At 62.8% G+C, this 456,949-nt stretch carries 407 protein-coding genes, 3 tRNA genes, 9 pseudogenes and 1 riboswitch (2 of these 420 cut by a window edge); of the genes and pseudogenes, 173 read left to right on the top strand and 246 right to left on the bottom strand.

Translation table 11 applies throughout. The annotated features are described in order from the left end of the window. From bamA to rpsB, 9 genes are all read right to left on the bottom strand, one after another. A protein-coding gene (gene bamA / locus J5X93_RS05695; protein ID WP_043208857.1) for an outer membrane protein assembly factor BamA crosses the window boundary here: on the bottom strand, positions 1–616 show its 5' portion. Its footprint begins 1,736 nt before the window's first position; the window shows 616 of its 2,352 coding nt (coding positions 1–616); the start codon lies at positions 614–616; the stop codon falls past the left edge of the window. A 79-nt stretch (positions 617–695) separates the two neighbouring features. After that, positions 696–2,048: an RIP metalloprotease RseP gene (rseP, locus tag J5X93_RS05690; RefSeq protein ID WP_182941643.1), complete on the bottom strand. Its 1,353-nt coding sequence runs from the start codon at positions 2,046–2,048 to the stop codon at positions 696–698. Positions 2,049–2,123: 75 nt separating this feature from the next. Then, a complete protein-coding gene (gene ispC, locus J5X93_RS05685) occupies positions 2,124–3,314 on the bottom strand; it encodes a 1-deoxy-D-xylulose-5-phosphate reductoisomerase (RefSeq protein ID WP_182941646.1) in 1,191 nt (396 codons plus the stop codon). Continuing rightward, complete coding sequence (locus tag J5X93_RS05680; RefSeq protein ID WP_043208863.1) at positions 3,311–4,126, bottom strand: phosphatidate cytidylyltransferase; 816 nt, start codon at positions 4,124–4,126, stop codon at positions 3,311–3,313. The genes ispC and J5X93_RS05680 overlap by 4 nt, the downstream gene beginning before the upstream one ends. Further along, positions 4,126–4,881 carry a polyprenyl diphosphate synthase gene (gene uppS, locus J5X93_RS05675; protein WP_043208866.1) on the bottom strand — a complete coding sequence of 252 codons (756 nt, stop codon included), beginning with the start codon at positions 4,879–4,881 and terminating at the stop codon, positions 4,126–4,128. The genes J5X93_RS05680 and uppS overlap by 1 nt, the downstream gene beginning before the upstream one ends. A gap of 17 nt (positions 4,882–4,898) precedes the next feature. Further along, positions 4,899–5,456, bottom strand: a complete 558-nt coding sequence (gene frr / locus J5X93_RS05670; protein WP_043208868.1) for a ribosome recycling factor — start codon at positions 5,454–5,456, stop codon at positions 4,899–4,901. Then, complete coding sequence (gene pyrH, locus J5X93_RS05665) at positions 5,453–6,196, bottom strand: UMP kinase (RefSeq protein WP_043208871.1); 744 nt, start codon at positions 6,194–6,196, stop codon at positions 5,453–5,455. The genes frr and pyrH overlap by 4 nt, the downstream gene beginning before the upstream one ends. A 180-nt stretch (positions 6,197–6,376) precedes the next feature. Continuing rightward, positions 6,377–7,240 carry a translation elongation factor Ts gene (gene tsf / locus J5X93_RS05660; protein WP_043208875.1) on the bottom strand — a complete coding sequence of 288 codons (864 nt, stop codon included), beginning with the start codon at positions 7,238–7,240 and terminating at the stop codon, positions 6,377–6,379. Positions 7,241–7,424: 184 nt separating this feature from the next. Then, complete coding sequence (gene rpsB, locus J5X93_RS05655; protein ID WP_043208878.1) at positions 7,425–8,162, bottom strand: 30S ribosomal protein S2; 738 nt, start codon at positions 8,160–8,162, stop codon at positions 7,425–7,427. Positions 8,163–8,493: 331 nt separating this feature from the next. Between rpsB and map the strand changes: the two genes are divergently transcribed. From map to J5X93_RS05635, 4 genes are all read left to right on the top strand, one after another. Next, positions 8,494–9,276 carry a type I methionyl aminopeptidase gene (gene map / locus J5X93_RS05650; protein WP_043208882.1) on the top strand — a complete coding sequence of 261 codons (783 nt, stop codon included), beginning with the start codon at positions 8,494–8,496 and terminating at the stop codon, positions 9,274–9,276. A gap of 29 nt (positions 9,277–9,305) precedes the next feature. Next, positions 9,306–12,008, top strand: a complete 2,703-nt coding sequence (locus J5X93_RS05645; protein ID WP_043208884.1) for a [protein-PII] uridylyltransferase — start codon at positions 9,306–9,308, stop codon at positions 12,006–12,008. A gap of 27 nt (positions 12,009–12,035) precedes the next feature. Next, positions 12,036–13,229 (top strand): succinyldiaminopimelate transaminase, encoded by a 1,194-nt coding sequence (gene dapC / locus J5X93_RS05640; protein WP_070572373.1) that lies wholly within the window; start codon positions 12,036–12,038, stop codon positions 13,227–13,229. Positions 13,230–13,333: 104 nt separating this feature from the next. Next, on the top strand, positions 13,334–14,074 hold the full coding sequence (locus tag J5X93_RS05635) for a zinc metalloprotease (protein ID WP_139205759.1): 741 nt from the start codon (positions 13,334–13,336) through the stop codon (positions 14,072–14,074). 5 nt (positions 14,075–14,079) lie between these two features. Here J5X93_RS05635 and J5X93_RS05630 read toward each other — a convergent pair whose 3' ends face one another. Then, on the bottom strand, positions 14,080–15,726 hold the full coding sequence (locus tag J5X93_RS05630; protein ID WP_043208891.1) for a Na+/H+ antiporter: 1,647 nt from the start codon (positions 15,724–15,726) through the stop codon (positions 14,080–14,082). Between the two features lie 269 nt (positions 15,727–15,995). On the opposite strand from J5X93_RS05630, the gene J5X93_RS05625 reads away from it, so the two are divergent. The 4 genes from J5X93_RS05625 (at position 15,996) to J5X93_RS05610 (ending at position 19,111) form a co-directional block, all read left to right on the top strand. After that, positions 15,996–16,343 (top strand): ArsC family reductase, encoded by a 348-nt coding sequence (locus J5X93_RS05625; RefSeq protein WP_102082216.1) that lies wholly within the window; start codon positions 15,996–15,998, stop codon positions 16,341–16,343. Between the two features lie 41 nt (positions 16,344–16,384). Continuing rightward, positions 16,385–17,419, top strand: a complete 1,035-nt coding sequence (gene dapD / locus J5X93_RS05620) for a 2,3,4,5-tetrahydropyridine-2,6-dicarboxylate N-succinyltransferase (protein WP_043208895.1) — start codon at positions 16,385–16,387, stop codon at positions 17,417–17,419. A gap of 79 nt (positions 17,420–17,498) precedes the next feature. After that, a complete protein-coding gene (locus tag J5X93_RS05615; RefSeq protein ID WP_102082215.1) occupies positions 17,499–18,704 on the top strand; it encodes a cysteine desulfurase in 1,206 nt (401 codons plus the stop codon). Then, positions 18,701–19,111, top strand: a complete 411-nt coding sequence (locus J5X93_RS05610) for a SufE family protein (RefSeq protein WP_090346065.1) — start codon at positions 18,701–18,703, stop codon at positions 19,109–19,111. Before J5X93_RS05615 ends, J5X93_RS05610 begins: the two co-directional genes overlap by 4 nt. Before the next feature lie 99 nt (positions 19,112–19,210). On the opposite strand, the gene tcdA is transcribed toward J5X93_RS05610, so the two are convergent. Continuing rightward, complete coding sequence (gene tcdA, locus J5X93_RS05605; RefSeq protein WP_070572385.1) at positions 19,211–20,020, bottom strand: tRNA cyclic N6-threonylcarbamoyladenosine(37) synthase TcdA; 810 nt, start codon at positions 20,018–20,020, stop codon at positions 19,211–19,213. 248 nt (positions 20,021–20,268) lie between these two features. Here tcdA and J5X93_RS05600 point away from each other — a divergent pair, with 248 nt between their 5' ends. The 4 genes from J5X93_RS05600 to J5X93_RS05585 all read left to right on the top strand — a co-directional run bounded on the left by J5X93_RS05600 (position 20,269) and on the right by J5X93_RS05585 (position 25,400). Next, positions 20,269–22,860 carry a glycosyltransferase gene (locus tag J5X93_RS05600; RefSeq protein WP_102082214.1) on the top strand — a complete coding sequence of 864 codons (2,592 nt, stop codon included), beginning with the start codon at positions 20,269–20,271 and terminating at the stop codon, positions 22,858–22,860. Between the two features lie 179 nt (positions 22,861–23,039). Continuing rightward, positions 23,040–24,191, top strand: a complete 1,152-nt coding sequence (gene dapE / locus J5X93_RS05595) for a succinyl-diaminopimelate desuccinylase (RefSeq protein ID WP_070572389.1) — start codon at positions 23,040–23,042, stop codon at positions 24,189–24,191. Then, positions 24,191–25,003, top strand: coding sequence for a putative RNA methyltransferase (locus tag J5X93_RS05590; protein WP_043215786.1), 813 nt, complete (start codon positions 24,191–24,193; stop codon positions 25,001–25,003). The genes dapE and J5X93_RS05590 overlap by 1 nt, the downstream gene beginning before the upstream one ends. A gap of 19 nt (positions 25,004–25,022) precedes the next feature. Continuing rightward, the gene (locus J5X93_RS05585; protein ID WP_043215785.1) at positions 25,023–25,400 is read left to right on the top strand and encodes a hypothetical protein; all 378 of its coding nucleotides are present in this window, start codon (positions 25,023–25,025) and stop codon (positions 25,398–25,400) included. Between the two features lie 97 nt (positions 25,401–25,497). Here J5X93_RS05585 and J5X93_RS05580 read toward each other — a convergent pair whose 3' ends face one another. Then, entirely contained in the window at positions 25,498–25,707 is a 210-nt protein-coding gene (locus J5X93_RS05580; protein WP_011535295.1) for a cold-shock protein, read from the bottom strand. Between the two features lie 231 nt (positions 25,708–25,938). Here J5X93_RS05580 and plsB point away from each other — a divergent pair, with 231 nt between their 5' ends. The 3 genes from plsB (at position 25,939) to J5X93_RS05565 (ending at position 29,651) form a co-directional block, all read left to right on the top strand. Further along, positions 25,939–28,425, top strand: coding sequence for a glycerol-3-phosphate 1-O-acyltransferase PlsB (gene plsB / locus J5X93_RS05575; RefSeq protein WP_090346057.1), 2,487 nt, complete (start codon positions 25,939–25,941; stop codon positions 28,423–28,425). Between the two features lie 102 nt (positions 28,426–28,527). After that, on the top strand, positions 28,528–28,926 hold the full coding sequence (locus J5X93_RS05570; protein ID WP_043215782.1) for a YbaY family lipoprotein: 399 nt from the start codon (positions 28,528–28,530) through the stop codon (positions 28,924–28,926). Positions 28,927–28,961: 35 nt separating this feature from the next. Then, positions 28,962–29,651, top strand: coding sequence for a DUF4197 domain-containing protein (locus tag J5X93_RS05565; protein WP_043215781.1), 690 nt, complete (start codon positions 28,962–28,964; stop codon positions 29,649–29,651). Between the two features lie 109 nt (positions 29,652–29,760). Here J5X93_RS05565 and J5X93_RS05560 read toward each other — a convergent pair whose 3' ends face one another. Together J5X93_RS05560 and J5X93_RS05555 are read right to left on the bottom strand one after the other, a co-directional pair. After that, complete coding sequence (locus tag J5X93_RS05560; RefSeq protein WP_070572398.1) at positions 29,761–32,817, bottom strand: efflux RND transporter permease subunit; 3,057 nt, start codon at positions 32,815–32,817, stop codon at positions 29,761–29,763. A gap of 6 nt (positions 32,818–32,823) precedes the next feature. Continuing rightward, complete coding sequence (locus tag J5X93_RS05555; RefSeq protein WP_090346055.1) at positions 32,824–33,924, bottom strand: efflux RND transporter periplasmic adaptor subunit; 1,101 nt, start codon at positions 33,922–33,924, stop codon at positions 32,824–32,826. A 169-nt stretch (positions 33,925–34,093) separates the two neighbouring features. On the opposite strand from J5X93_RS05555, the gene J5X93_RS05550 reads away from it, so the two are divergent. Next, positions 34,094–34,735, top strand: a complete 642-nt coding sequence (locus tag J5X93_RS05550) for a TetR/AcrR family transcriptional regulator (RefSeq protein ID WP_043215915.1) — start codon at positions 34,094–34,096, stop codon at positions 34,733–34,735. Positions 34,736–35,514: 779 nt separating this feature from the next. Here J5X93_RS05550 and J5X93_RS05545 read toward each other — a convergent pair. Then, the gene (locus J5X93_RS05545) at positions 35,515–36,276 is read right to left on the bottom strand and encodes a class I SAM-dependent methyltransferase (protein WP_372240779.1); all 762 of its coding nucleotides are present in this window, start codon (positions 36,274–36,276) and stop codon (positions 35,515–35,517) included. 115 nt (positions 36,277–36,391) lie between these two features. On the opposite strand from J5X93_RS05545, the gene J5X93_RS05540 reads away from it, so the two are divergent. After that, positions 36,392–37,015, top strand: a complete 624-nt coding sequence (locus J5X93_RS05540) for an energy transducer TonB (RefSeq protein WP_070575202.1) — start codon at positions 36,392–36,394, stop codon at positions 37,013–37,015. Between the two features lie 2 nt (positions 37,016–37,017). Here J5X93_RS05540 and J5X93_RS05535 read toward each other — a convergent pair whose 3' ends face one another. The 7 genes from J5X93_RS05535 to ppc form a co-directional block, all read right to left on the bottom strand. Beyond that, positions 37,018–37,674 (bottom strand): extensin-like domain-containing protein, encoded by a 657-nt coding sequence (locus tag J5X93_RS05535; protein WP_102082245.1) that lies wholly within the window; start codon positions 37,672–37,674, stop codon positions 37,018–37,020. A gap of 40 nt (positions 37,675–37,714) precedes the next feature. Then, positions 37,715–38,545 (bottom strand): isocitrate lyase/PEP mutase family protein, encoded by an 831-nt coding sequence (locus J5X93_RS05530; RefSeq protein WP_090346052.1) that lies wholly within the window; start codon positions 38,543–38,545, stop codon positions 37,715–37,717. Between the two features lie 31 nt (positions 38,546–38,576). Then, on the bottom strand, positions 38,577–39,446 hold the full coding sequence (locus J5X93_RS05525) for a DUF72 domain-containing protein (RefSeq protein ID WP_102082211.1): 870 nt from the start codon (positions 39,444–39,446) through the stop codon (positions 38,577–38,579). A gap of 3 nt (positions 39,447–39,449) precedes the next feature. After that, positions 39,450–39,737: a hypothetical protein gene (locus J5X93_RS05520; protein ID WP_070575208.1), complete on the bottom strand. Its 288-nt coding sequence runs from the start codon at positions 39,735–39,737 to the stop codon at positions 39,450–39,452. A 128-nt stretch (positions 39,738–39,865) separates the two neighbouring features. Next, the gene (tsaB, locus tag J5X93_RS05515) at positions 39,866–40,540 is read right to left on the bottom strand and encodes a tRNA (adenosine(37)-N6)-threonylcarbamoyltransferase complex dimerization subunit type 1 TsaB (protein WP_182941650.1); all 675 of its coding nucleotides are present in this window, start codon (positions 40,538–40,540) and stop codon (positions 39,866–39,868) included. An 88-nt stretch (positions 40,541–40,628) separates the two neighbouring features. Next, positions 40,629–41,279, bottom strand: a complete 651-nt coding sequence (gene adk, locus J5X93_RS05510) for an adenylate kinase (RefSeq protein WP_043213782.1) — start codon at positions 41,277–41,279, stop codon at positions 40,629–40,631. Between the two features lie 257 nt (positions 41,280–41,536). After that, positions 41,537–44,164 (bottom strand): phosphoenolpyruvate carboxylase, encoded by a 2,628-nt coding sequence (gene ppc, locus J5X93_RS05505; RefSeq protein WP_182941652.1) that lies wholly within the window; start codon positions 44,162–44,164, stop codon positions 41,537–41,539. 164 nt (positions 44,165–44,328) lie between these two features. Between ppc and J5X93_RS05500 the strand changes: the two genes are divergently transcribed. From J5X93_RS05500 to lptF (J5X93_RS05490), 3 genes are all read left to right on the top strand, one after another. Further along, positions 44,329–44,649: a hypothetical protein gene (locus tag J5X93_RS05500; protein WP_090346043.1), complete on the top strand. Its 321-nt coding sequence runs from the start codon at positions 44,329–44,331 to the stop codon at positions 44,647–44,649. 287 nt (positions 44,650–44,936) lie between these two features. Then, on the top strand, positions 44,937–45,350 hold the full coding sequence (locus tag J5X93_RS05495; RefSeq protein ID WP_043213775.1) for a DUF4398 domain-containing protein: 414 nt from the start codon (positions 44,937–44,939) through the stop codon (positions 45,348–45,350). Positions 45,351–45,401: 51 nt separating this feature from the next. Then, positions 45,402–46,193 (top strand): lipotoxin F family OmpA-related lipoprotein LptF, encoded by a 792-nt coding sequence (gene lptF, locus J5X93_RS05490; RefSeq protein ID WP_043213773.1) that lies wholly within the window; start codon positions 45,402–45,404, stop codon positions 46,191–46,193. A 103-nt stretch (positions 46,194–46,296) separates the two neighbouring features. Here lptF (J5X93_RS05490) and J5X93_RS05485 read toward each other — a convergent pair whose 3' ends face one another. The 15 genes from J5X93_RS05485 to J5X93_RS05415 form a co-directional block, all read right to left on the bottom strand. Further along, entirely contained in the window at positions 46,297–46,623 is a 327-nt protein-coding gene (locus tag J5X93_RS05485) for a PA3694 family proteiin (protein ID WP_043213771.1), read from the bottom strand. After that, a complete protein-coding gene (locus J5X93_RS05480; protein ID WP_090346040.1) occupies positions 46,620–47,543 on the bottom strand; it encodes an alpha/beta hydrolase in 924 nt (307 codons plus the stop codon). Before J5X93_RS05480 ends, J5X93_RS05485 begins: the two co-directional genes overlap by 4 nt. Continuing rightward, positions 47,515–48,792: a flavohemoglobin expression-modulating QEGLA motif protein gene (locus J5X93_RS05475; RefSeq protein WP_043213767.1), complete on the bottom strand. Its 1,278-nt coding sequence runs from the start codon at positions 48,790–48,792 to the stop codon at positions 47,515–47,517. Before J5X93_RS05475 ends, J5X93_RS05480 begins: the two co-directional genes overlap by 29 nt. Positions 48,793–48,904: 112 nt before the next feature. Beyond that, entirely contained in the window at positions 48,905–49,453 is a 549-nt protein-coding gene (locus tag J5X93_RS05470; RefSeq protein WP_182941656.1) for a hypothetical protein, read from the bottom strand. Between the two features lie 46 nt (positions 49,454–49,499). Further along, positions 49,500–50,204: a TetR/AcrR family transcriptional regulator gene (locus J5X93_RS05465; protein WP_090346037.1), complete on the bottom strand. Its 705-nt coding sequence runs from the start codon at positions 50,202–50,204 to the stop codon at positions 49,500–49,502. Positions 50,205–50,429: 225 nt separating this feature from the next. Further along, positions 50,430–51,932 carry a lysine--tRNA ligase gene (lysS, locus tag J5X93_RS05460; protein ID WP_043213762.1) on the bottom strand — a complete coding sequence of 501 codons (1,503 nt, stop codon included), beginning with the start codon at positions 51,930–51,932 and terminating at the stop codon, positions 50,430–50,432. Positions 51,933–52,023: 91 nt separating this feature from the next. After that, a protein-coding gene (prfB, locus tag J5X93_RS05455; RefSeq protein WP_102082206.1) for a peptide chain release factor 2 occupies positions 52,024–53,119 on the bottom strand; the annotation gives its coding sequence in 2 pieces (ribosomal slippage) (positions 52,024–53,046 and positions 53,048–53,119; 1,095 coding nt in all). Positions 53,120–53,255: 136 nt separating this feature from the next. Further along, positions 53,256–54,260 (bottom strand): response regulator, encoded by a 1,005-nt coding sequence (locus tag J5X93_RS05450; protein ID WP_043213758.1) that lies wholly within the window; start codon positions 54,258–54,260, stop codon positions 53,256–53,258. Between the two features lie 51 nt (positions 54,261–54,311). Next, positions 54,312–55,325, bottom strand: a complete 1,014-nt coding sequence (locus J5X93_RS05445) for a chemotaxis response regulator protein-glutamate methylesterase (protein ID WP_043213756.1) — start codon at positions 55,323–55,325, stop codon at positions 54,312–54,314. Beyond that, positions 55,322–57,607, bottom strand: coding sequence for a hybrid sensor histidine kinase/response regulator (locus J5X93_RS05440; RefSeq protein WP_090346033.1), 2,286 nt, complete (start codon positions 57,605–57,607; stop codon positions 55,322–55,324). The genes J5X93_RS05445 and J5X93_RS05440 overlap by 4 nt, the downstream gene beginning before the upstream one ends. Further along, the gene (locus tag J5X93_RS05435; protein ID WP_043213753.1) at positions 57,604–58,263 is read right to left on the bottom strand and encodes a chemotaxis protein CheW; all 660 of its coding nucleotides are present in this window, start codon (positions 58,261–58,263) and stop codon (positions 57,604–57,606) included. Before J5X93_RS05435 ends, J5X93_RS05440 begins: the two co-directional genes overlap by 4 nt. Further along, complete coding sequence (locus tag J5X93_RS05430; RefSeq protein WP_102082204.1) at positions 58,260–59,519, bottom strand: CheR family methyltransferase; 1,260 nt, start codon at positions 59,517–59,519, stop codon at positions 58,260–58,262. The genes J5X93_RS05435 and J5X93_RS05430 overlap by 4 nt, the downstream gene beginning before the upstream one ends. Further along, on the bottom strand, positions 59,516–60,022 hold the full coding sequence (locus J5X93_RS05425; RefSeq protein ID WP_090346027.1) for a chemotaxis protein CheW: 507 nt from the start codon (positions 60,020–60,022) through the stop codon (positions 59,516–59,518). Before J5X93_RS05425 ends, J5X93_RS05430 begins: the two co-directional genes overlap by 4 nt. A 5-nt stretch (positions 60,023–60,027) precedes the next feature. Further along, positions 60,028–61,650 (bottom strand): methyl-accepting chemotaxis protein, encoded by a 1,623-nt coding sequence (locus J5X93_RS05420; protein ID WP_043213746.1) that lies wholly within the window; start codon positions 61,648–61,650, stop codon positions 60,028–60,030. Positions 61,651–61,781: 131 nt separating this feature from the next. Continuing rightward, positions 61,782–62,501 (bottom strand): tellurite resistance TerB family protein, encoded by a 720-nt coding sequence (locus J5X93_RS05415; RefSeq protein WP_182941662.1) that lies wholly within the window; start codon positions 62,499–62,501, stop codon positions 61,782–61,784. Between the two features lie 238 nt (positions 62,502–62,739). On the opposite strand from J5X93_RS05415, the gene ydcS reads away from it, so the two are divergent. The 5 genes from ydcS to J5X93_RS05390 all read left to right on the top strand — a co-directional run bounded on the left by ydcS (position 62,740) and on the right by J5X93_RS05390 (position 68,230). Then, positions 62,740–63,891, top strand: coding sequence for a putative ABC transporter substrate-binding protein YdcS (gene ydcS, locus J5X93_RS05410; RefSeq protein ID WP_090346020.1), 1,152 nt, complete (start codon positions 62,740–62,742; stop codon positions 63,889–63,891). Between the two features lie 126 nt (positions 63,892–64,017). Further along, positions 64,018–65,064, top strand: a complete 1,047-nt coding sequence (locus J5X93_RS05405) for an ABC transporter ATP-binding protein (protein WP_182941664.1) — start codon at positions 64,018–64,020, stop codon at positions 65,062–65,064. Then, entirely contained in the window at positions 65,061–65,993 is a 933-nt protein-coding gene (locus J5X93_RS05400) for an ABC transporter permease (RefSeq protein WP_043213739.1), read from the top strand. The genes J5X93_RS05405 and J5X93_RS05400 overlap by 4 nt, the downstream gene beginning before the upstream one ends. After that, positions 65,983–66,789: an ABC transporter permease gene (locus J5X93_RS05395; RefSeq protein WP_043213737.1), complete on the top strand. Its 807-nt coding sequence runs from the start codon at positions 65,983–65,985 to the stop codon at positions 66,787–66,789. Before J5X93_RS05400 ends, J5X93_RS05395 begins: the two co-directional genes overlap by 11 nt. 16 nt (positions 66,790–66,805) lie before the next feature. Continuing rightward, positions 66,806–68,230 (top strand): gamma-aminobutyraldehyde dehydrogenase, encoded by a 1,425-nt coding sequence (locus J5X93_RS05390; protein ID WP_182941666.1) that lies wholly within the window; start codon positions 66,806–66,808, stop codon positions 68,228–68,230. 156 nt (positions 68,231–68,386) lie between these two features. Here J5X93_RS05390 and J5X93_RS05385 read toward each other — a convergent pair whose 3' ends face one another. The 3 genes from J5X93_RS05385 to J5X93_RS05375 form a co-directional block, all read right to left on the bottom strand. Next, complete coding sequence (locus J5X93_RS05385) at positions 68,387–69,493, bottom strand: NADH:flavin oxidoreductase/NADH oxidase (RefSeq protein WP_250034546.1); 1,107 nt, start codon at positions 69,491–69,493, stop codon at positions 68,387–68,389. A 982-nt stretch (positions 69,494–70,475) separates the two neighbouring features. Beyond that, on the bottom strand, positions 70,476–72,185 hold the full coding sequence (gene recJ / locus J5X93_RS05380) for a single-stranded-DNA-specific exonuclease RecJ (RefSeq protein ID WP_250034544.1): 1,710 nt from the start codon (positions 72,183–72,185) through the stop codon (positions 70,476–70,478). 30 nt (positions 72,186–72,215) lie between these two features. Continuing rightward, positions 72,216–72,758 (bottom strand): YaeQ family protein, encoded by a 543-nt coding sequence (locus tag J5X93_RS05375; RefSeq protein ID WP_043212483.1) that lies wholly within the window; start codon positions 72,756–72,758, stop codon positions 72,216–72,218. A 131-nt stretch (positions 72,759–72,889) separates the two neighbouring features. Between J5X93_RS05375 and J5X93_RS05370 the strand changes: the two genes are divergently transcribed. Both J5X93_RS05370 and J5X93_RS05365 read left to right on the top strand, forming a co-directional pair. Continuing rightward, positions 72,890–74,089: a CaiB/BaiF CoA transferase family protein gene (locus tag J5X93_RS05370; protein ID WP_250034542.1), complete on the top strand. Its 1,200-nt coding sequence runs from the start codon at positions 72,890–72,892 to the stop codon at positions 74,087–74,089. 10 nt (positions 74,090–74,099) lie between these two features. After that, complete coding sequence (locus J5X93_RS05365) at positions 74,100–74,987, top strand: TIGR02285 family protein (protein WP_197853355.1); 888 nt, start codon at positions 74,100–74,102, stop codon at positions 74,985–74,987. Positions 74,988–75,136: 149 nt separating this feature from the next. Here J5X93_RS05365 and J5X93_RS05360 read toward each other — a convergent pair whose 3' ends face one another. The 6 genes from J5X93_RS05360 to xerD form a co-directional block, all read right to left on the bottom strand. Then, positions 75,137–75,418, bottom strand: a complete 282-nt coding sequence (locus J5X93_RS05360; protein WP_250034540.1) for a DUF3509 domain-containing protein — start codon at positions 75,416–75,418, stop codon at positions 75,137–75,139. 79 nt (positions 75,419–75,497) lie between these two features. Next, positions 75,498–75,923 (bottom strand): response regulator, encoded by a 426-nt coding sequence (locus J5X93_RS05355; RefSeq protein ID WP_043212476.1) that lies wholly within the window; start codon positions 75,921–75,923, stop codon positions 75,498–75,500. A 174-nt stretch (positions 75,924–76,097) separates the two neighbouring features. Next, complete coding sequence (thrC, locus tag J5X93_RS05350; protein ID WP_043212473.1) at positions 76,098–77,507, bottom strand: threonine synthase; 1,410 nt, start codon at positions 77,505–77,507, stop codon at positions 76,098–76,100. 167 nt (positions 77,508–77,674) lie between these two features. After that, the gene (locus J5X93_RS05345; protein ID WP_043212471.1) at positions 77,675–78,979 is read right to left on the bottom strand and encodes a homoserine dehydrogenase; all 1,305 of its coding nucleotides are present in this window, start codon (positions 78,977–78,979) and stop codon (positions 77,675–77,677) included. Between the two features lie 82 nt (positions 78,980–79,061). Next, positions 79,062–79,823, bottom strand: a complete 762-nt coding sequence (locus J5X93_RS05340; protein ID WP_043212468.1) for a DsbC family protein — start codon at positions 79,821–79,823, stop codon at positions 79,062–79,064. 154 nt (positions 79,824–79,977) lie between these two features. Then, the gene (xerD, locus tag J5X93_RS05335; protein WP_043212466.1) at positions 79,978–80,874 is read right to left on the bottom strand and encodes a site-specific tyrosine recombinase XerD; all 897 of its coding nucleotides are present in this window, start codon (positions 80,872–80,874) and stop codon (positions 79,978–79,980) included. 68 nt (positions 80,875–80,942) lie between these two features. Between xerD and J5X93_RS05330 the strand changes: the two genes are divergently transcribed. Beyond that, entirely contained in the window at positions 80,943–82,781 is a 1,839-nt protein-coding gene (locus J5X93_RS05330) for a cation:proton antiporter (protein ID WP_250034538.1), read from the top strand. On the opposite strand, the gene J5X93_RS05325 is transcribed toward J5X93_RS05330, so the two are convergent. The 6 genes from J5X93_RS05325 to ffh form a co-directional block, all read right to left on the bottom strand. Further along, positions 82,775–83,185 carry an acyl-CoA thioesterase gene (locus J5X93_RS05325; protein WP_070094672.1) on the bottom strand — a complete coding sequence of 137 codons (411 nt, stop codon included), beginning with the start codon at positions 83,183–83,185 and terminating at the stop codon, positions 82,775–82,777. The genes J5X93_RS05330 and J5X93_RS05325 overlap by 7 nt on opposite strands. Before the next feature lie 209 nt (positions 83,186–83,394). Further along, positions 83,395–83,745 (bottom strand): 50S ribosomal protein L19, encoded by a 351-nt coding sequence (gene rplS, locus J5X93_RS05320; protein ID WP_043212460.1) that lies wholly within the window; start codon positions 83,743–83,745, stop codon positions 83,395–83,397. Between the two features lie 42 nt (positions 83,746–83,787). Then, complete coding sequence (trmD, locus tag J5X93_RS05315; RefSeq protein WP_070093151.1) at positions 83,788–84,540, bottom strand: tRNA (guanosine(37)-N1)-methyltransferase TrmD; 753 nt, start codon at positions 84,538–84,540, stop codon at positions 83,788–83,790. Between the two features lie 3 nt (positions 84,541–84,543). Then, positions 84,544–85,080: a ribosome maturation factor RimM gene (gene rimM / locus J5X93_RS05310; protein WP_070574704.1), complete on the bottom strand. Its 537-nt coding sequence runs from the start codon at positions 85,078–85,080 to the stop codon at positions 84,544–84,546. Between the two features lie 5 nt (positions 85,081–85,085). Beyond that, entirely contained in the window at positions 85,086–85,337 is a 252-nt protein-coding gene (gene rpsP, locus J5X93_RS05305; RefSeq protein WP_043212455.1) for a 30S ribosomal protein S16, read from the bottom strand. 237 nt (positions 85,338–85,574) lie between these two features. Then, positions 85,575–86,951 carry a signal recognition particle protein gene (ffh, locus tag J5X93_RS05300; protein ID WP_043212452.1) on the bottom strand — a complete coding sequence of 459 codons (1,377 nt, stop codon included), beginning with the start codon at positions 86,949–86,951 and terminating at the stop codon, positions 85,575–85,577. Between the two features lie 291 nt (positions 86,952–87,242). On the opposite strand from ffh, the gene J5X93_RS05295 reads away from it, so the two are divergent. From J5X93_RS05295 to J5X93_RS05285, 3 genes are all read left to right on the top strand, one after another. After that, a complete protein-coding gene (locus tag J5X93_RS05295; RefSeq protein ID WP_043212451.1) occupies positions 87,243–88,052 on the top strand; it encodes a cytochrome C assembly family protein in 810 nt (269 codons plus the stop codon). 9 nt (positions 88,053–88,061) lie between these two features. Further along, a complete protein-coding gene (locus J5X93_RS05290; protein ID WP_102082419.1) occupies positions 88,062–89,264 on the top strand; it encodes a transporter associated domain-containing protein in 1,203 nt (400 codons plus the stop codon). 254 nt (positions 89,265–89,518) lie between these two features. Continuing rightward, on the top strand, positions 89,519–90,820 hold the full coding sequence (locus J5X93_RS05285) for an MFS transporter (protein WP_250034536.1): 1,302 nt from the start codon (positions 89,519–89,521) through the stop codon (positions 90,818–90,820). 90 nt (positions 90,821–90,910) lie between these two features. Here J5X93_RS05285 and purT read toward each other — a convergent pair whose 3' ends face one another. The 5 genes from purT to J5X93_RS05260 form a co-directional block, all read right to left on the bottom strand. Beyond that, on the bottom strand, positions 90,911–92,092 hold the full coding sequence (gene purT, locus J5X93_RS05280; protein ID WP_043212445.1) for a formate-dependent phosphoribosylglycinamide formyltransferase: 1,182 nt from the start codon (positions 92,090–92,092) through the stop codon (positions 90,911–90,913). 115 nt (positions 92,093–92,207) lie between these two features. Continuing rightward, entirely contained in the window at positions 92,208–92,675 is a 468-nt protein-coding gene (locus tag J5X93_RS05275) for a VUT family protein (protein WP_043212443.1), read from the bottom strand. A gap of 49 nt (positions 92,676–92,724) precedes the next feature. Beyond that, positions 92,725–92,928, bottom strand: coding sequence for a DUF1289 domain-containing protein (locus J5X93_RS05270; protein WP_090346714.1), 204 nt, complete (start codon positions 92,926–92,928; stop codon positions 92,725–92,727). Position 92,929: 1 nt separating this feature from the next. After that, positions 92,930–93,454: a gamma carbonic anhydrase family protein gene (locus J5X93_RS05265; RefSeq protein WP_090346712.1), complete on the bottom strand. Its 525-nt coding sequence runs from the start codon at positions 93,452–93,454 to the stop codon at positions 92,930–92,932. A gap of 45 nt (positions 93,455–93,499) precedes the next feature. Continuing rightward, positions 93,500–94,099, bottom strand: coding sequence for a CoA pyrophosphatase (locus tag J5X93_RS05260; RefSeq protein ID WP_070574714.1), 600 nt, complete (start codon positions 94,097–94,099; stop codon positions 93,500–93,502). 133 nt (positions 94,100–94,232) lie between these two features. Between J5X93_RS05260 and J5X93_RS05255 the strand changes: the two genes are divergently transcribed. The 5 genes from J5X93_RS05255 (at position 94,233) to J5X93_RS05235 (ending at position 103,968) form a co-directional block, all read left to right on the top strand. After that, the gene (locus J5X93_RS05255) at positions 94,233–94,787 is read left to right on the top strand and encodes an NUDIX hydrolase (RefSeq protein WP_043212441.1); all 555 of its coding nucleotides are present in this window, start codon (positions 94,233–94,235) and stop codon (positions 94,785–94,787) included. A gap of 19 nt (positions 94,788–94,806) precedes the next feature. Further along, positions 94,807–95,343 (top strand): L,D-transpeptidase family protein, encoded by a 537-nt coding sequence (locus J5X93_RS05250; protein WP_043212440.1) that lies wholly within the window; start codon positions 94,807–94,809, stop codon positions 95,341–95,343. A 155-nt stretch (positions 95,344–95,498) separates the two neighbouring features. Then, a complete protein-coding gene (locus J5X93_RS05245) occupies positions 95,499–97,181 on the top strand; it encodes a ShlB/FhaC/HecB family hemolysin secretion/activation protein (RefSeq protein WP_102082416.1) in 1,683 nt (560 codons plus the stop codon). Positions 97,182–97,205: 24 nt separating this feature from the next. Further along, positions 97,206–101,732, top strand: coding sequence for a hemagglutinin repeat-containing protein (locus J5X93_RS05240; protein WP_250034533.1), 4,527 nt, complete (start codon positions 97,206–97,208; stop codon positions 101,730–101,732). Between the two features lie 190 nt (positions 101,733–101,922). After that, positions 101,923–103,968, top strand: a complete 2,046-nt coding sequence (locus J5X93_RS05235) for a PhoX family protein (RefSeq protein WP_182941677.1) — start codon at positions 101,923–101,925, stop codon at positions 103,966–103,968. Between the two features lie 94 nt (positions 103,969–104,062). Here J5X93_RS05235 and J5X93_RS05230 read toward each other — a convergent pair whose 3' ends face one another. Then, complete coding sequence (locus J5X93_RS05230; RefSeq protein ID WP_043212432.1) at positions 104,063–104,374, bottom strand: YqfO family protein; 312 nt, start codon at positions 104,372–104,374, stop codon at positions 104,063–104,065. 2 nt (positions 104,375–104,376) lie between these two features. Beyond that, positions 104,377–108,273, bottom strand: a complete 3,897-nt coding sequence (gene purL, locus J5X93_RS05225) for a phosphoribosylformylglycinamidine synthase (protein ID WP_043212430.1) — start codon at positions 108,271–108,273, stop codon at positions 104,377–104,379. 275 nt (positions 108,274–108,548) lie between these two features. On the opposite strand from purL, the gene mltF reads away from it, so the two are divergent. Beyond that, positions 108,549–110,006 (top strand): membrane-bound lytic murein transglycosylase MltF, encoded by a 1,458-nt coding sequence (mltF, locus tag J5X93_RS05220; protein ID WP_043212426.1) that lies wholly within the window; start codon positions 108,549–108,551, stop codon positions 110,004–110,006. A 13-nt stretch (positions 110,007–110,019) separates the two neighbouring features. Here mltF and tadA read toward each other — a convergent pair whose 3' ends face one another. The 7 genes from tadA to J5X93_RS05185 all read right to left on the bottom strand — a co-directional run bounded on the left by tadA (position 110,020) and on the right by J5X93_RS05185 (position 120,115). Further along, positions 110,020–110,499: a tRNA adenosine(34) deaminase TadA gene (gene tadA / locus J5X93_RS05215; protein WP_043212425.1), complete on the bottom strand. Its 480-nt coding sequence runs from the start codon at positions 110,497–110,499 to the stop codon at positions 110,020–110,022. Then, positions 110,499–111,881, bottom strand: a complete 1,383-nt coding sequence (locus J5X93_RS05210) for a multicopper oxidase family protein (protein WP_043212423.1) — start codon at positions 111,879–111,881, stop codon at positions 110,499–110,501. Before J5X93_RS05210 ends, tadA begins: the two co-directional genes overlap by 1 nt. A gap of 182 nt (positions 111,882–112,063) precedes the next feature. After that, entirely contained in the window at positions 112,064–115,309 is a 3,246-nt protein-coding gene (locus J5X93_RS05205) for a dermonecrotic toxin domain-containing protein (protein WP_250034525.1), read from the bottom strand. 176 nt (positions 115,310–115,485) lie between these two features. Continuing rightward, entirely contained in the window at positions 115,486–117,063 is a 1,578-nt protein-coding gene (guaA, locus tag J5X93_RS05200) for a glutamine-hydrolyzing GMP synthase (protein WP_070574734.1), read from the bottom strand. A gap of 78 nt (positions 117,064–117,141) precedes the next feature. Continuing rightward, positions 117,142–118,611 (bottom strand): IMP dehydrogenase, encoded by a 1,470-nt coding sequence (gene guaB, locus J5X93_RS05195; RefSeq protein WP_043210622.1) that lies wholly within the window; start codon positions 118,609–118,611, stop codon positions 117,142–117,144. 147 nt (positions 118,612–118,758) lie between these two features. After that, a complete protein-coding gene (locus tag J5X93_RS05190) occupies positions 118,759–119,313 on the bottom strand; it encodes a sugar ABC transporter ATPase (RefSeq protein WP_090346696.1) in 555 nt (184 codons plus the stop codon). 46 nt (positions 119,314–119,359) lie between these two features. After that, positions 119,360–120,115, bottom strand: a complete 756-nt coding sequence (locus tag J5X93_RS05185) for a sulfite exporter TauE/SafE family protein (RefSeq protein ID WP_043210627.1) — start codon at positions 120,113–120,115, stop codon at positions 119,360–119,362. Positions 120,116–120,212: 97 nt separating this feature from the next. Here J5X93_RS05185 and J5X93_RS05180 point away from each other — a divergent pair, with 97 nt between their 5' ends. The 4 genes from J5X93_RS05180 (at position 120,213) to leuA (ending at position 125,454) form a co-directional block, all read left to right on the top strand. Next, the gene (locus J5X93_RS05180) at positions 120,213–121,118 is read left to right on the top strand and encodes a LysR substrate-binding domain-containing protein (protein ID WP_043210629.1); all 906 of its coding nucleotides are present in this window, start codon (positions 120,213–120,215) and stop codon (positions 121,116–121,118) included. A gap of 20 nt (positions 121,119–121,138) precedes the next feature. Then, the gene (gene xseA, locus J5X93_RS05175; protein WP_102082424.1) at positions 121,139–122,518 is read left to right on the top strand and encodes an exodeoxyribonuclease VII large subunit; all 1,380 of its coding nucleotides are present in this window, start codon (positions 121,139–121,141) and stop codon (positions 122,516–122,518) included. A 3-nt stretch (positions 122,519–122,521) separates the two neighbouring features. After that, positions 122,522–123,349 (top strand): M23 family metallopeptidase, encoded by an 828-nt coding sequence (locus J5X93_RS05170; RefSeq protein ID WP_250034522.1) that lies wholly within the window; start codon positions 122,522–122,524, stop codon positions 123,347–123,349. Positions 123,350–123,780: 431 nt separating this feature from the next. Further along, the gene (leuA, locus tag J5X93_RS05165) at positions 123,781–125,454 is read left to right on the top strand and encodes a 2-isopropylmalate synthase (protein WP_250034520.1); all 1,674 of its coding nucleotides are present in this window, start codon (positions 123,781–123,783) and stop codon (positions 125,452–125,454) included. 213 nt (positions 125,455–125,667) lie between these two features. Here leuA and J5X93_RS05160 read toward each other — a convergent pair whose 3' ends face one another. Genes J5X93_RS05160 through zwf form a run of 3 tightly spaced genes read right to left on the bottom strand, consistent with a single transcriptional unit; the run spans position 125,668 to position 128,529 of the window. Next, positions 125,668–126,342, bottom strand: coding sequence for a bifunctional 4-hydroxy-2-oxoglutarate aldolase/2-dehydro-3-deoxy-phosphogluconate aldolase (locus J5X93_RS05160; RefSeq protein WP_196167670.1), 675 nt, complete (start codon positions 126,340–126,342; stop codon positions 125,668–125,670). A 17-nt stretch (positions 126,343–126,359) separates the two neighbouring features. Next, complete coding sequence (pgl, locus tag J5X93_RS05155; RefSeq protein WP_102082411.1) at positions 126,360–127,073, bottom strand: 6-phosphogluconolactonase; 714 nt, start codon at positions 127,071–127,073, stop codon at positions 126,360–126,362. Beyond that, positions 127,060–128,529 carry a glucose-6-phosphate dehydrogenase gene (gene zwf, locus J5X93_RS05150; protein ID WP_250034516.1) on the bottom strand — a complete coding sequence of 490 codons (1,470 nt, stop codon included), beginning with the start codon at positions 128,527–128,529 and terminating at the stop codon, positions 127,060–127,062. Before zwf ends, pgl begins: the two co-directional genes overlap by 14 nt. A 210-nt stretch (positions 128,530–128,739) precedes the next feature. Here zwf and hexR point away from each other — a divergent pair, with 210 nt between their 5' ends. Further along, entirely contained in the window at positions 128,740–129,603 is an 864-nt protein-coding gene (gene hexR, locus J5X93_RS05145) for a DNA-binding transcriptional regulator HexR (protein ID WP_178113806.1), read from the top strand. Here hexR and J5X93_RS05140 read toward each other — a convergent pair. The 10 genes from J5X93_RS05140 to edd all read right to left on the bottom strand — a co-directional run bounded on the left by J5X93_RS05140 (position 129,596) and on the right by edd (position 141,334). Then, positions 129,596–130,450, bottom strand: a complete 855-nt coding sequence (locus tag J5X93_RS05140) for a D-hexose-6-phosphate mutarotase (protein ID WP_043210647.1) — start codon at positions 130,448–130,450, stop codon at positions 129,596–129,598. The genes hexR and J5X93_RS05140 overlap by 8 nt on opposite strands. 118 nt (positions 130,451–130,568) lie before the next feature. Further along, on the bottom strand, positions 130,569–131,912 hold the full coding sequence (locus J5X93_RS05135; RefSeq protein WP_182817286.1) for a carbohydrate porin: 1,344 nt from the start codon (positions 131,910–131,912) through the stop codon (positions 130,569–130,571). A 42-nt stretch (positions 131,913–131,954) separates the two neighbouring features. Continuing rightward, positions 131,955–133,103 (bottom strand): ABC transporter ATP-binding protein, encoded by a 1,149-nt coding sequence (locus J5X93_RS05130; RefSeq protein WP_182817284.1) that lies wholly within the window; start codon positions 133,101–133,103, stop codon positions 131,955–131,957. Positions 133,104–133,106: 3 nt separating this feature from the next. Then, positions 133,107–133,943 (bottom strand): carbohydrate ABC transporter permease, encoded by an 837-nt coding sequence (locus J5X93_RS05125; RefSeq protein WP_250034514.1) that lies wholly within the window; start codon positions 133,941–133,943, stop codon positions 133,107–133,109. Next, a complete protein-coding gene (locus J5X93_RS05120) occupies positions 133,936–134,844 on the bottom strand; it encodes a carbohydrate ABC transporter permease (RefSeq protein WP_043210655.1) in 909 nt (302 codons plus the stop codon). Before J5X93_RS05120 ends, J5X93_RS05125 begins: the two co-directional genes overlap by 8 nt. Positions 134,845–134,942: 98 nt before the next feature. Beyond that, a complete protein-coding gene (locus tag J5X93_RS05115) occupies positions 134,943–136,208 on the bottom strand; it encodes an ABC transporter substrate-binding protein (protein ID WP_182817282.1) in 1,266 nt (421 codons plus the stop codon). A gap of 133 nt (positions 136,209–136,341) precedes the next feature. Beyond that, positions 136,342–137,796: an ATP-binding protein gene (locus tag J5X93_RS05110; protein WP_102082406.1), complete on the bottom strand. Its 1,455-nt coding sequence runs from the start codon at positions 137,794–137,796 to the stop codon at positions 136,342–136,344. After that, on the bottom strand, positions 137,777–138,475 hold the full coding sequence (gene gltR / locus J5X93_RS05105; protein ID WP_232111710.1) for a two-component system response regulator GltR: 699 nt from the start codon (positions 138,473–138,475) through the stop codon (positions 137,777–137,779). The genes J5X93_RS05110 and gltR overlap by 20 nt, the downstream gene beginning before the upstream one ends. A gap of 76 nt (positions 138,476–138,551) precedes the next feature. After that, positions 138,552–139,511 (bottom strand): glucokinase, encoded by a 960-nt coding sequence (locus J5X93_RS05100; protein ID WP_250034512.1) that lies wholly within the window; start codon positions 139,509–139,511, stop codon positions 138,552–138,554. Continuing rightward, positions 139,508–141,334 (bottom strand): phosphogluconate dehydratase, encoded by a 1,827-nt coding sequence (gene edd / locus J5X93_RS05095; protein ID WP_043210667.1) that lies wholly within the window; start codon positions 141,332–141,334, stop codon positions 139,508–139,510. The genes J5X93_RS05100 and edd overlap by 4 nt, the downstream gene beginning before the upstream one ends. A gap of 265 nt (positions 141,335–141,599) precedes the next feature. Here edd and gap point away from each other — a divergent pair, with 265 nt between their 5' ends. From gap to J5X93_RS05065, 6 genes are all read left to right on the top strand, one after another. Continuing rightward, positions 141,600–142,601 (top strand): type I glyceraldehyde-3-phosphate dehydrogenase, encoded by a 1,002-nt coding sequence (gene gap, locus J5X93_RS05090; RefSeq protein ID WP_090346664.1) that lies wholly within the window; start codon positions 141,600–141,602, stop codon positions 142,599–142,601. Between the two features lie 175 nt (positions 142,602–142,776). Beyond that, on the top strand, positions 142,777–143,289 hold the full coding sequence (locus J5X93_RS05085; protein ID WP_250034510.1) for an RNA polymerase sigma factor: 513 nt from the start codon (positions 142,777–142,779) through the stop codon (positions 143,287–143,289). A gap of 91 nt (positions 143,290–143,380) precedes the next feature. Further along, positions 143,381–144,343, top strand: a complete 963-nt coding sequence (locus J5X93_RS05080; RefSeq protein ID WP_250034508.1) for a FecR family protein — start codon at positions 143,381–143,383, stop codon at positions 144,341–144,343. A gap of 126 nt (positions 144,344–144,469) precedes the next feature. Then, positions 144,470–147,067, top strand: a complete 2,598-nt coding sequence (locus J5X93_RS05075; protein ID WP_250034506.1) for a TonB-dependent receptor — start codon at positions 144,470–144,472, stop codon at positions 147,065–147,067. A 184-nt stretch (positions 147,068–147,251) separates the two neighbouring features. Next, a complete protein-coding gene (locus J5X93_RS05070) occupies positions 147,252–147,845 on the top strand; it encodes a biliverdin-producing heme oxygenase (protein ID WP_043210679.1) in 594 nt (197 codons plus the stop codon). 55 nt (positions 147,846–147,900) lie between these two features. Beyond that, the gene (locus tag J5X93_RS05065; RefSeq protein WP_102082402.1) at positions 147,901–148,317 is read left to right on the top strand and encodes a YbaN family protein; all 417 of its coding nucleotides are present in this window, start codon (positions 147,901–147,903) and stop codon (positions 148,315–148,317) included. Here the strand turns inward: J5X93_RS05065 and arcD (J5X93_RS05060) are convergent. Further along, positions 148,297–149,724 (bottom strand): arginine-ornithine antiporter, encoded by a 1,428-nt coding sequence (arcD, locus tag J5X93_RS05060; RefSeq protein ID WP_090346647.1) that lies wholly within the window; start codon positions 149,722–149,724, stop codon positions 148,297–148,299. The two genes, J5X93_RS05065 and arcD (J5X93_RS05060), sit on opposite strands and share 21 nt — an antisense overlap. A gap of 157 nt (positions 149,725–149,881) precedes the next feature. Between arcD (J5X93_RS05060) and J5X93_RS05055 the strand changes: the two genes are divergently transcribed. The 8 genes and pseudogenes from J5X93_RS05055 to J5X93_RS05020 form a co-directional block, all read left to right on the top strand. Then, positions 149,882–150,910, top strand: a complete 1,029-nt coding sequence (locus J5X93_RS05055) for an IS30-like element ISPsp8 family transposase (protein ID WP_050161940.1) — start codon at positions 149,882–149,884, stop codon at positions 150,908–150,910. A 365-nt stretch (positions 150,911–151,275) separates the two neighbouring features. Next, positions 151,276–152,703, top strand: a complete 1,428-nt coding sequence (gene arcD, locus J5X93_RS05050) for an arginine-ornithine antiporter (RefSeq protein WP_043210686.1) — start codon at positions 151,276–151,278, stop codon at positions 152,701–152,703. A gap of 31 nt (positions 152,704–152,734) precedes the next feature. After that, on the top strand, positions 152,735–153,988 hold the full coding sequence (arcA, locus tag J5X93_RS05045) for an arginine deiminase (protein WP_043210687.1): 1,254 nt from the start codon (positions 152,735–152,737) through the stop codon (positions 153,986–153,988). Between the two features lie 66 nt (positions 153,989–154,054). Beyond that, positions 154,055–155,065, top strand: a complete 1,011-nt coding sequence (locus J5X93_RS05040; RefSeq protein ID WP_043210689.1) for an ornithine carbamoyltransferase — start codon at positions 154,055–154,057, stop codon at positions 155,063–155,065. Positions 155,066–155,184: 119 nt separating this feature from the next. Continuing rightward, positions 155,185–156,114 (top strand): carbamate kinase, encoded by a 930-nt coding sequence (gene arcC / locus J5X93_RS05035; RefSeq protein ID WP_043210691.1) that lies wholly within the window; start codon positions 155,185–155,187, stop codon positions 156,112–156,114. A 57-nt stretch (positions 156,115–156,171) separates the two neighbouring features. Further along, the gene (locus J5X93_RS05030; RefSeq protein ID WP_070574787.1) at positions 156,172–156,540 is read left to right on the top strand and encodes a DUF5064 family protein; all 369 of its coding nucleotides are present in this window, start codon (positions 156,172–156,174) and stop codon (positions 156,538–156,540) included. A 101-nt stretch (positions 156,541–156,641) separates the two neighbouring features. Then, positions 156,642–158,150 carry a transcriptional regulator GcsR gene (gene gcsR / locus J5X93_RS05025; protein WP_043210693.1) on the top strand — a complete coding sequence of 503 codons (1,509 nt, stop codon included), beginning with the start codon at positions 156,642–156,644 and terminating at the stop codon, positions 158,148–158,150. A gap of 182 nt (positions 158,151–158,332) precedes the next feature. Further along, positions 158,333–158,941, top strand: a pseudogene (locus tag J5X93_RS05020) (sodium/glutamate symporter); the annotation flags it as partial. A gap of 51 nt (positions 158,942–158,992) precedes the next feature. Here the strand turns inward: J5X93_RS05020 and J5X93_RS05015 are convergent. Beyond that, positions 158,993–160,212 (bottom strand): IS3 family transposase gene (locus J5X93_RS05015; RefSeq protein WP_102081846.1). Its coding sequence is split into 2 segments (ribosomal slippage): positions 158,993–159,864 and positions 159,864–160,212, totalling 1,221 coding nucleotides; the frame shifts between segments, so codons are not numbered across the junction. 51 nt (positions 160,213–160,263) lie between these two features. Between J5X93_RS05015 and J5X93_RS05010 the strand changes: the two are divergent. Together J5X93_RS05010 and J5X93_RS05005 are read left to right on the top strand one after the other, a co-directional pair. After that, positions 160,264–160,863 (top strand): annotated as a pseudogene (locus J5X93_RS05010) (sodium/glutamate symporter); the annotation flags it as partial. 244 nt (positions 160,864–161,107) lie between these two features. Next, positions 161,108–163,009: a potassium transporter Kup gene (locus J5X93_RS05005; protein WP_043210696.1), complete on the top strand. Its 1,902-nt coding sequence runs from the start codon at positions 161,108–161,110 to the stop codon at positions 163,007–163,009. A gap of 56 nt (positions 163,010–163,065) precedes the next feature. Here J5X93_RS05005 and chrA read toward each other — a convergent pair whose 3' ends face one another. Continuing rightward, on the bottom strand, positions 163,066–164,436 hold the full coding sequence (chrA, locus tag J5X93_RS05000; protein ID WP_043210698.1) for a chromate efflux transporter: 1,371 nt from the start codon (positions 164,434–164,436) through the stop codon (positions 163,066–163,068). A gap of 434 nt (positions 164,437–164,870) precedes the next feature. Here chrA and gcvH point away from each other — a divergent pair, with 434 nt between their 5' ends. From gcvH to J5X93_RS04970, 6 genes are all read left to right on the top strand, one after another. Continuing rightward, positions 164,871–165,254 (top strand): glycine cleavage system protein GcvH, encoded by a 384-nt coding sequence (gene gcvH, locus J5X93_RS04995; protein ID WP_250034505.1) that lies wholly within the window; start codon positions 164,871–164,873, stop codon positions 165,252–165,254. 9 nt (positions 165,255–165,263) lie between these two features. Next, a complete protein-coding gene (gene gcvP, locus J5X93_RS04990; RefSeq protein ID WP_250034504.1) occupies positions 165,264–168,119 on the top strand; it encodes an aminomethyl-transferring glycine dehydrogenase in 2,856 nt (951 codons plus the stop codon). Positions 168,120–168,264: 145 nt separating this feature from the next. Continuing rightward, positions 168,265–169,641, top strand: coding sequence for an L-serine ammonia-lyase (locus tag J5X93_RS04985; protein ID WP_043210706.1), 1,377 nt, complete (start codon positions 168,265–168,267; stop codon positions 169,639–169,641). Positions 169,642–169,667: 26 nt separating this feature from the next. Then, complete coding sequence (gene gcvT, locus J5X93_RS04980) at positions 169,668–170,789, top strand: glycine cleavage system aminomethyltransferase GcvT (protein ID WP_043210708.1); 1,122 nt, start codon at positions 169,668–169,670, stop codon at positions 170,787–170,789. A gap of 344 nt (positions 170,790–171,133) precedes the next feature. Further along, positions 171,134–171,346 (top strand): cold-shock protein, encoded by a 213-nt coding sequence (locus J5X93_RS04975; RefSeq protein ID WP_043210709.1) that lies wholly within the window; start codon positions 171,134–171,136, stop codon positions 171,344–171,346. Positions 171,347–171,435: 89 nt separating this feature from the next. Then, positions 171,436–171,924: an RDD family protein gene (locus J5X93_RS04970; RefSeq protein ID WP_043210711.1), complete on the top strand. Its 489-nt coding sequence runs from the start codon at positions 171,436–171,438 to the stop codon at positions 171,922–171,924. Positions 171,925–172,085: 161 nt separating this feature from the next. On the opposite strand, the gene lptG is transcribed toward J5X93_RS04970, so the two are convergent. After that, positions 172,086–173,147: an LPS export ABC transporter permease LptG gene (lptG, locus tag J5X93_RS04965; protein WP_043210713.1), complete on the bottom strand. Its 1,062-nt coding sequence runs from the start codon at positions 173,145–173,147 to the stop codon at positions 172,086–172,088. Beyond that, positions 173,140–174,255 carry an LPS export ABC transporter permease LptF gene (gene lptF / locus J5X93_RS04960; protein ID WP_043210715.1) on the bottom strand — a complete coding sequence of 372 codons (1,116 nt, stop codon included), beginning with the start codon at positions 174,253–174,255 and terminating at the stop codon, positions 173,140–173,142. Before lptF (J5X93_RS04960) ends, lptG begins: the two co-directional genes overlap by 8 nt. A gap of 271 nt (positions 174,256–174,526) precedes the next feature. Between lptF (J5X93_RS04960) and J5X93_RS04955 the strand changes: the two genes are divergently transcribed. The 5 genes from J5X93_RS04955 to rlmF all read left to right on the top strand — a co-directional run bounded on the left by J5X93_RS04955 (position 174,527) and on the right by rlmF (position 180,959). Further along, positions 174,527–176,017 (top strand): leucyl aminopeptidase, encoded by a 1,491-nt coding sequence (locus J5X93_RS04955; RefSeq protein WP_043210717.1) that lies wholly within the window; start codon positions 174,527–174,529, stop codon positions 176,015–176,017. A gap of 46 nt (positions 176,018–176,063) precedes the next feature. After that, on the top strand, positions 176,064–176,492 hold the full coding sequence (locus tag J5X93_RS04950) for a DNA polymerase III subunit chi (protein ID WP_043210720.1): 429 nt from the start codon (positions 176,064–176,066) through the stop codon (positions 176,490–176,492). Between the two features lie 5 nt (positions 176,493–176,497). Next, positions 176,498–176,866: a DNA polymerase III subunit chi gene (locus J5X93_RS04945; RefSeq protein WP_182941708.1), complete on the top strand. Its 369-nt coding sequence runs from the start codon at positions 176,498–176,500 to the stop codon at positions 176,864–176,866. Between the two features lie 200 nt (positions 176,867–177,066). Then, positions 177,067–179,913 (top strand): valine--tRNA ligase, encoded by a 2,847-nt coding sequence (locus J5X93_RS04940; protein ID WP_043210725.1) that lies wholly within the window; start codon positions 177,067–177,069, stop codon positions 179,911–179,913. 107 nt (positions 179,914–180,020) lie between these two features. After that, entirely contained in the window at positions 180,021–180,959 is a 939-nt protein-coding gene (gene rlmF / locus J5X93_RS04935) for a 23S rRNA (adenine(1618)-N(6))-methyltransferase RlmF (RefSeq protein WP_102082397.1), read from the top strand. A 70-nt stretch (positions 180,960–181,029) separates the two neighbouring features. Here rlmF and J5X93_RS04930 read toward each other — a convergent pair whose 3' ends face one another. Then, entirely contained in the window at positions 181,030–181,311 is a 282-nt protein-coding gene (locus tag J5X93_RS04930) for an HU family DNA-binding protein (RefSeq protein ID WP_043210728.1), read from the bottom strand. Between the two features lie 395 nt (positions 181,312–181,706). Between J5X93_RS04930 and yejK the strand changes: the two genes are divergently transcribed. Next, positions 181,707–182,714: a nucleoid-associated protein YejK gene (yejK, locus tag J5X93_RS04925; protein ID WP_043210730.1), complete on the top strand. Its 1,008-nt coding sequence runs from the start codon at positions 181,707–181,709 to the stop codon at positions 182,712–182,714. A gap of 31 nt (positions 182,715–182,745) precedes the next feature. Here the strand turns inward: yejK and J5X93_RS04920 are convergent, their stop codons facing one another. The 14 genes from J5X93_RS04920 to J5X93_RS04855 all read right to left on the bottom strand — a co-directional run bounded on the left by J5X93_RS04920 (position 182,746) and on the right by J5X93_RS04855 (position 194,540). Further along, complete coding sequence (locus J5X93_RS04920) at positions 182,746–183,057, bottom strand: GIY-YIG nuclease family protein (protein WP_052352455.1); 312 nt, start codon at positions 183,055–183,057, stop codon at positions 182,746–182,748. A 54-nt stretch (positions 183,058–183,111) separates the two neighbouring features. Next, on the bottom strand, positions 183,112–183,585 hold the full coding sequence (locus tag J5X93_RS04915) for a nuclear transport factor 2 family protein (protein ID WP_043210733.1): 474 nt from the start codon (positions 183,583–183,585) through the stop codon (positions 183,112–183,114). An 86-nt stretch (positions 183,586–183,671) separates the two neighbouring features. Then, positions 183,672–184,952, bottom strand: a complete 1,281-nt coding sequence (locus tag J5X93_RS04910; RefSeq protein WP_250034503.1) for a CynX/NimT family MFS transporter — start codon at positions 184,950–184,952, stop codon at positions 183,672–183,674. 13 nt (positions 184,953–184,965) lie between these two features. Continuing rightward, positions 184,966–185,613: a FadR/GntR family transcriptional regulator gene (locus tag J5X93_RS04905; RefSeq protein ID WP_043210736.1), complete on the bottom strand. Its 648-nt coding sequence runs from the start codon at positions 185,611–185,613 to the stop codon at positions 184,966–184,968. 1,004 nt (positions 185,614–186,617) lie between these two features. Continuing rightward, complete coding sequence (gene hisC / locus J5X93_RS04900; protein WP_043213305.1) at positions 186,618–187,661, bottom strand: histidinol-phosphate transaminase; 1,044 nt, start codon at positions 187,659–187,661, stop codon at positions 186,618–186,620. 2 nt (positions 187,662–187,663) lie between these two features. Next, complete coding sequence (hisD, locus tag J5X93_RS04895; protein ID WP_043213303.1) at positions 187,664–188,989, bottom strand: histidinol dehydrogenase; 1,326 nt, start codon at positions 188,987–188,989, stop codon at positions 187,664–187,666. A gap of 125 nt (positions 188,990–189,114) precedes the next feature. Beyond that, positions 189,115–189,750, bottom strand: a complete 636-nt coding sequence (hisG, locus tag J5X93_RS04890) for an ATP phosphoribosyltransferase (RefSeq protein WP_043213301.1) — start codon at positions 189,748–189,750, stop codon at positions 189,115–189,117. A gap of 88 nt (positions 189,751–189,838) precedes the next feature. After that, positions 189,839–191,104, bottom strand: a complete 1,266-nt coding sequence (gene murA, locus J5X93_RS04885) for a UDP-N-acetylglucosamine 1-carboxyvinyltransferase (protein WP_043213299.1) — start codon at positions 191,102–191,104, stop codon at positions 189,839–189,841. A gap of 24 nt (positions 191,105–191,128) precedes the next feature. Continuing rightward, on the bottom strand, positions 191,129–191,368 hold the full coding sequence (locus tag J5X93_RS04880) for a BolA family protein (protein WP_029613593.1): 240 nt from the start codon (positions 191,366–191,368) through the stop codon (positions 191,129–191,131). A gap of 118 nt (positions 191,369–191,486) precedes the next feature. Then, positions 191,487–191,789, bottom strand: coding sequence for an STAS domain-containing protein (locus J5X93_RS04875; protein WP_043213294.1), 303 nt, complete (start codon positions 191,787–191,789; stop codon positions 191,487–191,489). Then, positions 191,786–192,439 (bottom strand): MlaC/ttg2D family ABC transporter substrate-binding protein, encoded by a 654-nt coding sequence (locus tag J5X93_RS04870; protein WP_043213291.1) that lies wholly within the window; start codon positions 192,437–192,439, stop codon positions 191,786–191,788. Before J5X93_RS04870 ends, J5X93_RS04875 begins: the two co-directional genes overlap by 4 nt. 9 nt (positions 192,440–192,448) lie before the next feature. After that, positions 192,449–192,934: an outer membrane lipid asymmetry maintenance protein MlaD gene (gene mlaD / locus J5X93_RS04865; protein WP_009683030.1), complete on the bottom strand. Its 486-nt coding sequence runs from the start codon at positions 192,932–192,934 to the stop codon at positions 192,449–192,451. Next, positions 192,934–193,731 carry a lipid asymmetry maintenance ABC transporter permease subunit MlaE gene (gene mlaE, locus J5X93_RS04860; protein WP_043213287.1) on the bottom strand — a complete coding sequence of 266 codons (798 nt, stop codon included), beginning with the start codon at positions 193,729–193,731 and terminating at the stop codon, positions 192,934–192,936. The genes mlaD and mlaE overlap by 1 nt, the downstream gene beginning before the upstream one ends. Next, positions 193,731–194,540, bottom strand: coding sequence for an ATP-binding cassette domain-containing protein (locus tag J5X93_RS04855; protein ID WP_043213285.1), 810 nt, complete (start codon positions 194,538–194,540; stop codon positions 193,731–193,733). Before J5X93_RS04855 ends, mlaE begins: the two co-directional genes overlap by 1 nt. A gap of 234 nt (positions 194,541–194,774) precedes the next feature. Here J5X93_RS04855 and J5X93_RS04850 point away from each other — a divergent pair, with 234 nt between their 5' ends. From J5X93_RS04850 to J5X93_RS04805, 10 genes are all read left to right on the top strand, one after another. Further along, positions 194,775–195,752 carry a KpsF/GutQ family sugar-phosphate isomerase gene (locus J5X93_RS04850; RefSeq protein ID WP_043213283.1) on the top strand — a complete coding sequence of 326 codons (978 nt, stop codon included), beginning with the start codon at positions 194,775–194,777 and terminating at the stop codon, positions 195,750–195,752. A 14-nt stretch (positions 195,753–195,766) separates the two neighbouring features. Beyond that, positions 195,767–196,291, top strand: a complete 525-nt coding sequence (locus J5X93_RS04845) for a KdsC family phosphatase (RefSeq protein WP_043213281.1) — start codon at positions 195,767–195,769, stop codon at positions 196,289–196,291. Between the two features lie 8 nt (positions 196,292–196,299). Further along, entirely contained in the window at positions 196,300–196,872 is a 573-nt protein-coding gene (lptC, locus tag J5X93_RS04840; RefSeq protein ID WP_043213277.1) for an LPS export ABC transporter periplasmic protein LptC, read from the top strand. After that, entirely contained in the window at positions 196,859–197,383 is a 525-nt protein-coding gene (lptA, locus tag J5X93_RS04835) for a lipopolysaccharide transport periplasmic protein LptA (RefSeq protein WP_043213272.1), read from the top strand. Before lptC ends, lptA begins: the two co-directional genes overlap by 14 nt. Next, on the top strand, positions 197,384–198,109 hold the full coding sequence (lptB, locus tag J5X93_RS04830; protein ID WP_043213270.1) for an LPS export ABC transporter ATP-binding protein: 726 nt from the start codon (positions 197,384–197,386) through the stop codon (positions 198,107–198,109). It begins immediately after the preceding gene. Between the two features lie 158 nt (positions 198,110–198,267). Further along, complete coding sequence (locus tag J5X93_RS04825; RefSeq protein WP_090346613.1) at positions 198,268–199,761, top strand: RNA polymerase factor sigma-54; 1,494 nt, start codon at positions 198,268–198,270, stop codon at positions 199,759–199,761. Between the two features lie 77 nt (positions 199,762–199,838). Beyond that, on the top strand, positions 199,839–200,147 hold the full coding sequence (gene hpf / locus J5X93_RS04820) for a ribosome hibernation-promoting factor, HPF/YfiA family (protein WP_043213265.1): 309 nt from the start codon (positions 199,839–199,841) through the stop codon (positions 200,145–200,147). A 12-nt stretch (positions 200,148–200,159) separates the two neighbouring features. Then, positions 200,160–200,624 carry a PTS IIA-like nitrogen regulatory protein PtsN gene (ptsN, locus tag J5X93_RS04815; protein WP_182941715.1) on the top strand — a complete coding sequence of 155 codons (465 nt, stop codon included), beginning with the start codon at positions 200,160–200,162 and terminating at the stop codon, positions 200,622–200,624. 2 nt (positions 200,625–200,626) lie between these two features. After that, complete coding sequence (rapZ, locus tag J5X93_RS04810; RefSeq protein WP_043213260.1) at positions 200,627–201,481, top strand: RNase adapter RapZ; 855 nt, start codon at positions 200,627–200,629, stop codon at positions 201,479–201,481. 20 nt (positions 201,482–201,501) lie between these two features. Beyond that, a complete protein-coding gene (locus J5X93_RS04805; RefSeq protein WP_043213258.1) occupies positions 201,502–201,774 on the top strand; it encodes an HPr family phosphocarrier protein in 273 nt (90 codons plus the stop codon). A gap of 160 nt (positions 201,775–201,934) precedes the next feature. On the opposite strand, the gene pmbA is transcribed toward J5X93_RS04805, so the two are convergent. Further along, on the bottom strand, positions 201,935–203,281 hold the full coding sequence (gene pmbA / locus J5X93_RS04800; protein WP_043213256.1) for a metalloprotease PmbA: 1,347 nt from the start codon (positions 203,279–203,281) through the stop codon (positions 201,935–201,937). Positions 203,282–203,390: 109 nt separating this feature from the next. Between pmbA and yjgA the strand changes: the two genes are divergently transcribed. Continuing rightward, positions 203,391–203,912: a ribosome biogenesis factor YjgA gene (gene yjgA, locus J5X93_RS04795; RefSeq protein WP_043213253.1), complete on the top strand. Its 522-nt coding sequence runs from the start codon at positions 203,391–203,393 to the stop codon at positions 203,910–203,912. Between the two features lie 72 nt (positions 203,913–203,984). Here the strand turns inward: yjgA and tldD are convergent, their stop codons facing one another. From tldD to mreB, 8 genes are all read right to left on the bottom strand, one after another. Then, a complete protein-coding gene (gene tldD, locus J5X93_RS04790) occupies positions 203,985–205,424 on the bottom strand; it encodes a metalloprotease TldD (protein ID WP_043213252.1) in 1,440 nt (479 codons plus the stop codon). A 2-nt stretch (positions 205,425–205,426) separates the two neighbouring features. Continuing rightward, the gene (locus tag J5X93_RS04785; protein WP_090346610.1) at positions 205,427–206,278 is read right to left on the bottom strand and encodes a carbon-nitrogen hydrolase family protein; all 852 of its coding nucleotides are present in this window, start codon (positions 206,276–206,278) and stop codon (positions 205,427–205,429) included. Continuing rightward, positions 206,278–210,096 carry a YhdP family protein gene (locus tag J5X93_RS04780; protein ID WP_250034501.1) on the bottom strand — a complete coding sequence of 1,273 codons (3,819 nt, stop codon included), beginning with the start codon at positions 210,094–210,096 and terminating at the stop codon, positions 206,278–206,280. Before J5X93_RS04780 ends, J5X93_RS04785 begins: the two co-directional genes overlap by 1 nt. A gap of 82 nt (positions 210,097–210,178) precedes the next feature. Next, complete coding sequence (gene rng, locus J5X93_RS04775; RefSeq protein WP_043213244.1) at positions 210,179–211,636, bottom strand: ribonuclease G; 1,458 nt, start codon at positions 211,634–211,636, stop codon at positions 210,179–210,181. A gap of 54 nt (positions 211,637–211,690) precedes the next feature. After that, entirely contained in the window at positions 211,691–212,290 is a 600-nt protein-coding gene (locus J5X93_RS04770; protein WP_043213242.1) for a Maf family protein, read from the bottom strand. A gap of 33 nt (positions 212,291–212,323) precedes the next feature. Further along, positions 212,324–212,812, bottom strand: a complete 489-nt coding sequence (mreD, locus tag J5X93_RS04765) for a rod shape-determining protein MreD (RefSeq protein ID WP_043213239.1) — start codon at positions 212,810–212,812, stop codon at positions 212,324–212,326. Further along, positions 212,812–213,861 carry a rod shape-determining protein MreC gene (gene mreC / locus J5X93_RS04760; protein ID WP_102082750.1) on the bottom strand — a complete coding sequence of 350 codons (1,050 nt, stop codon included), beginning with the start codon at positions 213,859–213,861 and terminating at the stop codon, positions 212,812–212,814. Before mreC ends, mreD begins: the two co-directional genes overlap by 1 nt. A 181-nt stretch (positions 213,862–214,042) precedes the next feature. Continuing rightward, the gene (gene mreB / locus J5X93_RS04755) at positions 214,043–215,080 is read right to left on the bottom strand and encodes a rod shape-determining protein MreB (RefSeq protein ID WP_039575577.1); all 1,038 of its coding nucleotides are present in this window, start codon (positions 215,078–215,080) and stop codon (positions 214,043–214,045) included. 201 nt (positions 215,081–215,281) lie between these two features. Between mreB and gatC the strand changes: the two genes are divergently transcribed. The 6 genes from gatC (at position 215,282) to J5X93_RS04725 (ending at position 220,497) form a co-directional block, all read left to right on the top strand. Then, positions 215,282–215,569, top strand: coding sequence for an Asp-tRNA(Asn)/Glu-tRNA(Gln) amidotransferase subunit GatC (gene gatC / locus J5X93_RS04750; protein WP_043213235.1), 288 nt, complete (start codon positions 215,282–215,284; stop codon positions 215,567–215,569). A 15-nt stretch (positions 215,570–215,584) separates the two neighbouring features. After that, positions 215,585–217,036, top strand: a complete 1,452-nt coding sequence (gene gatA / locus J5X93_RS04745; protein WP_250034489.1) for an Asp-tRNA(Asn)/Glu-tRNA(Gln) amidotransferase subunit GatA — start codon at positions 215,585–215,587, stop codon at positions 217,034–217,036. An 11-nt stretch (positions 217,037–217,047) separates the two neighbouring features. Beyond that, positions 217,048–218,493 (top strand): Asp-tRNA(Asn)/Glu-tRNA(Gln) amidotransferase subunit GatB, encoded by a 1,446-nt coding sequence (gene gatB / locus J5X93_RS04740; RefSeq protein ID WP_090346604.1) that lies wholly within the window; start codon positions 217,048–217,050, stop codon positions 218,491–218,493. A 139-nt stretch (positions 218,494–218,632) separates the two neighbouring features. Then, positions 218,633–219,007: a septal ring lytic transglycosylase RlpA family protein gene (locus J5X93_RS04735; RefSeq protein ID WP_090346600.1), complete on the top strand. Its 375-nt coding sequence runs from the start codon at positions 218,633–218,635 to the stop codon at positions 219,005–219,007. A gap of 61 nt (positions 219,008–219,068) precedes the next feature. Next, positions 219,069–220,112, top strand: a complete 1,044-nt coding sequence (locus J5X93_RS04730) for a calcium/sodium antiporter (RefSeq protein WP_102082752.1) — start codon at positions 219,069–219,071, stop codon at positions 220,110–220,112. Positions 220,113–220,122: 10 nt separating this feature from the next. Continuing rightward, positions 220,123–220,497 carry a carboxymuconolactone decarboxylase family protein gene (locus J5X93_RS04725; protein WP_043213226.1) on the top strand — a complete coding sequence of 125 codons (375 nt, stop codon included), beginning with the start codon at positions 220,123–220,125 and terminating at the stop codon, positions 220,495–220,497. 120 nt (positions 220,498–220,617) lie between these two features. On the opposite strand, the gene J5X93_RS04720 is transcribed toward J5X93_RS04725, so the two are convergent. The 4 genes from J5X93_RS04720 to J5X93_RS04705 all read right to left on the bottom strand — a co-directional run bounded on the left by J5X93_RS04720 (position 220,618) and on the right by J5X93_RS04705 (position 225,755). Then, on the bottom strand, positions 220,618–221,976 hold the full coding sequence (locus J5X93_RS04720) for an amino acid permease (RefSeq protein ID WP_043213224.1): 1,359 nt from the start codon (positions 221,974–221,976) through the stop codon (positions 220,618–220,620). Positions 221,977–222,030: 54 nt separating this feature from the next. After that, positions 222,031–222,972, bottom strand: coding sequence for an AEC family transporter (locus J5X93_RS04715; RefSeq protein WP_043213222.1), 942 nt, complete (start codon positions 222,970–222,972; stop codon positions 222,031–222,033). Between the two features lie 966 nt (positions 222,973–223,938). Then, the gene (locus tag J5X93_RS04710; protein WP_070093026.1) at positions 223,939–224,499 is read right to left on the bottom strand and encodes a response regulator transcription factor; all 561 of its coding nucleotides are present in this window, start codon (positions 224,497–224,499) and stop codon (positions 223,939–223,941) included. Next, positions 224,496–225,755, bottom strand: coding sequence for an ATP-binding protein (locus J5X93_RS04705; RefSeq protein WP_070577091.1), 1,260 nt, complete (start codon positions 225,753–225,755; stop codon positions 224,496–224,498). Before J5X93_RS04705 ends, J5X93_RS04710 begins: the two co-directional genes overlap by 4 nt. A 198-nt stretch (positions 225,756–225,953) precedes the next feature. Between J5X93_RS04705 and J5X93_RS04700 the strand changes: the two genes are divergently transcribed. The 13 genes from J5X93_RS04700 to J5X93_RS04640 all read left to right on the top strand — a co-directional run bounded on the left by J5X93_RS04700 (position 225,954) and on the right by J5X93_RS04640 (position 241,743). Beyond that, complete coding sequence (locus J5X93_RS04700; RefSeq protein ID WP_250034488.1) at positions 225,954–226,670, top strand: SIMPL domain-containing protein; 717 nt, start codon at positions 225,954–225,956, stop codon at positions 226,668–226,670. Positions 226,671–227,004: 334 nt separating this feature from the next. Continuing rightward, on the top strand, positions 227,005–228,630 hold the full coding sequence (locus J5X93_RS04695) for an ABC transporter substrate-binding protein (protein ID WP_090345310.1): 1,626 nt from the start codon (positions 227,005–227,007) through the stop codon (positions 228,628–228,630). A 162-nt stretch (positions 228,631–228,792) separates the two neighbouring features. Beyond that, a complete protein-coding gene (locus J5X93_RS04690; protein ID WP_250034487.1) occupies positions 228,793–230,385 on the top strand; it encodes an ABC transporter substrate-binding protein in 1,593 nt (530 codons plus the stop codon). Between the two features lie 203 nt (positions 230,386–230,588). Then, positions 230,589–231,965: an OprD family porin gene (locus J5X93_RS04685; protein WP_043208163.1), complete on the top strand. Its 1,377-nt coding sequence runs from the start codon at positions 230,589–230,591 to the stop codon at positions 231,963–231,965. Between the two features lie 65 nt (positions 231,966–232,030). Next, entirely contained in the window at positions 232,031–233,626 is a 1,596-nt protein-coding gene (locus J5X93_RS04680) for an ABC transporter substrate-binding protein (RefSeq protein ID WP_250034484.1), read from the top strand. 78 nt (positions 233,627–233,704) lie between these two features. After that, positions 233,705–234,715 carry an ABC transporter permease subunit gene (locus J5X93_RS04675; protein WP_043208159.1) on the top strand — a complete coding sequence of 337 codons (1,011 nt, stop codon included), beginning with the start codon at positions 233,705–233,707 and terminating at the stop codon, positions 234,713–234,715. Between the two features lie 10 nt (positions 234,716–234,725). Further along, positions 234,726–235,652 (top strand): ABC transporter permease subunit, encoded by a 927-nt coding sequence (locus J5X93_RS04670; RefSeq protein ID WP_043208158.1) that lies wholly within the window; start codon positions 234,726–234,728, stop codon positions 235,650–235,652. 10 nt (positions 235,653–235,662) lie between these two features. Beyond that, complete coding sequence (locus tag J5X93_RS04665) at positions 235,663–236,631, top strand: ABC transporter ATP-binding protein (RefSeq protein WP_043208155.1); 969 nt, start codon at positions 235,663–235,665, stop codon at positions 236,629–236,631. Further along, a complete protein-coding gene (locus J5X93_RS04660) occupies positions 236,631–237,599 on the top strand; it encodes a peptide ABC transporter ATP-binding protein (protein ID WP_043208153.1) in 969 nt (322 codons plus the stop codon). The genes J5X93_RS04665 and J5X93_RS04660 overlap by 1 nt, the downstream gene beginning before the upstream one ends. A gap of 352 nt (positions 237,600–237,951) precedes the next feature. Next, the gene (locus J5X93_RS04655; RefSeq protein WP_043208151.1) at positions 237,952–238,761 is read left to right on the top strand and encodes an AraC family transcriptional regulator; all 810 of its coding nucleotides are present in this window, start codon (positions 237,952–237,954) and stop codon (positions 238,759–238,761) included. A 64-nt stretch (positions 238,762–238,825) separates the two neighbouring features. Then, on the top strand, positions 238,826–240,232 hold the full coding sequence (locus J5X93_RS04650; protein WP_250034483.1) for an NAD(P)/FAD-dependent oxidoreductase: 1,407 nt from the start codon (positions 238,826–238,828) through the stop codon (positions 240,230–240,232). 33 nt (positions 240,233–240,265) lie between these two features. Next, a complete protein-coding gene (locus tag J5X93_RS04645) occupies positions 240,266–240,607 on the top strand; it encodes a cupin domain-containing protein (protein WP_043208147.1) in 342 nt (113 codons plus the stop codon). A 56-nt stretch (positions 240,608–240,663) separates the two neighbouring features. Beyond that, positions 240,664–241,743, top strand: a complete 1,080-nt coding sequence (locus J5X93_RS04640; RefSeq protein ID WP_250034482.1) for a polyamine ABC transporter substrate-binding protein — start codon at positions 240,664–240,666, stop codon at positions 241,741–241,743. A 95-nt stretch (positions 241,744–241,838) separates the two neighbouring features. On the opposite strand, the gene J5X93_RS04635 is transcribed toward J5X93_RS04640, so the two are convergent. Next, on the bottom strand, positions 241,839–243,422 hold the full coding sequence (locus J5X93_RS04635; protein ID WP_043208143.1) for a peptide chain release factor 3: 1,584 nt from the start codon (positions 243,420–243,422) through the stop codon (positions 241,839–241,841). A 566-nt stretch (positions 243,423–243,988) separates the two neighbouring features. Between J5X93_RS04635 and J5X93_RS04630 the strand changes: the two genes are divergently transcribed. Genes J5X93_RS04630 through J5X93_RS04615 form a run of 4 tightly spaced genes read left to right on the top strand, consistent with a single transcriptional unit; the run spans position 243,989 to position 247,434 of the window. Continuing rightward, positions 243,989–244,702 carry an ABC transporter permease gene (locus tag J5X93_RS04630; RefSeq protein ID WP_043208139.1) on the top strand — a complete coding sequence of 238 codons (714 nt, stop codon included), beginning with the start codon at positions 243,989–243,991 and terminating at the stop codon, positions 244,700–244,702. 13 nt (positions 244,703–244,715) lie between these two features. Continuing rightward, positions 244,716–245,627, top strand: a complete 912-nt coding sequence (locus J5X93_RS04625) for a glycine betaine ABC transporter substrate-binding protein (protein ID WP_043208137.1) — start codon at positions 244,716–244,718, stop codon at positions 245,625–245,627. Further along, positions 245,624–246,277: an ABC transporter permease gene (locus J5X93_RS04620; RefSeq protein WP_043208136.1), complete on the top strand. Its 654-nt coding sequence runs from the start codon at positions 245,624–245,626 to the stop codon at positions 246,275–246,277. Before J5X93_RS04625 ends, J5X93_RS04620 begins: the two co-directional genes overlap by 4 nt. After that, positions 246,274–247,434 carry an osmoprotectant ABC transporter ATP-binding protein OsmV gene (locus J5X93_RS04615; protein WP_090345298.1) on the top strand — a complete coding sequence of 387 codons (1,161 nt, stop codon included), beginning with the start codon at positions 246,274–246,276 and terminating at the stop codon, positions 247,432–247,434. The genes J5X93_RS04620 and J5X93_RS04615 overlap by 4 nt, the downstream gene beginning before the upstream one ends. A 106-nt stretch (positions 247,435–247,540) precedes the next feature. Here J5X93_RS04615 and J5X93_RS04610 read toward each other — a convergent pair whose 3' ends face one another. The 3 genes from J5X93_RS04610 to J5X93_RS04600 all read right to left on the bottom strand — a co-directional run bounded on the left by J5X93_RS04610 (position 247,541) and on the right by J5X93_RS04600 (position 251,556). Then, complete coding sequence (locus tag J5X93_RS04610; RefSeq protein WP_090345295.1) at positions 247,541–249,967, bottom strand: TonB-dependent siderophore receptor; 2,427 nt, start codon at positions 249,965–249,967, stop codon at positions 247,541–247,543. A 108-nt stretch (positions 249,968–250,075) separates the two neighbouring features. Beyond that, positions 250,076–251,038 (bottom strand): FecR family protein, encoded by a 963-nt coding sequence (locus J5X93_RS04605; RefSeq protein ID WP_043208130.1) that lies wholly within the window; start codon positions 251,036–251,038, stop codon positions 250,076–250,078. 17 nt (positions 251,039–251,055) lie between these two features. Further along, positions 251,056–251,556: an RNA polymerase sigma factor gene (locus J5X93_RS04600; RefSeq protein WP_043208129.1), complete on the bottom strand. Its 501-nt coding sequence runs from the start codon at positions 251,554–251,556 to the stop codon at positions 251,056–251,058. A 60-nt stretch (positions 251,557–251,616) separates the two neighbouring features. Between J5X93_RS04600 and J5X93_RS04595 the strand changes: the two genes are divergently transcribed. Both J5X93_RS04595 and J5X93_RS04590 read left to right on the top strand, forming a co-directional pair. Beyond that, the gene (locus tag J5X93_RS04595) at positions 251,617–251,937 is read left to right on the top strand and encodes a hypothetical protein (protein WP_139205752.1); all 321 of its coding nucleotides are present in this window, start codon (positions 251,617–251,619) and stop codon (positions 251,935–251,937) included. A gap of 213 nt (positions 251,938–252,150) precedes the next feature. Continuing rightward, positions 252,151–253,314 (top strand): type III PLP-dependent enzyme, encoded by a 1,164-nt coding sequence (locus J5X93_RS04590; RefSeq protein WP_043208127.1) that lies wholly within the window; start codon positions 252,151–252,153, stop codon positions 253,312–253,314. Between the two features lie 124 nt (positions 253,315–253,438). Here J5X93_RS04590 and J5X93_RS04585 read toward each other — a convergent pair whose 3' ends face one another. Further along, the gene (locus tag J5X93_RS04585; RefSeq protein ID WP_090345292.1) at positions 253,439–254,188 is read right to left on the bottom strand and encodes a tetratricopeptide repeat protein; all 750 of its coding nucleotides are present in this window, start codon (positions 254,186–254,188) and stop codon (positions 253,439–253,441) included. Between the two features lie 3 nt (positions 254,189–254,191). Further along, entirely contained in the window at positions 254,192–254,872 is a 681-nt protein-coding gene (locus tag J5X93_RS04580) for a Fe2+-dependent dioxygenase (RefSeq protein ID WP_070577067.1), read from the bottom strand. Between the two features lie 221 nt (positions 254,873–255,093). On the opposite strand from J5X93_RS04580, the gene J5X93_RS04575 reads away from it, so the two are divergent. After that, the gene (locus J5X93_RS04575) at positions 255,094–257,334 is read left to right on the top strand and encodes a TonB-dependent receptor (RefSeq protein ID WP_070577065.1); all 2,241 of its coding nucleotides are present in this window, start codon (positions 255,094–255,096) and stop codon (positions 257,332–257,334) included. A gap of 108 nt (positions 257,335–257,442) precedes the next feature. After that, positions 257,443–259,998 (top strand): sulfite reductase flavoprotein subunit alpha, encoded by a 2,556-nt coding sequence (locus J5X93_RS04570; protein ID WP_250034481.1) that lies wholly within the window; start codon positions 257,443–257,445, stop codon positions 259,996–259,998. An 83-nt stretch (positions 259,999–260,081) separates the two neighbouring features. Here the strand turns inward: J5X93_RS04570 and J5X93_RS04565 are convergent, their stop codons facing one another. The 21 genes from J5X93_RS04565 to trmJ all read right to left on the bottom strand — a co-directional run bounded on the left by J5X93_RS04565 (position 260,082) and on the right by trmJ (position 278,787). Further along, positions 260,082–260,876 (bottom strand): amidohydrolase, encoded by a 795-nt coding sequence (locus tag J5X93_RS04565; protein ID WP_043208116.1) that lies wholly within the window; start codon positions 260,874–260,876, stop codon positions 260,082–260,084. Beyond that, a complete protein-coding gene (locus tag J5X93_RS04560; RefSeq protein ID WP_182817238.1) occupies positions 260,864–262,012 on the bottom strand; it encodes a pyridoxal phosphate-dependent aminotransferase in 1,149 nt (382 codons plus the stop codon). Before J5X93_RS04560 ends, J5X93_RS04565 begins: the two co-directional genes overlap by 13 nt. A 168-nt stretch (positions 262,013–262,180) precedes the next feature. Next, the gene (der, locus tag J5X93_RS04555) at positions 262,181–263,647 is read right to left on the bottom strand and encodes a ribosome biogenesis GTPase Der (RefSeq protein WP_043208112.1); all 1,467 of its coding nucleotides are present in this window, start codon (positions 263,645–263,647) and stop codon (positions 262,181–262,183) included. 117 nt (positions 263,648–263,764) lie between these two features. Then, positions 263,765–264,907, bottom strand: coding sequence for an outer membrane protein assembly factor BamB (gene bamB / locus J5X93_RS04550; RefSeq protein WP_070577057.1), 1,143 nt, complete (start codon positions 264,905–264,907; stop codon positions 263,765–263,767). Position 264,908: 1 nt separating this feature from the next. Further along, a complete protein-coding gene (locus tag J5X93_RS04545) occupies positions 264,909–265,550 on the bottom strand; it encodes a tetratricopeptide repeat protein (protein ID WP_043208108.1) in 642 nt (213 codons plus the stop codon). A gap of 39 nt (positions 265,551–265,589) precedes the next feature. After that, the gene (gene hisS, locus J5X93_RS04540) at positions 265,590–266,879 is read right to left on the bottom strand and encodes a histidine--tRNA ligase (protein ID WP_043208106.1); all 1,290 of its coding nucleotides are present in this window, start codon (positions 266,877–266,879) and stop codon (positions 265,590–265,592) included. Positions 266,880–266,903: 24 nt separating this feature from the next. Next, positions 266,904–268,013: a flavodoxin-dependent (E)-4-hydroxy-3-methylbut-2-enyl-diphosphate synthase gene (ispG, locus tag J5X93_RS04535; protein WP_043208105.1), complete on the bottom strand. Its 1,110-nt coding sequence runs from the start codon at positions 268,011–268,013 to the stop codon at positions 266,904–266,906. Between the two features lie 2 nt (positions 268,014–268,015). Then, positions 268,016–269,056 (bottom strand): RodZ domain-containing protein, encoded by a 1,041-nt coding sequence (locus J5X93_RS04530; protein ID WP_090345284.1) that lies wholly within the window; start codon positions 269,054–269,056, stop codon positions 268,016–268,018. Beyond that, positions 269,053–269,814: a type IV pilus biogenesis/stability protein PilW gene (gene pilW / locus J5X93_RS04525; protein WP_090345282.1), complete on the bottom strand. Its 762-nt coding sequence runs from the start codon at positions 269,812–269,814 to the stop codon at positions 269,053–269,055. The genes J5X93_RS04530 and pilW overlap by 4 nt, the downstream gene beginning before the upstream one ends. A gap of 12 nt (positions 269,815–269,826) precedes the next feature. After that, positions 269,827–270,972: a dual-specificity RNA methyltransferase RlmN gene (rlmN, locus tag J5X93_RS04520; RefSeq protein WP_043208097.1), complete on the bottom strand. Its 1,146-nt coding sequence runs from the start codon at positions 270,970–270,972 to the stop codon at positions 269,827–269,829. 24 nt (positions 270,973–270,996) lie between these two features. Continuing rightward, positions 270,997–271,428 (bottom strand): nucleoside-diphosphate kinase, encoded by a 432-nt coding sequence (gene ndk / locus J5X93_RS04515; RefSeq protein ID WP_023382208.1) that lies wholly within the window; start codon positions 271,426–271,428, stop codon positions 270,997–270,999. A gap of 89 nt (positions 271,429–271,517) precedes the next feature. Next, entirely contained in the window at positions 271,518–271,718 is a 201-nt protein-coding gene (gene iscX / locus J5X93_RS04510; RefSeq protein ID WP_023382209.1) for a Fe-S cluster assembly protein IscX, read from the bottom strand. Between the two features lie 9 nt (positions 271,719–271,727). Then, on the bottom strand, positions 271,728–272,069 hold the full coding sequence (gene fdx / locus J5X93_RS04505; RefSeq protein WP_043208095.1) for an ISC system 2Fe-2S type ferredoxin: 342 nt from the start codon (positions 272,067–272,069) through the stop codon (positions 271,728–271,730). A gap of 3 nt (positions 272,070–272,072) precedes the next feature. Then, positions 272,073–273,935 (bottom strand): Fe-S protein assembly chaperone HscA, encoded by a 1,863-nt coding sequence (hscA, locus tag J5X93_RS04500; protein WP_043208093.1) that lies wholly within the window; start codon positions 273,933–273,935, stop codon positions 272,073–272,075. A 43-nt stretch (positions 273,936–273,978) separates the two neighbouring features. Beyond that, on the bottom strand, positions 273,979–274,500 hold the full coding sequence (gene hscB, locus J5X93_RS04495; RefSeq protein ID WP_043208091.1) for a co-chaperone HscB: 522 nt from the start codon (positions 274,498–274,500) through the stop codon (positions 273,979–273,981). Positions 274,501–274,508: 8 nt separating this feature from the next. Then, entirely contained in the window at positions 274,509–274,832 is a 324-nt protein-coding gene (iscA, locus tag J5X93_RS04490; protein WP_043208089.1) for an iron-sulfur cluster assembly protein IscA, read from the bottom strand. A gap of 42 nt (positions 274,833–274,874) precedes the next feature. Then, a complete protein-coding gene (iscU, locus tag J5X93_RS04485; protein WP_043208088.1) occupies positions 274,875–275,261 on the bottom strand; it encodes a Fe-S cluster assembly scaffold IscU in 387 nt (128 codons plus the stop codon). 46 nt (positions 275,262–275,307) lie between these two features. Beyond that, positions 275,308–276,522, bottom strand: a complete 1,215-nt coding sequence (locus J5X93_RS04480) for an IscS subfamily cysteine desulfurase (protein ID WP_043208086.1) — start codon at positions 276,520–276,522, stop codon at positions 275,308–275,310. A gap of 42 nt (positions 276,523–276,564) precedes the next feature. Continuing rightward, a complete protein-coding gene (gene iscR, locus J5X93_RS04475) occupies positions 276,565–277,056 on the bottom strand; it encodes a Fe-S cluster assembly transcriptional regulator IscR (RefSeq protein WP_043208084.1) in 492 nt (163 codons plus the stop codon). A 168-nt stretch (positions 277,057–277,224) separates the two neighbouring features. Further along, on the bottom strand, positions 277,225–278,010 hold the full coding sequence (gene cysE, locus J5X93_RS04470; protein ID WP_043208082.1) for a serine O-acetyltransferase: 786 nt from the start codon (positions 278,008–278,010) through the stop codon (positions 277,225–277,227). Between the two features lie 6 nt (positions 278,011–278,016). Continuing rightward, on the bottom strand, positions 278,017–278,787 hold the full coding sequence (gene trmJ, locus J5X93_RS04465; RefSeq protein WP_250034480.1) for a tRNA (cytosine(32)/uridine(32)-2'-O)-methyltransferase TrmJ: 771 nt from the start codon (positions 278,785–278,787) through the stop codon (positions 278,017–278,019). Positions 278,788–278,937: 150 nt separating this feature from the next. Here trmJ and suhB point away from each other — a divergent pair, with 150 nt between their 5' ends. Further along, positions 278,938–279,756: a type III secretion system regulator SuhB gene (gene suhB / locus J5X93_RS04460; RefSeq protein ID WP_043208077.1), complete on the top strand. Its 819-nt coding sequence runs from the start codon at positions 278,938–278,940 to the stop codon at positions 279,754–279,756. A 145-nt stretch (positions 279,757–279,901) separates the two neighbouring features. Here suhB and J5X93_RS04455 read toward each other — a convergent pair whose 3' ends face one another. From J5X93_RS04455 to queA, 6 genes are all read right to left on the bottom strand, one after another. Next, entirely contained in the window at positions 279,902–280,450 is a 549-nt protein-coding gene (locus J5X93_RS04455; RefSeq protein ID WP_043208074.1) for a glycine zipper 2TM domain-containing protein, read from the bottom strand. A 120-nt stretch (positions 280,451–280,570) separates the two neighbouring features. Continuing rightward, positions 280,571–281,479 carry a protein translocase subunit SecF gene (secF, locus tag J5X93_RS04450; protein ID WP_043208072.1) on the bottom strand — a complete coding sequence of 303 codons (909 nt, stop codon included), beginning with the start codon at positions 281,477–281,479 and terminating at the stop codon, positions 280,571–280,573. A gap of 10 nt (positions 281,480–281,489) precedes the next feature. Then, entirely contained in the window at positions 281,490–283,352 is a 1,863-nt protein-coding gene (gene secD, locus J5X93_RS04445; protein WP_043208070.1) for a protein translocase subunit SecD, read from the bottom strand. A 63-nt stretch (positions 283,353–283,415) separates the two neighbouring features. Further along, positions 283,416–283,751: a preprotein translocase subunit YajC gene (gene yajC / locus J5X93_RS04440; RefSeq protein WP_023382222.1), complete on the bottom strand. Its 336-nt coding sequence runs from the start codon at positions 283,749–283,751 to the stop codon at positions 283,416–283,418. A gap of 43 nt (positions 283,752–283,794) precedes the next feature. Beyond that, complete coding sequence (tgt, locus tag J5X93_RS04435; protein WP_167358102.1) at positions 283,795–284,910, bottom strand: tRNA guanosine(34) transglycosylase Tgt; 1,116 nt, start codon at positions 284,908–284,910, stop codon at positions 283,795–283,797. A gap of 14 nt (positions 284,911–284,924) precedes the next feature. Then, positions 284,925–285,974, bottom strand: a complete 1,050-nt coding sequence (gene queA, locus J5X93_RS04430) for a tRNA preQ1(34) S-adenosylmethionine ribosyltransferase-isomerase QueA (protein ID WP_102081237.1) — start codon at positions 285,972–285,974, stop codon at positions 284,925–284,927. A 108-nt stretch (positions 285,975–286,082) separates the two neighbouring features. Here queA and J5X93_RS04425 point away from each other — a divergent pair. Together J5X93_RS04425 and J5X93_RS04420 are read left to right on the top strand one after the other, a co-directional pair. Continuing rightward, positions 286,083–286,167, top strand: a tRNA-Leu gene (locus tag J5X93_RS04425). A 410-nt stretch (positions 286,168–286,577) separates the two neighbouring features. Then, positions 286,578–287,057, top strand: a complete 480-nt coding sequence (locus J5X93_RS04420) for a GNAT family N-acetyltransferase (protein WP_043208062.1) — start codon at positions 286,578–286,580, stop codon at positions 287,055–287,057. Positions 287,058–287,104: 47 nt separating this feature from the next. On the opposite strand, the gene phnE is transcribed toward J5X93_RS04420, so the two are convergent. From phnE to J5X93_RS04400, 4 genes are read right to left on the bottom strand one after another with little or no spacing between them, the layout of a single operon-like run. Further along, the gene (gene phnE / locus J5X93_RS04415; RefSeq protein ID WP_043208061.1) at positions 287,105–287,872 is read right to left on the bottom strand and encodes a phosphonate ABC transporter, permease protein PhnE; all 768 of its coding nucleotides are present in this window, start codon (positions 287,870–287,872) and stop codon (positions 287,105–287,107) included. Next, a complete protein-coding gene (locus tag J5X93_RS04410; protein ID WP_043208058.1) occupies positions 287,869–288,696 on the bottom strand; it encodes a PhnE/PtxC family ABC transporter permease in 828 nt (275 codons plus the stop codon). The genes phnE and J5X93_RS04410 overlap by 4 nt, the downstream gene beginning before the upstream one ends. Further along, complete coding sequence (locus tag J5X93_RS04405) at positions 288,690–289,484, bottom strand: phosphonate ABC transporter ATP-binding protein (RefSeq protein WP_043208056.1); 795 nt, start codon at positions 289,482–289,484, stop codon at positions 288,690–288,692. The genes J5X93_RS04410 and J5X93_RS04405 overlap by 7 nt, the downstream gene beginning before the upstream one ends. Next, on the bottom strand, positions 289,481–290,335 hold the full coding sequence (locus J5X93_RS04400) for a putative selenate ABC transporter substrate-binding protein (RefSeq protein WP_182941732.1): 855 nt from the start codon (positions 290,333–290,335) through the stop codon (positions 289,481–289,483). The genes J5X93_RS04405 and J5X93_RS04400 overlap by 4 nt, the downstream gene beginning before the upstream one ends. Before the next feature lie 206 nt (positions 290,336–290,541). Here J5X93_RS04400 and selD point away from each other — a divergent pair, with 206 nt between their 5' ends. Both selD and mnmH read left to right on the top strand, forming a co-directional pair. Further along, entirely contained in the window at positions 290,542–291,576 is a 1,035-nt protein-coding gene (selD, locus tag J5X93_RS04395; protein WP_250034479.1) for a selenide, water dikinase SelD, read from the top strand. After that, positions 291,576–292,694: a tRNA 2-selenouridine(34) synthase MnmH gene (gene mnmH, locus J5X93_RS04390; RefSeq protein WP_250034478.1), complete on the top strand. Its 1,119-nt coding sequence runs from the start codon at positions 291,576–291,578 to the stop codon at positions 292,692–292,694. Before selD ends, mnmH begins: the two co-directional genes overlap by 1 nt. A 74-nt stretch (positions 292,695–292,768) precedes the next feature. Here mnmH and J5X93_RS04385 read toward each other — a convergent pair whose 3' ends face one another. Next, positions 292,769–293,695, bottom strand: a complete 927-nt coding sequence (locus J5X93_RS04385) for a LysR family transcriptional regulator (protein WP_102081233.1) — start codon at positions 293,693–293,695, stop codon at positions 292,769–292,771. A 90-nt stretch (positions 293,696–293,785) separates the two neighbouring features. On the opposite strand from J5X93_RS04385, the gene J5X93_RS04380 reads away from it, so the two are divergent. Further along, the gene (locus J5X93_RS04380) at positions 293,786–294,259 is read left to right on the top strand and encodes a DMT family transporter (RefSeq protein WP_043208045.1); all 474 of its coding nucleotides are present in this window, start codon (positions 293,786–293,788) and stop codon (positions 294,257–294,259) included. A 43-nt stretch (positions 294,260–294,302) separates the two neighbouring features. On the opposite strand, the gene J5X93_RS04375 is transcribed toward J5X93_RS04380, so the two are convergent. The 10 genes and pseudogenes from J5X93_RS04375 to hmpA form a co-directional block, all read right to left on the bottom strand. Continuing rightward, a complete protein-coding gene (locus tag J5X93_RS04375; RefSeq protein ID WP_250034476.1) occupies positions 294,303–294,842 on the bottom strand; it encodes a hypothetical protein in 540 nt (179 codons plus the stop codon). An 87-nt stretch (positions 294,843–294,929) separates the two neighbouring features. Then, the gene (locus J5X93_RS04370) at positions 294,930–295,307 is read right to left on the bottom strand and encodes a YkgJ family cysteine cluster protein (RefSeq protein ID WP_043208043.1); all 378 of its coding nucleotides are present in this window, start codon (positions 295,305–295,307) and stop codon (positions 294,930–294,932) included. A 204-nt stretch (positions 295,308–295,511) separates the two neighbouring features. Beyond that, the gene (alaC, locus tag J5X93_RS04365; protein WP_043208041.1) at positions 295,512–296,720 is read right to left on the bottom strand and encodes an alanine transaminase; all 1,209 of its coding nucleotides are present in this window, start codon (positions 296,718–296,720) and stop codon (positions 295,512–295,514) included. Positions 296,721–296,991: 271 nt separating this feature from the next. Then, positions 296,992–297,879, bottom strand: a complete 888-nt coding sequence (gene cyoE, locus J5X93_RS04360; RefSeq protein ID WP_043208040.1) for a heme o synthase — start codon at positions 297,877–297,879, stop codon at positions 296,992–296,994. An 11-nt stretch (positions 297,880–297,890) separates the two neighbouring features. Further along, a complete protein-coding gene (gene cyoD, locus J5X93_RS04355; protein WP_043208038.1) occupies positions 297,891–298,223 on the bottom strand; it encodes a cytochrome o ubiquinol oxidase subunit IV in 333 nt (110 codons plus the stop codon). Next, positions 298,223–298,846: a cytochrome o ubiquinol oxidase subunit III gene (cyoC, locus tag J5X93_RS04350; RefSeq protein ID WP_043208035.1), complete on the bottom strand. Its 624-nt coding sequence runs from the start codon at positions 298,844–298,846 to the stop codon at positions 298,223–298,225. The genes cyoD and cyoC overlap by 1 nt, the downstream gene beginning before the upstream one ends. A gap of 3 nt (positions 298,847–298,849) precedes the next feature. Continuing rightward, a complete protein-coding gene (gene cyoB / locus J5X93_RS04345; protein WP_043208033.1) occupies positions 298,850–300,868 on the bottom strand; it encodes a cytochrome o ubiquinol oxidase subunit I in 2,019 nt (672 codons plus the stop codon). Between the two features lie 3 nt (positions 300,869–300,871). Continuing rightward, a pseudogene (cyoA, locus tag J5X93_RS04340) lies at positions 300,872–301,827 on the bottom strand (ubiquinol oxidase subunit II). A gap of 557 nt (positions 301,828–302,384) precedes the next feature. Then, positions 302,385–302,891 carry a disulfide bond formation protein B gene (locus tag J5X93_RS04335; RefSeq protein ID WP_043208029.1) on the bottom strand — a complete coding sequence of 169 codons (507 nt, stop codon included), beginning with the start codon at positions 302,889–302,891 and terminating at the stop codon, positions 302,385–302,387. Positions 302,892–303,371: 480 nt separating this feature from the next. Continuing rightward, positions 303,372–304,550 (bottom strand): NO-inducible flavohemoprotein, encoded by a 1,179-nt coding sequence (gene hmpA / locus J5X93_RS04330; protein ID WP_043208028.1) that lies wholly within the window; start codon positions 304,548–304,550, stop codon positions 303,372–303,374. Positions 304,551–304,706: 156 nt separating this feature from the next. Between hmpA and norR the strand changes: the two genes are divergently transcribed. The 4 genes from norR to J5X93_RS04310 all read left to right on the top strand — a co-directional run bounded on the left by norR (position 304,707) and on the right by J5X93_RS04310 (position 308,479). Then, positions 304,707–306,260 (top strand): nitric oxide reductase transcriptional regulator NorR, encoded by a 1,554-nt coding sequence (norR, locus tag J5X93_RS04325; protein ID WP_250034474.1) that lies wholly within the window; start codon positions 304,707–304,709, stop codon positions 306,258–306,260. A gap of 187 nt (positions 306,261–306,447) precedes the next feature. Beyond that, positions 306,448–307,347: a chemotaxis protein gene (locus J5X93_RS04320; RefSeq protein WP_043208024.1), complete on the top strand. Its 900-nt coding sequence runs from the start codon at positions 306,448–306,450 to the stop codon at positions 307,345–307,347. 89 nt (positions 307,348–307,436) lie between these two features. Beyond that, on the top strand, positions 307,437–307,748 hold the full coding sequence (locus J5X93_RS04315) for a hypothetical protein (RefSeq protein ID WP_250034472.1): 312 nt from the start codon (positions 307,437–307,439) through the stop codon (positions 307,746–307,748). Continuing rightward, a complete protein-coding gene (locus J5X93_RS04310; RefSeq protein ID WP_102081228.1) occupies positions 307,745–308,479 on the top strand; it encodes a YkgJ family cysteine cluster protein in 735 nt (244 codons plus the stop codon). Before J5X93_RS04315 ends, J5X93_RS04310 begins: the two co-directional genes overlap by 4 nt. A gap of 1 nt (position 308,480) precedes the next feature. On the opposite strand, the pseudogene J5X93_RS28475 reads toward J5X93_RS04310, so the two are convergent. Both J5X93_RS28475 and J5X93_RS28470 read right to left on the bottom strand, forming a co-directional pair. Continuing rightward, a pseudogene (locus tag J5X93_RS28475) lies at positions 308,481–309,473 on the bottom strand (methyl-accepting chemotaxis protein); the annotation flags it as partial. A 309-nt stretch (positions 309,474–309,782) separates the two neighbouring features. Further along, positions 309,783–310,064: pseudogene (locus J5X93_RS28470) on the bottom strand (PAS domain-containing protein); the annotation flags it as partial. 375 nt (positions 310,065–310,439) lie between these two features. Between J5X93_RS28470 and J5X93_RS04300 the strand changes: the two are divergent. The 3 genes from J5X93_RS04300 (at position 310,440) to J5X93_RS04290 (ending at position 313,908) form a co-directional block, all read left to right on the top strand. Beyond that, entirely contained in the window at positions 310,440–310,664 is a 225-nt protein-coding gene (locus J5X93_RS04300) for a hypothetical protein (RefSeq protein ID WP_043208017.1), read from the top strand. A gap of 204 nt (positions 310,665–310,868) precedes the next feature. Then, complete coding sequence (locus J5X93_RS04295; RefSeq protein ID WP_250034471.1) at positions 310,869–312,203, top strand: OprD family porin; 1,335 nt, start codon at positions 310,869–310,871, stop codon at positions 312,201–312,203. Between the two features lie 208 nt (positions 312,204–312,411). Beyond that, complete coding sequence (locus J5X93_RS04290; protein ID WP_043208013.1) at positions 312,412–313,908, top strand: GGDEF domain-containing protein; 1,497 nt, start codon at positions 312,412–312,414, stop codon at positions 313,906–313,908. On the opposite strand, the gene J5X93_RS04285 is transcribed toward J5X93_RS04290, so the two are convergent. After that, a complete protein-coding gene (locus tag J5X93_RS04285; protein ID WP_043208011.1) occupies positions 313,905–314,381 on the bottom strand; it encodes a ferritin-like domain-containing protein in 477 nt (158 codons plus the stop codon). The genes J5X93_RS04290 and J5X93_RS04285 overlap by 4 nt on opposite strands. 199 nt (positions 314,382–314,580) lie before the next feature. On the opposite strand from J5X93_RS04285, the gene J5X93_RS04280 reads away from it, so the two are divergent. After that, positions 314,581–314,802 carry a DUF3820 family protein gene (locus tag J5X93_RS04280; RefSeq protein ID WP_070577002.1) on the top strand — a complete coding sequence of 74 codons (222 nt, stop codon included), beginning with the start codon at positions 314,581–314,583 and terminating at the stop codon, positions 314,800–314,802. A 39-nt stretch (positions 314,803–314,841) separates the two neighbouring features. On the opposite strand, the gene J5X93_RS04275 is transcribed toward J5X93_RS04280, so the two are convergent. The 3 genes from J5X93_RS04275 to ptsP are packed head-to-tail and all read right to left on the bottom strand — an operon-like array spanning position 314,842 to position 320,379. Beyond that, positions 314,842–316,578, bottom strand: a complete 1,737-nt coding sequence (locus J5X93_RS04275) for a PTS fructose-like transporter subunit IIB (protein ID WP_090345243.1) — start codon at positions 316,576–316,578, stop codon at positions 314,842–314,844. Next, positions 316,575–317,525, bottom strand: coding sequence for a 1-phosphofructokinase (gene pfkB / locus J5X93_RS04270; protein WP_043208005.1), 951 nt, complete (start codon positions 317,523–317,525; stop codon positions 316,575–316,577). The genes J5X93_RS04275 and pfkB overlap by 4 nt, the downstream gene beginning before the upstream one ends. A gap of 1 nt (position 317,526) precedes the next feature. Then, positions 317,527–320,379 carry a phosphoenolpyruvate--protein phosphotransferase gene (ptsP, locus tag J5X93_RS04265; protein ID WP_182941749.1) on the bottom strand — a complete coding sequence of 951 codons (2,853 nt, stop codon included), beginning with the start codon at positions 320,377–320,379 and terminating at the stop codon, positions 317,527–317,529. 286 nt (positions 320,380–320,665) lie between these two features. On the opposite strand from ptsP, the gene cra reads away from it, so the two are divergent. Both cra and J5X93_RS04255 read left to right on the top strand, forming a co-directional pair. Next, the gene (cra, locus tag J5X93_RS04260) at positions 320,666–321,661 is read left to right on the top strand and encodes a catabolite repressor/activator (RefSeq protein ID WP_182941751.1); all 996 of its coding nucleotides are present in this window, start codon (positions 320,666–320,668) and stop codon (positions 321,659–321,661) included. 2 nt (positions 321,662–321,663) lie between these two features. Beyond that, on the top strand, positions 321,664–322,440 hold the full coding sequence (locus J5X93_RS04255) for a TatD family hydrolase (RefSeq protein WP_250034470.1): 777 nt from the start codon (positions 321,664–321,666) through the stop codon (positions 322,438–322,440). A 54-nt stretch (positions 322,441–322,494) separates the two neighbouring features. Here the strand turns inward: J5X93_RS04255 and J5X93_RS28465 are convergent. From J5X93_RS28465 to J5X93_RS04235, 4 genes and pseudogenes are all read right to left on the bottom strand, one after another. Continuing rightward, positions 322,495–323,010: pseudogene (locus J5X93_RS28465) on the bottom strand (methyl-accepting chemotaxis protein); the annotation flags it as partial. Between the two features lie 1,662 nt (positions 323,011–324,672). Further along, positions 324,673–325,503 carry a regulatory signaling modulator protein AmpE gene (ampE, locus tag J5X93_RS04245; RefSeq protein ID WP_250034469.1) on the bottom strand — a complete coding sequence of 277 codons (831 nt, stop codon included), beginning with the start codon at positions 325,501–325,503 and terminating at the stop codon, positions 324,673–324,675. Continuing rightward, positions 325,500–326,066, bottom strand: a complete 567-nt coding sequence (gene ampD / locus J5X93_RS04240) for a 1,6-anhydro-N-acetylmuramyl-L-alanine amidase AmpD (protein WP_043207993.1) — start codon at positions 326,064–326,066, stop codon at positions 325,500–325,502. The genes ampE and ampD overlap by 4 nt, the downstream gene beginning before the upstream one ends. A gap of 76 nt (positions 326,067–326,142) precedes the next feature. Next, on the bottom strand, positions 326,143–328,311 hold the full coding sequence (locus J5X93_RS04235) for a DUF1631 domain-containing protein (RefSeq protein WP_250034468.1): 2,169 nt from the start codon (positions 328,309–328,311) through the stop codon (positions 326,143–326,145). A gap of 236 nt (positions 328,312–328,547) precedes the next feature. Between J5X93_RS04235 and nadC the strand changes: the two genes are divergently transcribed. Continuing rightward, on the top strand, positions 328,548–329,396 hold the full coding sequence (nadC, locus tag J5X93_RS04230) for a carboxylating nicotinate-nucleotide diphosphorylase (protein ID WP_182817210.1): 849 nt from the start codon (positions 328,548–328,550) through the stop codon (positions 329,394–329,396). Positions 329,397–329,479: 83 nt separating this feature from the next. Here nadC and trxB read toward each other — a convergent pair whose 3' ends face one another. Continuing rightward, positions 329,480–330,442 carry a thioredoxin-disulfide reductase gene (gene trxB / locus J5X93_RS04225; protein WP_043213848.1) on the bottom strand — a complete coding sequence of 321 codons (963 nt, stop codon included), beginning with the start codon at positions 330,440–330,442 and terminating at the stop codon, positions 329,480–329,482. Positions 330,443–330,769: 327 nt separating this feature from the next. Here trxB and cysZ point away from each other — a divergent pair, with 327 nt between their 5' ends. Further along, positions 330,770–331,498 (top strand): sulfate transporter CysZ, encoded by a 729-nt coding sequence (gene cysZ, locus J5X93_RS04220; RefSeq protein WP_043213846.1) that lies wholly within the window; start codon positions 330,770–330,772, stop codon positions 331,496–331,498. A 60-nt stretch (positions 331,499–331,558) separates the two neighbouring features. On the opposite strand, the pseudogene J5X93_RS28460 reads toward cysZ, so the two are convergent. Both J5X93_RS28460 and J5X93_RS28455 read right to left on the bottom strand, forming a co-directional pair. After that, a pseudogene (locus tag J5X93_RS28460) lies at positions 331,559–331,972 on the bottom strand (methyl-accepting chemotaxis protein); the annotation flags it as partial. 180 nt (positions 331,973–332,152) lie between these two features. Further along, positions 332,153–332,785: pseudogene (locus J5X93_RS28455) on the bottom strand (PAS domain-containing protein); the annotation flags it as partial. Positions 332,786–333,054: 269 nt separating this feature from the next. Here J5X93_RS28455 and J5X93_RS04210 point away from each other — a divergent pair. Beyond that, the gene (locus J5X93_RS04210) at positions 333,055–334,272 is read left to right on the top strand and encodes a glycosyltransferase family 4 protein (protein WP_090345231.1); all 1,218 of its coding nucleotides are present in this window, start codon (positions 333,055–333,057) and stop codon (positions 334,270–334,272) included. Between the two features lie 177 nt (positions 334,273–334,449). Here J5X93_RS04210 and J5X93_RS04205 read toward each other — a convergent pair whose 3' ends face one another. Then, entirely contained in the window at positions 334,450–334,932 is a 483-nt protein-coding gene (locus tag J5X93_RS04205; RefSeq protein ID WP_043213841.1) for a glutathione peroxidase, read from the bottom strand. A 147-nt stretch (positions 334,933–335,079) separates the two neighbouring features. Continuing rightward, entirely contained in the window at positions 335,080–335,565 is a 486-nt protein-coding gene (locus J5X93_RS04200; RefSeq protein WP_070576981.1) for an FKBP-type peptidyl-prolyl cis-trans isomerase, read from the bottom strand. Here J5X93_RS04200 and J5X93_RS04195 point away from each other — a divergent pair. Beyond that, positions 335,564–335,866, top strand: coding sequence for a DUF3565 domain-containing protein (locus J5X93_RS04195; protein ID WP_043213835.1), 303 nt, complete (start codon positions 335,564–335,566; stop codon positions 335,864–335,866). The genes J5X93_RS04200 and J5X93_RS04195 overlap by 2 nt on opposite strands. 31 nt (positions 335,867–335,897) lie before the next feature. Next, the gene (pta, locus tag J5X93_RS04190; protein WP_043213833.1) at positions 335,898–337,988 is read left to right on the top strand and encodes a phosphate acetyltransferase; all 2,091 of its coding nucleotides are present in this window, start codon (positions 335,898–335,900) and stop codon (positions 337,986–337,988) included. A 46-nt stretch (positions 337,989–338,034) separates the two neighbouring features. Here pta and J5X93_RS04185 read toward each other — a convergent pair whose 3' ends face one another. The 8 genes from J5X93_RS04185 to J5X93_RS04150 all read right to left on the bottom strand — a co-directional run bounded on the left by J5X93_RS04185 (position 338,035) and on the right by J5X93_RS04150 (position 350,338). Further along, positions 338,035–338,754: a YiaD family glycine zipper/OmpA-like lipoprotein gene (locus tag J5X93_RS04185; RefSeq protein WP_250034467.1), complete on the bottom strand. Its 720-nt coding sequence runs from the start codon at positions 338,752–338,754 to the stop codon at positions 338,035–338,037. A gap of 95 nt (positions 338,755–338,849) precedes the next feature. Beyond that, complete coding sequence (locus J5X93_RS04180) at positions 338,850–339,494, bottom strand: MBL fold metallo-hydrolase (protein ID WP_043213829.1); 645 nt, start codon at positions 339,492–339,494, stop codon at positions 338,850–338,852. Positions 339,495–339,699: 205 nt separating this feature from the next. After that, on the bottom strand, positions 339,700–340,392 hold the full coding sequence (locus J5X93_RS04175) for a sensor histidine kinase (protein WP_250034466.1): 693 nt from the start codon (positions 340,390–340,392) through the stop codon (positions 339,700–339,702). Then, positions 340,389–341,996, bottom strand: coding sequence for a tetratricopeptide repeat-containing response regulator (locus tag J5X93_RS04170; protein WP_043213825.1), 1,608 nt, complete (start codon positions 341,994–341,996; stop codon positions 340,389–340,391). The genes J5X93_RS04175 and J5X93_RS04170 overlap by 4 nt, the downstream gene beginning before the upstream one ends. 149 nt (positions 341,997–342,145) lie before the next feature. Next, positions 342,146–344,860, bottom strand: a complete 2,715-nt coding sequence (locus J5X93_RS04165; protein WP_102081217.1) for a winged helix-turn-helix domain-containing protein — start codon at positions 344,858–344,860, stop codon at positions 342,146–342,148. 232 nt (positions 344,861–345,092) lie between these two features. Continuing rightward, positions 345,093–346,457, bottom strand: coding sequence for a DUF1329 domain-containing protein (locus J5X93_RS04160; RefSeq protein WP_043213821.1), 1,365 nt, complete (start codon positions 346,455–346,457; stop codon positions 345,093–345,095). Between the two features lie 24 nt (positions 346,458–346,481). Beyond that, entirely contained in the window at positions 346,482–348,344 is a 1,863-nt protein-coding gene (locus tag J5X93_RS04155; RefSeq protein WP_250034464.1) for a DUF1302 domain-containing protein, read from the bottom strand. A gap of 311 nt (positions 348,345–348,655) precedes the next feature. Then, on the bottom strand, positions 348,656–350,338 hold the full coding sequence (locus J5X93_RS04150; protein WP_043213818.1) for a fatty acid--CoA ligase: 1,683 nt from the start codon (positions 350,336–350,338) through the stop codon (positions 348,656–348,658). Between the two features lie 226 nt (positions 350,339–350,564). Between J5X93_RS04150 and J5X93_RS04145 the strand changes: the two genes are divergently transcribed. The 3 genes from J5X93_RS04145 (at position 350,565) to J5X93_RS04135 (ending at position 353,414) form a co-directional block, all read left to right on the top strand. Beyond that, positions 350,565–351,530: a 2-hydroxyacid dehydrogenase gene (locus tag J5X93_RS04145; protein ID WP_090345226.1), complete on the top strand. Its 966-nt coding sequence runs from the start codon at positions 350,565–350,567 to the stop codon at positions 351,528–351,530. Positions 351,531–351,580: 50 nt separating this feature from the next. Further along, positions 351,581–352,579 carry a methyltransferase gene (locus J5X93_RS04140; RefSeq protein WP_043213815.1) on the top strand — a complete coding sequence of 333 codons (999 nt, stop codon included), beginning with the start codon at positions 351,581–351,583 and terminating at the stop codon, positions 352,577–352,579. A 39-nt stretch (positions 352,580–352,618) separates the two neighbouring features. Then, positions 352,619–352,739: riboswitch (yybP-ykoY riboswitch) on the top strand. Positions 352,740–352,829: 90 nt separating this feature from the next. Next, positions 352,830–353,414: a TMEM165/GDT1 family protein gene (locus J5X93_RS04135; RefSeq protein WP_177343710.1), complete on the top strand. Its 585-nt coding sequence runs from the start codon at positions 352,830–352,832 to the stop codon at positions 353,412–353,414. Between the two features lie 78 nt (positions 353,415–353,492). Here the strand turns inward: J5X93_RS04135 and J5X93_RS04130 are convergent, their stop codons facing one another. Beyond that, positions 353,493–354,308 carry a M48 family metallopeptidase gene (locus J5X93_RS04130; protein WP_043213812.1) on the bottom strand — a complete coding sequence of 272 codons (816 nt, stop codon included), beginning with the start codon at positions 354,306–354,308 and terminating at the stop codon, positions 353,493–353,495. 88 nt (positions 354,309–354,396) lie between these two features. Here J5X93_RS04130 and J5X93_RS28450 point away from each other — a divergent pair. Next, a pseudogene (locus tag J5X93_RS28450) lies at positions 354,397–355,743 on the top strand (methyl-accepting chemotaxis protein); the annotation flags it as partial. A gap of 12 nt (positions 355,744–355,755) precedes the next feature. After that, positions 355,756–356,598: a methyl-accepting chemotaxis protein gene (locus J5X93_RS28445; RefSeq protein WP_502942737.1), complete on the top strand. Its 843-nt coding sequence runs from the start codon at positions 355,756–355,758 to the stop codon at positions 356,596–356,598. Positions 356,599–356,631: 33 nt separating this feature from the next. Here the strand turns inward: J5X93_RS28445 and J5X93_RS04120 are convergent, their stop codons facing one another. Genes J5X93_RS04120 through J5X93_RS04110 form a run of 3 tightly spaced genes read right to left on the bottom strand, consistent with a single transcriptional unit; the run spans position 356,632 to position 357,710 of the window. Beyond that, the gene (locus J5X93_RS04120) at positions 356,632–357,252 is read right to left on the bottom strand and encodes an SOS response-associated peptidase (protein WP_250034461.1); all 621 of its coding nucleotides are present in this window, start codon (positions 357,250–357,252) and stop codon (positions 356,632–356,634) included. Positions 357,253–357,264: 12 nt separating this feature from the next. Then, positions 357,265–357,525, bottom strand: coding sequence for a putative signal transducing protein (locus J5X93_RS04115; protein WP_090345222.1), 261 nt, complete (start codon positions 357,523–357,525; stop codon positions 357,265–357,267). After that, positions 357,525–357,710, bottom strand: a complete 186-nt coding sequence (locus J5X93_RS04110) for a CPXCG motif-containing cysteine-rich protein (RefSeq protein ID WP_043213807.1) — start codon at positions 357,708–357,710, stop codon at positions 357,525–357,527. Before J5X93_RS04110 ends, J5X93_RS04115 begins: the two co-directional genes overlap by 1 nt. A 123-nt stretch (positions 357,711–357,833) precedes the next feature. Here J5X93_RS04110 and J5X93_RS04105 point away from each other — a divergent pair, with 123 nt between their 5' ends. Beyond that, entirely contained in the window at positions 357,834–359,003 is a 1,170-nt protein-coding gene (locus tag J5X93_RS04105) for a 1-acyl-sn-glycerol-3-phosphate acyltransferase (RefSeq protein WP_080642133.1), read from the top strand. Positions 359,004–359,053: 50 nt separating this feature from the next. Here the strand turns inward: J5X93_RS04105 and J5X93_RS04100 are convergent, their stop codons facing one another. Beyond that, entirely contained in the window at positions 359,054–359,314 is a 261-nt protein-coding gene (locus J5X93_RS04100) for a hypothetical protein (RefSeq protein ID WP_043213805.1), read from the bottom strand. A gap of 159 nt (positions 359,315–359,473) precedes the next feature. Between J5X93_RS04100 and J5X93_RS04095 the strand changes: the two genes are divergently transcribed. Further along, entirely contained in the window at positions 359,474–359,680 is a 207-nt protein-coding gene (locus J5X93_RS04095; protein WP_043213804.1) for a hypothetical protein, read from the top strand. Between the two features lie 92 nt (positions 359,681–359,772). Here J5X93_RS04095 and J5X93_RS04090 read toward each other — a convergent pair whose 3' ends face one another. Next, the gene (locus J5X93_RS04090) at positions 359,773–360,357 is read right to left on the bottom strand and encodes a YajG family lipoprotein (protein ID WP_043213803.1); all 585 of its coding nucleotides are present in this window, start codon (positions 360,355–360,357) and stop codon (positions 359,773–359,775) included. A gap of 178 nt (positions 360,358–360,535) precedes the next feature. Between J5X93_RS04090 and J5X93_RS04085 the strand changes: the two genes are divergently transcribed. Together J5X93_RS04085 and mqo are read left to right on the top strand one after the other, a co-directional pair. Next, positions 360,536–360,769: a hypothetical protein gene (locus tag J5X93_RS04085; RefSeq protein WP_043213802.1), complete on the top strand. Its 234-nt coding sequence runs from the start codon at positions 360,536–360,538 to the stop codon at positions 360,767–360,769. A 595-nt stretch (positions 360,770–361,364) separates the two neighbouring features. Then, positions 361,365–362,876 (top strand): malate dehydrogenase (quinone), encoded by a 1,512-nt coding sequence (gene mqo, locus J5X93_RS04080; protein ID WP_070576955.1) that lies wholly within the window; start codon positions 361,365–361,367, stop codon positions 362,874–362,876. Positions 362,877–363,020: 144 nt separating this feature from the next. Here the strand turns inward: mqo and J5X93_RS04075 are convergent, their stop codons facing one another. From J5X93_RS04075 to J5X93_RS04060, 4 genes are all read right to left on the bottom strand, one after another. Beyond that, positions 363,021–363,311, bottom strand: coding sequence for a PA4642 family protein (locus J5X93_RS04075; RefSeq protein WP_250034460.1), 291 nt, complete (start codon positions 363,309–363,311; stop codon positions 363,021–363,023). Positions 363,312–363,378: 67 nt separating this feature from the next. Then, complete coding sequence (locus J5X93_RS04070; protein ID WP_043215307.1) at positions 363,379–363,849, bottom strand: hypothetical protein; 471 nt, start codon at positions 363,847–363,849, stop codon at positions 363,379–363,381. 207 nt (positions 363,850–364,056) lie between these two features. After that, positions 364,057–364,530 carry a WbuC family cupin fold metalloprotein gene (locus J5X93_RS04065; protein WP_070576953.1) on the bottom strand — a complete coding sequence of 158 codons (474 nt, stop codon included), beginning with the start codon at positions 364,528–364,530 and terminating at the stop codon, positions 364,057–364,059. 2 nt (positions 364,531–364,532) lie between these two features. Beyond that, positions 364,533–365,090 carry a hypoxanthine-guanine phosphoribosyltransferase gene (locus tag J5X93_RS04060; protein WP_043215311.1) on the bottom strand — a complete coding sequence of 186 codons (558 nt, stop codon included), beginning with the start codon at positions 365,088–365,090 and terminating at the stop codon, positions 364,533–364,535. Between the two features lie 165 nt (positions 365,091–365,255). On the opposite strand from J5X93_RS04060, the gene upp reads away from it, so the two are divergent. Next, positions 365,256–365,894: a uracil phosphoribosyltransferase gene (gene upp / locus J5X93_RS04055; RefSeq protein ID WP_028691132.1), complete on the top strand. Its 639-nt coding sequence runs from the start codon at positions 365,256–365,258 to the stop codon at positions 365,892–365,894. Between the two features lie 2 nt (positions 365,895–365,896). After that, the gene (locus tag J5X93_RS04050; RefSeq protein WP_250034459.1) at positions 365,897–367,171 is read left to right on the top strand and encodes a uracil-xanthine permease family protein; all 1,275 of its coding nucleotides are present in this window, start codon (positions 365,897–365,899) and stop codon (positions 367,169–367,171) included. A 71-nt stretch (positions 367,172–367,242) separates the two neighbouring features. Here J5X93_RS04050 and hemH read toward each other — a convergent pair whose 3' ends face one another. Together hemH and J5X93_RS04040 are read right to left on the bottom strand one after the other, a co-directional pair. Continuing rightward, positions 367,243–368,256: a ferrochelatase gene (gene hemH, locus J5X93_RS04045; RefSeq protein ID WP_250034458.1), complete on the bottom strand. Its 1,014-nt coding sequence runs from the start codon at positions 368,254–368,256 to the stop codon at positions 367,243–367,245. Positions 368,257–368,269: 13 nt separating this feature from the next. Continuing rightward, positions 368,270–369,175 carry a TIGR01777 family oxidoreductase gene (locus J5X93_RS04040; protein ID WP_070576949.1) on the bottom strand — a complete coding sequence of 302 codons (906 nt, stop codon included), beginning with the start codon at positions 369,173–369,175 and terminating at the stop codon, positions 368,270–368,272. A gap of 188 nt (positions 369,176–369,363) precedes the next feature. Here J5X93_RS04040 and J5X93_RS04035 point away from each other — a divergent pair, with 188 nt between their 5' ends. The 4 genes from J5X93_RS04035 (at position 369,364) to phrB (ending at position 373,707) form a co-directional block, all read left to right on the top strand. Beyond that, positions 369,364–370,350, top strand: coding sequence for an NAD(P)/FAD-dependent oxidoreductase (locus J5X93_RS04035; protein WP_043215317.1), 987 nt, complete (start codon positions 369,364–369,366; stop codon positions 370,348–370,350). A 109-nt stretch (positions 370,351–370,459) separates the two neighbouring features. Then, entirely contained in the window at positions 370,460–371,428 is a 969-nt protein-coding gene (locus tag J5X93_RS04030) for a YbgA family protein (protein WP_070576948.1), read from the top strand. After that, positions 371,418–372,281, top strand: a complete 864-nt coding sequence (locus J5X93_RS04025) for a MerR family transcriptional regulator (protein WP_250034457.1) — start codon at positions 371,418–371,420, stop codon at positions 372,279–372,281. Before J5X93_RS04030 ends, J5X93_RS04025 begins: the two co-directional genes overlap by 11 nt. A gap of 10 nt (positions 372,282–372,291) precedes the next feature. Continuing rightward, on the top strand, positions 372,292–373,707 hold the full coding sequence (phrB, locus tag J5X93_RS04020; protein WP_043215324.1) for a deoxyribodipyrimidine photo-lyase: 1,416 nt from the start codon (positions 372,292–372,294) through the stop codon (positions 373,705–373,707). Between the two features lie 75 nt (positions 373,708–373,782). Here the strand turns inward: phrB and murI are convergent, their stop codons facing one another. Genes murI through hemA form a run of 5 tightly spaced genes read right to left on the bottom strand, consistent with a single transcriptional unit; the run spans position 373,783 to position 378,509 of the window. Further along, positions 373,783–374,580: a glutamate racemase gene (murI, locus tag J5X93_RS04015; protein ID WP_102081215.1), complete on the bottom strand. Its 798-nt coding sequence runs from the start codon at positions 374,578–374,580 to the stop codon at positions 373,783–373,785. Next, complete coding sequence (locus J5X93_RS04010; RefSeq protein ID WP_043215329.1) at positions 374,573–375,328, bottom strand: molybdopterin-synthase adenylyltransferase MoeB; 756 nt, start codon at positions 375,326–375,328, stop codon at positions 374,573–374,575. Before J5X93_RS04010 ends, murI begins: the two co-directional genes overlap by 8 nt. Next, the gene (prmC, locus tag J5X93_RS04005) at positions 375,322–376,152 is read right to left on the bottom strand and encodes a peptide chain release factor N(5)-glutamine methyltransferase (RefSeq protein ID WP_182817185.1); all 831 of its coding nucleotides are present in this window, start codon (positions 376,150–376,152) and stop codon (positions 375,322–375,324) included. Before prmC ends, J5X93_RS04010 begins: the two co-directional genes overlap by 7 nt. Further along, positions 376,153–377,235, bottom strand: a complete 1,083-nt coding sequence (gene prfA / locus J5X93_RS04000) for a peptide chain release factor 1 (protein ID WP_043215331.1) — start codon at positions 377,233–377,235, stop codon at positions 376,153–376,155. Then, positions 377,232–378,509, bottom strand: coding sequence for a glutamyl-tRNA reductase (gene hemA, locus J5X93_RS03995; RefSeq protein WP_043215333.1), 1,278 nt, complete (start codon positions 378,507–378,509; stop codon positions 377,232–377,234). The genes prfA and hemA overlap by 4 nt, the downstream gene beginning before the upstream one ends. A 792-nt stretch (positions 378,510–379,301) precedes the next feature. Here hemA and J5X93_RS03990 point away from each other — a divergent pair. From J5X93_RS03990 to ychF, 8 genes are all read left to right on the top strand, one after another. Next, positions 379,302–381,029 carry a tetratricopeptide repeat protein gene (locus J5X93_RS03990; RefSeq protein WP_090345209.1) on the top strand — a complete coding sequence of 576 codons (1,728 nt, stop codon included), beginning with the start codon at positions 379,302–379,304 and terminating at the stop codon, positions 381,027–381,029. A gap of 3 nt (positions 381,030–381,032) precedes the next feature. After that, a complete protein-coding gene (gene lolB / locus J5X93_RS03985; protein WP_043214919.1) occupies positions 381,033–381,650 on the top strand; it encodes a lipoprotein insertase outer membrane protein LolB in 618 nt (205 codons plus the stop codon). 3 nt (positions 381,651–381,653) lie between these two features. Further along, positions 381,654–382,499: a 4-(cytidine 5'-diphospho)-2-C-methyl-D-erythritol kinase gene (gene ispE, locus J5X93_RS03980; protein ID WP_250034456.1), complete on the top strand. Its 846-nt coding sequence runs from the start codon at positions 381,654–381,656 to the stop codon at positions 382,497–382,499. Positions 382,500–382,533: 34 nt separating this feature from the next. Continuing rightward, positions 382,534–382,608, top strand: a tRNA-Gln gene (locus J5X93_RS03975). Between the two features lie 47 nt (positions 382,609–382,655). Beyond that, the gene (locus J5X93_RS03970) at positions 382,656–383,597 is read left to right on the top strand and encodes a ribose-phosphate pyrophosphokinase (RefSeq protein ID WP_043214915.1); all 942 of its coding nucleotides are present in this window, start codon (positions 382,656–382,658) and stop codon (positions 383,595–383,597) included. Between the two features lie 120 nt (positions 383,598–383,717). Further along, a complete protein-coding gene (locus J5X93_RS03965; protein ID WP_043214913.1) occupies positions 383,718–384,314 on the top strand; it encodes a 50S ribosomal protein L25/general stress protein Ctc in 597 nt (198 codons plus the stop codon). Positions 384,315–384,393: 79 nt separating this feature from the next. After that, complete coding sequence (gene pth, locus J5X93_RS03960; protein ID WP_043214910.1) at positions 384,394–384,978, top strand: aminoacyl-tRNA hydrolase; 585 nt, start codon at positions 384,394–384,396, stop codon at positions 384,976–384,978. 22 nt (positions 384,979–385,000) lie between these two features. Then, positions 385,001–386,101: a redox-regulated ATPase YchF gene (ychF, locus tag J5X93_RS03955; protein ID WP_043214908.1), complete on the top strand. Its 1,101-nt coding sequence runs from the start codon at positions 385,001–385,003 to the stop codon at positions 386,099–386,101. A 94-nt stretch (positions 386,102–386,195) separates the two neighbouring features. On the opposite strand, the gene J5X93_RS03950 is transcribed toward ychF, so the two are convergent. Then, positions 386,196–387,500: a cation:dicarboxylate symporter family transporter gene (locus J5X93_RS03950; protein WP_043214906.1), complete on the bottom strand. Its 1,305-nt coding sequence runs from the start codon at positions 387,498–387,500 to the stop codon at positions 386,196–386,198. 145 nt (positions 387,501–387,645) lie between these two features. Then, positions 387,646–388,059: a VOC family protein gene (locus tag J5X93_RS03945; protein ID WP_043214904.1), complete on the bottom strand. Its 414-nt coding sequence runs from the start codon at positions 388,057–388,059 to the stop codon at positions 387,646–387,648. A gap of 100 nt (positions 388,060–388,159) precedes the next feature. On the opposite strand from J5X93_RS03945, the gene J5X93_RS03940 reads away from it, so the two are divergent. Continuing rightward, complete coding sequence (locus J5X93_RS03940; protein WP_043214901.1) at positions 388,160–389,026, top strand: LysR family transcriptional regulator; 867 nt, start codon at positions 388,160–388,162, stop codon at positions 389,024–389,026. A 68-nt stretch (positions 389,027–389,094) separates the two neighbouring features. Here the strand turns inward: J5X93_RS03940 and J5X93_RS03935 are convergent, their stop codons facing one another. The 5 genes from J5X93_RS03935 to ycaC form a co-directional block, all read right to left on the bottom strand. Next, positions 389,095–390,018: a LysR substrate-binding domain-containing protein gene (locus J5X93_RS03935; RefSeq protein ID WP_250034453.1), complete on the bottom strand. Its 924-nt coding sequence runs from the start codon at positions 390,016–390,018 to the stop codon at positions 389,095–389,097. A gap of 18 nt (positions 390,019–390,036) precedes the next feature. After that, positions 390,037–390,984, bottom strand: a complete 948-nt coding sequence (locus tag J5X93_RS03930) for an HlyD family secretion protein (protein ID WP_377734709.1) — start codon at positions 390,982–390,984, stop codon at positions 390,037–390,039. A 2-nt stretch (positions 390,985–390,986) separates the two neighbouring features. After that, positions 390,987–391,193 carry a DUF1656 domain-containing protein gene (locus J5X93_RS03925; RefSeq protein WP_043214896.1) on the bottom strand — a complete coding sequence of 69 codons (207 nt, stop codon included), beginning with the start codon at positions 391,191–391,193 and terminating at the stop codon, positions 390,987–390,989. Next, positions 391,183–393,336: an FUSC family protein gene (locus J5X93_RS03920; RefSeq protein ID WP_250034451.1), complete on the bottom strand. Its 2,154-nt coding sequence runs from the start codon at positions 393,334–393,336 to the stop codon at positions 391,183–391,185. The genes J5X93_RS03925 and J5X93_RS03920 overlap by 11 nt, the downstream gene beginning before the upstream one ends. A 74-nt stretch (positions 393,337–393,410) precedes the next feature. Next, positions 393,411–394,031, bottom strand: coding sequence for an isochorismate family cysteine hydrolase YcaC (gene ycaC / locus J5X93_RS03915; RefSeq protein WP_043214892.1), 621 nt, complete (start codon positions 394,029–394,031; stop codon positions 393,411–393,413). A 323-nt stretch (positions 394,032–394,354) separates the two neighbouring features. Between ycaC and J5X93_RS03910 the strand changes: the two genes are divergently transcribed. Then, a complete protein-coding gene (locus tag J5X93_RS03910; protein WP_090345199.1) occupies positions 394,355–395,479 on the top strand; it encodes a GNAT family N-acetyltransferase in 1,125 nt (374 codons plus the stop codon). Here J5X93_RS03910 and J5X93_RS03905 read toward each other — a convergent pair. The 12 genes from J5X93_RS03905 to J5X93_RS03850 form a co-directional block, all read right to left on the bottom strand. Then, positions 395,476–396,897, bottom strand: a complete 1,422-nt coding sequence (locus J5X93_RS03905; protein WP_043214886.1) for an undecaprenyl-phosphate glucose phosphotransferase — start codon at positions 396,895–396,897, stop codon at positions 395,476–395,478. The genes J5X93_RS03910 and J5X93_RS03905 overlap by 4 nt on opposite strands. Positions 396,898–397,246: 349 nt before the next feature. Further along, positions 397,247–397,984: a WecB/TagA/CpsF family glycosyltransferase gene (locus J5X93_RS03900; RefSeq protein WP_043214923.1), complete on the bottom strand. Its 738-nt coding sequence runs from the start codon at positions 397,982–397,984 to the stop codon at positions 397,247–397,249. 5 nt (positions 397,985–397,989) lie between these two features. Then, positions 397,990–399,177 (bottom strand): glycosyltransferase family 2 protein, encoded by a 1,188-nt coding sequence (locus tag J5X93_RS03895; protein ID WP_090345197.1) that lies wholly within the window; start codon positions 399,175–399,177, stop codon positions 397,990–397,992. Then, positions 399,174–400,376, bottom strand: coding sequence for a glycosyltransferase family 4 protein (locus J5X93_RS03890; RefSeq protein ID WP_090345195.1), 1,203 nt, complete (start codon positions 400,374–400,376; stop codon positions 399,174–399,176). The genes J5X93_RS03895 and J5X93_RS03890 overlap by 4 nt, the downstream gene beginning before the upstream one ends. Before the next feature lie 30 nt (positions 400,377–400,406). Next, on the bottom strand, positions 400,407–401,375 hold the full coding sequence (locus J5X93_RS03885) for a DUF535 family protein (protein ID WP_090345323.1): 969 nt from the start codon (positions 401,373–401,375) through the stop codon (positions 400,407–400,409). A gap of 7 nt (positions 401,376–401,382) precedes the next feature. Beyond that, complete coding sequence (locus tag J5X93_RS03880; RefSeq protein ID WP_043208532.1) at positions 401,383–402,360, bottom strand: glycosyltransferase family 2 protein; 978 nt, start codon at positions 402,358–402,360, stop codon at positions 401,383–401,385. Positions 402,361–402,364: 4 nt separating this feature from the next. After that, a complete protein-coding gene (locus tag J5X93_RS03875; RefSeq protein ID WP_043208531.1) occupies positions 402,365–402,874 on the bottom strand; it encodes a serine O-acetyltransferase in 510 nt (169 codons plus the stop codon). A gap of 8 nt (positions 402,875–402,882) precedes the next feature. Continuing rightward, positions 402,883–403,839 (bottom strand): glycosyltransferase family 2 protein, encoded by a 957-nt coding sequence (locus J5X93_RS03870; protein ID WP_043208530.1) that lies wholly within the window; start codon positions 403,837–403,839, stop codon positions 402,883–402,885. After that, a complete protein-coding gene (locus J5X93_RS03865; RefSeq protein ID WP_043208529.1) occupies positions 403,836–404,456 on the bottom strand; it encodes an acyltransferase in 621 nt (206 codons plus the stop codon). The genes J5X93_RS03870 and J5X93_RS03865 overlap by 4 nt, the downstream gene beginning before the upstream one ends. Positions 404,457–404,579: 123 nt before the next feature. Continuing rightward, complete coding sequence (locus J5X93_RS03860) at positions 404,580–406,046, bottom strand: FAD-dependent oxidoreductase (protein WP_043208528.1); 1,467 nt, start codon at positions 406,044–406,046, stop codon at positions 404,580–404,582. A gap of 2 nt (positions 406,047–406,048) precedes the next feature. Continuing rightward, entirely contained in the window at positions 406,049–406,237 is a 189-nt protein-coding gene (locus J5X93_RS03855; protein ID WP_043208541.1) for a twin-arginine translocation signal domain-containing protein, read from the bottom strand. Between the two features lie 79 nt (positions 406,238–406,316). Further along, positions 406,317–407,693: an oligosaccharide flippase family protein gene (locus J5X93_RS03850; protein ID WP_090345191.1), complete on the bottom strand. Its 1,377-nt coding sequence runs from the start codon at positions 407,691–407,693 to the stop codon at positions 406,317–406,319. 97 nt (positions 407,694–407,790) lie between these two features. Between J5X93_RS03850 and J5X93_RS03845 the strand changes: the two genes are divergently transcribed. The 3 genes from J5X93_RS03845 (at position 407,791) to galE (ending at position 413,058) form a co-directional block, all read left to right on the top strand. Continuing rightward, positions 407,791–409,317 carry an O-antigen ligase family protein gene (locus tag J5X93_RS03845; protein WP_250034449.1) on the top strand — a complete coding sequence of 509 codons (1,527 nt, stop codon included), beginning with the start codon at positions 407,791–407,793 and terminating at the stop codon, positions 409,315–409,317. Beyond that, the gene (locus J5X93_RS03840; RefSeq protein WP_434968323.1) at positions 409,314–411,950 is read left to right on the top strand and encodes a cellulase family glycosylhydrolase; all 2,637 of its coding nucleotides are present in this window, start codon (positions 409,314–409,316) and stop codon (positions 411,948–411,950) included. Before J5X93_RS03845 ends, J5X93_RS03840 begins: the two co-directional genes overlap by 4 nt. 136 nt (positions 411,951–412,086) lie before the next feature. Next, positions 412,087–413,058, top strand: a complete 972-nt coding sequence (gene galE / locus J5X93_RS03835; RefSeq protein WP_043208522.1) for a UDP-glucose 4-epimerase GalE — start codon at positions 412,087–412,089, stop codon at positions 413,056–413,058. A gap of 29 nt (positions 413,059–413,087) precedes the next feature. Here the strand turns inward: galE and J5X93_RS03830 are convergent, their stop codons facing one another. The 5 genes from J5X93_RS03830 to eppA form a co-directional block, all read right to left on the bottom strand. Continuing rightward, entirely contained in the window at positions 413,088–413,879 is a 792-nt protein-coding gene (locus tag J5X93_RS03830; protein WP_043208519.1) for a CpsD/CapB family tyrosine-protein kinase, read from the bottom strand. 11 nt (positions 413,880–413,890) lie between these two features. Continuing rightward, on the bottom strand, positions 413,891–415,456 hold the full coding sequence (locus J5X93_RS03825) for a GumC family protein (RefSeq protein WP_090345184.1): 1,566 nt from the start codon (positions 415,454–415,456) through the stop codon (positions 413,891–413,893). Positions 415,457–415,477: 21 nt separating this feature from the next. After that, positions 415,478–416,593, bottom strand: coding sequence for a hypothetical protein (locus J5X93_RS03820; RefSeq protein WP_043208514.1), 1,116 nt, complete (start codon positions 416,591–416,593; stop codon positions 415,478–415,480). A gap of 18 nt (positions 416,594–416,611) precedes the next feature. Then, positions 416,612–417,169 carry a polysaccharide biosynthesis/export family protein gene (locus J5X93_RS03815; RefSeq protein WP_043208513.1) on the bottom strand — a complete coding sequence of 186 codons (558 nt, stop codon included), beginning with the start codon at positions 417,167–417,169 and terminating at the stop codon, positions 416,612–416,614. A 366-nt stretch (positions 417,170–417,535) separates the two neighbouring features. Continuing rightward, on the bottom strand, positions 417,536–417,712 hold the full coding sequence (eppA, locus tag J5X93_RS03810; protein ID WP_167358099.1) for an EPS-associated small membrane protein EppA: 177 nt from the start codon (positions 417,710–417,712) through the stop codon (positions 417,536–417,538). 377 nt (positions 417,713–418,089) lie between these two features. Between eppA and J5X93_RS03805 the strand changes: the two genes are divergently transcribed. The 4 genes from J5X93_RS03805 to J5X93_RS03790 all read left to right on the top strand — a co-directional run bounded on the left by J5X93_RS03805 (position 418,090) and on the right by J5X93_RS03790 (position 423,107). Continuing rightward, entirely contained in the window at positions 418,090–418,479 is a 390-nt protein-coding gene (locus J5X93_RS03805) for a YybH family protein (RefSeq protein ID WP_090345182.1), read from the top strand. An 89-nt stretch (positions 418,480–418,568) separates the two neighbouring features. Next, a complete protein-coding gene (locus tag J5X93_RS03800; RefSeq protein WP_090345181.1) occupies positions 418,569–420,068 on the top strand; it encodes a purine-cytosine permease family protein in 1,500 nt (499 codons plus the stop codon). 13 nt (positions 420,069–420,081) lie between these two features. Further along, complete coding sequence (locus tag J5X93_RS03795) at positions 420,082–421,512, top strand: aldehyde dehydrogenase family protein (protein ID WP_102081203.1); 1,431 nt, start codon at positions 420,082–420,084, stop codon at positions 421,510–421,512. A 377-nt stretch (positions 421,513–421,889) separates the two neighbouring features. Continuing rightward, positions 421,890–423,107: a DUF3422 domain-containing protein gene (locus tag J5X93_RS03790; RefSeq protein WP_090345177.1), complete on the top strand. Its 1,218-nt coding sequence runs from the start codon at positions 421,890–421,892 to the stop codon at positions 423,105–423,107. Between the two features lie 130 nt (positions 423,108–423,237). Here the strand turns inward: J5X93_RS03790 and J5X93_RS03785 are convergent, their stop codons facing one another. From J5X93_RS03785 to J5X93_RS03765, 5 genes are all read right to left on the bottom strand, one after another. Continuing rightward, complete coding sequence (locus J5X93_RS03785; protein ID WP_043208504.1) at positions 423,238–425,631, bottom strand: DUF3772 domain-containing protein; 2,394 nt, start codon at positions 425,629–425,631, stop codon at positions 423,238–423,240. A 56-nt stretch (positions 425,632–425,687) separates the two neighbouring features. Further along, the gene (gene ada / locus J5X93_RS03780) at positions 425,688–426,755 is read right to left on the bottom strand and encodes a bifunctional DNA-binding transcriptional regulator/O6-methylguanine-DNA methyltransferase Ada (protein ID WP_182817152.1); all 1,068 of its coding nucleotides are present in this window, start codon (positions 426,753–426,755) and stop codon (positions 425,688–425,690) included. Positions 426,756–426,846: 91 nt separating this feature from the next. Continuing rightward, positions 426,847–427,473, bottom strand: a complete 627-nt coding sequence (locus J5X93_RS03775; protein WP_043208497.1) for a DNA-3-methyladenine glycosylase family protein — start codon at positions 427,471–427,473, stop codon at positions 426,847–426,849. 162 nt (positions 427,474–427,635) lie between these two features. After that, positions 427,636–428,796, bottom strand: a complete 1,161-nt coding sequence (locus tag J5X93_RS03770) for an MFS transporter (protein ID WP_043208496.1) — start codon at positions 428,794–428,796, stop codon at positions 427,636–427,638. Between the two features lie 356 nt (positions 428,797–429,152). Beyond that, entirely contained in the window at positions 429,153–430,367 is a 1,215-nt protein-coding gene (locus J5X93_RS03765; RefSeq protein ID WP_043208494.1) for an MFS transporter, read from the bottom strand. A 305-nt stretch (positions 430,368–430,672) separates the two neighbouring features. Between J5X93_RS03765 and J5X93_RS03760 the strand changes: the two genes are divergently transcribed. Next, positions 430,673–430,749, top strand: a tRNA-Met gene (locus J5X93_RS03760). Between the two features lie 70 nt (positions 430,750–430,819). Here J5X93_RS03760 and J5X93_RS03755 read toward each other — a convergent pair. After that, positions 430,820–431,437 carry a LysE family translocator gene (locus tag J5X93_RS03755; RefSeq protein WP_043208491.1) on the bottom strand — a complete coding sequence of 206 codons (618 nt, stop codon included), beginning with the start codon at positions 431,435–431,437 and terminating at the stop codon, positions 430,820–430,822. A gap of 197 nt (positions 431,438–431,634) precedes the next feature. On the opposite strand from J5X93_RS03755, the gene J5X93_RS03750 reads away from it, so the two are divergent. Further along, positions 431,635–432,528, top strand: a complete 894-nt coding sequence (locus J5X93_RS03750) for a LysR substrate-binding domain-containing protein (protein WP_250034445.1) — start codon at positions 431,635–431,637, stop codon at positions 432,526–432,528. Here J5X93_RS03750 and J5X93_RS03745 read toward each other — a convergent pair. The 4 genes from J5X93_RS03745 to J5X93_RS03730 all read right to left on the bottom strand — a co-directional run bounded on the left by J5X93_RS03745 (position 432,492) and on the right by J5X93_RS03730 (position 435,072). Further along, positions 432,492–433,067, bottom strand: coding sequence for a D-Ala-D-Ala carboxypeptidase family metallohydrolase (locus J5X93_RS03745; protein WP_250034876.1), 576 nt, complete (start codon positions 433,065–433,067; stop codon positions 432,492–432,494). The two genes, J5X93_RS03750 and J5X93_RS03745, sit on opposite strands and share 37 nt — an antisense overlap. Before the next feature lie 73 nt (positions 433,068–433,140). Further along, on the bottom strand, positions 433,141–433,779 hold the full coding sequence (gene can, locus J5X93_RS03740) for a carbonate dehydratase (protein ID WP_070576852.1): 639 nt from the start codon (positions 433,777–433,779) through the stop codon (positions 433,141–433,143). Positions 433,780–433,831: 52 nt separating this feature from the next. Next, positions 433,832–434,287: a ribosomal protein S18-alanine N-acetyltransferase gene (gene rimI, locus J5X93_RS03735; protein ID WP_043208488.1), complete on the bottom strand. Its 456-nt coding sequence runs from the start codon at positions 434,285–434,287 to the stop codon at positions 433,832–433,834. After that, entirely contained in the window at positions 434,284–435,072 is a 789-nt protein-coding gene (locus tag J5X93_RS03730; RefSeq protein WP_102081248.1) for an energy transducer TonB, read from the bottom strand. The genes rimI and J5X93_RS03730 overlap by 4 nt, the downstream gene beginning before the upstream one ends. A 301-nt stretch (positions 435,073–435,373) precedes the next feature. Between J5X93_RS03730 and mksB the strand changes: the two genes are divergently transcribed. Genes mksB through mksF form a run of 3 tightly spaced genes read left to right on the top strand, consistent with a single transcriptional unit; the run spans position 435,374 to position 440,176 of the window. Next, positions 435,374–436,651, top strand: coding sequence for an Mks condensin complex protein MksB (mksB, locus tag J5X93_RS03725; protein WP_043208486.1), 1,278 nt, complete (start codon positions 435,374–435,376; stop codon positions 436,649–436,651). Beyond that, positions 436,641–437,348, top strand: a complete 708-nt coding sequence (gene mksE / locus J5X93_RS03720; RefSeq protein ID WP_043208483.1) for an Mks condensin complex protein MksE — start codon at positions 436,641–436,643, stop codon at positions 437,346–437,348. The genes mksB and mksE overlap by 11 nt, the downstream gene beginning before the upstream one ends. Continuing rightward, positions 437,345–440,176 carry an Mks condensin complex protein MksF gene (gene mksF / locus J5X93_RS03715; RefSeq protein WP_043208481.1) on the top strand — a complete coding sequence of 944 codons (2,832 nt, stop codon included), beginning with the start codon at positions 437,345–437,347 and terminating at the stop codon, positions 440,174–440,176. The genes mksE and mksF overlap by 4 nt, the downstream gene beginning before the upstream one ends. Positions 440,177–440,305: 129 nt before the next feature. On the opposite strand, the gene J5X93_RS03710 is transcribed toward mksF, so the two are convergent. The 5 genes from J5X93_RS03710 to rplU form a co-directional block, all read right to left on the bottom strand. Continuing rightward, positions 440,306–440,761, bottom strand: a complete 456-nt coding sequence (locus J5X93_RS03710; protein WP_043208479.1) for a CreA family protein — start codon at positions 440,759–440,761, stop codon at positions 440,306–440,308. An 11-nt stretch (positions 440,762–440,772) separates the two neighbouring features. After that, entirely contained in the window at positions 440,773–441,891 is a 1,119-nt protein-coding gene (gene proB, locus J5X93_RS03705) for a glutamate 5-kinase (protein WP_043208477.1), read from the bottom strand. Positions 441,892–441,978: 87 nt separating this feature from the next. Beyond that, positions 441,979–443,202, bottom strand: a complete 1,224-nt coding sequence (gene cgtA, locus J5X93_RS03700; RefSeq protein WP_250034443.1) for an Obg family GTPase CgtA — start codon at positions 443,200–443,202, stop codon at positions 441,979–441,981. A gap of 188 nt (positions 443,203–443,390) precedes the next feature. Beyond that, positions 443,391–443,648 (bottom strand): 50S ribosomal protein L27, encoded by a 258-nt coding sequence (rpmA, locus tag J5X93_RS03695; protein WP_043208473.1) that lies wholly within the window; start codon positions 443,646–443,648, stop codon positions 443,391–443,393. Between the two features lie 37 nt (positions 443,649–443,685). Continuing rightward, entirely contained in the window at positions 443,686–444,000 is a 315-nt protein-coding gene (gene rplU / locus J5X93_RS03690; protein WP_003247466.1) for a 50S ribosomal protein L21, read from the bottom strand. Between the two features lie 246 nt (positions 444,001–444,246). Here rplU and J5X93_RS03685 point away from each other — a divergent pair, with 246 nt between their 5' ends. The 3 genes from J5X93_RS03685 to J5X93_RS03675 all read left to right on the top strand — a co-directional run bounded on the left by J5X93_RS03685 (position 444,247) and on the right by J5X93_RS03675 (position 446,105). After that, positions 444,247–445,215, top strand: coding sequence for a polyprenyl synthetase family protein (locus J5X93_RS03685; RefSeq protein WP_043208470.1), 969 nt, complete (start codon positions 444,247–444,249; stop codon positions 445,213–445,215). A gap of 160 nt (positions 445,216–445,375) precedes the next feature. Continuing rightward, positions 445,376–445,717, top strand: a complete 342-nt coding sequence (locus J5X93_RS03680; RefSeq protein ID WP_043208469.1) for a zinc ribbon domain-containing protein YjdM — start codon at positions 445,376–445,378, stop codon at positions 445,715–445,717. Between the two features lie 142 nt (positions 445,718–445,859). Next, entirely contained in the window at positions 445,860–446,105 is a 246-nt protein-coding gene (locus J5X93_RS03675) for a PA4570 family protein (protein WP_043208467.1), read from the top strand. Between the two features lie 96 nt (positions 446,106–446,201). On the opposite strand, the gene bamJ is transcribed toward J5X93_RS03675, so the two are convergent. From bamJ to J5X93_RS03650, 5 genes are all read right to left on the bottom strand, one after another. After that, a complete protein-coding gene (bamJ, locus tag J5X93_RS03670) occupies positions 446,202–446,819 on the bottom strand; it encodes a BamJ family beta-barrel-assembly machinery protein (protein WP_043208464.1) in 618 nt (205 codons plus the stop codon). Between the two features lie 93 nt (positions 446,820–446,912). After that, positions 446,913–447,218: a DUF6482 family protein gene (locus tag J5X93_RS03665; protein ID WP_043208462.1), complete on the bottom strand. Its 306-nt coding sequence runs from the start codon at positions 447,216–447,218 to the stop codon at positions 446,913–446,915. Positions 447,219–447,356: 138 nt separating this feature from the next. Continuing rightward, complete coding sequence (locus J5X93_RS03660; protein ID WP_043208460.1) at positions 447,357–447,845, bottom strand: TIGR00645 family protein; 489 nt, start codon at positions 447,843–447,845, stop codon at positions 447,357–447,359. 163 nt (positions 447,846–448,008) lie between these two features. Then, positions 448,009–448,347: a PA4575 family protein gene (locus J5X93_RS03655; RefSeq protein ID WP_043208458.1), complete on the bottom strand. Its 339-nt coding sequence runs from the start codon at positions 448,345–448,347 to the stop codon at positions 448,009–448,011. A 162-nt stretch (positions 448,348–448,509) separates the two neighbouring features. After that, complete coding sequence (locus tag J5X93_RS03650) at positions 448,510–450,948, bottom strand: Lon protease family protein (protein WP_043208454.1); 2,439 nt, start codon at positions 450,946–450,948, stop codon at positions 448,510–448,512. A 263-nt stretch (positions 450,949–451,211) separates the two neighbouring features. On the opposite strand from J5X93_RS03650, the gene J5X93_RS03645 reads away from it, so the two are divergent. The 4 genes from J5X93_RS03645 to J5X93_RS03630 all read left to right on the top strand — a co-directional run bounded on the left by J5X93_RS03645 (position 451,212) and on the right by J5X93_RS03630 (position 454,696). Next, positions 451,212–451,700, top strand: coding sequence for a DUF3015 domain-containing protein (locus tag J5X93_RS03645; protein WP_043208451.1), 489 nt, complete (start codon positions 451,212–451,214; stop codon positions 451,698–451,700). 80 nt (positions 451,701–451,780) lie between these two features. Further along, positions 451,781–453,634: an Lnb N-terminal periplasmic domain-containing protein gene (locus J5X93_RS03640; protein WP_250034441.1), complete on the top strand. Its 1,854-nt coding sequence runs from the start codon at positions 451,781–451,783 to the stop codon at positions 453,632–453,634. Positions 453,635–453,775: 141 nt separating this feature from the next. Then, positions 453,776–454,132 carry a hypothetical protein gene (locus tag J5X93_RS03635; RefSeq protein WP_043208447.1) on the top strand — a complete coding sequence of 119 codons (357 nt, stop codon included), beginning with the start codon at positions 453,776–453,778 and terminating at the stop codon, positions 454,130–454,132. Between the two features lie 66 nt (positions 454,133–454,198). After that, positions 454,199–454,696, top strand: coding sequence for a GreA/GreB family elongation factor (locus J5X93_RS03630; protein WP_250034439.1), 498 nt, complete (start codon positions 454,199–454,201; stop codon positions 454,694–454,696). A 91-nt stretch (positions 454,697–454,787) separates the two neighbouring features. On the opposite strand, the gene gdhA is transcribed toward J5X93_RS03630, so the two are convergent. Together gdhA and ettA are read right to left on the bottom strand one after the other, a co-directional pair. Continuing rightward, positions 454,788–456,128: an NADP-specific glutamate dehydrogenase gene (gene gdhA / locus J5X93_RS03625; RefSeq protein WP_043208443.1), complete on the bottom strand. Its 1,341-nt coding sequence runs from the start codon at positions 456,126–456,128 to the stop codon at positions 454,788–454,790. A 292-nt stretch (positions 456,129–456,420) separates the two neighbouring features. Next, positions 456,421–456,949, bottom strand: partial view of an energy-dependent translational throttle protein EttA gene (ettA, locus tag J5X93_RS03620; protein ID WP_043208442.1) — the final stretch only. 1,139 nt of this gene lie beyond the right edge of the window; 529 of the gene's 1,668 nt are visible here — the last part of the coding sequence; its start codon lies beyond the right edge, outside the window; the stop codon is at positions 456,421–456,423.

Genomic DNA, 456,949 nt, shown 5'->3' with positions numbered 1-456,949 from the left:
AGGACAGCCAGTTGGTGGTCTTGAGCTCGAACAGCTGGCTCAGTTCCTCGTCATCGAAGACATTGTTGCCAACGATGTTGATGTGCTGGATGGCAGCGACGGTGCCTTCGTTGATCTTGATCTTCAGGCCGACACGGTTGCGTGGTTGCGGTACCACTTCAGCGTCGACTTCGGCCGAGTAGCGGCCCTGGGCCACGTACTGGCGCTGCAGTTCGTTACGCACACCTTCGAGGGTGGCGCGCTGGAAGATTTCGCCTTCGGCCAGGCCGGACTGTTTCAGGCCCTTCATCAGGTCTTCGGTGCTGATCGCCTTGTTGCCTTCGATCTCGATGCTCGAAACCGATGGGCGCTCGACCACGTTGATGATCAGGACATTGCCGTCGCGGCTCAGCTGGATGTCCTGGAAGAAGCCGGTCTTGAACAGGGAGCGCGTGGACTCGACCAGGCGGCGATCGTCGGCCTGGTCACCCACGTTCAAGGGCAAGGCACCGAACACGCTGCCCGCGGAGACCCGCTGCAGACCATTGACGCGAATATCGGAGATGGTGAAGGACTCGGCGTGAACTTCAGCGATCATCAGTGCGGAGAGGACCGCAGTTAGCAGCAGACGTTTCATGAAGTCCTTTTATTCCAACTGGCAATAAACAACCCGCCGCGATAAGGCGGCAGGTTCGTTCGCAATTGAGCGAAGCTTTTTATAGTCGACCCAGATCGTTGATCAGGGCGAGCAACATCACCCCGATGACCAAACTGATACCGATCTGGACCCCCCAACCTTGCACCCGATCCGAGAGCGGACGACCGCGCGCCAGCTCGATCAGGTAAAACAGCAAATGCCCCCCATCCAGTACTGGAATGGGCAGCAGGTTAAGAACCCCCAGGCTTATGCTCAGGTAGGCCAGGAAATTCAGGAAATCCCCCACGCCCGACTGGGCTGAAGCGCCCGCCACTTTAGCAATGGTTATCGGTCCGCTCAAGTTTTTTACCGAGAGCTCCCCGAACAGCATTTTCTTCAGCGATTCAAGGGTCAGGACGCTCATGCTCCAGGTGCGAGAGAGGCTCTCGCCCACCGCCTCCAACGGCCCGAAGCTCACTTCGCGCAGCATTTCGGCAGGCCATTCGACTCCCTTGACGCCAGCCCCCAGGTACCCCCCAGAGGCCTGCCCTTCCCCGCGCCGCGCAAGGGTTACCGGGACCTCCAGCTGTGCACCATCACGCTCGACGCGCAACTGCACCTTGGCCTCGGGACGTGCGCGAACGCTGTCCACGACCTGCTGCCAGTCCGCCAGGGCAACTCCGTCCAGCGCAAGCAACGTGTCGCCGGCCTTGAGCCCGGCCGCAGCCGCAGGCCCCTTGGGGTCGATCTCGGCGAGAACGGGAGGGATGGCTGGACGCCAGGGGCGCAGGCCAAGGGACTGGATCGGGTCCGGCTCGTCGACGCCCTTGAGCCAGTGATCGAGATTGATTTCATGCTGACGCTCGAGGGTAGCGCCCTCATCGCGCACCCCGACCCGCAAGGTGCCGGTCTCACCAAGGCGGCGCACCAACTGCAAATTGACGGCTGACCAGCCGTTGGTCGGCTTGCCGTCGATCGACACCACTTCCTGGCCCGCGACCAGCCCAGCGGAAGCCGCCAGGCTGCCCGACTCCACCGCACCGATGACCGGACGGACTTGCTGGGTTCCGAGCAGCGCCACGACCCAGAAGAACAGGATCGCCAGGAGGAAGTTGGCGATGGGGCCCGCCGCGACGATAGCGATGCGCTGGCCAACCGGCTTGCGGTTGAAGGATTGACCAAGCAGCGCAGGGGGTACCTCTCCCTCACGCTCATCGAGCATCTTGACGTAACCACCCAAGGGAATCGCCGCCACCACGAACTCGGTGCCATGGCGGTCGTGCCATCGCACCAGCGGCGTGCCGAAACCTACGGAGAACCGCAACACCTTGACGCCGCAGCGCCGGGCGACCCAGAAATGGCCGAACTCATGGAAAGTGACCAATACACCCAGGGCTACCAGGGTGCCGATTATCATGTAGAGCGCTGTCATAACCATCTCCGAATGACGTTCAGCCCATCCCTGGAACTCGCGGCCTGCAAGGCGTGAGCATGCAGGCCACCAGCATCAGTAACCGTGGCGCCTCAACCATTCCCGGGAAAGCTCCCGGGCCCGCTGGTCGGCGGCGAATACCGCATCCAGCGTTGGCAGCGCCACCACCGGTTCCTGGTCAAGCACCTGTTCGATCATACCCGCGATCTCGGGGAAGCGGATACGCCGCTGGAGAAATGCCTCCACAGCCACTTCGTTGGCGGCATTGAGCACAGCAGGGGCACTGTTGCCGGCCTCGGCAGCCTGACGCGCCAGACGCAGGCAGGGGAAGCGCTGTTCGTCGGGGGCCTGGAAGTCCAGACGGGCGATCGCGAACAGATCCAACGGCGCGACACCGGAATAGATACGTTCAGGCCAAGCCAGGGCATTGGCGATCGGCGTACGCATGTCCGGATTGCCCAACTGGGCAAGCACCGAACCATCGACGTAATCCACCAGGGAGTGGATGACGCTCTGTGGATGGACCACCACTTCCACTTTGGCCGGAGCTGCATCGAACAACCAGCAGGCTTCGATGAGTTCCAGCCCTTTGTTCATCATGCTCGCCGAGTCGACAGAGATCTTGCGCCCCATGGACCAGTTGGGATGGGCGCAGGCCTGCTCGGGAGTGACATCCGCCAGCGCGGCGACGGGGGTTTCGCGGAACGGCCCGCCCGAGGCGGTCAGCAGGATACGACGCACGCCCACCTGGGCCAGGCCCCGTCCATGGTCGGTCGGCAGGCACTGAAAGATCGCATTGTGCTCGCTGTCAATCGGCAATAGCACGGCGCCGCTGCGCCGCACCGCATCCATGAACAGCGCACCGGACATCACCAGCGCTTCCTTGTTGGCCAGCAATACCTTCTTGCCCGCCTCCACGGCAGCCAGGGTCGGGCGCAGGCCCGCAGCGCCGACGATGGCCGCCATCACGGCATCCACTTCAGATGCACAGGCGACCTGACAAAGACCCGCCTCCCCTTCCAACACTTCGGTGGGGCAACCGGCAGCGCTCAGACCATCACGCAGGCGCGCAGCAGCATCAGCGCTGGGCACCACCGCATAGGCCGGGCGATGCCGCACACAAAGAGCTAGCAGCTCATCGAGACGGGAGTAGCCGCTCAGGGCGAATACCTGGTAACGCTGAGGATGACGCGCGATGACATCCAGTGTGCTGAGACCGATCGACCCGGTGGCTCCCAGCACTGTGATACGTTGCGGACGACTCACATGACACCCCATTCGGCCGCCCAGAGCAGCACGGCGAACATGGGGATCGCCGCGGTCAGGCTATCGATGCGATCAAGCACGCCACCGTGCCCCGGCAGCAGGTTGCTGCTGTCCTTGATGCCTTCGCGGCGCTTGAACATGCTCTCGGTCAGATCACCGATCACCGAAGACATCACCACGACGACGGCGCCCAGCAGCCCAAGCAGTACTTGCCCGAAGCTCCAGTCGCGAACCAGCCCCACTGCAAGGGCGATCAGCAGGCTGACGGTCATACCGCCATAGACACCTTCCCAGCTCTTGCCCGGACTGACCTGCGGCGCCAGCTTGCGCTTGCCGAAAGCACGCCCGGCGAAGTAGGCCCCGATATCAGCCGCCCAGACCAGAACCATCACCGCCAGGATCAGCCAGTTGCCCAGCTGCCAATGTTTGAGCAGCACCAACCCCTGCCAGGCCGGCAACAACACCAGCAGCCCGATCAGCAGGCGACAGGCGGCACTGGCCCACAAGTCGCTGGTACGAGGATAGGTAAGGACCAGCCAGGTGGCCAGCGCCCACCAGATCACCGACGCCCCCAAGACCCAGGGTGCGAGATCCGGCATCAGATAGAGCAGCATCAACGCCCCGGCCACCACAGCGGCATAAGCCAGGCGCAGCGGTTGGGCCACCAGCCCTGCCAGCCGCGCCCACTCCCAGGCGCCAATGGTCACCACCAGGCCGATGAACAAGGCGAACTCCCCACCGTTGAGCAGGAAGAAACCACCCAGCGCGATCGGCAGCAGGATCAGCGCGGTAATGATGCGTTGTTTAAGCATTAAGCACGAGCTCCAGCCTCGACCTGCTCGCTGGTCTTACCGAAGCGGCGCTGGCGCGAAGCGAAATCGGCCAGGGCGTTGCGCATGGCCTCGTGTTTGAAGTCCGGCCAGTACAGGTCGGAGAAGTACAGCTCGGCATAAGCCAGCTGCCACAGCAGGAAGTTGCTGATGCGATGCTCGCCCCCGGTGCGGATGCACAAGTCGGGTAGCGGCAGATCACCGGTGGCCAGGCACGTCTGCAGCAGATCGGGCGTGATGTCCTCGGGGCGCAGATGGCCCGCCTGGACTTCACGCGCCAGGCGCTGCGCAGCCTGGGCGATATCCCACTGGCCGCCGTAGTTGGCGGCGACCTGCAGGATGAAGCGGTCATTGCCGGCGGTCAGGGCCTCGGCTTCGCGCATTGCAGCCTGCAACTCAGGATGGAAGCGCGAACGATCGCCAATGATCCGCAAACTGATCTTGTTCTCGTTGAGGCGCTTGGCTTCACGGCGCAGGGCCGTGAAGAACAGCTCCATCAGCGCACCGACTTCATCGGCCGGACGCTGCCAGTTCTCACTGGAGAAAGCGAACAAGGTCAGCACCTCGACCCCGGCCTCGGCACAGACTTCGATCACCGCACGCACGGCATCCACGCCAGCCTTGTGCCCGGCGACGCCGGGCAGCAGGCGTCGCTTCGCCCAGCGATTGTTGCCATCCATGATGATCGCGACGTGACGCGGCACCGAAGGCGATGCCGCTGACTTGGTCTTTTCCATGAGAGAAACCCCTGGCCTCAAACGGCCATCAGGTCCTTCTCCTTGATTTCCAGAGCCTTGTCGACTTCAGCGATGAACTTGTCGGTCAGCTTCTGCAGCTCGTCGGCGGCGCGACGCTCTTCGTCTTCGCTGATTTCCTTGTCCTTGGCCAGCTTCTTAAGATCGGCCAGGGCATCGCGACGCACGTTACGCACCGAAACCTTGGCATCTTCGGCAACGCCACGGGCCTGTTTGGTGTAACCCTTACGGGTTTCCTCGGTCAGGGCTGGCATCGGCACACGAATGGTGGTGCCAGCGCTCGACGGGTTCAGGCCCAGGTCGGAAGTCAGGATGGCCTTCTCGATGGCGGCGCTGAGGTTCTTGTCGTGGGCCACGATCTTCAGGGTACGGGCGTCCTCGACGGTGATAGCAGCCACCTGGTTCAGCGGCATCTCGCTACCCCAGGCCGGCACCTTGACGCTATCCAGGATGCTCGGGTGGGCGCGACCGGTGCGGATCGCCGCCAGGTTGCGGCCCAGGGCCTCGATGGACTTGCCCATGCGCTCCTGAGCGTCTTTCTTGATGTCGTTGATCATGCTTCGCCTTCCTCGATCAGAGTACCTTCAGCGCCACCCACCACGATGTTCAGCAGGGCGCCAGGCTTGTTCATGTTGAATACCCGCAATGGCATCTTGTGGTCGCGGCACAGGCAGATTGCGGTCAGGTCCATGACACCGAGCTTGCGATCCAGGACCTCATCGTAGGTCAGGTGATCGAACTTCTCGGCGTGCGGGTCCTTGAATGGATCGGCAGTGTAGACACCATCGACCTTGGTCGCCTTCAGCACCACATCAGCATCGATTTCGATGGCACGCAGGCAGGCTGCGGAGTCGGTGGTGAAGAACGGGTTGCCGGTACCGGCGGAGAAAATTACCACATCCCCGGAGTTGAGGTGACGAATAGCTTTGCGACGATCGTAATGATCGGTGACACCGACCATGGAAATGGCGGACATGACCAAGGCCGGGATGTTCGAGCGCTCCAGCGCGTCGCGCATGGCCAGGGCGTTCATCACGGTCGCCAGCATCCCCATGTGGTCACCGGTGACGCGGTCCATGCCGGCTGCGCTGAGCGCTGCGCCGCGGAACAGGTTGCCCCCACCGATCACCAGGCCGACCTGGACACCGATACCGACCAGCTGACCGACTTCCAGGGCCATGCGATCAAGTACTTTCGGGTCGATCCCGAATTCTTCCGAGCCCATCAGGGCCTCGCCGCTAAGTTTGAGCAAAATGCGTTTATAGCGAGGTTGGCGACCACTCACCTGCTGGGCCATTGCGAGTCTCTCCTGCGGCGTCTTAAGTAAATTCTGCGCGGGCTGGGTAACAGCCTGCTAACTGTAGCGTGGCACTGCTTCAGCGCCAGCGGAGCCTGGCCGGATAAACCCGGCTCCGGTTTGACAAAGAGGCTGCGCGCGTGAGCGGGCAGCCTCTTTGGGGCGACAGACGAGTCCGTCTTACTGCTTGGCGGCAGCTACCTGGGCGGCAACTTCTTCAGCGAAGTTGTCGACAGGCTTCTCGATGCCTTCGCCGACCTTGAAGTAGGTGAAGGAAACGATTTCAGCACCGGCCTTCTTGGCCAGCTCGCCGACTTTGACTTCCGGGTTCATGACGAACGCCTGCTCGACCAGCGAGGCTTCGGCCAGGAACTTCGAGATACGACCTTTGATCATGTTCTCGACGATGTTTTCTGGCTTGCCAGCGATCTTGTCAGCGTTCAGCTGCAGGAAGACGCCCTTCTCGCGCTCGATGGCTTCGGCCGAGACTTCCGACGGCAGCAGGAACTCTGGGTTCGAAGCTGCAACGTGCATGGCGATGTTCTTGGCCAGCTCGACGTCGCCGCCTTTCAGGACGACAGCGGCACCGATCTTGTTGCCGTGCAGGTAAGCACCGACAACGTCACCTTCAACGCGCGCCAGGCGACGGATGTTGACGTTCTCGCCGCACTTGGCGACCAGGGCTTCACGAGCGGCTTCGCGCGAGGCGATCAGCGGGGCTGCGTCGGTCAGCTTCTGGGCGAAGGCTTCTTCGATGCTTTCAGCAACGAAGTTCTTGAAGTCGTCTTGCAAAGCCAGGAAGTCGGTCTGCGAGTTCACTTCCAGCAGGACGGCGGATTTGCCGTCGGTCTTGACGGCGATAGCGCCTTCAGCGGCAACGTTACCAGCCTTCTTGGCAGCCTTGATGGCGCCCGAAGCGCGCATGTCATCAATGGCTTTCTCGATGTCGCCGCCGGCCTTTTCCAGGGCCTTCTTGCAATCCATCATGCCTTCGCCAGTACGCTCACGCAGTTCTTTTACCAGCGCTGCAGTAATTGCTGCCATTTCAAAATCCTCTTGGAAAGTTTTTCAACCATTCCACCCGCTCATCACGGGCGTTCAATTCTGGAAATCCACTGTCTTGATGTCAGCGCACTACAGGATGCGACGGGATGCTGACAGGAGGATTTCAGGTGGCAAAAAGGGGGCCAAGCCCCCTTTTTGCGTGCCAAGTAGACGCAGGCGTCAATTACTCGGCAGCTGGTGCCGCCGCTTCTTCAGCGTAGACTTCGGTGCCGCCAGCAACGTTGTTGCGGCCACGGATGACGGCGTCAGCCATCGAAGTCATGTACAGCTCGATGGCGCGGATGGCGTCATCGTTACCTGGGATGATGTAATCAACACCTTCAGGGCTGCTGTTGGTATCGACAACGCCGATGACCGGGATGCCCAGCTTGTTGGCTTCGGTGATCGCGATGCGCTCGTGATCAACGTCGATGACGAACAGTGCGTCAGGCAGACCGCCCATGTCCTTGATGCCGCCCAGGCTGCGATCCAGCTTTTCCAGGTCGCGGGAACGCATCAGGGCTTCTTTCTTGGTCAGCTTGGCGAAAGTGCCGTCTTCGGCCTGGGTTTCCAGGTCGCGCAGACGCTTGATCGAAGCGCGGATGGTCTTGTAGTTGGTCAGCATGCCGCCCAACCAGCGGTGGTCAACGTATGGCGAACCGCAACGAGCAGCTTGCTCGGCGACGATCTTGCCAGCGGAACGCTTGGTGCCGACGAACAGGATCTTGTTCTTGCCCTGGGCCAGGCGCTCTACGAACGACAGAGCGTCGTTGAACATCGGCAGGGTTTTTTCCAGGTTGATGATGTGAATCTTGTTACGCGCGCCGAAAATGAACTTGCCCATTTTCGGGTTCCAGTAACGGGTCTGGTGGCCGAAGTGCACACCGGCCTTCAGCATATCGCGCATGTTGACTTGGGACATGATAGTTCCTTGATAAGTCGGGTTGGGCCTCCACGTATCCCAATGGCCAACCCACGAGCCCATCGGACTCGGAGCACCCAGGCCATCGTGTCGACACGTGTGTGGGTTTGAGCTTCCGGAGGACCTCCCCCGAAAGCGGCGCATTTTATACCACAGACCGCGAGCGAACGGAACCCAGTCAGAACAGTTCGAATCGACAAGCGACAAGCAAAAGCAAATCGCATGCAGACGGCTGCAGCTTGCAGCTCAATGCTAGGTTTGAAGCCACCCTCTGATAGAATATGGCCTTTCCCGTTTGTTCGCGCCCTCGCGGCGCCGTAGAGAGCCCGTAATGACCGTCACCATCAAGACCGCAGAAGACATCGAGAAGATGCGCATCGCCGGCCGCCTGGCCGCCGAAGTCCTCGAGATGATCGAGGAACACGTCAAGCCCGGTGTCACCACCGAAGAACTGGACCGCATCTGCCACGACTACATCGTCAATGTCCAGCAGGCCATTCCGGCACCGCTCAACTACAAAGGCTTCCCCAAGTCGATCTGCACCTCGATCAATCACGTCGTCTGCCACGGAATCCCCAACGAGAAGCCGCTCAAGGACGGTGACACCATCAACATCGACGTCACCGTGATCAAGGATGGCTACCACGGCGATACCAGCCGTATGTTCCATGTCGGCACCGTCGCCCCGTGGGCCGAGCGTCTGTCCAAGGTGACCCAGGAGTGCATGTACAAGGCCATCGAGCTGGTCAAGCCGGGTTGCCGCCTGGGCGACATCGGCGAGGTCATCCAGAAGCACGCCGAGAAGAATGGCTTCTCCGTGGTCCGCGAGTTCTGCGGTCATGGCATCGGCAAGGTGTTCCATGAAGAGCCGCAAGTGCTGCACTACGGCCGCGCCGGCACCGGCATGGAACTCAAGGAAGGCATGACCTTCACCATCGAACCGATGATCAACCAGGGCAAGGCCGACACCAAGGTGCTGGGCGACGGCTGGACCGCCATCACCAAGGACCGCAAGCTCTCGGCACAGTGGGAACACACCATTCTGGTGACCGCTACCGGCTACGAGATCTTCACCCTGCGCAAGGACGACACCCTCCCGCGCACCTCGGCCTGACGGGGCCAATCACACAGGAACGCGACTCGATGACCCAGGTGGATCCCGAGCTGTTCGACCGCGGCCAGTTCCAGGCGGAACTGGCCCTCAAGGCTAGCCCCATCGCTGCCTTCAAGAAGGCCATCCGCCAGGCGGGCACGGTGCTCGACCGGCGCTTTCGGGAAGGCTGCGAGATCCGCCCTCTCATCGAGGCGCGCGCCTGGTTCGTCGACAATATCCTGCAACAGGCCTGGAACCAGTTCGACTGGCGCGACCAGGCCGGCATCGCCCTGGTGGCCGTCGGCGGCTACGGCCGTGGCGAGCTGCACCCCTGGTCGGACATCGACCTGCTGATCCTGCTCGACAGCGCCGAGCATGAGCAGTACCGCGACGCCATCGAGCGCTTCCTGACGCTGCTCTGGGACATCGGGTTGGAGGTCGGCCAGAGCGTACGGACGGTCGATGAATGCGCCGAACAGGCCCGCGCCGACCTGACGGTCATCACCAACCTGATGGAAAGCCGCACCATCGCCGGCCCTGAAGCCCTGCGCCAGCGCATGCTGGATGTAACCAGCACCGAGCACATGTGGCCGAGCAAGGAGTTCTTCCTGGCCAAGCGCGCCGAACTCAAGGCCCGTCACCACAAGTACAACGACACCGAATACAACCTCGAGCCCAACGTCAAAGGCTCTCCGGGCGGTCTGCGCGACATCCAGACCGTCCTCTGGGTGGCCCGCCGCCAGTACGGCACCCTGAACCTTCATGCCCTGGCCGGCGAAGATTTCCTGCTGGAAAGCGAGAACGAGCTGCTGGCTTCGTCCCAGGCGTTCCTGTGGCGCGTGCGCTATGCCCTGCACATGCTTGCAGGGCGCGCCGAGGACCGCCTGCTGTTCGACCATCAGCGCAGCGTCGCCGCTCTGCTCGGTTACAGCGACGAGAACCCCAAGCGGGCCATCGAACAGTTCATGCAGCAGTACTACCGGGTGGTGATGAGCATCAGCCAGCTGTGCGACCTCATCATCCAGCACTTCGAGGAAGTCATCCTCGCTGACGAAGACAGCGGCACCACCCAGCCGCTCAATGCTCGCTTCCGCCTGCACGATGGCTACATCGAAGCGGTCAACCCGAACGTGTTCAAACGCACGCCGTTCGCCATGCTGGAGATCTTCGTGCTGATGGCACAGCACCCGGAGATCAAGGGCGTGCGCGCCGACACCGTGCGCCAGTTGCGCGAACACCGTCACCTGATCAATGACAAGTTCCGCAACGATATCCGCAACACCAGCCTGTTCATCGAGCTGTTCAAGTGCGAAATCGGCATCCATCGCAACCTGCGGCGCATGAACCGCTACGGCATTCTGGGCCGCTACCTGCCGGAATTCGGCCTGATCGTCGGGCAGATGCAGCACGACCTGTTCCACATCTATACAGTCGATGCCCATACCCTCAACCTGATCAAGCACTTGCGCAAACTCCAGTACACCCCGGTGTCGGAGAAATTCCCGCTGGCCAGCAAGCTCATGGGCCGCCTGCCCAAACCCGAGCTGATCTACCTCGCCGGCCTGTATCACGACATCGGCAAGGGACGCCAGGGCGACCATTCAGAGCTGGGCGCGGTGGATGCCCAGGCGTTCTGCAAGCGCCACCAATTGCCGGCGTGGGACAGCAAACTGATCGTCTGGCTGGTGCAGCAGCACCTGGTGATGTCCACCACCGCCCAGCGCAAGGACCTCTCGGACCCGCAGGTGATCAACGACTTCGCCCTGCTGGTGGGCGACGAGACGCGCCTGGATTACCTCTACGTACTGACCGTGGCCGATATCAACGCCACCAACCCCAGCCTGTGGAACTCCTGGCGCGCCAGCCTGCTGCGCCAGCTCTACACCGAGACCAAGCGCGCCCTGCGCCGGGGCCTGGAAAACCCGCTGGACCGCGAGGAGCAGATCCGCCAGACGCAGACCGCGGCGTTGGATATCCTGGTCCGCGAAGGCACCGACCCGGACGACGTGGAGCAGCTCTGGGCTCAGTTGGGCGACGACTACTTCCTGCGCCACACCGCCGCCGACGTCGCCTGGCACAGCGACGCGATCCTCCAGCAGCCAGCCGATGGCGGCCCCCTGGTACTGATCAAGGAAACCACCCAGCGCGAGTTCGAAGGCGGCACGCAAATCTTCATCTATGCGCCGGACCAGCACGACTTCTTCGCCGTGACCGTAGCCGCGATGTCCCAGCTCAACTTGAACATTCACGATGCGCGAATCATCACCTCCAGCAGCCAGTTCACCCTCGATACCTATATCGTCCTGGACAACGACGGCGGCTCGATCGGCGACAACCCGCAGCGGGTCAAGCAGATCCGCGATGGCCTGACCGAAGCCCTGCGCAACCCTGAGGACTACCCGACCATCATCCAGCGTCGGGTGCCACGACAACTCAAGCACTTCACCTTCGCTCCCCAGGTGACCATCCACAATGACGCCCAGCGGCCGGTGACCATCCTGGAGATCACCGCGCCCGATCGACCTGGCCTGCTGGCCAGGGTCGGCAGGATCTTCCTGGAGTTCGACCTGTCGCTGCAGAACGCCAAGATCGCCACACTGGGCGAACGCGTGGAAGACGTGTTCTTCATTACCGATGCCGACAACCAGCCGCTGTCCGACCCGCAACTGTGCCTTCGTCTGCAGGAGGCCATCATCAAGCAGTTGCAGGCTGGCCAAGCCAGCGACGCCAGCCCGACCCGCGTGACCTTTTAACGATTAGATTGACGAGACCTTGCGCCGATGAACCATGCCCTGACCCAGCTTCAGCCCTACCCGTTCGAAAAACTCCGCGCCCTGCTGGGCAGCGTGAAGCCTGCGGCGGACAAGCGTGCCATCGCCCTGTCGATCGGCGAGCCGAAGCACGAATCGCCGGCGTTCGTCGCCCAGGCCATGGCCGACAACCTCGACAAGCTGGCGGTGTATCCAAGTACGATCGGCCTGCCAGCCCTGCGCCAGGCCATCGGCCAGTGGTGCGAGCGACGCTTCGGTGTACCGGCCGGCTGGCTCGATGCCGACCGTCATATCCTGCCGGTCAATGGTACCCGCGAGGCGTTGTTCGCCTTCACCCAAGCCGTGGTCAACCGCGCCGATGACGGCCTGGTGGTCAGCCCCAACCCGTTCTACCAGATCTACGAAGGCGCGGCCCTGCTGGCGGGCGCTACGCCGCATTACCTGCCATGCCTGGAAAGCAACGGTTTCAACCCTGACTTCGACGCTGTGCCGGTCGAGGTCTGGAAGCGTTGCCAAATCCTCTTCCTGTGCTCGCCCGGCAATCCCACCGGCGCCCTGGTGCCAATGGAGACCCTGAAAAAGCTGATTGCCTTGGCCGACGAGCATGACTTCGTGATTGCCGCGGACGAGTGCTACAGCGAGCTGTACTTCGACGAAGAGGCGCCGCCACCCGGTCTGCTCAGCGCCTGTGCCGAGCTGGGCCGCAGCGACTTCGCCCGCTGCGTGGTGTTCCACAGCCTGTCCAAACGCTCCAACCTGCCGGGCCTGCGCTCCGGTTTCGTGGCGGGCGATGCCAAGATCATCAAGCCATTCCTGCTCTATCGCACCTACCACGGCTGTGCCATGCCGGTGCAGACCCAACTGGCGAGCGTGGCGGCCTGGCAGGACGAAGCCCACGTGCGCGAGAACCGCGACCAGTACCGGGCCAAGTACGACGCAGTGCTGGACATTCTCCAGCCGGTGATGGACGTTCAGCGTCCCGACGGCAGCTTCTACCTGTGGGCCAAGGTGCCCGGCTGCGATGCCGACTTCACCCGCGACCTGTTCGAAGCCGAGCATGTGACTGTGGTGCCAGGCTCCTATCTGTCTCGTGAGGTGGACGGGGTCAACCCTGGCGCTGGCCGCGTGCGCATGGCGCTGGTCGCACCGTTGGCCGAGTGCATCGAGGCGGCAGAACGGATTCGCGCCTTCCTGACTCGTTGAGAGGCGACGCGTCGGGCAGCGAACTGTCGGTGAGCAATAAGTACCGCACATAGCCACCGGCAACAGGAAAAGCTCCGCATCTTTGACCTAGCGGAGCTTTTCCCTTGACCTCATTGATCTTTCCTCGTCGGCGCGCACCTCTGGACATGCGCCAAGCACATGCCCTGGCGATCGCCGAAAACCCTCGCAACGCTGGCAATGCACCGTTGGCCAACCGCCGTAAACGCGCCCTTGGCGTGCATGGCAAGCTCTGGCGTCCGGGTCGTACCCTTTGGGTCTCGTTCCTAGGCTCGACTGACCGGCGCCTGAAAACCGATATCTTCGACCTGGCCAGCCAATGGCTGGACGAATCCGACGCCAACCTCTCGCTCGACCTTGCGCTGGATGACGACCCACGTGCACAGATCCGTGTACGTGCCCACCCATCGCTGATACACAACGAATCGCTCGTGGGCACAGACGCGCTGACGACCAGGGGCGAAACCATGAACCTGAACGTTGTACCGGCGCAGGCAAGTTTCGAACACGTCGTGCTGCATGAATTCGGCCACGCCCTGGGCGCGGAGCACGAACATCAGCACCCTGGCGCAAACATTCCCTGGAACCTGCCCGAAGTGCTGAAAAGCGTCACCGCGATGCCCGGCTGGACGCACCAGCACGTCATGGAGGAAATGATCGGCACACGTGACGACGTCGGCCTGGTAAAGACCGACTACGACCCCGGCTCAGTCATGCACTACCCAGTTCCCCAGGCCTACACCTTGGGGGACTGGGAAGTTGGGCTGAACAGTCAGCTGAGCGGAAAAGACCTGGCATTCATGCGCCTGGCCTATCCCCATGACTGATGTCCTCAGCGCACTTGGCCCAGGTTCGCCTCGCTGAGGTCTAGCTCGCCCAACACCTGGCGCACCACTTCATCGCCCACCAAGTGCTGGCGATGCAGGTTGTACAGTTCAAGCCGCTGGGCGCGCAGCGCACGTAGACGCAGGCGACGTTCCAACAGGTCCATCTGCTCGGCCAGGGCCCGGGCCTCTGCCGAGTCGTTGTAGCTGTCCAGCTCATCACGGTATTCGGCCATCAGACGCGCCTTCAACTCGGTGGCCATGGTGGCTTGGGTTGCATCCTGAGCGGCGTTGGCATCAATCACTTCTTCCGCCTCCAGCGCGTGGATCGCCGCTTCTGCCGTGCGTCGCCAAGCCTCTTGGACTTCCTGGCGCAAGCGATCATCCGGGCTGCGGGTAACGCCGCGCAGCAGGATCGGCAAGGTGATCACCGCGCAAATCAGTGACAGCAGGATCACCCCAGCGGCAATGAAGATGAGCAGGTCGCGCTCGGGGAAGGCCTTGCCGGCCCCCATCAGCAAAGGTATCGACATCACACCGGCCAGGGTCACGGCGCCGCGCACCCCGCCCAAGGTCAGCAACCAGCAGGAGCGAGCCGTCGGCAGCAGCACCAGTTCAGGCTTGCCGCGCCAGCGCCGCACGACCCCAATGGCGCGCCAGATGCTCTGCACCCAGACAAAACGCAACAGGATCAATGCCGCGAAAATGGCGACCACGTCCAGGCAGCGCCAAGCCAGGGTCGGCCACACCGTGGCTTCATCGGTGACCACGGCCTTGACGATGTCCGGCAACTGCAACCCGAGCAACAGGAAGATCAGGCCATTGAAGGCAAACTCCAGCAGGGACCAGACGCTGCGGTTAAGCAGACGTGTGCTGGTCTGGCGCGGTAACAGGTCGAGCCAGCTCTGCATCATGCCCGCCGCCACCGCCGACAGGATGCCCGACACTCCCAGGCGCTCGGCCAGCACATAAGCGGCGAACGGCAGCAGCAGCATGAACACCACATGGGTCGCTGGGTCATCCCAGCCCCGGGCGATCATCCACATGCGCAGGCGCCCGACCAGCCAGCTCAATACCACCCCCACGCCCAGCCCACCCAGAGCGACCAGCACGAACGTGAGGCTGGCATCGGCCAAGGAAAACACGCCAGTGATAGCTGCGACGAGGGCAAACTTGAAGGTCACCAGGCCCGAGGCGTCGTTCATCAGCGCCTCCCCCTGGAGCATGTGCATCAACGGCGTGGGCAGGCGGTCCTGGGTGATGGCCGACACCGCCACCGCATCGGTAGGCGACAGCACCGCCGCCAAGGCGAACGCCACCGGCAGGGGAATGCTGGGCAGCAGCCAGTGGATGAAGTAACCCGCACCGACCACGGTGAACAGCACCAGGCCCACTGCCAGCGCCACCACCGGACCACGGATGCGCCAAAGCTCACGCTTGGGCATGCGCCAGCCATCGGCGAACAGCAAGGGCGGCAGGAACAGGAACAGGAACAACTCCGGATCCAGCGCAACGTGCAGCCCGAGGGTCGGCCAGGCCAGCAAAGCGCCGGCGCCGATCTGCACCAGCGGAAGCGGCAGCGGAATCACCCGCCCCACCAATTTCGACAAGCTCACCAGCATCAGCAGGATTAGGACGGTATAGGCTGACTGCATCGGCAAAGCTTCCTCTTTGAACGGACAAACGACAGCGCAGGCGAGATAGCCTTTGAAACAATATGTTAGCGGTGCTCCGCTACCTAGAGCCGCTGCACGATAGTCGCAGCTGCCCTGCCAATATGTAACACAATGCTACTCCTCTCGATGCGACAACCCTGCGCGACCACAGCCGTGGCGCTCAATGGAACGATGCCGCATAATCCGGCGACTGACTTTCGGGAGAACATGGGGAGGATTGGGGAAGCCAACGATCCCCGATGAATTCAATGGCTTACACTCTCTACGGCATCAAAGCCTGCGACACCATGAAGAAGGCCCGTACCTGGCTTGACGAAAACGCCGTCAGCTACGCCTTCCATGACTACAAGACTCAGGGCATCGACCGCGACAGCCTGAACCGCTGGTGCGACGAGCACGGCTGGGAAGTGATCCTAAATCGCGCCGGCACCACCTTCCGCAAGCTGGACGACGCCAGCAAGGCCGATCTCGACCAGGCCAAGGCCGTCGACCTGATGCTGGCCCAGCCTTCGATGATCAAGCGCCCGGTGCTCGATCTCGGTAACCGCACCCTGGTGGGTTTCAAGCCCGACCTGTACGCCGCGGCACTGGCCTGAACCGCCTTCGCTTCAACCCCTTATTCGCATGAGGTAATTGCATGTCCACTACCCTGTTCAGCCTGGCCTTCGGTGTCGGCACCCAGAACCGCCAGGGCACCTGGCTGGAAGTCTTCTACGCTCAGCCTGTCCTCGCCCCGAGCGCTGAGCTGGTCGCAGCCATCGCGCCGATCCTCGGCTACGAAGGCGGCAACCAGGCCATTGCCTTCAGCAACGCCCAGGCCGCCCAGTTGGCTGAAGCCGTCAAGGGCGTGGACGCCGCCCAGGCCGCACTGCTGACCCGCCTGGCCGAAAGCCACAAGCCGCTGGTCGCCACCGTGCTGGCTGAAGACGGCGCCCTGACCTCCACGCCAGAGGCGTACCTGAAGCTGCACCTGCTTTCGCACCGCCTGGTCAAGCCACACGGCGTGAGCCTGGCCGGTATCTTCCCGCTGCTGCCGAACGTCGCCTGGACCAACCAGGGCGCGGTCGACCTGAGCGAGCTGGCCGAATTGCAACTGGAAGCGCGCCTCAAAGGCGAGTTGCTGGAAGTGTTCTCGGTGGACAAGTTCCCGAAGATGACCGACTACGTGGTTCCAGCTGGCGTGCGTATCGCCGACACCGCCCGTGTACGCCTGGGCGCCTACATCGGCGAAGGCACCACCATCATGCACGAAGGCTTCGTCAACTTTAACGCTGGCACCGAAGGGCCAGGCATGATCGAAGGCCGCGTCTCCGCAGGCGTGTTCGTCGGCAAGGGCTCGGACCTGGGCGGCGGCTGCTCGACCATGGGTACCCTGTCCGGCGGCGGCAACATTGTCATCAAAGTCGGCGAAGGTTGCCTGATCGGCGCCAATGCCGGTATCGGTATCCCGCTGGGCGACCGCAACACCGTGGAAGCCGGTCTGTACATCACTGCCGGTACCAAAGTGAACCTGCTGGACGAGAACAACCAACTGGTCAAGGTAGTCAAGGCGCGCGACCTGGCCGGCCAGACCGACCTGCTGTTCCGTCGCAACTCGCTCAACGGCGCGGTGGAGTGCAAGACCCACAAGTCGGCCATCGAGCTGAACGAGGCGCTGCACGCCCACAACTGAGAACCTGCCCGGGTTTGAAGTGATAAGATCGGGGCTGACGTCATGTCAGTCCCGATTTTTCATTCCAGGCCCCGCGATCATGTTCCAGCCCTCCCCCTGGCGTGCCGACTTCCCCGCCATCGCCGCCCTGCAACGCCAGCACCAGACCTACCTGGACAGCGCCGCCACCACGCAGAAACCTCAAGTTTTGCTCGATGCCCTGAGCCATTACTACGGCCATGGCGCAGCCAACGTGCATCGTGCCCAGCACCTGCCTGGCGCGTTGGCGACCCAGGCCTTCGAGGCTAGCCGCGACAAGGTAGCCGCTTGGCTCAACGCCGCAGATTCCCGGCAGATCGTGTTCACCCATGGCGCCACCTCGGCCCTCAACCTGCTGGCTTATGGCCTGGAATACCGCTTCGAAGCAGGCGATGAGATCGCAATCAGCGCCCTGGAACACCACGCCAACCTGTTGCCCTGGCAGCAACTGGCGCGACGGCGCGGTGTGCGCCTGGTAGTGCTGCCACTGGACGAACATGGCCGCATCGATCTGGACCAAGCCCTGCAACTGATCGGCCCGCGCACCCGGTTGCTGGCGGTCAGCCAGCTATCCAACGTGCTGGGCACCTGGCAGCCACTGCCGGCCCTGCTCTCCCACGCGCGCGCCCAAGGCGCGCTGACGGTGGTCGACGGTGCCCAAGGCGTGGTGCATGGCCGCCATGACGTGCAGCAACTGGGCTGCGACTTCTACGTATTTTCCAGCCACAAACTCTATGGCCCCGAAGGCGTCGGTGTGCTCTATGGCCGTCCGCAGGCACTGGAGCAGCTGCGTCACTGGCAATTTGGCGGTGAGATGGTGCAACTGGCCGACTACCAAAGCGCCAGTTTCCGTCCGGCACCGCTGGGTTTCGAGGCCGGCACGCCGCCGATCGCCGGAGTCATTGGCCTTGGGGCGATCCTCGACTACCTGGCCAGCCTCGACGCCACCGCCGTGGCCCACCATGAGACCAGCCTCCATCACTCCCTGCTGCGCGGCCTGGGCGATCGCGAAGGCATCCGCATCCTGGGCACGCCACAAGCGGCCCTGGTGAGCTTTGTGGTAGAGGGTGTGCACAATGCCGATATCGCTCATCTGCTCACCGAGCAAGGTATTGCCGTACGCGCCGGCCACCACTGCGCCATGCCACTGCTCAAAGGGCTGGGCCTGGAGGGGGCGATTCGCGTGTCCCTGGCCTTGTACAACGACAGCGACGACCTGCAGCGGTTCTTCGATGCCCTGGATCAAGGCCTGGAGCTGCTGCGATGAGCCTGCCTACCGCCGCCAGACAGGCGCTGGAGCACTTCGAACAGGCCCGGGGTTGGGAGCAGCGGGCGCGGTTACTGATGCAATGGGGCGATCGCCTGGAGCCGCTGACAGAAACACAGCAAACCGATGAGCATCGTGTGCACGGCTGCGAAAGCCTGGTGTGGCTGGTGGCCGAGCACGTCGACGGCCAGTGGCACTTCAAGGCCAGTAGCGACGCGCGTCTGCTGCGCGGGCTGTTGGCGCTGTTGCTGGTGCGGGTGCAAGGCTTGCCCAGCGCGGAGCTGGCGCAGGTCGATCTGCGCGGCTGGTTTACCCAGTTGGGGCTGGAACGTCAGCTCTCGCCGTCACGCTCCAATGGCCTTCATGCGGTATTGCAGCGAATGGCTGAATTGGCGGGCCGTCAGTGACTGGAGGCTCTTCGCCGGTAAGCCTGTGAAAGGGCTCCTCAGGCCACTGTCATCCCTGGCCCCTCGGCCCGATGGGGCAGGCGGCGAGCAATCACTGGCTTACTCGGCCTTGACCCGCTCCGAAGGCCGTCGGGCACCGCCCACCAGTTTTTCCACCGCCTTGCTCGCCGCGACCATGCCGAAGGTTGCGGTGACCATCATCACTGCCCCGAAGCCGCCCGAGCAGTCCAGGCGCACGCCCTCGCCCACGAAGCTCTTTTGCAGGCACACGCTGCCATCACCCTTGGGGTAGCGCAGCTGCTCGCTGGAGAACACACAGGGCACACCGTAGTTGCGCGATACATTGCGCGAGAAGTTGTAGTCGCGCCGTAGGGTCGAGCGTACCCGCGAGGCCAGCGGGTCGTTGAAGGTCTTGTTCAGATCGCCGATCTGGACCTGGGTCGGGTCGATTTGCCCGCCCGCGCCGCCGGTGGTGACGATGGCGATCTTGCGACGACGACACCAGGCGATCAATGCGGCCTTGGCCATCACGCTGTCGATGCAGTCGATGACGCAATCGAGATTTTCAGTGATGTACTCGATCATGGTGTCGCGGGTAACGAAGTCAGCCACCGCATGCACGGTACAGGCCGGGTTGATCGCCCGCAGGCGCTCGGCCATGACCTCGACCTTGGGACGTCCGACTTGCCCTTCCAAGGCATGAGCCTGGCGGTTGGTGTTGCTCACGCAGACATCATCCAGGTCGAACAGGGTGATCTCGCCAACACCACTGCGGGCCATGGCTTCGGCGGCCCAGGACCCGACCCCACCGATACCGACGATCGCCACGTGGGCCCGGCGCAGGCGCTCCAGGCCTTGCTCGCCATACAGCCGGGCAACGCCGGCGAAGCGTGGATCTTCTGTGCTCATGATCACCCCCTGAAAAAACGGCGCGCATTATAAGCCAACAGGCGGGCCCTGGGGCTTTCGTGCTGCCCGCTCACCGCATCTGGCAGCCCTTGCGAGGCGCTGGTTAGTAAAGCCCCTACAAATCCTGCTTTAATATCCCACTTATCGCAGTGGTCCTGAGCAATAGCCGAGCGGCTTCAGAACTTCATCTCCGGCGGGAAATCCAAGCCATTGCCCGCCCCGCTCTCCTTTCGGAATCTGAAACATCTATGTCATCACGCAAATTCGGTCTCAACCTGGTAGTGGTCCTGGCCATTGCCGCGCTGTTCACCGGTTTCTGGGCGCTGATCAACCGTCCAGTGTCTGCCCCCGCCTGGCCGGAGCAGATCTCTGGTTTCTCCTATTCGCCGTTCCGCCTCGGGCAAAGCCCGCAAAAGGGGCAGTACCCCAGCGACGAAGAGATCCGCCAAGACCTAGAACAGATGAGCAAGCTGACCGACAGTATCCGCATCTATACCGTCGAGGGCACCCAGGCCGACATACCGCGCCTTGCCGAAGAACTTGGTCTACGCATCACCCTGGGGATCTGGATCAGCCCGGACCTGGAACGCAACGAACGCGAAATCGCCAAGGCGATCGAACTGGCCAATACCTCCCGCAGCGTGGTCCGGGTCGTGGTGGGCAACGAGGCGCTGTTCCGCAAGGAGGTCACGCCCGAGGCGCTGATCGGGTACCTGGACCGGGTGCGTGCTGCGGTCAAGGTGCCGGTCACGACCAGTGAACAGTGGCACATCTGGAAGGAAACCCCCGAACTGGCCAAGCATGTCGACCTGATCGCCGCACACATCTTGCCCTATTGGGAATTCGTGCCGATGAAGGACTCGCTACAGTTCGTTCTCGACCGCGCCCGCGAACTCAAGCATCAGTTCCCCCGCAAACCCCTGCTGCTTTCCGAAGTCGGCTGGCCAAGCAACGGCCGCATGCGCGGCGGGGCCGACGCGACCCAGGCCGACCAGGCCATCTACCTGCGCACACTGGTCAACACGCTAAACCGACGGGGCTACAACTACTTCGTCATCGAGGCTTACGACCAACCCTGGAAAGCCAGCGACGAAGGCTCGGTGGGTGCCTACTGGGGCGTGTACAACGCCGCGCGCCAGCAGAAGTTCAACTTCGAGGGGCCGGTCGTGGCCATCCCGCAGTGGCGCGCCCTGGCGGTGGCGTCTGTAGTACTGGCGATGATTGCCCTGACCGTACTGCTGATCGACGGCTCGGCACTGCGCCAGCGCGGTCGCACCTTCCTCACGTTCATTACCTTCCTGTGCGGATCGGTGCTGGTGTGGATCGCCTACGACTACAGCCAGCAATACAGCACCTGGTTCAGCCTGACCGTCGGCGTGCTCCTGGCCTTGGGCGCATTGGGCGTGTTCATCGTGCTGCTGACCGAAGCCCATGAACTGGCCGAAGCGGTCTGGATCCACAAGCGCCGGCGCGAGTTCCTGCCGGTGCAAGGCGATTCGGCCTATAGGCCAAAGGTGTCGATCCATGTGCCGTGCTACAACGAGCCGCCGGAAATGGTGAAACAGACTCTGGATGCCCTCGCCGCCCTGGACTATCCGGACTACGAAGTGCTGGTGATCGACAACAACACCAAGGATCCGGCCGTCTGGGAGCCGCTCAAGGCCCACTGCGAACGCCTGGGCGAACGCTTCCGCTTCTTCCACGTCGCACCGCTGGCCGGTTTCAAGGGTGGCGCGCTGAACTACCTGATCCCTCATACGGCCAAGGACGCCGAAGTGATCGCGGTGATCGACTCGGACTACTGTGTCGACCGCAACTGGCTCAAGCACATGGTGCCGCACTTCGCCGACCCGAAGATCGCCGTGGTGCAGTCGCCCCAGGACTACCGCGACCAGCACGAAAGCGCTTTCAAGAAGCTGTGCTACAGCGAATACAAGGGCTTCTTCCACATCGGCATGGTCACTCGCAACGACCGAGACGCGATCATCCAGCACGGCACCATGACCATGACCCGACGCTCAGTCCTGGAAGAGCTGGGCTGGGCCGAATGGTGCATCTGCGAGGATGCCGAGTTGGGTCTGCGGGTGTTCGAGAAGGGGCTTTCGGCCGCCTACGCCCACAACAGTTATGGCAAGGGCCTGATGCCCGACACCTTCATCGACTTCAAGAAACAGCGTTTTCGCTGGGCCTATGGCGCCATCCAGATCATCAAGCACCATGCCGCCGCGCTGTTGCGGGGCAAGGGCAGCGAACTGACCCGTGGCCAGCGCTACCACTTCCTCGCCGGCTGGCTGCCGTGGATCGCCGACGGCATGAACATCTTCTTCACTGTCGGTGCCCTGCTCTGGTCGGCGGCGATGATCATCGTTCCACAGCGGGTCGACCCACCGCTGATGATCTTCGCCATCCCGCCACTGGCGCTGTTCTTCTTCAAGGTCGGCAAGATCATCTTCCTCTATCGCCGCGCAGTCGGCGTGAACCTCAAGGATGCCTTCGCCGCCGCGTTGGCCGGGCTTGCTCTGTCGCACACCATCGCCAAGGCGGTGCTTTACGGCTTCTTCACCAGCAGCATGCCGTTCTTCCGCACCCCGAAGAATGCCGACAGCCATGGCTTGCTGGTGGCGATTTCCGAGGCGCGCGAGGAGTTGTTCATCATGCTGCTGCTCTGGGGCGCTGCGCTGGGCATCTATCTGGTCCAAGGCCTGCCGGGGGCGGACATGCGCTTCTGGGTGGCGATGTTGTTGGTGCAGTCGCTGCCTTACCTGGCGGCGCTGGTGATGGCAATGCTGTCATCCTTGCCGAAGCCTGGGGATGAGGCCGTCGAGGCCAAGGCTACCTGACACAGGGGCTGGCCGGGTCACGCCCTGTGGGAGCGCCTCCAGGGTTAGCGATGACTTCTGTCGGAGCGGCCTTGTGTCGCGAAGGGGCCGCAGCGCGGCCCCATTCCCAGTGCCCGTCTTATTCGTTTGATATAAGATAACGCCCCTGTTTTCCCGCCCGCCTTGCCCCGGAGTCCTTCATGACGGCCCCAGCCGAGCTTTCGCCTACCCTTCAACTGGCCTGCGACCTGATCCGTCGCCCCTCGGTCACTCCCGTCGATGCCGACTGTCAGGCCCAGATGATGCAGCGCCTGGGCGCCGTCGGTTTCGAACTCGAGCCGATGCGTATCGAGGACGTCGACAACTTCTGGGCCACCCACGGCAACCAGGAAGGCCCCGTGCTGTGTTTTGCCGGCCACACAGACGTGGTCCCCACTGGCCCGGTGCAAGCCTGGCAACATGAGCCTTTCGAAGCCCTGATCGATGCCGATGGCATGCTCTGCGGCCGTGGCGCCGCGGACATGAAAGGCAGCCTCGCCTCGATGGTGGTGGCCAGCGAACGCTTCGTGCGGGACTACCCGAACCACCGCGGCAAGGTCGCCTTCCTCATCACCAGCGACGAGGAAGGCCCGGCGCACCATGGCACCAAGGCCGTGGTCGAACGTCTCAAGGCACGCAACGAGCGTCTGGACTGGTGCATCGTCGGTGAACCTTCCAGCACCAGCCTGCTGGGCGATGTCGTGAAGAACGGCCGTCGCGGCTCGCTCGGCGCCAAGCTGACCGTACGCGGCAAGCAAGGCCACGTGGCCTATCCGCACCTGGCGCGCAACCCGATCCACCTGGCCGCGCCGGCCCTGGCGGAACTGGCCGCCGAACACTGGGACGAAGGCAATGCGTTCTTCCCGCCGACCAGTTTCCAGATCTCCAACCTCAATTCCGGTACCGGCGCCACCAACGTGGTGCCGGGCGAGCTGACCGCGCTGTTCAACTTCCGCTTCTCCACCGAATCCACGGTCGAGGGCCTGCAGGCTCGCGTGGCAGCAATCCTCGACAAGCATCAGCTGGAGTGGAGCATCGACTGGGCGCTGTCTGGCCTGCCATTCCTCACCGAGCCGGGCGAGCTGCTCGATGCGGTTTCGGCCAGCATCAAGGGCGTGACCGGTCGTGATACCCAGCCCTCCACCAGCGGCGGTACCTCCGACGGGCGCTTCATCGCGACCCTCGGCACCCAGGTGGTCGAGCTCGGCCCGGTCAACGCGACCATTCACCAGGTCGACGAACGCATCCTGGCCAGCGACCTCGACCTGCTGACCGAGATTTACTACCAGACCCTGGTACGGTTGCTCGCCTGATGCTCGCCTGCCCGCTCTGCCAGGCCGCCCTGACGCGGCTCGACAACGGCGTGGTGTGCCCCGCCGGGCATCGCTTCGACCGTGCCCGCCAGGGCTACCTGAACCTGCTGCCGGTGCAGCACAAGAACAGCCGCGATCCAGGCGACAACCAAGCGATGGTCGAAGCCCGCCGCGACTTCCTTGATGCTGGCCACTACGCGCCTGTCGCCCGGCGCTTGGCTGAACTGGCCGCCGAACGCCAGCCCGGCGCCTGGCTCGACATCGGTTGCGGCGAAGGCTATTACACCGCGCAGATCGCCCAAGCGTTGCCGCAAGCCCAAGGCTATGCGCTGGATATCTCCCGCGAGGCGGTCAAGCGCGCGTGCCGCCGGGCCCCGCAGGTGACCTGGATGGTCGCGAGCATGGCTCGCGTGCCGCTGCTCGATGCCAGCTGCCAATTCATCGCCAGCGTGTTCAGCCCGCTGGACTGGCAGGAGGCCAAGCGCCTGCTCAGCCCCGGCGGCGGGCTGATGCGGGTGGGGCCGACCAGCGGCCATCTGATGGAACTGCGCCAGGTGCTCTACGATGAAGTACGGCCTTACGCCGATGACAAGCACCTGGCCCTGATTCCCGAGGGCATGCATCACGCCCATGGCGAAGTGCTCGAGTTCCGCCTGAGTCTGGCCGAGCCCAAGGCTCGCGCCGACCTGCTGGCCATGACACCGCACGGCTGGCGCGCCAGCGCCGAAAGACGCGCACGAGTGATCGACCAGCCCGAGCCGTTCGACGTGACGGTTTCCATGCGTTATGACTATTTCGTGCGCCAAGACTGAGCACACCCGGAGCCTTTTTATGCGCCAACCCGATATCGAGATCTACCTCAAGGACACCGACGTCGACCACAAGCAAGTGGCCGAATGGCTCAGCCAGGCATTGGGCACTTGTAGCGAATGGCAGCAGCGTGGCCAAACCTGGAAATGCATGGCCGGTAACATTCCGGTCACCTGGGTACCCAAGGCTGTAGGGAAATGGAACAGCCTGTTCCTCGAAAGCGACCAGACGCCATGGGACGACGACATCGCCTGTGCTCGCGCTGCCTATGCCGCGCTGGGCGTCGAAGTGCGCTGCGCACCCGGCAGCTGGGCCGAAGAAGATGGTGAAGAAGATGCCGATCGCTGGATCCGCATCAGCGCCGACGGTGAACAGGAAATCACCTGGCGCACCCACTGAGGCTACTGCCGACACGCCGCAGCTTCACGTTGGATCGCATCAGGCTGCAAGCTCCACGGACAGCTTGCAGCTTGAAGCTTACTGCTCCAGACGGCGGTCAGAGACCGACGACGTCCTCAGCCTGCAGGCCTTTCTGGCCTTGCACAAGGGCGTACTCCACCTGTTGTCCCTCGACCAGGGTACGATGCCCCTCACCGCGGATAGCACGATAGTGGACGAAGACATCCGCCCCACCTTCACGCTGAATGAAGCCATAACCCTTGGCATCGTTGAACCACTTCACATTCCCAGTCTCACGAGACGACATCTGAACTACTCCGGATTTTTATTTTGAAGATCGCCTTGCAAGCACGAGGTCACCACCCCGTGCCGACGCAGCTCGCAGAAATATCTTGCAAGCTGCGGACCGAGTATATGACAGCGAACAAAAAAATTTCATGACTGGGCGTCGATTTGGCGAATTTTGCCGAACTTGCGCAGATACGGCAGACTAACTGCCTGGAATATCACTTAAAAATCTCTCCCAGGGCACACACCCATGACCCGTTCTCCCCTGCGCCGACTGATTTTCGGCGCCTTGCGTCGCCTGTTGTACCTGTGGGTGCGCTCCGAAACCATCAACCAGTCATCTCTGTCTCTGAAGCTCGATCGCAGCCGTCCCGTGTTCTACGCCCTGCCTTCGCCTTCGCTGACGGACCTGGCCGTCGTCGATCGCGAATGCACCAAGGCGGGGCTACCGCGTCCTGTGCTGCCGGTCAGTGTCGGTTCGCTGCAGGAGCCTGCGGCTTTCTTCTACCTGACGCCCGATCCGGACTGGCTCGGCCGTCACGACAAACGCGGCGCGCCCCCTACCCTGGAGCGTCTGGTCGGCGCAGTGAGCCAGCATCCGGAAGAGGACGCGCAGATCATTCCGGTCAGCGTGTTCTGGGGCCAGTCGCCCGCCAGTGAGTCCAGCCCCTGGAAACTGCTGTTCGCCGACAGCTGGGCGGTTACCGGCCGCCTGCGCCGTCTGCTGACCATACTGATCCTGGGCCGCAAAACCCGTGTGCAGTTCTCAGCGCCTATTCACCTACGCGAGCTGATCCAGCACAACAAAGGCCACGAGCGCACCGTGCGCATGGCCCAGCGCATCATGCGCGTGCACTTTCGCAACCTCAAAACCGCCGTCATCGGCCCGGACATCTCCCACCGACGCAACCTGGTCAAGGGCCTGGTCCATGACCCACTGGTGCGCCAGGCAATCAGCGACGAGGCCGAACGCGAGAAGATCCCTTACGCCAAGGCAGAAGCCCAGGCCCTGCGTTACGGCAACGAGATCGCCTCGGACTACACCTATACGGCGATCCGCTTCCTCGAAGTGGTGCTCAGCTGGTTCTGGAACAAGATCTACGACGGCATCAAGGTCAACCACATCGAGCAGGTGCAAGGCATCGCGCCAGGGCACGAGGTGATCTACGTGCCATGCCACCGCAGCCATATCGACTACCTGCTGCTCTCGTACCTGTTGTTCCGCAACGGCCTCACGCCCCCGCACATCGCCGCCGGCATCAACCTCAACATGCCGGTGATCGGCGGCCTGCTGCGCCGTGGCGGCGCCTTCTTCATGCGCCGGACCTTCAAGGGCAACCCGCTGTACACGGCGGTATTCAACGAATACCTGCACACCTTGTTCACCAAGGGCTTCCCGGTGGAGTACTTCGTCGAAGGTGGGCGCTCGCGCACCGGGCGCATGCTGCAACCGCGCACCGGGATGCTGGCCATCACCTTGCGTAGCTTCCTGCGCTCCTCGCGCACACCGATCGTCTTCGTGCCGGTGTACATCGGCTATGAGCGCGTGCTCGAAGGCCGTACCTACCTGGGCGAGCTGCGCGGGGCGAGCAAGAAGAAAGAGTCGATCTTCGACATCTTCAAGGTCATCGGCGCACTCAAGCAGCGTTTTGGCCAGGTCTATGTCAATTTCGGCGAACCGATCCGCCTCAATGCCTTCCTCGACCAGCAGCAACCCGGTTGGCGCGAGCAAGCCCTGGGCCCGCAATTCCGCCCGGCCTGGCTGAACGAAACCACCACCCGCCTGGGCGAGACCGTGGCACGTCACCTGAACGAAGCGGCTGCGATCAATCCGGTCAACCTGGTGGCCCTGGCACTGCTGTCCACCAGCCGCCTGGCACTGGACGAACGCGCCCTGACCCGCGTGCTGAACCTGTACCTGGCCTTGCTGCGGCAGGTCCCCTACTCCCCTCACACCACCCTGCCGGAGGGTGACGGTCCGGCCTTGATCGAACATGTCAGGGGCATGGACCTGCTCTCGGAGCAAAAGGACGCCCTGGGCCGCATCCTCTACCTGGATGAAGCCAACGCAGTGTTGATGACCTACTACCGCAACAACATCCTGCACATCTTCGCCCTGCCGGCGTTGCTGGCGAGCTTCTTCCTGAGCAGCTCACGCATGAGCCGCGAACTGGTCGGCCAGTACGTCAAGGCGTTGTATCCGTACCTGCAGGCTGAACTGTTCCTGCGCTGGACACCCGAGCAATTGGACGAGGTCATCGACCAATGGCTCGACGCATTGGTAGCACAGGGTCTGCTGCGCTTCGAGAACGGCGTCTATCTGCGCCCGGCCCCAAGTTCGCGGCAGTTCGTCCTGTTGACCTTGCTGGCCCGGAGCATCACCCAGACGTTGCAACGCTTCTACATGGCCACGTCCCTGCTGCTCAACAGCGGCCAGAACACCCTGAGCGCCGAGGAGCTGGAAGACCTGTGCGTGATGATGGCCCAGCGCCTGTCGATCCTGCATGGCCTGAATGCCCCGGAGTTCTTCGACAAGACGCTGTTCCGCCATTTCATCCAGACCTTGATCGACCAGGATGTACTGCGCCCCGACGGTCAAGGCAAGCTGGGCTATCACGACAAGCTCGGCGAACTCGCCGAGGGCGTGGCCAAGCGCGTGTTGTCGGCGGAGCTGCGCTTGTCGATCCGCCAGGTAGCGCTGCACCGCGATGAGCCGGTGGAGGTAGCACCCGCCTGAGATAAGCCCGGACGCAGTAGCCCCAACGCTGAAGACTCCGGAAAAATCCGCTAAAGTCCCTGAGGTTGGCCAAAAGCCAACCCCAAGGACACCGGAGATTCCATGAAAAAACTCTTCATGCTGTGCGGCGTATCCCTGCTCGCAGCCTGCACCAGCAACACACCCTCCCACCAGGCCAGCCTGGATGGCGAAGTCTACTATCTGCAACGCATGGCTCTGCCACCGGCTGCCACCCTGAGCGTGAGTTTGCAAGACGTCTCGCTGATGGACGCCCCGGCGGTGACCTTGGCCAACCAGGCCGGCCCGGTGAAGGGCAATGTGCCGCTGCCGTTTCACCTCACCTACGACCCGACCCAGATCAAAGCCGGCCACCGCTACGCAGTCAGCGCACGCATCGAGCTGGACGGCAAGTTGCTGTTCATCAACACCGAACACCACGGCGTGAACCTCGACGGCAGCGATCCGCAGCCTGTGCGCATCAAGGTCGACCCGGTGCGCTGAGCCCGCCCTCTCCCAGCTATAAGGAAATACCCAGCATGATTCGCACCTCCCTGCGCTTCACCACCCTGTGCGCCGGCCTGCTGCTGTCGGCAAGCGCCCTGGCCCTGTCGCTCGGCGACCTGAGCCAGAAAGATGCCACCGGCGGCTTGAAGGACGCCCTGACCCAGGGCGCTCAGATCGCCGTCAAGCAACTGAGCACGCCTGGCGGCTTCAGCAACAACCCGGATGTGCGCATCGAATTGCCAGGCAACCTGGGCAAGGCCGCCAAGGCCATGAAGATGTTCGGCAAGGGTGAGCAGGTCGAAGCCCTGGAAAACAGCATGAACAAGGCGGCCGAAGCAGCGGTTCCGCAGGCCCAGGCGATTCTGGTCGATGCGGTCAAGAAGATGACCGTGACCGACGCCAAGGACATCCTCAACGGCGGCCAGGATTCGGCAACCCAGTACCTGAACAAGAGCAGCCGTGAAGAAATCCGCGCCAAGTTCCTGCCGATCGTCAAGCAAGCCACCGACAAGGTTGGCCTGGCGCAGCAGTACAACAACTTCGCCGGCCAAGCCGTGGCCCTAGGCGTGGTAGACGCCAAGAGCGCGAGCATCGAGAACTACGTGACCGAGAAAGCGCTCGATGGCCTGTTCGAGATGATCGGCAAGCAGGAGCAGAACATTCGCCAGAACCCAGCCCAGGCCGCGACCAGCCTGGCCAAGAAGGTGTTCGGCGCGCTTTGAAGCGCGCGGCTGCAAGCTGTAAGTTTCAAGCGGTAAGCCACAAGCAAGACGCGAGGCCTGCGTGGCTCGTCCCCCTTGTGGCTTGCCGCTTGCCGCTTGCCGCTCCCAGCTAGCCGCTTTTCCTCACTCTGAACCACGCCGCATACAGCGCTGGCAGGAACAACAGCGTCAGCACGGTCGCTACGATCAACCCGCCCATGATGGCCACCGCCATCGGCCCGTAGAACACGCTGCGCGACAGCGGGATCATTGCCAATACCGCCGCCAGGGCGGTGAGCACGATCGGTCGGAAGCGCCGCACCGTAGCTTCGATGATCGCCTGCCAGCGATCCAGCCCCGCCGCGATGTCCTGTTCGATCTGGTCGACCAGGATCACCGAGTTACGCATGATCATCCCCGCCAGTGCGATGGTGCCGAGCATGGCGACAAACCCAAAAGGCTGCCGGAACACCAACAGGAACAGCGTCACGCCGATCAGCCCCAAGGGCGCGGTGAGAAACACCATCACCGTGCGCGAAAAACTGCGCAACTGCACCATCAGCAACGTCAGCACCACCACGATGAACAGTGGCATGCCGGCGTTCACCGAACGCTGGCCGCGCTCGGCATCTTCCACGGCGCCACCGACTTCCAGCAGGTAACCCTCGGGCAAGGTATCGCGCACCGTTTGCAAGGTTGGCAGGATCTGCTTGACGAGCGTAGCCGGCTGCTCCTTGTCATAGATGTCGGCCCGCACGGTCACCGTGGGCAGGCGGTTGCGGTGCCAGATCACGCCTTCTTCGAAGCCGTACTCCAAGGTCGCCACCTGGGACAACGCCACGCTCTGGCCGTTGTCGGTGGGCAGCGCGAGGCTGCCGAGGTTGCCCAGCTCACGGCGTTCCTGGCCGGTGCCGCGTAGCAGGATCTCGATCAGTTCGTTGTCTTCGCGGTACTGGCTGACCGTGGTGCCGGTCAGCGAGCTTTGCAGGAAGCTCGACAGATGCGCGGTGCTTACGCCCAAGGCCCGGGCGCGGTCCTGGTCGATCTCCAGGAACACCGCCTTGCTCGGCTCCTCCCAATCGAGGTGCACGTTCACCACATGGGGGTTCTCGCGCACCTTGACCGCTACCTCCCGCGCCAGGGCACGAACCTTCTCGATATGCTCGCCCGTCACCCGGAACTGCACCGGATAGCCCACCGGCGGACCGTTCTCCAAACGGGTGACCCGTCCACGCAGCTCGGGGAATTGCGCATCCAGCGTGGCGATCAACCAGCTGCGCAGGGCTTCACGATCCTCCAGGCTCTTGGCCAGTACCACGAACTGGGCAAAGCTCGCCGCCGGCAATTGCTGGTCCAACGGCAGGTAGAAACGCGGCGACCCCGTGCCGACATAGGCCACATAGTTGGCGATGCCATCCTGCTGCTTGAGCAGTGCCTCCAGGCGCTTGACCTGCTCGGTTGTATTGGCCAGCGATGCGCCTTCGGTGAGTTTGAGGTCGACCATCAGTTCGGGCCGGCCCGAGGCCGGGAAGAACTGCTGGGGCACGAAGCGGAACAGCAGGATGCTGCCAACGAAAGCCGCGACCGTCAGCACGATCACTGTCTTGCGCCGGCGTACGCACCACTCCACGACGCGGCGCACACGCTGGTAGAACGGCGTGCCATACGGATCCGGACCGTGCGCGCCCTCGGCGTGACGCTTGGCCAGGTCTGGCAGCAGGCGGTCGCCCAGGTAAGGCACGAAGACCACCGCGGCCACCCAGGACGTCAGCAAGGCAATGGTCACCACCTGGAAGATAGAACGTGTGTATTCGCCAGTACTGGAGGCCGCCGTGGCGATCGGCAGGAAGCCCGCCGCCGTGATCAAGGTGCCAGTGAGCATCGGGAATGCCGTGCTGGACCAGGCATAGCTCGCCGCCTTGAGCCGGTCGAACCCCTGCTCCATCTTGATCGCCATCATCTCCACGGCAATGATGGCGTCATCCACCAGCAGCCCAAGCGCCAGCACCAGTGCGCCAAGAGAGATCTTGTGCAGGCCGATACCGAAGTAATGCATCGTGGCGAAGGTCATGGCCAACACCAGTGGAATGGCCAGGGCCACCACCAGGCCGGTGCGAAGGCCCAGGGAGAAAAAACTCACCAGCAGCACGATGGCCAGGGCTTCGACCAGGACCTGGACGAACTCCCCTACCCCTGCCTTCACCGCAGCGGGCTGGTCCGAAACCTTGCGCAACTCCATGCCCGCCGGCAGGTTGCGCGCCAGACGGGCGAACTCGCCTTCCAGGGCCTTGCCCAGCACCAGGATGTCGCCACCGTCCTTCATCGAGACCGCCAGGCCGATTGCGTCCTCGCCCATGAAGCGCATGCGTGGCGCAGGTGGGTCGTTGAAGCCGCGATGGACCTCGGCCACATCCCCGATACGGAAGGTGCGATCACCTACGCGGATCGGGAACTGGCGAATCTGCTCGACGCTGTCGAAACGTCCGCTGACACGCAACTGCAAACGCTCGCTGGGGGTCTCGAAGAAACCTGCGGTGCTCACCGCGTTCTGCTCGCTCAGCGCCTGCTGCACCGCCTGCAACGGCACGCCGAGGGTGGCCAGCTTGAGGTTCGAGAGCTCGATCCAGATTTTTTCGTCCTGCAGGCCGATCAGCTCGACCTTGCCCACGTCCTTGACCCGCTGCAGTTGGATCTGGATACGGTCGGCGTAGTCCTTGAGCACGGCGTAATCGAACCCGGGACCTGTCAGTGCATAGATGTTGCCAAAAGTCGTGCCGAACTCATCGTTGAAGAACGGCCCCTGAATCTCGGGCGGCAAGGTATGGCGAATGTCCGCGACCTTCTTGCGGATCTGGTACCACAGCTCGGGGATGGCATCGGAGTGCATGGAGTCCCGGGCCATGAACGTCACCTGGGACTCGCCTGGACGCGAGAACGACACGATCCGCTCGTACTCGCCGGTTTCCATCAGTTTCTTTTCGATGCGCTCGGTGACCTGCCGGGAGACCTCCTCGGCGGTAGCACCCGGCCATATCGTGCGAATGACCATGGCCTTGAAGGTGAACGGTGGATCCTCGCTTTGCCCCAGCTTTGTGTAGGACATCGCGCCAATCGCGCCCAGGAGGATCATCAAGAACAGCACGATCTGCCGGTTGCGCAAGGCCCAGGCGGAAAGGTTGAAACCCATCGGGAATTACTCCTTGGTCGCCAGGTTCACATCACGGTTGGAACGGTCCACGGGCCGGACCTGCTGGCCCTCGCGCAACACATGGCCACCTGCGGCCACTACCCAGTCATCCGCCTTCAGCCCTTCGAGCACCGGCACGCTGTCATCGCCATAAGGGCCCAGGCGCACTACCGCGCGTTCGAGGCGGTTGTCCTTGCCGATGCGCCAGACGTAGGCCTGCCCCTGTTCGGCCGTAACCGCCGAAAGCGGCACCGACAGCGGCGCGCGTTCAGCGTGGGCAATGAACACTCGCGCGCTTTGCCCCAGCTCGGCCGGCGTGCTGGAGGTGGTGAAGGCAATCCGCGCAGCGAAGGTACGCGAGCGAGGATCGGCCGCCGGAGACAGCTCACGGATGCGCCCCGGATAACGCGCGTTCGGGTGCGACCACAGCTCCACACTCACCGTTTGCCCCACGCCAAAGCGGGCGAATTGCTGCTCCGGCAGGCCGATGAGCACTTCTCGCTCACCATCGGCGGCCAGGGTGAACACGGTCTGCCCTGGCGCCACAACCTGACCCACCTCGACCTGACGCTTGGCGATCACGCCTGCTTGAGGTGCTCGGAGCACGGCGTACTCCGCCTGGTTGCCGGCCACGTCGAATTCCGCCTTGGCCTGCTTGAGACGCGCCTGGCCTGCGCGATAGAGGTTCTCGGCGTTGTCGTACTGGGAACGGCTGACCATCTGCCGCTCCAGCAGCTTCTGGTAGCGATCGCGCTCAGCCCGCACCAGGGCCAAGTTGGCTTCGGCGGCAGCGAGCTGGGCGCGGTTGGCCTCCAGTTGCAGACGGACATCCTGTGGGTCGAGCTCGGCCAGCGGCTGGTCGGCCTTGACCCGCTGCCCCTCCTCCACCAGGCGCTTGCTCACCTTGCCGCCAATGCGAAAGGCCAGCTCAGGCTCGAAGCGAGCCCGCACCTCGCCGGGATAACTGTCGGCCGAAGCACCCGTTGGCTGGGGCTGGACCACCAACGCCGGGCGCGGCACAGCAGGGGCCGCGGCCTCCTGACCGCAAGCGACCAGCAGCAACGCCAAGGTGGCGGGTAAAACGATGGGCACGGCATGACGCAACATGATGGATGTCCTTTCGCGAGGAGCGCCTCGAATATTTATACTGGCGAGTATATTAAGTCAGGACACCAGGGTCGGGAAGCGGGTAACACAGAGAAAAACGTATTAACCATCCACGCCTTTAGCAGCCGGATGCGCTGCGACCCGTTAAGATGGGGGACTTTTCATCATGATGCGGATTCCCATGTCCAACGACGCACCCACTGGCCCTGGCCGGCCCAAGGACCTGGCCAAGCGCGAGGCCATCCTCGAAGCCGCCAAGACCTTGTTCCTGAGTCTTGGCTATGCGAACACCAGCATGGATGCGGTCGCTGCGGCGGCAGGTGTTTCAAAACTCACGGTCTACAGCCATTTCAACGACAAGCAGACGCTGTTTGGTTCGGCCGTCATGGCGACGTGTCAGACCCAACTGCCTGACCTTATCTTCGAGCTGCCCGAAGGCGTTCCGCTGGAACAGGTGCTGCTGAATATTGCCCGGGGGTTTCAGGCGTTGATCAGCAGTGACGAGTCGGTCAAGTTGAGCCGGTTGATCATTGCCTTGGGGAACCAGGACCCTGGCTTTGGCGAGTACTTCTGGGAGGCGGGGCCCAAGCGGGTGCTGGCCGGGATGGAAGCGCTGCTGGCCAGTGTCGCGCAGCGGGGGTTGCTGGCGATCGACAATCCCTTGCGGGCGGCTGAGCATTTCTTCTGCTTGGTGAAGGGGGCGCCGGATTATCGGCTGCTGCTGGGGTGTGCGCCGGCGTTGACGGTGGAGGAGGCGGAGGTGCATGTGCGGGAGGTGGTTGGGTTGTTCATGCGGGGGTACCGGGTTTAAGGGCTTGGGCTTTGAGGCTGTGTGAATATCCGGTGTTTGTGGGGGCGCCACCGGCGCTTTTCGCCTTTACGGCGACCTACTTTTGCTCTTGGGCAAAAGTAGGCAAAAACCGCTGCCTCCCACATCCGGCCCCTGCGCTGCGCTCCGGGGTTCCCTGCGCTCCGCTGCCTTTCGGGGCTTCGCGGCCTCCGGTTTGCTGCGCCAGCCTCCATCTCGCAACTTCGGCTACCGCCGAAGGGCGCTGCGCGCCTGCCCCTACAGACACCTCCACTCGGCCTTCTGAGGTCGCGATGGGTGGCGCCTGGACTATCGCGCATCAAAAGCAACAGCAACGGCAAACAAGCTGATTAATTTATTGTTTGTGCCGGTCTTTTCGCGGGTTTACCCGCGATGGGCGGAACATACCCCACAAAAACCCCTGAATGAAACAACGCCAACCCAGACGCCGCCCGTAACTTGCGCCCCATCAGCAGGCCGAGCGGAGGTGTCTGTAGGGGCAGGCGCGTAGCGCCCTTCGGCGGTAGCCGAAGTCGCGAGATGGAGGCTGGCGCAGCCAGCCGGAGGCCGCGAGGCCCCGTAAGACACCGCAGCGAGGGGACCCGGTGCGAAGCGCCGGGCCGGATGCAGGGGCGCGCGGCTTTTGGTTACTTTTGGCCAAGACCAAAAGTGACCCGCCGTAAGGGCGGAAAGGTGAATCAGCGTAGACAAATCAAACGGATAAGCCCACAAACCTCAAAACCACAACCCAGCCCCAGCCCCAGCCGCAGCCCCAAACCTAATCAAGCCTTGAGCGCCTTCTTGGGATAAATGTCATACCGACTCGATTTCCCCTCCAGACTGTGGCTCGGCTTGGGCCCATCGATAATGGGCGCCTTGCGTGGCCGCTTGACCACAACCCGGTGGGAAGCCAACGCCAACGCCGCCTCCAACAACGCCGGCGCATCCAGGTCATCACCGACCAAGGGCCGGAACACCCGCATTTCCTTCTTCACCAGCGCGCTCTTGTCCCGATGCGGGAACATCGGATCGAGATAGATCACCTGGGGTGGCTCGCCCTCCCAGGCGCGCATGCGCTCGATGGCGTTGCCGGTCAGCAGGTGCATGCGCTCGACGATCGCCCCCACCTCGTCATCCCCACGCGCCCGCGCCAGCCCATCCTCGAGCAAAGCGGCAATCAGCGGCTGGCGCTCGATCAGGGTCATCTGGCAGCCCAGGCTGGCCAGCACGAACGCATCCTTGCCCAAGCCTGCAGTGGCATCGAGCACCTGGGGGCGGACGCCTTGGGCGATGCCGACGGCCTTGGCGATCATCTGTCCGTTACCCCCGCCATAGAGCCGTCGATGCGCCGCCTGTCCTTCGACGAAGTCCACCCGCACCGGTCCCGGCGCCTGCGGCCCTAGCTGCTGGATCTGCAACCCATCAGGCCCGACCTGCACGGCAAACCCCGCCTCGTCATCCACCAGCGGCACACCCAGGCGCTCGGCCCACACTTGTGCCTGGGCCTGGAACTCAGCCGACAACGCCTCGACCCTGATACCCATGCCCTGCTCTAGCTCCACCATCGGTTCGCGCACTCGAAAAAATTAATGAAATCCCGGCCACCGCCGATACACGCAGTATCCGCTATTCTGCCAGAGCACAACGCGCGCGACTGCCATGTCAGAAACCCTTCCCATCGGCTTGACCTACCTGTCGCCTGTCGGCAACTACGGTCGACAGAACACCCAGGCACTCGGGGGCGTAAGCCACCTGTGGCAGGATTTCTTCGCCCGCGCGTTGGCCGAGCAGCAAGGGACAGAAGCGGACCCGGTCAGCCAAGCCATCGCCAAGCAGGTCGACAAGGAAAGCGGTGAACCACTGGGCGGTGTGCGCACCCTGGCGCAGATCCATGTCCAGCGTAGCTGCGATGTCCACGACACCGAGGTCAAGCCGCCCGAGCCGCTGTTCCTGCCAAAGGCCGAATTCGAGACCGAATTGCTGGAAAACGCACCCGAGCCGTTCAGCACCGCCGAACTGATCGAACAACAGCGCCAGCTCGACTTGAGCAACAGTTGGTTGCGCCCAGTGGTCATGAGTCAGGGCCATCCGCTTCCCGAGCCTGGCCCGGCGCCGTCGCCGCGGGCGTTGTTCCTGCCCATCGCCGAGTTCGAAACGGATCTGTTGGAAAACGCCCCCGAGCCCTACGACGAACCCACCTTGGCCAAACAGCAGAACGATCTGGAGTTCGACCTTCACTGGGCGCGCCCGGTAGTGCTGAACAACGTGCGCACGCACGCCTGAGCTCAGCGGCAGACCTGCCAGAGCCCCATGTCCAGGTGAAAGTGGTTGTGGTGCGCCGCGTTGTAGTCCGGCCCCAGCACCGTATTGAAACTGTTGCAGGCCGCGTCATGGACCTCCCGTAAAAACGCCGCCTTCTCCCCGCCCTTCTGCCAATCCCTCGCCAGCACGATGCGTTGTCCATCCTTGAGGCGAAAACCCGTGATATCCAATGCATTGGCGCTGGCATGCTGGCTGAGCCGACCTTGTTTACGGTGGTACACATTTCGGCAGGCAAAGCTGCCCAAGTGCTCGACCTGGGCCACGGGCTGGCCAAAAATTCGTTGCGCCGCGGGCTGCAGTCCATGCTTTTCGAACAACGCGTAGGCCACCGCCAATGGGCAAGACGCCAGGAAGCTGCTGCTAAGGCGCGCTTCGCCAGTTTCGATTCGCCACACGTTGCGCAGCGGGCAATTGGCCGTGGGCGCGCTGTCGGCCTGTGGCCGGTAGCGCAAGGCCGATGTCTGCAAAGCCTGCAGGCACAAACGTGGGTTCTCGCGCAGGCGCGCGAGCTTGTAGGGCGTCAGGAAGTTGGGCGGCTGGCGCACGTCCAGCACCGCCCAGGGGTTCCAGGCGGCAGGTGGTCGCCAGCCCAGATGCCACGCCAGGGCCGCCATTGCCATCAGGCCGACAACCAGCAGCGTGGCAACACGCACGGGCGCCTCAGCGACGGAACAGGTCGTTGAGCTCGGCAAACGGCAGGGCCTGCGCGCTGTAGCCGAACGAGCCCTGATCACGGATCTCCAGCGCCGCCCGCTGCAACGCTCCCAGCGCGGCGCGTGCGAGCGAGGAGCCTACGCTGATGCGCTTCACCCCCAGGTCCTGCAACTGGTTCACGCTAAGCGGCACACCAGCCAGCCCCATCAGCACGTTGACAGGCTTGGGCGCGACCGCCTGCACCACGGCGCGGATTTCTTCGACGTCGCGCAGGCCTGGGGCATAAAGCACATCGGCACCCGCCTCGGCATAGGCTTGCAGGCGCCGGATGGTGTCATCCAGGTCCAGGCGCCCGTGCAGCAGGTTCTCCGCGCGGGCGCAGAGGGTGAAGGGAAACGGCAGCGCACGAGCAGCCTGCACGGCGGCGCGCACCCGCTCCACCGACAAACCGAAGTCGTAGATAGGGTCGTCGCAGCGACCGCTGGCGTCTTCGATCGAGCCGCCCACCAGCCCTACCTCGGCCGCGCGCCGGATCGTCTCGGCACAATCCTGTGGCAGGTCACCGAAGCCGTTTTCCAGATCGGCGGCCACAGGTAACGGAGTCGCATCGACGATCGACCGGGCGTTACTCAGGGTTTCCTCCAGACTCAAGGCGCCTTCGGCATCCGGCCGCCCCAGGCTGAACGCCAAACCTGCACTGGTGGTGGCCAGGGCCTCGAAGCCGAGGCTTGCCAGCAGGCGGGCAGAACCTGCGTCCCAGGGGTTGGGAATGACGAAAGCGCCCTCACGCTCATGCATGGCCTTGAAGGCTTCGGCTCGCAGGGTTTGCACATCCATGGTCTCAACCTCGGCAGATAGTCAGGAGTCGTCAGAGTAGTCCCAGTTGTTCGACCTCGGGCGCACGCGGCAATTCCGGCAAAGGGTCAAGACCCGGCAAACGCGCCATCAGACGCTCATGAAAACGCAGGGCCAGGGCTGCGGCCTGCAGGTTGTCGGCGGTATGCAAAAAGACATAGGGACTGCGCCCTTCTTCGATCCAGGCGCCAACCTTTTCCACCCAGGGCGTGAGAAAGCTCTCGTTGGCCTCCAGCACCGGATGCCCGATGAATCGCACCTGAGGGTGCTGGCTGAATGCAGCCGGACGTGGCGGGACCCGTGGTTTCTTGGACTGTGCATGCAATACACCCGGCTCGCGCGAGGTGCAACTGAACAGCGCCCGTGGGTCCAGGCAGATGCGCTCGACACCCCGCTCGTGCAACAGCCGGTTGAGCTGGCGCTCCTCTTCGCCCCGGGCGAAAAACGCCTCGTTGCGCACCTCGACCGCCACCGGCACGCCGATTAGGTCGAGAAAATGACACAGCTCGCCAAGCCGCGAAGGGCCGAACTGGGCCGATAGCTGCAACCAGTACGGCGAAACCCGCTCGCCCAACGGCGCCATCAGCCGGGTGAATGCAAGCGCGGACTCCAGATGCTCACGCAGGTCCCCGTCATGGGTCACATCACCCGGAAACTTGGCGGTGAAGCGAAAATGCGTGGGCATGACCTGCGCCCAACGCTCCACCGTGGCAGGCGCGGGACGAGCATAGAAGGTCGTGTTGCCTTCGACGGCATTGAACACCCGGCTGTACAGGCCGAGAAATTCAGCAGGACGGGCGTCGGCGGGATAGAGGTAGTCGCGCCAGGCGTTTTCGCTCCAGGACGGACAACCGAGAAAGTAAGGCAGGGGCGATGGATTCATCCATCAAATGTACAGGTCCAACCCCAGCACTTCCATCTCCCAGTCGGTGAAACCGGCGGTGGCCAAGTAGCTGGCCAGAGCGGTAGCGGTGCGTCGATCACGGGCACGAGGAAAGATCATGTCTTGCTGGCGGGCTGGCAGACCACCGGAACGGCGGTTGGTGCGGGGCTCCTGAGGGGCTTCGACGTCCTCGACCAGTTCGGCATCGTCGATGTTCTCGTCGCGCACCGGTGCCTTACGCGGGGTGCGCTTGATCGGATAGGACTGGGAGGAGAAACCATCGATACGCATGGACAAGGCACTCAGGATCAATGATGGCAATTTAGCAGCATCAGAGATCCCTCGCTAATGCCCAATTGATAACTGGACCACAGTTCGCACAAAAGGTTGCGACGTCGCTGCGCCGACTGACGAGAGGCTCAGCGCGCCTTGGGTGTCGCTACGTTGTCGCGCAGGTACACAGGTTGCGCCTGCTCGGCCGGGATGGCCTCGCCGCGTGCCCAAGCGAAGCGGGCCAGCTCGAGGATGTCCAGGGCGTTGGGCAGCGAGCTGGCATCGCTTGCGCTCACCGGCACGGCCAGCCGTTCGCCATAACCCCATCCGGTGCCGGCGCCGAACCACTCGCCGGTGCAGGCCTCCGGTAGCTGCACACGTTCTGGCGGCAACACCGCCTCGCGCCCTACCAGGCGCATCTCGCCGTCATGGGCTTGATAGCAGCCCCAGTACACCTCGTCCATACGGGCATCAATGGCGGCGGCGACCTGCTGCACCCCGCGCTCACGCAGCGCACCCTGGGCCAGCGCCGCCAGGTTGGAGACCGGCAGCACCGGGCGCTCGAGAGCGAAGGCCAGGCCCTGGACCACACCGATGGCGATCCGCACCCCGGTGAACGCCCCGGGGCCACGACCGAAAGCAATGGCATCCACGTCGCTGAGCGCCACGCCTGACTCGGCCAGCAACTGCTTGATCATCGGCAGCAGCTTTTGCGCGTGCATGCGCGGGATCACCTCGTAATGGCTGGTCACCTTGCCGTCATGCAGCAGAGCGACGGAACAGGCTTCGGTAGCGGTATCCAGGGCCAGCAGGGTGGTCATCGAACGAGGTATCCAGGCAACGGGGAAAAGAGCGGCAGTATAAACGACAACGGCCCGCAAGCGGGCCGTCGTGACGCACGGAGATGGATCAGCTCAGGGCTGCCAGCACCTTGGCAGTGATCGCCTCGACCGAGCCGACACCTTCGATGTGGCTGTACTTCGGCTTGCCGTTGTTGGCGGCCGAGAGTTTCTGGTAGAAGTCAACCAGCGGCTTGGTCTGGCTGTGGTATACCGACAGGCGGTGACGCACGGTCTCTTCCTTGTCGTCGTCGCGCTGGATCAGGTCTTCGCCGGTGACATCGTCCTTGCCTTCCACTTTCGGCGGGTTGTGCTGAATGTGGTAGGTACGGCCCGAAGCCAGGTGCACACGGCGGCCGGCCATGCGGCCGACAATCTCTTCGTCGTCAACGGCGATTTCGATCACGGCGTCGATGTCGACACCTGCGGCGACCATGGCCTCGGCCTGGGGAATGGTGCGCGGGAAGCCGTCGAACAGGCAGCCCTTGGCGCAATCCGGCTGGGCGATGCGCTCCTTGACCAGGCTGATGATCAGCTCGTCGGAAACCAGCTGGCCGGCATCCATGACTTTCTTGAGTTCAAGGCCCAGCGGGGTGCCGGCCTTGACGGCGGCACGCAGCATGTCACCGGTGGAGATCTGTGGAATACCGAACTTCTCGGTGATGAACTTTGCCTGAGTACCTTTACCGGCCCCGGGAGCTCCCAGCAGAATTACGCGCATCTTGTGCTCCTCATATTTTTCTATGTAAATCAACGGATTCGGCGCAGAAGGCCAAGTCCGAAAAATCGGGTGAGACCGAAAATCGGTCAAAAGGCTGCTCAAGATACACAGCGCCCAGCAACCAGACAAGCGTCCCAAAGTTGCAGGAAATCGCCACTTGGGCCCGTTTCACGGCGCGGTTGCGCCCGGCGCAACCTGCCAGCACAACCTCGGCCGAGGGGCCTGCGGCCCCCAGCCAAGGTCAGCCGCCGAACGCCTCAACCGGTATTGCGAAGACCTGCGGCGATACCTGCCACCGTGACCAGCAGGGCCTGCTCCAATGGGCTGTCCAGAGCGGCTTCCCGGCTCCGAGAGCGCGCCAGCAATTCGGCCTGCAGGCGATGCAGCGGGTCCAGATAGGTATTGCGCAGGCTGATGAACTCCAGGGTCTCGGGGCTGTGAGCCAGTAGCACCGATTGCCCGGTCAACCCCAGCACCACCTGGCACGACTGCGACAATAGGTCGCGCAGATGTGCCCCCAGGGAAAGCAAGTGCGGTTGCACCAGACGTTCGTCGTAGGCCTTGGCAATCTCGGCATCGGCTTTCGCCAGCACCATCTCCAGCATGTCGATTCGGGTGCGGAAGAACGGCCACTGTTCACGCATCTGTCCCAACAGCTCGCCCTGCCCACGCGCCAGGGCATTGCTCAGGGCCGTCTCCCAGCCCAGCCAGGCCGGCAGCATCAGGCGCGTCTGGGTCCAGCCGAAGATCCACGGAATAGCACGCAGGCTCTCGATGCCGCCGGCACGGCGCTTGGCCGGACGGCTGCCCAGCGGCAGGCGTCCGAGCTCCTGCTCCGGCGTGGACTGGCGGAAGTACTCGACGAAGTCGGGGTTTTCCCGCACCACGGCGCGATACGCCTTGACGCCGTCGGCAGCAAGCTGGTCCATCAGCTCGCGCCAGGCGGGCTGCGGGGGTGGCGGCGGCAACAGGGTCGCCTCGAGCACGGCGGCCAGATACAGGTTGAGGTTCTGCTCGGCGATGCCGGGCAGGCCGAACTTGAAGCGGATCATTTCGCCCTGCTCGGTGGTGCGGAACCGCCCGCCCACCGAGCCGGGTGGCTGCGACAGGATCGCCGCGTGGGCTGGCCCGCCGCCTCGGCCGACAGTGCCACCACGGCCATGGAACAACAGCAGCTCGACCTGATGCTCTCGACAGATGCGCACGAGGTTTTCCTGAGCCCGGTACTGGGCCCAGGCCGCCGCTGTGGTACCTGCGTCCTTGGCCGAGTCGGAATACCCGATCATCACCTCCTGCGGTCCATGCAAGCTGGCACGATAGCCCGGCAGGCCCAGCAGGCGCGCCATCACCGGCCCGGCGTTGTCCAGGTCGGCGAGGGTCTCGAACAGCGGCACCACGCGCATGGGCCGGGTCAGGCCGGCCTCCTTGAGCAGCAATTGCACAGCCAGCACATCGGATGCGGCCCCGGCCATGGAGATGACATAGGACCCCAGCGAAGCCGCCGGCGCGGCGGCAATCTCGCGGCAGGTGGCAAGCACTTCGGCAGTCTCGGCGTCGGGCTTGAAGTGCGCAGGCAACAACGGCCGGCGGTTTTTCAGTTCCGCCTGAAGGAACGCGATGCGCTGTTCCTCGTCCCAGTCGGCATAGCGCCCCAGGCCCAGGTAGTCGGTGATTTCGGTCAGCGCATCGCGGTGCCGGGCGGCATCCTGACGCACGTCCAGGCGCACCAGGAACAAGCCGAAGGTCACGGCCCGACGCAAGGTGTCGAGCAGCGGGCCGTCAGCGATGACACCCATGCCGCATTCATGCAGGGACTGATAGCACAGCTCAAGCGGCTCGATCAGCTCGCGGTTGCTGGTCAGCACATCGGCCCCAGGTGCCTGGGCGCTGCTCAGCGCCGCATGGGCCCAGGCACGGGTGGCGCGCAGGCGTTCGCGCACTTGCTTGAGCAACGCACGATAAGGCTCGGCACTGTCACCCACGCGCTCGCGCAGGGCATTGTTGGCCTGCTGCATCGACAGCTCGGCAGCCAGGTAGTCGATGTCACGCAGGAATAGGTCAGCCGCCATCCAGCGGGCCAGCAGCAGCACTTCGCGGGTCACCACCGCGGTGACATTGGGGTTGCCATCGCGATCGCCGCCCATCCAGGAGGCGAAACGGATCGGCGCGGATTCCAGCGGCAAGCGCAGACCAGTCGCTTCGAATAACGCGTGATCTACCTTGCGCAGGTGGTTGGGGATCGCCTGCCACAAGGAATGCTCGATCACCGCGAAGCCCCACTTGGCCTCGTCCACCGGCGTCGGCCGGGTGCGCCGGATTTCCTCGGTGTGCCAGGCCTCGGCGATCAGACGCCGTAAGCGCTCACGCACCTGTTGGCGCTCAGCAGGTGTCAGGTCACGGTGATCCTGCGCAGCCAACTGGCCGGCGATGGCATCGTATTTCTGGATCAGTGTACGGCGGGCCACTTCGGTGGGGTGGGCGGTGAGCACCAGCTGGATGTCCAGCTTGGCCAACTGCCTGGCGAGGGCATCGTCCGAATGACCGGCCTGCTTCAGCCGAGTCAGTAATTCCGGCAGCACGTGCGCTTCGAAAGGCTCGGGTTGGCCAACATCGCGACGGCGGATCAACTGGTACTGTTCGGCGATGTTCGCCAGGTTGAGAAACTGGTTGAAAGCCCGAGCCACCGGTAGCAGGTCGTCGTCGGCCAGATCGCCCAAGGTCGAACTCAGTTGCTCTGCAGCGCCACGGCGGTCGGCCTTGGCACTGTGGCGGATGTCTTCGATCTTCTGCAGGAACGCCTCGCCATGCTGCTGGCGAATGGTCTCGCCCAGCAGTTCACCCAACAGATGGACATCCTCACGCAAGCGTACATCGATATCGGTCATCGGCCTTCTCTCCGGCGCGGCTCACCGCGCATCCGCTCAGGAACATTGCCCAAGAGTGCCCATGGCAAGGCCGTACTGGCAAGCCGGTTCGGCACCGAGCAACTAAAGTGAATGCAAGGCATCCGAAGTCATGCCCACTTCAGGTTTCGAGCGAGGAGTTTTCCATGGACACCTTCAGGCACATGCTGGACAGCTGGGAATCCAAGGCCCGCGAGAGCTGCGAACGCGTCGAATACACCCTTACCCTGCACAAGCAGGACTTGGTCAAGATCAAGGCATTCGCGCAGGCCTACGGGCTGGACGAGGCCTTCGTCACGGAGAGCCTGTTGCAATCCGCCATCAAGGAGGCGGAAAAGGCCATCCCCTACGTCAAAGGCTCGCAGGTGATCCGTGTCGAGGAGGGCGAGGAGATCTACGCCGACATCGGCAAGACACCCGCCTACGTGCAGGCCGAACAGGCACTGTCGAAAAGTCTTTCGAGTTGACACTTGCCCCCGCGTTGGCGGGGCACGGGACTGCTGCCCCGCCTCGCCCCGTTCGCCTTGTCGCACAGTCTTGATTTGCCACCGATCCCCTTCCACGGTCCCTGCACGTCTGCACAGGCTCGGCATTTTTTTCTGAACTATCGGAAAAAAGCCCAAGTCACAGCCTGTAGCCATCACGCTAAAACCCTGCACACACGCCGTTGTGCACAGTTCGGCCGAAATGCGCGCAGATGACAGGGAAAAAGCGATGGACTGCTAAGGATACCGTCGTAAACAGGAGTGATCCCATGGAGCTGACCATCATGAAGACCCGCACACCTCACCCCTCCTCCACGCCGCTGCGCGGGCTCAAGCTCGCCGCGCTGGCGCTGGGCGGCAGCCTGCTGCTGGCCGGTTGTGCCGGAAAACCGCCCTCCGAGCAATACGCCGTCACCCAGTCCGCGGTCAATTCCGCGGTCAGCGCCGGTGGCACCGAGTTTGCCGCCGTGGAAATGAAGGCTGCCCAGGACAAGTTCAAGCAGGCCGAGATCGCCATGCATGACAAGCAGTACGACGAAGCCAAGCGCTTGGCTGAACAAGCCGAGTGGGATGCACGCGTGGCCGAGCGCAAGGCTCAGGCCGCCAAGGCGCAGAAGGCCCTGCAGGACAGCCGTGAAGGTGTCCAGGACCTTCGCGAGGAAGGCCTGCGCAGCGCCGAATGAGCGCTGCCCTGCCCCGTTTGAGCCTTCGTCATTGATCAAAGGATGAACACTATGCGCAATTACCTCATGATCCCCACCCTGCTGGCCCTGTGCGTAGGCCTTGCTGCCTGCGCCCATGATCCGAACCCCAATCTCGAGTCCGCCCGCACCAACTTCTCCAGCCTGCAAAGCGATCCGCAGGCCAGCAAGCTGGCGGCCCTCGAGACCAAGGACGCCCAGGACTGGCTGAACAAAGCCGACAAGGCATTCATGGAGCGCGAGGACGACAAGACAGTCGACCAGTTGGCCTACCTGACCAACCAGCGCGTGGAAGTGGCCAAACAGACCATCGCCCTGCGCTCGGCTGAAAACGAGTTGAAGAACGCCTCCGCACAACGCGCTCAGGCCCGCCTGGACGCCCGTGACGCACAGATCCGCAAGCTGCAGGAAAGCCTCAACGCCAAGCAGACTGATCGAGGCACCCTGGTGACCTTCGGGGATGTACTGTTCGACTTCAACAAGGCCGAGCTCAAGAGCAGCGCCTACCCCAACATCACCAAGCTGGCCCAGTTCCTCCAGGAAAACCCTGAGCGCAAGGTCATCGTCGAGGGATACACCGACAGCGTCGGCTCGGCGAGCTACAACCAAGGCCTGTCGGAACGACGCGCCAACAGCGTGCGCATGGCCCTGGTACGCGCAGGTGTCGACCCGGCACGCATCGTCGCCCAGGGTTACGGCAAGGAGTACCCAGTCGCCGACAATGGCAGCAACACTGGCCGCGCCCAGAACCGTCGGGTGGAGGTGACCATCTCCAATGACAACCAGCCGGTGCAGCCGCGTTCGGTAAGCCAGATCCAACAGTAAGGCTGGCGCAATGAAACAAAAAAGCCCCGCGATCGTCGCGGGGCTTTTCTTTGTCTGTCCTGGCTCTTCGCGGCTTTCGCCGCGAAGGCATCCAGAATGCAGGTCATTGCAGCTGTTGCGGGGTCTCCTGCCCCATACAGCGAATGGCACGCTTGCGGTTGTCCACCAGCACGCCAGTCAGGCCCTTCTGCTGGGTGTCGAACAGCACCAGCACGCCATCGACGCACTGCGCCACCTGGGGCGCCGGGTCGAGGGAGACTTTGTAGTCCTCGCCGGGGAGGGTCTTGAGCATGGTGTAGTCCTGCAGCAACAGGGCGTCCTCGGGCTTGGCGAAATGCAAGTAACCGTAATACCAAAGGGTCCCTACCGTCACGATGATGGTACCCACGGCGGTCAGGATCATCGGGATGGCGTTGCGTTCTTCACTCATTGCGCGTTCTTCTCATCAGGGTAATTGGGCACTTCGGCTAGTCGCCGAAGGCCATCGAAATGGCTGGGGTCGTCGAGGAAGCGCAGCATCACCTGGCGCCACGTCGGGTCGGCGAAGGTCTGCACATGCCCGCCTCGGGTCAGTTGCAGCACCCGAGGTGGCGGGGCGTGCTGGTACAGACGGATGCCGCTGTCCATGGGCACCAGGTCGTCGTCGATGCTGTGGAAAAACAGCTTGGGCGGGGTGTCCAGGCGCTCGATCGAGCGGATCGCGCTGTCGCCGTCCGGCACCAGCCAGGACAATGGCACCTGCAACGGCCAGGTCAGCCATGACGTACTCAGGGCAAAGCGCCCCACTTCCCGATAGCTGGCGGGTACACCGTCGAATACCAGCGCACTGAAGCGCTGACGTTGCTCAGGATGGGCCGCCAGGTAGTGAATGGCCATGGCGCCGCCGAGGCTCTGGCCCAGCAGCACCAAGGGCTTGCCTTGGACCTGCGAGGCGTTGTCCAGCCAATCCATGGCCGCCTCGATGTCTTGGTAAACCGCCGGCAGGCTCGGCTTGCCCTGGGAGAGGCCATAGCCGCGATAGTCGATCATCAGCACCTGGTAGCCCTGCTCCGGCAGCCAATAGCTGCCGCCCAGATGCCAGGCCAGGTTGCCGCCATTGCCATGCAGGTGCAATACCGTGCCCTTGACCTGGACCCCTGGCTTGACCGGCATCCACCAGCCGTGAAGACGCGTACCGTCGGCGGCGATGAGGGTCACGTCACGAAATTCGAGCTTCGCCTTCTGCGGGGTGAACGGCAGGCCCGGCTCCGGGAAGAACAACAAGCTGCTACACCCCGACAATCCCAGCACGAGCAAGCCCAGGATGAGGCGGCGACAGGCTTCAGAGAATGTTCGCGTAGTCGGCTTCAATACGATCCAGGCTCAGGTGGTTGAGGAAGTTGGAGAAGCACATCCACGCAGACAGGGCGTTGAGGTCGCGGAACTGTTCCGGCAGGTACTTGGGCGGCTCCACCAGGCCCTCCTCGACCAACTGACGCAAGGTGCGCATGTCTTCCAGGGTGGTCTTGCCGCAGAACAACAGCGGGATCTGCTCGAGCTTGCCTTTCTTCACGGCCAACTGAATGTAGTTGTAAACCATGATGAAACCCTTGAGATAGGACAAGTCCTTGGTAAATGGCAGTCCGTTGGGCACCGACCCGCGAAATACCCGGCTGGCATTGCTGTAGCTCTGGGCCATCTCGAAGCCCTGGCCGCGGAAGAACTCGTAGACCTGCAAGAAGTCCGCCCCCTCCTCCACCATGTGGATGGCCCGGGTGCGGTTGGTGAGCTTGCGCAGGCGGCTGGGGTAGGAGGCGAAAGCGATCACCTCCATGAGAATGGCCAACCCTTCCTGGGTCACGGTCGACGAAGGAGGCCCCTTCGCCAGGAACGTGCAGATCGGCTGGTTGAGGCCATTGAGCGTGGTGCCCACGTGCACCAGGCCTTCGTGGACCTCCAGTGCGCGCACGTCTCGGCTGTTGAACATCGCGTCGGCACGCACCTTGATGTAATCGGCACCGGCCGCAGCGTCGGCCACGATACCGTCGGACTCGAACACGCGGATGGTCTCCTCGGCCTCGCCGAAGACCTTGTTCAAGCGCCGCTGAAGGATCGCTACGGCTTCCTTGGCGGTAAGGTTCTTCGGCTCGTCCTTCAGGTCGCCCCGGCCGTCGATGTTGTTCAGATAATCGGACAGCATCAGGCCCAGGTCGGCCAGGGTCGGGTCGCCGGCATGGAAGGCGTCGGAAGCCGCGCCATACAGCTCCTGGGAAATCAGGCCGAAATCCTCGGTGCCACGGGCTTCGAGCATGCGCACCACCATGCGGTACTCCTTGCACATGCGCCGCATGATCTGCCCGACCGGGTTGAACTGACCGAGCTGGCGAGTGATGTCACGCTCGATGCTCTGGAACTCGGCCTTCACCGAGTTGGAATCGAACGACAGCGGTCGCCCCTGGTAATAGGCACGGTCCACGGCCGGGGGCTCCTTGCCCTTGGCCTTGAGAAAGCCGTTGCGGATATTGTCGTCCCACTTCACCGCATCGAGCACGCGGATGGGCGTCTGCGCCGCGACGATGCGGTCGGAGAGCGCGCGTATGGTCTGCTGGTACTCGTCCACCCCGGACTCCTTGTTGAATCAAGCTCGTGCTCGGCCCCTTCGCGGGCAGACCCGCTCCCACAGGTACAGCGTGAACGCCCGCGAAGAGGCCAGCCAAGCCAGCGATAGTGCGCTATTTGCCACTTCGCTGGAAGCGTGCCACCTCGACGAACAGGTCGGAGTTGGCCGGATCGTCCAGATAGGCCAGCACCCGCGCCGACGGGCTGTCGATCAGCACACCTTCGCCGTTGTCCTCCGGCACCTCGGTGCTGCGTCCGGTCAACTCCTTCTTCTTGACCGCCTGCTGCACTTGGTCGACATCGAGGTTGTAGAGCACAAGCTCCTTGCCATCGATGACCTCGAAGCCGCCGATCAGGAAGTTGCCGCCCAGGCGCTTGGGCACACCGGCCGACAGATACCAGCGATTGCCATGCTGGGACACGGTAAAGACATATTCTTCCGGCGCCTTGCCCTTGGCCGTGGCCACCGCTTTATAGGCATCCCCGCCCACACGGCTGATGCTGAGCTTGAGCGGCTCGCCCCAGGCGTCCTTGCTGCTCCACTTGCCAAGCAGAGCCTTGGGCGCTGCCTGGTTGCTGGGCAGAGGCTCATGGAAGGTCACCAGACATCCACCGAGCAGCAGGAATGACAAAGTCAACAACACCAGACGCCAGGCTTTCATCAGGTTCTCCTTGAAAAGATCGATCGCCCCTCGGGCCGGTCGTGGCCTAGGCCGATGCCAGCACCAGGTGCAGGTATCGGGTAAGGATAGCGAGCATCTGCCCATCGGCTTGCGCATTCGCATCCTTGAGCAGGCCCTGATATTCCATCTGCTCGATTATGGCCGTCAACATCTGAGCATCCTGCTCGGGCTGACGCGACCCCACCACCTGCAGCATTTGCCGTGCGCCGTGCAGGAGGATCTGCTCGTGGGCGCTGACCAGTTCAGCCAGACGCGGGCACAGCAAGGCCTCCTGGCGGAAGGCTTGCTCGGCCATGATGAAGTCACGCCGAGTGTGCAACTGACGGCTGACATAATCGGCCATCATGCGCGCCACCTCGTCCGCCAGGCGTGCCCGGGCCGCGGGGCTGCCGTCGCCCTGGGCGAGCAACTGGCGCAGCACCACTTCGGAACTGGCCCAGAGCTTGGCCATGTAGGCGGCGCTGCGCTCGACGTACTGAGCGAAGGTGTCGGTCAGCAGGTCTTCGATGTCCTTGAAGTAATAAGTGGTCGCCGACAGCGGAACGCCGGCCTCGGCGGCCACCGCTCGGTGACGTACACCGCGCACGCCGTCACGCACGATGATGCGCATTGCCGCGTCGAGAATTTGCTGCCGGCGCTGCTCGCTGCCTTGGCGGGCTGTCTTGCGCCCCTGGTATTGCACGCTTTCGGCGACGGCGCTTGCCACGCCTGCCGCGCCTTGTTGGGCCATTGCGGGAGTCACGATGAATACCTCGTTGAATCTCGGTGAGGGTCGATCCCCTCTGCTTTGAGTAAAGACGGTTGTAGCTTGTTGCGGCCCAATTACGATCAAGGCCACGCCTGATAGGTTCGGTGGTGCTTCAAAAACGACTCGGCACCTGCGCCGTGACCAATCAGTCACTTTCGAACCGCAGGCATGAAAAAGCCGCCCCGAAAGGCGGCTTGTTCAGGATGCTCAGGCCTGTGGACGCATGTGCGGGAACAGGATCACATCACGGATCGACGGCGAATTGGTCAGCAGCATGACCAGGCGGTCGATGCCGATGCCTTCACCTGCGGTAGGTGGCATGCCGTATTCCAGAGCGCGAACGAAGTCGGCATCGTAGTGCATGGCCTCGTCGTCACCGGCGTCCTTCTCGGCCACCTGGGCCAGGAAACGCTCAGCCTGGTCTTCGGCGTCATTGAGCTCGGAGTAGGCATTGGCAATCTCGCGGCCACCGATGAACAGCTCGAAGCGATCGGTGACGGCAGGGTTCTCGTCGTTGCGACGGGCCAGCGGCGACACTTCGAACGGGTACTCGGTGATGAAATGCGGCTGCTCCAGCTTGTGCTCGACCAGCTCTTCGAAAATCATCACCTGCAGCTTGCCCAGGCCTTCATGGCCGAGCACCTTGGCGCCGGCCTTCTTGGCGATCTCACGGGCGCGGTCGACGTCCTGCAGGTCGGCGGCGGTGAGCTCAGGGTTGTACTTGAGGATCGACTCGAACACCGACAGGCGGGCGAACGGCTCGCCGAAGTGGAACACCTTGTCGCCGTACGGCACATCGGTGGTGCCCAGAACCAGTTGCGCCAGCTCGCGGAACAGCTCTTCGGTGAGGTCCATGTTGTCGCGATAGTCGGCGTAGGCCTGGTAGAACTCGAGCATGGTGAACTCGGGGTTGTGCCGGGTCGAGACGCCTTCGTTACGGAAGTTGCGGTTGATCTCGAACACTTTCTCGAAGCCACCCACAACCAGCCGCTTGAGGTAAAGCTCCGGCGCGATACGCAGGAACATGGCCATGTCCAGGGCGTTGTGGTGGGTTTCGAACGGCTTCGCCGCCGCGCCACCTGGAATGGTCTGCAGCATCGGCGTCTCGACTTCGAGGAAGTCGCGTTCGATCAGGAACTTGCGGATGTGCGAGATGACCTGGGAACGGACACGGAAGGTGTGGCGGGTTTCCTCGTTGACCATCAGGTCGACATAGCGCTGGCGGTAGCGCTGCTCGGTGTCGGTCAGGCCGTGGTGCTTGTCCGGCAGCGGGCGCAGCGACTTGGTCAGCAGGCGCACGTTGGTCATCTCGACGTACAGGTCGCCCTTGCCCGAACGGGCCAGGGTACCTTCGGCACTGATGATGTCGCCCAGGTCCCAGGTCTTGACAGCGGCCAGGGTCTCTTCGGGCAGGGTCTTGCGGTTGACGTAGACCTGGATGCGACCAGTCATGTCCTGGATGACCATGAACGAGCCACGGTTGAGCATGATGCGACCGGCTACCTTGACCGGAATCGCGGCTGCTTCCAGCTCTTCCTTGGTCTTGTCCGCGTACTGCTTCTGCAGGTCGTTGCAGTAGCTGTCGCGACGGAAGTCGTTGGGGAAGGCGTTGCCCTTGGCACGCTCGGCGGCAAGTTTTTCCTTGCGCAGTGCGATCAGGGCGTTTTCTTCCTGTTGCAGGTCTTGCGATTCGGTCTTGAGGTCGCTCATGTCGTCATTGTTTCCATCAGGTGTTCGTTGCCCCTGTCGGGCAGGGCACGCGATACGGGCCGGGCCTCGTATCGCGGCGGTCGTGTACGGTTTACAGCCCCTGCTTGAGGCTCGCTTCCAGGTACTGGTCGAGGTCGCCGTCCAGGACCTTCTGGCAGTCGCTGCGCTCGACGCCGGTACGCAGGTCCTTGATGCGCGAGTCATCGAGCACGTAGGAGCGGATCTGGTGACCCCAGCCGATGTCCGACTTGCTGTCTTCCAGAGCTTGGGAGGCGGCATTGCGCTTTTGCATCTCCAGCTCGTACAACTTGGCCCGCAGCATCTTCATGGCGGTGTCCTTGTTGGCGTGCTGGGAACGTTCGTTCTGGCAGGCCACCACGGTGTTGGTCGGCACGTGGGTGATACGGACCGCCGAATCGGTAGTGTTCACGTGCTGACCACCTGCACCGGAGGAGCGGTAGGTGTCGATGCGAAGGTCGGCCGGGTTGATCTCGATCTCGACCTTGTCGTCGATCTCGGGCGAGACGAACACCGCCGAGAACGAGGTGTGGCGACGGGCTCCGGAGTCGAACGGGCTCTTGCGCACCAGGCGGTGCACACCGATCTCGGTACGCAGCCAGCCGAACGCGTATTCGCCCTTGATGTGTACGGTCGCGCCTTTGATGCCGGCGACTTCACCCTCGGAGAGCTCGATGATGGTGGCATCGAAACCACGCTTGTCGGCCCAGCGCAGGTACATGCGCAGCAGGATATTGGCCCAGTCCTGCGCCTCGGTGCCACCGGAACCGGCCTGGATGTCCAGGTAGGCGTTGTTCATGTCCATCTCGCCGCTGAACATACGACGGAACTCAAGCTGGGCCAGGTTTTCTTCCAGGCCTTGCAGCTCGGTCACAACGTCGTTGACGGCGCCTTCGTCGTTTTCCTCGACGGCCATGTCGAGCAGGTCCTTGCAGTCGGACAGGCCATTGGACAGTTTGTCCAGGGTCTCGACGACCTGCGCCAGCATGGCGCGCTCACGGCCCAAGCCCTGAGCGTACTCGGGCTTGTTCCAGACGGCAGGGTCTTCCAGTTCGCGATTGACTTCGATCAGGCGATCAGCTTTTTGATCGTAGTCAAAGATACCCCCGAATGGACTGGGAGCGTTCGGTGAGGTCCTTGATGGTGTTCAGGATCGGTTGGATTTCCATGGGCGGGCTACTCGTGCGAATTCGGTGAAAAGCCCGCGAGTATAACGCAGTCCTCGCCCCGACGGCAGACCCGCCGGGCGGTAACCGCGAGGGCCGCCGCTAATGGTGTGGACGCTGGCGGCAGACCCTAAGAGCGTCAGGCAACGCCCACCTGATTGCGACCATTGTTCTTGGCCAGATACAGCCCCTTGTCCGCAGCCGAGATCAGCTGCCGGCTGTGGCTGCCAACGCTTGGCGTGAGGGTCGCAAGGCCTATGCTCACTGTCAGGCGCGCGTCTGCCTCGGGCGCGGTATGGGGGATGTTCAGACCCAGGACGGTCTGGCGCAGTTTCTCGGCGATCAGCCGCGCACCGCCGGGCGAGGTATTGGGCAGCACCAAGGAGAACTCCTCGCCCCCATAGCGCGCCGGCAAGTCGGTGGGACGCGAGCAGGAACCGCGGATGGCCTCGGCGACCTGGCGCAGGGCCTCGTCGCCGGCCAAATGGCCGAAGCTGTCGTTGTAGGCCTTGAAGTAGTCGACGTCGATCATCAGCAGCGACAACTGTTGTTGCTCGCGTATCGCCCGTCGCCATTCAAGCTCCAGGTACTCGTCGAAATGGCGCCGATTGGACAGCCCGGTGAGGCCATCGGAGTTCATCAACCGCTGCAGCATCAGGTTGGTGTCGAGCAACTGCTGCTGGCTGACCCGCAGCGCGCGATAGGCTTCATCACGTTGCAGCAGGGTCAGGTAGGAGCGGGAGTGGTAGCGGATCCGCGCCACCAGCTCGATGGTGTCCGGCAGCTTGACCAGGTAGTCGTTGGCCCCGGCGGCGAAGGCCGCGCTCTTGACCAGCGGGTCCTCCTTGGTCGACAGGACGATGATCGGAATATCCTGGGTGGCCGGGTTGTTGCGGTATTCGCGCACCAACGTCAGGCCGTCCAGCCCCGGCATGATCAGGTCCTGGAGGATCACCGTAGGTTTGATCCGCATGGCCTGGGCCACCGCCTGGTGGGGATCGGCGCAGAAATGGAAGTCGATGTTCTCCTCGTGGGCCAGCCCACGGCGCACCGCCTCGCCGATCATCGCCTGATCGTCGACCAGCAGGACCATCGCCGCACTTTCGTTGATGGTCGTGAAACCTTCGATCGGTAGATCATTCATGCCTATTCACCAGGTCACTGCCGGCCAGGCGGCGTGACTCAATACATATCGTCATTTCGAAAAGATTTCCATCAGTCGGCCCGCGATGCGTTCCAGCGGCCGTATCTCCACGGCAGCCTCGATCGCCGCAGCCGCCTTGGGCATGCCGTAGACCGCCGAACTCTGCTGGTCCTGGGCGATGGTGAGGAAACCACGCTGGCGCATCTGTTTCAGACCCTGGGCGCCGTCGCGGCCCATGCCGGTGAGCAAGACGCCCACGGCATCGCCCGTCCAGAAACGCGCCACACTCTCGAAGAACACGTTGATCGAGGGGCGGTAGATTTCACCGACAGGCTCGGCCGTATAGCTAAGCTGGCCGCCCTGCAGCAGGCGGATGTGATGATTGGTGCCGGCCAGCAGCACTTGCCCTGGCTGGGGTGGCTCGCCCTCTCGCGCCAGGCGCACCGGCAAGCCCGAGACCCCGCTGAGCCATTCGGCCATGCCACTGGCGAATACCTGATCAACGTGCTGCACCAGCACGATCGACGCGGGAAACTCGCGCGGCAAGCCTTTGAGCAGGACTTCCAGCGCTGCTGGACCGCCCGCCGAAGAGCCGATGGCCACCAGGCCACGACGCTGGGACGCCCCCACCAGTGGAGCGGACACAGCGCGGGGCGCCGCGGAGCGTTGCTGGCCGATCAGCCAGCCTATATTGAGGATCTTGCGCAACAGCGGGGCTGCCGCTTCCCGTGCATCCCCCGCGCCCAGCGAAGGCGTATCCACCACGTCCAGGGCGCCATGGCCCATGGCTTCGAATACCCGATGCACATTCTGCTTGCGGTCGACCGTGACAATGACGATGGCACAGGGTGTTTCGGCCATGATCCGCCGGGTCGCCTCGACGCCATCCATCACCGGCATGATCAGGTCCATGAGAATCAGGTCAGGGGTGAACTCGGCGCACCGGGCCACGGCTTCGGCGCCATCGCTGGCCACCCAGACCACCTGGTGCTCGGGCTCGAAGGCCAAGGCCCGGCGCAGCGCCTCCACTGCCATGGGCATGTCGTTGACGATGGCGATCTTCATCCCTGGGCACCCCCGATCAACTCCACCACGGCGTCCAGCAACGCATCGTCATGGAAACTGGCTTTAGCCAAATAGTAGTCGGCACCGGCGTCCAGTCCACGTCGCCGGTCTTCTTCACGATCCTTGTAGGACACCACCATGACCGGCAGCGATTGCAGGCGCTGGTCTCGACGCACCAAGGTGACCAGTTCGATGCCGTCCATGCGCGGCATGTCGATATCGGTGATCAGCAGATCGAAATCATCGGCGCGCAGGGCATTCCAGCCATCCATGCCGTCCACCGCCACGGCCACGTCGTAGCCCTGGTTGCCCAATAGTTTGCGCTGCAGCTCACGGACGGTGAGCGAGTCGTCGACCACCAGGATGCGCTTGCGCACCATGGCGCGACCGCCCCGGGCACCGCGCTCGATGCGCTCCAGCCGGCCGGTGCTGAGCAGTTTCTCGACCGAGCGCAGCAAATCCTCGACGTCGATGATCAGCACCACCGAACCATCATCGAGCAAGGCCCCGGCGGAAATGTCCTGGACCTTGCCCAGGCGCGCATCCAGCGGCATCACTACCAGCACCCGCTCGCCGATCAACCGCTCCACAGCCACGCCGTACAGTTGGTCACGCTCACGAATCACCACCACGGGCAGGCTGCGCTCGTCATCCTGCCCGGTCGGACGGTTGAGCAACTGGCTGGCCGAGACCAGCCCGACATGCCGTCCTTCGTGCCAGAAGTGCTGGCGCCCTTCGATCTGCACGATGTCCTCGGCAGCCACCGCCAGGGTGCGCTCGATGTGCGCCAGCGGGAAGGCATAGGCTTCGCCCCCCACCTCTACCACCAGGCTGCGCACCACCGACAGCGTCAGCGGCACCTCCAGATGGAAGCAGCACCCCTGGCCGGACACCTGGGTCAGCTCGATCGAGCCACGCAGCTCGCGCACCATGTGTTGAACCGCATCAAGGCCGACGCCTCGGCCCGACACCTCGGTGACCTTGTCACGCATGCTGAAGCCAGGAAGGAACAGGAACGTGAGCAGCTCCGACTCGCTCATTTGCGCTACGGTCTCGGCCGGTGACAAAGCCCGTTCGACGATGCTACGCCGCAACCGATCAAGGTCGATGCCGGCGCCATCGTCGGTCAGTTCGAGGATCAGCAGGCCTGCTTGGTGCGAGGCGCGCAGGCGAATCGTGCCGTCGACGGGCTTGCCTGCCAGCAGGCGCCGCTCGGGCAGCTCGATACCGTGATCGACGGCGTTGCGCAGCAGATGGGTCAAGGGCGCTTCGAGCTTTTCCAGTACGTCACGGTCGACTTGGGTTTTCTCACCTTCGATCTGCAACTGCACCTGCTTGCCCAGCGATCGTCCAAGGTCGCGGACCATGCGGCTCTGACCGGTCAGGACATCGGCGAACGGCCGCATGCGGCAGGCCAGCGCGGTGTCGTAGAGATGCTGGGCGCGCTGGCTGGCCTGCCAGCCGAACTCGTCGATATCGGCAGCCTGTTGCTGCAGGATCTGCTGGGTTTCGCCCAGCAGGCGTTGAGTCTGGGCCAAGGCCTCGAGCACTTCGTGGCTCTGGCCGCTGCCTTCGAGCTGTTGCTTCAGGCCATCGAGGGCCCGCATGCCCTGGCCATGCATGCGCTTGAGCCGCTGCAGGCTGGCCAGGTAGGGCTTGAGTCGCTGGGTTTCCACCAGCGACTTGCTGGAAAGGTCGAGCAGGCTGTTCAAACGATCGGCGGTGACCCTGAGCACCCGTTCGCCACCCTCGCCACCGCGCTTGCCGACCTTGCGAGGCAGGCTGGGCTCAGGCTCGGCCTCGGGCTCTGGCTCTGCCACCACCGGTTCGACCTGCGTGGTCTGCAGTGGTGCAGGTTCGACAGGTGCGGCAGGCTCAGGCACGGGCGCTGCCGTGGGGTCGAGCAGATTAGCCATCTGCACCAGGAACGCCGGCACCGCGGCTTCGCCATCACGGTCATTGGGTGTTGCGATGCGCATCAACAGGTCAGTGCCGTGCAGCAAGGCATCGATATGCTCGGGGCGCAGTCGCAGGCGCCCTTCCTGGGCCGCCACCAGACAGTCTTCCATGACGTGGGCGACGCTGACACCGGCATCGATGCCAACGATCCGTGCAGCCCCTTTCAGGGAATGGGCCGCGCGCATGCAGGCTTCGAGCTGGTCGGCCTGGGTCGGGTTGCGCTCGAGCGCCATGAGCCCGGCACTGAGCACCTGGGTCTGGGCCTCGGCCTCCAGGCTGAACAGTTCGAGCAGCGAGGCGTCGCGCATTTGCTCAGGGGTCATGACAGGCTCCGCTTCACGGCCGACAGTACATGTTGTTCATCCAGCACCCGCACGCTGCGTCCACGCCATTGCAGTACCGCTGCGGTGAAGTGCGCAGCGTCCTGGCCATCGGCCAGGCGTGCCGGATCCAGGCGATGGATACCGTCGATCTCGTCCACCGCCATCACCACCGGGCCGCCCTCCGCGGCGAGGATCAGCATGCGCGGCATCACGCGCCCGGTACGCTCCTGGGCCGGCAACACCTCGACGCCCAGCAAGCCCGCCAGCGACAGGCAGGGCACCAGCGCGCCACGCACATTGGCCACGCCCTGCAATACCCCGGAGCGCTGGTGCGGCAGCGAATGCACCGACTGTAGCGGCGCGATTTCGGCCAGACAGGCACAGGCCAGCGCCAGCCACTCCTCGCCCAGGCGGAACAACAGCATCGAGCGCCCGACGCTGTCTTCGTCCGGCGGCGGCGCCTCGACCTGCTCGTCCTGCAACAGTGCATAGCGATCGAGCAGCCGCGTGGCCGCACTGGCGTAGACCTGGCAGTTGCGGCAATGAATGTGACGTTCGAGCAATGGGCACTGCTTGTCGCCGTGCACACCGATACGGTTCCAGCAATCGTCGATGAGCTCATCGTCCCGTGCGATCAGGTGCATGGTTTCACTCATCGTTCAGACTCCCGTCCCACACGTGCCGCCCGCTCCTGCATACGCCGCGCGCCCGCCTCGTCGCCCTGGGAGGCCAGCAATGCCGCCAAGTGCATCAAGGCCTCGGCATGTTGCGGCTCCAGGTACAGTGCCTTGCGATACTGGCTGATGGCCTCCTGGCTGTCGCCTTCGGTGTCGCTGAGCAGACCGAGCCAGTAGAACACCTGCGCTTTCGGCGCGAACTGCTGCAGGTAGCGCTGGCAGCTGGCGCGGGCCTGCGCGCTTTCACCGGCGTTGGCCTGACGGGCGATGGTGGCCAGCAGCTCGCTCTCACCTTGGGCGTGCGACGGCGAGCGCGGTGGCGACGAAAGAGGGCGCGACAGGCGCACCGGACGGCTGGCAGGCCGTGGGGCCTGGGGAGGCACGGAGGGGGGACGACTGATTGGTGCAACTTGCCCGACGGGTGCAGGCGCCGGGGCTGGCGCCTCCTGGCGCACATAGGCGAACGACTGGGGGATGCCCAATGGACGCATGCCCAGGCGGGCCAGCAGGCTGCCCTCGGCAGGGCCGATGAACAGCACGCCCTGGGCATGGGTCAGGTGCTTGAGCACTTCGAACACCCGGCGCTGGGTCGGGACGTCGAAGTAGATCAGCAAATTGCGGCAGAACACGAAGTCGTACAGCCCTTGCTGACTCTTGAGTGCAGGATCGAGCACGTTGCCGACTTGCAGATCGACCTGGCGTCTTACCCGCTCGTCCAATTGGTGGCCTTCGTCGGTTTCACTGAAATGCCGGTCGCGGAACGCCAGCTCGCTGCCCCGGAAAGAGTTGCGCCCATAGATGGCCTGTTTCGCGCGGGCAATGGAACTGGGGCTGATGTCCATGGCGTCGACACGAAATGCAGCCGGGTCCAGACCACCCTCGAGCAGCGCCATGGCGATCGAGTAGGGCTCCTCGCCCGTGGAGCATGGCAGGCTGAGGATTCGCAGCGGTCGCAGACCGGCAAGTTCGGCCAGACGCTTGTGGGCCAACCCCACCAGCGCGGTGAAAGATTCGGGATAGCGGAAGAACCAGGTTTCCGGGACGATCACCGCCTCGATCAGTGCCTGCTGCTCACTGGCCGATTGCTGCAGGCGCGACCAGTAATCGTCCAGGCCATCGGCCTGCACGGCAGCGCAGCGCTGGCGCAAGGCACGTTCGACCATGGGCGCGCCGACCGACTCGACGTCCAGGCCGATGCGCTCCTGCAGGAAACGGAAGAAGTGCTGTTCGATCATGCCGGCACCTGCCCTGGCGGCTCGGGGAACAGCAGATCGCGGACATCGTCCGGCAGCAAGTCGTCCACCTCGATCCGCTGCAGCAGCCCCCAGGCATCCTGGCGCACCGGTCCCAGGTATGGCGCATCGGCGTTGTCCAGGCCATAGGGCTGGAACTCATCGGGCCGGCATCGCAAGGTGTCGGTGGCCTGCTCCAGAATCAACCCCAGTTGCCGGTCGCCGCCATAGTGCACCAGCACAAGCCGGGTGCTGGTACGCAAGGGGGCCGGGGTGGCGAAGCTCAGCGCCGAGAGATCGATCACCGGTACCAAGGTGCCGCGATGGGCAAGGATACCGGCGACCCACGCAGGCGCCTGGGCGATGGGCTTGAGCGTGCGCCGTGGCAATACCTCGATCACCTCGCGCACGTCCAGGGCAAAGCGCTGCTCGCCGATGCAGAACTGCAGATACAGCGCTGCCTTGGCACCGTCGGCCTGCTCCTGATGGGGTTGCACGTCGTTCATCGCCGTCAGACTTTGAAGCGCGACACACCGCCGCGCAGCCCGGCAGCCACCTGGCTCAACTCGTCGATGGCGAAGCTCGCCTGGCGCAAGGACTCCACGGTCTGGGTGCTCGCATCGCTGAGCTGGGCCAGGGCCTGGTTGATTTGCTCGGCACCGGTGGCCTGGGCCTGCATGCCTTCGTTGACCATCAGCACCCGCGGCGCCAGTGCCTGGACCTGGTGGATGATCTGGGTGAGCTGTTCGCCCACCTGCTGGACCTCGAACATGCCCCGCCGCACTTCCTCGGAGAACTTGTCCATGCCCATGACCCCGGCCGAGACGGCGGACTGGATTTCCCGCACCATTTGCTCGATGTCGTAGGTTGCCACGGCAGTCTGGTCGGCCAGGCGACGCACCTCAGTGGCCACCACGGCGAAACCACGGCCGTACTCACCGGCCTTCTCCGCCTCGATGGCGGCATTGAGCGACAGCAGGTTGGTCTGGTCGGCCACCTTGACGATGGTCACGACCACTTGGTTGATGTTGCTGGCCTTCTCGTTGAGGATCGCCAGCTTGGCGTTGACCAGGTCGGCGGCGCCCATCACCTGGTGCATGGTCTCTTCCATGCGTGCCAGGCCCTGCTGGCCAGAGCCGGCAAGGACCGAGGCCTGGTCGGCGGCGGAGGTCACCTCGGTCATGGTACGGACCAGGTCACGGGAGGTAGCGGCGATCTCTCGCGAAGTGGCACCGATCTCGGTGGTGGTGGCGGCGGTTTCGGTGGCAGTCGCTTGTTGCTGCTTGGACGTGGCGGCGATTTCAGTGACCGAAGTGGTCACCTGCACCGACGAACGCTGGGCCTGGGCGACCAGGTCGGCCAGCGCCACGGCCATTTCGTTGAAGCCGGTCTCGATGCTACCGAACTCATCCTTGCGGGCCAGGCTCAGGCGCATGCTCAGGTCACCCGAACGCAGCTTGTCCAAGGCATGGACGATGCGCTGCACGGGCGCGGTGATGGCACGCAGCAATAGCAGACCGCAGATACCGGCAGCCAGGATTGCCAGCAGCAACGAGACGATCATGCTGCCCTTGGCCGTGGCTACGGCAGAGACGATGTCGTTGGTGGCCGCTTCGGCGGATTCGCGATTGCTTTCAATGACCCGGTTCAGGTGCTGGCGGCCGTTGATCCAGGCCGGGGTGAGGGATTCGTTGATCAGACGCTCGGCTTCGGCATAGCGCTTCTGCTGGTAGGCTTCGAGCACCTGGTCGACGAGCTTCATGTAGTCGGCTTCAAGCACCCTGAACGCATCGAGCGCGGCCTGATCGTCCGGATTATGGATCGTCGCCTGGTAGCTGGCCATCTCCTGTTTGAGGCGCTCATCGAAGCTCTTGAACTCGGCCAGGTCCGCCGGGGTGATTTCCCGGCGACCGGACAACCCCACCAACTGCTGGCTGGTGACGTAGCTGTCGACCCAGGCGCTGCGAAGCATCGAGCTGTAGTAGAAGCCAGGGATGCTGTCCGAGCCTACTGCCTCTTCACTGGCCTCGATCGCCACCAACCGCGAGTATGCGGCGACGATCATCAGCAGCATGATGGCGATGATCACGGCGAAACTTGCCAGGATCCGTTGGCGCAAGGTCCAGTTCTTCACGTTCAGCCCTCAGGAATTCATTACGAGCGGGGAAAAATCGCCAGAGTATAGCCTAGGCGCCCCGCCCGTTCGCGGCTGATTTTGCAGGCTGTGGAGGCGTCCCTTACCTGAGTGGAAGGACGCCCCGTGGCTTACCCCGCAGCGAGGCGGACCTGATCCTCGAGCGCCTGGCGCAGGCCAGGATCCAGACGCAACTGGCGGGCCAGTTCATCCAAATAAGCGCGTTCCATGAAGTTTTCCTGATCGACCATCATCACGCTGGCCAGGTACATTTCAGCCGCCATCTCGGGCGTCTGCGCGGCAGCGGCCACTTCGGCGGGGTCCAGCGGTTTGTTCAATTCGGCGTGCAGCCAATGCTGGAGCTCGCGGTCGCTGTCCAGGCGGACGAACTCACCTTCGATCAAGGCGCGCTCGCGCTCATCGATATGCCCGTCCGATTTGGCCGCCGCCACCAGGGCGCGCAGCACCGCCTGGCTGTGCTGCTCGGCCTGGGCCGCAGGCAGGCGATCGAGGGTACGAGGCTCGTGGGCCGCGGTCTGGCCCTGGCGCGCCTGCCAGTTGCCGTAGGCCTTGTACGCCAGTACACCAAGCGCAGCCAGGCCACCGTAGGTGAGCACTTTGCCACCATACTTGCGGGCCTTCTTGCTGCCCAGAAGCAGGCCCATGGCACCTGCCGCCAGGGCACCGCCACCGGCACCGGAGAGCAAGCTGCCCAGCCCGCCCTTGCCTGACTGGCCGCCCAGCAGATCAGCCACGCCCGCTCCCTTGGCGCCGCCGCCCTTGCCTTGCTGGTTTTGCAGCAGCTCCTGGCCGGATTTGAGCAGTTGATCGAGCAAGCCACGGGTGTTCATCTGGCATTACCTCTTGCTGAAAAGGAAAGCCCCAGATTAGGCCTGTGGACTGAACTCACGCTTAATGCATTTGCATCCGGATGTTGCGTAACCACCGGCAAAAAACGAACTAGACTCGACATCGCATGCGCCTGCCCGAACCGGCCGCAGGTGCGCGACAAGCGCACTACGCTTATCCCATCGCTTCGCTGCTTTCTTGATGACTGCCCCGATCAAAAATTCCAAAAGAGGGAACACCATGTCAGTGCACAAGACCGCATTGTCCAGCGCCGTGATCGGCGCCCTGCTGGCCAGCGCCAATCTGCAGGCCGCAGGCCTGCCCCAGAGCATCGGCGATGGCGAGGGGCGCCTGGATATCGTCGCCTGGCCCGGCTACATCGAACGCGGCGAAAGCGACAAGGCCTACGACTGGGTCACCGGATTCGAGAAAGAGACCGGCTGCAAGGTCAGCGTGAAGACCGCCGCGACCTCCGACGAAATGGTCAGCCTGATGACCAAGGGCGGCTACGACCTGGTGACCGCCTCGGGCGACGCCTCGCTGCGGCTGATCGCTGGCAAGCGGGTACAGCCGATCAACACGGCGCTGATCCCCAACTGGAAGAACATCGACCCACGCCTGCAGAACGGCGGCTGGTACGTGGTCGATAAGCAGGTTTACGGCACGCCTTACCAATGGGGCCCGAACGTGCTGCTCTACAGCACCGCAGTGTTCAAGCAACCGCCCACCAGCTGGAGTGTGGTCTTCGAGCCCCAGAACCTGCCGGACGGCAAACCGAACAAAGGTCGGGTACAGGCCTACGATGGCCCGATCTACATCGCCGACGCTGCGCTCTACCTGAAATCCACCAAGCCTGAGCTGGGCATCCAGGACCCCTACGAGCTCAGCGAAACCCAGTACAAGGCCGTACTCGACCTGCTGCGTCAGCAACAGCCGCTGATCCACCGCTACTGGCACGATGCGACCGTGCAGATGAGCGATGTGAAGAACGAAGGCGTGGCCGCCTCCAGTTCCTGGGGTTACATGGTCAATGGCCTGAAGGCCGACAAACAGCCGGTCGCCTCGACCATCCCAAAGGAAGGCGCCACCGGCTGGGCCGACACCACCATGCTGCACAGCGAAGCCAAGCACCCCAACTGCGCCTACAAATGGATGGACTGGTCATTGCAACCGAAGGTCCAGGGCGACGTCGCGGCCTGGTTCGGCTCGGTGCCGGCTGTGCCCGCCGCCTGCACCGGCAGCGAGCTGCTGGGCGCCGAGGGCTGCAAGGTCAACGGGATCGACAACTTCGACAAGATCGCGTTCTGGAAGACGCCGCAGTCCAGCGGCGGCAAATTCGTCCCTTATAGCCGCTGGACCCAGGACTATATTGCGATCATGGGCGGACGCTGACAGATCGACTGATTGTTGTTCCGGCTTCTTCGCGGGTGAACCCGCTCGGTACGGCGTGATCGCCGTGGGAGCGGGTTCATCCGCGAAAGGGTTCACGCAGTAGATAAAATGCACGGAGCCAGCGCAATGCCCCTAGCAGTCCAGCTCACCGAGGTATCCCGTACGTTCGGCGACGTCAGGGCCGTCGACCGTGTCAGCATCGACATCCAGGAAGGCGAGTTCTTCTCCATGCTCGGCCCCTCGGGCTCGGGCAAGACCACCTGCCTACGCCTGATCGCAGGCTTCGAACAACCGAGCAGCGGCTCGATCCGTCTGCATGATGTAGAGGCTGCCGGACTGCCGCCTTACCAGCGTGACGTGAACACGGTATTCCAGGACTACGCCCTGTTTCCGCACATGAACGTGCGCGACAACATCGCCTATGGCCTGAAGGTCAAGGGGGTGGCCAAGGCCGAACGCTACAGCCGTGCCGACGAGGCCCTGGCGATGGTCGCCCTGGCAGGCTATGCCGAGCGCAAGCCGGCGCAGCTCTCCGGCGGCCAGCGCCAGCGCGTTGCCCTGGCCCGCGCCCTGGTCAATCGGCCACGGGTGCTGTTGCTCGACGAACCACTCGGTGCCCTGGACCTGAAGCTGCGCGAACAGATGCAAGGCGAGCTGAAGAAACTGCAGCGGCAATTGGGCATCACCTTCATCTTCGTCACCCACGACCAGACCGAAGCCTTGTCGATGTCCGATCGCGTCGCGGTGTTCAACCGGGGCCGCATCGAACAGGTCGATAGCCCACGCAACCTGTACATGAAACCGGCGACCACCTTCGTCGCCGAATTCGTCGGGACCTCCAACGTGATCCGCGGCGAGCTGGCCCAGCAGCTCACCGCAGAGGTCTCGCCTTTTTCCATACGCCCCGAACACATCCGCCTGGCAGAGCACGCGGCAATCGCCGAGGACATCCAGGTCAGCGGCTTGCTGCACGACATCCAGTACCAGGGCAGTGCCACGCGCTACGAAGTGCGGCTGGACAACGGCCTGCTGCTGACCGTCAGCCAGGCCAATGACCGTTGGCAGGAGCGCCCCCAGCCCTGGCAACTGGGACAGCGTGTGCAGGCCCATTGGCCCCGCGCGGCAATGAGGCGCTTGCGCGAAACCATCCTGGACGAGGGCCAGGCCAGATGACCCTGGCGATGCAAAGCCCGTCACTGGTCAGACGGCTCGGCACTCTGCTCTACCGGCGTCCGAACCTGTACTTGTTGCTGTTGTTGATCCCGCCGTTGACCTGGTTTGGCGCGATCTATCTGGGCTCGCTGCTGAACCTGCTCTGGCAGGGGTTCTACACCTTCGACGACTTCACCATGGCGGTGACGCCGGACCTGACGCTGGCCAACTTCGCGGCCCTGTTCGCCCCGGCGAACTTCGACATCATCCTGCGCACCTTGGCCATGGCGCTCGCCGTGTCAGTGGCCAGCGCAGTGCTGGCGTTTCCGATCGCCTATTACATGGCCCGCTACACCTCGGGGCGGACCAAGGCATTTTTCTACATCGCCGTCATGATGCCGATGTGGGCCAGCTACATCGTCAAGACCTATGCCTGGACACTGCTGCTGGCCAAAGGTGGCGTGGCCCAGTGGTTCATCCAGCAGATGCACCTGCAGGCTGTGTTGCAGGCGATCCTCGCCGTGCCCGGGGTGGGTGGCAGCACCCTGTCCACCTCGCACCTTGGACGGTTCCTGGTGTTCGTCTATATCTGGCTGCCGTTCATGATTCTGCCGATCCAGGCCTCGCTGGAGCGCTTGCCGCCCTCGCTGCTACAGGCCTCGGCCGACCTGGGCGCCCGGCCGAGCCAGACCTTTTTGCTGGTGGTGCTGCCACTTGCGGTACCGGGTATCGCCGCGGGGTCGATCTTCACGTTTTCCCTGACCCTCGGCGACTTCATCGTGCCGCAACTGATCGGCCCGCCGGGCTATTTCATCGGCAGCATGGTGTATGCCCAGCAAGGGGCGATCGGCAACATGCCCATGGCCGCGGCATTTACCCTGGTGCCCATCGTGCTGATCGCCATCTACCTGTCGATCGTCAAACGGTTGGGGGCCTTCGATGCACTCTGAAAAAGCCTCGCTGGGCCTGCGCCTGGCGGCCTGGGGCGGGTTGGTGTTCCTGCACTTTCCGATCCTGATCATCTTGCTCTATGCGTTCAACACCGAAGATGCGGCATTCAGCTTTCCTCCGCGCGGATTCACCCTCAAGTGGTTCGCCGTGACCTTCGCCCGCCAGGATGTACTGGAGGCGATCAAGCTGTCGCTGCAGGTAGCCTGTCTGGCCACGGTGATCGCCTTGGTGCTTGGCACCCTGGCCGCGGCGGCGCTGTACCGGCGCAGCTTCTTTGGCAAGGAGAGCATCTCGCTGATGTTGATCCTGCCCATCGCCCTGCCCGGCATCATCACTGGCATCGCCCTGCTCTCGGCCTTCAAGACCCTGGGCATCGAACCTGGGCTGCTCACCATTGTGGTGGGCCACGCCACGTTCTGCGTAGTGATCGTCTACAACAACGTCATCGCCCGCCTGCGCCGTACATCCCAGAGTCTGATCGAAGCCTCGATGGACCTGGGCGCCGATGGCTGGCAGACCTTCCGCTACATCATCCTGCCCAATCTCGGCTCGGCGCTGCTCGCGGGTGGCATGCTGGCATTCGCCCTGTCGTTCGATGAGATCATCGTCACTACCTTTACCGCCGGCCATGAGCGCACACTGCCGATCTGGTTGCTCAATCAGCTCAGCCGCCCGCGCGACGTGCCAGTCACCAACGTGGTCGCCATGCTGGTGATGCTGGTGACCATGCTGCCGATACTCGGCGCCTATTACCTGACCCGTGGCGGCGAGAGCGTCGCGGGCAGCGGCAAATGACCTAGGAGGAGTCCCGATGCAAACCCGAATGCTGATCAACGGTCGCCTGGTCGCAGGCGAAGGCCCCGCCTGGACCGTGCTCAACCCTGCCCTTGGCAGTGCCTTGGCGCAGATCAACGAAGCGACCGAAGCCCAGGTCGATGCCGCCGTGCGCGCCGCAGACCTGGCCTTCGACGCCTGGTCGCAAACCACTCCGAAGGAGCGCTCAGCGGCGTTGCTGGCCCTGGCCGACACCATCGAACAGCATGGCGAGGAATTGGCCAGGCTGGAATCGCAGAACTGCGGCAAGCCCTTTGCCGCCGCGCTGGGTGACGAGATTCCGGCCATCGCCGATGTGTTCCGCTACTTCGCCGGCGCCGCGCGCTGCCTGGGTGGTTCGGCGGCGGGTGAGTACCTGCCGGGACACACCTCGATGATCCGCCGCGACCCACTGGGTGTGGTTGCCTCCATCGCCCCATGGAACTACCCGCTGATGATGCTGGCCTGGAAGATTGCCCCGGCCCTGGCGGCAGGCAACACCGTGGTGCTCAAACCTTCGGAGATGACCCCGCTCACAGCCCTGCGCCTGGCGGAGCTGGCCCAGAACCTGCTGCCGGCCGGGGTACTCAACATCGTCTTTGGCCGTGGCCAGACGGTCGGCGCGCCGCTGGTCACCCATCCAAAAGTGCGCATGGTCTCGCTGACCGGTTCCATCCCCACCGGCGCACGTATCGTAAGCTCCATCGCTGACAGCGTGAAACGCATGCACATGGAGCTGGGCGGCAAAGCGCCGGTGCTGGTCTTCGACGACGCCGACCTCGACGCGGCCATCGAGGGGATACGCACCTTCGGCTTCTACAACGCCGGCCAGGACTGCACCGCCGCCTGTCGCCTCTATGTACAGGACGGCATCTATGATCGCTTCGTCGAACGTCTGGGCGAGGCAGTGGCAAGCCTCAAACCTGGTCTTCAGGATGCGCCTGACACCGAGCTCGGCCCGCTGATCAGCGCCCAGCACCGCGACAAAGTCGCAGGCATGGTAGAGCGCGCCATCGCCCAGCCGCACATTCGTCTGGTCACCGGCGGCAAGGTCATTCCGGGAGAAGGGTTCTTCTTCGAACCAACCGTGCTCGCCGATGCCCTGCAGGACGATGAAATCGTGCGCCATGAAGTCTTCGGGCCGGTGGTCTCGGTGACGCGTTTCAGCGACGAAGCCCAGGCCCTGGCATGGGCCAACGATTCGGACTACGGGCTGGCCTCGTCGGTCTGGACCCGCGACACCGGCCGAGCGCACCGCCTGGCCGCGCGCCTGCAATATGGCTGCACTTGGGTCAACACCCACTTCATGCTGGTCAGCGAAATGCCTCATGGCGGCCAGAAGCATTCGGGCTATGGCAAGGACATGTCGATGTATGGGCTAGAGGACTACACCTGCGTACGGCATGTGATGATCAAGCACTGAGCCAGAGGCGAACGGATCGAGGCTGCTTGCAGCCTCGGTTTGTTTCCGAACTACCGTGTGAGAGCAACTGGGGCGTTTATCCGCGAATGCGTCAGTGAACTCGCCGTCCATTCGCGGATAAACCTGCTTGTGGGATGAAACGCGAAGCGGTGGGCTTCAATCCCTCAAGTCCGACTCATGGATCGGGTTGGCCCGGCTGGTCGCCCGCTGATACTGGGCCGGCCAGGTGGCCTTGTTGCCGCCCAGGTCATCGTCGGCGTGCAGGGGCCAGTAGGGGTCGCGTAGCAGTTCGCGGGCGAGGAAGATGATGTCTGCCTGACCGGTTCGCAGGATGTGTTCGGCCTGGGCCGGTTCGGTAATCATGCCTACCGTGCCGGTGGCGATTTCCGACTCCTTGCGTACACGCTCGGCGAAACGAGTCTGGTAGCCAGGCCCCGTGGGAATCTCGGCGTTGACCGAGGTACCGCCTGAAGACACGTCGATCAAGTCCACGCCGAGGGTGCGCAGGCGCCGGGCGAGTTCGACGGTTTCATCCGGGTTCCAGCCGTCTTCCACCCAATCGGTGGCCGACACACGCACGAACAGCGGCAACTCCTGAGGCCACACATTGCGTACTGCCTCGGTCACCTCCAGGGTCAGGCGGATACGGTTCTCGAAGCAACTGCCGTAGCGGTCCCGGCGCTGGTTGCTCAGCGGCGAAAGGAACTGGTGCAACAGATAACCGTGGGCGGCATGCACTTCGACTACCTTGAAACCCGCGACCAATGCCCGACGGGCGGCATCGGCAAAGGATTGGACGATCCCGGCGATCTCGTCCTCAGAGAGCTCGCGGGGCACGGTGTGCTCTGGATCGAAGGCGATCCGGGACGGGCCGACCGGCTGCCAACCGCCCTCTTCGACCGTGACGCTGCCATGCTTGCCCAGCCAGGGGCGATGGGTGCTGGCCTTGCGTCCGGCGTGGGCAAGCTGGATGCCCGGCACAGCGCCTTGGGCAGTGATGAAGCGGGTGATGCGTTGCAGGGGTGGGATCTGTGCGCCATTCCACAGCCCCAGGTCCTCGGCACTGATACGGCCGTCAGGGGTCACCGCCGTCGCTTCGGTGATCACCAGGCCAGCACCGCCAACGGCGCGGCTGCCCAGGTGCACCAGGTGCCAGTCATTGGCCAGACCATCTACAGCGGAGTACTGGCACATGGGGGAAACGGCGATGCGGTTGGGCAGGGTCAGCTGACGCAGGGTGTAAGGCTCGAGCAGCAGGCTCATGAGGGCACCTCCCAGGGACTCCAATGGTTTGGCCGGTCCGGGCACTTGTGTGGGGCCTTGGTCCGGTATCGGTCTTTTTCAGACTAGACCAGATAGGGGGTGGTGGTTTTTTTGTGTTGGGTTTGGGTTATCAGGTTGTGTGAATATCCGGTGTTGGTGGTGGCGCCACCGGCGCTTTTCGCCTTTACGGCGACCTACTTTTGCTCTTGGGCAAAAGTAGGCAAAAACCGCTGGCTCCCACATCCGGCCCCTGCGCTGCGCTCCGGGGTCCCCTCGCTGCGGTGTCTTGCGGGGCTCCGCGGCCTCCGGCTGGCTACGCCAGCCTCCATCTCGCGACTTCGGCTGCGCCGAAGGGCGCTGCGCGCCTGCCCCTACAGACACCTCCACTCGGCCTTCTGAGGTCGCGATAGGTGGCGTCTGGACTATCGCGTATCAAAAGCAACGGCAACGGCAAACAAATTAATTGTTTGGGTGTTTGTCCGGCCTATTTGCGGGTAGGAACGCCGAACCGCCGCTCCTACAGGCACAGCGCCGCTCTCAAGAGCTGCGGTGAGCCTGTGTGAGCGGCGGTTCGGCGCCCCGGTTTACCCGCGAATGGCCCAAAAGCTCACCACAAAAACCACTCAATGAAACAACGCCAGCCCAGGCGCCGCCCGTAACTTGCGCCCCATCAGCAGGCCGAGCGGAGGTGTCTGTAGGGGCAGGCGCGCAGCGCCCTTCGGCGTGAGCCGAAGTCGCGAGATGGAGGCTGGCGCAGCCAGCCGGAGGCCGCGAGGCCCCGTAAGACACCGCAGCGAGGGGACCCGGTGCGAAGCGCCGGGCCGGATGCAGGGGCGCGCGGCTTTTGGTTACTTTTGGCCAAGACCAAAAGTGACCCGCCGTAAGGGCGGAAAGGTGAATCAGCGTCGACAAATCAAACGGATAAGCCCACAAACCTCAAAACCAACAACCAACAACCAACAACCAACAACCAACAACCAGCTCACCGCGGCTCCATGTGCGCAATCATCAACTGCACACTCTCATTCCCCCGAAACTCATTCACATCCAGCTTGTAGGCCAACTCCACCCAGCGCACCGTCGGATTCGGCCAGACATCCCGATCGATGCCAAAGGCGATGCCATCGAGCTTGAGCGAGCCGCACTCGCTCTTGAGCACCACCTTCAAATGCCGCTCGCCCACCACCCGTTGTTCGATCAGTTGGAACACACCATGGAACAGTGGCTCCGGAAAGTGCTGCCCCCAAGGCCCCGCATGACGTAGAGCGCGGGCCAGGTCCAGGTGGAACTCCTCGACCGCGAGGGTACCGTCAGACAGTAATCGCCCGGTCAGATCCTCTGCCACCAGATGCCGACGAACCTCCTCATCGAAGGCCGCGGCAAACGCCTGGAAGTTTTCCACCGGCAGTGACAGGCCAGCCGCCATGGCGTGCCCGCCGAACTTGCTGATCAAGTGCGGCTGACGCGCCGCCACCGCATCCAGCGCATCGCGAATATGGAACCCCGGCACCGAGCGCGCAGACCCCTTGAGCATGCCATCGCCGACATCGGCGAAGGCGATGGTCGGGCGGTGATAGCGCTCTTTCATGCGCGAGGCGAGGATGCCGATCACGCCTTGGTGCCAGTCGGCCTCGAACAGGCACAGGCCATAAGGCATGGATTCGACCGGCAGGTCCTTGAGCTGGGCCAGCGCTTCACGCTGCATGCCTTGCTCGATGGACTTGCGGTCCTGGTTCAGGCCATCCAGCGCTTGGGCCATCTCCAGCGCCGCGACCGGATCGTCGCAGAGCAGGCATTCGATCCCCAGGCTCATATCGTCCAGGCGGCCGGCGGCGTTCAGGCGCGGCCCTAGGATGAAGCCCAGGTCAGTGGAGGTGATGCGCCGATGATCGCGCCGGGCGACTTCGAGGATGGCCTTCAGGCCGGGGCGGGCGCGGCCGGCACGGATGCGCTCCAGACCCTGGTGCACCAGAATGCGATTGTTGGCGTCCAGCGGGACAACGTCAGCGACACTGCCCAGCGCCACCAGGTCAAGCAGTTCACCGATGTTCGGCTGCGGCTGATGATCGTAGCGCCCCAGGGCGCGAAGACGAGCACGCAGCGCCATGAGCACGTAGAAGATCACCCCTACGCCGGCCAGCGCCTTGCTGGGGAAATCGCACCCTGGCTGGTTCGGGTTGACGATGGCATCGGCATCGGGCAATTGCGCACCCGGCAGGTGATGGTCGGTCACCAATACCTTGAGCCCGGCGGCCTTGGCTGCTGCCACGCCCTCGACACTGGAGATACCGTTGTCCACCGTGATCAGCAGTTGTGGCTCCCCCTGCAAAGCCACTTCGACGATCTCAGGCGTCAGGCCATAGCCGTACTTGAAACGGTTGGGCACCAGGTAATCGACATGGGCCGCGCCCAGCAGGCGAAGCCCCAGCACACCGACCGTACTGGCCGTGGCCCCGTCGGCATCGAAGTCGCCGACAATGACAATACGCTGGCGCTGGTCCAGCGCCTCCAGCAACAGGTCCACCGCCGCGTCGATGCCCTTGAGCTGTTGATACGGCAGCAGGCGCGCCAGGCTCTTGTCCAGTTCGGCCTCGGACTGCACGCCACGGGCGGCGTACAGGCGGGTCAGCAAGGGGGGCAGGTTACCGAGGAACGGCAGGCTCGGTGGCAGGGGACGGGGTTCGATACGCATGAGGTCTTCGGCAGTCAGGTTGGGGACAGGTCAGCCACGCTCACCGAGCAGCCATTCCAGCTGCACTTCGTGCTGGCCACGGTCGTCGGTCACGAACACGGTGCCTTCACTGATCATGACGTCCCACTTGATCGAACGGGGCATGTCGGTGGCCAGAATCTCCAGCACGTCCTGGGGAACCGCGGCGATGCTGAGGTTCTTCAGACCCTTGACCGCATCGACCACTTTGTTCTGCCACACCCGCAGGCTGCCGTAGGCCAGCAGACTGGTACGCTCGGTGCGACGCGAGCACCAGGTCAGGCGCTCGGCGTCCGGTTGGCCCACTTCGATCCAGTGCAGGACGCGGTCGTCCAGGCTCTTTTCCCACAGGGCTGCTTCGTCCACGTCGGACAGACCACGGCCAAATGACAGGTTCTCGTTGTACCAGAGCGCGTAGGCCAACAGGCGTACAGCCATGCGCTCCTCGGTTTCCGATGGGTGACGGGCGATGGTCTGACGAACGTTCTCATACACACCGCGGTCGAGGTCGGTCAGATTCAGTTCGAACTTATAAGTGGTCGACGGCTGGGCCATGGGCGGGGGCTTCTTGCGAAATAAAAGTCACACAGTCTAACCGATCCCACTCTTCGTTGCGCCGCGGCAGTACCTGACGTCGACGACCTATGATAAAACCACGGGCTAAGCCCAGCTGCCACGGATGCCCCATGCCCACGCCAAGCAAACCCCTCGCCGGCCTGAAAGTGATCGAGCTCGGCACCCTGATCGCCGGCCCCTTCGCCTCGCGTATCTGTGCCGAGTTCGGTGCCGAGGTGATCAAGGTCGAGTCGCCCGACGGCGGCGACCCGCTGCGCAAGTGGCGCAAGCTGTACGAGGGCACTTCGCTGTGGTGGTTCGTCCAGGCGCGCAACAAGCAATCGCTGACGCTCAACCTCAAGCACCCCGAAGGCCGCGAAGTGCTCAAGCGCCTGCTGGCCGAAGCGGACATCCTGATCGAGAACTTCCGTCCGGGCGTGCTGGAAAAACTGGGCCTGGGCTGGGATGTGTTGCACGCGCTCAACCCGCGCCTGGTCATGGTGCGTCTGTCAGGCTTCGGCCAGACGGGGCCGATGAAGGACCAGCCCGGCTTCGGCGCGGTCGGTGAGTCCATGGGCGGCCTGCGTTACATCACAGGCTTCGAGGACCGGCCACCGGTACGCACGGGCATCTCCATCGGCGACTCGATCGCCGCCTTGTGGGGTGTGATCGGTGCGTTGATGGCCTTGCGCCACCGCGAGGTCAACGGGGGTCAGGGGCAAGTGGTGGACGTAGCGCTGTACGAGGCCATCTTCGCGATGATGGAAAGCATGGTGCCGGAGTTCGACGTGTTCGGCTTCATCCGCGAACGCACCGGCAACATCATGCCCGGGATCACGCCCTCCTCCATCCACACCAGCGCCGACGGCAAGCATGTGCAGATCGGCGCCAATGGCGATGCCATCTTCAAGCGTTTTATGCAGGCCATTGGCCGCGACGATCTGGCCAATGATCCAGACCTAGCCACCAACGACGGGCGTGACCTGCGCCGCGACGAGCTGTACGGCGTGATCGACCGCTGGGTCAACAGCCTGCCGCTCGAAGAGGTCATGCGGGTCCTCACCCAGGCCGAGGTACCAGCCAGCCGCATCTATTCGGCCGAAGACATGTTCAGCGACCCACAGTACCTGGCTCGCGAAATGTTCCTCCAGGCCAAATTGCCCGATGGCAAGCCGTTCAAGATGCCAGGCATCGTTCCCAAGCTTTCGGCCACGCCAGGCTCCAGCGAGTGGGTCGGTCCGACCCTCGGCGAACACACCGAGTCGGTATTGACGCGCTTGGGCTACGACGCCGCCGCCATCGGTCGACTGCGCGAAACCGGTGCGGTCTGAACGCCCACCGATGCGCGCAATCGCCAGGCACTTGCTTGGGCTGCTGATCATCCTGTGTGGGATGTTGCCGACCATGGGGCAGTCCAAGGAGCGCTTGATCTGGCTGGTGCGCGATCTGCCGCCTTTCACCATCTTCGAAGGCACGGCCAAAGGCCAGGGTGTCGTTGACAACCTGCTGCCGCGGCTGATAGCGCAGATGCCTGAGTACGATCACAGTATCGTCAGGGTGAACCGTGCACGGGGCCTGCAGATGCTCCAGGAGCCCAGCTTTACCTGCGATCCGACGCTGCTATGGACGCCTGAGCGCGCCAAGTTCGTGCGCTTTTCCATCCCTTCGCTGGGGGTATTGAGCAGCGGATTGGTGATACGCAAGCAAGACCAGGCGGCCCTGGCCCCGTTTCTCGACAACCAACAGGTCGACCTCAAAAGCCTGCTCAGCCAGACTCCACTCAAGCTGGGCATCGTCGCCGAACGCAGTTACAGCGTTCAAATCGACGAAATCCTCCGAGAACTACCCGACACGGCCTTGAGCCGCCATTACGGCAATGAAGCTACCGCCAATTTGCTACAGATGCAGCGCTTGGGCCGTCTGCAGCTGGTGTTGGGCTACTGGCCGGAAATCCGCTACTTGATCCAGGCTCAGGGCAACAACCCGGATGAATACGCCTTCCACCCGATCCAGGGCGTAAACCGCTACCAGTTTCTGCATGTGGGCTGCTCCGATACGGTTCTGGGACGCGAGGCCGTCCGTCATATCGACCAACTGCTGCTCACCCTGCGTCGCGAGACACTGCCAGCGTTTTATGCTCGCTGGCTGGCCCCGGAAGAGCACGAACAATACTTGATCGATAGCCAGCACTTTTTCGGCACCCAGACCGAAAGCGCCGAGAAGTACTGAAACTGCCTCGACTGGCCTTAAAAAAAAGAAACCCCGGGCGCAGGAAGGAACACCCAGGGTCGAACGAAAGTCAGGGGGACTTTCCGGAACAGCCTTGAGCACCGGAGCCAAGTGCTGTCGAACTGCTCTTAAGGATTCTGACGAAACCTTCAGGCAAAGGTTCCGGAAAATGCTCGCTGATGCTGCAAGGCTGCGATTACACAGGGTTGCAGACGCCCCTCGACGATTTGCAGGTCTCGGTGCAGGCCGTCAACCAAGTCAACCAGTAGGCGCTGGTCCTGGAGCTGATGCGGGCTGACCGAACGCCTGAGTGTCACGTCACCCTGTTGATCGATCACGGTCAGTTGACGGTTGCCGCTGGCGTCTGTTTCGCCGAGCAGGGCTTGGTAAGGGGTCAAGGCGTCGTTGAGCAGTTTGCAGATTCTTTCCATCCGGCGTACTCGCTGTTCGTGGAACCTATCGGAACTGACCACCAGACGCCCTGCAAAGTTCGTTTATGCCGCGCCGGTATCAGTGAGCATGCGCGGGGTACATGACAGTTTGAATATGCCCCTCGACTTCATGATGGATACGCTCCAACGCCCGCTGCAACCTCGGCATCACCAACGGCCAGGACAGCTCACCGATAACCCGAACCCCCTGGCGCCTAGCCTCCCGGGCCAGGCCTTCGTCATGGTCGATCGATTGTCCGACGAACAACAATGCACAGGGTTGCTGCGCTTGCGCCACCTGCCGGAGCAGTGTTCGCCCGTAATGTACCGGCAAGCCGTGATCGAGGATCAACAGGTCGATGATGCCCCGCTGAGCCAGACAATCTTTTGCCTCGGCCAGGTTCTGGGCCACGCGCACATTGAAGACGCCTTGGGCATTGCAGGCCTGATGCAGCGAGATATCGTGGGAAGGTCGTGCGTGAATCAGTACGTTGAGCCAATGCATGAACCGCTCCTGGAGTAGCACTATGCCCATATGGACGGGCGAGCCACTCTAAAAGCCCCATGCGGCGGCTGGAATAGGAAATTACTTAAGCTTCTAAAGAAAGATCTGACTCATCTTTTGCAGACGAGTAGGAAACCGTCTGGGGCCGCTGCGCGACCCCGAGCGGGTTGAATCTTAGAGCGGTTTACCGCGGTTGCCATGCTGGGCGACGAATGCCTGGACAGCCTTCAGATCGTTGGCCAGAACCGTGCAGCGTTCGTCACGGCTGAACAGGTCGCTCAGGTGCGCTGGCAGCTCAAGGGCTTTGCCGACGCCTGCCTTTTCCACCGCTTCCGGGAACTTGACCGGATGCGCGGTACCCAGGACAACCATCGGCGTATCCAGGCTGCGACGGCACTCACGGGCGGCCTTGACGCCGATCGCAGTGTGCGGATCGAGCACCTCACCGGTGGTGGCGAACACCTCGGCGATGGTCTGGCAGGTTTGCTCGTCGGTCACGGCCAGCGAATCGAACAGCTTGCGCGCCTCGGTCCAACGGTCCTGTTCGACACTGAAGCCGCCGCCCTGCTTGAAGCGCTCCATCAGCTCGGCGATGGCGGCGCCGCTGCGCCCGTGCAGGTCGAACAGCAGGCGTTCGAAGTTGGAGGAGACCATGATGTCCATCGACGGCGACAGCGTCGGGTGCAAGGTGTCCTTGACGTACTGGTTACCGCTCATGAAGCGATGCAGGATGTCGTTGCGGTTGGTCGCCACGATCAGTTGGCTGATCGGCAGGCCCATGTTGCGTGCCAGGTAGCCAGCGAAGATATCGCCGAAGTTGCCGGTCGGCACAGAGAAGGCCACCGAACGGGCCGGGCCGCCCAGCTGCAGCGCCGCATGGAAGTAGTAGACGATCTGGGCCATGATCCGCGCCCAGTTGATCGAGTTCACCGCCACCAGACGGGTGCCCTTGAGGAACGACTGGTCGGCGAAGCTGGCCTTGACCATCTCCTGGCAGTCGTCGAAGTTGCCTTCGATGGCGATGTTGTGGATGTTGTCGCCGAAGATGGTCGTCATCTGGCGACGCTGCACTTCCGAGACACGCTGGTGCGGATGCAGGATGAAGATGTCGACGTTGTCGCAGCGGCGGCAACCTTCGATGGCGGCCGAACCGGTGTCACCGCTGGTGGCTCCGATGATCACCACGCGTTCACCGCGCTTGGCCAGGACGTGGTCGAGCAGGCGGCCGAGCAACTGCAGGGCGAAGTCCTTGAACGCCAGGGTCGGGCCGTGGAACAGCTCCATCACCCACTCGTTGCCCGCCAGTTGGCGCAGCGGCGCCACCGCGGCATGGGCGAACTCACCATAGGTTTCTTCGAGAATCTTCTTGAAGTCGGCGTCAGCGATGCTGCCATCGACGAACGGGCGCATCACCCGGAAAGCCAGCTCGTGGTACGGCAGGCCAGCCCAGGAAGCGATCTCTTCCTGAGTGAAGCGTGGCAGGTTCTCCGGCACGTACAGACCGCCATCGCTGGCGAGGCCCGCCAGCAGGACGTCTTCGAAATTCAGGGCCGGTGCCTGGCCACGGGTACTGATATAGCGCATGGGTGCAAACCTTTGGTTTGAGCGGCACGTTTGAGATGCAAGCTAAAAGAGATGCCGACCGGCGTTGCTCTCGTGCTTTGCGTCTCGCCCTTGCCGCGAATTTACTCTGTTCGAAGCCTCAACACCGCACTGCCTTCATTTGCAGCTTGCAGCCTGAAGCTTGCCGCTTAATTGAGCTGTTCGACGCGGATACGCACGACTTTGCCGACCACGTCCTGCAAAGCTTCCAGGGCGACGATGGCGTCGTTGATGCGCTTTTCCACCACTCGGTGGGTCAGGAGGATCATCGGCACCAGGCCGTCCTGCTCCTCGGCTTCCTTCTGCATGATCGACTCGATGTTGATACCACGCTCGGAGAGGATGCTCGCCACTTGAGCCAATACGCCCGGGTGGTCCTTGGCCTGGATACGCAGGTAGTAGGCACTTTCACAGGCTTCGATCGGCAGGATCGGGTGAGCCGACAGCGAGTCGGGCTGGAAGGCCAGGTGTGGCACGCGGTTTTCGGGGTCGGAGGTCATGGCACGGACCACATCGACCAGGTCGGCGACCACCGAAGAGGCGGTCGGCTCCATGCCGGCGCCGGCGCCGTAATACAGGGTGGAGCCGGCAGCATCACCGTTGACCATGACAGCGTTCATCACGCCATTGACGTTGGCGATCAGACGATCATTGGGAATCAGGGTCGGGTGGACACGCAGCTCGATGCCAGCGTCGGTGCTGCGGGCCACGCCCAGGTGCTTGATGCGATAACCCAGCGCCTCGGCGTAATTGACGTCGGCGGTGGTCAGCTGGGTGATGCCTTCGGTGTAGGCCTTGTCGAACTGCAGCGGAATGCCGAAGGCAATGGAGGCCAGGATGGTCAGCTTGTGGGCAGCATCGATACCTTCGACATCGAAGGTCGGGTCGGCTTCGGCGTAACCCAGGGCCTGGGCTTCGGCCAATACGTCGGGGAAGGCACGGCCCTTGTCACGCATCTCGGTGAGGATGAAGTTGCCGGTGCCGTTGATGATGCCCGCCAGCCAGTTGATGCGGTTGGCAGACAGGCCTTCGCGGATCGCCTTGATCACCGGGATGCCGCCGGCCACGGCTGCTTCGAAGGCAACAATGACGCCCTTCTCGCGGGCCTTGGCGAAGATCTCGTTGCCATGCACGGCAATCAGCGCCTTGTTGGCAGTGACCACGTGCTTGCCGTTCTCGATGGCCTTCAGGACCAGGTCGCGGGCGATGGTGTAGCCACCGATCAGTTCGATGACGATATCGATCTCGGGGTTGCTCGCGACTTCGAACACATCAGCGGTAATGGGGGTACCGGTAATCTGGCAGTTCGGGTTCTGCGAGCGCATGGCGATCTGTGCCACTTCAATACCGCGCCCGGCACGGCGGGCAATCTCCTCGGCGTTGCGCTGAAGTACATTGAAGGTTCCGCCACCGACGGTCCCCAACCCACAGATGCCTACTTTGACCGGTTTCACTGTGAACTCCCCATTGAACGGCCGGCACCTGCGCCGACCGTGAAACATGCCGTCTCCCCATGGTGACGGCGTACTGATTGAATTACTTGGCAGCCTTGCCGTCGCTGGCCAAGGCCAGCTTGGCGACCTGCGGTGCCGGCTGGTAGCCCGGGATCACCTGACCGCTCTGCAGGACGATCGCCGGCGTGCCGTTGACGCCGATCGACTGCCCGAGCTCGAACTGCTTGCTGACCGGGTTGGCGCACTTGGCGGCCTTGATTTCCTTGCCATCGATCATCTTGTCCAGCGCCGCGCGGCGGTCACTGGAGCACCAGACTGCCTGCAACTGCTCGTCACCTGGCGAGCCGAGGCCCTGGCGCGGGAAGGCGACATAGCGCACCTCGATACCGCGGCGATTGAGCTCCGGCACTTCAGCATGCAATTTGTGGCAATACGGGCAGGTGGTGTCGGTGAAGACGGTGATATGCGACTTGGTCTCGCCCTTGGCAGGATAAACCACCATTTCGGCAGCTGGAATGCCGTTGATGAGCTTGGCGATGCCCTGGCGTTCGGTCTTCTCGGTGAGGTTGACCGGCTTGCCATCCTGGATCTGGTACAGGTACCCCTGCATCACGAACTGGCCATCGCCACTGGCATACAGGACACGACCACCTTGCAGCTTGACTTCATACAGGCCGTTGACCGGGCTGCTGGCGACGCTTTCGACTGGCACTTCCAGCGCAAGGGTCTTGAGGGTATTACGAATGGCCTGCTCGGCACCGGCGCTGGCATCGGTGGCCGCGGCGACGGCAAAAGTACTGGCCAACGCCAGGGCGGCGGCGGCGAAAATCTGGGTCACGCGCATGGGGTACTCCTGAAGGCGGACGGGGCCGGAGGATGTCGATCCGCGGCAAAAACGCGGCGAGTGGACGGCCCTTGATGCAAACCGTCCAAGCCTACCACAACAGGCTGATGCTAAATGCCCTCTCAACCTCCATAGGTCGGAACATGAAAATCATTCATCCACGAGGATGGTGCTGGGCATGCAGCTGCTGCAACCGTGCCTTTGCGACATGGGTATAGATCTGGGTGGTGGACAAGTCACTGTGACCGAGCAACATCTGCACCACACGCAAGTCGGCCCCATGATTGAGCAAATGCGTGGCAAAAGCGTGGCGCAAGGTATGCGGCGACAGCGGTTTGTCGATGCCGGCAACCCGCGCCTGATGCTTGATGCGGTGCCAGAAGGTTTGGCGGGTCATCTGCTCCCCGCGCTGGCTGGGGAACAGCACATCGCTCGGGCGCCCGTTCAACAGGTCGTTGCGGCCGTCGCGCAAGTAGCGTTCGAGCCAGATCACCGCCTCTTCGCCCATCGGCACCAAGCGCTCCTTGCTGCCCTTGCCCATCACCCGCAGAACCCCCTGGCGCAGGTTGACCTGATCGAGGGTCAGGCTGACCAGTTCGGTCACTCGCAGGCCACAGGCATAGAGCACTTCAAGCATGGCCCGGTCGCGCTGACCGATGGCTTCGGCCAGGTCCGGCGCCTGCAACAGGGCCTCGACATCGTCCTCCGACAAGGATTTGGGCAATGGTCGCCCCAATAGCGGCATTTCCACTTGCAGGGTCGGGTCGACGCCTACCAGCTTTTCTCGCAGCAGATACCGGAAGAAGCCACGCAGACCGGAGAGAAAGCGTGCCGTGGAGCGCGGCTTGTAGCCTTCCTCCAGGCGCCAGGCCAGATGGTCCAGAATCAGGTCACGGCCAGCATCAGGCAAAGCCACGCCGCGCTCTTGCAGCCAGCCGTTGAACAACGCCAAGTCGCTGCGATAGGAGACGCGGGTGTTGTCGGACAGGCCTTTTTCCAGCCAGAGGGCATCAAGAAACTGGTCGATCAGGGGATGGTCGAGAGCGGGCATGAAAACTCGGTGGCAAACGGTGCAATGGCGCTTAGTCTTTCATAACAACGATGGCATAGGGAGCCCATATGAGCGAACAGCAGATTCTCCTGAGTTTCGGTGGCATCGGCGCGGCCGCCCTTGCCTGCCAATGGCTGGCCTGGCGCCTGAAACTGCCAGCGATACTCTTTCTGCTGCTGTGTGGAATTCTGGCCGGGCCCGTGCTGGGCTGGTTATCGCCGCAGCAACTGTTCGGCCCGCTGCTGATGCCACTGGTGTCCCTGGCCGTAGCCCTGATCCTGTTCGAGGGCAGCCTGACCCTGCACTTGTCCCAATGGCGCGAGATCGGCAGCGTGGTGCATCGACTGGTGACGGTGGGTGCCTTGAGCACCTGGCTGGTGATCGCCCTCGCCACCCACTGGTTACTGGGCTTCGAGTGGCCCCTGGCGATCCTCTTCGGCACCCTTACCCTGGTCACAGGCCCGACCGTGATCGTACCAATGCTGCGAGTGGTGCGACCCAAGGCTGCAATCGCCAATATCCTGCGCTGGGAAGGGATCGTCATCGATCCGATCGGTGCGCTGCTGGCAGTGGTGGTCTATAGCTTCATCATCGCCCGTACCGACGGTGACGGGCTGAGTCAGAGCCTGGTGACCTTTGCCGGCGTGATTTTCTGCGGCAGTACCCTGGGCGCCGCGGGTGGCTGGCTGCTGGGCCAGATCATGCGCGCGCAATGGCTGCCAGAGTACCTGCACAATCTGGCGTCGCTGGCAGCGGTGCTGGGCATCTTCATCGCCGCCAACCAGATCGTCCATGAGTCGGGACTGCTGGCCGTGACGGTCATGGGTATGTGGCTGGCCAACATGCCCGGCGTGGATGTGCGGCAGATCCTGCACTTCAAGGAAAACCTCAGCGTGCTGTTGATCTCCGGGCTGTTCATTCTGCTGGCCGCCCGCCTCGACCTGCATGCACTGCTGGCACTGGGCCCAGCGGTGCTGGCATTGCTGCTGGTCATCCAGTTGCTGGCCCGGCCGCTCAATGTCTTGTTGTCTACCTGGGGCTCGAACCTGAACTGGCGCGAGCGCCTGCTGCTGGCCTGGATCGCGCCACGGGGCATTGTCGCAGCAGCCGTTTCGGCGATCTTCGCCATTCGCCTGGATGAAGCCGGCCACGAGGGGGCACTGCTGCTCGTCCCTTTGACCTTCGCGGTCATCATCGGCACTGTGGTTTTGCAAAGCGCCACCGCAAGGCCACTGGCCCGTCTGCTCAGGGTGGCCGAGCCTGCCCCAAGCGGCTTTCTCATCGTCGGCGCCAACCCGCCAGCCCGCGCCATTGCAAAGGCCTTGCAGCAATTGGGCAGCCGGGTGTTACTGACCGATTCGAGCTGGGAGAATATCCGCGCCGCGCGCATGGATGGGCTGCCGACTTACTTCGGCAACCCAGCGTCTCAGCACGCCGACGCCCACCTGGACCTGGTCGGCCTGGGCCATCTGCTGGGCCTTTCGCCCGCCGGTGAACTCAACGCCCTAGCCTGCGCACGCTTTCGTCATGACTTTGGCCACAATCGATTGTTCGTATTGGCCAGTGGCCTGGAAAAGCAGCGCAGCGACAAGCACCGTGCCAGCGAGGAGCATCGCGGCCAGCTGCTCGGTTCGAGCACGATGACCTATGGGCAACTGGCCAATCGCCTGCATCAAGGCGCCGAGCTGTACAGCACCCACCTGACCGACAGTTTCAACTGGCAGGACTACCAAGCGCTGCATGGCGAACGCGCAACCTTGCTTTTCGCCCGTGACAGCAACGGCTGGGTCCATGTCGCCAGCCCGGACTCCCCTCTCAAGCCCCAGCCTGGCTGGACCTTGGTGGCACTGGTGGAGGCAGACCTGGAGACGACTACCAAGGTCGAGGCGCAGACCGTGGATCAGTGAGCGGGAAGCACGGGCACCGGCCGCTTGTCCTCATCGATGGCGACGAAGCTGAACACACCATGGATGGCCCGTTCGCGGCCATCCAGGTACATGTTCTCGACAAAGACATCCACCTGTACCTGCAGGCTGGTATTGCCGACCTTGATCACCGTCCCCACCAGCTCGACGATCGAGCCCGCAGGAATCGGGTGTTTGAAGTCGATGCGGTCGGTCGACACGGTCACCAGCGGCAAACGACAGAACCGCGTGGCGGCGATGAACGACACTTCGTCCATCCAGGCCAGCGCAGTACCGCCGAACAGGGTGTTGTGGTGGTTGGTGGTGCTGGGGAAGACAGCCTTGGTCACGCGGGTCACCGACAGTTCGGTGCGGCGCTGGATTTCCTGATCTCGAGGGGTGGTCATGAAGGGCTCTTGTCGCAGGGGCTTGAAAGCGGTGTCGCCTGATTCGCGGGGAGCCCTGATTCCACAGGGTTGGCGCAATCGTGGTGGGGGCAGGTTTACCCGTGAAGAAGCTCACACCGCCAATACAGAAATTCAAAAAGCAAAAAAGCAGCCCGAAGGCTGCTTTTTTTCTCGCAAGGTGGCCACTGGGGCCACCGGTCAAACGGCACTCAGGCCAGTTTTTCCTTGATGCGAGCGGCTTTGCCGGACAGGTCGCGCAGGTAGTACAGCTTGGCCTTACGCACGTCACCACGACGTTTCACGGACAGGCTGTCGATCTGCGGGCTGTAGGTCTGGAAGGTACGCTCTACGCCAACGCCGCTGGAGATCTTGCGCACGGTGAAGGCGCTGTTCAGACCGCGGTTGCGCTTGGCGATAACGACACCTTCGAACGCCTGCAGACGGGAACGGTCACCTTCCTTCACTTTAACCTGGACGACAATGGTGTCGCCTGGTGCGAAGGTTGGGATTTCCTTGTTCATCTGCTCGGCTTCGAGCTGCTGGATGATCTTGTTGGTCATGCTGTGCTCCTAAGGCGGATAACTCGATCCACCATCGATACGTTAACTATCGTCCCGCTCGCGGAGATATTCCTCGAGCAGCTTCTTCTCTTCTCCAGAAAGCGAGCGACTTTCCAGAAGATCGGCGCGTCGTTCGAAGGTCCTACCAAGGGACTGCTTCAATCGCCAACGCCGGATGTGTGCATGGTTGCCACTAAGCAACACGTCGGGAACGCGCTGATCCGCATACACCTCCGGTCGGGTGTAGTGCGGGCAGTCGAGCAGACCGTCGGTGAAGGAGTCTTCCTCCGCCGAGTCCACATGCCCTAAAGCTCCGGGCAGCAGTCGCGTAACCGCATCGATCAGTACCATGGCCGGCAGCTCGCCACCGGAAAGCACATAGTCACCAATCGACCACTCTTCATCGACATGAGCCTCGATAAAACGCTCGTCAATGCCTTCGTAACGACCGGCGATCAGGATCAACGATTCCTGTTGCGCCAAGTCTTTGACCGCCTGCTGGGTCAGCTTGCGGCCTTGTGGCGAGAGGTAAATCACCTTCGCCGATGCTCCGGTCGCTTGCCTGGCGCTGGCCAGGGCGTCTTCCAGAGGCTTGATCTTCATCACCATGCCCGGACCACCGCCAAACGGCCGATCATCCACCGTGTGGTGACGATCAGTGGTGTAGTCCCGCGGGTTCCAGCAGGTCACTTGCAGCAACCCCTGTTTCACCGCGCGGCTGGTAATGCCGTACTCCGTGATGGCCGAGAACATCTCGGGGAACAACGTGACGACTTCTACGCGAAGGTTACCCATCGTTTAGAAATCCGCGTCCCACTCGACCCGCATCACACCTGCTTCCAGGTCGACTGCCAGCACGCATTGCTCCGTATAGGGCAACAGTCGCTCGCGATCATCCAGGCTGCCTGCGCAAGGCTTGACCACCATTACATCGTTCGCACCGGTCTCCAACAGGTGATCGATCTTGCCGAACAGTTGTTCGTCCTGATTGATGACCTTCAGACCTACCAACTGGTACCAGTAGTACTCGTCAGCGGCCAGGTTGGGCAAAAGGCTCCGCGGAATGCAGATTTCATAACCGCTCAGAAGACGGGCTTCATCACGATCATCAAGGCCCTTCAGTTTCACGACCAGGCCCTTTTGGGAGCCACGACCGTTGACCAGCTCGACCTGTTTTACCTTGCCTTCGTGCCGAAGCGTCCAGCGCGGATAATCCAACAGGTTTTCAATCGGATCGGTAAAGGAATACACCTTCACCTCGCCGCGAACGCCGTGAACCGAAAAAATCTTGCCGACGACAATGAGAGCGTCAGCGTTTTCTGGCGTCGCGTTCATACTGCTCAGGCAGCGGCCTTGGCAGCGTCCTTCAGCAGCTGAGCAACGCGCTCAGACGGCTGTGCGCCCTGGCTCAGCCAGTAGTTGACGCGTTCCTGATTGACCGACAGCTTGACTTCAGCGCCGGAAGCAACCGGGTTGAAGAAGCCAACGCGCTCAACGAAACGGCCGTCACGGGCGTTACGGCTGTTGGTCACGGTCAGGTGATAGAAAGGGCGCTTCTTGGAGCCGCCACGGGCAAGACGGATGGTTACCATGTGAACATCGTTCCTATAGTCGGTGCTGCAAATCTGAATGCCCAAATGGGCACAGGGTGCCCAAAAGGCCGCATATTCTCGGGGAATACACGGACATTTGCAAATGCCTTTTTCGGCGCGGGGCTACCACACCGTTCAGATCTGCCGGTTAAGCCGCGAATTTCGCGACATCGTTCCCGCCGAAGCGGGATTTCGGGAGAGCTGCCTATAGATAGAAGGCAACCTCCCAGAATCGAATTAGAGCTTCGGCATGCCGCCACCTGGCAGCATCCCGCCAAGGCCACGCATCATCTTGGCCATGCCGCCCTTGGCGGAAAATTTCTTCATCATCTTCTGCATCTGCTTGTGCTGCTTGATCAACCGACCGACGTCCTGCACCTGGGTGCCGGAGCCGAGGGCGATGCGGCGCTTGCGCGAACCGCTGATGATTTCCGGGTCGCGACGCTCGGCAGGGGTCATGGAGTCGATGATCGCTTCCATCTGCTTGAACTGCTTCTCGGCCGCACCCTGGGCATTGCCCATTTGCGACAGGTTGACCCCACCGATGCTCGGCAGCTTGTCCATCAGGCCGCCCAGGCCGCCCATGTTCTTCATCTGCTGCAGTTGGTCGCGGAAGTCTTCGAGGTCGAAGCCCTTGCCCTTCTTGAGCTTCTTGGCGAGTTTGTCGGCCTTGGCCTTGTCGATGTTCTGCTCGGCCTGTTCGATCAGGCTGAGCACGTCACCCATGCCCAGGATGCGCGAGGCGATACGGTCAGGGTGGAAGGGCTCGAGCGCTTCGGTCTTCTCGCCCATACCGATGAATTTGATCGGCTTGCCGGTGATCGCGCGAACCGACAGGGCTGCCCCCCCACGGGCGTCACCGTCGACCTTGGTCAGCACCACACCGGTCAGCGGCAAGGCATCGCCGAAAGCCTTGGCGGTGTTAGCGGCGTCCTGGCCGGTCATGGCGTCGACCACGAACAGCGTCTCGACCGGCTTGACCGCGGCGTGCAGCGCCTTGATCTCGTCCATCATGTCGGCGTCGATGTGCAGACGACCTGCAGTGTCGACGATGACCACATCGATGTACTTGAGCTTGGCTTCGCGGATCGCCGCCTCGGCAATGGCCACAGGCTTCTGGCTGATGTCCGACGGGAAGAAGGTCACGCCGATGTCATTGGCGAGGGTTTCGAGCTGTTTGATCGCTGCCGGACGATAGACGTCGGCAGAGACCACCATCACGCTCTTTTTCTTGCGTTCTTTAAGGAAGCGCGCCAGCTTGCCGGCAGTGGTGGTCTTACCCGCACCTTGCAGACCGGCCATGAGCACCACGGCTGGTGGTGCGGCATTGAGCGCCAGGTCTTCGTTGGCCGCGCCCATCAGGCCTTCGAGTTCGGCCTGGACGATCTTCACGAACGCCTGGCCCGGGGTCAGGCTGCGCGACACTTCGGTGCCGACCGCGCGCTCTTTGACGCTGTTGACGAAATCCTTGACCACCGGCAGGGCGACGTCGGCCTCGAGCAGGGCCATGCGCACTTCGCGCAGCGTGTCCTTGATGTTGTCTTCGGTCAGCTTGGCCTTGCCGGTGACATGGCGCAGCGTCTGTGACAGGCGGTCGGTCAGGTTTTCGAACATGGTGATCCTTTCAGGCCCTAATGAAGCCGAGGTTTTTCAGGCGCCCAGGTGAATATGCACACGCGCTGGGCACAGCAAGGCGGCGATTATAGCGAAGAGCGAGGGCGGCGCACACCTGGGTGCTGACCACTGGGGTCCAGGTGACTTGTTCGCGGGCGAACCCGCGCCTACAAGGCCAGCGCCGGCCCTGTGGAATCTTGCAGATGGGGTAGGCCCTACCGTCTCCAGTCTTCCTAGAGCGGCGGGATCTATGCCAAACTCCGTCCCTTTAGGGCTTGCCTACCAGGACTTATGCTCTCTTCCCCCAGCCTCATCCCCAACCTGCTCGCCGCCGGCCTCTACATCGCCGCCGCTCTCTACCAAGGCAGTCGCCTGGCCCAGGGCAGCCGCGCCGACAAACGGCTGCTCGGTCTGCTCGGTGCCCTTGCGGTCATTGCCCAGGGTAGCGCCCTGTTCTTCCAGCTGATCACCCCGCTGGGCCTTAGCCTCGACTTCTTCAGCGCCGCCAGTCTGATCGCCGTCGCGGTGATCGCGCTGACCTTGCTGGCCTGCCTGCGCATCCCGGTCGAAAACCTGCTCATGCTGCTGTTCCCGCTCGGCGCGGTGACCGCCCTGCTGGCCCAGTTCGCCCCGCCCGGCACCGTACCGCTGGTCAATGAGGAGCCTGGGATCCTGGCGCATATCCTGCTCTCGATCCTGGCCTATGGCTTGTTCACCATTGCCGTGTTCCAGGCCCTGCTGCTGCTGTTGCAGGACTACCAGCTAAAGCACAAGCATCCTTCCGGGCTGATCCGTAACTTCCCGCCCCTGCAAACCATGGAAAGCCTGCTGTTCGGCTTCCTCTGGGCCGGTTGGGGTCTGCTGTCGCTGTCGCTGGTGTCCGGCTGGCTGTTCCTGGACAACCTGTTCGCCCAGCATCTGGTGCACAAGACGCTGCTATCCTGTGTGGCCTGGGTGGTGTTCGGCCTGCTGCTGTGGGGACGCACCCGCCTGGGCTGGCGCGGCCACAAGGCGATTCGCTGGACCCTCGCCGGTTTCTGCCTGCTGATGCTGGCCTATTTCGGCAGCAAGCTGGTACGTGAATTCATTCTGCATATCTGACGACCGCCCATGGACACCCTGCCGTACGCTCCGCTATTCGGCACTCTGGCACTGGCGCTGCTCTGGTCGGCGCTATTCACCGCCGTCGACGCGGCCCGCCAGCAATTGAACGGCCATCAGCGCTCTGCTGACAGCGCCGAGCCCGCACTGCCCGCCCAAGCCGTGGTGCTCTGCGCAGGCCTCGGCAAGCTGCTGGTGCTTGGCCTGGCCTGCCTGATCGGCCAGCGCTACAACGGCGAACACGGCTTCTGGCTGGCGGGCCTTGCCGCAAGCGGCGCCCTGTTGGTCTTGGCCGAGTACCTGCCAAGGCGCGCCGCCCGACGCAATCCGCACGCCTTCCTCAACCTCGGCCCCCTGCTCAGATGGCCTCTGCTCGCATTGCAACCGTTGGCCTGCGTGCTCGACGGCTGCGCCAAGTTGATCCTTCGCCCATTGCGCGCGCAACCCGCCGCCGTGGCATTGCACCCACAGGAGCACGATGATTTCGACGAACCAGAGCCCTACGAAGCACCACGCCAAGGGCTGCTCGAAGGGCTGCAATCCCTAGACAAGATCACCGTCAACGACATCCTGGTGCCCCGCAACGAAGTGGACGGCATCAACCTGGACGACTCGCTCGAGCAGATCGCTGAACAACTGATCGTCAGCCGCCATACCCGCCTGCCGGTCTACCACAGTGATATCAACCAGGTCGAAGCCATCCTCAATACCAAGCTGATCAGCCATCTGCTGCCCCATGGCGAGCTGACCCTCCAGGCGCTGCGCGCGGCCTGCTACGAACCCTACTTCGTTCCCGAGAGCACTCCGCTGCAACGGCAGTTGCTGAACTTCCACAAGCAGCAGAGACGCCTGGGCGTGGTGGTGGACGAGTACGGAGAGGTCCAAGGCATCGTCACCTTGGAGGACATCCTCGAGGAGATCGTCGGCGAGTTCGAGGATGAGCACTCGCTGGAAAACCCGCACGTCCACCCCCTGGCCGACGGCCGCTACGTGATCGAAGGCACCGCCTCGCTGCGCGAAATAAACCGCAGTCTGGGGTGGCACCTGCCCTGCGACGGTGGCCCGAAGACCCTCAACGGGCTGGTCACCGAGGCGCTGGAAAGCATTCCGGAAAGCGCTGTATGCCTGAAGATTGGCCGCTATCGCCTGGAAATCCTCGAAACAGAGGACAATTGCGCCAGCAAGGTACTGGTGTGGACCGTGACCCGATAGCTATACTCCGGTCACGCTTACCCAGCCCTGCCGTCCCGCCTGCTACCCGCTTCCGGCACCACACGGCCGGTGCGCTCCACTGACACGCCCCGCGGTCCTGCTTCGACACCCAGAACAGCCCGCTCCCGTCCCTACCCTTGGGCTATCGTCGGTCGAGCGACTCACACTATGACGCTCCGGCGCCCGCACGCCCATGCCTGCCTGGCAGGGAGCGACCCGCCCATAGGGAGCAATGACTGTCAGGGACCTACAACATGACTATCAGCAGTACCTGCGCCGACACCTCGGCAGCCCCCGTCAATTCCCCCGCCCGTGTGGCCACCGCCAGCTTCATCGGCACCGCCATCGAATTCTACGACTTCTACGTCTACGCCACCGCCGCCGCGCTGGTGATCGGCCCGGTGTTCTTCCCGTCGGGTTCGGGCACCGCGCAGATGCTCGCGGCCTTTCTGACCTTCGGTATCGCCTTCCTCGCCCGCCCGCTGGGTTCGGCACTGTTCGGCCATTTCGGCGACCGTATCGGCCGCAAATCCACCTTGGTCGCCTCGTTGCTGCTGATGGGCGTTTCGACCACCCTGATCGGGGTTCTTCCGGGCTATGACAGCATCGGCGTCTGGGCGCCGATCATCCTTTGCCTGCTGCGCTTCGGCCAAGGCCTGGGCCTGGGCGGCGAATGGGGCGGGGCGGCACTGTTGGCCACCGAAAACGCCCCTGAAGGCAAGCGTGCCTGGTTCGGCATGTTCCCGCAGCTTGGCCCCTCCATCGGTTTTCTGGCGGCCAATGGGCTGTTCCTGACCCTGGCGCTGGTGCTCAGCGACGAGCAATTCCGTGACTGGGGCTGGCGCATTCCGTTCCTGCTCAGCGCCGCGCTGGTGATCGTCGGCCTGTACGTGCGACTGAAGCTCGAGGAGAGCCCGGTATTCGCCAAAGCCGTGGCACGCCACGAGCGGGTGAAGCTGCCGGTGGTCGATCTGTTCGCCAAGTACTGGCTGCCCACCTTGCTGGGCGCGGCGGCGATGGTTGTGTGCTACGCGCTGTTCTATATCTCCACGGTGTTCTCCCTGAGCTACGGGGTCTCGACCCTGGGCTACAGCCGCGAGAGCTTCCTGGGCATGCTGTGCTTTGCCGTGGTGTTCATGGCCTTGGCCACGCCGCTGTCGGCCTGGCTGAGCGATCGCTATGGACGCAAGCCGGTGCTGATCGTCGGCGGCCTGCTGGCGGTTGCATCGGGATTCACCATGGAGCCGCTGCTGACCTCAGGCTCGACCACCGGCGTTGCGCTGTTTTTGGCCATCGAGCTGTTCCTGATGGGCGTGACCTTCGCACCGATGGGGGCATTGCTGCCTGAGCTGTTCCCGACCCATGTGCGCTACACCGGCGCCTCGGCAGCCTACAACCTCGGCGGCATCATCGGCGCCTCAGCGGCACCGTTCTTTGCCCAACAGTTGGTCAGCATGGGGGGATTGAGCTGGGTGGGCGGCTATGTGTCGGTAGCCGCGGTGATCAGCCTGATCGCCGTCTTGTGCCTGAAAGAGACACGCAATACAGAGCTGTAAGTGGGGAGCGGCAAGCTTCAAGCGGCAAGAAAAAGCCAAAGCCTGCGCGGATTTGCTTTTTCTTGCAGCTTGAGGCTTGAGGCTTATGGCTTAAAATTCGACCGTGACCGCCTGGGCAGCCCGGGTCGCTTTGGCCCGCGCCGCTTCGATCGACTCGTCACGCGCCAGGCATACGCCCATGCGACGTTGGCCATTGATTTCCGGCTTGCCGAACAGGCGGATGGCGGTATCGGGCTCGCTCAGGGCCGCACCCAGGTTGGCGAAGGTGGTCTGCTGTGACCGGCCTTCAGGCAAGATTACCGCCGAAGCCGACGGACCGAACTGACGCACTACCGGGATCGGCAGACCCAGAATCGCGCGAGCATGCAAGGCGAATTGCGAGAGGTCCTGGGAAATCAGGGTCACCAGCCCGGTATCGTGGGGACGCGGCGAGACTTCGCTGAACCACACTTGGTCACCCTTGACGAACAGCTCCACGCCGAACAGACCACGACCGCCCAGGGCGTCAGTGACCGCCTGAGCCACGCGCTGGGACTCGGCCAGGGCCTTCGGGCTCATGGCCTGTGGCTGCCAGGATTCCTGATAGTCGCCCTTCTCCTGACGGTGACCGACCGGTGCGAGGAAGGTGGTGCCGCCTACATGACGCACGGTCAACAGGGTGATTTCGTATTCGAAATCGATGAAACCTTCGATGATCACCCGGCCTTTGCCGGCGCGGCCGCCTTCCTGGGCATAGTCCCAGGCCTTCTGCAGATCGGCATCGCTGCGCAGCAGGCTTTGCCCCTTGCCCGAGGAACTCATCACCGGCTTGACCACGCAGGGGTAGCCCAGGTCGGCGACGGCCTTGGCGTAGTCTTCGAAGGTATCGGCGAAATGGTAGGGCGAGGTCGGCAGGTCCAGCTCTTCGGCGGCCAGCCGGCGAATGCCCTCACGGTTCATGGTCAGCTGGGTGGCGCGGGCGGTGGGAACGACATTGAAGCCTTCGTTCTCCAGCTCGACCAGGGTCGCGGTGGCGATGGCTTCGATCTCAGGGACGATGTAGTGCGGCTTTTCGGCTTCGATCACCGCACGCAGGGCAACGCCATCGAGCATGTTGATGACGTGGCTGCGGTGCGCGACCTGCATGGCGGGAGCATTGGCGTAGCGGTCCACGGCGATGACTTCGACACCCAGACGCTGCAGCTCGATCACCACTTCCTTGCCCAACTCGCCGCAGCCACACAGCAGTACACGGGTCGCGGTGGGCGACAATGGGGTTCCGATACGGGTCATTTCAGGTCCTCGAAGGCGTCCGGGGCTGCGCCGGATTGGCTGCTGCCCGCTGAAAAAGGACCGATATTCTACACCCGCCGAGGCATTCCGGGGCCGCTGCGCAACCCCGATCACATCACCCTGCGACGACCTCGCGTCGGGCGCGCCAGGCCATGGCCAGCCACACGGCAGTGACGCCGGCAAACTTGGACGCCAGAGCCGTACCGATCACTGCCGGGGTCAGGGCGCCGATCATGCCGAAGAAGATGAAGGTGTCCACCGGAATGCTCAGGGCCGAGCTGAGCCATAGACGGTCACGCAACGGCCGACGGGTGATGCTGAACACCAGCCAGTCGATCAGCTCGGAGACGAAGAACGCGGTCGCACTGGCCAGGGCAATGGCAGGCTCCGAGGTGACATAGGACAGCACCAACGCCGCCAGCATGGCCAACAACGCGCCATGACCATAGCGGGTCTGCACCATGTCGCGCAGGATGAACACCAGCCCACCCCAGGCGGACCAGATCACATCCAGGTGCGGAGCACTGGAAAAGGCGTAGTTGATCAGCACTACGCTACTGATATAGGCAATGAGATAGAACATGGGATCACACGTTGGGCAAGCGGCACAGAATACTTGATTTTGGAGTCAACTACAGCCCCGACCCGATGATCAAGCCTGACGCCACCGCCCGCTCGTGGCACAGCACCAGCACCTGACGGCGCTCGTCGTTGCTCATGCGCGACCAGCGGGTGATCTCGCTCACCGTGCGCTGGCAACCGACGCAGATGTCCTGCTCGTCCAGCGCACAGACATTGACGCACGGCGAGGCGACCGGGCGTTCGGCGTTCTGCATGTCAGTCATCCTGGGGGGCCAGCTCGCGCGCGTAGCGCTCGGCATTATGGACATAATGTGCGGCGCTGGCTTCGAGCATGCGCTTCTGCGCCTCGGTCAACTCGCGCACCACCTTGCCTGGCGAACCCATGACCAGCGAGCCGTCCGGAATTTCCTTACCCTCAGGAATCAGTGCGTTGGCGCCGATGATGCAATGCTTGCCGATGCGCGCGCCATTGAGAATCACGGCATTGATACCGATCAGGCTGTGATCGCCCACCGTGCAGCCATGGAGCATCGCGTTATGGCCGACGGTCACGCCCTTGCCGAGGGTCAGCGGCGAGCCCATGTCGGTGTGCATCACCGTGCCATCCTGGACGTTGCTGCCTTCGCCGATGTCGATCAGTTCGTTGTCGCCGCGCAGCACCGCGCCGAACCAGACACTGGCCCCGGCCTGCAGGCGCACCTTGCCGATCAGGGTGGCATTGGGGGCGGCCCAACTGGTGGGATGGGTCTCGACCCGCAGGTCGCCCAGGCGGTATTTCATGTCTTGCTCCTCACGGTTGAAGGCAGATGGCGGGTTGGGCCCCGCTCAGATCTGGGTATAGCGCTCAGGGGGCTGGTGCAGGCTGATGCCAGCGTCGAACAGCACATTGACCAGTTCGACGATCATGATCGCCGACAACCCCCAGATCTTGTACTCGCCGTAGCGGTAGGCCGGCACGTACCAACTGCGCCCTTGGTAGTCGATACGGTGGGTATGGTCGCGCGGGTCCTGGCGGAAAAACGCCAGCGGAACCGTGAACACAGCGGCGATCTCCGCGTCGTTGGCACGGTATTCGACATAATCGGGGATGATCCCGACGAATGGCGTCACTTTAAGGCCATGCAGGGAGATCACCGGGCTCAGCGGACCGATGACTTCCACCAGTCCCGGCGGCAGACCGATTTCCTCCTCGGCCTCGCGCAGGGCGGTGAACACCAGGTCCGGATCCTCCGGGTCGCGTCTACCACCGGGGAAGGCCACCTCGCCTCCATGGGTGGAAAGCCCTTTGGCCCGCAGGGTCAGCACCAGCTCGGGCTCTTCGCTACGCGTGATGGGCAAGAGCACCGCCGCCTCGGGGAAACGCCGGTCGGTTTCCAGTGACGTGGGGGTGTGATTGCTCATTCGGCGAAGAAGCTCGTCCAGCATTGCACTCTCTCGATTCCAAGGCCTGCCCTGCATGATGCACCAAAGCCGTGAAGCACCCAAGCCCCGCCAGCAGGCCGCTTGCGCAGCGCAGGGCCGGCACGCCAAGATAGCTGCAGATAAAGGGAAGAACAGCATGAAATTCTGCAGCGCGTGCGGCCAGGCGGTCATTCAGCGGATCCCCGAGGGCGACAGCCGCCTGCGGTATGTCTGCGAGCATTGCCATACCATTCATTACCAGAACCCCAACATCGTTGCTGGCGTGCTCCCCACCTGGGGCAGCCAAGTGCTCCTCTGTCGACGGGCGATCGAACCGCGCCGGGGGTTCTGGACGCTGCCCGCCGGGTTCATGGAGAACGGTGAAACCCTCGATGCGGCCGCCCGACGCGAAACCGTCGAGGAAGCCTGCGCCCGGGTTGGGCAGATGAGCCTGTACCAGTTGTTCGACCTGCCTCACATCGACCAGGTACATGTATTCTTCCGCGCCGAGCTGGCTGACCTGGATTTTGCCGTTGGCGTCGAGAGCCTGGAGGTGCGCTTGTTCGAGGAACATGAAATTCCCTGGAACGAGTTGGCTTTCCGCACCGTCGTACGGACACTAGAATGCTATTATCGCGACCGCATCGGGCAGCACTACCCCGTAGGCCATGAGTACCTGCCGCCGATGAACGTCTCGTCGTCCACCACTTAGCTCTCAGGGATACGGTTTCATGCGTTGGTTGCTTGCCCTTTTCTGCCTTTCCGTTGCATCGGTGTCCCAGGCCGCCTTCACCGAGACCATCATTCGCAAGCCTGTCGAACCGTCTGCGGTCGCCAACCAACCGCTGATCGACAAGGTCCTGGTGATCAAGTCCGAGCGCCGCCTGCAACTGATCAGCCGCGGCGAGCCACTCAAGACCTACCGCATCTCCCTGGGCAAACAACCCAAAGGCACCAAAGAGCGCGAAGGTGACAGCAAGACGCCCGAAGGCCTGTACTGGCTTGACTGGCGCAAGGTCAGTGACCGCTTCAACCTGGCCATGCACATTTCCTACCCGAACATCAGCGATGCCGCCCGCGCCCGCCGCGAGGGCGTGAGCCCAGGCGGCATGATCATGATCCATGGCACGCCGATCAACGAGGACTACCCGGAGTGGTACTTCCATACCCTGGACTGGACCGAAGGCTGCATCGCCATGCGCAACAATGACATGCGCGAGGTCTGGGACATGGTCAAGGACGGGACCTTGATCGAGATCCGTCCCTGATTCCTACAATTCGATTAACTTTGTAGGAAATTACACACATTAAACCCACCCCCACCTGACGCCCAGATGGGTACGGGACCGCATCCAAACGGTAAGTCGGATTCTTAGAATCCCCGCAAAAAAGCACATACGTGCAGCCATTGCGGGGCTTCTCCATGTCGACTTCCTTGCGTCGCTTCGCCAGGCCAATACTGGCCAGCCTGGCCCTTGCCTTGATGGTCCACCCAACTGCGTGGGCCAACGATCCCGCCACCTCGCAACTACGCGAGCAACAACGCACCCTGCAGCTTCAAGAACGCCGGCAGCGCCTCGAGCGATGGCAACGCCGTCGTCAGCCAGGCCCGGTACGGGTCGACCCTGCCCCACCTACTCGCGCAGATTCACACTGCTGGCCCACCGCCGGGTTACGCCTGAGCGGGAACCGAGTGCTATCGAATCAGCAGCTGGAAGCGGTCCTGCGTCCCCTGTGGCGCCCTTGCCTGAGCGTCGACGACGTCAACACGCTGCTCAGGGCCATCACCGACAGCTACGTCCAGGCAGGTTATCCGGCCAGCCGCCCTTACCTGGCGCATCGGCCCCAGGCCGGCAAGCCACTGGCTATCGTCATCGTCGAAGGCTTCGTCGAATCCATCGAACTGGCCGGTACCGACCTGCCGCTTTCCTTGCGAGGCGCCTTTCCCGACCTGCTCGGTCAGCCCTTGTACCTGCCCGCACTCGAGCAAGGCCTGGACCAGCTCAATCGCCTGCGGGCCTACGACTTGAACGCCGACCTGCTACCGGGCGAGATCCAAAGTGGTACACGCGTGGTCATCCAGCCGCGCCGCACCGGTTCGCGCTGGCACCTGGACAGCCGCCTGGACAACCGTGGCAGCGACCTGACCGGTCGTCATCGCCTCAACCTTGGGTTGGGACTGGACAGCCCACTGGGCTTGAACGACGACCTACGCCTGGGCGTGGCCTCGACCGTGTTCGACGCCCCCGGCCAAAGCCAAGGTGTGAACCTCTATTACAGCGTGCCCTACGGCCCGTGGAGCCTGGCCGTGAACGCCAGCTGGATGCGTTATCGCGCTCCCCTGCCACAACGGCGTCAGGTCAGCACCGGCGAAAGCCATCTCCAGGGCCTGAGCGTGGAACGCCTGCTATGGCGCAACAGCCAAGGGATGTTGAGTGCGCTCGCCCGACTGGACCGCAAGCAACTGGTCAACCGCATTCAACACACGGCGATCGCGCAGCAAAGCCCGACGCTGACCACCTTCGAGGCCGGCCTCAACCTGCTGTGGCTCGAAGGGGGACTGTGGAACGCCTATGTGGGCGTGTCCCAGAACCTGGACTGGTTTGGCGCCGAGCATTCACTGCTGCCCTCGGAAAGGGCTGCCCAAACGCATTGGCGCAAGTACCGGGCCAGCTTCGTGCATTTGCGCCAGGGGCCTGCGCAATGGCCCTGGCGTTGGCAGAGCGAGTTGAACCTTCAGTACAGCGAGCAACCGCTTCCGGCCATCGAGCAATTGCTGCTTAGCGACGACGCCGCCGTTCGCGGCTGGCGTCAGGACACGGTCGCCGGTGCCAGCGGCGCGGTCTGGCGCAACACCTTCAGCCAGCCCCTGCCCTTCTCCCGGACATTGGAGATACGCCCTCACCTGGGCCTGGACCTGGGCTGGACCCGCTTCACCCCCGCCAGCGCTCCCCAACGGATCGCAGGGGGCGCCCTGGGTGTAGTGCTAGGGCCTCCCGCCAATCACCTGCGCCTGGACTATCAACGAGCCCTGTACGCCAGCGAACGCAACCGCCGCTCGCTGGAACCTGGCCTCTGGGTCCTGGAGTGGACCCTGAGTCTCTGATCACACAACAAAAGAGAAAAAACAGTGACCCTTACTACCCACCCCCACTCGGTGAGCCCGGATGTCTTGCGCTGGGCCATTTTCATCGCCCTGGTGACATGCTCCTGCGCCGTGGCCGCAGATGGCCTGCAACCAACCACCGGGCCCGGCGGTACGCCGGTCGTCAACAATAACCACGGCGTACCGGTGATCGACATCGTCGCCCCTAACGCCCGCGGCCTGTCCCACAATCAGTTCCTCGACTACAACGTCGCCAAGCCCGGCGTGGTGCTCAACAACGCCTTGCGGCCTGGCCAATCACAACTGGTCGGAGCCCTGAACGCCAATCCACAATTCCAGGGCCAGGCCGCGTCGACCATCCTCAACGAAGTCGTCAGCCGCAACGCCTCGCTGATCGAGGGACCGCAGGAGATTTTCGGTCGCGCCGCCGACTACATCCTGGCCAACCCCAACGGCATCACCCTCAATGGCGGCAGCTTCATCAACACCACACGTGCCGGACTGCTGGTCGGCACGCCGGACATCCAGGATCAACAGATCCGCTTTCTCGATACCCTGAACGCCAGCGGTACCCTGCAGGTGCTCGAAGGCGGACAATCCAACCGCGAGGCGGCGCTGGAGCTGATCGCCCCACGCATCGATCAGCACGGGGCGCTCGAAGCCCGCACAGATCTGAACCTGACTGTCGGGCGAAATCGCATCGATGCCCAGGACGGGCAAATCATTCAGCACCTGCCCAGCGCCCCGGCCAGCATCGATGCCAGCCTGTTCGGCGCCATGCGTGCCGGGCGCATCCGGGTGGTAAGCACTGCCGAAGGTGCAGGTGTACGCGTGGGCCCTTCCCCATTGAGCGCGGATAATGGCATCAGCGTCCGTTCTTCAGGCACCCTGCACGTCAGCGGCACCGCCGATGAACGTGCGCGTCTGCGCACCGAGCAGGGTGAACTGGCGTTGACCGCAGCTGGCGACCTGACGCTCGACACCGTCGAGGCCAAAGCCGGGCGTATCGAATTCACCGCCGGCAACAAATTGACCCTGGACGCCAAGACTCGGGAAAGCCTCCAGCGCGATCATGAACAATGGAACAACAAGTTCCTCTTCGTCACCACCGAGACCTACAACCGCAAGCGCACCACCACCGACCGTCAGCAACAAGGGACACTGCTGCACGCCGACGAAGGGATCGCACTGCAATCAGGCGATGACATGCGCCTGGTGGCGGCGGACCTTCGAACCCGAGGCGAGCTGAGGCTCGACAGCGCGGCCAAGCTCGATGTCGAAGCCGGCATCGACAGTCAACGGATCGAAGAACAGGTGCGCCACCGCAAGCACCTGTGGCGCGGCGACAGCGATACCGACCGCTACAAGGAAACCGCCAACGCCAGCCAGCTGGAAGGCGGACGCATCGTGATGACCGCCGGCGATACGCTCAAGGTGCAGGGCAGCCGCCTGCAAAGCCAGGGCGACACCCTATTCAAGGCCGGCCAGGTGAGCGTGACCACGACCACCCTGCAGGACACAGGCACACAACGCGACTATCGGGGCGATCTGGTCTCCGGCGCCTTCTTCGGTTCACGCGATGGCAACGAACGCCAGGGTCAGACGGTGGCCGGCAGCGAGCTCAAGGTAGGAGGCGATCTCGACATCATCGCCGATCAGGTCACGGTCAAGGGCAGTACCTTGAGCAGCCAGGGCGATTCGGTCCTGTTCAGCGAAAAGGGCCTGCTGGCCATCGAGGCCGATCGCAACCGCATCACCACGACCGAGCACGAGCGCGACAGCAAGCTGTTTGGCCTGTTCGGTAGCGACCAGACACGCACCACGCGCCAGGAGCAAGCAATCGTCAGCGACCTGAACGCCACCAGCGACCTGCGCCTGGCCAGTGCTGAAGAGATGCGCCTGATCGGCGCCAAGGCCACGGCAGGCAAAACGCTGCAGGTGCAGGCCAAGGGCGACCTGCTGATCGCCAGCGCGCAAGCCCAGACCCACAGCGAAACCCAGCAGGTACAGCGCGGGCTGAAAGCCAGCGCCCGCCAGACCCAGGATGCCCAGGACGGTAAGGCGGATTCGCGCCAGTTCGAAGCGAGCCTGGGGTACCAGGTCACCAACACCCAACAGCAGGCCGATCAGACGATGCAGACACCCAGTGAACTCAAAGGGGCAACGGTAAGCCTCGACAGCGGCGCTCACCTACAGGTCGATGGCTCCAGGGCCCAGGCCACCGCCGGCACGCTCACCGCCCAGGGCGCGAAAATCTCCCTCGGCGCAACGCACGATACCGTCCGATCGACCACCGAAAAGATCCGCAGCGAAGGAGGCCTCACAGTCTCGGGTGGCATCGACCGGCTGGGCAGCGCCACGACAGGCCAGCGTCGCCAGAACACCACCGTCGAAAACGACAGCACGGCCGTGCGCAGCGAACTGCTGGCCAAGGGCGATCTGACGCTCTCTACCGCAAACCTTGCCAGCGACGCCGCCCGGGTGGAGGCAGGCGGGACCTTGCAGGTCAACGCAGGGCAGATCGACAACCGGGCCGTTGAAGACCTCAAAGAGCGCAAGCAGGATGCCACCGACTGGCGCGCCGGCCTTGGCGCCAGCTTGGAATACCGCGACCTGACCCGGCCCATCGAGCGCCTGGTCCAAGGCGAGGAGGCTGCGCGCTTCCAACAAGCCTCGGTCGAGGATGCCCTGGCCGCCCCCAGCATCGGCGGCGACCTGACTGTCGAGCACATCAAGCGCCTGGAAAACCAGCGACGAGGCTATGCACAGGTCAGCGAATTCACCGGTGCCTCGGTCCATGTCAAGGCCGACCGGATCGAGGACCAAGGCACTCAATGGCGAGCCACTGCCGGCACGCTGAAGATCGACGCCGGGCGCCATCAACTGAAAGCGGCCAGCGATTCCCAGTCCGACACCCTTCAGCGCCTGGATGCCGGGGGCGACCTACGCGTGGACACCAGTACCGGGCAGGACATCAATGGCCGCGGCGCAGGTAAGGGAGGCTCTGTGGATAAAACGCAAACCCAGCTCACCGCACGCCCTGGCGGGCTGTTCGGCCAACAAGGCGTCCAGATCCAGCTCGCAGGCCCGGGCCTCTATGAAGGCACGCGCGTCGATGCAGGCAACGGCGCCTTCAGCGCCCAGAGTACCGGCAGCTTGACCTTTGCCGCCGCGACCGACAGCACATCCAAGCAATCGCTCCAGCTCACCGGCAACGCCTGGCTCAAGGGCGGCAATCGCCCCGGCAGCACAGGCCTTGAGGGGCGTGGCTATCTTGACCGCGAGCGCGAGCAACGCCAATCGGGTAACGCCCACGTCGCGCAGATCGACGCCAAAGGCGACGTCATCCTCAAAAGCGGCGGCGACCTGCTGCTCGAAGGCACCCGTATCGGCAGCCGGGAGGCGCCCACAGGCGAGGTCCGCCTGGACAGCGATGGCTTGCTGCAGATCAAGGCCGCCCGCAATACCCAAACGGCCAGTGGCGGCAAGATCGGTGGAGGCCTGGAACTGGCCGCCAAGACGGGTAACAGCAAGGGGGGCGCCCTGGGCGGCCACTTCACCCATGCAAAACTGGATGAAGACGCCAACCAAGCGGTCGACGCGCGCATCGACACCCGCGCAGAAGTGCACATGAGCAGCCGCGCCCGCGAGGACGTCGCCCTGCACGCGCAAGGTCTGCACGTCTCGGCCACGCGGCTCGATCTGCAGACGCCCAATGGCGGCCTGCTGCTAGAGGCTTCAGGCAACCAGGACAAGCGCAGTAACCTGGACATCACCGGCGGCGCCGGCCTGACCCTCAGCCGAGGCGAACTCGACAGCCGCGGCCTGTATGGCCGGATCAAGCTCGACCTCGATAAACGCGACAACCAGACCTGGAATGCCAACACCCTACGCGCAGACCACATCAACCTGTACACCCAGGGCGATGCCCGCTTCGAAGGTACCAGCCTGGGAGCCGGACGTATCCAGGGTTCGGTTGGCGGCGACCTGTTGCTGGCCAGTCGCAAGGACCGCATCGATACCCTGACCGTCGGGGTAGATGCGCGCTTGAGCCAAGAGAAGAACCCACAAAGCTATACCAACGCGGCCAAAGCCCTGGCGGGCCCGGCATCAGGCAAAGTCGGCAATAAGACCAGCTCCGCCCTGAGCCAGGCCGAGCCCGGCTTGTCCCCTACCTTCAAGCTGGACCTGTCCCATCAACAGCGCGACACCGTGGCCCATCAAGCCACCTTCAAGGGCACCGACGGCATCGCCCTCAAGATCGGTGGCGATGCGAAGCTGGTGGGTGCGCGCTTGCTGTCGGCAAACGGCTCTGTCGAGCTGGATGCAGCCTCCGTCACCCGCCAAACCCTCTCGGGCACCGACTACCGTCGAGATGTCTCGATCGACGCGTCCAACTCGCCGGTCGACCTGGGGACAGCCATCGCCGAGCTGGCCAAGGACAAAGGCGCGGCCGAGGGCGACAACCCACTGGATCTGGGCCTGGTACGCACCAGTGGACACAACCGCACGGAGCAATGGGCCTCGCACATCGAGCAGAAGCGCCGCTAGGCCAACCGTGGCACGAGCAGGCATGCCTGCTCGTTTTCGAGGGCAAGGCCATCCATCACACATCTTGAAAACCAATCCTGGCCGTGACGAACGGGTTTCGGCGACCCTTTCATGGTTTTGCCAAAAAATCGTCATACTTTGCGTTCAAAGTCGCGGTCTTCCTTCCACTCAGCAACGCAAGGACACCCTGATGAGTCGAGAAAGCGGCGATAACCTTGATCGCAACTCCAGCGGCAACCTGCCCATGGCCAGTGTCATGGATGCCTACCTGAGCCGGCGCAGCGTCATGCGCGGCAGCTTGGGGGCGGCCATCGCGCTGATCGCAGGGGCAGGCCTGACCGGCTGCCTGGGCAGTGGCGCCAACCAAGGCACGCCCGCTCCGGCCCGTCCCGCCACTCCCAGGCCCAGACTGGGGTTCCAGTCGATCCCCGGCTCGCGTACCGATGGCTGCGCCGTGGCCGCCGGCTACAGCGCCTATGTACTGGCGCCCTGGGGCACACCGTTGAACAGCAAGGCCAGCCCCTGGAAAGCCGACGGCAGTAACACATCCACAGATCAGGCCAACGCCATGGGCATGCACCACGACGGCATGCACTTCTTTCCCATCGGTGGCAGTTCCGACGATGGCCTGCTGGCAATCAACTTCGAATACATCGACCCTGCCGCGCTGCACCCGAACGGCCCGACCACCTCTGCCAATGGCAAGCGCCCGGCCGAAGAAGTGCGCAAGGAAATCAACGCCCACGGCGCCGGCGTGGTTCGCCTGCGCAAACTCAACGGGCGCTGGCAGGTGGTCGACAATGACCCGCTCAACCGCCGCTTCACCACCGCCTCGCTGATGGAGATCGCCGGCCCTCTGCGCGGCAGCGAGCACGTCAAGACCCGATTCTCGCCCACCGGCACCCAGTGCCGTGGCACCAACAACAACTGCGGTAACGGCTATACACCCTGGGGCACTTACCTCACGTGCGAGGAGAACTGGCCCGGCATCTTCGTCAACAAGGGCACCCGCCCTGCCGACCAAGTGCGCATCGGCGTGGCCACCTCGAGCGGCCAGTACGGCTGGGAGAGCGCCGCAGGTGACCGCAGCGAAGCCAACGACGAGTTCGCCCGCTTCGACATCACCCCTCGCGGCGCCAGTGCCACCGAGGACTACCGCAACGAAGCCAGCACTTACGGCTACATCGTCGAGATCGACCCGTACGACGCCCGCACGCGCGCCGTCAAACGCACCGCGCTGGGCCGGTTCCGCCATGAGGGCTGCTGTCCTGGCCTGGCGGTAGCCGGCAAGCCGCTGGTCTGGTACATGGGCGACGACTCCAACAATGAATACCTGTACAAGTTCGTCTCTGACGCTGTCTGGGACCCTGCCGACGCCAACCCGAGCGATCGACTGGCCACCGGCGCCAAGTACCTGGACCACGGAAAGCTCTACGTGGCGCGCTTCGATGCCGACGGCACCGGCCACTGGCTGTTGCTCGCCCCCGGCACAGCCACCACCGGCGGCAGCACCTTGGGTGCGCTGTACGGCGACCTGGCCGGGATCATTCTCAACACCCGGGGTGCTGGCGATGCCGTGGGCGCAACGCCCATGGACCGCCCGGAGTGGACGGCGGTCAATCCCCTCAATGGTGACGCCTATGTCACCCTGACCAACAACAGCGAACGCACACCGGCCAAGGTCGATGCGGCCAACCCACGCGGCCCGAACCGCCACGGCCACATCATCCGTTGGCACGACAGCGACGATCAGCGCAGCTTCACCTGGGACATCTTCGTCTTTGGCGCCAATGCCGATGGCGGTGCCGACATCAATCGTTCGGGCCTGACCGAACTGAACCAGTTCGCCAGCCCCGATGGAATGAGTTTCGATAGCCGCGGTGTGCTGTGGTTCGAGACCGACAACAGCGAATCGAGCGTGACCCGCTATACCAATGACCAGTTGCTCGCGGTGATCCCCACCGATCTGGTGGACGCAAACGGCAGGCAAGTGCCGATCGATGCCCGCAACCAGGCAGACTTGCGCCGCTTCTTCGTCGGGCCGAACGGCTGCGAAGTGACTGGCATCACCTTCACTCCCGACAACAAGACGTTGTTCGTCAACATCCAGCATCCGGCCAACTGGCCCCGCAGTGACATCGCTACCGACGCCACCCCCACGGGCAGCCGCGTGCGGCCTCGGTCGTCGACCGTGGTGATTCAACGCAACGATGGAGGAGAGATCGGCATCGGCTGATGCCTGTAGAAAGGGCCGCTACGCGTCCCATCGCAAGCGTCGAGCGCGCTGCGATGGGCTGCATAGCGGCCCCTGGGATATCACACGAACGGGTTCAGAACTCGGCGAGCCGCCAGACCTCGTAGGCTGGCGTCTCGTACGGGTGGCTCGCCTTGAGCGCGGCGACGACTTGGGCGATCAACTCATCCGCCACCACCAGCTCGACCTTCCACTCCTCCACCTGCTCGACCTGACCGGTCTGCCCGAGGTACGGCTGGCTGCCGTCCAACGGGCGGAACTGGCCCAGGCCCTGCGTCTGCCAGGCACAGTGGTCATAGTCGCCGATGCGTCCGCCGCCTGCGGCGAACACAGCGGCCTTGACCACTTCCACATGGCTCGGCGGCACGAAGAAGGCGAGCTTGTACACGTTTAGTTCACCCAGACGCGCGCATTGCGGAACATGCGCATCCAGGCGCCGTCTTCCTGCCACTCGTCCGGACGCCAGGAGTTCTGCACGGCACGGAATACACGCTCAGGGTGCGGCATCATAATGGTCACGCGACCGTCGCGGCTGGTGAGACCGGTGATGCCGCGCGGCGAGCCGTTCGGGTTGGCCGGGTAGGCCTCGGTGACCTTGCCGTGGTTGTCGACAAAGCGCAGGGCCACGCAACCGGACAGGTCCGCTTCCAACAGGGCTTCCTCGCTGGCGAACTCGGCATGGCCTTCACCGTGGGCGATGGCAATCGGCATGTGCGAACCGGCCATGCCCTGCAGGAAGATCGAGTTGGACTTCTGCACCTCGACCATCGCCACCCGCGCCTCGAACTGCTCCGAACGGTTGCGCACGAAGTGCGGCCAGTACTCGGTGCCCGGGATGAGTTCGTGCAGGTTGGACATCATCTGGCAACCATTGCACACGCCCAGGGCGAAGCTGTCGTTACGCTCGAAGAACGCCTGGAAGGCTTCACGGGCACGGCTGTTGAACAGCGCCGACTTGGCCCAGCCTTCACCGGCGCCCAACACGTCACCGTAGGAGAAGCCACCGCAGGCCACCAGGCCCTTGAACTCGGCGAAGTCGACACGACCGGCGAGAATGTCGCTCATGTGCACATCGATGGCGGCAAAGCCTGCGCGGTCGAAGGCGGCAGCCATCTCGACCTGGCCGTTGACGCCCTGCTCGCGCAGGATGGCCACTTGCGGGCGCACGCCCTTCTTGATGTACGGCGCTGCGATGTCGTCGTTGACGTCGAAGCCCAGCTTGACCGACAGGCCTGGGTTTTCTTCTTCCAGCAGGACGTCGTATTCCTGGTCAGCGCAATCGGCGTTGTCACGCAGGCGCTGGATCTGGTAGCTGGTCTCGGCCCACTGGCGCTGCAGCAGACGACGCTGGTCGTCGAACAGCACTTCGCCATTGAGGCTGATGGACACTTCACCGTTGTTGACCGGTTTACCGATCACCGCGACGCAGTCGCCCAGGCCAGCGGCGCTGAACTGTGCCAGCACGTCCGGGGTGGCGTCCTGGCGAACCTGGATGACCGCGCCCAGCTCTTCGTTGAAGAGAATGGCCGGTACGTCGCCTTTGCTGTCGGTCAGCGGATCGAGTTGCAGGTCCAGACCGCAGTGGCCAGCGAAGGCCATCTCCAGCACGGTGGTCAGCAGGCCGCCGTCGGAACGGTCGTGGTAGGCCAGCAGGTGGCCGTCGGCGTTCAGGCCCTGAACCACTGCGAAGAAGGCCTTGAGATCCTCTGGGTCGTCGACGTCCGGTGCCTGGGCGCCGAGCTTGCCGAAGGTCTGGGCCAGGATCGAGGCGCCCATGCGGTTCTTGCCGCGGCCCAGGTCGATCAGGATCAGGTCGGTCTCGCCCTTGTCCATGCGCAGTTGCGGCGTCAGGGTGTCACGGATGTCGACCACCGGTGCGAAGCCGCTGACGATCAGCGACATCGGTGCGGTGACGCTCTTCTCGACGCCGTCCTCGCTCCATTTGGTCTTCATCGACATGGAGTCCTTGCCCACCGGAATGGTCAGGCCCAGCTCAGGGCACAGCTCCATGCCGACGGCCTTGACGGTGTCGTACAGGCGGGCGTCTTCACCCGGGTGCCCAGCCGCGGACATCCAGTTGGCCGACAGTTTGATGTCGGAGAGCTTCTCGATACGGGCACCGGCCAGGTTGGTCAATACTTCGCCGATGGCCATACGGCCAGAGGCTGGGGCATCGAGCAGGGCCAGCGGGGTGCGCTCGCCCATGGCCATGGCTTCGCCGGTGTAGACGTCGAAGCTGGTGGCGGTGACGGCGCAGTCGGCCACCGGGACCTGCCACGGGCCGACCATCTGATCGCGGGCGACCAGGCCGGTGATGGTGCGGTCGCCGATGGTGATCAGGAAGCTCTTGCTGGCAACGGCCGGGTGGTGCAGGACGCGCTCGACGGCGTTGTCCAGGTCCAGCGTGCTCGGGTCGAAGTCATCGCCCAGCTCGGCTTCACGGGTGACCGAGCGGTGCATGCGCGGCGGCTTGCCGAGCAGCACATCCAGCGGCATGTCCACCGGGGTGTTGTCGAAATGGCTGTCGGTGACGGTGAGGTGTTTCTCCTCGGTGGCTTCGCCGACCACGGCGAACGGGCACCGCTCGCGCTCGCAGATGGCCTTGAAGCGCTCGAAGTCCTCGGCGCTGACCGCAAGCACGTAACGTTCCTGGGACTCGTTGCTCCAGATCTCGTGCGGGGCCATGCCCGGCTCGTCGTTGGGCACGTTGCGCAGTTCGAAACGCCCACCGCGACCACCGTCGTTGACCAGTTCAGGGAAGGCGTTGGAAATACCACCGGCGCCGACGTCATGGATGAAGGCGATCGGGTTCTTGTCGCCCAGTTGCCAGCAGCGGTCGATGACCTCCTGGCAACGGCGTTCCATTTCCGGGTTTTCGCGCTGTACCGAGGCGAAGTCCAGGTCGGCGGAGCTGGCGCCGGTGGCAACCGACGAAGCCGCGCCGCCACCCAGGCCGATCAGCATGGCCGGGCCGCCGAGCACGATCAGCTTGGCGCCGACAGTGATTTCGCCCTTCTGCACGTGGTCTTCACGGATGTTGCCCATACCGCCGGCGAGCATGATCGGCTTGTGGTAGCCGCGCACTTCTTCACCGCGCGGGGTGTCGATGGCTTGCTCGAAGGTACGGAAGTAGCCGGTCAGGGCCGGACGGCCGAACTCGTTGTTGAATGCGGCGCCGCCCAGGGGGCCTTCGACCATGATGTCGAGAGCGTCGACGATACGGCCCGGCTTGCCATAGGCCTGCTCCCACGGCTGTTCGAAGCCAGGGATGCGCAGGTTGGAAACGGTGAAGCCGGTCAGGCCGGCCTTGGGCTTGGCCCCACGACCGGTGGCGCCTTCGTCGCGGATCTCGCCGCCGGAGCCGGTGGAGGCGCCGGAGAACGGGGCGATGGCGGTCGGGTGGTTGTGGGTCTCGACCTTCATCAGGATATGCACCGGCTCCTGGACCGCGCCGTACTGGCGGGTTTCAGGATTCGGGAAGAAGCGGCCCGCCACGTGGCCGACGATGACCGAGGCGTTGTCCTTGTACGCGGACAGCACGCCTTCGCTGTGCATCTGGTAGGTGTTCTTGATCATGCCGAACAGGCTCTTTTCCTGAGCCTGGCCGTCGATGTCCCAACTGGCGTTGAAGATCTTGTGGCGGCAGTGTTCGGAGTTGGCCTGGGCGAACATCATCAGCTCGATGTCGTTCGGGTTGCGCTTGAGGCCCTGGAAGGCATTGACCAGGTAGTCGATCTCGTCTTCGGCCAGGGCCAGGCCCAGGTCGACGTTGGCCTGGGCCAGTGCGGCACGGCCACCGCCGAGAATGTCCACGGAGGTCATCGGCTTGGGCTGGGCGTGGCTGAACAGGTCCGCTGCGTCCTCCAGACGGGCCAGCACGCGCTGGGTCATGCGGTCGTGCAGCTCGGCGGCGATCAGCGCGACGTCGGCATCGGACAGCTCCCCGGCGACGTAGTAGGCGATACCGCGCTCCAGGCGCTGGATGCTCTGCAGGCCGCAGTTATGGGCGATGTCACTGGCCTTGCTGGCCCAGGGCGAGATGGTGCCCAAGCGCGGGACCACCAGGAACAGGCGACCGGCCGGCTCCTGGACCGGAACGCTCGGACCGTACTTGAGCAGACGCCCCAGCACCTGCTGCTGGTCGGCGGTCAGCTCGCCATCGACATCGGCGAAGTGGGCGAATTCGGCATACAAACCAGTAACAGCGGGGACTTTCTGGCTCAGTTGCTCGAGTAACTTACCGTGGCGGAAGGCAGAAAGGGCAGGAGCGCCGCGCAGGATCAACATCGTCGGGACAGCCTCAGGAAGGGGTGTGCTTAGAGGCCGTGCATTCTAGCCTAATTCGCAGACTTTCGGCACCCGCTCTAAGCCAATGCTGCCGGGCGGCGGAACCGGACTTCGGGGTCAGAAATATCGCTTCAAGCGGCAAGCCTCAAGCGCAAAGAAAATGCAGGCCGCCACGGTCCGCTTTTCGCTTATCGCTTGCCGCCTGAATCAGCTAGCAGACCTGCCAACCATTGTCGAGATATGGCGGGACCGGTCCTTTGCGTATACTGCAACCTATGTTCGCCCTCACTGCTTTGCGCCAGCGCTGCGCCAGATGGCTCTTCGCAACCGGACTCTTCCTGCTGCTCGGTGCCTGTGTTGAAAAACCCAGCACCCTCGAGCGCGTCAAGGAGGACGGCGTGCTGCGCGTGATAACCCGCAACAGCCCCGCCACCTATTTCCAGGACCGCAACGGTGAAACCGGTTTCGAGTACGAACTGGTCAAGCGTTTTGCCGACGAACTGGGCGTGAAACTCGAGATCGAGACCGCCGACAGCCTCGATGAACTGTTCGACCAGCTGGGCAAGCCCTCCGGCCCGGTGCTGGCCGCCGCCGGACTGGTCAGCAGCGAAAAACGCACGGCCCAGGCAAGGTTCTCCCACCCTTACCTTGAGGTGACCCCGCAGGTCATCTACCGCAACGGCCGCTCACGCCCCACCAACGTCAAGGGGCTCATCGGCAAGAAGATCATGGTGCTCAAGGGCAGCAGCCACGCCGATCAACTGGCCGAACTGAAAAAGCAGAATCCTGCCCTGGTATACGAAGAGTCCGACGCGGTCGAGGTCGTTGATCTACTGCGCATGGTCGATGAAGGCCAGATCGACCTGACCTTGGTGGATTCCAACGAACTGGCCATGAACCAGGTCTACTTCCCCAACGTCCGAGTGGCCTTCGACCTGGGGGATTCCCGCGATCAACGCTGGGCGGTTGCCGCCGGCGAAGACAACAGCCTGCTCAACGAGGTCAACGAGTTTCTCGACAAGTCGCAGAAGAACGGCACCCTTCAGCGCCTGAAGGATCGCTACTACGGCCATGTCGACGTGCTCGGCTATGTCGGGGCCTACACCTTCGCTCAACACTTGCAGCAGCGCTTGCCCAAGTACGAGAAGCATTTTCGCACCACCGCCAAGGCCGAGCAGGTGGACTGGCGCCTGCTGGCGGCGATCGGTTACCAGGAATCGATGTGGCAGCCGGAGGTTACCTCCAAGACCGGCGTGCGCGGCTTGATGATGCTGACCCAACGCACCGCCCAGGCCATGGGCGTGTCCAATCGCCTGGACCCGAAACAGAGCATCCAGGGCGGCGCCAAATATTTCATGCTCGTCAAGGACCAGCTCGACGAGAGCATCAAGGAACCGGATCGCACCTGGTTCGCCCTGGCCGCCTACAACGTCGGCAGCGGCCACCTGGAAGACGCACGCATGCTAGCCAAACGAGAAGGCCTGAATCCGAACAAGTGGCTGGACGTGAAGAAAATGCTGCCGCGCCTGTCGCAGAAGCAGTGGTACCGCAAGACCCGCTACGGCTATGCCCGCGGTGGCGAACCGGTGCACTTCGTGGCCAACATCCGCCGTTACTACGACATCCTTACCTGGGTGACCCAGCCGCAGCTCGAGGGGCAGGTGGCCGAAGGCAACCTGCACGTGCCGGGGGTCAACAAGGACAAGCCGGCCGAACAGCCCTCGCCGATGTGACGCACAGGCGTTGCTAGCACTTGGCCCGCCGTGCCTTGAAGAAATCGCTCAGAATCTGCCCGCACGCCTCGGCCAATACCCCTCCCTCGAACATCACCCGATGATTCAAAAAGCCCTGGGTGAAGAACTGCCCCTGGCTCTGCACGATCCCGGCCTTGGGCTCCAACGCGCCATAAACCACCCGCGCAATGCGCGAATGCACGATCAGCCCGGCGCACATGCTGCACGGCTCCAGTGTCACGTACAGCGTACTGCCGGGCAGTCGGTAGTTGCTGGCGGCCTGCGCGGCCGCACGGATAGCTACCATCTCGGCGTGCGCACTGGGATCGCTGTCGGTGATAGGACGGTTGAAGCCCTGTCCGATGACCTGGCCATGCTGCACCAGCACCGCGCCAACCGGCACCTCGCCCATGGCCGCCCCCTGTGCGGCGAGTTCCAGGGCTAATTGCATGAATTCCTGATCGCGGCTGCGATCGATGATCTGCGGACGCATCAGACCACCGCTATCGCGGCCATAAGGCCGGTTTCCATGTGGTCGATCACATGGCAATGGAACATCCAGGTACCAGGGTTATCAGCCACCAGCGCTACCTGGGCGCGCTCGTTCTTGCCCAGCAAATAGGTATCGGTGAACCAAGGTTCGACGATCTTGCGGCGATTGGACGCAATTACCTTGAAACTCATGCCATGCAAATGAATGGGATGCTGGTACTGGGTCATGTTTTTCAATTCGAAGATGTAACTCTTGCCCTTCTTTAGCGTGGCGATCGGGCGATCGGCGCAGGTCTTGTCGGTGATGTCCCAGGCCTGACCGTTGATCTGCCACAAGCTCGGTGGACGACCGTTGTCGGTATCCACCGACACCTTGCCGGCCCATTCGAAATTGAAGTTGAGCTTTTGCGCATTCTCCAAGTCCGGCTCGGCGATCGGGTTGGCCGGTAGCGCCTTGGGCCAATCCCCCGGCGCCTGGTCGCTGGCCACCGAACGCAGGGTCCCCAAGCGCACGAAGCCGTCACGCAGAGAAATCTCCTCGCCTGCCTCGGGGATGCGGATCGCCAGGCAAATGCGCATGCCTGGGCCGAGCCAGTAATCCTCTTCCAATACGCGCGGAGTGACGGGATTGCCATCGAGCGCGTACACCCGCGCCTCGCAGTTGCCCTTGAGGTTGATGCGGTAGGTCCAGGTGTTGTCCAGGTTCAACAGACGCACCCGCACCACCTGGCCTGCCGGCAGCTCGGTGACCGCGTCCGCCTGGCCGTTGATGGTGATCAGGCGCCCAGCCGTACCGTTGCGCGCGGCTTCGCGAGGGATACTGAACGGCAGCCAGCCCCCCTGTTCGTCCACGTGCCAGTTCTTCAGGCTCAAGGTCCGCTCATGCAGGAAACCGGTAGGCTCGCGCTCCTCGACGATCAACGGACCGACCAGGCCACGCCCCAGCTCTTCGGAACTGCTGACGTGGGGGTGGTACCAGTAGCTGCCAGCATCGGGCACACGGAACTTGTAGTCGAAGAACTCGCCCGGCTTGACTGGCAATTGCGAAACGTAGGGCACCCCGTCCATTTCCAGCGGCAGACGGATGCCATGCCAATGGATGGTCGTTTCCACGGGCAGGTGATTGATGAAGCGCACCCGCAACCAGGTGCCCTGACGGACACGCAGTTCAGTACCTGGCGCCGAGGGGCCAAAGGCCCAGGCCTGGGTTTTGAACCCCGGCACCAGCTCCACGTCCAGCGGAGCAGCGATCAGTTCATAATCGTGCCCGGCGTTCTCGTCCTCGACTTTGCCCAACCAGTAACGCGCCGCGCCTCCGGCGCCCAAGCCAACCACGGCAAGGCCGGTCAGGCCCTTGAGCATTTGTCGACGGGTAAAGGACATCGGTGCGGGTACCTCGTTTCTGCGCAATCAGTCTGCCAGCAGTGCTGGCAATGAAGGGCGAATACGATACACCTGCATTTGCGAAAGATTAAGTGAAGTATTGAGCGGGCGACTGGATCACCTTGTCGCAGCGGGAGCGCGCAAAAGGCCTGACTCCCCATAACCCTCTACGCGCCTCGCTATCAATTGCCCGCCTGTCCCACCGTCGCACTCCAGGAATTCTCCGCTCCTGCCCGGATTTTCAACCGCCACCCAAAGGGGGCATAGAAATCAACGGCAGCATCTCGAAATTCGAGATACGCCAGAGAACGCATCCCCGCCTTGGGCTTCAACACATCGTCAAGCAGGTCCGCGTAATCTGGACGTACGCGCTTAAGTGTGTCGAGGAACATCTGAGGACCACTGATTGCAAAGATCTTGCGCATATAGGGATTGGTCCCGTCAGCGTTTAGCCCGCGGGAACTTTCCAGCTCCCGCAGTGCGTCGATCTCATTGATCCAACGACGATAGGCCGCCTGCTGGATCTCCTGCAGGACCGGATTACCGGCGTGACTTGCAAAATGGCTGTTACCTGGGCCGTAAAAGCCCATTCTTGGTGACGAGACTGCCCCACCGGTCAATACATCATCCGGCCCCGCATAGAGTTCAGCGTCTTCGAACGCCCCGACCATGACGTCATCACAATCCATGTAGAGACCGCCGTATTCGTGAATCAGGCGATACCTCAAGATATCCGAAGCGGCCGCCAGATTTTGTCCGGTGCCACTGCGAAAGTAACGATAAGGCACCACGGTTTCATTATCGGTAAGAAACTTGAAGAAAAACGGCTCGTCCCTCAGCTCTGAAACCACCATGTTGGGAAACTCGGCGAACGCCTGTTTCAACCGATCCAGTTCACCCGTGAACGCGGCATTATCGACGTCCAGATGCAGCGTGAACTTCAAGCCAGGATTGGCACGAATGTTCGTCTTCATCGTTTCAATCAATTCTCCCCTGGGCCCTCGCTCACCAAGCCAAATCTGGTGAACTTCCCGGTTGATCGCACGGGCCTCCTGCGAGACGCCCGGAATACGAGGAAACGTGTAGATCTCATAACGCACGCCGAACCGAAGCGATGCCCGAGCCGCAAGAAACGACTTCACACTGCCTTGCTTCCAGACACCCTTATTGTTCAGCCAGTGGACCTTTCCATCATAAGATTTCCATCCCCCGATATCAGCATCGAAAGTGACGCGCGTGCCCTCGGCGGAGTTCATCGCGTAATACGTGTCTATCTGTTGTTCTTCTTCGAACGCCGGGCGCACCTCGATACCATCCAGGGGCACTTCGATCTGTACGGGAGGATGTGCACGAACCAGGGTAATGCCCGGTTTGACACGCTCCGGCAACGGCTCAGCCTGCGCTGTCACCTCGATGAAACTCTCACCACCGCGCAGGCCAGGTTTGACATCGATATCGGAATAAAACCCCTTCAACCGTTTGATATAGGGGCCTTGGATATCGGCCTCGTATGGAGAAACGATTCTGTACTGCCCTGCGCGCTCGATGCGCTCGACACGGTAGACCTTGGCATGTACCCGAGCGTAGCGAGTGAGGACTCCGGAAGCTGCGTCGGTTTCCTGATAGACAGCACCGAAATCATCCACCACCCATTTGCCGCCCTCGCCCAGCGGCCCGTTGTATTCGAACTTGGCCAGTTCATCGCGCAGTTGGGGTGACAATGAACGAAGGCCGTCGGGCTCGATACCGAACGCCTTTACACTGTCAAAGGTTTGAGCATGGAGGTTGGCGCGCGCCTGCCTTTGCGTCTCTTCATGCGCGCGACGGGCCATTCGCTCATCGGCCGATTCGTTGGCCCGCTCTTCTCGCTGACGGGCAATCTCTTGCTCCTGCTGCTCTGCCGTAGTGGCATTTTCCAGTTTTTCCTGGGGGGTGAGCGTATTTGCCTTTTGCCCTATCTCGTCCGCAGCCCCTGGGGTGACCGTATCGCCTACCCGCGCCGCAGCGCCTGCAGCCTTGGCCAGCTCCAAGGTGGCTGGCACAGCGTTGAGAATGCCAAAGACGATGCGGCGCTTGCCTTGCGCCTGATCCTCGACCGTGCCGTTGACGACCTCATCGGCTCCCAAGCCGATCAGCGCAGCGGACATCGTTGCCACGGGCAGCCAAAGTGCCGGGATCGCCATTGCAACGATACTGGTGACAGTCAATGCGGTGGACAGTACCTCGCCTGCGACCCCTTGATTGTAAGCGGCACGGCTTCGAATCAGCCGCACGGCATCGGACTGCAGACGGCTTTTCAGAGAGTTTTTGAAATGTGTGAACGGCCAAGGATGTAGAGCGGGGCCGAGGCTAATTTCATCGTGCGGATTCCAGCGGGAGTAATTGCCCACATGCCAAGAGGGAAAAGCCCCCAGCCCCAACAGCGCTGTCTTTAGGCCTGACACGAATATCCCGTCCGGGTCGTCTTCGGCCTTGAAATGACCTTCCAGAACCGTGCGTCGCTGAGTGAATCTGCACTGCAGGGCGAACCAGTCGCAAAGCGCTGCCATATCCTCAAAACCCTGCAGCGGCGAAGAATTGCCGGGGATGTAAACCAGCAGGCGTCCGGACTGTTCATCCTTGAAGACAATAATGTCGCTCGCCGTATAGCGATAAACCAAGAGCTCGCGAATGCTAACGACATGCTGATCGAGCGCCGCTTGTTCGAACGCCTGGTAAGTCAGTGTTTCCCAAGTGGTGGACACCTCAAGCCCCAAGGCCCTGAGCACCATGTACTTGTCATTGAGCGTCAGCGAACCTTCTTCATGCTGAACAAAGGCAGCCCTGAGCACCGATGCCTTGATCAGCAAGTTGTAATCGCGCTCATGAAGACGCCAGAAGTTCTTCAAGTGCCTCAGATAGTTCGCTTGAAGATCGGCCTCCCAGGCGAAATGTTTGAACTGCTTCGGGTCCAGGCGGACTTGCGTATCACTGGAAAAGCGCTGAGGCGTGGTCTTGCGATAGATCGCCTCATAGGCAAAGCAGTTATCCAACGGCAGAGGCGCCTCGCTGATGACCGTGGGATAGCCCTCGACCCTGAACGCCTCCAATGTCCCAAGATGACTAAAGAGGCTGCCATCACCCTGTTGCTGCCAATTACGCATCAGGGCATCGGTCAAGGTCATGGACGATGCGATGTTTGCGCGTTGATCACCCTCATCCCAGGCATCGATATACAAGGTCGTGATGAACAGATCATCAGGGTCGACATCCAGCGCCAACGCTTGCAATACATAGGCCTTGGCCACGTCATGGGCGAATTTGCGCGGCGATGGATAGTCCAATGCCTGCTGGTTCACGAAGTCCTTCAATAAAAAAGGCCCACTCGCTTCCTGCCTGGAGGCAGTTACTTCGTCGTATAAATCCTGGAAAACGCTTCGCTCGGTCATTTCGACAGTCCTTCGCAATGAAGGCCATAGCATGCGAAGTCTGTCGATTCTTAAAAATCCAACTATTTACCACCTGCTGAGAACCCGCCATCCGCTGCGGCGCGCCCAACAAAAAGCCCGCAGATATGCGGGCTTTTTGTTGGCGCTTCAGTTGCCGGGTTACTCCGGCAAGCCGGTCATTCCCACTCGATGGTCGCTGGCGGCTTGCTCGACACGTCGTAGGTGACGCGGGAGATGCCGTCGATCTCGTTGATGATACGGCCGCTGACGGTTTCCAGCAGCTCGTATGGCAGGTGCGCCCAGCGAGCGGTCATGAAGTCCACGGTCTCGACGGCGCGCAGGGCCACGACCCAGGCGTAGCGACGGCCATCGCCAACGACGCCGACCGACTTGACCGGCTGGAAGACCACGAATGCCTGGCTGGTCTTGTGGTACCAGTCGGCCTTGCGCAGTTCTTCGATGAAGATATGGTCAGCGCGACGCAGCAGGTCGGCGTATTCCTTCTTCACTTCACCCAGGATACGCACGCCCAGGCCTGGGCCCGGGAACGGGTGACGGTAGACCATGTCGTACGGCAGGCCCAGTTCCAGGCCGATCTTGCGTACTTCGTCCTTGAACAGCTCGCGCAGTGGCTCGACCAGCTTGAGGTTCATTTCTTCCGGCAGGCCGCCAACGTTGTGGTGCGACTTGATCACATGGGCCTTGCCGCTCTTGGCGCCCGCCGACTCGATCACGTCCGGGTAGATGGTGCCCTGGGCAAGGAACTGGATGTTCTCCAGCTTGCTGGCTTCGGCATCGAACACGTCGATGAAGGTGCGACCGATGATCTTGCGCTTCTTCTCCGGGTCGGTTTCGCCGGCCAGGTTGTCGAGGAACTGCTGCTCGGCATCGGCGCGGATCACCTTGACGCCCATGTTCTCCTTGAACATGGCCATCACTTGGTCGCCTTCGTGCAAGCGCAGCAGGCCGTTGTCGACGAAGACGCAGGTCAGTTGGTCGCCGATGGCGCGGTGCAGCAGCGCGGCGACCACCGAGGAGTCGACACCGCCGGACAGGCCCAGCAGCACGTTGGCCGAGCCGACTTGCTCACGGACCTGGGCGATGGCGTCTTCAACGATGTTGGACGGGGTCCACAGGGCCTCGCAGCCGCAGATGTCCTGGACGAAGCGGGACAGGATGCGACCGCCCTGCTTGGTGTGGGTCACTTCCGGGTGGAACTGCACGCCGTAGTAGCCACGCGCGTCGTCGAACATGCCGGCGATCGGGCAGCTCGGGGTGCTGGCCAGCACGTGGAAGTTGCCCGGCATCTGGGTGACCTTGTCGCCGTGGCTCATCCAAACGTCCAGACCCAGTACACCGTCGTCATCAACGTGGTCTTCGATACCGTCGAGCAGGCGGCTCTTGCCGACCACATCAACACGGGCGTAACCGAACTCGCGCAGGTCGGAACCTTCGACCTTGCCGCCCATCTGCTCGGCCATGGTCTGCATGCCGTAGCAGATGCCCAGTACCGGCACGTTCAGGTCGAAGACCGCTTGCGGTGCGCGCGGGCTGTTGGCTTCGTGGACCGACTCGGGGCCGCCAGCGAGGATGATGCCGCGTGGGTTGAATTCGCGGATCGCTTCATCGTCCATGTCGAACGGGTGCAGTTCGCAGTAGACACCGATCTCGCGCACGCGGCGGGCGATCAACTGGGTGTACTGGGAACCGAAATCGAGGATCAGGATGCGGTGAGCGTGAATGTCGAGGGCCATGACTCAATCTCGTCAGTGGAAATCGGAAACGACGCGGGGCTGTCGTGACAGCCCCGCTAACAGGTATTGCTGGAAGCCTTAGCCTACGCGGTAGTTAGGGGCTTCTTTGGTGATCTGCACGTCATGCACATGGGACTCGGCCATGCCGGCACCGGTGATGCGCACGAATTCAGGCTTGGTGCGCATCTCTTCGATGGTCGCGCTGCCGGTGTAGCCCATGGAAGAACGCAGGCCACCCATCAGTTGGTGGATGATCGCAGCCAGGGCGCCCTTGTACGGCACACGGCCTTCGATGCCTTCCGGAACCAGCTTCTCGGCGCCAGCCGAGGAGTCCTGGAAGTAACGGTCCGAGGAGCCTTGGGCCTGTGCCATGGCGCCCAGCGAGCCCATGCCGCGGTAAGCCTTGTAGGAACGGCCCTGGAACAGCTCGACCTCACCCGGCGCCTCTTCGGTGCCGGCGAACATCGAACCCATCATGACGCAGGAGGCGCCAGCGACGATGGCCTTGGACAGGTCACCGGAGAAGCGGATGCCACCGTCGGCGATCAGCGGTACGCCAGTGCCTTCCAGTGCGGCGGCGACGTTGGCGATGGCGCTGATCTGCGGCACACCGACACCGGCGACGATACGGGTGGTGCAGATCGAGCCCGGGCCAATACCGACCTTGACCGCGTCAGCGCCGGCTTCGGCCAGGGCTTTGGCAGCGGCGCCGGTGGCGATATTGCCGCCGATCACCTGCACTTGCGGGTAGGTCTCTTTGACCCAGCGAACGCGATCGATCACGCCCTTGCTGTGGCCGTGGGCGGTGTCGACCACCACCACGTCAACGCCGGCGGCAACCAGGGCGGCAACGCGCTCGCCGGTATCCTTGCCGGTGCCGACCGCAGCGCCGACGCGCAGACGACCTTGGTCGTCCTTGCTGGCCAGCGGGTAGGCCTTGGCTTTTTCGATGTCCTTGACGGTCATCATGCCCTTGAGGCTGAACTTGTCGTCGACGATCAGGACTTTTTCCAGGCGGTGCTTGTGCAGCAGCTCGCGGACTTCGTTCTTGTCGGCGCCTTCGCGCACGGTGACCAGACGCTCTTTGGGCGTCATCACTTCACGAACCTTGGCGTCCAGACGGCTTTCGAAGCGCACGTCACGGGAGGTGACGATGCCGACCAGGTCGCCGTTCTCCAGCACTGGAACACCGGAGATGTTGTTCAGGCGGGTCAGGTCGAACAGGTCGCGCACGGTGGCGTCGGCGTCGATGGTGATCGGGTCCTTGACCACGCCAGCCTCGAACTTCTTGACCTTGCGCACTTCGGCAGCTTGCTGCTCGATGGTCATGTTCTTGTGGATGATGCCGATGCCGCCTTCCTGGGCCATGGCGATGGCCAGGCGCGCTTCGGTCACGGTATCCATGGCGGCGGAAACCAGGGGAATGTTCAGCTCGATGCCGCGGGTCAAACGGGTCTTGAGACTGACTTCATTGGGCAGTACCTCAGAATAGCCAGGTACAAGGAGAATATCGTCGAAGGTCAGGGCTTCTTGGCTGATACGCAGCATCGCGGGGGCTCCCGGGCGGGAAAAATGGAAGCGCGCCATTATACTCATCCACGGCGCGCCGCTCAATGCAATTCAAGCTCCAAGTTACAAGCGGCAAGCGACGAGATTCACTCCACCCACGTCTGCGCTTTTGCTGTCGCTTGCCACTTATGGCTGGCAGTTGACCTGCACCACCGCCACCGGCTGGTCCAACCAGTCGGCGAAGCTGTCGAGAAAGGCCTGGGTGAACCCGGCCTCGCCCCAGTTGTTGAAGATGAACCCCAGGTTGGAAAAGGCGCACGGCTGCAGGAACAAAAAGCCGTTGATGTCGTCCTCGAAGCCGCACAGCGGGCAGGTGAAGTTGTCGCTCACCCCAGGCATCCACTCCTCCAGGCTCTCGAACAGCGGCTCGCCGATTTCGCGCCGACACTCAGGGCAACCCGCTTCTTCGAGAAAGCCCTCGGTCGGTGTATAGATGCAGCGCTTGAGCATCACCTCCAGGCCGTTGATCTGCTCGCCGAAGGGGAGTCGTTCCGGATGCAACGCGACCTTGCGTGCGCCCTGGGCCAAGGCGTACCCCATGCGATTGCCGGTGCGCCCACAGGTGCTGAGCTGCTCCTCGACGATCTTCTCGCGCACCAACCAGCGCAGGATCGCCCGGGCACGGGCTTCGTGGACCGGGACGGTGGAGAGTTTGGGAACGATGATGCTCTGGGTGTTCATGAACGAAACGGGCCTGCGGACTGCGGTAATAGCGAGATTCTACCGCTCAGCCGCCCAGGTAGCGACCGATCAACGCCACGCCACTGCCCAGCACCAGCCAGGTGACCACACGCACGAAGGCTTCGCGGGACAGCCTCAAGGACAGGTGCCGCCCCAGCCACAGCCCGGCAGCCATCACCGGCAGCAGGCAGGCCGCGACAAACAACAGGCTGGCATCGGCGTATACCCCGGCAGCAACAAACAACGACAGGCGCACAACAGTACTGCAACTGATGAGCGCACTCTGGGTCGCCCTTGCCTGTTCCGTTGAATCCAGCCGGGCATTGAGGTAGATCGCATACAGAAAGCCACCGCTGCCGAACAAGGCGCCGAACAGCCCACCCGCCGTGCCCATCGGCACCGCCCAGGCGCCTGCGAGTCGCGCCGGCCGCACCTTTACGGCCAGGCTATACAACGCATACCCGGTCACGAACAGGCCCATCAGCAACAGCAGAAGGTCCGATTTCAGGCGTAGCAGAAAGACCACGCCCAAGGTACAGCCCAGCGCCATGCACGGCAGCAAGCGCAGCAGTTCGCCACGCACCACCGACTGGCGCGATGGCAACCAGTTGCCAAAGGCCGCGACGAAGTCCAGCAGCACTAGCAACGGAATGATCCGCGACAATGGCATGAAGTGGATCAGCACCGGCCCCGCCACCAACGCCGTACCGAAACCGGCGATACCGAACACGATGTAGGCCACGCCTACCCCCAGCAGGATGGGCAGCCAGTCGAGACCTGAAAACGGCAATTGAGCAAGCATCGGCATGACTCCTGAAAACACCGAGACAGGTTAGCCAGCCACGAGCCATGCCGACTAATATGCCTTTTCACCCTCAGATATCTCGAAAAGGCATTTCATGACTTCCATCCGCCAGTTGCGCTACTTCGTTGAAATAGCCCAGAGCGGCAGCTTCAGCGCGGCCGCCGAGCGGCTGTACATCGCCCAGTCTGCGCTAAGCCGTCAGATCAAGGAGCTGGAACATCAGCTCGGTACGCCTTTGTTCGAGCGAACTGCCCGCCAGCCTCGGCTGACCTCGGCTGGCCTGGCCTTTCTCGATCGCGCGCAGCGCCTGCTGGCCGATCTGGACCAAGCCGAGCGCCTGGCCCAGGAGATCGGCCAGGGCCTGCGCGGCAGTCTGCGCCTCAATCACTCCAGCACCGTCCCCTTGACCGGCCGGCTCTTGGCGAGCCTGGGCAGCTACCTGAACAACAATCCTGGCGTGTCCCTGGAGATTGCACAGCAGTCCTCCGAGGCCCAACTGGAAGACATCGCCGAAGGCCGGCTCGAACTCGGCCTGTTGCGTCTGCCGGTGCTGCGCCAGCACCAGGAGGTGGAGATCCATGCCCTGTTCAGCGAGCCATTGCTCTTGGCCGTGGCGGCAGACCATCCACTGGCCGACGCCCCCCAGGTGGCACTGGCGCGATTGCGAGATGAGCGTTTCATTTCCATCCCTCATCGACAGCGAGGGGGCTTGAGCTACCTGTCCGCTTCGTTGTGCATGGAGGCAGGATTCTTTCCACGCGCCGCCCAGGTCGTGTCTCGCAAGACCACGCAACTGCAGCTGATACAGGCAGGATTCGGGGTGGCGCTGTTACCAGCTTGCATGCGCGACATCGCGCCGGCCTCGGTGCGTTTCATACCGTTGCAAGAGGCTTGCCCGAGCACCGTGGCCCTGGCGTGTCGACGAGACGCGGGGGAACTGGTGCGCCAGTTCGTCTCGACAATGTCCGGCTCAAGCGCCAGCACAGACAACCAGGCGTGATGTCCTTTATGATGCCGGCCATGATCAAAGACCCCTTCGAACGACTCGGCCTGGACCGCGAGGTCCTCACCGTCAGCCAGCTCAACGGCCGCGCGCGCGTGCTGCTCGAGGATGTGTTCCGCAGTGTCTGGGTGGAAGGCGAGATATCCAACCTCGCCCGCCCGGCCTCCGGGCACATGTACTTCACCCTCAAGGACAGCGGCGCCCAGGTACGCTGCGCGCTGTTCCGGCAGAATGCCGCGCGCGTGCGCCAGGCCCTGCGCGATGGCCTGGCGGTCAGGGTGCGCGGCAAGGTGTCGTTGTTCGAGGGGCGCGGCGACTACCAACTGATCCTCGACACGGTCGAGCCCGCCGGCGATGGCGCCCTGCGCCTGGCCTTCGAAGCCTTGAAGGAAAAGCTCGGTGCCGAAGGCCTGTTCAGTGCCGAACGCAAGCAACCTCTGCCGGCCCACCCGCGCCGCATCGGCATCATCACCTCCCCCACCGGCGCAGTGATCCGCGACATCATCAGCGTGTTCCGCCGCCGCGCCCCCCAAGTGGAACTGAACCTGATCCCCACCGCAGTACAGGGTCGGGAGGCCATCGCCCAGATTGTCCATGCCCTGCGCCTGGCCGACAGCATGGGCTTCGATGCGTTGATCCTGGCTCGCGGCGGGGGTTCGCTGGAAGACCTCTGGTGCTTCAATGAAGAGGCCGTCGCCCGCGCCGTGGCCGCGTGCGTGACGCCCATCGTCAGCGCCGTGGGCCATGAGACCGATGTGTCGATCAGCGACTTCGTCGCCGATGTGCGCGCGCCGACCCCATCGGCCGCCGCCGAATTGCTGGCGCCGGACAGCAGCGGTCTGCAACAGCGCCTGGACAGCCTGCAGCGGCGCCTGTTGCTACGCATGAAAAACCGCCTGGCTCATGATCACCTGCGCCTGGATGGCCTGGCCCGCCGCCTGCGCCACCCTGGCGAGCGCTTGCGCCAACAGGCACAGCGCCTGGATGACCTGGATATGCGCCTGCGCCGCGCCTTCATGCTCAACATGAACCAGCGCCACGAGCGCCTGGGCCGTCTGGACACCCGCCTGGCCGCGCAACATCCGGGGCGCGCGCTTAAACTGCTTGGCCAGCGCCTGGACAGCCTCGCCGAACGCCTCCCGCGGGCTATGCGCGAAGTGCTCAAGGATCGTCGGCAACGCTTCCAGGCCCAGTTGCAGACCTTGCACGTGGTCAGCCCCCTGGCGACCCTGGCCCGCGGCTACAGCATTCTGCTCGACGAGCGCGGCCAGGCCATCCGCAGCGCCGCCCAGACCCACAACGGCCAGCGCCTGACCGCCCGCCTGAACGAAGGCGAGCTCAAGGTGCGGGTCGAGGACAACCACCAGACTCCGGTCACCCTCTCGCTACTGGACTGACACATGCCCCGCCTGCTCGCCCCTCTGCTCGCCTTCTTCTTGCTGTTGCTCGGTACCCACGCCCAGGCCAGCTACATCACGCGCCAGCTGAACAAGCCGGTGCCCGGAGGCGTGGCGGTGGTCGACCTGGGCCCTGCCCCCTCGGCACCCAGCGCACGCTTCGATGGCAAGCCGGTGCTGGTGGTCCAGGAGCAGGGCAACTGGCTGGCCATCGTCGGCATTCCTCTGACCCAGAAGCCCGGCACCGCGGTGCTCACCCAAGGTTCGCGTACCCTGCCCTTCACGGTCGGCAGCAAGAAGTACCCCGAGCAACACATCACGTTGAAGAACAAGCGCCAGGTCAATCCTGACCCCGCCGACCTCCAGCGCATCGAGCGCGAGCTGGCCGAACAGATCAAGGCCTACCGCAGCTTCAGCCCTGCCCTGCCGAGCAACCTGATCCTCGACAAACCGGTCAGCGGGCCACTGTCGAGCAAGTTCGGCGTGCGTCGCTTCTTCAACGGAGAGGAGCGCAACCCCCATGCCGGCCTGGACTTCGCCGTGCCCGCCGGTACGCCTATCAAGACCCCGGCCAATGGCAAGGTGATCTTGGTGGGGGATTACTTCTTCAATGGCCGTACCGTGTTCGTCGATCACGGACAGGGCTTCATCAGCATGTTCTGCCACATGTCCAAGATCGATGTGAAACCTGGCCAGACGCTGCGTCGCGGCGATGTGGTCGGCCGCGTGGGCGCCACAGGCCGGGCGACCGGGCCGCATATGCACTGGAACGTCAGTCTCAACGACGCGCGGGTGGATCCGGCAATTTTCATCGGGGCGTTTCAGCCCTGATCCAGGCGTACCGACTTCGCGAGTGAACCCGCACCCACAAGGCCGACGCTGTATTGGAGGCGTTCACAGAACCCTGTGGCGGCGGGTTTACCCGCGAAAAGGCTCACACCGCCAACAACCTTTCCTTTGAGTTGCGCCATCAAAAAATAGCGCGCAAAAATACCGAAGTCGCCGTTCGATATCAGCCATAAAATCTCGCACAAGCGCTTTTTTTAAGCATTCCTCTCAATTTTTTCCGAATGCTTGCCATCCCACCGGTCACTGGTTAGGGTTGAGGCATGAAAACCTTCAGCACCCTCATCCTGCTCCGACAACATCGCAGCCTCTGCCTGGTCAGCGCCCGACTACCAGGCTGATCGCGTCGCCTCGCCTCTTCATCTCGTTATCGCTCGGCAGGCCCGATCTCGGCCGCACATAAAAGGATTGCTTCCATGACCATGCTCAAAGACCCTTCGAAGAAATACCGCGCCTTCCCGACCATCGATCTGCCGGACCGTACCTGGCCGTCGAAGACCATCACCCAGGCGCCGATCTGGTGCAGCTCCGACTTGCGTGACGGCAACCAGTCGCTGATCGAACCGATGGATTCGGAGAAGAAACTGCGTTTCTGGAAGACCTTGGTGCAGGTCGGCGTGAAGGAAATCGAAGCCTCGTTCCCGTCCGCCTCGCAAACCGACTTCGACTTCGTGCGCACCCTGATCGAAGACGGCCACATCCCGGACGACACCACCATCCAGGTGCTCACCCAGGCCCGTGAAGACTTGATCGCGCGTACTTTCGAATCCCTGCGTGGCGCCAAGAAAGCCATCGTCCACCTGTACAACGCCACCTCGCCGTCGTTCCGCCGCATCGTCTTCAACCAGGACAAGCAGGGCGTGAAGGACATCGCGGTGAATGCCGCCAAGCTGTTCGTCAAGTATGCCGCTCAGCAGCCGGAAACCCAGTGGACGTTCCAGTACTCGCCGGAAACCTTCAGCGCCACCGAGATGGAGTTCGCCAAGGAGGTCTGCGACGCGGTGATCGAGGTATGGAACCCGACCCCTGAACACAAGATCATCCTCAACCTGCCGGCCACCGTCGAAGTGTCGACGCCCAACGTCTATGCCGACCAGATCGAATGGTTCTGCCGCAACGTCAACCGCCGCGACAGCGTGATCATCAGCCTGCACACCCACAACGACCGCGGCACTGGCATCGCAGCCACCGAACTGGGCCTGATGGCCGGCGCCGACCGCGCCGAAGGCTGCCTGTTCGGCAACGGCGAGCGTACCGGCAACGTCGACCTGGTGACCCTGGCCCTGAACCTCTACACCCAGGGCGTCGACCCCAAACTGGACTTCTCCGACATCGACGGCGTACGCAAGGTCGTCGAGGAGTGCAACCAGCTGCCTGTGCACCCACGTCACCCGTACGTGGGCGATCTGGTCCACACCGCATTCTCCGGCTCGCACCAGGACGCCATCCGCAAGGGCTTCGCCAAGCAGAAGGAAGACGCACTCTGGGAAGTGCCTTACCTGCCGATCGACCCGGCCGACATCGGCCGCAGCTACGAGGCGGTGATCCGCGTCAACAGCCAGTCCGGCAAAGGCGGCATCACCTACCTGCTCGAGCAGGAGTACGGCATCAGCCTGCCACGTCGCATGCAGATCGAGTTCAGCCAGGTGGTACAGGGCGAGACCGACCGCCTGGGCCTGGAGATGACTGCTCAGCAGATTTACAGCCTGCTGCACAAGGAATACCTCCAGGCCAACACGCCCTATGCACTGGTCAGCCATCGTCTGCAGGAAGAGAACGGCCACAGCGCCGTGGAAGTGGAAGTCGCCGGCGAAGGCGAAACCACCCTGCACTGGCGCGGTAAAGGCAACGGCGCGCTGGAAGCGCTGGTCGCCGGCCTGCCCATCAGCGTGGAAATCATGGACTACAACGAACACGCCATCGGTGCCGGCACCAATGCCAAGGCTGCGGCCTATATTGAATTGCGCGTGGCCGGTGGTCGTCCGGTACATGGCGTGGGGATCGACGAGAACATCACCACCGCCAGCTTCAAGGCGCTGTTCAGCGCACTGAACCGTTCGCTGAGCCAGCAGGCAGCCAAGGCGGCGTAAACGTCAGCCCTACCTGACAAGCCCGCGTCCTGGACGCGGGCTTTTTTTTGCCCTGCCCTTTTCGCGGATAAATCCGCTCTCAGAGGGTTGCCGGTGATCCTTGGGAACCAGGTCTACCTGCAAACGGGCCAGCCCAGGCAACAGAAAACCCAGGCAAAAAAAGGGCGCCAATCAGGCGCCCCACAAGCGTTGTAGCACACAACAAATTCGTTTTCAGTCCAGCAGCGCCATCGCCTCGGCACTGCAGGCCTCGATCCGTGCCCAGTCGCCGTTCTTGATCCAGCTGCTGTCGAGCATCCAGGTCCCGCCCACGCACATCACGTTGGGCTGGGCCATGTAGTTGCGCACGTTGGCCGGGTTGACGCCACCGGTGGGGCAGAAGCGGATGTCGCCGAACGGGCCGGCGAAGGCCTTGATCGCCGCCACGCCGCCGCTGATTTCGGCGGGGAACAGCTTGAAGCGACGGTAGCCCAGGGCATAGCCCATCATGATTTCCGACGGTGTGCTAATACCGGGCAACAGCGGGATATCGCTTTCGACGCCGGCCTGGAGGATGTCCTGGGTCACCCCTGGGGTGACCACGAACTGCGCGCCGGCGGCCTCGACCGCGGCGAACATGGTGCGGTCCAGCACGGTCCCGGCACCGACGCACAGCTCCGGGCGCTGCTCGCGCAGCACACGAATGGCCTTGAGGCCATGCTCGGAACGCAGGGTCACCTCCAGGGTACGGATGCCGCCGGCGGCCAGGGCGTCGGCCAGGGGCAGGATGTCTTGCTCACGGGCGATGGTGATCACCGGCAGAATGCGCGCCTTGCCGCAGATCGCGTCGATCCGGGCGGCTTTCTCGGCCATCGAGAGCAGAGGCTGTTGGCGTTCGAGCGTGGTCATGAGAGTGGATCCTTGGCTCATGGGCACCAGTAGATGTCCAGGGGGTCGTGAAGAAAGGCGCGAATCGGCATTTCGGTTGGGTCAGCGGCCGCTAATGCGGCGCGCAGGGTAGCGAGTTTGCCCAGGCCTTGCACAGACAGCGCGGTGAAACCGGCGCTGGCCAACAGGGCTCGGGTCATGCTCAGGCGCTGGCGCGGCACACTCGGTGCCAGCATCGGCAGGCAGCGGTGCGTGCTTCGCAGGTCCAGGCCTTCAGGCAGGTTGGGGCTGGCCGGGAACAACGAGGCCGTGTGACCGTCATCGCCCATGCCCAGCACCAGCACATCGATGGGGGGCAACGCAGCCAGGGCCTGGTCGGCCAGGACAGCGGCGGCATCGAGACTCTCGGCACAGTGATACAAGCCCACGAAGCGAGCCTTGGCGGCCGGGCCCTTGAACAGGTGACGCACCAGCAATCCGGCATTGCTGTCGGCATGCTCGACCGGTACCCAGCGCTCGTCGGCCAGGCTGACCGTGACCTTCGACCAGTCCAGCGCTTCGCCTGCGAGCTTCTCCAGGAAGGGGACCGGGCTGCGGCCACCCGACAGGACCAGGCACGCCTGCCCCTTATCGACAATGGCCTGGCGCAGGCGCTCGGCCACATCATGGGCCAATGTCGCCGCCAAGGCCTTGCCATCAGCCAGCGAATGCATCGTTACGCTCGCCGGCAGTTGCAGTTCAGATATCGCCATACCACGCCCTCCCATCACGTGTGATCAGTGCGATGGAGCTCATCGGCCCCCAGGACCCCGCCGCATAAGGCTTGGGTGCGTCGCCAGCGTTCTTCCAGCCGGCAATCAGCTGATCGCACCACGTCCAGGCATATTCGATTTCATCTTTGCGCACGAACAGGTTCTGGTTGCCGCGCATCACTTCCAACAACAGACGCTCATAGGCATCCGGGATGCGCGCGCTGCGCCAGGTGTCGGAGAAATTCAGTTGCAAGGGCCCGCTACGCAGTTGCATGCCTTTGTCCAGGCCTTGCTCCTTGGTCATGACCCGCAAAGAAATGCCTTCGTCCGGCTGCAGGCGGATGATCAGCTTGTTACCGATCTGCAAACGCTGCTCGGGGGCGAAGATGTAGTGCGGCGTTTCCTTGAAGTGGATGACGATCTGCGACAGCTTTTGCGGCATACGCTTGCCGGTACGCAGGTAGAACGGCACGCCGGACCAGCGCCAATTGCGGATGTCGGCACGCAGGGCGACGAAGGTCTCGGTGTCGCTCTGAGCATTGGCGTTGTCTTCTTCCAGGTAGCCCGGCACCGGTGCACCATCGCTGTAGCCGGCAATGTACTGGCCGCGCACCACCCGGGTGCTCAGGGCTTCGCCGGTGATTGGCGCCAGGGCTTTGAGCACCTTCACCTTTTCGTTGCGGATGCTGTCGGCGGACAAATCGCTGGGCGGGTCCATGGCAATCAGGCACAGCAGCTGCAACAGGTGGTTCTGGATCATGTCGCGCAGCTGGCCGGCCTTGTCGAAATAGCCCCAGCGCCCTTCGATCCCCACCTTTTCAGCCACGGTGATTTCCACGTGGGAGATAGAGTTCTGGTTCCACTGGGTTTCGAACAGGCTGTTGGCAAAACGCAGTGCGATGAGGTTCTGCACCGTCTCCTTGCCCAGGTAGTGATCGATACGATAGACCCGACTTTCCGGGAAGAACCGCGCCACGGCATCGTTGACCCGACGGGACGACTCCAAGTCGTGACCGATGGGCTTTTCCAGCACGACCCGAGTACGGGCGGCCAGGCCGGCTTTGTCCAGGTTCTCGCAGATCGCGCCGTACACCGAGGCGGGCGTGGCGAAATAGGCGATCAAAGGCAGGTCTGCGGCCACCTGTTCGGCCAGCGCCTGGTAGCCATCGGCCTGGAGGAAGTCCAGGCGCACGTAGCTCAGGCGGGCGAGGAAACGCCCCAGCGCACCGGGCTCGATGTCCGCCTCCGGCACGAAGCGGCGCAGGTGCGCCTCGATGGTCGCCAGGTGCTGCTCGCCATCGCCGGCTTCACGGGCCAGGGCCTGCAGGCGCGAATCGGCGTGCAGCAAGCCGGCGCGGTCGAGCTGATAAAGCGCGGGAAACAGCTTGCGCAGTGCCAGGTCGCCAAGGGCGCCAAACAGGGCAAAGGTGCAAGGTTCTACACTGATCGCAGCCATGATGTTGGTTCTTTCCTAAAGTTGGCCTAGGAATATCGTTTTCAACCGCGGTTTTCAAGGGGTAATGTAGTAAAAACCACAACATTACCCTACAACTGTGACAGACAAGTGGTGCGGCAACCTCGCCGACAGTACGATAGACACCGTGCAAAAAGCCCGCTGTTCCATCAGCCGGCTGTCTTCCCGACCCAAGGACACACCATGGACCGCGTGAGAAACCTCCTGGAGCAGATCCAGGGACGCCTCGACGAGCTGAACAAGGCCGAACGCAAAGTCGCCGAAGTCATCCTGCTCAACCCGCAACAAGCCACCCGCTTCAGCATCGCCGCGCTTGCCCAGGCCGCCAAGGTCAGCGAACCGACGGTCAACCGTTTCTGCCGCTCCTTCGGTGTCAGTGGCTACCCCGAACTCAAGCTCCAGCTGGCCCAGAGCCTGGCCAGCGGCGCCGCTTACGTCAGCCGCGCGGTGGAGGCCGACGATGACCCGGCCGCCTACACCCAGAAGATCTTCGGCAGCGCCATCGCATCGCTCGACAGCGCCTGCCAGGCGCTAGACCCGCAACAGGTCAGCCGCGCCGTGGACATGATGATCCAGGCTCGGCAAATCCACTTCTTCGGCCTGGGCGCCTCGGCCCCCGTGGCCCTCGACGCCCAGCACAAGTTCTTCCGCTTCAACCTGGCGGTGTCGGCCCATGCCGACGTGCTCATGCAACGCATGCTGGCCTCGGTCGCGCATACCGGCGATTTGTTCGTGATCATCTCCTACACCGGTCGCACCCGCGAACTGGTGGAGGTGGCCCGCGTGGCGCGTGAAAACGGCGCCTCCGTCCTTGGCCTGACCGCCGCCGGCTCGCCCCTGGCCAAGGCCTGCAGCCTGAGCCTGCACATCCCATTGCCGGAGGACACCGACATCTACATGCCAATGACCTCGCGGATCATCCAACTCACCGTGCTCGATGTGCTGGCCACCGGCATGACCCTGCGCCGCGGCGTGGACTTCCAACCGCACCTGCGCAAGATCAAGGAAAGCCTCAACGCCAGCCGTTACCCGATCGAGGACGACGAGCTCAACTGAGCCGGTGTGCCTGCAAGCTCAGGTGAGCCTGCTGCCCCGGCGCCAGGCTCAAGCCCTCGCCGCTGCCGCTGGCGATCTCGACGCAGACAAACCGCTGACACTCGCGGCCGCTGACGCCCACCAGCGGGCGCTTGCCCGGGTGCCAGACCACTGTGTCGTCGGAATCCCCGCTGTCGATGCACAGTTCACGCTCCCACGCAGGGTCCTGCAGCTGCACCCGGGGCGTACCCGGATAAACCTTCTGGCAACCGCCCTTGACCTTGAGCGCACCGTCCTCGCGGCACGCCTGGCGGTTGAGGCGGTCATAGCCTTCGATGTCCTCAAGCCCAGACAGCGCTATCTCAGACACGTCACTGATACGCCAATAAGCCAGCAGCGCATGACTCAACTGGCAAGGTTCGCTGTCCTGGTGCTCGGTGGTCAGGCTCAGTTCCATGCCGCTGCCCAAGCGCGCGTGCAGGTCCACTTGCCAGTCGCACAGCTGCAGGCGCCAGGTAAGGGTCACGCCCTCCTCGTCCTCCTGGCTCTCGACCAGCTTCCAGTCGAGCAGGCGCGCCCAACCATGGGACGGCCACAAATCTTCGCTGGGATGACGTCCATACCAAGGCCAGCAAACCGGCACGCCACCTCGGATCGCCCCGGCCAGCGGCCACTGCTCGGCACACCATAGCCACGGACGTTCGCCGGCAGGCTGAAAATGCACCAGCTGCGCGCCCTGGCGACTGAATACGGCCTGGCAACGGGGGTGATCGATAATCAACACATCGCGCTGCTGGTAACGCTCCCACTCGAACGTCGGCCTGGGCCTCTGCGCGCCAAAGAAGCGATGTAGCGGATGTTCGGGCATGGTTCCAAGCTCTTGTTGTTTGAGATAGCGCTGTCTCGGCGCGGGCTTCATTTCCACCGAGATCCAGTGGAAATGAAGTGGCCGGGAAATGGATGGCGTAAATTTACAACAATTTTTCTCAGAATGACGACTGAATCTTCAATCCTGCGACCAGCGCATTGTCGACCTCATCCACTCCCCCAGGGCTCTTGATGTACTGCAGGTTCGGCCGCACGGTCAGCCAGTTGGTGACGTGAAAGCCATAGTAGAGCTCGGCGTTGTATTCGGTGCGCTGCAGCGGCACGAAGCCCGGATTGTCGTAATCGTCGATACCACTGCTGGCATTGAGCTGCTCGGCGCGCTTCTTGACGTCATCATTGACATGGATCCGCGCGATGCCAAAGCCAATGTCGTCCTTGGGCCGGGCATCGAAGGGGCCTTTGTAGACCATGCCTATCTGCTGGTAGTTGTCGACGACGTTGGTAGCCTTGTCGTGCACGGTGAAATTGGCGAACAGGCTCAGGCCCCGGTTGACATCACCCTGGTGCGCCGTCACCTGCTGCTGGGCCACGACCCACCAGCCGTGCTTGCTGGAGTGGGATTTGAAGTCATTGCCGGTGATGCCCTGGGGCTGGCCGTTGACGTCCTCATAGACATCGTCAGCCTTGGCGGTGCTGTAGTAGTAGCCCAGGCGGTATTCACCCGGCAGGCCGTTGACCTTGGGCGACCAGACCATCTCCACCGGCAGGATCGCGCCCTTGGTGCCGCTGCCGCTGAGTTTGAAGCCGTTGCCGGTCTCAAGGTTCGACGGATTTTGCTCGAAGGCCCCCACCTGCACGAAGAACTCCGGGTTGATGTTGTACTTGACCCGCAGCGCCCACTGGCTGACCGGCCAGTTGTACCAGATACCGCCCACCCAGTTGCCCACCTGGGAGCCGCAGAAGGCCAAGTTCTGGAAGTCGCAGGGGAAGCTGTTGAAGTCCTCGCCCTCACCGAAGCGCCCGAATTTCACATCCAGGGCGCCATCGAAGTACTTCTGCTTGATCCACATCTGCGTCAGCCGCCAGGTCTGGCCACGGCCCCAGACTTCCTGGACCGAGCTGAACTGCCCAGCGCGCGGGTCACTGATGCGGTCGTTGGACAGGTTGCGACCACTTCGTTCGGTGATTGCCAGCTTGAATTCGGCGTCGTGCCAGCCAAGGATCTTCTGAAGATCCAGGTGCGCGCCCAGGGCGAACTGGTCGCTGTAACGGGCAGTCTTGTCGTCGTTGTAGCCGCCGTGCAGGTTGCCGGCCACCTCGCCGACATAATCGAGGGTGAAGTCGTAGCCTTTTTCCAATAGCTCGGTTCGGGTGCCGCCCCAGTCCCCGGTCATCCATTTCGAATCCGCCGAGAAGGCCTCGGCCGCGTGTGCCCCACCACTGCCGACAAAGGTCAGCACCGCCAGCGAGCCCAGCGTCCTGATGCGTTTGCGATGGTCCATCCCTTGTTCCTCACTTTTCTTGTTATTGATGGTTTAGACGACTCAGCGCCCTTTGAAACGCGCCACATTGCCCCCAGCGACCGGCGTAGGGGCAACCTGCCCCAGGCGCTCCCCGCTGGCAGCATCGAACAGCAGCACCCGCGAAGGATCGAACTGCAGCTGCAGGCTGTCTCCCACACGGCAGGCGACATCCGGCGCCAGCCGGCAGCAAACCTTGACCTGGTTGAGGGTGACGAACACCAGCAGGTCCGGCCCGGTGGGCTCAGTCACCTGCACCTCGGCGCGGATGCCATGCATGCCCTCGCCCGCGCCCACGCCGATCTGCTCGGGGCGAATGCCTAGCACCACTTCGCACCCTTCGAGTTCGTCCGACAGATGCCCGACGGGCAACTCGCAACGGGCCTGCCCGCTGTCGAGCAACGCCACCAGGCGCCCTTGTTGTTTCGTCAGGCGCGCCGGGATGAAGTTCATTGGCGGTGAGCCGATGAAGCTGGCGACGAACTGGTTGGCCGGGTCGTTGTAGATCTGCTGCGGGGTGCCGAACTGCTGGATGACGCCGTCCTTCATTACCGCCACCTTGTCACCCAGGGTCATGGCCTCGATCTGGTCATGGGTGACGTACACGGTGGTGGTTTTCAGACGCTGGTGCATCAGCTTGATTTCGGTGCGCATCTCCACCCGCAGCTTGGCGTCGAGGTTCGACAACGGCTCGTCGAACAGGTAGATCTTCGGCCGCCGCGCCAAGGCCCGGCCCATGGCCACCCGCTGCTGCTGGCCGCCGGAAAGCTGGCCTGGCTTGCGCGTGAGCAGGTGTTCGATCTGCAGTAGCTTGGCCACCCGCGCCACCTCGTCGTCGATCGCCGCCTGAGGCATTTTGCGGATCTTCAGCCCGAAGGCGATGTTGTCGCGCACGTTCATGGTCGGGTACAGCGCATAGGACTGGAACACCATGGCGATGTCCCGATCCTTGGGGCTCATGCCGCTAATGTCGGTGCCGTCGACGAGGATTTCGCCGCCACTGATGTCCTCCAACCCGGCGATGCAGTTCATCAAGGTCGACTTTCCGCACCCTGATGGGCCGACCAGAATCAGGAACTCACCGGACTCGATACCCAGGTCAATGGCCTTGAGGGTATCGGGCAGGCCGCTGCCGTAGCGCTTGTTGACGTTGCGAAGTTCGAGCCGTGCCATGTGTCACCCCTTGACCGCGCCGGCGGTCAGGCCGCGCAGGAAATATTTGCCGGCCAGCACATAGACCAGCAGGGTCGGAAGCCCCGCGATCATTGCCGCCGCCATGTCGACGTTGTATTCCTTGACCCCGGTGCTGGTGTTGACCAGGTTGTTCAGGGCCACGGTGATGGGCTGGGCGTCGCCGCTGGCGAACACCACACCAAAGAGAAAGTCGTTCCAGATCTGAGTGAACTGCCAGATCAGGCAGACCATGATGATCGGCACCGACATCGGCAGCAGGATCCGCCCGAAGATCGTGAAGAACCCCGCGCCATCCAGCCGCGCCGCACGTACCAGGGCCTCGGGCACGCTGCAGTAGTAATTACGAAAGAACAGCGTGGTGAAGGCCAGCCCGTACACGATATGCACCAGCACCAGTCCTGTGGTGGTGCTGGCAAGGCCAAGCTTGCCGAGGGTGAACGAGGCCGGCAGCAAGACGGTCTGGAACGGCAGGAAGCAACCGAACAACAGCAGGCCGAAGAACAGCTGCGAACCCCGGAAGCGCCACATCGACAGCACATAGCCGTTCAAGGCGCCCATCAAGGTGGATATCAGCACGGCTGGCACGGTGATCTTCACCGAGTTCCAGAAGTAGCCTCCGACCGTGTCCCAGGCCTTGATCCAGCCGATCCCAGTGATCACTTCCGGCCAGCTCAGCAGGTTGCCTGCGCGGATGTCTTCCGGCGATTTGAAGCTGGTCAGCAGCATCACCACCAGCGGCATCAGGTACAGCGCACAGGCAGCCAGCAAAGTGGCATGGATGGCCAGGCGGCTGGGGGAGAACCAACGTGGACTAGTCATGGCGCTTGGTCCTCAGTTCCGAATACAGGTAGGGCACCAGGATCGCCAGAATGGCGCCGAGCATGAGGATCGCACTGGCCGAGCCCATGCCCATCTGCCCACGGCTGAAGGTGAAGTTGTACATGAACATCGCCGGCAGGTCGGAGGCGTAGCCCGGGCCGCCAGCAGTCATTGCGGCCACCAGGTCGAAGCTCTTGATGGCGATGTGCGCCAGGATCATCAAGGCACTGAAGAACACCGGCCGCAGGCTCGGCAGCACGATGCGCAAATAGATCCTCGGCAGGCTCGCGCCATCGACCTGGGCAGCCCGGATGATCGACGGGTCGACCCCACGCAGGCCGGCCAGGAACAGCGCCATGACAAAGCCTGAGGCCTGCCACACCGCAGCGATCACCAGGCAATAGACCACCCGGTCCGGGTCCACCAGCCAGTCGAAGCGAAAGCCCTCCCAGCCCCAGTCCCGCAGCAGTTTGTCCAGGCCAAGACCTGGGTTGAGCAGCCACTTCCAGGCGGTACCGGTGACGATCATCGACAGCGCCATCGGGTACAGGTAGACCGTGCGGATGACGCCTTCGCGGCGGATGCGCTGATCGAGCAACACCGCCAACAGCACCCCCACGACCAGGCTGATGGCGATGAACAAGCCACCGAATACCAGCAGGTTCTTGCTAGCGACCCACCAGCGGTCGTTGGCCAGCAGTTTGGCGTACTGGCTCAGCCCGGCCCATTTGTAGCTGGGCATGAAGCTGGAGTTGGTGAAGGAGAGCACGAAGGTCCAGAGGATGTAGCCGTAAAAGCCCACCAGGACAATCAGCATGCTAGGCGCCAGCACCAGTTTCGGGAGCCAGCGTTGCAGGGCGTCCAGGGGGGAGGCCCGCAGGGTTGCGGTTGCTGTGTTCATGTGAAGTACCGAAGAACATGCATCTAGCGCGAGTCCTGTGGAAGCGGGTTTATCCGCCTCCACAGGGGCCAGTAAGGTCAGAGAGACCGCCAGCGGTGCTACTGCGCGGCCTTGATCGCCGCGCCCAGCTGCTTGGCCGCCTTGGCAGGGTCTGCCTTGGGGTCGTTGAGGAAGTTGGTGACCACATCGAAGATGGCCCCCTGCACCGCCAGCGATGAGGCCATGTTGTGCGCCATGCTAGGTTGCAGCCCCTGGCCTTTCTCGGCCTCCTGGAAGTCCTTTTGCGACTGCTGGGTGCAGGCATCGAACGGCGTCATGTCCATGCCTTGGCGCACTGGCAGCGAGCCCTTGGCTTGGTTGAAGGCGGTCTGGAAGGCCGGCTCCAGCGCGACCTTGGCCAGGTCGTTCTGGGCCTCGATATCGTGCTCGTTCTTGAGTTTGAACATCGCCAGGGAGTCGATGTTGTAGGTGAAGCTACCCTGGGTGCCGGGGAATGGCACGCACTGGTAGTCCTTGCCGGCCACCTTGTGGGCGGCGGTCCATTCGCTCTTGGCCCAGTCACCCATGATCTGCATGCCGGCCTTGCCGTTGATGACGTCGGCGGCAGCGATGTTCCAGTCTCGGCCGGCGCGGTTGGCGTCCATATAGGTGCCAAGGCGCTGCAAGGTCTTGAAGGTCTGCACCATCTTGTCGCCGGTGAGCGTCTGTTCGTCCAGCTCGACGAACGCCTTGTGGTAGCCCTCAGGCCCCAGGATGCTCAGCACCAGGCTTTCGAACACCGTGCTGTCCTGCCAAGGCTGGCCGCCATGGGCCAGTGGCTGGAAGCCTGCGGCCTTGAGCTTGTCGGCGGCGACGAACAGTTCATCGAGCGTATGCGGCACCTTGGCGCCTGCCTTCTCGAACACCACCGGATTGACCCACAGCCAGTTGACCCGGTGGATGTTCACCGGCACGGCTACATAGTGATCATCGTACTTCCAGATAGGGGTCAGCTTGGCCGGTAGCAGTGCGTCCCATTGGTTGGCCTTGGCCACCTCGTCGAGCTCGGCGAGCAGGCCCAAGGCACCCCACTCCTGGATATCCGGGCCCTTGATCTGGGCGGCGGCGGGTGGGTTGCCGGCCACGGCGCGGCTCTTGAGCACGGTCATGGCCGCAGCACCGCCGCCACCGGCCACGGCGTTGTCCTTCCAGGTGAAACCGTCTTTTTCGACCTGCTGCTTGAGGGTGTTGACGGCGGCGGCCTCACCGCCGGAGGTCCACCAATGCAGGACTTCGACAGAGCCCTTTGCTTCGGCAGCAAGGGCGGTCAGCGGCATGAATGAGGCGAGGGAAACGACAGCGGCTAGGCGAGTGATCGCATTCATCGTGGAGAACCTTTCTTGTTGTTATGCGAGGCAAGTCGTGGTGCTTGCGCTTGCCTTGGAGTCTAAACAGCCGTCGAAGGCCGCCAGGTAACGAAGGGATGCGCGAATGTCACAAAGCGGTGACATTCGCCGCTCAATCGGTGCTGCGCGGCAGGCTGAGAGTGACCCGCAGGCCACCCTGACGCAGGTTCAGCAGGCTGACCTCTCCGCCATGGCTATGGGCGATGTTGCGCGCGATGCCCAGCCCCAGGCCGTAGCCCTGCTGCTGACCGGCCAGGCGAAAATGCGGTTCGAAGACCTGCTCAAGGCGCTGTTCGGGAACTCCAGGCCCCTGATCATCCACCTGCAGGACAAACCCCGTGGCGCTGTCGAGAATGCGCAGATGGGCCCGTTCGCCATACTTGATGGCGTTGTCGATCAGGTTACCAATGCACCGACGCAGGGCCAGGGGCTTGCCCGCGTAGGGCGCCAGGGCACGGCCTTCGAGGGTGATGCGGCCGTCGCCCAAGTAGGGCTCGGCGAGTATCTCCAGCACCTGGTTGAGGTCCACCGGCTCGATGTTCTCGTGGATGTCGGTGTCCTTCACACACTGCAATGCCCCTTTGACCAGCAGTTCGAGCTCGTCCAGATCACGACTGAACTTGGCCTGTAGCTGTTCGTCCTCGAGCAGTTCGACCCGCAGGCGCAAACGCGTGATAGGCGTGCGCAGGTCATGGGAAACGGCGCTGAACAGCTGCGCGCGCTCAGTCAGGTAGCGACTGATGCGCTCGCGCATGCTGTTGAAGGCCCGCCCCACTTCTGCCACTTCGCTGCCCCCACCTTCAGTGACTGGCGCGACATCGGCGCCCAGGGACATCTCCCGCGCCGCCCGTGCCAGACGCTTGAGCGGGCGGCTCTGCCAATGCACGAGCAGACCGATGAACAGCAACAGCAAAGCGGTGGTCAACGCGATGAAGCCGATCTGCTGACGCGGCAAGCGTTCGGTTTCCAGGCTCGTGTAGGGCTCAGGCAACAGCGAGGCGATGTACAGCCACTCGTCTTTGTCCAGGCGGATCTGGGTGACCAGCACCGGCGGGTTGAGCGGCTCCAGGGTCAGTGAGTAATGCGCCCAGGAGCGCGGCAGCTCGTCGAGCTTCAGGCCACTATTGAAAATGCGCAGCTCCTGGGGGCTGACGAATTCCACGGAGATTTCCATCTGCGGCCCCAGCCGCTCGTGCAGTACCGACTGGAACACGTCGATCACCGCCTGCTTGCGTGGCGTGATCGGCAGCACCGGCATATCCAGCGGCTTGTCGTTGAGCGAGACGAAGAACCGCGTGCCACCCATGCTGCGCAACTGGTCCAGCACCATCGGCCGATAGGCGACTGGCAATGAGCGGAAGTAGCTGACACTGGCGCTCATCGAATGGGCCAGGCTACGGGCACTGGCCTGCAGGCCCTGGAGCTGGCTGGCACGCAGTTGGGAGACCCAGATCACGCTCGACAACCCTTGGGCCAGCAGCACCACCAACAAGGTCAACGACAACATGCGCCCGAGCAGCGAGCGCGGCAGCAAGCGCCAACGCCGCTCAGCAGGCAGGGCAGACATGGGCCGCCAGCAGGTAGCCACTGCCGCGCACGGTGCGGATCAGCCGTGGCGGTTTATCCGTGTCACGTAGCCGCTGGCGCAGGCGGCTGACCGCCATGTCGACGATGCGGTCCAGCGGCATCGGCTCACGGCCTCGGGTGGCATTGCCGATGGTGTCGCGGTCGAGGATCTGCTGCGGATGGTCGAGAAACAGCTTGAGCAAGGCGAAGTCGGCGCCGGAGAGAATCACTTCTTCGCCATCGCGATGGAACAGGCGATGACTGATGGTATCCAGGCGCCAATCGTCGAAGGCCAGCACCGCCTGACTGGGTGCCGCCTGACCGAACTCAGCGCGGCGCAGCAACGCCTTGATCCGCGCCTGCAACTCGCGCGGGCTGAAGGGTTTGCCCAGGTAATCGTCGGCACCCAGCTCCAGGCCGATCACCCGATCGGTTTCATCGGAGCTGGCAGTCAGCATGATGATCGGCACCCGCGCCAGACGCGGATGCTGACGCACCCAACGACACAGGCTGAAGCCATCCTCGTCGGGCAGCATCACATCGAGAATCACCAGATCGCAGGGCTCGGCCTCCAGCGCCTGGCGAAAGCCTTTGCCATCGGCCTCGGCATGCACCTGAAAACCTGACCGGCTCAGGTACGCCTGCAACAATTCGCGAATGTCCTGGTCGTCGTCGACCATCAGGATCGATTTGCCAGCAGTGGTCACTGAACCTTCCTCTGGTAGTGATAACGGACGGGCATCAAGGGCCTGGCGATCAATGACCCAATGCCTGCTGCAACGCCACACCGGCCCCCAGCAACCCGGAAAACTCCGCAGTCACCAGCCACACCGGCACCCCTTCGAAATAGCCGCTCATGCAGCCCTTGTCGGCAAAGCTCGCGGCAAAGCCACTGTGTAGAAACAGTTCGGCAAAACGCGGAATCACGCCGCCGACAATATAAACCCCGCCCCGTGCTCCCAAGGTCAGTACATTGTTACCGGCCACGCGCCCGAGGAAACGGCAGAACTGCTCGATCACCGCCAATGCCCGCGGCTCGCCGCCCAGCGCGGCATCGGTGATATGCGCAGGCGTCTTGTGCCTGGGGATGTCGCCATCGAGCGCGCACATGGCTTGGTACAGACGCACCAGCCCGCCGCCACTCAATACCGTCTCGGCGCTGACATGGCCAATCTGCCGATGGATCTGCTGATGGATCGCCGCTTCGCGTTCGTTGCCCACCGGCAGATCGACATGACCTCCCTCACCCGGCAAGGCCAGCCAATGCTGGTTGTCCAGGCGCAACAGGCTGCCCACGCCCAGGCCGGTACCTGGGCCGATGACCAGAGCCGGGCGTGCAGGGTCGGCTGCGCCCGGACACACCTGGCGATACTCGCCCGGCTGAAGGCGCGTCATGCCCAGGGCCATGGCACTGAAGTCGTTGATCAACAGCAGGTGCTCGACCTGCAAAGCCTGGCAGAAGGCTCGGCGGCTCAGACGCCAGTGGTTGTTGGTAAAGCGAAATGCGTCGCCGCTCACAGGCCCGGCGACTGCCAGGCATACGGCCGCCAGCCCGCCGCGGGCAATGCCTTGCCCGGCCAGATAAGCCTCGATGGCCTGCTCGGGGCTGGTGTAGTCGGCAGTGGCCAGAACCTGCACCGCCTGCAACTGGTTGTCGTGCCACAAGGCAAAGCGGGCATTGGTGCCGCCGATATCGCCAACCAGCAGCGCAGTCATTTGAGCTGCTCCAGGGCCGAGGTGAAGGCGCTGGCGCCCTGCTCGGCCGGGCTGAACGCCACCCGCATGAAGCCGAACAGCTCGCGCCCCATTCCCAAGTCGTTGCCCTGGGGTGGTGCCGGCAGGTCACGGGTGGCCAGCTCCTCGGCCGACACCATCAGCTGCAGCGTGCCTTCGACGCCATCGACCCGCACGATATCGCCATCGCGCACCCGCGCCAGCGGGCCACCGTCGTAAGCCTCGGGGCACACATGGATGGCCGCCGGGATCTTGCCCGAAGCGCCGGACATCCGCCCGTCGGTGACCAGCGCCACTTTGTAGCCACGGTCCTGCAACACCCCCAGGAAAGGGGTCAGCTTGTGCAACTCAGGCATGCCGTTGCAACGCGGTCCCTGGAAGCGCACCACCGCGACGAAGTCGCGCTCCAGCTCGCCGGCCTTGAACGCATCGGCCAGGGACTGCTGGTCATGGAATACCCGGGCCGGCGCCTCTACGACCTGGTGCTCAGGTGCCACGGCCGACACCTTCATCACACCTCGCCCAAGGTTGCCGTTCATCACCCGCAGGCCACCTTCGGCGGAGAACGGTCGTGCCACCGGGCGCAGGATGCTCTCGTCCAGGCTCTGGCGCGGCCCTTCACGCCAGACCAGCTTGCCCCCCTCGAGGAAGGGCTCCTGGGTGTAGCGGCGCAGGCCGTGGCCGGCCACGGTATTGACGTCCTCATGCAACAGCCCGGCATCGAGCAGTTCGCGGATGAGAAACGCCATGCCGCCCGCCGCCTGGAAGTGGTTGATGTCGGCCTTGCCGTTGGGATAGACGTGGGACAAGGTCGGTACCACCTCGGAGAGGTCCGCCATGTCCTGCCAGGTCAACTGGATGCCGGCAGCCTGGGCGATGGCCGGGATGTGCAGGGTGTGGTTGGTGGAACCGCCGGTGGCGTGCAGGGCGACGATCGAGTTGACCAGTGCCTTCTCATCGACGATCTCGCCCAAGGGCATGAAGCTGCCGCTGGCCTTGGTCATGCGTGTGACCTGTTGCGCCGCCTCGGCGGTCAGGGCGTCACGCAGCGGTGTATAGGGATTGACGAACGATGCGCCGGGCAAGTGCAGGCCCATGACCTCCATCACCAGCTGGTTGGTGTTGGCCGTGCCATAGAAAGTGCAGGTGCCGGGGCTGTGATAGGACTTCATCTCCGATTCCAGCAGCTCTTCGCGGCTGGCCTTGCCTTCGGCGTAGCGCTGGCGTACGTCGGCCTTTTCCTTGTTGGAGATCCCCGAAGGCATTGGCCCGCCTGGGACGAAGATGGTCGGCAGATGACCAAAGCGCAGGGCGCCCATCATCAGGCCGGGCACGATCTTGTCGCAGATGCCGAGCATCAATGCGGCATCGAACATGTTGTGGGACAAGGCGATGGCGGTGGACATGGCGATCACTTCACGGCTGGCAATGGCCAACTCCATGCCCGGTTCGCCTTGGGTGACGCCATCGCACATGGCGGGCACGCCACCGGCGAACTGGCCGACCGAGCCGATCTCGCGCAGAGCCTGTTTGATCTGTTCCGGGAAGTGCTGGTACGGCTGGTGCGCCGACAGCATGTCGTTGTAGGCCGAGACGATGGCCACGTTGGCGGCGTTCATCATCCGCAGGCTGTGTTTGTCCTCGGCACCGCAGCCGGCCACGCCGTGGGCGAAGTTGGCACATTGCAGGCGGGCGCGCATGGGACCGTCGCTGGCCGCGCCGCGAATCAGCTCCAGGTAGCGTTCACGGGTGGCACGGCTGCGTTCGACCAACCGTGCGGTGACCTCAAGGATGCGCGGATGCATGTACTGGACTCCAGGCTGACTGTAAGGGTGGCGTCGATGGGCATTTCCCCTTCAAACGATTGCGGCCTAGGCTCAAGGTAAGGGGGCCTGACGCGATCTGGGGGTGGTCTGCCCGACCACTCGTTGTAGGTTTAACAAAATACTGCCATCAAAAAGGCTTGTTTTCTATCAAACAGTGAATAATCTTGTAATTCCAATAACAAAACCGTTTCAGTGAAGTGACCTTTTTGCCACAAGCTTCACTCGGACTGCCAGAGGTAATGCCATGACCCTTCGGATCGCCATCAATGGATTTGGCCGCATCGGACGCAACGTCCTGCGCGCACTCTATACCCAAGGCTACCGCCAGGACCTGCAAGTCGTCGCCATCAACGACCTGGGCGACAGTGCGATGAATGCCCACCTGCTCAAGTACGACAGCGTGCACGGCACGTTCGACGCTCAAGTCGAATCCGACCAGGAGAGCCTGACGGTCAATGGCGACCGTATCTCGGTCAGTGCCATTCGCAACCCGGCGGAGCTGCCCTGGAAGGCCGAAGCGGTGGATGTGGTGTTCGAATGCACGGGCTTGTTCACCGACCGCGCCAAGGCAGCAGCCCACCTGAGCGCCGGCGCAAGCAAGGTGATCATCTCGGCGCCCGCCAAGGGAGCCGACGCCACGGTGGTGTACGGGGTCAACCACGACACCTTGCGCGCCTCGCACCAGATCATCTCCAATGCTTCTTGCACCACCAACTGCCTGGCGCCGATCGCCCAGGTGCTACACCGTGAGTTCGGCATCGAGCACGGGCTGATGACCACCATCCACGCTTACACCAATGACCAGGTGCTCACCGACGTCTACCACACCGACCCCTATCGCGCGCGCTCGGCCACCCAGTCGATGATCCCGAGCAAGACCGGCGCCGCCGAGGCCGTGGGCCTGGTGCTGCCGGAGCTGGCCGGAAAGCTCACGGGCATGGCGGTGCGGGTGCCGGTGATCAATGTGTCGCTGGTAGACCTGACCGTCAACCTCAAGCGCGAAGCCAGCGCCGAGGAGGTCAACCAACTGTTCCTCGAAGCCAGCCGGCACTCGCGCATCCTGGGCTACAACGCCCTGCCGCTGGTGTCCTGCGATTTCAACCATAACCCGCTGTCGTCGATCTTCGACGCCAACCACACCCGCGCCAATGGCCGGATGCTCAAGGTGATGGCCTGGTACGACAACGAATGGGGCTTCTCCAACCGCATGCTCGACAACTGCCTGGCGCTGTGCAACGCGGGTTGACCTGGCAGACCATCGCACGCTGCGCCAGTGCCTGATGGGTTCTTTTGTAGGACCTGGCGAAGCCTGCGACGGGTCGCAACACCGCGACACTTACCCACTCTTTACATCGATGAGGCTTGACCAAACCACAAGATGATAAGCATTATCATTTGCCTTTCGTCGGTCAGGTTTCCTCGTGAGTCAGTCCCGGTTCAACACAGTGTTCCTCACCCAGCGCCTCCCTTTGCTGCGCACGTTGCAGCGCATGGTGGGCAACCCCAGCACGGCCGAGGATCTGCTCCAGGAGACCTACCTGCGGGTCACCCGCGCCTTGGGCGAACGCCCCATCGAGCACTTGGAGCCTTTCGTGTTCCAGACTGCGCGCAACCTTGCGCTCGATCACCTGCGCGCGCGCCGCGTGCAGGCCCGCACGCTGGTTGACGATGTCCCTGAGGAGGTGCTGCACAACGTCGCCGCGCCGACGAGCAGCAGCGAAGAGGCCGCTCACGCCGAGCAACTGCTCAAGCACCTGAGCGTCAGTCTCGATCAGCTCACCCCACGCCAGCAGCGCATTTTCATCCTCAACCGACTGCATGGCGCCAGTTACCTGGAAATCGCCGAGCAGTTGAAGGTGTCCGCCAGCACCGTACAGAAAGAGCTGAAACTGATCATGGCCATCTGCATGGGCGTCGCCGAGCGCCTGCGCTGAGCCGACCATTCGCCGGTCGGCAGCGCCCCCCACTTGCCACGCCTGCTCGCAGCCATGATCATTCGCGAAAAACCCACAGCAAGGATTTTCTGTGACAGACAGCCCTGCCCCTCGCCCGTCTCCCGACGCGCCTGATGCCCGAGCGCGTGCCATGGACGAAGCGCTGGACTGGCTGGTACGTCTGCAATGCGCCAGTGAGCAAGACACTCGGGATTTCGAAGCCTGGCTGGGCGCCGCCGCAGAGAACGCCGAAGCCTATGTCGAAGCCGAAGCCCTGTGGAACGGCGCACCGCTGCATCAGGCCGCCGTGCAATTGAACCATCGTCACCGCACCGCCTTGCGCGGTCGCCTGCGTACCCACTGGAAACCTTTGGCCACCGCCGCCGCGCTGCTGGTCGGGCTGCTTACCTTCGGCAACCTGCCCGTGCGCCTGCAGGCCGACCACTTGACCGTGGTCGGCGAACGTCAGCGCCTGCAACTGGACGACGGCGCCCAGGTATTGCTCAACACCAATTCAGCCTTCGCCAACGACCTGCGTGACGGCCGCCAGGTCGCACGTCTGTTGCAAGGCGAGGCTTACTTCCAGGTACCGGGCAACAGCCCTGCCCCGCTGGAGTTAGAAGCAGGCCCACTGCGCGCGCAGGCACAAGACACCGACTTCGCCGTGCGTTACCTCGATGGCGAAGCGCAAGTGCGGGTGCAGCGTGGCGATATCGACTTGCAGGGCGCCCGTGACCAGCGCATCCGCCTGTCGGCCGGCGACAGCATCAGCGTCGGCCCTCAGGGGTTCGGCCAGCGCCAACGCCCGGACATGCACAAAGACCTAGCCTGGGTCGAAGGCCGTCTGGTGTTCGAGAACTGCCCGCTCAGCCAAGTGCTTGCCGAAGTGCGCCGCTACTACCCCGGTTGGATCATCAACCGCAACCCGAAGCTCGAACAGGTTGCGGTGACCGGCAACTACCGCCTGGACCAACCTCTGGAAACCCTGCGCGCCCTGGCCCACATCACCTCTGCACAAGTGCATGAGTATCCGGCGCTGGTGATCCTCAATTGACGCCCTGAAGTTTTTTTACGCGATCGCGCCTTCCCGTCCGTCTCGTTATAGCCAATGCAACTGATTCTTGTTTGAAACAAGAACGGTCACCACCTATAACAGTTCGCGCGTCAGGGAGCGCCTTCGATGTCCACAGGTCCAACTCGCCCGTCCACCCCTTCCCGCCGCATGGGGCAATTGTCCCTGCTGACCCTGGCCTTGCTCGCCAGCGGCGCCTGCAGCCTGCCTACCCTGGCCGCAGAACCGGCCAATGCCAGCAGCCCACGCCTGGGCGACTACCGCTTTGCCATCGAGCAGCAGCCACTGGTCTCGGCGATCAACGCGTTCAGCCAGATCACCGGCTGGCAGGTCGGGTTCAGTGCCGAATTTGCCGAGGGCGTGTCGTCACCGGGGGTACGGGGCTCGCTGCCTGCTGAAGCCGCATTGCGCCGTCTGCTGCAAGGCACCGGGCTGAGCCTGCGCAAGATCGGCAACGCCAACGTGGTATTGGAGCGCCAGCAGGCCGGCAACACCATCGCCCTGCAGCAACTGACCGTGAGCGCCACCCGCAGCGCCCAGGACGTCAGCCAGGTGCCAAGCACCGTCAGCGTGCAGACCCGCGAGCAACTGGATCGCAGGAACGTCAACGACATCAAGGAACTGGTCCGTTACGAGCCCGGCGTCTCCGTCGGCGGCGTCGGCCAGCGCAGCGGCCTGAACGGCTACAACATCCGCGGCATCGATGGCGAACGGATCCTCACCCAGGTCGACGGCGTCTCGGTTCCGGATGGTTTCTTCTACGGCCCCTATGCCCAGACCCAACGCAACTATGTCGATCCCGAGATCGTCAAGCGCGTGGAGATCCTTCGCGGCCCAGCCTCGGTGCTCTATGGCAGCAATGCCATTGGCGGCGCGGTCAGCTACTTCACCCTCGATCCGGACGACATCATCAAGCCTGGCAAGGACATGGGCGCCCGCCTCAAGACCGGCTACAGCTCGGCCGATGAAAGCTGGCTGACCTCCGCCACCGCCGCCGGCCGCCAGGGCGACTTCGACGGCCTGTTGCATCTGAGCCAGCGCAACGGTCACGAAACCGAATCCTACGGCGAGCACGGTGGCACCGGCCTTGACCGCACCAAGGCCAACCCCGAGGATGCGCGCACCACCAACGTACTGGCCAAACTTGGCTGGAACTACGCCGAGGACGCGCGACTGGGCGTTACCTACGAGCGTTACAAGGACGATCGCGACCAGAATGTGCTCAGTGCCGTGGGTGGACCGTTCATTCCCGGCATGGGCGCTTCGAACATGTATCGCGCCCGAAGCGCCGATGACACCATCACGCGGGAACGCTTCGGCATCACTCATGAGTTCGGCCTCGACAGCCTGCTGGCCGATCACATGAAATGGAGCCTGAACTACCAGATCGCCAAGACCGATCAACGCACCGAGGAGCTTTACTTCGCCCGTGGCCGCGAAGTGCTTCGTGATCGGCAGACGACCTACAAGGACCGCCAATGGGTGCTCGATGCACAGCTCGACAAAGCGTTCACCGTTGGCGCCACCGACCATCTGCTGACCTACGGCACAACGCTCAAGCAAGAAAAAGTCACCGGTTCTCGTAGCGGTACGGGCGTCTGCCTGAATGTTGGTGGCTCCTGCACAGCCATCGGCCAGATCAGTCCCCCAGACAGCCTGGCCCGGGTCAGCGACTTCCCCGACCCGACCATCAACACCTACAGCCTGTTCGCCCAGGACGAGATCCGCTGGAACAACTGGACCTTCCTGCCGGGCGCACGCTACGACTACACCCGGCTCAAGCCGCACCTGACCGATGAGTTCCTGGCCACCCTGCCGACCTCGGGCAACACCACCGTCAGCGACAAACAGAAGAACTGGCACCGCGTTTCGCCCAAGCTGGGCGTCACCTACGCCTTCAACGACCACTACACCTGGTACGGGCAGTACGCCGAAGGCTTCCGCACGCCGACGGCCAAGGCATTGTATGGCCGCTTCGAGAACCCGGCCGGCGGCTATGTGGTCCAGCCGAATCCGAACCTTGAGCCGGAAAAGAGCAAAAGCTACGAGACCGGTCTGCGCGGCAACTTCGATGCGGGCAACTTCGATGTCGCCGTCTTCTATAACAAGTACCGCGATTTCATCAATGAAGACGCCCTGCTCAACGGCAACGACGCGCTCGACTTCCAGGCGCAGAACATCAAGCACGCCACCATCAAGGGCGCCGAGGTCAGAGGTCGTCTGAACCTGGATCGCTTTGGCGCACCGCAAGGCCTGTACACCCAAGGCTCGGTGGCCTACGCCTATGGCCGCAACGATGACACCGGCCAGCCGCTGAACAGCGTCAACCCACTCACTGGCGTGTTTGGCCTGGGGTATGAGCAGGACAGCTATGGCGGCCTGCTGAGCTGGACATTGGTCAAGCGCAAGAACCGCGTCGACGACACCACGTTCTTCTCCCCCGACGGCAGCACTTCGCGCTGGCGTACTCCCGGCTATGGCGTGCTCGACCTGAGCGGCTTCTACAAGATCACGGACGATGTGACCGTCAATGCCGGTCTGTACAACCTGACCGACAAGAAGTACTGGCAGTGGGATGACGTACGCAGCTATGCCACTGTCGGCCAGAACGGCCAGAGCGAAGCCGCCGTCACCCAGCCCGCCAACCTCGATCGCCTGACCGCGCCGGGACGCAACTTCGCCATCAATTTGATCTGGGATATCTGAGCGCCGTCGTGCGACGGCACCGCATCGCCTGCTTCGCGGCTGAAGCCGCTCCCACAGGGGCTGCGCCGGTCTCAGGATCGGCGCGGTACCAGTGGGGCCTTCACCCCTCTGCAAACACCTTTTTTACGGTCGGACCCGACCCGATTCGTCTCGTCTAGAGCCCTCATCTGCCAAGGACCTTTCCATGACCGCCACCCCCGCCCTGCGCTCGCAGCGCCTGAACCAGGTCACCCACGCACCGCATACCGAGCTGGACGCCCTGGTCAAATCCCACAAGCCATTCGACAGCCGCGAAAGCTTCGCCCGCTTCGTGGTCGCCCAGTACCTGTTCCAGTCCGAACTGCAGGCCCTGTACAACGACCCGCGACTGATCGCCATCGTGCCGGACCTGGCCCAGCGCTGCCGTGCCGAGCAGGCACGTCTGGACCTGGCCGACCTGGACACCGACGTTCCCGCCCCTTTGCCCGGCGCGTTGCAAGGGCCGAGCCTGGGCCAGGCCTTGGGCTGGATCTTCGTCTCCGAAGGCTCCAAACTGGGCGCCGCGTTCCTGATCAAGCGTGCCGTGGCTCTTGGGCTGTCCGACAGCTTCGGCGCCCGTCATCTGGGCGAGCCGGCCGGTGGTCGCGCCGAAGGCTGGAAGCAGTTCACCCGAATCCTCGATAACCTCGAGCTTTCGGCCGAGGAGGATGCCGCCGCCGAACGTGGCGCAGTGGCGGCCTTCGAGCGCTTCACCGAACTGCTCAAGCATGCCTATGCCGCGGATGCCGCACTGGCCTGAGAGGCTTCACCCGGTCACCGCTCCGTTGGCCGGACCGTTTTTTCGCAGTGAGACCATGACCCGACCAGCCCGCTCGAAACTCGCCCGCCTGCTCTACGCAATCCTGGCCTATGTCAGCTTGGGTATTGGGCTGGTCGCGATCGTCGTACCCGGCCTGCCCACCACCGAATTCATTCTCCTGGCCGCCTGGGCAGCGACTCGCAGCTCCCCGCGTCTGAGCACCTGGCTGGAAAACCATCGGCTGTTCGGGCCGATCCTCCATAACTGGCGCAATGGCAAGGTGATCCAGCGCCGTGCCAAGGTCAGCGCCACGCTCAGCATGCTGCTGTGCGCGGGGCTGATGCTGACGTTCTTCGAGCATCGCTGGCCAGTGTTTCTGGCCATTGGCGGCATGACCTTGGGCAATCTGTGGATCTGGTCGCGCCCGGAGCGACCTGTCCCGCCCTGCCCCTCACAAACTCAGCACCCCTGAATACAAGCCATAGGCCGCTAGCCCCGCTCCGGCCAGCACCGCTGCGAAGATCAGCTTTTCCCAGCCAGTGAACAACGCCTTGCCTTGTTCGTGCTTGGCTCGGGCGAACAGGATCACGCCCGGCGCATAGAGCAGGGCCGAGAGCAGCAGGTACTTGAGTCCCCCGGCATACAGCAACCAGACGGCATAGAGCAGCGCCACCAGGGCGACTACCAGGTCCTTGCGACGCAACTGCGGCTGCTCGGCATAGCCTTCGCCACGCAGGGTCAGCAGCACCGCGTAGGCCGCCGACCAGAAGTACGGCACCAGAATCATCGACGACGCCAGGTAGATCAGGCTGGTGTAGGTGCCCGCCGAGACCAATGTGATCAGCAGGAAGCCCTGAATCATCACATTGGTCAGCCACAGGGCGTTGGCCGGTACATGGTTGGCGTTCTCCTTGGCCAGGAAACGCGGCATGGTCTGGTCCCGCGCCGTGGCAAAGAGGATCTCGGCGCACAGCAGCGCCCAGGAAAGCAGCGCACCCAGCAGCGATATCGCCAAGCCAATGCTGATCAGCAAGGCGCCCCAGGGCCCGACGATGTGTTCCAGCACCGAAGCCAACGAGGGGTTCTGCAGATTGGCCAGCTCTGGCTGGGTCATCACCCCCAACGACAGCACATTGACCAGCACCAACAATGCCAGCACCCCGAGAAAGCCGATGACCGTGGCCTTGCCCACGTCCGAGCGATGCAGCGCCCGCCCCGAATACACACTGGCGCCCTCGATGCCGATGAACACGAACACGGTCACCAGCATCATGTTGCGCACCTGCTCCAGCACGTTGCCGAACTTGGGGTTGCTCAGCCCCCAGATGTCACGGGTGAAGATATCGGCCCGGAAGGCGAAGGCGGCAATGACGATGAAGATCAGCAGCGGCACCACCTTGGCCACCGTGGTCACCTGGTTGATGAACGCCGCTTCCTTGATGCCGCGCAGCACCAGAAAGTGCACTGCCCACAACAGCAAAGACGCACAGGCGATGGCTACCGGCGTATTGCCCTCGCCGAAGACTGGGTAGTAGAAACCCAGGGTGCTGAACAGCAACACGAAATAGCCCACATTGCCCAGCCATGCGCTGATCCAGTACCCCCAGGCCGAGGAAAAGCCCATGTACTCGCCAAAGCCGGCCTTGGCGTAGGCGTACACTCCTGAGTCCAGCTCCGGCTTGCGGTTGGCCAGGGTCTGGAACACGAACGCCAGTGCCAGCATGCCCACGGCAGTGATGCCCCAACCGATCAGCACCGCGCCCACATCGGCGCGCGCCGCCATGTTCTGCGGCAACGAAAAGATCCCACCGCCGATCATCGAGCCGACCACCAGCGCGATCAACGCACCCAGGCGTAGCTTCTGTCCCGGTTCACTCATAGGGCTCCCCTTTGGGCTGTTGTCATACGCATGAAACACCTTGTTGATTCTTATAACGGAGCGGTCAACTCATATTAGACCAAGCGATCAAGGCTAAAGCCCGGCGGCGGCAAAAACTGAGTGCAACACCTGACCTTTCCGGTACGGTGCTGCCCCTATGTCATATACCGAACTCAGCGTTGAAGAACGCGCCACCATCCAAATCGGCCACGCCCAGGGCTTCAGCCTGCGCAGGATTGCTCGCCTGATCAATAGGTCTCCTTCGACCATCAGTCGAGAGCTGCGCCGCAATCGAGATGTCTGTGGCAGCTACTCGGCCCGCGCGGCCCAGGAGCAGATGAAGGCCCGCCGCCAAGTCTGTCGACCGAGCCGAAAGCTGCTGCCGGGGAGCGAGCGCTTCGAACTGGTGGTTCATATGCTGCGTGAGCGTTTGTCTCCCGAACAGATTGCCGGCAAGCTGCGCCACATGAACATACCTAGCCTCAGAGATGCCTACGTCTGTCGCGAGACGATCTACAACGCGATCTATGCCCTGCCAGTGGGTGAGCTGCGTAAGGAGCTGATCATCTGTCTGCGCCAAGGCAAGACGACGCGCCGGCCGCGCTCTGGTGGCGTGGATCGGCGCGGCCAGATCCCCGAGATGGTCAGTATTCATGTGCGCCCGCCGGAGATTGAAGACAGGCTGATGCCGGGGCATTGGGAAGGCGACCTCATCAAGGGTAAGGCCAACGCCTCGTCCGTCGGTACGCTGGTGGAACGCACCAGTGGGTACCTGATGTTGGTGAAGATGAACGACGCGACGGCGACTTCGGCGCTGGAAGGCTTCAGCGCCGCGCTCAATAGCATGCCGCTGGAGATGCGCAAGAGCATGACTTACGACCAGGGCCGGGAGATGGCACGACACGCCGAGATCACCCAAAGAACCGGCGTGGCGATCTACTTTTGCGACCCGCACAGCCCCTGGCAGCGCGGCAGCAACGAAAACATCAACGGCCTGATTCGCCAGTACTTGCCCAAGGGCACAGACCTGTCGGTACATAGCCAGGAGGAGCTGGACGCCATTGCGCTGCAACTGAATATGCGACCGCGTAAGCGCTTCGACTTCAAATGCCCAATCGAAGTTATGGGCGAGGTGATGCAGAAGGCCATGGCTATGCGGCATGATGCTCCAGTTTCAATTCAATGACCGTGTTGCACTCAGCTCCTGCAACCGCCCCCTCATAACGAGTCGGTCTATATAGTTGGCATTAATACTGCGCCTTCCATGAGGCAGGTCAGTGACAAACATAGTTAAGACGGGGTTTTCTCGAAAATTTGCTTATTGCCCAAAAGCGGCTAGCTTGAAACCTCGCAGGCCACACGAGCTTTTGCTCTAGAAGGACACGGAGGTGCCAGCGCATAAGGCCTGCAGCATAAGCAGTCGGCACTCTCCAGGAGTCATGTGAAGGAGTTTTCCTACTTCGCATCACCATGAAACTGACCCATGTCAGCACATGGCACAGGCGTCGGATTTACTCTGAGGTCAACTTTCTCCTGGCATGGAGTTGTTAAATGTCTGATTCTCCCGGAAAACTAAAACTGGGTGCACTTGTTGCACTTGTCGTCGGTTCCATGATTGGCGGCGGGATATTTTCGTTGCCGCAAAACATGGCCGCCAGCGCCGGTGTCGGTGCTGTATTGATCGGCTGGGCCATCACGGCGGTCGGCATGTTGACCCTCGCCTTCGTGTTCCAGACGCTGGCCAATCGCAAACCGGATCTGGACGGCGGGGTGTATGCCTACGCCAAGGCAGGGTTCGGCGACTACATGGGCTTTTCCTCAGCCTGGGGCTACTGGATCAGCGCCTGGCTGGGCAACGTCGGCTACTTCGTCCTGTTGTTCAGCACCTTGGGCTATTTCTTCCCGATCTTCGGTGAGGGCAACACGCCGGCGGCCGTGATCGGCGCCTCGATCCTGCTGTGGGCGGTGCACTTTCTGGTACTGCGCGGCATCAAGGAAGCGGCGTTCATCAACCTGGTCACCACCGTGGCCAAGGTCGTGCCACTGGCGCTGTTCGCGCTGATCTGCCTGTTCGCCTTCAAGCTGGACATTTTCACCGCCGACATCTGGGGTAAAGGCTCCCCTGACTTAGGCAGCGTGATGGACCAGGTGCGCAACATGATGCTGGTCACCGTATGGGTGTTCATCGGCATCGAGGGCGCGAGCATCTTCTCCTCCCGGGCGGAAAAACGCTCCGACGTAGGTAAGGCTACCGTCATCGGTTTCATCACCGTGCTGCTGTTCCTGGTGCTGGTCAACGTACTGTCGCTGGGCGTGATGACCCAACCGGAACTGGCCAAGCTGCAGAACCCCTCGATGGCTGCCGTGCTCGAGCACGTGGTCGGGCACTGGGGCGCGGTGCTGATCAGCGTCGGGCTGATCATCTCGCTGCTCGGTGCGCTGCTGTCATGGGTGCTGCTGTGCGCCGAGATCATGTTCGCCGCGGCCAAGGACCACACCATGCCGGAGTTCCTGCGCCGCGAGAACGCCAACCATGTACCGGCCAATGCGCTGTGGCTGACCAACGCCATGGTGCAGATCTTCCTGGTCATCACCCTGTTCTCCAACAGCACCTATCTGTCGCTGATCTACCTCGCCACCTCGATGATCCTGGTGCCTTACCTGTGGTCGGCGGCCTATGCGGTGCTGCTTGCGGTACGGAGCGAAACCTACGAACAGGCCCTGGCCGAACGCCAGAAAGACCTGATCATTGGTGGCATCGCCCTGCTGTACGCCATCTGGCTGCTGTATGCCGGCGGCGTGAAATACCTGCTGCTCTCGGCCCTGCTCTATGCCCCTGGCGCGATCCTGTTCGCCAAGGCCAAGCGCGAGGTCGGCCAACCGATCTTCACCTCGGTTGAAAAACTGATCTTTGCCGCCGTCGTGGTGGGCGCCCTGGTGGCCGCCTACGGACTCTACGACGGCTTCCTGACGCTTTGATCCACGTCTTCGCATTCTTGGAGGAATGAACATGTCCACGGAAAAACAGAAGTACGGTGTCCACTCCGAAGCCGGCAAACTGCGCAAAGTGATGGTGTGCGCTCCAGGTCTTGCTCACAAGCGCCTGACCCCGAGCAACTGTGACGAGCTGCTGTTCGATGACGTGATCTGGGTCGACCAGGCCAAGCGCGACCACTTCGACTTCGTCACCAAGATGCGCGAGCGCGGCGTCGAGGTGCTGGAGATGCACAACCTGCTCACCGACATCGTGCAGAACCCCGAAGCACTGAAATGGATCCTCGACCGCAAGATCACCCCTGACACCGTCGGTGTCGGCCTGACCAACGAAGTGCGCAGCTGGCTGGAAGGCCTGGAACCGCGTCACCTGGCCGAATTCCTGATCGGCGGTGTGGCCGGCCAGGATCTGCCGGAAAGCGAAGGTGCCAGCGTGGTCAAGATGTACAACGACTACCTGGGCCATTCCAGCTTCATCCTGCCACCTCTGCCCAACACCCAATTCACCCGCGACACCACCTGCTGGATCTACGGCGGCGTGACCCTCAACCCGATGTACTGGCCAGCACGACGCCAGGAAACCCTGTTGACCACCGCCATCTACAAGTTCCACCCCGAGTTCACCAAAGCCGACTTCCAGGTCTGGTACGGCGACCCGGACAAAGACCACGGTCAGGCCACCCTCGAAGGCGGCGATGTGATGCCGATCGGCAAGGGCATCGTGTTGATCGGCATGGGCGAGCGCACCTCGCGCCAAGCCATCGGCCAACTGGCACAGAACCTGTTCGCCAAAGGTGCGGTGGAGAAAGTCATCGTCGCCGGGCTGCCTAAATCTCGCGCGGCCATGCACCTGGACACCGTGTTCAGCTTCTGCGACCGCGACCTGGTCACGGTTTTCCCGGAAGTGGTCCGCGAAATCGTGCCGTTCATCATTCGCCCGGACGAAAGCAAGCCTTACGGCATGGATGTGCGCCGCGAGAACAAGTCGTTCATCGAGGTGGTCGGCGAGCAACTGGGCGTCAAGCTGCGCGTGGTCGAGACCGGCGGCAACAGTTTCGCTGCCGAGCGCGAACAGTGGGATGACGGCAACAACGTGGTGGCGGTCGAGCCCGGCGTGGTCATCGGCTACGACCGCAACACCTACACCAATACCCTGCTGCGCAAGGCCGGAATCGAAGTCATCACCATCAGTGCCGGCGAACTGGGCCGGGGCCGTGGCGGCGGCCACTGCATGACCTGCCCGATCGTTCGCGACCCAATCGACTACTAACGACCATTTCCCCGGCCGTCCTCACAAGGCGACGGCCGGGCCGACCCGAACTCAAGGAGAACCGTCATGGCGTTCAACATTCACAACCGCAACCTGCTCAGCCTCGAACACCACACCACCCGCGAGCTGAAATACCTGCTGGACCTGTCCCGCGACCTCAAGCGCGCCAAGTACACCGGCACCGAACAACAGCACCTGAAGGGCAACAACATCGCCCTGATCTTCGAGAAGACCTCGACCCGCACCCGCTGCGCCTTCGAAGTCGCCGCCTATGACCAAGGCGCCAACGTCACCTACATCGACCCGAACTCCTCGCAGATCGGCCACAAAGAGAGCATGAAGGACACCGCTCGCGTGCTGGGCCGCATGTACGACGCCATCGAGTACCGTGGCTTCAAGCAGGAAATCGTCGAGGAGCTGGCCAAGTTCGCCGGTGTACCGGTGTTCAACGGTCTCACCGACGAGTACCACCCGACCCAGATGATCGCCGACGTGCTGACCATGCGTGAGCACAGCGACAAGCCGCTGCACGATATCAGCTATGCCTACCTGGGCGATGCCCGCAACAACATGGGCAACTCGCTGCTGCTGATCGGCGCCAAGCTTGGCATGGACGTGCGCATCGCCGCGCCCAAGGAACTGTGGCCTCATGACGATCTGGTCCAGCGCTGCAAGCAGTACGCCGAAGAAAGCGGCGCACGCATCACCCTGACCGAGGATGCCAAGGCTGCGGTCAAGGGCGTCGACTTCATCCACACCGATGTCTGGGTGTCGATGGGCGAGCCGGTCGAAGCCTGGGGCGAGCGCATCAAGCTGCTGCTGCCCTACCAGGTGAACAAGGAACTGATGAAGTCCACCGGCAACCCTCGCACCAAGTTCATGCACTGTCTGCCGGCATTCCACAACTCCGAGACCAAGGTCGGCAAGCAGATCGCCGAACAGTACCCGCACCTGGCCAACGGCATCGAAGTCACCGAGGACGTATTCGAGTCGCCAGCGTGCATCGCCTTCGAGCAGGCGGAAAACCGCATGCACACCATCAAGGCGATCCTGGTGTCGACCCTGGCTGATCTCTAACGCTATTGGCTGCAAGCTTCAAGTTCCAAGCCACAAGAAACGCGGCGCCTCACACCGACCCGCCTCTGCTTGCAGCTTGCGACTTGAAGCTTGAAGCTGACCTGAGAAGGACATTCACCATGCGTATCGTTGTTGCATTGGGCGGCAACGCCCTGCTGCGTCGCGGCGAGCCCATGACCGCTGAAAACCAGCGCGCCAATATCCGCACCGCCACCGAGCAGATCGCCAAGATCCATCCTGGCAACGAACTGGTCATCGCCCACGGCAATGGTCCGCAAGTCGGCCTGCTGTCGCTCCAGGGCCTGTCCTACAAACCCGACGAGGCTTACCCGCTGGACGTGCTGGGTGCCGAGACCGAAGGCATGATCGGCTACATGATCGAACAGGAGCTGGGCAACCTGCTGGCCTTCGAAGTGCCGTTCGCCACGCTGCTGACCCAAGTGGAAGTGGATGCCAACGACCCAGCCTTCAAGGACCCGACCAAGTTCATCGGCCCGGTCTACAGCAAGGAAGAGGCCGAGCGCCTGGCCAAGGAGAAAGGCTGGGTGGTCAAGGCCGACGGCGACAAATACCGCCGCGTAGTGGCCAGCCCCAAACCCAAGCGCATCTTCGAAATCCGCCCGATCAAGTGGCTGCTGGAAAAGAGCAGCATCGTGATCTGCGCAGGCGGCGGCGGCATCCCTACCATGTACGATGAAAACCGCAAGCTCAAAGGCATCGAAGCCGTCATCGACAAGGACCTGTGCTCGGCCTTGCTGGCCGAACAACTCGATGCCGACCTGCTGGTGATCGCCACCGACGTCAACGCCGCATACATCGACTTCAACAAGCCGACCCAGAAAGCCATTGCCCAGGCCCACCCCGACGAACTGGAACGCCTGGGCTTTGCCGCCGGCTCCATGGGGCCCAAGGTGCAAGCGGCCTGCGATTTCGCCCGCCACACCGGCAAGGTGGCGGTGATCGGCTCGCTGTCGGACATCGAAGAGATTGTCAAAGGCACCGCCGGTACCCGCGTGTCCACCGCCAAGCCGGGGATCAGCTACCGTTGAATGCAGTAGGCGGGCGTCTGACGCCCGCCGTTTTCGACCTTCCAGAGGAGCGTGTCAATGGCCCAATACCACCCCGGTCATGTCCATATCGAGCGCACCGCGCTGAACAAGAATGACCACAGCTATGACTTGAACATCGAATACGAGGCCGCGTCGGACCCCAAGGAAGGCAGAGGCATCCAGTTCCACATGCACGGCATCATCGAGGGCAAGACGGTCGAGGAAAAATTCTTCCTGGCCAAGGACCAGGTGCTGCCCAGCTTCCTCATGCAACTCTCCCGCCGGGCCCAGTCCTACCTGGCGCCGCCCAAGAAATTCGAGAACCTGGGTTCGCCGCACAAGATCTACGACTGGATGTTCAAGGACATCCGCGAGAAGCTGGACGTGAAATCGGGCGATCCGATCAAGCCTGAACACCTGGAATGACTTCACGATCAGGGGCCGCACAGCGGCCCCGGCAATATTGGGCTTGATCGACCGACCGAGGCATACTACCGCCCTCCCCTGGCCACAGCCCCCTCAACCCCATGCGCATCCATGTCAGTTTCATCGACCGCGTCGGCATCACCCAGGAAGTCCTGGCCCTGCTCGGTGCCCGCAATCTCAACCTGGACGCCGTGGAGATGGTGCCGCCGAACGTCTACATCGATGCGCCCACCCTTAGCCCTGCCGTGCTCGAAGAGCTCCACGATGCGTTGTTCGAAGTCCAGGGCGTGCAGTCGGTGGAAGTGGTCGACATCCTTCCCGGCCAACGCCGACACCTGCAGCTCGATGCTCTACTGGCCGCCATGAGCGACCCGGTGCTGGCGGTGGACAGCGCAGGCAAGGTGCTGCTGGCCAACCCGGCGTTGATCGCCCTGTGCGGGCGCGAATCGGCCGGCCGCTCCGTGGGCGAGCTGTTCAATGACCCAGGTCTGCTGCAGGCTCTGCTGGACAACAATTTCCACCTGCCGATGCGCGAGATGCAGCTCAATGGCCAGAGCTTGCTGCTCGACGCTACACCGATCACCCATGCTGGCGGTCTGCTCACGCTTTACCCGCCGAACCGCATGGGCGAACGCCTGTCGGCCCTGCATCACGACCATGCCGAAGGGTTCGATGCCTTGCTCGGCGACTCCCCGGCGATCCGCACCCTCAAGGCCCGCGCCCTGCGCGTCGCGGCCCTGGACGCGCCACTGCTGGTGCACGGCGAGACCGGCACCGGCAAGGAGTTGGTGGCCCGTGCCTGCCATGCCATCAGCAGTCGCCATGCCGCGCCATTCCTTGCGTTGAACTGCGCGGCCCTGCCCGAGAGCTTGGCCGAAAGCGAGCTGTTCGGCTATGCCCCAGGGGCATTCACCGGGGCACAACGCGGCGGCAAGCCGGGGCTGATGGAGCTGGCCAACCAGGGCACCGTGTTCCTGGATGAGATCGGCGAAATGTCGCCTTACCTTCAGGCCAAGCTGCTGCGTTTTCTGAGTGACGGCAGCTTTCGCAGGGTCGGCGGCGACCGGGAAATCAAAGTGGACGTGCGCATCATCAGCGCCACCCACCGCGACCTGGAGCGCATGGTGGCCGAGGGAAGCTTTCGCGAGGACCTGTTCTATCGCCTCAACGTGCTGAATCTGCAGGTTCCCCCCCTGCGCGAACGTGGCCAGGACATCCTGCTGTTGGCGCATTTCTTCATGCAACAGGCCTGCACACAGATCCAGCGCCCACCCTGCCGCCTGGCCCCGGCCACACACTCGGCGCTCTTGGCCAACCCCTGGCCGGGTAACGTGCGCCAATTGCAGAACGTGATCTTCCGCGCCGCAGCCATCAGCGAACATAGCCTGGTGGACATCGACGATCTGGACATTGCCGGCACCGCCGTGGCCCGTGGCCAGGACGGCGAAGTGGCCAGCCTCGAGCAGGCCGTGCAGGCCTTCGAGCGCGATCTGCTGCAGCGCCTATACCTGAGCTATCCGTCCACCCGCCAATTGGCCAGCCGCCTGCAAACCTCCCACACCGCGATTGCCCAGCGGCTACGCAAGTACGGGATTCCAAACAAAGCATGAAGCGGGGCTCGCGCCTCGGTTCGACAGCGCCCCGCCAGCGTCGGGGTGACGCATAAAACCACAAAAATAACCGTCATAAGCCGATAACTTTCAGAATAAACCTACGTACTCGCGTAATGGCCGTCCCTAGAATGGCGCGCCCAAGTAAATATTCTTCTGAATTTACAAAGAGTACGCATCACATGCTTGAGCTCGATTTCTATGGGACACTCGTCGCCGCCTCCCTGGTGCTGCTATTAGGACGAGGCCTCGTTGCACGCATCGCTTTTCTGCGCACTTACAATATTCCCGAACCGGTCGCCGGTGGCTTGCTGGTCGCCGTGGTGTTATTGGGACTGCGCAGTTTCGATATCCAGGTCCAATTCGATACTTCACTGCAAACACCTTTGATGTTGGCATTCTTCGCCACCATCGGCTTGAGTGCGGATTTCGCCAGCCTGAAGAAAGGCGGCCGTGTCGTCGGCATCTTCCTGCTGGTGGTCACCGGATTGCTGGTGGTCCAGAACGCCATGGGCATCGGACTTGCCACGGCGCTTGGATTGGACCCGCTGATGGGCTTGCTGGCAGGTTCGATCACCTTGTCGGGCGGGCACGGCACAGGCGCTGCGTGGGGAGCCACCTTCAGCGAGAAGTTCGGTCTGGCCTCAGCGTCCGAACTGGCACTGGCCTCCGCCACGTTCGGCCTGGTGTTGGGCGGTTTGATTGGTGGTCCGGTCGCACGCTTGCTCATCGCCCGCGTCCAGACGCCGGGTGTCGAGCAAGAGACGCCCCGCTTGCCACAGGGGTTTGAACATGTCTAGTCCTGAAATAGGTTTACACCTGTTCAGGTAGGCCGGTAGGCCTCAAAACGCCCGATGCACCGCATCGGGCGTTTTGTGTTTCAGGGCCATGTGAGGCCGCTCCGTGTTGTAGATCTGCACGGCCTCATCAACCATCTTCCGTGCCTGCTCCAGATCTTCTGGGTTACTCAGCAACAGCTCTGTTTTGAGGATTCCGTTGATACGCTCGGCTAGAGCGTTCTGGTAGCAGTCGTACCCGTCAGTCATCGAGCAATGAACTCCGTGCCTTGTATGCAGCGACTGGTATAGCGCTGAGCAGTATTGAATACCGCGGTCGGAGTGATGGACTAACGGCTGGTGGCGCCGCCGCTTGCGCAGGGCCTGTCTAAAGGCTTGTGCAACCGACTCGGCATGCAGGCTTTCATGGACATGATGGCCAACAATCTTTCTGGAATATGCATCCGTTACCAGGCTCAGGTACAGCGGGCCGCTTCTGGAGGGCAGGTAGGTAATATCCGCCACCCAGACGTGCTCTGGCCCTGACGGAACTACCTGATTTGGGCCTGCTTTGAGAAGATTGGGATGACGGTAGAAGCGATGATAGCTTTGGGTTGTCTTGTGATACGCCCGCTTGGGCAGCACCAGCAAGCGGCGCTCGCCCAAAACCTCAAACAGCCGGTCTCGGCCAACTTGGACTCGTTTATCAGGCTGGCAATGCAGCAGATAGTGCAGTTTCCGTGTTCCCAGTCGCGGCTGACGCATCCGGATTTTCTGAACAAACTCGACAACCCGATCTGCCTGATGAGCTTTACTGTCGGCAGCTCGATTGCGCTTGTAATAAGCCTGCCGGCTAATGCCTAGAAACTGACAAGCCCTGGCAATGCTCAGTCCTGCGACTTGACCTTGCGAGAGGACTTGCCGGATCGCTTTTTTACGACCGATACACCGTAGTCATTCTTCAGGACATCAACGACGGTCTCAAAGAACTGAGCCTTCTGGCTCATCAGCTCAAGCTGCTGCTCAAGCTCTTTGATCCGCTGCTCTGGAGTGAGCGTTTTGGGGTCGGACATCGCGAAGCTCCTCTCGGCCCGGATCGACGCCCCTTGGCTCCAATCCTGCCGACCATGCTTACGCAACCATACCAGAACTGTAGATTTGCCCTGGATACCGTACCGCTCCTGGGCCTGAGTACAGGTCAATTCACCTTTTTCGACCTGATCCACTACAGCCAATTTAAAAGTCAGCGAGTAATCACGCTGTGTTCGCTTCACACCATGCACCATCGAGGTCTCCAGATTCTCGGGGGAAAGGTGTAAACCTTATTCAGGACGGGACAACAACCCAACAAAGAGCGCCTGATCACACCCTTTTCTCTGATCGAAACCATCGCGCTGATTTCGGTCAGCTTACTGGCAGGTTCCCTATTGAATAAGTTTCTGCACGGGACCGCATTCGAACTACCGACCTTCGTGTGCGTCTTGTTCGTAGGCGTACTGCTACGAAACGGGCTTTCGATGTTTGGTTTGTATCAAGTATTCGAGCGCGAAGTTTCGGTCATGGGCAATGTCAGTTTGTCGTTGTTTCTGGCCATTGCATTGATGTCGCTGAAGTTATGGGATCTTGCGGCGCTGGCATTGCCGTTCTTCATTCTTTTGGCAGTCCAGGCATTGGTGATGGCGCTCTTTGCGATCTTCGTGACCTTCAGGGTCATGGGCCGCAACTATGATGCTGCCGTACTTGCAGCCGGCCATTGCGGTTTTGGCCTGGGCGCCACGCCAACGGCGATTGCCAATATGCAGGCTGTGACGCAACGCTATGGCCCATCGCAGATCGCGTTTCTGGTGGTGCCGATGGTGGGGGCATTCTTCATCGACATCATCAACGCCATTGTCATCAAGCTGTACTTGGCGTTGCCATTTTTTGCCGCCGTGTAACGACCAACTGAATCATCGGGACACGCGGCAGCGGCAGGACGGCCCTGGTCGCAGCGGCAATTTTTACGCTCTTTTTACACTCACCAAAAGCAGTTGAAACGATACTGGCTGCGCTTGCTGCTTGAACGGTCCATGCCGGCGTTGCGCCTCTGCGTAGCGCCAGCATGGACCGTTCAGGCGCCAGGGAAGCGCGCAGCATAGGGAAGGCACGCGCTCTCGACCCGCCCGTCCAGAGAAGTCATCCGTGAGCCAGACTGCGACCACTGCACATCAAACCCTTCCCAGCAAAACCTCAGGCGTCGGCATGCTCGTTGCCGCAGTCGGCGTGGTGTATGGCGACATCGGTACCAGCCCGTTGTACACCCTCAAAGAAGTCTTCTCAGGCCACTATGGCGTCCAGGTCAACGCAGCCGGCGTATTGGGCGTGCTGTCGTTAGTGTTCTGGTCGTTGATCTGGGTCGTCTCGATCAAATACGTGTTGTTCATCCTGCGGGCCGACAACCAGGGCGAAGGCGGCATCATGGCCCTGACGGCGCTGGCGCACCGGGCCGCGGCGCCTTATGCGCGACTGAGCCGGGTGCTGGTGTTGCTCGGCCTGTTCGGCGCTGCCTTGTTCTATGGCGACAGCATGATCACTCCAGCGATTTCCGTGCTGTCGGCGGTCGAAGGGCTGCAACTGGCCTTCGATGGCATCGAGCATTGGGTCGTGCCCGTCTCGGTGGTGGTACTGGTCGCGCTGTTCATGATCCAGCGACACGGCACAGCGCGCATCGGCATCCTCTTCGGGCCGATCATGGTGCTGTGGTTCGTGGTGCTCGGGGCGCTTGGCGTTCATGGCATCGCGCAGCGCCCCGAGGTATTGCAAGCGCTCAATCCCACTTGGGCGGTGCAGTTCTTCGTTGTCCACCCGGGCATGGGTGTCGCCATTCTGGGGGCGGTGGTACTGGCATTGACCGGCGCGGAGGCGCTCTATGCCGACATGGGGCATTTTGGCCGCAAGCCCATCGCGCGGGCCTGGTTTGTGTTGGTGTTGCCCGGGTTGGTGCTGAACTACTTCGGGCAGGGCGCGTTGATCCTGGGCAACCCAGACGCCGTGCGCAACCCGTTCTATCTGCTGGCGCCCGGCTGGGCCTTGTTGCCGATGGTCGGGCTGGCCACCCTTGCCACCATCATTGCCTCACAAGCGGTGATTTCCGGCGCCTTTTCCCTCACCCGCCAGGCGATTCAGTTGGGCTATGTACCGCGCATGTTCATCCAACACACGTCCAGCGAGGAACAGGGCCAGATCTACATAGGTATGGTGAACTGGGCACTGATGGTCGGCGTCGTACTACTGGTGATCGGCTTCGAATCCTCCAGCGCCCTGGCTGCCGCCTATGGCGTGGCCGTCACCGGCACCATGCTGATCACCACGCTGCTGTCATCGGCGGTGGTGCTGTTGCTGTGGAAGGCGCCGCGTTGGTTGGCCGTTCCCTTGTTGCTGGGCTTCTTGCTGGTCGACAGCCTGTACTTTTCCGCCAACGCGCCGAAAATCCTGCAAGGCGGAGCCTTCCCGGTCATCGCCGGGGTTGCCCTGTTCGTGCTGATGACCACCTGGAAGCGCGGCCGCCGGATCATTGTCGAGCGACTCGACGAAAGCGCACTGCCGCTCGACCTGTTCATCGCCAGCCTGCAGTTCCAGCCTCCGCATCGGGTACAAGGTACGGCGGTGTTCCTCACTGCCAGGGCCGAGGCGGTGCCCCATGCGCTGCTGCACAACCTGCTGCACAACCAGGTGCTTCATGAACAGGTTGTCCTGTTGACCGTCATGTCCGAAGACGAGCCGCGTGTCAGCGCCAACAAACGCTTCGAGGTCGAGGCTTTCGGCGAAGGCTTCTTCCGCGTGACCCTGCACTTTGGCTTCATGGAGGAGCCGGACGTACCGAAGGCGCTAGGCGGATGCCAACGCGACGGCCTCGATTTCGGCCCCATGCGTACCACCTACTTCCTCAGCCGCGAAACCGTCATCGCGACCAAGCGAATCGGCATGGCCCGGTGGCGTGAGTACCTGTTCGCCTTCTTGCTCAAGAATGCCAACAGCAACCTGAGATACTTCAAGTTGCCGTTGAACCGGGTGATCGAACTCGGTACGCAGGTCGAGATGTGAGGCAAGGGGCCAAAGCCTGCCAAGCCGGCCGACGACACATCGGCCGGCAACCGCTATCACGTGCGCAGCAAGTGCACCGCCAACCCTACCAATGCGCACGCCAGCAGCACTTGAATGACACCACGCTTGAAGCGAAACAGCGCGATGGCCGCAGCGATGGCGATCAGCGCAGACGGCCAATCGAATGCACCACTGAAGCCCTGCGGCCAAAGCACGTGGTAACCGAAGAACAGCGCCAGGTTGAGAATGACGCCCACCACAGCAGCCGTGATGCCGGTCAGCGGCGCTGTGAACTTGATCTCGTTGTGCGTCGATTCCACCACCGGGCCGCCGGCGAGAATGAACAAAAATGACGGCAAAAAGGTGAACCAGGTGACCAGGCTCGCCGCCACTGCTCCGGCGAGAAACGGGTGCTCAGCGCCAAACATCGGATACACATACCCGCCGATGAAGCCAACGAAAGCAACCACCATGATCAGTGGGCCTGGCGTGGTTTCCCCCAGGGCAAGCCCATCGATCATCTGGGTGGGCGTGAGCCAACCGTAATGCCCGACAGCGCCCTGGTAGACGTACGGCAGCACCGCGTAGGCGCCGCCAAACGTCATCAGCGCGGCCTTGGTGAAGAACCAGCCCATCTGCGTGAGGGTTCCACTCCAGCCAAACGAGAGCGTCAGAAGCGCCATGGGCAGAGTCCAGAGCACCGCTCCGATCACAACCAGGCGCAACAGATGCTTCCACTGAAAACGTGCATGTGCGGGCGTGGGGGTATCGTCATCGATCACCGCCGGCCCATGGTTGCTCTTGGCCGCGCCATGTCCACCACCGATCACGAACGTGCTCGGCGCGAATCGCCCGCCCAGGTAGCCGATGATCCCCGCCACCAGCACGATCAGCGGGAACGGCACGTTGAGCGCGAAGATGGCCACGAATGACGCCGCAGCCATGGCCCATAGCCAGCCGTTCTTGAGCGCACGCGAGCCGATCCGGTGAGCCGCGTGCACGACGATCGCCGTCACCGCGGGCTTGATGCCGTAGAAAATCCCCGCCACCACAGGCACTTCACCGAAAGCAATGTAGACCCAAGACAAGCCGATCAGGATGAACAACGAAGGCAGCACGAACAGGGCGCCAGCGATCAACCCACCCCAAGAGCGATGCATCAGCCAACCGATGTAAGTGGCCAGTTGCTGCGCCTCGGGGCCTGGCAACAACATGCAGTAGTTCAACGCATGCAAAAAGCGCTTTTCGCTGATCCAGCGTCGCCGCTCCACCAGCTCCTGATGCATGATCGAGATCTGTCCAGCCGGCCCGCCAAAGCTGATGAACCCTAGCTTGAGCCAGAACAGGAAGGCTTCGAACCAACCGACCGGCTGCCGGGCAGCATGCGACGCCGACTGTTCGCTTACCGCGCTGGGTCTCTTGACCATAGGGTTTCCTCGTATGAGAGCGCCGTCAGACCCTCCGGCGACGTGCAGCGGGATCCGCGCGCAGCCGCGCTCGAGGCGATCATCGAGGCTTCTGAATTGTCGCGTTACATTAATCCGGACCGGACAAAAATCAACAGGATAGCCGCGATCGGAAACAGGACACCGCCGCAACCGTATCGATTTCGATACGACGTATTGAAATCGATACACGGCGCGTTGACACCGTCTACGCAACGGTTTGATCCGACAAGGCTTTTCAATCGTCACTGCTGCGTAGCGATTTCATTACAGGCAGATGACCTAAGCGCACGCACATTCGGACTCACCCCCTGATTTACAAGGCCTGGAGTGACTTGGCCGCATTATTGCTACGGGAATTACAACCAAGAGCGCGGAACCACCGTGCCCACTTCCCTGCTTCGCGAGGATCCCCCATGAGCGAGTTGCGTTTCACCGAAGATCACGAATGGCTGCGCGTCGAAGCTGACGGCAGCGTCACCGTGGGCATCACCGCCTACGCCCAGAATGCCCTCGGCGATGTGGTTTTCGTGCAACTGCCGGAACTGCAGCACTACGACAAAGGCGCAGAAGCCTCCACCGTGGAATCGGTGAAAGCCGCCAGCGGCGTCTACATGCCATTGTCCGGCGAAGTGGTCGCAGTCAACGACCAGCTCGACGCAAGCCCTGAACTGGTCAACGAAGACCCGATGGGCGAAGGCTGGTTCTTCCGTTTCATCCCCGCCGATGCCAGCGCCATCAGTGGCCTGCTCGACCAAGGCGCCTATGACCGCCTGCTCAACGCCAACGACGACGCCTGAGGACCTGCCATGACCATCAACCTCGGCACCGCCAATGAATTCATCGCTCGCCACATCGGCCCACGCAGCGCCGATGAGCAGGCCATGCTCGCCGCCCTGGGCTTCGAGTCGCTGCAAGCCATGACCGCTGCGGTCATCCCTGACAGCATCAAAGGCACCAGCGTGCTCGGCGGCCACGACGGCCAGAGCGAGGCCGATGCCCTCGCCGACCTCAAAGCCATCGCAGGTAAGAACCAACTGTTCAAGAACTACATCGGCCAGGGCTACTACAACACCCATACCCCCGCACCGATCCTGCGCAACCTGCTGGAAAACCCGGCCTGGTACACCGCCTACACCCCCTACCAGCCAGAGATCTCCCAAGGCCGCCTGGAAGCGCTGCTCAATTTCCAGACCTTGATCAGTGACCTGACCGGTCTGCCGATCGCCAACGCCTCGCTGCTCGATGAAGCCACCGCCGCCGCCGAAGCCATGACCTTCTGCAAGCGCCTGTCGAAGAACAAGGCCGGCCATGCCTTCTTCGCTTCCAGCCATTGCCATCCGCAGACCCTTGACGTGCTGCGCACCCGTGCTGAACCGCTGGGTATCGAAGTGGTGGTTGGCGACGAGCGTGAACTGATCGATGTCAGCAGCTTCTTCGGTGCTCTGCTGCAATACCCGGCCAGCAATGGCGACGTATTCGACTACCGCGAGCTGGTACAGCGCTTCCATGGCGCCAACGCCCTGGTGGCCGTGGCCGCCGACCTGCTGGCCCTGACCCTGCTCACGCCGCCCGGTGAATTCGACGCCGACGTCGCCATCGGCAGCGCCCAGCGCTTCGGTGTGCCGCTGGGCTTCGGTGGCCCGCACGCGGCGTACTTCGCTACCCGCGACGCCTTCAAGCGCGACATGCCAGGCCGTCTGGTGGGCGTTTCGATCGACCGTTTCGGCAAGACAGCCCTGCGTCTGGCCATGCAGACCCGCGAACAGCACATCCGCCGCGAAAAGGCCACCAGCAACATCTGCACCGCCCAGGTGCTGCTGGCCAACATCGCCAGCATGTTCGCTGTGTACCACGGCCCGGCTGGCCTCAAGCGCATTGCCGAACGCACCCACGCCCTGACCGCGATCCTGGCCGCCGGGTTCGAGCAGTTGGGCGTCAAGGTCGTCACCCGCGCCTACTTCGACACCCTGACCCTGGCCACCGGTGATGCCACCGCCCGCCTGCATGAACTGGCCCGCGCCCAGCGCATCAACCTGCGCCAGATCGATGCCGCCCATCTGGGCCTGTCTCTGGACGAAACCAGCACCCAGGCCGACGTCGAGACCCTGTGGCGCCTGTTCGCCGAAGGCAAGGCAGTACCGGCGTTCGACAGCTTGGCCGCCACCACTGCCTCGCGCCTGCCGGCCGCACTGCTGCGCCAGTCGGCGATCCTCGAGCATCCGGTGTTCAACCGCTACCACAGCGAAACCGAACTGATGCGCTACCTGCGCCGCCTGGCCGACAAGGACCTGGCGCTGGACCGCAGCATGATCCCGCTGGGCTCGTGCACCATGAAGCTCAACGCCGCCAGCGAAATGATCCCGGTGACCTGGGCGGAATTCGGCAACCTGCACCCGTTCGCGCCTGCCGAGCAGAGCCAGGGCTATCTGCAGATGACCACCGAGCTGGAAGCCATGCTCTGCGCCGCCACCGGCTATGACGCCGTGTCGCTGCAGCCGAACGCCGGTTCCCAAGGCGAGTACGCAGGCCTGCTGGCGATCCGCGCTTATCACCGCAGCCGCGGCGAAGGCCATCGCGACATCTGCCTGATCCCCTCCTCGGCCCACGGCACCAACCCTGCCACCGCCCACATGGCTGGCATGCGCGTGGTGGTCACCGCCTGTGACGCCCGCGGCAACGTCGATGTAGAGGACCTGCGCGCCAAGGCCATCGAACACCGTGACCGCCTCGCCGCGATCATGATCACCTACCCGTCGACCCACGGCGTGTTCGAGGAAGCGATCGGCGAGATCTGCGCGATCATCCACGACAACGGCGGCCAGGTGTACATCGACGGCGCCAACATGAACGCCATGGTCGGCCTGTGCGCCCCCGGCAAGTTCGGCGGCGACGTCTCGCACCTGAACCTGCACAAGACCTTCTGCATCCCTCACGGTGGTGGCGGCCCGGGCGTCGGCCCGATCGGTGTCAAGTCGCACCTGGCGCCGTTCCTGCCGGGCCATGCAACGCTGGAGAACACCGAAGGCGCGGTCTGCGCCGCACCGTTCGGCAGCGCCAGCATCCTGCCGATCACCTGGATGTATATCCGCATGATGGGCGGCGCGGGCCTCAAACGCGCCTCGCAGATGGCGATCCTCAATGCCAACTACATCGCCCGCCGCCTGGAAGAGCACTATCCTGTCCTCTATACCGGCGGCAATGGCCTGGTCGCCCATGAATGCATCCTGGACCTTCGCCCGCTCAAGGACACCAGCGGCATCAGTGTCGACGACGTGGCCAAGCGCCTGATCGACTTCGGCTTCCACGCCCCGACCATGTCCTTCCCGGTGGCCGGCACCCTGATGATCGAACCGACCGAAAGTGAGTCCAAGGAAGAACTGGACCGTTTCTGTGACGCAATGATCCAGATCCGTGAGGAAATCCGCGCGGTCGAGAACGGCACTCTGGACAAGGACGACAACCCGCTGAAGAACGCCCCGCACACCGCGGCGGAGCTGGTCGGCGAGTGGGCCCACGGTTACAGCCGTGAGCAGGCGGTGTACCCGCTGCCGAGTCTGGTGGAGGCCAAGTACTGGCCGCCGGTGGGTCGGGTCGACAACGTGTTCGGCGACCGTAATCTGGTCTGCGCGTGCCCGTCGATCGAGAGCTACCAGGACGCCTGATAGCCCTTGCGCCACCTGACTTGGGTGGCGGCCTGTGGGCGCGGGGTTATCCGCACATGCGAGGGTGGCTTAACCGCCGCGTTCGCGGGTAAACCTGCTCCCACAGAGCTCACCGTCCGCCCAATCAATCTGGCAGGAGGTCACCATGTCTTTGAGCGTTTTCGACCTGTTCAAGATCGGCATCGGCCCCTCCAGCTCCCACACGGTCGGCCCCATGCGGGCGGCCGCACGCTTTGCCGAAGGGCTACGCCGTGATGGCCTGTTGGCACAGACCGACAGCATCAAGGCCGAGCTGTATGGCTCGCTGGGAGCTACCGGCAAGGGCCATGGCAGCGACAAGGCTGTCCTGTTGGGCCTTGAAGGCGAGCATCCAGACACCATCGACACCGAATCGATTCCCGCGCGACTGCAGGCGATCCGCGACAGCGGCCGGCTGCGCCTGCTGGGTGAGCACGAGATCGGCTTCGTCGAAAAACAGCACCTGGCGATGATCCGCAAACCCCTGCCCTACCACCCCAACGGCATGATCTTCCGCGCCTTCGATGAAGCCGGATTGCAAATCCGTAGCCGGGAGTATTACTCGGTGGGCGGAGGTTTCGTGGTCGACGAGGACGCTGCCGGTCACGACCGGATCGTCGAGGACAGCACCGTGCTGCCCTACCCGTTCCGCACGGCCAAGGAACTGCTCGCCCACTGCAGCGAGCAGCACCTGTCGATCAGCCAGGTGATGCTGGCCAACGAAGCGGCCTGGCGCCCGGAGGGCCAGACGCGCGCACGCCTGTTGCATATCTGGCAGGTCATGCAGGACTGCGTCGAGGCGGGTTGCCGTCATGAGGGCATCCTACCCGGTGGGCTGAAGGTCAAGCGACGGGCTCCGGCGTTGTACCGCCAGCTCAGCCGGCATCCCGAGGCGAACCTGCGCGACGCCTTGTCGGTGCTCGACTGGGTCAACCTCTATGCGCTGGCGGTCAATGAAGAAAACGCCTACGGCGGACGGGTGGTCACGGCGCCCACCAACGGTGCGGCGGGCATCGTCCCGGCGGTCCTTCACTACTACATGCGCTTCGTGCCCGGCGCCAGCGAGGACGGGGTGGTGCGGTTTCTGCTCACCGCCGCCGCCATCGGCATCCTTTACAAGGAAAACGCCTCGATCTCCGGCGCCGAAGTCGGCTGCCAAGGGGAAGTCGGCGTGGCTTGCTCCATGGCCGCCGGTGCACTGTGCGAGGTCATGGGGGGCACCCCGCAGCAAGTCGAGAACGCTGCCGAAATCGGCATGGAACACAACCTGGGCCTGACCTGCGATCCGATCGGCGGACTGGTCCAGGTGCCCTGCATCGAGCGCAACGCCATGGGCTCGGTCAAGGCGATCAATGCGGTACGCATGGCCTTGCGTGGCGATGGGCAACATTACGTGTCGCTCGACAAGGTCATCCGCACCATGCGCCAGACCGGCGCAGACATGAAAAGCAAATACAAGGAGACCGCCCGCGGTGGTCTAGCCGTCAACATCATCGAATGTTGACCCGAACAAAAAACGAGGAGTCACCGATGTCCGAAACACTGCAAAAGACCCCCTTGCACGCCCTGCACCTGGAACTGGGCGCACGCATGGTGCCGTTCGCCGGCTACGACATGCCGGTGCAGTACCCGCTGGGCGTGCTCAAGGAACACTTGCACACCCGCGAGCAGGCAGGTCTGTTCGACGTCTCGCACATGGGGCAGATCCGTCTGCGCGGCAGCGATGCGGCCAAGGCCTTGGAATCGCTGGTGCCAGTGGACATCATCGACCTGCCGGTAGGCATGCAGCGCTACGCGATGTTCACCAACGAGCAAGGTGGCATCCTCGACGACCTGATGGTCGCCAACCTGGGTGACGACGAGCTGTTCCTGGTGGTCAACGCTGCCTGCAAGGACCAGGACCTGGCCCACCTGCAAAAGCACATCGGCTCCCGCTGTGAGATCGAGCCGCTGTTCGAGGAGCGCGCCCTGCTCGCCCTGCAAGGCCCGGCGGCGGTCAAGGTGCTCGAGCGCCTGGCGCCGGAAGTCGCCAGCATGACGTTCATGCAGTTCCGCCCTGTCACCTTGCTCGGCGCCGACTGCTATGTCAGCCGCTCGGGCTACACCGGTGAAGACGGTTACGAGATCTCGGTCCCGGCAGCCAATGCCGAAGCCTTGGCCCGCCGACTGCTGGCCGAGCCCGAGGTACAGCCGATCGGCTTGGGCGCCCGTGACTCGCTACGCCTGGAAGCTGGTCTGTGCCTGTATGGCCACGACATGAACACCAGCACCACGCCGGTGGAGGCCAGCTTGCTGTGGGCCATCTCCAAAGTACGCCGCGCCGATGGCGAACGTGCCGGTGGTTTCCCTGGCGCCCACGCCATCTTCGAGCAGCAACGGCAAAGTGTTGCTCGCAAGCGTGTTGGCCTGCTGCCGCAGGAGCGCACCCCGGTTCGCGAAGGCGCACAGATCGTCGACGCAGACGGACGCACCGTCGGTGAAGTGTGCAGTGGTGGTTTCGGCCCGACCCTCGGTGCACCGGTCGCCATGGGATATGTCGAGAGCGAACATGCCGCGCTCGATACCGCATTGTTTGCTGTAGTGCGCGGCAAGCAGGTTGCCTTGAAGGTCAGCAAAATGCCTTTCGTTGCGCAACGTTACTATCGCGGTTGATTGACTGTGGGCAGGTTCGTCATATTCGTTTTCGAACCTGCCCAATAACTTTTGAACATAGCGCCAGCCCAGGCGCCATGCCGTTTCCGACAATTTTGTCGGTTATCGGAAAAACCCTGAATTCCGGCGGTCTGGAGGGCTTGTTTTTGTCGGCGGAGTTAGCGTAGAGTCACTGCACTGTGTTTGCATGGGTCGCAACAGTTCGTGACCTGGGCCAGTAGCTGAATCTGCTACAACCCGTTCGACGTCTCTTACTTTCCTGCAACCCAGCCCGGTAATCTTTTATATCGGATAGATATGAAAGTAACTGTCATCAAAAATTAAGCTTCATAGGAAACAAGACAATGGCTGAGCGTCAGAACGGTACCGTCAAGTGGTTCAATGACGAGAAAGGTTACGGCTTCATCACCCCAGAAAGCGGTCCGGATCTGTTCGTGCACTTCCGTGCCATCGAAGGCAACGGCTTCAAGAGCCTGAAAGAAGGCCAGAAAGTCTCCTTCGAAGCCGTGCAAGGCCAAAAAGGCATGCAAGCTGACAAGGTTCAGGTCATCGCCTAAGCGAGATCCAGACTCCCAAAAGCCCCTGCCAAGTGCAGGGGCTTTTTTTTGCCCGTAGAATAGCGGCTTCGTCATACGGAGCGTCATGCATGTCAAAGCCTCTGCTCACCCCTCAGGGTGACTTCCCCCCGGCTGGCCTGGGCCGTCGACTGGCCGCCATGTTCTATGACTTCCTGCTGTGTACCGCCCTGCTGATCGTGACAGCAGGCGTCTACAAGATGGTGCAGATGTCGATCATCGGCGAAGCCCGCATGCGCGAGCTGACCGAGGCCGGCGCCTTGGACGGCGACCCCCTGTTGTCGACCTTGCTGCTGTTCGCCCTCTTCGGTTTCTTCGCCAAGTTCTGGACCCACGGCGGTCAGACCCTGGGCATGCAGGTGTGGGGCGTGCGCGTGCAGAACGCCGATGGAAGCGCGATCAGCCTATGGCAGGCGCTGCTGCGCTTTGTCGTTTCCATCGCTTCCTGGCTATGCCTGGGGCTCGGGTTCTTCTGGGCGTTGATCGACAAGCGCAAGCGTGGCTGGCACGACATCTATTCGGACACGCAGCTGGTGCGTGTGCCCAAGCGTAAACCGTAATGTCGTAGCTACTACGCCCCCCGCAGGCTTCGCCAGCTCCCGCAGGATCACCTCCGGCCGGCAGACTGCAAAAGCTGTGGGAGCGGATTTACCCGCCAAAGCAGAACGCCACCCACAAAAAAGCCGACCCTAGGGTCGGCTTTTTCATGTCGCTCGGGCCATTACCCTGCCCGACGCAACAACCACACACCCGCCAGCGCACAGATACCGGCCGGGATCACTACCGCCAGCAGCGGCGGGAAGCCGAATACCTGACTGGAAGGGCCGAGCAGGTCCTGGCCAATGCGGAACACGAAGCCCACCAGTACACCGGTGAACACACGCTGGCCCAGGGTCACGGAACGCAGCGGGCCGAAGATGAAGGAGATCGCCATCAGCACCAGGGCCGCGGTCACCATCGGTTGCAGCACCTTCGTCCAGAAGGCCAACCAGTAACGGGCGTTGTTCAGGCCCTGGTCGGACAGGTAGTGAATGTAGTCCCACAAACCGGTGATCGACAGGGATTCCGGCGCCAGGATCACTGTGTTGAGCAGTTGCGGCGTTACCGACACGTCCCAGCGCTCCTGCGGCGCCTTAACCACTTCGGTGTGGTCGCCACGGAAGTAGGTGGTGGCCACGTCGCTCAGCACCCAGTGGTCCTCGTTGTACTGCGCACGGCGCGCAAAGCTGGACGTCACGATGTGTCGCTCGGCGTCGAAGCGGTAGCGGGTCACCCCCAGCAGCAAGCCGTTGGGCTGCACCGAGTTGATATGCACGAACTCTTCACCCTGGCGGTGCCACATGCCGCGCTTGGAGCTCTGCGCATCACCGCCACCCTGGGCCAGGGAGCGCTCGGCCTGGGCCTTGTTCTCGGTGACTGGCGCCACGTACTCGCCGATCAGCAGGCCGACCAACATCAGCACCAGCATGGGCTTCATCACCGCCCAGACGATACGGCCGATGGACACGCCAGCGGCGCGCATGATGGTCAACTCACTGCTGCTGGCCAGGCTGCCCAGGCCGATCAGGCACCCAATCAGCGCAGCCATCGGCAACATCTCGTACAACCGGCGCGGCGCGGTGAGCAGGACGAAACTGCCGGCGTCCATCACGGTGTAGGTATCGCTCAGGTCGCTCATCTCGTCGATGAAGGCGAACAGCGAAGCCAGGCCAAGGATGATACCCAGCACCGCCAGGATGGCCAGGAGCACGCTCTGGCCGATATAGCGATCCAGTTTAGCCATGGGCCACCTCCGTACGACGGGCGGCACGCTTGAGCTGCAGCGGCTCCCAGTACATCAGGCCCAGGCCGATCAGCAGGAACAGCCCGTGGACCCACCACATGCCCAGGGCGATCGGGATCTTGCCCTTCTCCAAGGCGCCGCGTACGGAAATGAGCATCGTTAGATAAGCCATGTACAGAAGAATGGCCGGCAGCAGCTTGAGGAAGCGGCCTTGGCGTGGATTGACCCGGGACAGCGGCACCGCCAGCAGCGTCACGATGAACACCAGCAGCGGCAGGGAAAGGCGCCATTGCAGCTCGGCCTGTTCACGCAGACCGTCCTTGCCGAACAGCTCGGACGTCGGGATGGCTTCACGCTCGGTCACTTCTTCGCTGACTTCGGGCTTGGGCAGCAACACGCCATAGGTGTCGTACTTGATCGCGCGGTAATCGGCCTGGCCGGGGTTACCGTCGTAGCGATAGCCGTTCTCGAGGATCAGGTAGCGATTGCCGTCGGCCTGCACTTCCTGGTGCCCCTTCTCGGCGACCAGCACCGAAGGCGCACGATCCTTGGTCTTGTCCTGGTTGAAGCGCTTCTCGGAAATGAACACACCACTCAGATTGACGCGATCGTCCGACAGCTGCTCGGTGTAGGTCACCCGCGAGCCATCGCGCAGGGTCTGGAAGCGCCCGGGCACCAGGGTATCGAACTCGGTGAGGGCGTCCTGCTGGTTGATGATCTGCTGCACCTGGGCAACGCCCTGGGGCGCCAGGCTCAGGCTCAGCCAGGCCACCAGCAGGGCGACCAGCGCGGCCGGCGCCATGGTCAGCGCCAGCAGGCGCTGCTGGCTCATGCCAGTGGCAGAAAGCACGGTCATCTCGCTTTCGAGGTAGAGCCGGCCATAAGCCAGCAGGATGCCGAGGAACAGGCCCAAGGGCAGGATCAGTTGCAGGAAGCCCGGCAAACGGAAGCCCATGATCAGGAACAGCACGCTCGGATCGAGCACGCCCTGGGCGGCCTGAGCCAGGTACTTGATAAAGCGCCCGCTCATGATGATCACCAGCAGCACGGCGCTGACGGCGCTCAAGGTCACCAGGACCTCGCGGGACAGATAACGAAAGACGATCAAACCAGACACTCCTGGGTTGTCAGGGGCGCAGAGCCAAACAATGACTTGCCGGTTCGCCGACGGCGAACCTCCATATAAAGTGCGCGCATTATCCTGTGATTGACCGCGCCTGTCACTTGGCCGCGCATGACGGCGCATGTCGGGGTTGTCATCCAGGTTCCCCCAGGCTCAAACTGGCAGCTTTTCAAGTGGCACGCGACCTTGCGGCCACACCTGTTTCGGGCGCTTGCACGAGACTGCGCCAACTGACAGATCATTCGGGGACCCTGACATGGAACTGGTTGTAAAAAGTGTAGCCGCCGCCTCCTTGAAAACCGCCACCTTGGTGCTGGCCGTCGGTGAAGGGCGCAAGCTCGGCGACATCGCCAAAGCCGTCGACCAGGCCAGCAATGGCGCAATCAGCGCGGTGCTCAAGCGCGGCGACCTGGCAGGCAAGCCGGGCCAGACCCTGCTGCTGCACAGCCTGCCGGGCCTGAAGGCCGAGCGCGTGCTGCTGGTCGGCAGCGGCAAGGAAGCGCTGGGGGATCGCAGCTGGCGCAAGCTGGTCGCCAGTGTCGCCGGTGTGCTCAAGGGCCTGAACGGCAGCGACGCGGTGCTGGCTCTGGATGACGTCAGCGTCACCGCCCGCGACGCCCATTACGCCAAATACCGCCTTCTGGCCGAGACCCTGCTCGATGGCGAGTACGTCTTCGACCGTTTCAAGAGCCAGAAGGCCGAGCCCCGCGCCCTCAAGAAAGTCACCCTGCTGACCGACAAGCCCGGCCAGGCTGAAGTCGAGCGCGCCGTGAAGCACGCCAGCGCCATCGCCTCGGGCATGTCCTTCACCCGCGACCTGGGCAACCTGCCGCCGAACCTGTGCCACCCGACGTTCCTCGCCGAACAGGCCAAGGAGCTGGGCAAGGCGCACAAAAACCTCAAGGTCGAGGTGCTGGACGAGAAAAAGATCAAGGACCTGGGCATGGGCGCGTTCTACGCCGTTGGCCAGGGCAGCGACCAGCCGCCACGGCTGATCGTGCTCAACTACCAGGGCGGCAAGAAGAGCGAAAAACCGTTCGTGCTGGTCGGCAAGGGCATCACCTTCGACACCGGCGGCATCAGCCTCAAGCCTGGCGCCGGCATGGATGAAATGAAGTACGACATGTGTGGTGCGGCCAGTGTCTTCGGCACCCTGCGCGCCGTGCTGCAGCTGCAGCTGCCGATCAACCTGGTGTGCCTGCTGGCTTGCGCCGAGAACATGCCCAGCGGCGGCGCCACGCGCCCGGGCGACATCGTCACCACCATGAGCGGCCAGACCGTCGAGATCCTCAACACCGACGCCGAAGGCCGTCTGGTGCTGTGCGACACCCTGACCTACGCCGAACGCTTCAAACCTCAGGCAGTGATCGACATCGCTACCCTGACCGGCGCCTGCATCGTCGCCCTGGGCAGCCATACCTCGGGGCTGATGGGCAACAACGACGAACTGGTCGGCCAACTGCTCGACGCCGGCAAGCGCGCCGACGACCGTGCCTGGCAACTGCCGCTGTTCGATGAGTACCAAGAGCAGTTGGACAGCCCGTTCGCCGACATCGCCAACATCGGTGGCCCCAAGGCTGGCACCATCACCGCAGGCTGCTTCCTGTCGCGCTTCGCCAAAGCTTATAACTGGGCGCATCTGGACGTTGCCGGCACCGCCTGGATCAGCGGCGGCAAGGACAAAGGCGCCTCGGGCCGCCCGGTCCCGCTGCTGACCCAATATCTGCTCGATCGCGCCAACGCCTGATGCCACAAGGCCGGTGGTGCCCGCGCTGCCGGCCGGTTGACCGAACATGAGCAAAGTCGATTTCTATATCCTGCCCACCGATGCGTTGTCGGCGCGCCTGGATTTCGCCTGCAAGCTGTGCGAAAAGGCCTGGCGCCTGGGCCATCGGGTCTATCTGCACTGTCAGGACGCCGAGCAGCGCAACGCGCTGGACGAGCGCCTGTGGCACTTCAAGGGCGAGGCCTTCGTCCCGCACGACCCTGCCGAAGCCAACGCCGAAGCAGCAGTAGCCCTGGGGCTGGGTGATGACGCCGGCACCCACCGCGACCTGTTGATCAACCTCGGCGCCGAGGTACCGGGGTTCGTCGGCCAGTTCGAACGGGTTGCCGAGATCGTCGTCGAGGAGCCGGGCATTCGCCAGGCTGCGCGAGAACGATTCCGTTTCTACCGCGAACAGGGCTATGCTCTGCAAGACCACCGCTTACAGCGACTTTGACGACGATGGACAAGCACTCTCCCCTGCCCGATTCCGCTCATCTGCTCGACGACCTAGAGTCGATCCGCCAGTTGCTGGGCGATGCCGATCTGCAACCGCCCCTGCTGACCGAAACGGTGGAGCAGATTCCCCTGCTGCTCGACGAGCCAGCAGGCAACACCTCGCCGGTGGCCGAGCCTCTCTCGGTCGCAACCACCGAAGACGATCCGCAGACCCGCCGCCAGGACACCCTCCTGCACCTTGAAGCCGACCTTCGCGCCGCTGCCCAACAGATCATGCAAGACGTGATCAACGACTTCACCCCGCACATCGAGAACGAGATCAAACGACGCCTCGATGCACGCATGGAACGTCTGCTCAAGCGCTCCGAATAAACGCCGCTTTTCTTTGCGGGCAAACCCGTCACTACCGGTACACCGCCGCGCTCAAGGCGCGCACGAGGTCCGTGGGAGCAGGTTTGTCCACAAAGAAGACACCGTTGCGCCTACAGATATCAGCAGCTTGTCGCCTGCGGCCCCTGGCTTGGTTATACTTCCCGGCTTTCCCGAATTAATGCCATAGGGTCCCGCCGCGCATGGATAAGACCTACCAGCCGCACGCCATCGAAACTTCCTGGTACAACACTTGGGAGTCCGAGAACTATTTCGCCCCGCAAGGTGCAGGCGAGTCCTACACCATCATGATCCCGCCGCCGAACGTGACCGGCAGCCTGCACATGGGCCACGGCTTCAACAACGCGATCATGGACGCCCTGATCCGCTTCCGCCGCATGCAGGGCCGCAACACCCTGTGGCAGCCAGGCACCGACCACGCCGGTATCGCCACCCAGATGCTGGTGGAGCGCCAGCTCGAGGCCAAGGGCCAGAACCGTCATGACCTGGGCCGCGAGAAGTTCCTGGAGAAGGTCTGGGAGTGGAAGGATCAGTCCGGCGGCAACATCAGCCGCCAGATTCGCCGCCTGGGCTCGTCGGTCGACTGGACCCGCGAACGGTTCACCATGGACGACGGTCTGTCCGAAGCGGTCAAGGAAGCCTTCGTGCGCCTGCATGAAGACGGCCTGATCTACCGTGGCAAGCGCCTGGTCAACTGGGACACCAAGCTGCATACCGCCATTTCCGACCTCGAAGTGGAAAACCACGACGAGAAAGGCCACCTGTGGAACCTGCGCTACCCACTGGCCGATGGCGCCAAGACCGCCGAAGGCAAGGACCACTTGGTCGTTGCCACCACCCGTCCGGAAACCTTACTGGGTGACGCGGCCGTTGCCGTGAACCCGAACGACGAGCGCTACCAGGCCCTGATCGGCAAGTTCGTCGAGCTGCCGCTGGTCGGCCGCCGCATCCCGATCATCGCCGACGATTACTGCGATCCGGAGTTCGGCACCGGCTGCGTGAAAATCACCCCGGCCCACGACTTCAACGACTATGAAGTCGGCAAGCGCCACAACCTGCCACTGCTGAACATCTTCGACAAGAACGCCCTGGTGCTGGCAAGCGCCCAGGCCTTCAACCTCGACGGCAGCGTCAACGAGCAGATCGACACCAGCCTGCCGGCCCAGTACGCAGGCCTGGACCGCTTCGTCGCGCGCAAGCAGATCGTCGCCGACCTGGACGCCCAGGGCCTGCTGGTCAGCATCGACGACCACGCCCTGAAGGTACCCAAGGGCGACCGTTCTGGCACGGTCATCGAGCCGTGGCTGACCGACCAGTGGTACGTCTCTACCAAGCCGCTGGCAGAACCTGCCATCGCCGCCGTGGAAGACGGCCGCATTCAGTTCGTGCCCAAGCAGTACGAAAACATGTACTTCTCCTGGATGCGTGATATCCAGGACTGGTGTATCAGCCGCCAGCTGTGGTGGGGGCACCGCATCCCGGCCTGGTACGACGAAGCCGGCCAGGTCTATGTCGGTCGCAGCGAAGAAGAAGTCCGTGCCAAGCACAACCTGGGCGCCGACGTGGCGCTGCGCCAGGACGAGGACGTCCTCGACACCTGGTTCAGTTCGGGCCTGTGGACCTTCTCCACCTTGGGCTGGCCGGAGCAGACCGAGTTCCTCAAGAAGTTCCACTCCACCGATGTGCTGGTCACCGGTTTCGACATCATCTTCTTCTGGGTTGCGCGCATGATCATGCTGACCATGCACCTGATCAAGAACGAAGATGGCACCCCGCAGGTACCGTTCAAGACCGTGTACGTCCACGGCCTTGTACGTGACGGCCAGGGCCAGAAGATGTCCAAGTCCAAGGGCAACGTCCTCGATCCACTGGACATCGTCGACGGCATCACCCTTGAGGCCCTGCTGGAAAAACGCACCAGCGGCATGATGCAGCCCAAGCTCGCCGAAAAGATCGCCAAGCAGACCAAGGCCGAGTTCCCCGAAGGCATCGCCAGCTACGGCACCGACGCCCTGCGCTTCACCTTCTGCTCGCTGGCTTCCACCGGCCGCGACATCAAGTTCGACATGGGCCGCGTCGAGGGTTATCGCAACTTCTGCAACAAGATCTGGAACGCCGCCCGCTACGTGCTGGACAAAGGCGAGGATTGCGGCCAGAACGGCGAGGCCTACGAACTGTCGCTGGCCGATCGCTGGATCATCTCGCAGCTGCAGCGCACCGAAGCCGAGGTGACCCGCCAGCTCGAGCAGTTCCGCTTCGACCTGGCCAGCCAGGCCTTGTACGAGTTCATCTGGAACCAGTACTGCGACTGGTATCTGGAGCTGTCCAAGCCGGTACTGTGGGACGAGAATGCCCCGGTCGAGCGCGCCCGCGGCACTCGCCGGACCTTGGTTCGCGTGCTGGAAGTCGCCTTGCGCCTGGCACACCCGTTCATGCCGTTCATCACCGAAGAAATCTGGCAGCGCATCGCGCCGCTGGCCGGTATCGAAGGCAAGACCATCATGCTGCAACCTTGGCCTGTGGCCAATGAAAGCCGCATCGACACCGCCGCCGAAGGCGATATCGAGTGGCTGCAGCAACTGATGGTAGGTCTGCGCAACATTCGCGCCGAAATGAACATCGGCCCTGGCAAGCCGCTGCCGCTGTTCCTCAAGAACGCCAATGCGCACGACCAGCGTCGCCTGCAGGAGAACGAGGCGCTGCTCAAGAAGCTGGCCAAGGTCGAGTCGTTCACCGTGCTCGGCGAGCAGGACGAAGCACCGCTGTCGGCCACCGCACTGGTGGGTGACTTGCAGGTACTGGTGCCGATGGCCGGCCTGATCGACAAGGACGCGGAACTGGCACGCCTGAGCAAGGAAATCCAGCGTCTGCAAGGCGAAGTCCAGCGCGTAGGCGGCAAGCTGTCCAATGCCGCGTTCGTCGACAAGGCCCCGCCTGCCGTGATCGAAAAAGAACGCGCCAAGCTGGCCGAGTCCGAACAGGCCCTGGCCAACTTGACAGAGCAACATGCGCGGATCGCGGCACTGTAACAGCCGCAGACCTCAGTGATGCCCTCGCGGGACAAGCCCGCTCCCACAGATCAACGACGATCATGTGGGAGTGGGCTTGTCCCGCGATGCTTTTGAGATTTCACCCCATGAATCAAAAACCCACCCTGCACCCGCGCAATCGCCATCAGGGCCGCTACGATTTCCCCAGCCTGATCAAAGCCCATCCTGAGCTGGGCAAATTCACCATTACCAACCCCTATGGCAAGCCGAGCATCGACTTCGCCAATCCCGAAGCGGTACGGGTCTTCAACCGCGCTTTGCTCAAGGCCCAATACGGCATCCAACACTGGGACATCCCGGCCGACTACCTGTGCCCGCCCATCCCTGGACGGGCCGACTACATCCATGTGCTGGCCGACTTGCTGGCCGAGGATTGCGGCGGCGAGATCCCCCGAGGCGTACAGGTGCGCGCGCTGGACATCGGCGTCGGTGCCAACTGCATCTACCCGCTGCTTGGCCACAGCGACTACCGCTGGCGTTTCGTGGGTTCGGACATCGACGCGGTGGCCCTGGCATCGGCCCGGACCATCGTCCAGGCCAACGGCCTGGGCAAGGTCATCTCCTTGCGCCAGCAAGCCAACCGCAAGCACATCCTCACCGGCCTGCTGCAGGATGACGAGCGTTTCGAGGTCACCCTGTGCAACCCGCCGTTCCATGCCTCCCGCGACGAAGCCACCCGCGGTAGCCAGCGCAAATGGAAGAACCTTGGCAAACAGGATCCCAAGCGCAAGCTGCCAGTGCTCAATTTCGGCGGGCAGAACAACGAGCTGTGGTGCGAGGGCGGAGAGATCCGCTTCGTCACCCAGTTGGTGGAAGAGAGCGTGCAGTACGCCGGCCAGGTGCTGTGGTTCACCAGCCTGGTATCCAAGGCCAGCAACTTGCCCGGTATCGAGGCGGCGCTGAGGAAGGCAGGCGTGAAGGCACAACAGGTAGTGGCCATGGGGCAAGGCCAGAAACAGAGCCGCATGGTAGCCTGGAGCTTCCAAGACGCCGCCGCGCGCCAAGCCTGGCATCGCTCACGCTGATACCCCTTTCGCGGGCATGAAAAAACCGCGCCCGGACAAGCCGGGCGCGGTTTTTTCAAAGCTTCAACAATTACTTGTTGACGGCGTCGTTCAGGACCTTGGCAGGTACGAACTTGACGACTTTCTTGGCAGCGATTTCGATGGCAGCGCCAGTCGAAGGGTTGCGGCCGGTACGGGCAGGACGCTCGGAGACTTTCAGCTTGCCGATGCCTGGCAGGGTGATTTCAGCGCCGTTTTCCAGTTGGTCGGCGACGATCTGGCCCAGTTGCTCCAGGGCGTTACGCGCGGTGGTTTTCGGCGCGTCGATGGCTTCGGCGATATCGGCAATCAGTTGGTCTTTGGTCAATGCCATGGTGGTGTTCCTTCCCTATCAAATTCAGTGGTTATGCAGCGTGCCAGGTCGGTAATCGGGCCAGCCCCTGAAAAATCCGGCGGGCCGCGCCAATCGCGTATGTAGATACGAAAATCGGCGTTTGGTTCGACACGAGCCCAGCGATCTGCCAGCAATGCGCCACCCAAGGGGCGCAAGACCGCGCAAAGCTACCACAGGAATAGATAAATATCCGCTGCCGACTTCGATTTTATGCAGGTTTTTCGGGGCTTTTATCGTAAAACGCAAAAAATTGAACAAAAAACGAACAACAGACATTTACGCCACTATCTGACCACTGCATCGCCCTCTGCCTGGGTTAAACTGCACGACTTTGCAGCGCGGCCTAGCACCGCCCAACCCCGCTCGAGATTTCCATGCCAATCCGTCATTGCATCGTTCACCTGATCGACAAGAAACCCGATGGCAGCCCAGCAGTCCTGCATGCCCGAGACTCCGAACTCGGCGCTTCCGACGCCATCGAAAACCTGCTGGCCGACCTCAACGACAGCTACAACGCCAAGCAAGGCAAGGCCTGGGGGTTCTTCCACAGCGAATCGGGGGCCTACCCCTTCAGCGGCTGGCTCAAGCAGTACCTGGATGAAGAAAAAGACTTCACCGCCTTCAGCCGCATCGCTGTAGAGCACCTGCAAAAGCTGATGGAAGAATCCAACCTGTCCACCGGCGGCCATATCCTGTTCGCCCATTACCAGCAAGGCATGACCGAGTACCTGGCCATCGCCCTGCTGCACCACAGCGAAGGCGTGGCTGTGAACGCCGAGCTCGATGTCACCCCGTCGCGTCACCTCGACCTCGGCCAGTTGCACCTGGCGGCGCGGGTCAACTTGTCGGAGTGGAAGAACAACCAGAACTCCAAGCAGTACATCTCGTTCATCAAGGGCAAGAATGGCAAGAAGGTGTCGGACTACTTCCGCGACTTCATCGGTTGCCAGGAAGGTGTCGACGGCCCAGGTGAGACCCGTACCCTGCTCAAGGCCTTCAGCGACTTCGTCGAAAGCGAGGACCTGCCCGAGGAGGCCGCCCGCGAAAAGACCCAGACCTTGGTCGACTACGCCACCACTCAGACCAAACTCGGTGAGCCGGTGACACTGGAAGAATTGTCCAGCCTGATCGATGAAGATCGACCCAAGGCCTTCTACGACCACATTCGCAACAAGGATTACGGCCTGTCGCCGGAGATTCCTGCGGATAAACGCACCCTCAACCAGTTCCGCCGTTTCACCGGCCGCGCCGAAGGCCTGTCGATCAGCTTCGAGGCCCACTTGCTGGGATCGAAGGTGGAATATGACGAAGAAGCCGGCACCTTGATCATCAAGGGCCTGCCGACCCAACTGGTCGATCAGCTCAAGCGGCGCAAGGATTGAGCATAGCCGGGGCTGCAGCGCAGCCCCTCATCTAGCCTTCGGTACCTGCATAGGCTGCCACCAGCGCTTCCTTGGCCGATTTGCGCAGCTTTTTCACCAACCGCTCCTGACGCAGTGCCTCGCCTTTGTCCGGCCACTGCTCCATATATACCAGCGCCTGGGCCGGGCTGGTCTTGAAGTAACGCGCCCCCTGCCCCCTCTGATGCTTCAGGAACCGCCGCTGTGGGTCATCACTGATACCGCAATACAGCGAACCGTTGGCAGCCCGCACCAGATAGACATACCAGGGTTTCACATCCCCGCCCGGAGGTTTTTCACTCGGAGCATCCACTCTTTGCGTCATTAATTTGAAACCCAAAGCCCCACTACACCTAACACGAAAATGAACAGCCCGTGGCTATACCGCGCTTTGCTGGTATGTCCGCAACCCCTTGAACGCTTGCTGGCGAACTTTGTTCTGCAGCAACGGCGACCAGCCCAGCAGCAAACCCGGCAGGCCCAAGGCCTGACGCGACCAGCGCCACAGGTCGAAACTGTCGTCATGCTGGCAAATCAGCCCATCGCGGATCACGAAGCGGGCCTGTATGTCGTTGACCACGGTGCGCCCGGTCTGGGTGAACAGATAGCGCGCCACCCAGTGCGCATTCCCCCCGTCCTGATTGGCGCTGACGCTGTCGAAGGTCAGGGAGAAATTTTTGGCACGGCTGGTCAGCATCCGCCACATGTCACCCACCTCACGGCGTCGCAAGGTACCGAAGACAGGGTCACTGAAGGTGATGTCATCGCTGTAGCAAGCCACCATCGCCTCGGCGTCCAGGCGCTGGAAGGCTTGGTAGAAACGTGTGATCAGCTCACGATTGGCGTCGCTCATGGGGCGGGTCCCTCCGGGGGCAAACCTCAACGATAATGTGCCCCGCATGGGAGCGCCATGCTCATTCGCGCCATGAATAGGCTTTGTCACACCTTCTCGCTGACCACCTGCACATGCAATGCCCGCCCAGCCCCAAGGCCGAACAGAATCGCCCCAATGCCCAGCGCCGCGAATATCCAGCCCACAGCCGTCCAGCCCCCCGTCAGGTCATGCACCAGGCCTACGGCAAACGGCCCTGCGGACGCCAACGTATAGCCGACCCCTTGCGCCATGCTCGAAAGATTCGCAGCTACATGGGAATCCTTCGAGCGCAGCACGATCAACGTCAACGCCAGGGCGAACGTACCACCCTGCCCCAGTCCGAGCACGACGGCCCAGCCCCACAGCCCTGAAACCGGTGCATACAAGCAACCGAACAACCCTGCCAGGGTGACCAGCATGACGATGACGATAGCCAGGCGCTGGTCCTTGCCTCGGGTGGCCAGCCAAGGCGCGCTGAGCGAGCTCACCAGTTGCACGATCACCGACCCGGACAACACCAACCCAGCCTCCGTAGGGCTCAGGCCTCGGCCGATGAGCATCGAGGGGAGCCAGCCAAACACGATGTAGGCCAGCGAAGACTGCAAGCCCATGTACAGCGTGACCTGCCAGGCCAGCGGATCGCGCCATAGACCGCGCACCCGATAGGCCACCTTGTGCAGGCCGTGCCCCTGGCGCGCCTGGGGCAGCCATACCACCATCGCGATCAACGCAGGCACCAGCCAGAAGCCCAAGCCCAAGGCCCAACTGTCATCGAAGTGGCGCGCCAATGGCACCGTGGCACCGGCGGCCAGAGCCGCCCCCAGGCACAAGGCCATGGTATAGACACCGGTCAGGGTACCGGCATGCTGTGGGAAGTCCCGTTTGACGATGCCCGGAAGCAACACGCCGATGATGCCGATGCTCGCGCCGGCCATGACACTGCCCAGAAACACGCCGGTCACCCCCAGGACACTGCGTACCCAAATACCCAGCGCCAAGGTCAGCAGAATGCCCAGCACCACCCGCTCACTGCCAAAGCGTCGAGCCAGGACCGGTGCCAATGGAGCGAACAGGCCAAGACACAGCACCGGCAAAGTCGTCAGCAGGCCCGCCTGGGACGCGTTCAGCCCTAGTCCCTCCGATACTTGGCCCAGTACCGGCGCCATGCTCGACAGCGCAGGACGCAGGTTCAGTGCCACCAGTACCAAGCCAAGCAACAGCAACCATGGCCGCTGCAGCACTACAGGCTGCTGCTGGACCTGCTCGTCGTCGGCTTCGGCGTCGATCAGCAGTTCTTCGAATTCCTGCTGGCGATGAGCAGTTTCGTGAATGGTGGGTTCGGCCATGGGCGTCTCATTGTCAGGATTCAATTAGGGTACGGCTCAAGTGCTTGGCACGTTCCGGATCACATTGTTCGATGGCATCGACGATCTGACCGTGCAGGTCGAATACCGTCTGGCACCGGGGGGTGGTCGCCATGTTGTGCTCCAACGCCGCTGCCACAACGCCGGAAAAGTAACGGTAGAGCTCGCTCAACGCAGGGTTGTGGGCGGCGTCCACTAACTGCTGGTGAAAGACCAAGTCACACTCAACGTAAGTCTTTATATCGCCATGAAAATGCGCAGCAGTGTTCTGCAAAGCCTGGCGCAGGCGGTGTATATCCGCTTCGGTGCGGCGCTGGGCGGCCAGGCCGATCGCTTCGGTTTCCAGAATACGGCGAGTTTCCCGGGCCTGTTCCGACGTGCAGCGGGCCATGGCCTGGACCGCCTGGAGCGGGTCTTGGGCGGTGCGCAGGTAACTACCATCGCCTTGGCGGATCTCGACCAGGCCGCTGAAGGCGAGCACGCGCATGGCTTCACGAACGGTGTTGCGGCTGATGCCTAGTTCGTGGGCGAGTTCGGGTTCAGTGGGCAGGCGTTGGCCGATGGACCAGATACCGCTGGTGATGCGGGTGCGGAGTTGGTCGACGGCTTGTTCAACTAGGGAGCGTTTGATGAGTAGGGTCATGGGTAGATCCGGTCATCGGATGAATTTTTAGTAAGATAGCTGGGTGGTGGGGGTGGGGCAAGGTTTTGGGCTAGGGCTAGGGCTTGGGCTTGGGCTTTCAGGCTGTGTGAATATCCGGTGTTGGTGGGGGCGCCACCGGCGCTTTTCGCCTTTACGGCGACCTACTTTTGCTCTTGGGCAAAAGTAGGCAAAAACCGCTGGCTCCCACATGCGGCCCCTGCGCTGCGCTCCGGGGTTCCCTCCGCTCCGGTACCTTTCGGGACTTCGCGGCCTCCGGTTTGCTGCGCAAACCTCCATCTCGCGACTTCGGCTCAAGCCGAAGGGCGCTGCGCGCCTGCCCCTACAGACACCTCCACTCGGCCTCCTGAGGTCGCGATGGGTGGTGTCTGGACTATCGCGCATCAAAAGCAACGGCAACGGCAACGGCAACGGCAACGGCAACGGCAACGGCAAACAAGTTAATTGTTTGGGTGTTTGTTCCGGCCTATTTGCGGGTAGGAGCGGCGGTTCGGCGCCCCGGTTTACCCGCGAATGGCCCAAAAGCTCACCACAAAAACCATTGAATAAAACAACGCCAGTCCAGGCACCGCCCGTAACTTGCGCCCCATCAGCAGGCCGAGCGGAGGTGTCTGTAGGGGCAGGCGCGTAGCGCCCTTCGGCGTAGCCGAAGTCGCGAGATGGAGGCTGGCGCAGCCAGCCGGAGGCCGCGAGGCCCCGTAAGACACCGCAGCGAGGGAACCCGGTGCGAAGCGCCGGGCCGGATGCAGGGGCGCGCGGCTTTTGGTTACTTTTGGCCAAGACCAAAAGTGACCCACCGTAAAGGCGGAAAGGTGATTAACCGTCGACAAATAAAACGGATAAGCCCACAAACCTCAAAACCCACAACCAACAACCAACAACCAACAACCAACAACCAACATAAGGGCGAACAGGTGATCAGTGTCAGCACATCAACGGATAACTCCACGCCCGTCGAACCACCAACCACCCATCCACCTACTCACTCACAGCGCATCAAGCAACGCCTGGTTCTGCTCCGGTGTCCCGATGGTAATCCGAAGGAACTGCGCAATCCGCTCTTGCTTGAAGTGCCGCACGATCACCCCTTGCTCGCGCAAGCGCGCCGCCACCTGGGCAGCGTCCCGCTCAGGGTGCCGTGCAAAGATGAAGTTGGCCGCCGAAGGCAGCACTTCAAAACCGCGCGCCGTCAATTGCTCGACCAACGCCTCACGGCTCTCGATCACCTTGTGGCAGGTCTGGTCAAAGTAGGCTCGGTCTTCGAACGCTGCCGCCGCGCCCACGATCGCCATGCGGTCGAGCGGGTAGGAGTTGAAGCTGTTCTTGATCCGCTCCAGCGCCTCGATCAGCGCAGGATGCCCCACCGCCAGGCCGACCCGCAGGCCCGCCAGGGAGCGCGACTTGGACAGGGTCTGGGTCACCAGCAGGTTATCGTAGCGGTCCACCAGGCTGATGGCGGTCTCGCCGCCGAAATCGATATAGGCTTCATCCACCACCACCACCGAGTCACGGTTGGCCTGCAGCAGTTGCTCGATCGCCTGCAACGGCAACAGGCAACCGGTCGGTGCGTTGGGGTTGGGGAAGATGATGCCGGCGTTGGGCTTCTTATAGTCCTCGATGCGGATCTGGAATTGCTCATCCAGCGCCACCTGCTCGAATGCGATTCCGTAAAGGCCGCAGTAGACCGGGTAGAAGCTGTAGCTGATGTCCGGGAACAACAGCGGCGCATCATGCTGGAACAAGCCGTGGAAGATGTGCGCCAACACTTCATCCGAGCCGTTGCCGACGAACACTTGCTGGGCAGTGACGCCATAGTAGTCGGCGACCGCCTGCTTGAGCCGATCACCGTTCGGATCCGGGTACAGGCGCAGGTTGTCGTTCAGCTCGCCTTGCATGGCCTCCAAGGCCTTGGGCGACGGGCCGTAGGGGTTCTCGTTGGTATTGAGCTTGACCAGGCGGGTCAGCTTGGGTTGCTCCCCCGGTACGTAAGGCACCAGGTCCTTGACGAAGGGGCTCCAGAAACGGCTCATGTTCAGTTCCCCTTGCTTTCGGTGAGGATGCGGTATTCGGCACTGCGGGCGTGGGCGGTCAGCGATTCGCCGCGCGCCAGGACCGATGCCGTGTGGCCCAGCTCGGAAGCGGCCTGCTCCGAGCAGAAGATGATCGACGAACGCTTCTGGAAGTCATACACGCCCAACGGCGAGGAGAAGCGCGCGGTGCCGGAGGTCGGCAGCACGTGGTTGGGGCCGGCGCAGTAGTCGCCCAAGGCTTCGCTGGTGTGGCGCCCCATGAAGATCGCGCCCGCATGACGGATCTGCGGCAACCATGCCTGCGGATCGGCGACCGAAAGCTCCAAGTGCTCGGGAGCAATGCGGTTCGCAACGTCCATGGCCTGTTGCATGTCGCGAACCTGGATCAGCGCGCCACGACCATTGATCGATTTCTCGATGATCTCGGCCCGCTCCATGGTCGGCAACAGCTTGGCGATACTGGCCGCCACGCGATCGAGGAAGGCGGCGTCAGGGCTGACGAGAATCGCCTGGGCATCCTCGTCGTGCTCAGCCTGGGAGAACAGGTCCATGGCAATCCAGTCCGGGTCGGTCTGGCCGTCGCAGACAACGAGAATCTCCGACGGACCGGCGATCATGTCGATGCCAACCTGGCCGAACACGTGGCGCTTGGCAGTGGCTACGTAGATGTTGCCCGGACCGACGATCTTGTCCACCTGGGGCACGCTCTCGGTCCCGTAGGCCAGGGCCGCAACGGCTTGGGCGCCACCGATGGTGAAGACGCGATCGACGCCTGCGATGCACGCGGCGGCCAGCACCAGTTCGTTGACCTCCCCGCGTGGGGTCGGCACCACCATCACCACTTCGGACACACCGGCGACTTTGGCCGGGATGGCGTTCATCAGCACCGACGATGGGTACGAGGCCTTGCCGCCCGGCACGTACAGGCCGGCGCGGTCCAGCGGCGTGACTTTCTGGCCGAGCACGGTGCCATCGGCCTCGGTGTATTGCCAGGAATCCTGCTTCTGCCGCTCGTGGTAGCTACGCACTCGGCTGGCGGCGATCTCCAAAGCTTCGCGCTGGGTGGGCGTGATGCGGGTCAATGCCAGCTCCAGGCGTTCACGGCCTAGGATCAGGTCGTCGATACCCTTGGCCTCGACGCCATCGAAACGCTGGGTGAACTCGACCAACGCGGCATCGCCCCGCTCGCGGACAGCCTTGATGATGTCGAGCACGCGCTGATTGACCGCGTCATCGGACACGCTTTCCCAGCTCAGCAGATGATCCAGATGTCGGGCGAAATCCGGATCAGCGGCATTGAGACGGGCAATTGCAGTGGACACGGTCATGACGAGGGCCTCGTTTTATTAGCGAATGCTCAGGCGCCCTAGGCTACCAGTCCATCCGCGCGGGCACCCGAGAAAAATGGCTATGACGCGGATAGACGGACGCGACAGAAAGTCGCGTGCGAAGGTCAGCCGCGGTGTCGCGATTCGACGGCTTGGCGCAGGGTGTCGATCAAGCTCTGAATGCGGGCATGCTGCATTTTCATGGAGGCTTTGTTGACCACCAGGCGCGAGCTGATGGTTGCGATCAGCTCCTGGGGTTCCAGACCGTTGGCACGCAGCGTGTTGCCGGTGTCGACCACGTCGATGATCTTGTCGGCCAGGCCGATCAGAGGTGCCAGCTCCATGGAACCGTACAGCTTGATGATGTCGACCTGACGGCCCTGCTCGGCGTAATAGCGCTTGGCTACATTGACGAACTTGGTAGCCACGCGCAGACGCCCCTTGGGTTCCGGCGCGCCAACCGCCCCGGCGGTCATCAGCTTGCAGCGGGCAATCTGCAGGTCCAGCGGCTCGTACAGACCCTGACCGCCGTATTCCATCAACACGTCCTTGCCGGCCACACCGAGGTCAGCGGCCCCATGCTCGACATAAGTCGGCACGTCGGTGGCGCGCACGATCAGCAGGCGCACATCGTCCTGGGTCGTCGGGATGATCAGCTTGCGGCTCTTGTCCGGATTCTCGGTCGGCACGATACCGGCCTCGGCCAGCAATGGCAGGGTATCGTCGAGGATTCGGCCCTTGGATAGCGCGATGGTCAACATGGGAAACGTCGGTCCTTAAGCGGCTACAGCCGACCGGGCAAGCGCCCGGCCGCGTGGAATTCGGTGGCGCATCCCTGCGCCGAACAGACTAGCCCGGTACGCGGCGGATCTTCGCCCCGAGCATCTGCAGTTTTTCCTCGATGCACTCGTAACCACGGTCGATGTGGTAGATGCGGTCGATCAGGGTATCGCCCTCGGCGACCAAGGCCGACAGCACCAGGCTGGCCGAAGCCCGCAGGTCCGTAGCCATGACCGGTGCACCCTTGAGCGCCTTGACCCCAGTCACGATGGCGGTGTTGCCTTCGACCTGGATCTGCGCACCCATGCGGTGCATTTCATAGACGTGCATGAAGCGGTTTTCGAAGATGGTCTCGATCACCGCGCCAGTGCCTTCGGCGATGGCGTTGAGCGAGATGAACTGCGCCTGCATGTCGGTCGGGAAGGCCGGGTACGGAGCAGTACGCAGGTTGACGGCCTTCGGTCGCTTGCCGTGCATGTCCAGCTCGATCCAGTCTTCGCCGGCGGTGACTTCAGCACCCGCTTCCTTGAGTTTTTCCAGTACGGCTTCAAGGATGGTCGGATCGGTGTCCTTGACCTTCACGCGACCGCCGGTGACGGCAGCGGCGACCAGGTAGGTGCCGGTCTCGATACGGTCGGGCATCACGCGGTAGGTGGCCGAGTGCAGGCGTTCGACGCCATCGATGGTGATGGTGTCGGTGCCGGCGCCTTGGATCTTGGCGCCCATCGCGATCAGGAAGTTGGCCAGGTCGACCACTTCAGGCTCGCGGGCGGCGTTCTGCAGCACACTGCGGCCCTTGGCCAGGGCAGCAGCCATCATGATGTTCTCGGTACCGGTCACGCTGACGGTGTCGAAGAAGAAGTGCGCACCACGCAGGCCGCCTTCAGGCGCCTTGGCCTTGATGTAGCCACCTTCGACTTCGATCTTCGCACCCATGGCCTCGAGACCGCGGATGTGCAGGTCTACAGGGCGCGAACCGATGGCGCAACCGCCAGGCAGCGCGACTTCAGCTTCACCGAAACGGGCGACCATCGGGCCGAGCACGAGGATCGAGGCACGCATGGTCTTGACCAGCTCGTAGGGCGCAACCAGGGTCTTGATGGTGCGCGGGTCGATCTCCACCGAGAGCTTCTCGTCGATCACAGGCTCGATGCCCATGCGGCCGAACAGCTCGATCATGGTGGTGATGTCGTGCAGGTGTGGCAGGTTGCCTACGGTGACCGGGCCGTCAGCCAGCAGGGTCGCCGAAAGAATTGGCAGGGCGGCGTTCTTCGCCCCGGAAATGCGGATCTCGCCGTCGAGGCGCGCGCCGCCAGTGATAATCAGTTTGTCCATTGCAATCTCGCCGCCAACGTTGGCTCAGGTGCGCTCAGCCCAGGCTGCGCTGCTGAAAAATTTCATGGTTACCGCATGGATGCTGCCATCGGCGATCCACGGATTCAGGTGAGCATAGATCGCCTGCTGGCGCTTGACCGGGCTCTGGCCGGCCAGCTCGTCGCTGATCACGTTCAACTGGAAGTTGCAGCCTTCGCCCTCAACTTCGACCCGGGTTCCCGGCAATTTCTCTTCAAGGAAGCTTTTAACTTCTACGGCCTGCATGCTCAACCTCAATCGGCGCCCAGTGCGCGCGGGTCGGCCATCATACAAAAAAGCCCCTCGCCTGCGAAGCCCATGGTGGGGTGCGCTGACCGAGGGGCTATCCCTTAGTGGCGAACCATCAGCCCGCCAACACTTCATCGAGGTCATAAACCCCGGCGATTTCCCGCATGTCATCAGGCATGCCACGCAGTTCCCAGCCCTTGCCTGCGGCCTGGGCATCACGGATGAAGCCCAGCAGCAGGGAGAGGCCGACACTGCTGGACTTGGCCACCGACGAGCAATCGAACACCAGCCTAGACTCACGACAAGCCGCGATCAGCGCCTTGCCCTCCTTGCGCAGGGCCGGACCGCTGCGGTAGTCCAGAACCCCGGCCAGGCGCAGGACGCCCGGCTCGGTCATGCTCACGCCAGCTTCGCTCATTTCACTTCCTTGTCTGGCGAATTGTCGGCCGCTTCCTTGGCCTTGGCCACCTCGCCGGCCCAGCCGTCGATGGTCTTGTCCAGATTGTTGCCATTGCGCTGCATGGCATCTGCGAACTGATCGCGGAACAGCTTGCCGATGTTGATGCCATTGACGATCACGTTACGTACCTTCCACTCGTCACCGAGCTTTTGCAGGGTGTACTGGACCGGATAAACCGCACCGTTGTTGCCGGTGACCTTCATGCCCACGCTGGCGCGATCGCCATTTTCAGTCTTGGCCGGATCGACGGTGATGCCTTGGTTGTTGTACTCCAGCAGTGCGTTGCCATAGAACTGCATCAGGCTACGCTTGAAGTTTTCCTGGAAACGCTGCATCTGCTCGGGCGTGGCCTTGCGCGAATACTTCACGGTCATGATGCTCTTGGAGATGCCATCGGCATCGACCACTGGGCCGAGAATACGATTGAGCGCATCGTAGAAGGCCTGAGGGTTGGTCTTGTACTGTTCCTTATTGGCCTTGAGGTCGCTCAACAGGGCATCGGTGGTGCCTTGCACCACGTCACGTGGGGTTTGCCCAGGTGCCGCCAGGGCCAGCAGAGGGAAGGCCGCCAATAGGACCAGCAGGCCGCGTCGCAGGATCGAGATCATGGAAACTCCTTAATTAGCGGGTTGGGCTTCTTTGGGTTCCTTGCCAACGGAATTGAGCAGGAACTTGCCAATCAGATCTTCCAGCACCAGTGCCGACTGGGTGTCATGGATGGTAGAGCCATCCTTGAGCACGTCTTCTTCACCACCCACGCTGATGCCGATGTACTTCTCGCCGAGCAATCCGGCGGTCAGGATAGAAGCAGTGGAGTCGGTCGGCAGATTGTCGACGCTTTTGTCCAGCTGCAGGGTCACCCGACCGGTGTAGGAGTCGCGATCCAGATCGATGGCCGTGACCTTGCCGATGGTCACACCGGCCATGGTCACTTTAGCTCTGACCGTCAAACCAGCGATATTGTCGAAGTACGCATAAACTTTATAGGTGTCGCTGCTGGGGCTTGCGGACAAACCACTGACGCGCAAGGCCAGCAGCAGCAACGCCAGGATCCCGGCCAGCAGGAACAGGCCGACACCGATTTCCAGGGTGCGGTTTTGCATCAGAAATCTCCAAACATCAAGGCGGTCAGAATAAAGTCCAGACCCAGGACTGCCAACGAGGCATAGACCACGGTCTTGGTGGTGGCACGGCTGATCCCTTCCGAAGTGGGTTCGCAGTCATACCCCTGGAACACGGCGATCCAGGTCACGACGAAGGCGAACACAACGCTTTTGATCAACCCGTTGAGCACGTCGTCGGTGAAGGAAACACTGTTTTGCATGTTGGCCCAGAACGAGCCCTCGTAGACGCCCAGCCAATCCACGGCCACCCAGGATCCGCCCCAGATACCGACCACACTGAAAATCAGCGCCAGCATCGGCAGCGAGATGAAACCGGCCCACAGACGCGGGGCGACGATGTACTTGAGTGGGTCGACACCGATCATCTCCAGACTGGACAGTTGTTCGGTCGACTTCATGTTGCCGATTTCGGCGGTCAGGGCCGAGCCCGCGCGCCCTGCGAACAGCAAGGCAGTCACAACCGGCCCGAGCTCACGCAGCAAGGTCAGGGCGATCATCTGGCCAACGGCCTGCTCCGATCCGTACTTGGTGAGAATGCTGTAGCCCTGCAGCGACAGCACCATGCCGATGAACACGCCGGAAACCACGATGATCGCCAGCGACAGTACACCTACCGAATAAAGCTGCTTGACCAGCAACTGGAAGCCGCCACCGATGCCTCCGCGCCCACCCATGGCGTGCCCGAGGAACAGGCAGGAGCGGCCGAGCACAGCCAGGACGTCGATGGCCGAGCGGCCGAACAAACGAATGCGTTCGAGTATGGATTTTCTGCGCATCACCGCGCCCCCAGCAGATCGGCGCGATAGTCAGGCGCAGGAAAGTGAAATGGCACCGGGCCATCCGGATCGCCCTTCATGAACTGGCGGATACGCGGATTATCCGACCCCATCAGCTCGTCGGGCGTGCCCTGCCCCAGCACCTGGCCATCACCGACCACATAGATGTAGTCAGCGATGCTCGCGGTCTCGGCCAGGTCATGGGAGACCACGATACTGGTGATCCCAAGGGCGTCGTTGAGCAGCCGGATCAGGCGCACGAGCACCCCCATGGCGATGGGATCCTGACCGACGAAAGGTTCGTCGTACATGAGGATCTGTGGATCCAGCGCGATCGCCCGAGCCAGCGCCACCCGGCGCTTCATGCCACCGGACAGCTCGTCCGGCATCAGGTCGATAGCCCCGCGCAGGCCCACGGCCTGCAGCTTCATCAGAACGATGTCGCGGATCATCTCGTCCGACAATTGGGTGTGCACCCGCAACGGGAATGCAACGTTCTCGAAAACGTCGAGATCGGTGAACAAGGCACCGCTCTGGAACAGAACGCCCATCTGCTTGCGCGCATCGAACAGGTCGCTGCGCGACAGGCTCGGCAGGTTCTGCCCGGCGACCCAAACCTCGCCGCTGGAGGGACGCAACTGCGCGCCCATCAGGCGCAACAGGGTTGTCTTGCCGCACCCGGAAGGCCCCATGATGCCGGTGACCTTACCCCGTGGGATGCGTATGTCGACATTGCTGAAAATGCTGCGCGAACCGCGCTTGAAGGTAACCCCCTTCAACTCGACCGCGTAGGCGCTATCCACACTCATCTAGACTCCTTGCGATGCAGCCTCGTCTGCAATGGACGCCTACCCTCTTCATGAAGGCACACGCGTCCCTGCCGGGCGCAATAGCGGCGAACTATAGCACCGCTGCAATGCCGCCCCCAAGGCCATTGCAGGGGCTGTTCAGGCCCGCGACAGCAACCCAGGCAAACGAAAGATGAGGGTTTCGCACATTGCCGTTATAATCGGCACCTTTTTTACCAGACATTGCTTTCCGACATGAGCCAATCCAGCGAGCTGATCCAATCCGCCCAGCGCACCCTGCGCCTGGAACTCGAAGCCGTAGAGGGCCTGCTGCCCCGCATCGACGGCAATTTCGTCAAAGCTTGTGAGCTGATTCTGAACAGCAAAGGCAGAGTCGTCGTGCTCGGCATGGGCAAGTCGGGCCATATCGGCAACAAGATCGCCGCGACCCTCGCCAGCACCGGCACCCCAGCGTTTTTCGTGCACCCGGCCGAGGCCAGCCACGGCGACATGGGCATGATCACCCGCGACGATGTCATCCTGGCACTGTCCAACTCAGGCAGCACCGCCGAGATCGTTACCCTGCTGCCATTGATCAAGCGCCTGGGCATCCAGATGATCAGCCTCACTGGCAACCCGGACTCTCCCCTGGCCCAGGCCGCCGAGGTCAACCTCGATGCCAGCGTCGCCCAGGAGGCCTGCCCGCTCAATCTTGCGCCCACCTCCTCCACCACTGCCGCGCTGGTGCTGGGTGACGCCCTGGCCATCGCCCTGCTCGAGGCACGCGGGTTCACGGCCGAAGACTTCGCTTTCTCCCATCCGGGAGGCGCGCTGGGTCGCCGCCTGCTGCTGAAGGTGGAAAACGTCATGCACACCGGCGAAGCACTGCCGATCGTGCCGCGTGGCACCCTGCTCAAGGACGCCCTGGTAGAGATGTCGCGCAAGAGTTTGGTAGGCATGACCGTGGTCCTGGAGGCCGACGGCCGTCTGGCCGGGGTGTTCACCGACGGCGACCTGCGCCGCGCCCTGGAGCGCAACATCGATGTGCACAAGACCATCATCGACCAGGTGATGACCGTCCACGGCAAAACCGCACGCGCCGAGATGCTCGCCGCCGAGGCCTTGCGCATCATGGAAGACAACAAGATCAACGCGCTGGTGGTGGTCGACCAGAACGACCGCCCCACCGGCGCCTTGAACATGCATGACCTGCTGCGCGCAGGCGTGATGTGATGGAGTGCAATGCAATGAACCCGGATCTTCTGCAACGCGGCAAGGCCATCAAGCTGGCCGTGTTCGATGTCGATGGCGTGCTGACCGACGGACGTCTGTATTTCCTTGAAGACGGCAGCGAGTTCAAGACCTTCAACACCCTGGATGGCCACGGCATCAAGATGCTCATGGCTTCGGGCGTGACCACAGCGATCATCAGCGGGCGCAAGACCCCGGTGGTCGAGCGCCGAGCAAAGAACCTCGGCATCCCGCACCTGTTCCAGGGCCGCGAGGACAAACTGGTAGTGCTCGACAGCCTGCTCGCCGAACTGGGCCTAAGCTATGAACAGGTCGCCTACTTGGGCGATGACCTGCCAGACCTGCCGGTGATCCGCCGCGTAGGCCTTGGCATGGCGGTGGCAAGCGCCGCCCCGTTCGTTCGCCAGCACGCCCATGGCGTGACCCAGGCCCGCGGCGGCGAAGGTGCCGCACGCGAGTTCTGTGAACTGATCATGCAGGCCCAGGGCACCCTGGACGCTGCCAACGCCAACTACCTCTAAGGCCAGACATGTTCAGCAAGAAAGCCAGGAATATCGTGCTGCTCGGTGCGATCGCCGCACTGCTGGTGGCCGTCGGCTACTGGAACATCAGCCCCGAGAGTTTCCTCGAAAAGCCGGTGGCCCAGGTCGATGAGAATGCCATCGACTACTATGCGATCAATGCCCACAGCGTGCAGTACCTGCCTGATGGCAAGGTGCAATACGAAATGACCGCCGACAAGGTGGAGCACCTCAAGTCCAGCGAGATCACCCTGGTGACTACGCCGGACCTGCACATGTACCGGGGCACCCAGTATCCCTGGCACGTGCAGAGCGTGCGCGCCGAGGTCAACCCGGATGGCAGCGAGGTCGAGCTGATCGACAAGGTCCGGGTTGCCCGCACCGATGAAAAGCAGCGCGAAACGATCATCACCACCACCCGCATGACCGTCTTCCCGCAGAAGCAATATGCGCAGACCGAGCAAGCCGTTAGAATCGACGGCGCCGGTGGGACGACTACGGGCAAAGGAATGAAAGCGTATTTGAAAGACGGCAGGATGGACCTGCTGTCCAACGTAAGAGGACAGTATGAGGCTCGTTAACACCCTCCCCTTTTTGCTCAGCCTGAGCGCGGCACTGGGAAGCGCGAGCGCCTTGGCCCTGCCGAACGATCGTGACCAGCCTATCCGCATCCAGGCTGACAACGCTCACCTGGACGACAAGCAAGGCGTCGCCACCTACACCGGCGACGTGATCATCACCCAGGGTTCGATGATGATCAAAGGCAACACCGTGACCATCACCCGTGCCGCCTCCGGCGATATCGACGTGGTCACCTCGGTGGGCAACCTAGCCTACTTCGAGCAACAGCAGAGCGCCGCCAAACCCGACAAGATGAAAGGCTGGGGCGTGACCATCCAGTACCAGGCGCAAAAGGACATGGTGATCCTCACCGACCGCGCCAAGGTCGAGAACGAAGGCAACACCACTGAAGGCGAGAAGATCGTCTACAACACCAAGACCCAGGTGGCTACCGCCGGTCGTGGTGGCAATGTGACTTCACCACGTCAGCGTATCGACATGGTGATCCAGCCGAAGAAGAAGGCCGAGTAAATGGCAACCCTCAAAGCCCAGCACTTGGCCAAGAGCTACAAGAGCCGCCAGGTTGTCCGCGACGTCAGCCTGTCGATCGACAGCGGTCAGATCGTCGGCCTGCTCGGCCCCAACGGCGCCGGCAAGACCACCTGCTTCTACATGATCGTTGGCCTGGTCCGCGCCGACCAGGGACGCGTACTGATCGACAACCTGGACGTCAGCCACCAGCCCATGCACGGTCGCGCCCGCGCCGGCATCGGCTATCTGCCCCAGGAAGCCTCGATCTTCCGCAAGCTGTCGGTGGCCGACAACATCATGGCCATCCTCGAGACCCGCAAGGAGCTCGACCGTGACGGCCGCAGAAAGGAGCTGGAAAGCCTTCTGCAGGAATTCCACATCAGCCACATCCGCGACAACCTTGGCATGAGCCTCTCCGGTGGCGAACGCCGCCGGGTCGAGATCGCCCGCGCCCTGGCCACCGCACCGAAGTTCATCCTGCTGGACGAACCTTTCGCTGGTGTAGACCCGATCTCCGTTGGCGATATCAAACAGATCATCCACCACCTCAAGGCCAAGGGCATCGGGGTGCTGATCACCGACCACAACGTCCGTGAAACCCTTGATATCTGTGAAACCGCCTACATCGTCAATGATGGTCAGCTGATCGCCGAGGGCGACGCCGAGACCATCCTGGCCAACGATTTGGTCAAGGAGGTTTACCTGGGCCACGAGTTCCGACTTTAAAGGCCCGGAGTCTGCTTGGAGCACTGAAGGAAGTGACACAGTGCTCTAGGCAAACGCTACAATTTCAGGCATATAACTTGCTTAAAATTGGCGCCTCGGCGCCCTACGTGTAGTGGATGGCGCATGCGCGCCGGCGAACAAGGTATTAAGCCCCAGCCATGAAACCATCGCTCGTCCTAAAAATGGGCCAGCAACTGACGATGACCCCGCAGTTGCAACAGGCCATCCGTCTGCTCCAGCTATCCACCCTGGACCTGCAACAAGAAATCCAGGAAGCGCTGGAGTCCAATCCGATGCTCGAACGTCAGGAAGACGGCGACGACTTCGACAACAGCGACCCGATGGCCGACAACGCCGAAAGCAAGCCGGCTGCCGAAGCCCAAGAGAGCAGCTTCCAGGAAAGCACCAGCAGTGCCGAGAACCTGGAGGAAGGCGAATGGAACGAGCGCATCCCCAACGAATTACCCGTGGACACTGCCTGGGAAGACATCTACCAGACCAGTGCCAGCAACCTGCCCGCCAGCGATGACGACGAGTGGGACTTCACCACCCGCACTTCCGTCGGCGAAAGCCTGCAGAGCCATCTTCTGTGGCAACTCAACCTGGCGCCGATGTCCGACACCGACCGGCTGATCGCCGTGACCCTGATCGACAGCATCAACGAACAGGGTTACCTGGAGGACAGCCTCGAAGAAATCTGCGCAGGCTTCGACCCCGAACTGGATATCGAGCTCGACGAAGTCGAAGCGGTACTGCACCGCATCCAGCAATTCGAACCCGCAGGCATTGGCGCCCGCAGCCTTGGCGAGTGCCTGCTGCTGCAGCTACGTCAGCTTCCGGCGAACACCCCCTGGATGGCTGAGGCGCAGCGCCTGGTCACTGATTTCATCGACTTGCTCGGCAGCCGCGACTACAGCCAGCTGATGCGTCGCATGAAGATCAAGGAGGACGAGCTGCGCCAGGTCATCGAACTGGTGCAGAGCCTGAACCCGCGCCCTGGTTCGCAGATCGAGTCCAGCGAGCCCGAGTACGTGGTTCCCGACGTCATCGTGCGCAAGGACAGCGACCGCTGGCTGGTCGAACTGAACCAGGAAGCGATACCACGCCTGCGGGTCAACCCGCAGTATGCCGGCTTCGTCCGCCGCGCCGATACCAGCGCCGACAACACCTTCATGCGCAACCAGTTGCAAGAAGCGCGCTGGTTCATCAAGAGCCTGCAAAGTCGCAACGAGACGCTGATGAAGGTCGCCACCCAGATCGTCGAGCACCAGCGAGGCTTCCTGGACCATGGTGACGAGGCGATGAAGCCGCTGGTACTGCACGATATCGCCGAAGCGGTAGGCATGCACGAATCGACCATTTCCCGGGTCACCACGCAGAAATACATGCATACCCCGCGCGGTATCTACGAACTGAAATACTTTTTCTCGAGCCATGTAAGCACCTCCGAAGGCGGTGAATGCTCGTCTACGGCGATCCGCGCGATCATCAAGAAACTGGTTGCGGCGGAAAATCAGAAAAAGCCATTGAGTGACAGCAAGATCGCTGGTTTACTGGAGGCACAAGGCATCCAGGTAGCCCGTCGCACCGTCGCCAAGTACCGCGAGTCCCTCGGCATCGCACCGTCGAGTGAGCGCAAGCGACTGATGTAGCCCCTGGAAGAGCCATAGCGTTTCAGTGGCAGGTGCAATACCTGCCCTTTATGCACGGGCAACAAAGGAGAAGCTGTATGCAAGTCAACATCAGTGGACAGCATGTAGAAGTCACTCAACCACTGCGCGAGTATGTCCTTGAAAAGCTCGCCCGCGTGGAGGGGCATTTCGACAAGATCACCAACGTGACGGTGATCATGAAGGTCGAAAAACTGCAGCAGAAGGTGGAGGCCACACTCCAGATTCCCGGCGGTGAAGTGGTCGCCAATGCCGAACACCAAGACATGTATGCAGCGATCGACGCCCTGGCTGACAAGCTCGACCGCCAACTGAAAAAACATAAGGAAAAACAGCAAAGCCTGCTGCAAGGTGCAGCCGCCCGCTGATCCCTCTCATCCATGATCCGACTTGAAACCATCCTGACCCCCGGCCGTTCCCTCGTGAACGTGCCGGGCGGCAGTAAAAAGCGCGTGCTCCAGGAAATCGCCACCCTGATCGCCAGGGAAGTGCCCGAACTGGAGATGGAAGACGTATTCGAAAAACTGGTTGGCCGTGAAAAGCTCGGATCCACCGGTTTCGGCAACGGCATCGCCATCCCCCATTGTCGCCTCGAAGGCTGCACCGCTCCGGTCAGCGCCCTGCTGCACCTGGATGCCCCCATCGACTATGACGCCATCGATGGCGCGCCGGTGGATCTGCTGTTCGTCCTGCTTGTGCCAGAAGCCGCCACCGACGCCCACCTTGAACTGCTGCGCCAGATTGCCAGCATGCTCGATCGCAAGGAGGTCCGCGATCACCTGCGTGCCGCCAACAGCAGCGAGGCCCTGTACCAGGTAGTCCTGGACGCACAGAACGAGCACTGAACATGCGCCTGATCATCGTCAGCGGCCGGTCTGGCTCCGGCAAAAGCACCGCCCTCGACGTGCTGGAAGACAACGGTTATTACTGCATCGACAACCTACCCGCCGGGCTATTGCCGCAGTTGGCAGAAAACGCGTTGATCAATACCGAACTGCTGCAACCCAAGGTGGCTGTCTCCATCGACGCGCGCAACCTGCCCAGTCACCTGACGCGCTTCCCCGAACTGCTTGAGGGCGCGCGAGCCCAGCATATCCAGTGCGACGTACTGTATCTGGATGCCGACGAGGAGACCCTGCTCAAGCGCTTCTCCGAAACGCGTCGTCGACACCCGCTGACCAACGCCAATCGCTCCCTCGCCGAAGCGATCCGTGTCGAAAGCGAACTGCTGGGCCCGATCGCCGATCTGGCCGATCTCAAGATCGACACCACCAACCTCAACCTTTACCAGTTGCGCGACTCGATCAAGCTGCGTCTGCTCAATCAGCCCGAGCCAGGCACAGCGTTTCTGGTGGAGTCCTTTGGCTTCAAGCGCGGCATGCCCGTGGATGCCGATCTGGTGTTCGATGTCCGTTGCCTGCCTAATCCGTATTGGAAGCCCGAGCTACGCGAACACTCCGGGCTGGAGCAGCCGGTAATCGACTACCTGGCCGCCCAACCGGATGTCGAAGAGATGTTCCAGGACATCTCCAGTTATCTGCTCAAATGGCTGCCTCGATTCGCCGCCAGCAATCGCGCCTATGTCACCATCGCGATTGGCTGCACAGGCGGTCACCACCGTTCTGTCTACCTGACCGAGCGCCTGGGCCAACTTTTGCAACCCACCCTGAAAAACGTCCAGGTCCGCCATCGCGACCTCTAGCCCACAGGATCCGCACCCCAATGCCCGCCCGCGAAATCACCATCATCAACAAGCTGGGGCTCCACGCCCGGGCGGCAGCCAAGTTCGTTGGCGTAGCCGGGCGCTTCCCCTGCCAGGTCAGGGTGGGGCGTGCGCCGGACAAAATGGTGGATGGCAAGAGCATCATGGCAGTGATGATGCTCGCCGCGGGCAAGGGCACCCAGGTGCACCTGATGACCGAGGGAGAACAGGACAATGAGGCCATGGACGCCTTGGTCGAGTTGATCAACAACTATTTCGACGAAGGCGAGTAATCCGCCGCGAAGGGCTCAAATCGAGCCGACCTGGCTGACCTTGCCGCGTAGCCGTACCGGCTCAGATCCAATTCTGGGATGGCAACATCCCCCACACAGAACAAAAGCAAAGGGCCGCTATGCGGCCCTGAGTTTCAATCGTCCCGCCTGCTGGCAGGTATCAGCTCCCCGCCACCGTCATCCGCTCGATCAGCACCGAGCCGCTATGAATATTGCTCCGGGTTTCGATATCACTGCCGATCGCTACGATCTGCTGGAACATGTCCTTCATGTTGCCGGCGATCGTCACCTCCTGGACGGGGAACTGGATCTCGCCATTCTCTACCCAGAAGCCCGCCGCGCCGCGGGAGTAATCCCCCGTCACCATGTTGAGGCCGTGCCCCATCAGTTCGGTCACCAGCAAGCCACGCCCCATGCGGCGGATCAGTGCGGCCTGGTCCTCCACCCCATGGGTGACGAACAGGTTATGCACACCACCAGCGTTGGCAGTACTTGGCAGTCCCAGCTTGCGTCCGGAATAGGTACCCAGCAGGTAGGAGACCAGCTCGCCTTTTTCCACGAATGGCTTTGCATAGGTCGCCAGGCCATCGCCGTCGAAAGCTGCGCTTCCCAGGGCTCGCGGCAAGTGGGGACGTTCATCGAGCGTCAGCCAGGTAGGGAACAGACGCTGGCCGATAGCGCCATCAAGGAAGGAGGATTTACGGTACAGATTGCCGCCGGAGATGGCCGACAGGAAGCTGCCGAACAACCCGCCGGCCAGTTCCGCGGAAAACAGCACGGGCACCTCGCAGGTCGGCACCGGACGAGCACCCAGGCGGCTGGCTGCACGCTGTGCGGCGCGCTGCCCGATGCTACGCGGGTCGGCCAGCAATTGGCCCTGGCGATTGACGTCGTACCAGTAGTCACGCTGCATCTGCCCTTCGCCTTCGGCGATCATCACGCAGCTCAGGCTATGGCGCGTGGAGGCATAACCGCCGATGAAACCGTGGCTGTTGCCATAGACTCGGCAGCCTTGGTGGGTGTTCAGGGTCGTGCCATCGGCATTGAGGATGCGTGGGTCGGCATCGAAGGCTGCGGCCTCACAGGCCAATGCCATCTCGACGGCCTTTTCCGGCTCCAGGGCCCAATCATGGTAAAGGTCGAGATCAGGGATCTCGCGGGCCATCAGCGCCGCATCGGCCAGGCCTGCGCATTCATCCTCGGAGGTGTGCTGGGCAATGGCCAGCGCAGCCGCCACAGTCTCGCGAATCGCGTCCGGGCCGCTGGCCGATGTACTGGCCGAGCCTTTGCGCTGGCCAACATAAAGGGTGATACCAAAACCTTGATCGCGGTTGAACTCGACGGTCTCGACCTCACGTTGACGCACCGTAGTGGACAAGCCCTGCTCCAGCGACACCGCAACTTCGCAGGCGCTGGCGCCCTGGCGACGTGCTTCGGCGATGATCGCCTCGACCTGTTCCTGCAACGCCGGCAGGTCCTTGGGGCCTACGCTCTGGACTGCACTCATGGTTCTCTCCACTCGAAATTCTGCGTACGGCTAGGGTCATTCTACGACCGGGCCGGACAAGCGGCCCCCGACTGGTTATCATGGCGGCGATTTCTAGCGGACTGCCACCATGGTTGATTCTTACGACGACGCCTTCGACGGCGAAAAAAGCAAAACCCAGATCAAGCGCGAGCTGCATGCGCTGGTCGAGCTCGGAGAGCGCCTCACCACGCTCAAGGCCGATACCCTGGCTCGCCTGCCCCTGACCGACGAGCTGCGCCGGGCACTGGCCGAAGCCCACAAGCACACTGCTCATGGTGCTCGCAAACGCCATATGTCGTTCGTCGGCAAGCTGATGCGCGATCAGGACATCGATGCCATCCATGCCCTGCTCGAACAAATCGACAGCTCGAGCCGCCAGTACAACGAACGTTTCCATAACCTGGAGCGTTGGCGCGATCGCCTGGTCGATGGCAATGACGAAGACCTGGAGCGCTTCGTCAACGAGTATCCCGACACCGACCGCCAGCACCTGCGCTCGCTGATCCGTCATGCCCAGCACGAGAAGGCCCGGAACAAACCGCCGGCCGCCGCGCGCAAGGTCTTCAAATACATACGCGACCTCGACGAGACCCAACGGGGCCTGCGCTGAGGTCCTCGTCCCGGGGCTGACATGCAACCCCGGTGAAATCCCAAAGGACCGCAATGCGGTCCTTTACCCTTGTCACGCGCCTGTACCACCCACGGTGATCGCGTCCAGTTTCAGGGTCGGTTGGCCAACGCCTACCGGCACCGATTGCCCATCCTTGCCGCACGTCCCGACGCCGCTGTCCAAAGCCAGGTCGTTGCCGACCATCGAAACCCGGCTCATCGCCTCCGGACCATTGCCGATCAGGGTCGCACCCTTGACCGGCGCTGTGATCTTGCCATCCTCGATGAGGTAGGCCTCGCTGGTCGAGAACACGAACTTGCCGCTGGTGATATCAACCTGGCCACCACCGAGGTTGGCGCAGTAGATACCCTTTTTCACCGAGGCGATGATTTCCTGTGGGTCGCTGTCACCGGCGCGCATGTAGGTGTTGGTCATGCGCGGCATCGGCAGGTGGGCATAGGATTCGCGCCGTCCGTTGCCGGTGACCGCCATGCCCATCAGGCGTGCATTGAGCTTGTCTTGCATGTAGCCCTTGAGAATGCCGTTCTCGATCAACGTGGTGCACTCGGTCGGGGTCCCCTCGTCGTCCACGCTCAGCGAACCACGGCGCCCCTCGAGCGTGCCGTCGTCGACGATGGTGCACAGCGTCGAGGCCACCTGCTCGCCAATACGCCCGCTGTAGGCCGAACTGCCCTTGCGGTTGAAGTCCCCTTCCAGGCCATGGCCCACCGCTTCATGCAGCAGCACGCCGGACCAGCCCGGGCCAAGGACCACCGGCAAGGTACCTGCCGGGGCCGGCTTGGCTTCGAGGTTGACCAGCGCCTGGCGAAGCGCCTCCCGGGCATACCCCATGACCCGCTCCTCGGTGAAATAGCGGTAGTCGGTACGCCCGCCTCCGCCTTGGCCACCGCGCTCGCGGCGACCGTTCTGCTCGACGATCACACTGACGTTGAAGCGCACCAGCGGGCGAACATCAGCTGCCAGGCTGCCATCGACCGCGGCCACCAGGATCCGCTCCCAGACCCCGGCCATGCTCACGGTGACCTGCTGGATACGCGGATCCAGAGCGCGAGTGGCCGCATCCACGCGCTTGAGCAGCTCGACTTTTTCGGCGCGACTGAGCACGTCCAGCGGATTGTCCGGAGCGTACAGGGCCACCACATCCTGGCTGCGGAAGGCCTGTACGCGGCCTTCCTGCCCAGCGCGTGAAATCGATCTCGCGGCACGGGCCGCCGAGGTAAGGGCCTCGAGGTTAATGGCATTACTGTAGGCGAAGCCGGTCTTCTCACCGGACTGAGCACGCACGCCCACGCCTTGGTCAAGGTTGAAACTGCCTTCCTTGACGATGCCGTCCTCCAGCGCCCAGGTCTCTGAAATCTGCCCCTGGAAGTACAGGTCGGCTGCATCGATACCGGGCCCCGCCAACTCGCCAAGCACAGCCTGCAGGCTGTCCAGGGTCAGTCCGCCCGGGGCCAGCAGCTGTTCGCTGACGGTGGATAACATCTGGCTCATAGTCACTCCGAGGTGTGCGCAGGCCGCAAGGCGTCCTGCGAGAAAAAGCGCCGGTGCAAGGCAACCGGCATTCGCGTCCGGATGGACGCCTGTTCTGCGCTGTCGCGCTCGGCCAGCAATACGCCTTCGCCGCGCGCCTGTTCGGCGATGATCCGTCCCCAAGGGTCGATGATCGCCGCATGACCATGGGTTTCCCGTGGTCCCGGATGAGTGCCGCCCTGGGCTGCCGCCAATAGGTAGCACTGGGTTTCGATTGCCCTCGCACGAATCAGCACTTCCCAATGGGCCGCGCCGGTCACAGCGGTGAAGGCCGCCGGAGCGCTGATCAGTTCCGCACCGGCCTCGCGCAAGGCGCTGTACAGCTCGGGAAAGCGCAAGTCGTAGCACACCGTGAGACCCAGACGACCGACCGGCGTATCGGCGACCACCACCTGGCTGCCGTGGGCATAGTCATCGGACTCACGATAGCGCCCGCGGCTGTCAGCCACATCCACATCGAACAAGTGCAGCTTGTCGTAACGCGCCGCGACCTCACCGTCCTCGTCGATCAGCAAAGAGCAGGCATGGGCCTTTGCATCTGGCTGGTCGGCAGGCGGCAATGGCAGGGTGCCGGCCACAATCCATAACCTGAGGTCGCGGGCCGTGCGTTTCAACCAGGGCAGGATCGGGCCCTGACCAAGGGCTTCGGCGTGGCCGATCGCCGCCGCATCGCGCCGCCCCATGGCGGCGAAGTTCTCCGGCAGCACCGCCAGCCGGGCGCCGCCGTCGGCAGCCTGCTCCAACAGAGCCCTGGCGCGCTGCAGGTTGGCCAGCACATCGTCCTGGCTGACCATCTGGATGACCGCTGACTTCATTAGCGTTTCTCGAAAGGTTTCACAAAGGTCATTCTAGGCTCTTTCCAGGGCCCCTCGATGCGGTAGTTCACGCTGGCAAAGCGCGACACACGATCACCGATCAGCCGGTCCACCAGGAACAGGGCGCCACCGACAGCCGGTGCGCCGACGATCAAGGCGGCCAGCGGCAGGTTGTTGGTGACCGGCAAGGTCACCTGCAGGTTTGCATCGACGCGATCGCTCACCAGGTCCAACGTGCCATCGAGTTCGAAGTTGCTCGAGGGGCCTTTGATAGTGATCGGCTCGCGGGTCACATAGACCCCCTGGCTTGCTACCAGCAAGCCCTTAACCCGGTCGTAGGCCAGGCCTTTGTCGAACAGATCGGAGAAGTCCAGGCGTAGACGCCGACCAATGGAGTTGAAGTTGAGCAGGCCGAATACCCGCAGTGCCTGGGCACTGCCTTCGACTTCGACGAACTGACCGGAGCGCAAGGCGGCATCCAGGCTTCCGGAGAAACGCTTGAGCGCCACCCACGCCGGCGAGCCAGGCCAGCGACCATCCACGTCGAGGCGGAAGTCACGGCTGGTAGCGGTGGGCGCGAAGCCCCACGCCTTGAGTACATCGGCTAGGTTCTTGCCCTCCAGGCGGCCTTTGTACCAGCTGCCGGTACTCCCTGGCTCGCCTTCCCAGCCACCGCTTCCATCGATACGCAGGCCTTTAAGGTCCAGGTCGACGTCATCGAAAATCATGCCGCGCGGTGTAGGGCGCAGTTTGACCGCCAGGCTACCGAACAGGTCATCTCCGCGGTACAGCTTGTCGATCGTCACATCCAGGGCCGGCACCTTGCGCGGGTCGAAATCCGCGAGCGGGTCCGGCGCATCCTCAGGCTGCTTGCCCGCAGGATCCCCAGGCGGCAGGCGCAAGGTTTGCAATCTGACGACAATCGGCGCCGACTTGGCATCGGGAAGGCGCGCGTTGCCAATGACCTCCCGGCTGTCCAGACGCGCGTCCCAGGCACCACTGCCACGGGCCAGACGCACGACCGCCTGGTTCAGATCGAGGCCAAACGCCTTGAGCTGGCCAATGCTCAAGTCCACGCCCTGCAGGTTCTGCCGGGCATTGCCGCCTGGATCTTGACCTGCGAAGCGCTCCATTTGCGCTTGCCAGGGTGCAATATCCAGCGATTCGATCCGCCCCCGCACCCGCAGGCCCTGGCCAGACGGCAGTTGTGCGGTGCCACCGCCCAGCAGCAGCTCCCCGCGCCCCTGGGCCAGCGTGGCGGCTGGTGCAGCATAGGCGAAGCGGGCAAGCTCACCGTAGCTGGCATCGATACGCCGTTCAGGCCCTTTGAGCGTCATGCTGAAACGGCTGTCGCGGGTGTCCTGAGAGGCCTTGCCGAATGGGGCAGGCAGATCGATTGCCAGGCCTTTGAGCGAGGAGTTGACGCTCAGCCGGTTATCGCGACTGCCCAGGTTGATTTGTAACTGGAAGGGGAGATCGCCTGATGCGGGCAGCGGCTGGGTGAATTTCAGCCAGTCGGTCAGTGCCTTGAGGGGCATCTGGCCACTGGCATCGATGCGGGTCTGGATCTGACCGGGCTTGCCCTCAGCGAAAATCTGCGCGGTGACCGGTTTGCCGAAGGCCTGCAAGGTGATGCTCTTGCCACTTAGGCCTTTGTCCAGATCAAAGCTGAAGTCGCCTTTCAAACGGTTCAACTCCAGGCTCGGCGGGGCGACCTTCAGGCGCGCATCGGCGGTGGCGAAATCGACCTGCACCTTGGGGTGCTCGCCATGGGCCAGGGGAATATCGAGCTTGACCTTACCCTTGAGCGGCCCTTCGCCCTCCCAACCGGCAAACATTTCGCCAGTGCCGATCGGAGCCTCTTGGAGAATCTTCAGGCCATCGCTCAGACGACCATCGAAATCCCCATCAAGGTACAGATGGCTGTGCTCGCCAGCCGCCACATGAGGGATATCGACGCTGACATCACTGACCTGGGTGTCGAGCAGTTGGCCATGCCGGGCCTTGATGCGCACGCCGCTGTCCTCAATCAGCACATCGCCATCGACCTGCTGCACCTGCGGCCAGCCGGGCTGGAAGTCCAGCGCCGCATCGTGCACCTTGAAGAACAGGCTGATGCTCCGCGCTTCGGGCGATGCGCCATGGTTCAGCGAGCCTTGATACTGGAAATAGCCTTCATCGACGTTGCCTTTGACGATAGCGCTGCGCAGCCACTCGTCCAGGGCAGGACTGAGCACCTCGGGCAGGTACTTGGCAGTGTAGCGCCCGTCACCTTCGGTCAGGCCGACGCGCAAATCCATGTAATCCTCGCGGCCTTCCTCGAACAACAAGCGGATGAGGAAGTCAGCGGCAATCTTGCCTTCTTCACCCAGCACCTTGATGTAAGGGGCGATCAGGGTGAAGCCTTCCTGGTCCAGGCGCCAGGTGAGCCGTGCGTTGGCCTTCTGGTAGTGCCAGGGTTTGGCGAAGATGGGATACAGATGCAACATGAAGGCGTCGGTATCCAGGCGCAGTTCGCCTTTGCCCAGGTCGCCGCTGATGCTACCGCTCACGTTACCGGCTGCCGGGGCGCCGTGATAGGCATCGAAGCCGACCTTCTCGAGGTTGGCGGCGAACTGCAGGCGCTGGTCTCCCTCAGCCTTGGGGCGCACGTCCAGGCGCACATTGCGCAGCGCTCCGGTGACCTTTAGGGCGTCTACCACGGCCATGAGTTTTTCCGGCAACGGCGCCAGCCCTTGGACCAGCGGCGTCAGCGGCGTCAGGTCAAGCCGGTCGGCCTGGATCTGCCAGCTTTCCTGGTTCGCCTCCTGGCCGACCTGCTGCTTGAGCTGTACATGGGTTTCCCAACGCTGCTTGCCGATGCTGACGGCCAACGAATCGACCACACCTTCGAAACCGTCCTTGCCGCGCTGGAGCCAGGCGGTCAAAGCCAGGTTATCGAGGGTCACCGCTTTGCGCTCGCTGTAGGCACCGCGCAGCTGCGGCGCATTGAGCCGCACTACCGCCCGTTGCAACTGGCCCCGCCCCCAATCGACCCAGAATTCTCCCCCCGCCCGCAAGGTACGAGCCTTCCACTGCCCCAACAGACGTGGCGGCAGCCAGCGGGCCCAATCGCTTTGCGGCAGGCTCAGGTAGGCTTCGAATTCACCGTCGCGCCAGGCCTGGGCATTGGCGCGGCTATGCACATTGATGGCCATGGGCTGACCATCCGGCAATGTCGCGCGAAGATCCAGGGCCTGGCGGGACGCACCGGCCTGCAAACCCAGGCTCACATAGGTGAGGGTCAGAGGATCGCGTTGCCAGGGATGGAGGGTCACCTGACTGTCGAAGACATCGACCCTGCCCAGTTGTCGCAAGCGTTGCAGGACCTGGGCGGGGTCCAAAGGCGTATCGTCCTTGCGGGGCAGCCCTTCGAGCGCCCATGCGCCCTGTTCGTCCTCACGCAGGATCAGTTGCAGACCGCCCAGCTGGATACGCGCCAGACGCAGTTCGCGCGCTTTGAGGCTGGCCCACAGGTCAGGAACGGCCTTGACTTCATCCAGGCGCAATGCCGAGGCGCCCTCGCCCACTTGCAGGTCGCGCACCCGCAGCACCGGTGCCAGGCCACTCCAGCGTCCCTCGAGGGCACCGACATGCACCGGCAGCCCCAAGGCTTGCTCGGCCTTGCTTTCTACTTCGGCACGGTATTCGGCCACCAAGGGGACCAGTTCCCGACCGAGGCTGACGTACAGCGCCACCAGCACCGCCAGCAGGGCGCAGAATCCCAGCCCCCAGCGGGTCAAGGCGCCTAGAACGTGGGTCAGACGTCCCATGGCCATGGCCCTCCAAGTCGTGCCTTAACTATGGCTCGGTACCGTGGCTTTGCCAGCACGCCCGACCGCATAAAGGTTTCAGAACGAGTCAGAGCAGCACCACATCGTATTGTTCCTGCGAGTACATGGATTCGACCTGGAAGCGAATGGTCCGACCGATGAAAGCCTCCAGTTCGGCAACGTTGCCGGACTCCTCGTCCAGCAGGCGATCGACGACTTTCTGATTGGCCAGAACCCGGTAACCCTCGGCCTGGTATGCCCGGGCCTCACGGAGGATCTCCCGGAAAATTTCGTAACACACGGTCTCGGGCGTCTTCAGCTTGCCGCGCCCCTGGCACGCGATGCAGGGCTCGCACAGCACTTGCTCGAGGCTTTCACGGGTGCGCTTGCGGGTCATCTGAACCAAGCCCAGCTCAGTGATGCCGATGATGTTGGTCTTGGCGTGATCCCGCTCGAGCTGCTTCTCCAGGGTGCGCAGCACCTGGCGCTGATGCTCCTCGTCCTCCATGTCGATGAAGTCGATGATGATGATCCCGCCGATGTTGCGCAGGCGCAGTTGTCTGGCAATGGCAGTAGCCGCTTCGAGATTGGTCTTGAAGATGGTCTCTTCGAGGTTGCGATGGCCGACGAAGGCACCGGTGTTGACATCGATCGTGGTCATCGCCTCGGCAGGATCGACCACCAGATAGCCACCGGACTTGAGCGGCACCTTGCGCTCCAGGGCGCGCTGGATCTCGTCCTCGACGCCATACAAGTCGAAGATCGGCCGCTCGCCCGGATAGTGTTCGAGGCGGTCGGCGATCTCAGGCATCAGTTCGGCGACGAACTGCGTGGTTTTCTGGAAGGTTTCTCGAGAATCGATGCGGATCTTCTCAATCTTCGGATTGACCAGGTCGCGCAGGGTGCGCAAGGCCAGTCCCAGATCCTCGTAGATGACCAACGGGGCACCGCAAGTCTGGATCTGGCTGCCGATCTGCTCCCACAAGCGACGCAGGTAACGGATGTCCTGGAGGATTTCGTCGGTGCGGGCGCCCTCGGCGGCGGTACGCAGGATGAAGCCACCAGCGTCCTTGATGTCTTCTTTTTCCACGCAATCGCTGACCACTTGCTTGAGGCGCTCGCGCTCGGCCTCATCCTCGATTTTCAGGGAAATACCCACGTGGCTGCTGCGTGGCATGTATACCAGGTAGCGCGACGGGATCGACAACTGGGTGGTCAGGCGGGCGCCCTTGGTGCCGATCGGATCCTTCGTCACCTGGACCACCAGCGCCTGGCCTTCATGGACCAAGGCGGTGATGTTCTCCACCGCCGAACCTTCACGTTGGGAGATTTCCGAGGCGTGGATGAAGGCAGCGCGTTCCAAGCCTATGTCGACGAAAGCCGCCTGCATGCCGGGCAGGACGCGTACCACTTTGCCTTTGTAGATGTTGCCGACAATGCCCCGACGCTGTGTGCGCTCGACGTGGACCTCTTGCAGGACACCGTTTTCCACCACTGCCACACGTGACTCCATCGGGGTGATGTTGATCAGGATCTCTTCACTCATGGCAGGCTCTCGTCAAAGGTGTTCGGTAATGATGGATCGCGGTCGAGTAGCTGGCTAGCGCGGCGCTGGAACCTCGTGCTGTTGCCAGCATGCAATCGCGAACTGCCCGAGCAGATCGGCGGTTTCGCTCAAAGGCAGGCCGACCACGGCCGAGTAGCTGCCGGTAAGACCGGTGACGAAGACCGCACCAAGGCCCTGGATGGCATAGCCACCGGCCTTGTCCTGCGGTTCGCCACTGGCCCAATAGCGCTCGGCCTCGCTTGCGCCGATCGCACGGAAACGCACGGTGCTCGCCACGCAGGCGCTCAGGCACCGCTGGCCATCGGTCAAGGCGACGGCGGTGAGCACCTGGTGCTCGCGATCGGAAAGTTCGGCCAGCATGGCCAGGGAATGTTCACGGTTTTCGGGCTTGCCGAGGATGCGGCCATCGAGCACCACGGCGGTGTCGGCCCCCAACACCACCCCAGCGCCTTGAACCTGGGCGAGGCCTGCAGCCGCCTTGGCCCGGGCCAGACGCTCGACATAATCGGCAGCGCCTTCGCCTGGTAGCGGAGTTTCATCGATGGGGGCAGCGACCAGGGTGAACGGGACGCCTATCTGAGCCAGCAGTTCACGACGGCGTGGCGAGCCTGAGGCCAGGTACAGCGGGGTCATGTCGACATCTCCCTGTCAGATTCGACGTTGCCGTCAGTTGATGTGCAAGCGTCGGCGCAAATCGCGCAGGGCAAAGCTGATCCATGGCCAGAGCAAGGCACTGATGACCGCCGACCAGACCAATGCAAGCGTGGGCAGGCGGTTACCGGTCAGGGCGCTGAGCCACAGCTGGATCAGCTGGGCGATGCCGAAGATCACCAGGATCACCAGGCTCTGCTGCCACATGGGATACATACGCAGGCGCTGTTGCAAGGACAGTACCAGGAACGTGATCAGCGTCAGGATCAGGGCGTTCTGCCCTAACAGGGTGCCGTACAGCACATCCTCTGCCAGACCGAGAATGAATGCAGTGGTCATGCCGACCTTGTTGGGCACCGCCAAGGTCCAGAAGGACACCAGCATGGCCAGCCACATGGGCCGGAACACTTCCATGAACTGGGGCATTGGCGAAACGCTGAGCAACAGGCCGATGATGAATGTCAGCCAGATCACCCAGCCGTTCTTGCTGCGGGAGCGAGCCATCATTGTCTCCGGGAGGGGGGCGGTGCTGCGGGAGCCGCTGCCGGTGTGGCAGGGGCAGCAGCAGGTGCAGGGACCACAGGCGCGGCGGGGGCGGCCGCTGGGGCAGGTGTCGTGGCAGGCGTACCCTGCCCGCCTTCGCCGGTACCCTGGCCGTTGGTGCCCGTCGCGCCTTTGCGATCGGCCTCTTCCTGGGCTATCCCGGCATCGGTAGCACGCTGCTCGGCCGTGCGCCGGTCGCTGAACACCAGCAACATGTAGCGGCTGCGGTTGAGCGCGGCGGTGGGAATCGCGCGCACGATCGCAAATGGCTGACCAGAATCGTGGATCACTTCGTTGACGGTGGCCACCGGGTAACCTGCAGGGAAGCGCTGGCCCATCCCGGAGCTGACCAGCAGGTCGCCCTCTTTGATGTCAGCCGTGTCAGCCACATGACGCAGCTCCAGACGCTCCGGATTGCCGGTGCCACTGGCGATGGCCCGTAGGCCGTTGCGGTTGACCTGGACCGGAATGCTGTGAGTGGTGTCGGTCAGCAACAGAACGCGCGAGGTGTAAGGCATCAACTCGACCACCTGCCCCATCAGGCCACGAGCATCGAGCACCGGCTGACCGAGGAACACGCCGTCACGCTCGCCCTTGTTGATGAGGATGCGGTGAGTGAAGGGGTTGGGGTCCACGCCGATGAGTTCGGCCACTTCGACCTTCTCATTGACCAGCGCCGAGGAGTTCAGCAATTCGCGCAACCGTACGTTCTGCTCGGTCAGGGCCGCCAGCTTCTGCAGCCGCCCTTGCAGCAACAGGGCTTCGGTCTTGAGTTTTTCGTTTTCCGCGATCAATTCGGTACGGCTGCCGAACTGGCTGGCCACACCCTGCCACAGGCGTTGCGGCAAGTCGGTGACCCAATAGGATTCCATCAGTACCAGCCCCATCTGGCTGCGCACTGGCTTGAGCACCGCGAAGCGCGAATCGACCACCATCAGCGCGACCGACAGCACCACCAGTACCAGGAGACGAACGCCCAGCGAGGGGCCCTTGGAGAAAAGCGGTTTAATGGGCCGTTCCTCGTGGACGACGATTCAGGAGGTCATTGGACATGAAGCAATGCACCGGCCTGCTTGCGGGTTAACGGAAACGACGCCCGGACGGACGCCAGCCCAGCGCATACAGGTAGCACTGTGCGTGCTACCTGTAAACCGGGCGAACACAATCCATGCGTGCATGGACCGTATGGGATCACTCGCTGGAGAGCAGATCCATGGCGTGCTTGTCCATCATCTCCAGTGCACGACCACCACCGCGGGCAACGCAGGTCAGAGGATCTTCGGCGACGATCACCGGCAGGCCGGTTTCCTGGGCCAGCAGCTTGTCGAGGTCGCGCAGCAGCGCACCGCCACCGGTCAACACCAGGCCACGTTCGGCGATGTCCGAAGCCAGCTCTGGCGGCGACTGCTCCAGGGCGCTCTTGACCGCCTGGACGATGGTTGCCAGGGATTCCTGCAGGGCTTCGAGCACCTCATTGGAGTTGAGGGTGAAGGCCCGCGGCACGCCTTCAGCCAGGTTACGGCCACGAACGTCGACTTCGCGAATTTCGCCGCCCGGGTAGGCGGTGCCGATTTCCTGTTTGATGCGCTCGGCGGTGGATTCGCCGATCAGGCTGCCATAGTTGCGGCGTACGTAAGTCACGATGGCTTCGTCGAAGCGATCACCACCTACCCGCACGGATTCGGCGTAGACCACGCCGTTCAGGGAAATCAGCGCGATCTCCGTGGTGCCACCGCCGATGTCCACGACCATCGAGCCGCGGGCTTCCTCTACCGGCAGGCCGGCACCAATGGCTGCGGCCATCGGTTCTTCGATCAGGAACACCTCACGGGCACCGGCTCCCAGGGCGGACTCGCGAATGGCGCGGCGCTCTACCTGGGTCGATTTGCACGGCACGCAGATCAGCACACGCGGGCTGGGCTGCAGGAAGCTGTTCTCGTGAACCTTGTTGATGAAGTACTGCAGCATTTTTTCACAAACGCTGAAATCGGCGATCACGCCGTCCTTCATCGGACGAATGGCAGCGATGTTGCCAGGCGTACGGCCCAGCATGCGCTTGGCCTCGGTACCGACCGCGACGACGCTTTTCTGGTTGCCGTGGGTACGAATGGCAACGACCGAGGGTTCATTCAGGACGATACCGCGCTCACGCACGTAGATAAGGGTGTTGGCAGTACCCAGGTCGATGGACAGATCGCTGGAAAACATGCCACGCAGTTTCTTGAACATGGGAAAGTGACCCTAGGCAAAGCGTGGGTAAAAAAGTGCGGCAAACTCTAACAATGGCGGGGATTTTGGGCAAGGAGCCAATATGTTAAATTGGCAGTTTTTCCGAGCACGCCAGCAGATGATCGCGGCCGTATGACCATCGATCGGCTGGCATGTTCCTCACCACGGACCCTATCCGTTCCGTTTTTCCTGGAGATCCCCATGGCGCTTCAACGCTGCGACGTGGAAAAGATCGCCCATCTGGCCCGCCTGGGCCTGAATGAAGGCGAACTGCCACGCATTACCGATGCCTTGAACAGTATTCTCGGGCTGGTCGACCAGATGCAAGCCGTCGACACCAACGGCATCGAACCCCTGGCCCACCCTCTGGAGGCCAGCCAGCGTCTGCGCCCCGACCAGGTTACCGAAAGCAATCAGCGTGACCGCTACCAGGCCATCGCCCCGGCGACCGAAAACGGCCTGTACCTGGTTCCGAAAGTCATCGAGTAAGGGAAACAGCCTGCCATGCATCAATTGACCCTGGCCGAGATCACCCGTGGACTCGCCGACAAGTCGTTTTCCTCCGAAGAGCTGACCGGCGCCCTGCTGGCGCGCATCAAGCAGCTCGACCCTCAGATCAACAGTTTCGTCAGCATTACCGAAGAGCAGGCCCTGCAACAGGCCCGCGCCGCCGACGCCCGTCGCGCTGCCGGCGAGAACAGCCCCCTGCTCGGCGCACCGATCGCCCACAAGGACCTGTTCTGCACCAACGGCATCCGCACCAGCTGCGGCTCGAAGATGCTCGACAACTTCAAGGCGCCCTATGATGCCACCGTGGTCGCCAAGCTGGCCGAAGCCGGCATGGTCACCCTGGGCAAGACCAACATGGACGAGTTCGCCATGGGCTCGGCCAACGAATCCAGCCACTATGGCCCAGTGAAGAACCCCTGGAACCTCGAGCACGTCCCCGGCGGTTCTTCGGGTGGTTCCGCCGCTGCAGTGGCCGCGCGCCTGCTGCCTGCCGCCACCGGCACCGACACCGGCGGTTCGATCCGCCAGCCGGCTGCACTGACCAACCTCACCGGTCTGAAGCCGACCTACGGTCGCGTCTCGCGCTGGGGCATGATCGCCTACGCCTCGAGCCTCGACCAAGGCGGCCCGATGGCTCGCACCGCCGAGGACTGCGCCTTGCTGCTGCAGGGCATGGCCGGCTTCGACGCCAAGGACTCCACCAGCATCGACGAGCCGGTGCCGGACTACAGCGCCAGCCTGAATGCACCGCTCGAAGGCCTGCGCATCGGCTTGCCGAAGGAATACTTCGGTGCCGGCCTCGACCCACGCATCGCCGACCTGATCCAGGCCAGCGTCAAGGAGCTCGAAAAGCTCGGCGCGGTGATCAAGGAAATCAGCCTGCCGAACATGCAGCACGCGATCCCGGCGTACTACGTGATCGCGCCCGCCGAGGCCTCCTCCAACCTGTCGCGCTTCGACGGCGTGCGCTTCGGCTACCGCTGCGAGGAGCCCAAGGACCTCACCGACCTGTACAAGCGCTCCCGCGGCGAAGGCTTCGGCATCGAAGTGCAACGGCGCATCATGGTCGGCACCTACGCCCTGTCGGCTGGCTATTACGACGCCTACTACGTCAAGGCGCAGCAGATCCGCCGACTGATCAAGAACGACTTCATGGCCGCCTTCGAGCAGGTCGACGTAATCCTCGGCCCAACCACGCCGAACCCGGCCTGGAAGCTCGGCGCCAAGAGCAGCGACCCGGTCGCCGCCTACCTGGAAGACGTCTACACCATTACCGCCAACCTGGCCGGCCTGCCGGGCCTGTCGATGCCAGCCGGCTTCGTCGAAGGCCTGCCGGTCGGCGTGCAGCTGCTGGCGCCGTACTTCCAGGAAGGCCGCCTGCTCAACGTCGCGCACCGTTACCAGCAAGTCACCGACTGGCACACCCGCGCCCCTAACGGCTTCTGAGGAATTCACACATGCAATGGGAAGTTGTGATCGGGCTGGAGATTCATACCCAGCTCGCCACCCAGTCGAAGATCTTCTCCGGCAGCGCCACCACCTTCGGCTCCGAGCCGAACACCCAGGCCAGCCTGGTCGACCTCGGCATGCCCGGCGTTCTGCCGGTGCTGAACCAGGAAGCCGTGCGCATGGCCTGCATGTTCGGCCTGGCGATCGACGCCGAAATCGGCAAGCGCAACGTGTTCGCGCGCAAGAACTACTTCTACCCGGACCTGCCCAAGGGCTACCAGATCAGCCAGATGGACCTACCGATCGTCGGCAAGGGCCACCTGGACATCGCCCTGGAAGACGGCACCATCAAGCGCATCGGCATCACCCGCGCGCACTTGGAGGAAGACGCCGGCAAGAGCCTGCACGAAGACTTCAGCGGCTCCACCGGCATCGACCTGAACCGCGCCGGTACGCCACTGCTGGAAATCGTCTCCGAACCGGACATGCGCAGCGCCAAGGAAGCCGTGGCCTACGTCAAGGCAATCCACGCCCTGGTCCGCTACCTGGGTATCTGCGACGGCAACATGGCCGAAGGCTCGCTGCGCTGCGACTGCAACGTTTCGGTCCGCCCGAAAGGCCAGACCGAGTTCGGCACCCGCTGCGAGATCAAGAACGTCAACTCGTTCCGCTTCATCGAGCGTGCGATCAACAGCGAGATCCAACGCCAGATCGACCTCATCGAGGACGGCGGCAAGGTTGTCCAGGAAACCCGTCTGTACGACCCGAACAAAGACGAAACGCGCTCGATGCGCAGCAAGGAGGAGGCCAACGACTACCGTTACTTCCCCGACCCGGACCTGCTGCCAGTGGTGATCGAGGACGCCTTCCTCGAAGCTACCCGCGCCAGCCTGCCGGAACTGCCGCAGCAGAAAGTCGAGCGTTTCCAGAGCCAGTACGGCCTGTCGGCCTATGACGCCAACGTATTGGCAGCTAGCCGCGAACAGGCCGACTACTTCGAGGAAGTCGCCCGCATCGGTGGCGACGCCAAGCTCGCCGCCAACTGGGTGATGGTCGAGCTGGGCAGCCTGCTCAACAAGCTGGGGGTGGAGATCGACCAAGCCCCCGTCACTGCCGAGCAGCTCGGCGGCATGCTGCTGCGCATCCGTGACAACACCATCAGCGGCAAGATCGCCAAGACAGTGTTCGAGGCCATGGCCGCCGGTGAAGGCGACGCTGACAGCATCATCGAAAGCAAAGGCCTCAAGCAGGTGACCGACACCGGTGCGATCGAAAAGATGCTCGACGAGATGCTCGCTGCCAACGCCGAACAGGTCGAACAGTACCGCGCCGCCGACGAGGCCAAGCGTGGCAAGATGTTCGGCTTCTTCGTCGGCCAGGCAATGAAGGCATCCAAGGGCAAAGCCAACCCGGGGCAAGTGAACCAATTGCTCAAAGCCAAGCTCGAAGGGTGATTCTGTTCTGGGGCTGCTAGGCAGCCCAACGCAGGCATCGCCAGCTTCCACAGGAGGTATAGCCGCTATCCTGTGGACGTTGGCGAAGCAGGCGATGGGGTGCGTAGCGCCCTGAAACCGCAGTCCTGGAGCTTTCGACTTGATCAAGCGTTCCCTCGGCACCCTCGCCCTCTTTTCCCTGCTGGCCGGCTGCGCCAGTCACGATATCGATTCCCGCGGTTACGACCAGACCGGCACTGCCTCTTATTACGGCTCCCGTCACCACGGCAAACGCACCGCCAGCGGCGAACCCTTCAACCAGCATGGCCTGACCGCCGCCCACCGCAGCCTGCCTTTTGGCAGCCGCGTACTGGTGACCAACCTGAGCAACAAGCGCAGCGTCGTCGTGCGTATCAACGACCGCGGCCCGCACACGCGAGGCCGACTGATCGACCTGTCACGGGCTGCCGCAGAAAAAATCGGGATGATCCGTAGCGGAACGGCGCGCGTCCGGGTACAAGGGCTGAGCGACTGATCTGACAGGAGTCCCAACCATTTTCGACCTGGCCACCCTTCCCACCTTCAGCCTTCTGCAACTGGGCGTGGGCCTCGTGCTGCTCGTCATCGGCGCGGAGCTTTTGGTACGCGCTGCCTTGCGCCTGGCCACGCGCCTGCACGTACGCCCGCTGATCATCGGTCTGAGTCTGGTGGCTTTCGGCAGTACCGCGCCGCAACTGACCGTGAGCCTGCAAGCGGCCTACCAGGGGGCACCGGACGTCGCAGTGGGCAGCGTAGTCGGCAGCAATATCTTCAATGTGCTGGTGATTCTCGGCCTGGCTGCGTTGATCATTCCCTTGCGAGTTTCCCGGCAACTGGTGCGTCTGGACATCCCGCTGATGATCGCCGCCAGCGCGCTGGTCTATCTGCTGGCAATCAACGGACAGCTGGGGCGACTCGAAGGCCTGCTGCTCTTGCTTGGTCTGCTGGGTTATCTGGCCATGCTCTGGCACCAGTCACGCCACTACGCCCGGACCTACCCGGCCCCCGAGGCCGTTCATAGCAGCGCTCCACGCTTCTGGAGCGGCGCCGCGCTGCAAGTATTGTTCGGCCTGGGCTTGCTGAGCCTGGGAGGCCACCTGCTGCTGGAGGCGGCGGTCGAGGTCGCCACCGACCTGGGTCTTTCCGAGCGAATCATCGGCCTTACGGTCGTCGCGGTCTGCACATCGCTGCCCGAGCTCGCAGCAGCATTGATCGCCGCCTTGCGAGGTGAACGGGAGATCGCAGTAGGCACGGTGATCGGCAGCAACCTGTTCAACCTGCTGGCCGTGCTGGGTCTGACCGCCCTGGTCACCCCGACACCCTTGTCGATCTCACCCAATGCCTTGGACTTCGACTTACCGGTGATGTTGGGCGTCGCGGCACTGAGCCTGCCGGTGTTCTATTCCGGCTACCGGGTCACCCGCGCTGAAGGCCTGGTGTTCCTTTGCCTGTATCTGGCCTATGGCCTGCATGTGGTGGCGTTCACCACCGGCATGCCGCTGGCTGGCCGCCTGGAGCGGCTCATGCTGTTCTACGTAATGCCCGTGCTCGGCCTGGTGCTGCTGTACACCACGGTACGCGCCTGGCGCCGTCAACACTAAGGAATTGGATATGACCGACTCGAGAAAATCCGGCGAGCAGATACGCCGCCAGGTCATGGGCGATGCGTTCGTCGACCGGGCACTGAACAACGCCACCGACTTCACCCAGCCACTGCAGGACTTCGTCAACGAACACGCCTGGGGCAGCGTCTGGGCCCGTGAAGGGTTGCCACTCAAGACCCGCAGCCTGATCACCTTGGCCGCCTTGACCGCCCTCAAATGCCCTCAAGAGCTCAAAGGCCATGTCCGCGGTGCATTGAACAACGGCTGCACCGTGGAAGAGATTCGCGAAGCGCTGCTGCACTGCGCTGTGTATGCGGGGGTGCCAGCGGCAATCGATGCGTTCCGCGCGGCACAGGAAGTGATCGACAGCTACGAAGGCTGAAGCCGTCTTCAATGCCCCGCCGCTTCGCGGCCTTACCACACCCACAGGTATTGCGCTGCCTTCATTCAGTGCGCAACACCTGTGGAAGTGGATTCATCCGCGACGAAGCCGCCGCCGTTCTTATCTGGCTTGGCGAGCCTTCTTCAACTTGAACGCCACCCACAAGACCGCGATCCACAGCGGGATCAGCATCACGGAAATGCGGATCGGTGGCGTCAGGTACATCACCACCAAGATCAACACGATGAATGCCAGGCACAGGTAGTTGGTCAGCGGATGTCCCAGACTGCGGTAGAACGGCATGATGCCCGCCGCCAGCTTGGCCTTGCGGAACTTCAGGTGGGTGATGCTGATGCTCGCCCAGTTGATAACCAGTGCCGATACTGCCAGCGCCATCAGCAAGCCGAAGGCCTCCCCCGGCATCAGATAGTTGATCAGCACGCAAAGCCCTGTCGCCAGCGCAGAGACACCCAACGCGGTCAACGGCACACCCCGGCGGCTGACTTTCAGCAATTGACGCGGGGCATCGCCCTGGCTGGCCAGGCCGAACAGCATGCGGCTGTTGGCGTATACGCAGCTGTTGTACACCGACAGCGCAGCGGTGAGCACCACGATGTTGAGGATGGTCGCCACCAGATCGCTATCCAGTTCGTGGAAGATCATCACGAACGGGCTGCCGCCTTGCACGACTTTCTGCCAAGGGTAGAGCGACAACAGCACCGCCAGGGCGCCGATGTAGAAAATCAGGATGCGATAGACCACCTGGTTGGTGGCCTTCGGAATGCTTTCACGGGGGTTGTCCGCTTCAGCAGCGGTGATTCCCACCAGCTCCAACCCGCCGAAGGAGAACATGATCACCGCCAGGGCCATGATCAGCCCGGTGATGCCGTTGGGGAAGAACCCACCGTACTGCCACAGGTTGGCAACACTGGCGTCCGGCCCGCCATGGCCACTGCCCAGCAGCCAGGCACCAAAGCCGATCATGCTGACGATGGCCACCACCTTGACCAGGGCGAACCAGAACTCCAGTTCACCGTAGACCTTCACCTGGGTCAGGTTGATGGCGTTGATCACCACGAAGAAGATCGCTGCGGTGGCCCAGGTGGGGAAATCCGGCCACCAGTACTGCACGTAGATACCGACGGCCGTGAGTTCGGCCATGCCGACCAGCACATACACCACCCAGTAGTTCCAGCCTGAGACAAAACCTGCGAACTCGCTCCAGTACTGATGGGCGAAGTGGCTGAAGCTGCCAGCGACCGGCTCTTCGACCACCATCTCGCCGAGTTGGCGCATGATCAGAAAAGCCATCAAGCCAGCGATGGCATAGCCCAGCAGAACGGACGGGCCGGCCAACTGGATGGTCTGGGCGATTCCCAGGAAAAGCCCGGTGCCGATGGCCCCGCCCAGCGCGATAAGCTGGATGTGGCGATTCTTCAGCCCGCGCTGCAACCGCTCGGGCGTGCTCTGGTCTTGCATGAAGTGTCCTCAATTCGGGAGGCAGTGTTGTTGGTGTTGTTTGCAGTCAAGGATCTAGATCCATCCGCCCCACTGCAAGATGAAAATGCCAATATTGGTGGTGATCGCAGCAAGTAGCGTAGTAATCACGATGATCGAGGCTGCCAGCTCATGATTGCCATTGGCGGCCCGCGCCATCACATAGCTGGCAGCGGCGGTCGGGCTGCCGATATAGAGGAACAGGATGCCCAGTTCCGCTCCTCGAAAACCCCATAACCAGGCGCCCAGCGTGCCGAGCAATGGCAGCCAGACAACCTTGACCAGGCTGGCATCGATCGCCAGCCTGCCGCTGTCACGCAGCGCCGCGAGGGACAAGGTGCCACCGATGCAGATCAGTGCCAGCGGCAGGGTCATTTGCGCCAAGTAGTCGCTGGAGGTGAGCAACCAGTTGGGCAATGGAATCTGGGCGTAAGCCATGGGGGCGGCAAGCAGCACGCTGATGATCAGCGGGTTGCTGAGGATGCTCTTGCAGATGCTCCAGGGGTCGGACTTCAGGTCCGGGCTGTAGACCGCCAGGACCACTGCCGACAGGGAGTTGTACAAAAGGATTACCAACCCCGCGAGCACTGCCCCCAGGGAAATGCCGTAGTCACCGTACAGACTGGCCGCCAGGGCCAGGCCGATCACACCGTTGTTGCCGCGAAAGGCGCCCTGGGTGTAGATGCCCCGGTCGACAGGCGGACAGCGCCAGATGGCCAGGCCCCAGGCCATGGCGAAGCCTGCCAGGGTGGCGATGATGAAATAGACCAGTACTCCGGGCTTGACTGCGGTGGCGAGGTCGGCGTGATAGATACCCAGGAACAGTAAGGCTGGCATGCAGACATTGAAGACCAGGGTCGAGGCGACCTTGATGAAGCTGTCGTCGATCAGGCGGATGCGTTTGAGGAGCACGCCCATGAACAGCATGGCGAACACCGGGGCCGTGATGTTCAGCGTCTGGATGAGGAGGGCGAGCATTGCGGGTCCTGGGGGGTTGCCGTTAGGGGGCTAATGATACGCGAGCGGTGGGAGTTGCGGGGAATTGGCGGTGATTTAGGAAGCTTCCTGCAAGTTTGGCTTTCAGGCTGGGTGAATATCCGGGTTTGGTGGGGGCGCCACCGGCGCTTTTCGCCTTTACGGCGACCTACTTTTGCTCTTGGGCAAAAGTAGGCAAAAACCGCTGGCTCCCACATGCGGCCCCTGCGCTGCGCTCCGGGGTTCCCTCCGCTCCGGTGCCTTACGGGGCTCCGCGGCCTCCGGCTGGCTACGCCAGCCTCCATCTCGCGACTTCGGCTCACGCCGAAGGGCGCTGCGCGCCTGCCCCTACAGACACCTCCACTCGGCCTTCTGAGGTCGCGATGGGTGGTGTCTGGACTATCGCGCATCAAAAGCAACGGCAACGGCAACGGCAACGGCAACGGCAAACAAGTTAATTGTTTGGGTGTTTATTGCTGCCTATTCACGAGTAGGAACGTCGAACCGCCGCTCCTACAGGCACAGCGCCGTTCTCAAGAGCGGCGGTGAGCCTGTGTGAACGGCGGTTCGGCGTCCCGATTTAATCGCAAATAGGCCCAAAAGCTCACCACAAAAACCACTCAATGAAACAACGCCAGCCCAGGCGCCGCCCGTAACTTGCGCCCCATCAGCAGGCCGAGCGGAGGTGTCTGTAGGGGCAGGCGCGTAGCGCCCTTCGGCGTAGCCGGAGTCGCGAGATGGAGGCTGGCGTAGCCAGCCGGAGGCCGCGAGGCCCCGTAAGACACCGCAGCGAGGGGACCCGGTGCGAAGCGCCGGGCCGGATGCAGGGGCGCGCGGCTTTTGGTTACTTTTGGCCAAGACCAAAAGTGACCCGCCGTAAGGGCGGAAAGGTGAATCAGCGTCGACAAATCAAACGGATAAGCCCACAAACCTCAAAACCCACAACCACAAACCACAAACCACAAAGCCTCACCGCCGCACAGGCCGCTTCTGCAACTTACGCTGCAACGTGCGCCGATGCATCCCAAGGGCCCGCGCCGTCGCGGATATGTTCCCGTCATGCTCGGCCAACACCCGCTGGATATGCTCCCACTGCAGACGATCCACCGACATCGGGTTCTCCGGCACCAGCGAATCCAGATCCGCATGCTCGGACAACAGCGCCGCCAACACATCATCGGCGTCCGCCGGCTTGCACAGATAGTTGCAGGCACCGCGCTTGATAGCCTCAACCGCGGTGGCGATGCTCGAATAACCCGTCAGGATCAACACCCGCATTTCAGGGTCCAGCTCCAGCAGCTTGGGCAGCAGCGCCAGCCCGGAATCGCCGTCCATCTTGAGGTCTAGGGTCGCGTAATCAGGCACGTCCTGCTTGGCCAGCACCAACCCCTCCTCGGCCGAGGAGGCGGTGCTCACGCGGAAACCGCGACGGCTCATGGCGCGCGCCATGACGCGGGTGAAGGTGGCGTCGTCGTCCACCAGCAACAAGTGCGGCAGCTCTTCGCCTTCGACCAGGTTTTCTTCGCTCATCGTTCATCTCCTCGCTTGCCATGGGGCAGGCGCAGCTCGGTGAGGGTGCCGCCCTGTTCATGACTATAGAGTTTCACCGAGCCGCCAGCACGGGTCACGCTGGCCTTGCTCAGGAACAGGCCCAGGCCGAAGCCTTTGCCCTTGGTGGTAAAGAAGGGTTTACCGATCGCCTCGGCGATGGCGACGGGAACGCCAGGGCCGTGATCGCGGATCGTGATGATGATGTCCTGGGCGTTCCAGTCCAGGCGCACTTCCAGATCCTCGGGGCAGGCATCGGCGGCGTTGTTAAGCAGATTGAGCAAGGCCTGGGTCAAGTCCGGGGGGGGCGTCAGACGCGGAACCTGGCCATCGCGCAGGCGCTGGAAGCGGTAGGTGGCCTCCGGGCGCATCAGGTGCCAGCGGTTGAGCGCTTCATCCAGCCAGGCGGTCACCTCCTGCTCGACCACGCTCAGACGACGGTTGGCTTCGGCGGCGCGGACCAGTTGCTGCAAGGTCTCCTTGCACAGCTTGACCTGGTCCTGAAGGATCTCCAGGTCTTCCTGCAATTGCGGGTCTGTGTGGTCCTGACGCATTTCATTGAGCAGCACGCTCATGGTCGCCAGAGGCGTGCCCAGTTCATGGGCGGCCCCGGCGGCCTGGGTGGCCACGGCGAGCAGTTGCTCGTCTCGAAGGCTCTCCTCGCGGCGATCGGCGCGCAGTTTCTCCTGGCGACGAAGCTCTTCGGCCATGCGTGCGGCGAAGAACGTGATCACGCCGGCCGCCAAGGCGATGCTCAACCACATGCCATAGACCTGCATCTTTTCCCGGGCCATGGGCAGGGTCTCGAGCGGGTAGAACTGCACCAGCAGCAGGCTATAGGCCACCAGAGCAATGCCAGACAGCACCAGCGAATAGATCCATGGCAAGGTCACCGCGGCGATCGCCAGAGGTACCAGGTAGTAGGAAACGAACGGGTTGGTCGAGCCGCCGGAGTAGTACAGCAAGGCACTGTGGATCAGCAGGTCACAGGCCAGCTGCAGGGCATACTCGAGTTCGGTGACCGGCAACGACAAGCGCAGACGCAAGGCGGTGAAGGCACACAGCAACGACGACAGGGCCAGTGTGATGGCCAGCGACAGCCAGGGCAGCGGGACCAGTTCGGTCCAATAGGCCACGCCAACGGAGCCAGCCTGGGCGGCCAGGACCAGGATACGAATGAAGGTCAGACGCCAGAGGTTCTGGCGCGTAGCGGACAGCGGATGTGCGGCAGCGAGCATGAGCTCTCCTGATGAGTGCTCCAGGAAAATCGACCGGAGTATACCGAAGCCAGGCGCCCCGCTGCAGCGATGCGGCAAAGCGCCACACTTTGTCACAGGTTAATGATGGCATTTAGGAACCCACTACACTGTTCCCGGTCTGATGGGCCATGCGCGGGATGGACAATGCCCGCGCCTTTATTTGCCAAGGAGTCCTACATGCACATCCCCCGTCGTGGCATCGCGCTGATCCTGTCCTGTGGCCTGCTGGCCAGCCTGCCGGCGTTGGCGGACGATGCGCCGCGCTACAACCAGGTATCGCTGCGCGCCGAAGTCACCAAGGAAGTGGCGCGCGACTTGATGGTCGTAACCCTGTACAGCGAAGCCCAGAACAACGACCCAGGCAAGCTGGCCAAGGAAATCACCGAGACCATGAACAAAGCCGTGCAGCAGGCACGCCAGGTCAAGGACGTGAAGATCAGCCAGGGTAGCCGCAACAGCTACCCGGTCTATGACAGCAAAGGCCAGAAGATCACTGGCTGGCGCGAACGCGCCGAACTGCGCCTGGAAAGCGCCGACTTCCCAGCCCTGTCCAAACTCACCGGGGAACTGCTCCAAGACCTGAAAATGGGCGGCATGGACTTCTCCATTGCCCAAGCCACCCGCAAGAGCAACGAGGACGCCCTGCTCAAGGAGGCCGTCGACGCCTTCAAGGCACGCGCCCAGTTGGCCACCGAAGCCCTCGGCGGCAAAGGCTACAAAGTGGTCAGCCTGAACCTCAACAGCAGCGGCTACCCACGCCCCTACCTGCGCAGCGCGCCGATGGCCATGAAGGCCATGGCAGCCGATGAAGCCGCTCCCGCGCCGGACATCGAAGCCGGTACCAGCGAAGTCAGCATGAACGCCGATGGCCTGATCGAAGTCCAGATGCCCTGATCGACCTCAGTGAACCGAAGCGACGGGTGCAATGCCCGTCGCTTTGATGTCATTTCCAGAACTGACAGTTTCAAAGCCTCATTCCTACAGCGCTATAGCTGCTTTCCTATTGACTTCAAAGTTGAAAAACATCTGGCAAATTGCCTGCAAAAAACCAGCGCAAACGTTCAACTTTCATGAAAATTACATGGATGCGACATCCATGTACGTTAGTCCCACAATTTTGACGTCAACTATCCCTCTGCCTGTTGCATTGGCGATCTACCCTGCATAAGTATCCGCAGGTCGGCTCACGAGGCCGCCTCAATCGAAAAATGACAACAATGAGGCCACCATGCTTAAACACGCAGTCATTCCGTTCCTGGTCAGCGCAGGCTTGCTCGCCGGCGCACCCTCCGCGCTAGCCGCGACCAACCTGGTGTTCTGCTCCGAAGGCAGCCCCGCAGGCTTCGACCCGGGCCAATACACCACAGGAACCGACTTCGACGCCTCGGCCGAAACCGTCTTCAATCGCCTCACCCAGTTCGAGCGCGGCGGCACCGCGGTCATTCCGGGGCTGGCAACCAAGTGGGACGTCTCCGACGACGGCAAGACCTACACCTTCCACCTGCGCGAAGGCGTCAAGTTCCACACCACCGACTTCTTCAAGCCGACCCGCGAGTTCAACGCCGACGACGTGCTGTTCACCTTCAACCGCATGCTCGACAAGAACCATCCGTTCCGCAAAGCCTACCCCACCGAATTCCCCTACTTCACCGACATGGGAATGGACAAGAACATCGCCCGTCTCGAAAAGGTCGACGATCACACTGTACGCTTCACCCTCAACGAGGTGGACGCCGCCTTCATCCAGAACCTGGCCATGAGCTTCGCCTCGATCCAGTCCGCCGAGTACGCCGACCAGTTGCTCAAGCAGGGCAAGGCCGCCGACATCAACCAGAAACCGATCGGCACCGGCCCGTTCGTGTTCAGCAAGTACCAGAAGGACGCCCAGATCCGTTTCAAGGGCAACAAGGACTACTGGAACCCCGATGACGTGAAGATCGACAACCTGATCTTCGCCATCAGTACCGACGCCTCGGTACGCATGCAGAAGCTCAAGAAGAACGAGTGCCAGGTCACTCTGTTCCCACGCCCTGCCGATATCGAGCCGCTGAAGAAAGATCCGAAACTTCAAATGCCTGAACAGGCCGGCTTCAACCTTGGCTACATCGCCTACAACGTGATGGACAAGATCAAGGGCAGCAACGAAGCCAACCCCCTGTCCCAGCTGAAGGTTCGCCAGGCACTGGACATGGCGGTGAACAAGCAGCAGATCATCGAATCGGTGTACCAGGGCGCAGGCCAACTGGCGGTCAACGCCATGCCGCCGACGCAGTGGTCCTACGACACCTCCATCAAGGATGCCAAGTACGACCCGGAGAAAGCCAAGCAGCTGCTCAAGGAAGCCGGCATCAAGGAAGGCACCGAGATCACCCTGTGGGCCATGCCCGTGCAGCGCCCCTACAACCCCAACGCCAAGTTGATGGCCGAAATGCTCCAGTCCGACTGGGCCAAGATCGGCATCAAGGCCAAGATCGTCAGCTACGAGTGGGGCGAGTACATCAAGCGTTCCAAAGGCGGCGAGCAAGGCGCCATGCTGATCGGCTGGAGCGGCGACAACGGTGACCCCGACAACTGGCTGGGTACCCTCTACGGCTGCGATGCCATGGATGGGAACAACTTCTCCAAGTGGTGCTACAAGCCCTACGACGACCTGATCAAGCAGGCCAAGGCCACTTCCGACCAGGCCAAGCGCACCGAGCTGTATCAAAAAGCGCAACACATCCTCAAGGAGCAAGTGCCGATCACGCCGATCGCTCACTCCACTGTCTATCAGCCGATGAGCGACAAGGTGAAGGACTTCAAGATCAGCCCGTTCGGCCTGAACTCCTTCTACGGCGTCAGCGTGGAGAAATAGGGCCAGCCCCTGCGCCGTGGGCCTGAGCGCCCACGGTGACATTCCGCGCCACGAGCGCCCCCCAGAAACAAGCGCCCTCCCGATGCCACCCGCAGCGGGATCGGATTCCTGTTGCCGCGATTCCTACAAGGTTGCGGCACGACAGATGCAAAAGGACTAGCCATGCGCCCCATCACTCTCCTCGGCACCCTGCTCGGCCTCGGCCTGATGACCCAGGCCCCCGACCTGCTCGCCAAGAACCTGGTGTTCTGTTCCGAAGGCAGCCCGGCCGGCTTCGACACCGCCCAGTACACCAGCGCTACCGACAACGATGCCGCCGAGCCGATCTACAACCGCCTGGTCGAATTCGAGCGAGGCGGCACTGCCGTGCATCCGGCGCTGGCGACCTTCTGGGAGATCTCCGAGGATGGCATGCGCTACACCTTCCACCTGCGCGAAGGCGTCAAGTTCCATGGCAACAAGGACTTCACGCCAAGCCGTGATTTCAGCGCCGACGACGTGCTGTTCACCTTCAATCGCATGCTCGACAAACGACACCCCTTCCGCAGGGCCTACCCCACCGAGTTCCCCTACTTCGTCAGCATGGGGCTGGACAAGAACATCGCCAAGGTCGAAAAGACCGGCCCGCTGACGGTGGTGTTCACCCTCAACAGTGTCGATGCCGCGTTCATCCAGAACCTCGCCATGAGCTTCGCCTCGATCCTCTCCGCCGAATACGCCGACCACCTGCTGGCCGAAGGTCGCGCCAGCGACATCAACCAAAAGCCGATCGGCACCGGCCCGTTCGTGTTCCAGCGTTACCAGAAGGATTCGCAGATTCGCTACAAGGGCAACCCGGCCTATTGGGCGCCGGAGCAGGTCAAGCTCGACAACTTAGTGTTCTCCATCAACATCGACCCTTCGGTACGCATCCAGAAACTCCGCCGCAACGAATGCCAGGTCACCTTGCATCCCCGCCCCGCCGACCTGCCGGCGATCAAGGCCGACAGCAAGCTGAGCGTGCTGCACAAGCCGGGCTTCAACCTTGGCTATATCGCCTACAACACCCAGCATCCGCCCTTCGATCGCCTCGAGGTACGCCAGGCCATGGACATGGCCGTGAACAAGCAGGCGATCATCCAGGCCGTGTACCAAGACTCCGGCCAGGCGGCGGTCAACGCCATGCCGCCGACTCAGTGGTCCTATGACAAAACCATCAAGGACGCAGGTTTCAACCCGGCCAAAGCCCGCGAACTGCTCCAGGCCGCCGGCGTCAAGGAGGGCACCGAAGTGACCCTGTGGGCCATGCCGGTACAGCGGCCCTACAACCCCAATGCCAAGCTGATGGCCGAGATGCTCCAAGCCGACTGGGCCAAGGTCGGCATCAAGGCCAGGATCGTCAGTTACGAATGGGGGGAATACCTCAAGCGCATGAAAAACGGCGAGCACGACATCGCCCTGATCGGTTGGACCGGCGACAACGGCGACCCGGACAACTGGCTGGGGACTCTGTACAGCTGCGATGCCATCGGCAGCAACAACTACTCCCTGTGGTGCGACCGTGAGTACGACACGCTGGTCAAGCAGGCCAAGCAGGTCACCGACCGCGAGCAGCGCACCCGGCTCTATCAGCAAGCCCAGCAACGTCTCAAGCAACAGGTGCCGATCACCCCGGTGGCCCACTCCACGGTCAACCAGCCGATCAGCGCCAAGGTCAAGGACTTTCGCGTCAGCCCCTTTGGACGCAACGACTTTTCCGGTGTGAGTGTTGACTGATTAGCCCCTCTCTTCGCGAGTAAACCCGCTCCCGCACTGATCACCGCCCCTGCGGCAGCGGGTTTATCCATGAACAGACCGGCACCGCCAGCACAACGCCCCCGACTCTGCCCGGCGATCCCGCGGCACCCCTGGCAACACCGCAGCAAAACCCCCAGCCCACAAGGCGCGGGAATAACTAGAAATAGAAAGGGAGCTTCACCTTGAGACGTACAACCTTTACCGCACTGGCCCTGTCGTTAGGCGCATTGTCCGCCACAGCCCAGGCCGAACCCGTCAGCCAGGACTTCGTCCCGGTCACCCTCAAATCCAGCAGCGAGCAGGCCGAGGCCACAGGCTTTCTCGAAGGCCAAAGCCTGACCGGTAGCACGCGCAACTGGTACGCCCGCGAACGCGCAACTCGCGCACCGCTGTTCAGGTACTACAAGAGCGACGGCACTCTGCACCGGACTCACAGCCGTGACAACTGGGTGCAGGGCACCATCCTGAATTACAGCTCAGGCTTCACCCAAGGCACCGTGGGCTTCGCTGTCGAAGCCGCCGGCTACAACGCCATCGCCCTCGAGCGTGGCCGCGCCGCGGTGGCCGGGCCGAACAACCGCACGCTGACCCACAGCGATGGCGACGTGATCGGCCAGTGGAGCAAGATGGGCTTGGGCAACGTCAAGGCACGGGTATCCAACAGTACCCTTACCGTGGGCCGTCAGTCGGTGGACACGCCGATGATTTCCTACATCGGCAACCGCGCGTTGCCGTCGAGCTTCCAGGGTGCATTCCTGCACAGCGCCGAATTCGACAACCTGTCGTTCGACCTGGGCACCTTCGACCGCGTCTCGCCCCGTACCGAGCAGAGCTTGAGCAAGTTCCGCAGCGAGTATGGCAATGGCGTGGAAACCGACCGTGCCAGCACCGCCGGGGTCAACTACCAGCCGTTCAAGAGCCTCTCCACCAGCCTCTACGCCACCAAGGTCGACGACTTCTGGAACCAGTACTATTTCGGCGCCAACCACGTGCTGGGCGACAGCGCGGTGCTGAGCCTGACCACGGGCCTGAACTACTACAAGACCGTGGATACCGGCAGCAAGAAGATGGGCGAGATCGACAACGACACCTACAGCCTGTCGTTCGGCCTCACCCATCAGGCCCACACGCTCAGCGCCTCCTGGCAACAGGTCAACGGCAACGAGTACTTCGACTACCTGCACGAAACCAACGGCATCTACCTGGCCAACTCGCTGCTGTCGGACTTCAACGGCCCCAACGAGAAGTCCCTGCAGATCTCCTACGTGCTGAACATGGCCCCCTATGGCGTGCCGGGCTTGAAGTTCAACGTCTACAACGCCCGTGGCTGGGGTATCGACGGCACCCACTACCGGGGCGATGCCTACGACGTCAAAGGCATGGATGGCGAGACCCACTACGAGTGGGGCATCGGTACCAGCTACGCCGTGCAGAGCGGTCCGCTGAAAGACACCAGCATCCGCGCCACCTACACCGCGCACCGCGCCAGCAAAGCCCAGGCCGACGGTAGCCTGGACGAGCTGCGTATCGTCACCACCATTCCATTCAACATCCTCTGACCCCCGCTTCGGCCCGCCTTGTGCGGGCCGAAGCGCTACGCTGGAACAATCTGCAGGGAGGTTTCATGACATCGCTACCATTACGTGCCGCCCTGGCGGCCGTCCTTCTCGGCGCCGCGACCCAGCTCGCGGCCAAGCCGTTGGTGGTGTGCACCGAGGCGAGCCCGGAAGGCTTCGACATCGTCCAGTACACCACCGCGGTCACCGCCGACGCCTCGGCCGAGACGCTCTTCAATCGCCTGGTCGACTTCAAGCCCGGTACCACCGATATCCAGCCGGCGCTGGCCAAAAGCTGGGACATCAGCCCGGACGGGCTGACCTACACCTTCCACCTGCGCGAAGGCGTCAAGTTCCACACCACCCCGTACTTCAAACCCACACGCGACTTCAATGCCGATGACGTGCTTTGGAGCCTCAACCGCCAGCTTGACCCGAAGCATCCCTGGCACGACAAGACCAGCGTCGGCTATCCCTACTTCGAGAGCATGGCCTTCAAGGACTTGCTCAAGTCGGTAAGCAAGACCGACGACCACACCGTGGTGATCACCCTGACCCGTCCGGAAGCCCCCTTCCTGCGCGACATGGCCATGGCCTTCACCTCGATCTACTCCGCCGAGTACGGCGACCAGTTGCTCAAGGCCGGCAAGACTGGCGAGCTCAACAGCAAGCCGATCGGCACCGGGCCGTTCATCTTCCAGCGCTACAACAAGGACGCCCAGGTTCGCTACAAGCCCAACCCGGATTACTTCCGGGGCAAACCACCGGCAGACGCGTTGATCTTCGCCATCGCCACCGACAGCAACGTGCGTCTGCAAAAGCTGCGTGCCAACGAGTGTCAGATCGCCCTGTATCCAAAGCCGGACGACGTGCCGGCGATCAAGGCCGATCCGAAACTCAAGGTTGCCGAGATCGAGGCGCTGGTCACCGGTTACATCGCCATTAACACAGAGCACAAGTACCTGAATGACGTACGGGTGCGCAAAGCCCTCAATATGGCCTTCGACCGTCAGCATCACATTGACCAGCTGTTCGGCAAAGGCAACGCGACCGAGGCGGTCAATCCGTACCCGCATACCATGTTGGGCAACAACGTGACGATCCAGAATCCGCCACGCGACCTGGACAAGGCCCGAGCGCTGTTGAAGGAAGCTGGCGTGCCGGAGGGGACCGTGATGAGCCTCTTCACCCGCAACGGTGGCGGGCCAACCAACCCCAACCCGCGGCTCTCCGCCGAGATGCTCCAGGCGGACCTGGCCCAGATCGGCATCAAGCTGGACATCCGGGTGATGGAATGGGCCGAAATGCTGCGCCGTGCCAAAGCCGGTGAAGCCGACCTGGTGTCTGCCGGCTGGGCCAGCGACAACGGTGACCCGGACAACTTCCTCGGCCCGTTGCTCAGCTGCGAGGCTGCAAAGAACGGTGAGAACTACGCCCGCTGGTGCAACAAGACGTTCCAGGATCTGATCACCCGCGCACGCACGATCACCAAGGATGAAGAGCGCGGATGGGTCTATGCCGAGGCCATGAGGGTGTACGATGACGACCAACCCTGGATCAACATGGCCCATCCCAAGATGTTCACCGCCATGCGTGACAACGTGGAGGGTTACGTGATCAACCCTCTGACCAACAACAACTTCGCCACCACCAAGGTGAAGTAACACAACAACAACGACCGCCGGCGACCCACACGGGAACCGGCGGCACCGCCTGACCGGCTTAATGAGGTACACCCGACGATGTTGAGTTTTATTGCCCGGCGCCTCGGCTTGCTGATTCCGACCTTCTTCGGCATCACCCTGCTGACCTTCGCGCTCATACGCCTGATCCCCGGCGACCCGGTGGAAGTGATGATGGGCGAACGCAGGGTCGACCCTGAAATGCACGCCCAGGCCATGGAGCGCCTGGGCCTGAACAAACCGCTGCCGGTGCAGTACGTGGATTACATCGGCAAGCTGGCCCAGGGCGACCTGGGCGAGTCCCTGCGCACGCGTGAGAGCGTGTGGAACGAATTTCTCACCCTGTTCCCCGCCACCCTCGAACTGGCCTTCGCCGCCTTGCTGTTCGCTGGCATCGTTGGCTTGTTGGCCGGGGTGATCGCCGCGCTCAAGCGCGGCTCGCTGTTCGACCACGGGGTCATGGGCGTCTCGCTGGCCGGCTACTCCATGCCGATTTTCTGGTGGGGCCTGATCCTGATCATGTTCTTCTCGGTGAGCCTTGGCTGGACGCCGGTCTCAGGGCGGATCGACCTGCTCTACGACATCGAGCCGAAAACCGGCTTCATGTTGATCGACACATTGCTCAGCGACGAGGAAGGCGCGTTCAAGGACGCCGTCATGCACCTGATCCTGCCGGCCATCGTGCTGGGCACCATCCCCCTGGCAGTGATCGCCCGCATGACCCGCTCTTCAATGCTCGAAGTCCTGCGCGAAGACTACATCCGCACCGCCCGCGCCAAGGGCCTGTCGCCCAGCCGCGTGGTGTTCATCCACGGCCTGCGCAACGCACTGATCCCGGTGCTGACGGTGTTCGGCCTGCAGGTCGGCACCTTGCTCGCCGGTGCCGTGCTTACCGAAACCATCTTCTCCTGGCCGGGCATCGGCAAGTGGCTGATCGAAGCCATCGGCGCCCGTGACTACCCCGTGGTCCAGAACGGCATCCTGCTCATCGCCTGCCTGGTGATCCTGGTCAACTTCGTCGTGGACATCCTCTACGGCCTGGCCAACCCACGCATCCGTCATCAGCGCTGAGGCCCAAGCCATGACTAGCCCTATTCCAAAATCCGTCACACCGGCCAGCCCAGTGGACCAGAGCCTGCTCTACCCTTCCCCGTACAAGGAATTCTGGCAGGCGTTCTCGCGCAACAAAGGCGCCGTGGCCGGCCTTGCCTTCATGTGCCTGATCGTGTTCTGCGCACTGTTCGCCCCCTGGATCGCGCCGCACAACCCGAGCGAACAATACCGCGACTTCCTGCTCACCCCGCCGGTGTGGCTCGAAGGCGGTACCTGGCAGTTCATCCTCGGCACCGACGAGCTCGGCCGGGACCTGCTTTCACGCCTGATCCAGGGCGCGCGGCTGTCGCTGCTGATCGGCCTGTCGTCAGTGGTGATGTCGCTGATCCCTGGCATCCTGCTGGGCCTGCTGGCCGGATTCTTCCCGCAGATCCTCGGCCCTTCGATCATGCGCCTGATGGATGTGATGCTGGCGCTGCCATCGCTGCTGCTGGCCGTGGCCATCGTCGCCATCCTCGGCCCTGGCCTGATCAACACCGTGATCGCCATCGCCATCGTCTCGCTGCCCTCCTACGTACGCCTGACCCGCGCGGCGGTGATGGGCGAGCTGAACCGTGACTACGTCACCGCCGCACGTCTGGCCGGAGCCGGCCTGCCGCGCCTGATGTTCGTCACCGTGCTGCCCAACTGCATGGCGCCGCTGATCGTACAGGCCACCTTGAGCTTCTCCTCGGCGATCCTCGACGCCGCCGCCCTGGGTTTCCTGGGTCTGGGCGTGCAGCCGCCGACGCCCGAATGGGGCACCATGCTGGCCTCGGCCCGCGACTACATCGAGCGCGCCTGGTGGGTGGTGAGCCTGCCGGGCCTGACGATCCTGCTCAGTGTGTTGGCAATCAACCTGATGGGCGACGGCCTGCGCGATGCGCTGGACCCGAAACTCAAGAACGCCGCCTGAGGAGAACGCCATGTCACTGTTGCAGATCAACAACCTGAACGTGCGCTTCGGCGACGCCAACGCCGTACCCGTGGTGGACGGCCTGGACCTTGCGGTGGACGCCGGCGAAATCCTCGCCATCGTCGGCGAGTCCGGCTCCGGCAAGTCGGTGACCATGATGGCCCTGATGGGCCTGATCGACGCCCCCGGGCGCATCACCGCCGACGTGCTCAATTTCGACGGCACCGACATGCTCAAGCTGAGCGGCCGGCAACGGCGCAAGGTCGTGGGCAAGGACATCGCCATGGTCTTCCAGGACCCGATGACCGCCCTGAATCCCAGCTACACCGTGGGCTACCAGATCGAGGAAGTCCTGCGCCAGCACTTGGGCCTGAAGGGCAAGGCCGCTCGACAGCGGGCCCTGGAGCTGCTCAAGAAAGTCGAGATCCCGGCTGCCGAAAGCCGTCTGGACGCCTATCCCCACCAGCTCTCCGGCGGCATGAGCCAACGTGTGGCGATCGCCATGGCAATTGCCGGCGAACCTAAGCTGCTGATTGCCGACGAACCGACCACGGCGCTGGATGTGACCATCCAGGCGCAGATCATGGAACTGCTGGTGAACCTGCAGAAAGAGCGCAACATGGCGCTCATTCTCATCACTCACGACCTGGCCGTGGTGGCCGAGACCGCAAAGCGCGTATGCGTGATGTATGCCGGCCAAGCCGTGGAAGTGGGCCAGGTGCCGGAGCTGTTCGACGTCCCCGCTCACCCCTACAGCGAGGCCTTGCTGGCTGCCATCCCCGAGCACAGCATCGGGGCCGAGCGCCTGGCCACGCTGCCAGGCATCGTGCCAGGGCGTTACGACCGGCCCAAGGGCTGTCTGTTGTCGCCGCGCTGCCCCTATGTGCAGGAAAACTGCCGCCAGCAGCGTCCGCCCCTCGATCCCCAGGCCCATAGCCTGGTGCGTTGCTTCTATCCGCTGAACCAGGAGGTGGCGTGATGACCGTCGTCCTATCCGCCCGTGAGCTGACCCGCCATTACGAAGTCTCCCGCGGCCTGTTCAAGGGCCATGCGCTGGTGCGCGCCCTCAATGGCGTGTCATTCGAACTGGAGGCCGGCAAGACCCTTGCCGTGGTCGGCGAGTCCGGCTGCGGCAAGTCCACCCTGGCCCGAGCCCTGACGCTGATCGAGGAGCCGTCCTCCGGCTCCCTGCAGATCGCCGGAACGGAGGTCAAAGGCGCCAGCAAGGCTGAGCGCAAGCAACTGCGCCGCGACGTGCAGATGGTCTTCCAGAGCCCTTACGCCTCGCTCAACCCGCGGCAGAAGATCGGTGACCAACTCGCAGAACCCCTGCTGATCAACACCTCGCTGAGCAAGACCGAACGCCGCGAGAAAGTGCAGAAGATGATGGAGCAGGTCGGCCTGCGTCCGGAGCACTACCAGCGCTATCCGCACATGTTCTCCGGTGGCCAGCGCCAGCGCATCGCCCTGGCCCGGGCGATGATGCTGCAGCCGAAAGTACTGGTGGCCGACGAGCCGACGTCGGCCCTCGACGTGTCGATCCAGGCACAGGTGCTGAACCTGTTCATGGACCTGCAGAAGGAGTTCAACACCGCCTACGTGTTCATCTCCCACAACTTGGCGGTAGTGCGACACGTGGCCGACCAGGTGCTGGTGATGTACCTGGGACGACCGGCGGAGATGGGACCGAAGGAGGATATCTACGAGAAGCCCCTGCACCCTTATACCCAGGCGCTGCTGTCGGCGACTCCGGCGATTCACCCCGATCCACTCAAGCCGAAGATCCGTATCGCCGGTGAGCTGCCCAACCCACTCAATCCACCGGACGGCTGTGCGTTCCACAAGCGCTGCCCGTATGCCACCGAGCGCTGCGCCAAAGAAATACCAGCGTTGAGACAAGTGGGTACGCGGCAGGTGGCCTGCCACTACGCCGAGCAGTTTCTCTAGATCGGTCTAGACCTGTTCGCGGGTAAACCCGCTTCCACCAGGATCATCGCTCCCCCTGTGGAAGCGGGTTAGCCGTGAACAGGCCGCACAGTGGCCCTGTGCCTCAATGCATGAAGAACCAGATCAAAATGATCACCGGAATCGGCACCCCAATCATCCAAAGCAGTATCGAGCGCATGGCCTTTCTCCCGTTCGTTGGTGAAAAGACAGCTGCAGTGCCCATGCCAGCCTCACTGAAAAATCACCCTCAGCGTAATCAACGGTTTAGCCGACAAGCCGCTTGGCAACACCGTGCAATATGCCGGATCCGCAGCCTTGCGCCAGGGTGTTCTGCAATGCACTATCAGTGTCCATGACCGCCACTACCCTCCCCGACGGCCCCGAGCAAACCCCGCTCACCGCCGACACCGTGTTGCGCTACCACCTGTGCTGGAAGCACCGCGACCTCGACGGCGTCATGGCGCTGTACCACCCCGACATCCAATACCACGACTTCTTTCAGAACCGCGTGCTCGGCATCGATGAGCTGCGCGATTACGTTCGCGCCTCGCTGCCCCACCAGGTCGGCGAAGACATCGTACACAGCGACCGCATCCGCGTGGACGGCTGCACGGCATTCATCCAGTACGAAGTCACGGTCCAGGGTGGTGACGGATTGGTGGCGTTCCAGGCCAGCGAGGCGATCACCGTCAAGGATGGGCTGATCTGGCGTATCAACGAATACGCCACCTTGGTGCGTCGTGATGCCCAAGGCGCCCGCCGCGCCAACCCGCGTTCGGCCACCAGCCGCCTGGGCCTTTCACCGCGCCAGCTCTCCACCATGGCCCAGGACCTGGAGCACTACTTTCAGCGACAGCGCCCCTACCTTGACCCGGAGCTGGACCTGCAACAGGTCGCCGACCACAGCGGCTACAGCCGTAATCAGATTTCCTACCTGCTTAACCAGGTGCTCGGCCAAAGCTTCTACCGTTACGTCAACCAGGCCCGCCTGCAACATCTGTTGGCCAGCCTCGACGCCCAGCACGCGACAACCCCGGTCGACGATCTGGCCTTTGCCGCGGGTTTCAATTCGCTGTCGGCGTTCTACAAGTGCTTCCGCGAGCACACCGGTTTGTCGCCCAAGGCCTATGTGAAGCAGATTTCCCTGCGTGCACGCACGTAAGACAACCCTCCCCACACGCCACTAGGATCGCCCGCAGACCTTTACGGATGTGGAGCCGAACCCGATGCAAGCCTGGCGTACGATCAGCCTTTGGATGGACCAGCTCGAGGAGCCACTCTGCGCCCGCCCGGCCCTGGACCAGGACCTGGAGGTGGATGTATGCATCATCGGCGCCGGCTACACAGGCCTATGGACCGCCTATTACCTCAAGCGCCAGGCGCCACAACTGAACGTCGCGGTGATCGACGCCAATATCGCAGGTTACGGCGCCTCGGGCCGCAATGGCGGCTGGCTGATGGGCAACCTGCTGGGCGAGGACCGGATGCTCGCCACCCTCTCGCCCCAGCAACGCCGCGCCAGCACCGATTTGCTGCATGACATCCCCAACGAGGTCCACAGCGTCCTGCAACGCGAAGGCATCGACTGCGACTACCGCAAAGGCGGCGTGCTCTATTGCGCCGCCCGTTACCCGGAGCAGGAACGCAGTCTGCGTGCCTACCTGGATGACCTCTATCGCCAAGGCATGAATGAAGACGACTACCGCTGGCTGGGGCCTGAGGCGTTGAATGGCCAACTGCGGGTGAGCAATGCCTATGGCGCGATCTTCAGCCCGCATGTCGCTACCCTCCAGCCGGCCAAACTCATGCGCGGCCTGGCCCGTGCGGTCGAACGCCTGGGCGTACCGATCTACGAGAACACCCCGGCCATCGACTGGCGAACCGGCGAGGTACGTACGCCCCAGGCGACGATCCGCAGCCAGTGGATCGTGCCAGCCGTGGAAGGCTACGCCGCCAGTCTGCCGCCGCTGGGACGTCATCAGTTGCCCGTGCAGAGCCTGCTGGTGGCCACCGAACCCCTGCCTGAATCGACCTGGGCACAGATCGGCCTGGATCAGGGCCAGGCCTTCAGCGAGGGCAGCCGCCAAGTCACCTATGGCCAACGCACCGCCGACAACCGCCTGGTGTTCGGTGCCCGTGGCGGCTACCGCTTCGGCGGCCGGCTGCGGGAAGACTTCAGCCTTACCGACAGCGAGATCGCCCTGCGCCGCTACCTGTTCGGCGACCTGTTCCCACAGCTCAAGGACGTGCGCATCACCCATTCCTGGGGCGGCAACCTGGGCATGGCCCGGCGCTTCCACCCGCACATGCTGTGCGATCGCCAGCGCAGCATTGCGTTGTCGGGCGGCTATGGCGGCGAAGGCGTCGGCGCCACCAACCTGGGCGGACGCACCCTGGCCGCGCTGATACTCGGCCAGCACAACGCCCTGACCGCGCAGCCTTGGGTGTACGACAACCGCCCGCTGTCGAGCCTGGCCAGCTGGCCGCCCGAGCCCTGCCGCTGGCTGGGCTACAACGCGATCATCCGAAGCTTCGTGCACGAGGACCAGACCCTCGCCCAGCCCGGCAGCGCTCCTTGGCGAAGGCGCCTGGCCAGCACGCTTGCCGACTTCATGGAAGGCTTCATGCGCTGATTCAACCCAAACCAACACACAGGATCCAAGGTCATGAGCATCACCCAGTTCAAGCACACGGGCAGCGTCACCCTGGAAAGCACCAGTCCTGTCGCCGTCCCTCTCGGCGAGCCGGTTGCGGTCACCTCCGTGACCTGCGTCGAGCGTAACGACGGCGTCGAAACCGGCATCTGGGAGTGCACCCCGGGGCGCTGGCGGCGGCAGATCGTGCAGCAGGAGTTCTGCCATTTCATCAAGGGCCGCTGCACCTTCACCCCCGACGGTGGCGAGCCCTTGCTCATCGAAGCCGGCGACGCCCTGATGCTGCCGGCCAACAGCACCGGCACCTGGGATATCCAGGAAACAGTGCGCAAGACCTACGTTCTGATTTTCTGATCCGACGATCGCCTGCCGCCCTTCGATAACAACAAGCACAGCAAGGTATACCGGACATGCGCACCCTCCTGCTCGCCCCTCTGATGCTCGCCACCTGCGTGGCCAACGCCGCCGACTCGGTGAAGATCTACAACTGGTCCAGCTACATCGCCCCCGACACCCTCAAGCAATTCCAGCAGGCCACCGGCATCCAGCCGACCTATGACGTGTTCGACAGCAACGAGACCCTCGACGGCAAGCTGATGACGGGCAACTCCGGCTACGACGTGGTGTTCCCCTCCAACCACTTCATGGCCCGGCAGATCCAGGGCAAAGCCCTCAAGCCGCTGGACAAGAGCCAGTTGCCCAACTGGCATAACCTCAACCCGGTGCTGCTCAAGGCGCTGGAGGTGAACGACCCGGGCAATCGCTATGGCTTCCCCTACCTCTGGGGCAGCACGGGCATTGGCTACAACATCGACAAGGTCAAGGCGGTACTGGGCGACAATGCGCCGGTGGATTCCTGGGACCTGATCTTCAAGCCCGAGAACATTTCCAAACTCAAAAGCTGCGGCGTTGCCGTGCTGGACAACGGCCCGGAGCTGCTACCGATCGCCCTGCACTACCTGGGCCTGCCGCACCACAGCCAGAACCCGGCCGATTACGACAAAGCCAAGGCGCTGTTGATGCAGGTGCGGCCGTACATCAGCTACTTCCACTCATCCAAGTACACCGGCGACCTGGCCAACGGCGATGTCTGCGTGGTGGTAGGTTTCTCGGGGGATGTGCTGCAGGCGAAGAACCGCGCCGAAGAGGCGAACAATGGGGTGAAGGTGGGCTACTCGATACCCAAGGAAGGGGCGCCGCTGTGGTTCGACATGGTCGCCATGCCCGCCGACGCACCGGACGAAAAAGCCGGCTACGCCTACATGAACTACCTGTTGCAGCCAGAGGTGATGGCCAATATCAGCGACTCTGTGCAGTACGCCAACGGCAACTTGAAGGCAGACAGCCTGGTGGACCCGAAACTCAAGGCCAACAGCATGATCTACCCGAGTGACGAGGTACTGGGCAAGCTGTATGCCCTGGAGGCGATGCCGGCGAAGATCGACCGCATCCGTACACGGATCTGGACCAGTATCAAAGCAGGCAACTGACAGTCGTCAGCGGCAAGCGGCAAGCGGCAAGAGGAACGGAGCCCGTTCAGGCTCGCGCCGCTTGAAGCTTGCTGCTGGTAGCTTGCCGCTGCTCTTTAGTGATGCTCGCGAGTGGCGCGGAACTTGATGTCCGGCCAGCGCTCTTCCATCAACGATAGGTTCACCCGGGTCGGCGCCAGGTAGGTCAGGTGACCGCCACCGTCGATGGCCAGGTTCTCCATGGCCTTGTTCTGGAATTCCTCGAGCTTCTTCTTGTCGTCGCAGCTGATCCAGCGCGCCGACCAGACGGTGATGGGCTCGTAGGCACATTCGACCTTGTACTCTTCCTTCAGGCGGCTGGCGACCACATCGAACTGCAGCACACCCACGGCGCCGAGGATGATGTCGTTGCTGCGCTCGGGGAAGAACACCTGGGTCGCGCCTTCTTCGGCCAGCTGTTGCAGGCCCTGGCGCAGTTGCTTGGACTTGAGCGGGTCCTTCAGGCGCACGCGGCGGAACAGTTCCGGGGCGAAGTGCGGAATACCCGTGAAGCCCAGCGCCTCGCCTTCGGTGAACGTGTCGCCGATCTGGATGGTGCCATGGTTGTGCAGGCCGATGATGTCGCCGGCATAGGCTTCCTCGAGCTGTTCACGCTCGGAGGAGAAGAACGTCAGCGCATCGCCGATGCGCAGGTCCTTGCCCAGGCGCACGTGGCGCATCTTCATGCCTTTTTCGTACTTGCCCGAACAGATCCGCATGAAGGCGATGCGGTCGCGGTGTTTCGGGTCCATGTTCGCCTGGATCTTGAACACGAAGCCGGTGAACTTCTCTTCCACAGGCTCGACGGTACGCTCGTGCGCCACGCGGCCCAGCGGACGCGGTGCCCAATCGACAACTGCATCGAGCACATGGTCGACACCGAAGTTGCCAAGGGCGGTACCGAAGAACACCGGGGTCAGCTGACCGTTGATGAACTCGTCCTGGTTGAACTCATGGCAGGCGCCCTGGACCAGTTCCAGCTGCTCGACGAACGAATCGTACTGGTCGCCCAGGTGCGCACGGGCCTCGTCGGAGTCCAGCTTCTGGATGATCTTGGCTTCGGTGCGCTCATGACCATGACCCGGGGTATAGACCACGATGTAGTCGCCGGTGAGGTGGTACACACCCTTGAAGTCGCGGTAGCAACCGATCGGCCAGGTAATCGGCGCAGCCTTGATCTTCAGGACCGCCTCGATCTCGTCGAGCAGTTCGATCGGGTCGCGGATGTCACGGTCGAGTTTGTTGATGAAGCTGACGATCGGCGTGTCGCGCAGGCGGCAGACATCCATCAGGGCGATGGTCCGCGGCTCTACACCTTTACCGCCGTCGAGCACCATCAGCGCCGAGTCGACCGCGGTCAGGGTGCGGTAGGTATCTTCGGAGAAGTCCTCGTGGCCGGGGGTGTCGAGCAGGTTGATCATGTGCTCGCGGTAGGGGAACTGCATCACCGAGGTGGTGATGGAGATGCCGCGCTGCTTCTCCATTTCCATCCAGTCGGAGGTGGCGTGGCGGTCGGACTTGCGCGACTTCACGGTACCGGCGACGGCAATGGCCTTGCCCATCAGCAGGAGCTTCTCGGTGATGGTGGTCTTACCGGCGTCGGGGTGGGAAATGATGGCGAAAGTGCGGCGCTTCGCGACTTCGGCGGCCTGGTTGGTCATGGGAAATCGCCTGACTTGGGATCAAAAAGGGGGCAACATCATACCTGAAGTCGGAGCAGGGCCAAAACCCGCCTGAGGCCATTGGGCATCAGCTTTGAATCTTGCGAGTCGCCGGTGTCGCAGAGAGCCTTCAAGCGTGACCGGTGCATGCCCAGCCATATGCGGTTCAAGCTCAAGTGTTCCGCCGAGAGCCTCGACTCAAGCGAATAACAAGAAAATTGCCCAGCCAAGTCGCCGTACGGCAAACCGCCGAATAGCAGGTACTTCAACGCCTCCACGTGCTATCCACGCTTTTTTATCGCGTGATTTTTCTGAAGAGCCAGTGATTAACACTGGCCAAACGCCTCTTCAGATGGGAACCTTTAACGCCTCGGAGACGTCCACTCCCCTGCAACCCGCCTCGGTTCAGGGCGTGTTTCATCTGCATTTCGGGCCCGACGGGGTTCGGCTCATGGCGTGACCGCCTGTCTTCAGTGCGTCACGCTGCTACTCGCGACCACACTGCCTGGCGCCAGGTATGGCGCCCGCCACGGGAGTGTGTTCGCCGACTGAAAAGGAGTCCGCCTGTGGCTGAACGCTATGGCAAAGGGCTGTTGGGATGGGCCGCCGTGCTCGTCATCCTGGCCCTGCTGGTCCACTGGATCGGCATCGATACCTTCGCGCGTTATCGCGAAGACCTTTGGTTCTATCTGCAAGCGCACCTGGTGCTGGTGCTGGCTTCGATGGCGGCGGCGTTAGCCGTGGGTATCCCCGCCGGCATTGCCTTGAGTCGACCGCACAGGGTCGACAAGGCCGAGCGCTTCATGCAGCTGTTCAACGTTGGCAACACCATCCCTCCCCTGGCCGTCCTGGCCATTGCCCTGAGTGTCCTGGGCATCGGCGCAGGCCCTGCGATCTTCGCCCTGTTCCTCGCCTCCCTCCTGCCCATCGTGCGCAACACCTACGAAGGCCTGAAGAACGTCCCCGCCTCACTCAAGGAAGCGGCCACCGGCATCGGCATGACCGCGCGCCAGCAACTTTGGCAGGTAGAGCTGCCCAACGCTGTGCCGATCATCGTCGGCGGTGTGCGCGTGGCCCTGGCGCTGAACGTGGGCACGGCCCCCCTGGCCTTCCTGATCGGCGCCAACAGCCTGGGCAGCCTGATCTTCCCCGGCATCGCCCTGAACAACCAGCCGCAACTGTTGCTGGGCGCAGCCTGCACGGCCTTGCTGGCACTGGCGCTCGATGCCTTGGTGAGCCTTTCCAGCAAGCGCTGGCTGGAACGCGGCCTGTCCCAATAAAAAGAGGGAACCAATGAACAAGAAAATCGCCTTGCTCCTGGGCGCGGCCATGCTATTCGCAGGGCTCTCCCAGGCCGCGGAAAAACCGCTGATTCGCATCGGCGCGCGGGTCTTCACCGAACAGACCGTGCTCGCTGAAATCACCGCCCAATACCTGCGCGCCAACGGCTACACCGTGCGCGTCACCGAAGGCCTGGGCAGCAATATTGCACGCCAGGCCCAGGAAACCGGCCAACTCGACCTGATGTGGGAATACACCGGGGTTTCGCTGGTCTCCTACAACCACATCGACGAACGCATGCCCAGCGCCGAGGCCACCTACGCCAGGGTCAAGGCACTGGACGCCGAGAAGGGCCTGGTCTGGCTAACCCCGTCGAAATTCAGCAACACCTATGCCCTGGGCCTGCCCCAAGCCGTGGCCAAGGCTTACCCGCAGCTCAACACCATCAGTCAGTTGCAGCGGGTGCTGCGCGACGAGCATGAGCGCAACCACCTGGTGGCACTGGACACTGAGTTCGCCAACCGGCCGGACGGCCTGGTGGGGCTGCGCGAGTTGTATGACCTGCCGCTCGACCGGCGCAACATTCGGCAGATGGACGGCGGCTTGGTCTATACCGCGATGCGCAATAACCAAGTCTTCGCCGGCCTGGTGTACACCACCGACGGGCGCCTGAACGCGTTCAACCTCAAGCTGCTCGAAGACGATAAACACTACTTCCCCGACTACACCGCCGCCCCGGTGGTGCGCCAACAGACGCTCGACGCCAACCCGCGCCTGGCCGACCTGCTCAAGCCTCTGGCCGAGCTGCTCGACGACCAGACCATGCGTGCACTCAACGCCAAGGTCGATGTCGAGCACCAGAGCCCGGCGACCGTGGCCGCGGCATTTCTGCGCGAGCACCCGATCAGCGAGGTACAGCCATGAACCTGCTCGATACGTTCACGCATCTGGACTGGTTCCAAGTGCTGCACTTGACCGGCCAGCACATCACCCTGGTGGGCGTGGCCGTGGGCCTGGCGATCTTGGTCGGGGTGCCCTTGGGGGTCTTGATGACCCGCTTCCCATCCTTGGCTGGCCCCCTGCAGGCCAGCGCCACGGTGCTGCTGACCGTCCCTTCGATCGCCCTGTTCGGCCTGCTGCTGCCGTTCTACTCCAAGTTCGGCCAGGGCCTGGGGCCATTGCCCGCGATCACGGCGGTATTCCTTTATTCGCTGCTGCCGATCATGCGTAACACCTATCTGGCCCTGACCAATGTCGAACCTGGCATCCGTGAAGCGGCGCGCGGCATCGGCATGACCTTCGGCCAGCGCCTGCGCATGGTCGAGTTGCCCATCGCGGTGCCGGTGATTCTCGCCGGCGTGCGCACCGCCGTGGTGATGAACATCGGCGTGATGACCATCGCCGCCACCATCGGCGCCGGCGGCCTGGGTGTACTCATCCTCACCTCCATCAGCCGCAGCGACATGTCCATGCTGCTGGTCGGCGCCGTGCTGGTCAGCCTGCTGGCGATCATCGCCGACCTGCTTCTGCAAACCCTGCAACGTGCCCTGACTCCGGAAGGACTGCGCCCATGATCGAACTGAAGAACCTCAGCAAGACCTTCAACGTCAACGGCAAGGACGTCAAAGCCGTCGACGCGGTCAGCCTCACCGTCAACGAAGGCGAAATCTGCGTGTTTCTCGGCCCCTCGGGCTGCGGCAAGAGCACAACCCTGAAAATGATCAACCGCCTGATCACACCGACCAGCGGCCAGGTATTGATCAACGGCGAGGACACCAGCGCCCTAGACGAGGTGACCCTGCGCCGCCACATTGGCTACGTGATCCAGCAGATCGGCCTGTTCCCGAACATGACCATCGAGGAAAACATCACAGTCGTCCCGCGCTTGCTGGGCTGGGACAAGCAAAGATGTCACGAGCGCGCCCGCGAGCTGATGCACATGATCAAGCTCGAGCCCAAGCAGTACCTGCAGCGCTACCCGCGTGAACTTTCGGGCGGCCAGCAACAGCGGATCGGCGTGATCCGTGCCTTGGCCGCCGAGGCACCGGTGTTGCTGATGGATGAGCCTTTCGGCGCGGTCGACCCGATCAATCGCGAGATGATCCAGAACGAGTTCTTCGAGATGCAACGGGCGCTGAACAAGACCGTGATCATGGTCAGCCATGACATCGACGAGGCGATCAAGCTGGGCGACAAGATCGCCATCTTCCGCGCCGGCAAACTGCTGCAGCTCGACCACCCGGACACCTTGCTGGCCCATCCGGTGGATGACTTCGTGAGCAATTTCGTCGGCCAGGACAGCACCTTGAAGCGCCTGTTGCTGGTCCGTGCCGAGGATGCCGCAGACAACGCCCCGTCCCTGAGCCCCGAGACGCCCGTGAGCGATGCCCTGGAGCTGATGGACGAGCATGACCGCCGCTACGTGGTGGTCACCGATGCGCAGAACCGGGCGTTGGGATACGTGCGCAGGCGCGACCTGCATCGCCAGCAAGGGAGCTGTGGCGATTTCCTGCGCCCGTTCAACGCCACCGCAGCCCACGACGAACACCTGCGCATCCTCCTGTCGCGGATGTATGAGTTCAATCGTGCCTGGTTGCCGGTGCTCGATGCCGAGCAGGTGTTCCTAGGCGAGGTGACCCAGGAGTCCATTGCGGCCTACCTGAGTTCGGGGCGTTCGCGTGGGGGCAAGACCAGTATCGTTTCGCCGGCAGAGGCGGTTGTCGCCCTCTAATAGGCGTGTCGGTTGTGCCGACCGCTTCGCGGGTAAACCCGCTCCTACAGCCAATAGCGTTGTATTTGCAGGAGCGGATTTACCTGCGAATCAGGCACCACTGGTGTCAGAACCCTACACTGGCCTGCACATAGAAGGTGCGCGGTTCCCCCACATAGAGCCCGGCGTTGTTGTCGCTGGAGCGGGTGTAGTACTGCTTGTCGAAGAGGTTCTTCACGCCCGCCGCCAGCTTCAGGTTCGATAGCTGCGGTCCGAAGTCATACCCACCACGGGCATGCCAGGTGACATAACCCGGAATATCGCCGAACCGTCCATCGGCACTCGGCTCGGTGATGTAGTTGCCGTTGAACTGGCCATTGGTGATCCCCGTGCCTGGCGAGCGCTGCTTGGACTGGGCATAAGCATCCAGATTCCAGGTCCAGCGGTTCATCTCGTAGCGCAGCCCCGCCGTGGCCACCTGGCGGGAGTAGAACGGCAGGTCACGACCTTTGAAGCCAGGGATCTCGCCTTCATAGGTGGCGCGGGTATAGGTGTAGCCTGCATTGGCCGTCAGCCCTTGCAGGCGTGCATCCAACCCGGACAGGTCATAACGCACGGCAGCTTCGATGCCCTGGTGCTTGGTCGCCCCCAGGTTGGTCCAGCCGACCTCGTTGCTGATGTATTGCAGCTCGTCGTCGAAGTCGATGTAGAACGCGGTCAGCTCGCCCGCGAAATGGCCATCGTCATAACGCGTGCCGATCTCGTAGGTCTTGGCCTTTTCCGGCTCCAGGCCATTGGCGGTGCTGTCGCCTTTACCACCTTGCCCAAGCTGGAAGTACTGCAGGCTGCCGAAAGAGGTCTCGTAGTTGGCGAACAGCTTCCAGGCATCGGACAGGTGATACATCACGCTCAATGCTGGCAGGGGTTCGTTGCTGGTGACACTGCGGTTTTTCTCAGGGACGCGCTGGTAGTCTCCATCCAGCACCGGGCGGTCGCGCCAGTCGGTATTGATGTGCTCGAAGCGGATGCCGGGGGTGATGGTCCAGTTGCCGACGTCGATCTTGTCGTCGATGTAGTAGGCACTGGCTTCGGTGCCCCCGCTGCGGTCCTGGATGACATGGCCGTCGGAACCCGGGACCGGCGTCGGCACGTTGTCGATCAGCGCCAGCTGCGAAGACTGCTCGCGCATGGCTTCCTTCAGGTAGCGATAGCCGACGCTGACTTCCTGGGTGGTAGGGCCGGCGAAGAAGATCCGCGACAGGCGCGGCTCGATGGCGAAGGTATGGTAATTGCGCGGGTACGACGACAGGGTCTTCATGGTGCGGTCGGCGATGGAGCTGCCGCGGAAGCTGTCGGTGTAATAGGTCAGCACTTCGAACTGGGTGGCCTCGTCGAGCTGACGCTGCCACTTGAACGACACGTCCTTGCGACGGCCGGCGAAGTAGTCGTAGTCGCGCACCGACTGGAAGGGGTCTTGGTCGAACTGCGCCTGGGTCAGGCCACCGGGCATGTCGGCCCGACCATCGTAGTAATGGAAGTTGAGCCAGAACTCGTCGCTGTCGGTGGGCGCCCAGTGGGTCTTGAGGATGACGTCGTCGATGTCATTGCCATTGTTGCTGCTGCGGTAACCGTTGCCGTTCACGCCGGTATAGAGCAATGCCACACCCATGCCGTTATCGGCAGTGCCGCCGACAAATGCCGACTCGGTGTGTTTCCAGCCGCCATGGCGAGAGGTTTCCAGCGTTGTGGACAACTCACCCGAAGCTTTCTCCGGGATGGCACGGGTCACGAAGTTGATCACCCCGCCGACGTTCTGCGGGCCATAGCGCACGGAGCCTGCGCCGCGAACCACATCGATGCTGTCGAGGTTGCCCGAGGAAATTGGCGCCATGGACAGCTGTGGCTGGCCATAGGGCGCGAACGCGGCGGGGATACCGTCGATCAACACCGTCGAGCGCGGCGACAGGCGTGATGTCAGTCCGCGCACACCCACGTTGAGCGACAGGTCGCTGCCACCGGTGCCATTGGAATCCTGGACCTGCACACCGGGGATGCCGCGCAGCACGTCGCGTACGTTCATCGCGCCCTTTTCCACCATGGCCTCACGACGCACCACGGTGCGCGCGCCGGGATGGTTCTGTACCACGCTCTGCTGGGCATCCCCCAGCCAGTCGCCGACCACTTTGACGTCGGTGGGCGCCAGCTCAAGGCTGCCGGTGGTCAACACGCCTGCGCTCTCGGCCGGCTTGACCACCACGGTGCCCTGGGACAGCTCATAGGTCAGCCCACTGCCTTGCAATAATTGTTGCAGCGCCTGCTCCGGCGCAAGATTTCCCGAGACCGCCGGGGCCTGCTTGCCCGCCACCAGTTCAGGGCTGAAGAACAATTGCAGGTTGGTCTGTTGCCCCAACTGGCTCAAGGCCGAAGCCAGGGGCTGAGCCTGGATTTGGATCGTCGCCGGCGTTTGTTCGGCGTAGGCATTGGCCGTGGCGGCACTGATCGCCAGGGCCAGCGCGAGGGAAGGCAAACGCAGGAAAGGCTTGTTGTTATTCACGTCGTCGAAGAATCCTGAAAGTCCGGATGAACGCCAACCACACGCAAATGGAAATGCTTGGCAGTTGCAGCTGGCGAGGAAGACGAACGAGTGAAAAAAAACCTGAATTTATTTCGCGATAATTTCGCTGGAGCCGTCGCCGTGGGTCTTGATGGCCACCGGCAAAATGCTCGGCAGGGCCCGAAGCAGCGCGTCGGTGTCATCGACACTGAAGGTGCTGGACAGGCGCAGGCCCGCCGCCTTGCCAGGGGCGACGCGCAGTGGCTGGCTGCGGTAACGGGAGACTTCCGCCACCACCTCGGCCAAGGTGGCGTTATCGAACACCAGCTTGCCGTGACGCCAGGCCGTCACGACAGCCGCATCCACAGGGTACGGCGCCACGACCTGCCCTTGCGGATCGATATGCGCGCCCAGGCCCGCGGTGAGCTGCGCCGATGGACCCGAAGCCCCTTCCACCTTGACGGAGCCCTGTTCCACGGCCACCCGGGTGTGCCCGCGGTCCAGGCGCACATCGAAACGGGTCCCGGTTACGGTGACGCGTCCCTGAGCGGTGTCGACCACGAAAGGCCGTGCGCTGTCGTGGGCGACGCTGAACATCACTTCACCCGCTTCGAGCACGACCTGTCGCTGCCCGGCGCTGTACCTCACGCCCAGGCGAGTCGCGCCATTGAGTTGCAGCTGCGAGCCGTCCGGCAGCTCGATATCACGGCGCTCGCCCAAGGCGGTCTGCAGGTCTTCGCTATGGTTTTCGCGGGTGTATTGCCAGCCACGCCAGCCCAATCCAAGGGCGGCGGCGCCCACTCCCGCCGCCAGGGCCTGCTGCAGGAAACGCCGACGGGGCAGATGCCGCACAGGCTCAGGAACGCACAGCGCCTCCAGGCGCTGGGGCGGGATGTGGTCGGCGGCCTGCCACAACCGCTCGAGCAGGCCGTACTCCTGGCGGTGGCGAGGATCGGCCTTAAGCCACTGATGCAAGCGCGCCTGCAGCTGGGTATCTCCCGGCGCATCCTGGATACGCGCGAACCATTCGGCGGCCTGCTCACGCACGTCTTCGGCGCCGGGCTGTTTCATGCAAAGGGTCTCCTGACTCATCGGGTGGACACATCCAGGTGCTCACGCAGATGCCGGAGCGTGCGGATCATATACTTTTCGACCATGTTCTTGCTCAGGCCCATGCGCTCGGCAATCTCCGCCTGGGTCAGCCCCTCGAGCTTCTGCCAGACGAACACCTGCCGGCAATTGACCGGCAGCTCGGCCAGGGCGCGCTCGACGCTGTCGGCCAGTTCCAGGGCATGTACATAGGCTTCCGGATCACCATTGCCTGCGGCGCCTTCATCGAACATCTCCTCTTCCAAGGCCTGGCGCCGGTCCTCACGGCGGTAACCGTCGACGGCAATGTTGCGGGCCGTCTGGTGCAGGTAGGCGCGCGGCTGCTCGATGACCTCTCGCGGGTTTTCCAGCACCCGCACGAAAGCGTCATGGGCGAGGTCCTCGGCCTGTGGACGGTTGCGCAGCTTGCGCGTCCAGGTGCCGATCAGCTCGTGATAGTGATCGAGGAAGCCTTTGTGTCCAGACATGGTCGAGGCCATCTAGGGGCAGGTACAAGGTCGCGAATAGTAATGCTTCTCATAAACGACGGCAAATCAACGATGACCCAGCCCGACCTAGAGATCGGTAACAAAAAATTTATAGGAATTTCGGTCGATCTGACGCGCCCCTCAAGTGGCCATAAATATGAACACTTTGGCGCCATCGATCTGTTGCCTTTGCTCGGTCTCGCGTCGCCAAGAGAACACCATGGCGTCTTTTTCGGGGGCTCGCCTCTGAAGGGGGCGGCGCGGTCCATTCCACAATTCTTTACGCTTGGGAACATCAGCCGTTCACACAGGTCGGTTATTCCAGTGGCAGGTGGCCAAAACGCGACGAACGTGCCGGGATTGCCTGTTGATTCTGCATTCCTCACGCCCTAAAGTGCGCGCCGAACGTCCATGCTGGAAACGATCCATCCGGCTCAAGTACTGACGACGAGACAGCAAGGTCACCCGCCGCTCCGCTTCACGGGCACGGTTGACCTTTTTGCTTTCGGCGACATGCCTTGGGAAGTAGGCGAACCAAAGTGGGGATACGGAGGACGTTCAGTTTGCACCACTTAATTTTTCAGTTTGCCCATGGAGTCCCTCAGCATGTCGATCCAGGTCGAAGACTATTTCGCGCGTGACACCTTCCAGAAGATGAAGGCGTTCGCCGACAAGCAGGAAACCCCGTTCGTACTCATCGACACCCAGATGATCAGCCAGGCCTATGACGACCTGCGCGCAGGCTTCGAATTCGCCAAGGTCTACTACGCGGTCAAGGCCAACCCGGCAGTCGAGATCATCGACCTGCTCAAGGAAAAAGGCTCGAGCTTCGATATCGCCTCGATCTACGAGCTGGACAAAGTGCTGGGCCGTGGTGTCACCGCCGACCGCATCAGCTACGGCAACACCATCAAGAAGTCCAAGGACATCCGCTACTTCTACGAGAAGGGCGTGCGCCTGTACGCCACCGACTCCGAGGCGGACCTGCGCAACATCGCCAAGGCCGCACCGGGTTCGAAAGTCTACGTGCGCATCCTCACCGAAGGCTCCACCACTGCCGACTGGCCGCTGTCGCGCAAGTTCGGCTGCCAGACCGACATGGCCATGGACCTGCTGATCCTGGCCCGTGACCTGGGCCTGGTGCCTTACGGCATCTCCTTCCATGTCGGCTCCCAGCAGCGCGACATCAGCGTCTGGGACGCGGCCATCGCCAAGGTCAAGGTGATCTTCGAGCGCCTGAAGGAAGAAGACGGCATCGAGCTCAAGCTGATCAACATGGGCGGTGGTTTCCCGGCCAACTACATCACCCGTACCAACAGCCTCGAAACCTACGCCGAGGAAATCATCCGCTTCCTCAAAGAAGACTTCGGTGACGACCTGCCGGAAATCATCCTCGAGCCAGGTCGCTCGCTGATCGCCAACGCCGGCATCCTGGTCAGCGAAGTGGTGCTGGTGGCACGCAAGTCGCGCACCGCTGTCGAACGCTGGATCTACACCGACGTGGGCAAATTCTCCGGCCTGATCGAAACCATGGACGAGTCGATCAAGTTCCCGATCTGGACCGAGAAGAAAGGCGAGACCGAAGAAGTGGTCATCGCCGGCCCCACCTGCGACAGCGCCGACATCATGTACGAGCACTACAAGTACGGCCTGCCACTGAACCTGGCCATCGGTGACCGCCTCTACTGGCTGTCCACCGGCGCCTACACCACCAGCTACAGCGCGGTGGAGTTCAACGGCTTCCCGCCGCTGAAGGCCTACTACCTGTAATGCAAGACGGGGCCGCGAGGCCCCGTTTTCATGTGCGCCTTCTTCGTGGGTAAACCCGCCCCATCAAGTCCATTACGGGCCTGGTGGAGCGGATTTACGCGAAGGACTGTAAAGACAGACGCCTTCAAGGCTTACGCCTTTGCAGCTCTTGGGCATACCGCGCGGCAAACGCCATCAGCATCGGCCCCGCGTGCTGCAAGGTCACCAAGGCACTGCGCAGAAAATTCAGGTTCCCCTCGACCCGCGCCCGCTCCAACCAAGGCTGGGCCTCGGCCAACTGCCCACGTTCGACCAGTACCATCGCCAGGCTGAACATGCCGCGAAAATCACCCGCCTCAGCCGAACGGCGATACCAGCGCACCGCGCGCACCGGACTGGCAGCGGTGGCGATCCCCTGCTCCAGGTAACGGCCATACAGGTTCATCGACTTGGCATGGCCCAAGTGCGCCGCCTTTTCATAACAGCTCAACGCCAGAGCCTGGTCCACAGCGACGCCTCTCCCGGTAGCCAGCAGGTTGGCATAGTTGTACAGCCCCCAGTCCAGACCGGCGTCAGCCGCCTGGCGATAGTGAGCAGCGGCCATCCGCAGGTCGCTTTCCCCGCCCCAGCCATGCTCCAGGCATCGTCCCAGCATGTTGTGCCCCATGGCGCTTGCGCCTTGGGCCGCTATAGCAAACCACTGCCGCGCCAGCGCCCGGTCCTGCTCGATGCCGCGGCCATCCAGCAGAATCTGCCCGAGCATCAACTGCGCCTCGACAACCCCCCGTTGCGCCGCGGCCAGGATGGCTTGGGCCGCCTTGCCAGGGCTTTGTTCGAGCATGGCTTGCAGACCTGCGATATCGACGACTTCCTCACGACGCAACTGATATGACACGGCTCAGACCTCGGCCCAGCGGCGCAGCAGGTTGTGATAGGTGCCGGTCAGTTGCAGCAACGACGGGTGATCGGGGACATCGGCGGTCAATTGGCGGATGGCATTGTCCATCTCGAACAGCAAGGTGCGCTGGCTGTCCTCGCGCACCAGGCTTTGGGTCCAGAAAAACGCCGCATAGCGCGCCCCACGGGTAACCGGATTGACCTTGTGCAGGCTGGTGCCCGGATACAGCACCATGTCGCCGGCCGCCAGCTTGACCTGCTGCACACCATAGGTGTCCTGGATGACGAGTTCGCCACCGTCATAGCTGTCCGGATCGCTCAAGAACAACGTAGAAGAGACATCCGTGCGTATCCGCTCGGCGCTGCCCTTGGGCTGACGCAGCGCGTTGTCGATGTGGAAGCCGAAATTGCCGCCTTCGCGGTAGCAGTTGATCAGCGGTGGAAACACCTTGTGCGGTAATGCCGCAGACATGAACAGCGGATTGCGCCACAGACGATCGATCAAGGCGCTGCCGATCTCCTTGGCCAGCGCGTGCCCTTCTGGCAACTGCAGGTTGTGCTTGGCCTTAGCCGACTGATAACCCGCGGTGACCTTGCCGTCGGCCCAGTCCGCCTGCTCCAGCGCCTCACGGATGCGGGAGAGTTCGTCGGCGTCGAACAGACCGGGAATGTGAAGCAGCATGACGGTGGCACCTGAGAGGTAGTAAGGCCGCCAATGATATTGATTCCCTTTTGCACCACACAAGCCCCGCCAGCCGCTTAAGACGTTTCAGCACAGCAAAACCGTAAAGAGAAATTGTAAAGATTGTAAGTTTCTCGCGACTGTTAACGATTCTCAATTGAGACTCGCAATTGCTTGCATTAAGATCCGCCGACTTCAAACCTTGGGGAAGGTTCATCGAAATGCGTCACGTGCCATCTGCTGTGAGTTCACCACGTCTGCTCGCCTCCGCCATCGGCGTTGCCATCACTGCTTCCTCCGCCGCCCAGCTTGCCCTAGCGGCGGAACAGCCAACCGATGGCGTCGTCTCGCTGGATGCCACCAGTGTCAACGCGGCACAGGACACCACCAGCTACAAGACCGACACGGCAACCTCGAAGAAGTACACGGCGCCGCTGCGCGAAACACCCAAGAGTGTCACCGTCATCCCACAGCAGGTCATTCGTGATACGGGCGCAACCAGTCTCGTAGACGCATTGCGTACGACCCCTGGCATCACTTTCGGTGCTGGCGAAGGCGGCAACCCGGCAGGCGACCGTCCGATCATTCGCGGTTTCAACGCAGAAAGCGATGTATTCGTCGATGGCATGCGCGACGTGGCTTCGCAGAGCCGTGAAATCTTCAACGTCGAATCGATCGAAGTCAGCAAAGGCCCTGGCTCGGCCTTCACAGGCGCAGGCTCCACGGGTGGCAGCCTGAATCTGGTCACCAAAACCGCCAAGCTCGGTGATGCCTACAATGGTGGCTTTACTTGGGGCTCTGACCAGACCAAGCGGACCACGTTGGACCTGAACAAGCAGCTGACCGACACTTCGGCGTTTCGCCTGAACCTGATGAAGCACGAAGCCAACGTAGCCGGCCGAGATGATGTGGATGTCAGCCGTTGGGGTGTCGCCCCCTCGTTCGCGTTCGGCCTCGGTACCGATACTCGCGTGACCGTCGGCTACTACCACCTCAAGACCGACGACATGCCGGACTACGGCATTCCGCTCACGCGTAGCGCCAATCGCAGCAAATACAACGTCGACAAACCCGCGCATGTGGACCGCGACAACTTCTACGGCCTGAACGATCGCGACTATCGCAAGACCACCAACGACAGCGGCACGATCAAGATCGAGCACGACTTCAACGAAAACTTGACGCTGTCCAACAGTTTCCGCATGTCGCGTTCAACCTTGGACTACATCGTCACCAACCCTGACGACAGCAAGGGCAACGTGGCCGACGGCACAGTCTACCGTGCGACCAAGAACCGGAATTCGACCTCCAAAGGTTGGGTCAACCAGACCGACTTGAGCGCGAAGTTCAATACCGGTTCCATCGAGCACAGCCTCGTCACTGGTTTGGAGTTCACCTACAGCGATACGCACAACCGTGGTTACGACATCAAATCCGCGGCGGGCAATGGCACCAAGTGCACCCCTGCTTTGCTGGCATCTGGCGACTGCACCAGTCTGCACGATCCGTCTCCAGATGACGCATGGTCCGGCACCATCACCGACAGCAAGGCGTTTACCGACACCGACACCAAGACCAGCGCTGTCTACGTCTTCGACACGTTGAAATTCAATGAGCAATGGTCGTTGAACATGGGGCTGCGCTACGACGACTACCAGACCAAGTCCAGTGGTTACGCCAACGCAGGTCGTAATGGCCCGGCCGGCAGCTTCTCGCGCGAGAACAATACCCACCTGTGGAACTACCAATTGGGCGTGGTCTACAACCCTCTGCCCAATGGCAGCATCTATGCCGCATGGTCAACTTCGAGCAACCCTTCGGGTGAAACCAGCGGCAACGGTGGCTTGGATCTGACGAGAAACAACAGCGACCTCGACCCAGAACGTAACCGCAACTACGAGATCGGCACGAAGTGGGACTTCTTCGATGACAACCTCTCGCTGACCGCTGCACTGTTCCGCACCGACAAGACCAATGCGCGGGTAACGGACCCTGACAATGCCAGCTACCAAGTACTGGACGGTGAACAGCGTGTCCAAGGCCTCGAGTTCACCTACGCGGGCAACCTGACCCAGAAATGGAAGGTCTATGGCGGCTACACCTATATGGAAAGCGAGATCGTGAAGACCACGACCCCGGCGAACAAGGGCAATCACATGCCTAACACGCCTCGTAACAGCTTCACCTTCTGGTCTACCTACGACATCGTTCCGCAACTGACCGTTGGTGCAGGCGCTACCTTCATGGATTCCCGCTTTGGCGATGAAGCCAACTCGGTCGAAGTACCGTCGTACTGGCGTTACGATGCGATGGCGACCTATCGCTTGACCAAGAACGTCGATCTCCAACTCAACGTGCAGAACCTGACCGACAAGCGCTATTTCGATCAGGTGTTCGCTCCGCACTATGCGCACGTCGCACCAGGACGTACTGCACTGATGAGCGCGAACTTCCACTTCTAATCAAGTCGCGCCCCAAAGCCCCGCTCACCTTTCCGGTGACCGGGGCTTTCGCGCACCAAGGCATAATGCTCGCCGCGCCTCGCCCGGCGTCCAGACAAGGTGAATGATGTGGTGAAGAAGTCGCTGTTCCAATTGCACTGGTTCTTTGGCATCACCGCCGGCCTGGTGCTGGCGTTGATGGGCGTCACCGGGGCGGTTTATTCGTTCCAGGAAGAACTGCTGCGCCTGTTCAATCCGCACGTGCTCAAGGTGCAGGTACGCCAGGAAGGCGTGCTACCGCCGGCCGAGCTGGTGCGCCGGGTCGAGGCGGCCCAGGGCGACACCGTCTCGATGCTGTGGGTCGATACCCGTGAGGGCAACGCTGCACGCATTTTCTTCCAGCCGCCACCCGGTGAGCGCCGCGGCCAGATGCGCTATGTCGACCCCTACACCGGCCAGTTCCAGGGTGACGTCACGGGGCAAGGCTTCTTCAATCTGATGCTGCAGCTGCATCGCTTCTTGGCCATGGGCGACACCGGTCGCCAAATTACCGGTGCCTGCACCCTGATGCTGGTGTTCTTCTGCCTCTCAGGCCTGTATCTGCGCTGGCCACGTCAGGCGTTGAACTGGCGGGCATGGCTGACGCTGGAGTGGGCCAAGAAAGGCCGTGCCTTCAATTGGGACCTGCACGCCGTCGCCGGGACCTGGTGTCTGCTGTTCTATCTGCTGTTCGCCCTGACGGGCTTGTTCTGGTCCTACGAATGGTACCGCGAAGGCCTGAACAAACTATTGGCCGAGGCCCCCGCCGCCGGGCAGCAGCAAAAGCGTGGAGAGGGTCGTGGCCGCCACGGCCCGCAGAAGCTCGACAAGGACGCACCGCCTCTGGTGGTGGACTACGACGCCATCTGGACCAGCCTCAAGGAGGCCGCAGGCCCCGGCCTTTTGACTTACAACCTGCGCCTGCCGCCTGCCGGAGGGCGACCGGCGACGCTCTTCTACCTCCTCGAAGGTGCCGACCACGAGCGCGCTTTCAACACCCTCACGCTGGACCCGGCCACCGGCCAGGTGAAACACCACGAGCGCTACGCCGACAAACCGTTCAAAGCGCAGTTGCTGCAAAGCGTCTATGCCTTGCACGTGGGCAGCTACTTCGGCCTGCCAGGTCGGATCATCGTCACCGTGGCCAGCCTGACCATGCCGCTGTTCTTCATCACCGGCTGGCTGCTGTACCTCGATCGCCGACGCAAGAAACGCCAAGTGCAGGCGGCCCGCAGCTCGGTAACCCCCGCCAAGGCCGGTGGCGACAACTGGCTGATCGGTTTCGCCAGCCAGAGCGGTTTCGCCGAACAGCTGGCCTGGCAGAGCGTCGGCCAACTGCAAGCAGCCGGTCTGCCGGTGCAAGTCCGTGCGCTCGCCGAATTGGGTCAAGCCGACCTGCAACAGGCCCGTCGCGCGCTGTTCGTGGTCAGTACCTTCGGCGACGGCGAAGCCCCTGACAGCGCCCGCGCCTTCGAGCGCAAGGTGCTCGGCCAACCGTGGGCGCTGGACCACCTGAACTACGCCGTGCTCGCGCTGGGCGATCGCCAGTACCCGCACTTCTGTGGCTTCGCCCGCAGACTCCAGGCCTGGCTGGGCGAGCGCGGCGCCACCCGTGCCTTCAGCCCAGTGGAAGTGGACAACGCTGATCCGGCAGCCCTGCTGCAATGGCATCAGGCACTCGCCCGACTGACCGGAGCCGAACCGGTGACTGCCTGGCCAGCGCCGTCGTTCGCCAACTGGACCCTGCGCCAGCGCCAATGCCTGAACCCAGGCAGCCAGGGCGCACCGGTCTACCTGCTGGCGCTGCAGTCAGACCAGCCCCACACCTGGGAAGCGGGTGATCTGGTAGAGGTCCTGCCGCGCAACGGTCAACCGCGCATTGACGCCTTGCTCGCCGGCCTGGGGCTGGACGTGACGACCCCGGTGCAACTGGACGGCCTGTGCGAGCCTCTCGGTAAGGCCCTGGCCACCCGCCAGTTGCCGCTGGGCCGGGAACATCTGGTGGGTCTGCATGCCCAGGCAGTGGTCGATGCCTTGATTCCCATCACCCCACGGGAGTACTCCATCGCGTCGATCGCCAGCGACGGCATGCTGGAGCTGATCGTTCGTCAAGAACTGCACCCCGACGGCAGCCTGGGCCTGGGCTCAGGCTGGCTGACTGAATACTTACCGCTGCAGGGCAATGTCACCCTGCGCCTGCGTCGCAACAGCGGCTTCCGCCTGCCGGATGCACCCGCGCCGATGATTCTGATCGGCAACGGCACAGGCCTTGCGGGCCTGCGCAGCCTGCTCAAGGCGCGTATCGCCGCTGGCGAAACACGCAATTGGTTGCTGTTCGGCGAGCGCAACCGCGCTCATGACTTGCTGTGCGGGAACGAGCTTCAGGCCTGGTTGACCGCTGGCGACCTGCAACGACTGGACCTGGCGTTTTCACGGGACCAGGCAGAGAAAGTGTATGTGCAGGATGTCCTGTTGCAGCAGGCCGAGGTGCTCAAGCGCTGGGTGGCCGAGGGGGCTTGTATCTATGTCTGCGGCAGCTTGCAGGGGATGGCCGCTGGCGTGGATGCAGCGCTCAATGGAATCCTCGGGGCCGAGATGGTGCAGCAGTTGATCGAGGATGGGCGGTATCGGCGGGATGTGTATTGATTGAGCAAACCCGCACCTACAGGTATTGCGCTGTCCTGTGGCTCAGCGCAGTACTGGTGGGAGCGGGCTGACCTGCGAAAGATTCAATAATGCAGTTCGAAGGTATCGGCATCCAGGTTGGCCGGGAAACGTGCGCGATACGCCGCCAGCTCCGCCGCCCGGAGCACCACGGTGAACACCCCATCGGCTTCGCCGGCACTGAGCAGACTCTCCCCTTGGAAATCCAGCACCTGGCTGTCGCCTGAATAGGCAAAGCCCTTGCCGTCGGTGCCGACACGGTTCACTGCCGCCACATAGCACAGGTTCTCGATCCCCCGCGCCGGCAACAGACGGTTCCAGTGCTGACGGCGCGCGGCCGGCCAGTTGGCGGTATAAAGCAAAAGGTCGGTGTCCTGGGCATCACGGCTCCACACCGGGAAGCGCAGGTCGTAGCAGATCAGCGGACGCACGCGCCAACCTTTGAGCTCGAACTGCACCTGGCGCTCGCCCGGTGTGTAGTGCCGGTGCTCGCCGGCCATGCGGAACAGGTGGCGCTTGTCGTAATGCAGGATCTCGCCATCGGGCCGCGCCCACAGCAAGCGGTTGCGGTGGCTGCCATCGGCGGCCTGGATGATCACGCTGCCGGTGATCACCGTATCGAACTTCTTGGCCTGAGCCTTCAGCCATTTGTAGGTGGGGCCATTCTCAGGCTCGGCGAGGCTTTCGGACTCCATGGAGAAGCCAGTGGTGAACATCTCAGGAAGGATCACCAGATCCGCCTCGCCGACCTGGGCCAACAGCTCTTCGAAATGCGCATAGTTGGCCTCGCGGTCGTGCCAGGCCAAGGTTGTCTGCACCAGGGCGACTTTCAGGTTAGGCAGTTGGCTCAGATCGCGCATAGTTTTTCCGCCGCCTGACGCAGCGTCTCCTCACGTTTGGCAAAGCACAGGCGCACCAGGCGTTGCTCGGGGATAGGTTGCTGGTAGAACACCGAAACCGGAATGGTCGCCACGCCGTGCTCACGGGTCAGCCACAGCGACATTTCGACATCACCCAGATCCGGGCGTATCTGCGAATAATCCACCAGCTGGAAGTAAGTACCTGGGGTACGAGTGAAGGTGAAACGCGAGTCCTGCAGCAAGTCGCAGAACAGGTCGCGCTTGGCCTGATAGAAGCCCGGCAACTCATTCAGATGTTCAGGGTGCTCGGCCATGTAGTCGGCCAAGGCACACTGCAAGGGCGTTACACCACAGAAGTTGACGTATTGGTGGACCTTGCGCAACTCCACGCTCAACGCCGGTGGCGCCACCACATAGCCGGTCTTCCAGCCAGTGACGTGATAGGTCTTGCCGAACGAGCTGATCACGAATGCACGTGAGTAGAGCTGCTCATGGGCCAATACACTGGCATGGCGCACGCCGTCATAGATCAGGTGCTCGTACACTTCGTCGCTGACCAGGTAGATATCACGACCTTCGATCAAGTGTGCCAGCTGGTCCAGGTCCTCACGGCTAATCAATGCGCCGCTGGGGTTGTGTGGCGAATTCAGGATGACCATGCGCGTGCGCGGCGTCAGTGCATCGCTGAACTTCTGCCAGTCGATACGGAACTCGCCATCGCACAGTTGCACGTGCACGCAGCGTCCGCCGGCCAGTTCAACGGACGGCTCGTAGCTGTCATAGGACGGATCGAAGACAATCACCTCGTCGCCCGCCTGGATCACCGCCTGGATGGCACAGAAGATCGCCTCGGTGGCACCTGGCGTGATGGTCACTTCCTGATCGGCATCGACCGTCACGCCATACAGGCGTGCGATCTTGGCCGCCACTTGCTGGCGCAAGGCTGGCAGGCCGGTCATCGGCGAGTATTGGTTATGGCCGGCCATGACATGGCGGCACACGGCATCGAGCAGCGCCTGGGGCGCGTCGAAGTCTGGGAAGCCTTGGGACAGGTTGAGCGCACCTGTCTGTACGGCCAACTGCGACATGGTGGTGAAAATGGTCGTGCCGACGTTCGGCAATTTGCTGCGGATCATGAAGCCCTCTTTCCTGAACACTGCATACGGCACGGGGTAGAGCCCGAGCATAGCGGATCGAGCGGTCAGGAAAAAGGACGAAGCCACACGCGAAAAGCTTCAAGCGGCAAGAAAGAGCGGACTCGGTGCACTGCTCTCTCTTGAGGCTTGAAGCTTGAAGCTCGCCGCTTACTTGCGCTTGTCCTTGCGCTTCTTCTCGGCTTTCTTGTGGTGCGACATCAGGCGGCGCTTCTTGTTGACCTGACGATCGGTGAGGGTGTTCTTCTTGCCCTCGAACGGGTTGTCGCTGCCCTTGTACTCGATACGGATCGGCGTGCCGACCAGCTTGAGCACCCGGCGGTAGGTGTTTTCCAGGTAACGCGAGTACGACCGCGGGATCTTGTCGGTCTGGTTGCCGTGGATCACGATCAGCGGCGGGTTCGCGCCGCCGAGGTGGGCGTAACGCAGCTTGATGCGACGACCATTGACCATTGGCGGCTGGTGCTCGCTGATGGCGTCCTCGAGGATCTGGGTCAGGCGGCTGGTCGGCCAGCGGGTGACCGCCGACTTGAACGCAGCCTGCACGGATTTGTACAGATGGCCCACACCGGTGCCGTGCAGCGCAGAGATGAAGTGGATGTCGGCGAAGTCGACGAAGAATAGCCGGCGCTCGAGCTCCGTCTTCACGTATTCGCGCTCGCTCGGCTCCATGCCGTCCCACTTGTTCAGGGCGATGACGATGGCACGACCCGCTTCCAGAGCGAAGCCCAGCAGGTTCAGGTCATGATCGACCACGCCTTCACGGGCATCCATGACAAAGATCACCACGTTGGCGTCCTTGATCGCCTGCAGCGTCTTGACCACCGAGAACTTCTCGACTTCCTCGTGGATCTTGCCGCGCTTGCGCACCCCGGCGGTGTCGATGAAGGTGTACTTCTCGTCGTCACGTTCGAACGGGATGTAAATACTGTCCCGGGTAGTGCCCGGCTGGTCGTAGACCACCACGCGCTCTTCGCCCAACATACGGTTGACCAAGGTCGATTTGCCGACGTTGGGACGACCGATGATGGCGATCTTGATGCCATCCTTCTCGCTCGGCCCCGGGATGCGTGCGGCTTCTTCGCCTTCGGCAACGTCTTCGTCGAGGGCTTCCTCGACCTTGTCGCGCGGAATGTGGCCCAGCACGGCTTCCATCAAGGCGTTGATGCCACGCCCTTGGGAGCCGGCGACCGGGATGGCATTACCCATGCCCAGTGGCGAGAACTCGGCGCGGGCAACGTCCGCATCGATGTTGTCGATCTTGTTGGCGACCAGGATTGCCTCTTTGTTTCGCTTGCGCAGGTGCTCGGCGATCATCTGGTCAGCGGCGGTCATACCGGCGCGGGCATCCACCAGGAACAACACATAGTCGGCTTCTTCGATGGCCATCAGCGACTGCTCGGCCATCTTCTCGTCCATGCCCACTTCGTCACCGGTGATACCACCGGTGTCGATCAGGATGTAGGAACGACCCTGCCAGGTGGCATCACCATATTGGCGGTCACGGGTCAGGCCCGACAGGTCACCGACGATGGCATCGCGGGTCTTGGTCAGGCGGTTGAACATGGTGGATTTGCCGACGTTCGGCCGTCCCACCAGGGCGATTACGGGAACCATGCGGCTCTCCACTCTTGAATTCTTGAAAATGCAAAGGCCGCTGCAAGGCAGCGGCCGGAGTTCGTGCGGCGCATCAAGCGCCGCGGCTCGAGGCCGTATCCGGCCTCAAGCTTAGCTTCAGCGGATGGTCAGTGCCTCGAGTTTGCCGCTGTTGCCGAAGACATAGATGGTGTCGCCGACCACCAGGGGACGGGCGCGCAGGCCATCGCTGTCGATCCGCTCGCGACCCACGAAGCGACCATCGACCTGGCTGAGCAGGTGCAGGTAGCCCTCGAAATCACCTACGGCCACGTAGCTGGAGAACACCTCCGGCGCTGACAGCTGACGGCGTGCCATGGAGTCGTTGGTCCACAGGGCGCTGGACGAGCGCTCATCGACGCTTTCCACGGTGCCCGACGCTTCGCTGACATAGACGTTGCCGAAGCCCTGGGCGACACCGACGTAGCTGGAGGCATCGCGCTGCCACAGCACACGTCCGGTTTCCAGGTCCAGGCCCGCAACACGGCCCTGGTAGGTGCTCACGTACAGGGTGCCGCCGGACAGCAGCAGGCCGCCGTCGATGTCCACCACGCGGTCGAGCTCGGAACGGCCCTGCGGAATGGCCACGCGGCTCTCCCACACCGGCACGCCGTTGCGCACATCCACCGCGACCACCTTGCCGGTGGACAGGCCGGCCACGGCCAGGCGGTTGGTCACCACCGGTGCGCCGGTGCCGCGCAGGGTCAGTACGGCCGGAGTGTTCTCATAGATCCACAGGCGGTCACCGGTGGCAGCGTCGAGGCCGATCAAACGGTCGTCCTGGGTCTGCACCACTACCACGTCACCGTTGTTGGCAGGCGGCGCCAGCACTTCGCTGGTCACACGAGAACGCCAGCGCTCTTCGCCGGTGCTGGCATCCAGGGCAATGACTTCGCCCTTGAGGGTGCCGAGCATGACCAGACCGTAACCCACGCCGACTGCGCCGGAGACCGACAGGTCCAAGTCCTTCTTCCACACCACGTCGCCGTCGATGCGGTTCAGGGCCATGACCCGACCGTTGACGTCGGAGGCATAGATGCGGTCGTTCTCGATGGCCGGAACCAAGGTGTTGTACGTCTCACCCTGGCCGTCGCCGATCGAGCGGCTCCACTGCTTCTTGAGGACCACTTCCTCGGTGAACTTGGTCAGCTCGGCCGGAGGCAGTTCCTTCTTGCTGTTGCTGCTGCAACCTGCGGCCAGCACGGCCAGGGTGAGCACTGCTGCTTGTTTCCAACCGATCACGTCAGGCGTCCCCTTTGGCCAGGTCATCCAGCTTCAGTTGCAAGCCACCGACCGCAGCGTCATCGGACAACGCAGCCTTGGCTTTTTCATAGGCGCTATGGGCATCGTCGGCTCGCCCCAGCTGAACCAGCAAATCGCCCTTGAGTTCTTCGCGGCTGGCCAGGAAGGCCTTGTCGGCATCACCGTCGAGCAGCTTGAGGGCTTCTTCGGCTTTGTCCTGGGCGGCGAGCACACGGGCCAGACGTTGACGTGCGATCTCACCCAAGGTGGCATCGGCCGGCTTTTCCATCACGCTTTTAAGCTCGGCGGCAGCGTCGTCAAGCTTGCCGCTGTCGACCGCGACCTTGGCCACGAACAGGCTGCCGTACTGGGCATAGGCCGAGCCACCGAACTCGCTCTTGAGCTTGCCGGACAGTTCCGCAACCTTGGTTGCGTCTGGCTGACCGCTTGGCGTCAGGCTGGTTTCCAGCAGGGCCTGGTACAGGGCCGAGGCGCCTTGCGACTGGTTGTTCTGGTACTTGTGCCAGGTCTGCCAGCCCATAACCACCACGCCGGCCAGCAGGGCACCGGTCAGCAGCGGCTTGCCGTTGCGGTTCCACCAGTCCTTGGCTGCGGCCAGGCCTTCATCATCGGTACTCGACACCCCAATACTCCTTTTCAGCAATTCGGCTGTTTGACCCTGTCACGCCTGCGCGACAGCGGCTTGCAGATGCTCGGCCAGAGCATCCCAGGCAATGTTCTGTTGTTCGCCCTGGCCACGCAGGGGCTTGAATCCAATCATTTGCTGCGCCAGTTCGTCATCACCGAGGATCAGGGCGAACAGCGCCCCGCTCTTGTCGGCCTTCTTGAACTGGCTCTTGAAGCTGCCGCCACCGGCGTTGACCGCCAGGCGCAGACCCGGCAGGCGATCGCGCAGGGCCTCGGAAAGACGCAGGCCGGCCAGCTCCGCCTGCTCGCCAAAGGCGCACAGGTAGACGTCGATCTGACGGCTAATGGATTCGGGCACCTTGCCCAGGGTCTCCAGCAGCAGGATCAGACGCTCGATGCCCATGGCGAAACCAACGCCCGGGGTCGGCTTGCCGCCCATCTGCTCGACCAGCCCATCATAGCGGCCACCGGCACAGACAGTGCCCTGGGCGCCGAGCTTGTCGGTGACCCACTCGAACACGGTCTTGCTGTAGTAGTCCAGCCCGCGGACCAGCTTGGTGTTGATCACGAACGGAATGCCGGCGGCGTCCAGGCGAGCCTTGAGGCCCTCGAAGTGCACGCGGGACGCTTCGTCCAGGTAGTCTTCGAGCTTTGGCGCACCGACCAGCACCGCCTGGGTACCCTGGTCCTTGCTATCGAGGATACGCAGCGGGTTGCTCTTGAGGCGACGCTGGCTGTCTTCATCCAGTTGCTCGAGACGTGCCGACAGGAATTCGACCAGCGCTTCGCGGTAGCGGGCACGGGCCTCGCTGGTGCCCAGGCTGTTGAGTTCGAGCTTGACCGCGTCCTGGATGCCCAGCAGGCCCCACAGGCGCCAGGTCAGCATGATCAGCTCGGCATCGACGTCCGGCCCTTCGAGGTTGAACACCTCGACACCGATCTGGTGAAACTGGCGGTAGCGGCCCTTTTGCGGGCGCTCATGGCGGAACATCTGGCCCACGTACCACAGCTTCTGCACCTGGCCGTTGCCGGTGATGCCGTGCTCGAGGACGGCGCGCACGCAGGCGGCAGTGCCTTCAGGACGCAAGGTGAGCGAATCGCCGTTGCGGTCCTCGAAGGTGTACATCTCTTTTTCGACGATATCGGTGACTTCACCGATCGAGCGCTTGAACAGCTCGGTGAATTCGACGATCGGCGTGCGGATCTGGCTGTAGCCATAGGTGTCCAGCAGGCCGGCCACGGTACCTTCGAAGTAGCGCCACAGGGGCGACTGGTCGGGCAGGATGTCGTTCATGCCACGGATGGCTTGCAGCGATTTGCTCACGAAAAGTCCTTACGAATCTGGGAATCAGCCGCGGGCGATCAGCGCCGCGTCGGCCTCGGCCTTTTCGGCCGCTTTCTGGCGGATGAGTTTTTCCAGCTCATCGACCAGGTTGTCATTGGTCAGCTTCTGCGACGGTTTGCCGTCGATGTAGACCAGGTTCGGCGTGCCGCCGGTCAGGCCTACATGGGACTCCTTGGCTTCACCCGGGCCGTTGACCACGCAGCCGATTACGGCCACGTCAAGCGGTACCAGCAGGTCTTCCAGGCGCCCTTCCAACTCGTTCATGGTCTTGACCACATCGAAGTTCTGGCGCGAGCAGCTCGGGCAGGCGATGAAGTTGATACCACGCGAACGCAGGTGCAGCGACTTGAGGATGTCGTAGCCGACCTTCACTTCCTCGACCGGATCGGCGGCCAGGGAAATGCGGATGGTATCGCCAATGCCTTCGGCCAGCAGCATACCGAGGCCGACAGCGGATTTCACCGTCCCCGAACGCAGGCCACCGGCTTCGGTGATGCCCAGGTGCAGCGGTTGGACGATCTGCTTGGCCAGCAAGCGGTAGGCCTCCACGGCCATGAATACATCGGACGCTTTGACGCTGACCTTGAAGTCCTGGAAGTCCAGGCGATCAAGGTGCTCGACATGGCGCAGTGCCGACTCGACCAGCGCTGCCGGGGTCGGTTCGCCGTATTTCTTCTGCAGGTCCTTCTCCAGGGAACCGGCGTTGACGCCGATACGGATCGGGATACCACGGTCACGGGCGGCGTCGACCACCGCACGCACGCGGTCCTCGCGGCCGATGTTGCCCGGGTTGATGCGCAGACAGTCGACGCCCAGTTCGGCCACACGCAACGCAATGCGATAGTCGAAGTGGATGTCGGCGACGAGCGGCACGCTGACCTGCTGCTTGATGCGGCCGAACGCCTCGGCGGCGTCCATGTCCGGTACCGAAACGCGAACGATGTCGACGCCGGCATCGACCAGGCGCTGGATCTGCGCGACCGTGGCAGCGACGTCATTGGTGTCGGTGTTGGTCATGCTCTGCACCGCGATGGGGGCATCGCCGCCCACGGGTACATTGCCGACCCAGATCTTCCGGGATTCGCGACGTTTGATCGGAGATTCGCCGTGCATGGTTACTGTCCCAACTTCAGGCGAGCGGTCTCGCCACTGGTGAACGGAGCTACGTCGACCGGCTGGCCGTTGTAACTGACCTGGGCGCCACGGGCAAAGCCCAGGCGTACCGAGAACGGTGGTTTGCCGCTCAGGTCGAGGCTGTCGCCCTTGCGTTTGATGGCGCTGAACAGCACCTTGCCGTTGCCGTCGGTGACCTGGGTCCAGCAATCGGCGGTGAACTGGATTTGAACCTTGGCGCTGCCCACCGGCGCTTCGGACGGGGTCGTAGCGGCCGTGAGCGGTGCATTGGTAGGAGCGGCCGGTGCCGACGGAGCTGCGGCGGGCAGCACGGGCGCAGCAGCAGGTGCCACAGGCGCGTTGGCGGCTGGGGCTGCGGCTGGGGCCTGAGGCGCTGGCGTGACTGCAGGGGTTTCGGTCGTGCTTGCCGGCGCTTCGCTGCTGATGACCGCCTCAGGCGTAGAGCCCTCGGTGGCCTGCTCAAGCGGCAGCGGTGAGGCTTCCGGTTGCTGGCCTTCGGTGACAGCTTGGTCTTCCGGCTCGTCCAGCGGGTGGATCTGGGTGGTGCCGTCGGCGCTTTCGACCTCGACATGCTCCAGGGCGATCTTGGCCAGGTCCTTGCCGCGCAGGCTGCTCTGGTCCTGCCACCAGAAGAAGCCACCACCGACTACGACCACCAGCAACAGCAGGCTGACGCCGCGCAGGATGTTGTGCGACAGACGCACCGGCTCTTCGATCCGGCCCAGGGAATGGACCTCGCTGCCCTTGGCATGAGTGCCGGTGTAGTGATCGAATGCCTCGACCAGAGGCGCCTGGTCCATGCCCATCAGCTTGGCATAGGCACGGATGTATCCGCGGGCGAAGGTGTGCCCCGGCAGCTTGTCGAAGGCGCCGTTTTCAAGGTTGTTCAACGAACTTACCGTGAGGTTGAGCTTGCGGGCCACCTCGGCTTGCGACCATTCCCGATTCTCGCGGGCCTGGCGCAAGACCTCACCGGGATTCTGGCGAGTCGCTGCTGCTACTTCGGGGTGCGCGGCTTTCATCGTTGCTCCGACAGGTATTGCTGATATTCCGGCGTACCGGGATAAAGTCGTTGTAATTGCTGGCCCAGTTCGGCCACCGTGCCAGGCTCGTCGAATGCCTGGGCAAGGCGGCTACCCAGCAACAGGCTACGGGCGCTCGGGTCGTTCAGCTGGCTGAAACGATCGTAGTAGTCCCGGGCCGGCACATAATGCCTGTTTTCATAGGACAACTCAGCCATTTCGAGCAACGCCTTCGGTTGCTGCGGATTGAGTTGCAGGGCTTTGACCAGATACTCATGCGCCCGGTCCCGACGCTCGAGCTTCAGGGCGACCAGGCCAAGATTCTCGTAGATTCGCGAGCGCTCAGGATACAGGGTATCGGCGGCGGCTTGGCGAAACATCTGCTCGGCCTTGGCAAATTGCCCCTGAGCATAAAGGAAACTGCCGTAGTTGTTGCGAATACGCGTGTCCCCCGGGCGCGCTGCCAGGGCCTTACGGAAATGCGCTTCGGCCAGCTCTGGCTCGCCTTCGGCCTGGAACACCAGCGCCAGCGCGGCGTGGGCATCGGCATCGCCGCCGTTGAGTGCCAAGGCTCGCACCAATGGAGCCTTGGCCTGCCCGGTCAAACCTTGTTGCAAATAACCCAGGCCCAATTGCACGTAGGCCCGCCCGGCCTCTTCGCGCCCTTGGCGACTGGCCAGAGGGTCACCTGCGCCACCAGACACGCAGCCGGCCAGCAGCGAAAGCGACAGGATCGACAGCGCGGCGCGCAAGGTCATGGGCGGGTACCGTCAGTGGCGCGGGGCGTTGTCTTGGCGCTCTGCATCGGCGCTCAACTGGCGCACGGCGATGTAGCGCTCGCTGCGACGGGTGCGATCCATGACCTGGCCGACCAGTTGACCACAGGCGGCATCGATGTCTTCGCCGCGGGTAGTGCGGGTGGTGACATTGAAGCCACCGTGGTGCAGCAGATCCTGGAAGCGGCGGATGGCATTGTTGCTCGGCCGCTCGTAGCCCGAATGCGGGAACGGGTTGAACGGGATCAGGTTGATCTTGCACGGCACATCGCGCAGCAGCTCGATCATCTGGGCGGCATGCTCGGGCTGGTCGTTGACGTCCTTGAGCAGGGTGTACTCGATGGTGAGCACACGCTTGCCGCCCAGGGTCGACATGTAGCCCATGCACGATTCGAGCAGCATCTTCAGCGGGTACTTCTTGTTGATCGGTACCAGTTGGTTGCGCAGTTCGTCATTGGGCGCGTGCAGCGACAGGGCCAGGGACACATCGATGTGCTTGGCCAGCTCGTCGATCATCGGCACCACGCCCGAGGTGGAAAGCGTGACGCGGCGCTTGGAAATGCCATAGCCCAGATCATCCATCATGATCTTCATGGCGGCGATGACATTGTCGAAATTCAAAAGCGGTTCGCCCATGCCCATCATGACCACGTTGGTAATGGCGCGGTCGATCTTGGCCGGGACGGTCCCGAAGGATTTGTTGGCAAGCCACACCTGGCCGATCACTTCGGCGGCAGTGAGGTTGCTGTTGAAGCCTTGCTTGCCGGTGGAGCAGAAACTGCAATCCAGCGCGCAGCCGGCTTGGGACGAAACGCAGAGGGTGCCGCGATCGTCGGTGGGAATGTAGACGGTCTCGACGCAGCTGCCGGAGGCAACGCGGACCACCCACTTGCGGGTACCGTCGGCGGAAATGTCTTCGCTGACCACTTCCGGAGCCCGAATCTCGGCAACGGCCTCGAGCTTTTCGCGCAAGGCCTTGCCGACATTGGTCATGGCAGCGAAATCATCGACGCCAAAGTGGTGAATCCATTTCATGACCTGACCGGCACGAAAACGCTTCTCTCCGATGGACTCGAAGAATTTTTCCATTTCCTGCAGGGTCAGGCCCAACAGGTTGATCTTGCCAGTCATGTCACTCATGGAATCACCCAAGACCTGCTTCGCTTAGCGAATGCGGTCGCACAGCTCGGTAGCGGAGAAGAAGTAAGCGATTTCGCGGGCAGCCGAAGCTTCCGAGTCGGAACCGTGGACAGCGTTCTCGTCGATGGAAACGGCGAAGTCGGCGCGGATGGTGCCGGCAGCAGCTTCTTTCGGGTTGGTAGCGCCCATCAGCTCACGGTTGGCCAGAACGGCGTTTTCGCCTTCCAGAACCTGAACGATGACTGGACCAGAGGTCATGAAGGCAACCAGATCAGCGAAGAAACCGCGCTCTTTGTGCTCAGCGTAGAAGCCTTCGGCTTCGGCTTTGGACAGTTGCTTCATCTTCGAAGCGACGACGCGCAGGCCGGCTTTCTCGAAACGAGTGGTGATTTCGCCGATGACGTTCTTGGCGACGGCGTCAGGCTTGATGATGGAGAAAGTACGTTGAACAGCCATGGATAACTCCAGAAAATTGAGTGTTGCGAAAAATTAAACCCGCGAATTATACGCGGGTTCCAGGGGATTGCCTAACCTGCAGGTAACGCTCAGTCGGCTTCTTCGATCCAGGCCGCCTGGATGGCCTCGAGCACCTTCTCACCGCCGCGTGACGGATCGTCGCTGAACTCTGGCAAAGCCAGCACCCAGCGGTGCAGATCGACGAAATTCACATAACGAGGATCGACGTCCGGCTTGCTTTCCGCAAGCTGGATGGCGATCTCAAGTACATCAATCCATTTCAGGCTCATGCTGAAACCTCAGTGCGGCGCTTCGGCGGCGTGGTTGAGCGAATACTTGGGAATCTCGATGGTCAGGTCTTCTTCCCCGACGATCACCTGACAGGCCAGACGCGATTGCGCCTCCAGACCCCAGGCCTTGTCCAGCATATCCTCTTCCAGCTCATCGGCTTCCTCCAGCGAGTCGAAACCCTCGCGGACGATGCAATGACAGGTGGTGCAGGCACAAACGCCACCGCAGGCGCTCTCCATTTCGATGTGGTGCTCGTGAGCCAACTCCAGGATATTGGTGCCTGGCTCCACCTCCACCACCAGCCCATCCGGGCAGAACTTCTCGTGCGGCAGGAAAATCACCTGGGGCATCGGTTACTCCTCGATCTCATTCAGGTTGCGCCCGGCCAGTGCGGCTTTGACCGTCGAATCAAGGCGACGGGCGGCAAATGCATCGGTCACCTGCGACAGACGCTTGGTCTGCTGCTCGATGGCCGCGCCATCGGTGCCGCTGAGCAAATCACGCAATTCTTGCATCTGGTACTCGATCGCTTCGCGCTCGTCGCTGCTGAGCAGTCGATCGCCATCGGCATCCAAGGCGCCCTGCACCGCTTCGAGCAGGCGTTCAGCGTCGACCTGATGCTCGCGCAACTGGCGCGCCTGCTTGTCGGAACCGGCATGCTCGAAGGAATCCTTGAGCATGCGGGCGATTTCGCCGTCGGTCAGCCCATAAGACGGCTTGACCTGGATACTGGACTCAACGCCCGAACCCAGCTCACGGGCCGAGACGCTGAGCAGGCCATCGGCATCCACCTGGAAGGTGACGCGGATCTTCGCCGCGCCCGCCACCATGGCCGGGATGCCGCGCAGCTCGAAGCGCGCCAGCGAACGGCAATCGCTGATCAGCTCGCGCTCGCCCTGCAGGACGTGGATCATCATGGCCGACTGGCCATCCTTGTAGGTGGTGAACTCCTGCGCGCGAGCCACCGGAATGGTCGTGTTGCGCGGGATCACCTTCTCCATCAGCCCGCCCATGGTTTCCAGGCCCAGGGACAGCGGGATGACGTCCAGCAAGAGCAGTTCGCCGCCTTCACGACGGTTGCCGGCCAGCGTATCGGCCTGGATGGCAGCACCGATGGCAACCACTTGGTCCGGATCGATCGAAGTCAGCGGAGTACGGCCGAACAAGCCACCCACCGCCTCGCGAACGCGAGGTACGCGGGTCGATCCACCGACCATCACCACCGCACCGACCTCCTCGAGCTCAACGCCACTGTCGCGCACGGCGCGGCGGCAGGCCTTGAGGCTACGGGCAATGAGCGGTTCGATCAGCGCTTCGAAACCGGCACGGCTCAACTCTCCGTGCCAGTCGCCATGACGCACGCTGACGACATCGGCGTCGGTCAGGGCTTCTTTGGCAGCACAGGCAGCCTGCAACAGCTGGCGCTGGGCAGACGGGTCAAGGTCGGACGAAAGACCGGCCTGTTCGATGATCCAGCCGGCGATGGCATGGTCGAAATCGTCGCCACCCAAGGCCGTGTCGCCGCCAGTGGCGAGGACTTCGAAGACACCACCGGTCAGGCGCAGGATGGAAATATCGAAGGTGCCACCACCCAGGTCATAGATCGCCACCAGCCCTTCGGCGTTCTGGTCCAGGCCATAGGCCACGGCAGCTGCGGTAGGCTCGTTGAGCAGGCGCAAGACATTAAGACCGGCCAGGCGCGCAGCGTCCTTGGTGGCTTGGCGCTGGGCATCGTCGAAATAGGCCGGAACGGTGATCACAGCCCCCACCAGCTCACCACCGAGGGTCTGCTCGGCGCGCTGGCGCAATACCTTGAGAATGTCTGCAGACACTTCCACCGGGCTCTTGGGCCCCTGGACAGTGTCGATGAACGGCATATGCGACTCGCCGCCGACGAAGCGGTACGGCAGTTGCTCACCCAATTGCTTGACGTCGGCCAAGCCACGCCCCATCAGGCGCTTGACCGAAAGAATGGTGTTGAGCGGGTCGCTTGAAGCGGCTTCGCGCGCAGCCAGGCCGACTTCGCTGCGGCCGTCGAGGTAGCGCACCGCGGACGGCAAAATGACGTTGCCCTGCTCATCGGGCAGGGGTTCGCTGCGACCACTGCGCACGGCAGCGACCAAGGAGTTGGTGGTGCCCAGGTCAATCCCCACCGCCAGGCGACGCTGGTGAGGCTGAGGGCTTTGACCGGGTTCGGCGATCTGCAGTAGGGCCATGCTTATCTGAGTACCTTAGGCGTCGTCACGGGCAACGCCGGAGTTAATCGTCGAGGCGCTCTTCGAGTTGGCGCACTTCCTGGGCGAGCTTGTCGAGGAACTGCATGCGGCGCATCAGGCGCTCGGCCCTGTCACGCTCGCCAGCCACGTCCCAGCAGGCGGCGAAGTCCTCGTTCAACGTCTCCTGTGCGACCTTAAGGCGCTTCTTGAACACCGCCACACCTTCCAGATCGGCTTCGTCCTGCAGCTCTTCGAGCTCTTCGCGCCACTGCATCTGTTGCAGGAGGAAGTCCGGGTCGTGCACGGTGACTTCCTGGGGCACTTCATGGCCACTGATGGCCAGCAGGTAACGGGCACGGCGCGGTGCGCTGCGCAGAGTCTGGTAGGCGTCGTTCAGTGCCGCCGATTTTTCCAGCGCCACGCGCTGCTCACGCTCGGAGGCATCGGCGAAACGGTCCGGATGGACCTCACGGGCCAGCTCGCGATAGCGATTGGCCAGTTTATCGAGGTCCAGACGGAAACCAGGCTGGAGGTCAAACAGAGCGAAATGGCAAGGAGTACCCACGTCAAGCCTCAGACATTGAAGCTTTCGCCGCAGCCACACTCACCGCGCACGTTGGGGTTGTTGAACTTGAAGCCTTCGTTCAACCCTTCCTTGACGAAGTCCAGCTCGGTGCCATCGAGGTACACCAGGCTCTTCGGGTCGATGATGACCTTCACGCCATGGTTCTCGAACACTTGGTCTTCGGCGGCCAGCTCATCAACGAACTCCAGGACGTAAGCCAGGCCCGAGCAGCCGGTGGTGCGCACGCCCAGGCGGATGCCTTCGCCCTTGCCGCGCCCTTCGAGGGAACGCCGCACGTGGTTGGCGGCGGCTTCTGTCATGCTGATAGCCATCGGAACTCTTTCCTCAACGTCAGTGGCCTTGCGACAGGCGACTTAGAGCAAGCCTTTCTTCTGCTTGTAATCGCGCACGGCCGCCTTGATGGCGTCCTCGGCAAGTACCGAACAGTGGATCTTCACCGGCGGCAACGCCAGTTCTTCGGCCAGCTGGGTGTTCTTGATGGTCTCGGCTTCGTCCAGAGTCTTGCCCTTCATCCACTCAGTGGCCAGGGAGCTGGAGGCGATGGCCGAGCCACAACCGTAGGTCTTGAACTTGGCGTCTTCGATGACGCCTTGCTCGTTGACCTTGATCTGCAGGCGCATGACGTCGCCGCAAGCCGGCGCGCCGACCATGCCGGTACCGACATCCGGATCATCGGCGTTCATCTTGCCGACGTTGCGTGGGTTTTCGTAGTGGTCGATGACCTTTTCACTGTATGCCATGGTGCAATTCCTTCCTCATCAGGGAGCCGCTCTTGCTGGCGACTGCTTAGTGGGCGGCCCACTCGATCTTGGAGATGTCAACGCCGTCTTTGTACATGTCCCACAGCGGCGACAGCTCACGCAGTTTGTTCACGGCCTCGCAGACTTTCTGCGCGGCGTAGTCGACTTCTTCCTCGGTGGTGAAGCGGCCGAAGGAGAAGCGGATCGAGCTGTGCGCCAGTTCGTCGTTGCGCCCCAGGGCGCGCAGCACATAGGACGGCTCGAGCGAAGCGGAGGTACAGGCCGAACCGGACGATACGGCGATGTCCTTGAGCGACATCAGCAGCGATTCGCCTTCAACGTAGTTGAAGCTCAGGTTCAGGTTGTGCGGCACGCGGGCAGTGCGGCTGCCGTTGACGTACAGCTCTTCGAGGTTGGATACCTGCTCGAAGAAGCGGTCGCTCAGGGCCTTGATGCGCGCGTTCTCGGCGGCCATTTCCTGCTTGGCGATGGCGAAGGCCTCGCCCATGCCGACAATCTGGTGGGTCGGCAGGGTGCCTGAACGCATGCCGCGCTCATGACCACCACCATGGATGATGGCTTCCAGGCGTACACGTGGTTTGCGGCTGACGTACAGCGCGCCGATGCCCTTCGGACCATAGACCTTGTGCGCCGAGAACGACATCAGGTCGACCTTGAGCTTCTGCAGGTCGATCTCGACCTTGCCGGCCGACTGCGCGGCGTCGACATGGAACAGCACACCACGCGAGCGGGTCAGCTCACCGATGGCGGCGATGTCGTTGATCGAGCCGACTTCGTTGTTCACGTGCATCAGCGAGACCAGGATGGTGTCTTCGCGCAGTGCAGCCTCGACCATGGCCGGGGTGACGATGCCGTCTTCACCCGGCTCCAGGTAGGTGACTTCGAAACCTTCACGCTCGAGCTGGCGAGCGGTATCCAGGACCGCTTTGTGCTCGATCTTGGAGGTGATGATGTGCTTGCCCTTGGTCTGATAGAAGTGCGCCACGCCTTTGAGGGCGAGGTTGTCGGACTCGGTGGCACCGCTGGTCCAGACGATCTCGCGCGGGTCGGCGTTGATCAGCTCGGCGACTTGGCGACGGCCGTTCTCGACCGCTTCCTCGGCTTTCCAGCCGAAGACGTGGGAGCGCGAGGCCGGATTACCGAAGTTCCCGTCGACCAGCAGGCAGTCGGCCATCTTCTGGGCGACACGGGGATCGACCGGAGTGGTCGCGGAGTAATCGAGGTAGATCGGCAACTTCATTGAGTATCTCCTATCAGGCGGTGGCGTCGCTCGTCGCTGCTATCAGTCGACGGCGGACGTCTCAATCTTGTCCAGCTGGGCGGTACGGCCCGCGACGCGTCGCAGGTCCTGGCGGTGGGCGACTTCCTGCACCTCGCGGCGCATGACGAGGTCGGCCAGGCTGATACCGCTAAGGAATTCATGGATCTGCTGGCTGAGGTCGCACCACAGGTGATGGGTCAGACAGGTGTCACCGGCGTGACAGTCCCCCAGGCCCTGGCAACGGGTGGCATCGACCGATTCGTTGACCGCATCGATGACCTGGGCCACCTGGATGGTTTCCATGCCCCGCGACAGCTGGTAGCCGCCACCCGGGCCGCGCACGCTGGAAACCAGGCTGCTGCGGCGCAACTTGGCGAACAGCTGCTCCAGATAAGAGAGGGAAATGCCCTGGCGCTCGGAAATGTCGGCCAAAGACACCGGCCCATGCTGCGCGTGCAACGCCAGATCGAGCATGGCGGTCACGGCATATCGGCCTTTGGTAGTCAGTCGCATGGCTAATGGGTACCACGGGAGTTACAGGATGTGAGCGAGTATGCGATTCCCGAGCATTTAAGTCAACTATTAGACCTACTGCTTTAGTCGGGTTTGCATCAGGGAGGCGGGCGCGAGTTTAACAGACCAGGGGCGCGAGCACACGCCCCGTGTATCATGGCGCCGTAATCAATGCGGCTGAGTGTCGCTCTGTGCGGCTTGCTTGACTTCGACGAAGTCTTCCTCGGGCAGCGCAGGCAGCTCCTTGCCGCAATAATCGCTACCGAGTTTGGTCAGCGCCCCGCACATACCTTCCAGCCGCTCGTCGACCGCTTGCAGATGATCGAGCATCTGACCGATCGCACGGGCAACTGGGTCAGGCATATCGCCACTGACGCCGTAGGCATCGAAACCGATTTTTTCAGCCATGGCCTTGCGCTTGGCTTCGACCTCGGTGTCCTCGGTCTTGACTATGATACGCCCCGGAATGCCGACCGCTGTGGCACCCGCAGGCACTGCCTTGGTGACCACGGCGTTGGAGCCTATCTTGGCCCCGGCCCCGACGGTGAACGGACCAAGCACCTTGGCGCCCGCCCCCACCACCACGCCATTCTCGAGGGTCGGATGGCGCTTACCCTTGTTCCAGCTGGTGCCGCCGAGGGTCACGCCCTGGTAGAGGGTGACGTCGTCGCCAATTTCGGCGGTTTCGCCGATGACGATGCCCATGCCATGATCGATGAAGAAGCGCCGTCCGATGGTCGCTCCCGGATGGATCTCGATGCCGGTGAGCCAGCGACCGAAGTTCGACACCAGGCGCGCCAGCCACTTGAAGTCACGAATCCACAAGGCGTGGCCCAGACGGTGCAGCCAGATTGCATGCATGCCCGGGTAGCAGGTCAGCACCTCGAAGGCGTTGCGCGCCGCCGGGTCCCGATGGAATACGCTCTGGATATCTTCACGCAGACGCTCGAACATCTCTTTCTAGTCCTTCCGTTTATGCGGCTCGCCCCGGGCGACTTTCTGGGTCTCGGTGAGAATGCCGCGCAAAATGCTCATTTCCGAACGATTGACCGAGCTGCGCCCATAGAGCCTGCGCAGTCGCGGCATCAGGTGCTTGGGCTTTTCAGGGTCGAGGAAGCCGATCTCCACCAGAGTCTTCTCCAGGTGTTCGTAGAACAGCTCCATTTCGTCCATGGTCGCCAGCTCACCGCTACGCAGCGAGTTGGCTTCGAACTTCTCGACTTTGGTTGGCGAACCTTCGGCCGCCAGCCAAGCCATGCGCACCTCGTAGGCGAGCACCTGGACCGCGGCGGCAAGGTTCAGCGAACTGAAGTCGGGGTTCGAGGGAATGTGCACGTGGAAGTGACATCGCTGCAGTTCTTCGTTGGTCAGACCGGCGTGCTCACGACCGAACACCAGGGCGATTTCCTCACCAGCCCCCGCCTGCTCGACGGTCTTTACACCGCATTCGCGGGGGTCGAGCAAGGGCCAGGGAATGCTGCGATCGCGGGCACTGGTGCCGATCGCCAGACTGCAGCCGACCAGCGCCGCTTCCAGGCTGTCGACCACTTGGGCGTTTTCCAGCACGTCATCGGCGCCGGATGCGCGGGCGGTGGCGTCCACCGAAGGGAAATCCAGTGGCTGGACCAGCACCAGGCGCGACAAGCCCATGTTTTTCATGGCTCGCGCAGCGCCGCCGATATTGCCGGGGTGGCTGGTATTGACCAGAACAACACGAATATTTTGCAGCAAGGTGTAGAGCTCACAGAGACAGGAAAAGGGGGAGTCGATCTTACAGAACCGACAGACGTAACGCCATGAAAGCAAATGCCACCCTTCTGCCGGAACAGTTTTCTGATAGAATGTGCGGCTTTCTTCTTTAACATCCCAGGTGAAACGCCCATGCAGCCTATGCTGAATATCGCGCTGCGCGCCGCTCGCAGCGCCAGTGAACTGATTTTCCGCTCCATCGAACGCCTGGATAGCCTCAAGGTCGACGAGAAAGACGCCAAGGATTACGTCTCCGAAGTCGATCGCGCCGCCGAGCAGACCATCGTCAACGCCCTGCGCAAGGCCTACCCGAACCACTCCATCCAGGGTGAAGAGACCGGCCTGCACGCCGGCTCCGGCGAGGAAGGCAAGGACTACCTGTGGATCATCGACCCACTGGACGGTACCACCAACTTCCTGCGTGGCGTTCCTCACTTCGCCGTCAGCATCGCCTGCAAGTACCGTGGCCGCCTTGAGCACGCCGTCATCGTCGATCCGGTTCGCCAGGAAGAATTCACCGCCAGCCGGGGTCGCGGCGCGCAACTCAACGGCCGTCGTCTGCGCGTCAGCTCGCGCACCAGCCTGGAAGGCGCCCTGCTGGGTACCGGCTTCCCGTTCCGCGACAACCAGATGGCCGATCTGGACAACTATCTGGGTATGTTCCGCGCCCTGACTGGCCAGACCGCCGGCATCCGTCGGGCCGGCTCCGCGAGCCTGGACCTGGCCTATGTTGCTGCCGGCCGTTTCGACGCCTTCTGGGAGTCGGGCCTGTCCGAGTGGGACATGGCCGCTGGTGTACTGCTGATCCAGGAAGCTGGTGGACTGGTGAGCGACTTCAATGGCGGCCACGACTTCCTCGACAAAGGCCACATCGTCGCCGGCAACATCAAGTGCTTCAAGGCCGTGCTGACTGCCATCCAGCCACACCTGCCCGAGCACATGAAACGCTAAGCGCCGATTGCCGCATAAAAAAAGCACCCCTCGGGGTGCTTTTTTTATGGTTCAGAGAAAGACCACAAGCGCTGTGCAAGCCTAGAACCTGTGGGAGCGCGGGCTCACCCGCGAAGCGGCCAGCACCAGAGTGCCGGCGTGAGCGTCATTGTCCTGCCTGGTTTTCGCTAAGGACCAGGTTGCCGTTCTTGTCCAGCGGGATGGTCGAACCCGGCTCGTGGTTCATTTTCACCCGCCCGACCTTGTCTCCAATGGAGTAGGTCACGTTGTAGCCGACCACTTTCTCACTCAGGTCATTGACGGTGTTGCAGCGGGTTTGCGTGGTGGTATAGGTGTCACGCTCCTGCATGCCCTCCTGCACCTTGTTTCCCGCATAGCCGCCACCGACCGCACCGGCCACGGTCGCGATTTTCTTGCCGGTGCCGCCACCGATCTGGTTACCCAGCAGGCCACCTGCGATTGCTCCGACCACGGTACCGGCGATCTGGTGCTGGTCCTTGACCGGCGCCTGACGCGTGACCGCGACGTCCCGGCAGACCTGACGCGGCGTCTTGATGGTTTCCTTGATGGGCTGCACGTCCGTGACCTGGGCGTACTCCGGCCCCTTGTTCACCAAGCTGTAGGTCGCCACAGCACCTCCGGCGGTAACACCGACAGCACCCAGAACCGCACCCACCAGCATTGATTTATTCACGTGAACCTCCTGATCGCACCTGCGGGCTCGCGCCCGCCTTCTCCCAGCCTTGGAGCAAAAAAAAAGGCGCGAGTTCAATACTCGCGCCTCTCTTTACGCCAAATGGCGTAGGAAACAACCTTACGGACGGTCGTCCACACCGTCAGTCTTGGCGGGCGGAATCAGGTCTTCACTGCTCAGATTCAGCCAGATCAGCACCACGTTGGCGATGTAGATCGACGAGTAGGTACCCGCCATGACACCGATGAACAGCGCCAGGGAGAAGCCGAACAGGTTGTCACCACCGAAGAACAGCAGCGCAGCGATAGCCAGCAAGGTCGACACCGAGGTGGCGATGGTACGCAGCAGGGTCTGGGTGGTCGAAACGTTGATGTTCTCGATCAGCGAGGCCTTGCGCATGACGCGGAAGTTTTCACGTACCCGGTCGAAGACGACGATGGTGTCGTTGAGCGAGTAACCAATGATCGCCAGGACCGCCGCCAGCACCGTCAGGTCGAAGGTGATCTGGAAGAACGACAGGATACCCAGCGTCACCACCACGTCGTGGATCAGCGAGACGATTGCACCAACGGCGAACTTCCACTGGAAGCGGAATGCCAGGTAGACCAGGATGCCCCCCAGCGCCAGGAGCATGCCCAGGCCACCCTGGTCACGCAGCTCCTCGCCCACCTGAGGGCCGACGAACTCGACACGCTTGACGGTTGCCGGATTGTCGCCACCTGCCTTCTGCAGGGCTTCGGCCACCTTATTACCCAATTGCGGGTCGTCACCAGGCATACGCACCAGCAGGTCGGTGGTGGCGCCGAAGCTCTGCACGACAGCCTCGTGGAAGCCGGAGTCGACCAGCTCGGCACGGACCGCCTTGAGGTCCGCAGGACGCTCATAGGTCAGCTCGATCAGCGTACCGCCGGTGAAGTCCAGGCCGAAGTTCAGGCCCTTTTGCCACCAGCTGAACAACGCCAGGACAGTCAGGAGCGCAGTGATGGCGAACGCGACGTTGCGTACGCCCATGAAGTTGATGGTTTTCATGTCAGCTCCCTCAAACCCACAGCTTCTTGATGTCACGCCCGCCACAAGTCAGGTTGACCAGTGCACGGGTCATCATGACGGCGGTGAACATCGAGGTGAAAATCCCGAGGGACATGGTGACGGCGAAGCCTTTAACCGGACCGGTACCCATGGCGAACAGGATGCCGCCGACCAGCAGCGTGGTCAGGTTGGCATCGACGATCGCCGAGTAGGCACGGTTGAAGCCTTCGTGAATGGCGCGCTGAACCGACATGCCCGCCGCGATCTCTTCACGGATACGCGAGAAGATCAGCACGTTGGCGTCCACCGCCATACCCATGGTCAGTACGATACCGGCGATACCCGGCAGGGTCAGGGTAGCGCCCAGCAGCGACATCAGCGCCAACAGCAATACCATGTTGCCCGCCAGGGCGATGGTCGCCAGCACGCCGAAGGCACGGTAGATGGCGATGATGAACAGCGAGACGAACAGCATGCCCCACAGGGACGCATCAATACCCTTGGTGATGTTGTCGGCACCCAGGCTCGGGCCGATGGTGCGCTCTTCGGCAAAGTACATCGGCGCCGCCAGGCCACCAGCGCGCAGCAGCAGGGCCAGCTCGGACGATTCGCCCTGGCCGTTCAGGCCGGTGATACGGAACTGGCTGCCCAGCGGCGACTGGATGGTCGCCAGGCTGATGATCTTCTTCTCTTCCTTGAAGGTCTGGACCGCGACGTCTTTCTCGACACCGTTGACCATCTGCTTCTCGTAGCGGGTCATCGGCTTCTGCTCGATGAAGATCACCGCCATGCTGCGCCCGACGTTGGTACGGGTAGCGCGGCTCATCAGCTCGCCGCCGTGACCATCGAGACGGATGTTCACCTGCGGACGGCCATGCTCATCGAAGCTGGCCTGGGCGTCGGTCACCTGGTCGCCTGTGATGATCAGGCCACGCTCGACTGCAGCGGAACGGCCACCTTCGCGGAACTCGAAGACCTCGGTGGTAGCCTTGGACGCGCCCGGCTCGGCGCCGAAGCGAAACTCCAGGTTGGCGGTCTTGCCCAGGATACGCTTGGCCTCGGCGGTGTCCTGCACGCCTGGCAGCTCGACCACGATACGGTTGGCACCCTGGCGCTGAACCAGCGGCTCGGCGACGCCCAGCTCGTTGACCCGGTTACGGACGGTGGTCAGGTTCTGCTTGATCGAGTATTCGCGAATCTCGGCGACTTTGGCCGGGGTCAGCGCCAGACGCAGCACGGCGAGCTCGTTGCGCTCGGTGGTGGTCAGGTCGAAGTCATTGAAATTCTTGCGGACCAGGCTGCGAGCCTGTTCGCGGGTGGCATCGTCGGCAAAGCCCAGCATGATCGCGCCGTCCTGCTGGGGCAGGCTGCGATAGCGGATGCGCTCTTTGCGCAGCAAGGTCTTGACCTCGCCTTCGTAGACTTTCATACGGGCGCTCATGGCCTTGTCCATGTCCACTTCCAGCAGGAAGTGCACACCACCGGACAGGTCCAGGCCCAGTTTCATCGGGCTGGCGCCGAGGTTGCGCAGCCATTGCGGGGTGGTCTGGGCCAGGTTCAGGGCCACGACGTAATCATCGCCCAGTGCCTTGCGTACCACATCCTTGGCTGGGAGCTGGTCTTCCTGGTTGGTCAGGCGCACCAGCGCACTGCCCTTCTCACCCAGGCTGCCGCCCTTGACGGCGATACCGGCATCGGTCAGCGCCTTGGTGGCGCGATCCAAATCGGCCTGGCTCACATGCAGCGCGGAGCTCGCACCGCTGATCTGCACCGCCGGGTCATCCGGGTAGAGGTTGGGAGCGGAATAAATAAAGCCGATCGCCAGTACCACCAGGATCAGCAGGTATTTCCACAGAGGGTATTTGTTCAGCATCACGCCGCCCGTTCAAGACGCGGGGCGCGTTGCGCGCCCCGACTGGAAAAGATAACCGGTAACTCAGATAGCCTTGAGCGTACCTTTTGGCAGGGTCGCGGCAACGGCGCCCTTCTGGAACTTCAGCTCGACGTTGTCGGACACTTCCAGTACCACGAAGTCATCGGAGACTTTGACGATCTTGCCGGCGATACCGCCGTTGGTGACAACTTCGTCACCTTTTTGCAAGTTGCTCAGCAGGTTCTTCTGCTCCTTGGCACGCTTGGCCTGTGGGCGCCAGATCATCAGATAGAAGATGACCAGGAAACCGACCAGGAAGATCCATTCAAAACCGGTACCGGCAGGGCCGGCGGCAGGGGCTGCTGCGTCCGCGTAGGCGGCGGGAATCAAGAAGCTCATTGGGCACTCCTAATGGATATTTTCTAATAATGGATGCGAACAGTCAGTCCAAAGGCGGCACAGGCAGCCCGCGCTTGGCATAGAAGGCGTCGACAAAGGCGGCCAATTTACCTTGTTGAATAGCCTCGCGTAAACCGGCCATCAAGCGCTGGTAATGGCGCAAGTTGTGGATGGTATTCAGCATGCTGCTCAACATTTCGCCGCATTTATCCAGATGATGAAGATACGCGCGCGAGAAGTTGGTGCAGGTGTAGCAATCACAGGTCGGATCGAGCGGCGAATCATCATGACGATGGAACGCGTTACGGATCTTGATCACCCCGGTATCGACGAACAGATGGCCGTTGCGCGCATTGCGCGTCGGCATCACGCAGTCGAACATGTCGACGCCGCGGCGCACACCCTCTACAAGATCCTCCGGCTTGCCTACCCCCATAAGGTAACGAGGTTTGTCAGCCGGCATCTGGCCTGGCAGGTAGTCCAGCACCTTGATCATCTCGTGCTTGGGCTCGCCCACCGACAGACCGCCAATGGCCAGGCCGTCAAAACCGATGTTTTCGAGCGCTTCGAGCGAGCGCATGCGCAGGTCTTGATACATACCGCCCTGAACGATACCGAACAGCGCCGCTGTGTTGTCGGCGTGAGCATTCTTCGAGCGCTGGGCCCAGCGCAGCGACAGCTCCATGGAGGTGCGCGCCACGTCGTGCTCGGCCGGGTATGGCGTGCATTCGTCGAAGATCATCACGATGTCCGAGCCCAGGTCACGCTGGACCTGCATGGACTCCTCGGGGCCCATGAACACCTTGGAGCCATCAACCGGCGAGGCGAAGGTCACGCCCTCTTCTTTGATTTTGCGCATAGCGCCGAGGCTGAACACCTGGAAACCACCGGAGTCGGTGAGAATCGGGCCTTTCCACTGCATGAAATCGTGCAGGCTGCCGTGCTTCTTGATCACCTCGGTGCCTGGACGCAGCCACAGGTGGAAGGTGTTGCCCAGGATGATCTCGGCGCCGATCGCTTCGATGTCGCGTGGCAGCATGCCCTTGACCGTGCCATAGGTACCCACCGGCATGAACGCCGGAGTCTCTACCGTGCCACGGGGGAAAGTCAGACGGCCGCGACGGGCCTTGCCGTCGGTGGCCAGCAGTTCGAACGACATTCGACAGGTGCGACTCATGCTTGATCCTCGGGGCCGCGTGGCGCCGGATTGCGGGTGATGAACATGGCATCACCGTAACTGAAGAAGCGGTACCCCTGTTCGACCGCCGCCGCGTAGGCAGCCATGGTCTCGGGGTAGCCGGCGAAGGCCGAGACCAGCATCAGCAGCGTGGACTCCGGCAGGTGGAAGTTGGTGACCAAGGCATCGACCACATGGAACGGCCGACCCGGGTAGATGAAGATATCGGTGTCGCCGCTGAAAGCCTTCAACTGGCCATCACGGGCGGCGCTCTCCAGCGAGCGCACGCTGGTGGTACCCACGGCAATTACCCGGCCACCTCGGGCGCGACAGGCCTGGACAGCGTCCACCACCTCCTGGCTGACCTCCAGCCACTCCTTGTGCATGTGGTGGTCTTCGATCTTGTCCACGCGCACCGGCTGGAAGGTACCGGCGCCCACATGCAAGGTGACGAAGGCACGTTCCACGCCCTTGGCGGCGATCCTTTCCAGCAGGGCCTCATCGAAATGCAGGCCTGCGGTCGGCGCCGCCACGGCGCCCGCACGCTCGGCATAGACCGTCTGGTAGCGCTCGCGGTCGGCACCTTCGTCCGGACGATCGATGTATGGCGGCAACGGCATGTGCCCGACACGGTCCAGCAGCGGCAGCACCTCCTCGGTGAAGCGCAGCTCGAACAGCGTCTCGTGGCGCGCCACCATCTCGGCCTGGCCACCGCCATCGATGAGGATTTGCGTGCCCGGCTTGGGCGCCTTGCTGGCACGCACATGGGCCAGCACCCGGTAGCTGTCCAGCACGCGCTCGACCAGCACTTCCAGCTTGCCACCGGAGGCCTTCTGGCCGAACAACCGCGCCGGGATGACCCGGGTATTGTTGAAGATCATCAGGTCGCCGGGGCGCAGGTATTCCAGCAAGTCGGTGAATTGCCGGTGCGCCAGCTCCCCGCTCGGCCCATCTAGGACCAGCAGACGGCTGCCATGGCGCTCGGCCAGGGGATGACGGGCGATCAGGGAATCGGGGAGTTCGAAGGAAAAATCGGCGACGCGCATGATGGTGTTCGGTTCGACAGGGTCGGAAAGTTTAGCCCAACGAACGAAAATTGACCATGAAACCCGATTGACCGACCCACGGCGGCTCTCTATACTGCGCCCCCACAAGCCCTGATGGCGGAATTGGTAGACGCGGCGGATTCAAAATCCGTTTTCGAAAGGAGTGGGAGTTCGAGTCTCCCTCGGGGCACCAAAATCCGGAAAAAACCGACCTTATGGTCGGTTTTTTTGTGCCTGGGATTTGGCCTGCATGGCGTTGACTTTTTCGCGGTAAACCCGTTCCCACAGCGTACGCGCCATTCTGGCTGACCACGCTACACGCAGGCATGCCTCGATCCTGCCGCTGGATCAGGCCTCGGCGATGCTGGCGTGTGTAGGGCGGATGACCTTGTTTCCAGCGACCGGCGGGGAGCGACCTGGAGCGGGCTGCGCACCTGCTGTCAAGGGCGGCAGCGTCCGTAGCCATGTCATCGGGGCCGCGTCGCGACTCTTTGGGGGACAAGCACTGACTAGAGAATGAGAGTCGAACGGCAGCCCGACTTGCCCGTCGATCGGCAACGCCATCAGTATGTAAATCGAAGCCCCCCCTCGAAGGCATACCCCATGAAGCTGTCACACCGCCCCGTACGCCACGACGACATCGCCGCTATCTGCTGCTTCCCTCAAGGCCCGGACGAGCTCTTCTACATGTTCCCGAAGGCCACCTACCCGCTCACGCCCGACCAACTGAGCGATGCCATCGCCCAGCGCAGCGGATCGACGGTGATCGAAGGCGATGGCGTGGTGCTGGGCTTTGCCAATTTCTACAAGGCCGAGCACGGTGGCGTGTGCGCCCTGGGCAACGTGGTAGTGGCCCCTGCCGCGCGAGGCCACGGCGTGGCCCGTTATCTGGTGCAATGCATGATCGACCAGGCGCGGGAGCGATTCGCGGCACGGGAGGTGTGGGTATCGTGCTTCAACCACAACACGGCGGGTTTGCTGCTTTATCCACAGCTGGGCTTCGTGCCGTTTGGCATCGAAGAGCGCCAGGCGCCGGATGGCAGCCGAGTGGCATTGGTGCAGATGAGGCAGGTGCTCGCTTGACCCTCGCTTCCCCGGCCCTTTCCTAGTGAGCGCAGCCCACCAAGGGCTCAGGCGCGCACGTACCGCTGGCGCAGCACGTCGCTGAAGGCATCCACCAGCAACACCAGCACCAGCATGCCGATGATCACGGTGCTGGCCTGGGCCTCCTGGAACAGGCTCAGGGTGGTGTAGAGCATCTGTCCCAATCCGCCGGCACCGACGAAGCCCAGCACGCTGGCCATGCGGATGTTGTTCTCCCAGCGGTAAAGGCTGTAGGCAAGCAGTTGCGGCCAGAGGTTGGGCAAGGTGCCGAAGCAGAACGCCGCAGCCTGGCTGCCACCTTGCAGGCGGATGGCGGCAGCAGGCTCGGCGGGGGCGTTTTCCAGGGCCTCGGCGAACAGGCGGCCCAATACGCCTGCAGTATGCAGGGCCAAAGCCAGGGTGCCGGCGTTGGGGCCTAGGCCCGCAGCGAGCACGGTCAAAGCGGCCCAGACGAGCTCAGGGATTGCACGCAAGGCATTGAGCAGCAACCGCGCAGCGCCCTGCAGCGGCCAGCCGAAGCGGCCGGCGGCCGGCAGCGCCAGCAACAGGCCGAGTACCATTGCCAGCAGGGTTCCAAGCCCAGACATGGCCAGGGTCTCCAGTGCGCCCTTGCCTACGGCTCGCAGGTGCTCGGTGGACAGGTCCGGGCTCAGGAATCGGCGTGCATATTCGCCCATCTGCGCCAGCCCGCCGTTGCCGACCACCGACGCCATGTCCAGCTCGAGGTAGCTGAACGACGCCACCACAGCGGCGAGAATCGCGACGACGATCAGCAGGTTGATCACCCGGTTCATGCCAGCCTCCCCCGCAGCACCCGGCTGAGCAGATCGGCCAGCACCACCAGCACCAGGAACGCCAGCAGCATGCTCGCGACCTCGGCCCCGGCGAACATGCGCATGGACAAGTCGATCTGCTGCCCCAGGCCGCCCGCACCGACAAAGCCCATCACCACCGAGGCCCGCACCGCACACTCCCAGCGATACACGGTGTAGGACACCACCTCCGCGGCAGCGCCGGGCAAGATGCCGTAGAAGAACGCCATCAACCGCCCGCTTCCGGCCTGCAACAGCGCATGGGCCGGGCGCTGGTCGACCGATTCGAAGATTTCCGCGTAGACCTTGCCGAGCATGCCGGCGTAGGTGATGGCAATCGCCAGCACGCCAGCCGTAGGCCCAAGGCCAACGGCGCGCACGAACAATAAAGCCCAGACGATCTCCGGCACGCTGCGCAAAAATACCAGCAAACCGCGCACCGGCATGCGCAGCAGCCGCGACCACAGCCCCGGGCGACCACCGCGTGAGGCGGCCCTCAGCGACAGGGCGCGACTGGCCAAAAGGCTGGTCGGCACCGCGAGCAGCAATGCCAAGGCCATGCCAGCAGTGGCCACGGCCAGTGTCTGCAAGGTGGCTTCGAAGAGCAGCGAGAGAAAGTCGCCATCGTGCGCCGGTGGCCAGAAAGCGCTGACGAAGCTGCCCATCTGCTGACGGTTTTCCGCCTGCAGCAGCACACCAGGGTTCAGCTCGCTCAAGCGCAGCCCAGGCCACAGCAACGCCAGAGCGAGCAAGGTCAGCAACAGCCGGGGCAATGCCGCAGGGTCGCGTGTGTCGGCCTTCAGCATCGCGGGATCTGTACCGTCAGGGTCGGCCCAGGGGTGGGCGGCGAGGCCAGCTGTTCGTTGGCATAAAGCGCATCAAGCAGGCTCTCGGTCACCGCCTGGGCAGGGCAGTCGAATGCGACCTGACCTTCGCGGATCCCGATCACTCGGGGAAAGTGCGCCAGTGCCAGATCGACTGCGTGCAGGCTGGCCACCAAGGTCACGCCGTTGTCCTGGGCATGACGATTGAGCAGAGCCAGGCTGTGGTCGGCGAGCACCGGGTCCATGGCCGAAACCGGCTCATCGGCCAGCAACACTTCAGGCCGCTGATACAACGCTCGGGCAATGCCGACTCGCTGCAACTGACCGCCGGACAACTGCCCACACTGAACGAACAGTTTGTCCGCCAGTCCCAGCTCGGCCAACGCCTGACGAGCCCCAGGCACATCGCTCGGGTAGATCAGGTTGAGCAGGCCACGCAGGATGCCCCACTGCCCCAGGCGCCCGGCCAGCACCGCCGTGACCACACGCTGGCGCGGTGGCAACGGCGGCGCCTGGTGCACCAGGCCCACCCGCGCGCGCAGGCGCTGGCGGGCTCTGGCAGACAGCGCCCAAGGTTGCTGGCCGAGCAGCTCCAGGCGCCCGGCACTGGGCTGGACCGCCGTCGCCATCAGGTGCAGCAGGCTCGATTTGCCGGCCCCGGAAGGGCCGATGATCGCCACCCGCTCACCTTTGTCGATGCGCAGGCTCACCGCATCGAGGGCGCGAACCTGGCCATGGCGCAGGCTGGCGCCGTGCAGATGAATAGTCACTTGAGCAGACCGGCCTCACGGGCAGCTTGCTCGGTGCCTACGTAGTTTTCAGGCTTGGTTTCGATGAAGCGGCTGGCGGCCTGCAGGTCGAGGATCGCCTTGTGCTCCGGGTTGGCTGGGTCCAGCGCCAGGAAAGCGGCCTTGATCTTCTGCTTCAGGGCCGGGTCCAGGTTGCCGCGCACGGTCCAGTTGTAGTCGTAGTAGGTCGGAGTGGTGGCAAAGACCTTGACCTTGTTGGTGTCGACCTTGCCGGCATCGACCAGCTTCTGCCAGACACTGGCGTTGAGCACGCCGCCATCGACCTTGCCAGCCTGGACCCAGGCCACGGTGGCATCGTGGGCGCCGGAGTAGGCAACGCGGCTGAAGTAGCTCTCAGGCTTGATGTTGTCTTCCTTGAGCATGAAGTAACGCGGCATCAGGCTGCCGGAAGTCGAGGAAATCGAACCGAAGGCGAACGATTTGCCCTTGAGGTCGGCCAGGCTCTTCACGTCCGGGTTGGCGGTGATGAACTTGGAGGTGAACTGGGCATCCTGCTCGCGCTGCACCAGTGGCGTGGCGGTCGGGTCCTTCAAGTGCACTTGGACGAAGGTGAAGCCGCCCAGCCAGGCCATGTCCAGGCGATTGGAGGCCAGCGACTCGACCACCGCCGGGTAATCGGCCACCGGTACGAACTTCACGTCCATGCCCAACTGCTTGGAAAGGTATTCACCCAGCGGCTTGAACTTGCGCAGCAGTTCGGTCGGCGCTTCGTCCGGGATGGCGCTTACCCTCAGGGTGTCAGCAGCCTGGGCAATGACGGCACAGCAAGACAGCACGAGACCGGCGGCGACCGCCAGGGGACGTTTGAGCATGGGATTCTCCGGTTCAATAGCGGGGAAAGGGTAACTGCAACTGCAAGCTACAAGAGAAAGCGAACCGCGTACTTCGCTGACTATCCCAAGTACTTGCCTCTTGGCGCTGGGAACTTGGAGCTTGCAGTCGGCCCGGGGATTATAAGAGCCGGTGGCGCAAAGGCCAGCTTTGCTACAATCGCGCATCACGAAAATCCGAGGTGCGTATGAGCGAACCGATTCGTCTGACCCAGTACAGCCATGGCGCCGGCTGTGGTTGCAAGATCTCCCCCAAGGTGCTGGATGTGATTCTCGCCGAAAGCGGCGCCCAGGCCCTGGACCCGAAACTCTGGGTCGGTAACGCCTCGCGCGACGATGCCGCCGTGTACGCCCTGGACGATGAACGCGGCGTGGTCTCGACCACCGACTTCTTCATGCCGATCGTCGACGACCCGTACGATTTCGGCCGCATCGCTGCCACCAACGCCATCAGTGATATCTACGCCATGGGCGGCGACCCGCTGATGGCCATCGCCATCCTCGGCTGGCCGGTCAACGTCTTGCCGCCGGAAGTCGCCCGAGAAGTCATCCGCGGCGGGCGCGCCGTGTGCGCCGAAGCGGGTATCCCGCTGGCCGGTGGTCACTCCATCGATGCGCCCGAGCCGATCTTCGGCCTGGCGGTCACCGGCGTGGTCAGCAAGCGCCACCTCAAGCGCAACGACACCGCCCACGTCGGCTGCCGCCTGTACCTGACCAAGCCCCTGGGCATCGGCATCCTCACCACCGCCGAGAAGAAGGCCAAGCTGCGCACCCAGGACCAGGGCCTGGCCCGCGATTGGATGTGCACCCTTAATACCCCCGGCAGCCGCTTCGGCAAGCTCGACGGCGTCAAGGCCATGACCGACGTCACCGGATTCGGCCTGCTCGGCCACCTGGTGGAGCTGGCCGAAGGCAGCGGCCTGACGGCGCACCTGCGCTACGATGCCGTGCCACGCCTGCCCAGCGTCGATCACTACCTGGCCGAGGGCTGCATCCCTGGCGGCACCCTGCGCAACTTCGACAGCTACGGCCACAAGATCGGAGCCTTGACCGAAGACCAGAAACACCTGCTGTGCGACCCGCAGACCAGCGGTGGACTGCTGGTGGCGGTCAGCCCCGAGGGCGAGGCCGAATTCCTCGCCGTAGCCACAGAACTGAACCTGGCCCTCTCGCCGATCGGCGAGCTGGTCGAGCGACAGACCCACGCGGTCGAGGTGCTTTGATGCGCAACGACTGCACCGACTACCGCCAACTGTTCCTCGACGACGTGCCGATGATGGACATGCGCGCGCCGATCGAATTCGCCAAGGGGGCCTTCCCCGGCGCCGTCAACCTGCCGCTGATGAACGATCAGGAGCGGCAAAAGGTCGGCACCTGCTACAAGCAGCAAGGCCAGGCCGCCGCCATCGCCTTGGGTCACCAACTGGTCGGCGGCGCCATCAAGCAGGCACGCCTGGAAGCCTGGGCGGCGTTCGCCAAGGCCCACCCCGACGGCTATCTGTACTGCTTCCGCGGAGGCCTGCGCTCACAGATCGTCCAAGGCTGGCTGAAGGACGAAGCCGGCATCCAGTACCCGAAGGTCAAGGGTGGCTACAAGGCCATGCGGACCTTCCTGCTGGAAACCACCTTGCAAGCTGTCGAGCAGTGCGACTTCGTGCTGGTAGGCGGCCTTACCGGCACGGGCAAGACCGACGTGCTGCTTCAGTTGGACAACGTGCTCGACCTCGAAGGCCACGCCAACCACCGCGGCTCGAGCTTCGGCAAGCGGGCCACGGCGCAGCCGGCGCAGATCGATTTCGAAAACCAGCTGGCCATCGACATCCTGAAAAAGCGCGCCCGAGGAATGCAGCAGTTCATTCTGGAGGATGAAGGGCGCATCGTCGGGAGTTGCTCGGTGCCCCTGGAGCTGTACCAGGGCATGCAGCAGTACCCGCTGGTGTGGCTGGAAGACAGCTTCGAAAACCGCGTGGAGCGTATCCTGCGGGACTACGTGATCAACCTGTGCGCCGAGTTCGTCGCCTTGCATGGCGAAGAAGACGGCCGTCGGCTGTTCGCCGAACGCATGCTGCAAAGCATGGGCAATATCCACAAGCGCTTGGGCGGTGAACGCTTCCAGCGGTTGTCGGCGCTACTGGGCCAGGCCTTGGACGAGCAGCTGCGCAGTGGCGCGGTGGATCTGCACCGCGGTTGGATCGAAGGGTTGCTCAACGAATACTACGACCCGATGTATGCTTACCAGCGCCAAGCCAAGGCAGAGCGTATCGAGTTTGCCGGCGACGGGGTCGAGGTGCGCGAATACCTCAAGGCCCGGGCCAAACGCGAGCCACGCCTCGCGCCCTGAGCCCTGCCCCGCATAAGCCAGGGGCGCCGGAGCGGCGCTCCCATGGCGACGGCGCCACCCTCAGAACCCTGCGCTCAACTGGCTAAGCTCGGCACATCGTGTTCATCGCAAAGCGTACGGATGAGTTCACGCAGCCAGCGGTGACCGGCATCGCCCTCGCGCCGGGTGTGCCAGGCCTGGGTAAAGGCAAACGGCGCGATCGGCAGTGGTGGCGCAAAGCAGCGCAACCCAGGGTCGAGCCGGGTACCCGCCAGGCTGCGGCGGGCCACGGTCAGAATGAGGTCCGTACCGCTGATAACGCCTTGGGCCACGCCCCAGTGCGGCAGGGTGAGCGCGATCCGCCGCCCCTGACCCGACGCCTGGAGCGCCAAGTCGATCTCGTTGTCGATGCCCGGCCGCACGGCCACCAGCACGTGAGGTCGCGCCAGCCACTGAGCCAGCGAAAGCCCGGTGCGCGCCGGTAGACTGTGGCGGTCCGCCAGGCAGATGAACGACTCCTCGAACAACACCTGTACCTGCACCTCTGAGGGCAAATCGGGGAACACCCCGAGGGCCAAGTCCACTTCACCGTCGATCAACTGTCCGATCATCGCTTCACGGCTGCCTTGGGATACCACCAGGTCGATGCCTGGCGCCTGCTCTCTGAGCTTGCGCATCAGCCCCGGCAACACCACCCGCGCGCCATAGTCCGACATTGCCAGGCGAAAGGTGCGTCGCGCCCGGTTCGGTTCGAAACGCGGACTCCCCAAGAGGCCGTCGAGCTGTGCGAGGGCCTGCTCCAGCGGCTCACGCAGGGCCTGGGCACGGCTGCTCAAGTGCAGACGGCCGCCCCGGCGCACCAACAGTGGGTCAGCGAAGATGTCTCGCAGCTGGGCCAGCGCATGGCTCACGGCAGGCTGACTGCGGTGCAGGCGTACGGCAGCCCGTGAAACATGCTGCTCGCTGAGCAAGGCATGCAGGGTCAACAGCAGGTTGAGGTCGATACGACGCAAATCATCCATATGACGAATACAGCCTGTGTGAATTTCGAATTTCCATCATTGAAATGGATAAACAACACTGCGCCTAGTGTTTTCCACAGGAGCCATTCAATGCCGCACGCCCTCTCCTTCTCAGCCGTCCTCCCTTTGCTCGTTGCACTGCTGGCAGGCGCCGCCGTGCCTTTCCAGGCCGGCAGCAATGCCGCGCTCGGTCGCTTGCTGGGCCACCCTTTGTGGGCGGCGGGGGTATCGCTGACCGTCAGCCTGCTGATGCTGGTCCCTGCCTTGCTGCTGATGCGAGCACCTGTGCCGCAGTTGCAGAACCTGGCCCAGGCGCCTTGGTGGGCCTGGTTTGGCGGTGTGGCGGGTGTGCTCTACATCACTGCCGCACTGGTGCTGACACCCCGGCTGGGGGCTGCGGGATTCATCGTCTGCGTGATCGCCGGGCAGGTGCTGTCGTCACTGCTGATCGACCAATGGGGGCTGATGGGGTTGCCGGAACGGCCCGTCAACGCTCTGCGCCTGGCGGGCGTCGGGATGATCGTGGCGGGTATGCTGGTGGTGCAGTGGGGTACGTCTCGCTGATGTGGTGTCCGCACTGTCTTGCTCGCTGGCAATACAGCTGCAGTCACAGCGACTGTGACGACTCCGGCGGCATCAGGACCTTGTCCACATCGAAATGCAGTGCAGGCATCTGGGTGCCGGCATACATCGTGACGGCGATCGCAGCAATCACCGCCACATCGAGCCAGTGCCAGCCGGGCATGTCGTCGGCGCGCCGTGCCTTCCAGCACCACCAGGCCTGCCCCAGGCAAAACACCAGGATCGCCAGGCTCCACAAGTAGAAGCCAACACCGAAGCCGGTGACGTCCTGGAAGGCATAGCTGTGGTTGTCCGGCAGCCGCTCGATACCCAGGCTACTGAGCGCCAGGTACAGGGCGCACACCCCCAACAGCAACGCCAACCGGCGAAAGCGCCGATGGGCCAGCACCGCTAGCACCAGCAACGGGTTGGCAAACCATTGATACAAGCCGAACGGTACGCCCCAGGGCCCGTAAAGCAGCATCTGCAAGGCAGGCATGTGCCGACCTGCTCCCATCAACGCGCCGTCAAAAAACAGGCCGATCAGGTACACAAGCAGGCACAACGGCAGGTAATAGGCAGACAACCTCAGGCTCCAGGGTATTTGGACGAACCTGAAACCATACAGCACCTGTGTTTCACGCAACAGGTGGTTTCCCGCCACAAGCCCCTGTCAGGCCACTTCGGCCCCATCATCCTCCGGCCAGTGCGGCTCGTTGGCCTCCAGCGGCGGCAGCCCATAATGCGCGCGGGCTGCGTCACAGCTGGGGTTATGCACACCGTTGACCCACGAGGCTTCGAATTCTCGGCATGGACTCGAGCGGTTTTCGTAGATGGTGCAAGCGACCTGCTTGCCGATCTCGCCACCCAACGCCGTACAGCGGCAAGGTTTGGCATCGGTGCCGATCATCGCGACCCGGGTTGGGTTGATCTGAACCACCAGATCGTCGGGCACCACGCCCCCGGCTGATTGGCATTCGCCCCAGAAAAAAGACACACGGAAGTACCCGCAGCAGGCGCCGCAGTCAAGGCAAGGGTTGTATTCGGACATGATGGCACGGAGGGAGGGTTGTTGTTATGAGGGCTAGGCCCGCGCGCCATTCTCAGTCCAACCAGGGGTGGCTGAGAAGAGGGGGAAAGCAAAAAAAACCACCGCTTGTCAGCGGCAAGTAGCAAGCGGCAAGGCGACTTGCTGCATCAAGATTGAAAAGCCGCAAAAGGCCGCTGCTCACGCGGCCCTCTTGCGGCTTGCAGCTTATTTTCGCGTCAAGCCATCGGCCCTGAACATCTGCCGAATGCCGCGAATGGCCTGGCGAATACGGTCCTGGTTCTCGATCAGGGCGAAGCGCACATGGTCATCGCCATAGTCGCCAAAGCCGATCCCGGGCGACACACAGACCTTGGCCTCGGCGAGCAGTTTCTTGGAGAACTCCAGCGAGCCCAGGTGAGCATAGGCTTCGGGAATCTTCGCCCACACGTACATCGAGGCTTTGGGGTTTTCGACCATCCAGCCGATCTCATGCAGCCCTTTGACCAGCAGGTTGCGGCGCTGGCGGTATTGCTCGGCGATATCGCGTACACACTGCTGGTCGCCTTCGAGCGCGGCGATGGCCGCCACCTGCAACGGGGTGAAGGTGCCATAGTCGTGGTAGCTCTTGATCCGGGCCAGGGCGCTGACCAGCTCCGGGTTGCCGACCATGAAGCCGATGCGCCAGCCGGCCATGTTGTAGCTCTTGGACAGGGTGAAGAATTCCACCGCGATGTCCTTGGCGCCTGGCACCTGCATGATCGAGGGGGCTTTCCAGCCGTCATAGACGATGTCGGCGTAGGCCAGGTCGTGAACCACCAACACGTCATACTGCTTGGCCAGCGCGACCACACGCTCGAAGAAGTCCAGCTCGACGCACTGGGCGGTCGGGTTGGACGGGAAGCCCAGGATCATCATCTTGGGCTTGGGGATCGATTCGCGAATCGCCCGCTCCAGCTCGTTGAAGAAGTCCACGCCTGGCACCAGCGGCACCGAACGCACCTGGGCACCGGCGATCACCGCGCCGTAGATGTGGATCGGGTAACTGGGATTGGGCACCAGTACCGTGTCGCCATGGTCGAGGGTGCCAAGCATCAAGTGCGCCAGGCCTTCCTTGGAGCCGATGGTGACGATGGCTTCGGTTTCCGGGTCGATGTCGACCTCGTAGCGCTCCTGGTACCAGCGTGAGATGGCGCGGCGCAGACGCGGGATACCGCGGGAGGTGGAATAACCGTGAGTGTCTTCCCGTTGGGCGACTTGGACGAGCTTCTCGACAATATGCGGTGGCGTGGCACCGTCGGGGTTACCCATGCTCAGGTCAATGATGTCCTCGCCACGGCGGCGGGCGGCCATCTTGAGCTCGGCTGTGATGTTGAAGACGTAAGGGGGGAGACGATCGATGCGCGCAAAGCGGCGCGGCGAACCTGGGTTGGCCATGGCTTCCTCGAATGACGTAAGCGCCCGGAACCGTCCGAGCGACGTGGGCCGCTGCGGCGGCCAAATCAGAAGATAGTGCCGAAACATACAACCTGTAAAGGACGATTTCCTGTTTTATTAGATCTTTTTAGGCTTATTTATCGAATTCATTAGATTTACGTTGCCTGGGCTGGCCCTGTCACCGGTAAACCGCGAAGAAGCCGCAACACACACCACAGGCATAAAAAAACCCCGGCACAAGGCCGGGGTTTTCGTGTAACAGGCGTCTGTATCAGCGTGCGTATGTCATCAGCACGTCCGCGGCAGTCTGGCTGTCCACCGACATCATCACGCTCAGGGCGGTGACGGTGAGGATGGAGAAACCGAAGACCTTGCGGGCCCACTTGCTGTCGTCCTCAGCCTTGTAGCCGCCCCAGGCCATGTACAGCCAGTAAAGGCCCATGGCAGCCGCCACGGCGAGGTAACCCAGGCCGGCGTAACCGCCCAAGGTCAGCATCAGGGTGGCAAGCACGAAGGCCAGTACGTACAGCACGATCTGCTTCTTCGCCGCGAGAATACCGCGTGCCACCGGCAAGACCGGAATGTTGGCAGCGCTGTAATCCTTGAAGCGGAAGATGGCGATGGCAAAGCTGTGTGGCATCTGCCACAGGCTGAACATCACCAGCAGCGTCACGGCAGCCAGGTCGAAGCTGTTGCTGACGGCGCAGTAACCGATCACCGGAGGCATGGCACCGGACAGGCTGCCGACCAAGGTACCGTGTACCGACTTGCGCTTGAGCCACAGGCTGTAGAAGCCGACGTAGACGACGAAGCCCACAGCTGCGCAGAACGCCGACAGCGGATTGGCCTGGACATACAACAGGCTGAAGCCCGCCACCCCGAGCAGGGTGGCGTAGATCAGCGCGAGGGTCAGCGACATGCCGCCCTGAACCATGACGCGGTTCTTGGTGCGCTCCATCTTCTGGTCGATGTCGCGGTCGATGCAGTTGTTGAACACGCAACCGGACGCGACGACCAGAGAGGTCCCCACCACTACCGCCAGGAACAGGGCGAAGTCCACATGGCCCTTCGAGGCAAGGAAGAAACCGCCTGCCACGGAAAGCACGTTACCGAAAATGATCCCCGGTTTGGTGATTTGGATAAAGTGCTTCACGGACATGCAGTCTTACCTCACTTGGCCATCATTTCGATGTGGATGCTGAACATGATCCACAGCGACAGGCCGACCAACAGAGCGATTACGAGAGTGGTGAACAGGAACGTCGACACATTCGAACGCTGCTCTTTCGAGCGGTCCATGTGCAGGAAGTACACCAGGTGCACCACCACCTGAATGACGGCCATGGCCACCACGATCAGGACGGTCAGGTTCTTCGGCAGGCTCGGGTACATCACCAGACCGAACGGGATCGCGGTCAGGATGATCGACAGGATGAAGCCGATCGCGTACGACTTGACGCTGCCGTGGTTGCCTTCGTGATGAGTGTCGTGTGCGCTAGCCATTACAGAACTCCCAGCAGGTAGACGACGGTGAATACGCAGATCCAGACCACGTCCAGGAAGTGCCAGAACAGGCTCAGGCAGCTCATACGGGTCTTGGCGGTCGGGGTGATGCCCTTGGTGCTGATCTGATACATCAGGACAGCCATCCAGATCAGACCGGCAGTCACGTGCAGACCGTGGGTGCCGACCAGGGCGAAGAAGCCCGACAGGAAGCCGCTGCGGTTCGGGCCGAAGCCTTCGCCGATCAGGTGATGGAACTCATAGACTTCCATCGCGATGAAGCCAGCACCGAACAGGAAGGTGATGGCCAGCCAGCCCAGCACGCCACCTTTGTTGCCCTTGAACATCTGCAGCATGGCAAAGCCGAAGGTGATCGAGGACAGCAGCAGCAGTGCGGTTTCAACAGCTACGAAATCGAGCTGGAAGATGTCATGACCCGACGGGCCGCCGGCAAAACTGCCGGACAGCACCGCGTAGGTGGCGAAGAGCGACGCAAACAGGATGCAGTCGGTCATCAGGTACAGCCAGAAACCGAGTACGGTCATCTGGCCCGAGTCGTGGTGGTGATCGTCGTGCCCATGGTCGTGACCATGAGCGCCGGCGTGGATTACTTGACTGGACATTGATTACACCCGCTCAAACGATTCGACACGTGCGCCGGCAGGCAGAGCACCTGCTTTGGCCAGCGCTTTCATGCGCTCGCCTTCGATGCGCGCCACTTCTTCGGCCGGAACCATGTAGCCCTGGTCGTCACGCGCGGCGTGGCGAACGAAGACAGCGATGGTTGCAACCAGGCTCGCGCCAACCAGCCACCAGATGTGCCAGATGAATGCGAAGCCGAAGACGGTCAGGAACAGGCCCATGAACAAACCGGTGGAGGTATTGCTCGGCATGTGGATCGCTTCGTACTTGGCCGCAGGCTTGTAGGCGACACCGGCTTCCTTGGCTTCGTGCCAGGCGTCCAGGCCAACCTTCTCAGGCATGTGGGCGAAGTTGTAGAACGGAGGTGGCGACGAAGTCGACCATTCCAGGGTACGGCCACCCCATGGATCGCCAGTGACGTCCAGGTTCTGGTTGCGGTCGCGGACCGATACGTACAGCTGGATCAGCTGGCAAGCGATACCGAACAGGATCAGCACGGCGCCGACGACGGCAACGTACAGGTAGGGTTCCCAAGCCGGGTTGTCCGAGTGGTTCAGACGACGGGTCATACCCATGAAGCCCAGGGCGTACAGCGGCATGAACGCTACGTAGAAGCCGGAGATCCAGAACCAGAAGGCAGCCTTGCCCCACTTCTCGTTCAGGGTGAAACCGAAGGCTTTCGGGAACCAATAGGCGAAGCCGGCGATGTAGCCGAATACCGCACCACCGATGATCACGTTGTGGAAGTGGGCGATAACGAACAGGCTGTTGTGCAGAACGAAGTCAGCACCTGGAACAGCCAGCAGAACGCCAGTCATACCACCGATCGAGAAGGTGACCATGAAGCCCAGGGTCCACATGATCGGCGCGGTGAAACGCAGACGGCCCTGGTAGATGGTGAACAGCCAGTTGAACAGCTTCACACCGGTCGGAATGGAGATCAGCATCGTCGCCAGACCGAAGAAGGTGTTGACGCTCGCGCCTGCACCCATGGTGAAGAAGTGGTGCAGCCAGACGGCAAAGCCCAGAACAGCGATCGCGCCCGATGCGTAGATCATCGAGTGGTGGCCGAACAGACGCTTGCCAGCGAAGGTCGAGGTGACTTCCGAGAACACACCGAAGGCCGGCAGGATCAGGATGTAAACCTCAGGGTGACCCCAGGCCCAGAACAGGTTGACGTACATCATCGGGTTCCCACCAAGCTCGTTGGTGAAGATGTGGAAGTCCAGATAACGGTCAACAGTCAGCAGAGCCAGTGCAGCGGTCAGGATCGGGAAGGAAGCGACGATCAGCACGTTGGCCCAGGTGCAGGTCCAGGTGAAGATCGGCATGTCCATCAGCTTCATGCCAGGCGCGCGCATCTTCATCACGGTGACGAGGAAGTTCACACCGGTAAGCGTCGTACCCAATCCGGATAGCTGTAGCGCCCAGATGTAGTAGTCCACACCCACGCCAGGGCTGTACTGGATACCCGCGAGCGGCGGATAGGCAACCCAACCGGTCTTGGCGAATTCACCAACGCCCAGGGAGATGTTGACCAGCAGCACGCCTGCCAGCAGCAGGTAGAAGCTCAGGGAGTTCAGGAACGGGAAGGCAACGTCACGTGCACCGATCTGCAGAGGAACCGCCAGGTTCATCAGGCCGGTGAAGAACGGCATCGCCATGAAGATGATCATGATCACACCGTGGGCGGTGAAGATCTGGTCATAGTGTTCAGGCGGCAGGTAGCCTTCGGCGCCGCCGGTAGCGGCAGCCAGCTGGGTACGCATCATGATGGCGTCGGCGAAGCCGCGCAGCAGCATGACCATCGCGACGATGATGTACATCACCCCGATTTTCTTGTGGTCGACCGTGGTCAGCCACTCAGTCCACAAGTAGGTCCACTTGCGGAAATAGGTGATAGCACCGACCAAAGCGATACCACCGAGCGCAATCATGGCAAGCGTCACCATGACTATCGGCTCGTGATAGGGTATCGCCTCCAGGCTTAATTTACCGAACATCTCTTACTCCTCTGCACCGGCAGCTGGTTGCATACTCGATTCCACACCCTTGGTAGTGGCCAGATCTTTGCTGCCTGCTTCTTCGTGGCTCGGACGACCGCGGTTCATGCCTTCGTACTTGTCGACGATCAGCTGGAACTGGTCAGGCGAAGCCTCGCTATACAGCGCGACTGGGTTGTTTTCGCTTGGTTTGGCCAAGGCGTCGTATTCAGCCTTGTCCAGCTTCTTCGGCGACTGCTTGACCTCGGCGACCCACTTGTCGAAGTCTTCCTGGGAGGTGGCAGTAGCCTTGAATTTCATGCCGGTGAAGCCAGCACCGCTGTAGTTGGCGCTGATACCGTCGAATTCGCCGTTCTCGTTGGCGATCAGGTGCAGTTTGGTGGTCATGCCGGCCATGGCGTAGATCTGGCCGCCCAGGCCCGGGATGAAGAAGGAGTTCATCACGGCGTCGGAGGTCACGCGGAAGTTGACCGGGGTGTTAGCCGGGAAGACGATCTTGTTGACGGTGGCGATGCCCTGCTCCGGGTAGATGAACAGCCACTTCCAGTCCAGCGCGATCACGTCGATCTGCACCGGCTTCACTTCGGAATCCAGTGGACGGTACGGGTCCAGCTTGTGGGTGGAGTGGTAGGTGACGTAGCCCAGGGCAATGATGATCAGGATCGGGATGATCCAGACAGCCGCTTCGATCTTGGTCGAGTGCGACCAGTCGGGCGTGTAGGTGGCAGCCTTGTTGGAAGCACGGTACTTCCAGGCGAACGCGATGGTCATGATGATGACCGGTACGACGACCAGCAGCATCAGGCCAGTGGCGATCAGGATCAGGTTCTTTTGCTCAATGCCGACCTGGCCCTTCGGGTCGAGCAGGGTCCAGTTGCACCCACTGAGTAAAAGCATGCCTAAAAAGGGCAATAAAAGGGCAATATGCCAAACAGTCTGGGGTAACGCTTTTTACTCATCTCACGACCTCTAGATCAGCTTGCTTCAATGCAATTTGTGTTTTGGTAGCCAACACTTCGTCCTGCCAAGTGAGGCATTTCGCGCCCGTACTCGCTCCTGCCGGAGGTCCGACTGCAGGACCTTGGCGTCAAGCGGGTTAGCGGTGCTTATGGTTTCGTAGGCAACAGGCCTGTACTTCAGACCAAGTCCATTTGGTGCGGGAAAACGCGGAGGGGGGTCCGCCCGGTATCGCCGTTGGGCGAAACTTGACGAAGTCAGCAAAAAGGAGCCTCGGCTTCCTTCAATCCTGCGACTTGCAAGCAGTGCCGAACGGAAATTGGGGGCGATTGTAGATAGGTCGCCCACCCTTGACTATGACTTATTGCGCAACAGTCTTTTACCATTTCGGTAACAATACAGAAGGGAAAATCAACTTCGCGACAGTTTGTCGCACCCCGCTTGATAGCCCTGAAGCCCGCATTGCACAAGGCTTCGTGGTTGATCTGGGTCAAGCGGGAGGCAAGTTTCTTTTGGTTTCTCGCCGTGCAACAGAAGAGGTCGGAAGCGGGACTTTTGTCTAAGCCTTGCGTCGGTTCCGATAGATACCCAGCGGCACCAGGACGGCAGTGAGGACGAACGCCAGAAGCGCCCACTGAGCCAGGGACAATCCAAGGATCGGCGGGTATGGCGTGCTGCAGAATCCATCGACCTGGAACGCCAGTGGCCAGACCTGCGCCAGCGGCAGGTCATCGACGATCGGCTGCAGCGTGTCGATACCGCAGCTGACCATCGGGTGCGCGAGTATATACACATGGTTGCCGGCCGCAACGATTCCGCCGATCGCGCTGAGCACCACCAACGCCTCGAAGAACGTCAGGCTGCGTTTTCCCGGCATGGCGGCGGCAAGGAAAGCGAACACCGCGATCAACAGCAGCGCATAACGTTGCAGGATACACAGCGGGCATGGGGCCTCGCCGAGCACGACCTGCATGTAGAGCGCCCCGCCGATCAACGACAGGCAGATCACACCCAGCAGAACCAGGAAGCGCCGTTCGCGATTCAGGCGCGATGTTTGTTCGTTCATTACCGATTCCTTCGATGGATAGAGGCAGCGCCAGGCCTGTCGGGGCAATGGCCTGCCTGGGCGACAGTCTACACGTGCGTCGAGGAAGCGGCGTGATAGCACTGCGCGGGGCTATCCGATGACGTCTTCAGACCAGCCGGGGCGACGTCGGTTCAACGTCAGCCGCCAAAAAGCGGCAACCCGGATGCCGGACAGGCGAACGCCCCTCGACACCCGGGAGTGAAGGATACAGTGATTAAAGGAAGATTAAAGATGAAATTGGCCTCGCTTATTTCATCTCCTTATATAAGAAGCGACCTACAGGTCCAATCGCTGGCAAGCCAGCCCCCGCACGAACGATGTCGCGTTCGCTTCGTCTCGATTACCCACGTCCGGGAGCACCGCATACGAGAGCTGGCTTGCCAGCGATTGGAATGGAAATCCTGCGTCGTCCGCTTCGTGGATTGCACCCCGAAGCGGACTGACCAGATTATCGAGGCTTCACTCCAGCGCCGCCGCCGGCCCGAAGAATTCGTAACGGCTTTGCTGCTCGGGCACACCCAGGTCCTTGAGGTGGCGCTTGACCGCCGCCATGAAGCCTTTCGGGCCCAGGAAGTAGGCATCCACATCACGCTCGGCCGGCAGCCACTGGCCCAGTTGCTCCTGACTCAGCACCCCGACCGCGTCGGCCTCGCCCTTGCCGTCCTGCTCGGCATAGCAATAGAAGCGTTTGAGCTGTGGATGACGCGCCGCCAGGCCATCGATCCAGTCACGGAAGGCGTGCACCGCCCCGTTGCGCGCGCAATGGATGAAATGCACCGGGCGTTGCGTCTGCAAGGCGGCCTGGAGCATCGCCAGGGTCGGCGTAATGCCTACGCCTCCGCTGATGAGCACCAGCGGCTTGTCGCTGTGCGTCAAGGTGAAATCTCCGGACGGCGGGAACAATTGCAGGGTCTGGCCGACCTGCAGTTGCTGATGCAGGTAATTGGACACCTTGCCACCGACTTCACGTTTGACGCTGATGCGGTACTGCTCGCCATCGCACAGGGCCGACAGTGAATAGTTCCGGCGCTGCTCGACACCGTCGATGAACAGCTGCAGGCCGATGTACTGGCCAGGCTCGGCTTTCAGGACCGGCTTGCCATCCACCGGTGCGAAATAGAAAGAGACGATCTCGCTGCTCTCCTGCTCCCGACGCACCAGACGAAACTCACGGGTACCGCGCCAGCCACCGGCCGCTTCTTCTTTCTGTTTATAGAGGCTTTCCTCGGCGCCGATCAGGATATCGGCCAATTGCCCGTAGGCCGCGCCCCAGGCAGCGATCACCTCAGCGGTGGCGATGTCCTTGCCAAGGACTTCCTCGATAGCGCGCAGCAGGCAGCTGCCGACGATCGGATAATGCTCGGGCAGGATCTGCAAGGCGACATGCTTGTTGATGATCTGCCCGACCAGACCACCGAGTTGCTCCAACTGGTCGATGTGGCGGGCATACATCAGCACACCGTTGGCCAGTGCGCGCGGCTGATCGCCGCTGGCCTGGTGGGCCTGGTTGAACAGCGGGCGCACTTCGGGGTACTCGCTGAGCATCATCTTGTAGAAATGCGTCGTCAGGGCCTCGCCACCGCTTTCGAGCAGCGGGACAGTGGCTTTGATGATTGCGCGTTGTTCGGCATTGAGCATTTGGTACGACTCCTGAGCCTAGGGCTTGAACTGGTCTGCCCTCGGTATTTCATCAACCGTGCCAACTTCTGAGCCCAGTGTTTACGGGGTTTTCAAGCAATGCGAGTCAAAACGACACCAATGCGCGTATAGTCATAACGACCAACAGGAGTCCATATGACTACACGCCCTCTGCTCACCACCCTGCTCCCTCTGGTCAGCGATCTATCCCGTGATCTTCCGGACCAGGAGCGCTATCGCCGCCTGCTGCAAGCCATGCGCAACCTGCTGCCATGCGATGCAGCTGCCCTGTTACGCCTGGATGGCGAATGGCTAGTGCCGCTGGCGGTCGATGGCCTGTCGCCCGATACGCTGGGTCGACGCTTCAGGGTCAGTGAACACCCGCGCTTCCAGATCCTGCTCAGCCGTCCCGGCCCGACCCGCTTCGCCAGCGACAGCGAACTGCCCGACCCGTACGACGGCCTGGTCAACGCGCCGCATGCCGACCTGCACGTGCACGACTGCATGGGCTGCCCCTTGATGGTCGATGAACAACCCTGGGGCCTGGTCACCCTCGATGCCCTCACGCCCGGGCGTTTCCAAAGCCTGGAACTCGAGTCCCTGCAAGCCTTCGCCAGCCTCGCCGCGGCCACTGTCACCGTGGCCGAGCGCATCGAGGACCTGGCCCTACGCGCCGAGGATGAACACCAACGCGCCGAGGTCTATCGCCAGGCCAGCGGGCAAGCCAAAGAGCTGATCGGTCAGAGCAAGGCGCACAAACGCTTGCTGGAAGAAATCCGCCTGGTCGGCGGCAGCGACCTGACTGTGCTGATCACCGGCGAGACCGGTGTCGGCAAGGAGCTCGTGGCCCAGGCCCTGCACCAGGCCAGCAACCGCGCCCACAAACCGCTGATCAGCCTCAACTGCGCCGCCCTGCCCGACACGTTGGTGGAGAGCGAACTGTTCGGCCACGTGCGCGGGGCTTTCACCGGCGCCCATGGCGAGCGGCGCGGCAAATTCGAGCTGGCCAATGGCGGCACGCTGTTTCTCGACGAGGTGGGCGAACTGCCCCTGACAGTACAGGCCAAGCTGCTGCGGGTCCTGCAAAGCGGGCAGTTGCAGCGCCTGGGCTCAGATCGCGAGCACCAGGTCGATGTGCGCCTGATCGCTGCCACCAACCGCGACCTGGCCATGGAAGTGCGCAACGGCCACTACCGCGCCGACTTCTACCACCGCCTGAGCGTCTATCCGCTGCAGGTCCCGCCGCTGCGGGAGCGCGGCCGGGATGTGTTGCTGATTGCCGGATACTTCCTCGAGCAGAACCGCTCCCGCCTGGGCCTGAACAGCCTGCGACTGAGTGCCGACGCCCAGGCCGCCTTGCTGGCCTACGACTGGCCTGGCAACGTGCGCGAACTTGAGCATCTGATTGGCCGCTCGGCACTCAAAGCCCTCGGCCAGCATCCCGAGCGTCCTCGCATTCTGACCCTGGAAGCCAGCGACCTGGACCTGCACACCGCCCTTGCGCCCCACCACGCCCCCACTCCTGCCCCGGTTCAGCCACTGCTCAACCTGCCCGACGGTGGCTTGCGCGAAGCGGTGGACGCATATCAACGGCAGGTGATCGGCGCTTGCCTTGAGCGCCACCAGGACAACTGGGCGGCAGCAGCGCGCGAGCTGGGGCTCGATCGCGCCAATCTCAGCCGCCTGGCCAAGCGCCTGGGGTTGCGCTGACCCTTGCGCCCAGTCCCGCCACCGCGAAACGACCTTCGGCGCCCAGATTTACCCGCGAAAGGGTCAACGCAGGCGATACCTGCCCAGGCAACGCCTGCGATTGACCGCACCGTGACCTAAAGCCTGGCCCCAACAGGCCGATAACCCGGCATCCTCCTTTTATTACCGACAGACTCGAAGGTTGCCCATGGCCACGCAAAACGCCCGTGCGGACTCGTTGTCCCTGCTGCTGTTCACCTTGCGCAGCGGCAAGCTGATGGCGATCAACCTGCTCAAAGTCAGCGAGATCATCCCTTGCCCGCCGCTGACCCGCCTGCCGGAATCGCATCCGCACGTCAAAGGCGTGGCGACGCTGCGCGGCAACCCGCTGTCGGTGATCGATCTCTCCCGCGCCATCGGCGAGCAGCCGTTGGCCGACCCGTCCGGTGGCTGCCTGATCGTCACCGAGATCAGCCGTTCGCGCCAGGGCCTGCATGTGCAGGCGGTGAGCCGCATCGTTCACTGCCTGAGCACCGACATCAAGCCGCCCCCCTACGGCTCGGGCAACCGCTCGTTCATCACCGGCGTGACCCGGGTCGACAACACCTTGGTGCAGGTGCTGGACATCGAAAAGGTCATCCACGCCATCGCACCGCCCGAGCCAGAACCGCACCCAGGCGAACTCAGCGAGGAAGACGCCAGCCTGCTGGCGGCCGCCAACATTCTGGTGGTGGATGACAGCCAAGTGGCTTTGCAACAGTCGATCCATACCCTGCGCAACCTGGGCATCGAATGCCACACCGCACGCAGCGCCAAGGATGCGATCAACGTGCTGCTGGAACTGCAAGGCACCGAGCGGGAAATCAACATCATCGTCTCGGACATCGAGATGTCAGAGATGGACGGCTACGCCTTCACCCGCACCCTGCGGGAAAGCCCGGACTTCCAGCATCTCTACGTACTGCTGCACACCTCGCTGGACAGCACCATGAGCGGCGAAAAAGCCAAGCTGGCCGGCGCCAACGCGATTCTCACCAAGTTCTCTTCGCCCGAGCTGACCGATTGTCTGGTGGTGGCCGCGCGGGCCGTGGTCTTTGCCGAGCACTGATATAGTCAGCGACAATTTCCCTGGCTTGCTGCCCGGGACGACTCGGGCATAATTCGCGCCCTTCGGTTGTTTTGTTGCCGGTACCTTGTATGAAGTTTCTCTGCACCCTTCTGATCGCCTGTGTCCTCGCCAGCGGCATGGCCCAGGCTTCCAGCAGTCAAGCCTGGAATGAACAACGCCAACAGATGCTCAAGGGCTGCCTGGCCGCCAGCCAGCTCAAGGATGCCCATGCCCGCGGCAAACCCGCGGAGTTCGACGACCAGGTGGGCTACAGCGTCCTGCTGATCGAGGGCATCTACCCGCAAAAGCACATGCAGCAGCGCACCGGCACCGAGCTGTGCCTGTATGACCGCCAGCGTCACCAGGCCTTCGTCAGCGAATGGAGCCCAGGCGCGCCGTGAGCGACAGCATTCGTTTCGCCTGCACCGGTTGCGGCAAGTGCTGCACCGGCCATCATGTGCCGCTGACCCTGGACGAAACCCGCCAATGGGCGGCCAACGGCGGCCAGGTGGTGGTGCTGATCGAAGGGTTCGTCTGCGACGGCCCCGGCATGCCGGCAGAACAACGCGACCATGTCCTGCGCCGGGCCTACCCGGTTGTCTGCGGCACGGCCCAGCTGCACGTGTCGGTGACGTTCGCCGCCTTCAACCCGGGCCGTTGCCGCAACCTGGACGACAACGACCTGTGCACTATCTATGAGACCCGCCCGTTGGTTTGCCGCATCTACCCGGCCGAGATCAACCCGCACCTGCCCCTGCGTCCGGAAAACAAGGACTGTCCGCCCGACGCCTGGAGCCAAGGCCCTGAACTGATCCACGGCCAGTCACTGGTGGACCCGCACCTGCGCGCCCTGATCGAAGCCTCGCGCCAGGCCGACCGTGACGACATCGCCGCCAAGGTGGCCCTCTGCCAAGCCTTGGGCATGACCACCAGCGCTCTCAAGGGCAACGGCTTCACGGCCTACCTGCCCGCCATGGACGCTTTCGCCGCGGCCTTGGAACAGCTGCCGGCCGACAACCAGGCGCCCTGGACCTTGCACATCGAAGCCCCGCCTCTGATGCACGAGTTGGCCGCACTCGGTCTATCGACCACCGCCGAACCGCCGCTCTACTACGCCTTCATCGGTTTCTGATTCACTGGCAACGGCGCCAGAACTCATCAGCCAGACGCCGCAGGTCCATGGCGAGGTCCGCCACGTCGGTCGCATTGGCATGGCTGCGCTGGCCGACATCGACCGTCGCTTCGCTGGCCTGGCGGATGCTGATGATGTTGCGGTTGATGTTTTCGCTCACCTGGCTCTGCTGCTCCACCGCAGCGGCAATCTGCAGACTCATCTCATTGATCTGGTTGACCCGTGCGCTGATGCCATCGAGCGCACCGCTGGCCAGTTGCGCTTGCTCGACGCTGTGCCCGGCGTGGCTGCTGCTCTGGCGCATCACCTGCACCGCGGCACGAGCCCCGTCCTGCAGCGTGCCGATCATGCGCTGGATCTCGTGGGTCGATTGCGTGGTGCGCTGGGCCAGGCCGCGCACCTCGTCGGCCACCACGGCGAAACCTCGGCCCTGATCGCCCGCCCGGGCAGCCTCGATGGCTGCGTTGAGCGCCAGCAGGTTGGTCTGCTCGGCGATCCCCCGGATCACGTCGAGCACTCCGGAAATATCACTGCTGTGCTGCTCCAATTGATGGACTGCATCACTGGCTTCGACCAGCGACCCGGCCAGGTCCTGGATCGCGCAGCGATTGCGGTCCACCACTTGATGGCCGGCCTGGGTTTCATCTTCGGCTTGGTTGGCGGCCACGGCCGCCAACTGCGCACTGCTGGCCACCTGGGCGACACTGGCGCTCATCTGGTGAATGGCGGTGGCCACCTGGTCCGCCTCTTCCTGCTGCTCCAGGCTGTTGGCATGGCTGACCTCAAGCGCCTGCACCAACGACCCGGAATGCCCGGCCAGGCGTGCCGAGGTATCGCCAATGCGCCCCACCACCGCACCCAGCTGGGCCTTGAGCATGCGCATGGCGAATTCGATCTGGCCAATGGCATCGCGCCGCCCGGTGTACAACTGCTGGCTCAGCGGGTTGTCGGCAATCGCCAAGGCCTGCTGGCGCAAGCGCTCGAAGGGACGCAGCTGCCAGATCAACAGCGCACTGCTAGCCCCGGCTGCAAGCATGATTTCCGCCAGCGAACGCCACACCGGCACACCCTGCCAGCCATGTCCGACGCCGACCACCAGCGCTAGCGCCGCTGCGACGCCCAACGACAGCCGCAGTCCCAGGCCGAGCACCGGCAGGCGCGCGCGCCAGTTACGCCGCCCTTCGCGCAGTTGTCGATAGCAGCGCTCGGCCGCCGCCACCTGCTCGGCGCTGGGCCGGGTGCGCACCGACTGGTACTCGATGGTTCTGCCACCGCTGCTGATCGGCGAAACGAACGCACTGACCCAGTAATGGTCGCCGTTCTTGCAGCGATTCTTCACCAACCCCATCCAGGAGCGCCCAGCCTTGAGCGCCCCCCACATCTGTTCGAACGCCTCGGGCGGCATGTCCGGGTGGCGCACGATATGGTGCGCATGGCCCAACAATTCATCGCGAGTGAACCCACTGATTCGCACGAAATCGTCGTTGGCATAGGTGATCCGGCTGTCCAGATCGGTGGTGGACAGGATGTTGGCATCGCCGGGGTAATCCACTTGGCGACCGGTAACAGGCAAATTGCACTTCATCGGAGGCACTCGTTGTTGTTGTGGGGAAAATCGGCAGGGCGTTCGACTCTAGGGCCAATGACTGACAAAACATTGATCCAGAGCAGCATATTGGCAATTGGCCACCAACCACCTGAAACCGATGGGGCTGTCAGCCTTGATGGACAGCAGGGGGCGCTTTTTCGTTTGCAGCGCGCAGGGCGGCAACACCTTCGGCATTTTGCCTGCCGGACGCTCAAGGACGCTGGTTTGCGCGTTGGATCCTAGCGTTTTCGCCGCCAATCATTACTTTTTGCGTAACAGTGCTTATCCAACTTCAGCCTGTTTCTACATGGTTGAAGGGACTAACTTATGCCTGTCCTCGTTAACACTTGCATCGCAAGAAGGTTGTTTTAAATGTCCAACAGTATGGGTGTTGCCAGCGTTTTCATTCTGTCTTCCCTGTTGTTGTCGCCTCTGGCCATGGCTGAAGAATCGCCGGCCTTCGCTGCCCGTAACGCAGAACTTGCAGTTGTCCATCAACAGGCTCGTGAAGCCTATGCCGCGCAGAAGGCAGATGCTGCCAAAGACGTACAGCAGACCGCTTCCAAGGCCGTCGCCGACGACAGTGCCGATAGCTGATCGACTGTTTTCCGCTCCTGTTTTTTCCCTTGGCTCTCACACGGGCGCCCCGTGCGCCAATATGTTAGCCTTTCAAAGCCGCTGCCGATCAGCGGCTTTTTTTATGTGCCAAAACTATCAGCCAGGCTGTTGCGTACATAACAAGAAACTTGCATTCCCCAAAACAACAACGACCCCACCGCCAGATCAAAGGAGCTCGTACCGGTGCCTTCCGCGTTTCGTTTTACCCCGCTGTTCGTTGCATTGACTGCAACGATGCCGTTCGCTGTCCAGGCCGATGAAGACAAGGCTGATGGATTCATCGAAGGTTCTTCCCTGAACCTGCATTTTCGCAATGCCTACTTCAATCGCAACAACCTCAACCCCGCAGAGCGCGACCTGCGTGAATGGGGCCAAGGCTTCGTTGCGCGTTTCGAGTCCGGCTATACCCCCGGCGTGATCGGCGTCGGTGTCGATGCCCATGCCATGCTGGGCCTGAAGCTCGACGGCGGTGGCGGCCACTCCGGCACCAGTATCCTGCCCAAACACGTACAAGACGATGGCGAACCGGGGGCAGCCCCGCATTCGTTCTCCACTGCAGGCGCGGCGGTCAAGTTCAAGGCCTTCGACACCGAGCTCAAGGCCGGTGACCTGTTCCTCACCAACCCGGTGATCGCCGGTGGCGAGTCGCGCATGCTGCCGCAGACCTTCCGCGGCGTGAGCCTGACCAACACCAGCATCGACGGCCTGCTGCTCGAAGGTGGCCAGGCCAGCTTCACCAAGCCGTACAACCAGAGCGGGCATCGCCGCATCGATACCTACTACGGCAGCCTGAATGATGGCAGCAAAAGTGACCACCTGACCTGGGCCGGGCTGTCCTGGAGCGGTACCGAGAACGTCACCACCAATCTCTATGCCGCCGAACTGAAGGACATCTGGAACCAGTACTACGTCGACTTCGACTACACCTATGTGGTCAACGACCTGGTCAGCCTCAACCCGGGCCTGCACTTCTATCACACCCAGGACACCGGCCAGGCACTGCTGGGCAACATCGACAACAACACCTACAGCCTGCATTTCACAGTCAATGCCGGCTACCACAGCATCACGGCCGCCTACCAGCGCGTGAACGGCAACACGCCGTTCGACTACATCAACCTGGGCGACAGCGTGTACCTGGACAACTCGCGCATGTATTCGGACTTCAACGCGCCCAACGAGCGGTCCTGGAAACTGCAGTACGACTATGACTTCACCGGCCTCGGCATGCCCGGCCTGAGCACCTCGCTGTCGTACTCGCGCGGTGAAGCGGACCTGACCAAGGCCGACCAGGACACCACCCACTACGCCTACTACAATCCCGAAGGCAAGAACGCCATGCACTGGGAACGCGACCTGGACGTGAAGTACGTCTTCCAGGAAGGCAGCCTCAAGGACCTGTCGGTGCTGTTGCGCTACGCCAGCCATCGCGGCAGCCAGGGCTATGCCGCCATCGATGGCAACAGCGACAACGATGAAGTCCGGGTGATCGTCGACTATCCGTTGAACATCTTCTGACCTAAAGACCTAGCGAGGGCTTGGCCCTCGTTCGCCGCGCAAGCCCGCACCTGCAGAGGACACCGTAGCCTCTGTGGGAGCGGGCCAGGCCTGCGATAGGCCGTACAGCGGCCGGCCTCGTTTTTCCGTCGAACGAATCTTGTCCGACAATCCTGGCTTCCCTAGAATACCGCCGCCGCATAATGGCCCCGCCTGTGCAGTAGCGAACATGCCCACCCGATCATCGCGCTTTACCCTGTACAGGTCGCACCCCGAACTGATCCTCAACCTGGGCAGTTGCCTTGCCGTGCTCGCCATCGTGGCGATCGTCAGCTACCTGCTGAGCCGCGAACGCGACAGTGTCGAACAATCGGCCAAACGTTCCTCCAGTAACATCGTCCAGCTCATCGAAAGCGATATCCTGCGTAACGTCGAACTCTACGACCAGACCCTGCACGGCCTGATCTGGGCGGTGAAGCACCCTGAACTGCTGGATACCTCGCCTGAGCTGCGCCAACAAATCCTCTTCAACCAGACCTTCGCCGCCCCCGTACGCGGCGATATCCTCTGGGTCGATGCCCAGGGCAAGGTGCTCGGTGACTCGCTCAGCATGCCGCCAAGGCAAGGAGATCTGAGCGACAGCGTTGCCTTCAAGGCCCATCGCGACCGCCCGGGCCTTGGGTTGTTCATCAGCCCGCCGTTCAAAGCGCGTCTGGGGGATCTGGATTGGTGCATCAGTTTCAGCCGGCGCATTTCCGGCCCTGATGGCGAATTCGCCGGCATCGCCTCCGGTGCCCTGCGCCTGTCCTATTTCAGCGAGCTGTTCGAACGCCTGGACATCGGCAACGACAGCAGCATCAACCTGCTTAACACCGAAGGGCAGTTACTGGCCCGCCAGCCCTCCCGGGCGCAAGACCCGATGATCGGCAGCAATTACCGCGAACGGCCCAATTTCCAGCGCATCCTCAGCGAACGCAGCGGCAGTTTCACCGCGCGCTCCGGGTCGGCCGGCACGCCGCATATCTATACGTTCGCCCGGGTCGCTGACCTGCCGTTGATCGTTCTGGTGGTGGACTCGGCCGAAGAGGTGTTTCAGTCCTGGCGACGCACTGCGATCCTGGTCAGCGTAGCGACCGGCATGCTGTGCATCGGCATTCTTTGGCTGACCTTACTGCTAGGCCGCGAATTGCGCCGTCGTCACGAAGCCGAACAATGCCTGGCGACTCTGGCGGCCACCGACAGCCTCACAGGCTTGGCCAATCGCCGGCATCTCGATCAGGTGCTGCGACAGGAATGGGCGCGGGCCCAGCGCAATCGTCAGCCGCTGGCCATTCTCATGGTGGATGTGGATCACTTCAAAGCGTTCAACCAGCGCCACGGCCATGCCGGGGGCGATCATGCCCTGCGTGAAGTCGCCCATACGCTCGAACACTGTATTCGCCGCCCGGCGGATCTGGCGGCGCGGTATGGTGGGGAGGAATTTCAGGTGGTGCTACCGGAGACGGATCTGGCCGGTGCGCGCCTGCTCGCCGAGCGCATCCGCGCCCAGGTCGAGGCGCTACCGACTTTCGCAGGCGACGAACGACCGGTGACCGTCAGCATTGGTATCGGCGTGCACGTCCCTGGCACCCAGCAGGACCTGACGGGCCTGCTGGGCAGCGCGGACGAGGCGCTCTACAGGGCCAAGGCCAACGGCCGCAACCGTGTCGAGGGCCCGGAGCTTTAGGACCGAGCGCGCGCGGCGTCGCGCAGCGCTTTGACCTGGTCATGGTTACGCTGCACACCTTGCAGCTGCTTCTCTACCAACGCGTAGGTCTGGTCGCTGGCGCTGCGGCCGAGCTTGACCAGTTTCTCGCGGGCGTCCTTGTAGGCCTTGAGCGCGAAGTCCTCGCCGCGCTCGACCTCGTTGAGCACCGCTTCCTCGCTCTTGCCGGTCAGCATGGACTTCAAGTTGACCCAGCCCCGATGCAGGTCGCCACTGAGGCTTGTAGAGGTTTCCGGGTCGCCGCCCAGACGACGCACCTCGCTCTGCAGCTCGGCGGCAGCGCTGGCGCATTCACCGGCGCGTTGCACGAAGAATGCCTTCAACTCGGTATTCTTGACGTCTTCGGCCGACTCTTTGAACCCCTTTTCGCCGTCCTTGCTGTACTCGATCAGGTCGTTGAGCACATCGATCACGTCGTTGTTTGGATGACTCATGGCGCGAACTCCTTGGCAGGTGATAGTCACTTGGAATGGAGCAGGCATCGTGCCAAATCGACAAAAAGGATAATTCTTCGTTAATTCAATGAGTTACGAAACCGTGGAGCAACACCTTGGGCGGCGTTCTGCATGATCGCCGCTTGGGTGTTCGTGCAGTTTGCAGTATGGTCGGCGCTTTGTTCGGTAAGGGCTGGCGATGAAACCTGAAACCCTGCAGCTGCTGGTCACCCGCACCATGCCCTTTGGCAAGTACCAAGGTCGCCTGATCGCCGACCTGCCCGGCGACTATCTGGCATGGTTCGCCCGCAAGGGCTTCCCGCCTGGCGAGTTGGGTGGACTGCTGGCTTTGATGCATGAGATCGACCACAACGGGCTGGGTGAACTGCTGACGCCGTTGCGCCAGAAACACCGCCGCTGAATCGCCTGGGGCTGCGCTACGACCTCAGGCTCGCTTTCTTCAGCCCTTTGCCGGCGCCACCGCCAATTCCACACGCTCGCCCTTCTTGATCAGTGCATACACCACCGCCGTCAGCAGGCTGCCCGCCAGGATCGCCAGCAGGTAAAGCAACGCATGGTTGATCGCGTTGGGGATCAGCAGCACGAACAGCCCGCCATGGGGCGCCATCAGCTTGCAGCCAAAGTACATCGACAGCGCCCCGGTCAGCGCGCCGCCCGCGACACTGGCCGGGATCACCCGCAGCGGGTCCTTGGCGGCAAACGGAATCGCGCCCTCGGAGATGAAGCACAGCCCCAGGGCCAATGCCGCCTTGCCCGCCTCGCGCTCGCTCTGGGCGAACTTGCGCCGGGCCAGGAAGCTGGCGATGCCCAGGCCGATCGGCGGCACCATCCCGGCGGCCATGGTCGCCGCCATCGGTGCATAGCTGGACGAGGCCAACAGCCCCACCGAGAAGGCGTAGGCCGCCTTGTTGATCGGACCGCCCAGATCCACGCACATCATGCCGCCCAGCAACAGCCCAAGCAGAATGGCGTTGGTGGTGCCCATGCTGTCGAGAAAGCGCGTCAGGCCTTCGAGCATCGCCGCTACTGGCTGGCCGACCACATAGATCATCACCAAACCGGTGAACAGACTGGCCAATAGCGGAATGATCAGGATCGGCTTGAGCGCCTCGAGGCTGCTCGGCAGACGCGCCCAGCGGCTGATGGCCTTGGCGCTGTAGCCGGCCAGGAAGCCTGCGATGATGCCGCCGATGAAGCCCGCCCCCAATGTGCTGGCAAGCAGACCACCGATCATGCCCGGCGCCAGCCCGGGGCGGTCGGCGATGGACCAGGCGATATAGCCGGCCAGCAGCGGCACCATCAGCTTGAATGCCGCCTCGCCGCCGATCTGCATCAAGGCCGCTGGCAAGGTGCCAGGCTCCTTGTAGGCCTCGATGCCGAAGACGAACGACAAGGCGATCAACAGGCCACCGGCCACCACCATCGGCAGCATGAACGACACGCCGGTAAGCAGGTGTTTGTAGACGCCGCTCTTCTCGCTTTTCTTCACGGTCTCTGCGGCAGCCTCCACCCCTACCTCGACCTTGCCTTCGGCCAGGGCCTTGTCGAGGATGGTGCGCGCCTGCTTCAACGCGATGCCAGTACCGCAGCGGTAGATGCGTTTGCCGGCAAAGCGCGCCGTGGGCACTTCGATGTCGGCGGCCAGCAATACCACATCGGCGTCGGCGATGGCCTCGGCTGAGAGCGGATTGCGCGCCCCTACCGAGCCTTGGGTTTCCACCGTCAATTGATAGCCCAAGTCCTTGGCTGCCTGTTGCAACGCTTCGGCGGCCATGAAGGTGTGGGCCACACCGGTGGGGCAGGCAGTGACAGCAACGACCCTCGGCAGCGTACCGTTCGCCGTGGGCACCGCAGGCGTCTGCGCCTCCAGCACTTGGGCCTGGGCCGCCGCCTCATCCAGGAAACGCTCCCGATCGGCCAGGGCCTGGGCCGGTGTGCTGCGGTAGACCCGCTTGCCGACGAAGCGCTCCAGATCCACAGGGCCAGTGCTGACCACCAGTACCCAGTCGGCCTCGGCGATCTGCGCCGGACTCAAGCGCCCCTCGGCACGTTCGACATCCTGCACCTCGACCACGGGGTTCCAGCCGCGTTGCCGGGCGGCAGCCGCCAGCAAGCGCGCGCTCAGAACGCTGGACACCTGGCCGTTGGGGCAGGCGGTGATGATGGCGATGTTCATCGGCAACCCTCTTGTTGTTCTGTCAGTTGCACAGCGTTTTCCAGGCGCGCCAGCTGTTCGCGATCGCGAATCCCAAAGCCGACCTGAGTGACCGCCTGAGCGGCGATGGCCGTGGCCCGGCGTAGCGTGTGCTCGCGCGGCTCATCCAGCAGCAGGCCATGGACCATGCCCGCGACCAACGAATCACCGGCGCCGACAGTGCTTGCCACCTGCACCTTCGGCGGTCGCCCATGCAGGGGTGGCCGATCTTGGGCAAACCAGCTCAGGCCCTGCTCGCCTTGGGACACCACCACGTGCTCGACGCCGCTGGCCAGCAGCCGCTCGGCAGCCAGGCGCTGGGCTTGCGCAGTGTCCACCTTGGCGCCGAGCGCCTCGCCCAGTTCCTCGGTGTTGGGCTTGACCAGCCAGGGCCCGACCTGCAGGCCGACACGCAAGGCTTCGCCGCTGGTGTCCAGGGCAATCTTCAAACCCTGCTGCTTCAGTTGCAGCAGTAGCTGATGGAACCACTGCGCATCGACACCTCGGGGCAGACTGCCGGCCACCACCACAGCATCGTGCCCCGCCGCCACCTGTTCCAAGCGACGAAGCAGGGCAACACGGGCCGCCTCGTCAACTTCCGGCCCTTGACCGTTGATATCGGTGACCCGGCCATCGGCCTCGACCAGCTTGATGTTGCTACGGGTCTCGCCCGGCACCCGGACGAAGCAGTCGGCAAAGCCGCGCCAGGCGATCAGCGCCTCGAACGGCTCGATATTGTCACGCCCCAGAAAGCCGCCCACAGTCACGCTGTGGCCCAGGTCGGCCAGGACCTGGGCAACGTTCAGCCCCTTGCCCGCGGCATGGCTGTGCTGGCTGTGGCTGCGATTGACATGGCCGGGGCGCAGGGTGTCCAGGCTGACGGTGATGTCGAGCGCCGGGTTCAGGGTAAGGGTGAGGATCTTGGCCATTTCAATAACGCTCCACCAGCGCCCGGACCGCCGCGGCGCTGTCTTGTTGCAAGGCCTCGCGCGCCAGGGCGCGTGCCGTCTGGTGATCGGCCTGGCGGACCAGCGCCTTGACTTCGGCAATGCTGCGGGCCGCGACGCTCAGCTCGTCCACATCCAGGCCCAGCAGCACCGCGACCGCCTGCGGGTCCGCCGCCAGCTCGCCACACACGCCCACCCATTTGCCTTGGGCGTGGGCGGCACGCACGGTCACGTCGATCAGTTGCAGCACCGCCGGGTGCAGGCCGTCGGCCTGGGCCGAAAGGCTCGGATGGCCACGGTCGATGGCCAGGGTGTACTGGGTCAGGTCGTTGGTGCCGATACTGAAGAAATCCACTTCGCGCGCCAGTTGCGGTGCCAGCAGCGCCGCTGACGGCACCTCGACCATGATGCCCACTTGCAGGTCAGCCACCGGGATTTGCGCACGCAGGCGATCGACCATGGCCTTGGCCTCGCGCCATTCATGCACCTGTCCGACCATCGGGAACATGATGCGCAGGGGGCGGTCATCGGCTGCCTGCAGCAAGGCGCGCAGCTGGGCTTCCATTATCTGGGGACGCTGCAGGGTCAGGCGCACGCCGCGAACCCCCAAGAAGGGATTCTCCTCGGCGTCGATCGGCCAGTACGGCAGCGGTTTGTCGCCCCCCACATCCAGCGTGCGCACCACCAGGGGCCGCCCGCCCAGGCCATCGAGCACGCGGCGGTATTCAGCCTCCTGGGTGGCGATATCAGGTGCCTGGGGGTGGGCCATGAAGATCAGTTCGGTGCGCAGCAGGCCGACGCCTTCGGCGCCCTGCTCCACCACCTTGTCGATCCCCGTGCTCTCGCCGATGTTGGCGAACACTTCGACCGCATGGCCATCGCGGGTCACCGCCGGCTCGTGACGCTTGGCCCAGGCGGCCTGCAGGCGTTGCTCGCGCAGGTCGCGCTCGGCCAGGGCCCGCTGCAGGTCATCGGCCGCCGGCGCCACGCTGACCCGGCCACGCTGGCCATCGAGCAACAATGGCGTGCCGGGCTCCAGCAACAGAATGGCGGCACCGGCCCCCACCACCGCCGGAATGCCCAGCGCGCGGGCAACGATTGCGCTGTGGGCCGTGGCACCGCCTTGGGCAGTGACAATACCGGCGACCCGGGCCGGGTCCAGGCGGGCCACATCCGACGGGCCCACCTCGGCCATCACCAGCACGTAGGGCTGCTCAGGTTCGACGATGTCCTGGACACCGCACAGTTGCGCCAGCACTCGCCGGCCGATATCACGCAGATCCGCAGCACGCTCGGCCAGCAGGGTGTCGTGCAACGCCTCCTGCTGACGCGCCGCGCCGTCGATCACCGCCATCCAGGCAGCCGCCGCGCTCTCGCCTTGGGCCAGGCGCTGCTCGACTTCATCGCTCAGGCCCGGGTCGGCGAGCATTTCCTGGTGGGTGACGAATATCTCGCCGATGGTGGGGTCACTACGCTCCACCAGGGCCTGCAGCTCGGCATTCACCACCGCCAGCGCATCGCGCAGCTTATGCCGCTCTTGGGCAGGCGACTCGCCGCGTAGCGGGTAGTCGATCTGGCGCTCTACCTGCACAAAAGCCGGGCCACTGGCGATGCCCGGCGCAGCGCCGACACCCTGCACGACGCTTCCGGCCGCCGGCGCCTGGAGCGTCTGCACAGGCTCTTGGACACTTGGCGAGGCCGTTTCAGGCAGCGCTTCCACCACCTCGCCCAGGCCTTGCTCGATGGCCGCCAGCAAGACCGGCAGGGCATCGTTGGCAATACTGGGTTCGGCGATCAGCTCCAGCGTCTGGCCGCGCCGGGCCCCAAGGCTGAGCAGCTTGCTCAGGCTCTTGAGCGACACTGCCGGCTCGACGCTGTCCTGCAGGCGGATACGCAACTCGCCCTCGAAACCTTTGGCCAGCTGGGCCAGCACCTTGGCTGGGCGCGCATGCAAACCGTGGGGATTGGCCAGCACCACGCAAACGCTCGGCCAATCGGCCGGGGCCTCTCCACCGAGCACCTGCAGCACGGCGCGGCTGTTGGGCGCTTGGTAGAGCATTTGCCCACGGCCTTCGATCAGCACTTCACACAGGCGCTCGAGCAAAGCTTGATGAGCGACACCCAGGCTCGCCAGACAGAACAGGCCGTTGAGCGGCTGGTCACGGTAGCGCAGCGGTTGCTGCGGCGTGACGAAGGCCAGGCCTGGCTGACGCACCAGGCGCTCGCTGTGCAGCCACCACAATCCCTCACCCAGGGGCAGCGGCTCGGCCTGTTGCAGCACGTTGGCAAACCCGGCATCGACGCAGCCGGCACGTTGCAGCAGCCGCGCGCCACGCCAGGCCAGCTCGTCGAAGTCTTCGGCGGCCAGGCCCAGCCCCACCAGTTGCGCGTCCAGCGCCAGGGCCTGGGGTGCGCCTTGCAACAGCTTGAGCAACGCCTCAGCGCTGGAGGCACGGCGCAGGGCCTCGGCCAGGTCGGTCTCGCCCAGGGCGCGGGTCAGCAATTGCAGCAGGCGCAGGTGCTCGTCGGACCGGGCGGCAATGCCGATGGCCAGGTAGACGATCTGACCGTCCCCCCAGTCCACCCCCTCGGGAAACTGCAACAGGCGCACGCCGGTGGCGAAGACTTGGGCGCGGGTCTGCGGCGTGCCGTGGGGGATGGCGATACCCTGGCCAAGGAATGTCGAGCCTTGCGCCTCGCGGTCCAGGAGCCCTTGCAGGTAACCTTCGGCGACCAGGCCATCGGCGACCAGCCGATCGGCCAGAAGGCGCAGCGCCTCGGCCTTGTCGGCAGCCACCTGGTCCATAGCGATCTGCTCCTGAGCGAGCTCCAGCATGACCTTCTCCTTTTGCAGCCCCCGGGGCGGGGACCTGAGGTATTGTTGTGAATTCCACGAATCGGGTCTGTTCAACGGTCTTGCGCAGACGGTACACGGGGCAGAAAATTTGCCTGCTGAATCGTTTAACCTGACCAGGTGGCCACGTTACTCGATAATCTTCCGACGAAAAAGCCCCATCCTGTCGGACAATTGCGACAATGGTCGCCTGCCCAAGGCCCCGGCGCCAGGTGAAACTACCCGGTCCGGCCTCGCAGGCAGCCCCGGTAATAACAAGGAAAATTCGGTGAAACTCAGCGATATCGCCCGTCTGGCCGGTGTGTCCGTGACCACCGCCAGCTACGTCATCAATGGCAAGGCCGAACAACAGCGCATCAGCAACAGCACCGTCGAGCGCGTGCGTGCGGTGGTCGAGGCCCACGGCTTCACGCCCAACCCCCAGGCCGCCGGCCTGCGCAGCCGGCACACCCGCACCCTGGGCTTCATTCTCCCGGATCTGGAGAACCCCAGCTACGCCCGCATTGCCAAGCAACTCGAACAGGGTGCCCGCGCCCGCGGCTACCAGTTGCTGATCGCCAGCAGCGATGACCAGCCCGACAGCGAACGCCAGTTGCAGCAGCTGTTCCGCGCCCGTCGTTGCGATGCGCTGTTCGTCGCCAGTTGCCTGCCGCCTGATGACGAAAGCTATCGTGAGCTGCAGGACAAAGGCCTACCGGTCATCGCCATCGACCGGCGGATGGCACCGGAATACTTCTGCTCAGTGATCAGCGACGACCGCGACGCCAGCCGCCAGCTGGCCCAAAGCCTTCTGGATACCCGCCCAGACACCATCGCCCTGATCGGCGCACGCCCGGAGCTGTCGGTCAGCCAGGCCCGTGCTGGCGGTTTCGACGAAGCCCTGCAACCGTTCACCGGCCAGGTGCGCCGCTACCAGGGCGAAGCCTTCAGCCGCGAGTGTGGCCAGCGCCTGATGCAGCAACTGATCGAGGACTTCGGCGGCCTGCCCGACGCCTTGGTGACCACCTCCTACGTGTTGCTCCAGGGCGTGTTCGATACCCTGCAGACGCGCCCGGCCGACTCGCGCCAGCTGCAACTGGGTACTTTCGGCGACAACCAGTTGCTGGACTTCCTGCCCTTGCCGGTCAATGCCATGGCCCAGCAGCACGGCCTGATCGCGGCCACCGCCTTGGAACTGGCCCTGGCCGCGATCGAGGACAAGCGCTACGAACCCGGCGTGCATGCGATAGCCCGGACCTTCAAGCAACGCATCAACGCAGGCTGACCATGCGCCTGATCGACACCCATACCCATCTGGACTTCCCCGACTTCGACGCCGACCGCGACCGCCTGCTGACCAACGCGGCGGCTCGAGGCGTGGAGCGCATGGTGGTGCTGGGGGTGTATCAGGCCAATTGGCAACGGGTGTGGGATCTGGTCTGTGGCGAACAGCGGCTGTTCGCGGCCTTGGGCCTGCATCCGGTGTACCTCGACCAGCACCGCCCCGAGCACCTGGCACAACTGCGCGCCTGGCTCGAACGTCTGCGCGGCGACCCGCGTCTGTGTGCGGTGGGTGAGTTCGGCCTGGACTATTACCTGCCGGAACTGGACAAGGAACGCCAGCAAGCGTTGTTCGAGGCGCAGTTGCAACTGGCCTGCGACTTCGACCTGCCCGCCCTGCTGCACGTACGCCGCAGCCATGCCCAGGTGATCGCCACCCTCAAGCGCTATAAGCCTGCGCGCGCCGGTATCATCCACGCCTTCGCCGGCAGCTATGAAGAAGCGCGCGAATACATCAAGCTCGGCTTCATGCTGGGCCTGGGCGGCGCGGCCACCTGGCCCCAAGCCCTGCGCCTGCGCAAGACCTTGCCCCGGTTGCCGCTGGAAAGCGTGGTGCTTGAGACCGACGCCCCGGACATGGCACCGGTGATGTTCCCCGGAGAACGCAACAGCCCGGAACATCTCCCGGAAATCGCCCACGCACTGGCCGAGGTGATGGGCATAGACGCCGAGCGCCTGGCTCAGATCAGCAGCCGCAATGCCTGTGAGCTGTTCGGCTGGTAAGCCATCGCAGGCCCATCCGCGGGTAAACCCGCGAAGAAGTCGCCACGAATCAGCCTAGACGCGGAACGCGCCGATCAGTCGCTTGAGCTCGTCCACCTGGTTCGACAACGCCCGGCTGGCCTGTTCGGTCTGGCAGGCGCCTTGGGTGGTGTCCTGGGCAGCGCGGTTGATTGCCACGATATTCAGGTCGATGTCATGGGCCACCGCGGTCTGCTGCTCGACGGCCGCGGCGATCTGCTGGTTCTGCGCGACGATGCCGCCCACCGCACCAAGGATGTTGCCCAGCGCCTGTTGCACCTGACGTGCTTCGTCCACCGTCCCCGCCGCCATTTGGTGGCTGCTGCCCATGGCCGTGACCGCCGCGTCGACGCCCGCCTGCAGGCGCTGGATCATCTGGGCGATCTCCTCGGTGGAGTCCTGGGTGCGGCGCGCCAGGGTGCGTACCTCATCGGCCACCACGGCAAAGCCCCTGCCCTGCTCGCCGGCCCGAGCCGCCTCGATGGCGGCGTTGAGCGCCAGCAGGTTGGTCTGCTCGGCGATGCTGCGGATCACCTCCAGCACCCGGCCGATGGCCTGGCTGTCACCGGCCAGCTGGTTGACCGCAACCACGCTCTGGTCAATCTCCCCGGCCAGGCGGGTGATGCTGTCCTGCTGGTTTTCCACCAGGCCACGGCCGGTGGCGCTCTCGCGATTGACCTGTTGCGCGCCTTCGGCGGCCAGGGCTGCACTGCGGGCGACCTCCTGGGAGGTGGCGCTCATCTGGTTCATGGCGGTGGCCACTTGTTCGATCTGCTCACGCTGGCCACTGACCGCCTGATTGCTGCGCACCGACACCTCCAGCACCTGCCCGGCTTGCTCCTCGACCGTCGAGACAGTCCGCCCCACCTGATCGATCAGCTCGCGAATGCGCAACACCGTTTGGTTGAAGCCTTGGCCCAGCTCGCCGAGCTCGTCGCGGCTGTGGGCCTTGAAACTCACGGTCATGTCGCCGGCTGCGACCTTGTCCATGGCCGCGCCCAGATTGCCCAAGGTTTGGCGGATGGACACATAGAAGCCGCTGTCCAGATAGATGATCAGGGCAAATACCGCCAGCAGCGCGGCGACCAGCGCGATCATGCGCAGGCGGTGCTCGTCCAGGCGATCCTGCAGTTGCACCTGAAGGTGGGAGAGGATGGCGTCGTTGAGGCGGTAGGTCTGCACCATCAGGTCGCTGACCTGCTGATAGAACCCAAGCCATGGCGCGTCCAGGGTTTCGGCCATCACCACACGGTCTTCGAACAAGGTCGCGGCCTGTTTCACCGTTGCCTGGCTGGCTTCGGCCAGCGCGGCCAAGTCGGTCCTTGCGCGCGGGTCAGCGGCCAGTGCGTCGTCCAGGCGAATGCCGTAGTCGGCAGACAGCCGCTCCAAGCGTTGCAACAAGTCTTCGAAACGGGCACTGCCGGCCGAATCGATGAAGCCACGGCCCAACGCCATGGCCCCCAATGCCCGCCCTTCGCCCAGGGTCTGGGTTACCTGACCGGTGGCACTGCCCAGCAGCTCGCTCAGATGCCGCACCGAGGCCTGGTGGTCCTGGTCCAGCCCGGATTGACTGGCCACCTGTTTGGTCAGGACCTGGGCCTGAACCAACAGCTTGTCGAACAGAGCCGCCTTGCTTTGCAGGGAGGACTCGTTGCGCGCGCGGGTGAAGATTTCGCTCAGCTCTTCTCGTCGGGCCTGTAGCTGCGGGTCGCTCGTGGGTATCGCCTCAAGCCCCGCGGCGACCTTGTCCTCAAGGGCGCCGATACGCTGCTCCACGTCGCCGGCCTGTCCCGACTGGCCCAACAGGGCGTTGATCTGCAACAGGTTGCCCAGGGTTTCCAGATCGCTACGCAGGGTCAGGGCGCCAGCCAGGGGCCCCAAGCCCTGCAGCTCGACGCCGGTGGCGTGGAATTCGTCGTAGACGTCGCGCACCAGGTAGAAGCTGGTGACCAGCATGGGGACGAAGAACAAAGTGCTGATCAAGCTGAACTTCAAGCCGAAGCTCAGCCGGTCCATCAGGGCGATGGCCGGATAGAGCAAACGCTTCATGCGCATCTCCTTGGATTCTTTTTATTCTGCGAGGTAGCACAAGGCCATTAACGGCCAGGGGACTTGTATAACGCAGATCGAACCCAAGGTTTGTAATTTAAGGTTAAGCGCTGCTTGCGTAGGCCTGGCTCGCTCGATACCAGGCCGACAAGCCGAAGCACGCACTCAGACCAATACCGTCCACAGCGCAAAGCAGGCATACCACAGCACCGCGCAACGCAGCAGCAGCTCCCAGAGGCTGTCCAGACGACCGAGCCTCCGCTGGGTGTCTTCTTCCTCAGGCGCGCTGTCCGCCACGCGTCCGACCCGCGCCACCAGATGCCCCGCACTGATGTGCCAGTTGAGCAGTTCATGCAGCATCACCCGCACCACGGCGACAAAGTTGCCTACCAGGGCAAAGCTCAGGGCCAGCACCCGCACCGGCAACCAGTCCAGGGCATGGCGCAGCTGCTCGGCGCGCTCCTTGAGTGCCGGTTGGCGGCTGTTCTCTACACTCAGCGCCAGCAGCCGATAGGCCAAGGCCGCGCCCGGGCCGAGCAGGAAGTACCAGAAGATCACCGCGAAAAAGCTCTGGTAGGCCTGCCACAGCAAATGCCCCTGCACCCGCACCAACAAGCTAGGGGCATCGTCGGCGGCCAGGCCCAGATCCCGCTCGGCCACATGCAGCGCGGCTTGGTCATCGGCCCGGCGCCAGGCATCTCGAAACGGCCCCAGGGATGCCTTGATGTCGCCACGCCCGAGGCTGTAGATCAGCACCAGCAGGTGCACTGGCAAGGCCAGCAGGCCGTAAGCCACAGGCTCCAGCACGTGCAGCAACAGCACCAGCAACGCTACGGGCGCCAGCACCAGGATGGCCAGCGTCCACCAGGGATGCACCTTGCCGCTGCGCTCCAGACGTACCAGCTCGCCGATGAAGAACCCGTCACGCTGCAACCGCTGGCGCAGGGCCGAGAACTTCTCGAACCAGAGCACCAACACCAACACTAGAAAGCTCATGCGTCGTCCTCACTGCACTGCAGGGCCGCCCGGTAGCGGCACCAATCGAAAGCCGGGCCCGGGTCGGTCTTGCGCTCCGGGGCGATGTCGCTGTGACCGCAGATACGTCCGAGGTCGATCACAGGCCACGCGCCGCGAATCTGCTCGGTCAGTTGTTTCAAGGTCTGGTACTGGGCGTCGGTGTAGGGCAAATCATCGGTGCCCTCCAGCTCGATACCAATGGAAAAATCGTTGCAACCCTCGCGCTCGCCGAAGCGCGAAACACCGGCATGCCAGGCACGGTCCAGCAAAGAGACGAACTGGGTCACCGCCCCGTCCCGCTCGATGAACAAGTGCGCTGAGACGGTCAAATGGCAGATGCTTTCGAAGTAGGGGTGCTCGGCGGGATCGAGCCGGTTCTGGAAGAACTGCTGGACCTTGCCGGTGCCGAAACAGGCCGGAGGCAGGCTGATGTTGTGGATAACCAACAGGGAGATGGCTTCGCCTTCAGGGCGCGCGTTGAAATTCGGCGAGGGGCAGTGGGTGACGCCGGAGAACCAGCCAGTCGCACGGTCCAATTGCATGGAGCAGTTCCTGAAATCGCCAGGGAGGAGCCGCCAGTATGCCCCGCGTCCGGCAGGCTTGCATGTAAATGATTGTTCAGCGCGTCTGCTGGCTGCGCAATCGTTCCAGCACAGCGTCCAGCGCGCGCTCGAACAAAAGACCGTCGTCGAGCAGACGAACCTCACCACGCCGCAGGGCCTGGACCAGTCCGGCGCAGCTCCACTCCCGCACCTTCATGCCGGTACGATTGGCGAAGACATAGCGGTCGCTGCTGTCGATCACCGCCACCAACTTGCAGCGCAGGGGCTCATCGTCATCCATCACTTCTACCCATGCACCGATGCGCAGCCGCCGCACCTGTCCCAGTTCAGGGCTTTGTCCATCCAGACGCAGCAACGGACCACAGGCCGATTCATCGGCCACCGCCAGAATGATCTGCTCGGCCACCAAGACCTCATCCAGGTCAGGCGCGCCGTCGGTGGATGAAACGTCACCGCCAGCAAAGGCGCGCAGGTGCAACTGCTCCAGTCGCAGGAAGAACTCCCGGGTCGCGGCGGCTTCGGTGACCACCCCGGCCAATCCGTCGCGCAGGTTCTTGAGCAGCACCGGCACCTGTTGCAACAAGCGCTCCCGCGCTTGTGGATCTCGGTGCGGGGCGATGCTGGCCAGCAGGGCATCGACTGTGTCCAGGCCATCGCGCCAGGCGCTGGAGTCTTCGCCCTCCCTGAGCCAGGCCAGCAGCAAGACCTGGCTCCAACCATGCACCAGCATGTGTACCACCGCGTGCGGCAGCACCCGACCTTGTAGGCGCAAGTTCAGTGCCTGCTGTACCCGTTGCCGGGCTTGCAGCGCCCGGGCGCGCCCCTCTTCGGCGTCACGGGTGCGCTGTTCGAGCAGTTCGTTGCGCCGCCGCTCTTCCTGGTTGAACGCGAGAAAATCCTCGAGCAGATCGGCGAACACGCGGGAATCGTCAGTGAAGTCGTTGAGCAGGCGTTGGATCACCCGCTCCACGCGCAGATGCAAGCTGTCGCGCACGCCCTCGCTGCCGCTTTCCCAGCCGATCGCGGCGGCGGCAATCTCGTTGAGCAGACGCCGGGCAGGATGACTGGCACGGCTGAACAGGCCTTTATCGAGCAAGGCGACCTTGAGCAGTGGAATGTGCAAGCGAGCGATCAACCCGCGCAGGGATACAGGCAAGTTGTTGTCGGCCTGGATGAAGTCGAACAGCAGGCCGACCAGATTGAGGGTGTCTTCGTCAGCCGTGTCGATCCGGCGGCGCGTGCCGCTGCGCACGCTCACCCGCAGCAGCAACTGCTCCAACTGCTGGCCAAGCGAGAAGTCATCCGCCTCGCAGGTGGCCGGTACATAGTGCTGAAGATGCGACAGCAGGCGCAGCAGGTCGGCGGTGCTGATCGGCTGGGCGCTGGCGACCTGCTGCACACGCGGCGCGATTCGGCCTCGGATCGGGGCCAGCAGTGCCTGTACGGAATCGAAGAACGCCTGGCCTGCGCCATCGAGATCCGGCGCTTCGTCGCGCGCCAGCTCGGCTGACAGGCGTTGGACGGATTGGCGACGATCGTCGGCACGACGGCGCGGTGTCGGCTTGAGTTCAGGCAGCACACCGGCGTCGGCCAGCAACTGGTTGGCTTGATCGTACAACTGATCGAGGTCGCGCAATACGTAGCGTTCGAACAGCTTGAGCAGGATCAGCTTGACCCTGCGGGTAACGCCTTGGCTGCGCGCGGCCTCCAGGAAATAACCGCACAAACGGTCCGGCCCCAGGGGGTTGTCCGGCGCCGCCGCGGCGTTGCCGAGCAGGGCTTGCAGGCGCAACGCCAGGTGTTCCAAAGCAAGACCATCGCGCGAAAGCACCCGGGCGACCATGGTTTCGAGGACGGCGGTGCGTGCCAACTGCGCCGAACCGAGCGGGTCCTCGCTGAGGGTGAATGCCGAGGCTTCGACCTGCCCTACCTGGGCAAAGCGGTCATAGAAAGTGTCGAGAAAGCCGCGCTCGATGCTCTTTCGCTTCAGACGCAGGTCGCGCATGGCTTCGAAGTACAGGTTCTGCTCGAAACGATCAGGAGCCTTGTCGGCCATTTCGAAGAGCGTGTCGTCAGCATTGTCGAACAATGCCTGCAGCCCTTGGCGCAGCTGCAATGCAGCCTGGTCGCGCACTTGCAGAAGCGGCACCGGGAGGCACGAGGGCGCATGAGCCCCGCGATCGATGGCGACCGCCAAAGGCACCACCTTGCCTTCTTTCTGCATCCCGGACTCCTTGTGGGTGTTTTCGTTGGCGCGATGCCAGTCAAAACCATGACGCCAAATACTGGGCGCATTATCGGTAAAAATTCCGATAGCTACTAGAGCGTTCTTCACACGCCAGCAACTGACACTCCATTCGCCACAATGCTCAGCCGTCCCGACCAAAGGTCAGTCCCGTTGCCGCTGTACACGCCGCCCCCCTGCCCTATAATCGCCGCACCTAGCTTGTGGAGCCGACCATGCCGAACCTACGCCTCGCCGACCTGACCGCCGAAATCGAAGCTAACGTGCGCCGCGCGCTGCTCGAAGACATCGGCAGTGGCGACATCACCGCCCAGCTGATTCCGGCCGAGCGCCTGGCCAAGGCAACCATCATCACCCGTGAGGACTGCACCATCGCCGGTACCGCCTGGGTCGATGCGGTGTTCCGCCAGCTCGACCCGCGGGTCGCGGTGCATTGGCAGGTGTCCGATGGCGATCGGGCCACGCCCAACCAGGCGCTGTTCCACCTCGAAGGCCCGGCACGCTCGCTGCTCAGCGGCGAACGCACGGCGCTGAACTTCCTGCAGATGCTGTCGGGTGTGGCGACCCGGGCGCGCTTTCTCGCGGACTTGGTACAGGGCACCCAGGTGCGCCTGCTCGACACCCGCAAGACCCTCCCCGGCCTGCGTCTGGCGCAGAAGTACGCAGTCACCTGCGGCGGCTGTCACAACCACCGCATCGGCCTGTATGACGCGTTCCTGATCAAGGAAAACCATATCGCCGCCAGCGGCGGGGTGGCCGAGGCCGTCAACGCAGCGCACCGCATCGCGCCGGGCAAGCCTGTGGAAATCGAGGTCGAAAGCCTGGACGAGCTGAGCCAGGCCTTGGCGGCCGGCGCCGACATCATCATGCTCGATGAACTCACCCTCGATGAAATGCGCGAAGCCGTGCGCATCACCGCTGGCAAGGCCAAGCTCGAGGCCAGCGGCGGCGTGAACGAAAGCACGCTGCGGGTGATCGCCGAGACCGGCGTGGACTACATTTCCATCGGCGCCATGACCAAGGACGTGAAGGCGGTGGACCTGTCGATGCGCCTTAGCCTGTAAGGCTCTTTCAAGACACAAAAAAACCGGCCATCAGGCCGGTTTTTTTGTAGGGGGCCAAAGCCCCGGTGGACGCTGGCGAATCCTTAGAACGAAGCGTTCGCCAGGCCGTCCAGGTAACGCTCCACGTCCAGTGCAGCCATGCAGCCGGCACCGGCGGAGGTGATCGCCTGGCGGTAGACGTGGTCGGCCACGTCGCCAGCCGCGAACACGCCTTCGACGTTGGTGGCGGTAGCGTTGCCTTCACGGCCGCCGTTGACCACGAGGTAGCCGTCCTTGAGGGTCAGCTGGCCTTCGAACAGCGAGGTGTTCGGGGTGTGGCCAATGGCGATGAACACGCCGTCGACCTTGATTTCGTCGCTGCTACCGTCGTTGTTCTTCAGGCGCGCACCGGTCACCCCCATGTCGTCACCGAGCACTTCATCCAGGGTGGCGTTGAGCTTGAGCTCGATCTTGCCTTCGGCCACACGGGCGTGCAGCTTGTCGACCAGAATCTTCTCGGCGCGGAAGGTGTCGCGGCGGTGGACCAGCGTCACCTTGCTGGCGATGTTAGCCAGGTACAGGGCTTCTTCCACGGCGGTGTTGCCACCACCCACCACGGCAACCGGCTTGTTGCGGTAGAAGAAACCGTCGCAGGTTGCGCAGGCCGAAACGCCTTTGCCCATGAAAGTCTCTTCCGACGGCAGCCCCAGGTAGCGAGCGCTGGCACCGGTGGCGATGATCAGGGCATCGCAGGTGTAGGTGCCGCTGTCGCCGCGCAGGGTGAACGGCTTGTTGGCCAGGTCCACGGCATTGATGTGGTCGAAGACGATCTCGGTCTCGAAGCGCTCGGCATGCTCCTGCATGCGCTGCATCAGGGCCGGGCCGGTCAGGCCGTGGGGGTCGCCCGGCCAGTTGTCGACTTCGGTGGTGGTGGTCAGCTGACCGCCGGCCTGCATGCCGGTGATCAGCAGCGGCTTCAAGTTGGCACGGGCGGCATAGACCGCTGCGCTGTAACCGGCCGGGCCGGAACCGAGGATGATGACGCGCGAATGACGTACTTCAGACATGTCGAACTCCTGTCGAGACGGCCGCTGGGCCGGCGTCGGGGCACCGGCAGTGCCGGCTGGAATGAAAAGGGACCTACGCAGCGCTTGGGGAAGCCTATGACGCGCAGATCCGAAACCAAAAAGTTGAGCGCACTGTAGCGAGGTCGCAGAGATTAAGGAAATATCCTTCGACAATCCACCTTATAGGCTGCCTCTATCTCCCGACCGAACCGATAGAAAATCTTCCCTCGCTTTTGTTACAGCCCGTTGCTCCCGCACCAGGCGGCTTTCGTCGAGGCCTCAAACTCGGTAAGGTCAGCGCGTTTTCCCCTGATCCGGAGCGTCTCGATGCAAGCCCCTGTCCTCTCTGGCCCACAGTACCTGCGCGAAGGGCTGAAACTGGTCATGAGCCCCAGCCTGCGCCTGTTCGTGCTGCTGCCGCTGACAGTCAACCTGTTGCTGTTCGGCGGGCTGATCTACTTCGCAGGGCATCAGTTCAGCCTGTGGGTCGATACCCTGATGCCCACCCTGCCGAGCTGGCTGAGCTTTCTGACCTACATTCTGTGGCCACTGTTCGTCGCCTTGGTGATCCTCATGGTGTTCTTCACCTTCACCCTGGTGGCCAACGTCATCGCCGCGCCCTTCAATGGGTTTCTGGCCGAAAAGGTCGAGGTGGTGGTCCGCGGGCAGGATAACTTCCCCGCGTTCAGCTGGGGCGAGCTGATCGCCATGGTGCCACGCACCTTCGGCCGTGAAATGCGCAAACTAGGCTACTTTCTGCCACGGGCCATCGGCCTGTTCATCCTGTCTTTGATCCCGGTGGTCAACGTGGTGGCCGCCCCGTTGTGGCTGATCTTCGGGGTCTGGATGATGGCCATCCAGTACATCGACTACCCGGCGGACAACAACAAGATGAGCTGGCAGGACATGCTCGCTTGGCTGCGCGAAAAGCGCTGGCAGTCACTGGGCTTTGGCGGCATCACCTACCTGGCGCTGATGATTCCGCTGGTGAACGTGGTGATGATGCCAGCCGCAGTGGCGGGCGCGACCTTGTTCTGGGTACGCGAGCGCAGCTGACCTCGCGAGGGGGCGTACTGCGCCCCCTTCGCGGCTAACCCCGCCCCACGGTGCGGGGCATCAATGATTCAGCTGGTTGGAAAACTGCCCTACCGCATCCACCACCTTCTTCGCCCCGTCCTGGATTTCGACGATCACGCTGCCGGTTTCGGCAGCCAGGGTCAGGCCTTGCTCGGCCTGGCGCTTGCTGGTGTCGATGATGTCCACCGCCGCCTGAGCCAATTGTTCGTTCTGCTGCACTACCTTGGCGATCTCGTCGGTGGCGGTGCTGGTGCGCGAGGCGAGCTGGCGCACTTCGTCGGCGACCACGGCGAACCCGCGTCCCTGCTCCCCCGCGCGCGCCGCTTCGATGGCGGCGTTGAGCGCGAGCAGGTTGGTCTGCCCGGCAATGTCACTGATGGTCTTGATGATCGAGCCGATCACCCGGGACTGGGTGTCCAGCGCCTGGATGCCCTGGGCGGCATCCTGCATGGAGCTTTCCAGACCGCGCATGACATCGACGGTCTGGGTGACCACCTCAGTGGCCTTGCGGGCACTGGCGTCGGTACCCAGCGAGGTGTTGTAGGCGATGTCCGCAGCCTGGGCGACGGCGATTTCCTGGTTGACTTGGTCGGTGATCACGGTGGCGAATTTGACCACTTTGTAGAGCACGTCATGGGCATCGATGATCGGGTTATAGGAAGCTTCCAGCCACACGGTCCGGCCATGGGCATCGACACGCTTGAAACGGTCGGCAACGAATTCGCCCCGGCGCAGCTTGTCCCAGAACGCCTGGTAAGCCGGCGAATTGGCCTCTTCCGGTTCGCAGAACATGCGGTGTGGTTTGCCACGCACTTGCTCCAGGGTGTAACCCATCGCGTTGAGGAAGCGGTCGTTGGCGGTGAGCACTTCGCCTTGCAGGTTGAACTCGATCAGGGCGGTGGAGCGCATCAGGGCCTTGATCAGGCTCTCGTGCTCGCGGGAGGCCTCGATGGTGCGGGTCAAGTCGCTCGAATGCATGCTGAAATGCTTGATCCGCCCATCGCTGCTCTTGACCGGCTGCAGGATCGAGCGCAGCCAGGCTTCCTCGCCGTTGCCGCGTAGCAGGCGGAACGCGCCGTTGAGGTGTTCGCCACGGGTGATGGCGCCTTTCATGCGGTGATAGAAGTCCAGCTCCTTCACATGAGGCGGCACGATTTCTTCGATGTTGCGCCCGATCAACTGCCCGGCGCTGTACAGCATCTCCTTTTCGAAGTTGCTGTTGACCGACTCGATGCGCCCGTGGGGGTCGAGCTGAAGCACCAACATCTCGCTGTCCAGGCTGCTTTTGACTTGCTCGACGGACATCAGGTCCTCGCGCAGCTGTTGGATTTCTTTCTTGAGTTTGCTGTTGAACATGACCGCTCTCCCGGAGCGCACCTCGAGTGTCGAATACATCTGCATCGGCTGGTCCTGGGGGATTCTTGAGCACCCCAAAGGGGAAATTTCCAAGCATTTTTCCCTTCAAAAAAATGGCGTCACCCGGCCGTCACAATGACGTCACAGAACCGCAACGCGGCGGGTGGAAACTTTTTGTCATGAATAGACCGCCCCTACGTATCACCCTTGTCAGCGAGACGTTTCCACCCGAGATCAACGGCGTGGCCAATACCCTCGGACGCCTCATCGAAGGGCTGCGCCAACGTGGTCATCAGGTCGAGCTGGTGCGCCCAAGACAGGCCAGCGACACCTCGCAGCGTGAAGGGGATGATCTGCTGCTCTGCCGGGGCTGGCCACTGCCGGGTTACCCAGGCCTGCAATGGGGCGAGATCACCAAGCGCACACTGCTGCGCCGCTGGCGCAAGCACCGCCCGGACGTGCTCTACATCGCCACCGAAGGGCCGCTGGGCCTCAGCGCACTGCGTGCGGCGCGGCAGTTGGGGGTTGCCGTGGTCAGCGGCTTTCATACCAATTTCCAACAATATTCGCGGCAGTACGGCCTGGGCCTGCTGACGCGCCTGCTCACTCATTACCTGCGCTGGTTTCACCGGCGCACCGCCATCACCCTGGTGCCGAGCGCGAGCCAGCGCCTGGAGCTGGAGCGCCGTGGTTTCGAGCGCCTGGCGCTCATGGCCCGCGGCGTTGACGCCTGCCTTTTCAATCCGGCCCGGCGCAGCCAGGCGTTGCGCGAGCGCTGGGGCCTGGGCGCGGACGACATTGCCGTGCTGCACGTGGGGCGGCTGGCCGCAGAGAAGAACCTAGGGCTGCTTGCACCGTGCATGGAGGCCTTGCGCAAGGCTTATCCACAGCGCCGCATGCGCCTGGTCATCGTCGGCGACGGCCCCCAGCGCGAAACGCTCGAACAGCAGTTGCCCGATGCCGTGTTCTGTGGCGCCCAACGGGGCGAGGTATTGGCCGAGCACTATGCCAGCGGTGACTTGTTCCTGTTTCCGAGTCTGACCGAAACCTTCGGCAACGTTGTTCTCGAGGCCCTCGCCTCGGGCTTGGCGGTGGTTGCCTATGATGAAGCAGCGGCCGCCCAGCACATCCGCCACGGGCACAGCGGCGCGTTGGCAATGCCGGGCGACCAGGCGGCGTTCATCGACGCGGCCTGCTGGCTGATGGAAGAGCAGGAAACCTTGCGCACGGTACGTCTGAATGCCCGCCAGCACGCCAGTCGCCAGGGCTGGCCGGCGATCGTCGAGCAGTTCGAAGGGTACCTGGCTAGTGCTTGTCGCCAGGCAGGAATGATGAACACTCAGGCTGTAAAGACAGATCTGGCGATCAAGCGAGGCTCGACCACACCGCGCAGCTGAGCGCTCGTCGGACTCAAAACGGTGGTCCATTCGCGAGTAAACCCGCTCTCACAGGCCTGCGCCGGCCTTCAGGCTGGCAGAGCCCCTGGGGGAGCGGGTTTACCCGCGAATGGACTGCGCAGTAGGGCCGCCGTTGTTTGGCGACTCGCAGGACTGAAGCCCCGTATCAAATAGGACTCAGGCCAGCGCCTTCTCGATCGCCTGGACCACCGTCGGGTCATCCGGTGTGGTACGCGGTGCGAAACGAGCCAGGACCCGGCCATCCTTGCCGACCAGGAATTTTTCGAAGTTCCAGGTGATATCCCCGGGGAATTCAGCCCCCTCACCCGCCAGCAGGCGGTACAGCGAATGACGCTGCGGCCCGTTGACTTCGAGCTTGGCCCCCAACGGGAAGCTCACGCCGTAGTTGAGGCTGCAGAACGCCTGGATTTCCTCCTCGCTGCCCGGCTCTTGCCCGGCGAACTGGTTGCAAGGCAAACCGAGGACGTTGAAGCCTTTGTCCTTGTAATCCTGGTACAGGTTCTCCAGGGCTTTGTATTGCGGTGTCAAACCACACTTGGAGGCGACATTGACCACCAACACCACCTGGCCCTTGAACGGTGCAAGGGGCAGATCCTCGCCGTTCAGCGCCTTCAACGTCAGGTCGTGAAATGCACTCATGATGACTCCCCTCTCAGGTTCCCGGTTGTCGCAGGGGCGAAAGGCGCCCACTAAAAAGGCGCGCGGCCAAACCGTCCACACCTTCCCCAAGGAAGGCAAGTCGGCTTGCCCGAGCGCCTGGCGACTCTCTGAGCTTAGCGCAGAAAATCAGTGGTGATGGCCACCTTCACCGTGGATGTGGCGGTGAGCGATTTCTTCGTCGCTGGCGTCACGCACATTGACCACCTTGACCTTGAAGTTCAGGCGCTGGCCGGCCAGCGGGTGGTTGCCATCGACAGTGATGTCGTCGCCGTCGATGTCGCGGATGGTGACGATCTGCATCTGGCCGTCCGGTGCCGAAGCGTGGAACTGCATGCCCACTTCCAGTTGATCGACGCCTTCGAACAGGCTGCGGTTGAGGGTGCTGACCAGTTCGGCCAGGTACTCGCCGTAGGCCTCTTCAGGCTCGACGCTGACGTTCAGTTCGTCGCCGGCCTGCTTGCCTTCCAGGGCTTTTTCCAGGCCTGGAATGATGTTGGAGGCACCGTGCAGGTACACCAGCGGAGCACCGCCGGCGGAACTGTCGATGACCTCCCCGGCGTCGTTGGTCAGGGTATAGTCGATGGAGACAGCCTTGTTGGCGGCAATCAGCATGGGGCAAGACCTTTTGCAAAAGAATGTAGAGCGAATAAGTGTAACCAAGGCATCGCCCGATTGCGAACGCCCCTCGGACATTGAGCGCCCCGTCAGTCGGGTGACTGGGTTTCACCAGGACGAAGACGGCCACTGGGTGGTTGAGCTTTCCTGTGGCCATACCCAGCACCTGCGCCACCAACCGCCCTGGCAGGCCAGGCCCTGGGTGCTCGATGCCCAAGAGCGCGAACGGCGCATCGGCCAGGTATTTGCCTGCGGCTGGTGCGCCCAGGGTACCGATAGCGATACCCTTGGCCGTTGATCCCTTGCACCGCTTATTTCGAGAAGCACGCATGCAGACATTTTTCATCGCGCCGACAGATTTTGGTGTCGGCCTGACATCCATCAGCCTCGGCCTGGTCCGCACCCTCGAGCGCGGCGGCCTGAAGGTCGGCTTCTTCAAGCCGATCGCCCAGCACCACCCTGGCGACACAGGCCCGGAGCGCTCCAGCGAACTGGTCGCCCGCACCCACGGCATCCGCCCGCCCACACCCCTGAGCCTGGCCCAGGTCGAGCGCATGCTCGGCGATGGCCAGTTGGACGAGTTGCTCGAGGAAATCATCCGCCTGTACCAGCAGGCGTGCATCGGCAACGACGTGGTGGTGGTCGAGGGCATGGTGCCCACCCGCCATGCCAGCTACGCGGCCCGGGTCAACCTGCACCTGGCCAAGAGCCTGGACGCCGAGGTGATCCTGGTGTCGGCACCGGAAAACGAAGTACTCAGCGAGCTGTCCGGCCGTGTCGAACTGCAGGCCCAGCTGTTCGGTGGTCCGCGCGATCCGAAGGTGCTCGGCGTGGTCCTGAACAAGGTTCGCACCGAAGAGAGCATGGCCGACTTCGCCACCCGCCTGCGCGAACACTCGCCCCTGCTGCGCGGCGATGACTTCCGCCTGCTCGGCTGCATCCCCTACCAGGCCGAGCTCAATGCCCCACGGACCCGGGATGTGGCCGAGCTGCTAGGCGCCCAAGTGCTCAATGCCGGCGACTACGAGCAGCGGCGCATGAACACCATCATCATCTGCGCCCGCACCGTGGCCAACACCGTGCCGCTGCTCAAGCCGGGCACGTTGGTGGTGACGCCGGGTGACCGCGACGACATCATCCTCGCGGTGAGCCTGGCGGCGATCAATGGGGTCCCGCTGGCGGGCCTGCTGCTGACCAGCGACAGCAAGCCGGATCCTCGCATCCTGGAACTGTGCCGCGGCGCCCTGCAGGCCGGCCTGCCGATCCTGTCGGTGAGCACCGGTTCCTACGACACCGCCAATCGCCTCAACTCACTCAACCGCGAAATCCCAGTCGATGATCGCGAACGCGCCGAGTTCATCACCGACTTCGTCGCCAGCCACCTGGATGCCGCCTGGCTGCATCAGCGTTGTGGCACACCACGCGAGTTGCGCCTGTCACCGGCGGTGTTCCGCTACCAGTTGATCCAGCGCGCCCAGCAGGCCAACAAGCGCATCGTCCTGCCCGAAGGCGCCGAGCCGCTGCTGGTGCAGGCCGCCGCCATCTGCCAGGCGCGGGGCATCGCCCGTTGCGTGCTGCTGGCCAAGCCCGAGGACGTCCAGGCGGTCGCCCGCGCCCAGGGCATCACCCTGCCACCGGATCTCGAGGTGCTCGATCCGGAGTTGATCCGCGGCCGCTACGTCCAGCCCATGGTCGAGCTGCGCAAGAGCCGGAATCTCAACGCTCCCATGGCCGAACAGCAACTGGAAGATCCAGTGGTGATCGGCACCATGATGCTGGCGCTCGACGAGGTCGACGGGCTGGTGTCAGGGCTGGTCCATTCGACTGCCAATACCATCCGCCCTGCCCTGCAATTGATCAAGACCGCACCCGGCAGCAGCCTGGTGTCGTCGGTGTTCTTCATGCTCTTCCCCGAGCAGGTGCTGGTCTACGGCGACTGCGTGATGAACCCGCACCCCAGCGCTGCGGAACTGGCCGAGATTGCCAGGCAGAGTGCCGAATCGGCCCAGGCCTTCGGCATTGCCCCACGCGTGGCGATGCTCAGCTACTCCAGCGATTCGGCCGCCAGCGACGAGGAAGTGGAAAAGGTACGTGAGGCCACCCGCCTGGCGCAGCAGGCCGAGCACGATCTGGTGATCGACGGCCCGTTGCAGTACGACGCCGCCGCCAACCCCGAAATCGCTCGTCAGCTGGCTCCGGCAAGCCCTGTGGCCGGGCGGGCGACAGTATTCGTCTTCCCGGACCTGAACACCGGCAACACCACGCACAAGGCCGTGCAACGCAGCGCCGACTGCGTCAGCCTCGGCCCGATGCTTCAAGGGTTGCGCAAGCCGGTGAACGACCTGCCACGCGGGGCTCAGGTAGACGATATCGTCCACACCATCGCCTTGACCGCGATTCAGGCCAGTACCGTGCGCTGAAATGAACAGGGGCCGCTATGCGGCCCCTGTCATGTGGGTCTGACGCTTACGGGTACTGCTGGACAGTGCCCTGCTGATCGTACTGCTGACCCGGAATCGGCTTGAGGTTGACCTCTACACGACGGTTCTGCGCACGGCCATTGGCGTCGGCGTTGCTGGCGATCGGCTGGTCCGGGCCCATGCCGCGCACGCTGACGCGGGACGGGTCGACGCCCTGGGAAGTCAGATAGCTGCTGACGGCCTGGGCGCGACGCTGGGACAGGTCCATGTTGTGCTGGCGGCTGCCGGTGCTGTCGGTGAAGCCGACCACCTCGATGGTGTTCTGGTTGAACTGCTTGAACGAGTTGGCCAGGTTGTTCAGCGGCGAGTAGAAGCTTGGGGAGATGTTCGCCGAATCGGTGGCGAAGGTGATGTTGCCCGGCATGATCAGCTTGATCTGGTCGCCTTGGCGCTGCACTTCGACACCGGTATTGGCCATCTTGGCGCGCAGCTCGGCTTCCTGTTTGTCGGCATAGTAACCATAGCCAGCAGCGGCGGCGCCCACTGCGGCGGCGCCGATCAGCGCGCCCTTGCCACGGTTGTTGTGATCGATGGCAGCGCCGGCGATGGCACCGGCCAGCGCGCCCAGGCCACCATACTTGGCGGTCTTGCTCATCCCGGTGGAGCCCTGCGTCTGGCCCTGGCTGTCATAGGGGTTCTGGCCGGCACAGCCGGTCATCAGGGCAGCAGCGGTAGCGACGATAATCAGACGACGCATGGTGAACATGGACAAGCTCCTACAGAAATTCGAAAGTGCAAAAGGTCGTGGATGGCCCTATGCCAGCCTTGGACCGAAGCGAGGCGGAATAATTCCGTGAAACCTCACGCCCGCACGAAAGGATTTTCGCGCATTTCGTCGCCAAGACGAGTATCCGGGCCATGGCCGGTCACCACCACCGCTTCCTCGTCCAGGCGATAGAGCCGCTCCTTGATGGAACGGACGATCGCCCGCTGATCCCCACCCCACAAATCGGTGCGACCGATTCCCCGGCGGAACAACGTATCACCTGCGATCAGCAGCTTGGCATCGGCGAACCAGAAGCTCATCGAGCCCGGTGTGTGTCCCGGCGTATGCAAAGCCACACCGCAGCCACAGGCCAGTTCCTCGTCGTCTCCCAACCAGCGGTCCGGTGGCGGCACCGGCGTGTAGGGCACGCCGAACATCTGGCATTGCATCTGAAGGTTGTCCCACAAAGGCTGGTCGTCCTTGTGCAGATGCAAGGTCGCGCCAGTCAGCTCCTTGAGTTTGCCCGAGGCGAGGAAGTGATCGAAGTGGGCATGGGTGTGGATGATGCTCACCAAAGTCAGGCCATGGGCCTGCAGGCGGGCGAGAATCTTTTCCGGATCGCCCCCCGGGTCGACCACGATTGCCTTCTTGCTGATCGGATCGCCGATCAGAGTGCAGTTGCACTGCAGCGGGCCGACGGGGAAGGTTTCCCGAATGAGGCTGGGAGATTGGGGATTCATGTGCGTTTGGTCCTGCTTGCGTTCAGGCAGAAACCATACAAGAAAAACCCCAGGCTCCCCATACCAATAACAGAGAACTGAAGAGCAACTGTCTCGCTTCGTGGCGCCTTCTTCGCGGGTAAACCCGCTATCTGGCCCGCGTTGCCCCTTGCGGGGGTGGGTTTACCCGCGAACGAGGCTTATACAAAACGTGTTCGACACAGCATCAAGGCAAATACAACCGGAACAAACCGCCCCCCAGCACCCCGCCGTTGCTGATCTCGATCCGCCCGCGCACGCCATTGCGCTCGTGCAGGGCGGCGATGCGGGCGGCGAAATACAGACCAAGGCCTGTGCTGCCGGTGCTCGAGTCGATGCCTTGGACGTAGTCCTGCTGGCGTTCGAGCATGCGCTGTGGATAACCGGGGCCATCGTCGTTGACGCTGATCATCAGTTGCTCTCCCACGTCTTCGATGCTGATCTGCAAGGCGTGACCGGCATGGCGAATGGCGTTGGTGAGGACGTTGCCCACCACCGAAGCGACCAGCTCGCGGTCAAAGAAACCCAGCGGGCTTTCGGTCTCCAGGCGCCAGGTGGCGAGAATGTCGCGATGCTCCAGCACCTCCTGCTGGGCGGCGAGCTGGGCTTCGATGAAGTCGTCCAGTTCGTGGTAGTCCGGGCAGATCGGCAACTGGTTGATATCCAGCTTGTACAGGCCCAGCAACTGCACCAGCATGCCGTTGAGGTGGCGAAACTCGTGCTCCATCACGCCTTGCTCGCTGCCGCCGTGCAGCACTTCGGGCAGCCGCGCCAGCCATTGGTCGTGGGCCTGGATCAGCGCCGACAGCGAGTTTTTCATGTCATGCACGGTAGACGCGATCACCGTTGAGAAATCCAGCCCCTGCTCGTCTCGATTCATGCGCCGAATACCCGGATATGCAGTTTGCGGTAGCGATCGTAGCGGTTGTCACTGGCCGGAATGCCGGCGACGCTCTGCAGGCAGTTGCGGCACTCCTGCATCAGTGCAGGCGCCGGGTTTTCGCCACCGATACGCAGCAGCGCCTGGGCGGTATTCAGTGCAATGCTGATGTTCTTGGGCTGCAACGCCAGCGCCCGGCGGAACATCTCCAGCGCCTCGTTGAGCTGGCCGCCCTGGTAGCTGCGCACGCCTTGGCGGTTGAGGTCCACCGCCTCGGTGACAGCACCGAGCACGCTAGGGTCGTCGGTGAGCTTGGCCACGCTCTGCATGACCTTGGGGTCGTCGCCGTAGGTTTCCACACAGCCCTTGAGGATGCTGGTGCCGGCCGAAGCCTGGCCGAGTTGCTGCAACTGCTTGGCCACGGTCAGGGCCGCTTCGACCGAGAAGAACTGGTCCATCTTCTCCAGGCGCTGCATGGCCTGCTCGGTGAGTTTGCCCGCCGTTTCCTCGTCACCGGCCTGTTGCAGACTGGCGGCTTTCATCAGTCGGGCACGCACCTGCAGGCCCTGGTCCTCGACGTTTTCCTTGGCCACTTCGCTGAGCACCGTGTTGATCTCGACGCGAGTGCGGGCATCCAGGCCATTGCCGGCGTTCTTGCTCATCAGCGCCTGGACCAGGCCCAAGTTACTCTCCGGGCTTTTATAACGAGAACTCTGGCCTTGGTTGACGGCGTGACGATAGGCCTTGGAAGCGCTCTCGAAGTCTTCGTTGTCCAGCGCCAGCTTACCCAGCGCCGCCTGCCGGCGTACCGCCAGGGGCGACAGGCGCACGGCTTCTTCGAGCATGTGCTGGGCCCGCTTGGTCTCGCCCTGGGCGACCAGCACTTCAGCCATGCCATCGTACAACCCCGGCATGATCGGGAACGCCTTGAGCGCCTGCTCATAGACACCCTGGGCCTGGGCATGCTGGCCACGCTTGTGCAGCAGGCTGCCAAGGGACGCATAGACCCACGGCTGGGGGCGACTGGCAAGGATGCTGGTGAGGAATTTTTCCAGCTCTTCGAAGCGGTTCAGGTCGCGCAGCGCATCAGCGCGATAGCGCAGGCACAGCGGGGCGAAGCGTGGGTCCTTCTTGCACAGCTCGGCGCAGGCCGCCAGCACTTCGGCAGGGCGTGCACGGTCCAGGGCCTGGAGAATCGGCTTGAGCAGGGTCTTGCGCTGAACGAGTTTTTCCAAGCGCTGGGCCAGGCCCACCCGGTTGAACGGTTTGGTCAGATAGGCATCGGGCTCATGTTCGAGTGCGCTCAGGACGATGGACTGGCTGCTCTCGGCGGTGACCATGATGAACACGCATTCATGGCTGATCAGCTTGTCCAGCAGCAGGTCTTCGAGCACCTGCTGACCGTTTTTCTTGCCGTCGCCCAGGTGGAAATCCTGGAGGACGAAGTCGTAGCGCTTCTGCGCGCACATGCGCAAGGCTTGCTCGCCGCTGTCGGCGGTATCCACATCGCGCACCCCCAGCTCACGGAGCATGGAGCGGGTCGAGGTGCGAAAGTCGGTGAAGTCGTCGACGATCAGGAAGCTTTTTTGCCCGTACTGCAGCATCAACACGACCCTGTATTGGCAAGAGTTGGAGAATGGTCCGTGGCGATGCGTACCGCCGAACAGGCTATCGGCAGCGAGTCAGGAAAGATGAGCCCGCGATGGCCGCCCAGAAATAATGGCCATGAGCCATTATCCGACCCGATCCACGATCAGGCAAGCAGCCCCAGGCTCTTGGCCTTGGCCACGGCCTGTGTGCGACGCTCAACGCCAAGCTTGGCGTTGATGTGACTGGCGTGGGTCTTGACGGTATGCAGGGAGATGAACAGCCGCTCGCTGATCTGTTGGTTCGAGCAGCCTTGGGCGATCAACTCGAGCACCGCCAACTCGCGTCCGCTGAGCGCCTCGATGTTTTCCGCGACCGCTGCGGGGCGCGGCAGGCGGGCGAGCAATTCGGCCTGGACTTGACAGGCCGGGCGTGTGGCCAGTTGCTCACGCAGCCAGTGGGGCTGCTGCTCGAGCAGTCGCTGGAACGGTTGCAACACGCCGCCCCGGGCGGCCTCGAGGGCTTGAGGCAACAAGGCCGCCGCCTCCTGCTCCTGCCCCTCGGCCAGTAACAGCGACATCCATTGGCACAGGGCGTTGACGACCAGCATCATGCCGCCACTGGCCTGACCACGCTCCACCAGTGCACGCAGACGCTCCGCCGCCTCCTGAGGCCGCGCCAGCACGGGCTCGAGCAGCGACTGCTGCAACTCGATGTGCAGCGCCAGCAACGGGTGGAATTCCGGCGCCGCCGCCGGTCGTTCGCCGCCGTAGGTCTGGCCCAGGCGCAACAGCCAGGAGCCGGCCAGGTCGGTACGCCCCTGGGCCAGCCACAGCTCGCACTTCACCAAAGTGATCATGGCCAGGTAGAAGATCGGCGGCACATCCCAGATGTGCATCAACCGCTCGGCCTCGGCCAGTTCGGCGAAGGCCTCGGCGAACCGGCCCTCCCGACCGTCGAGCGAGGCGATCACACAATGGCCGATCAGCACGCTGATATCGCGGCAAGCCCGCGCCTCGCTGAGCCCGGCACGAAGCCGCGCGCGGCCTTGGGCGGGCTGCAGGCGCGAGACCAGCAGATACCCCTCATACAAGGTCAGCCGGGCGCGTACGGCATACAGGCGTTGCGCCGACAACCCTTGCAGACGCTGCAGGCCTTGATGCACTTCATCCAGGGCACGCAGCACCTCACCGCGGGCGTGCAGCACGCGCGCCCGATCGTAATGGGCCAGGGCCTCGAACAACGGATTGCCGACGCGCTGCGCCAACTCCAAGGCTTCTCGGTTCCAGCCTCGGGCCCGCCAGAAATCGCCATCGGCGATCGCCAGGTTGGATAGCGTCGATAGGCACACCAGACGCTGGCCATAGCGTTTGTAAGGCAGGCTGCGCAGTGCCTCGCCACAGTAGGCCAGGGTGCGCTGACGGTCCCCACGCCCCCGGGCGATCACCCCGCTCAATGCCAGCCACTGGGCGAGCATGGATTTCTGCGCAGTGGCCGAAGGGGCCGGCAGGAAACGGCTCAAGTGCGCCGCCAGCTCTTCGGCCGCATCAAGCTGGCACGCTAGGCCCAAGGCCCAGCTATACAGCACGATCAGACGCGGGGTGCTGATCAGCAGGCTATCGGGCAGGTCCATCTTCCAGCGCAGCAGCATGCCGACGTTCTGCTCGGCCAGCAGTTGCTCTTCAGACAGGCTCTGCACCAGGTCGGCGGCTACGTCCAGATGCCCCGCGCGCAAGGCCTGTTCCACGGCCTCGTCGAGCAAGCCTTGGGCCTGGAACCAGCGGCACGCCCGCAGGTGCAGGGCGCCTAACGGCTGGCTGGATTGACGGCTGCGCAACAGATCGGAGAACAGATGGTGATAACGGAACCAGCGGCCATGTTCGTCCAACGGCACCAGAAACACCTGGTGGGCCTGCAGGTATTTCAGGATGCCGGCGCTGTCCTCGCGTTCGCGCAATGCATCGCACAGCTCAGCGCAGAAGCGCTCCTGGCAGGCGGTGTCATAGAGAAACGCCTGCACATGGGCCGGCAGGATCTCGATGACCTCTTCGAGCAAGTAGTCGCGAATCAGCCCTTCGCCGCCGTGCAAGGCCTGGGGCAAGGCGTTGTCCTCGCCGGACTCGCTGGCCGCCAGTTGCCAGAAACGCAGCCCGGCAACCCAACCGTCGCTGCGCTGGATCAAGTTGTCCAGCGCCTGCCCGCGCAGCCCTGTGGGTTGGCGGCCGATCACTGCCAAGGCTTCGTCGGGCGTCAGGCGCAGGTCCTGCTCATTGAGCTCGACCAATTGGCGCGACAGCCGCAACCGCGCCAGGTGCCAGTCAGGTCGCTGGCGGCTGGTGACCAGCAAGACCAGGCCGGTGGGCAAATGGTTGAGGAAGAACTGCAGACAACGGTCCAGCACGGGCCCCTGGGCCAGGTGATAGTCGTCCAGCACCAACAGCAACGGAGAGTCCGCCTGCAGGTAGAGCGCGAGCTCGTCGAGCAGGCCATCGAGCCACTGTTCGAAGGCGAACGGTTGGTGGCGCTGACGCATTTTCAGCAGCCCCATGGCCTGGCCCCCCAGGGCCGGACAGAACTGCTGGAGGCCTTCGAGCAGGCGTTCAAGGAAGCGGCCGGGGTCAGCATCGCGCTGGCTGAGGCCAAGCCACAGGCTGCGCCACTGAACAGGTAAGGCCTGACAGAACTCGATAGCCAGGGAGCTTTTGCCGAAGCCCGCCGGTGCGTTGACCAGCAACAGACGCCCGTCGAGGCCCAACTGCAGGCGCTGGCACAGCCGCGACCTGGGCACATGGCCATCAGGCAGGGGCGGCCGGAAGAAACGCCCGTCCAACAGGCCGAAGGCCTGACTGGCAAATCCATGCATACGGGACAGGTCTGTCATGGCCGGCTCGTTCTGGGTGGAGGACTACGGCGGGTATGGATTGTTGCGAGACTAGCCGGTAACGCCGCTCATTTGAAGATGATGGCTGCGGTTGGCAAGAAAAAGACTACAACAAAAAGAAACAAGGCCGATGGCGGGAATGAGCAGGCATTGGATGCGTGAATGGCAGGCAGGGTGTGTAAACCTCTGGGGCTGCTTTGGCAGCCCCAGTGGCTTCAGGCGAAATCAGACCTCAACGCACGCCGTCCTGGCGCAGCGCCGCCGGTTGGAAGTCGCTCTTGCTGGCACTGAAACCGAAGTCGTAGGCGCGTTTTTCCTCGTTCTTCATGCCCAGCGCCAGGTAACGGCCCGATTGCAGGTCGTAGATGGTCTCCAGGGTGTACCACGGCACTTGCACGTTGTAGTAGTCCTGGGCATGAGCCTCCGACACACGCCACAGCTGGCCACGGCCGTCGTACTGGTCGATCACCGCGGCCTGCCAGGTGTCCTCGTCGATGTAGAAGTCACGCTTGGCGTAGATGTGCCGCTGGCCAGGCTTCAAGGTCGCGACCACATGCCACACACGGCGCAGCTCGTAGCGGGCCAGGTCCTGGTTGATGTGCCCCGGCTTGAGGATGTCGGCGTACTTGAGGGTGGGCGAGTCGAGCTTGTAGCTGTTGGAGGCGATGTACAGCTCCTTCTTGCCTTCGAGCTTCCAGTCGTAGCGGTCCGGTGCACCGTTGTACATGTCCAGGTTATCGGAGGTGCGCAGCCCGTCCGCGGCGGTGCCCGGCCCATCGTAGGACACCTGTGGAGCCTGGCGCACACGACGCTGGCCAGCGTTGTAGATCCAGGCCTTGCGCGGCTCCTTGACCTGGTCGAGGGTCTCGTGAACCAGCAGCACGGTGCCCGCCAGACGCGCCGGGGCGGTGACCTTCTGCTTGAAGTAGAACAGGATGTTGCCTGGGTTGTTCGGGTCGTAGTCCTTCATGCGGTCACGGAAGACGAACTGGTCCTGGAAGTACACCAGGCTGTAGGAGCCGTTCTGCTGGGGCGTGGCCTGGGTGACCAGGCGGGTCACGCTACCGCCACGGTAGCGAGTGATGTGGTTCCAGATCACCTCCAGACCGCTTTTGGGGATCGGGAACGGAATGGCGGTGCGGAAGTTGTTCAGGCCGTTGCCGCCTTCGACCAGCGTGGTTTTGGTGGCGTTTTCCTTGATGGCGGCGAACACTTCATCGGGCACGGTCGCGCCGCGGTGGGTCTTGTACACCGGGATCTTGTACGTGTCCGGGTAGCGCTTGAACATCGCCACCTGGCCCGGTGACAGCTTGTCCTTGTACTGGTCGACGTTTTGCGCGGTGATGGTGTAGAGCGGCTTGTCGCTGGCATAGGGGTCGGACAAAAAGCCCTTGGCGTCAGCGCTGCCTGCAGTCTTGGACAGCGGCTCCCACGGGCCGATGGAGCCATCGGCGTTTCCGGCCTTCTCTGCCCCCATTGGGGTCAGGCTGGCGCCCAGCTTGGCAGCCTCGTCGGCGGACACCGCGGCCATTACGCTGGTGGCCAGCAGGGACAGCCCCAGTACACCGGCTTTGAGCAGACTTCTGGTCTTGTTCATTGTTGTCGTCCTGGATCAGTGTGCTTAGAAGTTCACGCCAAAGCTCAGCGCCACGAAGTCGCGATCGTCCACGGTGCTGTACTTGCCATCGAAGAAGTTGGTGTACGAAAGGCTCGCCGTGTAGGTGTTCTGGTATTCGGCGTCCAGGCCCAGGCTGATGGCCTTGCGGCCTTCCTCGAAGTTGGCGCCAGGGCCTGGCGAATAACCCGAGACGTCATGGGACCAGGCCACGTTCGGCCGCAGGTTCACCCCGGCGAAGACATCGTTGTAGTCCCAGATGGCGCGGGCGCGGTAACCCCAGGAGGTCGTGGTGGTAAAGCCATCGTTCTCGCAGTTGCGGCTGATGTTGGCGGTGGAGCTGTTCAGGCCAGAGCCCCCGATGGTGCTGCCGTTGAGCGCTTCGCAGGTACCGTTGGGCAGATTGCCTGGGCCAAAGACCGGGTCGCGACCGTACCGCGCTTTGCTCGAGCTCTCGAGCCCGCCTACGTGGGTGACGCCCACTTCTCCCACCACGGTGAGGCGGCTGGCACCCATGACCTGATCGAAGAAGTGGGTCAAGGTGGTCTGGAACTGGGTGATTTCCTTTCGGGTGTACCCGTGCAGGTCCTCGCCCGGCACGCCGTTGAGCACCGAGGCATCGGCGTAAGGGCCGCCCAGCGGACGCACGGCCGAGAAGAGGATGTCGGTGGTGTTCAACTGCACCGGAGCGTTGGGGCGGTAGCTCAGCTCGCCACTCCAAGCAGTGCCGGTGGGCAGCGTGGTGGAGAAGCTCAGGCCATACAGTCGGATATCCTCAGGGTATTCGACGAAGTATTTCGAGTTACCCGCGACGATGATCGGCGCCAGTCGACCGAAGTTGCCCGCTGCGGCATAGACCGACGCAGGTGCGCCAGTTGCGCTGAAGATCGGCGCACGGCTGTGGTAGTTCATGAAATACGCGCCGAACTCGGTATCCAGCGGCTCGAACATGTAGCGCATGGCCACGCCGAACTGGCCACTGTCGCGTGCATCGCGGTCCGGCCCACGGGCGACCTTCACGCCCTCCTGGTTGATATCCACCCCTTGGCTGGCCAGAAGGCCCAGCACCGGAGCCGGCAGGGAGCGGCTGCTGTTGAGCACGCGCAGGTTGTCGCTACAGCCATCGGCGATGATGTCGGCCTGGGAGAAGAAGGTGCCGCAGTTGTCGACGACCGTCTGGTCCCATTCGATCTGGTAGAAGGCCTCGGCCGACAGGTTGTCGGTCAGGCTTTGGGAGATATAGAACATGTTGACCGGGATCAGGCCTTCCTTGATCTCGGCGCCAGGGCGGCGGAAGGCAGACACGTCGATCGGGTTGATCGCGTTGATGCCGCCACCGATGAAGGTGCTCTCACCCCAGCTGACCACCTGCTTGCCCAGGCGTACGGAGCCTGGCAGATCGCCGATGGAGTAGTTGTGGTAGACGAAGGCGTCGAGCAGCTCGGCGCCCGAGGACTTGGCGCCTTCCTTGCGATTGGAGTCGCTGATGTCCTTGAACTGGCGGTGCTCGTCCTTGAGTTCGAAGTCATACCAATACTTGCCCCGGACGAACACGCCGGTGTCGCCGTACTTCAATTCCAGGTCATGGATGCCCTTGAAAATCTTCGAAAAGGTCTCGCCCTTCTTGAAGTTCAGGTGGCCATCATCGGAGGTCTGGGACAAGCCCTTTCCACCGTTGTTGACCCCGATCAGGTTCTGGTTCGGATTGGCCGTTGACCAGCTGGCCCCGATGGAGAGCGACGAATCGAACTGGCCTTCGATTTCCCCGATGTTGAAGCTGACACCGAATGCGGGACTTGCGAGCGTGGAAGCGAGGCTGACGGCCAAGGGCAGCTTCGCCCGGCGCCAGAACAGGTTTGCAGATGTCATCGACGCTACTCCATGTACTTTATTGTTATGGCAGTGAGTCCTTTCAGAAACGGCCCGTGCGACCGGTGTGCAGGCTTGCGCCCGCGGCGCTGCGACTTGCGCGCAGTGCCTTGCCCCATTCCTGAAAATCACCTGGCCCCGACTATAGCCAGCAGGTCCGGGTGCTTGATCCCTCTAAAGTGTGATTTGTGTTTCCTGGGCCGACGATGGCTTTCAGGACGCGCGCAAGCATGGCGCAATTTCAGCGTTTTACAAGCGCCAGCCGCTCTGGCCTGCGGGTCGCGCGCAGACGAGCGCGACCCGCAGGGAGGTTACAAGGTCGACAGAAACGCGCTGTTACTGGCCTGCCACTGGACGATGTCCTGGCGGATACGCTTCTTGTCGAGCTTGCCGACACTGGTCTTGGGAACTTCAGTAACAATCGCGATCTGGCTAGGGATCGCCCACTTGTTGATGTGCCCCTGCTCGACGAACGGCTTGAGGTGATCCTTGAGCGCCCGGGCATCGATGGCCTGCCCTTCGCGGACCACCAGCAAGGCGAATGGCCGCTCGCCCCATTGCGGGTCGGCCACACCGACCACCGCCACTTCGCGCACCGCCGGGTGGCGACTGATCAGGTCCTCGAGGTCGAGGGAGGAGATCCACTCGCCACCGGTCTTGATCACGTCCTTGATGCGGTCACGGATGTCGATGTAGCCCATGCCGTCGAGGGTGGCGACATCGCCGGTATGCAGCCAGCCGCCCGCCCACAGCTCCTCGCTCTTTTCGGATTCCTTGAAGTACCCCTGGGTCAGCCAGGGTGCGCGCAAGACCAGTTCGCCCTGGGTCTCGCCATCGGCTGGGAGGAAGTTGCCGTTACCATCGACGATCGCCGCCTCCACCAACGGTACCGGCACACCCGCCTTGATGCGGTAGGAAATACGCTCGTCCTCGCTGCCGGCCTGCAATTCGTCGTTGAGGTGGGCGCAGGAAATCAGCGGACAGGTTTCCGACATTCCGTAGGCTGCGGTCAGCTGGATGCCCCGCGCCAGGGCCGCCTCATAGAGCGCCCTATTGAGCGCGCTGCCGCCGATGATGATCTTCCAGCCGCCAAAATCCTCGCCTTGGGCAGACGGGCAATTGAGCAGCATTTGCAGGATGGTCGGCACGCAATGGGAGAAGGTGACCTTTTCCTCGCGCCACAGCTTCACCAGCATTTCCGGCTCGTAGCGCCCCGGATAGACCTGCTTCATGCCGAGCATGGTGGCCGCATAGGGAATGCCCCAGGCATGCACGTGGAACATCGGGGTGATAGGCATGTACACATCGTTGCTGCCCAGCAGGCGCACGCTGTCGATACTACCGGTGACCGACGCCTCGGCCAGGGTGTGCAGCACCAACTGGCGATGCGTGAAATACACCCCCTTGGGGTTGCCGGTGGTGCCAGTGGTGTAGAAGGTGGTGGCCACCGAGTTTTCGTCGAAATCGGGAAAGTCATAGTGTGGACTGGCCGCGGCGAGCAGTTGCTCGTACTCGCCGACCAGACTGGGCAGATCGGCCTGTTTGTCTGGCCCATCGGTCAGCAGGATGGTTTTATCCACCGTGGTCAACTGGCCGGCGATGGCTTGGTAAAGACCGGCGAAGTCGCTGTTGACCAGCACCACGCGATCCTCGGCGTGGTTCATGGTGTAGAGAATCTGCTCCGGCGACAGGCGCACGTTGATCGTGTGCACCACCGCGCCAATCATCGGGATGGCGAACATGCACTCCAGGTATCGATGGCTGTCCCAATCCATCACCGCCACGGTATCACCGGCCTTGACCCCAGCCTCGGTCAACACGTTGGCCAGACGCGCGATGCGCTCGACCAGTTGCGGATAGGTCAGGCGCAACTGGTCGCGGTAGACGATCTCTCGGGTCTTTTCGTAGCGGCTGCCCGACATCAGCAGACGCTTGATCAACAGCGGGAAGGTATAGGCGCCCTCGGCGGGCTTGATGATACGCGTCTGCAACATAGGGATCCCTTATCTGCAATGCTGGCCGGAGAAGTCTGATGTCTACTCTAGAACGGTGACACTTTGGTCAAATCAGCCGAAGGAATGATTCGAAGGGATAAAGGTATGAGTGGCCTCGCCCCACACGCTTGACACTTTGCCAACCCGCCTTCAGCTTGATCGGCTGCGCTGTCGCGCAACGGCTGACCTGATCTGTCACCGCCCGAACCCCAGCCCGGAGCCCCTCATGCCTAGCCCGCGTCGCGCCGTCTTCCTCGATCACCAGTCCCTTGACCTGGGCGACCTCGATCTCGCGCCCTTGCAACGCCCCTTCGACAGCCTGCAGCTGTTCGCCTCTACCCAGCCGGAACAGGTCGCCGAGCGCCTGCAAGGTGCCACAGCGGTGATCAGCAACAAAGTAATGATCGACGCCGCGGCCATGGCGGCCAATCCACAGCTCAAGCTGATTCTGGTTGCCGCCACCGGCACCAACAATGTCGACTTGGCCGCCGCCCGTGCCCAGGGCATCACCGTGTGCAACTGCCAGGGTTATGGCACCCCATCGGTCGCCCAGCACACTCTGGCCTTGTTGCTGGCCTTGGCCACGCGCCTGTGCGACTACCACCAGGCGGTCAGCGAGGGCCGCTGGGCCACGGCCAGCCAGTTTTGCCTGCTGGACTTCCCGATCGTCGAACTGGAAGGCAAGACCCTCGGCCTGCTAGGTCACGGCGAGCTCGGCGGCGCGGTGGCGCGGCTGGCCGAGGCGTTCGGCATGCGCGTGCTCAGCGGGCAGATCCCCGGTCGCCCAGCCCGCGCTGAACGTTTGCCACTGGACGAACTGCTGCCTCAGGTCGATGCGCTGACCCTGCACTGCCCGCTCAACGAGCACACCCGCCACATGATCGGCGCGCGCGAACTGGCTCAGCTCAAACCCGGCGCCCTGGTGGTCAATACCGCTCGAGGCGGCCTCATCGATGAACAGGCGCTGGCCGACGCCCTGCGCAGCGGCCACCTCGGCGGCGCAGCCACTGACGTGCTGAGCGTCGAACCCCCGGTCGATGGCAACCCCTTGCTGGCCCCGGACATTCCGCGTCTGATCGTCACCCCGCACAGCGCCTGGGGCGCGGTGGAGTCGCGCCAGCGCATCGTCGGCCAGTTGAGCGAGAACGCCCAGGCCTTCTTCGCCGGCCAGCCACGGCGAGTGGTCAGCTGAATCGGCAAGGGGCTCTGGTACACTGCGCGCTTTTTCAGGAGACGTCGTCCATGGACCCGCGCAGTGAAGTGTTGCTTCGCCAGGCCGAACTGTTCCAAGGCCCGCTGTTGCTCGCCGGGCTGCCCGCCGACGACCTGCTCGGCCAACTGCCGCAGGCTAGCGGCTGGTCCTGGCACGCCGGGGACCAGGCCCTGCTCGACAGCCGTTTCAGCGACCGCAGCCACTATGGCGTGCACGTGCCCGAAGTGGCCTTCGAGGCCGCCGTACTGTTTCTGCCCAAGTCGCGGGAGCTTGCTGCCTATCTGCTCAATGCCCTGGCGTCCCGCCTGGCAGGCCGTGAGTTGTATCTGGTAGGCGAGAAGCGCGGGGGCATCGAGGGCGCTGCCAAGCAGCTGCAAGCTTTCGGCAAGCCGCGCAAGCTCGACAGCGCGCGTCACTGCCAGCTGTGGCAAGTGACGGTGGACCATGCTCCGCAGGCCAAACCCCTGGAGAGCCTGGCCGAACGTTTCGAGCTGCCCCTGGAAGACGGCCCGCTGCAGGTCGTGAGCCTGCCCGGCGTGTTCAGCCATGGCCGTCTGGATCGCGGCACTGCCCTGCTGCTCCAACACCTGGACAACCTGCCGGCCGGTCACGTGCTGGACTTCGGCTGCGGTGCCGGCGTACTGGGCGCGACCATCAAACGCCGTTATCCACAGAGCCGCGTCACCCTGCTCGATGTGGATGCCTTCGCCGTGGCGAGCAGTCGGCTGACCTTGGCGGCCAATGGTCTGGAAGGCGACGTGATCAGTGGCGACGGCATCGATGCCGCGCCTACCGGGCTGAATGTGATCCTGAGCAACCCGCCCTTTCATACCGGTGTGCATACCAACTACCAGGCATCGGAGAACCTGCTGAAAAAGTCAGGTCTTCATCTGCAAAAAGGTGGGGAAATGCGTCTGGTCGCCAATAGCTTCCTGCGCTATCAACCGCTGATCGAAGGCGCCCTGGGCAATTGCCGGGTCTGCGCCGAGGCGGACGGCTTTCGTATCTACCAGGCCACACGCGGCTGAAAACAGGGCTTGCCGAAACGCATTCACCTAGGCAGAATCCGCACCGTCCTAGGGGAGTAGTCTCCCGCGAGCGCCCTGCTCGCCCGGCACGCGTCAACACACTTGGCCCACAGGCCATGGCGCGTGCGACCCGCGGTCTGCGCAGACAGATCCAGGGTTTGACAAGACCTATGACACGCACACCTTACCCGGGGCGGGGAGGTCGTACGTGTCATAGCCGTGTCGACCCGCCCCCGTAGGAAACCTGATGCTGGAATCCCTGCTCGTCCCCACCGCAATCGTCGCCCTCGCTGAAATCGGCGACAAGACGCAATTGCTCGCCCTCATTCTCGCCGCGCGTTTTCGCAAGCCTTGGCCGATCATCGCCGGCATCATCGCAGCCACCCTCGCCAACCATGCCGCCGCCGGTGCCGTGGGCGCCTGGGTCAGCAGTTTCTTCAGCGAGACGGTATTGCACTGGATCCTCGCCGCGAGCTTCGCTGCAACAGCCCTGTGGACCTTGGTTCCAGACAAGATGGACGATGACGAAAACAGCGCCGCACGCCGCTTCGGCCCCTTCGTCACCACGCTGATCGCATTTTTCCTGGCTGAAATCGGCGACAAGACCCAGGTCGCCACGGTCATGCTGGCGGCCCAGTATCCTCACCTGATCATGGTCATCCTCGGGACCACCCTGGGCATGCTGATCGCCAACGTGCCGGTTGTGCTGGCGGGCAACTTCGCCGCCGAGAAGCTGCCACTGACACTGATTCGACGCCTGGCAGCGGCTGCATTCTTCGTACTGGCCATCGTCGCCGTGTACTCGGCCATGAAAGCCAGCGGCTGGGTGGGCTAAAGACTGAAGCTGCAAGCTGCAAGCTGCAAGAGAAGCGAGTCACGCCGTCCTAACAGCTTGAAGCCTGAAGCTTGCAGCTTACTTCTTGGCAGCCTGGTAGAGCGGCATCACCTTCGGAATCGCCGCCTGCAGCGAGGCAATACGGCTGCTTGAGGCCGGGTGGGTGCTCATGAACTCAGGCGGCGCGCCTTCGGAGGCCTTGCTCATCTTGTTCCATAAGGTGATCGCGGCATTCGGGTCGTAACCGGCACGCGCCGCCAGCTCCAGGCCGATCAGGTCGGCCTCGTTCTCGTTGGCGCGGCTGTTGGGCAGGGTCATGGCGTAGTTCACCACGGTGTCCGCCAGGGCCATGCCGCCCTGACCCAGGCCGAACAGAGCACCGGCGCCTTGGCGCGCCATTTCCACCCCATAGGCCTTGGACATGGCTTCGCGGCCATGCTCGCGCAGGGCATGGGCGATTTCATGACCCAGTACAGCAGCAATCTCAGCGTCGGTGAGCTGCAGCTTGTCCATCAGGCCGGTATAAAAAATGATCTTTCCGCCCGGGCCACAGTTGGCGTTGAGCTCGTCGCTGTCGATCAGGTTGACCTCCCAGTTCCACTGCGCGGCGTCCGGCCGGAACTTGGGCGCCTGGGCGATCAGGCGGCTGGCGATGGCCTGGATACGCTTGGCCTTGGCGCTGCTCTTGTCCAGCTCACCCTTGCTCGAGGCCTCGCTGAGCGTCTGTTGATACGACTGGGCATACATCTGGTTGACCTGGTCGGTCGAGAGCATGCTGAACATGTACTGCTGGCGATCGACGCCCACGGCACCACCGCTGGTGGTATTCACTGCCTGGCAACCAGACAGCAGGATACTGGCGCCGATCAGGCTGGCAACGAATGAACTACGCATGAAAGCACTCCGTTTTTACATGCCGCGTATCCTAGGCCGAGTCGCCTGGCCTCGCCAGAGCCGCAGGTAAGATTTCTCATCACCCCTCATGCTTTCGCCAGGCCCCGCCGATAACCCGGGAAACAATCATTCTCGAACGCGGTGCCCCATGAAGTTCAAGTCGATTCAGTTTTCCGTGGCTGCCCTGGCGGGCGCCATCGTTTTGAGCATTGTCGCGGCCCTGGTGCTGTACGCCGTGTACTCCGGCGAACGCACTCAGTCGCTGGTGCAGGAACGCACCCGTCAACAGTTTGAAAACGTGATCGAGCAACGCCTGGGGGCCCTGGCCCGTACGCAAGTCAGCGAGATCCAGCGCGGGCTGGAAGCGCCGCTGCTGATTGCCCGCAGCCTGGCCACCAGCAATGCCATGATCGGCATGCAAGGCACCGACGGCCAACCGCTGATGCGCGTCGACCGCCAATCCCTGGTCAACCAACTCAAGCGCACCGTCGAGGTCAACCCGACCGTGCTCGGCGCCTACCTGGGTTGGGAGCCCAATGCCCTGGACCATGACGATGCCCGCTATGTCGGCAGCAACATGGTTGGCGTCGATAGCGCCACGGGACGTTTCCTGCCGTGGTGGTTCCGTAATGGTGACGGCAGCCTCGGCCAGGACAAGCTGATCGATGTGAACGACCATACCGTGCTGGCCACAGGCGTACGCGCCAGTGAGTACTACCTGTGCCCGAAAGAGTCGAAGAAGCCCTGTGTGATCGATCCGGCGCCCTACAAGGTGGGCGACAAGACCGTCATGCTCGCCTCGTTCGTCGCACCGATCATGATCGATGGCCAGTTCCAGGGCATGGCCGGTGCCGACCTGTCGGTAGACTTCATCCAGGACTTGCTCAACAACGCCGACCGTCAGCTATACGACGGCGCCGGCGAACTGGCCCTGGTCTCGAGCAACGGCCGCCTGGTGGCCTATACCCGTGACCCGTCGAAGTTCGGCGAAAAAGCCAGTGATGTGCTGGATGCCGAGGAGTCGGGCACGCTTACGTCCCTGACTGGCGAAAACCTCCACTATGAGCTCGACGAAACCAAGGACCGCATCGAACTCTACTTGCCCTTCCGCGTCGCCAGCACCGACGCCCGCTGGACGCTGCTGCTCGAACTGCCGCTGAGCACAGTGATGGCCGACGTCAACCAACTGCAGAAAGACCTCGCCGCACAACGGCGCACCGACATCACCGGCATGACCCTGATGGGTCTGGGTATCGCCGCCATCGGCTTGTTGGTGATCTGGCTGCTGGCCCACGGTATCGCCCGCCCCCTGCGTCAGATGGTGGCCATGCTCGACGACATCGCCCAGGGCGAAGGCGACCTTACCCGCCGCCTGCACAGCGACCGTGCCGACGAACTGGGCGCGATCGCCAAGGGCTTCAACACCTTCCTGGCCAAGTTGCAGGCGATGATCACCCAGGTGGTGGGCTCGGTGCAGAAAGTCAGCGACTCCTCGGAGCACACTGCCGATATCGCCATTCGCACCAACCAAGGCGTGCACAAGCAGATGGCCGAGATCGATCAGGTGGCCACTGCCGTGCAGGAAATGACTGCCACTGCCCAGGACGTGGCGCGCAATGCGACCCACGCCGCCCAGGCCGCGAACAACGCCGACCAGGCGGCCAACCAGGGCTTGCAGATCGTGCGCGACACCTCCCATTCGATCAGCGTGCTGGCCACTGAGATAGGCCGTGCGGTGGAGGTGGTCCAGACCCTGGCCCGCGACAGCGAGAACATCAACGCGATCCTCGTGGCGATCCGCGCCATCGCCGAGCAGACCAACCTGCTGGCACTCAACGCCGCCATCGAAGCGGCCCGCGCGGGCGAGCAAGGCCGGGGCTTTGCCGTGGTCGCCGACGAGGTCCGCAACCTGGCGCAGAAGACCCAGCAGGCCACCGAAGAAATCCAGCAGATGATCCAACAGCAGCAGCAAGGCACCCGCGAAGTGGTCAAGGTCATGGAAGACAGCCAGGGCAAGACCGACGACAGCGTGCAACAGGCCACCCGTGCCGCCGAAGCGCTGGAGAGCATCACTCAGGCCGTGTCGGTGATCAACGACATGAACACCCAGATCGCCAGCGCGGCCGAGCAGCAGAGCGCCGTGGCCGAAGACATCAACCGCAACGTCATCAACATTGGCCAGGTGGCCGGTGAAGTGGCCGGCGGTGCCGACGAGTCGAGCCAGGCCAGCGCCGAACTGACCAAGCTGGCCGAACAGCAGCGGCGCTTGATCAACCAGTTCCGCGTTTGAGGAACAAGGGGCTGCCTTGCAGCCCCGTGAGGTTCACGCCGGGGTCAGGCACTCCGGCGCATCGAGCTTCGGATCATTGACGAAATGCGCCAGCGCCCGCTCGCGCAACGCTGCTGGTGGGCTGGACAACAGCTCGTGCAGCCGCGCCAGCGGCGTTTCCGGGTCCAACCAGGCCGCCTGCCCCGCTTCATCGAGAATCAGCGGTCGACGTTGGTTCATCGCCGCCTGGGTCACTACCGCGCAACTCAGCCAGACCTCGTCCTGCACCGGATACGCCTCCCACACCGCCGCGAAGAACAGCGAGGCCCCCTCCCCCGGTGTCAGCCAGTACGGCCGCTTGCGCACCGTGCCACGCCACTCGTAGAAACCATTGGCCGGCATCAGACAGCGCCTCTGGCGGAAGGCCTCGCGGAACATCGGCTGCTCCGCCAAGGTTTCGGCACGCGCCTGGGCAGGTGTGCGGGATAAGTCGGTCAGCCAGGCCGGGGTCAGTCCCCAGCGGGCCCTGGCCAACTGGATCTGGCCGTCGAACTGACGTTGGATCAGCACCGAAGCGCCTGGGGCAATGTTCCATTGCGCCTGCTGGTCGGCGGGGTACCCGGGCAAGGCGGCAAAGGCCGGGGACCAGCGAAACAGGGCGTAGCGTCCACACATGGCGATAAAAACTCAGCAGATCAGGGTTCCGGGGAAACTCTCCGGTTCGTCGCCGGCAAGTGGCAGGGCCGCATTGTACGCATCGATCAACTGCCGTGCGTACCCAGCCTGCTCGTCCGGTACTACCAGACCGAGCAACCCTTGCATCGGCAACTCGCCGGCAGCGCCGACCAGATCACGCCCGGCCAGATGCACCTGGACACCCTCGCTGGCCAGCATGCCCACCAGCAACTGCGCCTCCATCAGGCTCTCCGGCTCGTAGATACGCATCATCAGGCATCATCCTCGCGTCTGACATCGAGCATCCATTCGTCACCATGCACCTGCAAGATGAACACCACTGGCTGGCAACACACCTGACAGTCCTCGGTGTACACCTGGTCGCCGCCGGAGATATCCACCGTGGTTTCCACGGTTTCACCACAATAGGGACAACGATAGAAGTCGGTTTCCAGCATCGCGGCCTCCGCGGTGACTTATGCGTATAATTGCCGGTCTGTTTACAGGGCCTGCGTGTGTCCGAGCCGTTTTTTCGGACCCCACCCCTACCTTATTACCCTAGCCGTTTCCAACAAGAGAGCATGATGGGCGAATTCGATGCCATCCGACCGTACGACGACGCTGAGGTCCCTGCCGTCCTGGCACGCCTGCTCAGCGACCCGGCATTTCTGGATATCCTCACCCACTTCCGCTTCCCGCGGGCGGCCGGCGCCTTCGGCTGGCTGCTCAAGCCACTGATCGCTCGCCGCCTGCGCAACGAGTTCGCCGGCGTTACCTGCGTCTCGACCCTGCAGGACAAGGTCGAGCACTACGTCGACCAGACCATCGAGCGCGCCACCGATGGGGTTACCTACTCCGGGGTCGAGCAGCTCAAGTCAGGGACGGCCTACCTGTTCCTGGCCAACCACCGCGACATCGTCATGGACCCGGCCTTCGTCAATTACGCGGTGTATCACGCCGGCCTGCCGACGCCGCGCATCGCCATTGGCGACAACCTGCTGCAAAAGCCCTTCGTCAGCGACATGATGCGCCTGAACAAGAGCTTCATCGTCCATCGCTCGCTGAGCGGTCGCCGGGAAAAACTCGCCGCCTACCAGCTGTTGTCGGCCTATATCAATCACTCGATCCGCAACGACTGCGTGTCGATCTGGATCGCCCAGGCCGAAGGACGGGCCAAGGACGGCGATGACCGTACCGATTCGGCGATCCTCAAGATGTTCCACATGAGCCGCAAGGACGAAGCCTTCGGCGCCGTGATCCAGAGCCTGAACCTGACACCGGTGTCGATCAGCTACGAGTACGATCCCTGCGACCTGGCCAAGGCCCGCGAGCTGTACATCCGCGCCACCACCGGCACCTACAAGAAGGCACCGGGCGAGGACGACAACAGCATCGCCCAGGGCATCACCGGCTACAAAGGTCGGGTGCATATCAGCTTCGCGGCCCCGGTGACCGAGTACTTCGAAGACACCAAGCAACTGGCGCAGGAAATCGACCGGCAGATTCTCGGCGGCTACCGCCTGTTCCCGGTGCATTACCTGGCCTATGGCATGTGGAGTGAAGCAGACCCGGCCCTGCAGGTGCCGAGTGCGGAGAAACTGTTCCCCGCGCAGGAATTGGCCAAGGCCAAGGAAGAATGGCAGCGCCGCCTGGACGCTTGCCCGGTGGAACACCAGCCCTACCTGGTGCAGCAGTACGCCACCCCGGTGCGCAACCAGTACCAGGTCAAGGCTCAAAGCCCCGTCGCCTGAAATATCCCCTGTTGGGGCGGGTTACCCGTCCCAACAGGGGCATCCGGTGTTCAGATCCAGGTGCTGAACCAGGACAGCAGCAGCGCCATGGCCAGGCAAGAGAATCCGAGGATGTAGTAGTACCGCGGCACCCGCTGGTCGAAGGCATCGACCACTGCCTCGTCGCTCGCACCACTTGCCCGCGCCACCACTTCGCGCCGCCGTGCGCTTTGCAGCAGCAGCCCGCCGGGACAGGTAATCAGCAGGGCCAGCAGATTGATCAACTTGGCCGGATGGGCAGCCAGGAATCCCCAGAGCACTTGCAAGGACATCGCATAACCTCGGAAAAGAACGACGGCAAAGCCCGGCATTCTACCCAAGCCCAATCCTGCTGCTCGGATTTTGCGACCAACTGTCATTGAATTTCACTGTCACACGCTCGTCATCAGGACAGGCCACCCTGTCGGCCTTTTCCTACGATGGAGCTTGTCATGTTGCACGCCGAAAACCAGGACCGCCTCTACCTTGTCGCCCAGAGCGATGAACAACAGGCGCTGATCGACGGCTTGGCCATTAACGTCCAGGATCGCCAGTGGCTGGTCTATTGCGCCTTGGGTGGTCATGCCCACCAAGACCTGCCCGAAGTCGATATTTATACCGGCCGTAGCCTGCTCGACTTTCGTATAGAGGCCGCATGACAAGCTGGCCTGCTCCTTAGCCTCTTCACAGGCAACAAAAAGCCCGCTACCGGAAGCACCCGGCAGCGGGCTTTTTATCGAGGGCGCTGCGCTTATTCGCCTAGGACCTGGCCGATGGTCGGGTCCTTGAACAGACGGGTCAGGGCATCGCTGAGCACGTCACCGACCAGCTTGGTGTTGGTCTCCTGATTCGGCGCCATGCCGAAGCGCTGATCCAGGGAAGCACCGTAACGGCCGCTGTAGCGACGGTTGGCGTTGGACACATCGGCACGGAAGGTGGCGCCGATGGTGGCTTCGGTCACATACATCTTGTCCTTGGGCGACTGGTACTTGAGCTCGGCCAGGGTCACGGTCAACTGAGGGGCATTGTAGGCGTTGGGCGTCGGAGTGAAGCCCAACAGGCGTACCGCGGCCTCGGCCTGGGCCTGCAGCTTGGGCACGATATCGTTGCCACTGACGCTGATGGTGCTGGTTTCAGGGTACATGCCACCCCGGGTCCCCAGCGATTGCGAGGCACGGCCATCGACCACCTTGACCACGACCGGCTGGCCACGGCCGACCGGATTGAGCTGGGCGGTGAGCTTGGGTTGCGGGCTGAGTTGTTGCGGGCTGTGGGCACAACCGACCAGGCTCAGGCTGGCCACCGCGATCAAACCGAACAACAGACGTTGCAACATGCGCGTTTCTCCAGAAAATACGGCAAAGGCCCACAGTATACCTAGCGACAAGCTTCACGCTGCAAGCTGTTAGAAAAAGCAGCCGAGCAACCGATCCGCCTCCTTAATTGCGGTTGTCACATGGGTTTCATGCCGGGCGTTCATCCTGTTGCCAGACAGACCGAACAGGATCGCCGCCATGACCTCGCTGTGGAATCTGCTTTTCTCCCGCCCCCGCCAGAACACCTATGTCCGCCTCGATGCCGAGGGCAATTGCCTTGGATTCCTGCACTGCACACGACGGCCCAGCAGCAGCGGCTGGGTACAGGTCAGCGAAGCCCAGCTGGGCTGGCTTGGCCAGCCGCTACCGGACAGTGCTCGGGTTTGCGCCCACGCAAGCCGCCGCTGGCAGCAACGCACCCTGCCAGCCTGACAAACGCAGCAATAAAAAGCCCATTAAGCGCACCTTTCTGCCCGCGACATCGTTATAATCTCCCCCCGATTATAAGGACGTCTCCTGATCGGGCCCCGCATCGCCGTTGACCACGGCACTTTCGACGCTTTGCCCACAGAGAGCCTTCCACTCAGGTCTTGCATCCGCCGCGCCTGCTGTCCCGGCCTTCGCATTGCAGGAACCTGTGGATTGCCATCGCGCAGTCCCTTTTGAGGTTCACGTTCCAAAAGAGCGTGAAAAAACGGGTTTTTCAAACTTCACAAGAGTGTGGCGAGCAAATGAACAGTCTGGCATGTGCAAAAGCGACAGATGCATCCCGAACAGCCTCGAACAGACGGCAAAAGTGCTCATCCTCGATGAAGTACTGAAGCCGGTCCATACCGCACGGCGGATACCTTGACCATAAGTCGAATTGCCGCACCCGTGGCAAGGGCGTTCAATAGCCGAACACCAAGACTGAATTGGCAGGGTCCGCGGAAGTGGCAAGAACTGCGAAGAGTCGGACATGGCGATCCTGGCCAACCCAGGGATCCTATGCTGTCAATTAGGTGCTGTAGATTGTGGAGACGCGTTAATGGCGCAGAACGAATCGGTTGATGTGGTACTGGTAGGCGCGGGCATCATGAGTGCCACCCTGGCCGTACTGCTCAAGGAACTCGACCCGTCGATCAAGCTGGAGGTCGTCGAGGCGATGGACTCCGGTGCCGCGGAAAGTTCCAACCCCTGGAACAACGCAGGGACGGGCCACGCAGGCCTGTGCGAGCTGAACTACACGCCTCAGGCCGCCGATGGCAGCATCGACATCAAGAAGGCTGTGCACATCAATACCCAGTTCGAGGTGTCCCGCCAGTTCTGGGCCTATCTCGTGCGCAAGGGCAGCTTCGGCTCGCCACGTGCCTTCATCAATCCGGTCCCGCACCTGAGCTATGTCGAAGGTGACAAGGGCGTTTCCTTCCTCAAGAAGCGCTTCGAGCTGCTCAAACAGCACCATGCCTTCAGCGAGATGGAGTACACCGAAGACAAGGCCGTGATGGAGCAGTGGATGCCGCTGATGATGCCGGGCCGCCCGGCCGACCAGCGCATCGCCGCCACACGCGTGATCAAGGGTACCGACGTGAACTTCGGCGCCCTGACCAACAAGCTGCTCAAGCAACTGGGCAACTGCGCCGATGCGCAGGTCAAGTACAGCAAGAAGGTCGTCGGCCTGCGCCGCAACGGCAGCGGCTGGACCGTCAGCATCAAGGACGTCAACAGCGGCGGCAGCCGTGAAGTCGATGCCCGCTTCGTCTTCCTCGGCGCTGGCGGCGCGGCCCTGCCGTTGCTGCAGATGTCCGGCATCCCCGAAAGCAAGGGCTTCGGCGGTTTCCCGGTCAGCGGCCAGTGGCTGCGCTGCGACAACCCCGAGATCGTCAAGCAGCACCAGGCCAAGGTCTACAGCCAGGCCGCGGTCGGCGCTCCGCCCATGTCGGTTCCACACCTGGACACCCGTGTGGTCGATGGCAAGAAGTCGCTGCTGTTCGGCCCGTATGCAGGCTTCACCACCAAGTTCCTCAAGCACGGCTCTCTGCTCGACCTACCGCTGTCGGTACGCATGGGCAACATCGGCCCGATGCTGGCCGTCGCCCGTGACAACATGGACCTGACCAAATACCTGGTCAGCGAAGTGATGCAGTCGATGGAACAACGCCTGGAGGCCCTGCGCCGCTTCTACCCTGAAGCCAAAGCCGAGGACTGGCGTCTGGAAGTTGCAGGCCAGCGCGTGCAGATCATCAAGAAGGATCCGAAGAAAGGCGGCATTCTGCAATTCGGTACCGAGCTGGTCTCGGCACAGGACGGCAGCCTGGCAGCCCTGCTCGGCGCCTCGCCAGGCGCTTCGGTGACCGTCTCGATCATGCTTGAACTGATCGAGCGCTGCTTCCCCGAGCAGGCCAAGGGTGCCTGGGCTGCCAAGCTCAAGGAGATCTTCCCGGCTCGCGAGAAGGTCCTGGCCACCGATGCCGCGCTCTACCACAAGATCAGCGCACAGAACGACGAAGCGCTGGAAATGGTGGAAGACACCAGCAGCCCGGCCCAGCACTACGCTTGATACCGACCCACAAAAAAACGCCCCTCGGGGCGTTTTTTTGTGCCTGGATTTGCGGTGCTCTTCGCGGGAAACCGCGCCCACAAGCATTGCGATGAACCCTGTGGGAGCGGGCCTACCCGCGAAAGGTCGGCACAGGCTTACCGATCAGCCACGGGCGTTATTGATGATCTCGATGTATTCAAGCGCATTGCGCTGGTCGGCGATCAGCTCGACAAAGGTCTTGCCGTGCTCATCTTTGCCGTCCAGGTCCAGACCCGCCTCGACGAAGAAGCCGACGAAACGCTCGAAATCGTCTACGCGCAGGCCACGATAGGCCTTGACCAGTTTGTGCAGCGATGGCGAGGTCACGCCATCGGCCGGCTCGAACTGGAGGAACGTCTTGACGTAGTCGTCGCTGATCTCGTCACCAATAACCTGCTTCTTGTCTTTACGCATTGCCGACTCCAACTGGGCCATATGGGCATTCAAAGGCCCGCAGTTTACCCCTCACGGCCCGCGGGTCTCAACGCGTACGTACGGTGCCGGTGTGCAGATCCGCCCAAAGATGACCGTTGGGGTAAGTGAGGAACTGCACGTACAACGTCTCGTTGCGCAGCAGGTCCATGATCACTCGATAGTTGGCCAGCGGATAGCTCAAGGTGAGGGTTCGGGTCTTCTCGTCGTAGACCGGCTTCTTCAGGCTCTTGCCGCCTTCGCCATCGAAATTGATCAAGACCTGGCTGAGGGTGGCGCCCTTGCTCAAGGGCTTGCCCTTCAGGCGCAACAGCAACGATGAGGTGATCGGGATGGGTTGCTGGTCGGACTGGCGCTGGATGCCGGTCACCACCGAATAGTCGGTCACCTGCAGCAGTTGCTGGGCTGTCGGAGCCTCTTGGCGCAGGGACAGCTCATCGGGGGGCAGGAACTGGCCATGCAGCGGCGCCGCGGACAGCGGCAGGCTCACCGCCAGCAGGAAAGGAAGAATCGCACGCATGTGAGGCTCCTTGGCAGGGAGAAGCACTCTAGCATGGAGGTGGGTTCAGGATCCTGAGTGGGCGTGGCGCTTTTTGATTGCGTCTGCGTCCCTTCGCAGAAAACCGCTGCCACTCAGGTTCGTGGTGAAACTGCCTTGCTCTGCGGTGTCGTCTTAGTGGGTAAACTCGCCCCCAAAGGCACTGCGGACCAGGCTTACCCGCGAACGCTACTCGAACTGCGCACGCATCCACGCATGGTATTCGGCCACGCCCGGCTCGCCCTCACGCGGCGCCCAATGAGCATGCTCGCCCTCGCCCACCGGCCGGTAGGGCCCGGCCTTGCATTCGAACAGCATGCTGTCGGCTTCGAGCACCACCAGCCCATGGTAGGTACCCGGCGCCAGGTCGACACCCAGGCAATCGCCTCCGGCCTGCATCACCCGCTTGTCGATCACCACGCCCTGCTCGTCGAAGATCAACAGGCCCAGGCGCCCCTTGAGCACGATCAGCGCCTCGGCCTTGTCGTCGCTCAGGTGGCGGTGGGGCGGGATGTAGGTGGTGGGCTGCAGGCCGACGGCCATGCGGTGGCAGGGTTCTTCCATCTCATGGAAATTATGGTGTTGCCGCCCACGGGGGCTGTCGGCAGCTTTTTGCGCCAACTCGGCAAACAACGCGTGGTCGATGAATGCAGGTTGGCGCATGGTCACAGGCCCTTGACTGCGAAGATGCCGTTGGCGTTGCGCCAATAGCCTTTGTAGTCCATGCCGTAGCCGAAGATGTAGCGGTCGACGCACGGCAAGCCGGCATAGTTGGCCTTGAGGTCCGGGCTGGCTTTACGGTCGTGATCCTTGTCGATCAGCACCGCGGTGTGCACGGAGCGGGCACCGGCATGCTTGCAGAAATCGATGATGGCGCTGAGGGTGTGACCCTCATCGAGGATGTCGTCGACGATCAGCACGTCGCGGTCGATGAAGGAAATCTCAGGCTTGGCCTTCCAGAACAGTTCGCCGCCGCTGGTTTGGTTGCGGTAACGCGTGGCGTGCAGGTAGGAGGCCTCAAGCGGGAACTGCAGGTGAGTCAGCAGCTTGCCGGCGAAGATCAGGCCACCGTTCATGACACAGAAGACCACCGGGTTCTTGTCATGCAGGTCTTGGCAGATCTGCTTGCCGACCTTGGCGATGGCCGCTTCGACCTCGGCTTCGGTGTACAGGCAGTCAGCCTCGCGCATGACTTGACGGATATGCTCGAGATCGGCGGACATGGCGCTCTCCAGGGGGCTCGGAATTGGAAAAGCGGGCAAAGGTACGCATCCGCCCGCCCCAGATCAAGCATTTATGGACTAACGTCCAGAATGAGCAGACGACATGCAGGACTGAATAGATTAATCTACCGCCGTTTTTTTGCCCGCCTCCCGGAGCCCTCCCCTATGCCTACTCGTGAGATCCGCCACCCGCTGATCCGCCACAAGCTCGGCCTGATGCGCCGCGCCGATATCAGCACCAAGAATTTTCGCGAACTCGCCCAGGAAGTCGGCGCGCTCCTGACCTATGAAGCCACCCAGGACCTGCCGCTGGAGACCTACGAGATCGACGGCTGGTGCGGCAAGGTGCAGGTCGAGAAAATCGCCGGCAAGAAGATCACCGTGGTTCCGATCCTGCGCGCAGGCATCGGCATGCTCGATGGTGTGCTCAGCCTGGTGCCGGGCGCCAAGGTGAGCGCCGTGGGCGTTGCCCGCAACGAAGAAACCCTCGAAGCACATACCTACCTGGAAAAGCTCGCGCCGGACATCAACCAGCGCCTGGCCCTGATCATCGATCCGATGCTGGCCACCGGCGGCTCGATGGTCGCCACCATCGACCTGCTCAAGAAGGCAGGCTGCAAAGAGATCCGCGCCATGGTCCTGGTCGCCGCACCCGAAGGCATCGCCGTGGTGGAGAAAGCCCACCCAGACGTGCAGATCTACACCGCATCGATCGACCAGCGCCTGAACGAACACGGCTACATCGTCCCAGGCCTCGGTGATGCCGGCGACAAGATCTTCGGCACCAAGCAGAAGGACGCCTGACCATGCAGGACGGCTTCAACGACCCGCTCTGGCGCCAGGTCGTCTCGGGCGCGCAGATGCTCTTCGTGGCATTCGGCGCGCTGGTACTGATGCCGCTGATCACCGGCCTCGACCCCAACGTGGCGCTGTTCACCGCGGGCATCGGCACCTTGCTGTTCCAGCTGGTTACAGGCCGCCAGGTCCCAGTATTCCTGGCCTCCAGCTTTGCCTTCATCACCCCCATCATTCTCGCAAAGGGCCAGTTCGGCCTGGCCGAGACCATGGGCGGCGTGATGGCAGCGGGCTTCGTGTACACCTTCATGGGCCTGATGGTGAAGATCAAGGGCACCGGTTTCATCGACCGTATGCTACCGCCTGTGGTGATCGGCCCGGTGATCATCTCCATCGGCCTGGCCATGGCGCCGATCGCGGCCAATATGGCCATGGGCAAGGCCGGTGATGGCAGTGTGCTGATGCCGTACAAGACCGCCATGTTGATCTCCATGCCGGCATTGCTGACCACGCTGATCGTGGCCGTGTTCGGCAAGGGGATCTTCCGTCTGGTACCGATCATCGCCGGCGTGCTGGTGGGCTTTGGCCTGTCGTTCGCCTTTGGGGTGGTCGATACCGCCAAGATCGCCTCGGCGCCCTGGCTGGAGCTGCCGAAATTCACCGCGCCGGCATTCAACTGGCAGGCGATCCTGTTCATCGTTCCGGTGGCTCTGGCTCCGGCGATCGAGCACATCGGCGGCGTCATTGCCGTGGGCAGCGTGACCGGGCGCGATTACCTGAAAAAGCCGGGCCTGCACCGTACCCTGCTCGGCGATGGCCTGGCCACCACCGCAGCCGGCCTGTTCGGCGGCCCGCCCAACACCACCTATGCCGAAGTGACCGGCGCAGTGATGCTGACCAAGAACTACAACCCGAAGATCATGACCTGGGCGGCGATTTTCGCCATCACCTTGGCGTTCATCGGCAAGTTCGGCGCGCTGTTGCAAAGCATTCCGGTACCGGTGATGGGCGGGATTCTGTGCCTGCTGTTCGGCTCGATCGCCGCAGTGGGCATGAACACCATGATCCGTCACAAGATCGACCTGGCCGAAGCCCGCAACCTGGTGATCGTCTCGGTGACCCTGGTGTTCGGCATCGGCGGCGTATTGATCGGCAGCGGCGACGGCCCCGATGACTGGGGTCTGAAGGGCATCGCCCTGTGCGCCATCGTGGCCATCGCCCTGAACCTGATCCTGCCGGGCAACGACAGCTGGAAGCACAAGAAACTGGACGATCAGTTGCACTGACACCCGACTTCAGCCTGACCAGGCCTCCTCGCGGGTTTACTCGTGAAGAGGCCGAACAGGTGTTTAGAAAGTCAGGCCTTTTCGCACATCCCTGCCAGCACCTTCACCCACTGCGGGTGGTCGTTCAGACATGGCACCAGCACCAACTCCTGACCTCCCGCCTCGATGAATTGCTCACTGCCGCGCTGACCAATCTCCTCCAGCGTCTCGATGCAATCGGCGACGAACGCCGGGCACATCACCAGCAGCTTCTTCACCCCAGCCTTGCCCAGCTCATCCAGACGCGTCTCGGTATAGGGCTCGATCCACTTGGCACGCCCCAGGCGTGACTGGAACGACACTGACCACTTGCCATCGGCGATCCCCATCTTTTGCGCGAACGCCTTGGCCGTGGCCAGGCATTGACCGCGATAGCAGATCGCACGGGTCTGGGCATCGGCATTCTTGCAGCAATCGGCGGCCTGGAAGTCATGCTTGCCGGTCGGGTCGAGCTTCTTCAGATGTCGCTCGGGCAAGCCGTGGAAGCTCAGCAGCAGGTGATCGTAGCCCTGCTCAAGATACGGCTTGGCGCTGGCCACCAAGGCATCGATGTAGTCGGGGTGATCATAGAACGGCTGCAGCACGCGCATCTGCAATGGCAGCTGACGATTTGCGATGGTCTGCTTGGCCAGCTCCACCACCGTGGTCACGGTACTGTCGGCGAACTGTGGATAAAGCGGCGCCAGGGTAACCTTGCGCACACCCTGGGCCGCCAGACGCTCCAGCACCTCGGGCAAGGCCGGCTGGCCATAGCGCATGGCGATCTCCACCGGGCCATGGGGCCAATGCTCGACCATGGCCGCTTGCAGGCGTCGGGTCAGGACCACGAGGGGCGAGCCCTCGTCCCACCAGATCGAGGCGTAGGCGTGGGCCGACTGCTCCGGTCGCTTGATCAGGATCAGCGACACCAGCAGACGACGCACAGGCCACGGCAGGTCGATCACGTAGGGGTCCATGAGGAACTGGTTGAGGTAACGGCGCACGTCGGCAACCGAGGTGGAGGCCGGCGAACCCAGGTTGACCAGTAGCAAGGCGTGATCGGTCATGCAGCATCCTATGTCAGAGGCGGCTGGACAGGTCGTCCAGGGCCGATTGCAGATCGTTGAAACGGAATGTGAATCCTGCCGCCAGCAAGCGGACCGGGCGCGCCCGTTGTCCGCCAAGCAGCAGCGTCGAAAGCTCGCCCAGGCCCGCCCTGAGCAGTAGCGCCGGTGTCGGCATGAAGGCAGGCCGATGCAGGGCACGCCCCAGACGCTTGGCGAATTCGCGGTTGCGCACCGGCTCTGGCGCGCAGGCATTATAGGGACCGGTGGTGTCCTTGTGCTGCAAGAGAAAATCAATCAAGCCGACCTGGTCTTCTATATGGACCCAGGGCATCCATTGCCGACCATCTCCCAAAGGCCCGCCCAGCCCCAGCTTGAACGGCAGGCGCAGGCGCGACAAAAAGCCGCCGTCGCTGGCCAGCACCAGCCCGGTTCGCACCAGCACCACGCGAATGCCCAGCCGTTGCGCACGCTGGGCGGTTTCCTCCCAGGCGATGCACAGCTGGCTGGCGAAATCTTCCTTCACCGGAGGCGAGGCCTCGGTCAGTTCCCGCTCGCCACCGTCGCCGTACCAGCCCACCGCGGACCCCGATATCAGCACCTCGGGGCGCTGCTCACGGCTCTCCAGCCACGCCAGCAGCTGCTCGGTGAGGGTGATGCGGCTGGCCCACAGCAGGGTCCGTCGCGAGGCAGTCCAAGGACGGTCGGCGATCGGTGCGCCGGCCAGGTTGATCACCGCGTCGACCTCCTCGTCCGCTGCCAGGTCTTCCAGTCGGGCGATGCCGCGCACGCCGGTGCCGCAGATTTTAGCGACCTGCTCGGGGCGACGGCTCCATACGGTCAGGCGATGGCCCTGGCCGAGCCAGTACTGGCAGAGGTGCCGGCCGATCAAGCCAGTACCGCCGGTCAGCAATATATGCATGGCTGTGTCCTCGCAAGTTGCGGCCGTGGTCTATTTTTAAGAACAAGGCACTTTTTAGACCGGATGCTCTCGGATTAAACATAGGCCAACCTGCCCTATCGAGCGGTATAACCTTATACAAATTTTGTGCATTGTACAGGTTTGCCTAACAGCGTAGTCTGCTTACAGCAAGGTTCGAAGAGGCCATCATGACAGTACCTATTGCCATCATCGGTGCCGGTATCGCCGGCCTTTCCGCCGCCCAGGCTCTGCAGAAAGCCGGGCAGACGGTCCACTTGTTCGACAAGGGCCACGGCAGCGGCGGCCGCATGGCCAGCAAACGCAGCGAAGCGGGCGCACTGGACTTGGGTGCGCAGTACTTCACCGCCCGTGACCGGCGTTTCGTCGAGCAGGTCCATCAATGGGTCGAGGCCGGCTGGGTGCAGCAGTGGAAGCCTCAGCTGTACAACTACCGAGACGGCGAACTGACCCCCTCACCCGACGAACAGACGCGCTGGGTCGGTGTGCCGCGCATGAGCGCCATCACCCGCGGCCTGCTCAAGGACGTGACGGTGAACTTCGGCTGCCGCATCGCCGAAGTCTTCCGTGGCAAACAATACTGGCACCTGCAGGACACCGAAGGGTGCAGCCACGGCCCCTTCAGCCGTGTGGTGATCGCGGTGCCCGCGCCCCAGGCGACACCGCTGCTGGCCGCGACGCCCAAGCTCGCCGCCGTGGCCGCTGGCGTGCAGATGGAGCCTACCTGGGCCGTCGCGCTGGCTTTCCAGACCGCCCTCGATACGCCCATGCAGGGCTGCTTCGTACAGGACAACCCGCTCGACTGGCTGGCCCGCAACCGCAGCAAGCCTGGGCGCGACGAACAACTCGACACCTGGGTACTGCACGCCACTTCGAACTGGAGCAAGCAGCATATCGACCTGCCCAAAGAGGACGTGATCGAGCAGCTGTGGGGCGAATTCGCTGAGTTGATTGGCTGCATCGTGCCGCCACCGACCTTCGCCCTGGCGCACCGCTGGTTGTATGCCCGTCCGGCCGGCAACCATGAGTGGGGGGCCCTGGCCGATGCCGACCTTGGGTTGTATGCCTGCGGGGACTGGTGCCTGTCCGGCCGCGTGGAAGGCGCCTGGCTCAGCGGTCAGGAGGCTGCCCGGCGGCTGCTGGAGCACCTCGATTAACGCGATCCGCAGAGCTGTACAAAAAATTTCTCTTGCATAAGTTTTTCGGTGTGCTGGAATGAACCTGTACAAGACGCACATCAGCGTACAGGTTTTCCGGAGACCCGCCATGGACATCGCTTCGCCCACCGACAAGCCGCGGATTGGTATCAGTGCCTGTCTGCTCGGCCAATCCGTGCGCTTCAACGCCGGTCACAAGGCCTCTCCCCTGTGCCTTGAGTTGCTCGCAGATCACTTCGAATGGGCTCCGGTATGCCCTGAGGTGGCCATTGGTCTAGGCGTTCCCCGCGCCGCTATCCGCCTGGTCGGCGATCCTGAACGCCCTGAAGTGATAGCCCCCCAAAGCCCTGGCACTGACCTGTCGGGCCCGCTGCGCGCCTATGGCGAGCAGATGGCCGAGTCGCTCGATGACCTGTGCGGTTACATCTTCATGCAGAAGTCGCCGTCCTGTGGCCTGGAGCGGGTGAAGGTCTATCAGCACGACGGTCAGCTCTCCCGCCTGCCGGGGCAAGGTGCATACGCCAGTGCATTTTGCGCGCGCCGCCCGGATCTTCCGGTGGAAGAAGAAGGCCGCCTGCACGACCCGGTACTACGGGAAAACTTCATCAGCCGCGTCTATGCCTATGCCGACTGGCAGCATCTGCTGACGCAGGGCCTGAACCGCGGAGCCCTGGTGCGCTTTCACTCGCGCTACAAATACCTGCTCATGGCCAACAATCCTCAGGCCTATCGCGAACTGGGCCGAATGCTCGGCAGCATGCGCCGTGACGACGACCCGCTCGACATCGGCCCCCGTTATTTCAGCGCGCTGATGCAGGCGCTACGCCGTCGCGCCAGCCGTGGCACCCATGGCAACGTCTTGCAGCACCTGAGTGGTTACTTGAGAGATGTTCTGGGACAAGGCGACCGCAACGAACTGCAGCAGCTCATCGGCCAGTACCAGCAAGGCATCGTGCCGTTGGTGGTGCCCCTGACCTTGCTCAAGCATCACCTGCGCAACCACCCCGACCCTTACCTGCTGCAACAGGCTTACCTGCAACCACACCCCGCGCCCCTGGGCCTGCGCAATGCTCTCTGAAATCCTGCTGCCGATAGGCGAACTGGCCCGGCGCACAGGCGTCAACCCGATCACGCTGCGGGCCTGGGAGCGGCGTTATGGCTTGCTCAAACCCCAGCGCACCGCCAAAGGCCATCGCCTTTATCCGCCAGAACAGGTCGAGCGGGTGCACGCCATCCTGAGCTGGCTGGAACGCGGCGCGTCGGTGGGCCAGGTGCGCGAGCTGCTCGAACGCCCGCCGAGCGTTGCCCCGGTGGGCGACTGGCAATTACGCGAACAGGCGATGATCGAGGCCATCGCCTCGCTTTCACATCATGCTCTCGACCAGCAATTCAACCAGGCGATGGCACTGTATCCGGCCTTCACTTTGTGCGAGCAATTGCTGCTGCCCCTGCTGGACAGCCTGGAACAACGCTGGCGCAGCTACTTCAACGCCCGGCTCGAGCAAGCATTCTTCTACACCTGGCTGCGTAGCAAGCTGGGCGCGCGCGTTCAGCACGACAGCCTGTCGCTGCCAGGCCCCGCCGTGCTCATCACAACCTGCGGCGATGGCGCGTTCGATCCGCACCTTTGGCTGTGCGCCTGGTTGCTCGGCAACAGTGCGATCTCCGTGGAGGTGCTCGAACAACCGCTCACCGGCCCCTGCCTGCACCGCGCGGTGCAAGCCCTGCGGCCACGGGCGGTGATCTTCTACCTCGGCACCCGTGTCGACATCCGCTCGTTCAAGGCAGCGTTGACCGGCATCGACATCCCACTGCTGGCCGGTGGTGGCACTGTCTTCGCGCACGGCCCGCGCCTGGTCGAATCCGACGTCGAGGGCTTGCAGTTGTTCGACACGCCCCTGGCAGCCCTGCGCCTGCTGCAATCACTTTGAGGAAACGCTTTTGCAACTGATCTGGCTGCGCAGCGACCTGCGCGTCGAAGACAACACCGCCCTGAGCGCGGCCTGTGCCCTTGGGCCGACCCTCGCCCTGTGGCTGGCCAGCCCCGGCCAGTGGCTCGCCCATGACGATGCTCCCTGCAAGGTCGATTTCTGGTTGCGCAACCTGCAGACCCTGCGCCAGTCCTTGGAGCGCCTGAATATCCCCTTGCTGATCCGCCACGTCGACACCTGGCGACAGGCGCCCCAGGCGGTGCTGGAGGTCTGCCGAGAACATCGGATCGAGGCGGTGCATTGGAATGAAGAGTACGGCGTGAACGAGCAGCAGCGTGACGCCGCTACCCAGGATCTGCTCGAGCAGGCGGGCATCCTCACCCATGGCCACCTGGATCAGCTGCTGCTTCGCCCAGGCTCGGTGCTGACCCGAAGCGGGCACTACTTCCAGGTGTTCGGCCAGTTCCGTCGGGCATGCCTTGAGCATCTGCATCTGAGCCTGCCAAGCCTGGCGCCTCCCGTGAAACGTCAGGCACCGCTGCGCATTGCCAGCGATCCCCTCCCCCAGGGCTTCACCGGTTTTCCGTCCCCACCGCGGAGTGTGCGCGAGCACTGGCCAGCCGGAGAAAACGAAGCCCATCGGCGCCTGACCCGCTTCATCGACGAGACGGTCGAGGACTATCTTCAACTACGGGACCTACCCGCCCGGACCGGCACCAGCCAACTCTCGCCATACTTGGCCGCCGGCGTGATATCGCCGCGCCAGTGCCTGCACGCTGCCTTGAGCGGGAACCAGGGCGAATTGGACAGCGGCAGCGTAGGTGTACAAACCTGGATCAACGAGCTGCTGTGGCGGGAGTTCTACAAACACATCCTGGTGGGTTATCCACAGGTCTCTCGACACCGGGCCTTCCGCGCCCCCACCGAAGCGCTGCCCTGGCGGGATGCCCCCGAAGACTTGGAAGCCTGGAAAACCGGTCGTACCGGTTTTCCGATCGTCGATGCCGCCATGCGCCAATTGCTGCACACCGGCTGGATGCACAATCGTCTGCGCATGGTCGTGGCGATGTTCCTGAGCAAAAACCTGCTGATCGACTGGCGCCTGGGCGAACGGCATTTCATGCGACACCTGATCGACGGCGATCTGGCCGCCAACAATGGTGGATGGCAATGGAGTGCCTCCACCGGGACCGATGCAGTGCCCTATTTCCGTCTGTTCAACCCGGTCAGCCAGTCACGCCGCTTCGACCCGCAAGGGCAGTTCATCCGTCATTGGCTGCCGGAATTGCAGGGGCTCGATGACAAAACCATCCATGAACCGGGTGCCGGCGGGGACTTATTTTCTGCGTCATACGTGCAGCCGATCGTGGACCTGGGCAGCAGTCGTGAGCGGGTCTTGGCGGCGTTTCAAGGTCTTAAGGATTGAGCCTGTGGCGCGCGGGGCGCCCCATCGCAGGCTAAGCCAGCGTCTGCAGGCGCCCCCTTGGGCAGCACACTTCGGTTACAGCGGAAAAGGCAGAACCCGATCGGCACGCCCCCAGAGCAGCGGCAGCACGTCGTTCAGCGACTGTGGTTCGGCGCTGGTCCAGAACGCGGTGTCACGCGCTGGCCCCTCGGCCAGCAGGTCCCGCGCCGCCAGCAAGCGCTGCAGTTGCCGCGCCACAGCGGCACCGGTATCGATGATGGCCACATCCGCCGGCACCATGCTGGCCAACAGCGGACGCAGGAAGGGGTAATGGGTGCAGCCAAGGATGAGCGTGTCGCAACCTGCGTCCAGCAAAGGCCGCACATAGCCGTGCAACAACTGGCGCAGCTGTGGACTGTCGAGATCCCCCGCCTCGATGCGCTCCACCAGGCCAGGACACGGCTGGGTGATGACCTGGACATCGTTGGCGAAACGATCGAGCAAGGCAGCGAACTTGGCGCTCTGCAAAGTGCCGGTGGTGGCCAGCACCCCGACCACGCCAGAGCGCGTCGCTGCAGCGGCCGGCTTGACCGCAGGCTCCATGCCCACCAGAGGCCAATTCGGGTACAGCTCGCGCAGGTCGGCCACTGCCGCCACGGTCGCAGTGTTGCAGGCCAGGACCATCGCCTTGGCACCTTGAGCGTGGAAGAACCCGGCAATGTGGCGCAAGCGCTGGCGGATATAGTCCGGCGACTTTTCGCCGTACGGCACATGGCCGCTGTCGGCGACATACAGGAGCGATTCGTTGGGCAACAGGCGCTGGATCTCGGCGAGCACCGACAGACCGCCGACCCCAGAATCCATCACGCCGACCGGCGCCGCACGCTCAGCCATGCCGGCTGCCACAGACAGCACACGCCGGATCGCGCTTGACCCGCAGCTCGCGCATGCGTGTGCCCAACGCATCGATCAACAGCAAGCGCCCCACCAGAGGATCGCCGAAGCCGGCCAGCAGTTTCATCGCCTCGAGTGCTTGCAGGCTGCCCACCAAGCCCACCAACGGACCGAGCACACCCGCCTCGCTGCACGTCAGCTCAGCCTCGCTGCCATGGCCATAAAGGCAGTGGTAGCAGGGGCTGTAGTCACGACGGGGGTCGAACACCGACAGCTGCCCTTCCAGGCGGATCGCCGCACCACTGACCAGCGGCTTGCCTGCTGCGACACAGGCGGCGTTGACCGCTTCGCGGGTGGAGAAGTTGTCCGAGCAGTCCAGCACCACGTCGACCGCGCCGACGGCCGCGGCAAGGGAGTCTTCGTCCAGCGCCTCGCGGTGCGCAACCAGCTTGACCTCGGGGTTGATCGCCTCAAGACGCTTGCACGCCGAGTCGACCTTGCTCATGCCCACGCTGTCGCTGTCATGGATGACCTGGCGTTGCAGGTTGGTCAGGTCGACGGTGTCGAAGTCGGCCAAGTGCAGCTCGCCGACACCGGCCGCGGCCAGGTACAGAGCAACCGGCGACCCTAGCCCCCCGAGCCCGACGACCAACGCCTTGCTGCGCTTGAGCCGCAACTGACCGTCGATATCCACCTGGGCCAGCAGGATCTGCCGGCTGTAGCGCAACAGTTCCTGATCACTCAGCATGGCAGTCGTCCCATGGAAATGCGTTCGTGACCGGCCAGGTCCAGGCGGCTGGCCACGTCGATAAAGCCGTGGCGGGTGAGCAGCTCACGCACGGCCGAGGCCTGGTCGTAACCGTGTTCGAGCAGCAGCCAGCCACCGGCCGATAGGTGATCCGGCGCCTGGGCGATGATCACTCGCAGGTCATCCAGGCCATCCTGCCCCGCCACCAGGGCACTGCTGGGCTCGAAGCGCACATCGCCTGCGACCAGATGCGGGTCGTCGGCAGCGATGTAGGGAGGGTTGCTCAGGATCAGGTCGAAGCGCTCGCCAGCCACGGCGTCATACCAGTGGCTCAGGCGTACCTGGGCATTGGCCAGGCCAAGGCGATCGCGGTTGCGCTCGGCCAGGGCCACGGCTTCGGGCACGCGGTCCAGTGCCGTTACCTGCCAGGCCGGGCACTCGCTGGCCAGGGCCAGGGCAATGGCGCCGGTGCCAGTGCCCAGGTCAAGCACCCGCGCAGGTCGCACGGGCAGCAGCTCCAACGCCGCTTCTACCAGCAGCTCGGTTTCCGGACGTGGGATCAGGGTGTGCGGCGCGACTTCAAGATCGAGCTTCCAAAAACCCTGCTGGCCCAGGATGTAGGCCACCGGCTCACCGGCTCGGCGACGCGCCAGGTAGCCGGCGAACGTCTCGGCGGCCTCGCTGCTGACGATTCGCTCTGGCCAGGTGTGCAGATAACTGCGCGACTTACCCAGGGCTGCGGCGAGCAATAGCTCGACGTCCAGGCGCTCGGTCGGGGAATCCGGCAACTGCGCGTCGCGCAGCAGGCTGGCGATGATGGTCATTCAATCCCCCAGGGCGGCCAACTGATCGGCCTGGTATTCAGCGAGCAGGGGTTCGATGACCGCATCGACGCCCCCGGCCAGAATGTCATCCAGGGAGTACAGGGTCAGGTTGATGCGATGATCGGTCACCCGGCCCTGTGGATAATTGTAGGTGCGGATACGCTCGGAGCGATCGCCCGAGCCCACCAGCAGCTTGCGCTCGGTGGCAATGGCGTTTTGCGCGGCGCTGGTCTGCATGTCATTGAGCTTGGCCGACAGCCAGGACATGGCCCGGGCACGGTTCTTGTGCTGCGACCGCTCCTCCTGGCATTCGACCACGATGCCGGTAGGCAGGTGGGTGATGCGAATCGCCGAGTCGGTCTTGTTGACGTGCTGACCACCGGCGCCCGAGGCGCGGTAGGTATCGATACGAAGGTCGGCCGGGTTGATCTCGATGGCGACCTGTTCATCCGGCTCCGGCAAGACCGCCACGGTGCAGGCGGAGGTGTGGATACGCCCTTGCGATTCGGTCTCCGGCACTCGTTGCACGCGATGTGCGCCAGATTCGAATTTGAGCTTGCCGTAGACACTGTCGCCTTCGACCCGGGCGATGATCTCCTTGTAGCCGCCGTGCTCGCCTTCGTTCTCGGAGAGAATCTCCAGACGCCAGCCGCGCTTTTCGGCGTAACGCGAATACATGCGGAACAAGTCGCCCGAGAAGATCGCCGCCTCGTCGCCACCGGTACCGGCGCGGATCTCGAGGAACACGTTGCGCCCGTCGTTGGGGTCCTTGGGCAGCAACATGCGCTGCAACCGGGCCTCCAGGCCGACCAGTTGCTCCTTGGCCTCACGCACTTCCTCGACAGCCATTTCGCGCAAGTCCGGGTCGCTGTCCTTGAGCAGCGCCTGAGCGCCGGCCAGATCGTCCTGGACCTTTCGCCACTCTTTATAGGCGTCGATGACCGGCTCGACTTCGGCGTATTCACGCGAATAAGCGCGGAAACGGGTCTGGTCGGAAATGACCTCGGCATCGCCCAACAGAGCGGTGAGTTCTTCGAAGCGGTCCTGGAGCGTGTCCAGTTTATTGAGCAGCGACGCTTTCATTGCGGGGTTTTGTCCGTCGAGCCCTCGTTGAGGGCAAAGAGTTCCTGGGCCATGGCCAGCGCATCGAGGCGGCCTTCGGCGGAGAGCTTTTTCAATTGCACGCTGGGCGCATGCAGCAATTTGTTGGTCAGCCCCCGGGCCAGCTGGGCCAGTACCTCTTCGGGATTGCCGCCATTGGCCAGCAGGCGCTGGGCCTTTTGCAGTTCTTCGTCGCGCAGGCGCTCGCTTTGCTGGCGATAGGCCTTGAGCACATCCACCGCGGCCAGCTCGCGCAGGCGCGCCATGAAATCCTCGGCACCGACCGATACCAGCTCCTCGGCAGCCTGGGCCGCGCCTTGGCGGCTCTTGAGGTTTTCCGCAACGACGTCATGCAGGTCATCGACCGTATATAGGTAGACGTCATCGAGCTCGCCAACCTGCGGTTCGATGTCCCTTGGCACGGCGATATCGACCATGAAGATGGGCTTGTGCCGACGCTGCTTCAAGGCGCTTTCCACCGCGCCCTTGCCGAGGATCGGCAACTGGCTGGCGGTGGAACTGATGACGATGTCGCTGTTGGCCAGCTCCTGAGGGATGTCCGAAAGCAGCACCGCATGGGCACCGAACTGTTCGGCCAGGATGCTGGCGCGCTCCAGGGTACGGTTGGCCACGACGATACGCCGTACACCCTGCTCATGGAGGTGGCGGGCGACCAGGGTGATGGTCTCGCCAGCGCCGATCAGCAGCGCCTGGCTGCGACCCAGGTCGCTGAAGATCTGCTTGGCCAGGCTGACGGCGGCGAAGGCTACGGAAACCGGGTTCTCGCCGATGGCGGTGTCGGTGCGCACTTGCTTGGCAGCACTGAACGTGGCCTGGAACAGGCGCCCGAGCAGCGGGCCGATGGTCCCGGCCTCGCGGGCCACGGCGTAGGCCGACTTCATCTGGCCGAGAATCTGTGGCTCGCCCAGCACCAGCGAATCCAGGCCCGAGGCCACACGCATCATGTGCCTGACCGCATCATGCTCTTCGTGGATATAGGCGCTGGCACGCAGCTCTTCGAGGTTGAGCTGATGATACTCGGCCAGCCACTGCAGCACGGCGTCGGCGGCCAGGTGGTCCTGTTCGATATAGAGTTCACTGCGGTTGCAAGTCGACAGGATCGCCGCCTCACGGCTGGCGGTCAGTCGGCAAAGCTGCTGCAGGGCATCGACCAGCTGCTCTGGCGTAAACGCCACGCGCTCGCGTACGTCTACCGAGGCAGTCTTATGGTTGATACCAAGTGCAAGAAAGGCCATGCAAGGTCGCTGGTTGTGACGAGAAGCCGATAATTGTCCTACTTCGCAGGTTTCAGAACAACCACCGTTCGCTATTGTCGCGATACCCGAGGGCTATCGACGGTGGCGGGCCGTTGCGCCGGCCAGACGCTACGAGCTCATACAGTGACTGACAGCCCTCGCTCTCACCCTATCGGCTTTGGCTTTGGCTTTGGCTTTGGCTTTGGCTTTTTGGTGCACGATGGCCCAAACACCGCCGGTGGGCATTTACAGCGTGTGAATATCCGTTCCCTGCGCCGGCGCAGACTCACCTTTTCGCCCTTACGGCGACCTCCTTTTTGTCTTGACAAAAAGGAGGCAAAAACCGCTTGCTCCTGCATCCGGCCCCTACGCTGCGCTCCGGGGTCCCCTCCGCTCCGGCGCCTTCCGGGGCTTCGCGGCCTCCGACTTGCTTCGCAAGTCTCCATCTCGCAACTTCGGCTGACGCCGAAGGGCGCTGCGCGCCTGCCCCTACAGGCACCTGCACTCGGCCTCCTGAAGTCGCGATTGGCGGCGCCTGAACTAATTTGTGCAATTAAAAGCAAAAGCGGGATTGGGATTGGGATTGGGATTGGGATTGGGATTGGGATTGGGATTGGGATTGGGATTGGGATTGGGATTGGGATTTTGGTCCGGTGATTTCGAAAGTCCAGAACAACCCGCTAATAGAATGGTCCGAACAATCCGAAACCTCGCAACCTCGACCTTCGCAGGTGGGTTTGCCATCGCGCTTGTGTCATCATGCTCCGACCGCCGGTATCCAAAGCCTTCTTTATGAACAAGTCCTACGCATTGTTGCTTGCTCTCGCCCTGCTCCAGGGCTGCCAAAGCCTGGCCCCGCAGAAGAACGAGGCCGCGTCGCCCGTTGCCGCGGCAGGCAAAAGCGCACCGGAAAAGCCTGTGGTGTACGGCTCGTTCAAAGAGGAAACGCTCTACAGCCTGCTGGTAGCGGAACTGGCCGGGCAACGTAACCGCTTTGACATTGCCCTGGCCAACTATGTCGACCAGGCTGAGAAGACCCAGGACCCAGCCGTCTCCGAACGCGCCTACCGCATCGCCGAATACCTCGGTGCCGACGAGCCCGCGCTGGACACCGCGATGATCTGGGCACGCAACGATGCGCAGAACCTCGACGCTCAACGGGCCGCGGCCATTCAACTGGCCCGCGCCGGACGCTACGACGAATCCATGGCCTACATGGAAAAGGTCCTCCAGGGCCAGGGCGACACCCACTTCGACTTCCTCGCGCTGTCCGCAGCCGAAACCGACCAGAACACCCGCGACGGCTTGTTGCAAAGCTTCGACCGCCTGTTGGTCAAGTATCCGGACAACGGCCAGTTGGTGTTTGGCAAAGCACTGTTGCTGAACCAGGATGGCAAGACCGAGCAAGCCCTCGAACTACTCGAATCGCACCCGCCGCAAAACGGCGAAGTCGCCCCGGTGTTGCTGCGCGCCCGTCTGCTGCAGACCCTGGACCGTGGTTCGGAGGCTTTGCCACTGCTGCGCGGGGCTATTCGCGACAATCCCGACGACAAGCGCCTGCGCCTGACCTACGCCCGCACTCTGGTCGAGCAGGACCGCATGGCAGATGCCAAGGCCGAATTCGAGAGCCTGCTTCAGCAGTACCCCGAAGATGACGAGCTGCGCTATTCGCTCGCTCTGGTCTGCCTGGAAACCAAGAACTGGGACGAGGCCGAGGGGTATCTGCAGGAGCTGGTGGAGCGCGACAGCAATGTCGACGCCGCACACCTGAACCTGGGCCGCCTGCACGAAGAGCGCGGCGATCCCGAGGCCGCCCTGCGTGAATACGCCCTGGTAGGCCCTGGCCCCGATTACCTGCCGGCGCAATTGCGCCAGGCCGACATCCTCATCGCTAACGGCCGCTCCAGCGAGGCGTCGCGCCTGCTCGGCGAAGCCCGAGAGGCCCAGCCGGACTACGCCATCCAGCTGTACCTGATCGAGGCGGAAAGCTACGGCAACAACGCCAAGGAAGCCCAGGCTGAACAAGTCCTGGCCCAGGCGATCAAGCGCTACCCGGATGACCTCAACCTGCTTTATACCCGCGCCATGCTGGCGGAGAAGCGCGATGACCTGGGGCAAATGGAAAAAGACCTGCGCGCCATCATCCAGCGCGAACCGGAAAACGCCATGGCCCTGAACGCGCTCGGCTACACCCTTGCCGACCGCACCACGCGCTACGCCGAAGCCAAGGCGCTGATCGAAAAAGCCCACCAGCTCACCCCGGACGACCCCGCTGTGCTCGACAGCCTGGGCTGGGTCAACTACCGCATGGGCAACCTCGACGAAGCTGAACGCCTGCTGCGCCAGGCCCTGGCGCGCTTCCCCGACCACGAAGTAGCAGCCCACCTGGGTGAAGTGCTCTGGGCCAACGGCAAACGCCGCGAAGCCCGCCAGGTCTGGGCCAAGGCCTTCGAGGGCCAACCCGACAGCCAAATCCTGCGCAAGACTCTCCTGCGCCTGACCGGATCAGAGACCCTGTAAACCATGTTCCTGCGTCATTGCATCACCTTTACCCTGATCGCCCTGCTGGCCGGCTGCGCCGGATTCGGTAGCCGTGAATCCCTGCAAGGCCACGGCGATCCACAGTTGTGGCGCGCCCATAAAGAGCAACTGAGCAACCTCGACGGCTGGCAGATCAACGGCAAGGTCGGCATTCGCGCCCCCCGTGATTCGGGCAGTGGTACCTTGTTCTGGCTGCAACGCCAGGACTACTACGACATCCGCCTAGCCGGCCCCCTGGGTCGCGGGGCGGCACGCCTGACCGGACGCCCCGGCGGCGTGGTCCTGGAGGTGGCCAACCAGGGCCGCTACGAAGCCCCAAGCCCCGAGGCACTGCTCGAAGAACAGCTGGGCTGGCAATTGCCGGTCTCGCATTTGGTCTGGTGGGTCCGTGGCCTGCCTGCCCCCGACAGCAAGAGCCAACTGACCCTGGATGGCGACAGCCGCCTGGCCAGCCTGACCCAGGACGGCTGGCAGGTGCAGTACCTGAGCTACACCCAACAGAACGGCTACTGGCTACCTGAACGCCTGAAGCTGCACGGCCAGGACCTGGACGTCACCCTGGTGGTCAAGGACTGGCAGCCACGTCAGCTGGGGCATTGATCGATGGCCACGCTCACCCTTCCCGCCCCGGCCAAGCTCAACCTGTGGCTGCATATCATCGGTCGCCGCCCAGACGGTTACCACGAGCTGGAAACCGTGTTCCAGTTTCTCGACCATGCCGATCAGCTGCACTACAGCCTGCGTGACGATGGCCAGATCCACTTGCGCACCGAAATCGCCGGCGTGCCCCACGACAGCAATCTGATCGTGAAAGCTGCACGCAAGCTGCAACAACAATCAGGCTGCGCGCTCGGCGTCGACATCTGGCTGGACAAGATCTTGCCCATGGGCGGCGGCATCGGTGGCGGCAGCTCCAACGCCGCGACCACGCTGCTGGCCCTCAATCATCTGTGGCAACTGGGCTGGGACGAAGACCGCCTGGCCGGCCTGGGCCTGGGGCTTGGCGCCGATGTACCGGTGTTCGTCCGCGGCCACGCCGCCTTCGCCCAAGGTGTGGGTGAGCAACTGACCCCGGTGGACCCCGAAGAGCCCTGGTACGTCGTACTGGTGCCGCAAGTGTCTGTCAGCACAGCGGAAATTTTTTCGCATCCAGAGTTGACACGTGATTCCCTCCCCCTTAAGATGCGCCCCGTTCCCGAGGGAAACAGTCGAAATGACTGCCAACCGGTGGTAGAGCAAGGTTATCCAGAAGTTCGCAATGCGTTGAATCTGCTGGGTAAATACACTGAAGCTCGTCTAACCGGCACTGGAAGTTGTGTGTTTGGGGCCTTCCCAAGCAAAGCCGAAGCTGATAAAGTTCTGGCCCTTCTTTCAGAGACCCAAACAGGGTTTGTGGCAAAGGGAAGCAACATTTCGATGTTGCATCGCAAGCTACAGAGCCTGCTCTAGAAGTCGAGTATTCGGTACTCGCAGCAACAGATACAGGGGCGTCGCCAAGCGGTAAGGCAGCAGGTTTTGATCCTGCCATGCGTTGGTTCGAATCCAGCCGCCCCTGCCATTTTCCTTATACTCATCCAGGTTACCCTCAGCCTTCAGGTACTGCGCGTGTCCAAGATGATGGTCTTCACGGGGAATGCCAACCCCGATCTGGCTCGGCGTGTCGTACGTCAGCTGCATATTCCACTGGGTGATGTTTCTGTCGGTAAATTCTCCGACGGCGAAATCAGTGCTGAGATCAATGAAAATGTTCGTGGTAAGGACGTTTTCATCATTCAGCCAACCTGTGCCCCTACCAACGACAATCTGATGGAACTGGTAGTGATGGCCGACGCCTTCCGCCGCTCCTCAGCGTCACGAATCACTGCCGTGATTCCTTACTTCGGATACGCCCGCCAGGACCGCCGTCCGCGTTCGGCACGTGTAGCCATCAGCGCCAAAGTCGTCGCTGACATGCTCACTGTCGTGGGTATCGACCGTGTACTCACTGTCGACCTGCACGCTGACCAGATCCAGGGCTTCTTCGATATTCCCGTCGACAACATCTACGGCTCGCCCGTACTGGTCGACGACATCGAAGACCAGCGTTTCGAGAACCTGATGATCGTCTCCCCGGACATCGGTGGTGTCGTGCGCGCACGTGCCGTCGCCAAGTCCCTGGGTGTCGACCTGGGTATCATCGACAAGCGCCGTGAAAAGGCCAATCACTCCGAAGTGATGCACATCATCGGCGACGTCGAAGGACGCACCTGCATCCTGGTAGACGACATGGTCGATACCGCCGGTACCCTGTGCAACGCGGCCAAGGCCCTGAAAGACCACGGCGCGGCCAAGGTCTACGCCTACTGCACGCACCCGGTACTGTCGGGCCGTGCGATCGAGAACATCGAGAAGTCGGTGCTGGACGAGCTGGTGGTGACCAACACCATCCCGCTGTCCGCCGCTGCTCAAGCCTGTGACCGTATCCGCCAGCTGGATATCGCACCGGTTGTCGCTGAAGCGGTTCGCCGCATCAGCAACGAAGAATCGATCAGCGCGATGTTCCGCTAAGCGGAACGCTCGCTGACGAAAAGCGCCCCGCCCCGGCATCTTGTCGGGGCGGGGCTTTTTTGCCAATCCCGATGGCGCTGGTCGCAAACGCCATACGGGAGGCTATTTTGGAGATACAAAATGACCGATTTCATCCTGAACGCCCAAGCGCGTACTGACCTGGGGAAAGGTGCGAGCCGCCGCCTGCGTCATTCCGCCAACATCCCAGCCGTTGTCTACGGTGGTGGCAAAGAAGCCCAATCCCTGACCATCCTGGCCAAGGAAATCACCAAGCTGTTCGATAACGAAGCTGCCTTCAGCCACGTTCTGGAACTGAACGTCGACGGCACCAAGCAGAACGTCGTCGTCAAGGCCCTGCAGCGTCACCCAGCCAAAGGCTTCATCATGCACGCCGACTTCGTTCGCGTCGTTGCTGGCCAGAAGCTGACCGCCAAGGTACCGGTTCACTTCATCAACGAAGAAGCCCCGGTCAAGAAAGGCGGCGAGATCTCCCACGTAGAAGCCGAGATCGAAGTTTCCTGCGAAGCCAAAGACCTGCCTGAGTTCATCGAAGTCGACCTGGCCAAGGCTGAAATCGGCACCATCATCCACCTGTCGGACCTGAAAGCTCCGAAAGGCGTAGAGTTCGTCGCTCTGGCCCACGGTGATGACAAAGCTGTTGCCAACGTCCACGCCCCGCGCGTAGCCGCTGACGCTGCTGAAGGCGCTGCCGAGTAATCCACTCGCACGCCGGCGTTGATCGGGTTACAGTGCCGCGCGCACCGTAACCCACCAACTCCAAGGAAGAGCCCCTGACGTGACCGCCATCCAGTTGATCGTCGGCCTGGGTAACCCCGGCCCCGAATACGAACAGACCCGGCATAACGCAGGGGCTCTTTTCGTTGAACGCCTCGCCAGCGCCCAGCGTGTATCGCTGACCGCTGACCGCAAGTATTTCGGCCTGACGGCTAAGTTCAGCCATCAGGGCCAAGACGTTCGTCTGCTCATTCCCACCACCTACATGAACCGCAGCGGCCAGTCCGTCGCGGCACTGGCCAATTTCTTCCGGATTCCACCGGCGGCCATCCTGGTGGCGCATGACGAACTCGACCTGCCCCCGGGCGTCGCCAAGCTCAAGAAAGGCGGCGGCCATGGTGGGCACAACGGCCTGCGCGACATCATCGCGCAGCTCGGCAACCAGAACGACTTCCATCGCCTGCGGCTCGGCATCGGCCACCCAGGTGACGCCAAACTGGTCTCCAACTTCGTCCTGGGCCGCGCACCGCGCGCCGAGCAGGAGAAGCTCGACGCCAGCATCGATTTTGCCCTCGGCGTGATGCCGGACGTGCTCGCAGGCGATTTCGCCAAGGCGATGCGCGAACTGCACAGCCAGAAGGCCTGATTTCCTAGAGAGGGGAATTCCCATGGGTTTCAATTGCGGCATCGTCGGCCTGCCCAACGTCGGCAAGTCCACCCTGTTCAACGCCCTGACCAAGTCTGGTATCGCGGCGGAGAACTTCCCCTTCTGCACCATCGAGCCGAACAGCGGCATCGTGCCGATGCCCGATGCACGCCTCGACGCCCTGGCCGAGATCGTCAAGCCTGAGCGTGTGATTCCGACCACCATGGAATTCGTCGACATCGCAGGTCTCGTCGCCGGTGCCTCGAAGGGCGAAGGCCTGGGCAACAAGTTCCTCGCCAACATCCGCGAGACCGACGCCATCGCCCATGTGGTGCGCTGCTTCGAAGACGAGAACGTGATCCACGTCTCCAACAGCGTCGACCCCAAGCGTGACATCGAGATCATCGACCTGGAACTGATCTTCGCCGACCTGGACAGCTGCGAGAAGCAACTGCAGAAGGTCGCGCGCAACGCCAAGGGCGGTGACAAGGAAGCCCTGGCCCAGAAAGCCCTGCTGGAAAAGCTCATTGCCCACTTCACCGATGGCAAGCCTGCGCGCAGCCTGATGAAGAACATGAGCGTCGAGGAGAAGGCCGTGATCCGCGGCTTCCACCTGCTGACCAGCAAGCCGGTGATGTACATCGCCAACGTGGCCGAGGACGGCTTCGAGAACAACCCGCACCTGGACGTGGTCAAGGCCATCGCCGAGGAAGAAGGCGCGGTCGTGGTGCCAGTGTGCAACAAGATCGAAGCGGAGATCGCCGAGCTGGAAGAAGGCGAGGAGAAGGACATGTTCCTCGAGGCCCTGGGCCTGGAAGAGCCTGGCCTGAACCGCGTGATCCGCGCCGGCTACGCCCTGCTCAATCTGCAGACCTACTTCACCGCGGGTGTGAAAGAAGTCCGCGCCTGGACCGTGCGTGTCGGTGCCACCGCGCCGCAAGCCGCCGCCGTGATCCACACCGACTTCGAGAAAGGCTTCATCCGCGCCGAAGTCGTGGCCTATGACGACTTCATCCAGTACAAGGGTGAAGGCGGCGCCAAGGAAGCCGGTAAATGGCGTCTGGAAGGCAAGGACTACATCGTCAAGGACGGTGACGTGATGCACTTCCGCTTCAACGTCTAATCGGGAGTCGAGATCGCACGAGCTCCTGATGGACATCAAAACCCCTTGAATACAGCCGATTCAAGGGGTTTTTTATTGCCCACGAGTGTCCGGTTCAGCCCCCCCCTTCGCTTGCCAACGCGTTCATAGGGCGCTCACCCGCAACTGCGTCAGGCTGTTGGCTAGGTGCTATTCGAAATTGGTTTTCCCACTTGGAGATCACCAAGGGCGCCAAGGCGTTGCCCAGCACATTCAACGCGGTGATCGGCATGTCCATGAGCCTGTAGACACCGGCGATGAAAGCGATGCCCTCCACGGGAAGCCCGGCACTGGTCAGCGTGGCGGTGAGGATGACGAACATCGCCCCTGGCACACCCGCCGCGCCTTTGGACGTCAAAACCATGATGAGCACCAGCACCGCCTGGTCAGCGAGGCTCAATGGGATTTCATACAGTTGGGCGATGAAAAGCGTACCAATGCCCACGAAGAGCGATGCGCCATCCAGATTGAACGAGTACCCAGTAGGAATCACCAAGGAAGCAATGGACCTCGGCGCGCCGTAAGCCTCCACCTTCTCGATGAGCTGTGGCATCACGGTAGCCGAAGTGGCGGTACTGAATGCCAAAATCAGTTCATCCTTGATGAACGTGATCAGGTCGAAGATGTTAATGCCAACCGCTTTGGCTATTCCGCCAAGTACGACCAGTCCGAACAGCAGGACAGCGGCGTAAGTGACAAGAATCAATTTACCCAACGGCAACAGCGCAGAAAGTCCGAAGTTAGACACCGTCACGCCAATGAGACCGAAAATGCCGATCGGAGAATAGTGCATGACGATGTGCGTGACTTTGAACATCGCTCCGGAAAAGGCGTTGAACACAGCGATCAGCGGTCGCTTCTTATCCGCATCAAGCGCATTCACACCAAAACCGAACAGGATCGAAAAGAACAAGATGGGTAGCAAGTTACCCTGCGCCATTGCATTCACGATGTTATCCGGAATGACACCAAGAATCACACTTCCGACATCGCCACCCTCCGAAGAAGAGGGCAACGTCAGTGACTGGGCAGCCGAAAGGGTGCTCAAGTTTGCGCCGGTACCTGGCTGGGCCACATTACCTATGATCAAACCACAAACAATGGCGATACCCGTGACGACGAAGAAGTAGAACATGGTTTTGGCCCCCACCCGCCCGATTGCCTTGCTGTCGCCATTACCGGCAACGGCACTGACCATGCAGGCAAAGACCAGTGGCGCCACGATCATTTTCATCATCTTGATGAAAATATCACCGGCTGGCTGCAGGACCTGACTACTCACCCATACTTTGTAATCTGGATAAATATTTAACAGGGCACCCACTATAATGCCCAACACTAGACCCACGATGATTCTTGTGACCAGACTCGCCTTCGCCATACGTCCTCCCATTATTATAATTTGGACTGTCAACTGGCTGGTAAACGCCGCGCACACTCAAGCATCCGGTATTCGCACTCATGCGTTGGTGCTCATGATAAACAGCGTGATCGACAAAGCGTGCTGCTTGGATAAAAGCACGCCTTCAAACAGCAAAGACTTCTTTGAAGTCCTTGAAACCTTTTATCTCGATTGGGTTGCCACTTGGATCGAGGAAGAACATTGTCCGCTGCTCACCCGGCTGACCCGGGAAGCGCACAACGGGGGGAATATCGAACTTCACCCCATGGGCTTGCAGGCGCTCTGCCATCGCCATCCAATCATCCAACTGAAGCACCAGGCCGATGTGCGGCATCAGCACCATGTGCTCGCCGACCTTGCCGGTGCGCGTGGTCGGAAATGGCGTGCCTTCGTGAAGGGAAATTTGATGACCGAATAAGTCGTAATCGATGTACGTCTCGCTGGAGCGGCCTTCTTTACAGCCCAGCACCTCGCCGTAAAACTTACGAGACTCTTCAAGGTTTGTTACATGATAGGAGGCATGGAAAAATGCGGTCACGGAAACGCCCTCTTGTTTGGGTGGGAATTTCGTGCAGCCTACCCTATCCTTTCGCTTGTTCTGGAGCGTGATTTTCCATCTCTGACCGAAAGGAATTGTTTTGGATATTCGATTTCTCGAAAGTTTGGTCGCGGTTATTGAAACAGGTTCCATCGCGGCAGCCGCCCGCCGAGAAAACCTTACTGCACCTGCCATCAGCCAGCGTATTCAAGCGCTTGAGAAATCGCTCTGCTGTGAACTATTGAACCGTGGATCCCACTCAGTTGATCCCTCTGAACAATGCCTGGCATTGTTGCCGAAAATGCGCAACTTAATTCAGTGCGCTACGGAACTCAGGGATGGATTCGACAGCAATGGGCTTACAGGTGATTTCAAGTTAGGCGCTATTTCAACTGCGTTGACAGGCCTGCTTCCAGAATTAATGCACCAATTAACGATAACGGCACCGCACCTGAGGCTTAGAATCACACCTGGCGACTCGCGCGCGCTGTATGAGCAGGTGGTAACAGGTGAACTCGATGCCGGGCTTATGGTCTGCCCCCCGTTTTCCGTACCGAAATCCATCAAGATGCAAACGCTGCGGCATGAACCTTTAATGCTGTTGACAAAGGAACCCATTGAGCAGAGCAATATAAATACGACCATTCTCACCCACCCGTTGATTCGATACGATTCAAATGCCTGGGGCGGGCAGATAGCCCTGCAATACTTGCATGACAACGATCTAAGCCCTGATCTACTGTGCAACCTCGATGCGCTTGACGCCATTTACATCATGGTAGAGAAAGGGATGGGCGTATCGCTCGTTCCCGCATGGGCAGGTTTGAAAAGTGGGGAGGTGTTCGCCACGCCCGTCTCAGACTCCGATGACTACATACGCCAACTCGTTTTACTGTATAAATCCATCCCGCGAAGGCCCAAAGCGCTGGATGCCATAAAAGAAATACTCAAGCGCACGGCTTTATGATCCGCTCTCTACGAAGCGGACACCGAGCCTTGCAGCTCCCTGGCCTCCCACCTCGTGACCTCCCCGTTTCAAAGGGTTTGTCGCATCTGGACTTCAGCCTCTCGCTCGAACGCCGCCACCAAAAAGTCGATCAGCTTGCGCACCGCAGGCATCACCCCGCGTCGTGACGGGAACAGCGCAACGATCTCGCCCTTGCGTGGGGTCCAGTCTTCCAAGGCAGGCACCAGGCGCCCGGCTGCCAGGTCGGCGCGCACCAGTTCCTCGGGGAGCAACACCACACCGACACCTGCCAACGCACCCTGGCGCAGCACCGCGACATCGTCCGACACCAGGCGGGGCCGGTAGCGAATCGACGCCACGGCGCCGTCCGGCCCGTCCAGGTCCCAGGTGTACTCCTGTACATTGGCGCCCCAGCCCAGGCTCGGCAGTTCGAACAGGTCCGAGGGGCGCAGCGGTTGCTCATGTCCGATCAGCAGCCTGGGGGCGACTACCAGGCATTGACGACTATCGGCCAACTTGCGCATCACCAGCTCGCTGCTCTCCAGTGGCCGATGGCGCACGCTCAGGACCAGGTCGAAGCCCTCGCCAATGACATCGACACGCCGGTTGTAGCTTTTGACCAGCAACTCCACCACTGGGCATTCGGCCATGAAGCGCGCCAGCATCGGCGCCAGGCGCGAGTCCAGCAGCGAGGTGCTGCAGGCCAGGCGGATAATACCGCTGGGCACCGCACGGCTGCGCTCGATCGCGTCTTCGGCGGCATACGCCCGGTCCATCATCGATACACAGTGATGGTAGTACTCCAGGCCCACCTCGGTGACGGCGAACTGGCGGGTGGAGCGCTGGATAAGGCGCACGCCCAGGCGCTCTTCCAGCAGGGCCACACGACGGCTAAGGCGCGACTTGGGCAAGCCGAGGACACGGCCGGCGGGGGCGAAGCCACCGTGCTCCACCACCTTGGTGTACAGGTACAAATCATTCAGATCGAACATGCGACAGACTCACCCAACTCAATCCACGATGGTGACCGTCGCCGTGGTCCCAGCGCGCAGCGGCGGTGCGTCGGCGCTGCGCTCCAGACGCAGGCGCACCGGGATCCGCTGGGCAAGCTTGACCCAGGTATAGCTCGGATTGACGTTGGCCAGCAGGCGGTTGCCCGGCTGGTTCTCGCGATCGGTGATGGCGTAGGCGATGCTTTCCACCGTGCCCTCCAGCACCTCGCCGCTCATCAAGGCGATGCGCGCATGGCTGCCCACCTTGATCTTCGGCAGCTTGGTTTCTTCGAAATAGCCACTGACGTGGAACGAGCTGCTGTCGACCAGCGCCAACAGCGGCGTGCCGGATTGGGCGAAATCCCCCTGGCGGGTCAACAGGTTGGTTACATAGCCGCTGACCGGGGCGGTGACCCGTGTGCGCTCCAGGTCCAGGCGGGCCTGCTTCAATGTGGCCTCGGCGAGCTGCACGTTGGCCTGGGCCAACCCCAGGTTGGACTGCTCGCGTAGAAGATCGGCCTGGGCCACGGCCACGTCCGTGCCGGACTTCTCCCACTCTTCCGCGGAAATCGCCGACAAAGACTGAAGCCTACGCCGGCGTTGCTCTTCGCTGCGCCGTTGCTTGAGCAGGGCTTCGTTGGCCACGATCGATGCCTTGGACTGCCCCAGTGCGGCGCGAGCGACCTCGACCGCGCGCTCGGCATGCAGTACCGCAAGCTCATAACGGGCGGGGTCGATCTGCAGCAGCAGCTCGCCTTGCTTGACGAACTGGTTGTCATGGATCGGCAGTTCGATGATGCGACCGGCCACCTCGGCCGACAGGGTCACCACGTCCGCCCTCACCCGGGCGTCGCGGGTCCAGGGCGCACGGGTGTAGTAGTCCCAGGCAAACCAGCCCAGCACCAGGGCAAGGGCCAGCACGGCCAAGGTCAGTGCCTTGGAAAATACAGGTTTCAAGGCAGGCATTGTTAGACACTCACTCCCATCGATAACACCAGGGCCGCGCAGATCGCGGCATACAGAGCACCCTGGAACAAGGCGGGATGCCACACCAACGCCAGCACCCCAACTCGACGCAGCAAGGCGTCGGCAAGCAGAAACAACGGCAAGCCCAGCAACAACGCCTGGGCGATCGGCGGCAGGTAGACACCGCCGAACTCGAAATCAATGGGCATAGGCGCCCTCCTCTTCAGGCTGCGTGGTCGGCGCCAGTACCTGGCGGTAGCGCTGGAGCAACTGGCCGGCGATCGCCAAGGCGACCCGCAGGATGAACAACTGACGCAGCGCCTCCCGGCCCGCCTCGAAATGCACCTGATGCAAGGCGTCCAGGGTTTCGCCAAGCGCTTCGAGCTCGTGCAGCAGTGCGTCCAGGTCCACCTGACGACGCGCACCGATGAAGTCCGCCATCTCTTGCAACCCTAGGCGCAATCGCGCCTTTACGCCTTCCGGCAAGGTCTCGCTGGTGACGCACTGGGCCTGTGCCTTGGCCAGGACGATAGCCAATGCCGGGCACACCAGATTGCACTCGAACAGCTCCCGCGAACGCGCATCGCTGGTGGCCGGCAGCAGGCCGATCATGGCCGAGAGCCGGTCGAGCATGCGGCTCTCGAAATCGAACTGGCGCACCAGGCTGGAGGGGGCAGTCACGTGTTGGTACACATCTTCCCGGCTCAGGCGAAACAGGCGGGCCATGCGCCTTTGCGGGTTGAACGGGAAGACCAGGGCAAACACCACCATCGCCAGCAGCCCCCCGGCCAGGTAGGCCCCGGCGAACTCGAACCATTGGATGGCGCTGTTGTGGTAAGCCCCGACGTTCTGCGGGCCGATCATCAGCAGGCCCACCAGGCCGATGCCCATGCCGATCCCGGCGGTCATGGGGTTGGCCAGACCGACGGCGGCCAGATAGAGCAAGGGTGTCAGGCACAGGGCGAGCATTTCGAAATCGGTGAAGATCGGCAGCAGGCCGAACTGATAGACCGCTGAGAGTACCAGCGCCACCAGCAATCCGCGGTTGTAGTTCTGACTGGCCAGCAGCGGTCGAGGCAAAGTGGCCATCAGCGAGCACATGACGCCGATCAGGATCACTCCAGAGCGGGCGCCGTCCCAAGCGGTCTCGATCCACAGCCACCCTGCCAGGAACAACGCCAGAAAGGCCCGCGCGGCGTTCATGCCGGCCAGGCGAAAATCCAGGTGCAGGGCACTGACCCGCCCTTGGGCATGGGGGCAGCTGGCAGCCCTGCCCTGCTGGATCGCCTCGTTCAGCTCGATCAGCTCGTTCAGTTGTTGCAACAGACGCGCCTGCTCCCAACGCAGGGCCCAGGCCAGTGAACGCAGACGCGGTGGCAATGGTTCGCTGAGAAATTCCGCACGGTCGGCGGCCTGCTCGAAGCGCTGGTTCAGGTGGTGTATGGCCTGGCGACGCTGCGCCGATAAGGCCACACCCTCATTGGCCAGGGCATCTAGGCTGTCCAGCTCATCGTTGCGCAACAGTTGGATGTCGGCCGGCAGCGGCCCTTGCCAGTGCTGCTTGATCAGCTCACGTTGCTGTCGCAACACCAGTAGGCGCGACACCAGCAGCACCAGCTGGTTGGCCAGCAGTTGCACCAGGCCATCGGCGTTGCGCAGGTGCGGGGCATCGAAATAAAGATGTCGGCGCAGGCCTTCCAGCGCGCTGACCTGGGCGATCAGCTGGGCTTGGCGCTGGTTGAAAGCGGCTTCGTCTTCCTCGGTCCTGATGACCTCGGCGGCATGCCGAGCGATCAGCTTGACCAGGCTGTCGACCTGGGCGAAGTAACCTTGGGCGACCGCCTGCGGACGCGCTGTCAGCAGGCTGACCACGGCTACACAGGCCACTGCCAGCAGGGTTTCGGTCAGGCGCGTGATGGCCAGCAGCAGGATGCCGTCCGGTTCGGGCACCGCCAGCATCGCCACCACCACGGCGGTGAAACCACTGAGGACGAAGGCATGGGAGTCGGTATAGCGCAGCAGCGTGCCCCCTGCCGTGCAGAATGCTAGCCACAAGGCCAGGCAAACGATGAAGGGCATCGGTGCCTGGGGGAACAGCGCCATCAGCACCACCGCCACCGCCGCGCCCGCCGCCGTGCCGATCACCTGCGCGAAGCTGCGCTTGAGGGTCATGCCGGCCAAGGGCAGGCTGATGATGATCACGGTCATCAGCGCCCACTTGGGCTGTTCCAGATCGAAGATGAACGCCAGATACAGACACAGCAGGCCTGCGACGATGGTGCGTAAGGTGAAGAGCAACACCCCACGCCCGGGATTGAGGGCCAGTTTGAAATAGCCGATCAGTGGACCCATCCGGTACCTCTGGATACGGACGGGGAACCCTGCCCCAGGCGCATGAGCCCCTAAGGCAAAGCTCCCACGCCGGATTACTTCGTCAGCGTGCTGAAGCTGGTCATCAAGTTACGGTAGTCCGGGATGTGGTTGGAGAACAGTGTGCCCAGGCCTTCGATGTCGTTGCGCCAGTCGCGGTGCAGCTCACAGGCCACGCCGAACCAGGTCATCAACTGCGCACCGGCCGCCTCCATGCGGCGCCAGGCAGAATCACGGGTCAGTTCGTTGAAGGTCCCGGAGGCATCGGTGACCACGAACACATCGAAGCCCTCTTCCAGGGCCGACAGCGCCGGGAAGGCCACGCACACCTCGGTCACCACACCGGCGATGATCAGTTGCTTCTTACCGGTGGCCTTCACCGCCTTGACGAAGTCTTCGTTGTCCCAGGCGTTGATGTTGCCGGGGCGGGCGATATAGGGCGCATCTGGGAACTGCGCCTTGAGCTCAGGCACCAGCGGGCCATTGGGGCCGTTTTCGAAGCTTGTGGTGAGGATGGTCGGCAGCTTGAAGTACTTGGCCAAGTCCGAGAGGGCCAGCACGTTGTTCTTGAAGCGGTCCGGTTCGATATCACGCACCAGGGAGAGCAGACCCGTCTGGTGATCGACCAGCAAGACAGCGGCGTCGTTCTTGTCCAGACGCTTGTATTGGAAAGCCATGGTAATGCTCCTTTCTTCGGTGGGATTTTTAGACGTACGCAATCCAGTTGCCGCCTGCCCGCAATTCATGTGCGGGACTATCAGCGTAGGCAACACCGGCCATGCCAAGCGACCGTCAGTCGGCTCGATTCGGCGGTCGGCGCCCCTTCTGAAAAAACAATAGACACAACGTTAGTCCGACGAGTGGACAGTCGCTAGATACTCAAATCAGACCTCAGCGTTCCATTGGGTGAACACTGTGGCCCTGCCTTGCGAGCTGGCCGTTTCACATCTTTACTCGTTCTAGGTATGCACATGCCCCTTGAAGGAGCGCCAGCACCGCGATGAAAGAACAGCTCGCCCTACTGGCCAGGCAGTGCATTTCGCCGTCGGTCCGCTTCGAAATCAGGGCCACGTCCGCCAGGCTCAAGGACCTGGCCAGCCGCGCCTGCCTGTGGCGCTGGGAGCGCAGCCGCTTCAAGCCCGACCAACAGAGCAGCCACGAGGTGGTTTACTTGGGCCGCAAAGCCCACCGCGACCTGGCCAAGTTACTGATGGGGGCGACCACGCCGGCCAGCGCGACCAGCGATGCCGTGGTACTGGCCAGCGAAGTGCCGGTGCCCGGAGCCCTGCAGGTGCCGCATTTTTTGAGCGCCGTGGTGCCATTGGGGCGCTCTCTGGACAGCATCGTCGCCACCTACAACAGTGAGTTGCGGCGCAGCCTGCGCAAGCACCGGCCGCGCTATCACATGCGCCCGGCAGTCACCGACGAAGAGATCGCCCATGCCGACACGACGATGCTGCAACCCTACGCCAAGGCTCGCCATGGGGCGTCCGCCTCGCAGATTGCCACTGCCGAGGTCTTCAGGCTCGCCAAGTCCGCAGGCCGGCTGGACCTGATCCTGCGCGACGATGAAGTGGTGGCCTGCCACCTGGGCTGCGTCATCACCCGTGCCGGTAAGCGCTACTGGAGCACCATTCGCTTCGGCTACCCCGAGTCGGTTTTCGCCGATGCCAAGCAGCTGCGCGAGGTCAACTCGATTACCACCTTCATGGCGTTGGAGTGGGCGCTGGAAAACGGCTTCGACTACTACGACATTGGCTGCTGCCTGGCCCGCCCCGACGATGGGCTGCTGGAATGGAAAAGACGCCGCGGCGGCGACGTCGATACCTTAGGCAACCATGCCCACTTCTTTGTCAGGCTCCCCCGCACCGGCTCGGAATGGTTCCTCTGGAGTACGCCGCTGTTCGCGGTGGAGGATGGCCGGCTGACCTTGCACCTGGGTGTGCCCGAGGGGCCGAGCGATGAAGAGATCGCCAGCCGCTACCGAGAAATGGGCTTTGGCGGGTTGTCCAAGGTGTACTTGCATTGCTCCCGGGTACCAAGCCCGTCCTTGATCGAGACCTTGCGCAGCCGCTACGCGCACCTGAACCCGATGCCGATAATCCAGACACGTCTGACGCGCTAGTACGCCTGCTTGCCGGTGAACGCCGAAAGCGTGCGCACGAGAATGATGAAATCCAGCCACACCGACCAGTTGTTGATGTATTCGATGTCCGAGTCGACCCGCTGGATCATCTGTCCCAGATCCTTGGTCTCTCCCCGGTAACCGCGCACCTGCGCCAACCCTGTCATGCCGGGCTTGATGTTGTTGCGCGCGAAATAGTCGGCAATGTCCCTGGAATACTGAGTGTCGTGCTGGATGGCGTGCGGACGTGGCCCCACCAGGGACATCTCGCCCATCAATACATTGAACAGCTGCGGTAACTCGTCGAGGCTGGTGCGGCGAATGAACGCCCCGACCCGGGTCATGCGCGGGTCGTTCTTCTGCGCCTGTTGGAGCACCCCGGTTTCGGGCTGGTGCACGAACATGCTTCTGAATTTCCAGATGCGGAAGGTCTCGCCGCTCCAGCCCATGCGCTCCTGGCGGAAGAACACTGGCCCCGGGCTGTCGAGCTTGATGGCCACAGCGATGATGAGCAGGACCGGTGCGGCACACAGCACAATCAATGCGGCCAGCAGTTTGTCTTCGAGGTTCTTGAGGAACAGGCTGGTGCCGGTGAGTGGCGTTTCGGAAAGCGTGAGCACAGGGATACCGGCAATTTCGCGCACGCTATGGTTGATCAGCCGCAGCGAGAAGATGTCGGGAATCCAGTTGACCGAAACGCACTTGTCCAGCAACCGCAGGTACACATCGCGGATCAGTTGCGAGCCTTCCAGCGGCGTGACCAGGTAGACGGTCTTGATGCCATGACGTACCACGATGTCATCCAGCTGGGAAATATCGCCCAGGATCACCGGGCCACCCTCTCCCTCCTGCGCCCCTACTTGCAGCTCCGTCTCACCGATGTGCACGCAGCCGACGATCTTCTCGCCCAGCCAGGGGTTGTTGCTGATCTTCTTGTGCAGGAAGGTCGCCAGTTCACCGGAGCCGATGATCAAGGCGTTCTCCTGGCTGTAGGGCAGCGTCAGGAATTTCACCTGGATTTCACGTACCAGAAAATGCAGCAGCAACTGGATGAAATAGCCGATGACGAACAGCTCGCCCACCAGCAGGCGCGAATACTGCTCGCTCTGTTTGGTGAGAAAAGCCATGGCCACGAGAAAGCAGAACGTCACCGTCCAGGCCTTGAACAGCTTGAACGCCTTGATCGACAGGCCCACGTTGCTGCGGTAGATGGCGTAGTGGTCATAGACCACCGCCAGGGCGCCGATCAGCAACAGCAGCATGATGACGTAGTCGGGGGTGATGTAACCGACGTGCAGGTAGATCAGGTACCAGGCGACTCCGGTCACCGCGATGCCGTCGAGCCCGGCCTGGATGGCGTTGCTGATGCTGCGTCTGCGCTGGAGTAGGGAACGGTTACTTCTGGGTTCGAAAACCATTGCTCGTCCTCACTGATGCCGAGAAACCACACGCTTTCCTACCAAGCCAAGAACAACCGCATTCATCCTGAAAAGACAAAGACCCGACGCGCACTCAGCGAGTGCCGCCTGGTCAATGACGTAGGAGATCGTCCCCGTGACTATCGATCACCTGAATCACACGCTAATGCGCGGACTGCTCCCCAGGGCGATAGTGCGACCCGTTTGCCGAGGGTCCTCGGCACATGGGTGCGTTTGATATCACTGTAGCAGTACTTTGGAACCGCGCCGGGGATTTACCCTTTTGGGCCGTTGCAGAGGCGCGTCGCCCCCTTCGCAGGTTTACCCGCGAAGCAGACACCACTCCCTGTCAGTGACCACGCGCTCGCGCATAGCTCAACGTGCGCCAGAGGAACAATGGATTGCCGAGCACATACCGGCTGAACAGCCGCCTGGGCTCACGCAGCAGTCGGAACAACCACTCGCAGCCCAGGCGCCGCATCCACCGAGGCGCACGCGTCACCTTGTCGCCGAGAAAATCCAGGATCGCCCCGCCGCACACCACCACGCAGGGCACGCCGCTTTGCGCCAGCCGGGCAGCGACCGCCTCCTGCTTGGGCATGCCCATGCCCAGCACGATCAGCTCCGGCCGCTGCCGGTGCGCCAGGGCCAGGTAGGTATCGATCTGATCGAAACCATGGTGAACAGACGTCACCTGAACCCCGAAGCGGGCTTCGCTGCTGCGCGCTGCGTTTTCCAGATAAGGCGCTTCGGTGCCCCAGAACGCCACACGCCGCCCGCTGAAGGCCATCAGCAACTTGGGAATGAAGTCGGTGCCGTTCATGTTCAGGCCAGGCGCCAACCCCAGCCGGCGCAACAGGATCGCCATGCCCGAACCGTCGCGCAACAGCACGTCCGCCGAAGCCAGCGCCTGGAGGTAAGCGCGGTCGCGGGTCACCAAGTTCATGGCATGGGCGTTGACGAAACCCAGCACCCGCCGCGCCCCAGGTGTGGATAACTGGGCCAGCAAGCGCTGCTCATCCTCTGCGTCTTCCACCACCCGCAGCTTGTCGACGATGGTGCTCCAGTGGCCTTGCCAGATCGACATAGGCATCAGTTGCCATCCCGTTTGGAGCGCACCCAGTCCACCTGGCGTTTGACCAGGAACCCCAGGTAGATAGGGATTTTCTTCGCCGCGTAGAGCGGCGCGTAGAGCAGCACTGAAAATGCGATCAGCCCTCGGCAGAACCGGTACCAGGCCAGCAGGACGGCGATGCCCAGCAATACCACTGCGCAGCTCGCCAGCCACGGCGCGGTGCTGACATCCAGCAGCAACCAGGCCAACCACGAAAGGCAGAAAACCCCGGCCAAGGCCAACACCAGCAAGGCCAGCGGTGGCACCATCAGGTCCAGCGCCAGGGCCAACAACGCACCATTGCGACGGGCGAGGCTTTCGATCAACAACCGTGGCGCATCCTTGAGCAAGACGCCCAGGTGCCCGTGCTCCCAACGTCGGCGTTGCGCCCCCAGCCCTTCGTTGCTGACGGGAAACCAGCTGGTGACCCTGGCATCGGGACAGAACAACGGCGCCTTGCCGATGCGGCACAGGTCCAGGCCCATCTTCAGGTCCTCGACCAAATGGCCACTGGCAAGCTCCAGCGAGGCCAGGTCACGCCAGGTGAACGCCATGCCAGCGCCCATCAACTGACAAGGCAGGCCCAGCCGCGCCCAGCCGCGTGGACGCACCAGGTTCTTCACGCGCCAGGCGAACTCGGCCACGCGGGTCTTGAGTCCTGCGCCCTCAGGCGCCTGCATCAGGTACAACGCCTGAACCGGACGCCCGCTGTCGATGCAGCAGGTAGCAAGGCGCGTGAGCGCGCCCTCGCCCAGCTGGCAATCGGCATCGACCACGACGATCACCGGCGGTGGGTCGAAACCCAGGTAGCGCACTCCAAAGTCCAGCGCATAACCCTTGCCCCGCGCCTGTGCATCGAAGCGCTCGACCACCTCGGCACCTGCTGCCCGCGCAAGCGCTGCGGTGTCATCGGTGCAGTTGTCCGCCACCACCAGCAGTCGATCACCCTCGCACAGCTGCGCACGGATGCTGTCCAGCGTGGCGATGATGATCGAGGCCTCATCATGGGCCGGCACCAGCACCGCCAAACGCGGACGCGGCACGCGGGCCGCAGGCGGCAGCCGTGCCGGCAGGCAGGCCATCAGCACCTCGATGAACAACACCAGCGTCGGCAACAGCACGAGCAACGCCAGCGCGCCCAGTATCGCCGCCGCGAGCCCTGTCATGCCGGAGCCCTGAACAGTGCGGCCAGCTTACCGGCCTCGGTGTCGATGTCATGGCGCTCAAGCACCCGCGCATACGCCGCCTCCCCCATACGCTGAAGCACCTCCACCGGTTGCGCCAGGCAGTCGGCCATGGCCTGCGCCAGTTCCTCCACGGCCCCGGCGCTGAACAACCAGCCGTTCTCACCCTGGCGGACCAGCTCGGGGATGCCCGCCACATAGGTCGTTAAGACAGGTCGGCGCAGGGCCATGGCCTCCATGATCACCACCGGCAGACCCTCAGCGAAACTCGGCAGCACCAGGGCGCGCGCCGCCAGGATCTCGGCACGCACCTGCGCGCTGCTGATCCAGCCGGTGATGCGCACCTGGGCCTGCAGGCCGTGCCGGGCGATCAGCGCCTCGATATCCGCCCGCATCTCGCCATCGCCCGCCAGCACCAATTCGCAGGCCACACCGCGCTCGGCCAGGCGCCGCGCCGCCTCGAGCAACAGCAGTTGCCCTTTCTGTTCGCACAGCCGCCCCACGCACACCAGCCGTGGTACCGCCGGAGCCGGTACTGCCGGCACGTCGTGGAACATCCGCTCCAGGCCGCAATGCACCACCTTCACCTTGGCCCAATGCCCATGGGCGACCCAACGGAACAACTGGCTGCGCCCGTAGGAGCTGATCGCCGCGACGAACGCGGCGCGCCGGACCTTCTCGCCCAAGTGGAGAAACTGGGGTTTGTCGAACTCTTCCGGCCCGTGCACGGTAAAGCTGTACGCCGGCCCGCCAAGGGCATTGGCCAGCATCACCACTTCGGTGGAGTTGGTGCCAAAGTGCGCATGCACATGCTCGCTGCCAAATGCCCGCAATCGCTGCAGCACCCAGCAGGCTTCAGCCAGGTAGACCACGTGGTAAGGCAATGGCCGGTCGGCGCGCCAGCCCAGGCGCAAGGCCAGCCAGAATGCGGTAAAAAACCGTCGCGGGTCGGCCCGCAGCACCTGTAGCAAGGGCTTGATCAGCCCTCTGAGGCCGCCTTGCAGGACGTACTGGGTCTGATCCCGCTCGGCCATGTCGTCGGCATCCAGCAATTGCGCATCCCAACCCCGCAAGGCCATGCGCTGGATGATGAAGCCCTGACGCTCCAGCGCCAGGATTTCACGGCGTATGAAGCTATGGCTGACCTTCGGGTACTGATTGACGAAATACGTAATGCGCATAGGGACCCGACTGAATGCGTGTTCGATTGATTATGGGTGCACTCCTGACTCAGGGTAGCCTGCCTCCTTCACGCTCACCGATTGTTTACCTTGCAAACGCAACGTGGCGTCCACCTGGGCGAATACATCGTCCAGCAGGTCATGACGGCGGCGGTACATCGCGCGCTTCTTGGGCGCGACGTCGTCCAGGCTGCGCCGGGCCTCGTCGATCGGCATGACGTAGAAGTCCTGGCGCTGCGAAGGCAGCGCACCGTGCTCTTGCCAGATGACATCGTAGTTGGTCGGCAACTCCTGGGCCTTTTGCGCACCGAAGTAGGCATGGCGATGATGCCGGTAGCTATCTCCCACGGCGTAGAGCCGCGTGACGCCCAGGCGCGTGGCCAGGTGGCGGAGCACCTCAATCAACAGGCTGCGCGGGCGCAGCCCTTCGAAATCCTTGGTCAGCGTCCGATAGATCGACAGTGACGTTTCGCTGTCGATGCCTTTGTGAATGCCCTGCACTGCGCCGATGAACACGCACAGCTCGCCGTCCTCCAGGCCCAGGCTGAAGGCCAGCGACGCGACCCGCAGATCATGTTGGAACAGGTTCAGCACCAACTCCCCTTCGCGCATGAACCAGAACGCCCGATCAAGCACCAAAGAGCATGCCGGTGAATAGCGCGACAGGTCATCGAGCAGCAGCCGCTCTTCGCGCCCCAGCAGCAGCAGGCTCGGGCACCGGCTGCTGACCACTTCGTAGTGCGAGGCCAGCGCATCGAAGCGCATCGACGCCGGCCAGTCCTTGCTGATGTACGGCCACTGGACCAGGCCGATGCAATCGATGCCCAGTCGCTCCCGGCCACTGTCGCCCAAGGCAAGCGACAGACGCCGCTGGAACGCATTGAGGCCGGACCATTCCCGCGCCATGTGCCGTACCAGACGGAGCTTGTTGTGCAGCGCCCGCAGCGAGTAACCGGGGTGCAAGGTGAACACGCTTTTGACCAGTGACCGATATGTCATGGACATCTCACTTGTATTCGATCAACACGGATTTGCCGACACCGAACCTTTTCAGCAAGAACTTCACCTGCCCACACATTTCGGGAAACTTGCCCAACACCAGAAACCCCGCCTGCAACCCGTTCTGCTGCAACGACCCGCGCCCCCGGCGCATCAGCCGAAGCACCTGCAGCGGGTAGACGAGCAACAGCAACAGCCCGCCCCAACCGAACAACGTGCAGGCCAGCAGGGTCGCCAAGGGAATCCCCAGCCCCCACACCCAGGCTCGGCGCGACTCACGCAGCCAATGGCGCTCGGGTGCCGCGCCATGCAGGAACGCGCCTTCGGCAAAGGCATAGCCGCCGCGCAGGCTGCGCCGCCACCATTGGCTGAAGCGGGTCATGGCCGCGTCGTGCAGGGTCATTTCGGCGTCCAGACGCCAGACCTTCCAGCCCTGGGCGCGCAGGCGCACGCACAACTCCGGCTCCTCGCCGGCGATCAAGTCAGCGCGGTAGCCATTCACTTGGACGAAGGCATCGGCGCGCATGAGCGCATCGCCGCCACAGGCCTTGGCCTGGCCGACCGGGGTGTCCCACTCCAGGTCGCACAACTGGTTGTAGATCGAACGTGTGGGGTATCGCTCGCGGCGCCGACCACAGACCACGGCGACCTCAGGGTGCTGGTCGAGAAAGGCCTGCGCCGCGGGCAGCCAGCCGGCGACCACTTCGCAATCGCCATCGACGAACTGCACGTAACGCACCGAAGGCATCAAGCGATGCAAACAGGCAAAGCCTTCGTTGCGCGCACGCGCGGCAGTGAAGGGCTGCGTCATGTCCAGGGCCAGCACCTCGATACCCCGCGCCTGCGCCATCTGCACAGACCCGTCGGTGGAGCCTGAGTCGACATACACCACCTGATCCGCCGCACCGGCCAGCGACGCCAGGCAGCGCTCCAGCCGCGAGCCCTCGTTGCGCCCGATTACCACCACACCGATGCCGGTCATCATGGATTCATCCGCCACTGCGTCGGGGCTTGATGACCGCGGGCACACCGACAGCCAGCGAATCGTCGGGCACATCGGTCAACACCACCGCGTTGGCCCCGATGATCACGTTGTTGCCGATGCGGATATTGCCCAGCACCTTGGCCCCGGTGCCGATATCGACGTTGTTGCCGAATACCGGCGCGATGGGCTCCTGCACGTTCTTCAAGCCCACCACCACGCCATTGCGAATGCGGCAGTCATCGCCGAAGCGGGCATAGCCGCTGACCACGATGCCGCCAAAATGATCGATGACGAAGTTGCGCCCCAGCTCCACCTCGCAGGGCAGTTCGATGCCGGTGAGGATCTGCACCAGCTTGAACAGCACCTTGTAGATGAACGACAGCAGCTTGCGCAGCAACGCCGGACGCACCCCGTAGCGCCAGCGCCCGAAACGGTAGACCAGCATCACCCAGAAGCCCTGTGCCGCCCAGTCGCCTCCATGGGCCCGCAGGTCCGCGCGAACGTTCTCAAACATACGGCCCCCTAGCGTGTCGGCTGGCTTGCAAAGCGCGTGTCGAAGAGCAACGCCCAGGTCGCCCGGGCATGCTTCCAGCTGGCTTTCACGGCCCCCCAGCCACGTCGTTTGAGCAATGCCTTGAGCGCCAGCAAGGTGTCCCCGAGGCTCACCAGCAGCATGTGCAGCACAAGCCCTGGCACGCCATGGTGCTTGCGAAAGTACAGCAGCTCGCTTTCGATCTGCATCACCGAGATCTGCCGGCTGGCCGCTTCGAGCTCGGTGACTGACTTGGAGCTTTCGCCGCCAATGTGCACCACCGTGGTGTAGGGGTAATACACGACTTTCCAGCCAGCCTGCTTGACCCGTTTGCAATGGTCCACTTCCTCGTAATAGAGGAAGTAGCGCGGGTCGAACAAACCTACCTGCTCGATGACCTCGCGTCGGACCAGGTAGAAACAGCCTGGCAACCAGTCGCATTCACGCACCGAGTCGTGGTCCCAGTTCATCTCGTCGATGGTCTGCAGCCCAGGGAAGAAGCGCTCCAGCCCCGTGCGCGCGGCAAACATGTTCAGCGGCGTCGGAAAGTACCGGCAGCTGGGCTGAAGGTCTCCCTCGCGCCCCACCAGACGCACCCCGAGCACGCCGCACTGCGGATGCGCTTCCATGTATTCGACCGTTCGCACCAGGGTGTCGTGCGCGACGAAGGCGTCGGTATTGAGCAGCAAAGCGTATTTGCCCTGCAGGTGCTCGACCAGTTGGTTGTTGGCTCGGCCGAAACCGACGTTCTTCGGATTGGCCACCAGCAGCGCCTCGGGGCAGACCGCCGCCAGGCGCTCCAGGGAGTCATCGACCGAGGCGTTGTCGACCACCAAGTAGCTCGCCAGATCCGCGCCCTCGCCACGGCGCAGGGCATCGAACATCGGTTGCAGCAGCCCTGCGGTGTTGTAATTGACGATCAGCACATCGACGAGCTTTTCAGTCATGTCTCCTGCCTCCCGGTGCCGTAAAAGTACTCGGCGCGCATGGCAGCCAGTTTCGGCTCCAGCTGTGGATCGAAGACATCTGCCCGATTCTTGATCAGGTCGATCCACGGGTAGGCCTCGCAGCGCGCCTCGACCCGCTTGACCAGGTCTTCGAGCGTGCACAGGACCTTGGCGGGGTTGCCACCAACGACCGTGCCCGGCGGCACGTCCTTGGTCACCACCGCCCCTGCGGCCACGATGGAGTTCGGCCCGATGGTCACCCGCGGCATGACGATCGCCCCATGGGCGACCCAGCTGTTGTCACGGACATCGATGAAACCCACCGAGTCGAGCTTCTTGCCGTAGATGACCTCGATCAGCTCCACCACACCGTCGTGCCCGATCAGCGTGCAATCCGACAGCCCGCAATTGTTGCCCAGGCGCACCAGGGAAGGGTCGGTGATATTGCACCCCGGGTTTATCTGGACGTTGGTCCCGGTGGAGTGAAACCGCCCCCAGCGCGACAGGTACGCGCCCCACTGGATAGCGTTGGGGCGGCACAGGCGCCTGTACAGTCCGGCCCCACGTCCGGTGGACATGGCGTAATGCGCCACGATTTTTCTCAGCCATCCCATCATGCTGTTGCCCTCGCAAACCTATCGATGTCGAACCGAACCCAGGCCGCACGTTCCTCGCACGGTACCTGCCCCATCAGCGCAGCTGCCAGACATCCACAGGTTGCAGGCGCGCTGTCACACCCTTCAGGCGAACTCTCCCGCCTGAGACTTCATCTTTGCGTCCAGATGGTCCGCCAGCCGCAAGGCGAACTGCAGAAGCGGCATCGTCGGATTGCTCGCCCCGCCCTTGGCGAAAATGCTGCTGCCAGCGATATACAGATTGTCTGTGCCGAACACCTTGCAGTCCGGGTCGACCACCCCGGCATCGGGCGAGGCCGCCATGCGCGTGGTGCCCATGTGGTGCGCGTGGGGCGACATTTTCAGGGGCAGGGACGTGTCGTGGACGAAGTCGTTCAACTTGACGAAGGCCAGCCCGCTTTCGGCGAAACGCTTTGCCAGCTCGACGCCGATGCACTTGATGGTCTGGCGGTCATCGCCGCTCAGTACCCAGTTCATGTTCACTTTGGCCACGCCCAGCGCGTCCTTTTCTTGCAATGTCGAAAGGCGGCTCTGCAGGTTGGGGAACTGTTCGATCATGGTGCTCAGCACGCCATCGCCGGGGCAGTTGAACTTGGCGATGAAATCGATCTTGTGGGCGATTCCCATATCGCAGCTGAGGGTCTCGAGGAAGTCCTTGACCTGGGCGGTCCGGCCATAGTTCGTCACCTCGTCCAGCACCGTCGCGGAGACGTTGCCTTTGCCCGCGTGATACTCGGCCACGAACGCATCGGTGGTGAAGTACTGGCGAGGCTTGTCCACTTTTCCGCTATTGAGGATGAACGTGCCCAGGTCGACATTTAGGTGCTCCATGAAACAGCGCCCGACAAAACCATCGGGCTTGACCACGCCCGCGGCAGCCAGTGACTCGCTATTGAGCAGTTGCCGGGCATTTTCCACAGCGCCCATGGCCAGTACGAACTGCCGGGCGATCACCCGCTCCCGGTGCAGATCGTAATCGGACACCACTACAGCCTTGACCCTATCGGCAGCGTGATCGAATTCCAGGTCGACGCAATTGCAGTGGATGAACACATCCAGCCCTGGCGTCTGCTCCAGCGCCTTGGCGTACTTCTGGGCAAACCGAGTGGGCGGGCTGAGCAAGAACTCGTCAGGTACGAAGTCATCACCGAGCCGACTGACATTGATCGCCTGGAAGTGCGCGCCTTCCGGCAGGTCGACGATGGCCATGGCGGCCGGCAGGTACCGCTCGATCTCGGCATAGGCGATGGGCCAGCCAGGAATGCCGCCCGGCGGCGGAACAGAAAAGTCCGAGGCTTCGAATGGCCGGCAGCGCCCGGCCCAATGGTTGGAGGTGCCGCCCAGAAAGCGCAGGCGCGTATTGTGGATATACGCCTCCAGACCGGAGGAGGTGCATTGATAAAGATCCTGGGATTGCTGGGAATACTCGTGCCCGCCGCCTTCGAGCAACACCACGCGCCAGCCTGCTTCGGCCAGGCGCAAGGCCAGGGTGATGCCCGCAGGTCCCCCGCCGATGATGCAGAAGTCGTAGTCATCACGCAGTGCTTTGTGCGTCTGATAATCCTTGATCATGCTCAGGCCTTGCGAAAGTATTCGGCGGGCAACACCCATCCGTTGATCACCACGAAGCCCCCGGTCTGAGTGACTTTGCGCGTGGCGGTCCCGGAAAGCCCGAAGACCAGCCCGCCTGCACCCAATACCGCGCATCCCTTGAGAAAGCCCCTGCGTCCTAGCAGCGGGGAAACAGAGTCATGCTTTCCCATGATTCCAAGACCCATGCCGTGAAATTGACTTTGGAATTCTAGGTTTCCGACGGCGACAGACAGCGTATTCGCGATGGAATCAGAACCCGTTGAAAAGCCGCGTCACCAGCTCACCACACAACGCGCCGACCGCGATGATCGGCAAGACCATCAGCTCACGCTTGAGGCTGAACATCTCCAGTTTGCGATTGACGTAGAACACCAGGATCAACGTGGGGAAGGTATGCAGCGCCACCCACCAGATCGCGTAGTCCACGCCGCCGATGGCCAGCATCACTGGCATCCCAACCCAAAGCGAAACGGCCCGGATGATGTTGTCCATGGCCTGGTACTTGGTCAGCCCCACGGCCAGCCACACCTGATGGGCCAAGCTGTAACGCAAGGTGAAGAACGACCATGAAAGAATAGCCAAGATCCGGCCCGCATCCTGGTAACGGTCGTCGTACAACCAGCTGATGATCAGCGGGCTGACCGTGAGGAACAGACCGCAGGCGAACAGGCAGGCGGTGTCGAAGTACAGCCTGAAGTGGTTGTACAGCTTGAGCAGCCGGGGTTTGTCGCCAGCGCGAGTGGCCTCGCTGAAGGCCGGCAGCACCACCGCCCCGCCCAGTTTCAGCAAGCCGACCTGCACGGCCGAGAGAATCAGCACCGCGATGGAGTAGACGCCCATGTCGAAAGTGGACATCACCCCGCCGAACCAGATGCGGTCGCCGTTCATCGCCAGCACGCCCACCATCGAGGACAACAGAATCCAGCGGCCATAGTTGATCAGCTCGGTCAGCGCAGACTTGTCCCAGCACAAGCGGCTGCGTGGCCCTTCGAATAGCAAGTGGCTCATCACGGTGGAGACGAGGGTGGAGACGATCCCGGCGGCCACCAGCGACCAGATCGACCGGGTGAGGTAGCCGAACACCAGCATGACCAGCAATCCGACGAACTGCGCCGTGAGCTCGAGAATCACCACGCGCTTTTGCTGGAACGCCCGCACGGCCAGGTCGATGGTGTTGGACTGCAAGCCGTAGATCACTGCGGAAATGCCGGTGACCGCCAGCACCAACGGCAGCTCCGGAGCGGCATAGGAGGATCCGGCTGGCCACAGGTTGATCTGCTGGGTCGCCCAGGAGCCAAAGGCGATGAGCAGCGTCACGGCGAACAGCAGGATGCCGCGCAGCAGTTGCACGGTCCAGGCGGTATTGAGAAACAGCGGATCGTCGCCGCGCGGGCTCTGGATGATGTTCTGGCGCAGGCCGACATCCGACAGCAGGTGCAGGACCACCGACAAGGTAGTGGAGATGGCCATGATGCCGAACATGTCCGGCACCAGCAGCCGTGCCATGATCAGGTTGCCGCCAAGGCGCAGGGCCTGCGTACCGACCAGGGAGACCATGTTCCACGCACCCGCTCCCAATGCGCGTTTGCGCAGGCTGGTCGGCGGCGATAAGTCGACTGACGGCATGACTACATTCCCTGACCTATTGGCTAAAGTCACTATAGTCTCAATCTGCCATGTCGCTAGCCGTCGTCCATCACAAAGGGACAGGTCATCACCGCCTATGCCAGAACACCTTCGCGCATTGATCGTCATCCTGTTCCTGGCCACCGTGGTGTTCACCATGGCACGACGGCCGGCGCTGGACCTGATCCGTTCAGCCGACTTCAAGCGTCGGCGCAACCTCTGGTTCGCGCTCACCTTGCTGGTGTTCGTGTCCGGCAACTTCTGGGTGTATGCCGTCATTGCCGTCCTGGTGCTGCTGGTTGCCGGACGGCGCGAGCACAACCCGATGGCGCTGTTCCTCATGCTGCTGTTCCTGATGCCGGCGGCGGCGATACCGGTGCCTGGCTTTGGCGTGATCAACTACCTGGTCGACCTGGACCATATCCGCCTGCTCAGCCTGAGCGTACTGCTGCCCGCGGCCCTGGCCCTGCGCCAAGAGTCGGACACCTTGCCGTTCGGGCGCACCTGGCCTGACCGCTTCCTGCTCGCCAGCCTGGTACTGATGAACCTGCTCTACCTGCGCGAGACCAGCCTGACCGACACGTTGCGCCAGACGTTGTACCTGTTCCTGGATATCTTCCTGCCGTACTACGTGGCCAGCCGGGCACTCAAGGAACTCAGCCATTTCAAGGACGCCTTGCTCAGCTTCGTGATCGCCACGATGTTGCTAGCACTGATCGGAACCTTCGAGTCGGCGCGCCATTGGCTGTTGTACAACGCCTTGACCTACGTGCTGGGCATCCACATGGACATGACCAGCTACCTGAGCCGGGGCGGTGCACTGCGCGCCAGCGCCACCACAGGCCAGGCGATCGTTCTGGGCTACCTGATGATGGTCGGCATCGGCTTGTACCTGTTCGTCCAAGGCTATGTACGCAGCACACTGCAACGCACCCTGGGCGCCCTGCTACTGGCAGCCGGACTGTTCGTGCCGTTGTCGCGCGGGCCCTGGGTCGGCACGGGCGTGATCATCGTGGTGTTCATCGCCACCGGGCGTGGCGCGGTCAAGCGCCTGGGAATGCTGGCGGTCGCCGGCCTGCTCTGCTTGCCGTTGCTGGCCGTGGTGCCGGGGGGCGAGAAGGTGATCGACATGCTGCCGTACATCGGCACGCTGGAAAAAGACAACATCACCTATCGGGAGCGGCTGCTGGACAACTCACTGATCGTCATCGAGCGCAACCTGTGGTTCGGCTCGTTCGATTTTCGCAAGACGCCGGAAATGCAGTCGATGGTCCAGGGCCAAGGCATCATCGACATCGTCAATACCTACCTGAACTTGGCCCTGCGCTTTGGCGTGGTCGGCCTGGCCCTGTTCGTCGCCTTCTTCGCCTCCGCGCTGCTGAGCCTGCGCAAGACACTGCGTACGTTTGCCGACAAGGACGAGCACCTGTGCCGACTCGGGCGCAGTTTGCTGGCCACCCTGATTGGCATCCTGGTCACGATCTTCACCGTCAGCAGCATCACGTTCATCCCCGTGGTGTACTGGTCCCTCGCCGGTGTAGCCGTTGCCTATGTGCAGATGGTGCGCCGGTTCAAACTCGCCCACGCTGCCGGCATCGTTGGTGTCGGCCTGCCCGCCCGGTGACCCGCATGACACGACGCTGCCTGGTTTCATCCCTGCTGCTCACCCTGCTGCTGGCATTGCCCCCCGTCACTCACGCCGAGGACTGGGTCGCCAGTATCGACGAAAGCCAGGGCCTGCCACAGTTGACCCGTGGCGGTAACCTGGCGATGCAGGCCAAGTTCAAGTTCTTCGCTGCCGACTGGAAATGGGCGAACTTCGACAGCGGCGCCTTCAAGGTAGAGGCCCCCTTCACCTACAGCCTGCAGGCCAGGAACTCCACACTGGGGTTCGACCTCAAGGCCCAGATCGCCAAGACCACGCAGCAGAGCCTGACCTGGGCTTTCGACTTGCAGGCCCACAGCCGCAAAACCAATGTGATGGGCGGCGGCATCTCGTTCCAGTTCGACCGCGCCCTGTTCACTGAAATGGGCAAGCCAAGCCTGCTGCCGGGCAATCGAGGCTGGACCTGGGGCGACCGCGCCAAGGGACCGTACATCGAGATGCGCTTCGATCCGCCCCTGACGAGCGTGTACATCGAGCCCATCGACGACGCCGAAGTACGGGCGTTCTTCTACAAGGACCAGATCGTTCCCGGCACCCAGCAGATCAAAGGCGTGCTCACGGTCTCGCAGGGCATAGAGCTGGCCCAGACCTCCGATGAGCGCTTCGGCCTGGGCGACACCAGCCGCTGGCCGCTGGACCAGACCGACTGGCGCACCTCGCCGGTGGACCTGTCGTTCCTCAACGCTGGAGAAAAACCGGCCGGCAAGCGTGGCTTCGTCAAGGCAGTGGGCGATCGGTTGCAATTCGCCGATGGCACCCCGGTGCGCTTCTGGGGCACCAACGTCTCGGCCTATGCCCTGTTCAACACCACGGACGACGAAATCCGTGCCCAGGCCAAGCGCCTGTCGGCCCTGGGATTCAACCTCGTGCGCCTGCATCACCACGATTCGTATTGGGTGACACCGAGCATCTTCGGCCGGCACGACCAAGTGCGGGACACCCAGAACCTGAGCCCTGAGTCTTTGCAAAAGATCGACTGGTGGATCAAATGCCTCAAGGACGAAGGGATCTACGTGTGGCTGGACCTGCACGTCCAGCGCGCCCTGATGGCCAGGGACAAGATCCGCGGCTTCGATGAATTACCCAAGCGCGAAGGCCTGACCGACCGCGACAAACAGCCCATCGCCGACCTCAAGGGCTACAACTATGTCAACGACACCATCGCCCAGACGATGAAGCGCTTCGCCGAGCAGTACCTGGGGCACGTCAACGCCTACACCGGCCTTGCCTACAAGGATGACCCGGCCATCGCCGCCGTACTGATCACCAATGAAAACGACCTCACCGGGCATTACGGCAATGCCCTGCTTCCAGACAAGACACCCACCCAGCACATCAAGCGCTACATGGAATTGGCCGAAGCCTTCGCCAAGCAACATGGGCTCGCGAAGCAGCAGACCTGGCGCGCCTGGGAACATGGCCCATCCAAGCTATTCCTCAACGACCTGGAGCAACGCTTCGACCAGCAGATGATCGATCACCTGCGTACTTTGGGCGTGAAGGTGCCCATCGTCACCACCAGCACCTGGGGACGCAATGGCCTGAGCGCCTTGCCGGCCTTGACCAGTGGCGACCTGATCGACGTCCACAGCTATGGCGGCGCAGGCCAGCTGGAAAAGAACCCGCTGACCAGCGACAACCTGGTCAACTGGCTCGCCGCGGCCCAGGTCGTGGGCCGGCCGTTGAGCGTGACCGAGTGGAACAACGAATGGCAAAGCGACACCCAGCCTGTGGCCGATCGCTACACACTGGCGCTGTATGTCGCCGCCACGGCCCGCTATCAGGGCTGGGACGCCTTGATGCACTACGCCTACAGCCAGGAGCCGTTCCGCGAGCAGGATCGTTCGGCGAGCAACTGGCACGCCTACAACGACCCCAGCCAGCTGGCCACACTCCCGGCCGCTGCCCTGGTCTATCGCCGCGGCGATGTACGCGAAGCCGACCAAAGCTACGTCTTCGCCCCCACCTCGGACACCTTGTTCAACCAGTCCATCTCGCCAGCCGATTCGGTGCTGCTGCGCACAGCCATGGAAAAAGGCAAATTGCAGATTGCCATGCCAAAGACACCGGCGCTGCCGTGGCTGCAGGCGAGCGCACTGCCCGCCGGCGCCAAGGTTATCCAGGATCCCAACCAGTCCCTGCTGCCGGCCAACGCCAGCGAGGCCCGCAGCGACACCGGCGAGCTCAGACGCAACTGGCAACAAGGGCTCTACACCATCGACACACCGCTGACCCAAGCGGCCATCGGCTGGCTCGGCGGCAAGACGCTCGCGCTCGGTGACATCCAGCTTAAGCTCAAGACCGCCAGCGCGAGCGTGGCGGTGCAGAGCCTGGACGGCAAACCGCTGAAACAGTCGCGAAACCTGTTGATCTCCCTGGGCACCCGGGCCGAGCCCCAGCCGAACAAGCGGACCCCGTTTCGTGTCGAGCCGCTGGACGGCACCTTGTCGATCCAGGCCGTCGACGGCTTGAAACTGTTCAGTCGAAACGCCCAGGGACAGCTTCAGGAATACCCCGTCAGCTATCAGGACGGGCGCTATCTGATCCATTTCGACGGCAGGCAGATGACGAATTGGCTGTTCTTGAAATAGGCATCTAGGCTCCAAGAAACCAGGGGCGTGCCCATGCAGATGGCCAACCCGCTGACCACCTGATCCGCTTGCTAAGGATGACCGCCCGGCCCCTCCGGAGCGCGCTTGCACATCAAACAGATTCCAGGAGGCTTGGATGAAGTTCTTGGTTGTCGGCGGCGCGGGCTACATAGGCTCGCACATGGTCAAACACCTGCGTTGCGCAGGGCACGACGTCATCGTGGCGGACAATTGCGCCTGCGGGCCGCGTCCGAACTGGGTCAGGCTGGACATCGCCGACGCCCATGCTTTGGATGCCTTGTTCGCCCAGCATCGATTCAGCGCGGTGTTTCATTTCGCCTCGTTCATCCAGGTGGGCGAGTCGGTGGTCGAACCCTCCAAGTACTACCAGAACAATGTCGTCGCGACCCTGACCCTGTTGCAGGCGATGGTGCGCGCCAATGTCCGTCACCTGATCTTCTCCTCGACCGCCGCCGTCTACGGCGACCCGCAGCATGTGCCCATCGACGAAGCGCATCCCAAGCAGCCGATCAACCCTTATGGACGCAGCAAGTGGATGGTCGAGCAGATCCTCGAGGATTTCGACCGCGCCTATGGCTTGCGCTCAGTGTGCCTGCGCTACTTCAACGCCGCGGGCGCGGACCCGGAGGGCGAACTGGGTGAATGCCATGAGCCTGAGACCCACCTACTGCCGTTGATTCTGCAGGCGGCCTCCGGACGGCGTGAGACGATCACGGTGTACGGCCGGGACTACGACACGCCGGATGGCACCTGTATCCGCGACTACATTCATGTGGCAGACCTGGCTGCGGCGCATTCACTGGCGGTGGACTACCTGCTCGCCGGTGGTGCGAGCACGGCATTCAACCTGGGCAACGGGCTGGGCTTCTCGGTGCAGGAAGTGATCGACACCGCCTGCGGCGTGACCGGGCGCAAGATCGCCACCAGCGACGCCCCCCGCCGCGCCGGCGACCCGCCCCGCCTGGTGGCAGATGCCAGCCGGGCCAGGACCGTGCTGGGCTGGCGACCGGCCTTCGCGGCGCTGGAGCAGATCGTCTCGCATGCCTGGCATTGGGAGCAAAAGTACCCTTGGTACTCCCCGAACTGATCGGCAGCCCTTGCCCAGTGGCCAGCAGTTCAGTAGTAGGTGCGCGGCTGTTCCTCGGCCTTGTTCAGCACCGTCCCGATCAGGTTACTGGTACCCAGGTGATACAGGCTGTCCTCGATGTCCTTCTTGCTGTTCATGCCATTGGCCACCACCAGCAACACGCAATCGAATTTCGGCAGCAGGGTGATGGCGTCATCGGAGCTCAGCAGCGGCGGCAGGTCGAAGATGGTGATGCGCGACTCGTAACGCTCGCGCAACTCGTGGATCAGGTTGCTCACCAGCGGCGAGGACAGCAATTCGGTCGACAGCGGAATGGGCTCGCGGGTCGGCAACACCACAAAGCGTGGCAAGGTCGGGTTGACCATGGCATCGCACAACTCAGCTTCGTTGGCCAGGTAGTCGTTGAGTGACTTCTCCATCGGCAACCCCAGGCAGGCGCCGACCCGTGGCCTGCGCAGGTCGAAGTCCACCAGCAACGCGGTCTTGGTGGTGTGGTGGGCGATACTCATCGCCAGGTTGATCGCCAGCACCGTCTTGCCCGCCTCAGGCGTCGGCGAGGTGATGGCCAGCGTGCGCCAGCCGTTCTCCTCCATGGCTTGCAGCACCTGGGTGCGCAGCAGGTCGAAGGCCGAGCTGATCGCCGAGTTCTTCTTGTAGGCCACGATGCGGTGACGCTCCAGATGGTCCGGGCGCAAGGGCACGACCTTGGTGCGCACATAGTCGAACAGGCCTGGCACTTCCGGATGCTTGACCGGCACGATGGAGGAAGGCGCTGATGCGCCGGTCTTTTTCGTTTCGTCTATCGGCGTGATCTTGTTCATCGCAGCTGTCCCTATCCGAACCGACTCATGGCCTTCATCAGCAAGAGGTCAAACGGCATATAGAAGAAGTGCAGCAACACCACCCCTAGCACCGCCAGTGCCAGGATCGAGACCACCAGCCACACGCGCCAACGCCGCCGCTGCGCAAGCTCGGCCTGGGTCGGGATATGCGGAATGCTGACCAGGACCCGCTTGCCCACGATGCTTTCCAGGGCCCCCACACCGCGCACGCGCTGGTTGAGCATTTCCAGCACCATCACCAGTGCGCCACCGCCGGCCGGGGCCAGGACGAAGCCCAGCGCGACGATCTTCTTGCGATTAGGCTTCACCGGTTTTTCCGGCAACATCGGCGGCTCCAGGAGCACGAAGCGCTCGGCCTTGTTCTCCTGCTCCAGGCTTTCGGAAATCTTCGCCGCCATTTGCTTGGCACGAATCTCTTCGTACTTCTTGCGGGCGTTGTCGTGGTCGCGCATCAGGTTGACCAGGCCACGCTCGACCTGGGGTGCCTCAAGGATCTCGGCCTCATAGGCGTTGATCTTCTGCGACATGTCGCGCTTTTGCTGGGCCAGCGAGGCAACGCGCTCCTGCGCCGCGGCCATGCGGGTGCGTACCTTGGCCACGTCCAGGTTACCCTCGACGCCAATGCCACCGGCGCCGCCGCCGGCTTTCAAGGCGTCGATCTTGCGTTTGACCGCACGTACGTCGGGGTGCGCTTCCTTGTAGCGGGAGAGCAACTGGGTGTACTCGGCCTGCAGGCTGGCCAGATCCTGCGGCGGCTCCGCCGTACGAGGCCTGCCGCCATCGAGTGTGCTAGGCACGCCGGCCTTGGCCCCGGCCAGTTCCAAGTCCAGGTAGCGCAACTCCTCTTGGGCGGCCTTGTAGTCACGATCGATTTCCCTGAACTCCATCTCCGAGCGCGACAGCATGTTCATGCGCAGGGTCTGGTGTTCCGGCAGTGCGTTGGCATGCGCTTGTTTGAAGTCGGCCAACTGGTTCTCGAGGCTCTGCAGTTCGGCGCCCAGCTTGTCCGCTTCCTGGCTGAGGAACTCGGTGGTCTCACTGGCGCGCTCGGTACGCTGCTTGATGTTCTCGTTGAGGAACAAGGTCACCAGCTCGTTGGCGACCTCCCTGGCCACCTCCGGCTGCTTGTGTTCGAAGGACACATTGAAGGCGACCGTGGCCTCGCCACGCCCTTTTATGAAGGTACTCAAGGTCTCGACCAAGATCGCGGTGCGCATCAGCTCGACCTTGTCGGCGTCACTGAGCTGGCGGGCCTTGCTGGAAAACAGCCCGTACTTGTCGATGATCCGCAGCAGGTTTTCGCGGGTCATCACCCGCTGGCGGATCACCTCGATGCGTTCGTCGGCAAAGCTGTTGTTGTTGTTGGCGACCAGATCCGGAGATATCTGCTGGGACTCCACCAGGATAGTCCCGGTCGACTGGTAGACCGGCGGCACCGCCACGGCGACCGCCACGGTCGCCGCGAGGATCACCACGATGACAATCGCCAGCACCAGTGCACGATCCTTGATGATGGAGATGTAGTCCCTGATCGACAGCTCGTATTCAGATTTCATAGTCACCACACCGCTGAAAAATCAGTAGTCGGGAAATCTATAGGTCAAGCTCAGTCCGATAATGGTGCCGGTGGCATCTGGCAGGTTGTCTTGCTGACGCTCTCTGTACACCAAGGATAGGCGCGCTACCCAAAATGGCGAGAGCTCTCGACTGGCCCAGGCGCCAACCGACCATAATTTGTTGGGTGTTTGCCCTTTGCTGTCCTGCCAGCTGGCATCGAACCCGACCCGATCGGTGTCGGCGACCAGGTAGCTCCAGGAGCCGCGCAACGTGTCGATCTCGGAAAACCCACCCTGACCGCTGGCCACCGAACTGCGGTCGGCGGCGACGTTGGCGTCCATGCGCTCGCCCCGATAGCGCAACGACACGCCGCCCTGCCCCTTGCGTCCACCGCCGTCACCGGAGACTTCGTTGACGCCGACGTTCACGCTCCCCTCCAGGCGTTCGGTGAACTGGTGCGTCATGCCGATCACAGGCGTATAGCTGTTCGAGGCGATCGCCGCATCGCGATCATCCGGTTCGTAACGCCGGTAGATGAACCGGGTGAACAGGTCGGTGCGCTCGGTCCAGGCATAGGTGTAGCTCAACCGGTTGGCGTATTCCTTGTAGCCGATCAGCGTGGACACGTCGTAGCTGGCGTCGTCGTACGAGGTCTCGTTTTCCAGAAGGCCTCGCTCGCTGAGCTGCCGGCTCCAGTTGCCGGTCAGGGTGTAGAGCTTCTGCGTACCGTCGGTGGTGACCACGCCGGTTTCGAGTACCGCACTGGACAGCGTCGAACTCTCGACGTAGGTCCCCACCAGGCCATAACGGCCTTTGTCGTAATCGCGTTGCCACCCCAGCCGCACGCGAGGGTCCTCGCGGTTGTCGAGGATGTTGCGATCGGATGAGCGCAACACATGAGCCCCCAGACCGAAGTCGAACTGATCGCGATCGAAAGTGCCCAGCAGGCCGACTTCCGGATCGAGGTAGGTGCTGGTCACTGCTTTCTCCTGAGAGGTCAGCAGCAACGGGTTGCTGTCATGTTCGACGGTCATGGGTACGGCGACCGACGTGTGCCAGAGCGCTGCCTGGACCACGGCCGGGCAAGGAAGAATCAGGATCGCCGCGGCGACCCGGGAAGTTTTCAATACAGACACGATAGGCTCAGAGCAGGATCAAGGAACGACCAGCGTATCGCCGGCCTGCAGTTGGAAATTGGTGGTCATGTCACGTCCGGAAACCAGGTCCCGGTAGCGCACGGGCAGCACTTGCTGGCTCTCACCCTTGCGCCGGATCACTTTGATGGAGCCTTCATCGGCGAACTTGTCCAGGCCACCGGACATGCTCAGTGCCTGCAACACCGCCATGGGGCCTTCCATCAGCACCGGGCCGGGCTTGAGCACCTTGCCCTGCACATAAACGAGGTTGCCGGCGATGCTGGTGACGACCACGCTGACATTCGGCTCGGGCAGGTACTGCTCGAGTTTCTTGGCAATCTTCTGGGCGACCGTGCTGGCATCGAGGCCGGCGACGTCGACGCGCCCGGCAAGCGGGAAGGTGATGCTGCCATCGGGAAGCACCTTCACCTCCTGGCGAAGGTTTTCTTCCTGCCAGACCGAGACCAGGATTACATCGCCAGGGCTCAGCAGGTAGGCCGCATTCGGCTCGGTGGCATTGGCCGCCGAAGGCAGGAGCATCAGTGCGCAGAGTGTGGAGATCAGGAAACGGAACATCGGGATCCCTCCGGTCAAGTAGCCATGCCCAGCGCTACACAATAGAACGGGGCGAAAACGCTCGCCTTTGCCGTAAAACAAGTACCGACCGCAATCGCCTCGACCGTCCTGGAGGATGTTTCCGCGATGAAACACATCGACGAAGCTTCCTGCTCCCGCGGCGTCCGCTGGGGGGCGCCGACAAGTGGAATATAGCAACGGCATGGGATTCCACAAGCCGTTGCTCCGTCCTGATAAAACGCGGTTCTTCCAGGAACTTTCACATCGTTTTCACTTATCGGCGCAGGGCAATACACCGCACGCCAATGTTTAAAACGTACGCATTAAAACCAAGGTGTTAATGCACAGAAAAGCGAATAACTTTCACTATATTTTCGATCGGTTGGCGAGGGCGATAAACCCAATCACCGCAAAGGAAAATAGCCATCCCGCCGTCGCGGCAGGCACTACACTCGCCTTGCTGATGTAGGAATCCGCAGCGCCAGCTGCGCCACTCATCAGCACCAACAAGAAAATCGACTTGATGATCAGTGTCGAGCGCATGATCCCCTCCCTGAAAGAGGATTGAAACTGTTTAATTGAGAAACAGCTTTCTTTTTATATGGCTTGAGTATGGGGCACCATGACACTACGTCAATAGACCGCCACCATGATAAATCTCAATGGCCCCTCCCCTGCCTCGTCAAAATCTCGACAACCATTCTGTGGCTAAAAAACGCGCACTGTTTCAGCAGCGTTGCAACGGCCGTCGCTGACTGTGTGGAAACTCCAAGGTTCTGGAAAACGTCACAACGGCCGCCCCCTTGGATGACTTGGTTCACAAATTCCTGAACTGATTATTTATCCCCAGCGATTTTTCCCCCCGCCAAGGCTCACCAGAATCGCTGCACCACAATCACAATAACCGTGAGGCCACTGCTGTGGACCAGACCCTCCAAGTACGCCAGGCCGCCGCCGACCTCGTCGCCGCTTTCGCCAGCAACGATACCGCCCGCTATTTCGCCTGTTTCAGCGAAGACGCCACCTTCCTCTTCCATACCCTGGCGCAGCCGCTGCTGTCGCGCCGGGCCTATGAGCACCTGTGGGCCCAATGGCAAGCCGAAGGCTTCGCCGTGCTGGCGTGTCAGTCCAGCAATCAGCACGTGAGCCTGCAGGGCGACGTAGCGATCTTCATGCACGATGTGGCCACCCGCATCCGCATCGCAGGCCAGGAGCACTCGCTCGCCGAACGCGAAACCATCGTCTTCCGCCGCCAGGACGAAGGCTGGCTGGCCTGCCACGAGCACCTGTCGGTCGTCTCCGACGCCTGACCTTTTCCGCGGCCTTGCCGCACTGCCAACGCAACCACAATAGGGTCGCGCCCCGCGACGACCTACAACATGCGCGCTGGAGCCTTGCCATGAGTCAATCGACCGGTATCGAGACCAACGGCGTCGAACAGATCCCCGACGATCAACGCGACGCCTCCCCGCTGGACCTGTTCCGCCTGATATTCGGCGGTGCCAATACCTTCGCCACCGCGGTGCTGGGCAGCTTCCCGGTGCTGTTCGGCCTGTCGTTCCAGGCCGGTGTCTGGGCGATCCTGCTCGGCGTCGGGGTCGGCGCCCTGATCCTCGCGCCCATGGGCCTGTTCGGCGCGCTCAACGGCACCAACAACGCGGTGTCGTCAGGTGCGCACTTCGGCGTGCATGGGCGCATCGTCGGCTCGTTCCTGTCGCTGCTCACCGCTGTAGCGTTCTTTTCCCTGTCGGTGTGGAGCTCGGGCGACGCCTTGGTCGGCGGCGCCAAGCGCCTGGTCGGGGTGCCGGAAACCGACCTGACCCTGGGCCTGGCCTATGGCCTGTTCGCGGTGCTGGTATTGGTGGTGTGCATCTTTGGCTTCCGCTTCATGCTGTGGGTCAACAAGATCGCGGTATGGGCGTCGAGCCTGCTGTTCCTGCTAGGCATCCTCGCCTTCGCCGGCCCCTTCGACCTCAACTTCGCTGGCAGCGTCAATCTCGGTCAGCCAGGCTTCTGGGCGGCATTCGTGGGCGCGGCGATACTGGCGATGAGCAATCCGGTCTCGTTCGGCGCTTTCCTTGGCGACTGGTCGCGCTACATCCCACGCCAGACGCCCAAGGCGCGCATCATGCTGGCGGTGATCGCTGCCCAGCTGGCGACGCTGATCCCGTTCCTGTTCGGCCTGTGCACCGCGACCCTGGTCGCCACCCAGGCACCGGACTACATCGCGGCCAACAACTATGTCGGCGGCCTGCTGGCGATCTCGCCGAGCTGGTTCTTCCTGCCGGTATGCCTGATCGCGGTGATCGGCGGCATGTCCACCGGCACCACAGCGCTGTACGGCACAGGTCTGGACATGTCCAGCGTCTTCCCGCGCCTGCTCAGCCGCGCCGGCGCCACCCTGCTGATCGGGGTCGCTGCCATCGCCTTCATCTTCATTGGCCGCTTCACCTTCAACCTGGTGCAGAGCGTGTCGACCTTCGCCGTGCTGATCATTACCTGCACCAGCCCCTGGATGGTGATCATGATCCTCGGCCTGATCACACGCCGCGGCTTCTACCACGCCGATGACCTGCAAGTGTTCACCCGGGGCCAACGCGGCGGCCATTACTGGTTCCTGCATGGCTGGAACTGGCGCGGCATGGGCGCCTGGATCCCCAGCGCGGCGGTGGGCCTATGCTTCGTCAACCTGCCCGGACAGTTCGTCGGCCCCCTGGGTGAACTGGCCGGCGGTATCGACCTGAGCTTGCCAGTCACCCTGGGCTTGGCGGGCGTGCTGTACCTGATCCTGCTCAATCTGTTCCCTGAACCTGCCGGCGTCTATGGCCCGAACGGCCCGCGCTGGGTGCGCTGCAAAAGCGCGCCGCGCACGCCGGTAACCTCCGCCGAAATCGCCTGACTGGAATCCGATCATGACCGCACCTCACTACATCGATGGCCACTGGGTCGAAGGCCAAGGCAACGACTGCATCGTCGTGCATGACCCTTCGCTGGGCCAGCCGTTCGCCGAACTGATGTCGGCCAGCGCTGCTCAGGTCGACCAAGCCGTGGCCGCCGCCCGCCGCGCCCTGCCTGCCTGGAAAACCACCAGCCCGGCCACCCGCGCCGCACTGTTGCGTGGCTTCGCCGATCAACTCGGCCAACGCCGCGAGGCGTTGATCACTCTGCAGATGCGCAACAACGGCAAGCCGCGCCACGAAGCCGAGATCGACCTGGACGATGCCATCGCCACTTTCGGCTACTACGCAGACCTTGCCGAGCAACTGCCCGAGAAGAACCGCGTCGTGCCCCTGGCCGCCCCAGGCTTCACCGCCCGCACCCGCCTGGAGCCGGTAGGCGTGGTCGGCCTGATCGTGCCGTGGAACTTCCCTCTGGTGACCAGCGCCTGGAAACTCGCCCCAGCGCTGGCCGCAGGCTGCACCGTGGTGCTCAAACCCTCGGAAGTCACCCCGCTGATCGAACAGGCCTACGGCCAGATTGCCGAGGCCTTGAACCTGCCTGCCGGTGTGCTGAACATCGTCAACGGCAAGGCCGAGACCGGCGCCGCCCTGAGTGGCCACAACGGCCTGGACAAGCTGTCGTTCACCGGCAGCAATGGCGTCGGCAGCCAAGTGATGCGCGCCGCCGCAGCCCAATGCCGGCCGGTGACCCTGGAGCTTGGGGGCAAGTCGGCGATCGTGGTGTTCGATGACTGTGACGTGGACCAAGCAGTGGAGTGGATCGTCGCAGGCATCACCTGGAACGCCGGCCAGATGTGCTCGGCCACCTCCCGCCTGCTCGTGCAGGACGGCATCGCCGATGCTCTGCTGCCACGTCTGCAGGCAGCCTTGGAGCAGATGCAGGTGGGCAATCCGCTGACCGAGGAGGTGGCCATGGGCCCACTGACCAGCCAGGCGCAATGGCTGAAGGTCGCCGGCTACTTCGCCACCGCGCGCGAAGAAGGCCTGCACTGCCTGACCGGCGGCCAGGTACTGGACCGTGACGGCTGGTTCGTCAGCCCCACCCTGTACGTGGACGTGCCCGAATCCAGCCGCCTGTGGAGCGAGGAAATCTTCGGCCCGGTGCTTTGCGCCCGCCGCTTCGCCACTGAAGACCAAGCCATCGCCCAGGCCAACGACAGCCGCTTCGGCCTGGTCGCCACGGTCTGCAGCGCCGACCTCGAACGCGCCGAACGTGTGGCCGATGCGCTGGAGGTCGGGCACGTGTGGATCAACTCGGTCCAGGCGGTATTCGTCGAGACGTCCTGGGGCGGAACCAAGGGCAGCGGCATCGGCCGTGAACTCGGGCCGTGGGGCTTGTCGGCGTATCAGTCGGTCAAGCATGTGACGCGTTGCCTGGGCTGATAGCCGGAGACGAAAAGCCCCTTGCTGACGGCTGTCACAAGGGGCTTTCACAAATAAGGCACTGGCTACCGAAGCGCCAGCATCATCGTCTTGGGTGACAGATCAGGACAGTGCCTGAACCCCGCATATTGTGCGTAGAACTGCTCAAGCCGCTCGGTACGCGGATGAACGACAGACGCAACGCAACCCACTCTTTCAGACGCGACCAGAGCTCGTTCGATTGCATCCTGCAAGCGATCGGTCGCCACAATGACGTTAAGCAGCGAGCGGGTCCCACAACCCGCCGGCACATTTCTGTGCCTCTGGTGACTTTTATCTAAAATGAAAGAGTCCCACCCCTGGTAGCCCAACAATCACAACACCAGGCCAGACCTCCCATGCACCCGCAACGCACCGCCCTGCACAACGAACTGCACGCCCGACCTTCGCTGTATTTCAACGAGCCTGCCCATGTCCATCACCTGGCACTGCTGGGCGATGAGGCCGACTGCCGGGCCTTGCTGCAGCGCTGTTGCCCGGATGCACTCGACACCGAGGCCGCCCAAGGCATCACCCGGCTGGAGGGCCATCCGTTCAAATGGGAGCGCCACGCCGAGTTCTTCACCCTGACGCTGGTGGTGCCCTGCGCCGCCCACGATGCCGGCTGGCAGGGGCTGCCCCAGGTCCTGGCCGAGGCCGTCGCGCCGCAGGCGGCGCAAGTGATCAATGCCGTACAGGTGCTGGTGCGTGGCGAGCAGGACCTGGACCTGACACGGTACGGTTTCAAGGACCCCTGCGGCTCCTGCGTCGGGGGCGGTGATGCGGTGGTGTGGAGCGATTTTCGCCTGACCGAAGACGGCACCAACCGCCTGCTGTTCGTCAACCGGCGGCTCAATGCCTACCGCCAAGGTCGCATGATCCGGCGCCTGCTGGAGATCGAGACCTACCGTATGATGGCTTCGCTGACACTCACCACGGCCAAGACGTTGAGCCAGGAGCTCGATGCCTTTGACCGGACCCTGGTGAGCCTCTCCGAACGCAGTGCCAGCGTCGACGGCCAGGACTCCAAAGCCCTGCTCGAAGCCATTGCCCACCTCTCGCGCCAGGTGGTCAGCCGCACGGTCAAGACCCGTCATCGCTTCGGCGCGACCCAGGCCTATGCACAGCTGGTGTTCGAGCGCCTGGGGGAGCTGCGCGAAAGCCATGTGGGCGACTGCCAGCGTCTAGGGGTGTTCATCGAGCGGCGTTTCAAGCCGACCGTGCGTTACTGCGCGGCCACCGAGCAACGCCTGGAACAATTGGCCAAGAACGTGGCCAACCTGGGCGACCTACTGCAGGCCCGGGTGCAAGTGGAGATGGAAGAACAGAACGCCGAGATCCTGCGCAGCCTCAATGCCCGCGCTGACGCCCAGGTGAAGATCCAGCGGGCCGTGGAAGGGCTGTCGATCATCGCCATCACCTACTACCTGTTGAACCTGTTCAAGCTGCTGTATGGCGGGCTGAACGTGCTGGGGGCTGGGCTGACGGCGCGCGAGGCGTTGCTGGGAATGGCGGTGCCGGTGATTCTGCTGCTGGGGATGATCCTGTTGCGGATCCGGCGGGCGAAGCAGCATTGAGCCTGATGGTGCTTACGCCTCTATTCCACGAACACCGACAACGCCGGTCTGAACGACCGAGCCGTCGGCTTCGCGGGCAACTCCAGGATTTACGCTTCGCTCAAAAGCACCGGGGTGCCCGCGATGGGCCTCACACAGCTCCGTCCGCTGGCCGTGCATTGTCCTGCAACAGCACCATGCTCTGCGGCGACGACAGTGCGATGCCCTCGTCGCGCAGACGCCCCAGCACCGTGAACAACAGGTCGCTGCGCGCGCCCGACACCTGGCGGGGGCTGGCCACATAGCCGCTGACGCTGAGCACCATACCGCTGGTGGTGAGGTCCTTGAAGGTCACCGACGAGGCCGGCGCATCGAGGATCGACTCATGTTCGCGGAAGGCCGTCAGCAGCAGTTCGCGCACTTTGTTCGCATCGGTTTCCAGCGGCAAGGTCAGGGTGATGCCGACCACACCCAGGGCATTGCCCATGGTGACGTTGCGCACGTTCTGCGAAATGAACTGGGAGTTGGGCACGATCACCGTGGAGCGGTCTGACATCTGGATTTCCGTGGCTCGCACGTTGATCCGGCGGATATCCCCTTCCACACCGGCCAGGCTCACCCAGTCACCTACTTTGACCGGACGCTCAGTGAGCAGGATCAAGCCGGAGATGAAGTTCTGCACGATCTGCTGCAAGCCAAAACCGATACCCACCGACAGGGCACTGACTACCCAGGTGAGGCTGGTGAGGTTGATGCGCAGGGTCGTCATCACCAGCATGGCCAGGAACAGGAAGCCCAGGTAGCCGACCAAGGTCACCAGGGAGGCACGCATGCCGGCATCCATGTCCGTCTCCGGCAGCAGGCGCTCGCTCAGCCAGCGCTTGACCACACGAATGGCGAACAGACCGCCCAGGAACATGGCCACGGCCAGCAGGATGTCCTGGGGCACGATGTTCAGGTTGCCCAGCAGCTTGCCGCCGGTGTCATCCCAGTCCGCCAGGCTCTGCAGCAGCTCGCCCGGGCTGGTGCCCGACGGCATGAGCACCAGCAGGCCGGCGACAAACAACAAGAAGGTGCGGCCGATCCCTGCCAGGATCGTGCTGGCCTGGGCCTGGTGGCGCTGCTGCAGCCCCAGCGCAGCGGCCAGGGCCAGGCCACCAGGCTGGCGTGGCGAGAGCAAGGTTTCGCACAGATCGCCAAACACCGTGACCAGCAGGTAGGCGCAGGTGCCCACCACGCTGACCCAAAGCAGCTTGGCGGTGAGGAAATAAGCCAGGGTCAGGTAACCGGTGAGCAGCGCCAGCAGGACCAACGCGACCCACACCACGATCACGAACGGGATCAGCCCCGCAAGCCCAGGTGCCCGTTCCAGCTGATGCTGCTTGCGGGCACGACGATAGCGCACCAGCGCTGCGACGAAGATCAGCGACACCACCAGCGCGGTCAGGCCATTGGTGGCCACGGTGAGCGCGAGGCTGGTACCGATCACGCTGTTGATGCGCTCCTGGGTCAGCAGCACCATCAACGCCAGCGCCAGGAGCTTGGGGAACCAGCCGAGGGCGCTGGCCACTTCATCCGGAATCGGCGGCAGTCGCCAGGACGGACGCTGGAGCATCAGCATGGCGCGGCCAAGGCCAGCAATGAAGGCACTGAACACCACCAGCGCCAGAATGTGGTTGGTCAAGCTGGCAATGTCATTGCCCAGCTCGGCGCTGTTCTCCAGGCCCCAACGCACCAACGACACCGAGCCGCCGATGGTGCTCAAGGTCGCCAGACTGACACTCAAGGCCAAGGCGCTGCGACGCAGGCGGCCCTCGGGCAACCAGCGGACCATGGCATTGGCCAGCAAGCGCTCGAGCAAGCGGCGTACCCAGGTCCAGACCAACAGCGCGGCCGCCAGGCTGCCAATGAACAACCAGCGGTGATCGGCACTGAAGGCGCTGGCCACAGCGTCAGTCGCCTCGCCACGCAGATCGCGCAGGCGGGCGACATCTTCGTCGGTCGGCCGGATCAGGCTCGACCAGAACGCCGGACTCAAGGGGCTGGCAGCACGGGTGGTGACCTGGGAGTTGAACTGGCTGCGGCGCAGGTTGACGATCTGCGTAGCCAGGTCGCGCGCCGACTGGGTCAGCTTGATGGCCTGCTGTTGCTCGGCCAGCACCTGCTTTTTCTCGTCACTGAGCTGCTTGCGCTGACGCGTGATGCTCTCGGCTTCATCCGGCAATACTGGGCCAAGGACCTTGAGCTGGTCGTCCAGACGCTCGACATCGGTCGTACGCTGGGCGCTCAAGGCGTCCGCTTGGCGCTGCACCTGCAAGGCGGCCTGACGCAACTGTGACAGCAAGTCATCGTTGGCTTCGCTGGTCAGTTCCTGGCGAACCTGATCAAGCCGATCGGTCAGTTGCTTCAGGCTGGCGTTTTCGTCCAGCACCGGCAGTTCGTCCAGGCTCAGCGGCCCGACGGATGCCGACCAGGCCGGTGTCGCCACCCACAGCAACAAGGCGAGGATTCCCACGTAAAAACGGCAATGGCTGAGTCGCCCCATCGAATTCCCCTATTTACAAGCTCGATTGGGCGGGAATTCTACGCTGCTCCTGATGATCACGTGAGTGCCGTTTCTCGCTCCAGCAATTGCCGCTTGCGCTCGACACCCCACCGGTAGCCACTGAGGTCGCCATCGCGGCGCACCACCCGATGGCAGGGGATCGCCACGGCCAGGTGGTTGGCCGCGCAGGCCTGGGCCACCGCACGCACGGCCTTGGGCGCGCCGATGCGCTGGGCGATGTCGGTATAGCTGACCCGGCTGCCCAGCGGCACCTCACGCAGCGCCTGCCAGACCCGCTCCTGAAAGGCCGTGCCCTGCACATCCAGCGGCAAGGCCAGCCCTAGTGCCGGCTGCTCGACAAAGCCCACCACCACCGCAACCAATTGCTCGAAGCCGGCATCACCGCCGATCAACTGCGCATTGCGAAATTGATCCTGCAACTCGCGCAACAGCTGCTCCGGGTCGTCGCCCAACAGAATGGCGCAGATGCCGCGCTCGCTCTGGGCCACCAGGATCGCCCCCAGAGAACATTGGCCAATGGCGAATCGGATCCTCGCCCCCGCCCCGCCGGCGCGGTACTCGCGCGGGCGCATGCCCAGGCGTTGGCCTGCGCTTTCATAGAATCGGCTGTTGGAGTTGTAACCGGCGTCATAGATCGCGTCGGTCACGGAACTGCCTTGATCATCGAGCCGCTCGCGCAGGCGACGGGCGCGGAAGGCCGAGGCGTAGGCCTTGGGCGTAAGGCCGGTTTCAGCCTTGAACAGGCGATGCAGGTGGAACGGGCTCAGTGCCAGTTGCTCACCCAGTTGCTCGAGGTTGGGTGCGGTGTCGCTGGCCTCGATCAAGCGACAGGCACGAGCAACCAGCTCAGTGCGTCGCGCAACCTGCTCGGCCTTGGCCTCGGTGCAGCGTCGGCAAGCACGATAACCGGCCGCCTCGGCAGCCCCGCCATCGGCGAAGAACTCGACGTTCTCGCGCTTGGCCAGCCGCGACTTGCAACCCGGTTGGCAATAGACCCCCGTGGTGCGCACGGCATAGACGAAATGACCGCAGGCCGCAGCGTCGCGCGCCTGCACAGCGTGCCAGCGGTCGGTATCGGTGAGGTAAGTCGAGGCAGGCTTCATGGGCATCTCCTGGCTGCGGATGGTTCAAGCCTGACAGGGTGCTTGGAGCGTGGCACTCCGATTCTTGCCGAGCAATCTGTGCGTCATCGGTTCAAGCCCGCCACAGATACCAGGACGCCACCGTCCGATACGGGCTCCATACCCCACCCAACGAACGCAACTGCGCGGGGGTCGGGGCCTTGTCCATGCCCTTGAGCCGCCGGTAACCCTCCCGTACGCCGAAGTCGTCCACCGGCAGGATGTCAGAGCGCTCCAGGCAATAGATCAGGAGCATCTCCACCGTCCAACGGCCAACACCGCGCAGGCTGACCAACCGTTCGATCAGTGCGTCATCGGTCAAGGTCATGGCCTGCTCGCGGCTGGGCACGATACCGTCCAGGCGCGCCTGGGCGATACCCTGCACGGTCGCCAGCTTGCTCGCAGAAAAGCCACAGCCGCGCAGCACCTCAGGCGGTGTCGCCAACAGCTGCTCAGGTTCGGGGAATGCGGCATCAGGAAACAAGGCCAGCATCCGCGCCAGGATCGCCTCGGCTGCCCTGGCATGCAGTTGCTGATAGGCCACCGCCCGCACCAGCGCTTCGAAGGGTTCACGCTCGGGCGCAGCGCTGTGCAGGCAAGGGCCGATGGTGTCGATATGCCGGGCCCAGTCCGGGTCCAGAGCGGCCAGATAATCCGTGGCTTCACGGTAGGCCGCGGGCGAGAGGTCGGCGTGGATCATGCGCAGTGCCCTCCAGGGAGCGGAAAACACCCAGCTTAGACCAATCGCTCACCGGCTAAACGACGGATCTTGCGCGGGTAATTCCGCTTTCAATGGTCTTGCTCCGTGGCGCCTTCTTCGCGAAATGCCTGCGAACAGACCGATATTGGCAGCGCCTTGGCGTCAGTCTGTCACAGCCCGCAGCCTGGCCGCCCGACGATACGACTGCCGGGCAAAGCACACGAACAGACCCGCCATCAGCGCCAGCGCCATCGGCAACCCATGGGGCGCCACATCCATCGCCGCGCCGCTGACCAGCGGCCCGACCAGGCTGCCGACACCCCATAGCAAGCCGACACTGGCGTTTGCGGTGACCAGGTCCTGGCCCTTGAAGCGCTGGCCGATCAGCACCAGCGCCAAGGTGTAGATGCCACCGGCCACTGCCCCCAGCAGCACCAGCATCGGCCAGAGCAACCAGGTTGCCTGCAACAGCCACGGCAGACCTATGCCGATCGACATCGCCACTACCCCGCACACCAAATGCAACCCGGTGCGCTCGACCCGGTCGGCCAGCCAGCCCAGGGGCAACTGGAAGATCATGTCGCCGGCGAACACCACCGTCACCATCAGCGCCGCTACGCCCACCGCAAAGCCATGACTGCTGGCGTACACCGGCAGCAACGACAGCACCACGGCATCGAAGAAGGAAAAGAACAACACCGCCACGCACAGCGCTGGTGCCACGCGGAAGAAGCCGGCGAGGGTGAAACTCTTTTCGCCCTCCTCGCCGTGTTCCACATGATCCTTGGGCACCGTCAGCAGGATGCACAACAGGGCCAGGCCGTAACAGGCCGTCACCACGCCGGTGACCCAGGGGCTATTGGCACCGACCAGCGCCAGCATCGCCGGGCCCAGCACCTGGAAGCCGGTGAAGCTGGTGGCGTACAGCGCCATGATCTTGCCGCGGTTGTGATCCGGGCACAGCTCGTTGACCCAAGATTCACCCAGGATGATCGCGATTCCCATGCCAACCCCCAACGCCAGGCGCAGCAGGGCCAGGTACCAGATCGAGGCGAACGACCACTCCAGCAAGGCGATGCTCAGGGTGCACAGGCTAAAGCAGAACAGGTAGATGGTGCGCCGGGTCAGGTGCCGGCAGCAGGCATCGACCATGAACGCCGAGAGCATCATTCCTGCCGCCGGAATGGCCGAGATGATGCCAATTTCAAGGGTGCTGGCCCCCGCCTCGTGAAGGCGTAACGACACCAGCGGCAGGCTCGCTCCGAGGCTGAAGCCCACCACTGACACGGCGAACAACAGGCCCGCCAGTAAACGCATGTTCATGTACCACTCCTTGCGCGCCGCCAGGCAGCCCCCATGGGGGCCCGGTCGGCTGGAAAAATCACTGAAAACAGATGCAAGCGCAGACGCGCACCGCAAAGGCGCGGCGCAGGTAAGCGCGGATCAGATCAGGGCAAGGTGTGGCGAGAAAGTGAAGGCGAACAGCACGCTGCGTCGACGCTTGAGCACCGTGTCGCTCGGCCACGTGCGACGTGCAGCCTGGAAAGCAGGCTGGCGAACAAGGCGAGAACTCAGGGAACAGCGCATTGCATCGACTACGTGGAAAGAAAAGAGCCGGCACTCTAGGCCAACGGCCGCCGACTCGTCAATCTCGGGACCGCCAGGCGGTCCCAACGACATCAGCGCTTGCTGGTGGACGGCAAGAACACCGCCAGCAGGCCGAACAACGGCAGGTACGAACACAACCCGTACACGTACTCGATTCCCCGCAAGTCAGCCAGATACCCGAGCAACGCCGCCCCAATGCCCCCGAACCCGAACATCAGGCCAAAGAAGATCCCGGCAATCATGCCGACACTCCCAGGCACCAGTTCCTGGGCGTACACCACGATCGCGGAGAAGGCCGACGCGAGGATGAAGCCGATCACGACACTGAGCACGGTGGTCCAGAACAGATCGGCATAGGGCAGCACCAGGGTGAATGGCGCCACGCCCAGGATGGAGAACCAAATCACCGCTTTGCGCCCGATGCGATCACCGATCGGCCCGCCAAAGAAGGTCCCGGCGGCCACTGCGCCGAGGAACAGGAACAGGTGCAACTGGGAGCTGGCCACCGACAGGTCGAACTTCTCGATCAGGTAGAAAGTGAAGTAACTGGTGAAGCTGGCCATGTAGAAGTACTTGGAGAACACCAACAGGCCCAGTACCACCAGCGCCAGGATCACTCGCTGGCGGGAGATGCCATGGCTGGCCTGTACGGCCTTGCGCGCCTTGAACTGGTTGAGGTGCCCGGTGTACCAGCGGCGCAGCAGCAAGGTCACGGCGAAGAAGAACAATCCGGCCAGTCCGAACCAGGCCACGTGGGTCTGGCCGAAGGGAATGACGATCGCCGCCGCCAGCAACGGGCCGAAGGCAGAGCCGGCATTGCCGCCAACCTGGAACGTCGACTGGGCCAGGCCAAACCGTCCGCCCGAGGCCAGACGGGCGATCCGCGAGGTTTCCGGATGGAAGGTCGACGAGCCGATGCCTACCAACGCCGAGGCCAGGAGAATCATCGGAAAGCTGCCGACGAACGCCAGCATCACTATCCCCACCAACGTGCACACCGTGCCCAGAGGCAACAGGTTCGGCGTCGGTCGCCGGTCGGTGAAAAAGCCCACCCAAGGTTGCAATAGCGAGGCAGTGACCTGGAAGGTCAGGGTGATCAGGCCGATCTGGGCAAAGCTCAGGTCATAGTTCGCCTTGAGCATGGGGTAGATGGCTGGCAACACCGACTGGATCAAGTCGTTGATCAGATGCGCCAAAGCGCAGAAGGCGATGATGCGCATCACCAGCGGGTTGGCTTGGGCCGTCGCGCTGGCGGCAGTGGAAGTCTGGGCGCTGCTGATGGCCATGGCAGGTATTCCGTCCGCGAATTTGGGATCCGATTATCCGGAAATAAGTAGATAGATAGCTACCTTTTTATATTGTCGCCACAATCTCTCCAGCGGCGCGTCAGTGATGACTTCACCATCGACACCCCATACAGCGCGCAGCACGCTTGGCTGGCGAACAGCATTAGCGCCTGGTCAAGGTGCTCGGCCATTGTCTGGTGATGCGCGGATTCAGGGCTTTCTGGCTAAGCGATTGAAAGCGCGTAAATTTTTTTTGAAATGAGTGTTGACACAATCGCGTTTCAGGCGAATAATGCGCGCCACTTGGCTACATAGCTCAGTCGGTTAGAGCACGGCATTCATAATGCCGGTGTCCGGGGTTCAAGTCCCTGTGTAGCCACCATATTGAAAAGGGCTTATCGAAAGATAAGCCCTTTTTCTTTGCCCGCGAAAAGTCGCGCCAGCTCTATCACTCATCGCACCCCCGCCGCCACCACCGCGACGCCCAGCCCGATCAAGGCTACGCCGATCACCCGATCGACCATCACCTGCCGCTCGATCATTGCCTTGCGCAATACCGCACTGGAAAAGAACACCGCCACCAGGCTGAACCACAGCCAATGGGCAAAGGACATGAACGCACCATAGACAAAGTCCAGGGCTAACGGGCTACCCGGTTGCACGACCTGGGTATAGGCGCTGACGACGAACAGCATGGTCTTGGGATTCAGCGCATTGGTCAGAAAGCCCGTGCGCAACGCCTGCAACGTGCTCGCCTGGCCGTCCTGCGCAAGGCCATCGAGGCAGATGCGTGAGGTGTTGGTCAGCGACTTGTAGCCCAGGTAGATCAGGTAGCCCGCCCCCACCACCTTCATCGCCATGAACAACACCGGGCTCTGGCTGATGATCACGGCAATACCCAGGACGGTGTACAGCACATGCACCTGCACCCCCAATGCGATGCCGATGGCAGCGGCAAGTCCTGCCTTGCGCCCTTGCGCATAACTGCTGCGGGTGACCATGGCGAAGTCAGCGCCCGGGCTGATGACAGCCAGCACAGTGAACAGGGCGACAGCGATCAGTTCATTCACAAAAAAACTCCTCGATAGGCGATGAAAATACACAGAAGCGCCAATTATCGAGGGCTTATCCACAGGCAAAAATCGATTTATAGTGCGACAAATCCGCTAGTTTCTTTCACGGATCTGAGAGCGAACTCGCTCTTGAAAACACAGGATTCCCTTCGCGGGCGAACCCACTCCCACAGGGCTGTCGCGCCGACACGATCATGAAAATGCCGCCACTTACCGCTTTTCGTTACTTCGACATCGCCGCCGAAACCGAAAGCTTCGTGCGCGCCGCCGAGCGCCTGCATGTGACCCATGGTGCGGTCAGTCGCCAGGTGCGACTGCTGGAGGAGAGCCTTGGCATCGAACTGTTCGAACGGCGCAACCGGGCGATCTTCCTCACCGCTGCCGGCCGGACACTGCACAGCACCACCCAATCGATCTTCGAACAACTGGAAGGCACGGTGCAGCGCCTGCAAACCCAGGAGCGCGATAACGTCCTGGTGTTGTCGTGCGAGCCGACCATCGCCATGCGCTGGTTGATTCCGCGCCTGCCCCGCTTCCACGCCACCCACCCTGACCTGCAACTGCACCTGGTGGCCGCTGGCGGCCCGCTGGATTTCGCACGAGCGGGTGTCGACCTGGCCCTGCGGCGTGACGACTTCCATTGGGACCGACAGCTGCACAGCTTGAAGATCTGCGACGAATGGATCGGCCCGGTCTGCCAACCCAACCTGGGAGGCAGCCTCGAAGGCCAACGGCTGCTGCACAGCGCCACCCGCCCCAACGCCTGGAGCACTTGGCTGCGCCTGGACGGTAGACAGGCCCGAGAGACCGAGCGTAGCGACTTCGAGCATTTCTATCTGTCGATACAGGCCGCCAGCGCGGGCCTGGGCCTGGCGATCGCTTCAGCCTTGATGGTTCGCGACGAGCTCGACAGCGGACAGCTTCAGGCGCCGTTTGGCTTCTTGCGTGATGGCTCTGCCTATCACCTGCTCAGCCCCCGCCCCTTGGAGGCCGGTGACAAGCGCCAGCGCTTCGCGACGTGGGTGGTTCAGGAGTGCCACAGCTGCCTGGCTCACTTGGGCTTGATACAGAACGACGAGCCCGAGTGACCGTCGCCACCCCAAGTCCGAAACCCTGCGGTATCCAGATGAATGCGCCCAGTCGGGTAGCGCCCCAGCCCCATGTTCCAGGCCTGGCCGTGCTGCTGCCAGAAGCGGCAAAGCGGATTGGGATCTGACCACGCCGGCAGCAGCACGTCGACCGCGAAAGCCCGCGTGTGAGCGCTATCCGGCGCGCCGCCCGCACAGGCGTTCAGGCGCGGATCGCGATAGGCCGAGACCACTTCGAACTGACGCAGGATGCCTTGTTCATCAAGGGTCTTGAGCAGCGCCAAGGTGGATCGCACCTGGGGCCATTGGGCGGCCGGCGGCACGGCGAAGGGCGAGGCCTGGCACAGGCGCCAGTCCGAGGCCGAGCGCAGCAGTTGATGGATCGGCACTACACCATAAAGGCGTGCATCCACCAGCATCTGGCGGAAGGCACGCGTCTCGTGGTCACCCGCCCATTGGGCGAACATCCACAGGTCTCGATCATCGGCGCGAGCATGGGCGCCCATCACCAGACTTGCCGCCAATGCCAGCAGCGTCATGCCTTTCATCTACCACTCCTGTGCTCGTCCCTACACCGAGTAAAGCACGGGCCCCGCGCTATTGAGACACGGGCTACTCAAGAGGCCGCAGGCGATATTGAGGCGGCAACTGGGCAAAGCCGCTGATGGTGGTGTCCAGGCTCTTCCAGCGACCATCCTTGATGCCATAGATACAGCCATGAATCGACAGCTCCTGTCCGCGATGCCAGGCGTTCTGCACGATGCTGGTATGAGCCACGTTGGCGACCTGCTGGATGACATTGAGCTCGCACAGCCGATCGACCCTGGCCTCTTCGCTCTCCAGCTTGGCCAGCTCGCCGCGCTTTTCGTAATACAGGTCGCGGATCGAGCGCAGCCAGCCATCGATCAGGCCCAGCTGGCGGTCCTGCATGGCCGCCCGCACCCCGCCGCAGCCGTAGTGGCCGGTGACCAGGATGTGCTTGACCTTGAGCACCTCGACCGCGTACTGGATCACCGACAGGCAGTTCAGGTCGGTGTGCAGCACCACGTTGGCGACATTGCGATGCACGAACAGATCGCCCGGCAGCATGCCAACAATCTCGTTGGCCGGCACGCGGGCATCGGAGCAGCCGATCCAGAGGAATTCGGGGGTTTGCTGGCGGGCCAGCTTGGCGAAGAAATCCGGGTCGCGCTGCTTGATCGCATCGGCCCAGCGCTCATTGTTGTCGATCAGTTCCTGCAGGTCATGCATGGTCGTTGCCTCATCAGGGTATGGCTGTGTGACACGACCTGCTCCTGCAAGGTCACTCTTCGAGCAGGGTGCAGGCCATCACCAGGGCGTCTTCGCGGCCGCCGGCGACCGGATAGTAGTCCCGGCGCCGGCCGATTTCGTTGAATCCGTAGCGCTCGTACAAACGATAGGCCGACTGGTTGCTGGCGCGCACCTCCAGGAAACATTCGCGACCATTGAGCTGATAGGCCCGCGCCATCAGGTGCTCGAGCAAGCGCAGGCCCAGGCCGCGTCCCTGGTTCTCGGGCTTGACGGTGATGTTGAGCAAGTGGGCTTCGTCGATGATCACGTTGATCACGCCATGCCCCACCTGCTGCTGCCCGTCGAACATCAGCCACACTTCGTAGGATTTGAGCGCATCCTGAAAGATCCCGCGGGTCCAGGGATGACTGAACGCGGCATATTCGATCTTAAGCACGGCATCCAGATCCGCCTCGGTCATTCGGCGGAAACTGATCGAGTCACTCATTCAACGCTCTTCCAGCGCGCCATCAGCCGGCGCATCGCTTGCCAGACGTCCGCCTTGCGTTGCGGCTCGTCCATCAACAGTTCAAGGCCCGGCAAGGCCCAGGCATCGCCCAGGCCCTCGACCTTCAGTTCTTGGTAGTAGGCCTCGCTGTCGGCTTGGCCGGCAAAGCGCACGGCTGGCAGGCCGACCAGCCACAGGCAGGTGCAGGGCGCCTCTTCCAAGCGAGCCTGAATGAACCCTTGGACGAAGTCGCGCGCAGCCTCTGGGCCTTGGTCCATGTTGCCGCGTACCAGCAGCGGCCAGCGCACCGGCTCGCCGATGATCTGCGGCGCATCGGGCAGGCCGGCGGCGCGCAGCATGTCCTTGAGCAGCAAGTAAGACGGGTCACGGCTCTGGAACGGCTGGCCGGTGGCCAGCTCCACCAACAGCAGGCAACTGCCGGCACGCAGCAATTGCAGGGCGAAACGCGGCGGCGGCACAGGCACTGGCCGGGGTGCCGGCGCCTGCTCCTCGACTTCGACCGGTTTGCTGGCGGGCTTGGGAGCGCTGCCAGGTCGGGGGATCTCGATCTTCGGTCGCTCCGCCGAGCGGGCCAGCGGCGCGGCTGGCGCCTGCTCGGACGATGGCACCGAGGCCCGCACGTCGATTTCGACGTCCTCGACCGGCGCCAAAGGCGCCAACAACTCCGGACGCGACGGTGCGGCGAACGGCAGTTCGGCGCGCGGCAGCCAATGCACCACTTGCATGGCGGATAGGTAGGCGCGGCGGCGGGGCTCGGTCAGCAAGGCACAGGCATCCGGGGAACGAAAACAGTCGGCCATTCTAACGCCGTTGCCCAGCAAGCGCCGCAACTGGTCGGCGGAAATTTGTTGTTTGCTTCCCCATCCGCAGGCAAACCCGCGTCCACGGATACAGCGGTGTTGCTGAGCGTACCACTGGACCAGGCGAGAGCGGGCTTGCCCGCGAAGAGGCCAGGCAATTCCCTGCAAGGCTTGGGGCCATCCCGATTACAGACCAAGGGGTGAAATCCTCCCCCCCGGATGCAGTACAATCGCCCCTTTTATTTGGCAACGAGTCGACCCGCCAATGATCGAACCCAAGCGCGTCCTGCGCGCCCTAGCCGAACACTGGGCCCTGATCGAGCCGCTGTGCGAGCGTTTCGACCAGGGCACCCTGAGCCTGGTCGAACTGCGCCAGCAGCTTGCCCGGCAGCAGGTGGAAAGTACGCCGCAGGACATCACCCAGCTGCTGGACGTATGGATACGCCTGGATATCCTGGTGCCGGTGGCCAAGAGCCCGAACCGCTTCGAGCTCAACGCCCAGATCCACGACTTCCTCGCCTACCTGCGCCGCGAGCACCGCCTGGGCCTGTGCCTTGAGATCGAGGCCTACCTGCGCCACCTGGAGCGCCTGGCCGGGCACATCCAGGACGCCTTCGACAACCGCGACAGCGACGACCTGGCGCGCCAACTGCGCCTGCTCGACATGCGCGTGCGCGATGTCCTCAAGAAACTCGACAACGACGAGCAGGCGCTGGTCGCCGTGGCCGAACGGGCCAAGACCAGCAACCGCCAGATTCCCCTGCGCCAACGTTACGCCGAAGTCCTGGCGACTTGGGACGAATACGTCGAGCCGATGATCCAACTGGTCAATGCCGACGGCGCTTTCGAACAAGGCGTGCGCAAGGTCGAAACCGTGCTGCTGCGCCTGCTGGGCGAGCAGGCGCGCCTGGGCCATCTGGTCGACGACGACATGTTGCTGCGCACCCATGCGCGCATCCTCGAGATGCAGACCAGCGCCCAGCTCACCCTGCGCCATGCCCGTGAGCTGCTGCTGCCGCTGCGCGAAGAAGCGCGCCGGCACAACGCGGTCACCCGTGGCGCGGCCCTGGCCCTCTCGGTGATCCGACGCAAAGGCATCGATGCGGTGCCGCATGCGGCCATGCCGATGTTCACCCGCCCGCAGAGCACGTTCCTCGGCAGCGCCAGCCAGGTCGAGGCCTATGTGTATGCCTTGGCCCGCTTCGAGCCCAAGCCGGCGCGCTTCCCCAAGGCGCACAAGAGCCAGAAGGGCCCGCTGCCCCGCGCTCCGCGCACGGTCAAGGAAATGCTCGAGCGCTGCGAGGACGCCTTGCCCCTGCCGGATCTGATGGTCTGGCTGCTCGAGCAGGAGCCCGAAGGCGCCACCGACGAATTGCTGTACTGGTTCTCGCGCCTGTCGCGGGAGAAGCGCTTTAGCCGCGAACGCCTGGACCGCCGCGAGTACACCACCCGCGAGCACCTGGTCAGCCTGCGCTCCTTCGCCCTGACCTCCAGCCGCGAAACCACGCCTGAATCCAACGCGAGCCCAGCCAATGCATCTTGATCTTTCCGAACTGTCCCAGCTCGCCCCCATCTTCCGCGAGCTGTTCAAAGGTTTTCACATCAGCCGCCGCGACCCTGAGCTGTATGCCCAGTTGTCGAACTTCCAGGACCAGTACCGCACCCTGTTCAAGGCCCTGGGCTTCGAACTGGTGTGCGATACCCGCGGGTTCTACTACTTCGTCCCCGAGCAGGCCGCCGCGCAGGTCAACAAGACCGCCCAGCGATTGTCGCTGTTCACCTTCATCCTGGTCGAGCACCTGGCCGACCAGGGCCGCGATCCAATGGCCGTGCTTGACGGCGGCAGCATTGGCCGCGATGAGCTGCCTTCGCTGCTGGAAAAGTACCGCGACCTGTTCATCCAGGCCGAAGTGCAGACCGTCGACGAGCTGGAAGAAAAGATCCTGCGCCGCATGACCCAGCTGGGTTTTGCCCACGAGGAAGGCGGCATCTACCGCTTCCTGCCGCCGATGCACCGCTTCCTGGATGTGTGCCTGTCGGTCCAGCAGGACCGGGATCTGGCTGCCAGTCTGCACAGCGACCTGCCGTTGCCAACGCCGGTACTGGTCGAAGAAGAAAGCCCGGAAGAACTCAACCGCACCGACGATCCGCTCGACCTGTCGCCGTTCGACAGCGAGGAGAGCGAGGAAGAAGCCCTCGCCCGAGCCATCCGCGAAGAGCAACAGGAGATTGACGCATGAGCCAGGAACGCTACGGTATTCGCCGCTTCGCACTGCTCAACACCGCCGGCTACAGCCTGGGACTGTTCCCTCTGGAGCAGCCGCTGTCGGTCTATGGTGCCAACAACCTCGGTAAATCCGCCTCGATCAACGCCCTGCAGTTCCCGATCCTGGCGCGCATGTCCGACATGAGCTTCGGCAAGTACAGCCTGGAGCAGTCGCGCCGGTTCTACTTCGCCAGCGACACCAGCTATATCCTCTGCGAGCTGAACCTGCCCCACGGCCCCCACGTGATCGGTGTGGTCGGCCGCGGCCCAGGGGGTGGTTTCGGCCACCAGTTCTTTGCCTACCAGGGACAGCTGGACCTGGCGCACTACCAGAAGAACGACACCTGCCTGCGCCAGAAGGAGCTGTTCACCAACCTCGAGCAGCACGGCCTGAAGGCCTACGAACTCAAGCCCGACGAACTGCGCCGACTGCTGGTCGGCGGTCATACGTCGGTGCCGCTGGACCTGACCCTGATCCCGCTGCGCTCGACCAGCGAACAGAGCCTGAAGACCTTCCGCTCGCTGTTCATCAACCTGCTGCACATGCGCGAGATCACCGCAGCCAAGCTCAAGCAGCTGTTCCTCGATGCCTTCGAGCACAGCCTGCGCTCGGGCAGCGTCGATTACATCGCCGCCTGCGAGGAAGCCTTCCGCGACGTGCGCCGCATGGAGCAGGACTACAATGCCCTGGTCGCCGCAGGCCCGCTGGTCGAGGCCCTGGCCGGCGGCGTGGCCCAGCGCGACATCCTGCGCGGCAAGCTGCACCGCCTCTCGCCCCTGCTCGACAACCTGCTGGGCACCTGGCAGGAATACGCCATGGCGCGCAAGGAAGAACTGGTCATCCAGGCCGAGCACTACCGCAGCGAACAGGACCGCCTGCAGAACGACCAACGCGGCGGTACCCAGGAGCTGATGCGACTGGAGCGCGAGATCACCGGCATCCAGCGCTGGCTTGGCGAGCTGTCGGTACTCAAGCATCGCTTCGCCTTGGTCGAAGATGCCAAGGTCCTGGAGCAGCAACTGCTGGCCGCCAAGGATGCCCACGACGAATTGGCCGGCGCCCTGGCCCAGTCGCGTCAGTTCTCCGCCGAGGACCTCGACGAGCGCGTGCGCGATCTGGAAAAACGCCTAAAGCAGGTCAAGCAGCAGCTCGATCACGCCGACAACAACAGCTACGCCCGCCTGCGCGAGGAGTTTTCCCAGCAGGATGTCGACCGCCTGATGCGCCTGTTCAACGGTGCGCTGTTCAGCCTGCCGCTGGGCGATCGGGGCATCGAGCTGGACGACAGCGATGTTTGGGTCAAGACCCTCGAAGCAGTGCTCGACAGCTTCAAGGGCGAGCGCTTCGAGGCGCCTGGCCTGTCCATCGACCTTTCGCACATCGACCCGCCGGCCCTGCAGGCCCTGGCCGACCGCGCCGCCTTGCGCGACCAGAAGGAGCGCCTGGAAAAAGAACTCAAGCAGCTCAAGACCCAGCAGGCAGTCGCCGCCGACCGCAACGCGAGCAAGGCCCAGACCGAGGCCCTGTACCAACAGGTGCTCGACGCCCAGAAGGCCCTGGAAGACTTCCGCCGCAGCGAAACCCTGAGCGCCGAAGAACCCGAGAAGATGGAGCAACTGGCGCAACTGGAAGCCGCCCAGGACGAGCTCAAGCGCTCCAGCGACGCCTTCACCGAACGCGTCCAGCAATTGTCGGCCAAGCTGCAACTGGTCGGCCGGCAGATCGCCGACCTCGAAGCCAAGCAACGCACCCTCGACGACGCCCTGCGCCGCCGCCAGCTGCTGCCGGCCGACCTGCCGTTCGGCACGCCGTTCATGGAAGCGGTCGACGACTCCATGGACAACCTGCTGCCACTGCTCAACGACTACCAGGACAGCTGGCAGGCGCTGCAGCGGGTGGACAACCAGATCGAGGCGCTGTACGCCCAGGTGCGCCTCAAGGGCGTGGCCAAGTTCGACAGCGAAGACGACATGGAACGCCGCCTGCAGCTGCTGATCAATGCCTACTCGCACCGCACCGAAGAGGCCCTGACCCTGGCCAAGGCCCGTCGCGCGGCGGTCACCGACATCGCCCGGACTCTGCGCAACATTCGCAGTGACTACGACAGCCTCGAGCACCAACTGGCGCTGTTCAACCGCGAGATCAACCGGCGCCAGGTGTCCAATCTGGAGAGCTTCCGCGTGGTCCTGGCACCGAACAAGGAAGCGCTCAAGCACATCGACCAGATCATCCACAGCGCCGGCCAGTACGAAGAAGGCGAGACCCTGTCGGTGTTCGACCTGACCCAGAGCGCCGAGCAGGATCACAAGAACGAAGAGGCCAAGGAGTACCTGGCGCGGCTGGTGGCGGCTAACCACAACCAGCTGGGCCTGAAGGACCTGTTCGAGCTGGCCTTCGAGATCACCAAGATCAACAGCCAGCCGGTGATCCACGCCGACATCGATGGCGCCGCGTCCAACGGCACCACCATGACCATCAAGGCGCTGACCAATATGTACCTGCTGCTGCACTTGATGGATCGCGATCTGGCCGGGCGCATCCGCCTGCCCTACTACCTCGACGAGGCGGCGGACATCGACGAACGCAACCAGGCAGCGCTGCTGGAAACCAGCCAGCAGCTAGGCTTCGTGCCGATTCTGGCGAGCGTGAAGCCGCAGGTGTCGGCGCGGGTCGCGATTGACCTGGAAGGGGGTAGCGGACCGAACGGCATCTACATCGACGAAGCGGACTGGAAGTTCATCAGCCGTATCGATGAAGTGAAGGCGATCGTGCGTGAGGATGTGGCCGAGGAACTGGCCTGAGTCGGTGGACTGGGGCCGCTTTTGCGGCCCTTCGCAGGCTAGCGCCAGCGCCTGCATGCTTTAAGTCTGGCGTGACTCCCTTGCAGCGTAGGATGGGGCCAAAGCCCCCTCCCGACGGTCAACCAGGTATCACTGCGCCCACGGCAGGATGGGAATTGCCGTTACCGCATTTTGCGGGCTGCCTTCGATCATCCGGTCGCTGTACACCAGGTACACCAGCGTGTTGCGCTTCTTGTCCAGAAAGCGCACCACCTGCATGGTCTTGAACACCAGCGAGGTGCGCTCCTTGAATACTTCCTCGCCGTCCTTGAGCTCACCCTTGAAGTTGATCGGACCGACCTGACGGCAGGCGATCGACGCCTCTGCGCGGTCTTCGGCCAGACCCAGCCCACCTTTCACACCGCCCGTCTTGGCCCGCGACAGGTAGCAAGTCACACCCTCGACCTTCGGATCGTCGAACGCCTCGACCACAATGCGGTCGTTCGGCCCGAGGAACTTGAACACAGTGGATACCTGGCCGATTTCATCGGCTGGGGCCAGCACCGGCAGCGCCAAGGCCGCCAGGGCAATCATCTTTTTCAGCATGCCCCGCCTCCTCAGACCAGCACCAGGTTGTCGCGGTGCACCAGCTCCGGTTCGGCGCTGTAGCCCAGCAGGCTCTCGATGGCATCGGAAGGCTGGCCGATGATCTTCTGCGCCTCCAGGGCGCTGTAATTGGCCAGGCCACGGGCCACTTCACGGCCATCAGGCCCTACGCAGACCACCATTTCGCCACGACGGAAGCTGCCCTGCACGGTCTTCACGCCAACCGGCAGCAGGCTCTTGTTCGATTCGCGCAAGGCCTTCACGGCGCCGTCGTCCAGCACCAAGGTCCCGCGGGTTTGCAGATGGCCGGCCAGCCACTGCTTGCGTGCGGCGAGCATGCCGCGCTCGGGCGACAGCAGAGTTCCCAAGCGCTCGCCAGCCTTCAAGCGATCCAGGACACGCTCGATGCGGCCACCGATGATGATGGTATGGGCGCCGGAACGGGCAGCCAGGCGCGCGGCGCGCAGTTTGGTCTGCATACCGCCGCGACCGAGCGCCCCCCCGGTACCGCCAGCAACGGCATCGAGCGACGGATCATCGGCGCGAGCCTCATAGATCAACTGCGCCTGCGGGTTGTTGCGTGGGTCGGCGTCGAACATGCCGTCGCGGTCGGTGAGGATCACCAGCAGATCGGCTTCCACCAGGTTGGCCACCAAGGCGGCCAGGGTGTCGTTGTCACCGAAACGAATCTCGTCGGTGACCACGGTGTCGTTCTCGTTGATCACCGGGACCACACCCAGATCGACGAGAGTACGCAGGGTGCTGCGCGCATTGAGGTAACGCTTGCGGTCGGAAAGGTCATCATGGGTCAGAAGAATCTGCGCGGTGTGTTTGCCGTGCTCGCCGAAGCTCGACTCCCATGCCTGCACCAGGCGCATCTGGCCAATGGAAGCGGCGGCTTGCAGCTCGTTCATCGCGCTCGGTCGCGAGGTCCAGCCCAGCTGGCTCATGCCCGCTGCCACGGCCCCGGAGGAGACCAGCACCAATTCCACACCTGCTTCCCGCAGTGCGACCATCTGCTCGACCCAGACAGCCATGGCGCCGCGGTCGAGGCCTTTGCCATCCGCCGTCAGCAGGGCGCTGCCGATCTTCACGACCCAGCGCTTGGCGCCTGTCACCTTGCTTCGCATCTTCTCTTCCAACCTATGTCGAATCTGTAGATACCGTAGATACAAAAACGCCGCTCGTTTGAGCGGCGTTTAGTGTACTGCAACCGATCAGTCGCGCACGTAAATGATTTCCGGACCGTCTTCGTCGTCCTCGAAATCATCCCAGTCATCGTCGTCGCCGATGTCGTGCACGCTCTTGACGCCGGTGCGGCGCAGAGTACGCGCGTCATCCAGCGCCTGCAGCTGGGCACGGGCTTCATCTTCGATACGCTGATCGAGCTCGGCCAGCTCTTCGGCGTAGGCCGGGTCGTTGGCCAGGCGGTCGGCGCGGTCTTCCAGGTAACGCATCAGGTCATGGCTGAGCTGTTCGGTGCCCTGCTTGGCAATGGCCGAAATCACATAGACCGGACCATCCCAGTTCAAGCGCTCGACGACTTCCTTGACGCGCTCTTCGCGCTCATCGTCCATGATCATGTCGGCCTTGTTCAGCACCAGCCAACGCTCACGATCGACCAAAGCCGGGCTGAACTGCGCCAGCTCGTTGAGGATGATTTCAGCGGCATCGGCCGGGCTGCTGCCGTCCAGCGGCGCCAGGTCGACCAGGTGCAACAGCACACGGGTGCGCGCCAGGTGCTTGAGGAAGCGGATACCCAGGCCGGCGCCATCGGAAGCACCTTCGATCAGGCCCGGGATGTCGGCGATGACGAAACTCTTCCAGCGGTCGACGCTGACCACACCCAGGTTCGGCACCAGGGTGGTGAACGGGTAGTCGGCAACCTTCGGCTTGGCTGCGGAAACCGCACGGATGAAGGTGCTCTTGCCCGCATTCGGCAAGCCCAGCAGACCGACGTCGGCCAGGACCTTGAGCTCCATCTTCAGGTCGCGCTGCTCACCCGGTTTGCCTGGCGTGGTCTGACGCGGCGCGCGGTTAGTGCTGGACTTGAAACGGGTGTTGCCAAGGCCGTGCCAGCCGCCCTGGGCGACCATCAGCTTCTGCCCCGGCGCGACCAGATCACCGATCACCTCCTGGGTCGAGGCGTCGATCACGGTGGTGCCGACCGGCACGCGCAGGAACAGGTCTTCACCTTTCTTGCCGGTGCAGTCGGTGCTGCCACCGTTCTGACCACGCTGGGCTTCGTGATGACGGGTGTAGCGGTAGTCGACCAAGGTGTTGAGGTTCTCATCGGCAACCATGTACACCGAGCCGCCGTCGCCACCATCACCACCGTTGGGGCCACCGTTCTCGATGAACTTCTCGCGGCGGAAGCTCATGCAACCATTGCCGCCGTCACCGGCCTTGACCCGGATCGATACTTCGTCAACAAACTTCATAAAAACCGCCTCTCGTCTTCCGACGAGCTGAATGACTCAATTACATGAGGCTCTTGCAAAAATGAGCGCGGCGGCCCCGTACGACCGTAGAAACCCACGCCGGCAGCCCATACAAACAGCTTTGCAAGAGGCTCACCACAAACGAAAAAGCCCCGTCGCATGACGGGGCTTCTCCAGCGACAGCGCGATTAGGCCGCGACGACGCTTACGTAACGACGACCGAACTCGCCTTTCTTCTCGAACTTGATCACGCCTTCGATCTTGGCGAACAGGGTGTGATCCTTGCCCATACCAACGCCGTAGCCGGCGTGGAATTCGGTGCCGCGCTGGCGGACGATGATGTTGCCTGGCTTGATAACCTGGCCACCATACATCTTCACGCCAAGGCGTTTCGATTCTGAGTCGCGACCGTTACGAGTACTACCACCAGCCTTTTTGTGTGCCATGGTTCAATTCTCCAATAAATTCAGGGGATCGGGGCGATTAAGCCTGGATACCGGTGATTTTGATTTCGGTGAACCACTGGCGGTGGCCCATGCGCTTCATGTGGTGCTTACGACGACGGAACTTGATGATGCGAACCTTGTCGTGACGGCCTTGCGAAACGACTTCGGCCACAACCTTGGCACCTGCGACGACTGGAGCGCCGATGGTGACTTCTTCGCCGTTGGCGACCAGCAGAACGCGATCGAAGGTCACGGATTCGCCAGTAGCGACTTCCAGCTTCTCGATCTTGAGGAATTCACCTTCAGCGACTTTGTACTGCTTGCCGCCGGTAACGATTACTGCGTAAGACATTGGGTATTTCTCCGATAATCCTGCTCACCCAGCGCTTTATATGATGAGTATTGGCTGGCATGGCTGCACTGGGCTGGAACGGCCCGGTGCAATTGCGTAAGGCAGGTGCTGCCCAGGAAGTTAGGGTGCGCGATTGTACGCAACCCAATAAATGCTTGCAAGTGGCGGCCAGGGGCCACGGGCACCGCGCCTTGACACACCGGGACCCGCGACCTAGCATGCCGCGCAACCTCAATGGAGCAGCCGATGCAACCCCAAACCTTCTACCGCGCGGTAGCTGACGATTTCAGCGCCGTCGACGAGATCATCAAGAAGCAGCTGACCTCGCGCGTGCCGCTGGTATCGAAGATCGGCGACTATATCACGTCCGCTGGCGGCAAGCGCCTGCGCCCATTGCTGGTGCTGCTGTGCGGCAAGGCCCTGGGTCGTGAAGGCGACGACCTGCGCTTGCTCGCGGCGACCATCGAGTTCCTGCACACCGCCACCTTGCTGCACGATGACGTGGTCGACATGTCCGGTATGCGCCGTGGCCGCTCCACCGCCAACGCCCTGTGGGGCAACGCCCCGAGCGTGCTGGTCGGCGACTTCCTTTATTCGCGCTCGTTCGAGATGATGGTCGAGCTGGGCTCGATGCCGGTCATGCAGATCCTCTCCAAGGCCACCCGGGTGATCGCCGAGGGCGAGGTGCTGCAACTGTCGCGAGTTCGCGATGCCAGCACCACCGAAGAGGTCTACATGGATGTCATCCGCGGCAAGACCGCGATGCTGTTCGAGGCCTCCACTCACAGCGCCGCTGCACTGGCCGGCGCCAGCGACGAGCAGCGCGAAGCCCTGCGCACCTTCGGTGACCATCTGGGCGTGGCCTTCCAGCTGGTCGACGACCTGCTGGATTACAAAGGCGACTCGCAGACCCTGGGCAAGAACGTCGGCGACGACCTGGCCGAGGGCAAGCCAACCCTGCCGCTGATCTACACCATGCGCGAAGGCACCGCCGAACAGGCCGCCCTGGTACGCCAGGCGATCCAGAAGGGCGGTATCGAGGACTTGGAGCAGATCCGCATCGCCGTGGAAGCCTCCGGCGCCTTGGACTATACCGCCCAGCTCGCCCGGGACTACGTCAAGCGCGCCATCGAATGCCTGGAAGTGCTGCCAGCCAGCGAATACCGTGACGCACTGATCGAACTGAGCGAGTTTGCGGTAGCCCGAACCCACTAAGATCGCATCGCCCTCATTCGCGGGTAACTCCGCCCCACAGATTGCGCCGCGTCTGTGGGAGCGGGGTTACCCGCGAATGCGTTTGCACAGGCAAAACACACTATCCGATCAAAACCTTATACAATGTGGGCCTTAATCCCGCTTGTCTTGAGGAACCCCTGTGAGCACTTTGCCACCTTGCCCCAAATGCAACTCCGAATACACCTATGAGGATGGCACTCAGCTGATCTGCCCCGAATGCGCCCACGAATGGTCGGCCAATGGCGAAGCCGAAGCCGCCAGCGACGACGTGGTGAAAAAGGATTCGGTCGGCAATGTCCTGCAGGACGGCGACACCGTCACGGTCATCAAGGACCTCAAGGTCAAAGGATCTTCTCTGGTGGTGAAGGTCGGCACCAAGGTCAAGAATATCCGCCTGTGCGATGGCGACCACGATATCGACTGCAAGATCGACGGCATCGGCGCCATGAAGCTGAAGTCCGAGTTCGTACGCAAGGTCTGACCCCGCACCGGGGCCGCCACCCGGGCGGCCCCTCAGGTCTGCGACAAGTCCCTACCCCGCCCGGAAGAAAACTTCCAATAGGGTCTTGCTATTCTGATAATAAGAATTATTCTCATTGGAACCCATTCCAAGGAGAACAGCCATGACCTATCTGATCGATGCCTGGCTCGACCGGCCTCACCCCTACCTGCGCATTCTGCATCGCGAAACAGGCGAAGTCTGTGCCGTGCTCGAGCAAGACGCGCTCGATGAGCTGCGCGACCAGGGCGACCTGGACCTCAATGGCCTGAATTCAAGCGAGCCGGGAGTGCTCAAGGAGTTGGTGCGAAATCTGTTTCTGTATTGCTATGCACGGGCATTGCGCCCCGGGGGAACAGAGTGGAACTGATGCCACAGGCTTGGCCAACTCCCGCACGCGCTGAATGCACGGCACCTGCGGGAGCGGGCTTGCCCGCGACTGGGCCGCAATGCGGCCCCGACGGCATTACAGAACGTCGAGCAGCTCGACGTCGAACACCAGTACGCTGTGCGGCGGGATGCTGCCGACGCCCTGGGCGCCATAGGCCAGCTCGCTCGGCACGTACAGACGCCATTTGCTGCCGGCATTCATCAGTTGCAGCGCCTCGGTCCAGCCCGCGATGACACCACCGACCGGGAATTCGGCCGGCTGGCCACGATCGTAGGAGCTGTCGAACACAGTGCCGTCGATCAGGGTGCCGTGATAGTGGGTACGCACGTTGTCTTCGCGAGTCGGCTTGGCGCCTTCGCCTGCGGTCAGGACTTCGTACTGCAGGCCCGACGCCAGGGTGACGATGCCGTCACGCTTGGCATTCTCGACCAGGAACTGCTTGCCAGCGGCAGCAGCAGCTTCGGCCTTGGCAGCCGCTTCGGCTTGCATCACTTCACGGATGACCTTGAAGCTGGCCGACAGGTCGGCTTCGCTGACTCGGCTCTCGGCACCGTTGAACGCATCGGTCAGGCCAGCCAGGATGGCTTCCAGGCTCACGCCTGGCGGTGGGTTGTCACGCAGTTGGCCGCCCAGCTGACGGCCAATGCCATAGCTGACGCGCGTTTCGTCGGTGCTCAGGTTCAGTTCGGACATTTCACTCTCCGCTTGAGGGCGAAGGAAATCCGCCCTGCATGAAAAAGGGCGAGAAGCCTAGCACACAGCGGCGCAGTGATTCAGCTATCAGGGCTACCAGGCCGAACGCTGGGAGATCGGCACTTTCAAGTCCTCCTCCGGGTGCGAACCCATTCCGCACATTTCGTCCTGGACCGACCAGTGCACCAGGTTCATCGACAACATCGGCAGAGCGTTGAGCAGTTGCCGCGCATCCTCCACCGAATGCACCCGCAACCGTTCGCCACGACCATCTGCCAGTGGGTGGGCATGGCCCTGGATCCGGGCCTCGAGCAGATAATCACCGCCTTCGATGGCGATCAGATTGAGTTCCTCGACATGGCCAGCCCTGGCTTCGACATTGAGCTGATGCAGGTTCATGAGAGCACCTCACAAGTGGGAACCACGCATGACTGCTCATTTTTTGTACACCCGTTGAAAAATCACAAGCCATGAGCGCAACCGCCCGTCCGTTTGGCAACGGACGGGCGGCGGCTAGATGCTCGGCAACAGCGTCGATCAGTGCTTGGTGAGCTTGTCCAGGTAACCCATGACGAACGCCGAGACCACGAAGGTCATGTGGATGATCACATACCACATCAGATAGTCGGTGGAGATGTTCTGGGCATCCATGAATACCCGCAGCAGATGGATCGAGGAGATCGCCACGATGGAGGCCGCGACTTTCATCTTCAGCGAAGAAGAATCCATCTTGCCCAGCCAGTTGAGCTTCTCCTTGTTGTCGTCGATATCCAACTGCGAGACGAAGTTTTCGTAGCCAGAGATCATCACCATCACCAGCAGGCCTCCGACCAGCGACATGTCGATCAGCGACAGGATCACCAGAATCAGGTCGGCCTCGCTCAGCGCGAAGACATTGGGCAGGACGTGGATGACTTCCTGGAAGAACTTCAGCGCCAGGGCCAGCAGGCCCAGGGACAGGCCGAAATAGATCGGAGCGAGCAGCCAGCGCGAGGCATACATCGCATTTTCAAGGATACGTTCCATGGGGAGATAGAGACTCGTCAGATGGCGAAAAAGCGAGCGCGAGTATAGCTACCCCTCCGGGACAGCAAAAGCCTGGAGCCCAGAGCGTCGCGGGTTAACCGCCTCCACCGGTGGAGGCGGCGCCCCATGCTCCAGGCAGCCGAACGCAACGACTGCCGAGCAATCAGGTCTCGGGATGGAACTGATAATCCCCCAGGTTGCGACAGCGCTCGCCATTGATCCGCCGCAACTGCGCTTGCAGGTGCAGGCACCAGATCTGCGGGTCATCAGCGACCTGATAACCATGCAAGGTCAGGCTGTCGACAATGGCATTGAGCACCGACTCGGCGACCAGTGGACCATGGAATGGTCCTTGAGCCTTGATGGCCGAAGGTTGCTCTCCCTCCATCCCGGCAGCGAAGAGCAAGGTCCACATCCCGGTGTCGCCGGCCAGCGGACGGATACTGCATTCGATACGCGTCACCAGGCCCAGGCACTGGCGGGTGAGGCTGAGGTTGCGCATGGCGGCGTCCCCTCTGTGAAGCCTTGTTCAGCCCGAAAACTTCAGGCTGTTTCCATCCTGAACGCTGATGCCGTCCTAAGTTCCAGCATAGAAGACCTACAAAAAAAGATGGAAAACCGGCGCTGAACGGTAGCCATTTGCCTCCAGCGCCGGTTTATTGACTCAAGCGGGATTCGCTTGGGCCACGACCTCCTCCATGCGCTCTTTCTCGGCTTCCTTGATGTCTTCCTCGCTGATCATCTCGGCAATCACACGCAAGCGCTCGACCACCCGCGCATTGACGCTGCCTTCAGGGAATTGGCCCTTCTCGTCAGGTGCCCCGGCCTCCTCGCCCACCAGTAGGCTCAGGGCCTCGTCGGCCTGGCTGACGGCATAGACGTGGAACCGTCCGGCCTCGACCGCCTGAACCACCCGCTCATCGAGCATCAGCGTAGCGACGTTGGCGCGCGGAATGATCACGCCTTGCTCACCGGTCAGCCCGCGTGCCTCACAGAGACGGAAGAAGCCTTCGATCTTCTCGTTGACCCCTCCCACCGCCTGCACTTCACCGAACTGGTTGATCGAACCGGTGATGGCGAAGCACTGCTTGAGCGGGGTGCGGGACAAGGCCGAGATCAAGGTACAGACTTCGCCGAGCGATGCGCTGTCCCCGTCCACATATCCATAGGACTGCTCCAGCGCGATGCTCGCCGAGATCGCCAGCGGGAACTCCTGGGCATAGCGGCTCCCCAGATAACCGGTGAGGATCATCACGCCTTTGGAGTGAATCGGCTGGCCTAGGTTGACCTCACGTTCGATATCGACGATGCCGCTGCCGCCCGGGTAGACAGTCGCGGAGATCCGCGCCGGCATGCCGAACGCCGAATCCCCGACCTCGAGCACGGTCAGGCCGTTGCACTTGCCGATGGCGGCACCCTCGGTGTCGATCAGGATGATGCCGGCGAGCATGTCGTCGAGCACTCGCTGCGACACTCGCCCGGTGCGTGTGGCCTTGGCCTTGAGGGCGCGTTCGATGTGCCCGGCATCGGTCATGTCCTCGCTGGCCAACTGACGGATGAAGTCCGCCTCACTGACCAACTGGAACAGGTCACCGATACGCGCCGACAGGCGCGACTGGTTCTCTGCAAGACGGGCGCTGTAGGTGGCCAGCCGGGCCACGGCATCGCTGGTCAGCGGGGCCATGCCTTCCTCGTTGGTGCGGGTGCGCAGCAACTGGGCGAACTGCTCGAGGTTCTCGTCGACCATCGGCATGTCTTCGTCAAAGTCCACCAGCACCCGGAACATCTCCTGGAAGTCCGAGTCGTGGTCCTGCAGCGCGTAGTACAGCTGGCGAGAACCGATGATGACCAATTTGATGGTGAGCGGGATCATCTGCGGCGTGAGGGTCACGCTGGCGACCCGCCCCAGTTCGCCCAGCGGCGATTCCATCTTCAGCTTGCGCGATTGCAGGGCGCGCTTGAGGGCGTCCCAGACGAACGGCTCGCCGAGCATCTTCTCCGCTTCGAGGATCAGGAAGCCACCATTGGCCCGGTGCAGCGCACCCGGGCGCAGCTGGCGATAGGAGGTGTAGAGCGCGCCCTGGTCGGTGCTGTACTCGATTCGGCCGAACAGGTTGTCGTAGGTCGGGTGCGGCTCGAACACCATCGGCGCTCCGCCGCTGACGTGATGACCGACCACCAGGCTCGGGGCGTATTGCTCCTCGAGCATCTTGCGCGCCACGGCATCGGTCTTGCTGTCGTCGACCAGTTGCTCCACCACGGTACGCAGCAGGTTCAGTTGCATGGACTGCAGGTAGGCGCAGACGGCCGCATTCTCTGCGTATTTTTCAGACAGCGGCGCCAGCAGTGGCTGAAGGGCCAGGGTGATGGTTTCTTCATTGAGTTGACGCAACTGGTTGTTCGATTCGCGCTTCCACTGAGGCAGGCTGGCCAGCTCCTCGTTGAGACGCTCCTCGAGTGCGGCGATGTCCTCGTGGAACTGCTCGCGCACCTCCTCGGGCAGTTGAGCGAACTCGGCCTCGTCCAGGGCCTTGCCATCGGCCATGGGCGTGAAGGCGACGTTGCTGGCGTCGCGATACAGGGCCACGTCCTTTTCCAAAGACGCCCGCTCGATCACATCCAGGGCACGGTCGTAGCGCTGGTTGAAGGCCCGGTCGATCGCGCCTTTCTTCTGTTGGTAGGACGGATGCTCGAACACTGCCGGGAACGTGGCCAGCAGGTTGTCGATCAGGCCGTTCATGTCGGTGATGAATTCGTTGGCGCTGCCAGCCGGCAGCTCCAGTGCCCGTGGCTCGCGGGTGTCGTCGAAGTTGTTGACGTAGACCCAGTCAGACGGCGTCTGCTGGCGTTTGCCCTCAGCCTTGAGGTAACGCTTGACGAACGAGAAGCGGCCGGTGCCCGGCTCGCCCATGACATACACGTTGTAGCCTGGGCGCGGCATGGCCACGCCGAACTGCAGGGCCTCTACGGCACGCTCCTGGCCCAGGACCCCTCGAAACGGCTCCAGATCGTCGGTGGTGGAAAAGGCAAACTGCTCAGCGGAGAAACGCCGGGTCAGGGCTTCGGGCGCGAGACGCAGGCGCGAGGCGACAGAATCGGGCATGGGGTTTCCTTACTTCGGCGGGGCGGATGAAAGGCATTCTGGCGCTGCCCGCGCGCTGCTTGCAAGGCTTGGCGGGACTTTATGTCGCAGCCCAGCCAATGCGAATGCGCAAGCAATTTTTCGCAATAAATAACGCAACCTTTGGATCGTGCCTAAACTCCAACCTGCGCGGGTGGGCGTATTTGCTTTCCCGACCTGGCAACCGCGTTGCCAGAACCCTGACCATTGGTACGTCTACTGAAACCGAAAAAGAGAACAAAGCTATGAAACGGATTCTTCTGGGTACTCTGTTCGCCGCTGTTTCGATCAATGCCATGGCGGAAGCGCCGGGCGGCCCGAACTGCGGCTGGGGCAACTTGCTGTTCGAGGGCCAGCGCGGTACACCGGCCCACTTCCTGGCTTCCACCACCAACGGCACTTCCGGCAACGCGACCTTCGGCATGACCTCTGGTACCAACGGCTGCTCGACCAAGGCAGCGCTCACTTATGGCGGCAAGTCCTGGTTCGCCATGAACGGCATGATGAACGAGCTCTCCGAGGACATGGCCCAGGGCCAGGGCGAAGCCCTGACCACCTATGCCGTGGTTCTTGGTGTGGCACCTGAAGACCGCGCGCACTTCGCCGCTGTCACCCACCAGCACTTCAGTGAAATCTTCAGCAGCGCCGACGTCACTGCCGAGACCGTGCACAGCAACACGCTCGCTGTTCTCAAGAGCGATCCACGCCTGGCCAAATACGCCACCGAGGCTTGAGGCCTGCCCTTTCCCGCCCCGGTTTCGGGGCGGGTTCGGTCACTTTTACCTTCGGCATCATCCAGACGTAGTTGCCCGATATGCTCAAACGCCTCGCTTCCCTGGCGCTGGTCGCCAGTGCTCCACTTCATGCCGCACCACAGCTGGATCAGGCGCGAGTCCAACAACTGGCCTCGACCCCTTACTGGATTGCCCTGGGCCACTACGAGACGGCCAAGCTCGGTGGCTGGCGCAGCTATGTGGACGATGACGCGTTCTTCCTGGCCCCCGATGGCGCCCATCATCCCGATCAGGAGCTCGAGGCCACGGTCCAAGCGCTGTATGCCCCGGCCAGCCTGGGTGACAAACATGCCCAATGCGTCTTCCCTGCGCGCACCCGCTGGCTGCGTGAGCAACTGCAGCTCACGGACTTGCCTCAACCGAACTGCCAGGAATTCGCCACCTGGTACAAATCCATCGACCCGCACAGCGCCGTGCTGGTGTTTCCGGCGGCCTACCTGAACAGCCCTTCGTCGATGTTCGGCCATACCTTGCTGCGCATCGACCAGTCCAATACCCGCAGCGACGACACCACGCTGCTGAGCTACGCGATCAACTTCGGTGCTTATATCGAAGGCAGCGACAACAGCATTCTCTATGCCTGGAAGGGGCTGATGGGCGGTTATCCCGGCCTGTTCGCCCTGATGCCCTACCAGGAAAAACTCTCCGAGTACCGCAGCCTGGAAAATCGCGACCTGTGGGAATACCAGCTGGACCTGACACCCGAAGAGACCGGACGCATGGTCGAACATGTGTGGGAACTCAAGCAGATCCAGTTCGATTACTTCTTCTTCGATGAGAACTGCTCCTACCGCCTGCTGGAGTTGTTGCAGGTGGCCCGCCCCAGCCTGGACCTCACCTCGCAGTTCCCGCTGACCGCCATCCCCACCGACACGGTCAAGGCGGTCAAGCAGTCCGGGTTGGTCGCCAGCGTCCATTACCGCCCCTCCCGCGAGCGTGAACTGCTGGCCCGCGCCGAATCACTGGATCACGACGAAAAGCAGCAGGTGCTGGCCGTCAGTGCCGATACCGCAGAACTAAAGGCTCCCGCCTTCACCGCCCTGCCCCGCGAACGCCAGGCCCTCGTGCAGGACGCCGCCTACCGATTGGAGCGTTACCGCGCCAATGGCCAGGTCCGCGACCCGGCCCAGGCCCGGCGCAGCTTCGAACTGTTGCAGGCGATCAACCGCAACCCGCCACCGCCACTGGCAATCGAGCGGCCGGGCTTGCCCGAGGACGGTCATCAGTCACGCACCTGGCAACTGGGCGTCGGCACCCGCGACGACCGCGCCTACGCCGAATACGGCCTGCGCATGGCCTACCATGACCTCAACGACAATGCCTACGGTTTCCCGCTGGGCGCGCAGATCGAGATCCTGCAGCTCAAGCTGCGCCAGTACGAAAACAACGACTGGCAGGTGCAACGCCTGGACCTTGCGACCATCCGTTCCCTGACACCACGCAACGAACTGCTCCAGCCCTGGTCCTGGCAGGTAGCGGGAGGGCTCGAGCGGGTGCCGGGCAAGCATGATGACGAGGTCCTGGTCAGTCATGTCAACGGTGGCGCCGGTGCCACCTGGCAGCTGGCCGACGGCCTCTTGGGCTTCGCCCTGGGCACCGCGCGGATCGAGCACCACAACGACTTTGCCCAGTTCATCGCCCCGGCGGCAGGTTTCAACGGCGGGCTGTTGTGGCGCAACGGCCTGGGCAATCTGACCCTGGAAGCCAAGGGCGACTACTTCACCATTGGCGAGGTACGCCGTACGCTGAGCCTCAACCAGCAGTGGGAAATCAGCCAAAACCTCGGGTTGCGGTTAAGTGCCAGCCGCCAGTTCAGCCAGCTGGCGACGGCGCAGAACGAGGTGATGCTGGAGTTGAAGTGGTACCACTACTGAGTCGCCCCTGTCCTTGTTAGCGGGTTTACCCGCTGACACCTCAGCAAACAGGAACGCTGTGCGAGTCATTGACACGGTTTTGACGCCCCACCGACAAATCGCCGCCTAGACTTTCCCGTATCGGTCAGAGGGTATGTGGTCATGCGTTGGTGTGGGGTCGGGTTGTGGATAACGTTGTCGCTCACCGGCTGCCAGTCAGCCCACCAGCACATGATCGACCAGGGCTATCCGCCCGCCTATGCCGATGGTTTCGAGGACGGCTGTAGCAGCGGTCGCCAGGCAGCCGGGCTGATGGTCGGGGGCTTTCGCAAAAACGTGGCGCGGTACCTGCACGAGCGCCAGTACGAAACCGGTTGGGACGACGGTTTTCGCCAGTGCAATGCAATGCAGTCCAACGAAGATCTACGCCAGTATCGCGAACGCTATTGGGATGAGCGCGACCGGCAATGGCAGCAGGAAAAAGACCGCGACGCCGCGCGCGCCTATCGCCGCCAATGAGTCGCAAACGGACAACCGTTGAAACCCGCACGCTGCCACCATGGTCTCCTGCACAAGGAGGCTTTCATGAGTCGAGCATTTGTCAACGAGGATCAGGCCGCTGCCCAGGCCAGCCAACCGGTGGAGCGACGGGTCAGCGACCAGCCCAACTACGTCACCGCCAGCGGGCTCGCCCAGCTGCAGCAGCGTGTGGCCGAGCTCAACGCACTGCGCAACGAGCTCATGGCCCAGGGCGAGCGCGCCGACAAGCAGCGCCTGGCCGACAGTGAACGGGATTTACGGTATTTCTCTGCGCGGGTGCAAAGCGCCCAAGTCGTGCCTGCTGCCCATTCCACCGAAATAGTGCAGATTGGCAGCCGGGTGACCTTCGTCGACGAAAATGACCAGCAACACACCGTGCAACTGGTGGGGGAAGACCAGGCCGACGCTACGCGTGGCCTGGTCAACTGGGGCTCACCGTTGGGCCGTGCGCTGCTGGGTGCGGGGCCCGGGGATGAAGTGCTGTGGCGACGACCGGCAGGGGATCAGTCGATCGAGGTCGTCAGCATCGAAGGCGAGCCCTGAAACAGCGTACTCCCTTTTCTCGGGCGACCCGCTCCTACAAGCTGAATCCTTGTCGGAGCAGGTTTACCCGCGAAAGGGTCGGTGATGGCTTTTAAACCACACCCTGGGCCAGCATGGCATCGGCGACCTTGACGAAGCCGGCGATGTTGGCGCCCTTGACGTAGTTGATGGTGCCATCGGCCTCTTCGCCGTAGTGCACGCAAGCGTGATGGATCGACTGCATGATGTTGTGCAGCTTGCTGTCCACCTCCCCGGCAGTCCATAGCAGGCGCATGGCGTTCTGCGACATTTCCAGGCCCGAAACCGCCACGCCACCTGCGTTGGAGGCTTTGCCCGGCGCATAGAGGATGCCCGCTTCCAGGAAGATATCCACCGCCTCGAGGGTGGTCGGCATGTTGGCGCCCTCGGCCACGCAGATGCAGCCGTTTTGCAGCAGGGTGCGGGCATCTTCGGCGTTGAGTTCGTTCTGGGTGGCGCATGGCAGCGCGATGTCGCATGGCAGACTCCAAGGCGTCTGGCCTTTGCGGAACTCCAGACCGTACAGGCTGGCCATCTCGCTGATGCGGCCGCGCTTGACGTTCTTGAGCTCCATCAGCGCATCCCACTGCTCGTCGGTCAGGCCGGCTTCGCAGAACAGGGTGCCCTCGGAGTCCGACAGCGAAATGACCTTGCCGCCCAGGTCCATGACCTTGCGCGCGGCGTACTGCGCCACGTTGCCCGAACCGGAGATCGCCACACGACGGCCATCGATACGCAGATCGCGGCGTTTGAGCATTTCTTCGGCGAAGTACACACAACCGTAGCCAGTGGCTTCTGGGCGGATCAGGCTGCCACCGTAGGTCATGCCCTTGCCGGTCAGTACCGAGGTGAACTGGTTGGCCAGGCGCTTGTACTGGCCGAACAGGTAGCCGATCTCACGGGCGCCGACCCCGATGTCACCGGCCGGCACGTCCAGGTCGGCGCCGATGTGACGATACAGCTCACTCATGAAGGCCTGGCAGAAGCGCATGACTTCGGCATCGCTCTTGCCTTTCGGATCGAAGTCCGAGCCCCCCTTGCCGCCGCCCATGGGCAGCGAGGTCAGTGAATTCTTGAACACCTGCTCGAAGGCCAGGAACTTGAGCACCCCCAAGTTGACCGATGGGTGGAAACGCAGGCCGCCTTTGTAAGGGCCGATAGCGCTACTCATCTGGATGCGGTAACCGCGGTTGACTTGCACCTTGCCTTGGTCGTCGACCCACGAAACGCGGAACAGTACTGCACGCTCGGGCTCGACCATCCGTTCGAGAATACCGGCCTTGAGGTAGCGGGGGTTGGCTTCGAGAAAAGGCCACAGGCTGCGCAAAACTTCTTCCACGGCCTGGTGGAATTCAGGCTGGGCCGGGTCGCGCTGCTTCAGGCGGGCCAGGAAATCGTCGACGGATTCGATCATGGTAGACATCTCACCAAGAGGATTGGACTTATTGGTTTTTTCCGAGACTTTACCAAGAACCAATCGCACCGGAACAGGGCGGCATGTCGTTTTTTTGAAATTTTCTGGTGCAATTTCTATAACTGTATACAAACAACACGTTGCCAATCGGTGAGTTCAAGAGCGGTTTGCCATCGCGCCCAACCTCAATAAAAGGCCCTCTTCGACTGCCGCGCTCATGCGCAGCGCCGTTACGCGCCAGGCACAAAAATGGGGCCCCTGAGGGCCCCATTCTTGTGCAGCGCTTGCCGGCTTACTGGGCCAGCTTCTTGTGCCGTACCCGGTGCGGTTGGGCAGCGGCATCGCCCAGGCGCTTCTTGCGGTCGGCTTCGTACTCGGTGTAGTTGCCCTCGAAGAACACCACGTTCGAGTCGTCCTCATAGGCCAGGATATGAGTGGCCACACGGTCCAGGAACCAACGGTCGTGGGAGATCACGATCGCGGCGCCCGGGAAGTCCAGCAAGGCTTCCTCCAACGAACGCAGGGTTTCGACGTCGAGGTCGTTGGACGGTTCGTCGAGCAGCAGGACGTTGCCACCCTCCTTCAAGGTCAGGGCCAGGTGCAGACGGCCACGCTCACCGCCGGACAGGTCCTTCACGAATTTCTGCTGGTCGCCGCCTTTGAAGTTGAAACGGCCAACGTAGGTACGCGACGGGATTTCGTAGTTGCCGATACGGATCACGTCCGAGCCGTCGGAAATCTGCTGGAACACGGTCTTGCTGCCGTCCAGGTCCTCGCGGCTCTGGTCGACGCAGGCCAGTTGCACGGTCTCACCGATCTCG

Origin of the sequence: Pseudomonas sp. BYT-1, from assembly GCF_023611805.1 — a bacterium.
Taxonomy (GTDB): Bacteria; Pseudomonadota; Gammaproteobacteria; order Pseudomonadales; family Pseudomonadaceae; genus Aquipseudomonas; species Aquipseudomonas guariconensis.
This window is presented reverse-complemented; position numbering and strand designations above follow the sequence as displayed.

What these genes read in the sequence shown, in the direction of transcription:
- J5X93_RS04120 (WP_250034461.1), bottom strand. Translation starts at nt 357,252, where the DNA reads ATGTGTGGACGCTACGCCCTGTTTCGCTGGTCCCCGGCCTTTGCCGCC.
- J5X93_RS04210 (WP_090345231.1), top strand. Translation starts at nt 333,055, where the DNA reads ATGAATAGACCGCCCCTACGTATCACCCTTGTCAGCGAGACGTTTCCA.
- J5X93_RS05100 (WP_250034512.1), bottom strand. Translation starts at nt 139,511, where the DNA reads ATGACTGCGCTGCTGGTTGGCGATATCGGCGGCACCAATGCCCGCTTT.
- chrA (WP_043210698.1), bottom strand. Translation starts at nt 164,436, where the DNA reads ATGGTCAAGAGACCCAGCGCGGTAAGCGAACAGTCGGCGTCGCATGCT.
- J5X93_RS03830 (WP_043208519.1), bottom strand. Translation starts at nt 413,879, where the DNA reads ATGAACAAGATCACGCCGATAGACGAAACGAAAAAGACCGGCGCATCA.
- cyoC (WP_043208035.1), bottom strand. Translation starts at nt 298,846, where the DNA reads ATGTCCAGTCAAGTAATCCACGCCGGCGCTCATGGTCACGACCATGGG.
- gltR (WP_232111710.1), bottom strand. Translation starts at nt 138,475, where the DNA reads ATGGTCGACGACGACCAGGACATTCGCGAATTGTTGCAGGCGTACCTG.
- mlaD (WP_009683030.1), bottom strand. Translation starts at nt 192,934, where the DNA reads ATGCAAAACCGCACCCTGGAAATCGGTGTCGGCCTGTTCCTGCTGGCC.
- ffh (WP_043212452.1), bottom strand. Translation starts at nt 86,951, where the DNA reads ATGTTCGAAAACCTGACCGACCGCCTGTCACAGACGCTGCGCCATGTC.
- gatC (WP_043213235.1), top strand. Translation starts at nt 215,282, where the DNA reads ATGGCGCTTCAACGCTGCGACGTGGAAAAGATCGCCCATCTGGCCCGC.
- J5X93_RS04420 (WP_043208062.1), top strand. Translation starts at nt 286,578, where the DNA reads ATGAAGCTGTCACACCGCCCCGTACGCCACGACGACATCGCCGCTATC.
- cysE (WP_043208082.1), bottom strand. Translation starts at nt 278,010, where the DNA reads ATGTTCGAGCGTCTGCGTGAAGATATCCAGAGCGTATTCCATCGGGAC.
- J5X93_RS05115 (WP_182817282.1), bottom strand. Translation starts at nt 136,208, where the DNA reads ATGAATGCGATCACTCGCCTAGCCGCTGTCGTTTCCCTCGCCTCATTC.
- pgl (WP_102082411.1), bottom strand. Translation starts at nt 127,073, where the DNA reads ATGGCGATATCTGAACTGCAACTGCCGGCGAGCGTAACGATGCATTCG.
- J5X93_RS04700 (WP_250034488.1), top strand. Translation starts at nt 225,954, where the DNA reads ATGCACATCCCCCGTCGTGGCATCGCGCTGATCCTGTCCTGTGGCCTG.
- J5X93_RS05210 (WP_043212423.1), bottom strand. Translation starts at nt 111,881, where the DNA reads ATGTCCTTTACCCGTCGACAAATGCTCAAGGGCCTGACCGGCCTTGCC.
- zwf (WP_250034516.1), bottom strand. Translation starts at nt 128,529, where the DNA reads ATGGCTGCGATCAGTGTAGAACCTTGCACCTTTGCCCTGTTTGGCGCC.
- prfA (WP_043215331.1), bottom strand. Translation starts at nt 377,235, where the DNA reads ATGAAAGCGTCGCTGCTCAATAAACTGGACACGCTCCAGGACCGCTTC.
- J5X93_RS05245 (WP_102082416.1), top strand. Translation starts at nt 95,499, where the DNA reads ATGTCGACTTCCTTGCGTCGCTTCGCCAGGCCAATACTGGCCAGCCTG.
- J5X93_RS04665 (WP_043208155.1), top strand. Translation starts at nt 235,663, where the DNA reads ATGTCACTGTTGCAGATCAACAACCTGAACGTGCGCTTCGGCGACGCC.
- lptF (WP_043213773.1), top strand. Translation starts at nt 45,402, where the DNA reads ATGCGCAATTACCTCATGATCCCCACCCTGCTGGCCCTGTGCGTAGGC.
- J5X93_RS04940 (WP_043210725.1), top strand. Translation starts at nt 177,067, where the DNA reads ATGGATAAGACCTACCAGCCGCACGCCATCGAAACTTCCTGGTACAAC.
- J5X93_RS05355 (WP_043212476.1), bottom strand. Translation starts at nt 75,923, where the DNA reads ATGCATTGGCTCAACGTACTGATTCACGCACGACCTTCCCACGATATC.
- gcvH (WP_250034505.1), top strand. Translation starts at nt 164,871, where the DNA reads ATGAGCGAGTTGCGTTTCACCGAAGATCACGAATGGCTGCGCGTCGAA.
- J5X93_RS04675 (WP_043208159.1), top strand. Translation starts at nt 233,705, where the DNA reads ATGTTGAGTTTTATTGCCCGGCGCCTCGGCTTGCTGATTCCGACCTTC.
- J5X93_RS04035 (WP_043215317.1), top strand. Translation starts at nt 369,364, where the DNA reads ATGACAGTACCTATTGCCATCATCGGTGCCGGTATCGCCGGCCTTTCC.
- trxB (WP_043213848.1), bottom strand. Translation starts at nt 330,442, where the DNA reads ATGTCTGAAGTACGTCATTCGCGCGTCATCATCCTCGGTTCCGGCCCG.
- J5X93_RS04105 (WP_080642133.1), top strand. Translation starts at nt 357,834, where the DNA reads ATGATGGGCGAATTCGATGCCATCCGACCGTACGACGACGCTGAGGTC.
- arcA (WP_043210687.1), top strand. Translation starts at nt 152,735, where the DNA reads ATGTCCACGGAAAAACAGAAGTACGGTGTCCACTCCGAAGCCGGCAAA.
- J5X93_RS03765 (WP_043208494.1), bottom strand. Translation starts at nt 430,367, where the DNA reads ATGGCCATCAGCAGCGCCCAGACTTCCACTGCCGCCAGCGCGACGGCC.
- J5X93_RS03825 (WP_090345184.1), bottom strand. Translation starts at nt 415,456, where the DNA reads ATGAAATCTGAATACGAGCTGTCGATCAGGGACTACATCTCCATCATC.
- J5X93_RS03650 (WP_043208454.1), bottom strand. Translation starts at nt 450,948, where the DNA reads ATGCCCGATTCTGTCGCCTCGCGCCTGCGTCTCGCGCCCGAAGCCCTG.
- J5X93_RS04670 (WP_043208158.1), top strand. Translation starts at nt 234,726, where the DNA reads ATGACTAGCCCTATTCCAAAATCCGTCACACCGGCCAGCCCAGTGGAC.
- ampE (WP_250034469.1), bottom strand. Translation starts at nt 325,503, where the DNA reads ATGAGCTTTCTAGTGTTGGTGTTGGTGCTCTGGTTCGAGAAGTTCTCG.
- J5X93_RS05610 (WP_090346065.1), top strand. Translation starts at nt 18,701, where the DNA reads ATGAGCCTGCCTACCGCCGCCAGACAGGCGCTGGAGCACTTCGAACAG.
- dapD (WP_043208895.1), top strand. Translation starts at nt 16,385, where the DNA reads ATGTCCACTACCCTGTTCAGCCTGGCCTTCGGTGTCGGCACCCAGAAC.
- J5X93_RS05615 (WP_102082215.1), top strand. Translation starts at nt 17,499, where the DNA reads ATGTTCCAGCCCTCCCCCTGGCGTGCCGACTTCCCCGCCATCGCCGCC.
- J5X93_RS04655 (WP_043208151.1), top strand. Translation starts at nt 237,952, where the DNA reads ATGACCGCCACTACCCTCCCCGACGGCCCCGAGCAAACCCCGCTCACC.
- J5X93_RS05630 (WP_043208891.1), bottom strand. Translation starts at nt 15,726, where the DNA reads ATGCAGTCAGCCTATACCGTCCTAATCCTGCTGATGCTGGTGAGCTTG.
- J5X93_RS04410 (WP_043208058.1), bottom strand. Translation starts at nt 288,696, where the DNA reads ATGCTGAAGGCCGACACACGCGACCCTGCGGCATTGCCCCGGCTGTTG.
- J5X93_RS04710 (WP_070093026.1), bottom strand. Translation starts at nt 224,499, where the DNA reads ATGAGCGAAGAAAACCTGGTCGAAGGCGAAGAGCTGCCGCACTTGTTG.
- mnmH (WP_250034478.1), top strand. Translation starts at nt 291,576, where the DNA reads ATGCGCAACGACTGCACCGACTACCGCCAACTGTTCCTCGACGACGTG.
- J5X93_RS04275 (WP_090345243.1), bottom strand. Translation starts at nt 316,578, where the DNA reads ATGAACATCGCCATCATCACCGCCTGCCCCAACGGCCAGGTGTCCAGC.
- edd (WP_043210667.1), bottom strand. Translation starts at nt 141,334, where the DNA reads ATGCATCCGCGCATCCTTGAGGTCACCGCACGGTTGGTCGAACGCAGC.
- J5X93_RS03895 (WP_090345197.1), bottom strand. Translation starts at nt 399,177, where the DNA reads ATGACAGGGCTCGCGGCGGCGATACTGGGCGCGCTGGCGTTGCTCGTG.
- gap (WP_090346664.1), top strand. Translation starts at nt 141,600, where the DNA reads ATGACCCTTCGGATCGCCATCAATGGATTTGGCCGCATCGGACGCAAC.
- J5X93_RS03795 (WP_102081203.1), top strand. Translation starts at nt 420,082, where the DNA reads ATGACCGCACCTCACTACATCGATGGCCACTGGGTCGAAGGCCAAGGC.
- J5X93_RS04845 (WP_043213281.1), top strand. Translation starts at nt 195,767, where the DNA reads ATGAACCCGGATCTTCTGCAACGCGGCAAGGCCATCAAGCTGGCCGTG.
- cyoE (WP_043208040.1), bottom strand. Translation starts at nt 297,879, where the DNA reads ATGTCCGTGAAGCACTTTATCCAAATCACCAAACCGGGGATCATTTTC.
- J5X93_RS05440 (WP_090346033.1), bottom strand. Translation starts at nt 57,607, where the DNA reads ATGACCCCTGAGCAAATGCGCGACGCCTCGCTGCTCGAACTGTTCAGC.
- murA (WP_043213299.1), bottom strand. Translation starts at nt 191,104, where the DNA reads ATGGACAAACTGATTATCACTGGCGGCGCGCGCCTCGACGGCGAGATC.
- hisG (WP_043213301.1), bottom strand. Translation starts at nt 189,750, where the DNA reads ATGTTGACCATCGCGCTATCCAAGGGCCGAATCCTCGACGATACCCTG.
- J5X93_RS04010 (WP_043215329.1), bottom strand. Translation starts at nt 375,328, where the DNA reads ATGCTGAGTGATCAGGAACTGTTGCGCTACAGCCGGCAGATCCTGCTG.
- lptC (WP_043213277.1), top strand. Translation starts at nt 196,300, where the DNA reads ATGTTCAGCAAGAAAGCCAGGAATATCGTGCTGCTCGGTGCGATCGCC.
- J5X93_RS05560 (WP_070572398.1), bottom strand. Translation starts at nt 32,817, where the DNA reads ATGGGTTTCAACCTTTCCGCCTGGGCCTTGCGCAACCGGCAGATCGTG.
- J5X93_RS04385 (WP_102081233.1), bottom strand. Translation starts at nt 293,695, where the DNA reads ATGGATGATTTGCGTCGTATCGACCTCAACCTGCTGTTGACCCTGCAT.
- secF (WP_043208072.1), bottom strand. Translation starts at nt 281,479, where the DNA reads ATGAAAACCATCAACTTCATGGGCGTACGCAACGTCGCGTTCGCCATC.
- rseP (WP_182941643.1), bottom strand. Translation starts at nt 2,048, where the DNA reads ATGACAGCGCTCTACATGATAATCGGCACCCTGGTAGCCCTGGGTGTA.
- hemA (WP_043215333.1), bottom strand. Translation starts at nt 378,509, where the DNA reads ATGGCCTTTCTTGCACTTGGTATCAACCATAAGACTGCCTCGGTAGAC.
- J5X93_RS03860 (WP_043208528.1), bottom strand. Translation starts at nt 406,046, where the DNA reads ATGATCAAGGATTATCAGACGCACAAAGCACTGCGTGATGACTACGAC.
- J5X93_RS03675 (WP_043208467.1), top strand. Translation starts at nt 445,860, where the DNA reads ATGACCTATCTGATCGATGCCTGGCTCGACCGGCCTCACCCCTACCTG.
- rplS (WP_043212460.1), bottom strand. Translation starts at nt 83,745, where the DNA reads ATGACCAACAAGATCATCCAGCAGCTCGAAGCCGAGCAGATGAACAAG.
- hmpA (WP_043208028.1), bottom strand. Translation starts at nt 304,550, where the DNA reads ATGCTCAATGCCGAACAACGCGCAATCATCAAAGCCACTGTCCCGCTG.
- rlmN (WP_043208097.1), bottom strand. Translation starts at nt 270,972, where the DNA reads ATGAGTGACATGACTGGCAAGATCAACCTGTTGGGCCTGACCCTGCAG.
- J5X93_RS04600 (WP_043208129.1), bottom strand. Translation starts at nt 251,556, where the DNA reads ATGGCCTCGACCATGTCTGGACACAAAGGCTTCCTCGATCACTATCAC.
- mlaE (WP_043213287.1), bottom strand. Translation starts at nt 193,731, where the DNA reads ATGCGCAGAAAATCCATACTCGAACGCATTCGTTTGTTCGGCCGCTCG.
- gcvP (WP_250034504.1), top strand. Translation starts at nt 165,264, where the DNA reads ATGACCATCAACCTCGGCACCGCCAATGAATTCATCGCTCGCCACATC.
- J5X93_RS03905 (WP_043214886.1), bottom strand. Translation starts at nt 396,897, where the DNA reads ATGGTTTTCGAACCCAGAAGTAACCGTTCCCTACTCCAGCGCAGACGC.
- J5X93_RS03635 (WP_043208447.1), top strand. Translation starts at nt 453,776, where the DNA reads ATGCGTTGGTGTGGGGTCGGGTTGTGGATAACGTTGTCGCTCACCGGC.
- J5X93_RS05540 (WP_070575202.1), top strand. Translation starts at nt 36,392, where the DNA reads ATGTCAGAAACCCTTCCCATCGGCTTGACCTACCTGTCGCCTGTCGGC.
- lptG (WP_043210713.1), bottom strand. Translation starts at nt 173,147, where the DNA reads ATGGCTAAACTGGATCGCTATATCGGCCAGAGCGTGCTCCTGGCCATC.
- J5X93_RS04955 (WP_043210717.1), top strand. Translation starts at nt 174,527, where the DNA reads ATGGAACTGGTTGTAAAAAGTGTAGCCGCCGCCTCCTTGAAAACCGCC.
- arcC (WP_043210691.1), top strand. Translation starts at nt 155,185, where the DNA reads ATGCGTATCGTTGTTGCATTGGGCGGCAACGCCCTGCTGCGTCGCGGC.
- J5X93_RS04145 (WP_090345226.1), top strand. Translation starts at nt 350,565, where the DNA reads ATGCCTAGCCCGCGTCGCGCCGTCTTCCTCGATCACCAGTCCCTTGAC.
- prmC (WP_182817185.1), bottom strand. Translation starts at nt 376,152, where the DNA reads ATGACCATCATCGCCAGCCTGCTGCGCGACGCGCAGTTGCCGGATTCC.
- J5X93_RS04065 (WP_070576953.1), bottom strand. Translation starts at nt 364,530, where the DNA reads ATGCGCCAACCTGCATTCATCGACCACGCGTTGTTTGCCGAGTTGGCG.
- J5X93_RS04575 (WP_070577065.1), top strand. Translation starts at nt 255,094, where the DNA reads ATGCGTCACGTGCCATCTGCTGTGAGTTCACCACGTCTGCTCGCCTCC.
- J5X93_RS03870 (WP_043208530.1), bottom strand. Translation starts at nt 403,839, where the DNA reads ATGACTGAAAAGCTCGTCGATGTGCTGATCGTCAATTACAACACCGCA.
- uppS (WP_043208866.1), bottom strand. Translation starts at nt 4,881, where the DNA reads ATGGAAAAGACCAAGTCAGCGGCATCGCCTTCGGTGCCGCGTCACGTC.
- J5X93_RS03790 (WP_090345177.1), top strand. Translation starts at nt 421,890, where the DNA reads ATGCACCCGCAACGCACCGCCCTGCACAACGAACTGCACGCCCGACCT.
- der (WP_043208112.1), bottom strand. Translation starts at nt 263,647, where the DNA reads ATGGTTCCCGTAATCGCCCTGGTGGGACGGCCGAACGTCGGCAAATCC.
- J5X93_RS03850 (WP_090345191.1), bottom strand. Translation starts at nt 407,693, where the DNA reads ATGCCGTCAGTCGACTTATCGCCGCCGACCAGCCTGCGCAAACGCGCA.
- ptsN (WP_182941715.1), top strand. Translation starts at nt 200,160, where the DNA reads ATGATCCGACTTGAAACCATCCTGACCCCCGGCCGTTCCCTCGTGAAC.
- selD (WP_250034479.1), top strand. Translation starts at nt 290,542, where the DNA reads ATGAGCGAACCGATTCGTCTGACCCAGTACAGCCATGGCGCCGGCTGT.
- J5X93_RS04315 (WP_250034472.1), top strand. Translation starts at nt 307,437, where the DNA reads ATGAAGTTTCTCTGCACCCTTCTGATCGCCTGTGTCCTCGCCAGCGGC.
- yajC (WP_023382222.1), bottom strand. Translation starts at nt 283,751, where the DNA reads ATGAGCTTCTTGATTCCCGCCGCCTACGCGGACGCAGCAGCCCCTGCC.
- J5X93_RS04970 (WP_043210711.1), top strand. Translation starts at nt 171,436, where the DNA reads ATGTCAAAGCCTCTGCTCACCCCTCAGGGTGACTTCCCCCCGGCTGGC.
- J5X93_RS05185 (WP_043210627.1), bottom strand. Translation starts at nt 120,115, where the DNA reads ATGCTTGCTCAATTGCCGTTTTCAGGTCTCGACTGGCTGCCCATCCTG.
- rpmA (WP_043208473.1), bottom strand. Translation starts at nt 443,648, where the DNA reads ATGGCACACAAAAAGGCTGGTGGTAGTACTCGTAACGGTCGCGACTCA.
- J5X93_RS04595 (WP_139205752.1), top strand. Translation starts at nt 251,617, where the DNA reads ATGACCCAGCCCGACCTAGAGATCGGTAACAAAAAATTTATAGGAATT.
- J5X93_RS05065 (WP_102082402.1), top strand. Translation starts at nt 147,901, where the DNA reads ATGACCCGACCAGCCCGCTCGAAACTCGCCCGCCTGCTCTACGCAATC.
- J5X93_RS04635 (WP_043208143.1), bottom strand. Translation starts at nt 243,422, where the DNA reads ATGACCAACCAGGCCGCCGAAGTCGCGAAGCGCCGCACTTTCGCCATC.
- J5X93_RS05190 (WP_090346696.1), bottom strand. Translation starts at nt 119,313, where the DNA reads ATGAACACCCAGAGCATCATCGTTCCCAAACTCTCCACCGTCCCGGTC.
- guaA (WP_070574734.1), bottom strand. Translation starts at nt 117,063, where the DNA reads ATGGCCCTCGACATTCACGCTCACCGCATCCTGATCCTCGATTTCGGT.
- J5X93_RS03950 (WP_043214906.1), bottom strand. Translation starts at nt 387,500, where the DNA reads ATGGCGAAGGCGAGTCTGGTCACAAGAATCATCGTGGGTCTAGTGTTG.
- eppA (WP_167358099.1), bottom strand. Translation starts at nt 417,712, where the DNA reads ATGCGCTCGACACTGATCATCAAGTCGATTTTCTTGTTGGTGCTGATG.
- frr (WP_043208868.1), bottom strand. Translation starts at nt 5,456, where the DNA reads ATGATCAACGACATCAAGAAAGACGCTCAGGAGCGCATGGGCAAGTCC.
- J5X93_RS04100 (WP_043213805.1), bottom strand. Translation starts at nt 359,314, where the DNA reads ATGTCCTTGCAAGTGCTCTGGGGATTCCTGGCTGCCCATCCGGCCAAG.
- lysS (WP_043213762.1), bottom strand. Translation starts at nt 51,932, where the DNA reads ATGAGCGACCTCAAGACCGAATCGCAAGACCTGCAACAGGAAGAAAAC.
- J5X93_RS05365 (WP_197853355.1), top strand. Translation starts at nt 74,100, where the DNA reads ATGCGCGCAATCGCCAGGCACTTGCTTGGGCTGCTGATCATCCTGTGT.
- J5X93_RS04095 (WP_043213804.1), top strand. Translation starts at nt 359,474, where the DNA reads ATGTTGCACGCCGAAAACCAGGACCGCCTCTACCTTGTCGCCCAGAGC.
- J5X93_RS04165 (WP_102081217.1), bottom strand. Translation starts at nt 344,860, where the DNA reads ATGACAGACCTGTCCCGTATGCATGGATTTGCCAGTCAGGCCTTCGGC.
- ampD (WP_043207993.1), bottom strand. Translation starts at nt 326,066, where the DNA reads ATGCAATTGGACCGTGCGACTGGCTGGTTCTCCGGCGTCACCCACTGC.
- J5X93_RS05590 (WP_043215786.1), top strand. Translation starts at nt 24,191, where the DNA reads ATGCTCGCCTGCCCGCTCTGCCAGGCCGCCCTGACGCGGCTCGACAAC.
- J5X93_RS04335 (WP_043208029.1), bottom strand. Translation starts at nt 302,891, where the DNA reads ATGAACGAACAAACATCGCGCCTGAATCGCGAACGGCGCTTCCTGGTT.
- mltF (WP_043212426.1), top strand. Translation starts at nt 108,549, where the DNA reads ATGTTCGCCCTCACTGCTTTGCGCCAGCGCTGCGCCAGATGGCTCTTC.
- J5X93_RS05030 (WP_070574787.1), top strand. Translation starts at nt 156,172, where the DNA reads ATGGCCCAATACCACCCCGGTCATGTCCATATCGAGCGCACCGCGCTG.
- gdhA (WP_043208443.1), bottom strand. Translation starts at nt 456,128, where the DNA reads ATGATCGAATCCGTCGACGATTTCCTGGCCCGCCTGAAGCAGCGCGAC.
- norR (WP_250034474.1), top strand. Translation starts at nt 304,707, where the DNA reads ATGACTACACGCCCTCTGCTCACCACCCTGCTCCCTCTGGTCAGCGAT.
- J5X93_RS03800 (WP_090345181.1), top strand. Translation starts at nt 418,569, where the DNA reads ATGAGTCAATCGACCGGTATCGAGACCAACGGCGTCGAACAGATCCCC.
- J5X93_RS05140 (WP_043210647.1), bottom strand. Translation starts at nt 130,450, where the DNA reads ATGCCCGAACATCCGCTACATCGCTTCTTTGGCGCGCAGAGGCCCAGG.
- J5X93_RS04805 (WP_043213258.1), top strand. Translation starts at nt 201,502, where the DNA reads ATGCCCGCCCGCGAAATCACCATCATCAACAAGCTGGGGCTCCACGCC.
- J5X93_RS03930 (WP_377734709.1), bottom strand. Translation starts at nt 390,984, where the DNA reads ATGCCTGCCTTGAAACCTGTATTTTCCAAGGCACTGACCTTGGCCGTG.
- pilW (WP_090345282.1), bottom strand. Translation starts at nt 269,814, where the DNA reads ATGACCTTGCGCGCCGCGCTGTCGATCCTGTCGCTTTCGCTGCTGGCC.
- cgtA (WP_250034443.1), bottom strand. Translation starts at nt 443,202, where the DNA reads ATGAAGTTTGTTGACGAAGTATCGATCCGGGTCAAGGCCGGTGACGGC.
- J5X93_RS05530 (WP_090346052.1), bottom strand. Translation starts at nt 38,545, where the DNA reads ATGGATGTGCAAACCCTGCGAGCCGAAGCCTTCAAGGCCATGCATGAG.
- J5X93_RS04985 (WP_043210706.1), top strand. Translation starts at nt 168,265, where the DNA reads ATGTCTTTGAGCGTTTTCGACCTGTTCAAGATCGGCATCGGCCCCTCC.
- J5X93_RS04850 (WP_043213283.1), top strand. Translation starts at nt 194,775, where the DNA reads ATGAGCCAATCCAGCGAGCTGATCCAATCCGCCCAGCGCACCCTGCGC.
- J5X93_RS03845 (WP_250034449.1), top strand. Translation starts at nt 407,791, where the DNA reads ATGCCAGAACACCTTCGCGCATTGATCGTCATCCTGTTCCTGGCCACC.
- J5X93_RS05430 (WP_102082204.1), bottom strand. Translation starts at nt 59,519, where the DNA reads ATGATCGAACAGCACTTCTTCCGTTTCCTGCAGGAGCGCATCGGCCTG.
- J5X93_RS04075 (WP_250034460.1), bottom strand. Translation starts at nt 363,311, where the DNA reads ATGCGTAAAGACAAGAAGCAGGTTATTGGTGACGAGATCAGCGACGAC.
- J5X93_RS04705 (WP_070577091.1), bottom strand. Translation starts at nt 225,755, where the DNA reads ATGCTCGCTGCCGCACATCCGCTGTCCGCTACGCGCCAGAACCTCTGG.
- mreD (WP_043213239.1), bottom strand. Translation starts at nt 212,812, where the DNA reads ATGGCTCGCTCCCGCAGCAAGAACGGCTGGGTGATCTGGCTGACATTC.
- cyoB (WP_043208033.1), bottom strand. Translation starts at nt 300,868, where the DNA reads ATGTTCGGTAAATTAAGCCTGGAGGCGATACCCTATCACGAGCCGATA.
- tcdA (WP_070572385.1), bottom strand. Translation starts at nt 20,020, where the DNA reads ATGAGCACAGAAGATCCACGCTTCGCCGGCGTTGCCCGGCTGTATGGC.
- gatB (WP_090346604.1), top strand. Translation starts at nt 217,048, where the DNA reads ATGCAATGGGAAGTTGTGATCGGGCTGGAGATTCATACCCAGCTCGCC.
- purT (WP_043212445.1), bottom strand. Translation starts at nt 92,092, where the DNA reads ATGACCCGTATCGGAACCCCATTGTCGCCCACCGCGACCCGTGTACTG.
- J5X93_RS05285 (WP_250034536.1), top strand. Translation starts at nt 89,519, where the DNA reads ATGACTATCAGCAGTACCTGCGCCGACACCTCGGCAGCCCCCGTCAAT.
- pyrH (WP_043208871.1), bottom strand. Translation starts at nt 6,196, where the DNA reads ATGGCCCAGCAGGTGAGTGGTCGCCAACCTCGCTATAAACGCATTTTG.
- J5X93_RS04780 (WP_250034501.1), bottom strand. Translation starts at nt 210,096, where the DNA reads ATGGCCATGGGACGTCTGACCCACGTTCTAGGCGCCTTGACCCGCTGG.
- gatA (WP_250034489.1), top strand. Translation starts at nt 215,585, where the DNA reads ATGCATCAATTGACCCTGGCCGAGATCACCCGTGGACTCGCCGACAAG.
- galE (WP_043208522.1), top strand. Translation starts at nt 412,087, where the DNA reads ATGAAGTTCTTGGTTGTCGGCGGCGCGGGCTACATAGGCTCGCACATG.
- J5X93_RS04785 (WP_090346610.1), bottom strand. Translation starts at nt 206,278, where the DNA reads ATGAAGTCAGCGGTCATCCAGATGGTCAGCCAGGACGATGTGCTGGCC.
- J5X93_RS04235 (WP_250034468.1), bottom strand. Translation starts at nt 328,311, where the DNA reads ATGCAGAAAGAAGGCAAGGTGGTGCCTTTGGCGGTCGCCATCGATCGC.
- J5X93_RS05040 (WP_043210689.1), top strand. Translation starts at nt 154,055, where the DNA reads ATGGCGTTCAACATTCACAACCGCAACCTGCTCAGCCTCGAACACCAC.
- J5X93_RS03865 (WP_043208529.1), bottom strand. Translation starts at nt 404,456, where the DNA reads ATGATGGGATGGCTGAGAAAAATCGTGGCGCATTACGCCATGTCCACC.
- phnE (WP_043208061.1), bottom strand. Translation starts at nt 287,872, where the DNA reads ATGAACCGGGTGATCAACCTGCTGATCGTCGTCGCGATTCTCGCCGCT.
- J5X93_RS03890 (WP_090345195.1), bottom strand. Translation starts at nt 400,376, where the DNA reads ATGCGCATTACGTATTTCGTCAATCAGTACCCGAAGGTCAGCCATAGC.
- J5X93_RS05290 (WP_102082419.1), top strand. Translation starts at nt 88,062, where the DNA reads ATGGACACCCTGCCGTACGCTCCGCTATTCGGCACTCTGGCACTGGCG.
- J5X93_RS04180 (WP_043213829.1), bottom strand. Translation starts at nt 339,494, where the DNA reads ATGAATCCCCAATCTCCCAGCCTCATTCGGGAAACCTTCCCCGTCGGC.
- cysZ (WP_043213846.1), top strand. Translation starts at nt 330,770, where the DNA reads ATGCAAGCCCCTGTCCTCTCTGGCCCACAGTACCTGCGCGAAGGGCTG.
- J5X93_RS05570 (WP_043215782.1), top strand. Translation starts at nt 28,528, where the DNA reads ATGAAAAAACTCTTCATGCTGTGCGGCGTATCCCTGCTCGCAGCCTGC.
- upp (WP_028691132.1), top strand. Translation starts at nt 365,256, where the DNA reads ATGCCTACTCGTGAGATCCGCCACCCGCTGATCCGCCACAAGCTCGGC.
- J5X93_RS03775 (WP_043208497.1), bottom strand. Translation starts at nt 427,473, where the DNA reads ATGATCCACGCCGACCTCTCGCCCGCGGCCTACCGTGAAGCCACGGAT.
- J5X93_RS05500 (WP_090346043.1), top strand. Translation starts at nt 44,329, where the DNA reads ATGGACACCTTCAGGCACATGCTGGACAGCTGGGAATCCAAGGCCCGC.
- mksE (WP_043208483.1), top strand. Translation starts at nt 436,641, where the DNA reads ATGCATCTTGATCTTTCCGAACTGTCCCAGCTCGCCCCCATCTTCCGC.
- J5X93_RS05435 (WP_043213753.1), bottom strand. Translation starts at nt 58,263, where the DNA reads ATGAGTGAAACCATGCACCTGATCGCACGGGACGATGAGCTCATCGAC.
- J5X93_RS04870 (WP_043213291.1), bottom strand. Translation starts at nt 192,439, where the DNA reads ATGATCTCGATCCTGCGACGCGGCCTGCTGGTCCTATTGGCGGCCTTC.
- J5X93_RS03750 (WP_250034445.1), top strand. Translation starts at nt 431,635, where the DNA reads ATGAAAATGCCGCCACTTACCGCTTTTCGTTACTTCGACATCGCCGCC.
- J5X93_RS04090 (WP_043213803.1), bottom strand. Translation starts at nt 360,357, where the DNA reads ATGTTGCAACGTCTGTTGTTCGGTTTGATCGCGGTGGCCAGCCTGAGC.
- J5X93_RS05265 (WP_090346712.1), bottom strand. Translation starts at nt 93,454, where the DNA reads ATGAAATACCGCCTGGGCGACCTGCGGGTCGAGACCCATCCCACCAGT.
- J5X93_RS04720 (WP_043213224.1), bottom strand. Translation starts at nt 221,976, where the DNA reads ATGCAAGACCAGAGCACGCCCGAGCGGTTGCAGCGCGGGCTGAAGAAT.
- J5X93_RS05275 (WP_043212443.1), bottom strand. Translation starts at nt 92,675, where the DNA reads ATGTTCTATCTCATTGCCTATATCAGTAGCGTAGTGCTGATCAACTAC.
- J5X93_RS03660 (WP_043208460.1), bottom strand. Translation starts at nt 447,845, where the DNA reads ATGGAACGTATCCTTGAAAATGCGATGTATGCCTCGCGCTGGCTGCTC.
- nadC (WP_182817210.1), top strand. Translation starts at nt 328,548, where the DNA reads ATGCCGAACCTACGCCTCGCCGACCTGACCGCCGAAATCGAAGCTAAC.
- pta (WP_043213833.1), top strand. Translation starts at nt 335,898, where the DNA reads ATGCAGACATTTTTCATCGCGCCGACAGATTTTGGTGTCGGCCTGACA.
- J5X93_RS28445 (WP_502942737.1), top strand. Translation starts at nt 355,756, where the DNA reads ATGATCACCCAGGTGGTGGGCTCGGTGCAGAAAGTCAGCGACTCCTCG.
- J5X93_RS04195 (WP_043213835.1), top strand. Translation starts at nt 335,564, where the DNA reads ATGGGGCAAGACCTTTTGCAAAAGAATGTAGAGCGAATAAGTGTAACC.
- J5X93_RS04070 (WP_043215307.1), bottom strand. Translation starts at nt 363,849, where the DNA reads ATGCGTGCGATTCTTCCTTTCCTGCTGGCGGTGAGCCTGCCGCTGTCC.
- J5X93_RS05680 (WP_043208863.1), bottom strand. Translation starts at nt 4,126, where the DNA reads ATGCTTAAACAACGCATCATTACCGCGCTGATCCTGCTGCCGATCGCG.
- J5X93_RS04880 (WP_029613593.1), bottom strand. Translation starts at nt 191,368, where the DNA reads ATGCAGGCCGTAGAAGTTAAAAGCTTCCTTGAAGAGAAATTGCCGGGA.
- J5X93_RS04650 (WP_250034483.1), top strand. Translation starts at nt 238,826, where the DNA reads ATGCAAGCCTGGCGTACGATCAGCCTTTGGATGGACCAGCTCGAGGAG.
- J5X93_RS03640 (WP_250034441.1), top strand. Translation starts at nt 451,781, where the DNA reads ATGCTCAAACGCCTCGCTTCCCTGGCGCTGGTCGCCAGTGCTCCACTT.
- iscR (WP_043208084.1), bottom strand. Translation starts at nt 277,056, where the DNA reads ATGCGACTGACTACCAAAGGCCGATATGCCGTGACCGCCATGCTCGAT.
- gcsR (WP_043210693.1), top strand. Translation starts at nt 156,642, where the DNA reads ATGCGCATCCATGTCAGTTTCATCGACCGCGTCGGCATCACCCAGGAA.
- J5X93_RS04280 (WP_070577002.1), top strand. Translation starts at nt 314,581, where the DNA reads ATGAAACCTGAAACCCTGCAGCTGCTGGTCACCCGCACCATGCCCTTT.
- J5X93_RS04565 (WP_043208116.1), bottom strand. Translation starts at nt 260,876, where the DNA reads ATGCGCGATCTGAGCCAACTGCCTAACCTGAAAGTCGCCCTGGTGCAG.
- J5X93_RS03655 (WP_043208458.1), bottom strand. Translation starts at nt 448,347, where the DNA reads ATGCGCAACCTCAGCCTCACCCGCCAGTGCCTGGGCCTGGTGACGCGT.
- tldD (WP_043213252.1), bottom strand. Translation starts at nt 205,424, where the DNA reads ATGAGCCAGATGTTATCCACCGTCAGCGAACAGCTGCTGGCCCCGGGC.
- J5X93_RS04110 (WP_043213807.1), bottom strand. Translation starts at nt 357,710, where the DNA reads ATGCTGGAAACCGACTTCTATCGTTGTCCCTATTGTGGTGAAACCGTG.
- J5X93_RS04920 (WP_052352455.1), bottom strand. Translation starts at nt 183,057, where the DNA reads ATGACGCAAAGAGTGGATGCTCCGAGTGAAAAACCTCCGGGCGGGGAT.
- J5X93_RS04285 (WP_043208011.1), bottom strand. Translation starts at nt 314,381, where the DNA reads ATGAGTCATCCAAACAACGACGTGATCGATGTGCTCAACGACCTGATC.
- J5X93_RS04770 (WP_043213242.1), bottom strand. Translation starts at nt 212,290, where the DNA reads ATGACCCCGCTGTACCTGGCCTCAGGCTCGCCACGCCGTCGTGAACTG.
- cyoD (WP_043208038.1), bottom strand. Translation starts at nt 298,223, where the DNA reads ATGGCTAGCGCACACGACACTCATCACGAAGGCAACCACGGCAGCGTC.
- J5X93_RS03710 (WP_043208479.1), bottom strand. Translation starts at nt 440,761, where the DNA reads ATGCTGAAAAAGATGATTGCCCTGGCGGCCTTGGCGCTGCCGGTGCTG.
- J5X93_RS04060 (WP_043215311.1), bottom strand. Translation starts at nt 365,090, where the DNA reads ATGTCCGCCGATCTCGAGCATATCCGTCAAGTCATGCGCGAGGCTGAC.
- J5X93_RS04910 (WP_250034503.1), bottom strand. Translation starts at nt 184,952, where the DNA reads ATGGCCGAACCCACCATTCACGAAACTGCTCATCGCCAGCAGGAATTC.
- J5X93_RS05495 (WP_043213775.1), top strand. Translation starts at nt 44,937, where the DNA reads ATGGAGCTGACCATCATGAAGACCCGCACACCTCACCCCTCCTCCACG.
- J5X93_RS04300 (WP_043208017.1), top strand. Translation starts at nt 310,440, where the DNA reads ATGTCCAACAGTATGGGTGTTGCCAGCGTTTTCATTCTGTCTTCCCTG.
- J5X93_RS05465 (WP_090346037.1), bottom strand. Translation starts at nt 50,204, where the DNA reads ATGGCCCAACAAGGCGCGGCAGGCGTGGCAAGCGCCGTCGCCGAAAGC.
- J5X93_RS04905 (WP_043210736.1), bottom strand. Translation starts at nt 185,613, where the DNA reads ATGACCCTACTCATCAAACGCTCCCTAGTTGAACAAGCCGTCGACCAA.
- xseA (WP_102082424.1), top strand. Translation starts at nt 121,139, where the DNA reads ATGATCAAAGACCCCTTCGAACGACTCGGCCTGGACCGCGAGGTCCTC.
- J5X93_RS04170 (WP_043213825.1), bottom strand. Translation starts at nt 341,996, where the DNA reads ATGCTGCAGTACGGGCAAAAAAGCTTCCTGATCGTCGACGACTTCACC.
- J5X93_RS03875 (WP_043208531.1), bottom strand. Translation starts at nt 402,874, where the DNA reads ATGTTTGAGAACGTTCGCGCGGACCTGCGGGCCCATGGAGGCGACTGG.
- J5X93_RS05170 (WP_250034522.1), top strand. Translation starts at nt 122,522, where the DNA reads ATGCCCCGCCTGCTCGCCCCTCTGCTCGCCTTCTTCTTGCTGTTGCTC.
- J5X93_RS05450 (WP_043213758.1), bottom strand. Translation starts at nt 54,260, where the DNA reads ATGAATGATCTACCGATCGAAGGTTTCACGACCATCAACGAAAGTGCG.
- J5X93_RS04690 (WP_250034487.1), top strand. Translation starts at nt 228,793, where the DNA reads ATGCGCCCCATCACTCTCCTCGGCACCCTGCTCGGCCTCGGCCTGATG.
- J5X93_RS04025 (WP_250034457.1), top strand. Translation starts at nt 371,418, where the DNA reads ATGCTCTCTGAAATCCTGCTGCCGATAGGCGAACTGGCCCGGCGCACA.
- J5X93_RS04725 (WP_043213226.1), top strand. Translation starts at nt 220,123, where the DNA reads ATGACCGACTCGAGAAAATCCGGCGAGCAGATACGCCGCCAGGTCATG.
- J5X93_RS04645 (WP_043208147.1), top strand. Translation starts at nt 240,266, where the DNA reads ATGAGCATCACCCAGTTCAAGCACACGGGCAGCGTCACCCTGGAAAGC.
- J5X93_RS05375 (WP_043212483.1), bottom strand. Translation starts at nt 72,758, where the DNA reads ATGGCCCAGCCGTCGACCACTTATAAGTTCGAACTGAATCTGACCGAC.
- J5X93_RS04160 (WP_043213821.1), bottom strand. Translation starts at nt 346,457, where the DNA reads ATGAACAAGACCAGAAGTCTGCTCAAAGCCGGTGTACTGGGGCTGTCC.
- pmbA (WP_043213256.1), bottom strand. Translation starts at nt 203,281, where the DNA reads ATGAGTGCAGTCCAGAGCGTAGGCCCCAAGGACCTGCCGGCGTTGCAG.
- J5X93_RS05110 (WP_102082406.1), bottom strand. Translation starts at nt 137,796, where the DNA reads ATGTCTGCCCTGCCTGCTGAGCGGCGTTGGCGCTTGCTGCCGCGCTCG.
- iscX (WP_023382209.1), bottom strand. Translation starts at nt 271,718, where the DNA reads ATGAGCCTGAAATGGATTGATGTACTTGAGATCGCCATCCAGCTTGCG.
- J5X93_RS05385 (WP_250034546.1), bottom strand. Translation starts at nt 69,493, where the DNA reads ATGAGCCTGCTGCTCGAGCCTTACACCCTGCGTCAGCTGACCCTGCCC.
- mksB (WP_043208486.1), top strand. Translation starts at nt 435,374, where the DNA reads ATGATCGAACCCAAGCGCGTCCTGCGCGCCCTAGCCGAACACTGGGCC.
- J5X93_RS04615 (WP_090345298.1), top strand. Translation starts at nt 246,274, where the DNA reads ATGATCGAACTGAAGAACCTCAGCAAGACCTTCAACGTCAACGGCAAG.
- J5X93_RS05370 (WP_250034542.1), top strand. Translation starts at nt 72,890, where the DNA reads ATGCCCACGCCAAGCAAACCCCTCGCCGGCCTGAAAGTGATCGAGCTC.
- mqo (WP_070576955.1), top strand. Translation starts at nt 361,365, where the DNA reads ATGGCGCAGAACGAATCGGTTGATGTGGTACTGGTAGGCGCGGGCATC.
- secD (WP_043208070.1), bottom strand. Translation starts at nt 283,352, where the DNA reads ATGCTGAACAAATACCCTCTGTGGAAATACCTGCTGATCCTGGTGGTA.
- J5X93_RS04370 (WP_043208043.1), bottom strand. Translation starts at nt 295,307, where the DNA reads ATGTCCGAATACAACCCTTGCCTTGACTGCGGCGCCTGCTGCGGGTAC.
- J5X93_RS05585 (WP_043215785.1), top strand. Translation starts at nt 25,023, where the DNA reads ATGCGCCAACCCGATATCGAGATCTACCTCAAGGACACCGACGTCGAC.
- bamJ (WP_043208464.1), bottom strand. Translation starts at nt 446,819, where the DNA reads ATGTCCGAACTGAACCTGAGCACCGACGAAACGCGCGTCAGCTATGGC.
- J5X93_RS04255 (WP_250034470.1), top strand. Translation starts at nt 321,664, where the DNA reads ATGCGCCTGATCGACACCCATACCCATCTGGACTTCCCCGACTTCGAC.
- J5X93_RS03665 (WP_043208462.1), bottom strand. Translation starts at nt 447,218, where the DNA reads ATGAACCTGCATCAGCTCAATGTCGAAGCCAGGGCTGGCCATGTCGAG.
- J5X93_RS04590 (WP_043208127.1), top strand. Translation starts at nt 252,151, where the DNA reads ATGTCGATCCAGGTCGAAGACTATTTCGCGCGTGACACCTTCCAGAAG.
- J5X93_RS04620 (WP_043208136.1), top strand. Translation starts at nt 245,624, where the DNA reads ATGAACCTGCTCGATACGTTCACGCATCTGGACTGGTTCCAAGTGCTG.
- J5X93_RS04945 (WP_182941708.1), top strand. Translation starts at nt 176,498, where the DNA reads ATGGACAAGCACTCTCCCCTGCCCGATTCCGCTCATCTGCTCGACGAC.
- arcD (WP_043210686.1), top strand. Translation starts at nt 151,276, where the DNA reads ATGTCTGATTCTCCCGGAAAACTAAAACTGGGTGCACTTGTTGCACTT.
- J5X93_RS04580 (WP_070577067.1), bottom strand. Translation starts at nt 254,872, where the DNA reads ATGCTGCTTCACATTCCCGGTCTGTTCGACGCCGACGAACTCTCCCGC.
- J5X93_RS05130 (WP_182817284.1), bottom strand. Translation starts at nt 133,103, where the DNA reads ATGGCACGGCTCGAACTTCGCAACGTCAACAAGCGCTACGGCAGCGGC.
- J5X93_RS03815 (WP_043208513.1), bottom strand. Translation starts at nt 417,169, where the DNA reads ATGTTCCGTTTCCTGATCTCCACACTCTGCGCACTGATGCTCCTGCCT.
- pfkB (WP_043208005.1), bottom strand. Translation starts at nt 317,525, where the DNA reads ATGGCCAAGATCCTCACCCTTACCCTGAACCCGGCGCTCGACATCACC.
- hemH (WP_250034458.1), bottom strand. Translation starts at nt 368,256, where the DNA reads ATGACCGATCACGCCTTGCTACTGGTCAACCTGGGTTCGCCGGCCTCC.
- J5X93_RS05415 (WP_182941662.1), bottom strand. Translation starts at nt 62,501, where the DNA reads ATGAACACCCGTGGCTTGCTCGATCAACTGCTCAAATCCGGCCAGGAG.
- recJ (WP_250034544.1), bottom strand. Translation starts at nt 72,185, where the DNA reads ATGCGTATCGAACCCCGTCCCCTGCCACCGAGCCTGCCGTTCCTCGGT.
- gcvT (WP_043210708.1), top strand. Translation starts at nt 169,668, where the DNA reads ATGTCCGAAACACTGCAAAAGACCCCCTTGCACGCCCTGCACCTGGAA.
- rapZ (WP_043213260.1), top strand. Translation starts at nt 200,627, where the DNA reads ATGCGCCTGATCATCGTCAGCGGCCGGTCTGGCTCCGGCAAAAGCACC.
- J5X93_RS04150 (WP_043213818.1), bottom strand. Translation starts at nt 350,338, where the DNA reads ATGTTGCAGACGCGTATCATCAAGCCCGCCGAGGGCGCCTATACCTTC.
- J5X93_RS05425 (WP_090346027.1), bottom strand. Translation starts at nt 60,022, where the DNA reads ATGAACGACGTGCAACCCCATCAGGAGCAGGCCGACGGTGCCAAGGCA.
- J5X93_RS03785 (WP_043208504.1), bottom strand. Translation starts at nt 425,631, where the DNA reads ATGGGGCGACTCAGCCATTGCCGTTTTTACGTGGGAATCCTCGCCTTG.
- J5X93_RS04200 (WP_070576981.1), bottom strand. Translation starts at nt 335,565, where the DNA reads ATGCTGATTGCCGCCAACAAGGCTGTCTCCATCGACTATACCCTGACC.
- J5X93_RS03685 (WP_043208470.1), top strand. Translation starts at nt 444,247, where the DNA reads ATGCAACCCCAAACCTTCTACCGCGCGGTAGCTGACGATTTCAGCGCC.
- lptB (WP_043213270.1), top strand. Translation starts at nt 197,384, where the DNA reads ATGGCAACCCTCAAAGCCCAGCACTTGGCCAAGAGCTACAAGAGCCGC.
- J5X93_RS04715 (WP_043213222.1), bottom strand. Translation starts at nt 222,972, where the DNA reads ATGCTCGCCCTCCTCATCCAGACGCTGAACATCACGGCCCCGGTGTTC.
- rng (WP_043213244.1), bottom strand. Translation starts at nt 211,636, where the DNA reads ATGAGTGAAGAGATCCTGATCAACATCACCCCGATGGAGTCACGTGTG.
- J5X93_RS04155 (WP_250034464.1), bottom strand. Translation starts at nt 348,344, where the DNA reads ATGACATCTGCAAACCTGTTCTGGCGCCGGGCGAAGCTGCCCTTGGCC.
- J5X93_RS05235 (WP_182941677.1), top strand. Translation starts at nt 101,923, where the DNA reads ATGAGTCGAGAAAGCGGCGATAACCTTGATCGCAACTCCAGCGGCAAC.
- J5X93_RS05325 (WP_070094672.1), bottom strand. Translation starts at nt 83,185, where the DNA reads ATGACCACCCCTCGAGATCAGGAAATCCAGCGCCGCACCGAACTGTCG.
- lolB (WP_043214919.1), top strand. Translation starts at nt 381,033, where the DNA reads ATGTTCCTGCGTCATTGCATCACCTTTACCCTGATCGCCCTGCTGGCC.
- J5X93_RS04185 (WP_250034467.1), bottom strand. Translation starts at nt 338,754, where the DNA reads ATGTTCACCATGCGTCGTCTGATTATCGTCGCTACCGCTGCTGCCCTG.
- J5X93_RS04085 (WP_043213802.1), top strand. Translation starts at nt 360,536, where the DNA reads ATGACCTCGCTGTGGAATCTGCTTTTCTCCCGCCCCCGCCAGAACACC.
- J5X93_RS05255 (WP_043212441.1), top strand. Translation starts at nt 94,233, where the DNA reads ATGAAATTCTGCAGCGCGTGCGGCCAGGCGGTCATTCAGCGGATCCCC.
- tsf (WP_043208875.1), bottom strand. Translation starts at nt 7,240, where the DNA reads ATGGCAGCAATTACTGCAGCGCTGGTAAAAGAACTGCGTGAGCGTACT.
- J5X93_RS05520 (WP_070575208.1), bottom strand. Translation starts at nt 39,737, where the DNA reads ATGCGTATCGATGGTTTCTCCTCCCAGTCCTATCCGATCAAGCGCACC.
- J5X93_RS04560 (WP_182817238.1), bottom strand. Translation starts at nt 262,012, where the DNA reads ATGATCCGCAGCAAATTGCCGAACGTCGGCACGACCATTTTCACCACC.
- tgt (WP_167358102.1), bottom strand. Translation starts at nt 284,910, where the DNA reads ATGTCGTTCGAACTGCTGGCCACCGACGGCAAGGCCCGTCGCGGCCGT.
- yejK (WP_043210730.1), top strand. Translation starts at nt 181,707, where the DNA reads ATGCCAATCCGTCATTGCATCGTTCACCTGATCGACAAGAAACCCGAT.
- suhB (WP_043208077.1), top strand. Translation starts at nt 278,938, where the DNA reads ATGCAGCCTATGCTGAATATCGCGCTGCGCGCCGCTCGCAGCGCCAGT.
- ptsP (WP_182941749.1), bottom strand. Translation starts at nt 320,379, where the DNA reads ATGCTGGAGCTCGCTCAGGAGCAGATCGCTATGGACCAGGTGGCTGCC.
- J5X93_RS04530 (WP_090345284.1), bottom strand. Translation starts at nt 269,056, where the DNA reads ATGAAAGCCGCGCACCCCGAAGTAGCAGCAGCGACTCGCCAGAATCCC.
- hisC (WP_043213305.1), bottom strand. Translation starts at nt 187,661, where the DNA reads ATGAGCCGTTTCTGGAGCCCCTTCGTCAAGGACCTGGTGCCTTACGTA.
- proB (WP_043208477.1), bottom strand. Translation starts at nt 441,891, where the DNA reads ATGCGAAGCAAGGTGACAGGCGCCAAGCGCTGGGTCGTGAAGATCGGC.
- xerD (WP_043212466.1), bottom strand. Translation starts at nt 80,874, where the DNA reads ATGCCCGCTCTCGACCATCCCCTGATCGACCAGTTTCTTGATGCCCTC.
- J5X93_RS03645 (WP_043208451.1), top strand. Translation starts at nt 451,212, where the DNA reads ATGAAACGGATTCTTCTGGGTACTCTGTTCGCCGCTGTTTCGATCAAT.
- mksF (WP_043208481.1), top strand. Translation starts at nt 437,345, where the DNA reads ATGAGCCAGGAACGCTACGGTATTCGCCGCTTCGCACTGCTCAACACC.
- J5X93_RS05470 (WP_182941656.1), bottom strand. Translation starts at nt 49,453, where the DNA reads ATGAAAGCCTGGCGTCTGGTGTTGTTGACTTTGTCATTCCTGCTGCTC.
- ycaC (WP_043214892.1), bottom strand. Translation starts at nt 394,031, where the DNA reads ATGGCTTTCCAATACAAGCGTCTGGACAAGAACGACGCCGCTGTCTTG.
- iscA (WP_043208089.1), bottom strand. Translation starts at nt 274,832, where the DNA reads ATGGCTATCAGCATGACAGAAGCCGCCGCCAACCACGTGCGGCGTTCC.
- J5X93_RS05340 (WP_043212468.1), bottom strand. Translation starts at nt 79,823, where the DNA reads ATGCGCGTGACCCAGATTTTCGCCGCCGCCGCCCTGGCGTTGGCCAGT.
- J5X93_RS03855 (WP_043208541.1), bottom strand. Translation starts at nt 406,237, where the DNA reads ATGGGAAAGCATGACTCTGTTTCCCCGCTGCTAGGACGCAGGGGCTTT.
- J5X93_RS05555 (WP_090346055.1), bottom strand. Translation starts at nt 33,924, where the DNA reads ATGTTGCGTCATGCCGTGCCCATCGTTTTACCCGCCACCTTGGCGTTG.
- J5X93_RS05525 (WP_102082211.1), bottom strand. Translation starts at nt 39,446, where the DNA reads ATGAATCCATCGCCCCTGCCTTACTTTCTCGGTTGTCCGTCCTGGAGC.
- J5X93_RS05535 (WP_102082245.1), bottom strand. Translation starts at nt 37,674, where the DNA reads ATGGCAATGGCGGCCCTGGCGTGGCATCTGGGCTGGCGACCACCTGCC.
- J5X93_RS04480 (WP_043208086.1), bottom strand. Translation starts at nt 276,522, where the DNA reads ATGAAGTTGCCGATCTACCTCGATTACTCCGCGACCACTCCGGTCGAT.
- J5X93_RS04625 (WP_043208137.1), top strand. Translation starts at nt 244,716, where the DNA reads ATGAACAAGAAAATCGCCTTGCTCCTGGGCGCGGCCATGCTATTCGCA.
- J5X93_RS03925 (WP_043214896.1), bottom strand. Translation starts at nt 391,193, where the DNA reads ATGCCCATTGATTTCGAGTTCGGCGGTGTCTACCTGCCGCCGATCGCC.
- J5X93_RS04855 (WP_043213285.1), bottom strand. Translation starts at nt 194,540, where the DNA reads ATGAGTGTGGATAGCGCCTACGCGGTCGAGTTGAAGGGGGTTACCTTC.
- tsaB (WP_182941650.1), bottom strand. Translation starts at nt 40,540, where the DNA reads ATGACCACCCTGCTGGCCCTGGATACCGCTACCGAAGCCTGTTCCGTC.
- J5X93_RS05070 (WP_043210679.1), top strand. Translation starts at nt 147,252, where the DNA reads ATGACCGCCACCCCCGCCCTGCGCTCGCAGCGCCTGAACCAGGTCACC.
- J5X93_RS04950 (WP_043210720.1), top strand. Translation starts at nt 176,064, where the DNA reads ATGAGCAAAGTCGATTTCTATATCCTGCCCACCGATGCGTTGTCGGCG.
- adk (WP_043213782.1), bottom strand. Translation starts at nt 41,279, where the DNA reads ATGCGCGTAATTCTGCTGGGAGCTCCCGGGGCCGGTAAAGGTACTCAG.
- J5X93_RS04640 (WP_250034482.1), top strand. Translation starts at nt 240,664, where the DNA reads ATGCGCACCCTCCTGCTCGCCCCTCTGATGCTCGCCACCTGCGTGGCC.
- arcD (WP_090346647.1), bottom strand. Translation starts at nt 149,724, where the DNA reads ATGAGTGAACCGGGACAGAAGCTACGCCTGGGTGCGTTGATCGCGCTG.
- J5X93_RS05330 (WP_250034538.1), top strand. Translation starts at nt 80,943, where the DNA reads ATGAGCGAACAGCAGATTCTCCTGAGTTTCGGTGGCATCGGCGCGGCC.
- J5X93_RS05135 (WP_182817286.1), bottom strand. Translation starts at nt 131,912, where the DNA reads ATGGACCATCGCAAACGCATCAGGACGCTGGGCTCGCTGGCGGTGCTG.
- ppc (WP_182941652.1), bottom strand. Translation starts at nt 44,164, where the DNA reads ATGACCGATATCGATGTACGCTTGCGTGAGGATGTCCATCTGTTGGGT.
- J5X93_RS05445 (WP_043213756.1), bottom strand. Translation starts at nt 55,325, where the DNA reads ATGAAGATCGCCATCGTCAACGACATGCCCATGGCAGTGGAGGCGCTG.
- yjgA (WP_043213253.1), top strand. Translation starts at nt 203,391, where the DNA reads ATGGTTGATTCTTACGACGACGCCTTCGACGGCGAAAAAAGCAAAACC.
- leuA (WP_250034520.1), top strand. Translation starts at nt 123,781, where the DNA reads ATGACCATGCTCAAAGACCCTTCGAAGAAATACCGCGCCTTCCCGACC.
- J5X93_RS04290 (WP_043208013.1), top strand. Translation starts at nt 312,412, where the DNA reads ATGCCCACCCGATCATCGCGCTTTACCCTGTACAGGTCGCACCCCGAA.
- J5X93_RS05360 (WP_250034540.1), bottom strand. Translation starts at nt 75,418, where the DNA reads ATGGAAAGAATCTGCAAACTGCTCAACGACGCCTTGACCCCTTACCAA.
- J5X93_RS04825 (WP_090346613.1), top strand. Translation starts at nt 198,268, where the DNA reads ATGAAACCATCGCTCGTCCTAAAAATGGGCCAGCAACTGACGATGACC.
- hscA (WP_043208093.1), bottom strand. Translation starts at nt 273,935, where the DNA reads ATGGCCCTACTGCAGATCGCCGAACCCGGTCAAAGCCCTCAGCCTCAC.
- ychF (WP_043214908.1), top strand. Translation starts at nt 385,001, where the DNA reads ATGGGTTTCAATTGCGGCATCGTCGGCCTGCCCAACGTCGGCAAGTCC.
- rplU (WP_003247466.1), bottom strand. Translation starts at nt 444,000, where the DNA reads ATGTCTTACGCAGTAATCGTTACCGGCGGCAAGCAGTACAAAGTCGCT.
- J5X93_RS03630 (WP_250034439.1), top strand. Translation starts at nt 454,199, where the DNA reads ATGAGTCGAGCATTTGTCAACGAGGATCAGGCCGCTGCCCAGGCCAGC.
- J5X93_RS04040 (WP_070576949.1), bottom strand. Translation starts at nt 369,175, where the DNA reads ATGCATATATTGCTGACCGGCGGTACTGGCTTGATCGGCCGGCACCTC.
- J5X93_RS05125 (WP_250034514.1), bottom strand. Translation starts at nt 133,943, where the DNA reads ATGACTAGTCCACGTTGGTTCTCCCCCAGCCGCCTGGCCATCCATGCC.
- ispE (WP_250034456.1), top strand. Translation starts at nt 381,654, where the DNA reads ATGGCCACGCTCACCCTTCCCGCCCCGGCCAAGCTCAACCTGTGGCTG.
- guaB (WP_043210622.1), bottom strand. Translation starts at nt 118,611, where the DNA reads ATGCTGCGTATCAGCCAAGAAGCCCTGACCTTCGACGATATTCTCCTT.
- plsB (WP_090346057.1), top strand. Translation starts at nt 25,939, where the DNA reads ATGACCCGTTCTCCCCTGCGCCGACTGATTTTCGGCGCCTTGCGTCGC.
- J5X93_RS03770 (WP_043208496.1), bottom strand. Translation starts at nt 428,796, where the DNA reads ATGAACATGCGTTTACTGGCGGGCCTGTTGTTCGCCGTGTCAGTGGTG.
- tadA (WP_043212425.1), bottom strand. Translation starts at nt 110,499, where the DNA reads ATGCGTCCGCAGATCATCGATCGCAGCCGCGATCAGGAATTCATGCAA.
- J5X93_RS05390 (WP_182941666.1), top strand. Translation starts at nt 66,806, where the DNA reads ATGCAAACCCGAATGCTGATCAACGGTCGCCTGGTCGCAGGCGAAGGC.
- rlmF (WP_102082397.1), top strand. Translation starts at nt 180,021, where the DNA reads ATGAATCAAAAACCCACCCTGCACCCGCGCAATCGCCATCAGGGCCGC.
- J5X93_RS05205 (WP_250034525.1), bottom strand. Translation starts at nt 115,309, where the DNA reads ATGACCGAGCGAAGCGTTTTCCAGGATTTATACGACGAAGTAACTGCC.
- J5X93_RS04130 (WP_043213812.1), bottom strand. Translation starts at nt 354,308, where the DNA reads ATGCGTAGTTCATTCGTTGCCAGCCTGATCGGCGCCAGTATCCTGCTG.
- J5X93_RS05260 (WP_070574714.1), bottom strand. Translation starts at nt 94,099, where the DNA reads ATGCTGGACGAGCTTCTTCGCCGAATGAGCAATCACACCCCCACGTCA.
- J5X93_RS03910 (WP_090345199.1), top strand. Translation starts at nt 394,355, where the DNA reads ATGAAAGAACAGCTCGCCCTACTGGCCAGGCAGTGCATTTCGCCGTCG.
- J5X93_RS04875 (WP_043213294.1), bottom strand. Translation starts at nt 191,789, where the DNA reads ATGAGCGAAGCTGGCGTGAGCATGACCGAGCCGGGCGTCCTGCGCCTG.
- J5X93_RS05160 (WP_196167670.1), bottom strand. Translation starts at nt 126,342, where the DNA reads ATGACCACGCTCGAACGCCAACAGCCTCTGCTCTCGATGGCCGAGAAA.
- purL (WP_043212430.1), bottom strand. Translation starts at nt 108,273, where the DNA reads ATGTTGATCCTGCGCGGCGCTCCTGCCCTTTCTGCCTTCCGCCACGGT.
- J5X93_RS05400 (WP_043213739.1), top strand. Translation starts at nt 65,061, where the DNA reads ATGACCCTGGCGATGCAAAGCCCGTCACTGGTCAGACGGCTCGGCACT.
- J5X93_RS03965 (WP_043214913.1), top strand. Translation starts at nt 383,718, where the DNA reads ATGACCGATTTCATCCTGAACGCCCAAGCGCGTACTGACCTGGGGAAA.
- J5X93_RS04680 (WP_250034484.1), top strand. Translation starts at nt 232,031, where the DNA reads ATGACATCGCTACCATTACGTGCCGCCCTGGCGGCCGTCCTTCTCGGC.
- lptA (WP_043213272.1), top strand. Translation starts at nt 196,859, where the DNA reads ATGAGGCTCGTTAACACCCTCCCCTTTTTGCTCAGCCTGAGCGCGGCA.
- ada (WP_182817152.1), bottom strand. Translation starts at nt 426,755, where the DNA reads ATGAAGCCTGCCTCGACTTACCTCACCGATACCGACCGCTGGCACGCT.
- J5X93_RS03880 (WP_043208532.1), bottom strand. Translation starts at nt 402,360, where the DNA reads ATGATGACCGGCATCGGTGTGGTGGTAATCGGGCGCAACGAGGGCTCG.
- J5X93_RS04660 (WP_043208153.1), top strand. Translation starts at nt 236,631, where the DNA reads ATGACCGTCGTCCTATCCGCCCGTGAGCTGACCCGCCATTACGAAGTC.
- J5X93_RS04380 (WP_043208045.1), top strand. Translation starts at nt 293,786, where the DNA reads ATGCCGCACGCCCTCTCCTTCTCAGCCGTCCTCCCTTTGCTCGTTGCA.
- rpsB (WP_043208878.1), bottom strand. Translation starts at nt 8,162, where the DNA reads ATGTCCCAAGTCAACATGCGCGATATGCTGAAGGCCGGTGTGCACTTC.
- J5X93_RS05545 (WP_372240779.1), bottom strand. Translation starts at nt 36,276, where the DNA reads ATGGGTATCAGGGTCGAGGCGTTGTCGGCTGAGTTCCAGGCCCAGGCA.
- fdx (WP_043208095.1), bottom strand. Translation starts at nt 272,069, where the DNA reads ATGCCCCAGGTGATTTTCCTGCCGCACGAGAAGTTCTGCCCGGATGGG.
- J5X93_RS04205 (WP_043213841.1), bottom strand. Translation starts at nt 334,932, where the DNA reads ATGAGTGCATTTCACGACCTGACGTTGAAGGCGCTGAACGGCGAGGAT.
- J5X93_RS05485 (WP_043213771.1), bottom strand. Translation starts at nt 46,623, where the DNA reads ATGAGTGAAGAACGCAACGCCATCCCGATGATCCTGACCGCCGTGGGT.
- hisD (WP_043213303.1), bottom strand. Translation starts at nt 188,989, where the DNA reads ATGACCGTGTCCACTGCAATTGCCCGTCTCAATGCCGCTGATCCGGAT.
- J5X93_RS05250 (WP_043212440.1), top strand. Translation starts at nt 94,807, where the DNA reads ATGCGTTGGTTGCTTGCCCTTTTCTGCCTTTCCGTTGCATCGGTGTCC.
- J5X93_RS04400 (WP_182941732.1), bottom strand. Translation starts at nt 290,335, where the DNA reads ATGCTCAAACGTCCCCTGGCGGTCGCCGCCGGTCTCGTGCTGTCTTGC.
- J5X93_RS05270 (WP_090346714.1), bottom strand. Translation starts at nt 92,928, where the DNA reads ATGCAGAACGCCGAACGCCCGGTCGCCTCGCCGTGCGTCAATGTCTGT.
- J5X93_RS04605 (WP_043208130.1), bottom strand. Translation starts at nt 251,038, where the DNA reads ATGAAACAGCCCGGCGCCGAAGACGTGCGTGAGCAGGCCGCCGAATGG.
- hpf (WP_043213265.1), top strand. Translation starts at nt 199,839, where the DNA reads ATGCAAGTCAACATCAGTGGACAGCATGTAGAAGTCACTCAACCACTG.
- rpsP (WP_043212455.1), bottom strand. Translation starts at nt 85,337, where the DNA reads ATGGTAACCATCCGTCTTGCCCGTGGCGGCTCCAAGAAGCGCCCTTTC.
- J5X93_RS05625 (WP_102082216.1), top strand. Translation starts at nt 15,996, where the DNA reads ATGGCTTACACTCTCTACGGCATCAAAGCCTGCGACACCATGAAGAAG.
- J5X93_RS05600 (WP_102082214.1), top strand. Translation starts at nt 20,269, where the DNA reads ATGTCATCACGCAAATTCGGTCTCAACCTGGTAGTGGTCCTGGCCATT.
- J5X93_RS04915 (WP_043210733.1), bottom strand. Translation starts at nt 183,585, where the DNA reads ATGAGCGACGCCAATCGTGAGCTGATCACACGTTTCTACCAAGCCTTC.
- rimI (WP_043208488.1), bottom strand. Translation starts at nt 434,287, where the DNA reads ATGAGTGACTCGATCAGTTTCCGCCGAATGACCGAGGCGGATCTGGAT.
- can (WP_070576852.1), bottom strand. Translation starts at nt 433,779, where the DNA reads ATGCATGACCTGCAGGAACTGATCGACAACAATGAGCGCTGGGCCGAT.
- dapE (WP_070572389.1), top strand. Translation starts at nt 23,040, where the DNA reads ATGACGGCCCCAGCCGAGCTTTCGCCTACCCTTCAACTGGCCTGCGAC.
- J5X93_RS04975 (WP_043210709.1), top strand. Translation starts at nt 171,134, where the DNA reads ATGGCTGAGCGTCAGAACGGTACCGTCAAGTGGTTCAATGACGAGAAA.
- J5X93_RS03990 (WP_090345209.1), top strand. Translation starts at nt 379,302, where the DNA reads ATGAACAAGTCCTACGCATTGTTGCTTGCTCTCGCCCTGCTCCAGGGC.
- J5X93_RS03935 (WP_250034453.1), bottom strand. Translation starts at nt 390,018, where the DNA reads ATGTTCGATCTGAATGATTTGTACCTGTACACCAAGGTGGTGGAGCAC.
- J5X93_RS05075 (WP_250034506.1), top strand. Translation starts at nt 144,470, where the DNA reads ATGTCCACAGGTCCAACTCGCCCGTCCACCCCTTCCCGCCGCATGGGG.
- J5X93_RS03920 (WP_250034451.1), bottom strand. Translation starts at nt 393,336, where the DNA reads ATGGGTCCACTGATCGGCTATTTCAAACTGGCCCTCAATCCCGGGCGT.
- J5X93_RS04050 (WP_250034459.1), top strand. Translation starts at nt 365,897, where the DNA reads ATGCAGGACGGCTTCAACGACCCGCTCTGGCGCCAGGTCGTCTCGGGC.
- J5X93_RS04175 (WP_250034466.1), bottom strand. Translation starts at nt 340,392, where the DNA reads ATGAATCGAGACGAGCAGGGGCTGGATTTCTCAACGGTGATCGCGTCT.
- J5X93_RS05055 (WP_050161940.1), top strand. Translation starts at nt 149,882, where the DNA reads ATGTCATATACCGAACTCAGCGTTGAAGAACGCGCCACCATCCAAATC.
- ydcS (WP_090346020.1), top strand. Translation starts at nt 62,740, where the DNA reads ATGTCAGTGCACAAGACCGCATTGTCCAGCGCCGTGATCGGCGCCCTG.
- thrC (WP_043212473.1), bottom strand. Translation starts at nt 77,507, where the DNA reads ATGCGCTATATCAGTACCCGTGGCCAGGCACCGGCCCTGAATTTCGAA.
- J5X93_RS03885 (WP_090345323.1), bottom strand. Translation starts at nt 401,375, where the DNA reads ATGACATATCGGTCACTGGTCAAAAGCGTGTTCACCTTGCACCCCGGT.
- dapC (WP_070572373.1), top strand. Translation starts at nt 12,036, where the DNA reads ATGAACCATGCCCTGACCCAGCTTCAGCCCTACCCGTTCGAAAAACTC.
- J5X93_RS04140 (WP_043213815.1), top strand. Translation starts at nt 351,581, where the DNA reads ATGGACCCGCGCAGTGAAGTGTTGCTTCGCCAGGCCGAACTGTTCCAA.
- J5X93_RS05405 (WP_182941664.1), top strand. Translation starts at nt 64,018, where the DNA reads ATGCCCCTAGCAGTCCAGCTCACCGAGGTATCCCGTACGTTCGGCGAC.
- J5X93_RS05645 (WP_043208884.1), top strand. Translation starts at nt 9,306, where the DNA reads ATGACCCAGGTGGATCCCGAGCTGTTCGACCGCGGCCAGTTCCAGGCG.
- trmD (WP_070093151.1), bottom strand. Translation starts at nt 84,540, where the DNA reads ATGGGTAACCTTCGCGTAGAAGTCGTCACGTTGTTCCCCGAGATGTTC.
- J5X93_RS05550 (WP_043215915.1), top strand. Translation starts at nt 34,094, where the DNA reads ATGCGGATTCCCATGTCCAACGACGCACCCACTGGCCCTGGCCGGCCC.
- ndk (WP_023382208.1), bottom strand. Translation starts at nt 271,428, where the DNA reads ATGGCTGTTCAACGTACTTTCTCCATCATCAAGCCTGACGCCGTCGCC.
- iscU (WP_043208088.1), bottom strand. Translation starts at nt 275,261, where the DNA reads ATGGCATACAGTGAAAAGGTCATCGACCACTACGAAAACCCACGCAAC.
- J5X93_RS04030 (WP_070576948.1), top strand. Translation starts at nt 370,460, where the DNA reads ATGGACATCGCTTCGCCCACCGACAAGCCGCGGATTGGTATCAGTGCC.
- alaC (WP_043208041.1), bottom strand. Translation starts at nt 296,720, where the DNA reads ATGGCCAACCCAGGTTCGCCGCGCCGCTTTGCGCGCATCGATCGTCTC.
- J5X93_RS04115 (WP_090345222.1), bottom strand. Translation starts at nt 357,525, where the DNA reads ATGATGCGTATCTACGAGCCGGAGAGCCTGATGGAGGCGCAGTTGCTG.
- map (WP_043208882.1), top strand. Translation starts at nt 8,494, where the DNA reads ATGACCGTCACCATCAAGACCGCAGAAGACATCGAGAAGATGCGCATC.
- queA (WP_102081237.1), bottom strand. Translation starts at nt 285,974, where the DNA reads ATGCGCGTCGCCGATTTTTCCTTCGAACTCCCCGATTCCCTGATCGCC.
- J5X93_RS05120 (WP_043210655.1), bottom strand. Translation starts at nt 134,844, where the DNA reads ATGAACACAGCAACCGCAACCCTGCGGGCCTCCCCCCTGGACGCCCTG.
- J5X93_RS03900 (WP_043214923.1), bottom strand. Translation starts at nt 397,984, where the DNA reads ATGTCGATCTGGCAAGGCCACTGGAGCACCATCGTCGACAAGCTGCGG.
- murI (WP_102081215.1), bottom strand. Translation starts at nt 374,580, where the DNA reads ATGGCTGAGCGTGCGGCGCCGGTCGGCGTGATGGATTCTGGGGTCGGC.
- J5X93_RS04930 (WP_043210728.1), bottom strand. Translation starts at nt 181,311, where the DNA reads ATGGCATTGACCAAAGACCAACTGATTGCCGATATCGCCGAAGCCATC.
- J5X93_RS04320 (WP_043208024.1), top strand. Translation starts at nt 306,448, where the DNA reads ATGGCCACGCAAAACGCCCGTGCGGACTCGTTGTCCCTGCTGCTGTTC.
- J5X93_RS05180 (WP_043210629.1), top strand. Translation starts at nt 120,213, where the DNA reads ATGACTTCCATCCGCCAGTTGCGCTACTTCGTTGAAATAGCCCAGAGC.
- mreB (WP_039575577.1), bottom strand. Translation starts at nt 215,080, where the DNA reads ATGTTCAAGAAACTGCGTGGCATGTTTTCCAGCGATCTGTCCATCGAC.
- J5X93_RS05395 (WP_043213737.1), top strand. Translation starts at nt 65,983, where the DNA reads ATGCACTCTGAAAAAGCCTCGCTGGGCCTGCGCCTGGCGGCCTGGGGC.
- J5X93_RS05295 (WP_043212451.1), top strand. Translation starts at nt 87,243, where the DNA reads ATGCTCTCTTCCCCCAGCCTCATCCCCAACCTGCTCGCCGCCGGCCTC.
- J5X93_RS04695 (WP_090345310.1), top strand. Translation starts at nt 227,005, where the DNA reads ATGCTTAAACACGCAGTCATTCCGTTCCTGGTCAGCGCAGGCTTGCTC.
- rimM (WP_070574704.1), bottom strand. Translation starts at nt 85,080, where the DNA reads ATGAACGCGACGCCAGAAAACGCTGACGCTCTCATTGTCGTCGGCAAG.
- J5X93_RS05580 (WP_011535295.1), bottom strand. Translation starts at nt 25,707, where the DNA reads ATGTCGTCTCGTGAGACTGGGAATGTGAAGTGGTTCAACGATGCCAAG.
- ispG (WP_043208105.1), bottom strand. Translation starts at nt 268,013, where the DNA reads ATGCACGGCGAATCTCCGATCAAACGTCGCGAATCCCGGAAGATCTGG.
- J5X93_RS05565 (WP_043215781.1), top strand. Translation starts at nt 28,962, where the DNA reads ATGATTCGCACCTCCCTGCGCTTCACCACCCTGTGCGCCGGCCTGCTG.
- J5X93_RS03745 (WP_250034876.1), bottom strand. Translation starts at nt 433,067, where the DNA reads ATGACGCTGCTGGCATTGGCGGCAAGTCTGGTGATGGGCGCCCATGCT.